At 72.1% G+C, this 461373-nt stretch carries 342 protein-coding genes, 1 tRNA gene and 2 pseudogenes (1 of these 345 running past the window's edge); 184 read left to right on the top strand and 161 right to left on the bottom strand.

Annotated features, from left to right (window positions below; all coding sequences use genetic code 11):
• On the top strand, window positions 1-1251 hold the 3' portion of the coding sequence (locus tag WME85_RS51870) for a hypothetical protein (RefSeq protein ID WP_437833068.1). It extends 15 nt beyond the left edge of the window; 1251 of the gene's 1266 nt are visible here — the last part of the coding sequence; its start codon lies beyond the left edge, outside the window; its stop codon occupies window positions 1249-1251.
• A gap of 542 nt (window positions 1252-1793) precedes the next feature.
• On the top strand, window positions 1794-4811 hold the full coding sequence (locus WME85_RS51865; RefSeq protein WP_437833067.1) for a fibronectin type III domain-containing protein: 3018 nt from the start codon (window positions 1794-1796) through the stop codon (window positions 4809-4811).
• Between the two features lie 55 nt (window positions 4812-4866).
• Here WME85_RS51865 and WME85_RS51860 read toward each other — a convergent pair whose 3' ends face one another.
• From WME85_RS51860 to WME85_RS51845, 4 genes are all read right to left on the bottom strand, one after another.
• Window positions 4867-5499 carry a glutathione S-transferase family protein gene (locus WME85_RS51860; protein WP_437833066.1) on the bottom strand — a complete coding sequence of 211 codons (633 nt, stop codon included), beginning with the start codon at window positions 5497-5499 and terminating at the stop codon, window positions 4867-4869.
• Between the two features lie 352 nt (window positions 5500-5851).
• Window positions 5852-7042, bottom strand: coding sequence for a glycosyltransferase family 4 protein (locus WME85_RS51855; RefSeq protein WP_437833065.1), 1191 nt, complete (start codon window positions 7040-7042; stop codon window positions 5852-5854).
• Entirely contained in the window at window positions 7039-8322 is a 1284-nt protein-coding gene (locus WME85_RS51850; RefSeq protein ID WP_437833064.1) for a phenylacetate--CoA ligase family protein, read from the bottom strand. The genes WME85_RS51855 and WME85_RS51850 overlap by 4 nt, the downstream gene beginning before the upstream one ends.
• A 406-nt stretch (window positions 8323-8728) precedes the next feature.
• Complete coding sequence (locus WME85_RS51845; protein ID WP_437833063.1) at window positions 8729-12775, bottom strand: protein kinase domain-containing protein; 4047 nt, start codon at window positions 12773-12775, stop codon at window positions 8729-8731.
• Between the two features lie 279 nt (window positions 12776-13054).
• Between WME85_RS51845 and hisC (WME85_RS51840) the strand changes: the two genes are divergently transcribed.
• Window positions 13055-14137 carry a histidinol-phosphate transaminase gene (gene hisC, locus WME85_RS51840; protein WP_437833062.1) on the top strand — a complete coding sequence of 361 codons (1083 nt, stop codon included), beginning with the start codon at window positions 13055-13057 and terminating at the stop codon, window positions 14135-14137.
• A gap of 69 nt (window positions 14138-14206) precedes the next feature.
• On the opposite strand, the gene WME85_RS51835 is transcribed toward hisC (WME85_RS51840), so the two are convergent.
• Window positions 14207-14893: a hypothetical protein gene (locus tag WME85_RS51835; protein WP_437833061.1), complete on the bottom strand. Its 687-nt coding sequence runs from the start codon at window positions 14891-14893 to the stop codon at window positions 14207-14209.
• Window positions 14894-16015: 1122 nt separating this feature from the next.
• Between WME85_RS51835 and WME85_RS51830 the strand changes: the two genes are divergently transcribed.
• On the top strand, window positions 16016-17218 hold the full coding sequence (locus WME85_RS51830) for an IS110 family transposase (protein WP_437833060.1): 1203 nt from the start codon (window positions 16016-16018) through the stop codon (window positions 17216-17218).
• A 548-nt stretch (window positions 17219-17766) separates the two neighbouring features.
• Here the strand turns inward: WME85_RS51830 and WME85_RS51825 are convergent.
• Window positions 17767-18543, bottom strand: coding sequence for a peptidylprolyl isomerase (locus WME85_RS51825; RefSeq protein WP_437833058.1), 777 nt, complete (start codon window positions 18541-18543; stop codon window positions 17767-17769).
• Window positions 18544-18741: 198 nt separating this feature from the next.
• Between WME85_RS51825 and WME85_RS51820 the strand changes: the two genes are divergently transcribed.
• The 5 genes from WME85_RS51820 to WME85_RS51800 all read left to right on the top strand — a co-directional run bounded on the left by WME85_RS51820 (window position 18742) and on the right by WME85_RS51800 (window position 22298).
• The gene (locus WME85_RS51820; RefSeq protein ID WP_437833057.1) at window positions 18742-19092 is read left to right on the top strand and encodes an ArsR/SmtB family transcription factor; all 351 of its coding nucleotides are present in this window, start codon (window positions 18742-18744) and stop codon (window positions 19090-19092) included.
• Window positions 19089-19574 (top strand): SRPBCC family protein, encoded by a 486-nt coding sequence (locus WME85_RS51815; protein ID WP_437833055.1) that lies wholly within the window; start codon window positions 19089-19091, stop codon window positions 19572-19574. The genes WME85_RS51820 and WME85_RS51815 overlap by 4 nt, the downstream gene beginning before the upstream one ends.
• A gap of 82 nt (window positions 19575-19656) precedes the next feature.
• Window positions 19657-20319, top strand: a complete 663-nt coding sequence (locus WME85_RS51810) for a glutathione S-transferase family protein (RefSeq protein WP_437833053.1) — start codon at window positions 19657-19659, stop codon at window positions 20317-20319.
• A gap of 117 nt (window positions 20320-20436) precedes the next feature.
• The gene (locus WME85_RS51805; protein ID WP_437833052.1) at window positions 20437-21312 is read left to right on the top strand and encodes a VOC family protein; all 876 of its coding nucleotides are present in this window, start codon (window positions 20437-20439) and stop codon (window positions 21310-21312) included.
• 146 nt (window positions 21313-21458) lie between these two features.
• Window positions 21459-22298 (top strand): DMT family transporter, encoded by an 840-nt coding sequence (locus WME85_RS51800; protein WP_437842608.1) that lies wholly within the window; start codon window positions 21459-21461, stop codon window positions 22296-22298.
• A gap of 115 nt (window positions 22299-22413) precedes the next feature.
• On the opposite strand, the gene WME85_RS51795 is transcribed toward WME85_RS51800, so the two are convergent.
• Together WME85_RS51795 and WME85_RS51790 are read right to left on the bottom strand one after the other, a co-directional pair.
• Window positions 22414-23172, bottom strand: coding sequence for a hypothetical protein (locus WME85_RS51795; RefSeq protein WP_437833051.1), 759 nt, complete (start codon window positions 23170-23172; stop codon window positions 22414-22416).
• Window positions 23173-23435: 263 nt separating this feature from the next.
• A complete protein-coding gene (locus WME85_RS51790) occupies window positions 23436-24686 on the bottom strand; it encodes a cytochrome P450 (RefSeq protein WP_437833050.1) in 1251 nt (416 codons plus the stop codon).
• A gap of 46 nt (window positions 24687-24732) precedes the next feature.
• On the opposite strand from WME85_RS51790, the gene WME85_RS51785 reads away from it, so the two are divergent.
• The 3 genes from WME85_RS51785 (at window position 24733) to WME85_RS51775 (ending at window position 27405) form a co-directional block, all read left to right on the top strand.
• Window positions 24733-25482 carry a helix-turn-helix domain-containing protein gene (locus tag WME85_RS51785; RefSeq protein ID WP_437833049.1) on the top strand — a complete coding sequence of 250 codons (750 nt, stop codon included), beginning with the start codon at window positions 24733-24735 and terminating at the stop codon, window positions 25480-25482.
• Window positions 25483-25536: 54 nt separating this feature from the next.
• Entirely contained in the window at window positions 25537-26709 is a 1173-nt protein-coding gene (locus WME85_RS51780) for an aminotransferase class V-fold PLP-dependent enzyme (RefSeq protein WP_437833048.1), read from the top strand.
• Window positions 26710-26784: 75 nt separating this feature from the next.
• Entirely contained in the window at window positions 26785-27405 is a 621-nt protein-coding gene (locus WME85_RS51775; protein ID WP_437833046.1) for a hypothetical protein, read from the top strand.
• An 82-nt stretch (window positions 27406-27487) separates the two neighbouring features.
• On the opposite strand, the gene WME85_RS51770 is transcribed toward WME85_RS51775, so the two are convergent.
• Together WME85_RS51770 and WME85_RS51765 are read right to left on the bottom strand one after the other, a co-directional pair.
• Complete coding sequence (locus tag WME85_RS51770) at window positions 27488-28744, bottom strand: phosphatase domain-containing protein (RefSeq protein ID WP_437833045.1); 1257 nt, start codon at window positions 28742-28744, stop codon at window positions 27488-27490.
• A 112-nt stretch (window positions 28745-28856) separates the two neighbouring features.
• Complete coding sequence (locus WME85_RS51765) at window positions 28857-29945, bottom strand: hypothetical protein (protein WP_437833044.1); 1089 nt, start codon at window positions 29943-29945, stop codon at window positions 28857-28859.
• Between the two features lie 460 nt (window positions 29946-30405).
• Here WME85_RS51765 and WME85_RS51760 point away from each other — a divergent pair, with 460 nt between their 5' ends.
• Window positions 30406-31101 carry an HAD family hydrolase gene (locus WME85_RS51760; RefSeq protein ID WP_437833042.1) on the top strand — a complete coding sequence of 232 codons (696 nt, stop codon included), beginning with the start codon at window positions 30406-30408 and terminating at the stop codon, window positions 31099-31101.
• 14 nt (window positions 31102-31115) lie between these two features.
• Here WME85_RS51760 and WME85_RS51755 read toward each other — a convergent pair whose 3' ends face one another.
• A complete protein-coding gene (locus WME85_RS51755; RefSeq protein ID WP_437833041.1) occupies window positions 31116-31844 on the bottom strand; it encodes an RNA polymerase sigma factor in 729 nt (242 codons plus the stop codon).
• Between the two features lie 150 nt (window positions 31845-31994).
• Here WME85_RS51755 and hisZ point away from each other — a divergent pair, with 150 nt between their 5' ends.
• Window positions 31995-33416, top strand: a complete 1422-nt coding sequence (hisZ, locus tag WME85_RS51750) for an ATP phosphoribosyltransferase regulatory subunit (RefSeq protein ID WP_437833039.1) — start codon at window positions 31995-31997, stop codon at window positions 33414-33416.
• A gap of 111 nt (window positions 33417-33527) precedes the next feature.
• Window positions 33528-34811, top strand: a complete 1284-nt coding sequence (locus tag WME85_RS51745; protein WP_437833038.1) for an adenylosuccinate synthase — start codon at window positions 33528-33530, stop codon at window positions 34809-34811.
• 151 nt (window positions 34812-34962) lie between these two features.
• Here WME85_RS51745 and WME85_RS51740 read toward each other — a convergent pair whose 3' ends face one another.
• From WME85_RS51740 to WME85_RS51730, 3 genes are all read right to left on the bottom strand, one after another.
• The gene (locus tag WME85_RS51740) at window positions 34963-35367 is read right to left on the bottom strand and encodes a hypothetical protein (RefSeq protein WP_437833036.1); all 405 of its coding nucleotides are present in this window, start codon (window positions 35365-35367) and stop codon (window positions 34963-34965) included.
• A gap of 104 nt (window positions 35368-35471) precedes the next feature.
• Window positions 35472-36092 carry a hypothetical protein gene (locus WME85_RS51735; RefSeq protein ID WP_437833035.1) on the bottom strand — a complete coding sequence of 207 codons (621 nt, stop codon included), beginning with the start codon at window positions 36090-36092 and terminating at the stop codon, window positions 35472-35474.
• Window positions 36093-36473: 381 nt separating this feature from the next.
• On the bottom strand, window positions 36474-37025 hold the full coding sequence (locus WME85_RS51730) for a hypothetical protein (RefSeq protein ID WP_437833034.1): 552 nt from the start codon (window positions 37023-37025) through the stop codon (window positions 36474-36476).
• A 492-nt stretch (window positions 37026-37517) separates the two neighbouring features.
• On the opposite strand from WME85_RS51730, the gene WME85_RS51725 reads away from it, so the two are divergent.
• On the top strand, window positions 37518-38516 hold the full coding sequence (locus WME85_RS51725; RefSeq protein WP_437833033.1) for an SDR family oxidoreductase: 999 nt from the start codon (window positions 37518-37520) through the stop codon (window positions 38514-38516).
• A gap of 223 nt (window positions 38517-38739) precedes the next feature.
• Window positions 38740-39477 (top strand): type 1 glutamine amidotransferase domain-containing protein, encoded by a 738-nt coding sequence (locus WME85_RS51720; RefSeq protein WP_437833032.1) that lies wholly within the window; start codon window positions 38740-38742, stop codon window positions 39475-39477.
• 92 nt (window positions 39478-39569) lie between these two features.
• On the opposite strand, the gene WME85_RS51715 is transcribed toward WME85_RS51720, so the two are convergent.
• Window positions 39570-39866: a hypothetical protein gene (locus WME85_RS51715; RefSeq protein WP_437833031.1), complete on the bottom strand. Its 297-nt coding sequence runs from the start codon at window positions 39864-39866 to the stop codon at window positions 39570-39572.
• 205 nt (window positions 39867-40071) lie between these two features.
• Here WME85_RS51715 and WME85_RS51710 point away from each other — a divergent pair, with 205 nt between their 5' ends.
• Entirely contained in the window at window positions 40072-43548 is a 3477-nt protein-coding gene (locus WME85_RS51710) for a protein kinase domain-containing protein (RefSeq protein ID WP_437833030.1), read from the top strand.
• Window positions 43549-43703: 155 nt separating this feature from the next.
• On the opposite strand, the gene WME85_RS51705 is transcribed toward WME85_RS51710, so the two are convergent.
• On the bottom strand, window positions 43704-43895 hold the full coding sequence (locus WME85_RS51705; protein WP_437833028.1) for a hypothetical protein: 192 nt from the start codon (window positions 43893-43895) through the stop codon (window positions 43704-43706).
• A gap of 600 nt (window positions 43896-44495) precedes the next feature.
• Between WME85_RS51705 and WME85_RS51700 the strand changes: the two genes are divergently transcribed.
• Both WME85_RS51700 and WME85_RS51695 read left to right on the top strand, forming a co-directional pair.
• Complete coding sequence (locus WME85_RS51700; protein WP_437833026.1) at window positions 44496-45311, top strand: methyltransferase domain-containing protein; 816 nt, start codon at window positions 44496-44498, stop codon at window positions 45309-45311.
• A gap of 405 nt (window positions 45312-45716) precedes the next feature.
• Window positions 45717-46568, top strand: coding sequence for a DUF4142 domain-containing protein (locus WME85_RS51695; RefSeq protein ID WP_437833025.1), 852 nt, complete (start codon window positions 45717-45719; stop codon window positions 46566-46568).
• A gap of 192 nt (window positions 46569-46760) precedes the next feature.
• Here WME85_RS51695 and WME85_RS51690 read toward each other — a convergent pair whose 3' ends face one another.
• A complete protein-coding gene (locus tag WME85_RS51690; protein WP_437306494.1) occupies window positions 46761-47429 on the bottom strand; it encodes a hypothetical protein in 669 nt (222 codons plus the stop codon).
• Between the two features lie 196 nt (window positions 47430-47625).
• Between WME85_RS51690 and WME85_RS51685 the strand changes: the two genes are divergently transcribed.
• The 9 genes from WME85_RS51685 (at window position 47626) to WME85_RS51645 (ending at window position 65056) form a co-directional block, all read left to right on the top strand.
• Window positions 47626-48918: a hypothetical protein gene (locus tag WME85_RS51685; RefSeq protein ID WP_437833023.1), complete on the top strand. Its 1293-nt coding sequence runs from the start codon at window positions 47626-47628 to the stop codon at window positions 48916-48918.
• A complete protein-coding gene (locus tag WME85_RS51680) occupies window positions 48915-49943 on the top strand; it encodes a tetratricopeptide repeat protein (protein WP_437833022.1) in 1029 nt (342 codons plus the stop codon). Before WME85_RS51685 ends, WME85_RS51680 begins: the two co-directional genes overlap by 4 nt.
• 301 nt (window positions 49944-50244) lie before the next feature.
• Window positions 50245-51327 (top strand): hypothetical protein, encoded by a 1083-nt coding sequence (locus tag WME85_RS51675; protein ID WP_437833020.1) that lies wholly within the window; start codon window positions 50245-50247, stop codon window positions 51325-51327.
• A gap of 243 nt (window positions 51328-51570) precedes the next feature.
• A complete protein-coding gene (locus WME85_RS51670) occupies window positions 51571-58230 on the top strand; it encodes an RHS repeat-associated core domain-containing protein (RefSeq protein ID WP_437842605.1) in 6660 nt (2219 codons plus the stop codon).
• Window positions 58231-58916: 686 nt separating this feature from the next.
• The gene (locus WME85_RS51665; protein ID WP_437833018.1) at window positions 58917-62183 is read left to right on the top strand and encodes an RHS repeat-associated core domain-containing protein; all 3267 of its coding nucleotides are present in this window, start codon (window positions 58917-58919) and stop codon (window positions 62181-62183) included.
• A gap of 3 nt (window positions 62184-62186) precedes the next feature.
• The gene (comJ, locus tag WME85_RS51660) at window positions 62187-62654 is read left to right on the top strand and encodes a competence protein ComJ (protein WP_437833017.1); all 468 of its coding nucleotides are present in this window, start codon (window positions 62187-62189) and stop codon (window positions 62652-62654) included.
• 114 nt (window positions 62655-62768) lie between these two features.
• The gene (locus WME85_RS51655) at window positions 62769-63080 is read left to right on the top strand and encodes a hypothetical protein (RefSeq protein WP_437833016.1); all 312 of its coding nucleotides are present in this window, start codon (window positions 62769-62771) and stop codon (window positions 63078-63080) included.
• A 118-nt stretch (window positions 63081-63198) separates the two neighbouring features.
• Window positions 63199-63813 carry a DUF416 family protein gene (locus WME85_RS51650; protein ID WP_437833015.1) on the top strand — a complete coding sequence of 205 codons (615 nt, stop codon included), beginning with the start codon at window positions 63199-63201 and terminating at the stop codon, window positions 63811-63813.
• A 466-nt stretch (window positions 63814-64279) separates the two neighbouring features.
• Entirely contained in the window at window positions 64280-65056 is a 777-nt protein-coding gene (locus WME85_RS51645) for a phosphoenolpyruvate--protein phosphotransferase (protein WP_437833014.1), read from the top strand.
• Window positions 65057-65235: 179 nt separating this feature from the next.
• Here the strand turns inward: WME85_RS51645 and WME85_RS51640 are convergent, their stop codons facing one another.
• A complete protein-coding gene (locus WME85_RS51640; RefSeq protein WP_437833013.1) occupies window positions 65236-66078 on the bottom strand; it encodes a Uma2 family endonuclease in 843 nt (280 codons plus the stop codon).
• A 701-nt stretch (window positions 66079-66779) separates the two neighbouring features.
• Here WME85_RS51640 and WME85_RS51635 point away from each other — a divergent pair.
• Together WME85_RS51635 and WME85_RS51630 are read left to right on the top strand one after the other, a co-directional pair.
• Complete coding sequence (locus WME85_RS51635) at window positions 66780-68618, top strand: hypothetical protein (protein WP_437833011.1); 1839 nt, start codon at window positions 66780-66782, stop codon at window positions 68616-68618.
• Window positions 68619-68901: 283 nt separating this feature from the next.
• Complete coding sequence (locus WME85_RS51630) at window positions 68902-71391, top strand: beta-propeller domain-containing protein (protein ID WP_437833010.1); 2490 nt, start codon at window positions 68902-68904, stop codon at window positions 71389-71391.
• A gap of 76 nt (window positions 71392-71467) precedes the next feature.
• Here the strand turns inward: WME85_RS51630 and WME85_RS51625 are convergent, their stop codons facing one another.
• Window positions 71468-72205, bottom strand: coding sequence for a glutathione S-transferase family protein (locus WME85_RS51625; protein WP_437833009.1), 738 nt, complete (start codon window positions 72203-72205; stop codon window positions 71468-71470).
• Window positions 72206-72288: 83 nt separating this feature from the next.
• Between WME85_RS51625 and WME85_RS51620 the strand changes: the two genes are divergently transcribed.
• Complete coding sequence (locus WME85_RS51620; RefSeq protein ID WP_437306485.1) at window positions 72289-73017, top strand: helix-turn-helix transcriptional regulator; 729 nt, start codon at window positions 72289-72291, stop codon at window positions 73015-73017.
• Window positions 73018-73177: 160 nt separating this feature from the next.
• On the opposite strand, the gene WME85_RS51615 is transcribed toward WME85_RS51620, so the two are convergent.
• The 3 genes from WME85_RS51615 to WME85_RS51605 form a co-directional block, all read right to left on the bottom strand.
• Window positions 73178-73492: a hypothetical protein gene (locus tag WME85_RS51615; RefSeq protein WP_437833008.1), complete on the bottom strand. Its 315-nt coding sequence runs from the start codon at window positions 73490-73492 to the stop codon at window positions 73178-73180.
• Window positions 73492-74445, bottom strand: a complete 954-nt coding sequence (locus WME85_RS51610) for a lipase family alpha/beta hydrolase (RefSeq protein ID WP_437833006.1) — start codon at window positions 74443-74445, stop codon at window positions 73492-73494. Before WME85_RS51610 ends, WME85_RS51615 begins: the two co-directional genes overlap by 1 nt.
• A gap of 64 nt (window positions 74446-74509) precedes the next feature.
• The gene (locus WME85_RS51605) at window positions 74510-75436 is read right to left on the bottom strand and encodes a helix-turn-helix transcriptional regulator (protein WP_437833005.1); all 927 of its coding nucleotides are present in this window, start codon (window positions 75434-75436) and stop codon (window positions 74510-74512) included.
• 135 nt (window positions 75437-75571) lie between these two features.
• Here WME85_RS51605 and WME85_RS51600 point away from each other — a divergent pair, with 135 nt between their 5' ends.
• Complete coding sequence (locus WME85_RS51600; protein WP_437833003.1) at window positions 75572-76336, top strand: SDR family oxidoreductase; 765 nt, start codon at window positions 75572-75574, stop codon at window positions 76334-76336.
• Between the two features lie 100 nt (window positions 76337-76436).
• Here the strand turns inward: WME85_RS51600 and WME85_RS51595 are convergent, their stop codons facing one another.
• The 4 genes from WME85_RS51595 to WME85_RS51580 form a co-directional block, all read right to left on the bottom strand.
• Window positions 76437-78347, bottom strand: a complete 1911-nt coding sequence (locus tag WME85_RS51595) for a DNRLRE domain-containing protein (protein ID WP_437833002.1) — start codon at window positions 78345-78347, stop codon at window positions 76437-76439.
• 188 nt (window positions 78348-78535) lie between these two features.
• Window positions 78536-79114, bottom strand: a complete 579-nt coding sequence (locus WME85_RS51590) for a Uma2 family endonuclease (RefSeq protein ID WP_437833001.1) — start codon at window positions 79112-79114, stop codon at window positions 78536-78538.
• Between the two features lie 80 nt (window positions 79115-79194).
• Window positions 79195-79464: a DUF2277 domain-containing protein gene (locus WME85_RS51585; RefSeq protein ID WP_437306478.1), complete on the bottom strand. Its 270-nt coding sequence runs from the start codon at window positions 79462-79464 to the stop codon at window positions 79195-79197.
• A 252-nt stretch (window positions 79465-79716) separates the two neighbouring features.
• Window positions 79717-80505, bottom strand: coding sequence for a Uma2 family endonuclease (locus tag WME85_RS51580; protein ID WP_437832999.1), 789 nt, complete (start codon window positions 80503-80505; stop codon window positions 79717-79719).
• A 305-nt stretch (window positions 80506-80810) separates the two neighbouring features.
• Here WME85_RS51580 and WME85_RS51575 point away from each other — a divergent pair, with 305 nt between their 5' ends.
• On the top strand, window positions 80811-81593 hold the full coding sequence (locus tag WME85_RS51575; RefSeq protein ID WP_437832998.1) for an HAD family hydrolase: 783 nt from the start codon (window positions 80811-80813) through the stop codon (window positions 81591-81593).
• 231 nt (window positions 81594-81824) lie between these two features.
• Here the strand turns inward: WME85_RS51575 and WME85_RS51570 are convergent, their stop codons facing one another.
• From WME85_RS51570 to WME85_RS51540, 7 genes are all read right to left on the bottom strand, one after another.
• On the bottom strand, window positions 81825-82838 hold the full coding sequence (locus WME85_RS51570; protein WP_437842602.1) for a hypothetical protein: 1014 nt from the start codon (window positions 82836-82838) through the stop codon (window positions 81825-81827).
• A gap of 425 nt (window positions 82839-83263) precedes the next feature.
• Window positions 83264-84265 carry a hypothetical protein gene (locus WME85_RS51565; protein ID WP_437842599.1) on the bottom strand — a complete coding sequence of 334 codons (1002 nt, stop codon included), beginning with the start codon at window positions 84263-84265 and terminating at the stop codon, window positions 83264-83266.
• A 709-nt stretch (window positions 84266-84974) separates the two neighbouring features.
• Entirely contained in the window at window positions 84975-86279 is a 1305-nt protein-coding gene (locus WME85_RS51560; protein ID WP_437832997.1) for a peptidylglycine alpha-amidating monooxygenase, read from the bottom strand.
• A gap of 572 nt (window positions 86280-86851) precedes the next feature.
• Window positions 86852-87403, bottom strand: a complete 552-nt coding sequence (locus WME85_RS51555; RefSeq protein ID WP_437832996.1) for a hypothetical protein — start codon at window positions 87401-87403, stop codon at window positions 86852-86854.
• A gap of 363 nt (window positions 87404-87766) precedes the next feature.
• Window positions 87767-88705, bottom strand: coding sequence for a hypothetical protein (locus tag WME85_RS51550; RefSeq protein WP_437832995.1), 939 nt, complete (start codon window positions 88703-88705; stop codon window positions 87767-87769).
• A gap of 371 nt (window positions 88706-89076) precedes the next feature.
• Window positions 89077-89634 (bottom strand): glycine cleavage system protein R, encoded by a 558-nt coding sequence (locus WME85_RS51545; protein ID WP_437832994.1) that lies wholly within the window; start codon window positions 89632-89634, stop codon window positions 89077-89079.
• 110 nt (window positions 89635-89744) lie between these two features.
• On the bottom strand, window positions 89745-90419 hold the full coding sequence (locus WME85_RS51540) for an MOSC domain-containing protein (RefSeq protein ID WP_437832993.1): 675 nt from the start codon (window positions 90417-90419) through the stop codon (window positions 89745-89747).
• A 153-nt stretch (window positions 90420-90572) separates the two neighbouring features.
• Here WME85_RS51540 and hisC (WME85_RS51535) point away from each other — a divergent pair, with 153 nt between their 5' ends.
• Both hisC (WME85_RS51535) and WME85_RS51530 read left to right on the top strand, forming a co-directional pair.
• Window positions 90573-91661 carry a histidinol-phosphate transaminase gene (gene hisC, locus WME85_RS51535; RefSeq protein ID WP_437832992.1) on the top strand — a complete coding sequence of 363 codons (1089 nt, stop codon included), beginning with the start codon at window positions 90573-90575 and terminating at the stop codon, window positions 91659-91661.
• Between the two features lie 463 nt (window positions 91662-92124).
• Entirely contained in the window at window positions 92125-93675 is a 1551-nt protein-coding gene (locus WME85_RS51530) for a DUF4832 domain-containing protein (protein WP_437832991.1), read from the top strand.
• 73 nt (window positions 93676-93748) lie between these two features.
• Here WME85_RS51530 and eutB read toward each other — a convergent pair whose 3' ends face one another.
• From eutB to WME85_RS51515, 3 genes are all read right to left on the bottom strand, one after another.
• Window positions 93749-95974 carry an ethanolamine ammonia-lyase subunit EutB gene (gene eutB, locus WME85_RS51525; protein WP_437832989.1) on the bottom strand — a complete coding sequence of 742 codons (2226 nt, stop codon included), beginning with the start codon at window positions 95972-95974 and terminating at the stop codon, window positions 93749-93751.
• Between the two features lie 136 nt (window positions 95975-96110).
• Window positions 96111-97523, bottom strand: coding sequence for an ethanolamine ammonia-lyase reactivating factor EutA (locus WME85_RS51520; RefSeq protein WP_437832986.1), 1413 nt, complete (start codon window positions 97521-97523; stop codon window positions 96111-96113).
• Window positions 97524-97539: 16 nt separating this feature from the next.
• Window positions 97540-98217, bottom strand: coding sequence for a DUF4336 domain-containing protein (locus WME85_RS51515; RefSeq protein WP_437832984.1), 678 nt, complete (start codon window positions 98215-98217; stop codon window positions 97540-97542).
• Window positions 98218-98267: 50 nt separating this feature from the next.
• Between WME85_RS51515 and WME85_RS51510 the strand changes: the two genes are divergently transcribed.
• On the top strand, window positions 98268-98792 hold the full coding sequence (locus WME85_RS51510) for a MarR family winged helix-turn-helix transcriptional regulator (RefSeq protein ID WP_437832983.1): 525 nt from the start codon (window positions 98268-98270) through the stop codon (window positions 98790-98792).
• 136 nt (window positions 98793-98928) lie between these two features.
• Here WME85_RS51510 and WME85_RS51505 read toward each other — a convergent pair whose 3' ends face one another.
• Complete coding sequence (locus WME85_RS51505; RefSeq protein WP_437832982.1) at window positions 98929-99834, bottom strand: hypothetical protein; 906 nt, start codon at window positions 99832-99834, stop codon at window positions 98929-98931.
• 303 nt (window positions 99835-100137) lie between these two features.
• On the opposite strand from WME85_RS51505, the gene WME85_RS51500 reads away from it, so the two are divergent.
• Window positions 100138-100524, top strand: a complete 387-nt coding sequence (locus WME85_RS51500; protein ID WP_437832981.1) for a hypothetical protein — start codon at window positions 100138-100140, stop codon at window positions 100522-100524.
• A gap of 34 nt (window positions 100525-100558) precedes the next feature.
• Here WME85_RS51500 and tam read toward each other — a convergent pair whose 3' ends face one another.
• Window positions 100559-101329, bottom strand: coding sequence for a trans-aconitate 2-methyltransferase (gene tam / locus WME85_RS51495; RefSeq protein WP_437832980.1), 771 nt, complete (start codon window positions 101327-101329; stop codon window positions 100559-100561).
• Window positions 101330-101567: 238 nt separating this feature from the next.
• Here tam and WME85_RS51490 point away from each other — a divergent pair, with 238 nt between their 5' ends.
• From WME85_RS51490 to WME85_RS51455, 8 genes are all read left to right on the top strand, one after another.
• Window positions 101568-103112, top strand: coding sequence for a PQQ-dependent sugar dehydrogenase (locus WME85_RS51490; protein WP_437832979.1), 1545 nt, complete (start codon window positions 101568-101570; stop codon window positions 103110-103112).
• Between the two features lie 14 nt (window positions 103113-103126).
• Window positions 103127-103483, top strand: a complete 357-nt coding sequence (locus WME85_RS51485; RefSeq protein ID WP_437306417.1) for a c-type cytochrome — start codon at window positions 103127-103129, stop codon at window positions 103481-103483.
• A gap of 123 nt (window positions 103484-103606) precedes the next feature.
• The gene (locus WME85_RS51480) at window positions 103607-104329 is read left to right on the top strand and encodes an HAD family hydrolase (RefSeq protein WP_437832977.1); all 723 of its coding nucleotides are present in this window, start codon (window positions 103607-103609) and stop codon (window positions 104327-104329) included.
• 101 nt (window positions 104330-104430) lie between these two features.
• Window positions 104431-108147, top strand: coding sequence for a thioester reductase domain-containing protein (locus WME85_RS51475; RefSeq protein WP_437832975.1), 3717 nt, complete (start codon window positions 104431-104433; stop codon window positions 108145-108147).
• Window positions 108148-108365: 218 nt separating this feature from the next.
• Window positions 108366-108974, top strand: a complete 609-nt coding sequence (locus WME85_RS51470; RefSeq protein WP_437832973.1) for an NADPH-dependent FMN reductase — start codon at window positions 108366-108368, stop codon at window positions 108972-108974.
• A 201-nt stretch (window positions 108975-109175) separates the two neighbouring features.
• A complete protein-coding gene (locus WME85_RS51465; RefSeq protein WP_437842596.1) occupies window positions 109176-110477 on the top strand; it encodes a sigma-54 interaction domain-containing protein in 1302 nt (433 codons plus the stop codon).
• Window positions 110478-110616: 139 nt separating this feature from the next.
• A complete protein-coding gene (locus tag WME85_RS51460) occupies window positions 110617-111939 on the top strand; it encodes an esterase/lipase family protein (protein ID WP_437832972.1) in 1323 nt (440 codons plus the stop codon).
• Between the two features lie 48 nt (window positions 111940-111987).
• Window positions 111988-113748, top strand: a complete 1761-nt coding sequence (locus WME85_RS51455) for a hypothetical protein (RefSeq protein WP_437832970.1) — start codon at window positions 111988-111990, stop codon at window positions 113746-113748.
• A 91-nt stretch (window positions 113749-113839) separates the two neighbouring features.
• Here the strand turns inward: WME85_RS51455 and WME85_RS51450 are convergent, their stop codons facing one another.
• Together WME85_RS51450 and WME85_RS51445 are read right to left on the bottom strand one after the other, a co-directional pair.
• Window positions 113840-114499: a hypothetical protein gene (locus WME85_RS51450; RefSeq protein WP_437832968.1), complete on the bottom strand. Its 660-nt coding sequence runs from the start codon at window positions 114497-114499 to the stop codon at window positions 113840-113842.
• Between the two features lie 167 nt (window positions 114500-114666).
• Window positions 114667-115647, bottom strand: a complete 981-nt coding sequence (locus WME85_RS51445) for a mechanosensitive ion channel family protein (protein WP_437832966.1) — start codon at window positions 115645-115647, stop codon at window positions 114667-114669.
• Window positions 115648-115876: 229 nt separating this feature from the next.
• On the opposite strand from WME85_RS51445, the gene WME85_RS51440 reads away from it, so the two are divergent.
• Complete coding sequence (locus tag WME85_RS51440; protein ID WP_437832964.1) at window positions 115877-116827, top strand: TylF/MycF/NovP-related O-methyltransferase; 951 nt, start codon at window positions 115877-115879, stop codon at window positions 116825-116827.
• Between the two features lie 53 nt (window positions 116828-116880).
• Here WME85_RS51440 and WME85_RS51435 read toward each other — a convergent pair whose 3' ends face one another.
• Both WME85_RS51435 and WME85_RS51430 read right to left on the bottom strand, forming a co-directional pair.
• Window positions 116881-118878: a RiPP maturation radical SAM C-methyltransferase gene (locus WME85_RS51435; protein ID WP_437832962.1), complete on the bottom strand. Its 1998-nt coding sequence runs from the start codon at window positions 118876-118878 to the stop codon at window positions 116881-116883.
• A complete protein-coding gene (locus tag WME85_RS51430; protein ID WP_437832960.1) occupies window positions 118871-120136 on the bottom strand; it encodes a JmjC domain-containing protein in 1266 nt (421 codons plus the stop codon). The genes WME85_RS51435 and WME85_RS51430 overlap by 8 nt, the downstream gene beginning before the upstream one ends.
• Before the next feature lie 179 nt (window positions 120137-120315).
• Between WME85_RS51430 and WME85_RS51425 the strand changes: the two genes are divergently transcribed.
• The 5 genes from WME85_RS51425 (at window position 120316) to WME85_RS51405 (ending at window position 126736) form a co-directional block, all read left to right on the top strand.
• Window positions 120316-121743 carry a radical SAM protein gene (locus WME85_RS51425; protein ID WP_437832958.1) on the top strand — a complete coding sequence of 476 codons (1428 nt, stop codon included), beginning with the start codon at window positions 120316-120318 and terminating at the stop codon, window positions 121741-121743.
• A gap of 118 nt (window positions 121744-121861) precedes the next feature.
• Entirely contained in the window at window positions 121862-122299 is a 438-nt protein-coding gene (locus tag WME85_RS51420) for a hypothetical protein (protein WP_437832957.1), read from the top strand.
• A gap of 151 nt (window positions 122300-122450) precedes the next feature.
• A complete protein-coding gene (locus WME85_RS51415; protein ID WP_437832955.1) occupies window positions 122451-124451 on the top strand; it encodes an alpha/beta fold hydrolase in 2001 nt (666 codons plus the stop codon).
• A 165-nt stretch (window positions 124452-124616) separates the two neighbouring features.
• The gene (locus tag WME85_RS51410) at window positions 124617-125426 is read left to right on the top strand and encodes a class I SAM-dependent methyltransferase (RefSeq protein WP_437832953.1); all 810 of its coding nucleotides are present in this window, start codon (window positions 124617-124619) and stop codon (window positions 125424-125426) included.
• Window positions 125423-126736: a cupin-like domain-containing protein gene (locus WME85_RS51405; RefSeq protein ID WP_437832952.1), complete on the top strand. Its 1314-nt coding sequence runs from the start codon at window positions 125423-125425 to the stop codon at window positions 126734-126736. The genes WME85_RS51410 and WME85_RS51405 overlap by 4 nt, the downstream gene beginning before the upstream one ends.
• Before the next feature lie 306 nt (window positions 126737-127042).
• Here WME85_RS51405 and WME85_RS51400 read toward each other — a convergent pair whose 3' ends face one another.
• Both WME85_RS51400 and WME85_RS51395 read right to left on the bottom strand, forming a co-directional pair.
• Window positions 127043-127690: a TfuA-like protein gene (locus tag WME85_RS51400; protein WP_437832950.1), complete on the bottom strand. Its 648-nt coding sequence runs from the start codon at window positions 127688-127690 to the stop codon at window positions 127043-127045.
• Window positions 127687-128916: a YcaO-like family protein gene (locus tag WME85_RS51395; protein WP_437832948.1), complete on the bottom strand. Its 1230-nt coding sequence runs from the start codon at window positions 128914-128916 to the stop codon at window positions 127687-127689. Before WME85_RS51395 ends, WME85_RS51400 begins: the two co-directional genes overlap by 4 nt.
• A gap of 171 nt (window positions 128917-129087) precedes the next feature.
• Between WME85_RS51395 and WME85_RS51390 the strand changes: the two genes are divergently transcribed.
• On the top strand, window positions 129088-129372 hold the full coding sequence (locus WME85_RS51390; RefSeq protein WP_437306397.1) for a hypothetical protein: 285 nt from the start codon (window positions 129088-129090) through the stop codon (window positions 129370-129372).
• A gap of 53 nt (window positions 129373-129425) precedes the next feature.
• On the opposite strand, the gene WME85_RS51385 is transcribed toward WME85_RS51390, so the two are convergent.
• Entirely contained in the window at window positions 129426-132500 is a 3075-nt protein-coding gene (locus WME85_RS51385) for a carbamoyltransferase C-terminal domain-containing protein (protein WP_437832946.1), read from the bottom strand.
• Between the two features lie 232 nt (window positions 132501-132732).
• Here WME85_RS51385 and WME85_RS51380 point away from each other — a divergent pair, with 232 nt between their 5' ends.
• The 5 genes from WME85_RS51380 (at window position 132733) to ribB (ending at window position 137984) form a co-directional block, all read left to right on the top strand.
• Window positions 132733-133674, top strand: coding sequence for a hypothetical protein (locus WME85_RS51380; protein ID WP_437832945.1), 942 nt, complete (start codon window positions 132733-132735; stop codon window positions 133672-133674).
• A gap of 2 nt (window positions 133675-133676) precedes the next feature.
• Window positions 133677-134438 (top strand): hypothetical protein, encoded by a 762-nt coding sequence (locus tag WME85_RS51375; protein ID WP_437832944.1) that lies wholly within the window; start codon window positions 133677-133679, stop codon window positions 134436-134438.
• A 5-nt stretch (window positions 134439-134443) separates the two neighbouring features.
• Entirely contained in the window at window positions 134444-135832 is a 1389-nt protein-coding gene (locus tag WME85_RS51370; RefSeq protein ID WP_437832942.1) for a DUF692 domain-containing protein, read from the top strand.
• A 101-nt stretch (window positions 135833-135933) separates the two neighbouring features.
• The gene (locus WME85_RS51365) at window positions 135934-136614 is read left to right on the top strand and encodes a glutathione S-transferase family protein (protein WP_437832940.1); all 681 of its coding nucleotides are present in this window, start codon (window positions 135934-135936) and stop codon (window positions 136612-136614) included.
• A gap of 191 nt (window positions 136615-136805) precedes the next feature.
• The gene (ribB, locus tag WME85_RS51360; RefSeq protein WP_437832938.1) at window positions 136806-137984 is read left to right on the top strand and encodes a 3,4-dihydroxy-2-butanone-4-phosphate synthase; all 1179 of its coding nucleotides are present in this window, start codon (window positions 136806-136808) and stop codon (window positions 137982-137984) included.
• A 119-nt stretch (window positions 137985-138103) separates the two neighbouring features.
• Here the strand turns inward: ribB and WME85_RS51355 are convergent, their stop codons facing one another.
• The 5 genes from WME85_RS51355 to WME85_RS51335 all read right to left on the bottom strand — a co-directional run bounded on the left by WME85_RS51355 (window position 138104) and on the right by WME85_RS51335 (window position 143799).
• Complete coding sequence (locus WME85_RS51355; protein WP_437832936.1) at window positions 138104-139774, bottom strand: 5'-nucleotidase C-terminal domain-containing protein; 1671 nt, start codon at window positions 139772-139774, stop codon at window positions 138104-138106.
• 61 nt (window positions 139775-139835) lie between these two features.
• Window positions 139836-140255 (bottom strand): hypothetical protein, encoded by a 420-nt coding sequence (locus WME85_RS51350; RefSeq protein WP_437832934.1) that lies wholly within the window; start codon window positions 140253-140255, stop codon window positions 139836-139838.
• Window positions 140256-140266: 11 nt separating this feature from the next.
• Window positions 140267-141091, bottom strand: a complete 825-nt coding sequence (locus tag WME85_RS51345) for a hypothetical protein (RefSeq protein WP_437832932.1) — start codon at window positions 141089-141091, stop codon at window positions 140267-140269.
• Window positions 141082-143133 (bottom strand): hypothetical protein, encoded by a 2052-nt coding sequence (locus WME85_RS51340; protein WP_437832931.1) that lies wholly within the window; start codon window positions 143131-143133, stop codon window positions 141082-141084. The genes WME85_RS51345 and WME85_RS51340 overlap by 10 nt, the downstream gene beginning before the upstream one ends.
• Before the next feature lie 12 nt (window positions 143134-143145).
• Window positions 143146-143799: a peptidoglycan-binding protein gene (locus WME85_RS51335; RefSeq protein WP_437832929.1), complete on the bottom strand. Its 654-nt coding sequence runs from the start codon at window positions 143797-143799 to the stop codon at window positions 143146-143148.
• Window positions 143800-144102: 303 nt separating this feature from the next.
• Between WME85_RS51335 and WME85_RS51330 the strand changes: the two genes are divergently transcribed.
• Complete coding sequence (locus WME85_RS51330; protein ID WP_437832928.1) at window positions 144103-144585, top strand: hypothetical protein; 483 nt, start codon at window positions 144103-144105, stop codon at window positions 144583-144585.
• 176 nt (window positions 144586-144761) lie between these two features.
• Here WME85_RS51330 and WME85_RS51325 read toward each other — a convergent pair whose 3' ends face one another.
• Both WME85_RS51325 and WME85_RS51320 read right to left on the bottom strand, forming a co-directional pair.
• Window positions 144762-145073: a DUF4351 domain-containing protein gene (locus WME85_RS51325; RefSeq protein WP_437832926.1), complete on the bottom strand. Its 312-nt coding sequence runs from the start codon at window positions 145071-145073 to the stop codon at window positions 144762-144764.
• The gene (locus tag WME85_RS51320) at window positions 145070-145747 is read right to left on the bottom strand and encodes an Rpn family recombination-promoting nuclease/putative transposase (RefSeq protein WP_437832925.1); all 678 of its coding nucleotides are present in this window, start codon (window positions 145745-145747) and stop codon (window positions 145070-145072) included. The genes WME85_RS51325 and WME85_RS51320 overlap by 4 nt, the downstream gene beginning before the upstream one ends.
• Window positions 145748-145971: 224 nt before the next feature.
• Here WME85_RS51320 and WME85_RS51315 point away from each other — a divergent pair, with 224 nt between their 5' ends.
• Window positions 145972-148134 (top strand): cytochrome C peroxidase, encoded by a 2163-nt coding sequence (locus WME85_RS51315; protein WP_437832923.1) that lies wholly within the window; start codon window positions 145972-145974, stop codon window positions 148132-148134.
• Window positions 148135-148233: 99 nt separating this feature from the next.
• On the opposite strand, the gene WME85_RS51310 is transcribed toward WME85_RS51315, so the two are convergent.
• Entirely contained in the window at window positions 148234-148974 is a 741-nt protein-coding gene (locus tag WME85_RS51310) for an SDR family oxidoreductase (RefSeq protein ID WP_437832921.1), read from the bottom strand.
• A gap of 101 nt (window positions 148975-149075) precedes the next feature.
• Between WME85_RS51310 and WME85_RS51305 the strand changes: the two genes are divergently transcribed.
• The 6 genes from WME85_RS51305 (at window position 149076) to WME85_RS51280 (ending at window position 154421) form a co-directional block, all read left to right on the top strand.
• The gene (locus WME85_RS51305; RefSeq protein ID WP_437832919.1) at window positions 149076-149693 is read left to right on the top strand and encodes a TetR/AcrR family transcriptional regulator; all 618 of its coding nucleotides are present in this window, start codon (window positions 149076-149078) and stop codon (window positions 149691-149693) included.
• A gap of 98 nt (window positions 149694-149791) precedes the next feature.
• On the top strand, window positions 149792-150754 hold the full coding sequence (locus tag WME85_RS51300) for a class I SAM-dependent methyltransferase (RefSeq protein WP_437832917.1): 963 nt from the start codon (window positions 149792-149794) through the stop codon (window positions 150752-150754).
• 143 nt (window positions 150755-150897) lie between these two features.
• On the top strand, window positions 150898-151983 hold the full coding sequence (locus tag WME85_RS51295) for a hypothetical protein (protein ID WP_437832915.1): 1086 nt from the start codon (window positions 150898-150900) through the stop codon (window positions 151981-151983).
• 53 nt (window positions 151984-152036) lie between these two features.
• Window positions 152037-152654 (top strand): RNA polymerase sigma factor, encoded by a 618-nt coding sequence (locus WME85_RS51290; protein ID WP_437832913.1) that lies wholly within the window; start codon window positions 152037-152039, stop codon window positions 152652-152654.
• A 49-nt stretch (window positions 152655-152703) separates the two neighbouring features.
• The gene (locus tag WME85_RS51285) at window positions 152704-153528 is read left to right on the top strand and encodes a hypothetical protein (protein WP_437832911.1); all 825 of its coding nucleotides are present in this window, start codon (window positions 152704-152706) and stop codon (window positions 153526-153528) included.
• A 65-nt stretch (window positions 153529-153593) separates the two neighbouring features.
• The gene (locus tag WME85_RS51280) at window positions 153594-154421 is read left to right on the top strand and encodes a hypothetical protein (RefSeq protein ID WP_437832909.1); all 828 of its coding nucleotides are present in this window, start codon (window positions 153594-153596) and stop codon (window positions 154419-154421) included.
• Between the two features lie 314 nt (window positions 154422-154735).
• Here WME85_RS51280 and WME85_RS51275 read toward each other — a convergent pair whose 3' ends face one another.
• Window positions 154736-155461 (bottom strand): SDR family oxidoreductase, encoded by a 726-nt coding sequence (locus tag WME85_RS51275; RefSeq protein WP_437832908.1) that lies wholly within the window; start codon window positions 155459-155461, stop codon window positions 154736-154738.
• A gap of 421 nt (window positions 155462-155882) precedes the next feature.
• Between WME85_RS51275 and WME85_RS51270 the strand changes: the two genes are divergently transcribed.
• The 9 genes from WME85_RS51270 to WME85_RS51230 all read left to right on the top strand — a co-directional run bounded on the left by WME85_RS51270 (window position 155883) and on the right by WME85_RS51230 (window position 168098).
• On the top strand, window positions 155883-156659 hold the full coding sequence (locus WME85_RS51270; protein WP_437832906.1) for an ABC transporter ATP-binding protein: 777 nt from the start codon (window positions 155883-155885) through the stop codon (window positions 156657-156659).
• The gene (locus WME85_RS51265) at window positions 156656-158740 is read left to right on the top strand and encodes a TonB-dependent receptor (RefSeq protein WP_437832904.1); all 2085 of its coding nucleotides are present in this window, start codon (window positions 156656-156658) and stop codon (window positions 158738-158740) included. The genes WME85_RS51270 and WME85_RS51265 overlap by 4 nt, the downstream gene beginning before the upstream one ends.
• Before the next feature lie 38 nt (window positions 158741-158778).
• Window positions 158779-160212, top strand: coding sequence for an ABC transporter permease (locus WME85_RS51260; protein ID WP_437832902.1), 1434 nt, complete (start codon window positions 158779-158781; stop codon window positions 160210-160212).
• Window positions 160209-161711 (top strand): DUF3526 domain-containing protein, encoded by a 1503-nt coding sequence (locus WME85_RS51255; protein WP_437832900.1) that lies wholly within the window; start codon window positions 160209-160211, stop codon window positions 161709-161711. The genes WME85_RS51260 and WME85_RS51255 overlap by 4 nt, the downstream gene beginning before the upstream one ends.
• Window positions 161712-161714: 3 nt before the next feature.
• Window positions 161715-162503 (top strand): methyltransferase, encoded by a 789-nt coding sequence (locus WME85_RS51250; RefSeq protein WP_437832898.1) that lies wholly within the window; start codon window positions 161715-161717, stop codon window positions 162501-162503.
• Window positions 162504-162517: 14 nt separating this feature from the next.
• Complete coding sequence (locus tag WME85_RS51245; RefSeq protein ID WP_437832896.1) at window positions 162518-163882, top strand: MATE family efflux transporter; 1365 nt, start codon at window positions 162518-162520, stop codon at window positions 163880-163882.
• 50 nt (window positions 163883-163932) lie between these two features.
• Window positions 163933-165738, top strand: coding sequence for an asparagine synthase (glutamine-hydrolyzing) (gene asnB / locus WME85_RS51240; protein WP_437832895.1), 1806 nt, complete (start codon window positions 163933-163935; stop codon window positions 165736-165738).
• 318 nt (window positions 165739-166056) lie between these two features.
• Window positions 166057-166893 (top strand): nicotianamine synthase family protein, encoded by an 837-nt coding sequence (locus WME85_RS51235; protein ID WP_437832893.1) that lies wholly within the window; start codon window positions 166057-166059, stop codon window positions 166891-166893.
• Between the two features lie 53 nt (window positions 166894-166946).
• Window positions 166947-168098: a methionine aminotransferase gene (locus tag WME85_RS51230; RefSeq protein WP_437832892.1), complete on the top strand. Its 1152-nt coding sequence runs from the start codon at window positions 166947-166949 to the stop codon at window positions 168096-168098.
• A 35-nt stretch (window positions 168099-168133) separates the two neighbouring features.
• On the opposite strand, the gene WME85_RS51225 is transcribed toward WME85_RS51230, so the two are convergent.
• The 4 genes from WME85_RS51225 to WME85_RS51210 all read right to left on the bottom strand — a co-directional run bounded on the left by WME85_RS51225 (window position 168134) and on the right by WME85_RS51210 (window position 171055).
• Window positions 168134-169015 (bottom strand): S-methyl-5'-thioadenosine phosphorylase, encoded by an 882-nt coding sequence (locus WME85_RS51225; protein ID WP_437832890.1) that lies wholly within the window; start codon window positions 169013-169015, stop codon window positions 168134-168136.
• 149 nt (window positions 169016-169164) lie between these two features.
• Entirely contained in the window at window positions 169165-169869 is a 705-nt protein-coding gene (gene mtnC / locus WME85_RS51220) for an acireductone synthase (RefSeq protein WP_437832889.1), read from the bottom strand.
• A complete protein-coding gene (locus tag WME85_RS51215; RefSeq protein ID WP_437832887.1) occupies window positions 169866-170411 on the bottom strand; it encodes a 1,2-dihydroxy-3-keto-5-methylthiopentene dioxygenase in 546 nt (181 codons plus the stop codon). Before WME85_RS51215 ends, mtnC begins: the two co-directional genes overlap by 4 nt.
• Window positions 170408-171055 carry a methylthioribulose 1-phosphate dehydratase gene (locus WME85_RS51210; protein ID WP_437832885.1) on the bottom strand — a complete coding sequence of 216 codons (648 nt, stop codon included), beginning with the start codon at window positions 171053-171055 and terminating at the stop codon, window positions 170408-170410. Before WME85_RS51210 ends, WME85_RS51215 begins: the two co-directional genes overlap by 4 nt.
• 142 nt (window positions 171056-171197) lie before the next feature.
• Here WME85_RS51210 and WME85_RS51205 point away from each other — a divergent pair, with 142 nt between their 5' ends.
• The 3 genes from WME85_RS51205 to WME85_RS51195 all read left to right on the top strand — a co-directional run bounded on the left by WME85_RS51205 (window position 171198) and on the right by WME85_RS51195 (window position 173915).
• A complete protein-coding gene (locus WME85_RS51205; protein ID WP_437832883.1) occupies window positions 171198-172052 on the top strand; it encodes an aspartyl/asparaginyl beta-hydroxylase domain-containing protein in 855 nt (284 codons plus the stop codon).
• A 178-nt stretch (window positions 172053-172230) separates the two neighbouring features.
• Window positions 172231-172746 (top strand): hypothetical protein, encoded by a 516-nt coding sequence (locus WME85_RS51200; RefSeq protein WP_437832882.1) that lies wholly within the window; start codon window positions 172231-172233, stop codon window positions 172744-172746.
• Window positions 172747-172781: 35 nt separating this feature from the next.
• Window positions 172782-173915: an acyl-CoA dehydrogenase family protein gene (locus WME85_RS51195; protein WP_437832880.1), complete on the top strand. Its 1134-nt coding sequence runs from the start codon at window positions 172782-172784 to the stop codon at window positions 173913-173915.
• Window positions 173916-173949: 34 nt separating this feature from the next.
• On the opposite strand, the gene WME85_RS51190 is transcribed toward WME85_RS51195, so the two are convergent.
• Genes WME85_RS51190 through WME85_RS51170 form a run of 5 tightly spaced genes read right to left on the bottom strand, consistent with a single transcriptional unit; the run spans window position 173950 to window position 178035 of the window.
• Window positions 173950-174324 carry a response regulator gene (locus WME85_RS51190; RefSeq protein ID WP_437832878.1) on the bottom strand — a complete coding sequence of 125 codons (375 nt, stop codon included), beginning with the start codon at window positions 174322-174324 and terminating at the stop codon, window positions 173950-173952.
• A complete protein-coding gene (locus tag WME85_RS51185) occupies window positions 174318-175052 on the bottom strand; it encodes a response regulator (RefSeq protein ID WP_437832876.1) in 735 nt (244 codons plus the stop codon). Before WME85_RS51185 ends, WME85_RS51190 begins: the two co-directional genes overlap by 7 nt.
• Window positions 175053-175090: 38 nt before the next feature.
• A complete protein-coding gene (locus WME85_RS51180) occupies window positions 175091-176617 on the bottom strand; it encodes a sensor histidine kinase (RefSeq protein WP_437832875.1) in 1527 nt (508 codons plus the stop codon).
• A 37-nt stretch (window positions 176618-176654) separates the two neighbouring features.
• Window positions 176655-177386, bottom strand: a complete 732-nt coding sequence (locus tag WME85_RS51175) for a sensor histidine kinase (protein ID WP_437832874.1) — start codon at window positions 177384-177386, stop codon at window positions 176655-176657.
• A gap of 46 nt (window positions 177387-177432) precedes the next feature.
• Window positions 177433-178035: a response regulator gene (locus WME85_RS51170; protein ID WP_437832873.1), complete on the bottom strand. Its 603-nt coding sequence runs from the start codon at window positions 178033-178035 to the stop codon at window positions 177433-177435.
• Window positions 178036-179025: 990 nt separating this feature from the next.
• Between WME85_RS51170 and WME85_RS51165 the strand changes: the two genes are divergently transcribed.
• The 5 genes from WME85_RS51165 to WME85_RS51145 all read left to right on the top strand — a co-directional run bounded on the left by WME85_RS51165 (window position 179026) and on the right by WME85_RS51145 (window position 182350).
• Entirely contained in the window at window positions 179026-179517 is a 492-nt protein-coding gene (locus WME85_RS51165; protein ID WP_437832872.1) for a GreA/GreB family elongation factor, read from the top strand.
• Between the two features lie 203 nt (window positions 179518-179720).
• On the top strand, window positions 179721-180896 hold the full coding sequence (locus WME85_RS51160; RefSeq protein WP_437832870.1) for a Spy/CpxP family protein refolding chaperone: 1176 nt from the start codon (window positions 179721-179723) through the stop codon (window positions 180894-180896).
• A 53-nt stretch (window positions 180897-180949) separates the two neighbouring features.
• Complete coding sequence (locus WME85_RS51155; protein ID WP_437306350.1) at window positions 180950-181492, top strand: RNA polymerase sigma factor; 543 nt, start codon at window positions 180950-180952, stop codon at window positions 181490-181492.
• Window positions 181485-181883 carry a hypothetical protein gene (locus WME85_RS51150; RefSeq protein ID WP_437832869.1) on the top strand — a complete coding sequence of 133 codons (399 nt, stop codon included), beginning with the start codon at window positions 181485-181487 and terminating at the stop codon, window positions 181881-181883. The genes WME85_RS51155 and WME85_RS51150 overlap by 8 nt, the downstream gene beginning before the upstream one ends.
• On the top strand, window positions 181880-182350 hold the full coding sequence (locus WME85_RS51145) for a hypothetical protein (RefSeq protein WP_437306348.1): 471 nt from the start codon (window positions 181880-181882) through the stop codon (window positions 182348-182350). Before WME85_RS51150 ends, WME85_RS51145 begins: the two co-directional genes overlap by 4 nt.
• A 392-nt stretch (window positions 182351-182742) precedes the next feature.
• Here WME85_RS51145 and WME85_RS51140 read toward each other — a convergent pair whose 3' ends face one another.
• Window positions 182743-183666: an NAD(P)/FAD-dependent oxidoreductase gene (locus tag WME85_RS51140; RefSeq protein ID WP_437832867.1), complete on the bottom strand. Its 924-nt coding sequence runs from the start codon at window positions 183664-183666 to the stop codon at window positions 182743-182745.
• Window positions 183667-183806: 140 nt separating this feature from the next.
• Between WME85_RS51140 and WME85_RS51135 the strand changes: the two genes are divergently transcribed.
• Window positions 183807-184121, top strand: a complete 315-nt coding sequence (locus WME85_RS51135) for a hypothetical protein (protein WP_437832865.1) — start codon at window positions 183807-183809, stop codon at window positions 184119-184121.
• A gap of 110 nt (window positions 184122-184231) precedes the next feature.
• On the opposite strand, the gene WME85_RS51130 is transcribed toward WME85_RS51135, so the two are convergent.
• On the bottom strand, window positions 184232-185011 hold the full coding sequence (locus WME85_RS51130) for a class I SAM-dependent methyltransferase (RefSeq protein WP_437832864.1): 780 nt from the start codon (window positions 185009-185011) through the stop codon (window positions 184232-184234).
• A 331-nt stretch (window positions 185012-185342) separates the two neighbouring features.
• On the opposite strand from WME85_RS51130, the gene WME85_RS51125 reads away from it, so the two are divergent.
• From WME85_RS51125 to WME85_RS51115, 3 genes are all read left to right on the top strand, one after another.
• On the top strand, window positions 185343-186188 hold the full coding sequence (locus WME85_RS51125; protein WP_437832862.1) for a hypothetical protein: 846 nt from the start codon (window positions 185343-185345) through the stop codon (window positions 186186-186188).
• A 674-nt stretch (window positions 186189-186862) separates the two neighbouring features.
• Window positions 186863-188476 (top strand): serine/threonine protein kinase, encoded by a 1614-nt coding sequence (locus WME85_RS51120; protein ID WP_437832861.1) that lies wholly within the window; start codon window positions 186863-186865, stop codon window positions 188474-188476.
• 210 nt (window positions 188477-188686) lie between these two features.
• The gene (locus tag WME85_RS51115) at window positions 188687-190423 is read left to right on the top strand and encodes a protein kinase (protein WP_437832859.1); all 1737 of its coding nucleotides are present in this window, start codon (window positions 188687-188689) and stop codon (window positions 190421-190423) included.
• Window positions 190424-190532: 109 nt separating this feature from the next.
• On the opposite strand, the gene WME85_RS51110 is transcribed toward WME85_RS51115, so the two are convergent.
• The 11 genes from WME85_RS51110 to WME85_RS51060 form a co-directional block, all read right to left on the bottom strand.
• Window positions 190533-191453, bottom strand: a complete 921-nt coding sequence (locus WME85_RS51110; RefSeq protein ID WP_437832858.1) for a cyclase family protein — start codon at window positions 191451-191453, stop codon at window positions 190533-190535.
• A 129-nt stretch (window positions 191454-191582) separates the two neighbouring features.
• Window positions 191583-192983 (bottom strand): pyridoxal-phosphate dependent enzyme, encoded by a 1401-nt coding sequence (locus WME85_RS51105; protein WP_437832856.1) that lies wholly within the window; start codon window positions 192981-192983, stop codon window positions 191583-191585.
• 178 nt (window positions 192984-193161) lie between these two features.
• Window positions 193162-194892, bottom strand: coding sequence for a PHP domain-containing protein (locus WME85_RS51100; protein WP_437832855.1), 1731 nt, complete (start codon window positions 194890-194892; stop codon window positions 193162-193164).
• Between the two features lie 639 nt (window positions 194893-195531).
• Window positions 195532-197118 (bottom strand): hypothetical protein, encoded by a 1587-nt coding sequence (locus WME85_RS51095; protein ID WP_437832854.1) that lies wholly within the window; start codon window positions 197116-197118, stop codon window positions 195532-195534.
• Entirely contained in the window at window positions 197109-200072 is a 2964-nt protein-coding gene (locus WME85_RS51090) for a hypothetical protein (RefSeq protein WP_437832852.1), read from the bottom strand. The genes WME85_RS51095 and WME85_RS51090 overlap by 10 nt, the downstream gene beginning before the upstream one ends.
• A 212-nt stretch (window positions 200073-200284) precedes the next feature.
• A complete protein-coding gene (locus WME85_RS51085) occupies window positions 200285-200716 on the bottom strand; it encodes a hypothetical protein (protein WP_437832850.1) in 432 nt (143 codons plus the stop codon).
• Between the two features lie 184 nt (window positions 200717-200900).
• Entirely contained in the window at window positions 200901-202343 is a 1443-nt protein-coding gene (locus WME85_RS51080; RefSeq protein ID WP_437832849.1) for an SIR2 family protein, read from the bottom strand.
• A 54-nt stretch (window positions 202344-202397) separates the two neighbouring features.
• On the bottom strand, window positions 202398-203471 hold the full coding sequence (locus WME85_RS51075) for a hypothetical protein (protein WP_437832847.1): 1074 nt from the start codon (window positions 203469-203471) through the stop codon (window positions 202398-202400).
• Window positions 203472-203824: 353 nt separating this feature from the next.
• The gene (locus tag WME85_RS51070) at window positions 203825-205951 is read right to left on the bottom strand and encodes a biotin carboxylase N-terminal domain-containing protein (protein WP_437832845.1); all 2127 of its coding nucleotides are present in this window, start codon (window positions 205949-205951) and stop codon (window positions 203825-203827) included.
• A gap of 460 nt (window positions 205952-206411) precedes the next feature.
• Window positions 206412-207704, bottom strand: coding sequence for a tetratricopeptide repeat protein (locus WME85_RS51065; RefSeq protein WP_437832843.1), 1293 nt, complete (start codon window positions 207702-207704; stop codon window positions 206412-206414).
• The gene (locus WME85_RS51060; protein WP_437832842.1) at window positions 207701-208489 is read right to left on the bottom strand and encodes an RNA polymerase sigma factor; all 789 of its coding nucleotides are present in this window, start codon (window positions 208487-208489) and stop codon (window positions 207701-207703) included. The genes WME85_RS51065 and WME85_RS51060 overlap by 4 nt, the downstream gene beginning before the upstream one ends.
• A gap of 295 nt (window positions 208490-208784) precedes the next feature.
• Between WME85_RS51060 and WME85_RS51055 the strand changes: the two genes are divergently transcribed.
• Window positions 208785-209012, top strand: a complete 228-nt coding sequence (locus tag WME85_RS51055; protein WP_437832840.1) for a hypothetical protein — start codon at window positions 208785-208787, stop codon at window positions 209010-209012.
• A gap of 131 nt (window positions 209013-209143) precedes the next feature.
• On the opposite strand, the gene WME85_RS51050 is transcribed toward WME85_RS51055, so the two are convergent.
• Together WME85_RS51050 and WME85_RS51045 are read right to left on the bottom strand one after the other, a co-directional pair.
• Window positions 209144-210298, bottom strand: a complete 1155-nt coding sequence (locus tag WME85_RS51050; RefSeq protein ID WP_437832838.1) for a ferritin-like domain-containing protein — start codon at window positions 210296-210298, stop codon at window positions 209144-209146.
• Between the two features lie 227 nt (window positions 210299-210525).
• A complete protein-coding gene (locus tag WME85_RS51045) occupies window positions 210526-212016 on the bottom strand; it encodes a serine/threonine-protein kinase (protein WP_437832837.1) in 1491 nt (496 codons plus the stop codon).
• Between the two features lie 241 nt (window positions 212017-212257).
• On the opposite strand from WME85_RS51045, the gene WME85_RS51040 reads away from it, so the two are divergent.
• The gene (locus WME85_RS51040; RefSeq protein ID WP_437832836.1) at window positions 212258-213025 is read left to right on the top strand and encodes a hypothetical protein; all 768 of its coding nucleotides are present in this window, start codon (window positions 212258-212260) and stop codon (window positions 213023-213025) included.
• Window positions 213026-213032: 7 nt separating this feature from the next.
• Window positions 213033-217301: a protein kinase domain-containing protein gene (locus tag WME85_RS51035; protein WP_437832835.1), complete on the top strand. Its 4269-nt coding sequence runs from the start codon at window positions 213033-213035 to the stop codon at window positions 217299-217301.
• Window positions 217302-217727: 426 nt separating this feature from the next.
• Here the strand turns inward: WME85_RS51035 and WME85_RS51030 are convergent, their stop codons facing one another.
• Entirely contained in the window at window positions 217728-218123 is a 396-nt protein-coding gene (locus WME85_RS51030; RefSeq protein WP_437832834.1) for a hypothetical protein, read from the bottom strand.
• Window positions 218124-218203: 80 nt separating this feature from the next.
• Here WME85_RS51030 and WME85_RS51025 point away from each other — a divergent pair, with 80 nt between their 5' ends.
• A complete protein-coding gene (locus tag WME85_RS51025; protein WP_437842594.1) occupies window positions 218204-219013 on the top strand; it encodes a sugar phosphate nucleotidyltransferase in 810 nt (269 codons plus the stop codon).
• Between the two features lie 4 nt (window positions 219014-219017).
• On the opposite strand, the gene WME85_RS51020 is transcribed toward WME85_RS51025, so the two are convergent.
• The 5 genes from WME85_RS51020 to aceB form a co-directional block, all read right to left on the bottom strand.
• Window positions 219018-222962, bottom strand: coding sequence for a serine/threonine-protein kinase (locus WME85_RS51020; protein WP_437832833.1), 3945 nt, complete (start codon window positions 222960-222962; stop codon window positions 219018-219020).
• 10 nt (window positions 222963-222972) lie between these two features.
• Window positions 222973-223743: a hypothetical protein gene (locus WME85_RS51015; protein ID WP_437832831.1), complete on the bottom strand. Its 771-nt coding sequence runs from the start codon at window positions 223741-223743 to the stop codon at window positions 222973-222975.
• A 260-nt stretch (window positions 223744-224003) separates the two neighbouring features.
• Complete coding sequence (locus WME85_RS51010; RefSeq protein ID WP_437832830.1) at window positions 224004-226358, bottom strand: glutamine--tRNA ligase/YqeY domain fusion protein; 2355 nt, start codon at window positions 226356-226358, stop codon at window positions 224004-224006.
• 353 nt (window positions 226359-226711) lie between these two features.
• Window positions 226712-228010 (bottom strand): isocitrate lyase family protein, encoded by a 1299-nt coding sequence (gene aceA / locus WME85_RS51005; protein ID WP_437306325.1) that lies wholly within the window; start codon window positions 228008-228010, stop codon window positions 226712-226714.
• A 75-nt stretch (window positions 228011-228085) separates the two neighbouring features.
• Window positions 228086-229708 carry a malate synthase A gene (gene aceB / locus WME85_RS51000; protein ID WP_437832828.1) on the bottom strand — a complete coding sequence of 541 codons (1623 nt, stop codon included), beginning with the start codon at window positions 229706-229708 and terminating at the stop codon, window positions 228086-228088.
• Window positions 229709-229923: 215 nt separating this feature from the next.
• Between aceB and WME85_RS50995 the strand changes: the two genes are divergently transcribed.
• Window positions 229924-231354, top strand: coding sequence for a helix-turn-helix domain-containing protein (locus tag WME85_RS50995; protein ID WP_437832826.1), 1431 nt, complete (start codon window positions 229924-229926; stop codon window positions 231352-231354).
• A gap of 72 nt (window positions 231355-231426) precedes the next feature.
• Here the strand turns inward: WME85_RS50995 and WME85_RS50990 are convergent, their stop codons facing one another.
• Genes WME85_RS50990 through WME85_RS50980 form a run of 3 tightly spaced genes read right to left on the bottom strand, consistent with a single transcriptional unit; the run spans window position 231427 to window position 233948 of the window.
• Entirely contained in the window at window positions 231427-231798 is a 372-nt protein-coding gene (locus tag WME85_RS50990; RefSeq protein WP_437832825.1) for a response regulator, read from the bottom strand.
• Window positions 231795-232490, bottom strand: coding sequence for a histidine kinase (locus tag WME85_RS50985; protein WP_437306321.1), 696 nt, complete (start codon window positions 232488-232490; stop codon window positions 231795-231797). Before WME85_RS50985 ends, WME85_RS50990 begins: the two co-directional genes overlap by 4 nt.
• A gap of 24 nt (window positions 232491-232514) precedes the next feature.
• Entirely contained in the window at window positions 232515-233948 is a 1434-nt protein-coding gene (locus WME85_RS50980; RefSeq protein ID WP_437306320.1) for a sigma-54-dependent transcriptional regulator, read from the bottom strand.
• Between the two features lie 808 nt (window positions 233949-234756).
• On the opposite strand from WME85_RS50980, the gene WME85_RS50975 reads away from it, so the two are divergent.
• Window positions 234757-234930, top strand: coding sequence for a hypothetical protein (locus tag WME85_RS50975; protein WP_437832824.1), 174 nt, complete (start codon window positions 234757-234759; stop codon window positions 234928-234930).
• Window positions 234931-235013: 83 nt separating this feature from the next.
• Window positions 235014-235493, top strand: a complete 480-nt coding sequence (locus tag WME85_RS50970; RefSeq protein ID WP_437306318.1) for a hemerythrin domain-containing protein — start codon at window positions 235014-235016, stop codon at window positions 235491-235493.
• Window positions 235494-235858: 365 nt separating this feature from the next.
• Here WME85_RS50970 and WME85_RS50965 read toward each other — a convergent pair whose 3' ends face one another.
• The 4 genes from WME85_RS50965 to WME85_RS50950 all read right to left on the bottom strand — a co-directional run bounded on the left by WME85_RS50965 (window position 235859) and on the right by WME85_RS50950 (window position 237643).
• A complete protein-coding gene (locus tag WME85_RS50965) occupies window positions 235859-236143 on the bottom strand; it encodes a hypothetical protein (protein WP_437306317.1) in 285 nt (94 codons plus the stop codon).
• A 15-nt stretch (window positions 236144-236158) separates the two neighbouring features.
• Window positions 236159-236377, bottom strand: coding sequence for a hypothetical protein (locus WME85_RS50960; protein WP_437832822.1), 219 nt, complete (start codon window positions 236375-236377; stop codon window positions 236159-236161).
• A 49-nt stretch (window positions 236378-236426) separates the two neighbouring features.
• Window positions 236427-236981: a hypothetical protein gene (locus tag WME85_RS50955; protein ID WP_437832821.1), complete on the bottom strand. Its 555-nt coding sequence runs from the start codon at window positions 236979-236981 to the stop codon at window positions 236427-236429.
• A 497-nt stretch (window positions 236982-237478) separates the two neighbouring features.
• The gene (locus WME85_RS50950; RefSeq protein ID WP_437506030.1) at window positions 237479-237643 is read right to left on the bottom strand and encodes a DUF1328 domain-containing protein; all 165 of its coding nucleotides are present in this window, start codon (window positions 237641-237643) and stop codon (window positions 237479-237481) included.
• 556 nt (window positions 237644-238199) lie between these two features.
• On the opposite strand from WME85_RS50950, the gene WME85_RS50945 reads away from it, so the two are divergent.
• The 3 genes from WME85_RS50945 to WME85_RS50935 all read left to right on the top strand — a co-directional run bounded on the left by WME85_RS50945 (window position 238200) and on the right by WME85_RS50935 (window position 243504).
• A complete protein-coding gene (locus WME85_RS50945) occupies window positions 238200-241046 on the top strand; it encodes a PAS domain-containing protein (RefSeq protein ID WP_437832820.1) in 2847 nt (948 codons plus the stop codon).
• A 407-nt stretch (window positions 241047-241453) separates the two neighbouring features.
• The gene (locus WME85_RS50940) at window positions 241454-241870 is read left to right on the top strand and encodes a response regulator (RefSeq protein ID WP_437306313.1); all 417 of its coding nucleotides are present in this window, start codon (window positions 241454-241456) and stop codon (window positions 241868-241870) included.
• A complete protein-coding gene (locus WME85_RS50935; RefSeq protein ID WP_437832818.1) occupies window positions 241867-243504 on the top strand; it encodes an ATP-binding protein in 1638 nt (545 codons plus the stop codon). The genes WME85_RS50940 and WME85_RS50935 overlap by 4 nt, the downstream gene beginning before the upstream one ends.
• A gap of 521 nt (window positions 243505-244025) precedes the next feature.
• Here WME85_RS50935 and WME85_RS50930 read toward each other — a convergent pair.
• The 6 genes from WME85_RS50930 to WME85_RS50905 all read right to left on the bottom strand — a co-directional run bounded on the left by WME85_RS50930 (window position 244026) and on the right by WME85_RS50905 (window position 259803).
• Window positions 244026-244107, bottom strand: a tRNA-Leu gene (locus WME85_RS50930).
• Between the two features lie 190 nt (window positions 244108-244297).
• Window positions 244298-245470: an ATP-binding protein gene (locus WME85_RS50925; protein WP_437832816.1), complete on the bottom strand. Its 1173-nt coding sequence runs from the start codon at window positions 245468-245470 to the stop codon at window positions 244298-244300.
• A 150-nt stretch (window positions 245471-245620) separates the two neighbouring features.
• Window positions 245621-247417 carry a carboxypeptidase-like regulatory domain-containing protein gene (locus WME85_RS50920; protein WP_437832814.1) on the bottom strand — a complete coding sequence of 599 codons (1797 nt, stop codon included), beginning with the start codon at window positions 247415-247417 and terminating at the stop codon, window positions 245621-245623.
• 487 nt (window positions 247418-247904) lie between these two features.
• Window positions 247905-255728 (bottom strand): hypothetical protein, encoded by a 7824-nt coding sequence (locus WME85_RS50915; protein ID WP_437832813.1) that lies wholly within the window; start codon window positions 255726-255728, stop codon window positions 247905-247907.
• A gap of 129 nt (window positions 255729-255857) precedes the next feature.
• Window positions 255858-257654 (bottom strand): S49 family peptidase, encoded by a 1797-nt coding sequence (locus tag WME85_RS50910; RefSeq protein ID WP_437832812.1) that lies wholly within the window; start codon window positions 257652-257654, stop codon window positions 255858-255860.
• A gap of 58 nt (window positions 257655-257712) precedes the next feature.
• A complete protein-coding gene (locus tag WME85_RS50905; RefSeq protein WP_437832810.1) occupies window positions 257713-259803 on the bottom strand; it encodes a zinc-ribbon domain-containing protein in 2091 nt (696 codons plus the stop codon).
• A 515-nt stretch (window positions 259804-260318) separates the two neighbouring features.
• On the opposite strand from WME85_RS50905, the gene WME85_RS50900 reads away from it, so the two are divergent.
• The 3 genes from WME85_RS50900 to WME85_RS50890 all read left to right on the top strand — a co-directional run bounded on the left by WME85_RS50900 (window position 260319) and on the right by WME85_RS50890 (window position 262689).
• A complete protein-coding gene (locus WME85_RS50900) occupies window positions 260319-261449 on the top strand; it encodes a hypothetical protein (RefSeq protein ID WP_437832809.1) in 1131 nt (376 codons plus the stop codon).
• Between the two features lie 190 nt (window positions 261450-261639).
• Window positions 261640-261984: a YtxH domain-containing protein gene (locus WME85_RS50895; RefSeq protein WP_437832807.1), complete on the top strand. Its 345-nt coding sequence runs from the start codon at window positions 261640-261642 to the stop codon at window positions 261982-261984.
• 291 nt (window positions 261985-262275) lie between these two features.
• Window positions 262276-262689, top strand: a complete 414-nt coding sequence (locus tag WME85_RS50890) for a hypothetical protein (RefSeq protein ID WP_437832805.1) — start codon at window positions 262276-262278, stop codon at window positions 262687-262689.
• Between the two features lie 164 nt (window positions 262690-262853).
• Here WME85_RS50890 and WME85_RS50885 read toward each other — a convergent pair whose 3' ends face one another.
• From WME85_RS50885 to WME85_RS50870, 4 genes are all read right to left on the bottom strand, one after another.
• Window positions 262854-263201, bottom strand: a complete 348-nt coding sequence (locus WME85_RS50885) for a hypothetical protein (RefSeq protein ID WP_437832803.1) — start codon at window positions 263199-263201, stop codon at window positions 262854-262856.
• Window positions 263202-263212: 11 nt separating this feature from the next.
• Window positions 263213-263404, bottom strand: coding sequence for a hypothetical protein (locus tag WME85_RS50880; RefSeq protein WP_437832802.1), 192 nt, complete (start codon window positions 263402-263404; stop codon window positions 263213-263215).
• A gap of 274 nt (window positions 263405-263678) precedes the next feature.
• Complete coding sequence (locus WME85_RS50875; protein WP_437832800.1) at window positions 263679-264392, bottom strand: HAD family hydrolase; 714 nt, start codon at window positions 264390-264392, stop codon at window positions 263679-263681.
• 2 nt (window positions 264393-264394) lie between these two features.
• Window positions 264395-266173 carry an AMP-dependent synthetase/ligase gene (locus WME85_RS50870; protein WP_437832798.1) on the bottom strand — a complete coding sequence of 593 codons (1779 nt, stop codon included), beginning with the start codon at window positions 266171-266173 and terminating at the stop codon, window positions 264395-264397.
• A 355-nt stretch (window positions 266174-266528) separates the two neighbouring features.
• Here WME85_RS50870 and WME85_RS50865 point away from each other — a divergent pair, with 355 nt between their 5' ends.
• A complete protein-coding gene (locus WME85_RS50865; protein WP_437832797.1) occupies window positions 266529-268589 on the top strand; it encodes a serine/threonine protein kinase in 2061 nt (686 codons plus the stop codon).
• Between the two features lie 17 nt (window positions 268590-268606).
• Here the strand turns inward: WME85_RS50865 and WME85_RS50860 are convergent, their stop codons facing one another.
• The 4 genes from WME85_RS50860 to WME85_RS50845 all read right to left on the bottom strand — a co-directional run bounded on the left by WME85_RS50860 (window position 268607) and on the right by WME85_RS50845 (window position 271024).
• Window positions 268607-269302 (bottom strand): hypothetical protein, encoded by a 696-nt coding sequence (locus WME85_RS50860; RefSeq protein ID WP_437832795.1) that lies wholly within the window; start codon window positions 269300-269302, stop codon window positions 268607-268609.
• A gap of 132 nt (window positions 269303-269434) precedes the next feature.
• Window positions 269435-269791: a YXWGXW repeat-containing protein gene (locus WME85_RS50855; RefSeq protein WP_437832793.1), complete on the bottom strand. Its 357-nt coding sequence runs from the start codon at window positions 269789-269791 to the stop codon at window positions 269435-269437.
• Window positions 269788-270750: a prepilin peptidase gene (locus WME85_RS50850; RefSeq protein WP_437832792.1), complete on the bottom strand. Its 963-nt coding sequence runs from the start codon at window positions 270748-270750 to the stop codon at window positions 269788-269790. The genes WME85_RS50855 and WME85_RS50850 overlap by 4 nt, the downstream gene beginning before the upstream one ends.
• Before the next feature lie 10 nt (window positions 270751-270760).
• Window positions 270761-271024, bottom strand: a complete 264-nt coding sequence (locus WME85_RS50845) for a hypothetical protein (protein ID WP_437306295.1) — start codon at window positions 271022-271024, stop codon at window positions 270761-270763.
• An 86-nt stretch (window positions 271025-271110) separates the two neighbouring features.
• Here WME85_RS50845 and WME85_RS50840 point away from each other — a divergent pair, with 86 nt between their 5' ends.
• Complete coding sequence (locus WME85_RS50840; protein WP_437832791.1) at window positions 271111-272406, top strand: formylglycine-generating enzyme family protein; 1296 nt, start codon at window positions 271111-271113, stop codon at window positions 272404-272406.
• Between the two features lie 50 nt (window positions 272407-272456).
• Here WME85_RS50840 and WME85_RS50835 read toward each other — a convergent pair whose 3' ends face one another.
• The 5 genes from WME85_RS50835 to WME85_RS50815 all read right to left on the bottom strand — a co-directional run bounded on the left by WME85_RS50835 (window position 272457) and on the right by WME85_RS50815 (window position 277566).
• Complete coding sequence (locus WME85_RS50835; RefSeq protein WP_437306293.1) at window positions 272457-272906, bottom strand: YbjN domain-containing protein; 450 nt, start codon at window positions 272904-272906, stop codon at window positions 272457-272459.
• 94 nt (window positions 272907-273000) lie between these two features.
• Window positions 273001-274170: a hypothetical protein gene (locus WME85_RS50830; RefSeq protein ID WP_437832790.1), complete on the bottom strand. Its 1170-nt coding sequence runs from the start codon at window positions 274168-274170 to the stop codon at window positions 273001-273003.
• A complete protein-coding gene (locus tag WME85_RS50825) occupies window positions 274167-275177 on the bottom strand; it encodes an alpha/beta fold hydrolase (RefSeq protein WP_437832789.1) in 1011 nt (336 codons plus the stop codon). The genes WME85_RS50830 and WME85_RS50825 overlap by 4 nt, the downstream gene beginning before the upstream one ends.
• 41 nt (window positions 275178-275218) lie before the next feature.
• A complete protein-coding gene (locus WME85_RS50820; protein WP_012241296.1) occupies window positions 275219-275449 on the bottom strand; it encodes a TIGR04563 family protein in 231 nt (76 codons plus the stop codon).
• A 134-nt stretch (window positions 275450-275583) separates the two neighbouring features.
• Window positions 275584-277566 (bottom strand): aconitase family protein, encoded by a 1983-nt coding sequence (locus WME85_RS50815; RefSeq protein WP_437832787.1) that lies wholly within the window; start codon window positions 277564-277566, stop codon window positions 275584-275586.
• A 230-nt stretch (window positions 277567-277796) separates the two neighbouring features.
• Here WME85_RS50815 and WME85_RS50810 point away from each other — a divergent pair, with 230 nt between their 5' ends.
• From WME85_RS50810 to WME85_RS50795, 4 genes are all read left to right on the top strand, one after another.
• Window positions 277797-279146, top strand: a complete 1350-nt coding sequence (locus WME85_RS50810; RefSeq protein ID WP_437832786.1) for a protoporphyrinogen/coproporphyrinogen oxidase — start codon at window positions 277797-277799, stop codon at window positions 279144-279146.
• Entirely contained in the window at window positions 279143-279886 is a 744-nt protein-coding gene (locus tag WME85_RS50805; RefSeq protein ID WP_437832784.1) for a glycosyltransferase family 2 protein, read from the top strand. Before WME85_RS50810 ends, WME85_RS50805 begins: the two co-directional genes overlap by 4 nt.
• A gap of 96 nt (window positions 279887-279982) precedes the next feature.
• Window positions 279983-281776, top strand: coding sequence for a glycerol-3-phosphate dehydrogenase/oxidase (locus WME85_RS50800; protein ID WP_437832783.1), 1794 nt, complete (start codon window positions 279983-279985; stop codon window positions 281774-281776).
• Window positions 281755-283008, top strand: coding sequence for an FAD-binding protein (locus WME85_RS50795; protein ID WP_437832781.1), 1254 nt, complete (start codon window positions 281755-281757; stop codon window positions 283006-283008). Before WME85_RS50800 ends, WME85_RS50795 begins: the two co-directional genes overlap by 22 nt.
• 72 nt (window positions 283009-283080) lie before the next feature.
• Here WME85_RS50795 and WME85_RS50790 read toward each other — a convergent pair whose 3' ends face one another.
• Entirely contained in the window at window positions 283081-284415 is a 1335-nt protein-coding gene (locus WME85_RS50790) for a S41 family peptidase (RefSeq protein ID WP_437832779.1), read from the bottom strand.
• Between the two features lie 399 nt (window positions 284416-284814).
• Here WME85_RS50790 and WME85_RS50785 point away from each other — a divergent pair, with 399 nt between their 5' ends.
• From WME85_RS50785 to rpsT, 4 genes are all read left to right on the top strand, one after another.
• A complete protein-coding gene (locus tag WME85_RS50785; RefSeq protein WP_437306284.1) occupies window positions 284815-285402 on the top strand; it encodes an RNA polymerase sigma factor in 588 nt (195 codons plus the stop codon).
• Window positions 285399-287063 (top strand): hypothetical protein, encoded by a 1665-nt coding sequence (locus WME85_RS50780; RefSeq protein ID WP_437832777.1) that lies wholly within the window; start codon window positions 285399-285401, stop codon window positions 287061-287063. The genes WME85_RS50785 and WME85_RS50780 overlap by 4 nt, the downstream gene beginning before the upstream one ends.
• Before the next feature lie 107 nt (window positions 287064-287170).
• On the top strand, window positions 287171-287359 hold the full coding sequence (locus tag WME85_RS50775; RefSeq protein WP_437306282.1) for a hypothetical protein: 189 nt from the start codon (window positions 287171-287173) through the stop codon (window positions 287357-287359).
• A 13-nt stretch (window positions 287360-287372) separates the two neighbouring features.
• The gene (gene rpsT / locus WME85_RS50770; protein WP_437505983.1) at window positions 287373-287660 is read left to right on the top strand and encodes a 30S ribosomal protein S20; all 288 of its coding nucleotides are present in this window, start codon (window positions 287373-287375) and stop codon (window positions 287658-287660) included.
• A gap of 277 nt (window positions 287661-287937) precedes the next feature.
• Here the strand turns inward: rpsT and polA are convergent, their stop codons facing one another.
• The 7 genes from polA to WME85_RS50735 form a co-directional block, all read right to left on the bottom strand.
• Window positions 287938-290640, bottom strand: a complete 2703-nt coding sequence (polA, locus tag WME85_RS50765) for a DNA polymerase I (RefSeq protein WP_437832775.1) — start codon at window positions 290638-290640, stop codon at window positions 287938-287940.
• A 33-nt stretch (window positions 290641-290673) separates the two neighbouring features.
• Complete coding sequence (locus tag WME85_RS50760; protein WP_437832773.1) at window positions 290674-292005, bottom strand: carboxypeptidase regulatory-like domain-containing protein; 1332 nt, start codon at window positions 292003-292005, stop codon at window positions 290674-290676.
• Between the two features lie 16 nt (window positions 292006-292021).
• A complete protein-coding gene (locus tag WME85_RS50755; protein ID WP_437832771.1) occupies window positions 292022-292228 on the bottom strand; it encodes a hypothetical protein in 207 nt (68 codons plus the stop codon).
• 105 nt (window positions 292229-292333) lie between these two features.
• Window positions 292334-294268: a S8 family peptidase gene (locus tag WME85_RS50750; RefSeq protein WP_437832770.1), complete on the bottom strand. Its 1935-nt coding sequence runs from the start codon at window positions 294266-294268 to the stop codon at window positions 292334-292336.
• Between the two features lie 460 nt (window positions 294269-294728).
• Window positions 294729-296264 (bottom strand): aminopeptidase P family protein, encoded by a 1536-nt coding sequence (locus tag WME85_RS50745; RefSeq protein ID WP_437832768.1) that lies wholly within the window; start codon window positions 296262-296264, stop codon window positions 294729-294731.
• 94 nt (window positions 296265-296358) lie between these two features.
• Complete coding sequence (locus WME85_RS50740; RefSeq protein WP_437832766.1) at window positions 296359-297099, bottom strand: SDR family oxidoreductase; 741 nt, start codon at window positions 297097-297099, stop codon at window positions 296359-296361.
• A 168-nt stretch (window positions 297100-297267) separates the two neighbouring features.
• Window positions 297268-297873 carry an HdeD family acid-resistance protein gene (locus WME85_RS50735; protein ID WP_437832764.1) on the bottom strand — a complete coding sequence of 202 codons (606 nt, stop codon included), beginning with the start codon at window positions 297871-297873 and terminating at the stop codon, window positions 297268-297270.
• A 474-nt stretch (window positions 297874-298347) separates the two neighbouring features.
• On the opposite strand from WME85_RS50735, the gene WME85_RS50730 reads away from it, so the two are divergent.
• Window positions 298348-299169 (top strand): hypothetical protein, encoded by an 822-nt coding sequence (locus WME85_RS50730; protein WP_437832763.1) that lies wholly within the window; start codon window positions 298348-298350, stop codon window positions 299167-299169.
• A gap of 31 nt (window positions 299170-299200) precedes the next feature.
• Here WME85_RS50730 and WME85_RS50725 read toward each other — a convergent pair whose 3' ends face one another.
• Window positions 299201-299746 (bottom strand): HdeD family acid-resistance protein, encoded by a 546-nt coding sequence (locus WME85_RS50725; RefSeq protein ID WP_437832761.1) that lies wholly within the window; start codon window positions 299744-299746, stop codon window positions 299201-299203.
• Between the two features lie 122 nt (window positions 299747-299868).
• On the opposite strand from WME85_RS50725, the gene WME85_RS50720 reads away from it, so the two are divergent.
• A complete protein-coding gene (locus WME85_RS50720) occupies window positions 299869-300057 on the top strand; it encodes a hypothetical protein (RefSeq protein ID WP_437832759.1) in 189 nt (62 codons plus the stop codon).
• A 261-nt stretch (window positions 300058-300318) separates the two neighbouring features.
• Window positions 300319-301371, top strand: a complete 1053-nt coding sequence (gene trpS / locus WME85_RS50715) for a tryptophan--tRNA ligase (protein WP_437832758.1) — start codon at window positions 300319-300321, stop codon at window positions 301369-301371.
• Window positions 301372-301580: 209 nt separating this feature from the next.
• On the opposite strand, the gene WME85_RS50710 is transcribed toward trpS, so the two are convergent.
• The gene (locus WME85_RS50710) at window positions 301581-302921 is read right to left on the bottom strand and encodes an FG-GAP repeat domain-containing protein (protein ID WP_437832756.1); all 1341 of its coding nucleotides are present in this window, start codon (window positions 302919-302921) and stop codon (window positions 301581-301583) included.
• A gap of 445 nt (window positions 302922-303366) precedes the next feature.
• Between WME85_RS50710 and WME85_RS50705 the strand changes: the two genes are divergently transcribed.
• A complete protein-coding gene (locus tag WME85_RS50705) occupies window positions 303367-304041 on the top strand; it encodes a glutathione S-transferase family protein (RefSeq protein ID WP_437832755.1) in 675 nt (224 codons plus the stop codon).
• A gap of 232 nt (window positions 304042-304273) precedes the next feature.
• Here WME85_RS50705 and WME85_RS50700 read toward each other — a convergent pair whose 3' ends face one another.
• The 3 genes from WME85_RS50700 to WME85_RS50690 all read right to left on the bottom strand — a co-directional run bounded on the left by WME85_RS50700 (window position 304274) and on the right by WME85_RS50690 (window position 307907).
• Window positions 304274-304561 carry a hypothetical protein gene (locus WME85_RS50700; RefSeq protein ID WP_437832754.1) on the bottom strand — a complete coding sequence of 96 codons (288 nt, stop codon included), beginning with the start codon at window positions 304559-304561 and terminating at the stop codon, window positions 304274-304276.
• A gap of 267 nt (window positions 304562-304828) precedes the next feature.
• Window positions 304829-306178, bottom strand: a complete 1350-nt coding sequence (locus WME85_RS50695) for a DUF1552 domain-containing protein (RefSeq protein WP_437832752.1) — start codon at window positions 306176-306178, stop codon at window positions 304829-304831.
• Window positions 306179-306221: 43 nt separating this feature from the next.
• Entirely contained in the window at window positions 306222-307907 is a 1686-nt protein-coding gene (locus WME85_RS50690) for a DUF1592 domain-containing protein (protein WP_437832751.1), read from the bottom strand.
• Between the two features lie 730 nt (window positions 307908-308637).
• On the opposite strand from WME85_RS50690, the gene WME85_RS50685 reads away from it, so the two are divergent.
• From WME85_RS50685 to tnpC, 8 genes are all read left to right on the top strand, one after another.
• Window positions 308638-312033: a Kelch repeat-containing protein gene (locus WME85_RS50685; protein WP_437832749.1), complete on the top strand. Its 3396-nt coding sequence runs from the start codon at window positions 308638-308640 to the stop codon at window positions 312031-312033.
• A 41-nt stretch (window positions 312034-312074) separates the two neighbouring features.
• Window positions 312075-312431, top strand: coding sequence for a hypothetical protein (locus WME85_RS50680; RefSeq protein WP_437622217.1), 357 nt, complete (start codon window positions 312075-312077; stop codon window positions 312429-312431).
• Window positions 312432-312624: 193 nt separating this feature from the next.
• Window positions 312625-312792, top strand: a complete 168-nt coding sequence (locus WME85_RS50675; RefSeq protein ID WP_437832747.1) for a ribbon-helix-helix protein, CopG family — start codon at window positions 312625-312627, stop codon at window positions 312790-312792.
• The gene (locus WME85_RS50670) at window positions 312782-313153 is read left to right on the top strand and encodes a VOC family protein (RefSeq protein WP_437832745.1); all 372 of its coding nucleotides are present in this window, start codon (window positions 312782-312784) and stop codon (window positions 313151-313153) included. The genes WME85_RS50675 and WME85_RS50670 overlap by 11 nt, the downstream gene beginning before the upstream one ends.
• Window positions 313146-314003, top strand: a complete 858-nt coding sequence (locus WME85_RS50665; protein ID WP_437832744.1) for a class I SAM-dependent methyltransferase — start codon at window positions 313146-313148, stop codon at window positions 314001-314003. Before WME85_RS50670 ends, WME85_RS50665 begins: the two co-directional genes overlap by 8 nt.
• A 1287-nt stretch (window positions 314004-315290) precedes the next feature.
• The gene (gene tnpA, locus WME85_RS50660) at window positions 315291-315602 is read left to right on the top strand and encodes an IS66 family insertion sequence element accessory protein TnpA (protein ID WP_437832742.1); all 312 of its coding nucleotides are present in this window, start codon (window positions 315291-315293) and stop codon (window positions 315600-315602) included.
• Window positions 315599-315955 carry an IS66 family insertion sequence element accessory protein TnpB gene (gene tnpB / locus WME85_RS50655; RefSeq protein WP_437832740.1) on the top strand — a complete coding sequence of 119 codons (357 nt, stop codon included), beginning with the start codon at window positions 315599-315601 and terminating at the stop codon, window positions 315953-315955. Before tnpA ends, tnpB begins: the two co-directional genes overlap by 4 nt.
• Window positions 315956-316005: 50 nt before the next feature.
• The gene (gene tnpC / locus WME85_RS50650; protein ID WP_437832738.1) at window positions 316006-317913 is read left to right on the top strand and encodes an IS66 family transposase; all 1908 of its coding nucleotides are present in this window, start codon (window positions 316006-316008) and stop codon (window positions 317911-317913) included.
• A gap of 61 nt (window positions 317914-317974) precedes the next feature.
• On the opposite strand, the gene WME85_RS50645 is transcribed toward tnpC, so the two are convergent.
• From WME85_RS50645 to WME85_RS50630, 4 genes are all read right to left on the bottom strand, one after another.
• A complete protein-coding gene (locus tag WME85_RS50645) occupies window positions 317975-319201 on the bottom strand; it encodes an RHS repeat-associated core domain-containing protein (RefSeq protein WP_437832736.1) in 1227 nt (408 codons plus the stop codon).
• Between the two features lie 184 nt (window positions 319202-319385).
• Entirely contained in the window at window positions 319386-320018 is a 633-nt protein-coding gene (locus WME85_RS50640) for a hypothetical protein (RefSeq protein WP_437832734.1), read from the bottom strand.
• The gene (locus tag WME85_RS50635; RefSeq protein ID WP_437832732.1) at window positions 320015-326464 is read right to left on the bottom strand and encodes an FG-GAP-like repeat-containing protein; all 6450 of its coding nucleotides are present in this window, start codon (window positions 326462-326464) and stop codon (window positions 320015-320017) included. Before WME85_RS50635 ends, WME85_RS50640 begins: the two co-directional genes overlap by 4 nt.
• Window positions 326465-326981: 517 nt before the next feature.
• On the bottom strand, window positions 326982-327419 hold the full coding sequence (locus tag WME85_RS50630; RefSeq protein WP_437832731.1) for a hypothetical protein: 438 nt from the start codon (window positions 327417-327419) through the stop codon (window positions 326982-326984).
• Window positions 327420-327506: 87 nt separating this feature from the next.
• Between WME85_RS50630 and WME85_RS50625 the strand changes: the two genes are divergently transcribed.
• From WME85_RS50625 to WME85_RS50600, 6 genes are all read left to right on the top strand, one after another.
• A complete protein-coding gene (locus WME85_RS50625) occupies window positions 327507-328190 on the top strand; it encodes a hypothetical protein (protein ID WP_437832729.1) in 684 nt (227 codons plus the stop codon).
• A 491-nt stretch (window positions 328191-328681) separates the two neighbouring features.
• Window positions 328682-329704 carry an ABC transporter ATP-binding protein gene (locus WME85_RS50620; protein WP_437842591.1) on the top strand — a complete coding sequence of 341 codons (1023 nt, stop codon included), beginning with the start codon at window positions 328682-328684 and terminating at the stop codon, window positions 329702-329704.
• A complete protein-coding gene (locus tag WME85_RS50615; RefSeq protein WP_437832727.1) occupies window positions 329701-330762 on the top strand; it encodes an ABC transporter ATP-binding protein in 1062 nt (353 codons plus the stop codon). Before WME85_RS50620 ends, WME85_RS50615 begins: the two co-directional genes overlap by 4 nt.
• 197 nt (window positions 330763-330959) lie before the next feature.
• The gene (locus tag WME85_RS50610; RefSeq protein ID WP_437832725.1) at window positions 330960-331730 is read left to right on the top strand and encodes a hypothetical protein; all 771 of its coding nucleotides are present in this window, start codon (window positions 330960-330962) and stop codon (window positions 331728-331730) included.
• A gap of 357 nt (window positions 331731-332087) precedes the next feature.
• The gene (locus WME85_RS50605) at window positions 332088-332711 is read left to right on the top strand and encodes a hypothetical protein (protein WP_437832723.1); all 624 of its coding nucleotides are present in this window, start codon (window positions 332088-332090) and stop codon (window positions 332709-332711) included.
• 103 nt (window positions 332712-332814) lie between these two features.
• Window positions 332815-333792: an NADPH:quinone oxidoreductase family protein gene (locus WME85_RS50600; RefSeq protein ID WP_437832721.1), complete on the top strand. Its 978-nt coding sequence runs from the start codon at window positions 332815-332817 to the stop codon at window positions 333790-333792.
• Window positions 333793-333846: 54 nt separating this feature from the next.
• On the opposite strand, the gene WME85_RS50595 is transcribed toward WME85_RS50600, so the two are convergent.
• Window positions 333847-336048 (bottom strand): glycoside hydrolase family 3 protein, encoded by a 2202-nt coding sequence (locus WME85_RS50595; protein ID WP_437832719.1) that lies wholly within the window; start codon window positions 336046-336048, stop codon window positions 333847-333849.
• 866 nt (window positions 336049-336914) lie between these two features.
• Between WME85_RS50595 and WME85_RS50590 the strand changes: the two genes are divergently transcribed.
• From WME85_RS50590 to WME85_RS50575, 4 genes are all read left to right on the top strand, one after another.
• A complete protein-coding gene (locus WME85_RS50590) occupies window positions 336915-337655 on the top strand; it encodes an OBAP family protein (protein ID WP_437832717.1) in 741 nt (246 codons plus the stop codon).
• Complete coding sequence (locus WME85_RS50585) at window positions 337652-339259, top strand: hypothetical protein (protein WP_437832715.1); 1608 nt, start codon at window positions 337652-337654, stop codon at window positions 339257-339259. The genes WME85_RS50590 and WME85_RS50585 overlap by 4 nt, the downstream gene beginning before the upstream one ends.
• Before the next feature lie 262 nt (window positions 339260-339521).
• Entirely contained in the window at window positions 339522-340823 is a 1302-nt protein-coding gene (locus WME85_RS50580) for a sensor histidine kinase (protein ID WP_437832714.1), read from the top strand.
• Complete coding sequence (locus WME85_RS50575; RefSeq protein WP_437832712.1) at window positions 340795-341148, top strand: response regulator; 354 nt, start codon at window positions 340795-340797, stop codon at window positions 341146-341148. The genes WME85_RS50580 and WME85_RS50575 overlap by 29 nt, the downstream gene beginning before the upstream one ends.
• Window positions 341149-341219: 71 nt before the next feature.
• Here the strand turns inward: WME85_RS50575 and WME85_RS50570 are convergent, their stop codons facing one another.
• Window positions 341220-343643 (bottom strand): acylase, encoded by a 2424-nt coding sequence (locus WME85_RS50570; RefSeq protein ID WP_437832710.1) that lies wholly within the window; start codon window positions 343641-343643, stop codon window positions 341220-341222.
• A gap of 234 nt (window positions 343644-343877) precedes the next feature.
• Here WME85_RS50570 and WME85_RS50565 point away from each other — a divergent pair, with 234 nt between their 5' ends.
• The 4 genes from WME85_RS50565 (at window position 343878) to WME85_RS50550 (ending at window position 351332) form a co-directional block, all read left to right on the top strand.
• The gene (locus WME85_RS50565) at window positions 343878-347972 is read left to right on the top strand and encodes a serine/threonine-protein kinase (protein WP_437832708.1); all 4095 of its coding nucleotides are present in this window, start codon (window positions 343878-343880) and stop codon (window positions 347970-347972) included.
• Window positions 347973-348451: 479 nt separating this feature from the next.
• Complete coding sequence (locus WME85_RS50560; protein ID WP_437842588.1) at window positions 348452-349330, top strand: hypothetical protein; 879 nt, start codon at window positions 348452-348454, stop codon at window positions 349328-349330.
• A gap of 341 nt (window positions 349331-349671) precedes the next feature.
• Window positions 349672-350151, top strand: a complete 480-nt coding sequence (locus WME85_RS50555) for a VOC family protein (RefSeq protein WP_437832706.1) — start codon at window positions 349672-349674, stop codon at window positions 350149-350151.
• Between the two features lie 131 nt (window positions 350152-350282).
• Window positions 350283-351332 carry a hypothetical protein gene (locus WME85_RS50550; protein WP_437832704.1) on the top strand — a complete coding sequence of 350 codons (1050 nt, stop codon included), beginning with the start codon at window positions 350283-350285 and terminating at the stop codon, window positions 351330-351332.
• Window positions 351333-351477: 145 nt separating this feature from the next.
• Here WME85_RS50550 and WME85_RS50545 read toward each other — a convergent pair whose 3' ends face one another.
• The gene (locus WME85_RS50545) at window positions 351478-352755 is read right to left on the bottom strand and encodes a hypothetical protein (protein WP_437832702.1); all 1278 of its coding nucleotides are present in this window, start codon (window positions 352753-352755) and stop codon (window positions 351478-351480) included.
• Between the two features lie 408 nt (window positions 352756-353163).
• Window positions 353164-354396, bottom strand: a complete 1233-nt coding sequence (locus tag WME85_RS50540) for a hypothetical protein (RefSeq protein ID WP_437832700.1) — start codon at window positions 354394-354396, stop codon at window positions 353164-353166.
• 511 nt (window positions 354397-354907) lie between these two features.
• On the opposite strand from WME85_RS50540, the gene WME85_RS50535 reads away from it, so the two are divergent.
• The 7 genes from WME85_RS50535 (at window position 354908) to WME85_RS50505 (ending at window position 361390) form a co-directional block, all read left to right on the top strand.
• On the top strand, window positions 354908-355537 hold the full coding sequence (locus tag WME85_RS50535) for a hypothetical protein (protein ID WP_437832698.1): 630 nt from the start codon (window positions 354908-354910) through the stop codon (window positions 355535-355537).
• Window positions 355534-355758, top strand: coding sequence for a hypothetical protein (locus tag WME85_RS50530; RefSeq protein WP_437832696.1), 225 nt, complete (start codon window positions 355534-355536; stop codon window positions 355756-355758). The genes WME85_RS50535 and WME85_RS50530 overlap by 4 nt, the downstream gene beginning before the upstream one ends.
• Window positions 355759-356102: 344 nt before the next feature.
• Window positions 356103-357503 (top strand): RNA polymerase sigma factor, encoded by a 1401-nt coding sequence (locus WME85_RS50525; protein ID WP_437832695.1) that lies wholly within the window; start codon window positions 356103-356105, stop codon window positions 357501-357503.
• A 163-nt stretch (window positions 357504-357666) separates the two neighbouring features.
• Window positions 357667-358170 (top strand): RNA polymerase sigma factor, encoded by a 504-nt coding sequence (locus tag WME85_RS50520; RefSeq protein ID WP_437832693.1) that lies wholly within the window; start codon window positions 357667-357669, stop codon window positions 358168-358170.
• Between the two features lie 319 nt (window positions 358171-358489).
• A complete protein-coding gene (locus WME85_RS50515) occupies window positions 358490-359008 on the top strand; it encodes a hypothetical protein (RefSeq protein WP_437832691.1) in 519 nt (172 codons plus the stop codon).
• Between the two features lie 236 nt (window positions 359009-359244).
• On the top strand, window positions 359245-360027 hold the full coding sequence (locus WME85_RS50510) for a helix-hairpin-helix domain-containing protein (protein ID WP_437832689.1): 783 nt from the start codon (window positions 359245-359247) through the stop codon (window positions 360025-360027).
• 178 nt (window positions 360028-360205) lie between these two features.
• Window positions 360206-361390 (top strand): hypothetical protein, encoded by a 1185-nt coding sequence (locus tag WME85_RS50505; protein ID WP_437832687.1) that lies wholly within the window; start codon window positions 360206-360208, stop codon window positions 361388-361390.
• Window positions 361391-361394: 4 nt separating this feature from the next.
• On the opposite strand, the gene WME85_RS50500 is transcribed toward WME85_RS50505, so the two are convergent.
• The gene (locus WME85_RS50500) at window positions 361395-363950 is read right to left on the bottom strand and encodes a protein kinase domain-containing protein (protein ID WP_437832685.1); all 2556 of its coding nucleotides are present in this window, start codon (window positions 363948-363950) and stop codon (window positions 361395-361397) included.
• 473 nt (window positions 363951-364423) lie between these two features.
• Between WME85_RS50500 and ggt the strand changes: the two genes are divergently transcribed.
• Together ggt and WME85_RS50490 are read left to right on the top strand one after the other, a co-directional pair.
• Entirely contained in the window at window positions 364424-366256 is a 1833-nt protein-coding gene (gene ggt, locus WME85_RS50495; RefSeq protein WP_437832683.1) for a gamma-glutamyltransferase, read from the top strand.
• 837 nt (window positions 366257-367093) lie between these two features.
• Window positions 367094-372091 (top strand): AAA family ATPase, encoded by a 4998-nt coding sequence (locus WME85_RS50490; protein ID WP_437832681.1) that lies wholly within the window; start codon window positions 367094-367096, stop codon window positions 372089-372091.
• A 51-nt stretch (window positions 372092-372142) separates the two neighbouring features.
• On the opposite strand, the gene WME85_RS50485 is transcribed toward WME85_RS50490, so the two are convergent.
• Both WME85_RS50485 and WME85_RS50480 read right to left on the bottom strand, forming a co-directional pair.
• Window positions 372143-373435: a cytochrome P450 gene (locus tag WME85_RS50485; protein WP_437832679.1), complete on the bottom strand. Its 1293-nt coding sequence runs from the start codon at window positions 373433-373435 to the stop codon at window positions 372143-372145.
• A gap of 284 nt (window positions 373436-373719) precedes the next feature.
• Window positions 373720-374589: a terpene synthase family protein gene (locus tag WME85_RS50480; protein WP_437832677.1), complete on the bottom strand. Its 870-nt coding sequence runs from the start codon at window positions 374587-374589 to the stop codon at window positions 373720-373722.
• Window positions 374590-377304: 2715 nt separating this feature from the next.
• Between WME85_RS50480 and WME85_RS50475 the strand changes: the two genes are divergently transcribed.
• From WME85_RS50475 to WME85_RS50465, 3 genes are all read left to right on the top strand, one after another.
• Entirely contained in the window at window positions 377305-377508 is a 204-nt protein-coding gene (locus WME85_RS50475; RefSeq protein WP_437832675.1) for a hypothetical protein, read from the top strand.
• 45 nt (window positions 377509-377553) lie between these two features.
• Complete coding sequence (locus tag WME85_RS50470) at window positions 377554-378255, top strand: DJ-1/PfpI family protein (RefSeq protein ID WP_437306224.1); 702 nt, start codon at window positions 377554-377556, stop codon at window positions 378253-378255.
• A gap of 249 nt (window positions 378256-378504) precedes the next feature.
• Complete coding sequence (locus WME85_RS50465; protein ID WP_437832672.1) at window positions 378505-380028, top strand: ATP-binding cassette domain-containing protein; 1524 nt, start codon at window positions 378505-378507, stop codon at window positions 380026-380028.
• Between the two features lie 27 nt (window positions 380029-380055).
• On the opposite strand, the gene WME85_RS50460 is transcribed toward WME85_RS50465, so the two are convergent.
• From WME85_RS50460 to WME85_RS50445, 4 genes are all read right to left on the bottom strand, one after another.
• Complete coding sequence (locus tag WME85_RS50460; RefSeq protein WP_437832670.1) at window positions 380056-382317, bottom strand: S46 family peptidase; 2262 nt, start codon at window positions 382315-382317, stop codon at window positions 380056-380058.
• 256 nt (window positions 382318-382573) lie between these two features.
• Complete coding sequence (locus WME85_RS50455; RefSeq protein WP_437832668.1) at window positions 382574-384142, bottom strand: Eco57I restriction-modification methylase domain-containing protein; 1569 nt, start codon at window positions 384140-384142, stop codon at window positions 382574-382576.
• A gap of 61 nt (window positions 384143-384203) precedes the next feature.
• Window positions 384204-384464, bottom strand: a complete 261-nt coding sequence (locus tag WME85_RS50450) for a hypothetical protein (RefSeq protein WP_437832666.1) — start codon at window positions 384462-384464, stop codon at window positions 384204-384206.
• Window positions 384465-384571: 107 nt separating this feature from the next.
• The gene (locus WME85_RS50445; RefSeq protein ID WP_437832664.1) at window positions 384572-386557 is read right to left on the bottom strand and encodes an ABC-F family ATP-binding cassette domain-containing protein; all 1986 of its coding nucleotides are present in this window, start codon (window positions 386555-386557) and stop codon (window positions 384572-384574) included.
• A 398-nt stretch (window positions 386558-386955) separates the two neighbouring features.
• Between WME85_RS50445 and WME85_RS50440 the strand changes: the two genes are divergently transcribed.
• Window positions 386956-387888: a BON domain-containing protein gene (locus WME85_RS50440; RefSeq protein ID WP_437832662.1), complete on the top strand. Its 933-nt coding sequence runs from the start codon at window positions 386956-386958 to the stop codon at window positions 387886-387888.
• Window positions 387889-387998: 110 nt separating this feature from the next.
• Here the strand turns inward: WME85_RS50440 and WME85_RS50435 are convergent, their stop codons facing one another.
• A complete protein-coding gene (locus WME85_RS50435) occupies window positions 387999-389309 on the bottom strand; it encodes a pectin acetylesterase-family hydrolase (RefSeq protein ID WP_437832660.1) in 1311 nt (436 codons plus the stop codon).
• 545 nt (window positions 389310-389854) lie between these two features.
• Here WME85_RS50435 and WME85_RS50430 point away from each other — a divergent pair.
• Window positions 389855-390397 (top strand): hypothetical protein, encoded by a 543-nt coding sequence (locus tag WME85_RS50430; protein ID WP_437832658.1) that lies wholly within the window; start codon window positions 389855-389857, stop codon window positions 390395-390397.
• Window positions 390398-390454: 57 nt separating this feature from the next.
• On the opposite strand, the gene WME85_RS50425 is transcribed toward WME85_RS50430, so the two are convergent.
• The 6 genes from WME85_RS50425 to WME85_RS50400 form a co-directional block, all read right to left on the bottom strand.
• A complete protein-coding gene (locus tag WME85_RS50425) occupies window positions 390455-391912 on the bottom strand; it encodes a hypothetical protein (protein WP_437832656.1) in 1458 nt (485 codons plus the stop codon).
• A gap of 111 nt (window positions 391913-392023) precedes the next feature.
• Window positions 392024-392194 (bottom strand): hypothetical protein, encoded by a 171-nt coding sequence (locus WME85_RS50420; protein WP_437832654.1) that lies wholly within the window; start codon window positions 392192-392194, stop codon window positions 392024-392026.
• Window positions 392195-392307: 113 nt separating this feature from the next.
• Complete coding sequence (locus WME85_RS50415; protein ID WP_437832652.1) at window positions 392308-393387, bottom strand: carbohydrate-binding family 9-like protein; 1080 nt, start codon at window positions 393385-393387, stop codon at window positions 392308-392310.
• 67 nt (window positions 393388-393454) lie between these two features.
• Window positions 393455-395104, bottom strand: a complete 1650-nt coding sequence (ffh, locus tag WME85_RS50410; RefSeq protein WP_437832650.1) for a signal recognition particle protein — start codon at window positions 395102-395104, stop codon at window positions 393455-393457.
• A 144-nt stretch (window positions 395105-395248) separates the two neighbouring features.
• Window positions 395249-395722 carry a hypothetical protein gene (locus WME85_RS50405; RefSeq protein WP_437832648.1) on the bottom strand — a complete coding sequence of 158 codons (474 nt, stop codon included), beginning with the start codon at window positions 395720-395722 and terminating at the stop codon, window positions 395249-395251.
• A gap of 17 nt (window positions 395723-395739) precedes the next feature.
• The gene (locus tag WME85_RS50400) at window positions 395740-396282 is read right to left on the bottom strand and encodes a hypothetical protein (RefSeq protein ID WP_437306210.1); all 543 of its coding nucleotides are present in this window, start codon (window positions 396280-396282) and stop codon (window positions 395740-395742) included.
• 179 nt (window positions 396283-396461) lie between these two features.
• Between WME85_RS50400 and WME85_RS50395 the strand changes: the two genes are divergently transcribed.
• The gene (locus WME85_RS50395) at window positions 396462-397160 is read left to right on the top strand and encodes a hypothetical protein (RefSeq protein WP_437832646.1); all 699 of its coding nucleotides are present in this window, start codon (window positions 396462-396464) and stop codon (window positions 397158-397160) included.
• A 128-nt stretch (window positions 397161-397288) separates the two neighbouring features.
• Window positions 397289-398191, top strand: coding sequence for a hypothetical protein (locus WME85_RS50390; RefSeq protein WP_437832645.1), 903 nt, complete (start codon window positions 397289-397291; stop codon window positions 398189-398191).
• A 133-nt stretch (window positions 398192-398324) separates the two neighbouring features.
• On the opposite strand, the gene WME85_RS50385 is transcribed toward WME85_RS50390, so the two are convergent.
• Entirely contained in the window at window positions 398325-398594 is a 270-nt protein-coding gene (locus tag WME85_RS50385; protein WP_437832643.1) for a hypothetical protein, read from the bottom strand.
• A 453-nt stretch (window positions 398595-399047) separates the two neighbouring features.
• On the opposite strand from WME85_RS50385, the gene WME85_RS50380 reads away from it, so the two are divergent.
• The 13 genes and pseudogenes from WME85_RS50380 to WME85_RS50320 form a co-directional block, all read left to right on the top strand.
• Complete coding sequence (locus tag WME85_RS50380; protein WP_437832642.1) at window positions 399048-399422, top strand: hypothetical protein; 375 nt, start codon at window positions 399048-399050, stop codon at window positions 399420-399422.
• A 13-nt stretch (window positions 399423-399435) separates the two neighbouring features.
• Window positions 399436-399789, top strand: a complete 354-nt coding sequence (locus WME85_RS50375; RefSeq protein WP_437832641.1) for a type II toxin-antitoxin system RelE/ParE family toxin — start codon at window positions 399436-399438, stop codon at window positions 399787-399789.
• 93 nt (window positions 399790-399882) lie between these two features.
• A complete protein-coding gene (gene thiO / locus WME85_RS50370) occupies window positions 399883-400992 on the top strand; it encodes a glycine oxidase ThiO (protein WP_437832640.1) in 1110 nt (369 codons plus the stop codon).
• A 114-nt stretch (window positions 400993-401106) separates the two neighbouring features.
• Window positions 401107-401592, top strand: coding sequence for a hypothetical protein (locus WME85_RS50365; RefSeq protein ID WP_437832639.1), 486 nt, complete (start codon window positions 401107-401109; stop codon window positions 401590-401592).
• A gap of 142 nt (window positions 401593-401734) precedes the next feature.
• A complete protein-coding gene (locus tag WME85_RS50360; protein WP_437832637.1) occupies window positions 401735-402118 on the top strand; it encodes a hypothetical protein in 384 nt (127 codons plus the stop codon).
• A gap of 201 nt (window positions 402119-402319) precedes the next feature.
• Window positions 402320-403372, top strand: coding sequence for an alpha/beta hydrolase family esterase (locus WME85_RS50355; protein ID WP_437832635.1), 1053 nt, complete (start codon window positions 402320-402322; stop codon window positions 403370-403372).
• Window positions 403373-403416: 44 nt separating this feature from the next.
• Window positions 403417-404664: a DUF3237 domain-containing protein gene (locus tag WME85_RS50350; protein WP_437832633.1), complete on the top strand. Its 1248-nt coding sequence runs from the start codon at window positions 403417-403419 to the stop codon at window positions 404662-404664.
• A 214-nt stretch (window positions 404665-404878) separates the two neighbouring features.
• Window positions 404879-406078: an MFS transporter gene (locus tag WME85_RS50345; protein WP_437832631.1), complete on the top strand. Its 1200-nt coding sequence runs from the start codon at window positions 404879-404881 to the stop codon at window positions 406076-406078.
• A 32-nt stretch (window positions 406079-406110) separates the two neighbouring features.
• Window positions 406111-406303: pseudogene (locus WME85_RS50340) on the top strand (FAD-dependent monooxygenase); the annotation flags it as partial.
• Between the two features lie 199 nt (window positions 406304-406502).
• Entirely contained in the window at window positions 406503-407087 is a 585-nt protein-coding gene (locus WME85_RS50335; RefSeq protein WP_437306195.1) for an RNA polymerase sigma factor, read from the top strand.
• Window positions 407027-407779 (top strand): zf-HC2 domain-containing protein, encoded by a 753-nt coding sequence (locus tag WME85_RS50330; protein ID WP_437832629.1) that lies wholly within the window; start codon window positions 407027-407029, stop codon window positions 407777-407779. The genes WME85_RS50335 and WME85_RS50330 overlap by 61 nt, the downstream gene beginning before the upstream one ends.
• Window positions 407780-407809: 30 nt before the next feature.
• The gene (locus tag WME85_RS50325; protein ID WP_437832627.1) at window positions 407810-408913 is read left to right on the top strand and encodes a cytochrome c biogenesis protein/redoxin; all 1104 of its coding nucleotides are present in this window, start codon (window positions 407810-407812) and stop codon (window positions 408911-408913) included.
• A 178-nt stretch (window positions 408914-409091) separates the two neighbouring features.
• Window positions 409092-409325, top strand: a pseudogene (locus WME85_RS50320) (DoxX family protein); the annotation flags it as partial.
• 218 nt (window positions 409326-409543) lie between these two features.
• Here WME85_RS50320 and mutT read toward each other — a convergent pair.
• Complete coding sequence (gene mutT / locus WME85_RS50315; protein ID WP_437832625.1) at window positions 409544-409972, bottom strand: 8-oxo-dGTP diphosphatase MutT; 429 nt, start codon at window positions 409970-409972, stop codon at window positions 409544-409546.
• Window positions 409973-410353: 381 nt separating this feature from the next.
• Here mutT and purM point away from each other — a divergent pair, with 381 nt between their 5' ends.
• A complete protein-coding gene (purM, locus tag WME85_RS50310) occupies window positions 410354-411400 on the top strand; it encodes a phosphoribosylformylglycinamidine cyclo-ligase (RefSeq protein WP_437832623.1) in 1047 nt (348 codons plus the stop codon).
• Between the two features lie 21 nt (window positions 411401-411421).
• Here the strand turns inward: purM and WME85_RS50305 are convergent, their stop codons facing one another.
• From WME85_RS50305 to WME85_RS50295, 3 genes are all read right to left on the bottom strand, one after another.
• Window positions 411422-415171, bottom strand: a complete 3750-nt coding sequence (locus tag WME85_RS50305; RefSeq protein WP_437832621.1) for a protein kinase domain-containing protein — start codon at window positions 415169-415171, stop codon at window positions 411422-411424.
• 171 nt (window positions 415172-415342) lie between these two features.
• Complete coding sequence (locus WME85_RS50300) at window positions 415343-415552, bottom strand: type II toxin-antitoxin system HicA family toxin (protein WP_437832619.1); 210 nt, start codon at window positions 415550-415552, stop codon at window positions 415343-415345.
• Between the two features lie 155 nt (window positions 415553-415707).
• Window positions 415708-415920, bottom strand: a complete 213-nt coding sequence (locus WME85_RS50295; RefSeq protein WP_437505860.1) for a type II toxin-antitoxin system HicB family antitoxin — start codon at window positions 415918-415920, stop codon at window positions 415708-415710.
• A gap of 314 nt (window positions 415921-416234) precedes the next feature.
• Between WME85_RS50295 and purN the strand changes: the two genes are divergently transcribed.
• Both purN and WME85_RS50285 read left to right on the top strand, forming a co-directional pair.
• Window positions 416235-416966: a phosphoribosylglycinamide formyltransferase gene (gene purN, locus WME85_RS50290; protein WP_437832617.1), complete on the top strand. Its 732-nt coding sequence runs from the start codon at window positions 416235-416237 to the stop codon at window positions 416964-416966.
• Window positions 416963-418609: an NAD(P)-binding protein gene (locus WME85_RS50285; RefSeq protein ID WP_437832615.1), complete on the top strand. Its 1647-nt coding sequence runs from the start codon at window positions 416963-416965 to the stop codon at window positions 418607-418609. Before purN ends, WME85_RS50285 begins: the two co-directional genes overlap by 4 nt.
• Window positions 418610-418968: 359 nt before the next feature.
• On the opposite strand, the gene WME85_RS50280 is transcribed toward WME85_RS50285, so the two are convergent.
• On the bottom strand, window positions 418969-419763 hold the full coding sequence (locus WME85_RS50280) for an ABC transporter ATP-binding protein (RefSeq protein WP_437832612.1): 795 nt from the start codon (window positions 419761-419763) through the stop codon (window positions 418969-418971).
• 795 nt (window positions 419764-420558) lie between these two features.
• Between WME85_RS50280 and WME85_RS50275 the strand changes: the two genes are divergently transcribed.
• Both WME85_RS50275 and WME85_RS50270 read left to right on the top strand, forming a co-directional pair.
• Window positions 420559-421971, top strand: a complete 1413-nt coding sequence (locus WME85_RS50275) for a cellulose binding domain-containing protein (RefSeq protein WP_437832609.1) — start codon at window positions 420559-420561, stop codon at window positions 421969-421971.
• A gap of 297 nt (window positions 421972-422268) precedes the next feature.
• A complete protein-coding gene (locus WME85_RS50270; protein ID WP_437832607.1) occupies window positions 422269-423633 on the top strand; it encodes a hypothetical protein in 1365 nt (454 codons plus the stop codon).
• Between the two features lie 317 nt (window positions 423634-423950).
• Here WME85_RS50270 and WME85_RS50265 read toward each other — a convergent pair whose 3' ends face one another.
• Complete coding sequence (locus tag WME85_RS50265; protein WP_437832604.1) at window positions 423951-424976, bottom strand: phosphotransferase; 1026 nt, start codon at window positions 424974-424976, stop codon at window positions 423951-423953.
• Window positions 424977-425114: 138 nt separating this feature from the next.
• Window positions 425115-425456, bottom strand: coding sequence for a hypothetical protein (locus tag WME85_RS50260; RefSeq protein WP_437832601.1), 342 nt, complete (start codon window positions 425454-425456; stop codon window positions 425115-425117).
• Window positions 425457-425859: 403 nt separating this feature from the next.
• Here WME85_RS50260 and WME85_RS50255 point away from each other — a divergent pair, with 403 nt between their 5' ends.
• On the top strand, window positions 425860-427722 hold the full coding sequence (locus tag WME85_RS50255) for a DUF2169 family type VI secretion system accessory protein (protein ID WP_437832598.1): 1863 nt from the start codon (window positions 425860-425862) through the stop codon (window positions 427720-427722).
• 109 nt (window positions 427723-427831) lie between these two features.
• Window positions 427832-429277 carry a type VI secretion system Vgr family protein gene (locus tag WME85_RS50250; protein WP_437832595.1) on the top strand — a complete coding sequence of 482 codons (1446 nt, stop codon included), beginning with the start codon at window positions 427832-427834 and terminating at the stop codon, window positions 429275-429277.
• Window positions 429278-429293: 16 nt separating this feature from the next.
• On the opposite strand, the gene WME85_RS50245 is transcribed toward WME85_RS50250, so the two are convergent.
• The 3 genes from WME85_RS50245 to WME85_RS50235 form a co-directional block, all read right to left on the bottom strand.
• Window positions 429294-430502, bottom strand: a complete 1209-nt coding sequence (locus WME85_RS50245) for an STAS domain-containing protein (protein WP_437832592.1) — start codon at window positions 430500-430502, stop codon at window positions 429294-429296.
• A 310-nt stretch (window positions 430503-430812) separates the two neighbouring features.
• Complete coding sequence (locus WME85_RS50240; RefSeq protein ID WP_437832590.1) at window positions 430813-431256, bottom strand: type II toxin-antitoxin system VapC family toxin; 444 nt, start codon at window positions 431254-431256, stop codon at window positions 430813-430815.
• Window positions 431253-432218 carry a hypothetical protein gene (locus WME85_RS50235; protein WP_437832588.1) on the bottom strand — a complete coding sequence of 322 codons (966 nt, stop codon included), beginning with the start codon at window positions 432216-432218 and terminating at the stop codon, window positions 431253-431255. Before WME85_RS50235 ends, WME85_RS50240 begins: the two co-directional genes overlap by 4 nt.
• 621 nt (window positions 432219-432839) lie before the next feature.
• On the opposite strand from WME85_RS50235, the gene WME85_RS50230 reads away from it, so the two are divergent.
• The 5 genes from WME85_RS50230 to WME85_RS50210 all read left to right on the top strand — a co-directional run bounded on the left by WME85_RS50230 (window position 432840) and on the right by WME85_RS50210 (window position 443637).
• Window positions 432840-434747, top strand: a complete 1908-nt coding sequence (locus WME85_RS50230; RefSeq protein ID WP_437832586.1) for an ATP-binding protein — start codon at window positions 432840-432842, stop codon at window positions 434745-434747.
• Complete coding sequence (locus WME85_RS50225; protein ID WP_437832583.1) at window positions 434744-440167, top strand: hypothetical protein; 5424 nt, start codon at window positions 434744-434746, stop codon at window positions 440165-440167. The genes WME85_RS50230 and WME85_RS50225 overlap by 4 nt, the downstream gene beginning before the upstream one ends.
• Window positions 440168-440395: 228 nt before the next feature.
• Window positions 440396-440995 carry a DUF488 domain-containing protein gene (locus tag WME85_RS50220; protein ID WP_437832580.1) on the top strand — a complete coding sequence of 200 codons (600 nt, stop codon included), beginning with the start codon at window positions 440396-440398 and terminating at the stop codon, window positions 440993-440995.
• Window positions 440996-441483: 488 nt separating this feature from the next.
• Complete coding sequence (locus WME85_RS50215; protein WP_437832577.1) at window positions 441484-442662, top strand: hypothetical protein; 1179 nt, start codon at window positions 441484-441486, stop codon at window positions 442660-442662.
• A 507-nt stretch (window positions 442663-443169) separates the two neighbouring features.
• A complete protein-coding gene (locus WME85_RS50210; RefSeq protein ID WP_437832574.1) occupies window positions 443170-443637 on the top strand; it encodes a hypothetical protein in 468 nt (155 codons plus the stop codon).
• A 51-nt stretch (window positions 443638-443688) separates the two neighbouring features.
• Here the strand turns inward: WME85_RS50210 and WME85_RS50205 are convergent, their stop codons facing one another.
• Window positions 443689-444651 (bottom strand): ketopantoate reductase family protein, encoded by a 963-nt coding sequence (locus tag WME85_RS50205; protein WP_437832571.1) that lies wholly within the window; start codon window positions 444649-444651, stop codon window positions 443689-443691.
• A 131-nt stretch (window positions 444652-444782) separates the two neighbouring features.
• Between WME85_RS50205 and WME85_RS50200 the strand changes: the two genes are divergently transcribed.
• The 5 genes from WME85_RS50200 (at window position 444783) to WME85_RS50180 (ending at window position 455059) form a co-directional block, all read left to right on the top strand.
• Window positions 444783-447476, top strand: coding sequence for an ATP-binding protein (locus tag WME85_RS50200; protein ID WP_437832569.1), 2694 nt, complete (start codon window positions 444783-444785; stop codon window positions 447474-447476).
• 516 nt (window positions 447477-447992) lie between these two features.
• On the top strand, window positions 447993-450533 hold the full coding sequence (nirB, locus tag WME85_RS50195) for a nitrite reductase large subunit NirB (RefSeq protein ID WP_437832566.1): 2541 nt from the start codon (window positions 447993-447995) through the stop codon (window positions 450531-450533).
• A gap of 37 nt (window positions 450534-450570) precedes the next feature.
• Window positions 450571-450969 (top strand): nitrite reductase small subunit NirD, encoded by a 399-nt coding sequence (gene nirD / locus WME85_RS50190; RefSeq protein WP_437306170.1) that lies wholly within the window; start codon window positions 450571-450573, stop codon window positions 450967-450969.
• A gap of 119 nt (window positions 450970-451088) precedes the next feature.
• Window positions 451089-452822: a DmsC/YnfH family molybdoenzyme membrane anchor subunit gene (locus WME85_RS50185; RefSeq protein WP_437832562.1), complete on the top strand. Its 1734-nt coding sequence runs from the start codon at window positions 451089-451091 to the stop codon at window positions 452820-452822.
• Window positions 452822-455059 carry a molybdopterin oxidoreductase family protein gene (locus WME85_RS50180; protein ID WP_437832559.1) on the top strand — a complete coding sequence of 746 codons (2238 nt, stop codon included), beginning with the start codon at window positions 452822-452824 and terminating at the stop codon, window positions 455057-455059. The genes WME85_RS50185 and WME85_RS50180 overlap by 1 nt, the downstream gene beginning before the upstream one ends.
• A gap of 44 nt (window positions 455060-455103) precedes the next feature.
• Here the strand turns inward: WME85_RS50180 and WME85_RS50175 are convergent, their stop codons facing one another.
• A complete protein-coding gene (locus WME85_RS50175; RefSeq protein ID WP_437832556.1) occupies window positions 455104-457437 on the bottom strand; it encodes a molybdopterin oxidoreductase family protein in 2334 nt (777 codons plus the stop codon).
• An 11-nt stretch (window positions 457438-457448) separates the two neighbouring features.
• Entirely contained in the window at window positions 457449-457871 is a 423-nt protein-coding gene (locus WME85_RS50170) for a hypothetical protein (RefSeq protein ID WP_437832553.1), read from the bottom strand.
• 214 nt (window positions 457872-458085) lie between these two features.
• On the opposite strand from WME85_RS50170, the gene WME85_RS50165 reads away from it, so the two are divergent.
• The gene (locus tag WME85_RS50165) at window positions 458086-459204 is read left to right on the top strand and encodes an alkaline phosphatase D family protein (protein WP_437832550.1); all 1119 of its coding nucleotides are present in this window, start codon (window positions 458086-458088) and stop codon (window positions 459202-459204) included.
• 202 nt (window positions 459205-459406) lie between these two features.
• Here the strand turns inward: WME85_RS50165 and WME85_RS50160 are convergent, their stop codons facing one another.
• The gene (locus WME85_RS50160) at window positions 459407-459568 is read right to left on the bottom strand and encodes a hypothetical protein (RefSeq protein ID WP_437622111.1); all 162 of its coding nucleotides are present in this window, start codon (window positions 459566-459568) and stop codon (window positions 459407-459409) included.
• A 152-nt stretch (window positions 459569-459720) separates the two neighbouring features.
• Here WME85_RS50160 and WME85_RS50155 point away from each other — a divergent pair, with 152 nt between their 5' ends.
• Complete coding sequence (locus WME85_RS50155) at window positions 459721-460047, top strand: hypothetical protein (RefSeq protein WP_437832547.1); 327 nt, start codon at window positions 459721-459723, stop codon at window positions 460045-460047.
• Here the strand turns inward: WME85_RS50155 and WME85_RS50150 are convergent.
• The gene (locus tag WME85_RS50150) at window positions 460034-461104 is read right to left on the bottom strand and encodes a 2-isopropylmalate synthase (RefSeq protein ID WP_437832544.1); all 1071 of its coding nucleotides are present in this window, start codon (window positions 461102-461104) and stop codon (window positions 460034-460036) included. The genes WME85_RS50155 and WME85_RS50150 overlap by 14 nt on opposite strands.
• Window positions 461105-461373: the final 269 nt, after the last annotated feature.

Here is a 461373-nt window from a genome sequence, read left to right as displayed (position 1 = left end):
CGTGAAGCCGGAGCGCAGGTGGCGTTCACCCCGCGCTTCTCCGGCCTCACGCTCACGGAGGCGAGGATGGACCACCTCAAGGACGCCATCCGCCGCGGCGGCTATCAGATGCTGAAGGTGGTCACCGAGTGGGGGCTGCACGACCGCTCGATCACCGATCCGGCGACCATCTCGGAGCTCTGCTCGCTGACGCCCATCACCCTCGTCCGGACGTACACCGGCAACAGGTACCATGTCGATCCGAACGCGGTCGAGGCGGAGATCGCCCCCTGGTACGCGGCGAAGGAGAAGAAGAGGGACCTCATCATCGAGCTGGGCAACGAGCCGAACTCGATAAACGATCCGGACGGCACAACGGGGTTCTGGGCCCGCCAGAACCGCGCGTGGAAGGAGAGCTACATCTGGGAGGACCGGTACTATCTCGCGGAGGCAATCGCCCGTTGCCGGAGGCGGTTCCCTCAAGCCAAGATCGTCACCTGCTCGCTCGCCCCGCGCACCGACATGGATATCGAGTGGTTCTTGCAGATCTACGCGCAGGGCACGGACAGCCCGCTTCACAGCGCGGATTACGTCGCCGTGCACGCCTACAACGACGTAGGCCAGACCTGGTATGATGGCAACGATCTCCCGCTGGTGCTCGATCTCTACGGCCGTTACGCGCCCGCGAAACAGTGGATCATGACCGAGGTGGGCCTGCACACCACTGAGACGAGGGCGCAGAAGGGAGAGCGCATGGCGGGGCTCATGCACTATGGCGAGAGCAGCCCTGTCCTCCCCTGGAACGTCTGGGGATTCTGCTATTTCCACCTGAAGCTCGACCGCGACGGCAACCCCGTCCCGGGCGACAGGGCCGCGGCGTATTACGGGGAAGGTGACTCGGCCTATGCGCGGCGGGTCAACGAGGGGAGGCTGCGTCGGACCCCTGTCGGCTGGCTCGACAGCATCGATCCGGCGACCGGGGTGGCCTCGGGGTGGGCGGCCGACCCCGACACGCCAGCCAGCGTGGGGGTGCACTTCTACGCGAGCGGGCCGGGCATCAGCGGTATCCAGTTCGTCGGCGGCGCGGGCGCGGACCTGCCGCGGCTGGACGTGAACACCCACCTCAACATGGCAGGGCATCACGGGTTCTCGTTCCGGATTCCGGACGCGTGGCGCAACGGGACCGAGTACCGGCTGCACGCGTATGGCCTCGACGCCACCGGCGACCTCAACGCGGAGCTCTCGGGCTCGCCGAAGGCGTTCCGCCTCTGAAGGGCAGGAGGCGCTTCACCTGGCCCGAGAGGAGGCGCTTCACCTGGCCCGAGAGGAGCCGCGCGCTCTGCGCGTCGGCCGCCGCTCGCGTCGACTCGCTGCGCGACCGTCCCGTGCGGGCGATGGGCGAACGGAGCCTCCGGCGGGGGCTCCGGCAGGTCGATCCAGCTCACGCCGCCGGGAACGCGTAACGCGATCGTCGCTCTGATGTCGTCTTCCGGGGGGCATCAGATTGCATAAGAAATGATCAGTCATCCGAAGCAGAAGGTTCGTCCTTGACGCCCTCGAATTGTGTGCTTTTCCATCTACCCGAAACGGCGCTCCTTCGTTAACTCCGTTTCCGATCCATCTCGCTTCATTCCTGACGAGGTCAATTGGCAATGCGGCAACACCGTACACGCGCGCATCTCTGGCTCCCGCTCTTCTTCCTTCCCGCCTGCGTATCTCTCGAGTCGCCCGACCCCGACGAGGCGACCGCGTGGGAGCAAGCGGCCCTCACTGGCACGGATCTGACCCCGGCGTCCACGGCCAGCGTCAGCGACATGCGGGGGATTCCTCCGGGGGTCGAGGGCATCGACAAGGTGCACGACGGCGACGTCAACACCAAGCTCTTCATGCCCCACCGCACGGAGTGGATCCAGTACCGGATGCAGGCTCCGTCGATCATCGTCTCGTACGACATCACCTCGGCCAACGACTTCCCGGACCGCGATCCGCGCAGCTGGACCTTCGAGGGCTCCATCGACGGCCTGAGCTGGCTCGTGCTCGACACGAGGACGAACGAGTCTTTCACCTCGCGGCACCAGACCCGGTCCTTCACCTTTTCGAACTCGAATGCATACCTCTACTATCGCTTGAACGTCAGCCAGAACCTCGGCGGCGAGAACCAGCTGCAGCTCGCCGAGCTGCGCGTCGGCGGCTCGCTGGCCGCAGGCACCGTGCCCGGCACGCCGGTGCTCGACGCGCCGAGCGTGGACTCCGACGCCGTCACGCTGACCTGGGCGCCCGCCGCGAACGCCTCCGGTTACTACGTCCAGCGCGTGAACGACGACGGCCGCGGCACCACGGAGGTCTTCACGAGCTCCACCAGCTACACCGACACGAACCTGGCGCCCGGCACGAGTTATCTCTATCAAGTGCAGGCGGTGAACGGCGCGCTGCGCGGGTTCCCGTCCGAGGTCTCCGCGCGCGCCACGACGGCGGGGGTCGCCGTGCAGCAGGACATCACCGCGCTCGCCTCGTCCGTGCCCGTCGAGCAGCACCCTGGAAACGGGGTCACCGGCGAGGAGGTCACGAAGGTCACGGACAACAATCCGTTCTCGAAGTACTACGAGCCGAACGCCAGCACCTGGATCCGGCTCGAGACGCCGAGCTCCGTGGTCACCAGCTACAGCCTGACGTCCGCCAACGATGCTCCGGACCGCGATCCGAAGGAATGGACGCTCGAAGGTTCGAACGACGGCGCGATCTGGACCCCGCTCGACACGCGAGCCAACCAGTCGTTCACGAACCGCCACAGCGCGCGCGTGTATTCCTGCAACCCCGAGCGCCTGGAGTTCAGCCAGTACCGCCTGCACATCCAGGCCAACCACGGCGCTGGTGACACGCAGCTCGCAGAGTGGCGGCTCTTCGGCACGAGCAGCGCCTCGCTCGCCGCGCCCGCCGCGCCGGGCAGCGTGAGCGCGCAGGCCCTGTCGAGCAATCAGATCCGCGTCACCTGGACGGACAACGCCGGGCAGCTCAACCCCGAAGCGTCGTACCGCGTGGAGCGAGCCACGAACTCGAGCTTCACCTCCGGTCTCGTGGTCGGGACGACCGGCGCCGGCAGCACCGAATTCCGCGCCACGGGCCTGGCGCCGAGCCAGACCTACTATTTCCGCGTGAGCGCGCAGAACGCGGCGGGCAGCTCGATCAAGGTCGGGCCCGTGAGCGCGACCACCACCGCGAACACACCGCCCGCGTCGTTCGTGGAGAACGGCTGGTACGACGGCCAGAACCGCACGGTCACCTTGGCCTACTCGGACGCGAACCTCGCCGCGTACTTCGACCAGTACGTCCCGAACCCGTCCGGCGCCACCTGGGTGGCCCCGATCGTCAGCGAAGCCTGGGGCTACGCGAAGGACACCTACGGCAGCATGGTCACCCCGACCCTTCACATGATCGGAAACCAGGACAACGCTCCGGGCGAGGTTCCCGGCACCCTGGCCTACAACGTCGGTGGCGTCGTGTACGCCTCGGACAGCGCCGCCTCCTATCGAAACATCATCTTCACCGTGAGCAGCGACTGGTCGGTGCCGGACTACGGCTGGGTCGTGCAGTCGCTGATCCACGAGATGGGGCACATCGTCGAGAGCAACAACAACGGCATCGCGGGCTCACCCGGCTTCAATGCCTGGGGTGACAGCAAGTGGGCCGAGATCTTCGGCTACGACGTGTTCCTGCACCTGACCACGATCTCCCCGAACCTCGCGCCAGTGATCTACGCGGATAACGTGACCCACACCGATGGGTTCGGCGTTTACTGGTTCCGCGACTGGTACTATCCGCTCTACGCTGGCGAGTTCGGCAACACGGGCGCGGACCACAAGGGCAGCCGGTTCCTGTCCAGGTTCTTCCAGCTCCTCGCCGAGCACCTGCCCACGATCAACAGCACGTACGGCAATCGCCCGCTCAACCTCGGCGAGTTCATCCACTTCTGCGCGGGCGCCGCGGGGGTGGATCTCGAGGACGAGGCCCGGCTCGCCTTCCGCTGGACTCCGCAGCTCGAGCTCGAGCTCGCCAGGGCGCAGACCGAGTTCCCCGGCGTCTCGGCACTCTACCTCGGCAATCGCGCGCCCGGCTTCACGCTCGACCCGATCGCGCGGAGCGCCACGGTCAACGTGGCGCTGTCGGGGCAGACGCTCGCGGGGACGGCTGCCGATCCGGACCTCGGCGATACGCTGACGTACTCCAAGCAGAGCGGCGCGAGCTGGCTCACGGTGGCGAGCGACGGCACGCTGAGCGGCACGCCGCCCTCCGCGGGGCTGAGCACGGCCGTCGTGCGGGTCACGGATCAGGATGGCCTCTTCGATACGGTCGAGCTCGTCTTCGAGGTGACGGACGGAACCTGCGCTCCGGAGAGCGACGCCCAGTTCTGCGCGCGCCTCGGCGCCGGCTGCGGCAGCTTGAGCGACGTCGACAACTGCGGCGCGCCGCGGAGCGTGAGCTCGTGCGGGAGCTGCACGGCGCCCGAGACCTGCGGCGGCGGCGGCACGTCGAACGTGTGCGGCAACTCCGGCGGCAGCACGCCTTGCGGCGGCCTCTGCGCGAGCCCCGTCGTGTTCTCGACGCAGAGCTACCACTCGGGCAACCTCGGCACCGCGGCCACCTGCCACGAGACCACCGTGAACCTGCAAGGGCTCAACTGCGGCAACTTCGCCGCGGGGCGGACGTTCAGCGTCAACGGCGTGCTCGTGACCTGCAACGGCGCCAACGTCACCTTGCCGGCCGAGCGAAACGGCGGCTATTGCGTGCAGGCCAGCGCCGGAAACCAGCCGTGGGCGTATTTCTCGACGTTCTGATCTTCCCCGGTCGAGGAAGCGCGCCCGAGCGGTGGGCGTGTCATCTTCCGTAGAGCTAAGCCCCAGGCATCTTGATGCCGCGCTCGTCCATCACGGCTTTGTTGCGCGCCTCGCTCTTCGCGTACGCCGGGCGGGCTTTGAGCCGCTCGGCATATCCAGTGAAGCTCGGGCGCGGCTCGAGCATCTTGAAGTCGAGCATGTACGCGATGGTGCCGCCGAAGATGACGTCGGCCATCGAGAACTCCTTGCCGAGGACGAAGTCACGGCCAGAGATGGCCGACTCCATCGTCGCGATCATGTCGTCGTAGTTGCCCCAACCGGCGGAGCCGGCGCGGAACTCCCAGTTGCTGGCCCTGGCCATCGAGCCGGGCTCGATGACCGAGGGGGCGAAGAGCGACCAGCGAAAATAAGTGCCGCGCGCCGCGTCGTCGAGCTTCGGCGCGAGGCGGCCCGGGGCATAACGATCCGCGAGATAGAGGCCGATCGCCGCGGATTCGGTGACGACGGTGTCGCCGTCGACGAGCAAGGGCAGCTTGCCCATCGGATTGAGCTTCGTGACGTCCTCCTTCTTCTGGTCGCCGGCCATGATGTCGACGAACTTGAGCTCGTACTCGACGCCGACTTCCTCGAGCATCCACACAGTGTTGGCGGCGCGCGAAAACGGGTGGTGGTAAAGAACGATGGCCATGGTGGTGTCTATCTCTCCGTTCGTTTCCGCCGGTCGGTCGGCGGCGCGGCGGAGGCTACCAGAGGCCGGCCCCGTTGGGCGCGGCGCCAGGTGCGGCAGATTTGAATTCCTCTGCCCGCCGCGTTCATGGCGCCCGCCTCGGCGCGTGGCGACCTCGACCGCTACCCGGCGATGATCACCGGCTCGAGCCGCGGCCACACGAGCGAGAGCGCGCAGGCGCCACGCCGGCGCCTCCACAGCTCGTCCAGCGAGCGAGCACGCGGGCCTGCGCCGCAAGCTGTGGCGATCGCCGCTACTTTCGGCGACCGCTCGTCATCGACCGGTTGTTCTGGTGGGATTCTGACACGCGAAACTACCCGCGGAGCACCTCGTCATAGAGGTCCTCGTACGCCCGGACCATCCGGTCTATCCCGAACCGCTCGATCACCCGCGCCCGCCCGCGCATCCCCACCTCGGCGCGATCGTCGCGCACCGCGATCGCCTCGAGCGCGGCCGCCAGGGGCTCTGGCGATCCCGGCGAGACGAGCAGCCCTGTCTCACCCTCTTTCACGATCTCCGGATTCCCCCCCACGCGCGTGGCGACGATCGGCAGTCCGGCCGAGGCTGCCTCGATGAGGGTGAGCGAGATCCCCTCGGTCAGCGACGCGAGCGCGAACACGTCGAAGGCGGGGAGCAGCTCCGCCACGTCGCCGCGCGTCCCCGTGAAAAGGACCGCGCCGCCGAGGCCGAGCCGCGCCGCCTGCTCCTCCAGGGCCGGCCGGACCGGGCCGTCGCCGACGACCGTCAGGTGCGCGTCGGGCCGCACCTCGCGCAGCCGCGCGAACGCCGCGAGCAGCGTCGCGTGGTCCTTCTCGGGCGAGAGCCGCGCGACGCAGCCCACGTGATAGCCGGCGTCGGGGACGCCGAGCCGCGCCCGCGCCGCGCGCGCGTCGCCCGGCCGGAACACCTCCGGGTCCACGCCGTTCAGGATCGTCACCACCCTGGCCGGGTCGACCCGCTCCACCTCGAGCACGACAGCGCGCGTGTCATCGCTCACCGCCACCACCCGGTCCGTCAGCGCCGCCGCCAGACGGTTGACCAGCACTTTCCGCTTTTGCTTCGGGTAGTTGCGGCCGTGCTTCGTGTGGATGACCCGCGGCCCGCCGCCGCCGCCAGCCAAGCTCGCGGCCCGCGCGAGGCCCGCCGCCAGCGCGCCGTACAGGTGCGGACCCGGGTTGTGCGTGTGGACCAGCCGGATCCCCTCGCGCCGCAGCCACGCCGCGAGCCGCACCGGGAGCCCCGGGTCGAGGCCAGGCTTGCGCGAGAGCACGACCAGCGGCACGCCGAGCCGCGCGAGCTCGTCGGCCAGCGCGCCGGGCTCCTGGAGCGCGCAAACGACAGGCGCGAACCGGTCGCGCGACGTGCGCTCCAGCAGCCGGAGCACCACCCGCTCCAGCCCGCCGACGTTGAGCGCGAGCACGACGTGCGCGACCTTCACCGGCCGGTCCGGCGCGGCGCGCGGCCCCGCCCCCCGCGCCGGCTCGGCCTCGAGGGATCCCGTCACGCCGCGACCTCGCGGCCGAACTCGATGGGCACCTCGGTCATCGTGAAGCGGAACTTGCCGCCCGACGTGACCGGGATCTCGTCGACGAGCTGGACCCGGATGTCCGCCCGCTCGCCGAGGAACCGGCGGAGATCGCGCTCGATCGCCTGCGACGTCTCCGGCTTGTAGCCCTCGCCGGGGATGATCCGGATCGTGATCGCCCGCGACGCGTCCTGGTGGACCTGGTAGCGCTCCACCGTCGGGTTGTCCTTGAAGAAGTAGGGGAAGAACACCGACGAGAGCAGCTGGCCGTCCGGCCCCACGATCATGTCGAGCACCCGCCCCTCGACCGAGGCGAGCAGCGGCAACCCGCGACCGCAGGAGCACGACCTGTCGGCCGCGACCACCACGTCCTCGTTCTTGTAGCGGATCAGCGGCATCGACCGGCACACGAGGTCGGTCAGGATCACCTCGCCCGGCTCGCCGGGCTTCGCGTGCCGGCCGCCGCACAGCACCTCGACGAAGTTGTTCTCGATGTTGAGGTGCTTGCCCTCGCGGCGCTCGCACTCGGCGCCGATCAGCATCATCTCCCTGCAGCCATACCGATCGTAGACCGGCGCCTGGAACGCCTTCTCGATGGTCTCGCGCTGGTGAGGGAAGAGCCGCTCCGCCGTCGCGATGATCCCCTTCGGCGCAGGCAGCCTGTGCCCCGTCTCGAGCGCGTAGCGCGCCGTGTAGTAGAGCGGGCTCGTGTACCCGACGACGAGGTTCGGCTGGTAGCGGAGGATCTCGTCCACCACCCCCGCGAGCCGCGACTCGGACAGGTTCCACGCGCTGACCGTCTTCTTCCGGATGGCGGCCTCGTGGAGCGTGCGCTTCACCTTCTTCCAGCGGGGCTCGTGCGTCGGGATGCCCCAGATGTAGAGCTCCTTCTCGCCGAGCCGCCCGCCTGCCCACGCGTCGGCCCGCAGGGCCGCCGCGCTCCTACACTCGTATGTCGTGTGATCGTAAAAGAACCGCGCCGGCTCGCCGGTCGAGCCCCCCGTGCCGCTCCGGATGAGCTTGCCGCTCCACCCCTCGGCGATCATCTCACCGCCGTGCGCGCGGAGATCCGCCTTGGTGACGACCGGGAAGCGCACGAGATCCTCGGGCGCGTGCACGTCCTTCACCTGCACCCCGTACTCGGCGAAGCGGCGCCGGTAGAACGGGATATTCTGCTCGGCGAACCGGAGCGTCGCCAGCATCTTTCGCCAGTTGAGCTCCCGGAGCTCGCGCTCCGGCCGCCACTGCGAGCGCTCCATCTCCTCCAGGTAGGTGAGTGTCGCCCTCCTTCGGAGTTTCGTCTCATAAAACGGATAGAGGACATTCCGAAAGAGGGCTGAATACATAATCGGTGTGGATTCTTCCGAACCTGCGACAAACAGTCAAGCTGCCGCGGCCGCCGCGGCGTTCAGGCTGTGAGCGTGCCCGCCGGCAGCCGAGCTGTCGAGACTGGACTCTACTCCACCGCTGCTCGAGCGTCGCGTCGCGCACAGACACTCCCGTTGAGCACGCCACGCCCTATCGCCGCGCGCGCCCGCGACGCACCGGACGCGTCCGCGACGCCGCCGCGCGCGTCCGCGACGCCGCGGGCGCGTCCGCGACGCCGCGGGCGCGATCCGTCCAGACGCGCGCTGTGGCGCCTGGCGACGAGCGCGCGGCGGCGCCTCAGCCCAGGGTGGGCTCCGCTTCCTGCTGCCAGAGCGCCGCCAGCGCGAACGTCTTCGCGTTCTCCGGGACGGCCTGACAGAAGCTCTGCCGCCGCGCCGGGTCGTGGATCCACTGCGCCCGCGCGACGAGCCGCTGCATCGCCACCGCGATCGCCTCCCGCGCCGCCTCGTGGTGCCCGGCGGCCCGGAGCGACTCGGCGTACACGAGCCGGATCTGCGCCTCGCCCTCCTCGGTCCCCCCGGCCTCGACGAGCAGCCCGAGCCCGCGCCGCGCCGCGTCGAGGGCCTCCTGCGCGCGCCCCTGCTCGAGCAGCACCCGCGCGCGCACCGCGAGCGCGAGCGCCTGCAGCGTCGGCACGTGCGCCAGCATCGCCACGGCCGCGCCCGCCTCGTTGTCCGCCGCGCCGAGGTTGCCGAGCCGCGTCAGGATCGCGGCGAGGTACGCGCGCGACCGCGCCTCCTGCCGCCGGTTCGCCTGCGCCGCGAACGCCTCGACCGCCTCGGCCGTGACCGTGCGCGCCGCGGCCAGGTCGCCCTGCTGCGTCCAGAGCAGCCCCAGGTTCTGCTTCGCGAACGCCGCGACGTTGTGCAGCCCAATGCGCTCGGCCTCCGCGAGCGCGTCGCGCAGCTCCGCCTCGGCGCGGTGGTACATCCCGAGCTGCACCAGGCAGTGCGCCGCGTTCACCCGGCTCAGGCACGCGTTCCGGAGGTCGCCCGTCTGGAGGTACGCCGGGATGCTCTGCTCGGTGCACTCCAGCGACGCCGCCGGGTCGCCGTAGCAGAGCGCCCGCGACGCCCGGAGCGCGTGGATGCGCGCGGCCACCGCCGCGTCGCGCTCGGCGAGCGGCATCGCCACGCGCGCGAGCTCCTGCACGATCTCCTCCGCCGCGGCGTACTGGCCGCCGTGCAGGAGCGCCCCGGCGATGCGCGCCAGCGCGCTCACCGAGTGGCCGGTCGGCTCTTCCATGTAGCTCGGAGGTCCGCCGCCCGCGTGGCTCGACGGTGCGCCGCCCGCGTGGCTCGAGGGTGCGCCGCCCGCGTGGCTCGACGGTGCGCCGCCCGCGTGGCTCGCGCGGCCGCCGCGGTCTCCGCCCGCGTGGCCCGCCGCGCCGCCGCCCCGCAGCTCCTCGACGAGGTCCGCGAGCCGGTCGCCCATGCCGAGGCGCACGCGCATCGACGCCGCCTCCGCCGCGGCCGCGTACCAGAGCGCGCTCTTCCGCGGGAAGCCCCGCATCGCCATGACGGCGCACCGCTCTGCCTCGGCCGCCTCGCCGAGCCACTTGTGCGCCTCGGCCTGCACGAGGCGCAGCGCCGCGAAGAGCTCCCCGTCCACCTCGGCGCTCGCCGCGCCCTGCTCGGCCCGCTGGATCGCGGCGCGGAAGTCGTTCGCCCCGAGCGCCTGCTCCGCCGCGCGCCGGAACCAGATGACCGCCCGCTCGGCGTCGCCGCCACGCTCGAAGTGATCGGCCAGGAGCGCCGCGTCGCGCTCGCCCGCGCCTTCCAGCCACTCGCCCGCGAGCAGGTGGCCGAGCGCGCGGTCCGCGTCCGTCAGCGTCGCGTACGCCGCCTCGCGCACGAGCGCGTGCCGGAACGCGTACTCCTCCTGGCCCCCGAACTTCCCCTCCCCCCGCCGCGCGATGAGCTCGCGGTCGACGAGCACCGCGAGCCACCCGTCCACCTGCGGCGCCCGCCGCTCGCCGCCGAGCAGCGCCATCAGCCCCCCGCGCCAGAACTTCTGGCCGAAGACGCTCGCCGCCCGGAGGACCCGCCGCGCCTCGGCGTCGAGCGACTCGAGCCGCGCCTGCACCATCGACAGCACCGTCTCGGGCAGCGCCTCGGTCCGCCCCGAGGCGGCCGCGCGGATGAGCTCCTCCAGGTAGAACGCGTTGCCCCCGGCGCGCTCGCACAGCCGCGCGCACACGTCGGGCGTCACCGAGTCGCCGAGCACCTCGCGCACGAGCCGCTCGCTGCCCCGGCGCCCGATCTCGCGCAGCCGGAGCTCCTGCACGCCGCGCGAGACCCACACCTTCGGGAAGACCGACTCGACCTCCGGCCGCGCCAGCGCGAGCACCATGAGCGGCTGGTCCCGGAGCGCGAGCGCCGCGTCGATGAGCTTCACCGTGGGCACGTCGCCCCACTGCAGGTCCTCCAGCACGAGGAGCACCGGCTCGCCGCGGCACTCGGCGAGCACGAAGTCCTCCCAGGCGCGGCGGATCTGGTCGCCCATGAGCATCGGGTCGCTCCGCGCGGCGCGCAGCTCCACCCGGCCCTCGTCGGAGAAGCGGATGCGCGCCACCTCGCCGAGGAACTCGGTCACGCGCGCGAGGTCGCCGCCGCTCAGGTAGCGGCCCACCCGCGCGCGCAGGCGCTGCTCCCGCACCTCCTGCGGCTCGCCGCCGGAGAGCCCGGCCTCGCGGCGCAGCATCTGGCGCAGCATCCCGAAGGGCGAGCCGGCGCTCATCGGGTCGGCGTGGCCGAGCCAGATCTGCACCCGCTCGTTCCGCTCCTCGACGCGGCGCAGGAACTCGTAGCGCAGCCGGCTCTTGCCGAGCCCCGCCGGCGCCGTGATCAGCACCGCGCGCGCGGTCGGCTCGGAGAGGCACTCGTCGAGCACGGCGTCGAGGATCGCGAGCTCGTGGTCGCGCCCGACGAACGGCGTCGCCCGCCCGAGCAGCGTGCGCGCCGCCTCGACGAGGTCGCGCTCGGCCCGGAGCACGAGCCCCGTCGCGTCGCCGCCGACGTCGAAGCGCGCGTCGAGCAGGCCGGCCATCACCTCGTCGAGGCGGATGGAGCCGCCCTCGGCGCGGTCGAGCAGCCGCACGGCGCGGTCGATGGTCGGCCCCATCGGGAGCCGGTCGTCCGCGGAGCCGCGGCCGGCGACGAGCGCCATCTGCACGCCGGGCAGGAGGTCGCGCACCTCGATCGCGCACCGCGCCGCGCGCGCCGCCTGGTCGGTGATGAGGCCGCGCCCCTCGAGCGTGATGAGCAGGAGCCCGTCCGCGAGCGTCTGCAGCGTCCCGCCGAAGCGCGACGCGACGCGCTTCACCTCGTCCTCCGGGACCACGCGCGCGAGCGGCACGGTCATCGGGAGGGTCATCGGCATGGTGGGCCCCTGCCAGGACGCCTCCTGCGGGCCCATCCGCGCGAGCATCAGGCAGAGCGTCCGCCGCTCGCCGGTGGTGAGCGCGCTCGCGCGCCGGCTCACGGGCGCGGGCGGGGTGCTCTTGATCTCGCCCACCCGGAGCAGCTCGAGGGCGACGGCGGCGCCGTTCGCGGGCCGGGCGGCCGGGTCCTTCGCGAGCATGCGCGCCACGGCGGCGTCCACGGACTCGGGGATGTCGTCGCGCAGGTCGCGGAGGCGCGGCGCCTCGTCGAGCACGACGCGCAGGAGCGCGGTGTGGATGTCGTCCCCGACGAACGGCGGGCGCCCGGTGAGGCAGTGGAACAGCACGCACCCGAGCGCGAAGACGTCGGCCGCCGGCCCCACGGCGCGCTCGCCGCGCGCCTGCTCCGGCGCCATGTAGAACGGCGTGCCCATGACGACGCCGGTCATGGTGAGCGGCGCGAGCGACGTGAGCCGCGCGATGCCGAAGTCGAGGAGCTTGACCTGCTCGACCGCCTTGTCGACGAGGTACAGGTTGCTCGGCTTGAGGTCGCGGTGGACGACGTTGCCCCGGTGCGCCTCGGCGAGCGCCTCGGCGATGCGCAGGCCGAGCGTGACGCTCTCGCCGACGGTGAGCCCGCGCCGGCGCAGCCGGTCGGCGAGGCTCTCGCCCTCGAGCCACTCCAGCGCGAGCCAGGGCTCGCCGCTCTCGGTGGCCCCCTGCGCGATGTACCGGACGATGCCGGGGTGCCGCAGCTCGGCCAGCACCTGCGCCTCGCGCGCGAAGCGCTCGCCGTGCTCGAGGCCGCGGCCCGACATGACCTTGAGCGCCGCCGTCTCGCCCGTGTGCCGGTCGAGGGCGCGGTAGACGGAGCCCATCCCGCCCGACCCGGCGAGGCGCTCGATCAGGAAGCGGTCGGCGACGATGTCCCCGGGTTTCATCGGGACGGCGAGTATCACACGGAGGGCGGATGAAGAGGCCAGATCCCGGCGCCGGTCTCGCCGCGGGCGGCGGCGGGCGGAAACGTGGACGGACGCCCGGGCGGAAACGCGGGCGGACGCGCGGGCGGGCACGCGGGCGGATGCGCAGGCGGGGCGCGCGTCGGAGAAACGCGAGGCTGGGAGGGCGAGCTCGGGGGCACGGGCGGGGGCGCGGTTGGCGAGCGCGCCGTGTGTCCCGATGTAGGCAGGGCAGCGCGCCTGGTGATAGGCTGCGCGCCCATGTCTGCGCTTGTACTGCCTACCGTCGAGACCCTCGTGCCCTACGAGGGCGGCAAGCCGCTCGAGGAGCTCGCGCGCGAGCTTGGCGTGACCGACGCCGTGAAGCTCGCGTCGAACGAGAACCCGCTCGGTCCGAGCCCGCGCGCCGTCGAGGCGGCGCGCCGCGCGCTCGAGAGCATGAACCTCTACCCGGATGGGGCGGCCTACCGGCTGCGCCAGCGGCTCGCGGCGGTGCACGGCGTCGCGATGGAGGAGGTCATCCAGGGCAACGGCTCGAACGAGCTGCTCGACCTGATGGTGCACGCCTTCGCGACGCCCGGGTCGCACATCGTGTTCGCGGACCCGGCCTTCATCGTCTACCGGATCGCCGCGCTCGCGTACGGCGTCCCGTTCACGGCCGTGCCGCTGCGCGACCTGCGGCACGACCTCGAGGCGATGGCCGCGGCCGTCACGCCGAAGACGCGCCTCCTGTTCGTCGCGAACCCGAACAACCCGACCGGCACCCACGTCGGCCGCGGCGCTGTCGAGCGCCTGCTCAGGGAGGTGCCGCCCGAGGTCATCGTCGTCATGGACGAGGCGTACCTCGAGTACACGGACGCGGCGGACTACCCGGACTCGATGCGCCTGCGCGGGCTCCGGGAGCGGCTCCTCGTGGTGCGCACCTTCTCGAAGATCTACGGCCTCGCGGGCCTCCGCGTCGGCTACGCCGTCGGCCCGGCGCAGCTCATCGACTACATGAACCGGGTGCGCGCGCCGTTCAACGTGAGCGCGATCGGCCAGGCGGCCGCCCTCGCGGCGCTGGACGACGCCGAGCACGTCGAGCGGAGCCGCGCGCTGAACCGCCGCGAGCGCGAGCGGCTCACGCGCGAGCTCACCGGGCTCGGGCTGTCGGTGGCCCCGAGCCAGGCGAACTTCGTGCTCGTGGACGTGGGGCGGCCGGCGCGCGCCGTGTACGACGGCCTGCTGCGCAAGGGCGTCATCGTGCGGCCGTTCGGCAACCTGCCGACCAGCCTGCGCGTGACCGTCGGCACCGAGCGCGAGAACCAGCGCTTCCTCGAGAGCCTCGCGGACGTGCTGAAGTGACGCGGCGGGGCGTCCTCCCGTAGCGCCCCCGGGTGGGGCGCGCTCGGGCGCGGGGCTGTCAGCGCCGCTTCAGCGGGGCTGGCCGCAGTTCCCGGCGGCGCAGCACGAGCTCGGCCCCGGGTTGCTGAACGCGATGCACGAGACCACGGCGCCATTGCACCGATCGCAAGCGCCGCCCGGCAACGTCCAGTACCAGCTGGACGCGGTACAGCCGTTCTGCGCATAGCACGCGTCGTGGACGTCACAGCACGCGCCGTTGCTACCGCAGCTGTCGCCGAACCACACCCACGACGGGAGATCACACCCGTAGTTGTCGTATTCCTCGCCCTGGAGCGAGCTTGAGACCTTCGACTGGATGTAGAGCGCCCCTTTGATCGCGCTCTCCAGCGTGGGCAGCTCGGCGAGCTCGGGCCGCAGGCTGCCCTCGACCGGCGCGCTGGAGGCCTGCTCCACGCCCGGCTGGGCGTGCAGCGTCCAGCGGACCGTCTCCTCGTCGGCGCTGCCAAGCCGGTAAGCCACCGAGAACTGCGGGGCGCCGGCGCGATCGTAGATGTCCACGCGCACGAGCGACGGGCTGACCTTCGTGCTGCGGGCGACCACGTTGTCCAGGTCCATCGTCAACGTCTCGGGGCTGGGCGCCTCCTGTCCGAGCGGCTCGTCTGCGGCCTCGTCGCCCGCGCCGGCGCACCCGATGGCCACGGTCGACCCGCACACGACGAGCGCGACGACGCCGGACGCGAATTGCATCATTCTCATGACGATCCTCCTTCGTTCTGTCGACGCGACTGCTCTCGCAGGGCCGTCGACATGTTGGGGTTCAAAGCAACTCGAACGAGGTCCATTTAACTTGGATGAGGTTCCGGTCAAGGTTTTTGGTAATCCAGGCCTGTAACAAAGATGCCGGGCTCCAATGATCCACCTGATTCTCGGTGTTGGTATCCGATATGCACGAGCTCAGGAGTGAGCGTTATTTGCCTGGTATTTGCCCATCGGCTGATGCGGGCTCATCGGCCAATGCGGGCTCGTCGGCAATGCGGGCTCATCGGCCAATGCGGGCTCATCGGCCAATGCGGGCTCATCGACCGATGCAGGCGCGCAGGTTTCCGACCACGTCCCGCCGATCCGCCTCGCCCGATCCGCCTCGCAGGCTGTGGAGTGAACAAGGCGCCTTCACTGCATCAACGGGTTGTTGATGCAGCGTCACTTTCCACGAGGCGGAGATGGCAAGCGCGGCAGCCTGCTCCTGTACGACCTCGACGGATCCTCACTGGCCGCGCGGACGCGATGTGAACGCGGCCGCTCCGGCCTCTCGTGCTGAAGCAAGAGCTTCGCCAAGGCGGCGTGCACGGGGGTGCAGCGCGGCGACGTCGGCGCCGTGCGCGCGACCGAGGCCGCGCTCAACGGCTGAGGCGTCGGTCGTCGCGGCGACGGCTGACGAAGTGATTTGGCTAGAGCGACAAACGGGTTGAAACCACGAGAAAAAGCAGGAATTTCACAGGGAGGCGGGGAGGCGGGGAGCGAGAGACGGCAAGAGAAAGAGCTTCATTTTTTCTTCCTCCCCGCCTCCCCGCCTCCCTGTGAAAATTCTCCGGGTTTCAACGTGATAGATGGGATGAGGCAGCCCAAGGGGCGCCTGGACCCACGATGCCGACCGCACCGACTCGAGCTTCTGCTCGACGCATTCGCGCGGCGGGGCCTGCGAAGACAGCCCGCAGCACCGTGGAGGTCGGCCAATCGGCAGCAGAACGAGCTGGAGCGCGCAGGAAAGAGCCGCTCGGAGCAGCAAGCAACGTGGCCGACCTCTCGCCTGCAGGGTTGCCTGCGGGCACCCCCACGCGTTCGAAGACGCAGTCGACGGGGGCCCAGGAGAGGTCAGCCATGCGAAGTGTAGCGCTGGATCTGGGGGTCAACGAGATTTCGTTCTGCGAGGTGGCGGGCGGAGCCGTGGTGCTACGACGCACGGTCCGCTCGCTCGATTCGCTCCACGATGTCCTCGGTCCGTCGTCCTCGCCGGCCCGGGTGGCGATCGAGGCGTGCCGCGAGGCCTGGGTGGTTCACGACAAGCTCCGCGACTGGGGCCACGACGTCTTGGTCGTCGACACCACGCGAGCACGTCAGCTCGGCGTTGGCCAGCACGGCCGCAAGAATGATCGCCTCGATGCCGAGGCGCTGGCGCGCGCCGTCGAGCGCGGGGGCATTCCGCTCGCTCACGTGCTGTCGCCCCACCGGCGAGCCATACGCCACCAGCTGGCCGTGCGACGCGCGCTGGTCGAGACGCGGGCCCAGTATGTCACCACCGTGCGCGGCATCCTGCGCGCCTGCGGACACAAGCTCGCGACGTGCATGACCGAGGATTTTATCGCGCGGCTGAGCGAGGCCGCTTTGCCAGCCGAGACCCGTCGGCTGGTCGGGCCCTTGGTGACCGCGCTGGAGGTGCTCAACCCCCAGATCGCGCTGGTCGATGCCGCGCTCGAGCAGCTGTGCGCCCACGAGCCGGTGATCGCGCGGCTGACCACGGCGCCCGGTGTGGGGCTGGTCGTCGCCGTCGCGTTCGTCTCGGTCGTGGATGAAGCCAAGCGCTTTCGCCACGCCCACCAGCTCGCCTCCTACCTGGGTCTGGTTCCCTTGGAGGACACCACCGGCGGGCGTGACAAGCGGCGGCTGGGCTCGATCACCAAGCAAGGCAACGCGTACCTGCGCACGCTGCTGACGCAGGCCGCGCACACGATCCTGCGACACAAGAACAAGAGCGGCGACGACCCGCTGCGTCGATGGGCAGATGCCATTGCCGAACGCCGAGGTCGACACATCGCGGTCGTGGCGCTGGCGCGGCGGCTGTCGGGGGTGCTGTGGGCCATGTGGCGTGACGGCACGCTCTACGACGCGCAGAGCGCAGCGGCTGCCTCGGCCAAGGGCCTGCGCCTGCAGGCGCAGTCGCTCGAGCAGCAGGCACAGGCCATGAAGCGAGCCACGGTCAAAGCGCGCCGCCGGCAGCGGTCCATCGACAAGGGGCTCGACGCCGCCGCGGCAGCGGCCCCATCGAGGCCGACCTCGACCTCAAGGAGGGCCTCGATGAACTGACTTCCCCCACACGGGGGACATGCGCCACGAGCGCGCCACGCCAGGAGCGTGAAAGAGGGCTACGTGGATGAGCGCGGGAACACCGAGGGCGCTCCGCCTCTGGGTCGAACACGCCGTTTGATAGATTGCGCCTCCACGATCCCGTTTCGGACCCCAGCGTGCATCCAGGCCACCAAGGCGACTGCCGGCCTGAGAATGCGGATCGTCGATTGAGCCACAGCTCGCTCCTGCGGACGCGACGCGGCGCTCCAGCCCAACCGTAACGACGCCCGCCAGGGCGATGGGAGACGTCCATGCCGAAACGACCTGCACCGACCACACCGAGCGCTACCGCTGCCGAGCCGAAGCCGGCCAGCCGCGGAAAGAGAGCGCTAAAGCCCTTGACCTCAGGGCTGCCTCATCGTCGGTGTTCTAGAAGATACCCGACGCGCTCTGTGAACCCCTGGTCCCGGCGTCGGGTGGAATCGAGCCGGTGGGCGTCGTGGTCGACGAAGCCGCCGCCTGCGGGCTCGATCCCGTCGCGCGCGCCAGCATCACGCGCGCGCCTCTCAGGGCGCGCAGCGGGTGATCGTCACCTTGTTCAGGCCCAGCTCCACGAGCGGTTTGTCATTCTCATCGGTCTCGACGTGCGTCAGCTCGGTGACCACCTCGACCGGCGCGCACTGGCCGAAGATCGTGTAGTCGCCGTCCAGAAAGTCCGTCACCACCTCCGTGACGTAGAACTGGCTCCCGTTGGTGTCCGCCCCGGCATTGGCATAGGCGAGCGTCCCCGCTCGATGCTTCAGCGTGGAGATCTCGTCGGCGAACTCGTACCCTGGCCAGCCCTCGCCGTTGGCGAGCGGATCGCCGCCCTGCGCCATGAACTCCGGAATCACCCGGTGGAAGGTGAGCCCGTCGTAGAAGCGCCGCTTCACCCAGCTGCCGGTCGCCGCGTCCAGCCAGGGCCGGCGCCCGCGCGCGAGCCCGACGAAGTTGGCGACCGCGTTCGGGGCCTCGTCCGGGAAGAGCTCGCAGGTCAGCGCGCCCTTGTCGGTCTCGATGATCGCGCGCAGCGGCCCCGGGCCCTCCGGGAGCTCGGCCAGCGCCTCGTCCAGCGTGAACATCCCGGCCTCTGGATCGGTATCGCCGGCGAGCACCTCCTCGGGCGCCTCCACGTCGGGGCCGCACGCCACGCTTCCACCGCCGCCCGCGCTCCCGCTCGTCGTCGAGGCGCTCGAGCTCGTCGCGCCCCCGCCCTCCCCGCCCGCGCCGCCGGTCGAGCTCGTCGCGCCCCCGCCGCCGCCGTCGTCGCCGCAGCCGGCGGCGAGAGGGATTGCGAGGAGCATCGAGACGCAAAGTGTGTTCACAGACAGAGGAGGAGAAAAGGAGCGGATCTGCATCGGAGCGACACTTGCACGGGCGCCACGGGAGCGCACGCCCGACCTGCCCGCGAGCTCGCGCGGAGGGCCCTCCCCGAGGTGACGAGGCCCCCGCCACGCAAATATTTACTTGCGTGAATATACACGTCGGTACATAGTCCTCTCATGCCCAGCTCGGAAGTGTTCGAGGTGCTGGCCGACCCGACGCGGCGTCTCCTCGTGGAGGCGCTGCTCGACGGCGAGCGCGCGGTCGGTGAGCTCGTCGAGCTCGTCTCGATCCAGCAGTCCGGCGTCTCGCGCCATCTGCGGATCCTCGGTGAGGCCGGGTTCGTCGCGGTGCGGGCGGAAGGCACGAAGCGCCTCTATTCGCTGCGGCCGGAGCCTTTCCGACAGCTCGACGACTGGGTGGGGCGCTATCGATCGCTCTGGGAGAAGCGCCTGGATCGCTTCGGCGAGGCGCTCGAAGCCAAACGAGCGGCGCGGAAGAGCGGGACTCAGAAAGGACGGAGTGAATGAACGCGACAGCTCAGAAAGCCAGCATCCTCGTCGAACGCACCTACCCGGCCTCGGTCTCCGAGCTCTGGGAGCTCTGGGCGACCAAGGACGGATTCGAATCCTGGTGGGGTCCGGAGGGATTCCGGGTCGAGGTCCACGCGCTCGAGCCGAAGGAAAACGGGCTCCTCCATTACTCGATGATCGCCGACTCCCCGCAGATGATCGAGGCCATGAAGCGCGGCGGGCAGCCGACGTCCCACGAGGTGCGCGCCCGCTTCAGCGCCTTCTCGCCGCAGAAGGCCCTCACCATCACGAGCGTCATCGACTTTCTCCCGGGCGTCGAGGCCTACGAGAGCAACATCGAGGTCCTCTTCACCCCGCTGGCGAACGGCGCGCACATGGCCGTGACGCTTCACGCGATGCACGATGCGCAGTTCACCGAGATGCAGAAGGCCGGCTTCACCAGCCAGCTCGGGAAGCTCGACAGGCGCTACGCGAAGTAGCCGGTGGGGCTCGGCTTCGTCGAAATGCCCGGCGCCGGCACGTCATCGGCGCATGGAGCCATCTGGCAGGAGAGGACTATCCATGAAACTGTACTTCAGCCGAAACCTCAATCCACGGGTCGCCGTCGCCGTGGCGCGCCACCTCGATGCACCCGTCGAGTTCGTCCACGCGGCTCCTCTCGACCCGTCACAGCAGGAGAAGTTTCGAGCGCTGAACCCGAACCTGCGCGTGCCCATCCTGGTCGAGGGAGACCAGTCGCTCTGGGAGACAGACGCGATCGCGTGCCGCCTTTCTCAGCTCACGGGCTCGGACTTCTGGCGCACGGGCGCCGCACAACCGGAGATGATCCGCTGGTTGAGCTGGGGCACGCACAACTTCGTCGCCGCGTGCGACAAGGTCCACTTCGAGCGCGTGACGAAGCAGCGCTACGGGCTCGGCCCCATCCGCGACGACGTCGTGGCGGAGGGGCTTTCGGCGTTCGCCGGAGCGGCGACGCTGCTCGAGCAGGTCCTGAGCGGCAGGGACTGGCTCGTCGGGAGCGACGTTTCGTATGCGGACTTCCGCGTGGCGTCGGTGCTTCCGTTCGCGGATCTGGCCGGGCTGCCGCTGGCGGACTACCCGCACGTCGCGGCCTGGCACGCGCGCCTGTGGCAGCTCGATGCCTGGCGCGATCCGTTCGCGGGGCTCGAAGCGCCGGAGCTCCCGGAGGTTCCGCGCTTCGGTGCCGCCGGATCGACGCGTTAGCCGCGCGAGGTGCGCGGTCGTTCCGAGCGCCGGGCCCGGGGTCCTGTCGTCGCCGCTCGGGCCCGCGGCTTCCAATTTGTCCAATACGGGGGCGCGCGCGGACAGCAAGGTCCGCTCATGAAGATCATCCTCATCCTGGTCATGCTCGCTCTCGGGGGCTGCATGTCCGACGACACGACATCGACCTCGGCCGAGGCAGCCCCTGCTGCCACCTCGGCGGTCGCCCGTTACCAGGTCACCGACGTCGATCGCGCCGTTCGCTTCTACACCGAACAGCTCGGCTTCGCGCTCGACCTGCAGTCCGGCGCGGAGTTCGCGGCGGTCTCGCGCGGTGACTTGCGCTTGCTCCTGAGCGGCCCCGGCAGCTCCGGCGCGCGCCCGATGCCCGACGGCCGCGCTCAGGTCGCCGGCGGCTGGAACCGCGTCGTCCTCTACGTCGACGACTTCACCGCGCTCATCGATCGACTCCGTGCGGCCGGGACCGTCTTCCGGAACGACATCGAAAACGGCACCGGTGGCGCGCAGATCCAGATCGAGGATCCGGACGGCAACCCGGTCGAGCTTCACGAGGCCGCGGAGGGCTCGACCTCGGCCGCGGCGGGCCCCGCTGTCACCTCGGCGGTCGCCCGCTACCAGGTCACCGACGTCGATCGCGCCGTTCGCTTCTACACCGAGCGGCTCGGCTTCGCGCTCGACCTGCAGGCCGGCGCGGAGTTCGCGGTGGTCTCACGCGGTGACCTGTACTTGCTCCTGAGCGGCCCCGGCAGCTCCGGCGCGCGCCCGATGCCCGACGGCCGCGCTCAGGTCGCCGGCGGCTGGAACCGCGTCGTCCTCTACGTCGACGACTTCACCGCGCTCATCGATCGACTCCGTGCGGCCGGGACCGTCTTCCGGAACGACATCGAAAACGGCACCGGTGGCGCGCAGATCCAGATCGAGGATCCGGACGGCAACCCGGTCGAGCTTCACGAGGCGCCGAGCCTGGTGCCCTGAACACCGTTCGGACCTATGCTCGGGCGAACGGCTTGATGCCTCCGTGCGCCCGAGCCGCCCGCCTGCGACGCCTCTCCGCCCATGAAACGCCTGCCCTCGAGCGACCTGGAGCCCAGCCGGTAGTGGTTCGCGCTCGCTTGCTGATCGTGACCGCCGCGCTGCTCTGGTCGACCGGAGGGGCGGCCATCAAGCTGAGCTCGCTGAGCGCATGGCAGATCGTCTGCGGCCGATCGCTGGTGGCCGCGCTCGTGCTGGGCCTCGTGATGCCGAGCGCCCGCCGCCTCCCCGACAGGCGCGCGCTCGCCACCGCGGCGGCGCTGGCGGCGACTCTGGTGCTGTTCGTCCAGGCCACCAAGCTGACCACGGCGGCCAACGCCATCTTCCTGCAGTCCACCTCTCCCCTCTGCGTCCTGCTGCTCAGCCCCTGGCTGCTGAAGGAGCACCCGTCTCGCGGCGAGAAGCTCGCGGTTCCCGTCTTCCTCCTGGGCCTCGGGCTCTTCTTCCTGGACCAGCTCTCGGCGGGTCAGCTCCTGGGCAACCTCCTGGCGCTCGCGTCCGGGCTCGCTTCCGCGCTGACGATCCTGGGGCTCCGGGCGACCCGGGACGAGAGCCCCGTGGTGCTCGTCTGGGGCAACCTGCTCGCGGGCGTCGGAACGCTGCCGCTCGCGCTCGGCGGCGCGATCTGGCCAGGCGCGCTGGACATCGGCCTCCTGGTGTTCCTGGGCGCAGTGCAGCTCGGCCTGCCCTACGCCATCTTCGCTCGCGGCCTGCGTCACACGCCGGCGGTCGAGGCGTCCCTCCTCGGGCTGGTGGAGCCGGTGCTCAACCCGATGTGGGCGCTCCTCTTCGTCGGCGAGCGCCCTGGCGCCTGGGCCATGGTGGGCGGCGCCCTCCTCCTCGTCGCGACCGCATGGCGGACGCTGCAAGCGGCGCGCTACAGCGGCCCCCGCCTCGATCGCCCGCCGCTAGAGCGACAGACGGATTGAAAACGCCTGCAAAGCGCAGAACATCGAACCTCCAGGACGCCAAGGAGAGAATCCTGCCCTGGCGTCCTTGGTGTCTTGGCGGTTCATTTCTCGCCTGATCAACGCGATCGGTCCGCTACGAGCGCCTCGCCTCCGGCCCCGCGGCGCGCGCCGCCGCGCGCATCACCCCCCCGAGGCTCAGCGGCACGAGCGCGAGCAGCCCGTGCCCCTCGGCGGGGCCGGCGTGCGCCGACACGAAGCACCGGACCGCGGGGTTCTCGTAGAGGTGCAGGAAGTCGCAGCTCGCCGAGGGCTCGCCGCCCCGCCGCGCGGCCTCGAAGACGAAGGGGCTCCCGTGCTCGCTCGCCGCGAGCTCGGGCGAGGAGGCGAGCCCGGACACGAGCTCGCCCGCGCCCGCCAGCGCGCTCTCGGCCGGGCTCGTATGGGCGATGTCGACGAAGCGCGAGAGCAGCGCGTAGCTCGACGGGTGCGCCAGCGAGCACAGGCCATAGACGCGTCGGCCCGGGCGGCCGAGCATGTACCGGAGGAGGCGCTCCAGGACGAGCCGGAGGACGGCATCGCTCGGGTGCTCGCCGAGCGCTCCGGACTCACCGCGGAAGATCGCGATCTTCGCGCCGGAGAGCTCGAGCTCGGCGATCTGCATCGCGAAGTAGCCGACGATCTCGCCGCCAGCGCTCCGCTCCAGCGCGAGGGCGCCGTGCCCCGCCGCGGCGTGGAGGACGTGGCCGGCGAAGCTCCTGTCCTCCCGCGACCCCTCGAAGATCTGGCGGCGGAGGCCCCGGAGCTCGTCGTCGAGGAGCTGCTTCTCCTCCGGCTTCATCTCGCGCGGAACACGGACCTCCACGGAGGTCTGCTCGTTCATGGAGTCCGCCATGCCTGCCGCTCCTGTCGGCGATCTCGGCTGCCGGACGGCCTTTCTCCGGGCGTCTTCAGCGTCGTCGATCAGCGTCGTCAGCCTCATCGGCAGGCAGGGTCAGCAACGGCGGTGCCAGCGAGCGCGCACGCAGCTGACCGCGGCCCAGGCCAATGTCGCCCCGGGGTGATGCCGGCAGGCATCAGACCGCCAGGCATCAGGAGAGCCAGGCGGTCCGCGATCCATGGAGATCGTCGATTTCCTCCGGACGCTCCCTGGACGCTCTACGCCCTCGCCGCACTGCCGTCCGTCGCCGCCGGATGCGGGTGCGGCTGCCCCGACGGGCCCGGCGAGCCGCCGTGTCGCTTCCCCGGCGCGAACCGGATCGGCAGGCGGCTCGGGCCGAGCACGTGGATCGCCCGGCGCGGCTCCCACGGCGCGTCGCTCGCCAGCGCGAGGCCCTCGAGCCGCCCGAGGAGATCCGGCAGGGCGACCCTCGCCTCGAGGCGCGAGAGCGGCGCCCCGAGGCAGAAGTGGATGCCGTGCCCGAACGCGACGTGCGGGTTGGGATCGCGCGCGATGTCGAAGCGGCCAGGGTCGCGGAATTGCTGGGGATCCCGGTTGGCCGAGCCGATCATGGCCAGCACCGCCTTGCCCGCCGGGATCACCTGGCCGCGCATCGGGACGTCGCGCCTCGTCACGCGGAACATCGCCTGGACCGGCGAGCGGTGGCGCAGGACCTCCTCGATCGCCGAGGGCAGGAGGTGGGGCTCGGCCCGGAGGCGCGCGAGCTCGGTCGGGCTCTCGAGGAAGCAAAGGATCGCGTTGCCGAGCAGGTTCGTCGTGGTCTCGTGGCCGGCCACGAGGAGGAGCTGGAAGAAGCCGAGGATCTCGTCCTCGTTCAGCCGCTCGCCGTCGACCTCCGCTCCGACGAGCCGGGTCAGCAGATCGTCCTCCGGCGCCGCCCGCCGCTGCTCGATGAGGCCCCTCACGTAGGCCTGCATCTCGGCCGTCACCGCGGCGAACGTGGCGAGCGCCCTGGTCGCCTCCTCGCTGCCCGAGACCGTGTAGCTGAGGTCCAGGATCGCGTCGCTCCAGCGCCTGAACCGCGGCTGGTCGGCGGTCGGGGCGCCGAGCATCTCGGCGATCACGAGGAGGGGCAGCGGGAGGGCGTAGTCCTCGACGAGGTCCATCTCGCCTCGCTCGATCGTCCGGTCGATGAGCTCGCGCGACAGCTGGCGGACGCGCGGCTCGAGCTCCGCGACCGCGCGCGGGGTGAAGGCCCGGGTGACGAGGGCGCGCAGCTTCGTGTGGCGCGGCGGGTCCGAGAAGATGAGCCACTCGGAGGTCCTGTTGCCAGGCGGCGACACGACGGAGCTGAACGCCTCATGATCGTGGAGCGCCCGCTTCACGCCCTCGTGGTCGAAGATCATCCACGAATCGGAGGGCGGATAGTGGAGCACGGGAGAGCCGCTCCGGAGCTGGTCGTACACGGGGTAAGGGTTGCGGCGCATCTCGTCCGAGAACAGGTTCATCGCTCACGACCTCCATCGCTCACGGCGCTAGAATGGGGCGCGCAACGTGGGTCGCTTGAACGAATCCCGGATCGGCGCCGTCATCGCCGAGGCGTTCGCGGTGCGCGCCTCGACGGCGATGGTGTCGACCCTCCACGCCGAGCACGGGGCGGCGGTCCTCGTCGGGCTGGACAGCGAGGTGACCGTGACCGTGCCGGGCGGCGCGGCGGTGCGCGGGCGCATGGTCGTGGTGCCCCCCGACGCGTGGCACGCCGCCTCCTGCCCGGGGCCCACCCTCGGGCTGCTGTACGACCCCGAGGTGGTGCCGCACGTCGCCGGCTACGCGCGCCTGCGCGGCGGGGCCTGCCCGGTCGGCGGCGGCCTCCTCTCGCGCTTCGACGGGGCGGTGGCGGCGCACCGCGCGTCGCTGTCGCGCCCCGACGTCCTCGACGGCCTCGCGCGCGAGCTCGCGGGCTGGCTCGCGAAGGAGTCGCCGCGCCGCTCCCCGGACGGGCGCGTCGCCCGCGTCGTCGAGGCGCTGCGCGATCCGGCGGCGGACCGGCGCCTCGCTGTCGCGCGGGCGGGGCTCTCCGAGGCGCACCTCCAGGCGCTCTTCGTGCGGGACGTGGGGGTGCCGATCCGCACGTTCCAGCTCTGGCGCCGGCTCCTCGTGGCGCTGGTGGCGTTCTCGCGCGTCGACGCGACGCGCGCCGCCCACGGCGCGGGGTTCGCCGATCTCGCGCACTTCTCGCGGACCTGCCGCCGCATGCTCGGCTACTCCCCGACAGAGCTGCGCGACGGGCTGCTGCTGACGTAGAGTGCGCCAGCGCCGCGGCCGGCAGCGGCCTGGCCTCGCGAGGGAGAGGGCTAGATGACGATGGATATCGCCGCGCTGCGCCGCGACACCCCGGCCTGCGCCAGCTTCGTTCACTTCAACAACGCGGGCGCGTCGCTGCCCCCGGCCGTCGTGGTCGACACGGTGGTCGAGCACCTGCGCCGCGAGGCGGCCGTCGGCGGCTACGAGGCCCAGGCGGAGGCGGCCGCGCGGCTGGAGGCGGTCTACGGCTCGGTCGCGCGGCTCATCGGCGCGGAGCCGGGCGAGATCGCGCTGATCGAGAACGCCACGCGCGCCTGGGACATGGCGTTTTACTCCCTCCGCTTCGGCCCGGGCGATCGCATCCTGACCGCGCAGGCCGAGTACGCCTCGAACTACATCGCGTTCTTGCAGGTGGCGCGGCGCACCGGGGCCGAGATCGTCCCTGTCCCGAGCGACGAGAGCGGCGCTGTCTCGCTGTCCGAGCTCGATCGCCTGCTCGACGAGCGGGTCAAGCTGATCGCGATCACGCACGTCCCGACGAACGGCGGCCTGATCAACCCGGCGGAGGCGATCGGCCGCCGCGCCAGGGCGGCGGGCGTGCCGTTCCTGCTCGATGCGTGCCAGTCCGTGGGGCAGATGCCTGTCGACGTCGAGGCGATCGGCTGCGACATGCTCTCGGCGACGGGGCGCAAGTACCTGCGCGGGCCGCGCGGCACTGGCTTCCTCTATGTCCGGCGCGCGCTGCTCGAGCGGCTGGAGCCGCCGTTCCTCGACCTTCACGCGGCCCGCTGGACCGCGCCGGACCGGTACGAGGTGCGGCCCGACGCCCGCCGCTTCGAGAGCTGGGAGGGCTATATCGCCGGCCGGCTCGGTCTCGGCGCGGCCATCGACTACGCGCTCCGGCTGGGCCTCCCCGCGATCCGCGATCGCGTCGTCGCGCTGGCCGAGCGCCTCCGCGCGCGGCTGGCCGAGCTCCCCGGCGTCACCGTGCGCGACGTCGGCGCCGAGCGCTGCGGCATCGTCACCTTCACCCGGGCAGGCGAGGACGCCGCGGCCGTCAAGGCGCGGCTCGGCGCGCAGGCGATCCACGTGAGCGTCTCGACCGCTGCCGGCACCCTGCTCGACTTCGAGGCGCGCGGGATTCCCGATCTGGTGCGCGCGTCGGTGCACTGTTACAACGACGAGCCGGAGATCGACCGCTTCGTCGCCGCGCTCGCCGCGGCCTGAGGAGCGAGGACCGGCGCTGCGTCTGCTTCCTGCTCTCCGTTCTCGGCGAGCGTGGACCGGGCTAGCCTCGGGGCGATGCGAACATACCTGGATGGGATCGATAAAGCACTTTCCGTGGTCGCGATCGGCTTGCTCGCCGCGTGCGGCTCTGTCGACGTGGAAGACGAGACTGGCGGCTCGGGCGGCGCTGGTGGCGCGGGCGGTGCTAGCGAGGCTCCGACCGGCGAGCAGGCTTGCCTGGACTTCTGCCATCAGCTCGAGGTGAACGACTGCGGGTTTCCGCACGAAGACTGCGCCGCCTTCTGCAGCGAGCGGTTCGAGATCGCGGGCGAGCCGTGCAAAGACGCGCTGGGGGCGCTCTATGCGTGCGCCCTGCCGTTCGCGCCCTCGTGCCAGGACGGAGCGCCCTCCGCGTGCGACGAGGAGGCAGATGCGGCGCACGCATGCACAGAGCTCCACGGGTGCGGCGGGGATCTGTGCGAGAGCGGAGGGGGCGCGGAAGGTGAGACTTGCGGGTGCGAGTCGACGTGCCAGGGCAAGCGGTACGAGACGCAATGCGATACGCCCGCCGGCGGCGATACGACCTGCGTGTGCATCGTGGACGGCGTCGAGGTCGGGACGTGTGAAGGAGAGAGCGCCACCGCGTGCGGCGTGAAAGAGAGCTGTTGCCAGACGGAGTATTTCAATATCCCCTGATCAGCCCGACGAAGGCGACGAGCTTATCGAACTGAGCTTGCCGCCTTCAGGCGCTCTCCTTCCGAGATCACCGGGCGCTGCCTCACAGGGCTGTCTCGACCCGCAGGGGTGCCGGCAGGACCTCGTTCAGCCGCGCGAGATCGCGCAGCACCTCGAGGCGGCGCGGCTCGCGGCCCTCGTGCGACGGGAACGGGACCGCGGCGAACGCCGCGAGCGCCGCCTGGGCCACGCGCGCGGCGCCCTCCGGGCCGAGGAGGCCGAGCTCGAGCGCCTCGAGCGCCGCGCCGATGTACGTGTCGAACAGGCGCACCCCGCCGACCGCGAGATCGAGCCGCGCGAGCTCGGGCGTCGCGGCGACGTCGTGGATGAAGACCGCCTTCACCGCCTCCGGCGCGAGCTCGAGCATGCGCTGGCCAAAGTGGATGTCGCCCTGGCCGCTGTCCCCGACGAAGACGAAGTCGTACTCGGGATAGAGCCGCCGGTACTCGACGAAGTTCTCGAGCTTCTTCTCCGCGATCGCGCGGTTGCCGATGAGGCGCGTGAACGAGCCCGCGAGGACCGTCGCGGCGAGCTGGCCGCGCGCGGCGAGCGCCTCGAGGGTCGCGTCCTCGACGAGGCCGAGGCGATCGCCGGGGCGGGCGGTGACGAAGGTCAGGTCGCCGGGCCGCCCGGGCGCCGCGCCCGCCCCGCGGTCGAGCTCCGCATAGAACTGCAGGACGCCGGGGTAGACGGTCTTCTTCGGATACCGGGCGTCCTTCCAGTTCGCATAAAAGGTATCGTCGATGTCCGAGAGGATCTTCACCTCGCGCGTCGACACGGAGGCCGAGACCGCGACCGCCTCGCGAGCGATGTGCGCGAGGAGCTCCTCGCGCAGGGCGTCATCATCGATATCGTGATAGAAGAGCTGGTGAAGGTCGTGGTAGCCGCCCCGGCCGTCGAGCGCGTTCTTGAGCCGGGTGACGTCCGCGCCGCGCGTGCCGATCCAGATGCGCCGCAGCGCCTGCTCGTCGAGGCGGCCGGTGCGGCCGCGCTGCAGCGCCGAGGCGAGCGCCGCCCGCGCCGGGATCCCGAGGTCGCCGAGGCGCTCTGCCGTCAGCAGCTCGAGCAGCGCGGTGCGGTTGTCCGGGCCCACGAGGCGGTCGTCCACGTCGCCGAGCAGCGCGGGGAGATCGAGCTCGAGCAGCAGCTGGTCGAGCTCCGCGGCGGTCGCTCCCGCGAGGATCTCCAGGATCCGCCGCTCGTCCTGCCGGTCGGTGTGGGAGCGCAAGCGCTGCCGGATCTCGTCGAGCTTCGGCAGCACCGACGGGATGGGCGCGTCGGAGGGGGCGTCGATCGTCATGGCGTCCCGGCAACGATAACGGATCTGACGGCGCCCTGGCCGGCAACGGTTCTGACGGCGCCCTGGCCGGCCGTCCCCCGCGCGGCAGTGGCGAGGGCGGCGCCGCGGGACCTCACCCGGCGCTCCACGCCCTGCCGCCGAGCACCTCGACCAGGGCCGCCAGGACGCCGTCGAGTTGCGGCGCCGCGCCGCCGAGCGCGCGCAGGAAGCTCACCAGATCGGGCGCGAGCTCGTGCACTGGAGAGGAATAGTCGCCGGCGGTCATGTAGATCTCCGCGGTTCCGACGCGAACGGCGAGATACAGAGCCACGGAGTGCTCGCGCTCGACGCCGCGGTCGCACTCCGTATGCACGATGTGCCCCGGCAGCTGGGCGAGCGTGAGGAGCTGCATCTCGCCCCTCTTGTTCGACGAGCTCGATTTGCGGAGGACGGTCCCCCGCCCGAGCGGCGACAGGACGACGGTCGCCGCCGGCGGGAGCGCCGCGGGCCACGGCACCCGGGAGGGCGCAGCGCCCGAGTCGAGGAGGGCCAGCCCGTCGATGGAGGCATAGAGCGCCTCGATCTGCGGGTGAAAGGCCCCGTGACGCGCCTCGACCTCGGCCACCTCGCGTCGGCGGTCCGGAGAAGGGGCCTTCACCGCGACGGACCAGCCGGCGCGCGGCGCGGAGGAGGCGAAGCTGCCGCGCACCAGGGCGCTGCGGAGCGTATTGTCGAGCCGGTCGTGCCGGTCGTGCCGGTCGTGCTGGTCGTGCTGGTCGTCCAGGCGCGCCGCGCCGCGCCCCCCCGCTCCGGGCGCGACGCGGCGCGGGTCGAGGCAAGCGTCGATGAGCTGCGCGAGCGCCTCGTCGACGGCCGGGTCGGCGCGGAGGGGGTCGCGGTCGAGGAACGGCGCGTAGCGCAGATCGGCGGCGATGCGGGCGACCTCCTGGCGACCGCGCGCGCCGTGGCGCCGCTCGAAGTGCGCGCGCCACGCGTGCGCCGCCTCGGTGAGCGCCGGGAGCGCCGCGCGCACGAGCGTGTCGACGTGCTCGCCGGAGAGGACCATCCCGAACACCATCCCGCCGCCGCGCTCGACCGCGATCAGGCCCTGCAGCACCGCGATGAAGCTCGCCTGCGCCTCGGTGAACGAGAGCGCGTCGTCCGGCTGGTGACGCGCGAGGGCCCCGGCGAACCACGCGAGCAGGCGTTCCGCACCGTCCATCGTGCCTGGCATCCTACGCCGCGGCGGCGAGCAGGCCCAGACCAGCGCGCCAGGAGAGGCGAACAGGATGCCTGTACCCGCGCGCTGACTGCCATTCAGGACAGGCGAGCGGCGCTCTCGCTCGCGGATGACGGGCCGAGAGGATGGGCTCCCGCGAGCGAGGGAGACCATCGGCCAGCAGGTGCCAGGGGGCGAGCAGCAGGTGTCAGAGACCGAGCTGACTGACGCACAGCGGCAGGAAACGGCGACGCTGCACGCCGCGGGGCTCGCCGCCTTGATCGCCCGGATCCAGGCGCAGAAGGGCTGGTAGGCGCGAGCGCCGCACGGCGCGAGCGCCTCGCGAGCTCTGCCGTACCGGACGGCTCAGGACACTCCCCCCGGCATTTCACTCCTGCAAACCACGCGCCCCGTGCTCGCCGCACCTTCCGTTACCGAGGGCACCGGCGTAGGCTACCGGGTGATGGTTTCTCCCACGGCGGTCGTGTTCGATCTCGACGGTACACTGATCGACAGCCGAGGCGATATCGTGGCGGCAGTGAATCACGCGCTGAAGGCGACGGGGCGCGCCCCGCTGCCCGGGCAGGTGATCGTCCGGTACGTGGGCGACGGCGCGCGCGCGCTGTGTGCGCGCGCGGCCAAGCTCCCCGAGTCGTCCGAGGACGTCGAGGAGCTCCTCCGTCACTTCCTCGCATACTACGAGCGGCACCCGCTCGACTTCACCCGGTGGATGCCCGGCGCACAGGAGATGATCGAGAGGCTCTCCGACCTCGGCGATCTGTCGCTCTGCGTCTGCACGAACAAGCCGCGCTCGACCACCAACGCGGTGCTCGCCGCGCTCGGGGTCGGCGCGCGCTTCCACGCCGTGGTGGCCGGCGGCGACACCGCCGAGAAGAAGCCTGACCCGGAGCCGCTGCTCCACCTCGCAGGGCTCCTCGGCGCCCAGCCGCACCGGATGGTGATGGTCGGCGACGGCCCCCAGGACATCGAGTGCGCGCGCCGCGCGGGCGCGCGGTCGATCGCCGTCCTGGGCGGATTCGGCTCGCAGCAGGAGCTGCTCAGCGCGCGGCCCGATGTGCTCCTCCGCACGATGAGCGAGCTCTGGGACGTCCTCCGCCGCTGGCGCGACGCGACCGCCAGGCTCGTCGCCGTGCGCTAGCCGCGCGCCGTCCCTCAGGCCGCGACGCCCTCCGCGATCTCCCGCCCGAACGCGGTCGCGTTGAGGATCGCGCGCAGGCGCACGCGCGCGCGGTGGAGCCGTGAGCGCACCGCGCTCTCGCTCACCGCGAGCTTCTGCGCGATCTCCTGCAGGCCGAGGTCCTCGTGGTAGTGCGCCAGCACCACGTCGCGGTAGTCCTCCGGCAGCTCGCACAGCGCCTCGCGGACGTACGCCTCCCGCTCCGCCGCCGACGCCGCGTCGTCCTCGCCGATCGTGCTGCGCATCGTCGGGAGCAGGCCGAGCTCCTCGAAGTCGAGCCCCTCGACGATGCGGGCGCGCTGCCGGCGCTGCGACCTCATCAGCATGAGCGCCTCGTTGGCCGTCACCCGGAAGAGCCACGTCGTGAAGCTCGAGTCGCCCCGGAACGAGCGGATCGTCCGGACCACCTGCAGCAGCGTCGACTGGACCAGGTCGAGCCGGTCCTCGTCCGACACCGGGTAGCGCGCGAGCTGCCGCTCCACGTGCGGGCGGATGAGCCGCGTGAGCTCGTCCAGCGACTCCCTGTCGCCCTCCTTCGCCCTGCAGATCACCTCGGCCAGCGGGCCCGCGCTCGCGGCGCCACGGCGAGCTGACGCCGGGCGCGACCCGACCGCGCCGGAGGGGGTGAGACCGCACGGCGCCAGAGGCGTCTCGGGCCTCGTGCTGGCGCTCGGAACATCGGTCGGAACGGCGGTCAGAGCCATGAACCATCTCTCCGTCGAGGGCGCCGCGTGCGCTTCCGGCCCACGGGCCCGGTGGTGCGCTCCGATCAGCAAACGCCTTGCCACGGCAAGCTCAACGGACGTGCGCGCCGCGTGCGCACCGCGTGCTCAGCCGGTATAAGCGGGGCCACCATGTCCAGCGACGCTCCGCGATGGGAAGCCCCCCGAGGGGGAGACCGCCACGTTCCGACGCCCGAGGTGGATCGCCCAGCGCCGTCCGTCTCCGCGCCGCCGCGCGCGCTGGCGCACCCGCTGCCCGCGGGCATGCGCGACCTCCTCCCCGAGGAGGCGCGGCGCCGCCGCACGCTCGCCAGGCGCGTCCTCGACCACTTCGTCCTGTACGGCTACCAGCCGGTCGCGCTGCCCGCGTTCGAGTTCGCCGAAGTGCTCGAGCGCGGGCTCGGCACCCTCGACGCCGCGGACGTGCTGCGCTTCATCGAGCCCCAGTCGGGCGAGGTCGCCGCGCTCCGCCCCGACATGACCCCGCAGATCGCGCGGCTCGTGGCCACGCGGCTCGCCGACGCGCCCCGCCCGATCCGCCTCTGTTACGAGGGCACCGTCTTCCGCCTGCGCCAGGGCCGGGCGCGGCGCCACCGGCAGATCCCGCAGGCCGGCGTGGAGCTCTACGGCGTCGGCACGCTCGGCGGCGACCTGGAGATCCTCCGCCTCGCCGCCTCGTCGGTGCGGGAGGCCGGCCTCGATCGGTTCGTCGTGGACCTCGGCCACGCGATGATCGCGCGCGCGCTGCTCGACGCGGTCCCGGCCGGGCTCGCGGCCGAGCTGTCGGAGGTGCTCGAGCTGAAGGACGCCTCCCGCCTCGCCGCCGTGCTGGCGAGCCCGAGGGCCGCCGACGTCCCGCGCCGCATCGTCGCGGCCATCGCCGCGCTGCCGGACCTCGCGGGCGGCGGCGAGGCCGACCCGGACGGCGCCGTGGTCTTCGGCCGGGCCGCGCAGCTGCTCTCCGGCACGCCCGCCGAGGCGCCGCTCGCCGAGCTCCGCGCCCTCTGGGACGCGGCGCGGGCGAGCCCGGAGCTCGGCCCGGCGCTCCGGGTCGACCTCGGCGAGCTCCGTGGCCTCGCCTACTACACGGGCGCAATTTTCCACGTGCTCGCCGATGGCCCCGGGGAGGCGATCGCGGCGGGTGGGCGCTACGACATGCTGCTCTCGCGCTTCGGCCTGCCGATGCCGGCCGTCGGCTTCGGCCTGAACCTCGACGCGCTGGCCTGGGCGCGCGACGCGGCGCGCGCCGCGGACGAGCCGGCGCCGCGGGTGCTCCTCGCGGTGCGGCCGGAGCGGTCCGAGCCGCTCGCCGCGGCGCTGCGGGGGCTCGGCGTCCCGGTCGTGGCGCACCCGCCGGACCAGGATCCCGAGGGGTATGCGCAGGCGTGGCGGTTCTCCCACCTGGTGCGCGAGCGGGACGGGTCGATCGTCCTCGAGGCGCTGCCCGGCGGCGGGGAGCCGGGGGTGAGCGTCCTCCCGGCGGCCCTCGACGTCGCCGCGGTCGCCCAGGCGATCGTGCTGGAGACGAGGGGGACGCCGCCGGGCGGCAAGTAGACGCTCGCTCGGCACGCGAGCCTGGGGTAAAGGCGAACGTGAACCCGGACGGAGCCGCTCGGAGTGACGAGCGGGCAAGGACGGGCCACGTGATTCGGGAGGAGCTTCGGAATGACCGCGATCGTGATCGTCGGCGCGCAGTGGGGCGACGAGGGCAAGGGAAAAGTCGTCGACCTTTACACGGAGAGCGCCGACCTCGTGGTGCGCTACGCCGGCGGACCCAACGCCGGACACACGCTGGTGGTGGGCGGCGAGAAGCTCATCGTACGGCTCATCCCGAGCGGCATCCTCCGCTCGAACGCCCGCTGCGTGATGGCGCAGGGCATGGTGGTCGATCCCGGCGTGCTCGTCGGCGAGATCGACGCTGTCGAGGCGCGGGGCTGCTCGACGCAGGGGCGGCTGTTCGTCTCGGATCGCGCCCACCTCATCCTGCCGTTCCACCCGCTGGTCGACTCGCTGCGCGAGTCGGCGGCGGCGGACGGGGTGCGGCTCGGGACGACGAAGCGTGGCATCGGCCCCTGCTACGAGGACAAGGCGTCGCGGCGCGGGGCGCGGCTCGGCGACCTGCGCGACCTGAAGCGGCTCGGGCAGCTCGTCGCGCGCTCGATCGAGGCGTGGACGCCGACGCTGCGCGCGCTCGGCGGCGAGCCGCCGTCGCTCGACGCGATCCTCGAGGAGCTCGCGCCGCTGGCGAAGCGGATCACGCCGCTGCTCGCCGACACGTCGCAGCTCATCGACGGGGCGCTCCGCCGGGGTGAGCGCGTGCTGCTGGAGGGGGCGCAGGGGACGCTGCTCGACATCGATCACGGCACGTTCCCGTTCGTCACGTCGTCGTCGGCGATCGCCGGGGGCGCGTGCGTGGGGGCCGGGGTCGGCCCGACGCGCATCCGCCGGGTGCTCGGCCTCGCGAAGGCGTACTGCACGCGCGTGGGCGAGGGCCCGTTCCCGACGGAGCTCGGCGGCCCGCTGGGCGAGCGGCTGCGGTCGGTGGGCGGGGAGTACGGCTCGGTGACCGGCCGTCCGCGGCGGACCGGCTGGCTCGACCTGCCGGCGCTGCGCTACGCGGCGCGGGTGAACGGCCTCGACGGCATCGCGCTCACGAAGCTCGACGTGCTGACGGGCATGCCGGAGCTCAAGGTGTGCGTCGCCTACGAGACGCCTTCCGGGCGGACGCGGGAGTTCCCGATCGACGATCTCGCGACGGCGCAGCCGGTGCTCGAGCCGGTGGGCGCGTGGAGCGAGTCGATCGACGCCGCCCGCTCGATGACCGAGCTGCCGGCGGCGGCGCGGCAGTACGTGGAGCTGGTCGAGAAGGAGACCGGCGTGCCGGTCGACGTGGTGTCGGTCGGCGCGGACCGCGAGGCGACCATCGTCCGGCGCAACGCGTTCGCCTGAGGGACGGGGCTAGGGTGAGGGGCGCGCGGGCCGGAGACGGTCGGCGCCCGGCGCCTGAGAGGTAGCTGACGGCGCGTCCGTGGCGCGCCCCGTCCTCGCAGCCCCGGAGCCGAGCGAGCGCCGCTCGGCTCCGGGGCTGATTGGTTCCTGATCAGCGCGTGAGCGCGACGTCTGCTGTCCGGTGGACCAGCTCGGCCAGAGGTGCCTCTGCGGCCAGCTCGTGACGCCCATCGACGTCGGCGAGGAAGCTGCGCAGCAAGCTGGCGAGCTCGGCTTCGTCTGGCCGGCCTTCAAGGGGCACCAGCCTCACGACTTCAATCCGCCTGGCCAGCAATCCGAACCTGCAGGGACGGCTCTCGAAGCCGACCTGGATTCCGAGCTTCCGCCCCTCGCTGTCGAACGCCACGAGGTACTCGCCGTTCCGGACGTCAATGGGCTCCAGGTACGCCGCCGCCGCCGCCGCCGTCTCGAAGACGAGCACCTCCGATCGACTCGCCACGATGAACGGCGGCGTGTAACCGAACATGTCAGCAACGCGACCACCAGCTCTTGTCATCCGCCTTCGTCTCCCATGGCCGGCGACGGCCGATTCCTTGCCCACGCCCCGGTTGGCCCGTACCGCCCGGCAGATCGCCAGGAGCGGCGCGACAGGGGAGGTCCTCAGGAGGGCGCCCAGCGACCGCGCTTCATTCGAAACTGCCAGCGACCACGCGGGCTGAGCAGGCGCAAGAGGACCCGCCCGGCGACCGGCACCGCGCGCTGAGGCTCCAGGCCCGTCAGCGCAGCTATCGCTTCATGTAGAGCGTCATCCAAGCACTCCATTTCCAGGTACGCCAATGCCAGGTCGGCGCGCACCTCGGCATCAACCTCATCCGCCTCTTCGCCAACACTCCTGGACGCGCTGGGCAACACACGGCACCAGCGCTCCGGGTCATTGGACACTTCGCGCGCCAGCGCCATGACGCAACTCGCACATGCGACCAGCTCGTTGTGGCTCATTCCTGGTGGTTCCCCGCAAGAGCCACAGCCTGCTTGACGTGCCCACTCCGCCTCCTGGCTCGCGAGCTCTCTCTGGCGCACGACCTTCTCTAGCACCTCTCGATAGCGAGGCTCGTCGCTCGCAACCAGATGGCACACAGCGAGGCACTCGAAGCAGATCTGCTCACACGGCCCGAAGAAGAAGCCGTCCGCCGGACCCGTCATCCCACAGAACACACAGATCGCTGGGTTCATTTCACGGTTGTCCCGGCCAGCGACGCACGCCGCACGGAAGGCTTTCATCGCCGGTTCGCAAGCCTCATGATTACCATTGTGAGGGGCGCACCGCCACGGCGTGACGGCGCTGGCGGCGAACCGGCGCCCGGCGTGGCTCGTGAAGGGCCGGCACGGGCGCCCTCGGACTCACGTCTCGTGGGCTCCCGCCGGTCCGAGCCGGGCACGATCGAGCCAGACGAGCAGCACCTTCGAGCCACCGGGGCGGCAGGATGTGGAGCTTGGAGCTGGTCGAAAAGGAGACGGGCCGGCCGACGTGATGTCGGTCGGCGCTGGTCGCGACGCCACGCTCGTACGGCGCGACGCCGTCGCGTGGCAGCGCACTACACCATGTCGGTCCGCGACGGGCGCGGCGGATCGTGGGCTAACGGGAGCGCCGGCGCACCGGCGTCATCCGCCGCCTGGCGTGCGGGAGCCGCCCTGGGTGCCGCTGCCTCCCTGGGTGCCGCTGCCGCCATGGGTGCCGCTGCCGCCCTGGGTGCCGCTACCGCCATGGGTGCCGCCACCCTGGGTGCCGCTGCCGCCGCCCTGCGTGCCGGTTCCGCCCGGCGTGCCGGTCCCGCCGCTCGGTGGCGCGAAAGAGCCGCCACCCTGGGTGCCCCCCGGCGTGCCGCCCGTCGTGCCCCCCGGCGTGCCGCTCGTGCCGCCACCCGGTGTCCCGCCCGGCGTGCCGCCCGTGCCGCCACCCGGCGTGCCGCCCGGCGTGCCGCCCGTGCCGCTGCCCCAGTCGGTCGTGCCGCCCTGGGTGCCTCCCGGCGTGCCCATGCCTCCACCAGGCATCGTGCCCGTGCCGGGGCTGCCGCTCTCGGGTGATCCCGTCCCTTCGGTGCCGCCGGGCGTCTCCCCGCCTGTGTGCCCGGCCCCGGGCGAGGTCGTTTGTTCGCCGCCCCGGCTGCCCCCGCAGGCCATCAGCGGCAGCGCGGCCACGACTACCAGAACCATGCTTCGCATCGTGTGTCTCCCAGGTCGTCTGCTTTCGCGGCTCGTGCCGAGCCGCCGGCGATGCGGACGCGTCCGTGCGCACGAGGGCCGCCCCAGGGCCCGGCGCAGCGTCCCACGCTCGACAAGCTGGAGCCGGAACGAGCCCCCGGGACCGAGACGAGGCCGGAACGGCGCATCGGGCCACGCCCGATCGAACACCGCTGCGCTCTCCGGACGCGAACAGACCTCCTGAGGCAGCGCCCACGGGCGCCTCGGCGAGCGCTCGGCCGGAAACGGAGCACGGACAGCGGCGAGCGAGTCGACCCATCCAGTGATCAGCAAACCGCCCTCGCCGCGCCGGGCTCCAGCTTCGACGCGGCGCGCCCGGCGCTTGCATGGAGCCAGGACCACCTGTGACCGCGGAGCACGCCTCTCTGCGCCGCGCGTCCGCTCGCGGCGCGCGGCGCAGAGAGGCGCCAACGGCGCAGAGAGGCGCCAAGGAGGGGGTTAGGCATGCGTGAGAAGTTCCGGAATGCGGTGGTCGTGATCACGGGCGCTTCGAGCGGCATCGGCCGCGCGACAGCGCTGGAGTTCGCCAGGCGCGGGGCCGCGGTGACGCTGACGGCCAGGCGCGAGCAGCCGCTGCGCGAGCTCGCCGCCGAGTGCGAGCAGGCCGGGGGCAAGGCCCTCGTCGTGCCCGCGGACGTGACGAACGAGGCGGCGGTCCTGGAGGTCGCGCGGCGCACCACCGAGGCCTTCGGCCGCATCGACGTGTGGGTCAACAACGCGGCGGTGACGCTCTTCGGGCTCTTCGAGCAGACACCCTCCGAGCCGTTCCGGCGCGTCATCGAGACCAACCTGTTCGGCTACGTCCACGGCGCCCGCGCCGCGCTGGCCCAGTTCCGGCGGCAGGGCAACGGCGCGCTCATCAATGTCGCCTCGATGGTGTCCAGGCTCTCGGAGCCCTACGTCAGCGCCTACGTCGCCTCGAAGCACGCGATCCTCGGGCTCACGCAGAGCCTGAGGCAGGAGCTCGAGGTGCTCCGGGCCCGCCATATCCACATCTCCACCGTCATGCCCGCGACGATCGACACACCGCTCTTCCAGCACGCGGGCAACTACACGGGGCGCGTGCCCAGGGCCATGCCCCCTGTCTATCCACCGGAACGCGTGGCGCGCGCCATCGTCCGTCTGGCACGAACACCCCGGCGTGAAGTCTTCGTGGGCAGCGCGGCCCGGCAGCTCGCGTTGCTCTCTTTCCTGGCGCCGGGCCTCGCCGAGCGCCTGCTCGCGCGGAGCGTCGACAGGCTGCACCTGCAGCACGACCGGACGGCCTACGCGACGAACGGCAACCTGTTCGCGCCGCTGCCCGAAGGGACCGACGTGAGCGGCGGATGGAAGCCGCGCGGGAAGAGCCGCGCCCTGCGCGCCGCGGTCGTCGGACTGGCTGCCCTCGCGCCGGCCGTGCTGGGCCTGCTGTGGCTGCGACCGAGGCTCCTCGCGTCGAGGTGACAGCTCACGTCACATCCTGATGAAGCCGTTTCCTGAAGCCGTGGTCCGCCTGTCGCAAAAAGACACACTCGCAGCGTCGATCGCCGCGGCTGGGCTCGCGAACTCCACGAAATCTGCTCTGGCCTCGGTTGCGGAGCGGGGCGCGGGCTCTAGGGTGGGTCGGAGGGGAGAGCGGCGGCGTGACGATCTCGACGATACCAATCGACCAACCGTTGAGGGCAGCATGAAGGAAAGAAAGAGGCTTGCAGGTAAGCGAATCGCGGCGCTCGTGGCGGACGGCTTCGAGCAGATCGAGCTCACCGTGCCGATGAAGGCGCTCCGCGCCGCGGGCGCGAAGGTGGATGTCGTCTCGCTCCGCCACGGCAAGATCCGCGGGATGAACCTCCACGAGCCTGGCGGCAGGGTGCGCGTGGACCGGACGCTGGGCGAGGCAGATCCGGCCGAGTACGACGGCCTGCTCGTGCCGGGAGGGTTCATCAATCCGGATCTGCTCCGGCAGAGCGAGGAAGCGCGCCAGTTCGTGCGCGCGTTCGACGCCGCCCGCAAGCCGATCGCGACCATCTGCCACGGCCCGTGGGTGCTCGCGTCGGCGGAGCTCGTGAGCGGGAGGCAGCTCGCCTCCTGGCCCGGCATCCGCGACGACATCGTGCACGCGGGCGGCGTCTGGCGCGACGAGGAGGTGGTGCGGGACGGCAACTGGCTCTCGAGCCGCGGGCCGCAGGATCTGCCCGCGTTCGTGCGCGAGATGCTCGATCTGTTCACCGAGACGACGCCCATCCACGCGGCGGCGTCGCCGCTCGCCGCCCAGTCGTCTCCAGCGCGGACGTCGCCCCCGCTGGCGGCGCTCGGCGCGACGGCGTTCCTGCCGGCGCCGTCCACGGGGCGGCGGCTCCTGAGCGGCGCGACCACGCTCGCGGTGGGCGCGCTGGCGGTGGCGGCGCTGCGGCGGGCGCTCGCCTAGCTCCGCCCGCCAGCAATCCGGCCATGACGAGGGCCGGGATGACGCAGCGCCGCGATAGCTCCCGCCCCGCATGACCCTGGACGAGGCAGCGGCTAGACCCGCACAATCGTCACACTCTGCCGGGTAGGCTGCGTGCCAGTCCAGGACCCACGCCCACACGTCCCCGGCCAAGTCGCCTGCTCCCACCGCCCATCCCCCTTCGTCGATCGCGACCCGACCGGCTGGCGATCACGGAACGCACACGCGCCGGAGGCAGACCCGTCCCGGGCGCAGCCATACACCGCGTGGCTCGTATCGGCTTTGCCGTCGCTCGCCAGATCAGACCAGGGATACGGACGCTGCTCGTCGCCACCTGCCGCCGCGTCATGCCACTCCGCTTCCGCAGGCAACCGGCCTCCATCCCCTGAGCAGGATGCGAATGCCAGCGGGCGCGACCTTGTTGTTCAACGTCATGAACATGCATTCTCCTCTCGCGGACACACCATCCTAGAACGGAGCCGGTCGAGGGCGGGGACGGAGGGCCCCCTCGTGGTAAGCTGCCCAGGCCGCCCCTGCTCCGGCCTCTCACGAGTCCATCGCAGCCGCCACCGCCCCATGCTCCACCAGGCTAGCCATCTCGTCATCAGCGGCCGCTACCGTCTCCTGCACGAGATCGGCCGCGGCGGGTCGGGCGTGGTCTACGTGGCGGACGACCTCCAAGGCGGCGGCCAGGTCGCGGTGAAGGTCCTGCTCTGGCCGGATGGGAGCGGCCCGGCGGCCGCGCGCTTCGAGCGGGAGATCCGGGCCATGAGGCTCCTCGACGCTCCCGGGTTCGTGCGCATCCTCGACGCCGGCGTCGCCCGCGAGCTCAGCGACGCGCCCTTCATGGTGATGGAGCTGCTCCGGGGCCACGACCTCGAGCACATCGTCACCACGTACGGCATGCGCTCGCCCGGCGAGGTGCAGCGCTGCCTCGGCGAGGTCGCCGAGGCGCTCGAGCTCGCCCACGCGCAGGGCCTGTCCCACCGCGATCTCAAGCCCGCGAACCTCTTCCTTGCGGTGGGCGAGGATGGGCGTGAGCGCATGAAGATCCTCGATCTCGGGCTGGTCAAGGAGCTCGACCCCGGCGGGCTCGGCGTGTCGGGCGGGCTCACGTCCATGGGCGCGACCCTCGGCACGCCCCTCTACATGGCGCCCGAGCAGGCGCGCGGGCGCCCGGACCTGGTCGGCCCCGCGGCGGACGTGTGGGCGATCGGGCTCATCGCCGTGCGCCTCCTGACCGGCGACATCTACTGGACCTCGAACAGCATGGCCGAGCTGATGGCGGCGCTCCTGGTCATGCAGCTCTACGCGCCGTCGACGCGCTGGCGGTGGCTCCCGCCCGCGTTCGACGCCTGGTTCCTGCGGTCGTGCGACCGCGATCCGGCCCGGCGCTTCCCCTCGGTCCGCGAGCAGAGCCGCGCGCTGCGCGCCGCGCTCGAGGGGCACAGCGCGCCCGCCGGGCCGCCCGGCGCCGAGGGGCCGGAGTCGTCCGAAGGCCGCGCGCCGGCGAGCATGCTCAGCTCCAAGACCATCGAGTGCGCGCGCACGATCGAGGTCCCCTCGCAGTCCGTCCCCCTCACCGGCGGTCCGGATCACCGCTCGCCGACGCCCGGAACCTCGCTGGCGCTCGGCGCATCGCCCCCGCTCGGCGCGTCGCCCCCGCTCAGCTCGCCATCGCCGCTCAGCTCGTCGCCGCTCAGCTCGTCGCCGCTCAGCTCGTCGCCGCTCAGCTCGTCGCCGCTCAGCTCGTCGCCGCTCAGCTCGTCGCCGCTCAGCTCGTCGCCGCTCAGCATCCCGCCCCCGCTCAGCATCCCGCCCCCGCCCGAGCGGCCGCGTCACAACCTGCCGGTCCAGCGCACGGCCTTCGTGGGCCGCGCCCGCGAGCGCGCCGAGATCGCCGCGCTCCTGCTCGACCCGGACGCGGGCCTGCTCACGCTCACCGGCGTCGGCGGCACCGGCAAGACCCGGCTCGCCCTCCAGGTCGCGGAAGACCTCGTCTCGTCCTTCCCCGACGGCGTCTGCTTCGTGCCGCTCGCGTCGCTGCGCGATCCGGCGCTCGTGCCCTCGGCCATCGCGCAGGCGCTCTGCCTCGGCGAGGACGGCGCGCGGCCGGATCTGGAGCGCGTCGTCCACTTCCTCCGCGACCGCCGCCTGCTGCTCCTGCTCGACAACGTCGAGCACCTGATGGCCGCCGCGCCGGTGGTCGCGCACCTCGCCGCGAGCTGCCCGCGCCTGTCGCTGCTCGTGACGAGCCGCGCGGTGCTGAACCTCTCGGGCGAGCGGCGCTACGTGGTGCCGCCGCTGTCGCTGCCGGAGCCGCGCGAGGTCACGGTCGACACCGCGCTGGCGAGCGCGGCGGTGAGCCTGTTCTGCCGCCGCGCCTCCGCGATCAAACCCGGGTTCCAGCTCGGCCCCGGCAACGTCGCCGAGGTCGTGGAGATCTGCGCGCGCCTCGACGGATTGCCGCTCGCCATCGAGCTCGCCGCGTCGCGCCTGCGGGCCCTCACCCCCGCGGCGCTGCTCTCGCGCATGCTCGACCGCGGGTCGACCGGGCGCGCCGCCGCGCCCGCGGGCTCGTTCCGCCTGCTCACGGGCGGCGCGCGCGACCTGCCCGAGCGCCAGCAGACCATGCGCGCCGCCATCGACTGGAGCTACGGCCTGCTGGAGCCGGAGGAGCAGCTCGCGTTCCGCACGCTCGCGGTGTTCCCGGGCAGCTTCTCGCTGCCCGCGGCGGACGGGATGTGCGCCTTCCGCGACCCGGCGCTCGACACGCTCGGGATCCTCGAGTCGCTGGTCGACAAGAGCCTGCTGCTCGCGGTCGCGGGCGAGGAGCCCCGGTTCCAGATGCTCGCGATCCTGCGCGAGTACGGCCTCGAGCGGCTCGAGCAGGAGGGCGCCGCCGCGTCGTGCCACCGGCGCTTCGTCGAGCTCTCGCTGGCGCTCGCCGAGCGCGCTGCCGAGGTTCTCAGCGGGCCCGAGCAGGCCGCCGGGCTCGCGGAGTTCGAGGTCGAGCACGACAACCTCCGCCTCGCGCTCGCGCTCGCGCTCGAGGGGGGCAACGGCGACGCGGGCGTCGCGGTGCGCCTCGCCGCGGCGCTGGCGCGGTTCTGGCACATCCACGGGCACTACCAGGAGGGGCGCGCGTGGCTCGACCGGGCGCTCGCGCGCGCGGCGGGCGTCGCGCCCGAGCTCGTGGCGCCGGCGCTCCTGGGGGCGGGGACGCTCGCGCTGCTCCAGTGCGACTACCGCGAGGCGCGCGCGCTGCTCGAGCGGGGCGCGGCGCTCTACCGCGACCTCGGGGACGAGCGCGGGCTCATCTCGGTGGTCCAGATCCTCGGGAGCGTGGCCCGCGAGCAGGGCGACTACGAGCGCGCTCTCTCGCTGCACGGCGAGAGCCTCGCGCTGGCCACCCGGCGCGGCGACACGGTCGAGGCGGCGCGCGCGCTCGGCTACTCGGGCTTCGCGGCGTGGCTCTCGGGCGACACCGCGCGCGCGGAGAGCGCGTGCCGGCTCGCGCTCGCGGAGCTCCGCCGCGCGGGCGATCGCGAGGGGACCGCGACGGCGCTGCTGTACCTCGGGTGCACGGCGTTTTACCGCGGGGATCTCCGCGAGGCGGCCCGCCTCTGCGAGGAGAGCGAGGCCCTGTCGAGGAAGGTGAAGTTCAAGGAGGGGATCGCCTGGACGAACAACATCCTGGGCCTGATCGCGATCGAGCGCGGCGACCTTCGCATCGCCGGGCGGCACCTCCGCGCGAGCCTCCGTCTGCACCGGGAGCTCGGCGATCTCTGGCGCTCGGCGAGCGTCATCGAGGCGCTTGCGCGCGCGGCGGTGCAGGCGGGGAAGGCGGAGCGCGGCGCCCGCCTCCTCGGCGGCGCGGCGGCGCTGCGCGAGGCGCTCGGCACGCCGGTGCCGCCCGTCGAGCAACCGGCGCTCGCGGCGTGCGTCGAGGCCGCGCGCGCGGCGCTGGGCGATCCCGTGCACGACGCGCACTTCGCGGAAGGCCGCGGCGCCGGGCTCGACGCGGCGATGGCGGCGGCGCTCTCGGACTGATGCGCTGCGCCGCCGCGAGGAGCGCAGCGCTCCCGGCGCAGGTCAGCGCGCGGCACGTCGCGCGCGGAAAGTCAATCTCTTCTGCGCCGCTCCCTGCGGCGCGTGCTGCCTCATCGCTCCATGAAGATCCGACGCTTCGACTTGATGGCTGCGTGTCACTGCTGTGCAGCGCGATCGCGTCCCACACGAGCGACACCTGAGGCGACGACCGTACGGTAGGGCGCGGTCGCGCCCGGCGCGCACAAGGTGGCCGCGACGGTGAGGGCCTCGAGAGGACCGGCCAGATCGAGCAGCGAGACGCCATCGAAGGCGAGCAGGACGACGAGGCGGGTCTCCACGAAGGTCATGGGCATGACGAGGCGCGCACGACGAACACTCATGACGTTACACGGTACGGGCCGACGGTGCGCACGATCTGCGGCCTGTATGTCTTGAGCTCGTGACAGACCTCCAGGCGCGGACGCCAATAGCGCTCGCGACCGAGGCGACCGAGGATGTCGGAGCAGTCGTGAGCTTGCCAGAACCCCAGGTGGAGCCCGTGCTCCACGTGGAACGCCCCCGCGCGCAGCCGCTCGTCGCGCGCGCGCAGCCGGCCGCCGAGGACGGGAGCGGCCGACGGGAGCGGCCTCTTTCACCGTCACCTGATACCCACGCTCGGCGAGCTCCAGCGACGACCCGGGCGCAGGCGAGCGCTGCCGAGCGACGGCCGCGCCGCCGCCGTGTGTGCGGCAGGCGCACGGGCGCGGCGCGCAGACCACCTTCCGCCTCGCGCACACCGCCTTCCGCTCGAGGCCACGCCTGGATGGGCCCGCCGGAAGAACGCCTCTGTCAAACCTTTGCCGAGCCGCTCACCCCGTGTGTCGCTCGACAGATCGACGCGACGGGAGAGAGCCCACGCGAGCGCCGCGCGGCGAAGTTCCGCCTCTCCGTCCACGGAGTGGACTACCATGTCCATCCCTATGGCCGAGAGCAGCTACGTGTTTGCTGGTTCGGAACGTGCGCGAGAGCTCGAACGCCTGCAGCGGATCGAGAGCTTCTTCGACCCCGGGAGCCGGCGCCTCCTCAAGGCGGCCGGGATAGGCCCCGGCTGGAGCTGCCTCGACGTGGGAGCCGGCGCCGGGTCGATCGCCGCCTGGATGGCAGAGCGCGTGGGCCACGAGGGCGAGGTGGTCGCGGTCGACCGCGACGTCGGGTTCCTGGACGCGGCGCGGCTGCCCGGCGTCCGGATCATCGAGGGCGATATCCGCCAGCTCAACTTCCACGCGGCCCGGTTCGACCTGGTGCACGCGCGCTACGTGCTCGTCCACAACGCGGATTTCCAGGTGATCCTCGACGCCGTGCTGGCGGCGCTGAAGCCCGGCGGCCGCCTGGTCCTCGAGGAGCCCGACTTCACTGCGGCGAGGGGCGCGTCCGGCGCGGATATCGCCGCCTTCGATCGGGTCAACCGGTCGATCCTCGCGATGTACGAGGCCGGCGGCAAGGACCCGGGGCTCGGCCTGCGCCTGCCCGCGATCCTGGCGTCGCGCGGCCTCGCCATCGAGGCAGTCGAGAACGAGGTGCCGCTGTGCCCGGGCGGCCACCCGCTCTCCGAGATCATGAGCCTCTCGGCCGCTCAGCTCCAGGACAAGTACCTCGAGACGGGGCGGATCAGCGAAGAAGATCTCGCCGGCTATGCCCGTTTTGCGTCCGATCCGGCGGCGTGGGGGATCTACTACGGCACCGTCGGCGTCGTGGCCCGCAAGCCGGCCAGGGCCGCAGACTGACGCCGCGCCCGGGCCGCCGGGCGCGCGATTCCCCGCTTCGGCCCCGTCCTCCAGCAAAGGGATGATGTCCTTCCTGCCGCCTCCGTCGAGCGCGCACACGGCGGCACGCCAGCGCTCCTGGCGCGCGGCGGCCTGGCCCGCGCCGGCCCTCCCCTGAGCGCGCCGGCGCCGCCGCCGGGACGGCGCGCGTCCGTTCATCGACGCCGGCATGTGGCACCTGCGCGCCGGTCCGTCGCGCCGCGCCGAGGATTCAACCGATCCTGTGCGCTGGTGAGCATTCTCTGTTCGGTGAAATCGGAGCTTGCGTATCCCGGCGGCGGTTCAAGATACATGGCGGGGCGGGCCAGGCATCACCGCCAAGCGCTTCAGCGCCGGACCCGCTTCCGTCATTGACATGGGGGAGTTATGAGCATTCGAATCGATTCTCTTCGTTTTGCATGGATCGCAGCCCTGGTGCTCGCGGGTGCCAGCGCCTGCTCCGTCACGACGGAAGACGGTGTTCTCGCGGCGGCGGACGAGGACTCCTCGGGAGAGGCGGTCGACTCCGCCGCGCAGGCCTTCACGCTCTCGAGCCCCGAGCTCGCCGCGGTGCTCGCCGCCTTTCATACGGCCGAGATAAAGGAGTCGCAGCTGGCCCTGGCTCGCGCGACAGACCCGCACGTCCTCGAGTTCGCCCAGGAGCTGCTCGACTACCACGTCCTCGCGAGCCAGCAGCTCCTGGCCACGCTCCAGCAGACAGGCGAGCAGCCGCTGGACAACCAGACCAGCCAGGCGCTGAGCGAGCAGAGCGCGACCGACCTGCAGCTCCTCGAGGGGCTCACGGGGCCCACGTTCGACTGGACCTACGTCGAGGTCCAGATCTACCGGCACCGAGAGCTCCTCGGCCATCTCCAGGAGCAGATCGCGGTCATCGGGCCAGAGCCGCGGCCGGGGGTCAGTCACCTCATCTCGGAGGTCCGGACGGCCACGTCGCGACACCTCGCGTTCGCCAATTCGCTCCCAGCGCTCATCGGCAGCCCGTTCGTCCCGGAGGGCGGCTATCCGCCGCGCTCGCCCTACTACGGCCCGAGCTCGCCCTACTACGGCCCGAGCTCGCCCTACTACGGCCCGAGCTCGCCCTATGGCAACGTCTATTACGGGCCCAACGGGCCTTACTCGCCGGCTCGTCCCCCGTACTACGGGTATCCCGGGCGCAGCGCGTCCTTCGGCCCCGGCGCGAACGACCCGCGCGCGCCCTTCGGGAGCCGGCGCCCGTGAGTCCGGCCAGGTAGGGAGCGGGCCTCGCGCTCGCCCGCGCCGTGGCGCCTGCGCGCCTGCCCACGATGGAGCGCGGGCGCCGCGGCGCTCCCGCCGCGTGAGCGGGGGGCAGCCGTGGCGTCGGCAGGAGCAGGGTCGGCTGGCGTGAGGCCGAGGGGAGGCGGCCGGACGGGACGGCGCCGCGCGCTACCGCTACAGCCGGCGCCGCGCGCGGCCGCGATCCGGGATGACGCCGTGGATCTCCGCCTCGCTGAAGCCAGCCGCCTTGTAGAGGCGCTTCAGGTGCACGAGCTCGATGTGCGCGCTCTTCGCCACCGCGGCGCGAATGCGATCGAGCACGCTCAGCCGCTCGAGCGGGAGCCGGGTCGCCTCGACGGTCGAGCGCAGCGCCGCGGCGGCCGATTTCACCTCGGCCGCCGCCGCCTGCGCCTTGTCCAGGCTGAGCTTCGGGTGGATCCCCGAGCCGAGCAGCTGCGCGAGCACCTCCAGCCGATCGGGCTGCCCCGTGATGTCGCCGTCCTCGTGGTCGGCGAAATAGGCCATGCCGCCGGGGAACAGGATCGACAGCGCCGGATCCGCGGAGGGGCGCCCGACGGCGTTCCAGACGTCGTCGGCCACCTTGCCGAGCGCGTCGTCGGCGCGCGCGGACTCGGCCTCGACCTTGGCGAGCAGCGGCTCCGCCTCGGACCGCGCGGCGTTGCGCTGGGCCTCCACCCCGTCGAAGAGGGTCAGCACGGGCACGAGCCGCTGCTCGGCGAGCTCCCGAAGGGACCCGCCCTTCGCAGAAGCGCTGTGGAGCGTCGCGCGCACGTCACCGATGATGTCGTCCGCTGGCGCATCCTTGCGAATCACCTCGCCCATGATGTCGATCCTCCTCTGGCCTCACGAGGCTCCAAGGCTGCGGAGTCCGGCGAAACACGACCCCGCGAACGCCCCCCGTCGGCGCTGTCACCTCGGGCACCATAACGGAGCAGCGCCCGCGCGATCAACCGGATCGCAGCCCCGCGCCGTCGGCGGGGCGTGAGCCCCCGGAGCGCGGCGCTGGTACACTCGCCGCGTGCACCTCGGCTCGCTGCTGCTCCCGGCCCTGCTCGCTCTTCCGCTCACCGCGCACGCCGGACAGAGCAGCGGCGACCTTGTCGCCGCCGCCGCCGCGGCGGGTAGGCCGCCGGAGTGCTCGGCGCGCTCCAGCCGGGCCATCGCCCGGGGACCGTCCATATGGGAGCGCGCGCGCGCTCCGGAGCTGCCGCGCTACTGCGATCTCATCGCGCGCGGCCAGGCGCAGCTCGGCGACAACGCCGAGGCGGCGCGCGAGTCGGCGCGCGTCGCCGACCAGATCCTCCCGGGGCACGCCGCGCCGCAGGTCCTGCTCGCGCGCGCCGCCCTCGCGCTCGGCTCGGCCGAGGACGCCGCGCGCGCGTTCGACCGCGCGCGGCGCATCGACCCCCGCAGCGTCGAGGACCCGCACACATTGCACGACCTCGCCCGGTCGCTCGCCCGCACCGGCAAGCGCGACGAGGCGATCGCGATGTACCGCGCGCTCGTCCCGCGCATCGACCTGCTCGGCACCGCGGACCACCGCGCGCTGGTGCTGCTCGAGGCAGCGCACCTGTCGATGGCCGCCGCGGGCGCGGGCGCGACGACCGCCGCCGCGACGACCCCCGCCGCGACGACCGCCGCCGCGACGACCGCCGCCGCGACGACCGCCGCCGCGACGACCGCCGCCGCGACGACCGCCGCCGGCGCGCCCGGAGCGGGCGCACGCGCCGACCTCGACGAGGCGATCGCCTACCTGCGCGAGGCGCGCCAGCGCGCGCAGACGCAGCTCGCCCGCGACGTCACGCTCTCGCTCGCGCTCGCGCTGGACCGCGCCGGCGACAAGGCGCAGGCCGACGCCGCGCTCGAGGGCGAGGCGGCCGGGGCCGCGCCGGAGGCCGCGCGCACGCGCGCCGAGGCGGCCGCGGCGCGCGCCCGGGCCGCCGACCAGCACGCCGGAGCGGCCGCGCGCGAGCACGCCGACGACTATCTCGCCAGCGCGGCGGCGCGCCTGCGCACGGTCGACTACCTCGCGGTCCCGGAGGACCGGCTCGCCCTGGAGGCGCTCGCCCTGGAGCGGACCACGGCCGCGGCGGCGATCGCGCGCTGGGAGGCCTACCTGGCGGGCGCCGGCGGCCAGGGCCCGTGGGCCGCGGCGGCGCGCGCGCGCCTCGACGCGCTCCGCAAGGGCGCCGGCGGAGGCCCGCGGCCCGCGCGCGCCGCCGCGACGGCGCCGGGCGCGGGCGCCCCGCGCGCCCCGCGTCCCCGCGCCGCGTCCCCCGCGTCTGCGCCGGGCGCAGGAGGGGCGCCGTGAGCCGGCGATCGCGTCGGCGACCGCTCCTGCCCGGCGCCGCGGCGCTCCTCGCGCTGGCGCTCGCGGCGACGCGCGCGCCCGGCCCCGCCGCCGCGGCGCCGACCGTCTGGTCCCGCGCGCTGGATCCGGCGGCCGACGAGCGCGCGGCGCTCATCTCCCAGGCGGACGGGCTCCTCGTCCGGTACGAGCGGCTCCGGCGCACGCCGCTCCTCGAGCGGGTCGAGGAGATCGGCCCGCTGTGGCTCCGTGAGGCGCGCACCCTGTACGAGCGCGCCGGCGCGGCGACCTCGCGCGAGCCCGCGGTGCGGCTCCGCTACGCCGACCTCCTGGAGCACCTCGGCGACGTGCAGGGCGCCGCGGCGTCGCTCGAGGGGCTCCTGCGCCTCCATCCGCCGCCGCCTTCCCGCGCCGACGCGTGGCACGCGCTCGCGGTCTGCTACGCGCGGCTCGGCAGGTACACCGACGAGATCAAGGCGTACGACGAGGCGCTCGCGCTCGAGCCCCACGCGGCCTCGCGGGCGCTGCTCCTGGCCAACCAGGCCGAGGCGTACATGGCGCTCGGCGACATCACCGCCGCGGTCGAGGGGTACCGGAGCGCGCTGGCGACGCTCGGGTCGCTCGACATGTTCCGCTACGGCGTGACGACGCTCTGGGGGCTCGCGGTGGCGCTCGACCGGTCGGGCGACCCGGAGGGCGCGTTCGCGCACATCCAGCTCGCGAGGACCTACGACCGCAGCGACCAGCAGATCACCGGAGAGGGCTGGTTCTACGTGCCCGCCCACGACGAGGCCTGGTACGCCGCGCTCGGCTACTGGGCCGCGGCGCGGAGCGCCGAGCTCGGCGCGCCGCGCGCGGAGGCGTACCTGCAGGCCGTGGCCGCGTGGGAGTCGTACATCGCGCGCGCCCCCGCGAACGACCACTGGCTGCCGCTGGCGAGGGCGCGGCGCGCGCAGTGCGAGAGGGAGCGGGACCAGACCCTGAAGCGCCTGCGAAAGCCCGCGCCCCCGGCGCCGCAGCGGCGCTGAGCTCATCCTCCTCGCGCGCCGGGGCGCGCTCGCGCGCTGGCCTCGTTGCGCGGGCTGGCTCACCGCGCGCGCTGAGCCCATCCCACCGGCCGACTGCCGCGCGCGCAGGGCTATCCCACCTCGCATCAGGTCGCTCCCGGATCTCCTTCCAGCGCGCTCCGATCCGGCGCCGCGCCACGGCGAAACCGCCCCTTTACGACCCAGCCCGGCGGGTTCACCTTACCTATCGTGGTCGCTCTCGCGCGCGAGGGCGGCGCCGGAAGCTCACCCCGAACGGAGATCCGTCGAGATGCGCGACTCGGTGTTCAATGAGACCGTCCTCTGGTCCGGACGTCCCAAGGTCGTCGCGACGCCCCTCCTCTACGTCGTGGGCGCGGCGGTCTGCGGCGTGACCTCCGCGATCAGCACGGCGTCGGCCATCGTCGTGAGCAAGGCGCTCGGCGCGTCGCCGACCCAGCTGCTCGCGTTCGCGGCCTGGATGGCGAGCCTCGCGGTGGCGTTCAGCTACCTGCCCCGCTGGTGGCGCTCGGAGCTCGAGTACATGCTCACCGACAAGCACATCGTGGTGCAGCGCGGGAAGCTCCGGCGCTCGATCGAGCGGCGATCGATCAGCTACGCGCGCATCCACTGGCACCCGAAGCACCCCGGCGTCGGCGACCTCGAGCTCGTGCGCGCGGTCCCGACCGGCGCCCTCCGGCGGCGGCTGTCGATCGTGCTGAACGGCGTCGTTGCCCCGGATCGCGTGTGGGCGATCCTGCGGGGCGTCGTCCCGTCGGCGCCCGCGGGCGACGGCCACCGGCTGCTCTCGCAGCGCCTCGACGAGGGCGAGCGCGTGCTCTGGTCGGCGCACCCGGCCGACGGCTGGCACAAGTGGCTCCCGAGCGGCGTGCGCGCGATCGGCTCCGTGCTGCTCGGCGTGCTCCTCGGCGCCTTCGCGGTGGTCACGGCGGTGCACGCGGTGCGGAGCATCCGCATCGTGACCGCGGCGGGCCTGGATCCCGAGAGCGTGTCCTTCGTGGCGCTCGTCGCCTCGCTGTCGCTGACGATCGTGCTGCTCGTCGCCGCGGGCGCGGCGATGCTCTACGTGTCCGTGGTGCGCCCCGCGCGGCTCGCGGCGCGCACGCGGTACCTCATCACCGACCGGCGCGTGCTCATCCAGCGCGGCGACGAGGAGCTGCACCTCGACCGCTCGCGCATCGTCGACGTGATCGACGCGCCGGGCGCCGGCGGCCTCAGGGATGTGTTCCTCGTGCTCGACGGCCCCCGCGCCCGCGCCGTCGCCGCGAGCGGCGCCTTCGGCGAGGCCCCGGGCGCCGGCCTCCAGCCGGTGCTGCAGCGGGTCAGCGACGTCGAGTCCATCCGTCAGATCCTGAGGCCCGCGTAGGCTGGCGTCCGGGAGTTCATCTCTGGACTCGCACGTCGCTCCAGCGGGGCAATCGAACCACTCATCCCGGAACAACCGCGTCCCTCCGTGATTCACGTGCCCGGCGAGCGTTGACGCCAGCCGTCCAGCCATGCGCTGATTCGGGCGAGGGAGGCCGTGATGGCGCTGGTTCCGGGGCATCGAGCGCGGGTGCTGATCCAGCGCTGGGTGCAAAGAGGCTGTCAGGCGTGGATCCCGCTCCTGATGTTTGCGATCTGCGTGCTGGCGCAGGCGGGGTGTACGTGTACACCCGAGCTCCCGCCGATTCGTCCTCACGGCACCATCGCCTGCCGGACGCGAGACGCGAGCGACCCGCCGGTGGCCCGCGGCGCGCCGGGGGTGAAGACCGTCGCTGCTGGTGCGATCCCGGGGACCTTCGCTGTCACGAGCACGGGAGAGGCGGTCTACGAGCTGCCGCTCGTCTCGGTCCCTGGCCGCGCGGGCGTGGCGCCGCGGCTCGCGCTTCTCTACGACAGCGCCGCGGGCGACGGTGTCCTCGGAGCGGGGTTCTCCGTCGCCGGGCTGTCCGCGATCACGCGGTGTCCGAAGAATCTCGCGCAGGACGGGGAGATCCGGGGCGTGGCGTACGACGGGGACGACGGGCTGTGCCTCGACGGCAAGCGGCTTGTCGCGGTGGGGCGGGCGCCGGGGACCATCGAGTACAGGACGTTCCCCGACACGATGGTCAAGGTCGTCGGGCATTACGCTCCGGAGCGGGGCGCGCCCGCGGAGGCGCTCTCCTTCGAGGCGAGGATGCCGTCCGGGCTCGTCATCGAGTACGGGCGCGGCGACAGCGGCAAGCCGCTGGCGCCCGGCGGCGCCCCGCGCGCGTGGCTCGCGACCAGGACGCGAGACGGCCGCGGCAACGCCATGACCTACGAGTACTGCTTCGCCGGGGCCGAGGAGGGCTTCACGGCGGAGTACGCGCTCGACCAGATCCGGTACACGAGCTTCGAGGGAGAGCCGGCGCTCGAGCCCTCGCGGGCGGTGCGGTTCGTGTACGCGACGAAGGAGCCGGCCGAGGTCCGGATACACCACGCGGGCGGCATGGCGCTCCAGAGCGCGCTGCGCCTCGACGAGATCCAGATGCTCGGCGCGGACGATGCGCTGGTGCGGCGCTACGGGTTCACGTACGAGGTCAGCGGGTCGACGCGGCGGACGCTCCTGACCGCGGTCGAGGAGTGCGCGGCGGACGGCGTGTGCAAGCCGCCGACGCGGTTTCAGTACAGCCGCGGTGAGGCGGGGTTCCGGAGGATCGCGACGGACGTCGCCAGGCCGACCTCCAGGCGGGCCAGCCCGATGCTCTTCGATATCGATGGCGACGGGCTCGACGACCTCGTGTTGCCGGACACGCACCCGGCGCTCAGCACGCCTCGGAGTCCCGTGACGAGCTGGCTCGTCGCGCGCAATCAAGGGTCGAGCGGGTCGGAGGCTCACCTCGCGCCTGCGGCCCTGGCGCTGTTCGAGGACTGGCCGGTGGTCGCCGATCCGACCGAGCCCGCCGATCCGACGATCCTTCAGCCGGAGCTCGGGACGGCCTTGGATTACGACCAGGATGGCCGGATGGACGTCTTGCTCCACGACGTCCATGACGCCAGCGACACATGGCTTGTGCTGCTGGCCCGGCCCGATCGGACCTTCGAGGTCCACGACACCGGCATCCGCCGGCCGTTCCCGCTCCGCGTCCCGCCGCCTGGGTTGAGCATGCCCGAGGGCGCCATGCACCTCGCCGATGTCGACGGCGACGGCGTGCCCGACCTGATCCAGTGTGACGACCACAGCCGCGCGCTGACCCTGAACCCGCTCGAGGCCACGTGGGTCGTCCACCGCTGGAGGCCCGAGCGCGACGGGACGCCGGCAGGATTCGACCGCGAAGGGGAGTCGCTCGAGCCCCTCAACGGGTTTCCCTGCGAGATGGAGATCCAGACGCTCGACGTGAACGCCGACGGCAAGGTCGATCTCGTCGTGGCGACCGTGCTGACGTTCAGCGACAACACGATGATCCCGGCATCGACCTACGCCGCGCTCACCCGCCGGCGCGACGGGAGCTGGGAGGTGTTTGACACCGAGCTCCCCCAGCCCGCTCCCGACGGCCGTACCGTGTTCCTCGACGTCAACGGCGATGGCCTGCCCGACGCCGTACAATCCGGCTTCAGCCATCGCGGGCTCCGCACGCACCTCAACACGGGGGCGACCTTCGACGCGCCGGCGGTCGACAGCCTCGGCCCGGTGGGCCTCGGCGATCAGGACACGTTCTTCCGGCTCGCCACGCCGCTGGACTACGACGGCGACGGGCTGCAGGACCTGCTCATGCCGGTGCCGCCGGGCACGCTGCCGGGCTCATCCCTCTCGCTGCCCTCCTGGGCCGTCCTGCAGGCGACGGGCGCGCGCGACGGGCCGACGTTCGCGCTCGTCGATCCGGAGATCCCGTTCGAGGCCGCGGTCGGCGAGGCCGTCACGCTCGCCGAGCCGCACGGGCCACGGATCGGGGATCTCAACGGCGACGGTGCCCAGGACGTGGTCTTGCCGATCGGCGGCGTGTTCACGATCTTCCAGAACCTCGCGGCCGATCGGGATCTCCTCGTCGCCGTCTCCGACGGGATGAACGCGCACGAGCCGAGCGAGGCGGGCTTCGTGCCGAACGTGAGTGTCTCGTATGGTCACCTCACCGACGCCTCGATCACGAACGACACGCCTGCGGAAGCTCCGGAGCGGGAGAGCATGCTCTACCTCTCTCGCGACGACGCGGCGAACGGCTGCGCTTATCCGCGCCGCTGCGCGGTGGGGCCCCGCCGGGTCGTCAGCGCCTACGCCCTCAACAACGGCGCGGACCGGCCACGGCGCTTCGAGGTCCGCTACCGCGACGGGCGCTACCACCGGCTCGGCCGGGGGTTCCTCGGCTTCGGGGAGCGCGTGGTCATCGAGGCCGACACCGGCGCCGGGGTTGCCGAGCGCTACGACAACAAGACGTTCGACGAGGAGCTCGAGGTCTTCCCGTTCGCGGGGCAGTTGGCGCAACAGTGGCGCTGGGCTCCAGGGCTGCCGGGCCAGCCCAGGCCGGACCAGATCGAGCTCTCGTTCCTCGATGTGACGCGGGCGGTGGTTCCGACGAGCGACGGCGCGAGCTACTTCACGCTCCCAACCGAGCGCCGGATCCGGCGAGCACAAGGCGTGTATCCGCCGGCGGGCGGCGAGGCGACCACGGTCGAGGCGTACGTCGCGCAGATCGCGTCGGGCGGCGAGCGCGGCGGCGGGGCGACGATCCTGCGCGACACGGCGGCGAAGGTGAAGGACTTCGATGCGTTCGGCAACGTGCTCGCCGAGGAGGTCTCGACCCGCGGCGTCGACCTGACGCTCGACGTCACGCGCACCTTCAAGAACGACACCGAGCGATGGGTGCTCGGCCAGCTCCAGACCGAGGAGGAGTGCAGCGCGGCCGCGGCGCTCTCGCAGTGCCGCCTGCTCACGCGCACGACGACGGTCCATGGCGAGATCGAGACCGAGTCCACCGGCAGCGACGACGGCATCCCGGACACGGAGCTCGATGTCGTGGTGGCGCGGGACGACTTCGGGAACGTCACGGAGGTGACGGCGGACGACGCGTTCGGCCATCACCGGTCGTGGAGCACGACGTACGACGCCGAGGGGATCTTCCCCGAGGCGCACGTCAACCCGGCCGGCCACACCACGCGCGTGGAGTTCGATGACGGGCTCGGCATGCTCGTCGAGCGGGTGGATCCAAACGGGCTCGTGACGGCGTGGAGGCACGACGGCTTCGGCCGCCGCGGGCTCGAGATCCGGCCCGACGGGACGCAAACGGCGATCGCGCTGTCGCGCACCAGGGACGGCGGCCCGCGCCGGGATGCCTGGCGCGTGGTGCAGCGGACCACGACGACCGGCGGCGCCGACGATACGGTCGACTACGACAGCCTCGGCCGGCCGATCCGGTGGTTCTGGTACGGGCCCTCCGCGGAAGGCGCCACGGGCGAGCCGCGGCGCCTGATGCAAGAGATCACGTACGACGAGCGCGGCGAGCACATCGCGCGGCGCTCGGTGCCGGCGAGCGAGGGCACGCCGGAAGACGACCTCCTGGCCGACGTCTACGAGCACGACGCGGTGGGCCGCGAGGTGCGGCACACGACGCCGTGGGGCGCGGTCGTGGAGACCGACCACGACGGCCTGCGCGCCGAGGTCACCGATGCGCTGGGTCACGTGACCGTGGTCGAGCACGACCCGCTAGGACGACCGGTGACGGTCACCGACGCGGCGATGGGGGTCACGCGCTACGAGCATGGCCCGTTCGGCGCGCTGTACACGGTCACCGATCCGGGCGGCGCGGTCACGCGGACGAGGCGCGACGCGTTCGGGCGCGTGCGGCAGCTCGACCATCCCGATCGGGGCACGACGGTCTTCACCAGCGACGGCTTCGGGGAGCTCATCTCGTCGACCGACGCGCTCGGGCGGGTGACGAAGGTCGCCTACGACGGCCTCGGGCGCGCCACCTCGCGTGTGGACGAGCACGGCGCCGAGCGGCTGACGACCTCGTGGACCTGGGACACCGCGCCGCACGGGATCGGCAAGCTCCACGTGCTGGAGAGCCCCGGCGCGGAGAAAACGTACGGCTACACCGACCGCGGCAAGCTCGAGACGGTGACGCTCCGCATCGACGGCGAGCGCGCGGCGCTGACGAGCAGTCTGGGCTACGACGAGCTCGGCCGCGTCGAGACGATCACCTACCCCACGCCCGCCGGCGCGGCGCCGTTCGTGGTGGCCCACGACCACGACGCGCACGGCCACGTGCTCGCCGTGCGCGACGGCGCGACCCGAGCGGCGTACTGGCGGCTGACCGATGTGGACAGCGCCGGCCGTTTCCGCGAGGAGGCGTTCGGCAACGGCGCCATCACGGAGCGGGACTACTACGCGGACAGGCAGCGGCTGAAGCGCGTCGTCACCCGGAGCGGCGCGGCGGCGGTGCAGGATCTCGAGTACGGCTACGACGCGCGGCTCAGCCTCACCAGGCGCACCGACGCGCTGCAGCCGCAGCACCGGAGCGAGCGCTTCCGCTACGATCCGCTCGAGCGGCTGACGTGCGCGTACTTCAGCGACGTCGAGAGCGCGACGGCGCCGTGCGCGCTCCGCTACGACCACGACCCGAACGGCAACCTCACCTTCACGTCGGACGCCGGCGCGCTCTCGTACGACGACCCGCTGCACCCGCACGCCGTCACCGGCGCGGGCGCGGACGCCTTCGGCTACGACGCGGTAGGCAACCAGATCGCGCGTCCGGGCGGCGTGACGGTGAGCTACACGCCGTTCGACCTGCTGGCGGCGATCGCGCAGGGCGCGAGCGCCGTCTCGTTCGCCTACGACGGCGACCAGCAGCGGATCCGCAAGACCACGCCGGACGAGGAGACGCTCTACTTCGGCGATCTCTACGAGCGGGTCACCGACATGGCGACGGGGGCGGTGGAGCATCGTTACAACGTCCACTCGCCGGAGCGGGTGGTGGCGATCGTGACCCGCGGAGGCGCCGAGCCGGGGACGCGCTACGTCCACGTCGACCACCTCGGCTCGGTCGACGCGCTCACCGGCGAGGACGGCGATCTGGTCGAGCGCAGGAGCTACGATCCCTTCGGCCAGCGCAGGGACCCGGTGTGGGGGCAGCCCGCGCCGGCGTCGTTCTCCAGCGGGACGACGCGCGGGTTCACCGGGCACGAAGGCGACGAGGACCTCGGCCTCGTGAACATGCGGGGAAGGATGTACGACCCCAGGATCGGGCGGTTCTTGACCACCGATCCGATCGTGCAGGCGCCGCTCTCGGGTCAGAGCTGGAACCCGTACAGCTACGTGCGCAACGACCCGCTCAACCGCGTGGATCCGACCGGGTTTCAGGCAGAGCCCGAAGGGCCTGGAGGGTCGCAAGCTCCAGGGTTGCTGGAGGATGACGGCGTCACTCCATCCCCGAACCAGCTTCAGGTCACTGTCAGAGGGCCTCCGCCCCCGTGGCGCACGCGCGAGGCCGAAGCCGTTGAGGCCGGAGCGACGACGGCGCCTGTCGACGTGGGAACGACCGGAACCGCGTCGGGGTATGTGCCGCAGCCGGTGACCGTCTCGCCGGAGCACGCCGGCGCAGGCGGCCCGGGCACCGTCGTCAGCCAGACCTTGCTGGGCGCCGCCGAGGGAACGCGCGACGTCGGGGTCGGCATCGCGCGGACGCTGGTGCTCAACGCGCTGACGTTCGGGATCTACAGCGGATACGAGCTCGGCGGAGCGATCCTGGCGGGATACGAGGAGGGCGGAGTTCTTGGCGCGCTCAACGCCGTGAACCCGCTCTACCACATCGGGCAGGGCGCCGCGGACACGGCGCTCGCGATCGGCCGTGAGGACTACCGGGAAGCGGGCGCGGCGGGGACAAGGACGATGATCCTTGCTGCGGCCACCGTCTTCGGCGCTGGGAGAGGGCTGGGGGCGGCGGCCGAGGAATCGGCGATACCTGGAGTCTTAAGAGGACCAACCGCAACGCGAGAACTGGCACAGCAAATCGCGAACGTCGAACGGGCACCCATGAACTTCAACCGGACGGTTACTGTTCTACAAACCGCAGAGGGACCGACACTCGTTGCAGGCGGAGCAAGTGATCTATCAGCCGCCCAGATTGCAGAGGCTCGTAGACTAGGGCTGGTTCCCGCGCCCCCAATGCCGGGCTTTCATGCCGAGAAGACGGCCATTGCCGGTGCGGGAGAGCTGGGCTTGACCCCGACGAGGGGAGCTACGTCGACCATCATCTGCAGTGGCTCGGGCGGATGTGCCGATTTCCTTCGCGGATTAGGCGCCACAGTGGGGAAGTACAGCTACGAGTTCTGAGGTTGACATCGCGATGAATGAAAACGAGCTGATCCAGGCTATCAAGCAGCGAGCCAATAATGAAAAGACACGCACGGACTACGCGGACCGGTTTTGTCCCGAGCTGGCGCGGCCAGCACCGCCACACGCAGTGCTCCAGGCTGAGTTCGCCCTGGGCTTCCCCCTGCATCCCCTCCATAGACGAGTGCTGATGGACGTAGGCAACGGTGGATTCGGGCCTGGTGACGGCCTCATCGGCCTCCCGGGGGGACGTTTGGACGATGACGGGCGATCCCTCATTGAGCTTCGGCGTGTCCTATGGAGTGGCCCTGAGAGCGCCGGACTACCAGAAAAGGTCCTTGCGCTGTGCGACTGGGGCGACTCCGTTTGGTCTTGCATCGACGAGGAAACAGGCGCTGTGCTCACGCTGGACGAGAGCGGACTTACGGAGACGCCCTGGAGCTTTCATACATGGCTAACATATTGGCTTAACGGGGAACATTTGTTCGAGAAGATGTTCACGTTCCAAGAGCGACCAATAATCAACCCGTTTACGAAGCAGGTGATGATGGCAAGGGCACCGGCTAGCGCGATCGGCACTCCGTACAAGCGCACCGACCCAAGTTGACCGTTGCGTGCATGTGCAAGTCACACCAAGTGCAATCTATCATCGCGAACCAACCATTCGTCGCGCCTCGGTCACAAAGGTGACCGGCATTGGTGCGATCACGGCGGACGACGCGTTCGGCCATCACCGGTCGTGGAGCACGACGTACGACGCCGACGGGATCTTCCCCGAGACGCACGTCAACCCGGCCGGCCACACCACGGCCGTGGAGTTCGACGACGGGCTCGGCGTGCTCCTCAAGCGGGTGGATCCGAACGGGCTCGTGACGGCGTGGAGGCACGACGGCTTCGGCCGCCTCGGGCTCGAGATCCGGCCCGACGGGACGCAGACGGCGATCGCGCTGTCGCGCACCAGGGACGGCGGCCCGCGCCGGGACGCCTGGCGCGTGGTGCAGCGGACCACGACGACCGGCGGCGCCGACGATACGGTCGAATACGACAGCCTCGGCCGGCCGATCCGGTGGTTCTGGTACGGGCCCTCCGCGGAGGGCGCCACGGGCGAGCCGCGGCGATTGATGCAAGAAGTCGCGTACGACGCGCGCGGCGAGCACATCGCGCGGCGCTCGGTGCCGGTGAGCGAGGGCACGCCGGAGGACGAGATCCTGCACGACTTCTACGAGCACGACGCCGTGGGCCGCGAGGTGCGGCGCACGACGCCGTGGGGCGCGGTCGAGGAGACCGATCACGACGGCCTGCGCGCCGAGGTCACCGATGCGCTGGGTCACGTGACCGTGGTCGAGAGTGACCCGCTGGGACGACCGGTGACGGTCACCGACGCGGCGATGGGGGTCACGCGCTACGTGCATGGCCCGTTCGGCGCGCTGTACACGGTCACCGATCCGGGCGGCGCGGTCACGCGGACGACGCGCGACGCGTTCGGGCGCGTGCGGCAGCTCGACCATCCCGATCGGGGCACGACGGTCTTCACCAGCGACGGCTTCGGGGAGCTCATCTCGTCGACCGACGCGCTCGGGCGGGTGATGAAGGTCGCCCACGACGGCCTCGGGCGCGCCACCTCACGCGTGGACGAGCACGGCGCCGAGCGGCTGACGGCCATATGGACCTGGGACACCGCGCCGCACGGGATCGGCAAGCTCCACGTGCTGGAGAGCCCCGGCGGGGAGAAGACATACGGCTACACCGAGCGCGGCAAGCTCGAGACGGTGACGCTCCGCATCGACGGCGAGCGCGCGGCGCTGGAGAGCAGGCTCGACTACGACGAGCTCGGCCGCGTGGAGACGATCACCTACCCCACGCCCGCCGGCGCGGCGCCGTTCGTGGTGGCCCACGACCACGACGCGCACGGCCACGTGCTCGCCGTGCGCGACGGCGCGACCCGAGCGGCGTACTGGCGGCTGACCGATGTGGACAGCGCCGGCCGCTTCCGCGAGGAGGCGTTCGGCAACGGCGCCATCACGGAGCGGGACTACTACGCGGACAGGCAGCGGCTGAAGCGCGTCGTCACCCGGAGCGGCGCGGCGGCGGTGCAGGATCTCGAGTACGGCTACGACGCGCGGCTCAGCCTCACCAGGCGCACCGACGCGCTGCAGCCGCAGCACCGGAGCGAGCGCTTCCGCTACGATCCGCTCGAGCGGCTGACGTGCGCGTACTTCAGCGACGTCGAGAGCGCGACGGCGCCGTGCGCGCTCCGATACGACCACGACCCGAACGGCAACCTCACCTTCACGTCGGACGCCGGCGCGCTCTCGTACGACGACCCGCTGCACCCGCACGCGGTCACCGGCGCGGGCGCGGACGGCTTCGGCTACGACGCGGTGGGCAACCAGATCGCGCGTCCTGGCGGCGTGACGGTGAGCTACACGCCGTTCGACCTGCCGCGGGCGATCGCGCAGGGCGCGAGCACCGTCTCGTTCGCCTACGACGGCGACCAGCAGCGGATCCGCAAGACCACGCCGGACGAGGAGACACTCTATTTCGGCGATCTCTACGAGCGGGTCACCGACATGGCGACGGGGGCGGTGGAGCATCGCTACCACGTCCACTCGCCGGAGCGGGTGGTGGCGATCGTGACCCGCGGAGGCGCCGAGCCGGGGACGCGCTACGTGCACGTCGACCACCTCGGCTCGGTCGACGCGCTCACCGGCGACGACGGCGAGGTGACTGAGCGCAGGAGCTACGATCCCTTCGGCCAGCGCAGGGACCCGGTGTGGGGGCAGCCCGCGCCGGCGTCGTTCTCCAGCGGGACGACGCGGGGGTTCACCGGGCACGAGGGCGACGAGGACCTCGGCCTCGTGAACATGCGCGGCAGGATGTACGACCCCAGGATCGGGCGGTTCTTGACCACCGATCCGATCGTGCAGGCGCCGCTCTCGGGCCAGAGCTGGAACCCGTACAGCTACGTGCGCAACGATCCGCTCAATCACGTGGATCCGACCGGGTTTCAGGCAGAGCCCGAAGGGCCTGGAGGGTCGCAAGCTCCAGGGTTGCTCGAGGATGACGGAGTCACTCCATCCCCGAACCAGCTTCAGGTCACTGTCAGAGGGCCTCCGCCCCCGTGGCGCACGCGCGAGGCCGAAGCCGTGGAGGTCGGGGCGACGACGGCGCCTGTCGACGTGGGGACGACCGGAACCGCGTCGGGGTATGTGCCGCAGCCGGTGACCGTCTCGCCGGAGCACGCCGGCGCAGGCGGCCCGGGCACCGTCGTCAGCCAGACCTTGCTGGGCGCCGCCGAGGGAACGCGCGACGTAGGGCTGGGCATCGCGCGGACGCTGGTGCTCAACGCGCTGACGTTCGGGATCTACAGCGGATACGAGCTCGGCGGAGCCATCCTGGAGGGATACGAGGAGGGCGGAGTTCTTGGCGCGTTGAACGCCGTGAACCCGCTCTACCACATCGGGCAGGGCGCCGCGGACACGGCGCTCGCGATCGGCCGTGAGGACTACCGGGAAGCGGGCGCGGCGGGGACCAAGACGATGATCCTCGCGGCGGCCACCGTCTTCGGCGCCGGGAGGGGGCTGGGGGCGGCGGCGGAGGAGTTGGCGGCGACGGGGGCCGCGAGGGGGGGAGCTCCAGCAGTCCGGGTGCCGAGTTCCCGGTACCCGGAAACGGCCGGACATATAAGGGATGCACAGGCAGCGGGACACCCGTCACTTTTGACGATCGACCGTACCGGGGCAGCCGCACGACGAGCTGAGGCAATTGGTAACTATGAGAAAATTCCGGGGAAGCAGCTGGATGAGTACCCGCCAGCAATGTTCAGGGAAGGTGGATACGGGGCGAGCATACGTCCCGTCTCACCAGCAGACAATATGGGTGCAGGGGCGTGCATTGGGAACCAGTGCCGTGGCCTACCCGATGGCACACGGATCAGAATCATTGTGGAGTAGATCATGGCAGCCTTCAGCTTAGAAGTAGCATATTCGCAAATTTCAGTGTTCCAATCATGCCTGAAGGACCCATTCAACGACTGGACGGACAGGCACGCTGCACAGGGATTTTCATGGAGGCCGGGCAGCGTATCCTTCCGTACTCTCGATACCGATGGACCCATCTCCGTCATCGTAAAGAAGGACACGGCGCTTGACGTCTCACCGTCGGCGCTCAGAGCAATCCAGGTGCCATTTCATGTTCCAAGCGGCGTTGGCGTGGAGGTGGGCACTATCATTGAAACAGTCGAAATTGAACTAGATCCGGGACACTACACGCTGATTTTTGAGCACGGTCGGGACGATGATTCGGGGATGTGGGGCATGCTTCGTTTCGTACCGGGAAACACGGCCCCCAGGATTCTTCGTAGTGATGAGGAGCTTTCTCCAGGGGAGGAACTTCTGATGAACGCGCAGCCAGCGGCGCCGTAACTCCCACTCGGCCGAGAAGGCGAGGCTCGCGCCCGGATGTATAACCAGTGCGTTTATTGCGGACTCAGCATGCCAACCGCTACTTCATCCAGGGGGCGAAGGAAGGATGGCGTTATGGGGATCACGACACTAAAGAACGTTCTAGTCGAGTGGGACAAGTACGATCCGGATGGGGTGATCTACTTACCAGCCGGCATGGATCCCTCGCTCGATGCGATGGCCACCGTGCTCCCATTCGATCCGGCGAAAAACCGGCGTCTGGAAGGCCTGGAGGGTTTTATCGGGCTCGAGCAACTTCGAGATGCAGTCGAGGGACTCGAAGCTCAATTGGGCCGTGCAACAACGCCAGGAGAGCGACTAAGGGCCGCGATTCACTATGCACGGCACGATGCATTTATTGATCCATCCGCGGCGCTCGACGGCTAATGAGGGTAACCTGATCCCTTCCGACAAGGTGTCAGGGACGAGCGCACAATGGGCGGGAGCTCGACGAGAACTGTGACCCGGACCAGGACGCCTGGCGTGTGACGCAGCGAACCACGCCATGATGCGAAACTTTGATGAAGCCAGATTGATCGTGGACTTGGAGCGCTTGCCTGCCCCATTCCGAATTGCGTTCGCAGCCGCCTGCGCCCAGCGACAGTTGCCGGCATATCAACTCTTCGAGGTGCAGGCTGGCCGAGTCGTCCTGAACGCTCTGGAGAGCGCGCTGCAGGAGGTGTGGGCGGAGCCAGATCTACCGGGCAATCCCACCGATCTCGAGCGCAAGATCGAAGTGGCCCTGAGCCTCATCCCGCACGAGGACGGTGTTCGAGGACCGTGGACGCAGGAGGCCACGAACGCACAAAATGCCGGCACGGCCGTGATCTATGCCCTGCGCACGAAGCTCGCTGGCGAGGCTCAAGAGGCTGCATGGGCTGCGCGAGTCGCGTACGAAGCGCTTGACAATTTTGTCATCAACAAGGAGAGAATCGACACGAATAAGCCAGGCGAGGAGTTGCGCGTGCTCTCGCATCCGCTTGTGCAAGCTGAGCTCGACCGGCAATGGCGAGACGTCCGTGAGCTACTCGCCGCGAAAGAACATGAATCTTCCGAGACAATCCATCGGCTCCGAGATCGAGCGAGGACCGAATCCACGACATTCTTCGGACCCGTTTGATAGCTCACCGACACCCCGGGGCCACCGGACCGACCAACATGCCTGGGGAGCTCACGGGCGACTTCGCTCATCTTGGTCCGCGCGGCGCACCATGCGGTTAAGGAGACGAGCCCCGTCGCAGGGCCTCAGCCGCGCGCGGGCAGTACTCATCCAGTCCGGCTGTACGAGCAACCCTGACCACGCCCGCGTGGGAGGACGCGCCCCGACTTGCAGCGCCGCGTGGGGGGACGCGCCTCGACTTGCAGCGCCGCGTGGGGGGACGCGCCCCGACTTGCAGCGCCGCGTGGGGGGACGCGCCCCGACTTGCAGCGCCGCGTGGGGGGACGCGCCCCGACTTGCAGCGCCGCGTGGGGGGACGCGCCCCGACTCGCACCGCCGCGTGGGGGGACGCGCCTCGACTCGCAGCGCCGCGCCGAGTACCTGCTGGGCGCTTGTCGAGGCATAGGGACCGCGATACCCCGGCCCGATGGCCAAATCCGCATTTCTCGCCCGCCGGCTCACGCCGAGCGGGTGCATCATTGCAGGAACCAAGCTCGCCGCTCACCGGGAGGCGTTGAAGTCGAAGAAGATCAAGCTGTCTGCCAAGGTGGACGCGGCGGTCCACTCCGTCATCGCGGCCACCGAGGCCATCGAGGCGCTCGGAAGCACCGACGCCACGATGATCGAGATCGACCGCGGCACCGACCGGTGCATCGGCGCATTCAACAGCCTGCTCGATGGCATCGAGCGCGCGTTCGATCACGATGGCATCCTGCCGCTGGCCGAGGACGAGGCGGCACGCCGCAGCGATGCCCTGCTGGTGCGCTCCGAGGTGCTTTCATCGGGCATCGATTTCGTCCGGCTCGTCTACTCCCAGCAATGGGTGCGCATGAGCGCGATGATCAAGGCGCTCGATCGCAAGGACGTGAAGGCGGCGGTGGAGCGGCTCGGGCTCGCGACCGAGGCCAGTCGCCTCCGGCGCTGGACCGATCTGTACGGCCAGAAGCTCGGCGTCACCGAGGCGAAGAGCGCGGATCCCGCCATCAAGTCGGTGGAGGCGTGGCACGAGGCCTACGGCACGCTCATGGTCCAGGTCCACGCCGAATACGACGACGACAGGGACGAGACGCACGCGCTCCTCCGCGACCGGCTGCTCTCGCCATACGAGGACGCGGCCGATGAAGTGCGCCGCGCCGAGCAGCGCGCCCGCACCGCCAGCGCCAAGAGAAAGGCGCAGGCAGAGCCCGAGCCCGAGCCGAGCTGAACGCTCGCCGCGCCTGCGGGCCCCAAGCGCCATCGAAGCGCCATCGACATCCCGCCCCGCACCAAGCCTCGAGACAGGCGCTCACGAAATCGTCAGGATATGTCCTTTCGGCGAGCTCCACGCGCTGGAGAGCCCCGGCGGGAGGACCGCCGCCGAGGCCGTGATCGCCCACGCGCCGCTCATCGACGCGCGAGGCGGGCCTCCAGGTCGCGCACGCGCGCCTCCAGCTCGCGGACCCGCGCCTCGGCGGCGGCGCGGGCGCGCTGCTCCGCGACGCGGGCGCGCTGCTCCAGGGCGCGCGCCTCGCCCTCGGCGCGGAGCGCCTCCTCCTCGGCCGGCACGAGATCCGTCGCGCGGGAGGTCCGCGCGACGCGCAACGTGGGGTACGGGCCGTCCTTCAGCACGACGACGTGCGCGTCGAGCGCCTCGATCCGGAGGGGATCGGCGCCCGCGTGGACGCGCAGGTAGGTGCCGTCCGGGTCGCGGCGGTAGAGCTGGAGCGGCACGCGCTCCTCCGCGAGCGGCGCGCGCGCGGCGGCGGCCTCGGGGTCGAAGAGCAGGAGCTCGGGGCAGCCGAGCTGCCAGTACTTGGCCGGCGCCTCCTCGTAGGCCCGGCGCCAGTCGCCCGCGACGATCTCCAGCGCGAAGCGCGGCGGGCGATGGCCCGGCAGCCACGTCTGCCACTGCCGCGGGAGCGGCGGCAACGGGCGGTGATCGAGGACGTAGAGGTCGGGCAGGACACGCACGAGCGGCTCGGCCCGGACCCAGGCGAAGGGGTGATCGGCGCCGGCGTACCAGTCGGACCAGCCGCGCTCGCGCGCGAGCTGCGCCATCACCGAGAGCAGCAGGCGGACGACCCCGGCCCGCTCGGCCTTGCCAGGCCGCTCCGCGTCGTCGGGCAGGTACCAGCCGGACCAGTCGATCGCGGCGCTGGCCTCCTCCGGCGACAGGTCGCGGAGCACGAGCGCGCGGGGCGGCCGCCGGGCGTTGAGCAGGAACCCGAAGCGCTTCGGCGATACCACCCGGGCAAACTAGCACCCCGGCCCGGCCCGCGGGAGGCAGCGGCACCCGCGGCGCCTCCTTCGCGCCCCGCCCGGCGAGGTCCTCATCCGGGTCGCCGGAGGCCGGCGCGCGGGCGGCGCCGCGCTCGATGCCGCAGCGCGGCCCGCGCTCGCGCTCGATGCCGCAGCGCGGCCCGCGCTCGCGCTCGATGCCGCAGCGCGGCCCGCGCTCGCGCTCGACGCCGCAGCGCGGCCCGCGCTCGCGCTCGACATGAAAGGAGGAGAGACGACAGGCGTGCACCGGAAGGCACAGGCACCCTCGCGATGTCGCGCAGTCGCTCGCGCTCGCGCAGTCGCTCGCGCTCACCGCACGCCACACGGCGCGCGACGGCGTCAAGCGACATGCTCCTGCGCCGGGCTTGACAGGGGTAAAGGTCCATGTCCTCCTACCGGCTCAAGTCTTTCTTCCCGTTGCAAAAGGCAATAACGGCAGCAGCCCAGCGCGCGAGCCATCTCGCGCTCCGCTGCCGTGCATCTGGAGCCTGGCGCGACGGATCAGCAGTACCACGGTGACCACGCAACCATCGCGTCAGCCCGGTGCCGGGCACGTCGATCACGCGTCCGGATTGAACGTCTGCCGCCGCCTCGACATCGCTCTCCCGGGCGGCAGCGCCCGCGCGGGCCTGGGCGGACGGGCCCTGGACGCGCTTGGAGGAACCTGAATGAGAACCTTGCGACACGTGTTCGGGACCCTGTTCATCGGCTCTGCCTGCGCGGTCGCGTGCTCGGCGAGCCCGTCGGATCCGCCCGCCCAGGGCCAGGGGACGGGAGGCTCGGGCGGCATTCCCGACGACATCGGCGGCGGGACGGGCAATGTCTTCGACGTGGGCAGCGGCGGCCCGGTCGAGCCGCCCCCCTGCGAGGTGTGCGAGGACTTCCCCGCGGCCCCGGTGCTCGACGACAGCGGGACGCCGCCGCCGGCGAACGCGCCAGAGCTGTTCGGCGCCGCGGGCAGCGGCGCGCCGGGCGGCCCGTGCCTCGCCGAGCCCGAGATCGGGGCGCTCTTCCCGAACAACTGGCTAAGGCCGAGGTTCCGGTGGAGCGCGCCGCAGGGACAGGACCTGTTCGAGATCCGCGTGCACGCCGACCGGGAGAAGAACGACCTGGTCGTCTACACGACGAACCGAGAGTGGAAGATGCCCAAGGACATGTGGGAGAAGCTGGCCGCGCATGTCCGCGACGAGCCGATCACGATCACGATCCGCTCCGTGTCGACGAGCGCTCCGGGCGCGCCGCTGCTCGGCACCTCCGGGCCGATCACCATCGCGCCGGCCCCGGCCGGCGGCAGCATGGTGTACTGGGCGGCGATCGGCGAAGGGCCGGCGGACGCATGGCTGGCGGGGTTCGGCGTGGGCGAGGAGGGCGTCGTCGACGCGCTCAAGGTCGACCAGGTGCAGCAGGGCGGCCGGCGGGACGAGAACGGCAACGTGCGGGGCGACGGCCAGGTGCGGTGCATCGGGTGCCACACGTCGACGCCCGACGGCGAGGCCGTCATGTTCATGGATCACTGGCCGTGGGACCTCGCCATCGCCTCCGTGAAGGAAGACTCGGTGGGCGCGGTCCCCGCCTACGTGACGCCGGGCGGGTCGCAGGTGATGAACCAGGCGTGGCTCGGGCCGCCCAAGATGTCGCCCATGCACTTCTCCCCTGGCGACCGGATCTTCATCACCTCGTATGGCCGGAGCGGCGGCGGCGTCTGGGACGGCCAGTCGCACACGAGCATGCCGGACGCGCGCCTCGCCTGGTTCGACCTGGAGGCGGCCGAGCCGGCCTATCCCGAGACGACCAACGCGACGATGGCCAAGACCGCGATGGCGGCCGCCGAGGGCACCGCCTACGGGTTCATCGAGCGCCAGGGCGACACGCGCGGGGCGATGATGCCGGACTGGAGCAACAGCGGCGAGACCATCGTCTACGTGTCCACCGACGCTGGCAAGGACGGGCGGCTCGCCGCCGGGGCCGGCGACCTCTACACGGTGCCTTACAACGACAAGCAAGGCGGCGCGGCGACGCCCCTGCAGGGCGCCGCGGAGCCAGGCTTCAACGAGTACTATCCGGCCTTCTCGCCCGACGACCAGCTGATCGCCTTCAACCGGGCGCCGGGCCCGGGGGAGATGTACTATAACCCCGACTCCGACATCCACGTCGTGCCCGCGTCCGGCGGCGCGGCGACGCGGCTCGCGGCCAACGACCCGCCGGCCTGCCTCGGGGTCACGAGCCCCGGGATCCACAACAGCTGGCCCCAGTGGTCGCCCGAGGCCACGACGGTCGACGGCAAGACCTATTACTGGGTCATCTTCTCGTCGTCGCGCGACGGCTACAAGCTCCAGAAGGACCCGAACAAGAAGGCCTCGCAGCTCTACGTGACCGGCGTCGTCGTGGAGGGCACGACGGTGCACACGTACCCGGCCATCTACCTCTGGAACCAGGACGTGGGCACCAGCAACCACACCCCCGCGTGGGACGTGTTCAAGATCCCGCCCGCGCCCGTTCCCCTCTGAGCGCCGGCCCTACCCCCGGGCCTCACCGCCGGGAGGGCGCTGAGCCCCTCGGACGGGCTCGCTGCGAGGTGCGCTGTCCGAGATCAAGGAACGTCCACATCATCGCATGGCGGCGGTGGAAATAGCCAGTCGTACCATCCTCATGGCACACGTGTGCCAGCCGGACCTCGCCGGTACTCGGGATGTCGTGCTCGCCGCGGGGTGCAGGGCTGGCGCGCCGGCGAACCGCGGTTCACCGGGCGGGCGGGCTGCTGGCGCGGGGCTTGCCAACACCCGAGGCACCATGAGAACACACCGTGCCCATTCCTCCCTCTGGCTGCTCGCAGCAACAGGCCTCCTCGCCGCCGGGTGCGAGGCGGACTCCCCGCCCGTCCAATCTCACGCCGCGCCGCTCCACCGGGCCGAGTCCTGCGACGACCTCGCAGCGTCGCTGAAGCAGGACGCGCTCGAGAAGATGAACGCGCAGATCGACGCCATGATCGCGAGCTACTCCGCGTATGGCACCCCCCGCGGCGGCGGCGTCATCGGCGTCGACAACAACGCCGGCGGCGACCTCGGCACACCGTCCGGGGGCGACGCGGAGCCCACCGACGTGCCGTCCCCGACGCCGCCCCAGGCCGGGAGCGCGGAGGACGCGGCGGACAGCGGCGGCGATGCCCCGACCCACTCCGACACGAACACGCAGGTCGCCGGCGTCGATGAGGCGGATATCGTCAAGACCGACGGCAACAACCTCTATCTCCTGCACGACCAGAGCTTCTACACGCTGGCCGCGTGGCCGGCCTCGTCGCTCGCGGTGGGCAGCTCGCTCGCGATCGAGGGGCAGCCGTTCGAGATGTTCGTGGCGGACGACAAGGTCGTCGTCTACTCGTCCGTCGACGGGGCGCCGATCTACGAGCGCGCGGGGGTCACGCCGCGGCCGGGGTACTACGACTACTACTTCGTCGACGCCATCGCCGTGGGCGGCGGCGTCGCCCGGCCAGGCGGGGCCGTCGATGCGCCGGCTGGCGCCCCCAGCGGCGGAGGCTCCACGCCGTCGTCAGGGGACGCCGAGCCGCCGTCGGGCAGCGATTCGCCCGAGCCCGCGGACGATACGCCCGAGCCGCCGGCCGACGGCGACGAGGACTCGCCGCCGGCTGGCGGCGGGGCGGACGACCCCAGCGATCCGCCGCCCGACGCCGGCGAGAGCGACCCCGGCGCGCCGTCGCCCGATGCGACGCCGCCCGATGAGCCGTCGACCGACGCGGCGCCGCCGGCCGGCATCTACACTCGGCTCACCAAGATCACCGTCCTCAGCCTCGCGGGCGGCGCCCCCAACGTGGTCAAGGAGCTCTACTTCGAGGGGGGTTACGCCTCGGGGCGGCGCACCGGCGCGAACGTCCGCACGGTGCTGACCGGCGGCGCCCACGGCCCCGCGCTCGGCTACTGGCCCGAGGGCCTGGTCGATTACCCCGAGACCGCCGAGGCGTGGACCGCGGCGTTCGAGCAGCTCCGCGCCGAGAACACGGCGCTCATCGAGGCCGCTCCGCTGTCCACGTGGCTGCCGTACCGCTTCGAGAAGGTGGGGGAGGCGGTCACGGAGCTCGGCGCGAGCTGCCAGGACTTCTACGTCCCGGAGGCGGGCAAGACGTCGTACGGGCTGACGCAGATCGAGTCGATCGACCTCGCCGACCTCGACGCGGAGCCGGAGTCGACCTCGATCATCGGCGCGACCGACACCGTCTACTCGAGCCATGACGCCCTGTATGTCGCGGCGCGGGCCTGGCAGGGGTCGGTGGGAGCGCCCGGCGGGGCGCTCGTGAGCAGCGATGTCACGCACCTGCACAAGTTCGATCTGACCGCCGACCCGAGCCAGCCCAGGTACGTGGCGTCGGGCTCGGTGCCCGGCCACATCCTCAACCAGTTCTCGCTCGATGAGCACAATGGCAAGCTCCGCGTCGCCACGACCGCGATGGTGCCGGCGGAGCCCAGGTGGACGACCAGCAACCGCGTGTTCGTCCTCGAGGCGCAGGGAGCCGAGCTCGCGCAGGTCGGCGCCATCACCGACCTGGCCCCCGGCGAGCAGATCCGCTCCGCCCGGTTCTTCGGGGATCGCGGCTACGTGGTGACGTTCCTCCAGGTCGACCCGCTGTTCGTGCTCGACCTCTCCGACCCGGAGTCGCCCTCCGTCGCGGGAGAGCTCAAGATCCCCGGCTTCAGCGAGTACATGCACCCGCTCGACGACGGGCACCTGCTGGCGATCGGCAGGGATGGAGACGAGGACGGCAGGGTCACCGGCCTGGCGCTCCAGATCTTCGACGTCACGGACGCGTCGGCGCCCGCGCTCCTGCACAAGGAGACGCTCGACGGGGACTATGGATACTCCGAGGCCGAGTACAACCACAAGGCGTTCACGTACTACGGTGAGCGCGGCGTGCTCGCCTTCCCGCTCGTGAGCTTCGACGGCGAGACCGGCGCGGTCGCGAGCACGCTGGAGCTCTTCAACGTCGATGTCGCCGACGGCTTCAGCCGGCTCGGCGCCGTCGACCACAGCGGCTTCTTCACCGCGGAGCCGGGGTGCCTCTACTACGGCGGCGCCGAGGTGCGGCGCGGCGTGTTCGTCGAGGATTTCGTCTACTCGATCTCGAACGGCGGCGTGCTCGTGAACGCGCTCGACGACCTCGCGACGCCGGTCGCGTCGGTGGCCCTGCCCGCCCCGACCTCGTCGTGGTTCGAGTGCGGCGGCGACATCGCCGAGCCCGCGCCCGCGCCGGCCCCCGACGGCAAGGAGTAGCGCCGGCCGGCGGCGATCCTGCCGCGGCGCCCCGCGCTCCGCCCTCCATGGGCGCGGGCGCGGGGCGCCGGGGCGCTCAGGCCCCCGGCCGCGCCGCCGGGGGCACCTCCCACGGGTGCTCCGGGTAGAACTCCCGCATCAGCCGCGCCGTGTACGCGACGAGGTTGGAGAAGCCCTCGGCCCGGCGCCGCAGCGGCGAGTCGAAGAACGGCGTGAGGATGCCGGCCAGCACCGCGAACGCCGTCGCGTCGACCCCCGCCGGGCGGTCGCCGAAGAGGTACGGCTTGCCCCCGAGCAGCGTTGAGAGCGCGGCGAGCGAGCGCGCGCCGAGCGCGACGATCTCCTCGTCCGAGTGCCGCGCGATGCCGATGGCGCGGTAGTTGTCGCGGACGCGCGCGAGGAGCTCCTCGCGCAGCTTCGGGCGCAGCTCCTCGGGCGCGCCGTCGACGAAGCGCGCCGGGCCCTTCGCGAAGTTCTCCGGGATGAGCCAGCGCGCGTAGCCGCTGGCCGCGGCGAACTGGTTCTCGAGCATGCGCTCGATGGCCCACGCCTCGGCGCGCTGGCGCGCGTCCAGGCCCGCGTCGAGATCCTTGCCGTGCTTCTTCTCGAGGTGCTCGCGGATGAAGTGCGAGTCGGCGATGCGCTCGCCTTCCTCGTCGATGAAGGGGAGCTGCCCCTTCGGGGACTGGTCGGGCCGGCCGCGTTCCTTCCCGTAAGCCAGGCCCAGCAGCTTGAGCTGGACCTCGGTCTTGGTCACGTAGGGGCTGGCCTCCGGCAAGCCGAACATCGGGCCGAAGCAGTAGAGGGTGATCATGCGCGTTCTCCGGGCGTCTGGGTCCGTCGTGGACCGCGCTTGATGTAGCCCCGCCCTGCTGACAACCTGGTGTCAGCATCCCCGTGCGACGCGCCGATCGCCTGTTCCAGATCCTGCAGATCCTGCGCCGGCAGCGGGCGCCGATCACCGCGGCGGCGCTCGCCGAGGAGCTCGAGACGTCGAAGCGGACGGTGTACCGCGACATAGCGGACCTCCTGGCCCAGCGGGTCCCGATCCGCGGCGAGGCCGGCACGGGGTACGTGCTCGAGCGCGGCTTCGACATGCCGCCGCTGATGCTCACGCCCGACGAGATCGAGGTCGCGGTCCTCGGCGCGCAGTGGGTCGCCCACCGCGGCGACGTCGCCTTGCGGCGGGCGGCGCAGGACCTCATCGCGAAGATCGCCGCGACGGTCCCCGAGCGCCTGCGCCAGTTCGTGCTCGAGCCGGCGACGGGCGCGCCGCCCGCGCTGGACCAGGCCCCCGACGCGCTCGACATGGTCGAGGTGCGCGCGGCGATCCGCGCCGGGACGAAGATCGCGCTGCGCTACCGCGACGAGGCGGGCCGCGAGAGCGAGCGCGTCGTGTGGCCCGTCGTCGTGGGGTACCTCGAGGCGACGCGCGTCCTCATGGCGTGGTGCGAGCTCCGCCAGGACTTCCGCTCCTTCCGCACCGACCGCGTCGTCGCCGCCACGTTCCTGAAGGAGCGCTACGGCGAGCGGCCGAGCGCCCTCCGCGCGCGCTGGCGCAAGGCCCTGCCCAGGCGCCGCGAGCCGCCGGCGCGGGTCGGTCCGGCGTCGACCGGCGATCGCTAGAGCGACAAACGGGTTGAAACCACGAGAAAAACAGGAATTTCACAGGGAGGCGGGGAGGCGGGGAGCGAGAGACGGCAAGAGAAAGAACTTCATTTTTTCTTCCTCCCCGCCTCCCCGCCTCCCTGTGAAAAATTCTCCGGGTTTCAACGTAATCGGTGTTCTAGGCCGGCGGCGATTCGTCGCCCGCGCCGCCGTCCGGCGCGCCCGGCGGCCGTCTCTTCTGCTCCACGAGGTCGAGGACCACGTCGACCGTGCTCCCCACGGCGCGGTTGACGAGGCGGATCGCCTGGTGGACGCCGGACAGCGTCGCGTCGTGGATGAGCCGGACTCCCCTCACGGGCGCCCGGAGCGGGGGAATCTGCTCCAGCAGGTCGAAAGGCCGCTTCGCCGCGTGCTTCTGCAGGCGCTCCACGGCCCGCGAGCCGTGGTCGACCGCGTCCTCCACGAGGTTCTTCAGGCCGCGCCACCTCTCCATCACGCCGCCTCCTCGCACCATGCGCGTATCTGCGCGTAGACGTCCTCGTCGTGGGCGAGGCGCAGGTGGCCGAGCGCCGGCATGACCCGCACGTGCTCCTGCGGGAAAGGCGAGCACCTGTCCGCCGCGACCGCTCGGCCCGTGGCGCTCCTCAGCGAGACCATCGCGTCCCCGAACAGCAGGGAGAGCCATGGATCGGCGGTGAGCGCGCCGGCGATGAGGTGATGGCGGATGTGAGGGAGCAGGGGCACGGGGTGCCGGCGGTTCTGGAGCAGGACGCCCGCGTCGGCGCCCTCCCAGTCCTCGCGGCGGAGGTTGGCATACCCGAGGTCCCTGATCCCGCCGCTGCGGAGGTTGATGATCTCGGCGATGAGCTTCGTGTACGGGTTGTCGATGCGGGCGAGCGCCCAGGTGACGGCGTGGCCAAAGCGCTCCAGCGGCGCGCCGAGGTGCGGTGTGCCGAGGTAAAAAGCCCGCTTCACGAGGGGCAGCCACCTTCGCCCCTTGTCGCTCGCCGCGTGCGCGGCGCTGCGCGAGACGAGGCCGCCCATGCTGTGGCCGATGAGGACCAGCTCCTCCACCGGCGCAGGAGAGGCGCAGACGAGTTGCTCGAGGAGGGCGTCCAGGGCCTCGCCGTTCTCGGAGATGCGGAGGCCGCTGTTGTACCGCACGTAAAGCGGCGTGTACCCGAGGTCGCGCGCGAGGCGCGAGCCGTACGTCTCGCCGTCGGGCATCGTCCAGATGGCCTCGGTGCTCATCAATCCGTGCACGAGCACGACGACGCGGGACGTGGCGTGGGCCGAGACGGCCGCGGGAAACGCCCTGGACAGCGGCACGGGGCGCCCGTCGCGGACGAGCTGCATCGACGTCGCGAGGCCGTTGCTGGTCCGCTTCAGGTAGTCACCGAGGACCCCGTTGAGCACCCCGATCACCAGCTCCACGTTGCTCCCCATGGCGATGCTAGAGCCGCATCCTGCCACGGATCGGCGCCGGACGCGCGTCAGCGCTGGGCGAGCGTCAGCCCTGGGCGCGCTTCACCGCCGCCCCCGCGTCCGCCGCCGCCCCGCACAGCGCCGCGAGGCGGCGCTCGTCCTCGGGACCGCCCGCCGCGCGCGCCATGTAATAGACGAGCTGCTGCCGGCTCGACGTCGTCGACGCGAGCGTGTGCCACTCGAGCAGGAGCGGCGCCCCCCGGTCGGCGTCGCGGCCGCCCGCGCCCCCGCCCTCGACGCGGAAGGCCTTCGTGCCGCTCACCTTGGCGCGGACCTCGTGGCGCGCCCAGATCACCTGGAACGCCTCGCTCGTCTCGAGCAGATCGGCGATGAGCGCGTCGAACTCCGGATCTCCCACGTACGAGCTCGCGCTGAAGCGGAACGCGGCCACGACCTCCCGCTCGATCGTGCCGATGTCCGCGTAACGCGCGCGGTAGGCCGCGTGCCGGAACGTCAGCCAGAGCAGGTTGCGCTTCCGCGGGGGGACGTCGCCGAAGTCCACGAGGAGGCGGCAAGCCGCCTCGTTCCATGCGAGCACGTCGAACCGGGGGCTGAAGACGAACGCCGGGGCGCGCATCGCCTCGAGCGCGCGCGCCATCGCCGGCTCGGCCCTCTCCTTTTGCGCCGCGGAGCGCGCCGCGCCGCCCGCGGGCTCGGGGCGCGCCAGGTAGAAGAGGTGGCCTCGCTCGTCGTCGTCGAGCTTCAGCACGCGCGCGATCGCCTCGAGCGTCTCGCGCGACGGGTTCACGTCGCGCCCTTGCTCTAGCCGCGTGTACCAGTCGACGCTGAGCCCCGCGAGCTGCGCGATCTCCTCGCGCCGGAGGCCCGGCGTGCGCCGCCGCTTCCCCGCGAAGGCGACGCCCGCGGCCGGCGCCGCGCGCATCCGCCTGCCGCGAAGGAAATCCGCCAGCTCGCTCCGCCTGTCGCTCACGTTCGCGCGCGCCCCGGACATGCGCGCAAGATGCACCGCCCGCGCGCCCGTATCCAGGGATTGCGAATCCCAGGATCGACGCTCGTCTTCCTAACCCCGACGCGAAGCTCCAGAGTGCGGCCATCCCCGAACGGGGACCAACCAGGAGCAAGCACCATGTCCCAGAATCTCCCTCTCGCAGGTCGCATCGCCGTCGTCACCGGGGCCTCCAGCGGCATCGGTGAAGCCACCGCGCGCAAGCTCGCCGAGCAGGGCGCGGCCGTCGCGCTCCTCGCGCGCCGCAAGGACCGCCTGAAGGCGCTGGCCGAGGGCATCCGCGCCGCGGGCGGGCGCGCGCTGCCGCTCGCGGTCGACGCCAGAGACAGGACCGCCGTCGCCGACGCCGCGCGGACGATCGCCGCCGAGCTCGGGACCGTCGACCTCGTGGTCAACAACGCTGGCGTGATGTTGCCCTCCGGCGTCGAGGAGCACCGGGTCGCCGATTTCGAGCAGATGATCGACCTAAACGTCACCGGCGTGATGCGGGTCGTCGACGCTTTCGTCGATCCGCTCGTCGCGGCCGCGGGGAAGGGCGGCCCCTCGGACCTCATCAACATCTCGTCGATCGCCGCGCACGGGGTCTTCGCGACGTTCGCCGTCTACTGCGCCACCAAGGCGGCGGTCACGCACCTCTCGCGCAACCTGCGCGCCGAGCTCGGCCCGAAGCGCGTCCGCGTCTCGGTCGTCGAGCCCGGCTTCGTCGACACCGAGCTGCAGGGTCACATGACCGACGAGAAGGCCAAGGCGTGGATCGCCAGCGCCAAGCAGCAGATCACGTGGCTCACGGCGGACGACCTGGCGACCACGATCGCCTTCACGGCCGGCCTGCCGCGGCACGTCAACCTGTCACACGTCACCGTCATGCCAACCGAGCAAGTCTGAGCGGCGCGCGCAGCCCGGCGCACGCGCAGCCCCGCGCGCGCTGCCCGGCGCGCGCTGCCCGGCGCGCGGCGCAGGCCGGCGCGCGGCGCAGGCCGGCGCCTCACAACCCGAGCTTCGCGAGGAACGCGTCGCGGCCGCCCTGCTCCACGAGCGGCCCGCCGCCGAAGTCGACCGTGCCATCGAAATAGCCGGTGAGGACGACATCGCCGCCGGGGCCGAACGCGATGTCCGTGGGGGTCTGGCCCTGCTCGTCGCCGAACCTGTCGCTCGTCAGCGGCCGGCCGTCGGCGTCGAGCCTGGCCACGAAGATGTCCATATCCCCCGCGCTCTCGAGCGGCGCGCACACGACGTCGAGCGCGCCCTGGAAGGCGCCGCTGATCGCGACGTTGCCCGCGGCGTCGGCGGCGATCGCGGCGCCGTCTTGCCGGAGCGCGTCGCCGAAGCGGCGGCTCCAGACGTGGCCGCCCGACGGGTCGAGCTTCAGCACGAACACGTCGTTGTCGCCCGCGCTGTCGAGCGGCCCGCCGCCGAAATCGACGCTGCCGTGAAAGCTCCCTGTCAAGAGCACGTTGTCCCACGGATCCACCGCGACGGCGGCGGCGTCCTGGCTGTCGGGATCTCCATAGCTCCTGCTCCAGAGGTGATGGCCGTCCGGATCGAGCTTGGCGACGAAGGCCTCGGAGCTCCCGGCGGTCGGGAGCGGCCCGCCGCCGAGATCGAGCCCGGCGAGCCCGTCGTCGAGGAAGAACCCCGCGAGCACGATGTCCCCCGCGCTGTCCACCGCGAGGCCCTCGCCGCGATCGATGTTCACCGTGCCGAACCCCTCGCTCCAGAGGTGATTGCCGGAAGCGTCGAACTTCGACACGAAGACGTCTTCATCGAACAGGCCTCCGGCGCTGACGAGCGGCGACGAGCCGCCGGTGAAGTCGAGGACGCCCTCGAACGAGCCCGCGACGACGACGTTGCCGTCGGCGTCGGCGGCGATCCCGCGCGGGAATTGACGCTCATTGCCGGTCGCGCCGCGGCTCCAGAGGTGGTTGCCGTCGGGGTCGAGCTTCGCCACGAACGCGAGCAGGGAGGCGTCGGGGGGGATCGTGAGCGGTCCGCCGCCGAGGTCGATCGGGTCGCGGAAGCCGCCCGCGAGCAGGATGTTGCCCTCCCCGTCCACGGCCACGGCGGAGGCGAACGAATCGACGGAGCCGAAGCGGCGGCTCCAGAGGACGCTCCCCTCGGCGTCGAACTTCGCGACGAAGGCGCTCGCGGCGCCCGCGGGGGTGACCGGCCCGCCCCCGAAATCGACGGCGCCTGCGGCATAGCCCGCGAGGACGATGTCGCCCGCGCTGTCGACGGCCACCGAATACCCGATCTGCTCGCGCAGATCGCCGAACCGCCGGCTGAAGAGGTGCTCCGCGCCCGGGCACGACCGGTAGCAGACGCTGAGCGCGGGCCGGCGCCTCGCGAGCGGGGCCTCGCTGCTCCAGAGCCTCGCGGGCGCCGTGGAGCTCGGCTCGAGGAGCACGCCGTGGTTCGGGAGCGCGCCGTCCACCCACGCCTGCGCGAGCGACGTGACGTCGAGCGTGACCGGCCCCGTCCCGCACCGGCCGCCGTCGGAGGACGCGACCGGCGACGGGTCGAACGCGCCCGCGAAGCTCGCCCAGGTGACCGTGTCCTCGTCCCACGCCGACGTGATCCGGTGAACGTCCACGGCGTCTGCGCCGCGGCTCCCCGCCGGGTGCAGCGTGACCGCGGCAGACTCGATATCGACCCCCTCGGGGAGGGAGCTCAGGTCGAACCGGACCAGCGCTCGCTCCGCGCCGGGCCCGGGGGCGCCGAGGAGGTGCGGCGCGTCGCCGCGATTGCGATGCGGCTTGTGGCTGGTGATGGTGGCGTCAGCGACGTCGCCGAGGAGGCCGCGGCGGATCGTGACGCACGTCGGAGGCGACGCCTCTGCAGAGGCCGCCAGGAACGTCAGAAGGAGAGAGAGGGGCAGATGAGGAGCAGGTCGTCTCATGATGTCTCAGGTGCCGGATGGCGGCTGTCCGTTGCTACCTGCGGCGGTCGTCGATTGCCGCCGTCGGTCGCCGCCGGTCGCCGTCGGTTGTCTGTCGTCGCTCATCGCTCGTCGCTCGTCGCTCGTCGGTCGTCGGTAGCAACGGACAGGCCTCGAGCTCGGCTATCGGTCGCGGGGAGCTCACTCCTTCAGCCGGCGTCGAGCTCGAAGGCGCCCTCATAGATGGCGTCAACCGGGAGGGCGGCGCCATTCGACAGCAAGATCGCGCCCCCGGCCTCGAGCACGCGGTAACGCCAGGCGCCGTCGGCCTCGCGCCGGTAGTGCTCGATGCGCACCGACAGCTGCGAGACGAGCAGGTAGTCAGTCAGGGAGAGGATGCGCCGGTATGCGTCCCATCTCTCGCCGCGGTCGTACGCCTCGGTGCTCGGCGACAGGACCTCGACGACGACGCTGGGGTTCGCGAGCACGTCGCTGGTACCCGGCTCCAGCCGCACACCGCCGCACGCGACGACGGCATCCGCGTAGACGTAGCGCTCCCCCGGCTTCGCGGAGATGCGCTGGTCCGGCGACAGCACGTGGCACGGCTTGCCGCGCACGGCGGCGCGGAGCTCCGCCCCCAGGGCGTTCGAGAGGAAATTGTGCCGCGGGCTCCCGCCCGCCATCGCGAAGATCTCGCCGAGGTTGTACTCGTGCTTCGCGGGCTGCGCGCGCTCCCACTCGAGGTACTCGGCAGCGCCCATGCGCTGGCTGGTAGCGGCGTTGCCCATGGGTGCGAAGGTAATGTAACGGCAGGGCCACGGCCAGCCTTGGCGGCCCAGGCTGCGGCAGAGCACGCTGCGCGGGAGTGTCAGGGGCCGAAGCGGCGCACGTTGCGGAGGCGGGCCTTCTCGGCCTCGACTTCCTTGTTCTTGGGCGGCGCGGTGGTCTCCAGCGACTCGACGAGCCGGCGCGTGATGGCGGCGATGTCGTCGACGGCCTGCTCGAAGCAGGCGACGTTCTTGCCGCTCGGGCTGCGCGTCCCGCTCACCTTGCGCACGTACTGAAGCGCCGCCGCCCGGATCTCCTCCTCGGTGGCCGGCGGCTCGAAGTTGAACAGAGGGCGTATGTTCCGGCACATGCCCCGAGCGTACCGCTGAAGGCGGCGCGACGCCAAAACCGACGCCGGAACCGACGCCGATGTCCCGCCTCGCAGGCGGCGGAGAGCGTCATGCGTTTGCCGGGGCGTGCGCGCCGCTCGCGCGGAGCAGCCCGCCTTGACATGCCGGTCTTGCGGTCTTGCGCGAGCGGGCGAGATCGCCGGACAGCGAGGCTTCGCAGCGGCAGCCGTCCTTCCGTCTTCGGTGTCGCGCCGCGCTCGGCGCGGCGGGCGTCACCCCTGCTCGAGCTGCTCCAACTCGCGCACGCGCGCCTCGAGCTCGCGGACGCGCGCCTCGGCCGCCTCCCTGGCGCGCGCGTCGGTCGCCGCGACCTCCTCCTGGGTGGGCACGAGCTCGCCCTTGCCGCCGGGGCGCGCGAGGCGGAGCCGGGCCTCGGCACCGCCGCCCACGACGCAGAGCCAGCTGTCGAGGGCGGGGCTCCACGCGGGGCCGGCGCCCGCGTGCAGGCGCACGTACGCGCCGTCGGGGTCGCGCCGGTAGACCTGGAGCGGCACCCTGCCGGCGGGCGGTCGCTGCGCGGCGGCCTGCGGATCGAAGATCGCGAGCTCGGGACAGCCGAGCTGGCAGTACTTGAGGGGGATGTCCTCGTAGGCCTTTTGCCAGTCGCTCGTCACGATCTCGAGCGCGAACCGCGGCGGCCGGTGGCCGGGCAGCCATGTCTGCCATTGCTTGGGCAGCGGCGGCGCGGGCCGGTGGTCGAGGAGGTAGACGTCCGGCGAGACGCGGACGAGCGGCTCCTCGCGCACCCAGGCGAAGAACCGCTCCGAGCCGGCGTGGTGGTCGGTCCAGCCGCGCTCGCGCGCGAGCTGCGCGATCGAGGACAGGAGCAGACGGGAGATCTCGTCGTGCTCGCCCCACGCCCCGATGCCGTCCGTGTCGTCGAGGTACCAGTCCGACCAGTCGATCGTCGCGCGGAGCTCCTCGGGCTCCGGGTCGCGGACGACGAGCGCGCGGGGCAGGCGCGTCGCGCGGGGGTTGGGTCCGGTGCGGGCAGGCGGCACGAGCCGTGAAGGTAGCACCCGCGGCGCGGCGGCGGGAGGTGCTGGCCGGCGCGGCGTGAGGTGCTGGCGGGAGCCGCAGGCGGGCGCCGCAGGCGGGCGCCGCAGGCGGGAGCCGCAGGCGGGCGCCGCAGGCGGGAGCCGCAGGCGGGCGCCGCAGGCGGGCGCCGCAGGCGGGAGCCGCAGGCGGGCGCGTTCGAGCGCCGCCGCGCGCAACGAGGGCGGCGCAACGTATCGAACGCATCGACGCGGCGCTTCCGACTCCTCGAGGGGCTCCCGGTGCGGCCCGCCGGCGCCATGTCGGCGGCATGCGTTTCGAGGGGGTCCTGTTCGATGTCGACGGGGTGATGGTCGATTCGCCGCACGAGCGCGCCTGGCGCGAGGCGCTGGAGGCGCTGATGGCCACCGAGTGGCGCGCGATCGCGCCGCAGACGCGCTATGCGCCCGAGCGCTTCACGACGGCCGTCTACCAAGGCGAGGTCGCCGGCAAGCCGCGCGAGAGCGGCGCGCGCGCGGCGCTCGACTACTTCGGTGTGCTCGACGCCGCGGCGCGCGCCACGACCTACGCCGAGCGCAAGCAGGAGGTGCTGCTCCGGATGATCGAAGCAGGGGAGTTCGAGGTCTTCCCTGACGCGATGCGGCTGGTCCTCGGGCTCAAGGCGCGCAGCGTGCCGATCGCGACGGCGTCGTCGTCCCGGAACGCCAGCCGGCTCCTCCGCCGGATCCGCGCCGACACCTTCGCCGAGCAGGAGGGCATTCGCCGCCCGCCCATCGCGCCCGGCGCGACGCTGCTCGACCTGGTCGACGCCGACCTCTGCGGGGCCGAGGTGGCGCGCGGAAAGCCGGCGCCGGACCTGTTCCTGGCCGCGGCGCATGCGCTCGGTGTCCCGCCGGCGAGCTGCCTTGTCGTCGAGGACGCCCCCGCCGGGGTGCTGGCCGCCAAGGCGGGGAGGATGACCGCGCTCGGCGTGGCGCGGCTCGCCGATCGGGCGCTGCTGGTCGCGGCAGGGGCGGATCGCGTGGTGACGACGCTCGACGAGGTGGATCCGGATGCGCTGGTTGCAGGGCGGCTGGCACCGCGCGCGGCCTGAGCGATGACGCTCGCGCTCCTGCGGGTCAAGGAGCGGAGAGGTATCGCCGGCTCGCTCCGCCCACAGGCCCGCAATCATCCGCGCGGGCATGCGCAAAGCACGTGCGCACCTCGAATGCATCCTTGTGCTGGTCCGCACGGACTCGGGTGCCGCATGTCGCAGCCGCGTATTGTGCGGTCGTGCGGCCGTGCGGTCGCGCGTCCAGCGCCCCGTGCTCGCTCATGCGGAAGCTCACGTTCGGGACATCGGCTCCGCGAGCCAGCGAACCAGCGCCTCGCCCTCGAGATCGAGCAAGGCATCCTCGACCTCGCCCGGACCGAGCGCGCGGGCTCGCTCGACGATCGAGCGCTCCTCCTCGGCGGTCGGCCGTCGCCCGATCCGCCGCGCGAAGAGGCGGCCGAGCAGCTCCGCGATCGCCTTCTGCTCGCCGCGCTGCTCTCCCCGTAGCTCACCTCGTTGTTCGCCGCGCAGCTCTCCTCGTTGCTCGCCGCGCAGCTCTCCCCGCAGCTCTCCGCGCAGCTCCCCTCGTCGCTCGGCCTCGATGATCAGCTCCCCGATGATCGGCGTGCGCCGGAGCAGCCCCTCTTCCTTGTCCTCCACCATGATGATCAGCTCCTTCAGCAGATTATGCCCCCAGGGATCGATGGTCGCCATCACCAGGAGCGCCGTGTACAGCTCGGCCCGTTCCTGGGCCGTCGCCGCGCCTGCATGGATCTCCGCGGCGACCTCCCGCAACGCCGCCTCGGTCGCGTCCCGGGCGAGCGGGGCGAACACCAACCAGAGCACGCTGCCGCGCGCACGGAGTTCGCCGACCGTGCGCTGGTAGACGGCATCGACGCGGAAGTGCGTGCCGCTGAACGGCCGCCCCGGCCACGAGGTGCGGCGCTTCCCCGTCGCAGGTAAGCGCCGCCTGCGGCCGGAGAGAACGACGGCGACGCTCTCGATCGGCGGCACCGGCTCGCCGGGGGCTTCGAGGCGCAGCGCGGCGAAGAGGAAGCCGAGGTACTCGAAGACGCGATCTGGAACGTCCTCGCGGAGCGCGAAGCAGAACTCGACGTGCAGCACCCGCGGCTCGTTGCCAATCCGCAGGCGCAGGGCCTTGTCGAGGCGGCGCTCGATGTTCGTGACCTGGCTGTCGACCCAGCCGAGGATCTCGACGGGGTGCCCCTCTGGGACGAGGGCGCGCACCAGGTCCTCGGGGCGCCTCCGGGCGAGGTGGCGCAAGGTGATGTCGGCGTCTCCCATGCGCGGCCCAATGGCAGATCGCGTGCCATGGGATAAGGAAGCCGAAATCAAGGGGATGGGGCGTGGGGTATGGGCGCCGGCGGGTGGCGGCGCCATGGCGGGTGGCGGCCTCGCGAGCCGCGGGTGGCGGCGACGTACTGCACGTCGCGAAAGCGCGGGCTGGACAGGCGCAGGATGCTCCCGGAAGTGCGTGCTGCTGCGGGATGTGCAGGAGAGGAGGGAAGGCTCGACGAGCGTATGAGTCAACGGGCGGAGAGGTCTCGCCGGCTACTCTGCCAACGGCCCGCAATCACGCGCATGGGCATGCGCGAAGCACGGGCGCACATGGCATGTCTACTTGCTGTTCCGCACCGGACTCGAGAGCTGCATGTCGCAGCTGCGCATTGTGCGGTCGCGCGTCCAGCGCCCCGTGCTCTTGCGGGCGCTCACGATCGGGACATCGGCTCCGCGAGCCAGCGAACCAGCGCCTCGCCTTCGAGATCGAGCAAGGCATCCTCGACCTCGCCGGGACCGAGCGCGCGGGCTCGCTCGACGATCGAGCGCTCTTCCTCGGCGGTCGGCCGTCGCCCGATCCGCCGCGCGAAGAGGCGGCCGAGCAGCTCCGCGATCGCCTTCTGCTCGCCGCGCTGCTCTCCCCGTAGCTCACCTCGTTGTTCGCCGCGGAGTTCGCCGCGGAGTTCTCCTCGTTGCTCGCCGCGCAGCTCCCCTCGTCGCTCGGCCTCGATGATCAGCTCCCCGATGATCGGCGTGCGCCGGAGCAGCCCCTCTTCCTTGTCCTCCACCATGATGATCAGCTCCTTCAGCAGATTATGCCCCCAGGGATCGATGGTCGCCATCACCAGGAGCGCCGTGTACAGCTCGGCCCGTTCCTGGGCCGTCGCCGCGCCTGCATGGATCTCCGCGACGACCTCCCGCAACGCCGCCTCGGTCGCGTCCCGGGCGAGCGGGGCGAACACCAGCCAGAGCACGCTGCCGCGCGCACGGAGTTCGGAGACGGTGCGCTGGTAGACGGCATCGACGCGGAAGTGCGTGCCGCTGAACGGCCGCCCCGGCCACGCGGTGCGGCGCTTCCCCGTCGCAGGTAAGCGCCGCCTGCGGCCAGAGAGGACCACGGCGACGCTCTCGATCGGCGGCACAGGCTCGCCGGGGGCTTCGAGGCGCAGCGCGGCGAAGAGGAAGCCGAGATACTCGAAGACGCGATCTGGAACGTCCTCGCGGAGCGCGAAGCAGAACTCGACGTGCAGCACCCGCGGCTCGCTGCCAACCCGCAGCCGCAGGGCCTTGTCGAGGCGGCGCTCGATGTTCGTGACCTGGCTGTCGACCCAGCCGAGGATCTCGATGGGGCGGTCCTCTGGGACGAGGGCGCGCACCAGGTCCTCGGGGCGCCTCCGGGCGAGGTGGCGCAAGGTGATGTCGGCGTCTCCCATGCGCGGCCCAATGGCAGATCGCGTGCCATGGGATAAGGAAGCCGAAATCAAGGCAATGTGGCGCGCGGGATGCGCGTCGGCGGGTGGCGGCGCCATGGCGGGTGGCGGCCTCGCGAGCCGCGGGTGGCGTAGTGAACCTTTATCAGTAGCGGCGTTCGATGTGGTCCGGCGCGTCCGCCCAACGTCCCGCCGGTCTGCGGCGGCGCGCAGCACCGCAGGTAGCAGCGGCTTGTTGGGCGGGAGACAGAGAAAGAGAGAGTACACAGGGAGGCGGGGAGGCGGGGAGGAGAGAGAGAGAGAGTACAGGCAAGGGAGGCGAGAGATGGGGACCATCGTTCGAGCTCGCTCGGGGCCGGCTGCCTCGAGGTCGCTCGTTTTGTAGGGTGGGTTTTGTAGGGTGGGTCCGGGGACATCAATTCGGAGCGGGCAAGCTGCCGCGGTCCGTGCATCGGCGACGGAGCGCCGACGGGGGGCTCCGCAGCAGATCGCCCTTGGATGTCCTGGCCGCCGCGATGCTCCACCCGCGAGCACGCTGTCGCTGAAAGCGAAGCGATCGACGCGGCCGTTCGGGGTGGCGCGCGGATCGAAGAGACCCTCGAAGGCGCCCGGCGGCGCGCGCGGTGCTCCTGTTCGCCAGGCTTACGAGCGCTCTCACCGAACGGCGCGCGCCTCCGCTTGGGCACAGGCCGCGCGTCTTGCACGAGCTGGTCTATTCTGTCGTCACACAGGACGCGTCGTCCGTCGGAGTAGTCAACTCTATCTCTTGAGACGGATAGTACATCACGAAATTATAACACATCTCATCCACCGTCCGATCCCCGAATTCCACGGCCCTGTTGCCCGGGTTGTCCCACGCGCAACGCGTCCTCACGGTGTCGCCGCCTCGAAGGATGGTATCGTTGTCGTACCAGATCTGGTTGTCGAAGTTCCACGGATCGGCGAGCCCCAGGTTGCTCGGCTCGCTGCCGTCCGTGGGCACCGTGTTGCTCGACAGGTGCTTGCCGAGGATGTGCATGTGCGGCATAACACTGATTACCGAAATCGCCTCCATATCCCGCGGGAACTGGTAATCGCAGCTCACGTCGAGCGAGCCGTGAGGCGGGATGTTGATGTCTTCTGTGCCGAACGAGAAGATGCCGGCGTCGTTGGGGCGGAGCTCCGTCGTCGTGCAGACGTTGAAGCCGGTGCTGTCTTGCTGCCCGTCGAGGCCCTTGATGTTGCTGTAGTGCACCTGGACTACGAAGTGTGCCGTGCCTTCCAGCGGGAAGCCCGCCTCTAGCGGCAGCTCCGTGGCCTCGCCGCCGGGCGCCCAGACGGACAAAAGAGCCCCCTGGATGTCGCCCCCATCACAGGGCGTGGGCGTCGAGGGAGACGCCTCATCCGCCTTGAAGAGCAGGATATGGTGTACAATGGTGCTGTTGTCGATCTGGGGTGCGATCCCGACGAGGTGTCGTTTCTGGCCGATCTCTACATCGACCCCATAACACATATACTGGTCCTGGACGTCCTTCGGCATGACGTAAGGCGCGGACGGCGCTAGCAGGACATCCGGTGTGCAGCTCAGGGTCGGAGGGTCGATGGTTCCGCCGCCGCCCGGGTCGACGCACGTGTCTTTACCGGCCGGCGTGCCGGCGGCGATCCATCGATCGAAGATCGCGAGCTCCGCGGCGGTCAGGGGCTCGGTTGGGGGCGGAGGCATGGGGCGCGCGGTGTCGCGGGCGCGTGCGGCGACGAGCTCGTAGACCTTCTTGTTGGGATCGCTCACCGCGGACGCGACCAGATCGCTCCGGTCGACCAGCGGGAACGGCGCGCCGAATTTCGGGGACGCCCCGTGACAGGTCTGGCACTTCGTGGAGAGGATCTTGTCGACGTCGCACGGCAGCGCTTCCGCGTTGCCGTTCTCCGGACCGGAGCCGGATGAGCCGCTGCTGCCCTTCTCGGCGTCGCTGCACGCGACGACCACGAGAGCGGATAGGAAGGACAGCGCCGAGAACAAATAACGACTACGATTCATGCGAGCTCCTCGGGTAAAAGTGCGACCTGAATCGGCGTTCGAGGGTATCGAGCGCTGATCTGCAGCTTCTCGAAAGGGCGGTCTAAGGCCGAGATTCCGAAAAACGCCGTCGAACTGGGTGGAAGAAGAACGCGCGCCGCGAGCTCCCGAGAACAGCGGGAGACTTGGCGCGTGAGAGCACCGGCGGCCCAGGTCTACGGACGGGCCGGCGACCTGGCGTCGGTGCTACTTCGGTGAGTGCCCGCCCGCTCTGAAACTGTTCAACGGTTCGCTCACGCGGAAGGTATCGAGGCGCTCGCGCGCCAGGAGGCGCGGTGCCGTCTGGTCAAAGCTCGGCTGCGGACCAGGGTCGCGCGCGGGGATCCATCTACGGGGCGCGCCCGAGCCAGTAGGCTACAGCTATACGGTAGGATGCCTTCTTGGTGCTACGCCGCGGTAATCCCAGGCGTTTCAGGCGTGGAAGACCTGCCCCATCGCACAAGGCCCGTTCTGTCAATGAGCTCGTACAGTCGGACTGCACGAATCAGGAACGGCTCCGAGAATCTTGACTTTGCGGAACGCGTTTGCTCGTCCTATCCGCACGGCGCGCGCGCGAGCAGCGTGGTCGAGACGGTCAGCGCGCCGAGCGGCCGCGGCACCACGTACTCGAGGTCGCGCGCGGCCACCACGGCGCCGCCCTCGGCCAGTTCCTCGAAGCGCGCGCGCCGTACCTCGAGGAACCCGGCGCTGGCGCTCGGGTCCACCCGCGAGAACCGCCGGCGGCTCGGACGCTCGAGGAGGGCGCGCAGCGACGTCGGCCGCACGACGGCCACCGCGCCGCCGTCCCCACCGGCGCCCTCGTCGGCAGCGCCTGCCGCGGCCCCTCCGGGCGGATCGGCGCGCCCCTCGGGGAGCGCGATGTCATCGCCGATCCACGGCCCGAACGGCAATCCGAAGCGCGCCAGCAGGTCGTAGACGTTCAGCTCGAGCCGCGCGTCGGGCAGGCCTCCGACCTGCGCGGCGCGCAGCAGCTGGCGCGCCTCGATGGCGCGGATGCGGCCCGAGGTGCCGAACCCGGAGACGTTCTCCGAAGGCGCGTTCACGAACGTGGGCTCGACCTCCACCAGCATCGAGCGCACCTCCATGCCGCTCGCTCCGCGGCACCAGGGAAGTCTTGGAGGCACGGCCACCGGGAGACGGCTCCCACCCATCTTTTGTTGGAGGAACGTCCACCGGGAGATGGGTCCCACCCATCTTTTGTTGGAGGCACGGCCACCGGGAGACGAGTGCAACCCATCTTCTTGTTGGAGGCACGGCCACCGGGAGACGAGTGCAACCCATCTCCCTCGTGGACGCGCAAACTCATCCGGATGGGTTCACGGCGTCATGCCCGCCCCGGGCGGGGGCGCCGGGATGGCTTCAGGCTTCCTGACGGAGGTTTTTCGACCGGACCTCACGAGGTCGTCGACCGCCTCGACGCAGGGCGCCAGCAGCAGGAGCGCCGCGCCTCAGCCGCCCTGCCTGCGCACGATGGAGAGGCTCCAGATCTCCCCGGCGCTCGTGCCCACCCACAGGGTCGGCGACCCCTTGGCCGCGACCGCGAGCACGGTGGGCTCGCCGCGGGCGCCGAGCGTGACGCTGGCCGTCGGCGTGGGCGGCGCGGCCGAGGCGGCCTCGATGGTGGCGCCGTCGAACAGCGCGACCCGGCCGTCCGCGAACGCCGCGAACAGGCTGGACTCGAGGACCGCCACGTCCGCGACGCCATCGCCGAGCTCGATCACCTTGGCGGTCAGCTTGCCCGACGAACGGACGACCGCGCACACAGCGCTCGCGCCGCGCTTGTACACCGCGGTGAGCTTCGCCCCGCCGCGCACGCGGTTCAGGTTCTGCGCCGCGCGCGGCAGCAGGGCGCGCAGCGTCGGGCCGGGCTCGGGCGTCGCGCCGGGGTGGACGCGCAGCTCGCCCCCCTCCCCGGCGCCGTCCACCACCACGTGCGTCTCGGCCTCGGTCACGTCGAACGCCCGCGCGGCGCCGCGCAGCGCGAACGTCCGGCCATTGACCTCGTTCTTGTCCAGCTTCAGCTCCGTCGCGCTGCCGTCCCAGCCCAGCGACAGCGCCGTCTCGCCCGACGGGCGCGTGGCCAGGAGCCGCGCGTCACGGCCGACCTGATCGAGCTTCGGGCCGTGCGTGATGCCGAGCAGCGCCCACACCGCGTCCTCGCTCCGCACCACGGCGACGTCCTTCGAGAGCAACGCGACGTCCTCGGCCGAGGACAGCGACAGGTTCGTCGTCTTCGCGCCGGAGCCTCCGACAGGACAGACGCCGAGGCGCACCGGATCGGTCGAGACCATGGCGACGAGACCGGGGCTCGCGAGGACCGCGGCCCCGCGGATCTCCGCGTCGAGGCTGTGCACCTTGCGGGAGGAGCTGAGGTTGCTGAAGGGCATGGCCCACGAAGATAGCGCTTCTTCCCGCCGAGTGGCCGGCGTTCTCGCGATGCAGCTGGCGAGCTCCCCGGGCAGGGCCGCGGCCGGCGCCGGAGCAGAGGAGACGTCCCGGGCGTCGGCTCCTGGGCGTCGGCGCTCCGAGGCCAGCTGTCGGGGGTCGCCTCTCGGAGCTCAGCTCTCGCCGAGCGCCTCTCGGAGCTCAGCTCTCGCCGAGCGCCTCTCGGAGCTCAGCTCTCGCCGAGCGCCTCTCGGAGCTCAGCTCTCGCCGAGCGCCTCTCGGAGCTCAGCTCTCGCGGGTCGCCTCTCGGAGCTCAGCTCTCGGAGGTCGCCTCTCGCGGCTCCGGCGCCGTGCGGCGTCCGCCGCTGCGGCGTCACGCCTTGAGCAGCGAGCGGACCTCGATGTCGAGGTTCTCGGACTCCGCGACGGCGTCCATCGCCTTTCGGAGCTGGGCGAGCGTCACCCCGGCGGGGACGTCGACGCGGGCCTCCATCCGGAAGAGCTGCGAGCCGGTGACGGGCGCCTCGTACGCCGAGGTCTCGAGCGAGACGATGTTGACACCGGCGCCGTGGAGCGCGCGCGAGACGGCGCGGACGATCCCCTCGTGGTCGAGCGCGTCCACCGAGATGACGCAGGGGATGGTCGACGCGCGCCGGTGCGACTCGGGGCTCTTGGTCCGGCGGCTCTGCACCGTGAGCCCCGTCGCCCGGGTGAGCGCCTCGGTCTCGCGCTCGATCGCCTCGATCGCGCCGGGGGGCCCCGACGCGAGCAGGAGGATGCCGAACTCGCCGCCGAGCACGGCCATCCGGCTGTCCTCCACGTTGGCGCCGCGCTCGGTCAGGTAGTGGGTCACCTCCGCGACGAGGCCCGTCCGGTCAGGGCCGAGGCAGGAGAGGACCAGGAAGGTTTCGGGCTCGGGCGTCGTCGTCATGCCGCGCATCTTAGTCCGATCCGCGAAGCCAGCGCGACCAGCGCCGCCAGCGCATCCCGCCGCGGGCGCGCGCGTCCGGGACGACGAGCGCGCGGACGACGCCGTCCGGATCAGCCAGCCGGGCGGGCGTCCTGCGGCTCGGGCACACCGGCCGCGCCCTGCCCCGCGCCGCCCGCGTCTCGCCCCGCGCCGCCCGCGTCTCGCCCCGCGCCGCCCGCGTCTCGCCCCGCGCCGCCCGCGTCTTGCCCCGCGCCGCTCGCGCTCGGCCCCGCGCCGCCCGCGCCTTGCTCCTCGGCCGCGAGCGCGCGCACCGCGGCGCCGACGCGCACGACGCCGCCTCGCAGCACGCGCGCCGTGATGCCGCCGTGGCCGCGCATCGCCTGGAAGCCGCCGTCGCCGAGCGCCTCATCCATGAGGCTGCACGGCTCGCACGGCCCGGTGCCTTCCAGGACGACCTCGTCCCCGATCGCGAAGCGCAGCGACCTGAGCGAGAGGAGGTTGACGCCCGAGACAACGAGGTTCCGGCGCAAGAGCTCGGGGCCCACCTCGGCGCGCCCGCCCGAGAGCGCCGCGATCACCGGGAGGTGCTCGCGCTGGATCAGCGTCACCTGCCGCTTGCCCCCCGCCCTGCCCGCGGCGGCGCAGTCGCCCGCGACCCCGCGCGAGGCGACGAGCTCCGCCTCCGCCAGCGCCACCATCGGCGCGCCGTGCGCAGGACGGACGCCGATCCACTCCAGCCGCCCGGCCTGCGGCACGTGGGCCAGCCGCTCCCGCAAGCTCCTCATCCGCCTCTCGATAGCCGAACCCGCGGCGCGCGCCACGCAGCCGGGCGCGGCCAGGCCGGGGCGGAGCTCCCCGCGGAGCGACAGCGTCGCGCGGGCGCGGCGGACGAGGCGCTTGTCTCCGGCGGCACAGTGGGCGAGAGGACGGCCACCCCCATGCTGTACGAACGCGACAACATCCACCGCCTCACGCCCTACACGCCCGGCGAGCAGCCGCAGCGGGCCGACGTGGTCAAGCTCAACACGAACGAGAACCCGTACCCGCCGCCGGGCGCCGTGCTGGAGGCGATCCGGGGCGTCTCGGCCGATCAGCTCCGTCGGTACCCGCCGCCCCGGGCGCAGCAGTTCCGCGAGACAGCGGCGCGGCTCCACGGGCTGTCGCCCGATCAGGTGATCGCCACGAACGGCGGCGACGAGCTGCTGCGCATGGCGGTGACCGTGTTCTGCGAGCCCGGCGGCCCCGGCATCGGCGAGACGTACCCGACCTACTCGCTCTACGACGTCCTCGCGGAGATCCACGGCACGACGGTCACCCAGGTCCCCCTCGACGACGACTGGTCGGTCCCGGAGGATTTCGCGAGCCGCCTGAACGACAGCGGCTGCCGGCTCGCGCTCCTCGTCAACCCGCACGCGCCGTCGGGGCGGCACGAGCCCCTCGACAAGCTCGAGCGGGTGGCGCGCGCGTTCCGCGGCGTGCTCCTGATCGACGAGGCCTACGTCGACTTCGCGGAGACCGACGCGACGCCGCTGCTCGACCCGGCGCGCGGGCTCGACAACGTGCTGCTGCTGCGGACGCTGAGCAAAGGGTACTCGCTCGCGGGCCTGCGGTTCGGCTACGGGCTGGGGCACCCGCGGCTCATCGAGACGCTCGACAAGGCGCGCGACAGCTACAACACGGACATCCTCTCGCAGGCCGCGGCGACCGCGGCGCTCTCCGCGCGGGACGAGGCGAAACAGAGCTGGGCGAAGGTGATCGCGGAGCGCGACCGGCTGACGCGGGCGCTCCGCGATCAGGGGTTCACGGTGGCGCCGAGCCAGAGCAACTTCGTGCTGGCGACGCCGCCGCAGGGGGGGCTGTCGGCGCAGGCGCTCTACCGGGCGCTGTACGATCGGGCGATCTTCGTGCGCTACTGGGATGCGCCGCGGCTCCACGACAAGCTGCGGATCACGGTGGGCACGCCGGAGCAGAACGACGCGCTGCTCGGGGCCATCGCCGAGGTGTCCCGCGCCGCCGCGGGGGCGTAGGCAGAGAGAAAGAGATTTAACCGCCAAGACGCCAAGAACGCCAAGAGAGAGGGGAGAGAGAATTTCGATCCGAGAAGAGACCGAAGGCTCCAGTAGCACCCAATTATTCTCTCTTCTCGATTCTCTCTTGGCGTTCTTGGCGTTCTTGGCGGTTAATCTCTCTCCTCTCCCACCCGCTCGGTCCTCACGACAGGCTCGGCCCCGAGCTCACCCCGCCAGGCCCCCTGTGCGCGGACGCATGCGTCGCCAGGCGCCTTCACGCGAGTAGACCTCACCCGCTGTCCGCTTTGTGCGCAAGTGTACGATCCTTGCGCAGCGCCTGGCCTCCATGGCCCGCGCTCAGGCGCGGCTGCGCCGGTGGCCTCGACCCTGCATTGCCGTGCGACGGACAGCGCGCCCGCAAGGCCGGGTGGTCCAGCTTCATTGTTCCACGGCTTCGATTCTTCACAGAGGAGATTGCTTCATGCGTCACCAGAGCAGCCGGTCATCGTGCCACGTCCTGTCTCGCCTTCTGCGCGGCGGCATCGTCCCCTGTCTTTCCCTGGCGCTCGTGACCGCGTGCGGCCCTGACGCCGGCGACCGCAGCTCGGTCGACTCGATGGCTTCCAGCGCGATCGACATCAGCAACGGCAGCGATGCCAGCACCAGCAGCACCGGCAGCACCGGCGGCACCGGCAGCACCGGCGGCACCGGCAGCACCGGTGTCCCGGCCGGCACCTGCGGATTCGGCGGCGCCACCGTCGCGCGCTCCTACACCCCAAGGCTGTTCGCCGCGGGCGCGGATCCCTCCGGCGACGCCGAGTGCCGGGGCGTGCTCAACCCCGAGCGAGGCGTCTTTCATTTCAGGGACCTCCGCAGCCTCGGCTCGCTCTCTGGCCTCCGCGACGAGGGCTACACGCTGATCTACGGCCAGGTGCTCATCGACGACTACCGCACGCGGGACATCGACCAGGCGCTCATCGATCAGCTCAACGCGAGCTTCTCGGCCGCGCGCTCGGCCGGGCTCAAGGTGCTGCCCCGCTTCTACTACGCCGCGGAGGGCTCCGCGCCGGATGCGCCGCTCAGCCGCGTGCTGGCCCACATCGACCAGCTCAAGCCCTTGCTCGAGGAGAACGCCGACGTCATCGCCGTGCTGCACCCCGGCTTCGTCGGCGCCTGGGGTGAATGGCACTCGTCGACCAACAACCTCACCAGCCCGGACAGCCGCGCGCAGATCTTCGACGCGCTGCTCGAGGCGCTCCCGGCCGACCGGATGATCCTCGCGCGCCGCCCCTCGCACAAGCTCGAGGCCTACGGCGGCCCGCTGACCGAGGAGACGGCGTTCTCCGGAGCGCCGCTCTCGCGCGTCGGCCACCTGAACGACTGCTTCCTCGCGAGCGACGACGACGTTGGCACCTACCAGCTCCCCGGCGAGAAGGCGTATGCCGCGGCGGACTCCGCGTTCACGCCCGTCGGCGGCGAGACGTGCGGCCGTAACCCGCCGCGCAGCCAGTGCGCCTCGGCCCTCTCCGAGCTCTCCACCCATCACTGGAGCTTCATCAACACCGACTACCACCCTGACGTGATCGCGGACTGGAGGTCCGAGGGCTGCTTCGAGACCATCGCCTGCCGCCTCGGATACCGCTTCGCCGTGATGGGGCACGAGTCCCCCGAGCAGGTCGCGCGCGGGGAGTCGCTGTCGCTCCGGCTGCGCGTGTTCAACGATGGGTACGCCCGGGCCTACAACCCGCGCCCGGTCTACCTCGTGCTCCAGCAGGGGGCCACGCGGCGCTTCGTCGAGGTCGACGCGGATCCGCGGCGCTGGGCGCCGGGCGCGGAGAGCGATCTCTGCCTCGGGGCGCAGCTCCCGGCCGACCTCGCCCCGGGCACCTACCAGCTCGGCCTGTGGCTCCCGGACGGGTCCGCGCGCCTGCGCGACGACCCGCGCTACGCGATCCGGCTCTCGAGCGGCGCGACGTGGGACAGCGCGAGCGGCGTCAACCTGCTCGACGCCACCGTCCAGGTGGTCGAGTGACCCTGCTGCGATAGAAGCTGCGCAGCGTCGTTGCCTGAGCGTCTTCGCCGGCGCGCCGGGCCGCCGGCGGCGCTCACGTGGCGCCGCCGGCGAGCAGCGCCTCCAGCCGGTTGCCGGCCGCGCGGCGCGCGAGCACCTGCAGGACCTTCTCGACGAGCACCCCGCCCGCCTCCGCGGCGGGCAGCCCGCCGGCGTGGATGTTGGAGACCACCGTGTACTCGAAGCCGATCGCGGGGTTACCGCTGAAGGCGGCGGCGGCCTCCTGGTCCACGCCGGGCGTGAGGCGGTAGGCCAGGTAGGCCGAGAGGCTGCGCGAGGCGAGCTCGCCGCTGCCCGGGCGCTCGCCGAGCAGCAGGACGACCAGCCGCGCCCCGAGCCGCTCGGCGACGGCCTCGGCGAGCTTCACCCGGCCGTACCGCGCGAGCAGCGGCTGGCCGACGGTCACGCCGCGCGCCCCGAGGCCGTCCAGCAGCACCGGGAGCAGGTCGGGGACGCTGTGGTGGACCGCCTCGGCGCTCAGGCCGTCGGACACGACGATCTGCACCTGCGCGTCCTCCGGCGCGAGCCGGGCGGCGCTCTCCGCGGAGAGGCGCGCGCCCGCGTCGGCGGAGCCGAGGTGCTCGGCCTTGCTGGCCGCCGTCGTGGTGACGACCCGGAACGCGGCGACGCAGGTGAGCTCGTCCTCGCGCAGCTCGCAGGCGAGGGCCCCGCGCGCGACGGCCTCGTCGAGGCGGCTCCGGCGGCTCACCGCGTTCGCCGGGCGCGGGCCGGCCGTGGCAAAGCCGTGCGCGGCGGGCGTGGCCGCGAGGATCTCGGCCAGCTCGGCCGCGTCCGGGCAGAACTGCCGCACGTCGCCGAAGCGCGGCCCGCGGAGGATCGCTCCCCCCATCCCCTCCGCGTCCTCGCCCTCTTCCCCCTCCCCCGCGCGCGCCAGGATGCCCCGCGCGAGGGCCCACGCCAGGAACTCGCCGCCGGGCGCGCGGCCGTGGATCTCCCGCAATGTCTGCACGTCATGCCCGCTGGTATCGAAATAGGCGAGCATGCGATCGGTGTTGAGACAGACATCCATGTAGTAGTTGGCGCCTGCGGCGGTGAGGAGCTGCGTCGCCATCTGCTGGCCCTCCAGCGTGACGTTGGCGTGGAGCGTGTAGCAGGGCGCCATGCCCATGGGCACGCCGAGGAGCTTGCCCATGAAGTGGTCCTGGAGGTTCGCGAGGATCATCTCGCGATCGTCGAGGTGCGTCTCCGGGCCGATGAACCCGGTGACGTTGTTGAGCATGAACGGGTCCCAGCGGCGGGCGAGCCCGTAACAGAGCGCCTCGGTCGTGGCCATGTCGGTGCCGTTGTGCTTGCCGTACGTGAGCTCGCTGCCCTGCCCGGTCTCGAAGTACATGAACTGCTCGGCCTCGCCCGCGAGCGGGCCGCGCGCGGCCATGCGGCGGTAGCCCTCGTCGATGAGGTCCACGGTGATGTCGAACTCGCTGAAGCACGCCTCGGTGCCCGCCAGGCTCTGGAAGAGGATCTCCACGGGCGCGCCCTGATCGAGCGCGGCGAGCTGCACCTTGAGGTGCGACAGGCAGCAGATCTGCGTGGGGACGCCGGTCGCGCGGCGGATGCGGTCGAGGAGGCGGAGGATGGCGGCGGTGGTCTCCACCGTGCCGGCCGCGGGGTTGACGCCGAGCAGCGCGTCGCCGGCGCCGAGGGAGAGGCCCCAGTAGAGCAGCAGGGTGATGCCGCGCAGATCGTCGGTCGGGTGGTTCGGCTGCAGGCGCGAGGCGAGCGTGCCGGGGGCGCCGAGCGCCGTGCGCGCCCGCGTCGGACGGCTGATCTTGCGGGCCAGATAGACCAGCTCGTGCACGTCGCAGAGCTTGGCGAGCGCCGCGGCCATGACCCCGGTGAGCGCGCGGCCGAGGCGCGCCACCTCCGGGCCCGGCGCGCGGAGCAGGTGATCCTTGAGCTCACCGACCCGCAGCGAGGCGATCCGGGCGAAGGCTTCCCGGTCGATGTCGTAGTTGACGCGCATCACCGCGTCGACCTCGCCCCGCTCGTCGGTGAGCGGATGATCGTGGAGGTGCTCGAGGGTCAGCTCGCCGAGCAGCTCCCGCGCGGCCTCCCGCGCCGCGTCGTCGGGCGCCGCGAGGCCGGCCAGCCGGTCGCCGGCCTTGCTGGCGTCAGCGGCGCCGAGGAGCCGCTTCAGGCCGCGGAACGACCCGTCGTGACCGGGCAGGCGGGCCGCGTACGCGGCGTCGAGCCGGGGGCGAGGGACCTCGATCCGGTCGAGCGGGGTCAATTCCTTCACGGCGCGCTCCTCCCTGCACAGGACATCCCTCGAGGGACGTCACGTCGACATGCCTTGAACAGAACACGACAGGACATCCCCCGAGGGACATCATGGATGTCGTGCCACAGGACTCACGATCTCATGCCATGGATCGTCACGGTGTCATGCCATAGAACGAGACCGGCAGGACCTGATCGCGCATGCGGCCGAGCTGGACGAACCGGGCGCCGCGCGCCTGCACCTCGTCGATGACGAGGAGGTCAACGGGCAGCGCGCCCCAGCCGGTCACGTACCCCCCGAGCGCCTTGCCGGCGTTCTGCGCGGTGAGGAGCACGAGGGGATGATCCGGGATCGGCCCGGCCCGGCGCAGCGCGCCGGCGAGGCGCCCGCCGAGGCGCCGCACGGCGGGCGCCGACACGTCGTCCAGGGCGATCTCCAGGCAGCAGCCGCGGGGGCTCCGGCGAAAGAGGTCCACGGCGTGATCGATCTCGGCGTCGGCCGAGGCCGGCGAGAGCCGCGCCAGGATGGGCAGGTCGCGCAGCGGCAGGCGCTCGAGGCGCGGCAGGAACAGCGTCGCGCCGGAGAGCTGGGTGGCGTGGCGCAGGAGGCCGTACGCCGTCGCCCGGCCCATGCTGGCGGGCGTCGCCACGCGCGCGCAGAGCCGCGGCGACGCCAGGATCGCGCGGGCGAGATCCACGCCGAGATCGCCGTGGTGCGCGGGCTCCGGCAGCGAGCGCCCGCCGAGGCCGGCGTAGATCAGCTCCCCCACGCCGCCGGAGAAGGTGAGCGTCGGCTCCCCGATCCCCTCGGGCAGCGCGAAGGGCACCTGCACGTGGCGCGCGGCCGCGGGCGAGGCGAACGCCTCGGCACGCCCCGCGACCGCCGCCTCGAGCAGCTCGACGTGAAAGGCGACCACCGCCTCGGCCTCGGCCTGGGAGAGCGCGTCGCCCGGGCCTCGGCGGAGCCCGAGGTGGTCGAAGGCGGCCTGGGCCTCGGGCGAGAGCGACACGATGCGGCGCGAGCGCGGGTCGAGCGCGACGTGGCGCGCGCCCACGAGGAGGCAGCCGGTGCGCAGCACCTCGCCGGCCAGGCCGAGCGCGAGGTTGGTGGTGCCGCCGCCGATATCGAGGTTGAGGAGGGGCTCGCCGGGCCGCGCGCGCGACAGCGGGGCGGCGCTGCCCATGAAGGCCACCCACGACTCGAGACAGGGATCCTCGGCCACGGCGAGCAGCGCCTCGCCGACGCGCGCGCGGATCAGCGCCGCGAGCGCGTCGGCGTTCCGCCGGCGCGCGGCGAGGCCGGTGATGATCGCCCCGCCGCCGAAGAGGGCCCCGGGCTCCACGCCAGCCTCGGTGATCCAGCGATCGAGGAGCGCCGCCGCGGCGTCGAGGTCGAGGGCGTCGCCGGCGAGGGGCGTGAGCGCCATCTCCGATCGGTAACGCTCCTCCAGCGCGCCGAGCTCCACCCGGCCGGTGCCCGCGGCGCGCGCGAGCGTCGCCGAGGCGGCCACGGCGCAGCTCGTGGTCGAGCCGAAATCCAGGCCCAGCAGCGCGACCCGCGCGCCCATCACGGGACGATCCCGCTCACAGCATCCGCTCGAACGCGCCCTGCAGGGCGGCTTGCCCGCCGCGCTCGATGACGTCGCCGTGCGCCACCACGACGCGCTCCGGCCCCCAGGCGATCATCTGCTTCACCGCCGCGCCCACGGCGGCGCGATCGCGCATCATCGAGCGCGCGATGCGCGACGGCCCGAACCGCCCGTAAGCCCCGTTCAGGCGCATGAAGAGGCGCGTCGGGAGGTGCTCGCTCTGCGTGATGTGAAAGCAGAGATCCCAGAGAAAGAGGGTCTTCGAGGGACGGTGAAAGAAGGCGACCTCGTCGAGCCTGGGCATCCCGCCGACCGCCACCTGGTCGATCTCCGCGGACCAGAGCGGGTCCGGCGCGCCGTCGAGCGCGCCGGTGATCGCCACGTCAGGGCGCTTCTTTTCGAGCCCCCGGGGCCCGTACACCCGCGCCCCCGGGAACAGCCGCGCCGCCGGCGCGAGGCCGAGGTGGTGCATCAGGTTCGGCGCCACGATCGCGCGCACCTCCCCGAGCGCGCGGATCTCGTCCGCCGCCCGCTCCACGCCGGGGAGCGGCGAGAAAAGGACCAGCCCGCCGTCCCCCAGGCGCACGACCGGAGACCGCACCGGGAAGCGAACGCCTGGCAGCTTCAACGTATCTTCGGCGGCCCAGAGGGCTTGATCGAGCTGTCGCAGCATGCTCCAGTTGGTAAACCTGCTTGACCATTTAGTCAAGCTACTTGACCATCATGACGAAGCACGACCTCGACCCCAGGGACGTCGCCGAGCTCGAGCGGCGCAAGCGCGCGAGCCTCGGCCAGCTCCTGCTCCGCTCGGCGCGGCTGCTCGACGAGCGGGCGGTGGCGCGCGTCGCCCGGCGTGGCGCGCCCGGGGTGCGCCGGGCGCACACGGCGCTCATGCCGTACATCGATCTCGAGGGCACGCGGCTGACGGACCTGGCGGAGCGCGCGCGGGTGACGAAGCAGGCGGTGGGTCAGGTCGTCGAGGAGCTGGAGGCCATGGGCGTCGTGGAGAGGACGCCGGATCCGGACGACCGGCGGGCGAAGCGGGTGCGCTTCACGCCGCACGGGCTCAAGGCGCTCCTCCACGGGCTCGGGGTGCTGCAGGAGCTCGAGGAGGAGCTCACGCGGTCGCTGGGCCAGAAGCAGATGGCCTCGCTGAAGAAGGGGCTCACCGCGCTGCTCGCGGCGCTGGAGGCGCTGGAGTCGGGGGAGGCGCAGGAGCCGCCGGAGCCGGCGCCGGAGCGCCGGTGAGTGCCGGCGGCGTGGCGCTCCGGTGCGCAGGACGAGGAGCTCCTCTTTCGGGCAGAGCGGGGTCGCGCGGCGCTGAGCCAGAGCGCGTTCGTCGAGCGCCCGGGCGTCCCGGGAGCCCTCGACGCGGCCCGGTGCGTCAGGAGAACACGTCCGAGGCGGTCTTTGCCCCGAGGATGTTGTCGACCCACTGGTCGAGCGTCGCGGGGTCCGTGCACGCCTGGATGCGCGCGACGTCGCCGGCGGAGAGCGCGATACCTGCCCGCGCGACCAGGCGCAGCAAGGTGTCGCGTTTTCCCTTGAGCTCCCCCTCGAGCTTGCCCTCGCGGATGCCCTCGCTCCGGCCGCGGTCGATGAGCTGCTGGGCGAACGGGGGGAAAGTTGCCTTGCCTTCGGTCTGCCGTTCCATGATCAGCGCCTCCAGGGCCCTCCGCATGGGGTCACGCAACGCATTGTAGACGATCTGAAAGTACACCGCCGCGTGCTCGTGGTCGAACCGCCCGAGCGCGCCGAGCGCGGCCTGGACCACGGCGAGGCCGTTCGGGCCATTGCCGTGAGACGCGGCCGAGAGAATGGCGAGCTCTGTCTCTTTTTCCGCCTCGGCCTGATCCGTCACCTCGGGCACGATCGCGGGGCCCAGCACCAGCGGCTGGAGCGTTCCGAGCCACAGGCCCAGATCGATCTTCTGCGCAGCCCAGGCGGCCACCTCGGCGTCGGGCGCGACGACGAGGACGACGGCATCGCACTCCTTCTCGGCCCGCACGACCGCCACATAAACGGGCCACGAGTAGCGCTTGCGCCGATCGACGTCGCGCTGGACCTCGAGGACGACGGACAGCACCAGCGCCCCGCGCTCGTCGCGGAGCTCGAGCACCAGATCGGCGCGGAACTCGACCGGCATGAGCTGATCGAGCGAGGCCTCGACCGCCGCGACCGTAGCGTACGACGGGAGATCCAGGTGAAATAGGATCTTCAGGAAGTGAGGGGCGAGCGACGGATTCTCGCGGAACATGTCCACAAGACCGTTGTGCTCGAGCGTCGGCATGGGCAGCACGCTAGTGGGCGCCAGGCAGGTGGGCAAGCTACGCGCAGGCCTTCACACCACTTCTTTCATCGAGTGATTTGGCGAAACGATCCACGATTCGACCGCGTAAGCATCCGTCTCCTTCACGCTTTTCACGTGACGTGCGACAGCCTGCTCACATGACGTTCTGCGGTGATGCCCCACCAATCCCGTCCTGGCGCCGAACGACCGCGCGGCCCGCCATGCGGTCTCGCTGCGCGGCGAGGCAGGCATCCCTCGCGACGAGGTCTTCCCCCGGGGCCGCCGCCGCGATACGACATCGCCGTGACACGCACGCTCGCACGGTGGGCTCCCCTCCTCGTCCTCGCAGCGCTGGCCTCCGGATGCGCCCCGGCGCCAGCCCCTGCCGCTCCGTCGCCCGACGAGGGCGCCGCCAGGCAGGCGGCCACCGTCGCCCTCACCGCCCTCTCGCACCGCAAGTTCGACGTCCACGGCTGCGCCGCCGCCGAGGCGCGCCTCGTGCAGGAAGCCGAGGCGCGCGCGGGCACGCCTCAGAGCGAGCGGTGCGCCATCCTCGTCGCGCGCCAGACCGACCGGACATGGCTCGTCGTCGTTCGCTCCTCGCTCTCCTCGAGCTCCGTCGGCGCGCAGGCGCTCGTGACCGTCCTCCCCGAAGCCGAGGGCGTCAGCGCCGTCGAGTACGCGCGTTGACCGAGCGCGCGCGTCGACCAGCGCCATCAGGCGCTCACCTCGCCCGCGCGACGATGAACAACCTCCGGAACGGAAACGGCGTCTTCCCGTCCACCGCCTTCGGGTAAGCCGCGGCCACCCGTCGCCCGTACTCGTCCAGGAACTCGGCCTGCTCGTCGTCATCGAGCGCCGCGAGCAACGGCCGGAGCGCCGTCCCCCTGGTCCACTCGACGACAGGCCTCTCGCCCTCGAGGACGTGCAGGTACTCCGTCTCCCAGATCTCGACCTCCGCCGCGTGCGGCGCCAGCACGCCGTAGTACACGCGGGGCTCCGCGACCGGGCTCTCCCTCACGACCGCCGCCAGCTTGTCGCGGAAGCGCGGCAGTCGGCTCGCCTCGACCATGGCCGTGTGCGACGGCGCGCCATGGTTCCTCGGCATCTGCACCGCCAGCACGCCGCCCCGCGCGAGGCGCCCGAGCAGCGCCGGGAACAGCGCCGGGTGGTCATCCAGCCAGTGGAGCGCGGCGTTGCTGAAGATCAGCGCCGGCGGCGCGGCCGGCGCGAAGCGCGCCATGTCCCCCTCGACGAACCGCGCCCCCGGCAGCACGGCGCGCGCCTTGGCCAGCATCTCCGGCGAGCTGTCGACCCCCACGATCGCCCGCTCCGGGAAGCGCTGCGCGACGAGACGGGTGATGTTGCCGGCCCCGCACCCGAGATCCACGATCTCGCCTGGCCCCGTGAGCGCGATCCGGCCGAGCAGATCGACGGCCGGACGCGCCCTGTGGTCCGCGAACTTCAGATATTGAGCAGGATCCCAGTCAGCCATCGCTCCCTCTCCTCCGCGCGCAGCATAACAGCAAGTGAGCTGCGCGGGGCGATCTGCCACACCGCCTGCAAACTCGCCACGGCGCCGCCCAGTCCGGCGCGCGCCTGCGCTACGCTGCGGCGCACGGCATGTGCGTTGCTCGGGCGGGCCGCGGGGCTCCCGCGGCTTCTCTCCAGCGCTGTTCGGGTACGCAGCTGCCGGCCGCCGTCACCTCATCGCACCGACCCACGGAGATCTCTTGAACGCCCAAGCCACGAACCGCCCGCCGCCACCGCGCTCTCGTCCGAGACCGACGCGTTTTCTGACGCTCCCGACGCTCCCGACGCTCCCGACGCTCGGCGCCCTCGCCGTGCTCGCGGCGGCGCCCGGCTGTTTCAGCGCCCGGTCGTCCTCGGGCGGCGGCGAGACGACCCCGCCGGCCCCGACCCGGCTGATCCGCACGTCGGACATCGAGTTGCCCGCTGGATACGTCATCGAGGTGGTCGCGACGGGGCTCAACTTCCCGACGGGCGTCACGTTCGACGACGCCGGGCAGGTCTATGTCACCGAGTCCGGCTACTCCTATGGCGAGGTGTTCACGACGCCGAGGCTCCTCCGGGTCGAGCCGGGCGGCCGCACGACCGTCGTCGCGACGGGCAAGAACCCGCCGTGGACCGGGGTCACCTGGGCCGACGGCGCCTTCATCGTCGCGGAGGGCGGCGTGACCGAGGGCGGCCGGATCGTCCGGATCACGCCCGGCGGCCAGACACAGACCCTCGTCGCGGGGCTCCCGAGCTACGGTGACCACCACACGAACGGGCCTGTCGTCGGGCCGGACGGCTTCATCTACTTCGGCCAGGGCACGGCCACGAACAGCGGTATCGTCGGGGAGGACAACTACAAGTTCGGGTGGCTCAAGCGACACCCCGAGTTCCACGACGTCCCCTGCAAGGACGTGACGATGACGGGCGCCGCGCTCACGACGTCGAACCCGCTCACCCCGCGGGACAAGGACGACAAGGCCACGACCGGCGCGTTCGTCCCGTTCGGCACGCAGACGCAGAAGGGGCAGGTCATCCCGGGCAAGGTGCCTTGCAGCGGCGCCGTCATGCGCGTGCCGGTGCGCGGCGGCACCCTCAACCTCGTCGCCTGGGGGTTCCGCAACCCGTTCGGCCTCGCTTTCTCGCCGGACGGCAAGCTCTTCGTCACCGACAACGGCTATGACGATCGCGGCAGCCGCCCGGTCTGGGGCAACGCCGACTACCTCTGGGCCGTCAAGCCCGGCACCTGGTACGGCTGGCCCGATTTCGCCGACGGCCGCCCGGTCGCGCAAGATCGCTATGCGCCGCCCGGCGGGCCGACGCCCCCCGCCCTCCTCGAGACGCCCCCGAACCGACCTCCGCAGCCGGTCGCGCTCTTCGCGGTGCACAGCTCGTCGAACGGGATCGACATCTCGCGCGACCCGTCGTTCGGCCACGTCGGCGACGCGTTCGTGGCGCAGTTCGGCGATCAGGCGCCCGACGTCGGCAAGGTCCTGCACCCCGTCGGCTTCAAGGTCGTCCGGGTCGACCTGAAGACCGGTGTCATCCGCGATTTCGCGGTCAACCGCGGCAAGGACAACGGCCCGGCGTCGCACCTGAAGGCCGGCGGCCTGGAGCGGCCCATCAGCGTGCGCTTCGACCGCGCGGGGCAGTCGCTCTATGTCGTCGATTTCGGCGTCATGCTCATGGATGAGCGCGGCGCCAAGCCGAAGCAGGGCACGGGCGCGCTCTTCCGCATCACCCGCGCGGCGTCCGCAGGCTGAAGGAGGTGGCGATCATGATCCAACGCGCTTTCCTTTGCGGTCTCCTCGCCGCCTCCCTCGGCCTCGCGGCCGGCTGCGGCTCCTCCCGCAGGAGCGAGCCGATCCTCGGGCCGCCCCCGCTCGACGAGGCGCCCGAGCGGCGGGGCGAGGTGGTCTTCATGAAGCAGTGCAACCAGTGCCACCCGGGCGGGGCAGGCGGGCTCGGTCCGGGGCTCAACAACAAGCCCGCGCCCGCCGCGGCCATCCGGCTGCAGATCCGGAGCGGGCTCGGGGCCATGCCGGCCTTCTCGGAGAAGGAGATCTCCGACGCCGACGTGGACGCGGTCATCGACTACATGATGTCGATCAGGACCTACGAGAAGGACGATTGAACGGAAGGCCGAGCGCGGCCCCGCCCGCGACGCGGCTGGCAGACACACCACGCAGACACGCCACATCGGAGCAGCGGAATCACACGCCAGGTAGCGCGGCAAGCACAGGAGAGGACCCCGGTCATGACATCCATTCGCGGCGTAATATTCGATGTCGACGGCACGCTGATCGACAGCAACGACGCGCACGCGCGCGCCTGGGTCGATGCGCTGGAGGAGTTCGGGCACAAGGTCCAGTTCGAGGAGGTGCGGCGGCGCATCGGGATGGGCGGCGACAAGCTCCTGCCCGAGGTGACGGGGATCTCGAGCGAGAGCCCGGAAGGGAAGAAGATGAGCGCGCGCTGCTCCGAGATCTTCATGAAGCAGCTCCTGCCCGAGCTCCGCGCCTTCCCGGGCACGAAGGAGCTCCTCGAGGAGCTCCACCGCCGCGGCCTCAAGATCGCCATCGCGAGCTCGGCCCAGAAGGAGAAGCTCCGCGAGCTCCTCAAGCTCACCGGCGCCGAGGGGGTGATCGAGAGCGCCACGTCGTCGAGCGACGCCGAGCAGTCCAAGCCGGATCCGGACATCGTGGAGGCGGCGCTCGACAACCTCGAGCTGCCGCACGGCGAGGTCGTGATGATCGGCGACACGCCCTACGACGTCGAGGCCGCGGCCAGGGCCGGTCTGCGCACGATCGGCTTCCGGTCGGGCGGCTGGACGGACAGCGGGCTCAAGGGCGCCATCGCCGTTTACGACGGCCCGGCCGATCTGCTGGCACACCTCGATACGTCGCCGATCGTCGAGGGAGCGGAGGGCGCGGGCACCGCGCCCCAGGCCGAGAAGACACCGCAACAGCGCTACGTCTAGGCAAGCAGGCAAGCACGCGAGCGGCGGCCGGGCCGAGCGCGCCGCGGCCGGCGGGAGGCGGAGGCTTGCCCCGGGGCGCGCGGCGCTCAACGTCCGCGCGCATGAACCCGTCGATCGAACCCCGGGATCGTCAAGAACCGGAGATCACCCAGGACAACGAGTCGAACGACACCTTGCTGACGAGGTCGATGGAGCGGTGCGTCCGGCTCCTCCAGACGGACGAGGAGCTCCGGCGGGCGCTGCCCTCCCCGGCGGCGCTGGCGAGGATCCGGGGCTGTCGGACCACGATCGAGTCCGTGGCGACGGCGTTCGAGCTCTACGCGGATCGCCCCTGCGTCGGCCAGCGCGCGCTCGACCCAGCGGCGCCGGCGGCGGACGGCGAGCCGCGCTATCTGCCGGAGTTCCGCGCGGAGAGCTTCGCGGCGGTGTGGGCGCGCGTCGAGGCGTTCGCCAGCGGCCTCCGGCACGACCGGCTCGCCGACACCGGCGAGTTCATCGGCATCACCGGCTTCGGCAGCCCCGACTGGGTCGTTGCGGGGCTCGCCTGCATGTACCTCTCCGCCGTCTCGGTGCCGCTGCAGACCAACATGATCCCCGCGGACCTGCAGCACGTCGTCGGCGAGGCCGAGCTCGCGTGCATCGTGTGCAGCGTCGATCAGCTCACGCGGATCGAGGCGGTGCTGCCGCGGTGCCCCTCCGTGCGGAGCCTCGTCGTCATCGACCTCGCGGACGGCGATCTCCGCGGGCAGGACGAGCTCGAGCGGGCGAGACGCGCCCTGAGGGCGCTGGAGTCCGGGGGCCGGCGCCTCGCCGTGCGGACCCTGCGCGAGGTGGAGAGCCTCGGCCGGCAGCAGGGCATCGTGCCGAAGGTCCTGCCGGAGCAGCGGGGAGAGCGCGATCCCTTGATGACGCTCATGTACACGTCCGGGAGCACCGGCTCGCCCAAGGGCGCCATGGTCCCCGAGAGCCTCTGGTGCCGATACTGGCAGCTCGCGTTCACGGGAAGCCACGATCATCGCCTGGAGGTCCTGCCGCACGTGGGGTTCAACTACAGCCCGATGAACCACTTCATCGGACGCAGCCAGGTCGGCCGCTCCCTCATGCGCGGCGGGGTCACGCACTTCGTGTCGAGGAGCGACATGTCCACCCTCTTCGAGGACATCCGCCTGGCCAGGCCCACCACGATGTTCCTCGTGCCGCGCGTCGCGGAGATGGTCTACCAGCAGTTCCAGGCCGAGCTCTTGAAGCGATCTCGAGGGCAGGGTGACGACGCCACGCGGCGGCGGATCGAGGTCGAGCTCATGGCGGAGATGCGCGCGACGTCGCTCGGCGATCGCCTGCTCCTCGCGACCATCGGATCGGCGCCGACGCCGCCCGAGATCCTCTCGTTCCTGAAGCGTTGCTTCGAGGTGCCCATCTTCGAGGGGTACGGCTCCACCGAGGCGTCCTCCCTCACGTTCGATGACCGGCTGAACCGGGAGGTCGTGGCGGCGTTCAAGCTGGTCGACGTGCCGGAGCTCGGTTACCGCACCACGGACGAGCCGTACCCGCGCGGCGAGCTGCACGTCCGATCGCGCCTGATGGTGCCCGGCTATTACAAGAACGAGCGGGCCACGGCGGAGCTCTTCGACGACGAGGGGCTCATGAACACCGGCGACATCGTCGAGCAGCGCGGGCCCGACACCCTCGTCTGGATCGATCGCGCGCGGAACGTCCTCAAGCTGTCGCAAGGGGAGTTCGTCGCCACCTCGCGGCTCGAGGTCCTCTACAGCGGGGGTAGCCCCTTCATCCAGCAGGTCTATCTGTACGGCAACAGCGCTCGCTCGTACCTCCTGGCCGTCGTCGTGCCCGACCTGCCGGAGGCCTCCGCCCACCTGCGGGAGCGCGGAATGGAGCCCGACGGCGCGCCCCTGAAGCAGCTCCTCCGCGGGGAGATCGACCGCGTCGCCCGGGAGCACCAGCTCCGCGGCTACGAGATCCCGCGCGATCTCCTGGTCGAGACCGCCCCGTTCACCCAGGAGAACGGCCTGCTCACGCAGACGCAGAAGCCCGCCCGCGCCCGGCTCAAGGCGAGGTACGGCGCGCGCCTCGAGGAGCTCTACGCGGCCATCGAGCGCACCCAGGTCGAGGAGCTCCACGAGCTCCGCGCCGAGGGCGGAGCGGGACCGGCGTCCGCCGCCCGGGTCGTGAAGCGGGCCCTGGAGGCCGCGCTCGGGCTCGCCGACGTCGCGCCGCGGAGCGCCCAGAGCTTCGCGCAGCTCGGCGGAGACTCGCTCAGCGCCGTCCGCCTCAGCCGCGTGATCGAGGAGATCTCCGGGGTGACCGTGCCGGTGGGGCTCGTGCTCAACCCGACGAGCAGCGTCGGCGCGATCGTCGACCACCTCGAGCGCGCCCTCTCGGGCGGCTCCCCCCGGCGCACCGCGACGTTCGACGCCGTGCACGGCGCCGGCGCGCAGGTCGTCCGGGCCGCGGACCTGCGGATCGACCGGTTCCTCGGCCCGGACGAGCTCGAGGCCGCGACGCGCTCCACGCCGGCCTCGGCCCTGCCGGCGCGCGCCAGGGTGGCGTTCCTGACCGGCGCCAACGGGTTCCTCGGCCGGTTCCTCGCGCTGGAGCTCCTCCAGCGGCTGCCCGAGGAGGGCCGGCTCTACTGCGTCGTGCGCTCGGCGGACGACGCCCTCGCCTTCGATCGGCTCCGCGCTTCCTACGAGACCGATCCCGCCCTCCTGGACCGGTTCGACGCGCTGGCGGCGCACGGCCGGCTGGTCGTGCTCGCCGGCGACCTCATGAGGCCGAGGTTCGGCCTCCCGGACGACATGTACGCGCACCTCTGCGCGGAGGTCGACTGCGTCGTGCACAACGGCGCCCTCGTGAACCACGCCCTGAGCTACCCGCAGCTCTTCGAGCCGAACGTCCTCGGCACGGTCGAGGCGATCCGCTTCGCCCTCGCGCGCCGCATCAAGTCGATGAACTACATATCGACGATCGGCGCGGTCAGCGGCCTCGACCGGAGCGGCCCCATCCTCGAGGAAGAGGACGTGCGGGCGCTCTGGCCGGAGCGCGCCCTCGACTCCGGCTATGCCGCCGGGTACGCGACGAGCAAGTGGGCGAGCGAGGTGCTGCTCCGGGACGCCCGCGACACGCTCGGCGTCCCGGTCGACGTCTATCGCCCGAGCAGCATCATGGCGCACAGCCTGTATCGCGGGCAGCTCAACGTCCCCGACTTCTTCACGCGCCTCCTGTACGGCATCCTGTACACGGCGCTCGCCCCGAGATCGTTTTACGAGGGTGTCCGCCCGGACCACGCCGGCCACTACGACGGCCTCCCCGTGGAGATCGTGGCGCGGAGCATCGCCGCGGTCGCCGTCGATCGCCAGCGCGGGCCGGCCGACGAGGCCGATGAGGGGCAGAGGGCGCCCCACGCCACATACCATGTCGTGAATCCCCACTGGGACGACGGGATCTCGCTCGACGTCATCGTCGCGTGGGTCAGGTCGTCGGGTTATCGCGTGGAGCGCGTCGACGACTACGCGGCATGGTACGCGGCCTTCCGCGACCGGCTGATGCAGCTCGACGAGCGTCGCAGGCACCTCTCGCCGCTCCCGATCCTCCACGCGTGGGAGCGCCCGGCGCGCGCCGACGGAGAGGTGTTCGACGCGCAGCGCCTCGTCACCCGGCTCGGGCAGCTGGCCGCGCGGGAGGGGACGGCCGATCTCGCGGCCCTGCCGCACGTGACCGAGCAGCTCATTCGCAAGTACCTGGACGACATGGTCGCCCTGGAGCTGATCGGGCCCGCCGCCGTGCGCGCGGCGTCCTGACGCCACACCGCAGCCCGCCCCCTCCCCCGCGACGGCATCAGCGCGCCGGCTCGCCCGCGCGCCGCCCCCGCAGCAGGCGCGTCCGGCGCGCGGCTGTCGAGCAGACGGATCCCTCGACCCGCCGCGCGGGCGCGGGGTAGCATCCCGCGCCCCTCACTTGACCATCACCTGATAGCAAGGAGCGCCGCGCGCCCCGTCGCCCGCGGCACGCAGACCCCATGAAGATCGCAGTGATCTCAGGCAGCCATCGCAATGGATCCGAATCGGGGAAGGTCGCCCGCCACGTGCAGCAACAGCTGTCATCGTCGCCGGACGTCTCCTCCACGTACGCGCTCGATCTCGCCGACAACCCTCTTCCGCTGTGGGACCCCGAGGCATGGCAGCCCTCCGAGAAATGGGCGAGCGCCTGGTCCCCCATCTCCGCGGAGCTCACCGCGTCCGACGCGTTCGTCGTCGTGGTGCCGGAGTGGGGCGGCATGGTCCCCGCGGGATTGAAGAACTTCTTCCTGCTCTGCACCCGCGGCGAGCTCGCGCACAAGCCCGCGCTCATCGTCGCCGTCTCCGCCAGCATGGGCGGCTCCTATCCGATCGCCGAGCTGCGCATGAGCAGCTACAAGAACACCTACCTCTGCTACATCCCGGACCACGTCATCGTGCGCAACGTCCGCGGCCTCCTCAACGACCCGGCGGCGCAGTCCCCCGACGATGAGCGCATCCGCGAGCGGCTCCGCTACGCGCTCGGCCTCCTCCTCCAGTACGGCAAGGCCCTGCAGCTCGTCCGTTCCAGCGGCGCGATCGACCTGACCCGATACCCCTACGGGATGTAAGCCCGAATACTCGCCCTGCCGGCCTGCGGTTCCCGCCGATCCCGTCGATCCACCGGCCTCCCACCGCCAGCGCCCGCCCACATTAGCCTACATGGAGCCGTCGCGCGCCGTTTCCTGGCGCAGGGCGTCACCTGGCGCACGCCACATTCATCCGCTATCTTAGATGTGCGTCTGTTAAACTGGCGCGCAGCACCCATGACAATGCCCTTGCTCACGCTTCCGAACCCGGGCGCGATGTCTTTATCGGCGCGCGCCAAGGCTGTGGTCTTCGAGGACGAGCGATCCCGGGCGTTGCTCGATCGCATCCGGCGGCTCGCGCCCAGCGACGCCACGCTCCTGGTCACCGGCGAGACCGGGACGGGCAAGGAGATCGTGGCGCGTCACATCCACGCGCTGAGCCACCGCGCGCGGCGGCCGTTCGTGGCGGTGAACTGCGGCGCCTGGTCGGAGTCGCTGGTCGAGAGCGAGCTGTTCGGCCACGAGAAGGGGGCGTTCACCGGGGCGACCACGGCGAAGGCGGGCTGGTTCGAGTCGGCGGACGGCGGCACGCTGTTCCTCGACGAGGTCGGCGACCTGCCGCTGCAGCTCCAGGTGAAGCTCCTGCGGGTCCTGCAGGAGCGCGAGGTGGTGCGGCTCGGCTCGCGCCAGCCGATCCCCATCGACGTCCGGCTCATCGCCGCGACGAACGTCGACCTGGAGGAGGCGGTGGCCGCGCGGCGCTTCCGCGAGGACCTCTTCTACCGGCTCAACGTCGCGGCGGTCTCGCTCCTGCCGCTGCGCGAGCGGCCGGGCGACATCCTCCCGCTCGCGAGCTACTTCCTGTCCATCTACGCGAGCCGGGTCGGCGTCGCGCCGACCGAGCTCACCCCGGAGGCGGCGCAGCGGCTCCTGGAGCACCCGTGGCCCGGGAACATCCGGGAGCTCGAGAACGCGATTCACCACGCGCTCCTCGTGTGCAAGGGCCACCGGATCACCCCCGCCGACCTGCGCCTCACCGCGCTCCAGCCCAGGGCGTCCACGGTGCCGCCGGCCGCGCCGGCCGCGCTGGCCGCGCCGGCCCCCGCGGCGCCGCCGGCGAGCAGCAGGGTGGTCCCCGAGGCGCCGCTGGCCGCGCTGGAGGGCGCCCTCCTGAGCCTGTTCGAGCAGAACCGCCCGGGCCTGCACGAGCACATCGAGGGGGTCCTCCTGCGCACGGCGTACCGCTTCTGCCATCGCAACCAGCTCCAGACAGCGCGGCTGCTCGGCATCAGCAGGAACATCGTGCGCGCCCGGCTCGTCCAGTTCGGCGAGCTCGCCCGCTCGCCGCGCGCGCGGGGCGGCAGCGAGCCGCCCGAGTCCGGGCCCATCTCGAGCGGTCCATGCTCGCTCGACGAGGCCGCGATTCCCCATCCGATCCGCGTGGCCGAGGCGCAGTGGGCCCCGCCGTCCCGGCGGGACCGGATGGCGCGCTGCGAGTCGGCGGGAGCGGTCGCGTGCGCGGCGGCCGGAGGGCGATCCCTCTAGATCCGCGCGTCACCGGGCTCGTCCCTTGGCACGCCGGGCAGGCGTCCGGCTCGACCACGACACACCCGATCCGTTATGCTGGCCAGGGCCGGCCCGCCGCGGGCCACGGCGCCATGCCTTCAGGGCGGGAGTGTCACTCATGCTGCTGGCAAGAGTTCGTGATCAGCTCCGCGGGAAGGACGAGGAGCCGGCGCCTGCTCTCGAGGTGAAGGACGTGGTCCTCCTCGTCCCGGGCTTCCTCGGCTTCGACCACTTCGGCGGCTTCTTCTATTTCGCCGACCGCGTCTGCGGGGCGCTGCGCGGCGCGCTCGAGGTGAAGCTCGGCCGTCAAGGGCTCATCCCGGTGATCCCGGTGACGACGCGGCCCACCGCCTCGCTCGAGGACTGCCAGGCGTCGTTGATCGCCTTCCTCAAGCGGGTCATCGAGCAGTTCCCGAACGCCCATCTCCACCTGGTCGGCCACAGCACCGGGGGCGTACACGCACAGCTGCTCACCAGCGCGCGGCCTCAACGAGCGGGGTGGTGGGCGCGAGAGGACACCGACCCTGGCGGGTGGCGCTCGAGGATCCGGTCGGTGATCTCGGTCTGCGCTCCGCACTGGGGCACGTACCTCGCCCACTCCGACATGGCCTCGCTCGCCCGCCTCGACCTCGGGCCGGAGCTCCTGAGCGTCGGCCGCCCGCTCCTGCACCTGCTCCGCCTGACGGTGGTGGAATCGGCGCTCTCGGCGTTCGATCTCACGGTCGGGACGGCCACGGAGCTCTGGGGCTTCCTCCTCGATGTCCGCAACAACCGGCAGCTCATCGACGCGCTCACACCGGAGAACATGGCCAGGGTGCGGGACGCGGACAGCAGCGCCGGGCCGCGGCTGCCCGTCCACCTGCGGAGCTTCGTGACGGTGGCGCAGATGAGCGACGACTCCGACCCTTTCTTCGGCGATCTCTACACCCGGACCGCGGAAACGAGCTCCGGCGCCCCTTCCCCCGTCGCCGCCGAGGCCGCGGCGCGCCTCACGCGCGAGCTGCGCCTGCACGGCTCCGGTGGTCCCTCGCGCCGGTGCCGCGTCATCAAGTTCCCCGAGGCCCCGGAGCTCGACGTCACCGCTGCGAGCAATGACGGCATCGTCAACAGCGCCCATCAGCTCCTGGATCCGGGCTCGCCTGAGGAGCTGGCCGGCATCGTGGTCGCCGATCATGCCGATGTGATCGGCCACTACGACCGCCTGGAGCTGCGCGCCGCGGCCGGCGGCGGGGCGGTCGGCTGGTCCCGGTACAAGCGAGGGCTCTTCCGCAGCGGGTCACGGTTCCGGGACGAGCAGTTCTTCGAGCTCTACGGGGCCATCGCCGACGAGCTGCTCGCTGCGATCGCCGCGGGAGCCCCGAGCAGGAGGGCCCCCGCCAGCTCCGACGACCGCCTGCGCGCGCCGATATCGAGCTTCCCGCCGCCGTCGGACGGCCAGTGACTGGAGGGCGGATTGCCGCCAGCCCTCGTGTGACGTAATGCTCGAGCGTTGATCGAGCGCGAGCCAAAGCTGATCGTCTGGGACCTGGACGACACCTTCTGGAGAGGCACCCTGACCGAGGGCCCGGTGGAACGGGTCGATGCCCATGTCGCCCTCGTCGAGCGCCTCGCCCGGCGCGGCGTCGTCAGCGCGATCGCCTCCAAGAACGACCTCGACGCGGCCCGGGCGGAGCTCGAGCGCATGGGCGTCTGGGAGCTCTTCGTCTTCCCGAAGATCGCCTGGAGCCCGAAGGGGCCGCTGGTCCGGCGCATCATCGAGCAGGCGCGGCTCCGCGCCGTGGACGTCCTGTTCGTGGACGACATCGGCGCGCATCGCGAGGAGGTCCGCCTGGCCAACGAAGGGATCGCCGTCGCGCCCCCGGAGGCGCTCGCCGGGGTCGACCCCGCCCGCTGGGGGAAGGACGATCCGGCGCTGTCCCGGCTGTCCCACTACAAGATCCTCGAGGCCAAGGAAGAAGAGGGGGCCGCCTTCTTCAGCGTTCCGCGTGATCCTGTCGAGTTCCTCCGCGGGGCGGGGATCGGGGTCCGGATCGGCGGTCGCGAGGCCTGCCTCGCGCACTTCGAACGCGTGGCCGAGCTCTTCGAGCGCACGAACCGCCTGAATTTCAGCAAGATCAGGCTGCCGCGCCAGGGGCTCCGCGCCTTGCTGAGCGACGCGCGCGCCGACGTCGGCGCCGTCTGGGTGCGCGACCGCTTCGGCGATTACGGGCTCTCCGGCTTCTACGCCGTGATCTCGGGGGAGCTCGCGCACTTCCTGTTCTCGTGCCGCGTGCTCGACATGGGCGTCGAGCACTTCGTCTTCCGGCATCTCGAGGCCCGCCACCCGGGCCTTCGCTGCCGCTTCGCCGGAGACCTGGGCCGCGACGCCTCGTTCGTCACGCTCTCCTCGGAGCCGCCGCTACCGTCGCCCCCGGGCGCGGCGGCCGGGTACCGCGTCGCGTTCAAGGGAGCGTGCGATCTCGAGATCGGGGCCTCGATCCTGTCGCGGTATGTCGAGACCTCGCAGGAGCTCCAGATCCCGCTCCCGAGCGGCGTCTCCGACGTGTTCTCCTCGCACACCGAGTACCTGCGGCAGCGCGGGGCGCCCGTGCCCGACGACCTCGCCTTCATCGGCCCGCAGACGACGCAGAGCCGCGTCCTCGACGCGGATTTCGACGCCCTCGTGGTCGGCCTCTCGGTCGACTACTGGAGCGGCCTCTACCGCCGGAACGCCACCGGCCAGCGCATCGCGGCCGGGTGGTTCTTCTGCGATCTGTTCGGCGAGGAGGCCGCGCGCGAATACCCCGAGTTCGTCGCCTGGGAGGACGCGAGCGGCCCGCGCGGCTACCTCGCCGCGCACCGGGACCGCATCCGGAAGGATTACACGTTCGAGGGGGGCGTCTCGCCGGCGCGCTTCGAGGAGAACCTCCGCTGGCTGTGCGCGCAGGTGCCCGCGGGCCGCTCGCTCGTCCTCGTCAACGTGGCCGACGCCGGGGACGCGTCCTGCCCGCACGGCGCGCGCGTGAACCCGCTCCTCCGCGAGCGCTACCGGCAGCTCAACGCCGTCGTGGACCGCGTCGTCTCGGAGGAGCCCGCGGCGCGGCTCGTCGACGTCCGCGCGATCGCCAGGCCCGAGGACATCCAGGACATGCACACCCACCTGACCCGCCGCTGCTACGTGGAGATCGCGACAGAGCTCCTCGCCCTCGTCCTCCCTGCCCGCGACGCGGGGCTGCGCGCCAGCGCCGCCGCGCAGCCCCCCGGCGGCTGACATGGGTCTGCTCCTGCTCGGGGCGCTATTCGGGAGCTGGTCGTCGGGTTCAAGGACAGCGACACGGCGATGTCCCTGAAAAATTACGCTGTCACGGGCAGCGCGGGGCGGTGTACTCTCCGCTTGGATCGGTGTCCCAGAACGAGCTCAGGGTGACCCGGTACCGCACCTCGGCCTCGTCGATGGCGAGGATCTCCAGCGTGCCCCGTCCGATGGACCCACCTCCCGAGGGGCAATCGTCCGGCAGCGAAGAGTAGGGCTCGCCTGTCTCGCTCATCATGCTGTAGCGGATGAGCTCGGGATCCTCGAGGTCATAGACCCCGACGCGCTGGTAGGCGATCGGCAGGGCGATGCTCAGTTGCCAGTGCCCGCCGCAGGTCAGGTGTGTGGTCGGCGAGCCGCACGACGCGCCGAGATCCGATGCACGGAGAAAGAGGTCGTTGGGATCGAGCTCCACGTCGCCCCCCCCGGTGCTCCCGCTGGTCCCGACGTCACCCTGGCTCGCCCAGTACTCGTCCCAGAGCACGTCCAGCTGCGCGCGCGTCAGCGCGACGGCCGTCAGCGGTTCGCCCGGATCAGCGCCGCCCCCCGAGCCACCGCAGCCCGCGTGTCCCGCCGAGCCGCCCTCGCCCGACGGCTCGACGGGGTCGGTCGCGCCGCCGTCGTTCGACCCGCCATCGATGATGGTCACGTCACAGGCGGCCAGCAGGAGAGGCATCAAGACGCAGAAGATCGAAGAGCGCTTTTTCATGCCGCCCACCAATGCAGGACCAGCGCCAGCCGGGAAGCAGCGAGAATCCACGGCAAACGCGGCTGCGGAGCGCCGAGTGTGCCACGGCTGTGCCAGCGTGCGCCTCGACGCGCCGGCGCCGCCCTATGCGGCCGCGCCGCTGGCCGGCTCAGGACGACGGCGCGGCGTCAGGCATGCGCGCCGTTCTCCCCGAACCGCGCGCCGCTCGCGCCGTCGGACGCGCCGTTCGCTGGCCGGGCGTCGGCCCTGGACGCCGAGCTCTCCTGGGCCCAGTGGATCGTCCGGTGAGGGGTCGGCATCTCGATGCCGTGCGCGTCGAATGCCTTCTTGAGGCGCCGGCGGTACTCCCGGCCCACCTGCCATTGCTCGATGGGTTGCGTCTTGATGAGGGCGCGCACGACCACGGCGCGGTCGTCGAACGACTCCACGCCGAGGACCTCCAGCGGCTCGAGGATGCTCGCCCTGTAGCGCCTGTCGTCCTGGAGCTCGCGCGCGACATCGCGCATCACCCGCATCACGTGGTCGACGTCCTCCTTGCTGGCGACACCCACGTTGAAGACCATGGCCGACCATTCCTTGGTCATGTTCGAGAGCGAGCGGATCTTCCCGTTCTGGAAGACGTGGACCACCCCGGACTCGTCGCGCAGCGTGACCGTGCGGAGGCCAACGTGCTCCACGACGCCCCCTGTGCCGTTCACGGCCACCACGTCGCCGAGCCGGATGTGGTTCTCGAGGAGCAGGAAGAAGCCGGAGATGACGTCGCGCACGAGCTCCTGCGCCCCGAAGCCCACCGCCAGACCGGCGATCCCCGCGCCCGCGACGAGCGGCGCGATGTTCACCCCGAGCTGGACGAGGACGAGCATCGCCACCATCACCCAGATGACCACCTTCCCGGTCGCCCGGAAGATGCCCAGCAACGTCTCGGAGCGCTTCTCGATCTCTCGTACCGACTTCACATCACCGCTGCGGCCCCGCCGCACCAACGACACCTCCACCCGCCTGCACAGGGTATTGAGCACCTTCAGCAGCACGAGCGCGAGGACCAGGATCAGCAGCACGGCCGGCAAGGCGTGGACGGCCCACGCGACGGTGCGGTGGAGAACGTCCCGCCAGAACGTGACGTGGAGCCATGAGTCGATCTGCGGCATGTGCGGTGGCACCTCCTCCGCCTGGCGCCCGCAATCGATATGCCAGTGAGGCCGGGGGCATCCGCGCCCCGGCCGCAGGCACGCGCGGCCGCCCGGCGGAGAGGACACGCGCGCGCCGGTGCGACACGATGTCGCAAAGGGGCCGAATTGTCCCGCGGACTGCGCAGCCCGGGCACCGCGACGGGCCGAGGCGCTGTTCGCGGGCCCCTCGGCCGGGATAGGCTGATCCATGGATCTGCTCCTGCTCGGGGCGCTCTTCTCGGCGCGCGTCGCGAACAACCGCGGCTATCTGCGCGAGCTGCTCGCCCGGATGGGCGGGGAGTTCCGCTCGCCGCACCTCGCGAAGCTCTGGCCGCTCATCGAGGACCGCACGCTGCTCGACCCGTTCCGCGGCGACGCGATCCTCACCTACGCGGAGCGGGCCCTCGACAAGCCGGGCGATCTCGCCGAGTGCGGCGCCTTCCGCGGCGGGATCAGCCTGCTCCTCGCCAGCCTGCTCCGCGAGCTCGGGGTCCGGAAGCGGGTGCACGTCCTCGACAGCTTCGAGGGGTTGCCGGCGCCGAACCCGGCGTACGACTTCGGCTATGCGCCCGGCGAGTTCCAGACGGACGAAGCGCAGCTCGTGCGCCGGATCGAGGAGCTCGGCCTCTCGGACCACTGCGTCATCCGCCGCGGGTGGTTCGCCGAGACGCTGCCCGCGCTGGCCGCGGATCACGAGCTCTGCTTCGTCCATATCGACTGCGATCTCCACGACTCGGTCGTCGCCTGCCTCGATCACCTCTACCCGCGGGTCGCCGAGGGCGCGCCGATCGTCTTCGACGACTACTCGGACGGCGCGGGTGGCGTGATGACCGCGGTGGATCGCTGGGCGGCTCGCACGGGCGAGGTCATCCACCTCGGCCCCGCGCCTCAGGCCACGATCGTGAAGGGGCTGACCCCCCTGTCCGGCGGCGTCTCGTGGTTCAGGGCGGAGGACGCGGCCGGGCCGGCCTACTCGGTCGAGCACCTCCGCGAGCACGCCGTCTACGCCCGCTTCCTCGAGCGGGTCCAGGCCATGCACGAGGACCGCCTCGCCGACTTCGGCCGCTTCGTCGCCCTGTGCACCGGAGGCGCCAGCGGCCCCCAGCGCCTCCGCGCCCCCGGCTACCAGGACTGGCTCCGCGCCCTCTTCGGCGGGTGAGCCGCCAGGGGATCGAGCGGCGTCATCGCCTCGAACGCAGGAGCCGTCAGCCGTCAGGGCTCGAGCGACTTCATCGCCTCGATGAAGCGCGCGCGCGCCGGCCCTGAAGGCGCGTAATGGTGCCCGAGCGGGATCCCGAGCGCGAGGAGCTGCTCGCCCTCGGCGAGGAGCAGGCGGTGCCCGAGAAGCTCGCGGATCGCGGCCTCGAGCTCCGCCAGCCCGGGCGCCACCTGCCCCGCCGCGGCCACGCGTTGCCCGATCACCGCGCGCGTCGCGATGCTGTCGCACGCCTCGTAGACGGCGCGCGACAGGCCGGCGAGCGACACGGCGATCCGGCCCGCGCCGGGGCGCAGGTCGAAGACCTGGAGGTGATCGCCGAGATCGATCGAGAAGAGGGCGTAGCTGCTCCCGTGCTCGCGCCAGTCGTCGAGCGCGGCCACGAGCGGCGCGGTGTAGGACTCTATCGACTCGCGGCCGGCGAAATCGCCCTCGAAGTAGTAGGCGAGCTCGGCGCGCTGCGCGTCGCTCAGGCCGCGGTAGACGTGGCGGTACGCCGGGTAAGGCCTGAGGCCGTGCACCCCGAAGTCGCCCGGGCTCGTGAAGTAAGGGCTGAAGCGATCGAAGCGCACGTTGCCCCACCCGTCGGGCGGCTCGAGGTGGGCTATCGATCGCGCGACCTCGTCCAGCCCCGCGTAGTGCTCCGGGCGCTCGCCAGGGAAGCCGACGATGTGATTCCAGCTCGCGGCGACGCCGTACTGCCGGCACCATTTCAGCGCCTGCACGTTCTGGAGCATCGTCACCCCCTTGCGCATCAGCGCGAGCACCGGCGTGCTCAGGCTCTCGATGCCGGGCTGGATCTGGCGCAGGCCGGCGGCGCGGTAGAGCTCGATCTGCTCCTTCCGCAGGTTCGATTTCGTCTCGTAGAAGAGGTCGAGCTCGAGCCGCATGTCCCGCAGCGCGGGCAGGAAGTCCTTGAAGTACTGGGTCGGGATGATGTTGTCGGTCGCGCCGACGGAGCGGGTGCGATCGCCGTAGCGCTCGATCAGCGCGGCGATCTCCTCGAGCGCGCGCCGCGCGGATTTGTGGCGGAAGGCCATCGTCGAGCCGTTGAGGCCGCAGAAGGTGCAGTGGTGCTTCTGCCCCCACCAGCAGCCGCGGGACGTCTCGAACAGGAGGCGCGTCCGCACGCCGGGGAAGACGGAGCTCATCTCGTCGAAATATTCGTCGAAATCCGGGTACGGCAGCGCATCCATGTCGTGCACCGCCGGCGCGAGCGGCTCGGCGTGCTCGACCTGCCGGAGCGCCGGGAGCCGCGCCTTCTTCTCTCCGGGCGCCACGGGCGCGCGGTGGCGGACGCCGGCGATCGCGCCGATCGGGCGCCCGGTGAGCACGCGCTCGCAGAGCTCGGGGAAGACGGCATCCCCCTCTCCGGAGCAGACCGCATCGATGAAGGGGAAGCCGCTGAAGGTCGCGGCGCCCATGGGACCCTCGCAGTTGGCGCCGCCGAAGACGATGACGAGGTGCGGGTGGCGCTCCTTGAGGCGGCGGGCCAGCGCGAGCGAGGCGACGTGCTGCTGGAAGGTCGAGGTGAAGCCGGCGATGCGGAACCTGTCCCAGGGGATGTCGCGCAGGCAGCGCTCGAGGAACGGCTCGACGTGGCGCCGCACCTCGACGAGCGCGGCGGGCAGGCTCGCGAGCTGGCTGCGCGCGTCGTCGCGGCCCTCCGTGCGCAGGATCTCGCGCGCATAGGTCGCGTCGGCCTCGGCGTCCTCCCCGAAGAGCGCGGCGCTGAAGCTCCACTCGCCGGTCAGATCGGTCGGCTGGGCCATCGCCATGCGCTCGTAGAGCTCGACGCCAATGCGCTCCGCGAACCAGATGCTCGCGTTGTAGACCCGCGCCGCGCGCCCGTTCCGCCGGAGCCCGGCCTTGAGCAGCCCGAGCCCGAGAGACGGGTGCGAGAGCAGCGTGAACGGCATGTTGATGAGCGCGACCTCGGCCGCCTTCGCCGTCTCCCCGGGGCCCCCATGCCCTGCTTCAGGCGCGCTATCCAAGCGATGCTCCTCCGGGCTCGACGACGAACACGACCCCCGCGGCGACGAGCCGCGCCAGCACGGGCGCCGCCTCCGCCCACGCCGCGCCGCCCCGCCCGCTCGCGAGCTCCCGCCCGCTGAAGCGGTCTCGCGAGAAGATCGACTCGAGCAGCGCCGCCGCGGACAGAGGGAACTCGAGCTCCGCCCCCCACACGGAGAGGATCGCGACGTCCCGCGCGGCGCAGCGCTCGAAAACGAAGCGCTGGCCGGGCGGGCGGCGGAACGCGGTCTCCTCGGTCCACGCCGCGTCTGCTCCCTTCACGCCCGCCTGCGCGCGCAGCTGGTACGGCTCGGCCGCGCGGTCGCCCTTGACGCAGTCCTTGTTGTAGCGGGCCACGAGATCCGGCCGCTCGAGGAACGCGAGCGCCGCGCCCCGGATCCGCGCGACCGCCTCGCCCAGGGCGGCGGGCTCGTAGCCGTAGGGGGCGCCGGCCTGCAGCGTCAGCGGCAGGTTCTCTCGCAGCGAAGGCTCCTCCCGCGCGAGCTCCGCCAGCGCCCAGCGAAGGAAATCGATCCCGGTCCGGCACGCCACCCGGACGGTCAGGTGCAGCGAGGGCCCGCCCGAGGTCTGTGCCGCGTGCCACACGCCGCGCGGCACGTGCAGGAAGTCCCCTTTCGAGAGCCGGAATACGTGGTCCGGGTAGACGGGCGCGCGCGCGAGCTCCGCGTAATCGGGCATGTCGAGGGGGGCGCGCACGGTCGGCGCGGAGAGGTGCCACTCCTTCTCGCCCTCGACCTGGAGGACCAGGACGTCCTCGCGATCGTAATGCTGGTGGACGCCCGGGCTCTCGGGCGGCGTGTAGAAGAGATCGACCCGCAGGTTCTCCCCGAGCTCGTGCCCGAGCGCCGCGGCAAAGCGCTTGATCTGCGGGTCGCCGTCGTCGACCGAGCGGAGCATCAGGCTCGCGCCCGCGCGGCAGAGCTCCCGGATCCTCGCCGGCGAGCTGACCGTGAGCGGGCAGCGGTTGGCATCGACGATCGACTCCTGGAAGAGCTCGGGGGGGATGCGCCCTCCGCCGCGCCGGCCGTCGTAGAGCTCGAGCGCCGGCGGCGCGAAGAAGCGAAGGTGGTGGTTGAGGTAGCGGTCGAAGCTCAGCCAGCCGAACATGTCGGCGAACTTCGCCGCATGCCCGCGGACGTGGACCGGCTGGCGCGCCCAGTGCTCGCGGAGGAAGACGTGCTTGTCGAGAGGCGAGAGGATCTGCCCGAGCGCGCTCATGCCGCGGTTCCCTCCGTGCGCGCCGCGCCGCGCTCCGCCGCGCTTGCTTCCGCGAGGCGGCCCACCCTACCATGGCCTGTCATCGTGGCGCAATCGGCGGCGCGCGTCCGGCGCGGCGCTCAATCACGAGCGGCGCGAGTCCGCGCGAGCCCGCGCGAGCCCGCCCGGAGACGGAGCCATTGAGAACCGTCACCATCATCTTCAAGTCGCTGTACTCGTGCCAGCACCAGTGCGGCTTCTGTCACGTGCTCTATGTGCCGCGGAGCACGAGCTACATGTCGACCGAGGCGGTCCAGCGGACCTTCGACGCGATCGAGGCGCGGTTCGCCGGCTGCCGGGTCGATCTCGACATGTCCGGCGGCGAGTTCGCGCTGCGCCGGGACGCGGTGGAGCTCATGCGCTATCTCCGGACGAAGAAGATCCATTTCAGCTCGCTGGTCCTCGACACGATGGCCGTGCCGCTCGCGGACGAGGCGCTGGCGCGCGAGCTCGGCGCGCTCTTCACCAAGGTGAACGTCTCGGTGCACGCCCCGGACCCTCTCGTGCACGCCCAGGTGTCGGCCTCGAAGACCGATTTCAACGACCTCAAGGCGGGGCTGATCCACCTCTTCCGGTACTTCCCGGCGGTCTTCACCAACACGTCGATCAACCGCTACAATCATGACCGCCTCCGCGACATCGCCAGGTTCGTGCTGAAGGCGCGCAGCGCGTCCGGGCGGGAGACGCCGCTCTTCTGCGCCTATTACCTGCCTGTCTACCGTCATTATGGAGAGGCGGTGGCGGAGAACCAGCGCCGCCTCCAGGGCGCCGACAACGCCGATTTCCTCCCACACGGCAGCCTGCTCGGCGAGGTGCGCGAGGAGCTCGCGCGGACGAGGGCGCTGCTCGAGCTCCACGGCGCGAGCGCCCAGCTCCGCGACTTCAACTACCCGGCCTGCGTCTATCACCGGGTGACCGGCGACCTCCCCGAGCACGCTTACGGGCTGCCGAACTTCATGAACGACAGCTATTTCACGGACTACACCCACCCCATCGACGAGGAGTGGTCGCTCGAAGAGGTGTACCCGTCGATGTACGACCGGGTGAAGGACGAGGCCTGCGCCTCCTGCATTGCGGAGCCGACCTGCCCGGGGATCACCCGCGAATGGCGCCGGCGCGGCTACGAGCCGGTCCCCGTGGAGGAGGCCGCGTACGCCGCGGGCTTCCCCGAGCGGCTGATCAACCGGACCCTCCACGGCACCTTCTTCGATCCCATCCGCATATCCGCGCTCGTCGACGCGCTGCCGATCGACTGGGCGGAGCTCGGCCGGAGCTTCTTCGAGCACCTCGCGCGCGGCGAGGAGCTCCGGTCCGCGCGCGTGCGGATCGCGGCCCTCTCCCCGGCGGAGCGGGCACGTGGGCTGATCGCGCATCTCGAGGCGCGGGGCGGCCCGGGGGAGGTAGCGCTCGCGGCGGCGATCGCGGAGGAGCTCGCGGCGCTCGCGCGCCTCGCGCAGCAGGCGCGGCCGGCCGCCCGCGCAGGTCGGACAACCGGCGCGACCGGCGCCGCACCGCCTCCCCGGAGCGCGCCCGGGCCGGCGCAACGCAGATTGCCGCTCCTCGGCTGAAGCCCCCGCGCGGTGGAGAAAGCGCGGCGCGGCTCCATGCCGACTTGAAGCGCAGCGACCGCTCGGTTAGAGCTGACAGCGGGGGTAGGACAGATCTCGCCAACGGAGGAATCGCTGCATGCAACCTCAGATCGACGGTGCAAAGCTTGTATCCATCCTGGAGTCCCAGCAGCTCGATCCCACCGACAAGGCGGACATCGAGAAGCTCAAGTCGCCTCTCGGCCGGGACAAGGACTCAACGGACGATCTGCAGACGGAGGTCCTCGAGGCGCTCGAACGGCACGTCGCCACGAATCTGCTGCACGAGGCGCAGGCCCAGGGGATCGACCTGTACGACACGCGGGCGGTCGACAAGCTGCGTACCGATCTGGGCGTGACGCAGTTCAGCACCGAGGAGCTGCAGAGGATGTTGCTCGTCGCCGCGAAGAAGGCGCTGCCGATCGACCCGAACTCGATCCGCAGCTTCTCGCCGAAGATCAGCCGGGTCAATCGTGCCATGGCGGGCGACACGGCCTCCGCCGTGCCCACGAAGGTCGTGGTGAAGGGCAATTTCTGATCGGAGCTGGCGCGCGCGCCGCTCCCTTGGCGCCGTCCACCGCTGATCTCGTCTCCACGGTCCACGGCCGCGAGCGCAAGGTGGCGCGCCGATCCCGGGCCTCGCGCATGGCTTCGCGGTATGCTCCTTCGCCTCGCGGAGCAGAGCACCAATGACCCCGGCCCGTCGCGTTCCCCTGCTGCTCGCGCTGTTCATGGGCTGTACCTCACCTCCGCCCCCTCCCGCTGCGCCGGCCTCGGCGCGGCAAGGCGCCGGCGCGCTCATCGCGCCGGACACCCCGGCGGGCGCGGACGCAGCCCGCGACGCCGAGCTCGCCGTCGAGGCGGCCAGCGTCGTCCGCGCCTTCTCCAATGGAGGGGTCGGCTTCACCCCGGATGGGCGCCGCATCGTTTTCCGCTCCGACCGCGACGGGCTGCTGCAGCTCTACATCGCCGACGTCGCGGCGCCCGACGCGCCGGCGACGCGCCTCACGCACACGGCGCAACGGACGCTCGATAACGTCATGCGCCCGGACGGCCGCGGCGTGCTCTTCCTCTCCGATGAGGGCGCGGACGATCAGCACTCGATCTTCGGCGTCGGGCTCGACGGCCAGGGCCTCTTCGAGCTCACGCCCGGCGAGGAGCTCGAGCGCGACCGCCCCTTCGTGCCAATGGGCCGCCCCGACACCGCCTTCTACTCCGCGCGGCGGCTGACGGACACGAGCACGACGGTGTTCCAGCAGGGAATCGAGCGCGGGAGCGCGCCTCGGGCGATCTACGAGCACCCCGCGCCGGGGGGGCTCACCGACGTCTCGCCCGACGGGAAGCGGGCGCTCTTCGTGCAGCCCGTCTCGCTGTCCGCGTGGGAGCTCCTGCTCCTCGATCTGGAGAAGGGCGCCGCGCGCCGGCTCTATCCGCCCGAGAAGCAGAGCGCTCACATCGCGGACGCGGTCTTCGCGTCCGACGGCGGCGTCCTCGTCGCCACCGACGGCGGCGCGGATCAGTCGCTCCTGCTCGCCCTCGATCCAGCGACGGGCGCGGAGACCCACCGTTACATCGAGACCTCGCCGGCGACGGCGCAGATCTCCGGCGTCCTGGTCGCGCGGCGCGGCGGCGCGGTCGCGATCCAGATCGACGCGGGCAGCCACCACGAGGTCCGGCTCCTGCGCGCGCCGGCCCTCGAGCCCATCGCGCCGGTGAAGCTCCCGCTCGGCATGGGGAAGATCTACGATTTCTCTCCCGACGGCCGCACGCTCGCGCTCACCTGGTCGACCGCCGAGCGGCCGTTCGATCTGGTCGCGGTCGACGTCGCCACCGGCGCGACTCGGCCCCTCCGGCAGGAGCCGCGGCCGACCCTCGACAGGCTTCCTCCCCTCGAGAGCCGGCTGGTCTCGGTCCCGTCGTTCGATGGGCTGGAGATCCCGGTGAACCTCTATCTCCCGGGGGCCCCCGGCGCGCCGCGCGCTCGCCTCCCGGTGATGGTGATGATCCACGGCGGCCCGGCCGACGCGTGGTCTTTCGGCTGGGATTTCTTCGTCCGCTTCTACAGCGCGCAAGGCTATGCCGTCGTGCAGCCCAACATCCGCGGCTCCTCCGGCTTCGGCCGGTCGTTCGAGATGGCCGACGACGGACCGAGGCGCCTCGACGCGCTCAAGGACGTCGAGGCCGTCGCGCGCTGGGCGCGGGAGCAGCCGTGGGCCGACCCCGGGCGCATGGTGATCTTCGGTGGGAGTTACGGCGGCTACATGACCCTCCTGTCGATGACGCGGCACCCGGATCTCTGGCGCGCGGGGATCAGCCTCGTCGGGCCGAGCAACCTCGTCTCCTTCCTGGAATCGACGACGGGCATCCTCCGCGACGTCCTCCAGAACGAGTTCGGCTCCCTCGATCGCGACCGCGCCTTCCTCGAATCGATCTCGCCGCTCCGCGACGTGGATCGGATCCGCGCGCCCCTTTTCGTGTTCCAGGGCGCGAACGATCCGCGCGTCGCCCGCTCCGAGTCCGATCAGGTGGTGCGGTCGATGCGCGCCCGCGGGGTGTCCGTCGAGTACATGGTCGCGGACGACGAGGGGCACTCGCTCGATCGCGCCGACAACAAGATCGCATTCCTGGCGAGGACCACGCGCTTCCTGGAGAACGCCCTCGGCCGCGCCGGGACGCCCGCGGGCCGCTGAGCCGGCGCGCGGTCGCTGAGCGGGCGCGGTCGCCGAGCCGGCGCGCGGCCGCCGAGCCGGCGCGCGCGCCGCGGCGCTCTCCGATCGAACGCGGTTGAACCCGCCTGCGCGCGGCGGGTAGGATCCGGCCAGCCGGGCCGTCGCGGCGGCCAGAGGCGTGGGCCCTTGTCGATCGCGCCGAACCCCTGCTCCAACGCGTCCCGCTTCGACGGCATGGCCGCGGAGTACGATCGCTACCGCCCGCGCACGCCGGAGGCGCTCCTCCCGCTGCTCTGCCGCTATGCCGGCTGCGAGCGCCCGGCGCGGGTCGTCGATCTCGGCTGCGGCACCGGGATCTCGACGAGGATCTGGGCGGCGCTGGCCGGGGAGGTCATCGGCATCGACGCCTCGCGCGACATGCTGGATCAGGCCGAGGCGCGCGGCGCGCCCGGGAACCTCCAGTACCGCCTTGGCGAGGCCGCGCGCACCGGCCTGCCCGCGGCGAGCGTGGATGTGGTCGTCGCGGTGCAGTCGTTCCACTGGATGGAGCCCCGCGCGACGCTCGCCGAGGTGGGCCGGATCCTGCGGCCGGACGGGGTCTTCGCCGCGGTGGACACCCGCTTCCCGCCCGCGATCCACTGGGAGGTCGACGTCGCCTTCGACCGCCACCTCCTCGCCGTCGAGTCCGCCGAGGCCGAGCTCGGCCTCGCCCTCGACACGCCGCGCTGGAGCAAGGAAGGGCACCTCGATCGGATGGCGCGCAGCGGCGCGTTCCGCTTCGTCCGCGAGCTCGAGCTCCACGGCATGGAGTCCGGCGACGCGGCGCGCTTCCTCGGCTTCGCGCGGACCGCCACCCGCGTGGACGCGCTGCTCGCCCGCGGCCTCTCCGAAGCGCGGCTCGGGCTCGACGATCTGCGAGAGGCCGCGGCGCGCGCGATCGGCGGCCGCACGGTCGACTGGCACTTCGGGTTCCGGGTGCGGATGGGGGTCCGGTGAGGGCGCCGTCGAGCGGGCCGGGCGCGTCGAGCGCGCCGGGCGCGTCGAGCACGCCGGGCGATGACGCGTTCTCGCCGGGGGCTGCGTGGTGGGAGAGGTTCGTCGCCGACTGCTGGGACGCAGATCGGCCTGCCGTGCTGCGGCAGCCGCTGGCGCAGCCGCTCGCCACCCCCGGGGATCTGCTCCACATGTTCCGCGGGATCGCCGATCGCTTCCGGAGCGGCGCCCCGGCCGGGGGCCTGCTCTTCTGCATCGAGTACGCCTCGAAGGTCACCGAGATCGCGCGCCACCTGCCTGACGCGCGCGACGCGTCGCTGGACGCCTGGGCGGCGCGGACGAGCGAGGAGCTCGGTGGCCGGCGCTTCGCCCTGGTCGCGCACGCGCCGCACGTCGCCTCCTTCGAGCACTGGTCGCGGGCGCGGAGCTTCACCCGGGGCCTCGGCGCGGCGACCTCGCTCGAGGAATACCTCATCGACACGGAGATCTTCGTCGGCGACTACCTGGTCACGCCGCAGGGCGTGCACGTCGACGCGACCAACGCGTTCAGCTTCGTCGTCCAGGGGAGGAAGCGGATGCTCGTCTGGCCGCCGCACGTCTTCGCGGGCTCGCCGCACAAGCGCAGCCCGCGCAGCATGGGTGGGAGCACCTATATCGACGATCTCGACTATGCCCCTTACCGGAGCCAGGCGGTGGTGCTCGAGGGCGAGCCGGGGGACGTGCTTTACTGGCCGGCGACCTGGTGGCATGTCGGCGAGTCGACGGGCGGGCTGGCCGCGACGTTCAACATCTCGGTCCTGCGCGGGCAGCTCCCGATGTACGTGGCGCAGAAGCTCCTCGCCGATCCGGCGACGCAGGCGGAGCTCGCCGGGCTGGCCAGCGTGGAGCGGCAGGCGCAGGGCGACCTCGACGCGCTGGTCGGGCGCAGCGTCGAGGTGCTGGCCAGCGGGGAGTCCGAGCGGCGGCTCCGCCGCTGGCTCACGCGCTTCTGGATGAACCACCTCACCGGCGCGCGCTTCGCGACGCCCCCCGCGCCGCGCCCCGGCGTGTCGATGTCGGTCCGGCTCGTGGTCCGGGCGGACCCCCGCTACCCCATCCGCTGGCGCGCGGTCGAGGACGCGATCGTGATCTCGGCCAACGGGCACGCGATCGAGCTCCCGGGCGGGTCGGGCGCCGGCGTCCTCATCGACGAGCTCAGCCGGGGTGAGCCGGCGAGCGTCGCGGCGCTCCTCGAGCGGCACGGCGGCATCCCGGTCGCAGACGTTCGCGCCCTGCTGAAGTGGCTGCTGGAGGTGCAGGCGCTCACCTCATGAGGAGCGGTGGCGATGCCGAGAGATGATCGGGCCTATACGGCGAGAGCTTCTGGACCTGAAGAGGCGTGTCGCCGTTCCTGTCGGTTGAGGCTTACACCAGATCGCCAGACGAATCGAACGCGATGTGAAGAGCATCGACGATGTTGCGATCATCGCTGCCCAACCGCGACGTCCGGTCCGGCTCATGGCTGCTGGAGCAGCGCCTCGATACGGCTCCTCGCCGGATGGTCGAAGGCAGGGATCTCTCCCGCCTGCGAGGGTCGGCCGGGTCGACGGCGCAAACTCCCCTCCAGCGAGGCCGTGGCTCTAGAGCCTCCGCCGCGCCTCGACCAGCAACGCGCGCGCGTCGCTCGCCTTGAGATCGTGGTCGCCCGATCGCACGAAGCCCTCCAGGGCCGCGAGCGCCTCCGGCCGGACGCGCCCCTCGGCCTCGCGGAACAGCCGGCGGTAGGAGCGCTCGGGGAAGTAGATCCCCCGCGCGACGCGGATCAGCCGGCGCCGCTCGGCCCCGGAGATCAGCCCCGCGCGCTCCGCGGCGGCGAGCGCATGGCGGATGTTGACCAGAGGCTCAGACAGCGCGCGCAGGTCCTCGCTGGAGAACACGAGGGCCACCTCGTCGTCCGCGATGAGCTCGCGGCGCTTGAACATCTCGAAGATCCGTCCCACGCCGACCATGCCGAACGGCTCGAGCTCCACCGCGCGCAGGGCGCCGAGGCTCGAGCTGCCGAGGATCGGCACGCCCGTCTCGATCGCCTGGAGCACCTCCCGCGGCGACGGAGCCAGCGTGTGCATGAAGACGCCATCGATGATCCCGATGAGCGGCGGCGCCTCGCGCGCCGCCGCGAGCACGTCCCCGCGCCGCACCGGCGGCCGATAGTCGGCTTCAAGGAGCGCGCGCGCCTCCGCCCGCGGCAGGCAGGGGCCGAGGAAGATGATCGGCTTCTTCGCGCTCACAACGCCCCCTCGGCGGCTTCGAGGACCTTGGGAGCGAGCCGGCGGCCGAGGCGATAGCGATCGACCTCGCAGATCTCCAGGCCCGGCACGATCACCTTGGCCGTCGGGATGCCCAGATCATCGGTGAAATCGACGACGATCACCCGATCCATCCCCTTCTGCCGCAGGCGGCCCATCATGATCGCGATGTCGTCGCGCACATCGCCCGTCCGGGTATCCGGCAGGCTCGCGAGGGGGACCGGATCCTCGTGTCGCAGGAGCCAGCTGTCCCGGTTCACCTCCTTCATCGCGCGCCGGCGGATGACCGAGAGATCCTCGCGGCTGCCCTGGATGTCCGCGGCGCGGCTCTGGGCAGCCTCGGTGAGCGCCCGCAACATCGCGATCTCCGCGACCAGGTGCGCCCCCGATCCGCCGTGAAGCAAGAAAGCACCGCTGTGCAGCTCGAGGCAGGCGACGTCGACGCAAGCCACCCCCAGATCCGAAGTAAAGTTCCGCAGATAGAGCTCGATCCCCTGATCGAGGAAGCGGCCCGCGACGGCGCGGCAGACGGGCGGGAGGGAGTCCACGGCGATCGACGGATAGCGCCCCTCCGCGGTGCCGGCGAACAGGTGGCTCCGGGCGATCGAGCACGCGTCGCGCTCGATCAGCTCGGCCAGCGCATGGCAGATGGCCTCCTCGAGGCGATTGCCGGAGGCGAGCCCGTTGGTGTTCGTCGAGAACAGGAAATCGCCGCGGCCGTCCTCCGAGTACACGGCGGCGGCCGGGACCCAGACCGCTTCATCCCGCGCGATGTCCCAGCCCTCGACCCACTCGTAGCGGTTCGAGGCCACGTCCCTGACCCAGGACGGGACGATGAGATCCCGCGGGTCGACGCACGGCCCGTCGAGATCGGCCATGCGCGCGACGACGCCCCGCGCCTCGCTCGGCTCGGAGAGCTTGTACTCGACGGTCTCCATGACGGCGCCGACCATGGCGTCGATCCCGCGAAGGCCCTTGCCGCAGGTGACCGTCACCCCGAAGCGCGCCGCGGCGGGGCGCACGCAGGAGAACGTCGGGATGCCCAGGCGATCGAGCCCGGTGATGTCCGCGAGGCGCGTGATCCCGATGGCGCCAAGGAGCGGCCGGAGGCGCTTCCACGTCGCGCGCGCGGAGACGGTGCGGTGCTGGCCGCTCCGCTCGTCGCATTTGGGGGCGCTGCTCAGGCGGATGGGTTGGGCTCGCGTCACGGCGAAGAGACCTCCAGCACGGGCCCGGTGCGATGCGCGAGCGTCCCGCGATCTCGGCCGGGCGCCGCGCTTGCTGTCCGGAGCAGGGGCAGGCTACGCTACGCGCCGGCGCGCAGCTTGATTTCTACCACGGGCCAGCGGGCTCCGGACAGCGATCGTTGAGGGAAGAGCTTGGCGAGCGAAACGAGATACAGCGTCCCGGAGGAGGTCATCGGGCGGAGCCTCGGCGAGGACCTGCTCGTCCATTGCTTCGACACCGATGAGGTGTTCGTGCTCAACGGGCACGCCCGGATGGTCTTCGAGGCGATCAAGCGCGTCGCCACCCGGCAGGAGGTGCGCGACGCCATCCGCTCCCAGGGCTTCGATCACGAGGCCGCGCTCGCGGCGGTCGACAGGACGATCGACGAGCTGCTCGCGCTGAAGGTCATCGTGGCCGAGCCCGGCGCGCAGGGATAGCCCGGGGGCGCGTCGTTCAAGGCACGTGCGTCGAGCAGACGCACGGCCGTCGTTCAAGGCAGGCGCTCGATCGCGTGAGTGCGGACGAGCTCCTCGAGGAGCAGCCGGGCTTCGAGCACGGACAAGCCGCCCGCGCCGCTGGCGAAGGGACGCTCGAGCGCGCCGACCGGCCGCGGCTCTCCCGCGTTGAGCTGCTCGAGCAGCGACAGCACCCGCGGGTCGTCCGGGAGCGTGAAGCTCCGCCCCGCCGCCGCGACGAGAAGGCGCCCGCCCGACGCCTTCGCCCAGACGATGGGCGCGGCGGGGTCGCCGGCGAGCCGGTCCTCTTCGGCCAGCGCGACGCCGCGAAGCGGCCGCGGCGCCTCGCGCAGGCCGAGCGCGCTCAGCCGGCGCAGCCAGGCGACCGCGACCGCCTCGTCGAGCGCGGGGTCACCGGCGAGCGCGCCCACGGCCCCGCGCGCGCGGGCGATCGACTCCGGCAGCGCGCGGGCGCTCCGCGCGAGATCGCCGGCCGAGAGCGGGAACGACCCGACGTCGAGCGAGGCCTGGCCGAGCCGCGCGATCGCGAGCGCCTCCAGCTCCTTCCCGACGAGCTCGAGCGGCGCGATCCGCGGCAGCTCACGGTTGACGTAGGCCCAGTTGAGGGACACCGAGAGCGCGCCGTCCGACGTGGCCAGGTGCCAGTACGACGCCGGCCAGTAGGCGAGCCCCTCCCGCCTCGTCTCCAGGGCGACGGCGCGGTCGAGGTACGGCTCGTACGCGGTGATCCCCGTGTGCTCGCCGCCGGGCGTGCGGTAGACGCGGTGATCCCGGAAGACCTCGTGCGGCCAGACGAGCATCCGCTTGCTCCCCCTGAGCAGGGCAGAGAACGTATCGGCGTGATCCGTGTGGATCCCGACCGGCGTGCGGTCGTACATCCCGACCCAGAGGTTGATGAGCATTCCGCCCGGCGGGAGGCCGACGTGCCGGCAAAAGCCGCCCAGAAAGCGGCGGGCCCGCCGGAAGAAGCCGGCGTCGTGGGCCGGGAGGTCGTTCAGCGTGAGGAGGAAGCTCCGGCCCTTGAGCCACGCCCGTAGCCGCGCCTCGTAGCCGTCGAAGGAGCCATCCTCGGCGCGCGGCAGCTGCTCGTCCATGCCGGCCAGGAGGAACCCACCGTCGACGCTGACGCGGATCCGGGGAAAGTCGCTCTGCGCGCGGAACTCGTCGCATGCGGCCAGGAGCGCCCGGAACGCGTCGGCCTCGCTCGGGAGGAGATCCGCCGGAATGCCGCGCAGGACGGCGGGACGCTGTCCCCAGGCGCGATCGACGAACTCGCGCCAGGGATCGTCCGCCGCCCGCGGCGAGATGATGTCCGCGCGCGCGCTCGCGTGGCTCCGGAGCGCCCCAGCAGGGAGGCGCTCCCCGGCGATCGCCCCCGGAGCGCCGGGCGCCTCCCTGCGACGGACCACGAACGGCCCGATGACCAGCGCGTCGAGCGGCGAGCTCAGGAAGAAATCGAGCGCCTGCTCCGGGGTCTCCACGATGGGCATGCCTCGCCGGTTCAGCGAGGTGTTGAGGAGGATGGGGATCCCGGAGCGGCGCGCGAACGCCTTGTGCAGGGCGTGGAAGCGCGGATCGGACGACGCGGTGACCGTCTGGAGGCGACAGGAGCCGTCGCGATGGACCACGCTCGGCACCGCGTCCCGGAACGCCGGTCGGATCGGCGCCACCAGCGTCATGGTCGGGCTCGCGTAGGCGCAATCGAAGTAGGTCGGCGCGTCCTCGAGCGGCACGGACGGCGCGAACGGCCGGAAGTCCTCGCGCAGCTTGATCGTGGCGTTGATGACGTCGCGCACCTCGGGCCGCCGCGGATCGGCGAGGAGGCTGCGGTGCCCGAGGGCGCGCGGCCCGAGCTCCGAGCCGCCCTGGAAGTAGCCGATGATCTTCCCCGAGGCGAGCAGCTCGGCGGCGGCCTCGACGCACGCGTCGTCGCCGCTCGGCGCGGGCGACACATCGATCTCCCCCTCGCGCCGCCGCAGCGCCTCCTGGATGGCCGAGCTGGGGTACGGCTTGCCGAAGCAGGTCACTCCATCGTGCCGTATCCGCTCCTTCTTCAGGACCTCGAGCCACCCGTAGTAGGCGCAGCCGACGGCGAGCCCGCTGTCGCCCGCCGCGGGCTGCACATGGAGGCTCTCAACGCCGCTCTCGGTCAGGATCCGCCGGTTCGCCACGGCGTTCAACGCGACGCCGCCCGCGTAAACGAGGTTCTTCGACGGGGTGAGGCGGAGGCGGTGCGCGACCAGGTAGAGCAGCGCGCGCTCGACCTCCTTCTGTACCCAGAAGGCGAGATCGGCGTAATGCGCGAAGTCGCGCCGGAGGTCGTCGTGGCTCCGCGCCGGCCGGTCGAAGCGGTCCATCCAGTCGTAACGCACGAAGACCCGGTCGTCCCGGAGGTCGAATATCTCGAAATCGTGCGCTCCGGCCCGGCCGTAGGGCGCGAGCCCCATCAGCTTCCCTGGATCATCCATTCCGGAGAGCGCATAGGCGCTCGCGGCGCCGTAGACTCCGCCGATGGAGTGCATCGTCGTCCCGGGGCGCAGCGGGTACTCGCGGAATCCATGGCCGAACGGCGAGTAGTCCTTGTAGAGGGGCTGGAGCGTCCCGGCCGCGAAGCGATAGAAGCTATCCTTCTCGAAGTAGAGGTGCGAGAGCCCGGGGGGCGGCGCTTCGGGCACGAACGCGCCGGCGCGATCGAGGCTCTCGTCAAAGGCGTTGCCGCAGCCGTCGACCACGAGGACCGCCGCCTCGTCGAAGGGGCACGTGCCGACGGCGGAGTACGCATGGGCGAGGTGATGTGAGATGGTGACGGTCGGCACCTCGTCGGGGATGGCCCGGGGCCCGTGGAACCAGCGGCTGCCCCGCTCGAACATCGAGAAGTTCGCGTTCTGGACCACGAGGGTGACGTCTTCTATCGAGATCCCCTCGGCCTCGAGGCAGTAGCGGGTCGTCTCGGCGTCGTTCATGCCGTCGTGCTTGCGCCGGGTGAGCCTCTCCTTCTCGATCGCCACGGCGATACGGCCGTCCTTGAGGAGGCAGCTCGACCCATCGTGTGAGAGCCCCGTTCCGAGGACATAGACCGGCTTCGCCATGGCGCGCCCTGGTTATACGGCCACCTCGGCGCCAGCGTCGAGGCGCGGGACTGCCGGCCGCGCGGCCGTGCGCCGGGTCGGCCACGGCGCCGCAGCGTGGCGCCCTCGGATGCGACGCGGACGTCGTGTTCGACCTCGACCTTCGCGCCGGCCGCATCGCCGCCGCCGAGCGAGGCCAGGAGAACTTTTGGCGCCGCGAGGCGTCTCAGCTCCCCGGAGGTCGCCGCCCTGTATGGCTCGACGTCGTCGTCTCTTCCCCGCGCGCTTCGCCGCGCGCGCTCTCCTGTGCCCGGCGCTGCTCGCCGCCGGGTGCGCCCAGCCGGCCGAGGATCCGGGCGCCACCGGGTACGTGCTGCTCGACCTCGCCGCCCGCGGGCGCTGGACCGTGGCGAGCGACGGCTGGGAGGGCGCGCCGGTGCTGCCGGTCGCCCTCGACGTGCAGGAGCCCGCCCTGCTGCGCGGCCCGGACGGCGCGGAGCTGCTCGAGCTGCGCGGGGGCACGCTCGCGCACGTGCGGGGCGCCGCGGGCGAGATCCGCTGGCTCGCGGTGGACGAGGAGGCGCGCGGCGACCGCCTGGTGCTCCGCGCCAGCGGCGCAGCCGCGGCGGAGCTCGCGGCGCTCGTCGACGGCGAGGTCGCCGCGCGCGGCGACGGCTTGTGGACGCTGACAGCGCCGGAGCTGCTCGACCGCGCCTCCTTCCTCGATACGCCCGGGGGCGTGCTCGAAGCCCTGCCCGACACGCAGCGCGACCCCGGCGCGCTCGACGCGCTCGCCCCCCTGGACGCGCGGCTCTCCCTGGGGACGCCCGCCGCCGCGCCTGCGCCCGCCGGAGACGTCGCCCCCGGCGCGCCTGAACCCGGCCGCGCCGAAGCGGAGGTGGTGGGCCTCTACGCCGCGGAGCTGCAGACGCTCCTCCTGGACGCGTCCGGGGGCTTCACGCTCGAGGACCGCTGCACCGGTGAGGTGCTCGACACCGGCACGTACCTCGCCGTGGCCGATCGCGTCGTGCTGAGATCCACCGTCGGGGAGCCGATCGTGCTGGGCCGGGATCGAGAGAAGCTGTTTCACCCGGGCTGGGCGGACTTCGCGCCGCTCGCGCCCGAGCCCGCGCGGCGCGGGGTGTCCGGAAGCGAGACGACCGAGGAGGCCGGCCAGCGCGCCGGCGAGGAGTGACCATGAACCGCAGGATTTTCCTGGGAGCGACCGCGGCGGGGCTCGCTGTCACCACGTGGCCCGCGTTCATCCGCGACGCGTTCGGCGACGGCGCCGCGTGCGACATGAACGGCAAGCCCTCCGCCGCGCCGCCGGTGGCGCAGGTCTCGGCCGCCTTCCGCCGCGCCCAGCAGGCGGGGAAGGCGCTGCTCGTCCTCGTGATCCCCGCCCAAGACATCGCCAGGTGGGAGCGCGGCCGGGCCTTCGGCGAGCTGCTCAACTTCGGCGCCGACAGGGACCTCGCCCCGCTCGCCGGCGTCGAGGTCGTCTGCGCGACGATGGCCGACCTGAAGAAGATCGTGCCCGGCGCCGGCGCCGGGGAGCCGCTGATGGTGCTGGTCAGGACCGACAAGGTGCCCGCGGCCGCGACGCCGCTCGACGCGTCGCTCCCGGCCTACAAGAGCGGGCGCAGCCTCGACCGCACGAGCTGGGAGCAGCGGCAGAAGGACGAGGAGAAGATCGCGGCGCAGCGGATCGGCGCGCTCGGGGAGCTGCTCCGCAAGGCCCTCGGCGCGGACGAGCGCAACGTCGCGGCCCGGGCCGCGGGCGTGCGCGCGCGGCTCGTGAAGCAGCCGCCGGCAGGCGCTCACTGGGCCAGCAGCAGCGGCTGCGGGACCACGATCGAGGGCGTCGAGGAGAACGGGGCGGTCGGCTGCGGCATGGGGCACGTGCCCGAGAAGTCCCGGCGCTTCCTCTACTTCTTCTCGGTCGAGCAGCGCGGGTAGCCGCGGTGATCCCGGTCGGCCTCACCCTCCAGCCCGACGCGGCGTTCCTCGACCTGCTCGCGGACGTGATCCGGCGCGAGGCCGACTACTACGAGGTCGCGCCCGAGACGCTCTGGCGCGTGTCGGACCCCGCCGAGGCCGATCTCCACGAGAACGGCTTCCACCGCCGCTTCGCCGACCTCGCGCGGGCGACGGGTCGGCCGTTCGTCGCGCACGGCGTCGGCTGGTCGCTGGGCACCGCCGCGGCCGCGGACGCGGGCCGGCGCGCCCGATGGCTGGCGGCGGTCCGGCGCGATCAAGCGATCTTCCGCTTCCGCTGGTACACCGACCACCTGGGCGTCAGCGCGCCCGCGGGGCTCGCCGCCGGGCTGCCGCTCCCGCTGCCGATGAGCGCGCACAGCGCCGCCGTCGCCCGCCGCGCGCTCCGGGCGATGCAGGCCGTCGTGGCGGACGTCGGCGTCGAGAACAGCGTCAGCTACTTCGTGCTCGGCGACCCGCTGGACGAGCCGCGCTTCCTCGGCCGCGTCCTCCAGGCGCCGCGGACGCACCTCTTGCTCGACCTGCACAACGTCTACACCATGGCGCAGAACTTCGGCTTCGAGCCGGCGGAGTACGTGGCGCGGCTCGACCTCGCCCGGGTCATCGAGATCCACGTCTCCGGCGGCAGCCCGAGCGACCCGGGCTGGCTGCCCTCCGGCCGGGTCCTGCGGCTTGACGGCCACGACGACGCCGTCCCCGAGCCGGTGTGGCGCCTCCTGGAGGAGGTCGCGCCGCGCTGCCCGAACCTGCGCGGGGTGACGCTGGAGCGCATGGAGGGCACGGTGCACGGAGCGAACGACGCGGCCGCCGTGCGCGAGGAGCTGCGCCGCGCGCGCCGCGTGCTCGGCCAGCACGGGGGGACGCCGGTGACGCGCGCGGGCGCGGGCGCGGGCGCGGGTGCGGGTCGGGAAGCGGCAGGCGCGGCAGGCACGGAAGGCGCGGCAGGCGCGGCAGGCACGGAAGGCGAGGGAGCTCCGGCGCGGGGAACCCGGCTGACCGGCGCGCAGGCGCACGCGCGCTACGAGGAGGTCGTGGCCCGCGCGATGACCGCGGCCGACCCCGTGGCCGCGCTGCGCGACGCGGCCGCGGATCCGGCGCTGCCGGCCGCGTTCCGGCGGGCGCTGCGCGGCGCGGACGAGGACGGCGTACGGATGTCGGCGCTGCTCGTGGCGCGGCTCCGCTTCGAGCGGCTCCTGCGCGGCTCGCCCGAGGCCGAGGCGTGGTTCGACCGCGATCCGGCGAGCTTCAGCGCCGCGTTCCGGCGCTACCACGCCGAGGTGCCGCCCGCGGCCTTCTTCCCGTCGGGCGAGGCGCGCCTCTTCCGCGGCTGGCTCGCGGCGCATCCACCGCGCTGATCCGCGCGGGCGCGGTCCGCCGGGTCCGCGACCCGGACGGCCAGGTTGCGATAGAGTGCTCGCCAGGAACACCGAGATACCGAGATGCCGAGAGGACGAGCATGAAGCTGATCTACTTCCCCGTGCGCGGACGCATGGAGCCGGCGCGGCTCATGCTCGAGCTCGTCGGCGCGCGCTACGAGCTCGAGACCATCCCCTTCGAGCTCTGGTCAGGACCGGAGGGCAAGGAGCGGATGCTGCGGTGTACGCCGTTCGGCCAGCTCCCCGTGCTCCAGGACGGGGAGTTCGTCCTCTCCCAGTCGCAGGCGATCAACCGCTACGTGGCGCGCAAGCTGAACCTCTACGGGGACACGGCAGAGGAGAGCGCGCGCATCGACGAGATCTCCGAGACGGCCAACGAGATCCTGCACGACATCGGCCTTGTGTGCTGGAATCCGCTCTTCCACGAGATCCGCGCCGAGCACCGCGTCCTGACGAGCAGGAAGCTCGAGCTGCTGGAGAAGCATTTCCTCCGCACGAGCGCCGACCCGGAGCACTGGGTCCTCCCCGGCCGCTACACCCTGGCCGACGCCACGATGGCGTTCGCCCTGGAGTCGATCTGGCCGCTGCAGCCGGGGCTCCTCGAGGACTTCCCGAAGCTCCGACACGCGATGACGGCGTTCTTCGCGGCCGACGGCGTCCGCGGCTACGTGCGCGGCGACCGGCGCTTCCGCACCTGGACGACCCCGGGCGCCGCGTACGGCGGTAAGCCCGAGGAGACCCATCACTGGGCGGCGGATTGACGGTGCAAGCGAGCGATCACGGCGGCTGTCCGGCGCCGATGAGGGGGCCTCCTGGGCGAGTGGCCGTTGCCCCGGCAGCACCCGAGCAGCACCCGCTGCTGCTCTGGCAGCAGCTCGCCGCCGAAGCGGGGTGAGCGCGTCAGGGAGCGCACCGGAGGCGATGGCACGCCGCGTGCTCACCCGGCGCCGCCATGACGGGTTCATCGTCGACAGCGCGCGTGCAGGCAGCCCTCGAGCAGCTCCGGTCCGGGGGGATGGTCATCCTCCTCGACGACGAGGCGCGCGAGGACGAGGGGGATCTCGTCGTGATGGCGGAGCACGCGACGCCGGCGGCCATCAACTTCATGGCCACCCACGGCCGGGGGCTCATCTGCCTCGCGCTCGCCGAAGAGCAGGTGGACCGGCTCGAGCTGCCGCTCATGGCCACCCGGGCGGGCACGCGCCGGTCGACGGCGTTCACCGTGAGCATCGAGGCGCGCGAGGGCGTCACGACCGGCATCAGCGCGCACGACCGGGCGCGCACCATCGCCGCCGCGATCGCGCGGGGGGCGTCGCCGCGCGACGTCGTTTCGCCGGGGCACGTCTTCCCGCTCAGGGCGCGCCGCGACGGGGTGTTCGAGCGCGAGGGGCACACCGAGGGCGCGGTCGACCTCGCGCTGCTCGCCGGGGGCCTGCCGGCCGCCGTGATCTGCGAGATCATGAACGATGACGGGACGATGGCGCGCCACCGGGACCTCTCGCGCTTCGCCGCGCGCCACGGGCTGCCGATCCTCGGCATCGGCGACGTCCTCCGCCACCGGGTGCAGACCGAGGACGTCGCCGCGCGCGTCCGGACGGCCCCGTTCCGGCCCGCGGGCCTGAGCGGCGAGTGGAAGGCGCACACGTACCGGATCCGGCGCGACAGGCAGCTGCTCCTGCTGACGCTCGGCGCGCCCGCGCCCGCGGACAACCGCGCGGCGCTCGTGTACACGCACCGCGCGGCGCTGGTCTCGGATCTCCTCGGCGACGCCGACCTGTTCGACGCCCTGCGAGACATCGAGTCTGCCGGCGCCGGCGCGGTGATCTACGTGCCCCCGCCGGCGCACCAGCCGGCCCCCGGGGAAGACGCGGGCATCGGGCTCGAGCTCGCGGTCGCGGCGCGCGAGCTCGGAGCGCTCGGGCATCGCCGGGTCACGCTGCTCGACTCGAGGGCTCCGTGGCCCGCTGGCCCGAAGCGGGAGGTCGACCTGGAGACGGGCGAGCCGCCGGCGTCGCCGGAGCCCCTCGGGGCGCCGCTGCCGGCGCGCGGCCGCGCGGCCCCTGGGCCGGCGCGAGCGCCGCGCGCGGGGCTGGGCAGGGCGGCGGAGCCGGAAGACCGCGCGGTCGGGTGAGCGGCGCGGTCGGGTGAGCGGCGCGGCCGGGTGAACGGCGCGGCCGGGTGAACGGCGCGGCCGGATGAACGGCGCGGTCGGATGAGCCGCGACGGCCGCAAGACGGGCGCCGGCGTGGCCTACTCGGACTGCCGCGCGCCCGTCCCCTGGGCCTCTCCTCCCGTGGCCGCGGGCGCCTCCTCGGAGGGGGCCAGCGCGCCGGCCTCGCCGCGCGTCACACGCCGGTCCCCGTCCCTGTCGAGCGCCTTCAGCATCTCGCCGACCACCACCTCGGACGGCGTCTCGGCCGTCACCCTCGAGACAGCGGCCTTCAGCTCCTCGGCCGAGACGGCGCCGTCCCGGTCGGCGTCGATGGCCTCGAAGGTCCCGAGCTGGCGCCAGAGCTCCACGGCGAACGACTCGACGAGGACGAGCTTCGGCTCACGCCCGCTGTCGGCCGGAGGCACCTTCTCCGGGTGCTCCTGCGCGAAGCGGACCAGCGGGGCGATGTCATCCATGCCGCCCAGCAGCCCTCGAACGAGGGCGATCCGGTACTCGCGGTCGTCGACGAGCGGCCGGCCGCCGATCGCGATCAGCGCGCCGCGGGCGTCCGTCGCCATCCGGTCGTCGATCTGGAGGTAGCCGCCGTGCTGGGCCGGGGCGCGCGACCGCGACGCGGCGACGGCCTCGCGGACGACGCGGCCGGGCATCCCGACCACCACGACCTCGTTGCTGAAGGGAACCTCCGCCTTGAGATCCCCGTAGGTGAAGCGCTCCCGGTACTCGCGCCCCCCGCGGATCCCGCCGCCGTTGAACAGGCACCCATCCGCCTGGAGCGCGTCCCGGATCCGCGAGCAGATGAGCTCCCCGAGCGACGTCTGCTGCGACCGCGTCCCGACCGACGAAAGCGCCCGCCCCGGCGGGAGCCGGAGCAGGGTGGCCGCGTCGAGCTCGCGCACGAGCCGCATGTGGCGGTCCACGCGCGCTCGCATCGCCGGCTCTTCCGGATAGCCGGCGACCGCCTCGAGACGGACGGCGACCGCCGGCAGGTCGGGCGCGCCGGCCGGAGGCGCCTCGGCCGGCCACGCGAGGTCGACGACGGCCGCGCTCGCCGCGTCCGTGCCGGCCTTGACGACCCAGCAGCCGTCCACTTCATCGATGAGCACCTCGTGCTCGTGGCCGCCGACGATCACGGGAAAGCGCGGGTCGCGCTGGCTGCGCGCGAGCGCGAGGTCGTTGTCGCGGCTCTGGTGCGTTATCGGGATCACGCAGGCGCAGCCCTCCTCGCGGACGAGCCGGTCGGCCCAGCGGACGGCCGCCTCGTTCGCCGGCTCGATCGCGTACCCTCCGAACGCACCTCGCCGGTACAGGCCCTGCACGTGGACGAGCAGGCCGAGCAGGCCGACGCGGACCGTGCGCCCGCCAGGCCTCGAGAGCTCCACGATCTCGTGCGTGGGCAGCGCCGGAGCGAACGCGGGCATGTTGGTGTTGAGCCACGTGCCCCGGAACTCCTGCACCCGCGCCCTGAGCTCCTGAAGATCGATGTCGGCCTCGTGGTTGCCGAAGATGGCGTGGGTGATCGGCACCGCGTTCATGCAGTCGATCATGCCCCTGCCGTGATCGAGGCTCGACAGCAGGCTCGGCGCGAGGAAATCGCCGGCCATCACCACCAGGAAGCGATCCGCCGGCCCCGCGGCGTGGCGCTGCACCAGGGTCGCGAGGCGCGGGAGGTTGTCGAGCGCGTAGACGTCGTTGACGCAGACGATCCGCAGCGAGGGGCCTCTCGGCAATCCTTGGTCACCGGCGGTCATGACGCCCTCCTGCCCGGGCTTGCCGGGGCCGCCGCCCTGTGTCGCACCGGGCTGCCGCGGTTCACTCGCACCGGGGCGGCGACGGTGAGAAGCACTCCCCCGCGGCATTGCAGTACGTCCTGCCGCACTTGAGCTTCGGCTTCGCGTCGGGCAGCGGGCCGCGGGCGGTCGAGGACGGCTTCGTGGTCGCCGTGGCGCTCACGGACGGCGCAGCGCTCGCCGACGGCGCGGGAGCAGGTGCAGAGCCCGGCGGCGCGGCGATCCCAGGCGCCGTCGCCGCGGTCCCGGACCCCGTCGCCGCGGTCCCGGGCCCCGTCGCCGCGATCACAGCCCCCGTCACCGCGGTCCCGGGCTCCGCCGCGGCGCTGGGTGCCTCCGGCGCCGCCCGCTCGGGCAGCGCCGTCTCGGAGCGACCGCAACCGGAGCTCGACCCCGCCGCGAGCCCCAGGACAACGGCACAGACGCACGCCCGTGGGCTCATCGTGCGCATCATCATCGATGGCTCCGCGCCCACGCGATCTCGCTCTGCCCGGCCGCGATCGCGTCCATCCAGGCCGCGAGCCCCGGGTACGCCGCCTTCACCTGCTGCGCGTACCCGGCGAACGCCCCCGGATCGCGCGCCGCCAGGAGCTCCGCGGCGAGCCCGTACGCCTCGGGCGCGAACACCCCGCCGAGCGCGTGGAGCCGCGCCGGGTCCACGGTGTCGAGCCCCTCCGGGCCGTGGATCAGGTACTTGATGAGCCGCGGATACCGCAGCGGATCGCCCCGATCCGTGGGCGGCGCGAGCCGGCCCGGATCGAACGGCGGCCGGCGGAGCCAGCGCCCGAACGAGCCGGCCGCCTCGACCTCGGGGCGGAGCTCGTCGAGCGACGCGCGCTCCGCGTCCGTGGGCTCCCGGAAGAGCAGCCGCCCGCGGGCGCTCTCGGCGATGTGCGGCGGGGCTCCGTAGAGCAGCACGCCGTCGACCGCGCCGGCCGCCAGATCGTCCGGCAGGAGCTCGGAGATCTCCACGAGGAGCCGGCGGACCTCGCCGGCCCGGAGGCGGAAGCTCGGCGCCGAGAGATCGGGATCCACGACGGCCGTGGGCGCCTCCTCGAAGAACGGCTCCGCCTCGCCCGGCCGCCACAGCCGGAGGCCGATCGCGCCCCGCAGCGCCGCGGGCGACGGCAACGGCAGCCGCATCAGCGACGCGCCCGGGGGCGCGCTGCCGATGGTGATGCCCACGTACACCGGAAAGCCGAGCACGTACTCCGGCTCGACGTCGACGCCCACGAGGGCCGGGCCCGGAGGCGTGATGTCCGCGTCGCTCACTTCCACGCGAGCCCCTTGTTGTCCTCGAGGTGGACCCGCCGCACCTCCTTGAGGTGCCTGCCGCAGACGTCCATGCCGGTCTTCCCCGACGTCGCGGGGATGAGGTTGCGCTTGTCGTCCACCATCCAGTTGGGCCTGTAGTTCATGCAGCAGGTCTTGTCGCGCGGCGCCCGGAAATCGAAGTAGCCGCACTTGTGCGGCATGCCGAACGCGTGGACGAGCTCGTGCACGATGGTCCCGAGGATCCTCTCGCGGTAGTTCGACTTCGGCTGCCCGGTGGTCGCGTCACGGTACGCTTGGTGGTGCGTGAACATGATGGTGCGGCCGGCGAAGTACTCCTTGCCCTTGGCCGTCACCGTGGGGCTGATGCCGGCGGTGTAGAAGGCCCCGGGGTTGAACACCTTGACCTTCACCTTCGCGGCCATCCCGTAGCCGCCGGGGGTCACGGCGCCGCCCTTCTTCCGGTGCCTCGGCGAGTAGTTGTACTGCACCTTGTACGCGTGCGCGATCGACCCGTCGCCCGCCGTGAACTCCGGCTGGGCGTCGTGCTCCACGATCCAGAAGCGCGTGATCGGCCCGGTCGGCTTCGTCTCGGTCTGGACGCTGAACAGGTTGAAGCCGACCGTGTCCGAGCCGGAGGTGAGCTCGGCGAAATTCGCGTCGGGGAACGTCCCCGGGACCTCGAAGTACTCGGACAGGTTCGCGCCCGCGCCGCCGCTCTTCAGCTCGGCGTCCCCCTCGAAGACCTTGTCGCCCTTCTTGGTCGGCAAAGGGTGCGGCTCCATCGCGGAGATGACGCAGAACCAGCCGGGCTTCGCCTTGTTCGTGAAGACCTTGTCGACGTAGGCCACACACTCGGTCTCGAGGTCCTCGTCCTTGGGGGCCATGTGCGGCTGATCCGCGACCTCCCGCTCCGGCTCGCAGTCGAGCTGGACGCAGCACGGCTCGAACGGGACGGGCACGCCGTCCATCGGCAGGGCGAACGCGCTCTTCATGCGGACGGACTCCACCTGGATCCGGTGCCACATCGTCATGATTCCGGTCTCGGCGCCGAACCCTTCCACCTGCGTCGCAGAGTCGATGTCCGCCCGGACGATGAAGTTGTCCCCCGCCGTGTCGGGGCAGTGGAAGACGACCTTGCTCTCGTCGCCGACGATCGTCGTCTTCGCCTCGGTCGCCGCCGCGGAAGCGAGCGCGAAGCCGGAGACCGCCTCCCACGGCGGGCTCTTCGCGGGCTTGCCCTCGTTGTCGCCCGCGCGCGAGCCCTGGTGCTTCCCGGCGGCGTCATAGTCCTTCTTGTCGACGTACGCGCCCCACGCGGCGTGGAAGCCCGGATCATCGTTGGTCGGGTCGTCCGGCTCGACGACCGTCCACCGGATCTTCGCGTCCGCCGGGAGCTTCCCCCGCTGCACCGTCACCTTGGCGGTGAGCTGGACGAGCTGCTTGTCCTTGGCCCAGGCGCCGGCGAGGTCGCTGTTGACGTACACCCGGCCGAGGTGGTCCTGGCTCGTGTACCCGGGCCTCGCCTCGGCGCGCTTCACCCCCGGCGCGCCCGGCGAGACGGGCGCGTACAGCCCCAGGATCTCCGTGATGGAGACGAGCACCGTGTTCGGCACGCGCAGCGTCGCGCGCGTCTTCTCCCCCTCGGCGACGCGGGGAACGGGCACCGCGCCCGGCGCGGGGGGCACCTCGCGCGTGAACACGTCGCAGCGCAGGAGCGGACCTCCGCCGAGCTCGTGGACCCGGGTCGGGTAGGGGCTGCTCAGGCTGGCTGTCACGGCGCCGAGGCGCTTCGAGCCCGCGTCGCCCTGATCGTCCCAGATCTCGACGGCGACCGGGATCGCCCCGCTCGCGGCGACCTCGAGCTTCCACGGGATCGCCTCCGCCGTCAGATCGAGATCCCTGGCGCCGGCCGGGATCGGCTTGCTGCGCCCGAAGCGGCGCCCGGCGATGAAGCCCAGCGCATAAGGCCGCTTCGCGCCGGCGAGCAGCCCATCGACGCCGAGGACCTTCTGGAGGGTGATCGTGACCGCGGCCTTCTGTGCCATCGTTCCTTCTCGTCACGCGCCGTCGTGGCGTTTCAGGAGCTTCGCGCGCGTCGCGTCGTCGAGGACCCCGGTCGGCTCGAGGCCCGACGCCGACTGGTACCACGCCAGCGCGTTGGCCAGCTCGGGCCCGTCCTTGCCGTCCACCTCGCGCGAGAAATAGCCGAGGTTCTTGAGGCGCCCCTGCACGCCGCTCGCGCTCTCGATCGGATCGAGGTGCCCGAGCTGCAGCGCCCAGGTGACCCCGCCGGCGCGCGCCTCCTCGTTGTCCGGCGTGTCCGGCCAGGCCGCGAGCTCCGCGCCGTCCAGATCGGCGGGGATGGGGTGCTCGATGGGGCTCTTGCCGTCCGTCGTGCCGCTGACGACCACGTCGCGGTATTTCAGCTCGTACGCGAACGGCTCCTCGACCTCGAGGAGGAGGCGGAGCACCGTCTTCGGGACCTTGACCGTGAAGACGTGATTCCCGCCCGTCGGGACCTCGACCGCCTTCGGCGCCATGTCGGGGATGACGAGGACGTCGCCCGGATAGATGAGGTTCGGGTTGGGGCGCCGCTTCTTGAACTCGGCGTTGTCAGGGTGGTTGTAGATGACTCGCCAGTCGGAGAATCCGTACTTCGGGGCGATGCTCGAGAGGCATTCTCCCTGTCTGACGATGTGCTGGTGAGGCATCGTTCCTCCAGGAGCGAACACCCGCAAGCAAGTTGATTTACCGGCATCGTACCGCGACGCGGCCGCGCCCTCAAGCGCCGTGAACTGGCCGGCGCGAGCGGCGTGCGAGCGGTGGGAGACCATGAGGTGGCCGATGGTCATGCCCGCCCGCGCCCGCGCCTTGACTCGACCCAGGCGGCGTGATGACGTGGAGGCTCGGGGTGAACTGAGAACGCAATGGGCCACCGCTGGGGCTTCGGCTGCTTCCCTGAGAAAGTGTGGTTCGCGCGTCGATACGACGCGCCGTTACCGGACGGGGCCAGGGTGCTTCCAGCGCTGGAAGCGACGTGGCTGCTGGAAGCGTGGGTCGCCGACGCCGTCCACGGCCGGGCGATCCTCACCGAGATCGGCGAGGCGCTCGGCTTCCCGGTGTCGACGGGCCCCGCGCTCGATCCGAGGGAGCTCGTGGCGCGGCTGCGCGGAGCGCTCCTCGACGGGAGCCTCTACGCGTACCGGATGCCGTACACCTCTTCCAGCGCGCCCATCGGGCCGCCGGAGGTGATCGAGCCCAGCCAGCCTGAGCCTCCGGCCAAGGAGGACAAGACCTGGGTCGGGATTCAGCTCATGGACGACGGGAGCCCGCCGCGGCCTGTCCCGTTCAAGAAATACCGTATCGAGCTGCCAGACCAATCCTTCCGCGAGGGATTGCTCGATCAGAACGGTCAAGCCCTGATCTCGGGCATCGATCCCGGGACCTGCAAGATCTCGTTCCCTCAGTTTCACGCAGACGACTGGCAGCCCGCCTAGAGCGACAAACGGGTTGAAACCACGAGAAAAAGCAGGAATTTTCACAGGGAGGCGGGGAGGCGGGGAGCGAGAGACGGCAGGAGAAAGAACTTCATTTTTTCTCCCTCCCCGCCTCCCCGCCTCCCTGTGAAAATTCTCCGGGTTTCAACGTGCTCGGTGTTCTAGGGCGGCCCCGCTCAGCGCTCGGTCAGGACGTCATCGAGCGTGGGCGAGGTGAGGACGCGCTCGGTCCAGCCTTCGATCTGCGCGGTATCGGCGGCGCGGACGCGCGCCACGACCGGCTCCGGCAGCTCGCCGAAGCGCAACCGGAGCTGCTTGAGCAGCGTGCTGCGCTGCCCCTCGAGGCGGCCCTCACGCTCGCCCGCCTGGCGGCCCTGCTCGCGAAGGTAGTCTGCGATGGTCACGATCTCCTCCTCGGCCTCCGGCCCCGCCGCCGCGAGCAGCCGCTGCAGCAGCTCCCTCGGCTGGGCCGGGTCGGCGATGTTCAAGATATACGCCACACGCGCGCGAGCGCAGCCCCACCGCCGGGCGCGCGACGCACCTCCCGGACCACGTCGTACCAGCCGGACAGGCGCGCCACGAGCTCCTCGGGGCGGCGCGCGTGCCGGAAACACCACAAGACCAGCCACCCCAGCGCCGTCATCGCCCGCGCGCGCAGCGCCTCGTCCGTCTCCGCGCTGATGTCGTCCAGCACGAACCGGAAGTGCGGCACGTGCTCCGCGATCAGCGCCAGCGTCCCCGGCGGCAGGTCGATGAGCTCCTGGAACGCAACTGCCGCGTTCCACCCGATGTCGCTGTGGTGCAACACGACCGGCAGGATCGCCGGAATGCGCGTCGACTTCGGGTGGCGCTCCAGGTACCCGTGCCAGATGCGCACCATGTACTCGAGCAGACGGAACGCCATCAGCGGGTGCGTCGTGCTCTGGTGCTCGAAGAGCACGTAGATGAACACCGACGCTCGCCCCAGCCTGGCGGAGAAGAGCAGGTCGCTCTGGCTCGCGGCGAGCTTCTGGTCGATGAAGCTACCGGACTGCAGCGCCAGCGTCGCGAAGTCGATGCGGGCGGCCAACGCGGCGGGCAGCACCTCGCGGAGCGCCGCGGCGGCGTGCTCCGGCTGGCTGAACGTGGCCTTGAACAGGGCGTCATGAGGGGTGGGCGTCATGGCTGACACCCGCGGGCGCAGCGCGCCGGCGGGGCTCCAGCCATGAATTGCGGGGAGGTCTGCCGGGTGATTTGAGATTGCGCTGGCCTGGTGAGGCGCGACGACGCAACCCGGGTCGGGTCGCGCGCAAGCTCCCGCGCGCTCCGCTGGCGAGCGGCGCCCGTCGCACGGCGCCCATCGCACGACGCCGTCACACTCTTGCCCGCTCGCTCGATGGTCCGGTCATGAGAGCCGCCTCCCCGACCGCCCTCGCCTTTTTCCTGCTCGCCTGCGCCTCCACCCCGCGCGACCCGGCGCCAGCCCCAGCGCCGCCGCCGAGCGCCCCGGCCGCCGCCGCGCTGCCGCCCGCTCCGCCCTGCGCCCGCCGCGGCGCCGGCCCCGCGCCCGCGCCCCTCGATCCGACGCACGCCGGCTCCGGCGTCGCCCTCGCGGACCTCGCCGGGCGCACCCTCGCCTTCGTCGCCGACGAGGACGACGGCGCCATCCACACCGTGGACCTCGACGCCCGCGCCGCGATCGCGCGCACCCCGCTCGCGGGCCGGCCCGCCCAGGTGATCGTGCTCGGCGACGGCCGCGTCGTGGCCTCGCTGCGCGACCGCGGCCTGCTCGAGGTCCTCGAGCCCGGCGACGCCGCCGCCCCGCTCGCGCGGCGCTGCCTCGTGCCCGTGGCGAGCGAGCCGGTGGGGCTCGCGATGACGCCGGACCGCGCGACGCTGCTCGTCGCGAGCCGCTGGGGCCACGCGCTCACCAGCCTCGCGACCGCCGACCTCCGGCGCCTCGGCGAGCTCCCGCTCGCGCGGGACCCGAGCGCGGTCGTCGCGTCGGCCGACGGCGCGCGCGCGTTCGTCTCCCACGCCGTGGGCGGCCGCATCAGCGTCGTGGCGCTCGGCGAAGGCGGCGCGCCGTTTCCAACCGGCGCGCGAGAGCTCTCGACGGACGGGGCGGAGTGGCGCTCTCCGCCGGTGCTGTCGAAGAAGGTCAGCCTGCCAGGACCCCTCCCGAGCGCGCATGCGCCGAGCCCCGGCTTCGATCCGCTCGACGACGTGCTGTCCCTGCCGCGCCGCCCGTCGGCGCGCGTCGAGCGCCGCGGCTCGCAGGGCTTCGCGCTGGCGCGCGCGGCGAACGGCGCGGTGTTCGCGCCCATCGCGCTCGTGGACCCGGGGCCCGAGACGGGCGGCGGCGGCTACGGCAGCGCGCGCGTCCAGACGGTGATCGAGCACATCGCGGTCGTCGACGCGAACGGCGAGCGGGCGGACGTCCCGCCGGTCTCGCGCCACCTCGGGACGCAGGGCTGCCATCTGCCGCGCGCGGCCGCGATCGAGCCTGGCGAGGCGGTCTTGCTCGTCGCCTGCCTCGGCCTCGACGAGGTGATCGCCTACGACGCCCGCGCGCAGGTCCCCGGCGAGCCGCCGCGGGTCGGCTCGGTGCGGGATCGGGAGCTCTTCCGCGCCCGCGTGGGCGCCGGGCCCACGGCGATCGCCGTCGACAGCGCGCGCCGGCGCGCCGTGGTCTTCTCGCGGTTCGACGGCGCGCTGACCCTCCTGCCCGCCGCCCGCGACCCGGGGCCGACCGAGATCCGCGCGCCCAGCAAGCAGCTCGCGGGCGAGCTGCCGGTCGTCGTCCTGCCCCGCGCGTCGCGCCTCGACGAGCAGCGCGCGGAGGGCCAGCGGCTCTTCCACGCGGCCGGCGGGCGGCGCATCGCGTTCGACGGCCGCGCCTGCGCGAGCTGCCACCCCGACGGCCGGGACGACGCGCTCACGTGGTCGACGCCGGAGGGCCCGCGCCAGACGCCGGTGCTGATGGGCCGGCTCGTCGGTACGGCGCCGTATGGCTGGGAGGGGAACAAGAAGGACCTGGAGGGCCACTTCGCCCGGACCCTGTCGCGGCTCGGGGGCACCGGCCTGCGCGCGGACGAGCGCGACGCGATCTTCGCCTACCTCCGCGGCATGGAGCGGCCCGGCGAGGCGGCGGCCTCCCCGGCGCCGGCCGAGGAGCGCGCCGTCACCGTCGGGCCGCCGCCGCCCGCCGTCCAGGCCGGCGCCGCCACGGCCGCCGCCACGGAGGCCGCCGCCCGCGCGGACCTCGCCGCGCGCGGCGACGCGCTCTTCCACAGCGCCAGGGCGGGCTGCTCGAGCTGTCACCTCGGCGACGAGCTGACCACCGACGGCGCCCGCCACGACGTGCGCAGCGCGACCCGCTTCGAGGCCGTGCGCGCCTTCGATACGCCGTCCCTGCGCTTCGTCGGCCGGTCCGCGCCGTACTACCACGACGGCCGCTACGCGACGCTGCTGGCGCTGGTCGAGGGGGTCGACGGCACGATGGGCCACACAGCGCACCTGTCGGCCGAGGACCGGCGGGCCCTGGTCGCCTACCTGGAGTCGCTCTGACGCCAGAGCCGCGTGAAGCCCTCGGCGTGCTTCAGCCCGATCGCCCGCACGCTCTCCAGGAGACCGGCCCCGGCGAGGAGCGCCCGGGCCACGGCGCGCTCAGGCCGCGAACCCGCCGTCGACGGCGATCGTCGCGCCGGTGATGAAGCGCCCGCCCTCGCCGGCGAGGTGCGCGACCGTGGCGGCGATGTCGTCGACGCTGCCGTACTGGCCGACCGCGACGAGGCCCCGCTGCCCGTCCGCCCCCGCGCCGTCGGCCGGGTTCATGTCCGTGTCGATCGGCCCGGGCTGGACGAGGTTGGCCGTGATGCCGCGCGCCCCGAGGTCGCGGGCGAGGCCCTTCGTGAGGCCCACCAGCGCCGCCTTGCTCGTCGAGTACAGGGTCATGCCCGGCCACGGCACCCGCTCGGCGAGGCAGCTGCCGATGCTGACGATGCGCCCGCCAGCGCCCATGTGCCGTGCCGCGGCCTGCGAGGCGAGGAAGACGGACCGCACGTGGATCGCCAGCGTCCGGTCCACGTCCTCGAGCGTCACGGCGTCGAGCGGCCCCATCAGCGCGATGCCGGCGTTGTTGATGAGGATGTCGAGCCGGCCGAGCTCGGCCACCGTCCGCTCGACAGCGCCGACCACGGCGGCCGCGTCCGCGCTGTCCGCCGCGATCGCCAGCCCCCGCCGGCCCGCCGCCTCGACGTCGGCGACCACCGCGCGCCCCCGCTCCGGCGCGCTCACGTACGTCAGCGCCACATCCGCCCCGCCCCGCGCCAGCCGCCTGACGATCGCCGCGCCGATCCCTCGGCTGCCCCCGGTCACCAGCGCCACCTTGCCTGCGAACTCCGCCATGCCTACCTCTTTTCTGTGCCGATCGATACACAATGTATACTCCGCCGTGTGCGCGGAGGTCAATCGATTTATTTAGCGATCGACACAGAAAGGTCCTGGTGATGGCCGGACGGGGTCGGCCGCGCAGCTTCGACCGGGCCTCCGCCCTGCGGCGGGCGATGGAGGTGTTCTGGGAGCGGGGCTACGAGGGCACGTCGCTCAGCGATCTGACGACCGCGATGGGCATCAACTCGCCGAGCCTCTACGCCGCGTTCGGCTGCAAGGAGGCGCTGTTTCGCGAGGCCGTGTCGCTCTACAGCGAGGTCGAGGGCGCGGCGGTGGCGCGCGCGATGCGCGAGGAGCCGACGGCGCGCCGGGCGGTCGAGGCGATGCTCCGCGGCAACGCGGAGGCTTACGTGAGCCCGGGCAAGCCGAGCGGCTGCATGATCGTGCTCGCCGCGACGCTCGGCACGCAGGAGAGCGAGGCGGTGCGCAGCCACCTCGCCGAGGTCCGGCGGGGCGCGCTCGTCGAGCTCCAGCGCCGGCTCGATCGCGGCGTCGCCGAGGGCGATCTGCCGGCGGGCACCGACACGGCGGCGCTCGCCGCCTTCTACACGACCGTGCTCCAGGGCCTCTCGATCCAGGCCCGCGACGGCGCCTCGCGCGAGGCGCTCCTGGCGGTCGTCGACTGCGCCATGGCGGCCTGGGACGCGCTGGCCAGGCCGCGCGCCGCGGTCTGATCGGGCGCGGCCGCGCCGGCGTCGAGTTGCGTCGAGGGCCGCGGCGGCGATACGTTGACGCCATACCTTCTCTTGAGGCCCGCACGAGGTGCGCTGTCATGGGAAATGAATTCGTCGAGCACCCATCGCATTCGGCCGAGTACTTCGGCGATACGCGCGATGGCTGGTGGAACCGCGATTACGTCGAGCTGCTCGCGCGGAGGTGGGGGCTGAGCCGCGTCCGCGAGGTGCTCGACATCGGGTGCGGCGTCGGCCACTGGGGCCGCGTGCTCGGCGGCGTGCTGCCGCGGGCGGCGCGCGTAACCGGCGTCGACCGCGACCCGGTCTGGGTGGAGAAGGCCACGGAGCGCGCGGCCGCGCGCGGCGAGGGAGAGCGGTTCCGCTATCAGGTAGCTGTCGCCGAGCAGCTGCCTTTCGATGGCGACACGTTCGATCTCGTGACGTGCCAGACGGTGCTCATCCACGCCGCGGATCCGGGCGCGATGCTCTCCGAGATGGTCCGCGTCACCAGGCCAGGCGGCCTCGTCGCGGTGGCCGAGCCGAACAACCTGGCCAGCGCCCTGCTCAGCGCGGCCGTGCTGCAGGCCCCGGTGGACGAGACGCTCGCCCTCGTGCGCTTCCAGCTCCTGTGCGAGCGGGGCAAAGCAGCGCTGGGCGAAGGGAACAACTCCCTTGGCGAGCTCATCCCCGAGCTCTTCGCCAGACACGGGCTCATCGATATCCAGGTCTACCTCAACGACAAGGCGAACGTGATGCTGCCTCCCTATGCTTCCGCGGAGCAGCGCGCGACAGCGGAGGAGCTCTCCGACTTCGCCCGGCGCGACTTCTGCATCTGGAGCCGGCCCGACACGCGCCGCTATTTCCTCGCCGGCGGCGGCGAGGAGCAGGACTTCGAGGCCTGCTGGGCGGCGGCGATGGCGGCGGCCAAGAGGACCGCCGAGGCGATCGCCAGCAAGAGGTACGCGAGCGCCGGCGGCAGCGTCGGCTATGTCGTGTCGGGGACGAAGCCGTCTCCACCTTCGAGCCGCCACATGAACGCTGGCGTCTACCGGAGTCCCTGACATCGCCTGGCGCGGTCCTCGGAAGAGAGGGCATGAACCGCCAGGACGCCAGGAGCACCAAGGAGAGAGTCGCCTGGGGCCGCCATGGGCCGCGCCGGTGGCGGCGGCGCGCCGCCACCGGCGCGTGATAGGGTGCGACGCGCATGCGTACTTCACGCACAGGGGCGCAAGCGCTGCTCTTTGCCCTCGTGATCCCGTGCGTCGCGCCCCTCGCTTCGAGCGCCGCGCGCGCCGACGATCGCCCCTTCGCCTTGCGATGGATGGCCCCCGCCGACTGCCCCTCGGGCGCGGCCGTCGAGGCCGAGATCACCCGGCTCCTCGGGGACCAGGGCCCCGCCTCGAACGGCACCCTCCGGGCGGCGGGCACCGTCACGCCCGTCGGCACCGGGTTCGTGCTGTCCATCGAGATGTCTCGCGACGGATGGCGGAGCGCGCGAACCGTGCGCGGCGCGACGTGCCGTGCGCTGGCCGACGCGGGGGCCCTCATGGTGGCGATGGCGATCGATCCGGAGGTCGCGGCGCGGTCGGACAGCCCAGCGACGGGCGATCGCTCGAGCGCCGGGGCGCGCCTCGCCGATCCCGCCCCGGAGCCCCCGGCCGCCGCGGCTCGAACCGCCGCGCCCACGCCGCCGAGGGTGCCGTCGAGGTCCGCGCCCCCGGCGAGGGGACGCGAGCGGCCGACGGACGGCGCGGCCGAGGGGGCTCCCCTCTTTCGCATCGGGGTCGGCGGCATCGGCGACCTGGGCACGATGCAGCACCTGGGCAGCGCCATCGAGCCGTGGGCCGGCGTCGTCGTCGGCCCCGCGCGGCTGGAGGTCGGGGCATCGTTCTGGGCCAGGAACACGGCGGCGTCCGCAGCCAGACCCCGGAGCGGCGGGACCATCGGTCTCGTCGCCGGCTCGCTCGCGGCGTGCGCCCTCTTGCCGCCCCTTGCGCGCGCCGTCCGGCCGCGCTTCGAGGTCGGTCTGCCTTGCGCCGGCTTCGAGCTCGGCCGCATGCACGCCGAGGGGTACGGCGTGAGCGACCCGGATGAAGGGAACGGCCTGTGGGCGGCCTTGCGCGGCGGCGCGGCGGCGGCGTGGGTCGTCGCGCCGTGGGTGCGCCTGAGGCTCCGTCTCGAGGCGGTGGTGCCGCTCAAGCACCCGCGCTTCGTGCTCGAAGGCGTCGGCGAGGTCCACGAGCCGAGCGTCGCGGCGCGGGCCGCCCTGGGGCTCGAGCTCGCGTTTTGATGGGCGCGGTCGTTTTTCTTCACGGGATCGGCGCGCGCTGGCCATGGGCGAGGGTGGCCGCCCGTGCCTTCACCCTGGGTGCCGATCCTGCCGGGGCGGAGATTGCGCCCCCAGCAGAATCGGCAGACTGCGAGGCAGCGCTCGAGTTCGATGCGATCTACGAGCGCCACTTCGATTTCGTCTGGCGCAACGTGCGCCGGCTCGGCGTCCCGGACTGCCACGCCGACGACGCGGTGCAGGAAGTGTTTCTCGTCGTCCACCGAAAGCTCTCGACGTTCGAGCCCCGCTCCACGCTCCGCGCGTGGCTCTCGGGCATCGTCGCGCGCGTCGCGCGGGAGCACCGGAGGGCCTACGCGCGCAAGAGCCCGCTCGCGAGATCCCTGTCCCCGCCCCTCGATCCCGACCAGGTGGAGAGCGGCGCGGCCGGCTGTGACGAAGCGCTGGCGCAGGCGCAGGCGACGCGGCTCTTGCACACGCTGCTCGAGGGGCTCGACGACAACAAGCGCGCCGTCTTCGTGCTCGCGGAGCTCGAGCAGCTGACGGTGCCGGAGATCGCGGAGGCGACCGGGGCCAACGTGAACACCGTTTACGCGCGCCTCCGGGCGGCTCGCAAGGAGTTCGAGCAGGGCGCGGCGCGCCTGCGGGCGCGCGAAGGGTGGAGGTCGCGATGAACGCGGGGCCCCGGCGCGCGGCGGGAAGCACGCAGAGAGGAGCGGAGGCATGAGTCAGCTCGGGCCCCTGTCGCGATCGATCCTCGAGGCCGCCCGCAACGGCGACCGGAGCACGGCGGCGGACCGCGCGCGCGTGCGCGCGAAGCTCCGCCGGAGCCTGGCCCTCGGCACGGCCGTCACGGCGGGCGGGGCCGCGAAGACGGGCTTCGCGATGGTGTCGGCGAAGGCGGCGCTGCCGTGGGGGATCGTGGCGGTGCTCGCGCCCGCGGCCGTCGTGGCCACGCTGCACACGACGCAGGGCGAGCCGAGGGCCGTCCCGCGCGCGAGCCACGCCGGCGCCGTGGTCGCCGAGCGCGCGCGCGCGGCGGTCGCGGGGCGGCCGGCGCCGAGCGACGACCGCGCGCCCGCGGAGGGGCCGCGCGAGCCGGCTCTGCCGGACGACCGCGCGCCCGCGGAGGGGCCGCGCGAGCCGGCTCTGCCGGGCGAGCCCGCGGAGGCCAGGAAGCTCGACCCGTCGCCGGCGGCGATCGAGCGGCCGAAGACGCCCGGGAGAGCGCCTCGGTCGGCCCCTGTGGGCGGACCGGGAGCGCTGCCCGGGGTGCCGGCAGAAGATCCGCTCGTCGCCGAGACGCGGCGGCTGCGCGAGGTCCACGAATCGCTCCGGCGTGGCGACCCGGAGCGCGCGCTCTCGCTGCTCGACGCCGCGGATGCGGGCGGGCACGAGCTTCAAGAGGAGCGGGCCGCTGCCCGCGTCGTGGCGCTGTGCAACCTCGGCAAGACAGCGGAAGGTCGCGCGGCAATGCTCGATTTCCTGCGGGAGAGCCCCGGCTCGCCGTATTCGGGTCGCGTGCGCTCCGCGTGCGAAGGGAAATGACTCGAGGGGGATTTTCTCACACGGATCGCTCCGCTCGCGGCCATTGGCCAGGGAGAGGAGCGAACATGAAAATCCAGAGGTTCATCAGCGCAGCGGGCCTGACGATCGCGACGGCGATGTTCTCGTGTACTCCCGACATCATCGAGATCGGCCAGGACAATCAACAGATCGCGTGCACCACCGACGCCGAGTGCGGCGAAGGGAGGACGTGCGGCGAGGGCGCGTGCCAGACGAGCTGCGTCACGGACGCGGAGTGCCCTTCGGGGCTCTCCTGCGTGAGCGGCGAATGCGTCGATGGCGCCGCGTCCGGCGCGTGCGTCGCGGACGCGGATTGCCCTTCGGGGCTCTCCTGCGTGAGCGGCGAATGCGTCGAGTGCATCGCGGACGCGGATTGCCCTTCGGCGCTCTCCTGCGTGAGCGGCGAATGCGTCGAGTGCATCGCGGACGCGGATTGCCCTTCGGCGCTCTCCTGCGTGAGCGGCGCCTGCGTCGAGTGCATCGCGGACGCGGATTGCCCTGGGGATGACTTGTGCTCCCGAAATGGCTTCTGCAGCGATGGCGCTGGGTTCTGCACGATCGACGCCGACTGCCCCCTCCGTGGTCAGATCTGCACCGAGGGTGTTTGCGAGGGTCCGGGGGTGCAGGTCTGCGGGCCGGAGTATCCGGAGCCGGAGTACGGGGGGTGCCCTGAAAATTACGTGTGCATCGGTGAGACCTGCAAGTCCACGCAGCCCCCGGTCGACACCGCATGCGTCACAGACGCAGATTGCCCCTTATTTTGCGGCAAAAGTGGTGTCTGCAGTAATGGCATCAACTCCTGCACGACCGAGGCCGACTGCCCTGTGGATGGTCAGTCCTGCGAAGGTGGCAGGTGCACGCGTCCGGGGGCGTGAGGCGCAGAGCTGCACGTCGGACGTGGAGTGCCCTGAAAACCACGTGTGTATAGAGGAGCTCGGCCAGCCCACGCGGTGATGCCGCGTCGTCACGCTCCCCCGACCCTCCGACAGGAGCGACGGATCGCGCCCGTTCGCCAGCACAGCTTCGTCCTTCGGCGGCGAGGCGCTAGGACACCGATCACGTTGATCAAGCGAGAGATGAACCGCCAAGACGCCAAGAACGCCAAGATAGGATTCTCTTCTTGGCGTCCTTGGCGTCTTGGCGGTTCGAATTGCTGCGCTTTTCAGGCAGCTTCAACCCGTTTGTCGCTCTAGGTGGCCTCGTTCATCGGCCGCATCACGATCTGCACGATGCGCGATCGGTCGCGCGGCAGCGCGGCGAGCACCACGGCCTCCGCCACGTCCTCGGCGGTGGAGAAGCCCTGCATGCGCTCCGAGCCGGCGGTCCGGCCGTCGCCGATCGCGAAGTGGGTCTCGACGCCGCCGGGGCAGACGGCGCTCACCTTGATGTTCTCCTGCCAGAACTCGCGGTCGAGCGCCTGCGTCAGGCCGACCTGCGCGAACTTGGACGCGCAGTAGATCGCCTCGTTCGGGTAGCCCTGGAGGCCGGCGACGCTGGCGACGTTGATGATGTGGCCGCCGCCCTGGCGGCGCATGTGGGGGATGACCTCGCGGCAGAAGAGCCAGGTCCCCTTCATGTTCGTCGCCATGATGCGGTCGTAGTCGTCCTCCGACCACTCGAGGAACGGCCGGTAGCCGCCGATGCCCGCGTTGTTGACGAGGATGTCGACCCGCCCGAGCTCGCCGACCGCCCGCTCCACGCACGCGGCGACCGACGCGGCGCGGGTGACGTCGGCCTCGATCATCAGCCCTCGGCCGCCCGCCGCGCGGAGCTCCCGCTCGAGCGCGTCCAGGTCGGCCGCGGTGCGCGCCACCCCGACCACGACGGCCCCCTCGCGGCTCAGCGCCAGCGCGCTGGCCCTCCCGATCCCCCTGCTCGCCCCGGTGATGAGCGCGATCTTGTCCTTCAGGCGCACGGTCTCCCCTCTCTGCGACGCGCAGCGTGGAGCGAAGCGCCGCTCCCCCCGCGCCCGCGGCGGCACCGTATCACGCCCGCGGCGCGCCGGCGCGCGGCCGGTACGCGGCGCGTCTCGCGGAGCGCCGCCCTCGAGCCAGGTCCGCGCACGGTCGCCCTCGCTCCCCGGGTTGGCCCTGATGACGAGCGTCCGGAGCGCACGGACCCGCCGACGCGCCGACGCGCAGGAGAGTAGCGCTCATGCGACGTGGACAGGGGCGAGGCTCGCTCGATCTGCCGCCCGCGCCGCCTTCGCCGCCCGCACCGCCTCGACGCGGTCGATATGCCATCCGGATGTAGATGCATCACATTTGCAATTGACTTTCAGTTGAGCCGATCGCATAGGGTGCGCCGCCGGCGGCGATGGCCCCGGCGGCATTCTCATGCTCACAGCGAAGAAACTTTCGAAGTCCTACGGGGGCGTCCCCGCGCTCGACGCGCTCGATCTCGAGGTCCCGGCCGGAGAGGTGTTCTGCCTCCTCGGCCCGAACGGCGCGGGCAAGACCACCACGCTGAACCTCTTCCTCGGGTTCGCGAGGCCTTCCTCCGGCGCGGCGTACGTGGCCTCCGCCCACGTGGAGCCCGACCCCATCGCGGCCCGGCGGCGGATCGCCTACGTCCCGGAGCAGGTGCGGCTCTATCCGCACCTCAGCGGCTGCGAGAACCTCGCTTATTTTCTCGGCCTGTCCGAGGCGCGCGTGCCCCCCTCCGCGGAGCTGTCGCGGCTGCTCACCGCGGCCGGGCTGCCCGAGGGCGCCGTGCACCGCGCGGCGAGCGGCTACTCCAAGGGCATGCGGCAGAAGGTCGTCCTCGCCCTCTCTCAGGCGAAGGGCGCCAGCGCCCTGCTCCTCGACGAGCCGACCTCGGGCCTCGATCCGGGCGCTGTCCGCGAGCTCTGCGCCGCGATCCGGCGCGAGAGCGACCGCGGCGCGGCCGTGCTGATGGTGACCCACGACCTCGGCGCCGTCGCGAGCATCGCGCGCCGGATCGGCGTCATGAAGGCCGGCCGGCTGGTCGAGGTCGCGATCGCCGCCGGGCTGTCCGAGGCCGACATCCTCTCGCTGTACCGCCGCCACTTCGACCCCCCCGGCGACGCGACTCCCCAGCTCCCCTCGCGCCACGGCGCGCCCGCCGGGCCCGCCCCCGAGGCCCTGCTGTGACCCCGCGCGCGCGCACCTCCGGGCTCGCCAGCGCGCTCGTCGCGCTCCTCTCGGCCTCCGCCGCCGCGGCCGCGCCCCCCGCAGACGCCGCCGCGGCGCCGGACGCCGCTGCCATGCTCGGCGAGGAGGTCGTCGTCATCGGCCAGCGCATCGGACCGCTCGACAGCGCCGACGTCGTGACCTCGGTCGATATCCTCGGCGGCGAGGAGATCCAGAATCAGAGCACCGCCGAGCCGCTCGAGCTGCTCCGGCGCGTGCCGGCGGTCTACGTCGAGTCCTTCAACCAGGGCATCATCAACGCCGACGTGGGGCTCCGCGGCTTCAACACGCAGGGCGACGTCGCCCACACGAAGCTCCTCATCGACGGCATCCCCAGCAACCACCACGTCGGCCTCCCCGACATGAAGGCCGTGTTTCCGCTCGAGATCGAGCGGATCGAGGTCGTCAAGGGCACGAACGACCCGCGCTACGGGCTCAACAACGTCGCTGGCAACATCCACGTCGTCACCCGAAAGACCGGGAACGAGCGGATCGCCCGGCTCCTCGCCGGGAGCTTCTGGACCGTGGAGCCCCAGGTGCTCGTCGCGAACGAGCGCGGCGCGCTGAGCCAGACCTACTTCGCGGGCTACCGCGGCTCGGACAGCTACCGCGATCACGCGCGCTCCGACAAGGTCGCCGGCTCTGCCAAGTGGTTCTACGAGCCGTCCAGGCAGCTCAGGATCGGGCTCATCCTGCGGGGCATGCTCCTCGACGCGGACGCCCCCGGCTACCTGTCCGCGGAGGACGCGCGCGCGCGCCCCACAGCCTCACCCGCCTATTCGGCGACCGACGGCGGCCGGCAGGCGACCCTCCACGCGAGCGTGCATCTGGATCACGAGCTCACCGAGGGCCTCTCCTGGCAGCTGAAGGCCTATGGCCAGGCGTTCCTGCGGGACCGCTGGGTGAAGTTCGACCCGGACCTCGATCAGCAGCTCCGGATCGAGGACGACCGGCAATACGGCGCGATCTCGGTGCTCACCTACCGGGCGCGCGAGCCGCGGGCGCTCGACCTCACCGTCGAGTGGGGCGTCGACTACCAGCTCCAGGACAGCAGATACCAGCGCATCCCCACGGTGGACCGCGCGCGGCAGGGCGCCGCCTTCCGCGACGAGGACTTCGACCTCCACGCCGCCGGTTCTTACCTGCAGGCGAGCGCGCGCCCGCTCGAGCCGATCAAAATCGTGGCCGCGCTGCGGGCCGACCGCCTCGCCGGCGCGGGCAGCTTCCTCGAGCAGCCCGAGGGAGAGGCGCCCCGCAGGGTCGACCATGGCCTCAACGACTACGGCTTCATCTTGCAGCCCAAGGCGAGCGTCCTGGTGACGCCGGTGAAGGGGCAGAGCGTGTATGCCAACTACGGTCGCTCGTTCCAGATCGGCACGGGCAAGGGCGCGTACGCCACCCAGGGCACGCCGCTCGATCCGTCGATCAACGACGGCTGGGAGGTCGGCTACCGCTCGAGCCTCTCCCCCTGGCTCAAGAGCCACGTCGCGTACTGGGAGCAGCGCGCGAGCGGCGAGGTGCGGGACAAGGGGGACGGCTCCGGCGACGCCGAGAACGTCGGCAAGACGCTGCGCCGCGGCTTCGATGTCGAGCTCGCGCTGCGCCCGTTCGATTTCCTCTCCGTGTGGGGCGCGTTCAGCCGCGCCATCTCCGAGCAGGTCGAGCCGGGCCCGGCGCTCGCCGCGAACAAGGGCAAGGAGCTCGACCACGTCCCGAGCTTCAGCGCGAAGGCCGGGATCGACGTTCACCCCACGCAGGAGCTGCTCGTCTCGCTCTTTTGCTACGCGCAGGGCGATTACTACCTGAACAAGGAGAACACCACCGAGGAGAACGGCTCGCGAAAGGTCGGCGACTACGTCGTCCTCAACGCGAGCGCGGCCTACGACGTGTCCGAGTCGATCGCGCTCGGCGTCGAGGCGCACAACCTGCTCGACCGGTCGTACGACACGTCCATCTGGTACAAGGACTTCGGCGCCGCCGGGGCCCAGCACAACCCGGGCGACGCTCGCTCGGCGTACGTGACTGGCACCCTGAGCTTCTGAGGCGCCGCGGTCCGACGAGACCCACAGGGAGTCAGCGCATGAGAGCCCTCTCGACAGCGGCGCGGCACGAGGCCATCCGCGCGCTGCGCAACCGCACCGTCCGCATCGCCGCCGCGCTCGTCGCGGCGCTCCTCGTCGCCGCCTTCCTGCTCGAGGCGGCGAGGCACACCGAAGAGGCCCGCCAGCGCGCGGCCTTCCAGGAGCTGGTCCACCGCCAGTGGGTCGAGCAGCCCGATCGCCACCCGCACCGCGCCGCCCATTATGGGTCCTTCGCCTTCCGCGACCCGAGCCCCCTCGGCTTCTTCGATCCCGGCCTCGAGTCCTTCGCCGGCACCTCGATCTTCCTCGAGCCGCACCAGCGCAACACGCTGAGCTTCAGCGAGGCCGCGCAGTCGAGCGAGCTCGCGCGCTTCGGCACGCCGAGCGCGGCCTTCGTCCTCCAGGTGCTGCTCCCGCTGCTCATCTTCTGCATGACGTTCGCCAGCGTCGCCGGAGAGCGCGAGTCGGGGACATGGCGCCTCGCCGTCTCCCAGGGCGTCGACGCGCGCGTCCTCATCGCCGGGAAGGTCCTCGGAACGCTGCTCGCCGTCGCGCTGTGGCTCGCGCCGCTCCTCGCGCTCGCGCTCGCGGGCGCGCTGCTCACGGGCGTGCTCGACGGCTCCAGCGACACGCTCCTCCGCGCGGCCGGGCTCGCGGGCGGCTACGCCGTTTATCTGGCGGCCTGCACGGCGCTCGGCGTGCTCGTCTCGTCCTTCCACCGCCGCGCGCAGGGCGCCCTCCTGACGCTGCTCGGCCTGTGGGTCGCGCTCTGGATCGTCGTGCCGCGGCTCGCCACCCAGGCCGCGAGCCGCCTCCACCCCACGCCGTCGCGGGCGCAGGTCGAGCTCGACCTCGCGCGCGCGATGCGCGACGTGGGAGACAGCCACGACCCGAGCAACCCCCATTTCCAGGAGCTCCGGCGCCGCACCCTGGCCGCGCACGGCGCCTCGCGCGTCGAAGACCTTCCGGTCAACTACGGCGGCGTCGTCATGCGCGAGGGGGAGAAGGTCACCACCGCGGTGTTCAACGATTACTACACGCGCCTGTTCGAGGCGCACCGCGCCCAGGACGGGCTCGCGCTCCGCGCCGGCCTGTTCACGCCGCTGCTCGCGATCCGGTCGTTCTCGATGGGGCTCGCCGGCACCGACGCGCATCACCTCGTCGACTTCGAGGAGCAGGCCGAGGCGCACCGCTATGCCTTCAGCCAGCACCTGAATCAGCTGCACATCACGAAGATCCGCTGGCAGAACGACAAGGCGCAGCGGGTCGATCGGGCGGAGTGGAGCGAGTTCGCCCCGTTCCAGCACAGGAGGCCTCCCGCCGCGTGGGCGCTGTCCCGCGTCGCGCCCGCGGGCCTCGCCGTGCTCGCGTGGGCGGCGGCGCTCTCGCTCGGCGTCGCGCTCTTCACCCGCCGCCACGGAGAGGCGTCATGAGCTCCTTTCTCGCACCTTTTCACGTGCGTGCGCGCCTGGAGCTCCGCCAGCTGCTCCGCGCGCGGATGCTCCTCGTCTCCGTCCTCCTCCTGCTCGCCGCCGGCGTCGCCGCCATCGTGGACGGCGCGGCCCGCGTCGCCCACGAGCGCGAGGTCATCGCGGCGCTCGAGCCAGCGCTCAGAGAGGAGGAGAGCTACCTCCGCAAGACGCACGCGCCGGAGGACGACCTCGGCCTCGTCCTCTACTACCTCGCGATGCCGATCGCGCACGAGCCGAACGAGTGGACGGCGCTCTCGACCGGGCTGCGCGACGTCCACCCGTACAGCCGGCACCTGCGCTTCATCGGCCTCGTGCCCCAGCTCTATCAGACCGACATCGCCAATCCGCTCAAGCAGCTCTCCGGCAGCTTCGATCACGGGTTCGTCCTCATCTTCCTCTTCCCGCTCTTCATCATCGGCGTGAGCTACGATGTCCGGTCGCGCGACGACGACCTCGGCACGGAGCCGCTCGTCTGCTCCCAGCCGACGCGCCTGTCCCGCCTGCTCGCCCTCCGCCTCGCCCTGCGGGCCGCGCTGGTCTCCGCCGTCGCGCTCGCGCTGCTCGCCTTCGCCGTCGCCTGGCTCCGCCTCCCGCTCGACGCGCGCGCTGGCGCCTTCGCGCTCGCGTCGCTCGCGTACATCGCGCTCTGGTTCGTCGTCGTGTTCCTCGTGGCCTCCTTGCGCCGCTCGTCCGCGTGGAACGCCATCTCGCTCGTGGGCGCCTGGATCTCGTGGTGCGTCCTCTTGCCCGCGCTCGTCAACCTCGCGATCATCACCGGCTCTCCCGCCCGCGGCGGCGTCGAGGTCACGCTCGCGCAGCGGCAGGAGATGAACGCCGGCTGGGACCGGCCGAAGCGCGCCACCCTCGATCCGTTCTTCGCGCGGCGGCCCGAGTGGGCCTCCACCCCGGTGCCGGAAGACCGCTTCTCCTGGCCCTGGTACTACGCCATGCACGAGGTGGGCGACGCGCACGTCGCCCGGCAGGTCGAGGACTACCACGCTGCGCTCGCGCGCCGGGACCAGTGGACCGCGCGGGCCGCCCTCGTGCTGCCGCCGCTCGCGCTGGAGCTCGTGCTCGACCGGATGGCTGGCACGGACATGGCCACGGAGCTCGCCTTCAGGGACAGCATCGCCGCCTACCACGAGCAGCTCAAGCGGTACTTCTATCCGCTCGTCTTCAACGACAAGGGCCTCGCCGCGTTCGACATCGACGCCGTCCCGCGCCACAGCTTCGACGGCGCCCCGCGGCCCTTGCACCTCTCCGGCCTCGCGGGGCTGCTCGGCGTCCTCGCGCTGCTCGGCGCCATGCTCCCGCTGGCCGTCCGCCGCCTCGATGCGACGCCGTGGCTCGAGGAGGCGGGCGCCTCGGGCGCGAGATCTGCCCGGCCCGCCGCCGGCCGGGACCCGTCGAGTGACCGTTACACGCTGCTGACCCGCGACGGGAAAGCACGGGAGATGTGAGCCATGGAGAGTCAAACGCCGCGGATCGAGGACATTCACGGTCTGGCGCTGGCCACGCGCGAGGTCGCCGCGCTCGCCGAGCCGATCAGGCAATTCTATCGCTCCCTGCCGCCCATGCTCTCCGCCGAGGAGATCGAGCAGGTCAACCGGGGCACCAGGGTCCTGGGAGGCGATTACGTCTACCGCCGGCTCGCGTTCGCTGTCCCGCACGGCGTCCTCGTGCCGGGCGGGACGAGCGAGGTGATCTTCGACGCCCTCCACGACGGGCTCGTCGAGACGCAGGGCGCCTCGGTGGTCGTGATGGGGTGCGGGGCGGGTGTCGAGCCCGTCCTCGCGCGGCAGCGCGGCGCCCGCGAGATCCACGCGATGGACATCCACGAAGCGAGCGTCGCGTCGAGCCTCGCGAGCTTCGAGCGGCACACCGGGCCGCGCGACCCCGGAAGGCACCACTTCCTGGTCTCGGATCTCTTCTCCGCGCTGCCCTCCGGGCGGCGCGCCGACGTGATCGTCTTCAACCCGCCCGCGAACCCGCTGCGCTCCGACGATCCCGATCTCACGCGGGTGAACTTCTCGGGCTCCGCGATCATGGTGCGCTTCTTCGATGAGATCGCCTCTCGAGAGCTGCTCGCGCCGGGGGGCAGGGTCGTCACCGTGCTCTCGAACGCCAGCAACCTGAAGGGCATCACGGCGCACGCGCTGCGCCGGGGCTTCAAGCCCGAGCTCCTGAGGCGGAAGACGTGGCCCGCTCCCTACGACAAGATCCTGACACACCTCCTCTCCTTCACGCTGTGATGAGCGCTGGATCGATGGCCCAGCACCGCACGCAGCCCCGCCAGGAGGCCTTGAGCTTCGGGTCGTACTGGAAGCTCGCGCTCCCCCTGACCCTCGCCGGCCTGTCGGGGCCGATCATGAACGCCACCGACACCGCCGTCATGGGGCACTTCGGCGACGCGACCACGATGGGGGGAGTCGCCGTCGGCAGCCAGATCTTCAACACCCTTTACTGGCTCCTCGGCTTCTTCCGGACCAGCACGAGCGGCTTCGCAGCCCAGGCGCGCGGAGCCGAGGACCGCCAGGAGGCCGCGTTGCACCTGTTCCGCCCCCTGGTCTTCGCCGGCCTGGTCGGCTGCGTCTTTCTGCTGCTGCAGGGGCCCCTCGGGGCCGCCGGGCTCGACCTCATGGGGGCCCACGGACGGGTCGAGTCCCACGCGGCGGCCTACTACGAGGCGCGCATCTGGGGGGCTCCCGCGGTGCTGATGGGCTACGTGGTCGCGGGCTGGCTCATCGGCATGGCCGAGGTGCGCTGGGCGGTGCTGCTCTATGTCGGGATGGACCTGCTCAACCTCGTCCTCACCGTCTCCTTCGTCACGGCGCTCGACCTCGGGGTGAGCGGCGTCGCCTGGGCCACCGTGCTGGCCGAGGTGGCCAAGGTCCTCGTCGGCTTCCTGGTGATCTGGCGCAAGGGCCACCTGCGCGGCGTCCATCTCCGGTGGCGGCACCTCGTCGATCTCCAGGCCATCACCCGCATGTGGCGGGTGAACAGCGACGTCCTCGTGCGAACGACCTGCCTGCTCGGCGTCTTCGGCTGGATCACCCGCCAGAGCGCGCTCCTCGGCCCCGAGGTCCTGGCCGTCAACGCGATCCTCATGCACATGCAGCTCGTCATCTCCAGCGCGCTGGGCGGGCTGGGGAACACCGCGGGCATGCTCGCCGGCCAGGCGATAGGGGCCCAGTCCCGCGAGCGCTTCCATGACACGATCCGGCTCTCGTTCTGGACGGCCTCGCTGTCCGCGCTGGCGCTCAGCCTCGCGTGCCTCGTCGCGCAGCCGGCCATCCTCGGGCTGTTCACGCCGCTCGCGTCAATCGCGCAGATGACGGGCCGCTACTTCGTCTGGATGGTCCTGTTCCCGGTCGCCATCTTCTGGAGCATGATCCTCGAGTGCGTGTTCACGGGCGCGACCCGGGCCGGTCCCGTCCGAAATTCGCTGCTCGCCGCCACCCTGGTCTTCTTCGTCACCTGGCCTGTCTTCTCGACCCGCTGGGGCAACCACGGGCTCTGGATGGCCTTCCTCCTGTTCAGCCTGACGCGCTCTGTCTATCTCCACCTGGCGCTCCCGAGGCTCCTGCCCGCGGCGTTCCCGGCGCGCCCTCGAGAGCCCGTCACCGCCTGACGCCCCCTTCCGGACCGCGCTCCGTCCACCTTCATCCAGGAGAGTGCTCGATGTGTTCGATCGCTGGGGTCTTCAACAAGAAGCGGCCCATCGGCGCCGCGCAGCACGACGAGATGGCGTCGCTCCTCGAAGCGATGCACCACCGCGGGCCGGACGCGCGGGGCGCCGTGCAATGCGCGAGCTGGGCGCTCCTCGGCAGCAACCGGCTGCGCATCACCGACGCCGGGAACCCCGGCGCGGACATGCCGCTCACCTCGACCGATGAGCGCCTCACCATCGTCTTCAACGGCGAGATCTACAACCACCGCGACCTGCGCGCGCGGCTGTCGCGGTTCCCGTTCAGGACCGCCTCGGACACCGAGGTCATCCTCGCGGCGTACGAGGCCTGGGGGCTGGCCTGCGTGGAGCAGCTCGAGGGCATGTTCGCCTTCGCCCTGTTCGACAGCGCGACGCAGACAGGGCTCATCGCCTGCGACCCCACCGGGCAGAAGACCGTTTACCTGTGGGAGGACGACGACGCCCTGGTCTTCGCCTCGGAGATCGACCCGCTCATCAAGGACCCCTACCGCAGGAAGGACTGGGACCTCGACGGCCTCGCGGAGTTCACCGCGCACCGCTTCATCCTCGGCAGCGCCACGCACGTACGGCAGATCCGCAAGCTCGAGTCCGGCACCTGGCTGACCAGGACGCCCGAGCGGCAGGAGACGGGGCGCTTCTACCGGATCCCGCGCGGCGACCTGACGAGGGACGACGTCCCCGCGATCAAGCAGGAGATCAGGAATGCCGTCGTCGACGGCTGCCGCCGGACGTTCGATCTCGAGGTACCCCATGGCCTCCTGCTGAGCGGCGGCATCGACTCCACGGCCGTCCTCGCCGCGGCCCGCCGCGCCGGCCTGCCGATGAAGACGTTCTCCGTCGGCTTTCGGCCGACGGGTCAGCTCCTCCCGAAGAGCACCAGCGTCTTCGACGAGTTCGCCTACTCGAGAGCGCTGGCCCGGGAGCACTCCGCGCAGCACACCGAGATCACCCTGTCGGACACCGATTACTGCGCTTACCTCGACCGGTGGATCGAGACCGCCGGCGAGCCGCTGGGGTCCCAGGAGGCGCCCTGCCTCATCCGGCTCTTCGAGGAGGCCGGGCGAGAGACGCGCGTCATCTTCTCCGGAAGCGGGCCCGACGAGCTCTTCGACGGCTACTCCTACGGCCGGGCGATGGCGGACGTGCCCCTCCCCGAGCTCGCCGAGCGCTACTACGCCACGTTCCACTGGTCCGGAAAGGCCGATCTGAGGCAGCTCATGCCTCACCACGACGCCGCGCGCCTGACGGCCAGCAAGTACCGCCAGATCCTCTCGCTCTACAGCGACTGGCCGCTCGACAGCCTGCAGGCCGTGCAGCTCCTGCACTTCCACGGCCGGCTCGCCGTCTACGAGTTCCGGCAGATGGACCTCATCAGCATGCGCCACAGCGTCGAGGCCCGCTCGCCCCTCGCGAGCACCGAGCTCGTCCGCGTCGCCTTCGATTTCCAGGGCGAGCTGAAGCAGCTCGACGGCTCGGAGAAGGGAATCTACAAGCAGGCGCTCGCCGACCTCGTCCCTCCGGTGATCGCCTCGCGCAAGAAGCAAGGGTTCCCCATCCCCGCAGAGATGTGGTTCTCGAGGCCGTTCGCGGAGAGGGCTGCCATCCTCTTCGACCAGGGCTCTGTGCTGAGCAGCGCCGGCCTCATCGACCAGAGATACATGAGGAGGCTCTGGGAGGATCCGGACCCGGCCACGCGCAACCTGTTCTCCCGCCTGTACACGGCCGAGGGCATCCTCCGGCGCCAGGCCCCGTATCTGGCGCCCTCGCTGGCCGCCTGATCCCAGGCGCACCGGGACGGGAAGTGACAGCCCAGCCGCAACGCTCGCGCCTGTTAAACGCAATCCATTTGCAATTGACATTTAGTTGTTTATGACGCATAAGTGGCCTGCCAGCGCCGGCGGCCCCGGCATGCTTGCGGCGCAGCATGCCTCCGGAGCCGCGCGGAGGAGCGCCTCGCGCGCGGCGCGCCTGGCCTCGAGATGAGGACGCCGCGGCGCGGCTCCGCGCCCTCCTGCCGGCGGCTTACGAGGGGAGCGCCGCTCCCCTGCCCTGGCACTCCGACCCTGACGAACGGCTCTGCTGATCTGGAGGGCAACATGAACACGGCCATCGATTCTTCGCTTTCGACACGCATTCACCGCATCTACAACGAGCTCGCGAGCATGGGCTCCCTCGAGCCGAGCCAGCGGGTGAACCACCTGTTCAGCGAGCTCGTGAGCATCTCCATGTCCCGCTCGCGCGGCGAGGCCGACGAGGTGCTCGGAGATCCCGTCGTGAGCGCGATCCGGGAGGGCCTCTGGCGCGTCTGCTCGCGCGGCGAGTACGAGCTGGAGCGCCACTGGGCGCGGCGCATCGCAGCCGCGGACGACCCGGCGGCCGAGCTCCGGAGCTTTCCGTACGCGGTGAACTACGAGAAGCTGACCCGGCTCGAGCTCTCCAGCCTGCGGGGCGCGCGCGACGAGCCGCCGCGGCGCGTGCTGTTCATCGGCTCCGGTCCGCTGCCCTTCACCTCCATCCTGCTCGCCGAGCGCCTCGGTCTCCCGGTCAGCAACATCGACGTGGACGAGCAGGCGTGCGCCGACGCCCGCGCGCTCGCGCGTCGGCTCGGGCTCTCGGACAGGCTCAGCTTCGCCTGCGCCGACGCCCTGGCCTGCTCCGACCTCTCGGAGTTCGACTGCGTGTTCCTCGCGGCGCTCGTCGGCATGAACCGGCGCGAGAAGAGCCGCCTGCTCCACCACCTCCACGGGGTGATGCGCCCGGGCGCGCTGCTCCTCGTCCGCAGCTCGCAGCGACTACGCACGCTGCTTTACCCCGAGGTCGACATCCATGGAATGGCGCCATTCGAGCCGCTCCTGGAGATCCATCCGCACGACGAGGTGATCAACTCGGTGATCATCGCGGAGCGGCCGGAGCACGATCGGATCGCCGGCTGAAGCGGTGACATGCTAAGGTCCCGGCCAGTCAGCGCCCGGCCGCGGAATCGATCATGACCACGCCTCTGCCCCCCTCGAAGCTGCCGTCGACCGGCGTCAGCATCTTCACGGTGATGACGCGCCTCGCGAACGAGCACGGCGCCATCAACATCTCGCAAGGCTTTCCGGATTTCGACTGCGCGCCGGAGCTGGTCGAGACCGTCGCCCGCCACATGCGCGCCGGCCACAACCAGTATGCCCCCATGCAGGGCGTGCTGGCGCTGCGCGAGGCGCTCTCCGCGAAGATCGAGCGGCTCTACGGCCGCCGCTACGATCCGGGGACCGAGATCACGATCACCTCGGGCGCGACCGAGGGCATCTTCAGCACGCTGACCGCGTTCGTCCGGCCCGGGGACGAGGTCATCCTGTTCCAGCCCTGCTACGACTCCTACGCGCCGGCCGTGCAGCTCAACGGCGGCACGCCCGTGTTCGTCACGCTCCGCTATCCTGAGTACCGCGTCGACTGGGACGAGGTGCGGCGCGCGCTCACGCCGCGGACCCGGCTCTTGCTCATCAACTCGCCGCACAACCCGACCGGCACGATGCTGTCGGCCGACGACATGCGCGAGCTCGCGCGGGTGCTGGACGGGACCGACGCCCTCGTCGTCGGCGACGAGGTGTACGAGCACATCCTCTTCGACGCGCGCCGGCACGAGAGCCTCGCGCGGTATCCGGAGCTGGCCGACCGCTCCGTGGTCATCAGCTCGTTCGGGAAGACGTACCACACGACCGGCTGGAAGGTGGGCTATTGCGCGGCGCCGCAGCCGCTCTCGGCCGAGATCCAGCGGGTACACCAGTTCGTGACGTTCGCGGTGAACGCGGCCATCCAGCTCGCGTATGCCGAGGTCGTCACGCGCGATCCGCTCGCCGCCGATCTCGCCCCCTTCTACCAGGCGAAGCGCGACCGGTTCCTGAAGCTCATCGAGGGCTCGCGATTCCGGCCTCTGCCGTGCGAGGGCACGTATTTCCAGCTCGTCGATTACTCCGCGATCACGACCGAGCGAGACGCCGATTTCGCGCTGCGCCTCATCCGCGAGCACGGCGTAGCCTCCATCCCGATCTCCCCGTTCCTCTCCGGCGTCGAGCCCGGGCCCGTCCTGCGGTTCTGCTTCGCCAAGCGGGACGAGACGCTCGAGCGCGCGGCGGAGCGGCTGCGCCGGGTCTGAGGGGCGGCGCCCCGCGGGCTCGCCGACGGCCTCCCTCAGCGCAGCACGCGGCCGGCGACCGCGGAGAGCCGCTCGACGAGCGCGGGATCGCGCGCCTCCGGGGCCGTGATGATCGCGCTGTCCAGCGCCGTCTGGCAGCCGTGGCGGCAGGGGCCCTGGTGGCTGCCGAGCAGCGGCACCACGTTCCTCACCAGCGCGCGCGCCCTGTCCGCGTTGCGGTGCAGCGCGGAGACCACCTCGTCCACGCTGACAGCCTCGTGGTCCGGGTGCCAGCAATCGAAGTCGGTCACCATGGCCACGGTCGCGTAACAGAGCTCCGCCTCCCGGGCGAGCTTGGCCTCGGGCATGTTCGTCATGCCGATGACGTCGCAGCCCCAGCTCCGGTACAGCTCGCTCTCGGCGAGCGAGGAGAACTGCGGGCCCTCCATCACGAGGTACTTGCCGCCGCGCCTCACAGTGATGTCGAGGCCCTCGCAGGCGGCCATCACCGCGTCGCCCAGCCGCGGGCACACCGGCCTCGCCATGGACACGTGCGCCACCACGCCCGTGGAGAAGAAGCTCTTGTGACGCGCGAACGTGCGATCGATGAACTGGTCCACCACCACGAAGGTGCCCGGCAGCAGGTCCTCGCGCAGGCTGCCCACCGCGGACAGCGAGAGGACATCCGTGACGCCGCTGCGCTTGAGCGCGTCGATGTTCGCCCTGAAGTTGATCTCCGACGGCGGGATGCGATGGCCGCGGCCGTGCCGCGGCAGGAACACCACGCGGTGGCCGTGCAGCGTGCCGAAGCACAGCTCGTCCGAGGGGTCGCCGAAGGGCGAGGACACCTTGCGCCAGGTGACCTCGCTCAGGCCGTCAATCTGGTACAGGCCGCTGCCGCCGAGGACGCCGAGCACGGGTGTGGGGGTTCGCAACATGTGGAGCTCCTGGGATTGTCACGCGGATCGAAGGTCCGTGAGAGGAAGAATTTGGAACCACAGAGGCACAGAGGACACAGAGGAAAGCAGTGAATTCAGGCCGCTCGTGCCGTGCTCTGCTCGACTCACACGATGGGGCCATCCACCGCCTACCGGCCCGGGAGCTCGGACGGATCGAGCCCTTCGAAGCTGGTGAACACGGGATGGCCGTGCCCAGGGGCGATGGGCACCTCGCCCCGATCCAGGCACGCGGTGCGCAGCCCGGCCTCGCGGGCCGCGCAGAGCTCGGCCACGCTGTCCGACAGGAAGACGATGTCCGCAGGCGACAGGTCGAGCGACCGGGCGATGAGACCGTACGACCCAGGCTCCACCTTCGGGCCGGTCGAGGTGTCGAAGTAGCCGGAGAACAGCGGTGTCAGGTCGCCGTGGGCGGTGTGGCCAAACAGCAACTTCTGCGCGGCGACCGAGCCAGACGAGTAGACGTACAGGCGCAGCCCGCGCGCGTGCCATGCCCGCAGGGCCGTCACGGCGTCCGCGTGGACGTGGCCTGTGAGCTCGCCGCGCGCGTACCCCTCGGCCCAGAGGAGCCCCTGCAGCGCCTTGAGCGGCGTGGCCTTACGGTCCTCGTCGATCCATCGCAGCAGCAGCGGTACGGTGCCGTCGTCGCTCAGCGCCGCCTCGCCGGCGAGCGCCCGCGCCTCGTCGAGGAGCCGGCGCACCTCCGGGTCGCCCCGGCGCGACGCCACGAAGGCCGGGAGGCGCCGCCGGGCGAAGGGGAAGAGGACGCCCTTCACGAAGGCGATGGAGCTCGTCGTCCCCTCTACGTCGGTGACGACCGCGCGCACCGCGCTCACGGCGCGTACCTGGGGAACAGATCCGCGATGTCGCTCCCCGTGAAGTTACCCACCCAGCCGTCCGGGCGCTCGAAGAACCGGACGGCCGCAAACAGGGGCCGAGGTCCCATGTCGAACCAGTGCCGCATCTCGGCGGGCACGCTGATGAGATCGCCGCGCGTGCACACGATCTGGAGCACGTGTCGCCCGGCGTGCAGGTAAAAGCAGCCGCTGCCCTCCACCATGATGCGGGACTCGTCCTCGGTGTGCGTGTGCTCGGCCAGGAACTTCTTCCGCGCCTGCTCCGCGTTCGGCGTATCCGGCCTCATGCGCACCACGTCCACGATCTCGTAGCCGTGCGCCGCTCGCTCGGCCTCGACAACGTGGCGGTAGGCGGCGAGCACCTCCTCCTGGCCGGCGCCGTCCGGCAGCGGGATGGAGGCGTCGACGCGCTCGAAGCGGACGCCGACGGCGCCGAGCTCGCGGCGGATGTCGTCCAGATCGGTGTACACGCCGGACGCCCGATCCGGCTGGTCCTCAGGATAGATGGTCAGGTGACTCATCGACAGATCCTCATCCTCTCGAGCTCGCAGGTGAGCAGGTGTTCCAGCGCCACCGTGTGGCGGCGCGCCTCGCGCACGGACCGACCCCAGGCATACAGCCCGTGACCCGCGATGAGGTAGCCCACCGCCTCCGGGCGGCGGGCCAGCTCCGCGGACACGCGCTCGGCGAGCCGCGGGACGTCCTGGTCGTTGGGAAAGACGGGGATCACGACGGTCGCCTCGTGGGTGCGCGTGTCACCCAGCGCCTTGAGCAGCTCGAAGCCGCGCAGCGCGATCGCCCCCTCGGCCTCGCGCAGCGAGGACAGGAGCGCGCTGACGACGGAGTGGGTGTGCAGCACGGCCGCCACCCCGGAGCGCTCGCGGTAAAGATGGAGGTGCAGCGGCGTCTCCGCCGAGGAGCCCGGCGGCGGCGGCGCATGGATATCCGCCACCAGGATATCGGCCTCGGTCAGCTCGCCCTTGTCCACGCCGGAGCGCGTGACAGCCACCGTGCGCGCGTCGAGCCGGCGCGAGAAGTTGCCGCTCGTGGCCGGCACGAAGCTGCGCAGGCTCAGGAACCGACCCGCCTCCACGAGCTCCCGCGCGGCCTCGGCCAGGGTGGACGAGGGCGGGGAATCGCCGGCACCGCTCTCTGTAGACTCCATTTCATTTGCAATCAAGTTACCGTAGTAGTACCAGGGGGCTCGACCGGGATCAAGCCCGGCGCCGCGCGTGGCGGCCGGGCAGCAGCGTTGATGGGGTGACTCGCTTGCCTGTCTCCCTGCCGGTCCGCCGAATGGAGGCCTCATGCTGAAGTACACGTCCCAGCTCAGAGCGATCCCCCGCGATGTCGTCGACGGCATGCTCGAGGACGTCGCGCGCGCCGACGTCCCATGGACCGAGAACTACTCGCGGTATCAGTCCGGCGGGTGGAAGACCGCCGCGCTCTACAACGCGAGCGGAGACTCGCGGGAGAACGATCTCGCGGACTGCGCGCCCATCCCGACCGAGGTCGTCCCGCGGCTGCCTCGGGTCCGCGACTTCATCGAGGGATCAGGCCTCAAGCTGATGTGGGTCAGGCTGCTCCGACTCGACCCGAACGCGTTCCTGTGGGAGCACACCGACTACGGGGCGAACAACCTGAGCCGCGTTCCCAGGCTCCGGCTCCACGTTCCGCTGAAGACCAACCCGGACGCGCTCATCGTCCTGCCGTCGCGCTCGGTCCACATGAAGAGCGGCTTTCTCTGGAAGCTGTCCCCTCATGAGACGCGCCATGGCGCCTGCAATCGCGGTTCTGAGGAGCGTATTCACCTGATCCTCGACTGCTACATGAACGGGACCCTGGAAGAGCTCATCGCCCGGGAGCTCCTCCAGCCCGACGCGGTGCGGGACAAGCCCAGGCTCTCGGAGGAGCGCTTCGCGGAGCTCTGCCGCGACGCCGACGCGCTGATGAGCAGCGGACGCCAGAGCGCCGCAGAGGACCTGTTCCGGAAGGTGTTCCACAGCGATGACCTGGGCTCCCTGTCGAGCTACGACCTGCTCGCGCGCTACTTCGAGGGTCGCGGCGACGCCGCTCGGCGGGATCACTGGTTGAAGGAGAAGATCACCTTCCTGAACCTCAACGTGCCCGGACATCCGTTTTATCAGCCCGCCCTCGCATGAACCCCGGGATCCGGGCGCCCTGCCCGCGGCCCCAGGTTCACCCACACCGGCTAGCTCACCCGCCTCCGGCGGCGCCCGCAGCGGAAAGATACGCCTGCTTGCCAGCGAGGCCGGACCTCCATAGCATGATATGTTGCGGGCTCGCGGGGGCTCCGCGCTTCGATGGAGCGGGCACATCATGCTTAGAATCACTCACGCACAGACAGGCGCGCTGGAAGACCTCACGCCGGGCCCGGCGCCCCGGCGGGAGCGGGAACGGCACGTCGACGCCGCCGGGGCCGCTGTCGCCGCTCGCCCGCGCGGCGCCGCCGCGCCGGGCGAGGCCCGCGTCAAGCCAGCCCCCGCGCAGCGCTGCGTGACGGCGCGCGCCGTCCGCTCCGACATGCTGCTCGTGCTGCTCGCCGCGCTCGCCGCGCTCGCCGCCGGCGGCGCCCTCGGGTGCGGCCACGCCTGCAACCACGGGTTCTCACCCTGCCCGACGACGTCCTCCGCGTCCTCCGCCTCGTCCGCGCCGGGCGCCTCGGGCCCCAGGAAGGGCAGCTGTCCGAGCGAGTACCGCCCGCTGTGCCTCGGAAAGGACTCGCGCTGCTCGACCGACAAGAACGGCTGCCAGGTCTGCGATTGCGTGGACAGCGGGTCGCCCGCGTCCACGCTCGACCCGCGCGACGTCCAGGACCCGCACGGCGGGCGCTAGCCCCGCGTCCCCCGAGCTACCCGAGGAGCGCACCCATGAGCCCAGAGAAGGACCCGAATCAGGCCGACGCGCTCCTCGCCGAGGCCGAGCGGATCTCGGCGATCCTCGCCGAGCACGCGGCCCGGCACGACCGCGACGGCACCTTTCCCGTCGAGGGGCTCGCGGCCACGGTCCGCTCGCCGATCAACACCGCGGTGATCGGCGGAGCCGCCGGCGGTGACGGCGAGGGCGCGCCGTGCTCGTGGCTCACGTTCGGCCGCACCGTCGCCATCCTGGCCCGGGGCGACGCGTCGTTCGCCACGGCGTGGCTCATGCACCAGGGCGCCATGTCCCTCTTCCGCGCCTTGGTCGACGCGGACGAGCGATCCCGCTTCGAGCAGGCGCTCCGCCGCGGCGCCTGGGTCGCCAACGCGCTCTCCGAGCCCACGAGCGGCAACATGTTCCTCGCGCCGCGCCAGGTGGCCCGCAGGGCCGAGGGCGGCTTTCGCCTGACCGGCGAGAAGCGCTTCGTGAGCGGGTGCGAGCACGCCGACTGCTTCTTCACCGCCGCGGTCTGCGACGGTCAGCCCACGTTCTTCCTCATCGACAGGGACGACTCCATCGCCATCGAGCCGATCTGGGACACCCTCGGCATGCGCGCCACGCGCAGCCAGATCGTGCGCTTCCAGGACACGCTCCTGCCCGACGCGCGGCGGCTCGCCGTCGACCCCCTGGCGCCCAACCCCATCCCCATCGCCGCCGGCTGGCTCTCCATCGGCATCGCCGAGGCCGCCATGGCCGCGGCCGTGGCCTACGCCCGCGAGCGCGTGCTGCCGCCGGGCGACCGGCCCATCGCCGAGCTGCAGTGGGTGCAGTTCGCCGTGGCCGACATGAGCCTGCGCCTCGAGGCCGCGCGCGCCCTCGCCATGCGCACCGCCGCGGCGGCCGACACCGGCGATCCGAGCTACGGCCTGCTCCAGCTGCAGGCCAAGGCGGTGGCCAACGAGGCCGCCGTCGCCATCGCCACCTCGGCCCTGGAGATCGCCGGCGGCGCCGGGTACATGCGCAGCCGACCCATCGAGCGCCACCTGCGCGACGCCATGAGCGGGCCGCTGATGGCCCTGTCCGGCCCCGTGATCCGCGAGATCCTGGGCAAGGCCCTGCTCGGCGTCGGCAGCGCCGCGCCGTGAGCCAGGCCAGCGAAGGCCAGCGGCGCGCGCCGCCTCAGCCGAGCAGCCGCCGGAGCTGAGCGAGCAGCTCCGGGAAGCCGAGCCCCTTCGAGATCGCCGCGTCGGGCGGGGGCGCGCCGCCGAGGTCCTCGTCGCCGCTCCCGCTGAGCAGCGCCGCCTTCGCGCCCGGCAGGCGCGCCCGCAGCGGCCCGAGCAGCGCGGCGCCACGGCCGTCGCCGAGGTTCTGGTCGAGCAGCGCGAGGTCGTACCGCGCGCCCGCGGCCGCGAGCTTCCGGCCCGCCTCGGCGAACGAGCCGGCCACGTCGACCTCGAACCCCTCGTCCTCGAGGAGCGCGGCGAGCACGAGCCGCGACGCCTCGTCGTCGTCCACGAGCAGCACGAGAGGGCGGTGTCCCGCGGCCTTCAGCACGACCCGGGATCGCTCCGGGCGCGCGCGATCGCGTGCATCAGCTCGCGCACGTCGAACGGCTTGTGCAGGCAGGCGTAGCCGCCCCGGCTCGTGAAGGCGTGGATCATCTCGGGGGGCGCGTGGCCGGTCATCGCGATGACGCGGATCTGCTTGCTCAACCGCCGGAGCTGCTCGTACGTCTTCACGCCGTCGAGCGCCGGCATCACGAGGTCGAGCACGCACACGTCCACCGTCTCGTCCCGGGCGCGCTGGATGGCCGTGTACCCGTCGTACGCCGCCTCGGCGCGCAGCCCCGCCGCCCGCAGCCCGGCCACGATCGTCTCGGCGACGTCGGGGAGGTCGTCCACCACGAGGACGGGGCGCGACTCCAGCGCCCGCGCGACGATCCGCACGAGGTGTTCCATCGAGAACGGCTTGTAGATGACCGCGTAGACGCCCTCGCCGATCCCCTCCTCGATGAGCTTCTCGATCGCGAAGGCGGTCATCAGCACCACCGTGAGCCCTGGCTGGATGCGCTTGAGCTCCCGGAAGGTCTCGACGCCGTTGAGGCCGGGCATCTTCACGTCGCTGAGGACGAGCTCGAAGCGCTGCTGCCGCGCGAGGGCGAGGGCGTGCGCGCCGTCCCGCGCCTCGACGACCTCGTACCCTTCGAGCTCGAGGTTCGCGGCGAGCGTGGCGCGCATCCCCTCCTCGTCGTCCACCACGAGCACCCGCCTGGTCGCCTGCATCGTCGTTCCCCCTCTCACGCTGCCTCCCACGTCGCCTCTCACGTCGCCTCTCGCGTAGATCGCTCGGCCCGCGCCACCGGCGCCGCCGCGCGCGGCAGCCGGATCGTGAAGGTCGTCCCCGCGCCGGGCTCGCTCTCCACCGCGATGCTGCCGCCGTGCAGCCGGACGATGCCGGCGGTGATCGCGAGCCCGAGCCCCGTCCCCTTCAGCTTCGTGCTGAAGAGCGGCTCGAAGATCTTCGCGAGGTGCTCCCTGTCGATCCCGGCCCCGTTGTCGGCCACCGAGAGGATCACCTCCCCGTCGCACGCGCGCGCGCCCACGCCCACGCGGCCCTCGCGGCCGGCCGGGATCGCCTCGGCCGCGTTCTGGATCAGGTTCACGAGCACCTGGCGGAACTGGTCCTTGTCGAGGCTCGGCACCGGCAGGCCGGGCGGCACCTCGTTCGAGAGGCGCACGTGCGCGGGCGCCTGCACCACCGAGAGGGCGTCGTCGACCAGCGGCCCGAGCGGGCAGGCCGACCGGCAGAGCCTGCGCTCGCGCGCGAAGTCCAGGAGATCGCTGATGATCCTGGTGCACGAGAGCAGCTCCTTCTCCATCAGCGCGAGGAACTGGGCGACGCGCGGCTCGGCGCCGAGCTCGGTCCCGGCAAGGCGTTTCCTGAGGTAGTACGAGGCGTTCCTGACGGCGCCGAGCGGGTTGCGGAGCTCGTGGCCGATGCTCGCGGCGAGCTGCCCGATCGCGGCGAGCCGCTCGACGCGCAGCCTCGACTCCTGGGCTTCGCGCAGGCTCTCGGCCATGTGCCGGAGCGCCGCGCCCATGCGCCCGAACTCGTGCGCTCCGAGGTCGGGCACCGCGTAGGCCAGGTCGCCGCCGGCGATGCGCCGCGCGCACTCGGTCAGCGCGCTGAACCCCCGCGCCATGGTGCGCAGCAGGCCGCCGAGGAGCACGACGAGGATCGCCAGCGCCGCCGCCGTCAGGGCGACGCCCGCGCGCTGGACCTGCGCGCCCGCGCGGCCGGCCTCCTCGGTGCTCCGCGCGACGTCGCGCCGCGCCTCGGCGATGGCCGCGTCGATGTGGGGCACGAACTCGCGCTCGTACTCCGCCTCGGGCGCCTCCACGAAGCGCCGGTTGGCCTTGCGATCGCCGGCGCTCGCCATGCGGGTCACCTCGCCCATGTCGCCGGCGATCCTCGCGAAGCTCACGCGCATCCGGCGCAGGCGCTCGTCCTCCGCCTGCGCCTCGGGCGCGCCCTCCCGGAGGACCTCGTCCTCCAGCCACGCCCGCTTCAGCGCCTCCACCGCGGCCAGGTCCCGCGCGACGAGCTCGGTCAGGTGGCGCAGCTCCTCGGTGTCGCCGCCGCCGAGGGAGATCTCCGCGGCCTCGCGCATGTAGCGGCTCGCGTGGTTGGCGAGCGTGACGTGCCGGGTGAGGTCCTCGTAGGACAGCTCGGAGCGCCGCTGGAGCAGCGCCATCCGGGTGGACGTGACGTGGAGCGCCGCGGCGGCGAGCGCGACCACCGCCGCGGCCACGGCGAAGATCAGCGCGAGCCCGGCCCGGATGCTCATCGCGGCGCCTCCACCGCGTCTGGCTCGCGGGGCCGCGTCACGGCGGCGGCTCCGCGGCGCCCGCGCCGGGCGCCTCGCCCGCGAGGGGCAGCTCGATGCAGGTCCGCGTGCCGCGGGGCGCGCCGCGCTCGATGGTGAGCGCGCCGAAATAGCGGCGCGCCACGCGCTCGGCGATGTTGAGCCCGAGGCCGAGGTGGCCGGGCTTCGTCGTGTAGAACGGGCGCGTGATCGCCTCCCGCTCCGCCTCGGGCACGCCCGCCCCGGTGTCCTCGACCTCGACGCGGTAGCGCGCGCCGACCACGCGCCCGCGCAGCGCCACGACGCCGCCGCCTTCCATCGACTCCGCCGCGTTCTCCACGAGGCACCGCACCGCCAGCGCCAGCTCGGCCGGATCGAGCTCGACGACGCCGTCCGCCGCGTCGACGTCGACGCGGCTCCCGGACTCCGCGATGCGCGCGCACGCGGCCGCCGTGCGGACGCACTCGAGGGCGCTCGCGCTGACCGTCTGGCGCCGGGGGCGCGCCCGCGAGCCGATCACGTCGTCGACGAGCGCGCTCGCCGCGAGCACCTCCTCGTCGATCACGTGGATGAACTGCTCCACCCGCGGGTCGTCCCGGCAGACCTGCTCCCGGGCGACCTTGCGCCTGATGAAGTACGCCGCGTTGCGGATCGTGCCGAAGCAGTTGCGCAGGTCGTGGCGCAGCGTCGCCACGATCTCCTCGGCCGTCGCGGCCTGCTCCGCGGCGCCGAGCGGATCCCGGCTCATCATCGCGGGCGATCACCCTCCTCGGCGCGCTCCCCTCCTCGCCTGGTCGTCACTTGTTGTACCGGCCCGGGAGCGCGATGTCGCCGAGCCGCGTCACGCTCACGTGGCTCACCGTGCGGGACGACGGGGGCGGGTACGAGCTCACCTTCTCGCGGCGCGAGGACTCCGGCGGATCCCGCATCTCCGGCGGCCGGTACGACGGCGCGCGCCGCCCCGAGCCGGGCGCGACGCTCTCGCGCCCCGCGGGGGGGCTCGCGGCGGCGCCCACCGACCGCCGCGTCTGGGCGAGCCGCGCGAGCTCCAGGACGATCCGGGTGATCCGGGCGGGCTCGAACGGCTTCAGGATGACGTAGTGACGGCCGCCCTCGCTGGAGCGGATGTACTCCTCGGCTCCGGTGATCAGCAGGCAGCTCGTGTAGACCGGCAGCTCGGTGACCCGCTTCAGGAGCTCTTCACCGTTCATCCCCGGCATCTTGTAGTCGGAGCAGACCACGTGGAACTGGCCTGTATGCAGCATCTCGAGCGCCCGGTGGGCGGATCTGCAGGTGGTGACGTCGACGTCGTCGGAGAGGATGGCGGCGATGCTGTCCAGCATCCTCTGCTCATCATCGACGACGAGCACGCGCAGCCTCTCCGGGGCATACAGGCTCACGAGACTCCTCTTGTGTGTGCGTGCGGTGGATCGAGCTCTGCTGTGGTGCTCGGCGGTAGGCCTGGGGTCATGTCCTCCGCGCGCGCCGGGCTCGCTCGCGCGCGCGGCGCCTCGCGGCGGAGCTGCGCGTCGACATCATGCGCTCCGTTCGACACGTGACATCGCGAAGCAACCACAGGAGCAGATCAGGAATCTACACCACGGACCCTAGGTTGGTAAAGCGATTCCTGAGTACGTCGCGCGATCGCCACCCTGAAGCGACCTCGTGTGTACTGGAGCTCGGCTTCGTTCGGCTTCGTTCGGTTTCGTTCGGTTCGTTCGGCTTCGTTCGGCTTCGTTCGGTTCGGTTCAGCGCTCAGCTCGAAGTTCACTGGTTTGAAACATTCGAGTCACGTGAACGATAAGCGCGTCCGCAGGTTCAGCGCCTGGATTGCACAACTGCAACAACTGACTCGGTTTCCCCACTGCACAGCAGACATCCATTGCAGATTCGAAAGGAGAGCGCCCTGGCGCGCGCGGCGCAGGCGGCTGCGTGGCCTGGCGCCGCCGCGCGCGCCTGTCGTCGGTGGTGGGAGTCGCGCCCCGGGTGCGTCGCGGCGCAACGTGCGAAATACCTGCGCCCCGCCATGCAGACGCCGGATCGAGGGCTGTTGCCCACGGCGCTCGTGGCGCTCCTCGTTGTCGGCATGCGGCGCGCGCTGGCGGCGCGCAACCGTCGAGTCGAGAAGGTCACGCAGGGCGAGGTAACGAGGCTCGTCGCCGGCGGGTGCCTGGTCGTGCGCCGCGGGGAGGAGCCGCCCGCGCGCGACCGGTGCGGGAGCTCGGCGTGGACGCGCGCGGTCGGCGGTCCGCCCCGGCGGGAGGAGCCACAGCGGTCGTCCAGGGGAGACGGTCGCCGCGGAGCGCGCCAGCCCCACGCCGCCTCGAGCACGGCTCCTGCCTGACGGCGGAGTGACCGCCGCGATCCTGTCTGGTAGGGTGCGTCAGTCCATGACCCCGGCCATCGACAAGCGCGCGCTGCTCGCGGCCCTGAAGGATCAGCTCGCTCGCGAGCTCGAGCGCTCCACCGAGCGGGCGCGCGACGCCGCCAGCGCCGTGACCCACGAGGAGAACCGCGCGGAGGGCGACAAGGACATGCGCGCGACCGAGGCGTCGTACGTGGCGCGGGGTCACAGCGAGCGCGTGCTGCTGATCGAGCAGGCGCTCGCCAGGCTGGGCGCCCTCCCGGTGCGCGACTTCGGCCCGGGCGCCGGCATCGAGAGCTCGGCCCTGGTGGAGCTGGAGAGCGGCAAGCGACGCGCGCTGTACTTCCTGCTGCCGGCGGCCGGCGGCGAGCGGATGCAGTTCCAGGGGGTCGAGCTGCAGACCCTCGCCACGACGAGCCCCCTCGGCGCGTCCCTGCTGGGCCTGTCGGAGGGCGACGAGGCCGAGGTCGCCACGCCGCAGGGGACGCGCCTGTACCAGATCACCAGCGTGCGGTGAGGGACCGGCGGCGCGGGCTCGTACGGCCACGCCGGCTTGCTCGCGCGCTCGCGACCAGAGAACCTGCCCGGCATTCCGCCAGGAGGCCGGCGCGGCGCGCCTCCAGAAAAAGATCCTCCTCCTCGTAGGGAGCCCCTGCCCGCCAGCGTCACAGGGATGAACGACCCGCTCGGCACGACGCGGGCGACCCAGGAGAAGAGTCCATGATGCAGTCTCGTTGGTGGAGGCTTGGTGGGATCTTGCCGCTCGTCGGCGCGCTCGTCGGCGCGGCCGGTTGCACCGCGGAGACCGGCCAGGGCGACACGTCCCCGAGCGACGAGGCCGCCGAGGCGGCGCTCGCGCAGGGGCCGTCGAGGGGCGGCCGCGCCGGTGAGCCCGGCGGCCACCGCAAGGGCTTCGGTCCTCGCGGGGGCGCGCACGGCCCCGAGCACCTCCTGCGCGCGGCGCTCCACGAGCTCGACCTGTCGGACGCGCAGAAGGCGACCATCCAGGGCGCCTTCGAGGGCCTGCACGACGGCGCGAAGGAGCGCCCGCAGGACGGCGGCGCCGCCTTCGTGGCGCTCGCCGCGGGCGTGCGCGCGGGCAAGATCGACCGGGCCGCGATCGAGGCGAAGCTGCCCGACGCCGGCCGCGCGGCCGAGGAGCGCCGCGCGCGCGTCGCCGGGGCGCTGAGCAAGCTCCACGCGACGCTCACGAAGGAGCAGCGCCGCGAGCTCGTCGACGCGGTCGCCGCGAAGATGGACGCGCGAGGCGAGAAGGGCGACCGCGGTTCGCGCGGCGGCGGCCCGGACGGCGACGGCGGCGAGCGCGGCGAGCACGCCGGCATGAAGGGCGGCCCCGGCATGCACGGCGGCCCCGGCATGCACGGCCCCGGCATGCACGGCGGCCCCGGCATGCACGGCCCCGGCATGCACGGCGGCCCCGGCATGCACGGCCCCGGCATGAAGGGCGGCCCGCTCGGCCACCTCCTCCGCGGCCTCGACCTGCGCGACGAGCAGCGCGCGCAGATCGACAAGGCGCTGGAGGGCATGCGCCCGAGCGACGCCGAGCGGGAGGCGTGGAAGGCGGATCACGCAGCGAAGCGCGCCGAGATGCGCGCGCGGCTCGAGACGTTCGCCGGCGACCAGTTCGACGCGAGCGCGTTCCTGCCGGCCGCGGACGCGAAGAATGGCCCGCGGGCGCACCTCGACCGCATGATCGACGCGCTCGGCGCGATCGTCCCGGTCCTCGACGACGCGCAGCGCCATGCGCTCGCCGACCGCCTCGGGAAGAGCCCGGCGGCGGGCAAGTTCGACCGCGACGGCGAGCGTGGCCCCGGCCGCGGCGGTGAGCGCGGCGGGCCCGGCCGCGGCGGTGAGCGCGGCCCCGAGCGCCGCTGAGCGCCCGTCCCGGTGGCGCGCGCGGTGCGATGGGCGCAGAATCGCGAGGGATCGTGATCGTCGACCTCAGGCTCGTCGCAGCGCGCGTCGCCGGGGGCGATGACGCGGCCTTCCGGCAGATCGTCGAGCACACGCGCGCGCCGATGTACCGCCTCGCCGCGCGCCTCGTCGGCGACCTCGCGGAGGCCGAGGACGCCCTGCAGGAGGCGTTCGTCGATGCCTACCGAGCCCTGCGCGAGGGGCGCTACGACGGGAGATCGAAGGTGGAGACCTGGCTGTACCGCATCGTGACGAACGCCTGCCTCGACGCCCTCCGGCGCCGCCGCGACACCCCGCGCGAGGCGCCGGCCGAGCCGCGGTTCGACGGCCTCGTCTCCGCCGAGGCGCGCGTCGCGCTGCGCGAGCTCGACGCCCTGCTCGCCGCGCTTCCCCCCCAGGAGCGCGCGGCGCTCGTCCTCGTCGCCGTCGAGGGGCTCCCCGCGAAGGAGGCCGCGGCGGCGCTCGGTTGCTCCGAGGGCGCCGTCGAGCAACGTTTGGTGCGCGCCCGCGCCGCGCTCCGCGCGCGACAGACCGAGAAGGAGGCGCCGCATGCCTGACCGCGACGACGACCGGACCGACCTCGATCGGGATCTCGCGCGCCTCGCGGCCGCGACCGATCGGCTGGGCGTGGACGACGCCGACCACCGCTTCACCGAGGCCGTCCTCCGCGCCGCCGGGGCGGCCGGCGACCCGCTCGCCCGCATCGCGCGCGCCACCGAGGGCCTCGCGCCGGACGCCGCCTTCACCGAGGCCGTCCTCCGCGCCGCGACGTCCGCTCCGCTGTCCGCACGCCCCGCGATGGCCGACGGCATCGTCCGGTCGGGTCGCGCTGCCATCCTCGTCACGGCCCTCGCGGCGGCCGCGAGCGTGCTCTTCTTCCTGCAGACGCAGCGCGACGTCGACAGCGCGATCATGGCCTCCGTGGACACCATCGAGGCGGGCGAATGACCCTGCCGCCCGCGCCCCCGCCCGCCCCTGCGCGCTGGAAGCCCCTGGCCGTGCTCGCCGCCGTCTTCCTCTTCGGCGGCGTCGCCGGCGCTGCCATCGGCCGCAGCACGGCCCTGAGCGACCTCGAGGCGACCTTCCGGCGCCCTCCGACCGAGGCGCGCGCCCAGTTCCGGCTCGGGGCGATGCGCCGCCGCCTCGATCTCACGAGCGACCAGGTACGCGAGCTCAGGGCCACCCTCGACGAGGCCGAGGCCGAGCGGGAGCGGCTCCTCTCGGAGTGCCGCCCCGCGCTCGACGCGCTCCGCGATCGCACCGACGCCCGCGTGAAGAGCGTCCTCACGCCCGAGCAGCAGGCCCGCTACGAGGAGCTCGAGGCGGAGCGGAGGCAGCGTCCCGGCCCGCCGCCGCACGGGCCGGGGCACCCTGGGCGCGGGCGCGGGCCCGGGGGGTTCGAGAGAAGAGATTGAACCGCCAAGGGCGCCAAGAGCGCCAAGACATGAGAGAGAAATGATCTCCTGAATCCCTCTTATCTCTCTCCTGGCGTTCTTGGCGCCCTTGCCGGTTCATCTCTTCTCCACGCCCGGGCGTGCTGAGCTGTCTTTGCCAGGCGAGCAAGCGGCGCCGAGGGAGCCAGTCGCGCCGCGTGGCGGCCAGCGGATCACACCGGTGGCAAAACGACACAGGCGCTGCGCTGCCGACCTCGCTAGAGCGACAAACGGGTTGAAACCACGAGAAAAGCAGAAATTTCACAGGGAGGCGGGGAGGCGGGGAGCGAGAGACGGCAAGAGGGAGAAATTCATTTTTTTCTTCCTCCCCGCCTCCCTGTGAAATTTCTCCGGGTTTCAATGTGATCGATGTTCTAGGAGAGATCCTCTTCCTGGAGCGCGCAGTTGATCCCGAACGCCGCGTCCGCCCCCTCGGCGGCGGCCATGACGGCGAGCAGCACGTCCCTCGACGCGTCCCCGGCGACGAAGACCCCCTCGCAGGTCGTCTCCTCGTGCCTGTCCGCCGTCTCCACGCCGCGCTCCTCCGTGACCTTGCAGCGGAGCTTCCTCGCGAGATCCGACCGCTGCTCCAGCCTTGTCTTCACGAAGAGCGCGCGGCGCTCCACGGAGCTGCCGTCCTCGAGCACCAGGCGCTCCAGCATCCCGTCTCTGCCCTCGAGCCGGGCGATCCGCTCCTCGCGCACGCCGACGCCGTGCCGCGCCAGCCGCTGCGCCTCGCCCCCGGGCAGGGACGCCGGCCCGTCCGTGAACAGGACGATGTCGTCGCTCCAGGTCTTCATGTTCAGGGCCAGCGCGACGCCGGTACAGCCCTGTCCGTAGACGCCTATCGGCTGATCCCGCGACTCCCACCCCTCGCAATAGGGGCAATGGTGCACGCTCTTCCCGTACATCGCAGGGAGGCCCGGGAGCTCCGGCAGCCGGTCGACGAGGCCGGTGGCGAGCAGCAGCTTGCGGCAGAGCAAGCGCTCGTCGCCTTCGAGCGTCACCTCGAAGCGCTTCGCCTCGCGGCGGACGTCGGCGACGGCCACCTCCCGGATCTCGACACCATAGGGCTGCAGCTGCTCGCGCCCGATTCGCCTGAGCTCGGACGGCGCGATCCCGTCGCGCGACAGGAACCCGTGCATCGCGTGCGCCGCGTCGTTGCGGTACTGGCCTGAATCGCAGACGAGGACGCGCCTCCGGCACCGCCCCAGGATGAGCGCCGCGCTCAGGCCGGCGGGCCCTCCGCCGATGATGATCACGTCGTATCCCGGGAGATCCTCTTTCCGTGTGGACATGGCTGCGCGGCCGGCCTCGCAACGAGCGCGCCGCTGGCCCGCGCGCGGCGCCCCCGGTCCGCCCGGCCTGGCCGGCGCCGCTCAGCCCGGAGGCTCCCTCCATGCGTGTAAGATCCCGGGCCGCGCGCCGTTCCCCGGCCATGCCCTGGAGCCGATATCCTCGCCGCGTGCGCCGGCGCGGGAGCCTGTCCATCGCCCTCCTCTCGGCCGTGGCCCTGACCGGCGCGTGCGCCAACCCGCAAGGCACCCACGGCCCGCACGCGCCGCCGGTCGCGGAAGCCGCGTACGGCGGCGCGCAAGACCCGCACGCGCAGCAAGCCACGCCGCCTCCGCACGCGCAGCAAGCCACGCCGCCCCCGCACGGGCCGCCGGCGGAGCAAGGCCCGCACGCCCTCCGGACCACGCCGCCGCCGGAACGCGCGCACGGCGGCGGAGGCGAGGCCGGCGCCAGGTGAGCCTCGCCGTCTCGGCCCTGCGCCGCGCGCGATGACGGCGGGCGCGCTCGCCGGCGCCCCTCGATCGGTGCCAGCGATCGACGGCAGCGATCTCCCAGCGTGCGCCTGACTCAGGGCTTCCTGGCGATCGTCGCCCAGAAGTGCAGCTCGGCGGTGAGCGAGAGCGCTTCGCCCTTCTCCCTCGCCTCCGCCTCTTCTTGCCGGATGCGAGCCACCCCTCGCGCGAAATCCTCCGGGGAAAGCACGGCGAGCTGGCTCGTCCACCGAGGATCGCCCCCCTCCGCGAGGAACTCCGCCGCAGAGCGACCCCGATCCAGGCGCAGGGCGAGCCTCGTGCCCGCGACGAGGAACCCGGCCTGCTCGAGCCAGCGCTTCAGCGTGTCGGCGGAGGCGAACCGCTCGAGATCGAGCCCCCGGGTCGACTCGAAGTAGTCATAGACGAACCAGCGATCGAGCCCCCGGTGCGGATCGAGGCCGATGTTGAGCAGGAGCCCCCCGGCGTCGAGCACCCGGAACGCCTCGGCCATGAACGCCGGCGGATCGGGGAAATGATGCAGCGCATTAACGCAGAGCACGCAGTCGACGTGCGCGTCCGGGAGAGGGAGCCGCTCCGCCGTCCCGTGGAGGAGCGTCGCCGCCGGCAGCCGGGCGCGCGCCTGCTCGAGCATGGCGGGCGACGCGTCGAGCCCGGTCACCTCGAACCCGTGCTCGTGCAGGAGCTCCAGCCAGTGCCCCGTCCCGCACCCCACCTCGAGCGCTCGCCGCCCTGGTGAGGACTCGAGCACATCGAGGACCACCTGCTCGATCCCGGCGTACGCGCCCCCCTGATAGCGCCGGTCGAAGACCTCCGCGATGCGCTCGTAATCCGTTTTTCCCATGCCGTTGCTCACCTGTCCCGTGCTCGCGCGTGACGTCGCACAACGTGGCGCAGCGCCGCGGGTGACTGTCACCCTCGAGCTGTCAAACCTTCATACAAGGTGAGGATCCGATCATCAATGATCCCTCGCGGTGCGCACGATGTGCGCGCCGGCGGCGGCGCCCGGCGCGGTCCATCGGCCTTGAGCGCGCGCTCTCCACGTCGTGGACAGAGCAGACTCGCACTCAAATAAAATGGAATTTTACATCGATCACCCATTGAGTCCCGGACGAGCGTGGCTATTCATCGCCTCGACACGCTCGCCCTTCGCTCCACCCACGAAGGGCCAACAGGGGGGAACGATCATGAACCGGATCAGCACCGCTGATATCGCAGCGCTCGCGCTCGTCTTTCTGGCGTCCTGCGCGGTGAGCCAGGGACAGGATGAGACTTCTACAGGCACCGCTCTTACCCAGCTCGAGGCCGCCAATGCGCTCAACCCGAACGCCCTCAACCCGAATGCATTGAACCCGAACGCCCTCAACCCGAACGCCCTTAACCCGAACGCCCTCGACCCCGGCTCGCTGAGCCCGGCGGCCCTGCGCGCGCTCCGGGATCCGGGCGAGGCGGGCGATCTCTCGCGCGAGCTACTCAATTATGTGGTCAGCTGTGCGTTCACGCCCGCGCAGTCGTTCCGCTTCTCGTGGACCGATCAGGCAGGCTCGGTCCACGAGGAGCTTTACCCGGGGCTCATCGGGCTCGCCCCGAGCTGGAGCGACAAGCCGCTCGGCCAGACCGACCAGCAGTGGGTCTCGGCGTGCCTCGCGTCGCGCACGAACTGGTACGGCATCTCCGTGACGATCTCCTCGCGGGGCAGTCACCAGGCCATCGACAAGGCCAGCGCCCCCGAGCTCTCGACCTACACGCGACAGGAGGGCGCCTTCTGGGGCAATCTCTTTGACTCGTCTCCTTACCTGCACGCCTGCCATGACGACGCCAGCCACGCGCGGTCGCTGAGCCGAGCGTGCGCCGCCGGGCACCTCGACGAGAACGGGGACGTCGAGGAATGCGGGATGATTCACGTCGTCGGGCCGTGCGACAGCCATTGCCTGCCGCTCAACCAGCGCGGCATGTACTACCCGAGCTGCGTCAACAACCTCACCGGCAGCCCGGACGCGACCACCAGGGTGATCACCGTCTTCCTTCCATAGTACCTCACGCCCAAGCTGATCCCTGGTTCGAGAAAGCGGTAGGCCCGAGGAGTCCCTGCTCGTCGTACGGCGCGGGGGCCGGCACGTGGGCTTCCGGTGCTCCTCCGAGCTTCTTGGCCGGCGCACCAACCGTCGAGCTCGAGAGATCCTCACCCGGCATCTCGCGAACGTCATTCTATCGACCTCCGGCGCACCCATCCGCTCCGTCCATGAACGTCCTAGACGAACGGTGAACCAACAAGCCTGATCCTCATAAGCATCTCGTGAAACCTGTCGAACTGTCCAGGAGGTACCCACTCAGTCGGGTGCCGCCATCACTCCTCGCATTGATTCCGATCAGGACATAGAACCACATCGACAGGTCCTCTGGAGCACCTGGTGCGCCCGCGCTGCTCGCCTGCCTCGGCGCTCGGCGGCGCGTCCGCTGCATTGCCGCCCTGCAGCGACGAAATCATTCACGTTCGCTCCTGAACGGGTGCCGTGCGGACGCAGCCTCAACAGGACAGATCGTTCAACTTGGACGCGCGCCTGTTTCTTCACTTTTTCATCAGCAAACCGAAATTCCGCTGTCCTGGTCACGGAATGTGTTCCATCTTTATCGAGTTGTGACCACTGAAATGGCTCTACTTCCAACCTCGACGGACGGACACCCTCTTTATCCGCCGGCACCCCGCATGAGTGAGCCCTTCATGTTCGGCCGTTATGAAGTGGTTGGCGAGCTCAGCTCCGGCGGGATGGGCGCCGTTTACCTGGCGCGGCAGAAGGGACCTGGTGGGTTCGGCCGCGAGGTGGCGTTGAAGGTCATGCTCCCGGACCTGGCCAGGAAAGTCCCGAACGCCGCCAGGATGTTCGTGGAGGAGATGCGCGTCCTCGCGAGCATCAACCACAACAACGTGGTTCGAATCCTCGATTTTGGCGAGGAGCAGCAGACTCTTTATATGGCGATGGAGTACCTGCCAGGGGTGACGCTCGCCTCGCTCCGTGCCCAGCTCGGCGCCGCTGGGCGCGCGTTCCCGCCGGATCTCGCGGCATCTCTCCTCATCCAGGCGTGCCGGGGGCTCCACGCTGCGCACGAGCTGCGCGACGAGCTCGGCAACCCGCGCAGCCTGGTACACCGCGATGTCACCCCGCACAACGTCATGTGCTGCCAGGACGGCGCGGTGAAGATCATCGATTTCGGGATCGTCTGGGCCAAGGACAGGCTGGTCGAGGCCACATCCTGCCCTCAGCTCAAGGGCAAGCTCGCGTACATGTCGCCGGAGCAGGCCGCGGCCGTGTCGCCGCTGACCCGGAGGTCCGATGTGTTCGCGACCGGGGTCATTCTCTACGAGCTCCTGAGCGGGCGGCCGCTGTTCCGGCGCGACACCGACGTCGCCACGATCATGGCCGTCATGGAGGCGCCCGTCCCCTCCCTGCGCACGATCCGGGAAGATGTGCCGCCGCGGCTCGACGATCTGGTGCTGCGCACGCTCGCGCGCGATCCCGCGCTCCGGCCGGAGAGCGCTGCCGCCGTGGCGGACGAGCTCGCCGCGATCCTCTGGGAGGCCGGCGGGCGCTTCGCCCATCCGGAGGCTGCAGCGCGCTACCTCGAGTCGCTCGGGGCGACCCTGATCGGGCGCCACCCCGAGCGCCTTGGCCAGGCGCCGTGGTTCGCCCAGGTCTCGCGTGCCTCGACGACAGTACCGGCCGTCGCAGAAGCCAATCATCCGGCCGGGGTGCCGGCGGTCATCCCGGCCGATCACCGAGCCGGGACGCCAGAGCCCGCCGACCTGCTGGAGGTCGTCGCGCCGCCGGACGGGACTTACCAGGAGTGCGCGCTGCCCGACGGGCGGAGGCTCGTCATCCAGTCGCTCGCGCTCGACGAGCACTGCCGCGTCCCGACGCCGCTCGTCTTCGCGGCCGCGCCGGCGCTCCTGCCGGCGCGGCTGCTCGTCTCGCCCCGCGCGAGCGCGCTCTTCGTCGAGGTGGACAGGCACGCCGTCCTCGATGGAGGGCAGCGCGCGAGCATCTACCACGACGCCAGCGACCCCGCGACGCGCTGCGAGGGGCTCCAGATCTCCGAGATCGCGCGGCACATGAGCTTCGATGTGGGGCACCGCCGCGCGCGAGTGCAGCGGATACACGCCGGGAGCATGGCGGCGGGTCGCGGCGAGCTGCGGCCGCGCGTGGAGATCGCGCCCTTCCAGGTGGCGATCGTCACCGACAAGACCCCGAAGCGGCTCGTGCTCCTGTCGACCGCGGACCCCGCCGCGGGAGCGATCCACCTGGCGTGCGTGAGCATCTTCTGAGGCCCTCACGGTTCGAGCGCGGTGAACCCCTGACATCACAAGGTGACGAGCATGCTGACACTGGTACAAAAGCCGGAGTCGACGCAACCGATACCCCCCGGAGCAGCCGGAGACTCTCCGCCGGGCGTGCCGCCGCGAGCCCCACTTCGCGGCGGACCTCCGGGCGCATCGCTGAGCGCCGTCCAGGCCAACGTCAGCTATCAGTTCCTCATGAACCAGGACTCGAACGGCGGCTGCGAGCCGATCGAGCTCGGACAGGGGAAATTCGCCAAGGTCTACAAGGGCAAGCAGCTGAGCGCCGGCCAGCACGTGCGGTTCGTCGCGATCAAGGTGCTCCACGACTTCGCGAAGAGCGCCGAGGAGCGGCTCTTCAAGCAGGAGATCGAGCTGCTCAAGGACATGACCGTCGACGTCGGCGTGAACGTGGTCAGCACCCTCGACATCATCCAGCTCGAGCCGATGGTGATGTGCGGCTGCGGCAACATCTATCACCCCGCCTGTCCGAAGGGGTGCGGCGTGCTCCTGGAGCGCAAGGACAACCCCACGGAGAGCCACCCGGCGCTCCACTGCAAGTCGTGCGGCTACGAGCTATCCGGCCGCTACATCAACGAGCAGTTCTTCGAGCTGCTCCAGTATCCCGCGAAGCGCTGCTGCACGCAGGGCCCCAACGCCAGATCCGGCAGGATCCTGAACTTCGTCGATCGCGAAGCGATCGTGATGGAGCTGCTCGAGAAGAGCCTCGTCGACTTCGTCGGGCAACGCCGGAGCGACCTGCAGGCCCTGTGCGCGCGGTACGGCCAGCCCTGGGTCGAGCTCGAGGGCCGGGCCCAGCGCGGAGACCCGTGGCACAGGCGGGCGCGGACCTGGTTCGAGGACGTCTGGCGGCAGGACCGGCCCCACGTGCTCTTTCACAAGGCGATCCTGCTCGAGAAGGTCCGGATGATGGTGGAGCTCGCCGAGTCGGTGGCCTGGCTGCACGGCGAGAAGAGCATCGTGCACAAGGACCTCGCCCCGGACAACCTGATGATCGGCCCCGCGAGCCCCGACGCAGTGGTGCGGCAGCGCGAAGCAGCGACTGAATTCCGCGACGTGCTCGAGGACATGATCAGCTCCCCACGATTCCACATCCGGGTCATCGACTTCGGCCTCTCCGACAAGAACGTGCTGACGCGCAGCTGGTACGAAGACGAGGTCGCCGGCGGGAGCATCAAGCACCCCTTCCTCTCGCCCGAAGCCTGCCGTCACAAGTTCCGCATCGCGCCGTCGCTCATGTTCGAGGGCGGCCGCTTCAGGGTCCCGAAGCCCCTCGCGACGGACCTGATGGAGACCGACATCCTGGCCGATGAACGCGACCCGCGGCACAACCATGATCTCGAGATCATCCGGATCGAGCAGGACCAGTCGAGCGGCGAGCTCATCGCTTCTTTCCGGGGCGAGCCGCCGCCCAACGAGAATAACCAGCAGTTCCACCTCGTGCGCAGGCTCGGCGAGGCGCACGATCTCTATGCAGTCGGGGCGCTCTTCTACTACATCCTCACCGAGCAGCCGCAGGACGTGGAGGCGCTCGGGAAGTTCGTGGGCTCGCTCGAGGACGTACCGCTGCCCCTCATGCCGACCGCGCTGGCGAAGAACGACCACTACCTGAAGCGCCGCAACGCCATTCCCGAGAAGTTCTGGCAGGACGAGCTCATGGTGCTGATCCTCCGCGCCATGGTGCGCGGACGGCCGGAGAGCCTCAAGTCGAGCCGCATCGCCCGAGACGCGACGGCGGCGCGGCACCTCCTGCGCGAAACCAAGAAGATCTACCACGGGATCCAGCAGGAGATCCTCTCTGCGACGCGCGTCGCGAAGCTCCAGCGGCTCCTGCTCATCGGGGCGGCGGCTGCCTTCGGTGTGGTGATCTGCCTGGTGGCCATGCTGATCACGGTGACGCACCACCAGGGATGAGCGGCCTGCAAGCCTCCGGCGGTGACTCCAGGCGAGCGGCGGGCTCGCCGAGGGGCGCGCGGCGCCGGTTCGCCGCGCCAATGGCCCTTGGGCGGCGAGGTCCCGGCGCCTACTTCGCCGGAGCGCCGGCGGCCGGCACCAGCGCCAGCACCCGGGCCGGCGCGCCGCTGCCGCGCGCGAGCGGGAGCGGCGCGACGACGACGACCGCCCCTGCCTCGGGGAGCTGATCGAGGTTGGCCAGGTTCTCGATGTGGTAACCGCCGGCGCCGAGGAACGCCTTGTGCTGATCGAACGTCTGGCTCGGCCCTGGATCGGTCGAGAGGGTGTCGATGCCGACGCCGCGCACGCCGCGCTCGCGCAGGTAGCGGCTCGCCTCCACGGAGACCCCGGGGAAGTGCATGACGCCCTTCGCGTCCTGGTTCAGGTACCTGGCCCGATCGGACCAGCGGGCACCCCAGCCCGTCCGGATCAGCACGATGTGTCGCGCGCCGAGGGCCCCGTGCCGCGCCTCCCAGCCCCGGAGATCGTCGACGGTGACCTGATGGTCGGGGCTCGCCGCCACCTTCGCCGTCACGTCCACGACCGCCGCTGGCCCCACGAACTGCTCCGGCGCGATCTGCTCGACGGTCGCCGCCCCGGTCATGAAGTGCGCCGGCGCGTCCACGTGCGTGCCCGCGTGCTCGTCCATCGCGAATCGGCTGGAGTAATACGCGTCCTTCTCGACGGTGCTGAGCACCTCCGACGCATAGGGCTTGTTGCCGGGGTAGAGCGGCATCTCCGGCGTGATCGGGTGCGTCAGATCGACCACGCGCGCCGCGGCGACGTCGAGCACCGCCGGCGCTGCCTGCGCTCCGGGCGGCGGCGCCGCGCCCTCCGCGTGGGCGGCCGACGGCGGCGCCGCGGCGGGCGGCGACGCCGCGGCGGGCGCGCACGCCGAGAGGGCGAGCGCCGCCGGGTAGAGCGCGTGCGCCGCCACCTTGGCGCCCGCGGGGAAGAAGCTGACGATGCCGGTTCCGTGCGCCTTCTGCATGGCGCGCATGTCACCACGGGCCCGCGCGCGCCACAAGGCGCCGCCCGGCCACGGCACCCCGCGCCGCTCGCCGGCCGGGTGGCCAGCGGCGCGCGCAGCGGCGCAGCCAGCGGCGCGCGAGCGAGGGGCTCAGACCTCGTGCAGCTTCACCCGGCGCCGCAGGTGGTTGAGCAGATCGATGCGCGTGACCAGCCCGACGAACTCGTCGCCGTCCGTCACGATGGGCACGAGCCCCGCGTCGAACATCGGGAGGAGCTCCCGGATCGGCGTCCGCACGTCGACCGTCCGGAGCCGCGTCGTCATCGCCGTCTCCACCGGCTTCTTGAAGCGCGTCACGTCGTCGACGGCCGCCAGCAGGAGGTCCGACTCGTCCACCAGGCCGACGATCTTGCCGTTCTCCAGCACGGGGAGCTGCGAGACGTCGTAGAGCTTCATCCGCGCATAGGCGACCAGGAGCGCGTCCGACCGCTGCACCGTGACCACCGCCCTCTCCGCGTGGCGGCGCGAGATCACGTCGCGCAGATCCCCTGTCGGCTCGCGGTCCGTGAAGCCTTGATCGGCCATCCAGAAGTCGTTGTACATCTTCGAGAGGTACTTGTTGCCGCTGTCGCACACGAGGGTGCAGACGCGCTTCGGCGACGACTGCTCGCGGCAGTAGCGCAGCGCCGCCGCGAGCAGCGTCCCGGAGGACGAGCCGGCGAGGATGCCCGTCTTCCCGAGGAGCAGCCGCGCCGTCTCCAGGCTCTCGCGGTCGGAGATCGTGTACGCGTGCTTGACGCGGGAGAGGTCCAGGATCGGCGGGAGGAAGTCCTCGCCGATGCCCTCCACGAGCCACGAGCCCGCCTTGCCGAGGTTGCCCGTCTTGACGTAGCCCGCCAGCACCGAGCCCTCCGGGTCGGCGAGCACCATCTCGCAGCCCGGCTGCGCCTTCGCGAAGTAGCGCGACAGCCCGGTCATGGTGCCGCCCGAGCCGACGCCGCACACCATCGCGTCGATCCGGCGGCCGAGCTGCCCCTCGATCTCCGGGCCGGTCCCGGTCTCGTGCGCGAGGGCGTTCGCGGGGTTCTCGAACTGGTTCACGTAGAACGCGCCCTCTTCCCGCGCGATGCTGGCGGCCAGGTCCTGGTAGTAGCTCGGGTGGCCCTTCTCGACGTCGGAGCGGGTCATCACCACGCTCGCGCCGAGCGCCTTCAGGTGAAAGACCTTCTCCTGGCTCATCTTGTCGGGGATCACGAGCGTCAGCCGGTAGCCCTTCCGCGCGGCGACGAGCGCCAGCCCGAGCCCCGTGTTGCCCGCCGTCGCCTCGACCAGGTGGCGCCGCTCGCCGCCGAGCTGGCCGTCCCGCTCGGCCGCCTCGATCATCGACAGGCCGATGCGGTCCTTGATGCTGCCGCCCGGGTTCTGGCTCTCCATCTTGAGGAAGAGCTCGCACGGGCCCGTGTCGAGCTGAGTGACCTTGATCATCGGTGTGTGGCCGATGAGAGAGACGATGTTCTCGGCGGGCGGAGGGGTCGGCATCGACGTCGTCATGACAGCTCAACGGTCACACGACGCGCACCGTCTGTCGAGGCATTCGGCCGCCCATGACGCGCGCGTCAACACCGGGCGGCCTTGGAAAGCAGACAAAGGTCCGTTATGATGGATTGTCTGCTGCCGCGCATGTGTGTTGAGGGCGCACGGCGCGCGCGCCGCGTCGCGTGCGCGCGCGTCAGGCGGCGGGGCGCACCGCCTTCTTGAACGCGGCCGGGCCGAGCGCGTTCAGCACCTCGCCGCGGCGGAGGCCTCCTCGCCGCGCGGTCCCGACGCCGAAGCGCAGGTTGTGGAGCGCGTTCGTCGAGTGCGCGTCCGTCGAGATCACGAAGCGGATACCGCGCTTGCGCGCCTCCTTGATCCAGCGGGGCTCCATGTCGAGGCGGTACGGGTCGCCGTTCACCTCGACGGCGGCCCTCGACTCGGCCACGGCGTCGAGCACCTCCTCGACGCGGCACGCGAACGGCTCGCGCCGCTGGATGAGCCGGCCGAGCGCGTGCCCCCAGATCTTGAAGACCGGCTGCTTCATCGCGCTCACGAGCCGGCGCGTCATCTGGTCCGCGTCCATCTTCATGCGCGAGTGGATGCTCGCGATGATCACGTCGAACTGCTCGAGGATCGCGTCCGGATAATCGAGCTTCCCGGACTCCAGGATATCCGACTCGGTGCCTCGGAGGAGCTTCACGCGCACGCGCTCCTGCACCCGGGCGATCTCGTCCCACTGCTGCTTGAGCCGGTCGAGGCCGACGCCGCCCGCGTAGTGGGCGGCGGGCGAGTGATCGGTGATGGTGAGGTATTTCATCCCCATCGCCTCGGCCTCCAGGGCCATCTCCTCGACGGTGTTCTTGCCGTCCGAGTACACGGTGTGGCAGTGAACCATCCCCTGGATATCGCCCTCCTCGATGAGCCCGTCGTCGCGGCCGTCGCGGCCGTCGCGTGAAGCGGCGTCGACGAGGTCGTCCACGCCCTCGCGCAGCTCGGGCGCGATGAGCGGGAGGCCGAGGTGCCGGTACAGGTCCTCCTCGGTCTTCACGGGGAGGCGTTTGTTGCCCCGTAGGAGCCCTTTTTCGTCGAGCGTGAGCCCCAGCTCCCGCGCGAGCGCGACAAGCGCGGACAGGTACGCGGGCGCGCCGGTCCGGTGGTGCAGCGCGGCGGCGTAGTACCGGGGCGGCACGCAGAGGAGCTCGCCGCGCAGGCCGCCCGGGAGCCGCACCGTGCACCGCGACTCGTCGCGCTCCTCGACCTTGGCGACGCGCGGGGACCGGGCGAAGCGGTCGATGACCGGCTCGGCGTCGTCCGCCGCGGCCACGATGTCGATGTCGGCCACGGTCTCTTCCCAGCGCCGGATCGAGCCCGCGAGGTCGGCCTGCTCGGTCGCCTCGCACGCGCGCACCTGGGCGAGGAGCGGCTCGGCGATCTCGAGCGCGTCCACGAGGAGGATGCGCTCGTCGCGCGTCTCGTGCCGGTGGATGCCCTCGAGGAGGCTCGACTCGACCTTCGCCCCGAAGCCCTTCACGCCGCGGACCTTCCCGGTCAGGCACGCCTGCTTGAGCTCCTCGACGCTGCCGATGCCGAGCGCCTCGTGGAGCGCCTTGATCCGCTTGAGGGTCATGCCCGGCACCTGAGAGAGCTCCAGGACGCCGCGGGGCAGCTCGGCGCGCAGCTTCTCGAGCTGCTCGGAGCGACCTGTCTGGTGGAGCTCGGCGATCTGGGCGGCGAGCGCCGCGCCGATGCCCCTGAGCTCGGTGACCCGCCTGGCCTTGATGAGCTCGCCGAGGTCGTCCGTGAGCTCCTCGAGCGCGTCGGCGCCCGTCTCGTAGGCGCGCGCTCGGTAGGGGTTCTCTCCCTTGATCTGGAGGAGCATCCCCATCTCACGAAGGGCGCGGACGATGTCGAGCTTGTCGAGCATGGGTGGCTGGGAATATAGCACCCGAAGGCCGGAAAACAGGCCTCGCAGCGCCTCGTAGCGAGGCAGTTTGCCACACTGACACGTCGATTGAGGGGCTGGACGGCGACGTGGAGTCTGTGCGCGCCGAGGGACGACTTGATCCGGGCGAGCTCGTCACCAACATATCCTCCCTCGACGGGCCAGCTCTGGATTTAGCTTGCGCGGCGCAGGAGAGGGCCGGTCTGTTCCTGCGGCCCCCTCCAAGGGTGGTTCACGAACAGAGCGTCACCGAATCGAGCAATCGACACGCTCCTGCTCGCGCGATGCGCCTCGGCACCGCCTCCCGGGGCGGGCGGCACACCGTGAACTCATCCGGATGAGCTGGCGCGTCCACGCGGCAGATGGATGGCCCCCGTCTCCCAGGAGATAGGCTCCCGGCAAAAGACGGTCGTACCCATCTCCCGGTGGCCGCGCCTCCAACAAAAACATGGGTCGCACCCGTCTCCCGCTGGACGCGCCTCCAACAAAAACATAGGTCGCACCCGTCTCCCGCTGGACACCCCTCCAGCAAAAGACGGGTCGCACCCATCTCCGGGTGGACGCGCCTCCAACAAAAGATGGGTCGCACCCATCTCCGCGCTGGAGACGCCCCTTCCTCGCCTACTTGCACCCCAGCCGGCACACCATGGTCGCCGTGTAGGCGCACCCGTGGTCACCCCAGATCGAGGAGCTCGGCCCCGTGCACCGGAACGCGCACCCGCGCCCGTCCGCGGTCGTCTCGGCCGTCAGCCGGTAGCCTTCCGCGTTGCAGCTGCCCGTCGAGGAAAGGCAGCTCGCCAGCTGGGGCTCGCACTGCTCGGCCACGTAGCCGGCCGGGCACGTCCAGTCCACGCTCGCCCGCCCGTAGTCCGGCGACCGCCCGGTCTCGGTCGCGATCGGCTCGTGCTTCGAGAAGGTCGGCATCCCCGTCGTGACCTGGAGCGGCACCACGACCGCGCGCTCCCGCGGCACCACCGGGGAGGCCGGATCCTTCGGCTGCACGACGAAGGTATCCCGCCGGGTCTGCCGCTCGCAGCCGGCGGTCTCGCCCTCCGGCGTCCACGAGAACGTGAGCTCCGCGCTCCCGTGCGCGGGCACCTCGACCGCGCGCTCGCCGTGGGTCACCCGGATGTCCACCTGCGCCCGGTTCGTGATGAGCGCCTGCGCCGTCCCGGTGGCGCCGTACGGCACCACGCCGAGGTCGAGCGGCTGCGGCGCGATCTCCGGCTCGGGCAGCGAGAAGCGGCACACGTCCGCGACCGGGTAGATCGCGTACGCCAGCGGCACCGCCTTCTTCACCTCGAGCCGCAGCGCGCCGAACGCCTGCCCGCCGCCCTTCGCGCCCGCCACCGGCGCGCCCTCGACCCCCTCGATCGCCAGCTCCCCGACCGAGGTCATCGTCACGCGGCGGTCCCCTGCCTCGATCCGGGCCTTGAACAGGCCGATCGCGGTGCCGTGCGCCTCGCCGGCGGTCACGTCGGTCTCGTAGGCGACCATCGCGCCGCGCTTCACGGCCCCGATGAAGTGCGTCGCGCGGCCGCAGGCGCAGCCGCCGCCCGGCGCCGGCACGACGCTCTCGGTCGGATCGAAGAACTGCGGATCCTCGTCCGCGACGAGCGCCATCGCGACGAGCCGCAGCCGGCGCCTGTCGAGCGTCCCTCCGGCGCTGAAGTACGCCGGCAGGTCGACGTCGGCGCCCACGAGGACCGAGTCGACGGCGATGCCGATGTAGCGGAAGTCGATCGCGCGCTCGCCCGGCGCCGGGGCGGGCGTGCCCGGCGCCGCCGCTGCCGCGGCGGCGATCGCGCCCGGGGCCGCCGACCCGCTCGAGCCGAGGTTCGCCCCCGCGCCAGCGGGCGCGGCCTGCTCGGCCTTCGGCTGCGCGCAGGCGAGGCCGACCGGCGAGAACACCCCCGCCGCGCTCCGCGACAGCCCGCGGCCCGGCACCATCGCGCTCGACGTGTCGAGGAGGTAATCGTGCCGCACGTCGCTGAACGCCCGCGCGGCCGCGAGCAGCGCCCCGGCCTGCGAGCAGCCGCTCCCCTTGCAGGCCGGCAGCACCACCGCGGCGCCCGACCGGCGCGGCGGCGCGGCCGGCACCTCCGGCGGCCCGGGGCAGCCGAGCGCCGAGGCGAGCGCCCCCAGGAGGAGCGCGCGCGCAGGCGCGGCGCCCCGTCGACGAGCGCGCACCGCGCCGCTCACGGCCATGCGATCGTCATCCACCGGACGCGCCCCGAGCCGCTCACCGAGTCGTCCGCGAAGAAAAGCGACGCGCCCGACCGCCCCGCGAACGCCGGCGACACGTCCTGCGACGCGCTGCCGGTGAGCCACGCCAGCGGCTTCAGCGAGGGCGCCGCCGCGTCGCCGGGCGACAGCGTGAGCGCGTTCAGCACCACCGAGTCCCCCGGCGCGGACGCGAGCACCCCGCGGCAGACCTTGTCGCACGCGAGCGCGACCGACGACACGGCGGCGCCGTCCGGGCCGGCGACCGCGATGGGCGCGCCCTGCGACGCGCCGCTGTTGTCGAGCCGCACGAACCGCGCGATCCCGCCGGCCGGCGCGCCCCCGCCCGGCGCGCTCTCCCCGGCCGGCTCGTCGACCCAGCCGACGACGACCCCGCCCTCGAGCGGCGCGAGCACCGGGCTGCGCGAGTGCTCCGGCGACGCGTGGAGGCGCGCCTCGTCCCCGATCCGCTGCAGCGTCTTCGCGTCGAGCCGCGCGAGGAAGACGTCGCCGCTCGCCTCGCCGCTCGGTCCACCCGCGCCGCCCGCGCCACCGCCCGCGCCACCGCCCGCCACGCCTCCCGCGCCGCCGCCCGCCGCGCCGCCCGCCGGACGCGCGTCCGACCACACGAGCCACGCCTCCTGGCCGCGCACCGCGATCTGCACCTCGGCCGCGTCGAGCGGCGCGTTCGTGATGCGCCGGTCCGGCGCGGTCCTGTTGAGCGCGCGGTCGATCCGCGCCGCGTACACCTCGGCGTTGCCGTCGCGCGTATCGACCCACGCGACGATGAACCCCCCCGCGCCGTCGTAGGCGATCGCCACGTCGGACGCCTCGCTCGGGGCGCCGCCCGGCTTCTTCCGCGCCGCCGTGGTGAGCTTCTTCTGCGCGATCTTCGCGCCCGTCGCGTCGACCTTCGTCACGTAGACCTGCGTCTCGCCCCGCTCGCGCGCCACCCACGCGACCACGCTCTCGCCCTGCGCCGCGCCGCCCTTCCCCTTCGGATCGGCCGGGGCCGGCGGCGCCGCCGCGATCGCGACGCCGCCGAGCGACGACGCCTTCTGCGAGAGGACGTTCAGCTTGCCGAGGCCACCCCCCGGGGACGCGGCGCGCACCGCCAGCGTCGCGGCCAGGTCCTGCCCGCGGGGCGCGCCGTCCGACGCCCCCTCGACGAAGTACGTGACCCACGCCGCAAGCGCCGCGCCGCCGTCGAGCTCCGCGGCGGCGACCCTGGCGATGTGGTCGCCCTCGAAGAGCGCGCGCACCGCGGTCGCGCGCGGCGGCGGGTCCCTGTCTTCCCGGAACGCGGGCGCGCGCCACGCGCTCTCGCGCACCGGCAGCGACACGAGCGCGAGCGGCGCCCGCGCGCCCGCCGCGCCGGCCTTGCCCGCGCCGCCGCTCGGTCCACCCGCGCCGCCCGCCCCGGCCGCGGCGCTCGCCAGCGTCGCGCACGCGCCCTTGTGGCAGCTCAGCCCGCGCACGAGGTACGGCACGCCGTCGGTCGCCGCGAACGGCGCGGCGCGCACCGGCTCCGCCGCCCGCACCGAGAGGTCCGGACCGAAGCGCACGAACGTCGGCCAGACCGGCGGCGCGGCCGTCCCGCCGCGGTCCGCCTTGAGCGTCGCGGGCGCGAGCGTCACGGCCGCGAAGCCGTCGCCGTCGGCCGCGAGGTCGGGCGGCCCGCTCGCGCTGAAGACGAGCGCCGCCCGCTCCGCGCTGAGCGCCCCGTCCGGACCGACCGACGCGAGGTGGATGAGGCGACCCGCCCCGCGGGCCTCCGCGCCGCCCCCCTCGCGATCGCCGCCGCGGGCGCGCAGCAGGTCCTCCCACGCGAGCAGCGCCCGCTCGCCCCCTTCGGCCGGCGCCACCAGCGACACGAGCGCCTGCTCGCCGGACGGAGGCGTCGCCTGGCGCGGCGCCACGACCACCTTGCCGCCCGGCTCGACCGCCGCGAGGTAGACGGCGCTGTCGATGTCCCGCTCGTCCGTCCAGGTGAGCAGATAACGCCCGCCCACGGCGGCGATCTCGAGATCGATCTGCGCGGTCGGCTCGGGGCTGACCGCCACCGGCGCCGACACCTTCCCGGCCGCGTCGATCTCCAGGAGCGCGATGGACCCGAGCTTCCCGGCCTCGGCGGCGTCCTCCGCGTCGGCCTTGCGCGCGGGCTTGCGCTCGGCCCTGGGCGGCGGCGCGGCCGGCGGGAGCACCAGGGCGACCGCCGCGCCCCGCTCGGTCGCGACCGCGTGCCACCCCAGCACCTCGCGCGCGACCGACGCGGGCGCCGTCGGCTTGCTCGCGGCGCCCTTGCCCTGCGCCACGACCGTCATGACCACGTCGACCCGATCATCGCGAGGCATCTCCCACAGCACGAGCGCCCCCGCCGCGTTCGGGAGCACGTCGAGCCACGTGATCTCCTCCGCGGTCTGCGCGACGAGGCTCGCCGGGGCGACCGGCTTGCCGGCCGGGTCGAGCGCGAGCACGCGCACCGCGCGGCTCCCCTCGGCCTGCTCGATCCACGCCGCGATGTAGCCCTGCGGCGTGGCGCGGAGCGCGGCGACGGGCACGTCGGCGGCGGCCGGCCCTGCCTCCACCGCCTCCCCTCGCGGCGCCCCGTCCGCGCCGAGGACGCGCGTCCGCCACCGGCCTCCCGCCGCGTAGAGCAGGAGCGCCTCATCGCCTCGCCGGGCGAGGTAGGGCGTCGCGTCCTCGTCCTCGAGCTCCGCGATCACGTGGGCCGGCAAGAGGGGCGGCCCCTCCGGCGCCTTCGACTGCGCGGGCGGCGTCTTCACGACGCGCGCCGCGCGCGCCGGAGGGGCCTGCGCCGCGCCGGAGCACCCGAGCAACAGAGCGAGCGCGGCGCCGAGCAGCGCCGGCGCGCGGCGCTCCGGTGCCGCGCGCCGCGAGCCGCGTCGAACCCAGGGGAGAGCACTGCGGACGAGCATGGCGGCGACCATGCCAGAAGCGCTCTCCCCCCGCTACAGGGCGCCGTTCGTGGGCGAAGGGCACGCCCGGGTCGCACGCCGGCACCCGCACCAGGCACGGGGCCTGAAGAGATCGGGCCACGGCCTCGCTCAGCGCGCTCGGCGAGGGGATCGGGGGGCCGCGCGCGTCCCGCGGCGCGCGTTCTGGAACGCGCTGTCCAGAATGCGCGGTCCTAGAAGGCGAGCAGGCGCCCGAGCAGCGACCTGTACCTGCGCAGGGCGAGCCGGAGCTCCTCCGTCGAAGCCTCCGACGACCCGAGCTCGCTGTCGAGCAGGCGTTGCAGCGCGCCGCGCTCCTCCCGGAAGCTCTGCGCGACCCGCTGGATCACCTCGGTCACGAGCGCGTCGGCCTGCTCGACCGCCAGGCGCGGCGCCTCGATGAAGCTCGCCTGGATCGCGCTCCAGCGCGCGGACAGCTCGCGCGCCTCGTCCGGCGTGAGCACGGGCGGGCGCTCCGGCCAGGGCTCCCCGGTGGGCCCGCCCCGCGCCGTGTACACGGCCGGCTGCCGGCCTGACTCCGGCGGGGGCTCCTCCTCACCGCTCCGCGCCTCGGGCAGGCTGCTCTCGCGCGCCGTCACCATCCGCTCTCTGTGCAATGGGCTCACGATGGCCACCTCTCCGCTCGTCCGCGTTGTGCGCCCAGCGGGCCAAGCAAGCCGCATGCGCGTCCCGCTGTGCATCCGCGCCCGCCGCGCGCCGAGGGATATCCCTCACCCGCCGGGGAGGCGGAAGAGTGCGGAAACCGTGCGCTGCGCGGCGGAGACGCCGCTCGGAGGAGGACGCCCGGGCTCAGCGGAGCGAGGCGCGCAGCTTCGTCGCGAGCGCGCGGATCTCCACGACGACCTGCAGGAAAGCCTCGTCCTCGTCAGGCCACCGGGTCACGGCGAGGGGCTTGTGATCCTTGCACTCCTCCAGCAGGCTCTTCCTCGTCTGCTCAGGCAGGTCCCTCGGCATGCCTCTCGGCAGCCACTGGAGCCCGGCGAGGCGCGTCGTCTCCCAGTCGCAACGGCGGAGCAGGATCGGCACGACCGTCGCCTGCCCCGCGTCGCGCCGCTCCATGGCGCGCGTCACCTGGGCATCGCCCTCCTCGGAGGCGAGGAAGCTCGCGCTCACCAGGAGCAGGATGAGGTCGGCCTCCTCGAGTTGCTCGCTGATCGCGCTCTCCACGTCCTCGCCAGCGCCGATCTCTCCGCTGTGCCACGGAGCGATGAGCCCCTCCCGCTTCATGCGGTTCATGTGCACCTCGAGGCGCCTGAGGAGCTCCTCGTCGCGCGGAGCGTAGGAGAGGAAGACGCGGACAGGCCGCGGCGCGGTCGCGCGCTGGCCCGCCGGCGGCGCCGCGGTCGGCGTCGCCGTCGCGCGCGCGCTCGGCGGCGGAGGGGCCGGCGGCGCGGCGCGGGGCGGCGGCTGCGGTGGAGGCGCCGCGCTCTGCTCCAGGCCGAGGAGGACCTCCGCGACCTCCGCGTGATCCCCGGCCTGGTTCTCGTAGACGATGAGCCGGATGCCGGACTCCTCGAGCAGCCGGCGGCGGAACGGCGGCACGCCCTTCGGGAGCAGCGCGAAGTGCATCGGCGGCTGCCCGCCCGAGAGCGCGCGCACGCGGGCGAGCGTCTGGTCGATGTTGTCGTCGGCGAGGCCGAAGCCCACGAACAGCATGGAGTGCGCGCGGTAGAGCGCGCCGAACGCGTCCTGCAGGAGGGGCGAGCCGAAGATCGCGCGGTCGTACTGCTCGCGCGAGAACACCCACGTGTCCCACGCGCGCAGCGTGCCGTGCAGCTTCAGGATGAAGCGCCTGTCCATGGCGATGTCGCCCGCCGGCCGGTCGACCACGCGCCACTCGCCCTGGAACGCGCGCTCCAGGAAGCGGTCGATGTTGGTGGTGAGCACCGCCTTGAGCCGCGGCTTGAGCGCGGCGATCGCCTGCGCCACCTCCGGCACGTCGCGGCCCGTGTCGTCGAGCTCCTTGTCGACCGTCCAGTTGAAGTCCTGCGCCCCGAGCGCGAGCTTCGCGGCGGAGAGCGCGTGGATGAGCTGGTTCGAGGAGATGTACTGCTGGATCTCGTCGATGACCGCGGGATCGGCGCTCTTCCGCCGCGCGCGGTCGCGCAGCCGCTCGGCGAGCTGCTTCCAGGTGGGCATGCCCGCCGCGGCCGAGACGCCCGCGCCCGCGAAGATGATCAGGTTCCCTGACGCGTAGCGCTCGCGCAGCTGCTCGAGGATCTCGTCATCCATCGACCACCACGATACCGCGGATCCGCGCGCGGGGGGCCGCGCCGCGCCGCGCCCTCACCGCGGGGCCGAGGAATGCCGCTCGGCGGCCAGCGAGAGGCCGACCCCCAGCCACGCCCCCTCCACCGCGCCCGCCGCGCCGCGGGCGTCCTCGTAAGGCGCCGGCCGGAGCACGACCCCGGGGTCCAGCGTGAGCCCGAGCCACAGCGGGCCGCCGAGCCGCGTCTCCACGCCGAGCCCGACGCCAGCGCGGGCCGACCACGTGTCGCGCGCGCCCGGGATGCCATCGACGGAAGCGGCGGCGGGGAGCCTGACCGAGGCGATGGCGGCGCTGGCGCCGACCGACAGGCGCCACGATGCGGCGAGCCAGAAGCGGTAGTCGCCCGAGAGGCCCCCCTCGAGCCACCGCAGCGTCTCGCCGCCGGACGGCGTGGCCAGCAGGCGGGCGAACAGCGACTCGGTGAGCCGCAGGCGCCGCAGGCCGAGCGACAGGCCGGCCCCGCCGAGCACGCGCGGCCCGCCCGAGACGACCGCCGCGTACGGACCGGCCGAGACGGACAGCGCGTCGAGATCGCGCGAGGCGAGCTCGATCTCGTCCGGCGTGGGGCGCCGCGGCGACGGCGGCCGCCGCGGGGCGCGCGCCCGACGCATCTCGGCGAGGATCATCTCGGAGGCGGCGATCGCGACGAGGCGCGCGGCGACGTCCGAGGTGAGGCCGGAGACGGCGATCTGCCGCCGCACGATCGCGCGGCCGTCGAGGCGCACCTGGATCTCGAGGCGCGCGGCGGTGGGCCGGTCGATCCACACGGTCGCGACGCGATCGTCGAGCGGGCCGACGGGCTCGGCGGCGAGCGCCGCGCCGTCCGGGAGCTCGATCTCGAGCAGGCGCCGCAGCCGCACGCTCGAGACCTCCTCCGCCGCGCCGCGCGACAGCGCGACGCGCACCTCGACGGACCCCGGCGCCGCGGGCGGCGGCGGCACGCTCGGCGCGGGAGCCCGGCCGCTGCTCGCCAGCGCGGCGTAGGGCTCGGCCGCCTCCGCGGCGGCTCCGGCGAGCAGCAGCGCGGAGCTCAGCAGGCACACGCGCGCGAGCAGGGGCGGCGCGGGCGCACCGCGGCGCGCGGCGCGCATCGGGGGCCAGAGGCACGGGCGGCTCGGGCCCGTCCTCCGCGGCCGCGTCCTCGCCGGAGATGATCCGCTGAGCATCCTCGCACCGGCCATCGGGGTACCTGGCCACATACTCCTGTGTCGCCGGAGATGCCTCTTTCTTGTGCTCGAAAGGCCCCTTCGCGCAGGCCGCGCCCCTCGCCGCGTCGCGCTCGCGCCCCGGGCGACCGCCCCTGATCGTAATATTTCGCTGCCAGCGCTCGATAGCAGAAGACGCGGTGGATCACCTGCGCTCACCCGCCCTCGGCGGATCGCGCACGTCGCCGGACGCAGCCCCCAGCGCGGCTCGCGCTGCGCGGCGCGCCGCCGTCCCCGGACTAGGCCTCTGTACGGAACGCCGCCACCACCCAGTTCACGTGGCGGCCGCGATCGTCGTTGCTCGAGTGACGCTTGAACAGGGGCATCTTCAGGATGCGCACATGATCCTGGATGTTCGTCGTGAAGGGCGAGTCCGAGATCGGCGTCCCGTCGGGCCGCACCTGCCGCCCCTCGATCTTCAGCTTCTTGAGCACCTCCAGCGACGCGAGCCGCAGGAGCTCATAGGCCCTGTCCGGGTCCTTGCTGCTCACCGACACGATGAGCTTGCCGAACGTCGGGTCCTTGTTGACCAGGACGTCCCCCTCCTCGAAGCCGCAGTCGAAGCGGACCTTCAGGTCGGTGAGGCCCTTTTCCTCGAGCGCCTCGCGGATCGCGTCGGTGTCGGGGAGCGCGATGCGGTCGAAGATGCCGGCGTTGGGCACGAACAGCCCCTTGCCGCCGTCGCGCGAGTCCCTGATATCCGGCTTCCAGCTCTCCGCGTTGATGCGGAACTCGCGGCTACAGTGCGTCTGCACCACCTGCTGCTGCTCGAAATCGATGGGCTGCCCGTCCGCGATGCGCATCTGCCATGCGACGAGGTTCACGGGAGCGCGGCCGCGCTTCCGCTTGATGCCGTAGCTCTCCTCGCTGACCGGGTGCTCCACCTGGATTCGCGTGTTCATCTCCAGGAAGTAGAACTTCCCGTCCTTGAACATCAGCTCGACGGTGCCCGCGCCCACGTAGCCGACGCGCTCCGCGATCCGCACGGCGAGCCCGCAGATCCGGTCTTCCAGCCCGGGGTACCGCCGGAGCAGGGCCGGCGGCGCCTCTTCCTGGATCTTCTGGCTCGCCCGCTGCTCGCTGCAGTCGCGCATGCCGAAGTGCCGCGTGTTGCCGTAGCGATCCCGCAGCACCTGCACCTCGAGGTGGATCGTCTCCGGGATGTTCTGCTCGAACATCACGCCCGGCTGCCAGTTGTACGCCTTGATCTCGCCGAGGACCTTCTGGATGGCCTGGGGCACCTGCTCCTCGGTCGGGATGACCGCCTGCCCGCGCCCGCCGCCGCCGTTCGCCGCCTTCAGCCGCCCCGGGAAGGTGAAGCCCCCGGCGGCGTGCTTCTCCACGATGATCCGCTGGATCTCGTCCGGATCGTCGCTGTCGATGACGAGGCCCGGCGTCACCGCCGTCGGGTCGAACTCCTGCGCCATCAGGCGGAACTTGCGCTTGTCGCCGGCGTTCTCCACGACGTCCTGCATCGGGCCGACGAAGACGATGTTCTTCTGGCGGAAGTGCCGGATCGCCGCGGCGTTCTCCGCGAGCGGGCCGTACCCGGGGTAGAGGCCCGCGCGCGACAGCTCCTCCTCCCACCCGTCCCCGAAGCGCCGCTCGAACTCGGCCCTCACCTTGTCCGCGATCTGGACGTAGTTCGCGTAGCTCTCGCGGAAGCTCCCCTCGAGGCCCACCGCGAAGCCGCCGCCCGCCTCCGCGATCCGCACCTGGAGCGCGCCCTTGTCGTCCGTGAGGCTGTACAGCACCACGGGGACCTTGCCGAGGGCGATGGCCTCGCGCGTCGCCCGCACGCCCATCTCGCCCTTGTCCGCCACGAGGATGTACCTGAGCTGGCCCGCGCTCACGGTCGTGGCGGGGTAGCTGTCCAGCCGGTGCACCGCGGCGTACAGGAGGTCCAGCACCTGCGCGTCCTCCCGGTGCAGCTCGGCCGCCCGGGCGCGCAGGAACTCCGCCGCCTGCTCGCGCAGCGAGGGCACGTCCTGCTCCAGGATCAGGAACTTGAGGAAGCGCTCCTCCTCGAACTCGCGGCGCTTGAGCGCCCGCAGCAGCCCGTCCTCCAGGTACCCGGCGAACCCGTCCCGGTCCGCGTCCGTGATCGACGCGCGCGCCTCCCGGATGCGCGAGAACAGGTCCTCCGCCTCCGACAGGAGGTCCTGCACCCGCACCTCGTCGTTCAGCTGCCGGCGCAGCGCCGTCTCCAGCGGGCGCTGCCAGCCGAAGTGCGTCCTCCACACCTCGCCGTTCGCGATCAGGTAACGCAGCCCGAGGAGGCGGTGCGCGTCGTTGCCGCCGGCCAGCGTGCCCAGGTCGAGCAGCGCGAACCCCGGGACGCCCATCGCCGTGGTGAGCGCCTCCATCGAGGAGACATAGCCGCCTCGAGGCAACACCAGCTTCCAGGGCGGAAGCGCTTGAGGGTCCTTGCGAGCGGGTAAGGAGCTGGTGCGGACGGCGGTGGTCATTCCAAGGGCTCTCCGGCGCGGCAAGGAAGCGCAGAACCGTTACGCGATGTCAAGCCTGTCCGCCGGCCAGCCAGGGGAAGCCCTCATCGCTCACCAGCCGCGTTGACGCTGCCCACGGCCCGTCGAGGCCGCCGCGGCGCGGGCTTCGAGCGCGCGCCGCGCGGGCTGCTCCGCCGCGGATCGTCGACTTACCCCCTTGGACGACGCGACATCGATCCCTGTCGTGTCGCGGATTCCCCACGACGGGCGCCCACAAGGACGCTCGAGTTTTCTGCCGTGACAGCGATCGTGGGCAGTCGTGAGCGCTCGCACGGGGTGAGGCGCCAGCGCCGCGCCGGCGTGGGCGTGCGCCGGCGGATCAGGGCGTGGGGCTCGCGTCGGGGGCCGCCGGAGGAGGCTGGGGCGGCGCGGCCTCTTCCTCCCCCTCCGCGGACGCCTCCTCGCCGGAGACGATCCGCTGGACGTCCTCGCACCGGCCGTCCGGGTACTTGGCCACGTACTCCTTGGCCATCTGCGACGCCTCTTCCTTGTGCCCGGCGACCACCTCGGCGCGGATGCGCTTGCAGAACGAGTCCTCCGCGAGGTTGCCCTCGGGCGACAGCGAGCGCGCCTGCTCGTAATATCTGGCCGCCAGCGCCTGCTCGCCCATGCTGGCGTACATGTCGCCGAGCTTGTACGCCGCGATCGGCGCGTTCGCGTCGCTCGGGAAGCCCTCGACGACGCGCGCGAAGGCGCGCATCGCGGCGGCGCGGTCGCCGCCCTTGGCGCGCAGGAGGTCGCTGAGGTCCATCAGCTCCCGCGCCGTCTTGGCCGAGGCGATCGCCCCGTCGACGCCGCCGCTCTGCTGCTGCAGGCTCTGCAGCGCCTCGGCGACGTTGCCCGCGTTGTACCGCGCGCGCCAGTCCGGCGGCGGCGGCGCGGCCACCGGCGACTCGACCGGCGCGTCCTCCACGGGCGAGCGCGGCACCGACGCGGCGCGCGGGCGCCGCGGCTCCGGCGGCGCCACCACCGCCGTGCGCTGCCGGATCGGCACCCCCTCCTCGGCGTCGCCGCGCCCGAGCTCCCGCGAGCCGGCCGGCGACGTGAGCTTGACCGAGCCGTCGGCGACGTCGACGTCGATGTCATCGACGTTGTGCTTCACGCGCAGCACGCTGCCCGACGCCATCGCGAGCCGCGCCTCCCCCGCGACGAGCGCGAGCGCCGCCGTGCGCGGCCCGCTCACGGTGTCGAGCGACGCCTCGCCCTGCACGAGCCGCAGCGTCAGCGCGCCGCCGCCCGCCTGCTCGACCTCGACGGTCGTCCCCGGCGTGAGCGAGATCGTGCCGCCGCCCGGCAGCTGGAAGGTGCGCTCCTGCGTGCCCGCGGCGAACACGTCGACGAGCGACGGCAGGTCGTCGGCCGGCGCGACCGCCGTGGGCGCCGGCGCGGCCGGCTCCCCGCTCCCGATCGACTTGCCGAGCCACAGGCCTCCCGCGAACGCGGCGAACGTCGCCGCCGCGAGCATCGCGGTCGCGCTCGCGCGGCGCCGCGGCGACGGCTCGCGCGCGTGAAGGTCGTGCTCGATACGGTCCCAGACGCGCGCGATCCGCTCCTCGGTCGCGTGGTCGCGCAGATCTGCCGGAGCGATCCGGGGTAGCCCTCGCCGGCTCATGATGACGCCTCGTTGTTGGTGGAGTCCACAAAATGTCCGTCGAGGAAGTGTTGCGCCCGTGAAATCCGACGCTTGACCGTGGCCAGCGAGCAGTCGGTCATCTGCGCGACGGTCTCCAGGTCGTGCCCCTCCACCGAGCGGAGGATCCACGCGATCCGGTCGTCGGCCGGCAGCGTCTGGAGCAGGGCGTAGATCTGCGCGATCTGCGCGCGCATGTGGGGCGAGGCCGCCGGGCTCGCGAGGGCATCGAGATCGACCGGCTCGCTCGACTTGCCCATCCCGAGCAGGCCGAGCAGCCGCGCGCGCCGCATCCGCGAGCGGACCTTGTGCACGACGATCGAGCCGAGCCAGGCCCGGAAGGCGGCGGGATCCACGAGGTCGCCGAGACGCTCGAAGGCGCGGAGGAACGCGTCGTGCACGATGTCCTCCACGTCGCGCGCCGAGCCCTCAATGCGCGTCGCCAGGTGGATGGCGAAGGCCGCGTGCCGCCGGTAGAGCTGCTCGAGCGCCCTCACGTCCCCGCGGGCGCCGAGGATCACGAGCTGCGCGTCCGGCAGCTCCGTAAGGCCCGCCCCGCGCTCCGCCGGTCCGGTCGCGACGGAGCGCCGCCTGTCGCCGACGTTGCCCCCGCGCGCGCCCCCGGGCCGGACATCCGGGCTGCCGCGCTCCTCCGGGGCGAAGGCGGAGCCGACCTCGCCCGCGTCGTCCTGGGCCTCCACGACCGGGGCGGCCGGGACGACGGGTTCGACAAGGCGCAGGCGCCCTCGCTGAGGTCTCAGAGCCATGGGTTCGTAACCTGAAAGGAGCGGATGACCGTGTCGCGACGCCCTTGCGGGAGGCGGCCCCTCGGCCGTGCCGGGGCGCCGCGCCCTGAGCTCCTGTCCAGAGCGGAGTCAGGAGGGCCCCGAGCTTCCCACAGTTTTCTAGACGCCTGGTGGGGCCCGGGCGGCTCATCGAAAAAACTGTGAGCCGTTCTGTCGACCCGCGGCGTCTGGGTGGGTGGCCGCCGGATTCGACGCGCGGCTCATACGTCTGCTGGTTGGGGGCGGCCTCGCCGCCCTCTTTTTCGGAGGATTTCCCATGAACAAGCTCGTTCTTGCGCTCGTCGCCGTGTCGGTCTCGTCCCTCGCCGTCGCGTGCGGCGGCAGCGCCCCGGCGGCGTCCGACCCGTCGGCGACCCCGGCGGCGACCGACCCGGCGGCGGCCCCGACGGACACGGCCCCGGCGGCGACGCCGGAGTCGGCGCCCTCGGCGCCGGCCGACCCGGCGGCTCCGGCGGCCCCGGCCGACCCGGCTGCCGCCAAGTGAGCCACCTGCGCGGCGCGTCGCTTCCTGGGTGAAGCGCGCGCTGCGGAGTGCTTTGGGCGACGCCTCTCCGGAGGTGTCGCCCTCTTTCATTTTGTGCCTCCGAGCAGCGCCCGGCGCCTCGGCCCTCGGCATCAGGCGTCGTCGAGGAGCTCCTTGGCCGTCAGCTCGCTCGCGGATCGCCCGTGCTCGTACTCGAGCAGGCCGAGCGCCGCGTAGCGCGGCCGGATCCGCCCCGAGAGCAGGCCGATCCGCTTCAGGTTCGGCACGATCCGCTTGAACATCGTGCGGCGGAAGAACCCCATCAGGTCGCTGGCCAGCATGAGCTGGTCCCACTCGCAGCGCGTCATGCGGTGGGCGTAGAACTCGTCGTAGAACTCGTGCGCCAGGAACCGGTTGCGCAGCAGCAGCGACAGCTCGAACGCCCAGTCCTCGCGCTCCCTGCGCGCCCGCTCGCCCATGCCCTCGCGGTAGAACCTGCTCAGCGCGAGGACTCCATAGTGCACGTGGCGCGCCTCGTCGGTGATCACCGATCGCAGGACGTCCTTGAGGAGCGGCTCGGTCGTCACCTGTCGAATCGAGCTGAACGCGCCGAGGGCCAGGCCCTCGATCATGATCTGCATGCCCAGGAACTTCATGTCCCACCGGCTGTCGCTCATGATCGCATCGATGACGACATACAGGTTGTCGTTGATGTCGTAGAGCTTCTCGAGCTTCTGCGTGAGGTAGGCGTGGAACACCTCGACGTGGCGCCCCTCGTCCGCGACCTGCGTGCTGCCGTAGAGCTTCGCGTCGAGCGAGGGCACGGACTCGGTGACCTGCGACGCGGCGAACAGCGCGCCCTGCTCGCCGTGCAGGAACTGGCTCAGCATCCAGGAGAGGAGGCCGTGGCGCTGCGTCGCCCGCTCCCGCTCGGAGAGCCGGCGCCAGAGGGGTAGCCTGGACGGCGGCATCCAGCTGTCGGGCAAGAGCGGCATTGTCGGATCGAGCCAGTCGACGCTCCGGGACCAGTCGAGGTCGGTGGTCGCGTTCCACTGGGACGTCTTGGCCAGGTGGTAGAGCTTGGCCATGTCTGGGTCGTCCCGTCCGTAACTCCAGTTAAAGCTGGCCTCGTATCCAACAGAGATATCGGTCGAGCGCACCCCCTTGCCGCGCCGCTGGACGAAGCCGCGAAAGGCGGGGCCGAGCAGCGACGCGAGCACCCGGACGTTGCCGCTCATCGATGCGTCGCGGAGGAGAGGGGCGGAATCGAGGAGGGTCTGGATAGCTTGCTGGATGCGCATGGACATGAGAGCTTTCCGGAGCGGCCAGCCGCGGGCCGGCGACCGCGGGCGACCGTTATAATGGCATCCACCGCCCAGCGGCAATCGTCTCCTCTGTCTTTTTGCGTCGTCATAATGACTCCGGGAGCTCCCGAGTCCGACAGGGGAAACACGCTGAGCGCGCGCCCGTCGCTCACCTGACATGACAGCCGCTGAGGAGCCGCCGTGCCGGCGCGCGACCCCGGCGCCGCGCCTCAGCTCACGCCGCTCCGCAGGGTCGGCGCGGGCGACGAGCACTGCGATGATCGCTCCCCGATCAGCAAGAGACCACGCGGCCCCGCCGAGAGCTCGAGTCCGTCGACGCCCCTCACCGCCTCCTCCGTCGCGCAGAGCCCGTGCACCTCGTCGGCCGGCGCCCACGCGCCGACCCGCGCCAGATCGCCGCCGATGATCTCCGGGTGCAGGACCGAGCGCACCACGACCTGCCCGGCGTGCAGGCACAGGTTCGCGTGCACGCGCCCGTCCGCGCGGCTCCTCAGCGCGATCTCGTCGCGGAGCGCCGAGGCGATCTCGATCACCCCCGTGCGCTGGCGCAGCGCCTCGTCGGGGTCGCAGGAGAGCAGGCGCACGGCGAGGATCTCGCTGCCGGTCATGGACACGAGCGTGAGCCCCGCGTCCCGGAGGCGCTCCTCCGCGAGGTCGAGCGCGAGGCCGAGCTCGTCGGCGAGCACGTCGTCGAGATCGTCCGCCTCGGTGCGCGCCCGGAGGTCGACGTGGACCGCGATCGCGTCGGCCACGACCTCGGGCAGGCTGCTCCGCCCGGACGACGGCTCGCCCACCGCCTCGCGCAGCGTGCAGAGGAGGCTCTTCACCGAGGGAAAGCGGAGATCCGGCTGCTTTTCCAGGCAGCGCAGCACGATCGCGTCGAGCGCGGCCGGCAGCGGCGTCCGCCGGCTCGGGCGCGGCGCCGGCTCCTCCAGGTGCTGCCGGAGCAGCTCGGTCGGGTCCGTCGAGTAGAACGGCAGCTTGCCCGTGAGCAGCCGGTGCAGCAGGACGCCCAGCGCATAGACGTCGACGCGAGCGTCGATGGGCCCGCCGAGGATCTGCTCGGGCGCCATGATCGTGAGCGTTCCGGGCGCCCTGCCGGCCGTGGTGAAGCCCGTCGGGCCCTCGTCGGGCTCCATCAGCTTGGCGATCCCGAAGTCGAGGAGCTTCACCGTCCGCGCCGCGCCCCGCGAGACGAAGATGTTGCTGCCCTTCACGTCGCGATGGATGATCCCCGCGGCGTGCGCCGCGTCGAGCGCCGCGCAGACCGGCTCGATCAGCTCGAGCGCCTGCTCCGGCGAGAGCCTCCCCTCCTGCTGGAGCAGCACGTCGAGCGTCACGCCGTCGAGGTGCTCCATCACGTAGAACGGCCTGCCGTCCGCGAGCTCGCCGACGTCGTGGATCCGGACGATCCCCGGGTGATCGAGCCGCCGCACCACCTCGATCTCGCGCAGGAAGCGCTTCACCATCTTCGGCGAGGCGGCGAGCGTGCCGTGGAGCACCTTCATCGCCACACGCGCGCCGGTCCGGATCTGCTTTGCTTCATACACAGCACCACATCCGCCCCGGGCGATGGGGGAAACAACACTGTAGTCGCCCGCACGCGCGCCGCACGGCAGCTCTCCTCTGGAGAACGACCTCTCCTCCAGGGAAAATGCCCGCGTTTCATCACTACGCGTCGCCAGTCCATCCAACGTCATAAACCCCCCGATGCGCATAAGGCCTCGCCCGATCGACGTTTTTCCCAGCGCGGAACGGTCATGTTGCCACTACACGTCGCTTCCCCTGGTGGTACAGTAAATCCATCGTTATCCAGGCGGTAGCGTATTCCATCTGCCGGCAGAATAGGGGGGACAAATGACAGGGCGAGTCCGCTCACATTACCTATGGACGTTTCTGATTGTCTCATTGCCCTGCTGCGGTGGCGGCGACGGATTTCCGATGGAGTCGGGGTCGGTCGAGGCAGTCTCAAGTGCGCTCCTGAATCACAACGCCCTCAACCCGAACGCCCTCAACCCGAACGCCCTCAACCCGAACGCCCTCAACCCGAGCGCCCTCGCCCCGAACAGACTCCAGGCGAGCAGCATGTCGGCGGGCGCCCTGCGCGCCATCACCGAGCCCGGGGAGCCCGGCGCGACGTCGCGGCAGCTCCTCCAATACGTCGTCAGCTGCGCGCTGAGCGCGTCGCAGTCGTTCCGCTTCTCGTGGCGCGACGAGGACGACGAGCTGCACGAGGAGAGCTACCAGGGGTACCTCGGGCTCGCCCCGAGCTGGAGCGACGAGCCGCTGAGCGTGTCCCGGCGGCTGTGGGTCTCTGCCTGCGTGGCGTCGCGCGCCAACCGCGCCGGCGTGTCGGTGATGATCTCGTCGCGCGCGGCGCACCCGGCCCTCAGGTATCCGGACAGGAGCGAGGTCGAGTCCTTTTCGCAGGAAGAAGGCGCGTTCTGGGGCAACCTGTTCACGAGCCCTCCCCGACTCTATGCCTGCTACAAAGAGCCCAATGTCGAGAACTCTCGGGCCCTCGGAAGGGACTGTGCGACAGGGCTCCTCGAGCCCGAGGGCGACGCCCGGGAGTGCCCGAACATCCACATCGTGGGCTCATGCGATCACGCGTGCGCCGCGTCGAGCGCCGCCGGCGGCCATCGCCCGATGTGCACCGATGGGCTGGGCGAGCCGTCGCTCGCCGTGATCACGACGTTCCTGCCCTGAGGCGCCCATGTTGTCCGATGCTCGTCGAGGCGGGAGCGCGGCCCGCGCCGGGGCGCCCCCCGCGCGGTGCAGGGACTGCGGCAGGCGGGTCGCGCACGCGGACCCGGGGTGCCCGCAACACGGCCCCGTGGTGCGGCCGTCGAGCCCGGAGCTGCGCGCGCCGGAAGGCACGGACGACAGCGGCGCCGGCTGGCTCGACGCGGCCGCGCCGCCCAGCATCGCGGGGTACCGCGGCGCCCGGCTCGCCGGCGTCGGCGGGTTCGGGGCCGTGTTCGCGGCCGAGCCGGAGGAGGGCGGGCGGACCGTGGCGATCAAGGTCGCGCGCGCCGACCGGGCGGACGCGAGCGTGCGCCTCGTCGAGGAGATGCGGGCCCTCCACGACATCGGGCCGCCCCACGTGCCCGCCATCTACGCCTGCGGCCAGCTCGGCTCCGGCCTGCCGTACTTCGTCATGGAGTACCTCGACGCCCCGACGCTCGCCGACCGCCTCGTCGCGACCGGCGTCGCCTGCCCCGTGCCCCCGCGCGAGGCGTGCGCCCTCGCGCGCGCCGCGCTCCGGGCCCTCGAGGAGATCCACGCGCGCGGCTACGTGCACCGCGACGTCAAGCCGGAGAACATCTTCGCCTCCTGCGCGCCGCCCGGCGCCGAGGGCGCCGCGCACCGCGCCACCATCATCGATCTCGGCCTCGCGGCGGACCGCCGCGGGCAGCGGCTCGACCTCACCGCCGAGCACGACGCGCCAGGCACCGCCGAGTACATGGCGCCCGAGCAGTGCGACGGCCGCGGCGACGTCGACGCGCGCGCGGACGTCTACGCGCTCGGCGTCGTGCTGTTCGAGCTGCTCACCGGCAGGCCGCCGTTCTGGGGTCCGCCCGCCCTCGTGCGGCAGGACCACCTCAGCCGCCGCCCCCCGCGCCCGTCGTCGCTCGCGCCGATCGCGCGCTCGCTCGAGCAGATCGTGCTCCGGTGCCTCGCCAAGGACCCCGGCCAGCGCTTCGAGAGCGCCGCGGCGCTCTGCGCCGCCCTCGAGGGCTTCGAGCGCGCCCAGGACCGCCGCCCCTCGCGCCCCAGCCCCGCCGCGGAGCCGCCGCCGCCGGGCGCCCGCGGCGTCGGGCGGCGCGCCGTCGCGCTCCTCTTCTTCGAGTCCGCGCTCGACGTCGTGGGCCTCCAGCGGCGGCTCAGCGCGCTCGGCGGCCAGCTCGCGCACGCCGCGGGCAGCCGCTTCGTCGCCGTCTTCGATCACGAGGACGGCGCGAGCCCGCTGCGCCGCGCGATGCACGCCGCCCGCGAGCTCGAGCAGCAGCGCGCCCTCTCCCGCGGCCTGCTCGACCTCGCGTCCGTGTCGGTCCAGACGCGGCCGGACGGCACGCGGCGCTTCCTGAGCCCGCTCTTCCACCGGCGCGATCGCGCCGCGCCGGGCGGCGCCGCGGGGATCACCCTGTCGCCGGCCGCCGCGGCGGCGCTCGGCGACGGCGCCCCGCCCCAGGTCGAGTCGCTCCCCCCGCCCGGGCCGGCCTCTGTCCAGCCCGCGTCGACCTCCGCCCTGGCCGACGGCGACACCCTGGTCGACACGACCTCGCAGCCGTTCTTCGGCCGGAGCGACGTCCTCGACGCGCTCGTCGCGGGCGCGCGCAACGCCGCGACCACCGCGACGCCCACCATCGCCAGCGTCATCGGCGTGGCCGGCCAGGGCAAGAGCCGCCTCGCCGGCGCCCTCGTGCAGCGGCTGCGCGAGATCGACAGGCGCGCCGGGGTCATCGAGCTCCGGACCGGCGAGCCGGTCGCGGGCGGCGCCGACCGCGTCGTCCGGGAGATCCTCCAGCAGGCGCTCGCGCTGCCGGCCTCCCCGCCGGCGGACGGCGGCGGCGCGCTGCTCCGGCGCCGCCTCGGCGCGGCGCACTACGCGCGCCTCGGCGCGGCCGTGGCGCTCGCGCTCGGCTGGATCAGCGACGGCGCGCCGGCTGACGAGCGCTACCCGGAGCTCCGCGCGCTCTCCGCGGCGCCCGGCGCGCTCCGCGCCGCGCTCGCCGTGGCCGCCGGCGAGGCGCTCCGCCGGCGGGCGCAGCGCGCGCCGCTCTTCGTGGTGCTCGACGACGCGCACGAGGCGGACGACGCGGCGCTCGCCGCGCTCGAGTACGCGGCGCTCGCCGAGGCGCGGGCGCCACTCTTCATCTGCGCCCTCGCGCGGCCGACCTTCGAGCGCGCCTGCCCCTCCTTCGGCGAGCGCGCCGCGCGCCGGGAGACCCACCGCCTCGAGGCGCTCGACCGGGACAGCGCGATCGCCCTCTGCCGGCGGCTGCTCCTGCCCGCCGAGGACGTGCCCGAGCCCGCGCTCGCGCACCTCGTCGAGCGCGCGCAGGGCGTCCCGCTCCTGCTCGTCGAGCTCGTGCGCGGCCTCAAGCGCGAGGGCATCGTGCGCCGGCACCCGCGGGGCGACGCCTGGTACCTCGCCACCGACGAGCTCGATCGCCTCCCGGACATGCCGCTCCTCGACTGGCTTGCGCTCGGCGAGATCGACGCGCTCCCGGCCGCGCTGCAGGCGCACGCGCGCCTCGTCGCGCTCCTCGGCCCCGAGGTCACCGTCGCCGAGGTGGCGGGCGTGCTCCACCGGCTCGACGAGCACGGCGAGGCCGACGACCTCCCGCTCGACGCCGAGGTCGCGGCGAAGCGCCTGCTCGCCGCCGGCCTCCTCGTCCAGGGCCGGCGGGGGCGCATCGGCTTCCGCCACGCGCTGGTCCGCGAGGCCGTGGCCAGGAGCGCGCCCGAGCTGCTCCGCCGGCGCGTCCACCTCGCGGCCTTCAAGCTGCACCGCGACGCCGCCGACGACGAGGGCGGCGAGGGCGCCGCGCCGCACGACAAGGACGCGCGCCTCATGCCGTTCGCGTACCACGCGGCGCAGGCGGGCCTCGGCGAGGTGGCCGAGGCCGCCTACCTCGCGCTGGCCGAGCGCGCGCGCGCCCGGCACGCCTACCTCGACGCCGAGACGTTCTACAGCCGCGCGCTGGAGCAGCCGAGCGAGCCGACGGATCCGGGCGCGAGCGCGCCCGCCGGCCCGCCGCCCGCTGGCCCGCCCGCCGGCGCGCGCCCTGACCGCGCGGCCGCGCATCGGGGCCGCGGCCTCATGCGCTACCGCCTGGGCCGCTACCACGACGCGCTCGCCGACTTCGCCAGCGCGCGGGCGATCGCTCGCGCGCGCGGCGACGTCCCGGCGCAGATCGACATCCTCCTCGACGAGGCCACGGCGCTCGACTGGATGGACGAGTTCAAGAGCTCCGAGGAGCGGGTCGAGGAGGCGCGCGCGCTCGCCGCCGGGATCGCGCTGTCGCCGGCGCTCGCCGCGCGGCTCTCGCTCGGCGTCGGGCGCTCGCTCCACCGCTTCAGCCGGGAGGAGGAGGCGGCCGCGGCGCTCGAGCGCGCGGCGGCCGCCGCCTCCTCGCTCGGCGGCGACGGCTACGAGACGCTCGTCATCTCGCTGCTCATGCTCGGCTTCGTCCTCCAGGGGCTCGGCCGGCTCGACGACGCCGAGAGCGCGCTCGGCCGGGCGATCGCGCTCTGCGAAGCGCACCACGACACGCTCCACCTCGGCTCCGTGACCAACAACCGCGCGCTCCTCTGGGCGTGCCGCGGCGACAAGGCGCGGATGATCGCCGACCTCGAGCGGGTGCTCTCGCTGGCGCGCGAGCTCGGCCAGAGCGGCCTCGAGCGGGTCGGCGAGTACAACCTCGGCGAGTACCTCTACCTGATGGACGACCTCGCGGCGGCGAAGCCGCACATCGATCGCGCGCTCGAGATCGAGCAGCACCGGTTCTGCGGGGCGTGCCGGCCGGTCGCCCTGCTCCTCAAGGCCCGGTTCCTCTTCTACTGCGGCGCGGAGGCCGACGCCCGGGCGCTGTTCGAGCGCATGCGCGAGATGCAGGAGCAGGCGCGCGCGGAGGGCCTCGCCGACGCGCTGATGGTCCCGTCGGAGGAGGTGCTCTGCGCCATGATCGACCTGGCGACGCGGGACGGAGGCGACGGCGCGTGGGACGCCCTCGTGGACCGCTCGGCCCAGAGCTCCGTCGGTCAGGAGCACATCGAGGTGCTCGAGATCCGCGCGGTGACCGCCCTGCGCCGCGGCCGGCTCGCCGCCGCGAGGAGCGCGCTCGCGGCCGCGCTCCTCGCCGCCGAGCGCATCCCGAACGTGATGGGCGACCGGCTGCGCCGCCACGCCGCCGCGATCGCCGGGCGCGACACCGCTGCAGAGCTCGCTTCGGTCCACGCGACGCTGCCCTCGTAGGCGCTTCCCGGCCTGGTGCGCCCGCCCGCGGCGGAGTCGTGATCCGATCCTGACAGAGCGCTGACACGGCACCTCGGCGCCTTGCGTCGATACGTCCGGGCCTGATCCCCTCTCAGGTGATCCCGTACAACCTCGCTCCATGCGCGCATGCACGCGCATGTCCGGGAGACACACCCCAAAGCCCGCCAGTTCCCGGACAGGACAGCACTCGCCCACATCGTTTTCGTTGCTGCATGAACCAACGTCATGTTCTGGTCTGGAAGCACTCGACTTGGATCACTTGACAATCGAGGCGATCAGCACGTCTTGACAGGCCAGAATCCTGGCTCGGCTTGACAAATGGAATCCTGTGCTCGACTTGATCTGGACAGCCGCAGGTACGATGTTGAACTCCAATTCACGCGAGCGAAGAGCAGGATCGGCCATTCAGCAGGCAAGCGGCGCTCGCGACGCGCGAGGACCATATAAGTGACCAGATTCATTGACGAAATTGGCATGCGTCCGCGGCTCCGGCGCCCGCTGGGGCGAGCGGCGAGCACCTGCATTGCCGGGGTCAGCGCCGGCCTGTTCGGCAGCAATGGCGATGGCGCGCGACGCGCTGCATTTCATCGAGGTCTCGCTCGTGCGCGCTGCCGCCAGCGCCGCGCTGCGCGCCTCGCGCATCACACCGCATGTCAACTCGCTCACCGCGCGTTCCATGGTATTCCCGCGAGCGAGCCGGCTTTCCACGGGAAGATGGGCATGGCCATTCTCTCGTCGCGCCGGCGCCGCGCGCGCGGCGCGAGCGGCGCGCTCGTGATCTCGCGCCGCGCCGCCGCTCATGGCCGCTCCGCTGCGCCGCGCGCGGGGCGCGGCGAGCGACCCCCGAAGGAGGCCAGGGCGTGAGGGGGACACACGCCACCCTGTGGGGGATCATACCGGCCGTCGGCAGGCATGGCGGAGCTCAGCCGCTCGCCGCCTCGAGAGAGCTGCTCCCGGTCGGCAGCCGCCTCGAGCGGGGCGTCGAGCGGCCCCGCGCGCTGAGCGAGCACCTCCTCGATCGCGTGCTGCGCGCGGGCGCGACCAGGATCTGCTTCGTCATCTCTCCGGGCGCGTCCGACATCCTCGACTACTACGGCGCCGCGCTCGGGCCAGCGAGCCTGTCGTACGCCGTCCAGCCGCGGCCGGCCGGCCTCTGCGACGCGGTCTTCCGCGCGCTCCCGCTCATCCCGCCGGAAGATCTGGTGATCGTCGGCCTCCCGGACGCCCTCTGGTTCCCCGAAGACGGGCTCTCGGCGCTCCCGTCTCAGGCGCTCTCGTTCCTCCTCTTCCCGGTCGAACGCCCGGAGCTCCACGACACCGTCGTCACCGACGGCGAGGGGCGCGTCCTCGAGATCCAGGTGAAGCGCCGCGACCCCGTGTCGGCCTGGACCTGGGGCGCCTTCAAGCTGACGGGCGCCGTGCTCCAGGAGCTCCACGAGCTCTGGTGCGCGCGGCGCCGGCGAGACGAGCACATTGGCCCCCTCGTCAACGAGTACATCGCCCGCGGCGGCGTGGCGCTCGGCGTCCGCGCCGGGAGCGCGTATGTCGACGCCGGGACCGTCGATGGCTACCGCGAGGCCGTCCGCCTCCTGCGCTCCCGGACGGAGCCGCAGGCGGTCGCGGACGGGGAGGTCTACGAGGCGTCCGGCGCGCCCGCCCGGCTGAGCGCGGAACGGAGCGACGCCCCCTGACGGCCTACCCGGCGGCGAGCGCCAGGGTCCTCGCGTTGTCCGGCACGCACGTCAGGAACCGCTCGCGGAAGCTCGGGTCGCTGATCTTCGCCGCGCGGCTGAGCAGGTGCTCGCGCGCGGCGGCGAGCGCCTCGGCCGCCTCGCGCGCGGCCCCCGCGGCAGCGAGCGCCTCGGCGTAGGCGAGCCGCACCAGCGACTCGCCCTCCTCGAGCGACCCCGCCTCCTCGAGCTGCGCGAACGCCTCGCGCGCGGCCGGCAGCGCCTCCTCCCCGCGGCCCTGCGCGAGCAGCGCGCGCGAGAGCACCGCGACCGCGGCGGCGCGGAGCGGCGGCGCCACGGTCAGCGCCTCGACCGCCGCCCGCGCCTCGCGCTCCGCGGCCGCCGGATCGCCCGACCGCAGCAGGATCTTCGCGAGGTACGTCAGCGTCACGCCCTCCATCCGCCGGTCGCCCTGCTGGTGGAACGCCGCCGCGGCCCGCTGCTCCAGGAGCTTCGCCTCCTCGAGCTGCCCCAGGTGGGCGATGACGTAGCCGAGGTTCTGGAGCGCTGCCGTCTCCAGGTCGTCGAGGCCCATGCGCTGGGCCGCCGCGAGCGCCGTCCGGAGCGCCGACTCGGCCACCTCGAAATCGCCGAGCTCGCCGTACAGGAAGCCCAGGTTCTCGCGGATCGAGCAGGCGTTCCGGCGGTCGCCGGCCTGCTCGAACGCCGCGAGCGCCGCCGTGAGCCCGCTCAGCGCCGCCCCGATATCGCCCTTCGTCTGCGCGCGGATCGCCCGCACCTGCTGGTAGAGCCCCGCCGCCTGCGGATCGAGCCCGGCCTGCTCGCCCGCGACGGCGTCGAGCATCCGGATCAGCTTGTCGGCCGCCGCGTACCGGCCGCCGAAGATCAGGTACGTCGCGCCCTCGCACAGGCACATGATCCGGGCGCTGAGCACCCCCGGCGCCTCGGCCACCCGCGTCGCCCACGCCTCGACCCGGTCGAAATGGCCGAGCTTCCCCTCGGCGACGATCACCTGCCCGATGGCGCGGAACCAGGACGAGCTGCCGACCCGGACGAGGCTCGCCGCCTCGGTCCCGCGCTGCGCGGCGAGCGCCGTCTCCTGCTGCCACAGGCTGACCTCGGCCTCCACGAGCCGCAGCCGCCCGAGCTCCTCGTCGGTCGCCCCGCACTGGATGCCCATCTCGGCGCGCGCGAGCGCGCTCGCCAGGTCGTTCGCCTCGATCGCCTGCTCGGCGGCCCTCCGGTACCACCGCACCGCGCGCGCCGGCTCGCCGCCGAGCCGGAAGTGCTCCGCGAGCGCCATCGCGTCGGTGTGCCCGCTGCGCTCGAGCCACTCGCCGGCCAGCTTGTGGCCGAGCGTGCGGTCCTGCTCGGTCAGCATCGCGTACGCGGCCTCGCGCACGATCGCGTGGCGGAACACGTAGTCCGTCGGGATCAGCCACCCCGGCGTCTGGGCCGGGGCGATGAGCTCGCGCGCCGCGAGCGCGTCGAGCCACGTCTCGGTCTCCTTCACGCGCGTGGCGCCGCCGAGCAGCGCCGCCACCGCCAGCTTCGAGAAGCGGTCGCCGAAGATGCTCGCCGCCCGCAGCACGCGCTTCGCCTCGTGCCCCTCGGCGTCGAGCCGCGCCTCGACCGTCCCCAGCACCGAGTCGGGCAGCACGTCCCCCTTGCCGTCCGCCACCGCGCGGATCAGCTCTTCCAGGTAGAACGGATTGCCGTCGGCCCGGTCCACGACGCGGGCCACGGTCTCGGCGGGCGTCTCCTCGCCGAGCGCGCTCCGCACCATCCGCTCGCTGGCCTTGGACGGGAGCGGCCCGAGCTTGATGGTCTGCACCTCGCGATCGGCCCACAGGCCCGGGAACTGCTTGCCCACCTCCGGCCGGGCCAGCGCGAGCAGCATGAGCGGCAGATCCCTGAGGTTCCGCAGCGTCTGGTCGATGAGGCGCACGGTCGCCGGGTCGCCCCACTGCAGGTCCTCCAGCACGAGCAGCACCGGCTGGGCCGCGCACTCGGCCGCGAGCCAGTCCTCCCACGCCGCGCGCGTCGCGTCGGCCATCAGCATCGCGTTCTCGCGGGCCGCGCGCAGCCCGCTCGTCTCGCCGTCCGGGAACGGCGTGCGCGACAGCTCGCCCAGGAAGGCCGCGATCCGGTTCAGCGCGTCGCCGCTCAGGTGGCGCCCCAGCCGGCGCTTCAGCTTTCGCCGGCGCGCCTCGACCGGCTCGCCCTCGCGCATCCCCGCGGTCTTGTGGAGCGCGTCCGCGATGAGCCCGAACGGCGACCCCGCGGCCACCGACTCGGCCCGTCCGGACAGGATCTCCACCGTCCCGAACTGGCGCCGCACCCGGGTGAGGAACTCCAGCCGGAGCCGCGATTTTCCGGCCCCGGCCGGGCCGATCACGAGCACCGCGCTCGCCAGCGACTCGCTCACGCACCCGGAGAACACGCCCTCCAGCATGGACAGCTCGCGGCTGCGGCCGACCCAGAGGCTCGGCTTGCCGAGGAGGACGGGGATGCTCTCGTCGGCCGCCGTCTCGGTCGCCAGGAACGGCCCCTTCTCGTCCGTGTCGATCTTGAGCCGGCCGCCCACGACGCTGGCGGTCACGTCGTCGAGCCGGACGACCCCCGCCTGCGCGGCCCGCAGCGCCCGCACCCCCCGGTCGATGACGTCGCCCTCGATGAGTTTCGCCGACGACACCCCGCGCCCCGTCGCGACGGCGAGCGGGATGCCCGGGAACCGCGCCCGCAGCGCGAGCGCGCAGCGCGCCGCCCGCTCGGCCCGGTCCACCGCGCTCCCGGCGCCGGCGAGGATCGCGATCAGCGACCCGCGCGAGATCTCCGTGATGTGGGCGCCGTAGGGCTCCACCGCGGCCCGCACCTCCGACCGCGGCACCGCGGACCCCGGGCCCTCGTTCGAGAGCTCCTGCAGCACGCTGGAGACGTCCGAGGCGCTCGGGACGCCGCCGGCCGCCGCCACGCTCATCTCGACGTCGTCCGGCTCGCCGGCGAGCACGAGGGACACGAGCCGCTGCTCGCTGCGCGTGAGGAAGCCCGGCGGCCGCGCCGAGCGCATCGTCGCGTCGCGCTGCGACGCCAGGGTGGCGGGCCGCGGCGTCGCCCACGCGTCGAGCGCGTCCGCGATCTGCGCGAGCTGCGCCCCGACCTCGCCGCAGTCGCGCGGCCGCTCCTCGGGGTTCTTGGCCATCATCCGGTCGATGAGGACCTCCAGCGGCTCCGGGACGTCCGCGCGGACGTCCCGCAGCCGGGGCGTCTGCTGGAACAGGAGCTTGGCGAGCGCCGCCATGACGTGCGCCCCCTCGAAGGCCGGGCGGCCCGTGACGCACTCGTAGAAGACGCACGCGAGCGAGAAGACGTCCGCGCGCGCGTCGAGGGCGCTCCCGCTCTCGATCTGCTCGGGCGCGATGTACCCCGGCGTCCCGAGGATCCCGCCCGTGTAGGTGAGCCGCCGCGACTCCCCGTCGGGGCGCGCGATCCCGAAGTCGACCAGCTTGAGCTCGCCGACGTCGCCGGCGACGAGGAAGATGTTGCTCGGCTTGACGTCGCGGTGGATGATCCCGCGGGAGTGCGCGAAGGCGAGCGCGTCCGCCGTCCTGCGCAGCACCGCCAGGCTCTCGGCGATCGCGAGCTGCCGGCGCGCGAGGCACGCGGCCAGGTCCTCCCCCTCCAGCCACTCCATGGCGAGGTAGTGGTCCCCGGCGCCGGTCCGCCCGTGCGCGACGTACCGCACGATGCCCGGGTGGCTCAGCTCGGCGAGGATCTGCGACTCGCGCTCGAACCGCTCGACGTCGAAGGCCTCGCGGCTCTGGAGGACCTTCAGGGCGACCGGCCGGTCGTCGAGGCGGTCGTGCGCGCGGTAGACCGTCCCCATCCCACCGGCCGCAACTCGCCGCTCGACGACGAAGCGGCTCGCGAGGACGGCGCCGGAATCCACCTGCCCGATGCTACTCGAGGAACACGGTCACGGCGTTGTTGTAGCGATCGGTCCGGGGCGGGAAGATGCGGGTGCCGCAGGGCAGCTCGATGAGGGGCTCGCGGTCGCGGCAGTTCGAGTAGCTGCCGTCGGACCGCGGCCCGTCGCACACGTCGTCACAATCGCCCACAACGTCGACCACGCAGTCGTCGAGCGAGCGGCCGCAGACGCGCGGGATCGACCTCTCCCCGGGCGCGAGGCACGCGAAGCGGCGCTGCGTCTCCAGGAAGACGTTGCCGTAGTAGGCCGCCTCCTCCACGTCGAACCTGTCGCGCTCACGCCTCGTGGACGACAGCGCGTCGTTCTTCCCGCGGATCGAGATGGTGACGTGCTCGCCCAGGTAGTTCACGCGGGCGAGCAGGCAGCTCGAGACCCACTCCTGGCACTTTTCACCACACGAGCCGTTGCGCTTGCCCCACTCGGGCGCGAGGCCGAGCTCGCCGTCGAAGCGGTAGGACCTGCCGTCGACGTCCACATCGAAGCTTTCGTCCTCGGGGAGAGCGCAGCTCACGATGAAGCTGAGGAGCTCCCTCGACTCGGGGTCACGGAGCGCATCGCTCGTGAACGAGTTGCCCATGAGGGCGTTGCGGGTCAGCGCGTTGCGGGTCAGCGCGTTGCGGGTCAGCGCGTTGCGGGTCAGCGCGTTGCGGGTCAGCGCGTTGCGGGTCAGTGCGTTGTAAACGACGACCTCCTGCTGGACCTCCGCCACCACCTCATCATCACCATCGAGCTCGGTAGACACGACACAAGCGGCCTGCGAGGACGACACAGCCACGCAGACGATGAGAGCGATCTGGCGTGCAGATTCCATAGTCCTAATTTCATCTACACCATTGCCGCTCTCGTGTTCAATTTTTTTATAGACATTTTGCTGGACATGTTTCTCCACACTGCCATGGCACGCATCACGTAGTCAGGTGCCGGGCGCGGGCCCCCGCAGAGCGCAGCACTCGCGCGCACCCCGAGTCGGGGGGGAAGCGAAACAGCGTGTGGGTGGGAGATTTACGCCAGTTTCCTGGTCAACAGCGAATTGACCAGGTCCGGGTTCGCCTTGCCGCCCGAGGCCTTCATGACCTGGCCGACGAAGAACCCGATCAGCTTCGTGTTGCCCGCGCGGAAGCGGGAAACCTCGCCCGGATGGCCGGCGACGACCTGGTCGACGATGCGCTCCAGGGCGCCTTCGTCGGCGACCTGCCGGAGCCCTCTTCGTTCCACGATCGCACGCGGGCTACCGCCCTGCTGCACCATCTCAGCCAGGACATCTTTCGCTATCTTCCCGGAAATGGTCCCGTCATCGATCAGCGCCAGGAGCTCGCCGAGCTGCGCACCTGAGAAGGGCAGGTCGCCTGTCTTGCTGTCCTTCAGCTCGCGCGAGAGCGAATGGATCACCCAGTTGGCGGCGCTCCTCGCGTTATCGTGGACGGATACAGCGTCCTCGAAGAGCCGGAGCAGGTCGTCGTCCTCGGCCAGCACCACGGCGTCGTCGCCGGGTATTCCCCGCGCCTCGATGAGGTGTCTGGCCTTGTCGGCGCGCGCCGGCTCGAGCCGCGCGAGCCGCTCCTCGAACGGCGCGCGCTCGGCCTTCGGCCGCGGGGGCTGCGGCTTCGCGGCCGCGCTCTCGGGCGCCGCCGCCGGAGCGGGCTTCTCCCCGGAGAGCTTCGACCACGAGTCCTTCAGCGCGACCGTGCGGTTGAAGACCGGCGCGCCGGCCGCGGAATCGACCGGATCCACGAAGAAGAACCCCTGGCGCTCGAACTGGACATGGCTGCCCTTTTCCACCGTGGAGAGACTCGGCTCCACCCGGCATCCGGTCAGGGCGACCAGCGAACCAGGATTCAAGTTATCCAGAAAATCTTTGCCCTCATCGACCGCGTCTGGCCGCTCGGACGCGAAGAGCCTGTCGTACAACCGCACCTCGACGGCGAGCGCGTGGGCGGCCGAGACCCAGTGCAGCGTCCCCTTCGGCTTGCGGCCGTCCGGCGCCTCACCGCTCTTCGTGGGGCGATCGTAGGTGCAGCGGAGCTCGACCACCTCCCCTGTAGCATGGTCTCTCACCACCTCTCGACAGGTGATGAACCCGGCGTAGCGGAGCCGCACCTGCTGCCCGGGCGCGAGCCGGAACCACTTCTTGGGCGGGTCCTCGAGGAAGTCGTCGCGCTCGATGTAGATCACCCGGGAGAGGGGCACCTTCCGGGAGCCCTGCCTGGGCACGTCCTCGGGCCAGTAGGGCGCGTCGATCTCCTCGACCTGCCCCTCCGGGTAGTTCTCGAGGACGACGCGCAGGGGGCGCAGCACCGCCATGACGCGCGGGGCGCGGAGGTTCAGGTCGTCGCGGACGCACGACTCGAACTTCGCGAACTCGACCATGCTGTTCGTCTTCGCGACGCCGATCTCCTCGCAGAAGGCGCGGATGGACTCGGGCGTCACCCCGCGGCGCCGGAGGCCGGCGATCGTGGGCATGCGCGGGTCGTCCCAGCCCTTCACGTGCCCGCCCTTCACGAGCGCGAGCAGCTTGCGCTTGCTCATCACCGTGTAGTTCAGGTTGAGGCGCGCGAACTCGTACTGTCGGGGGCGGGACGGGACGTCCAGGCTCTCGATGATCCAGTCGTAGAGCTCCCGGTTGTTCTCGAACTCCAGCGTGCAGATCGAGTGGGTGATCCCCTCGATCGCGTCCGAGAGGCTGTGCGCGAAGTCGTACAGCGGGTAGACGCACCAGGCGTCGCCGGTGCGGTAATGGCGCGCGCGCTTGATGCGGTAGATCGGCGGATCGCGCATCTTCATGTTGGGAGCGGCCATGTCGATCTTGGCCCGGAGCACGTGCGCGCCCTCCGGGAACTCCCCTGCTCTCATGCGGGCGAAGAGGTCCAGGTTCTCCTCGACGGACCTGTTCCGGTAGGGGCTGTCTCGCCCGGGCTCGGTGACGGTGCCGCGGAGCTCGCGGGTCTCCGCCTCGCTGAGGCTGCAGACGTACGCCTTGCCCTTCCGGATGAGCTCCACCGCGAACGCGTACAGCCGCTCGAAATAGTCCGACGCGAAGAACAGCTTGTCGCCCCAGTCGCCGCCGAGCCAGCGCACGTCCCGCTGGATGGACTCCACGTACTCCATGTCCTCGGCCGCCGGGTTCGTGTCGTCGAAGCGCATGTGGCACACGCCGCCGAACTCGGTCGCCAGCCCGAAATTGAGCAGGATGGACTTCGCATGTCCGATGTGGAGATAGCCGTTCGGCTCGGGCGGGAACCGGGTCACGACCCGCGTGTGCCTCCCCGCGGCGAGGTCTTCGGCGATGATGTTGCGGATGAAATTGGACGCGGCGGCGCCGCTCTCGGCGTCGCTCGGTCTCTGGCTCTGCGTTGTCACAGCTCTTTTCACCTCGGATCGGGCGCGGCCGCCCGAGCGGAGCCTACTCGAACGGCCCCCCCTGGACCACCGCGGAGAGGCGCCCGCGCGGCCCCAGGCGCTCCTCTGGCGGGGTCGCGTCGGGGTCGCGCTCCCCTCGGGACGGGGCGCAGCGCGCGGGGCGGAGCAGGGGTGACGCAGCGAGGGCGGGCTGGACCGGGCGGGGGCGGCGCGGGCGGCGCGGGCGGCGCGGCAGCTGAGCGCGCGGCCGTGGAGCGCGCGCCGACGGCGGGCAGCGCGGCCGCGCCGCGGGACGGGCGCGGCCAGCGATGCGCGCGCCGCGGACGGGCGCGGCCGTCGCGCCGCGCCGGCGCTCAGAACTGGGCGGCCTCGGTCGACTCGTGGAGGGCGAGCGTGGACGCCGCGCCGCCCGAGATCACCTGGGCGACCTCGTCGAAGTAGCCCGTCCCGACCTCGCGCTGGTGCCGCGTGGCGCTGTAGCCGAACTGCTCGCCGGCGAACTCGGCCTGCTGGAGCTCGGAGTACGCGGACATGCCGCGGCGCTGGTACTGCCTGGCGAGCTCGAACATGCTGTGGTTGAGCGCGTGGAACCCGGCGAGGGTGACGAACTGGAACTTGTACCCCATCGCGCCGAGCTCGCGCTGGAAGCGCGCGATGGTCGCGTCGTCGAGGTGCTTCTTCCAGTTGAACGACGGAGAACAGTTGTAGGCGAGCAGCTTGCCCGGGAACTGCTTGTGGATCCCCTCCGCGAAGCGCCGGGCCTGGTCGAGGTCCGGCGTCGACGTCTCGCACCAGACGAGGTCGGCGTAGGGCGCGTACGCGAGCCCGCGCGCGATGGCCGCCTCGAGGCCGCCCTTCAGCACGTAGAAGCCCTCGGGCGTGCGCTCCCCGGTGACGAACGGCCGGTCGCGCGGATCGACGTCGGAGGTGATCAGCTTGGCGCTGTCGGCGTCCGTGCGGGCGACGAGGACCGTCGGCACGCCCATGACGTCGCTGGCGAGCCGGGCCGCGACGAGGGTGCGGATGAACTGGCTGGTCGGGACGAGGACCTTGCCGCCCATGTGCCCGCACTTCTTCTCGGAGGCGAGCTGGTCCTCGAAGTGCACGCCCGCGGCGCCCGCCTCGATCATGGCCTTCATCAGCTCGAACGCGTTCAGCGGCCCTCCGAAGCCGGCCTCCGCGTCGGCCATGATCGGCGCGAGCCAGTAGCGCCCCGCCTTGCCCTCGGCGTTCTCGATCTGGTCGGCGCGGAGGAGCGCCTGGTTGATGCGGCGCACGAGCGTCGGCACGCTGTTCGCCGGATAGAGGCTCTGGTCGGGGTACATGGTGCCGGCCTCGTTGTTGTCGGCCGCAACCTGCCACCCGCTCAGGTAGATCGCCTTGAGCCCGGCCCGGACCTGCTGCATCGCCTGGTTGCCGGTGAGCGCGCCGAGCGCGGCCACGTAAGGCTCGCTGTGCATCAGGTTCCAGAGCCGCTTGGCCCCGAGGGTCGCGAGCGTGTAGTCGATGCGGACGGTGCCGCGGAGGCGCGCGACGTCGGCCTCGGAGTACGGGCGGACGACCCCGCTCCATCGGCCGGGGGCGACGTCGCCCGGCGTCGCGTGCAACGAATCGGCGGAGATCGGCGTGTTCAGCGGGAAAGCAGCGGACATGACTGGGCTCCTAGCGTGTTGGGGTGACGGGCGGCAGCAGCCGCTGTGTTGACTTCAAATCAAGTGAGCTGAGCGTCACGAGCGCTGTTCCCTGGCCCTCGTGATCAGGAGCTCGTAAGCAGGGAGCGTGAGGAACTCCTCGAAGGTGTCTCCCATCGACAGCCGCTCGAACAGCTCGCGCGCCTCGCCGAAGCGGCCGCCGTCGAAGCGCGCCTCGCCGAGCGCGCCGCGGAGCGCGGCCATCTCGCCGTCGACCGCCGCGCGGAAGCGCTCCTCGGTGAGGGGCTTGCCGTCGTCGAGCGTCGCCCTGTGGCGGATCCATTGCCAGACCTGGGTGCGGGAGATCTCCGCGGTGGCCGCATCCTCCATCAGGTTGTAGAGCGGGACGCAGCCGAGGCCGCTGATCCACGCCTCGAGGTACTGGACCCCGACCCGGATGTTGTGGCGGAGGCCGGCCTCGGTGCGCGCGCCGGGCGGGACTTGCAAGAGGTCGGCCGCCGTCACGCGGACGTCCTCGCGCCTGCGCTCGATCTGGTTCGGCCCGGGCATGTGCGCGTCGAACACCTCGCGCGCGAGCGGCACGAGCCCCGGGTGCGCGACCCAGGTGCCGTCGTGTCCGTCCTTCACCTCGCGCAGCTTGTCGGCGCGCACCTTCTCGAGCGCCGCGCGGTTCGCGTCCGGGTCGCTCTTGATCGGGATCTGCGCCGCCATGCCGCCCATCGCGTGCACGCCGCGGCGGTGGCAGGTCTTCACGAGGAGCTGGGTGTACGAGCGCAGGAAGCGCTGCTCCATCGTCACCAGCGACCGGTCCGGCATCACGCACGCCGGGTCGTTCCGGAGCTTCTTGATGAAGCTGAAGATGTAATCCCAGCGACCGCAGTTGAGCCCGGCCGAGTGCTGCCGGAGCTCGTGGAGGATCTCGTTCATCTCGAACGCCGCGGGGAGCGTCTCGATGAGGACCGTCGCCTTGATCGTGCCGGCGGGCAGCCCGAGCGCTTCCTGCGCGAAGAGGAAGATGTCGTTCCAGAGCCGCGCCTCCAGGTGACTCTCCATCTTCGGCAGGTAGAAGTAAGGCCCGGTACCGCGGCGAACGAGCTCACGGGCGTTGTGGAAGAAGAAAAGTCCAAAATCGAAGAGCCCGCCCGGCAATGGCTTTCCGTCGAGCTCGACGTGCTTCTCCCAGAGGTGCCAGCCGCGCGGGCGCACGAGCAGGGTGGCCAGCCTGTCGCCGAGGGCGTAGCGCTTGCCCGTGGCCGCGTCCTCGTGGCGGAGCTCGCGCCGCGCGGCCAGCCGCAGCGCCGCCTGCCCCTCGATGAGGTTCTTCCACGTGGGCGACGTGGCGTCCTCGAAGTCCGCCATGAACATGTTCGCGCCGGAGTTCAGCGCGTTGATGATCATCTTGGGATCGACAGGGCCGGTGATCTCCACGCGCCGGTCGAGCAGGTCCGCCGGCAGCGGCGCCACCGTCCAGTCCCCCTCGCGCACATCCCGCGTTTCCTGGAGGAAATCGAACCGCTCTCCCGCGTCGAGCCGCGCCTGCACCTCACGCCGGCGAGCGAGCAGCCCCGGCACCCGGTCGGCGAACTTCCGCCCCAGACTGGCAAGAAAGCGAAGGGCATCAGGCGTGAGGACAGACTCGTCGCCCGCGACCCGGGGAGCGAGCAGGCTGAGGTTCGACGTCTCGTGGTTCTGGCTCATCCGCACCTCCTGCAACGCTGCGCGTCGTTACAATGAAGCTATGTTTGTCGATGCCGTTTCAGCGTCAACTTCCCTTTGAAATGCAGGCGGATAAGGTTGTGGATGAAAGGCCTTTACACTCTGTCAACGTGTAAACTATTGTAAATTTCTGCGGTGGCGAGCTGCCGCGCCTGGCCGCAGGTTCAGTAAGCTCAGCTACGTTCGGGAGGGTTTCTATGGCTGATGCACCGCTTCTCGGGGCCAAGGTCCGGGCGCTCCGGCGCCGCGAGCAGATGACGCAGGTCGATCTGGCGGAGCGCCTCGGCGTGTCGGCGAGCTATCTGAACTTGATAGAGAACAACCGCCGTCCGTTGACGGCGCCGCTCCTCATCCGGCTCGCCCAGATATTCCAGCTGGATCTCCAGAACTTCGGCTCCGAAGAGGATGTCCGGCTCACAGCCGACCTCCACGAGGTGTTCGGCGACCCCATCTTCGAGAGCCACGGATTGACGAACGCGGACCTGCGCGAGCTCGTGGCGGCCTCCCCGAACGTCGCGCGCGCGGTGCTCACGCTGTACCGCACCTACGCGACGACCCGAGAATCGCTGGACACCCTGGGAGAGCGGCTGGCCGGCGACGGGTTCGTCGCCGTCGACAACTCGCGCCTGCCCTCGGAGGAGGTGAGCGACCTCATCCAGCGTCGGATGAACCACTTCCCGGAGCTCGAGGAGGGCGCCGAGGCGCTCTGGCGGGAGGCGGAGCTCGACGGCGACGACGTCTACCGCGGACTCGTCCGGTATCTCCACGCGACGCGCGGCATCGAGGTGCGCATCGTGCGGGTCGCGGACGAGCGCCAGGCGATGCGGCGCTACGACCCGGACCGGCGCGTGCTCAGCATCTCCGAGGTGCTGCCGCCCCGGAGCCGCCGGTTCCAGCTCGCGCACCAGCTCGGCCTGCTCACGCAGACGGCGGCCATCGACCGCATCCTGCGCGACGAGAACCTCACGACCCCGGAGTCCCGCGCGCTCGCCCGCGTCGCGCTGGCCAACTACTTCGCCGCCGCGATCCTCATGCCGTACCAGCCGTTCCTCGAGGCGGCGCGCGCCGAGCGCTACGACATCGAGCTGCTCGCGCACCGCTTCGGCACGAGCTTCGAGCAGGTGTGCCACCGGCTGACGACGCTGCGCCGCCCCGGCGCCGAGGGGGTGCCGATGCACATGGTCCGCATCGACATCGCGGGGAACATCTCGAAGCGCTTCAGCGGCTCGGGCATCCGCTTCGCCCGCTTCAGCGGCGCGTGCCCCCGCTGGAACGTGCACGCCGCGCTGATGACCCCCGGCATGATCCGGATCCAGCTCTCGCAGATGCCCGACGGCGCCGTCTACTTCTGCATCGCGCGCACGGTGCGCAGCGACCGCGGCGGCTACCACGTCCCCCACACGGTCCAGTCGATCGGCATGGGCTGCGACGTGCGCTACGCCCGCGAGCTCGTCTACGCCGACGGGATCGACCTCGACAACATCGGCGCGGCCGTGCCGGTCGGCGTGACATGCCGGACGTGCGAGCGCCTCGACTGCGCCCAGCGGGCCTTGCCGGCGCTGCAACACCCGCTGCGCCTCGACGAGAACCGGCGCGGCGTCTCGTTCTACGCGTCCGTGGACAAGTGAAGCGCGCCGCGCCGTGAAGGCGGCGCGCGCGCCGACGCCGGCCCCCCGAAAGGGGCGGCAGGGTGTTGCCGCTCAGCTCGGCCGGCCGAGCATCTCGTTGAGCGTGGACACCAGGCGGGTCACGTCGACCGGCTTGACCAGGTGCGCGTGCGCCCCGGCCATCCGGCTCTTCTCGCGGTCGTCGTCGCCGCCGAAGCCGCTCACCACGATGGTCGCCCGCGGCTTCGTCGCGAGCGACGCGACGAGCTCGATGCCGCTGCCATCCGGGAGCGACACGTCCGTCACCAGCGCGTCGATCGGGTTGTCGGCGAGGCGCGCGCGCCCCTCCTCGCACGAGCGCGCCACGACCACGCGGAAACCACGGCGGCGGAGCGCCATGCCGAGCAGCGTCGACGTGTCGTCGTCGTCGTCGAGCACGAGGACGAGGGGGAGATCCGCGCTCATCGAGCACCTGCCTTGCGGTCTGCCTCGTTGAGAGGCCACTCCAGGGTGATGCGCGTCTCCGCGCCCACGCGCTCGACCCGCGCCGCGCCGCCGTGCGCCTTGAGCACGCCGTCGATGACGCGGACGGGCAGCGCGCCCTCGTCGAGCGGGTCCGAGTCCGGCGAGAGCGCGGCCTGGAAGAGCTCCTCCACCGACGCCGTGTCCGAGTCGCTCGTGAGCACCACGCGCGCCTTGTCGCCGTGCGACGCGAGCTCCACGGCGACCCGCGCGCGCGCGGCGCGCAGGGCCAGCATGAGCGCGTCCGCGAGCGCGGCCGTCATCGACGCCGGGTGCGCGAAGCCGCGCAGCGGCGCGAGGTCGAGCGCCACCGACACCTGCCGCCGGCCATAGACGAACGACGCCTCCGACACGGCCTGGCGGACGAGCGCCTCGAGGTCGAGCGACTGCACCGGCGTGTCGAGCTGCCGCGCCAGCTCCGACGCGGCGGTGTAGCGGTCGGCGAGGCGCAAGAGGCGGCGCACGCCTCGCCGCGCCATCGTGAAGAACGCCACGTTCCGCGCGGTGGTCTCGCCCCCGAGGGCGCGCTCCAGCTCGTCGAGGGCTCCGGCCACCACGCCGGCCGGCCCGCGGACGTCGTGTCCCGTGCGAGCGAATAGCTTGTAGACCGACTCGGGCAGCGCCTTTTCCGTCATTCCTTACGCCTTACCTCGCCTCTCTCAGCTCAGCGAAGAGCTCGCCGAGCCTGGGGGAGAGGCAGCCTTGTCCTTGTCTGGGCCTTCGTCCCCGCCCGAACCATCCTGCTCGCCGTAGCGCTCCAGCTTGCGGTAGAGCGTGCGCCGGTCGAACCCGAGCATCTGGGCGGCGCGCGACTTGTTGCCGCCGACGAGCGCGAGCACGCGCTTGATGTAGCGCTTCTCGAGCTCGTCCATCGTCATGATCTCCGCGGGCTCGTCGACGGCGACGACGAAGCGGTCGGGCCGGTAGGCCTGGACCTTGTCCGGCAGGTCCTCGACCGTGATCTGCTCGAAGCGGGCGAGCGCCACGGCGCGCTCGATGCTGTTCTCGAGCTCGCGCACGTTGCCCGGCCAGTTGTACGCGGTGAGCTTCTCCGCGGCCGCGGTCGAGAGCGAGAGCACGCCCTTGCCGCTGCGCGACGAGAACTTCTCGAGGAAGTGCATCGCTAGGTGGAGCACGTCGGTCCCGCGCTCGCGCAGGGGCGGCAGGTCGATCTTCACGACGTTGACGCGGTAGTAGAGGTCCTCGCGGAACCGCTTCTCGTACACCTCGGTCTCGAGGTCCCGGTTCGTCGCCGTCACGATGCGCGCGTCGAACGGGATCTCGGCGTTCGAGCCCACGGGCCGCACCTTCCGCTCCTGGAGGGCGCGGAGCAGCTTCGGCTGGACCTCGAGCGGCATCTCGCCGATCTCGTCGAGGAAGATGGTGCCGCCGCTCGCCTCGAGGAACAGGCCGGTACGCTGGGTCTTCGCGTCGGTGAAGGCGCCGCGCGCGTGGCCGAACAGCTCGCTCTCGAGCAGCGCCTGGGGCACGGCGGCGCAGTTGACGGCCACGAAGGGGCCGGGCCGGCCGCTGGCCTCGTGGATCGCCCGCGCGATGAGCTCCTTGCCGGTGCCGGTCTCGCCGTGGACGAGGACCGAGGCGTCGCTCCGCGCCACGCGGCCGATCAGGTCGTAGACGCGCTTCATCGCGGGGCTTCGCCCGACGAGCCCCTTGGTCTGCTGGACGTCGTGGGCCGCCTCGCGTAGGCGCTTCACCTCGGACCGGAGGCGCCGGTGCTGGACGGCGCGCGAGACCGTCAGGCCGAGGAGGTTCGAGTCGAGCGGCTTCGTGACGAAGTCGAACGCCCCGGCGCGCATCGACGAGATCGCGGTCTCCATGCTCCCGAGCGCCGTCATGACGATCACGAGCATGTCGGGCCGGGCGCCGAGGATGCGCTCGCAGAGCTCGAGGCCGCTCATCTCGCTCATGCCGACGTCGGTCAGCACGACGTCGAAATCGTCCTCGCTCACCAGCTCGAGCGCGCTCTTGGCCGAGGTGCGCGCCGCCACGGAGAATTCCTGCCTCTTGAGGAGGGCTTCGACCAGATCGCACGTCGCTTCGTCGTCATCGACGACGAGTATCCTGCCGCTCATCGCGTGTCCTTCCCCGGCAGCTCTATAGGTCGACCGCTGCCTGCAGTTGCAGGGAACGTGCCACGGAGACACCGCGCCATCAAGCCCGGGCCGCTCTCATCCTTGAGGTTATCTCACGTGACGTTTCGCCACAGGTGCGCGTTCCTGCCTCAGCCATGTAGGCGCCGGGGATTTCCGTGCCGCGCCGGGTCGCTCCAGCGACCAGTCTCCAGCGGAGCGACAGCTTCCACGGGGACTTTTCATGCCAGGCGAGCTTACGAGCAGCCTGGATTTCCACAGAGTTACAGCACCCAAGCGCGTGATGCACATTGCGGGCCCGACGCGCAGCGGCTGGGTGAGTCAGGCGGTGGTGACGCCGCGCCGAGGTGATCACCGAGAACAAAAATGTCTTGTGCTCGCGCGGCCCTGGCCGCGGCGGTGCCGGAGGCAGCGCGACGGCGACGCGGCGCCGGACGAGCGCGCGCGATCGAGCCTGGGACCGGTCGTCGAGGAGCACCAGCGCGCGAGGACAGGACCGACGTGGCGCGATGCCGGCCGAGGACGGCAGAAGGGAAGACGCGGTGGCTGAGCGGCGCGCCGCTCGCGGGCGGGACCAGATGGGCAGGCAGGCCCCTGTTACGGCGAGATTGCGCGATGGATGCCGTGTGCCGCTGTTGGTTTGATCACTCCGGGCATACGAAGCTGCCGAGTCCGTCCGCGATCCTTCTCGAGAGGCGAAATTCCCCATCGATATTCCAGATTCCGGATCCTGGCCTGTTCAACCCCGGAATAAGACCGTCCGGCACGACCGTTGCTTCAGGCTGTCCTGATGGAGAAGGGGGGGCGGCTGAGCGGGGAGCAGGACGAGATATGCCTGCTGATTGCTGAGTCCGGTGTCCCCTGGACCCTGCGCGAGCTGCTCGGCGGCGGCGCGGTCACCGTCTCGCTCGATGGCCCCCGCGGCGAGCCGCTGCGGCGCTCCGCGCACCTCGAGGCCCCGTGAGCAGGGCCTCCAGCGAGAACAACAAGGCTCCTCGTCGATCTCGATCTCCTCAACATCACCCTCGTTCTCCGGGAGAAGAATGCATGAAGGCGACACAGCTCTTGAAGGGGCAACACCGCGAAGCCGAGAGGCTGTTCAATCTGGCCCTCTCCGGCATCGGCGATGTACGGCGGGTGACGGACGAGCTCACGAAGCACCTGCTCGCCCACATGCTCGCCGAGCAGGTGGTGCTCTTCCCGGAGCTGCTCGCCATCGAGCCGGATCTGGTGGGCGGGGCGTGCGAGGAGCACACGGTCGCGCGCTTCGAGATCCGGCGCGTCGTGAACACGGCGCCGGAGGATCCGAGCTTCAGGGCCAAGCTCGGCGCGCTGAGGGACCTGGTGATGCACCACGTCCACGAAGAGGAGCGGGAGCTCCTGCCCCGGATGGAGGCGGAGCTGACGGACGACGCAAACGAGCGGCTCGGCCAGCAGATGCTGGAGCTCTTCGAGGCCCTCATCGCCCACTCCCGCCGCACCCACGGCGCGGGCCACGCCGCAGAGCGCACCGCGACGGCGGCCTGACGGCCGGCGCGGGCCTGTTCCTCCTCTCTCCCGACACGTACAGCGCGCGCCCTCGGCGCTCGCTCCGGCGCTCGACAGAAAACGGCCCGTGCAGCGCTCCGCGCACGCAGCGCGCGCGTCCCGGACGACATCGTTCCAGGGCGGCTCCGTGGAACATGGGGTGCGACCACGGCGCACGGAACAACCTTCCGTGGCCGCGGCCGCACCCGGTGCCCCGGCGCCTGTCCCATCGGCTCAGGAAGAGCGCACAGGAAGGCGGATAGACGAGAGGATCCTCGACCTTTCTCTCGTCTATTCGCCTTCCTGGTCCATCCGACCGTCACCCGCCCCGGCGCCCGGGGGAGCGTCCTCGCCCCCGTCTGGACTCAAGGGTTCGTCGCGGGCGCGTCGCCGGGGCCGGTTGGGCCGCCGTGGCCGGGCCCGTACCCGTGGGACTCCCCATAACCGAGATCCTCGGGGACCATGGTGTCCGCCGGGCTCGACGACGCGGAGGAGGTGGCGCTCGGCGCATCGTTCGCGGCGAGCTCGTAGACGCCGCGCTCCAGCTCCATCTCGTCGAGGGCCGAGCCGCAGGCCCGGCAGGGCGTCGCCGCCGTCGACACGAAGATGTACCTGCGGCTACACGACTTGCAGCGGAGCTCTCGGATCATCGCTGGCTCGCCGGGTCAGCTGGGCCGACCGTGCCGCGTCGCCTCCTGGGCTTCACGCAGCTCGTCCCCTTCGGGGCCGTCCAGGGCGCTGGCAGCCTCCTCCGCGTGCTCTTCGATCTTGCCGCCCTTCACCGACCTCTCCACGCCTTCGCGGTAGCGCCGATCTGCCGTGTGGTTGCCCTCGCCCTCGACGTCCGCGGACTGATTCTGCTGAGAAGCCTTCTGATTCTCCATCGTATCCTCCTGATGTTGAGCTCTCTGGGTCAAGATTGCGGGTCTTGCATCAGACGCGCCGCTTCGCGTCCTGGATCGCGCGATCGAGCTCCTCCACGCGCTGGTCGACGCCCTTCTTCACCTCGTCGAGGTTCGTGCTCGTCGCCGCGTCGAGGTCGCGCAGGCTCCTGCGGACCGCCTCCGACTTGTCCTGGAGCTCCTTCACGAGCCTGTCGACCTCGACCTTCGACATCTTCTTCTCGGCCTTGGTGCGGAGCTCGGCGACATCCTTCTCGAGGTCCTCGATCTTGCGCGTCGTGGACGCGCGCACGTCCTCTCGCGCCTTCGAGAGCTCCGCCTGCGCCTCGACGGTCTTCTCCTGGGCGTCGACGGCAGCGTTGTTGAGCTTCTGCGCGGCCTCCCGGAGCGCCTTGTCGGTCTCCCGCTCCGCGCGCTGGTCGATCTCGGCGACCTTCTTGTCGAGCTCATTGGCGACCTCCGCCGCCTTCTGCTGCGCCTCCTGCTGCGCGCGCTCGGCCTTGGCCTGCGCGTCCGTGGGGGACTCGCAGCCCGCGCAGACGCTCATGACGATGGCGATGGGAAGGAACGTACGGACGGTCAGCATGATGATCTCCTACGGTTGCGGTTGAGGCTCGACCTCGCCCGGGCGATCGCCGGGCGCGACACGAAAGCCCCATCGCAGCTCTCCGGGATGGGCCTCTCGGCGCCCTGGATGGGGTCATCGCCCCGTATTGCGACAGGCGTGCCATGCAGAAGCGGCGGAGACCGCTCGGTCTTTCGAGACAAATCGCCTCGATCGTGGCCCTCGAGCACGTGCAACCACGCGCGAAGGCCCCGGCGATGACGCAGCGCCCACAAGCAACAACGCAATGCGCCACCGGCAGAGCGGACGAGGCTCGTGCAGAGCTGGAGTCGACGGGGATAACCCCCTTCGACGCCTGGCGCCGCTCGTACCGGGATTCAGGGATGCTGGAGAGGTGAAGAGGGGACGGCGCGCTGAGGCGCGCGGGGAGGCGACCTGGTGTGTCAGGCCGCTCGCGGCTGCGTGGGCTCTTGTGGGACAAGGGCCCATGCGGCGCGTGAGGATCGGAGTGGAGCGCGTCAGACCCGGACGCGACGGCCAAGCGCGAGCGAGACGACCGCCAGCACGAGGAAGATGACGAAGAGCAGCTTCGCCACCGAGGCGGCGCTCGCGGCGATGCCGCCAAAGCCGAAGATGGCAGCGATGATGGCGACGATAAAGAACGCAACACTCCAACTGAGCATGGTAACCTCCTAATTGGGTGAACTGGTGTTCCAGCGTTTCGAACCAGCGTTGTTGCGTTCATTGCAGCCGCCGTGCCGCCGAGGTCCCCTGGTGACGAACGCGGCTCGGCTCCTCGGTCGCGCTCGATCGTTTCCGGCGCGGTCGTGCGGCACATGAAGGCGCAGAAGCTGCGGCAAATTGCCTCGTTCGTGACGTCCTGCGTCGCACAGCGCTCTCGCGACCTGGCGGACGAGCTCGGCACAACGTTTGCTGGCGCTCACCCCTGTGCGCGCAGGAGGGAAGTCGGGCTCAACACAACACCGGTGTCGAGGTCGAGCTCGGCGGAGGGACGGGGGCGGCTGTCCCGTACGGCCGCCGGTCGGCTGGCCGCTGCCCGTGGGCGCGCGCGGGCTGCGCTGGCGAGGCGTCTTGTGGCGTTCGGCCAGCTCGCCGAATATGTCGTGCTCGATGATCCCAGCCGCGGCCCAGGTCGACCAGGGTCGCTCGCCGGTCGCTGCCCAGGCTCCTGAAGGCGATGTCCGCCGACCTGGAGCTCACGTCGCGAACGACCCGAACATGACGATGCCTCTCCCCACGCTCATCAGGACCCGCCGCGAGGCCATCATCGAGCGGTTCGTCGGCGAGCTGCGCAGGCGAAGCTCGGCGGCACGAGACATGCCGAAGCCCCTGCTCATCAACTCGCTGCCGAGCTTCCTGGACGAGGTGGCCACCAGCCTGGAGAACGGCTCTTCGACGCGCGCCAGCGACGAGGCCGCACGCGAGCACGGCGAGATGCGCTGGGAGAACGGGTTCGACCTGGACGTGATGGTCCGGGAGTACGGCGTCCTGCGGCGATCCATCCTCCGCGAGGTCCAGGAGTCGGGGATCACGCCGAAGCTGAGCGACGTCGAGGCGCTGTCGGAGCGCGTGGACGCCGGCATCGCCAGGGCGGTCAGCGAGCACACCCGGCTCCAGCTGGAGGCGCTCGACGCCGAGCGCAAGCGCACCGAGCTCGAGCGCGGCAAGAGCGGCTCGCTCCTCGCCCAGGCGCCGGCGCCGATCTGCCTCCTCCAGGGCGCCGGCCTCGTGTTCGAGCTCGCGAACCCGCTCTTCTGTCAGATGGTCGGCCGCGACGATCTGCTCGGCAAGCCGCTCGTCGAGGCCGTCCCGGAGCTCCGCGGGCAGGTGCTGCACGCGCAGCTCGAGTCCGTCATGGCGAGCGGAAAGCCGAGCGTCGCCAACGAGATCCCGGTGCGAATCGCGCACTGGACCGGCGAGCTGGTGGAGCGGATCTACAACGTCCTGTGCAAGCCGGTCTGCGACGTGAGCGGCGCCGTCGAGGGCGTGATGGTCACGGCGTTCGAGGTGACCGAGCAGATCGGCGCGCGGAGGAAGGCGGAGCGCCTCGCGCTCGAGCTCCAGCAGAGCGTCGCCCAGCGCCTGCGCGCGGAGCAGGCGCTCCGCGTGAACGAGGAGCGGTTCCGCAAGGCGCTCCGGGGGTCGCCGGTCATGGTGTTCAACCAGGATCGGGAGCTCCGCTACACGTGGATGCACAACTCGTTCGGCAAGTCGGAGCGCGAGGTGCTCGGGAAGACCGACGCGGAGGTGCTGGAGGACCCGGAGGCGGCGAGGTCGCTCGACCGGGTGAAGCGCGAGGTGCTCTCCAGCGGGGTCGGCCAGCGGCGCGAGATCGCGCTGCACACCGCCGGGCGCACGCAGCACCTCGACATCTCGATCGAGCCGCTGACGGACGACGCCGGCGAGATCATCGGCATCACCTGCACGGCGACGGACATCACGGAGCGCAAGTCGATCGAGCAGGCGCTGCGGGCGAGCGAGGCGCGGTTCCGCACCGTCCAGGAGGCGTCGCCCGACGGGTTCATGATCCTGCGCAGCGTGCGCGACCCATCCGGGGCGATCTCTGATTTCGAGTGGGTGTACGTGAACCCGGCCACTGGACCCATCGTGGGCGGCCGGGGCAAGGACCTCGAGGGCAAGCGGCTGTCGGTCGAGATGCCGGGCAGCTCGCTCGCGAGCGCCTTCGCCACGTACGCGCGCGTCGTGGAGACCGGGGAGGCTGCCCGGGTCGAGCTCTTCTGCGCGCACGAGGGCGCTCCGCAGACGTTCCGGGCCATCGCGGTGGCGCTGGGCGACGGCGTGGGCCTCTCGTTCCACGACATCACCGAGCAGAAGCGCACCGAGGCCGAGCGCGTCCAGCTCCTCGAGCAGGAGCAGCGCGCGCGCCAGCACGCCGAGCAGCTGAACCGTCTCAAGGACGAGTTCCTCGCGACCGTGTCGCACGAGCTCAGGACGCCGCTCCAGTCGATCCTGGGCTGGGCGCGGATCCTCCGGACGGGCGAGGTGGACGCCGAGTCGCTCGAGCGGGGCCTCGCCACGATAGAGCGCAACGCGAAGGCGCAGTCGCAGCTCATCGAGGACGTCCTCGACGCCTCGACGATCATCGCGGGGAAGCTCCAGCTCCGGACCGATCCGGTCGACGTGCGGCAGGTGCTCGCCACGGCGCTCGACCTGGTGCGCCCGGCCGCGCTGGCCAAGGGGGTGACGGTCAACGCCTGGGTCGTCGACGACGTGGGCATCTTCCTCGGCGACGCCGATCGGCTCCAGCAGATCGTGTGGAACCTGCTCACGAACGCGGTGAAATTCACGCCCTCGGGGGGCCACGTCCGGGTCGGAGCCCGGCGCGTCGACGCCCTGCTCGAGGTCGAGGTCGAGGACAACGGCGAGGGCATCCCGAAGAGCTTCCTGCCGTTCCTTTTCGAGCGGTTCCGGCAGGCGGACGGGGGGATGACGAGGGCCCACGGCGGGCTGGGGCTCGGCCTCGCGATCGTGCGGCACCTGGCCGAAGCGCAGGGCGGCACCGTGGACGCCGAGAGCGACGGGGAGGGCAAGGGCGCGCGCTTCCGGGTCCGGCTCCCGGTCCGCGCCGAGGCTCACACGGCGCTGCCGTCCCCGCAGCGCCGGGGCAGCGACTCGCCTGGGGGCTCCGCGCGCCGCGTGCTCGAGGGCATCCGCGTCCTCGTCGTCGATGACGAGACCGACGCCCGCGAGCTGCTCGGCATCATCTTCGTGCGGGCGGGCGCGACGGTGCGCGAGGCGGCCTCGGCCGGCGCGGCGCTCGAGGCGCTCCGAGAGGGCGAGTTCGACGTGCTCGTGAGCGACATCGGCATGCCGGGCGAGGACGGTTACGCGATGATGAGGCGGCTGCGCGCGATGGGGACCGAGGTCGCCGTGAGCGGCATCCCGGCGCTCGCGCTGACCGCGTACACGCGCATGGAGGACCGCCGTCAGGCGATCGCCGCCGGCTTCCAGATGCACCTGGCCAAGCCCATCGAGCCGAACAGCCTGGTCACCGCGGTGGCGCACCTCGTCGGCCGCGCGGGCAACCGCGGTAGCTGGCCGTAGCCTGCCGGGCGCGGCCGCTCGGGCGGCCCTGGTCGCAGCGCCGCCGCCGGGCGCGGGACGCTACCGCTCGGCTCGGCGCGACCGCGGCCCTCGGAAAGCGCGTGCGCGCCGGCCGAGGACCGTCTTGGGCACCCGGACCCACCCTGGCCACCACTCGACTCTTCCCGGCACTGCTGAGCCACGCTAACGTGAGCGAACCGGCACGGGCCGCGTCGGGAACGGAGCGCTCGGAGAGCCGAGCGTGCCGCGACCCGGCTCCCTTGCGAAGCAGGCCGTATGCGGTGTCTCCGTCCCCGGAAACAAGTGAGCCGGCCACCAGCTCCGTCGCACATCGCCCGGCGTCATGTGCAGCGTTGCTCTCGTATGCTATCGACGGGCCAGCGTTTTGCCCCTGAGCGAGGACGAGGATGGACGGTAAAATCCTGAATATTATCCTGGTCGAGGACGACACCGTCGACGTGATGAACGTCCGGAGGGCGTTCGAGAGGGGCAAGATCACGAACCCGCTCTGGGTGGCGGGCGACGGCGTCGAGGGGCTGGATCTGCTGCGCGGCACCCAGGTGCCCAGGGATCGGCGGCTCGTCCTGCTCGACCTGAACATGCCCAGGATGAACGGCATCGAGTTTCTCCGCGAGCTCCGGGCCGACGCGACGCTGAGGGCGACGCCCGTCGTGGTGCTGACGACCTCGAACGACGATCGGGACAAGGTGGACGCATACGACCTGAACGTCGCTGGGTACCTGCTCAAGCCGGTGACTTTCCTGAGCTTCGTCGAGCTGATGACGGCACTGAACCGGTACTGGACTCTCGTGGAGATGCCTTGAGCCATAGGTCGGTTCGTCTCCTGGTCGTCGACGACGACACGGTCGATCGGATCGCGATCCTGCGAGCGCTGCGGAGCGGCCGCGTCGACGCCGAGATCAGGGAGGCCGACTCCGTCGATTCGGCGCTCGCGGTGCTTTACGAGCAGCAGATCGACTGTGTGCTCCTCGACTTCTACCTGCCCGGGGGCGACGGGCTCGCGGTGATCGAGGCGGCGCGCAAGGCGAAGCTCACGGCGCCGTTCATCATGCTGACCGGGCAGGGAGACGAGTCGCTGGCGGTCGATCTGATGAAGCGGGGCGCGGCGGACTACGTGCCGAAGAACCTGCTGACGCCCGAGCGGCTGGTGCAGAGCCTGCGCTACGTGCTCAGGCTGAACGAGGCCGAGCGCCGCGAGGACGAGGCGCGCAGGGCGCTCTCTCGCCACGCGAACCAGCTCGCCCAGCTCACCGAGGCGACGCTGCGTATCCACAGGTCGCTCTCGCTGAACGAGCTGATCCAGCGCACGACCGACGAGGCGCGGGCGCTGCTCGACGCGAACGTGGCGGTCGCGCGGCTGGCCGCGCGGGGCGTGACGCAGCGGTCGATGACGGGCGTCTCGCTCTCCGAGGAGTACGCGGCGCGGGAGGATCGCGACGGTATCCGCGACATCGCGCTCGGCCTGATCGAGCGGAGGAGCACGAGCGTCCGGTTGACCGACGACGAGATCGCGAGCGATCCCACGTGCGCCGACGTGCTCTCGCGCGCGCCGGCGGAGCTGCACCCGCGCTCGCTGGTCGCGGCGCCGCTGCGCGGTCGGGACGGCCAGTGCATCGGGAGCGTCCAGCTCCTCGACCGGCGCGACGGCCCGTTCGTGGAGAGCGACGAGGTGCTGCTCACGCAGCTGGCGCAGTCGGCGTCCGTCGCCCTCGAGAACGCGCGGCTGTACAACGAGGCGCAGGCCGCGACGCGGGCCCGGGACGACCTCCTGGCGATTGTGTCGCACGACCTCCGGAACCCGCTCAACACGATCGCGATCACGGCGTCGCTGCTGCGGAGCGATCTGCTCCAGCGCAAGGACGGCGAGGAGGACGACGCCGTGCAGCTCGTCGATCGCATGGACCGCGGGATCCAGCGCATGACGCGGCTGATCGAGGATCTGCTCGATGCGTCGCGCATCGAGGCGGGGCGGCTCGTCGTGTCGCCGAGGGTGGAGCGGGGCGGCGCGCTCGTGCGCGAGGCGCTCGAGGCCGCGGCGTCGCTCGCCGAGGCGAAGGGCTGCCGGGTGACGCAGGGGCCGCTCGACGCGGGCCTGGAGGTCCTCGCGGATCGGGATCGCGTGCTGCAGGTGTTCTCGAACCTGCTCGGCAACGCGCTGAAGTTCACGCCGAAGGGCGGCGTCGTGAGCGTGTCGCTCTGCCGCGTGGCCGATCTGGCGCGCTTCTCGGTGGCGGACACCGGCCCGGGCATCCCGCCCGAGCATCAGCCGCACCTCTTCGATCGGTACTGGAAGGCGTCGCAGGAGTCGCGCACAGGAGCAGGGCTGGGCCTGTACATCGCGCGCGGCATCGTCGAGGCGCACCATGGGACCGTGGCGGTCGAGAGCAGCCTGGGCCACGGGACGACGATCCACTTCTCGCTGCCCCTGGCGAGCTGAGCGGGCTGCTGCGCGCCGGCCGGCGGGCGGGCGCGAGCGGCCGGCGGGCGGGCGCGAGCGACCGGTGGGCGGGCGCGAGCAGCCGGTGGGCGGGCGCGAGCGGCCGGTGGGCGGGCGCGAGCGGCTCGACGGGCGGCGGCGAGGGGGCGCCAGCACGAGCGGCTCAGCGGACGGTACGAGCGGCTCGCGAGGGCGCGGAGGGCGAGCCGGAAATGCTCACGGCGTCTGGGCGAGGTCCTTCAAGGGATCAGGCTGCGAGACGGCTCACTGGTTGTGAAATGACACCTTGAGCGGCGCGCATGGGGGCAGCGCGCCCTACACGCTCGACAGCGCGTGTGCGTACGACGTGCATTTGCGCCCGAAGCACGCAGGCAAATCCGCTCGTCAAGAGCTCGCGGTCCAGTGTGGCTCGCGAGGTTCAGTCAGCGGCTGCGTAGGCTTGAGGTGCGAGGGAGGGAGTGAGGATGAGCTCCCTGGCTCGCTCTGGTGCTGGTCGGATGATCGATCGATTCAGAAGACAGTGCGAAGGGGGGGACTTGAACCCCCACGGTGTTACCCGCTAGCACCTCAAGCTAGTGCGTCTGCCAATTCCGCCACCTTCGCGAGCGCGTTGTGGGACGGAACCTACCCAGCTGGCCAGGGAAGTCAAGCTAATCCTCTCGGAGTCGCGCCAGTGCGCGTTCCCCGCGTCACGCGGCGCACGGCGCGTACGCCGGCCTCGCGACCGCGGCTGACCGTCCGTCGTTGCGCGTCGTTGCGCGCTTGCGCCGCGCGGCAGGAGCGCGCGGGCTCTTCAGCGGACGAGCGCCTCGACGATCTCGCGGATCTCGAACGGCTTGCGGACCCAGGAAACGCCGCTGTTGGCCGGGAGAGGCGCGGCTCCCGCGCTGCCGGACATGACCACGAGCCGCACGTCAGGATTGGCGCTGCGCACGGCGGAGACGGTGCCAAGGACGTCCTGCTCGATCGGAGAGATGTCGAGCAGCGCTGCCTGAAAAGGGCCCGAGGCGAGCGCGCCAGGGAGCTCGCTCGCGCTCTGCACGCTGACCAGGCTCGCGCCGCGCGCCGTGAGCGCCGTGTCGAGCAGGTCCACCACCGCGTCGTCGTCCTCGACCACCAGGATCCTGATGCCGTCGAGGACCGCGCCCGACACCGGCGACGTCGTGCTCCGCGGCACCGGCGGGCTCTCCTCGACCTCGGCCACGCCGTGCGACGCCCCGTCGGCGGGCAGAGAGCCCTCGATCGGCCAGCGCAGCTCGAAGCGGGCGCCCTCCTCCGACGGAACAAGCGCGAGCGCGCCGCCGGAAGCGCTGGCCAGCGCAGCCGAGTGGCGCAGGCCGATGCCAGCACCGCCCGGCCGCGTCGAGACGCCGGAGCTCAGCAGCGTCGCGCGGCGCGACGGCGGGACGCCCGGCCCCTGATCGGCGACACCCACGATCACCGACGCGCCGTCGAGCCTCGCGTCCACGCGCACCGCAGAGCCGCGCGGCGAGAGCGCCACCGCGTTGAGCAGCAGGTTGGTCAAGATCTGCACCACCGCGGCGCCGTTGCTCACGGCGGTCCGCGCGACCGCAGGATCGAGCAACGCGCGGAGCGCTATCGCCGCGCGGCGCGCCTCGGGATCCAGACCGGTCACGGCGTCGTCGATGACATCACCGAGCAGGCGCACCGGCTCCGCGAGCGGCCTCGACGCGACCCCGTCGTCGCCGGCAGGACGCCCCTCGGCGTCGGCGCCGATGGCCCGCCGGATCAGGCGGCGCGCGTCGCGCGCACGGGAGGCGGCGACGCCGAGCGCGCGGCTCAGCTCGGGGCCTTGCTGCTCGCCCTGGGCCCGCTCGATGCAGCCCACGATGACGGTGAGCGCATTGGAGACCTCGTGCAGCGCGACCGCGAGCTCCTGCGCTGAAGGCGGGGAAGCCGCGTCCGCGCGCCCCTCGCCGGAGCGCTGCCCCGGATCGCCGCGCAAAGGCTGCCCCGGATCGCCTCGCAGAGAGGGCGCGAGCGTCAGGCCATCCTCTGTTGAAGGCTCCGATGTCCCACCGCGCGTCGGCTGCGCCACGGGCGCTAGCCTATCGCGCTCCGCGCTGAGCTGGTACCGCCCTTTTTCGCTCCGACTTCACCGGGACGTCGACGGGGGGAGCGGCAGGACGTAGGAGCCGTCGGGCTTCGACCGGGTCTCGCCGATCTGGATGACCGCCGTCACCGGCTCCTGCGCGGTCTTGCTCTCGACCGGGAGCCACGCCACCACCGCGGCGTCGCCGAGCGGGGCGCCCGACTCGTCGCGAACGCTGCCCTGGAGCACGGCCGGGTAGGGCACGGCCAGATCGAGCTCGGTGACCGCGGCGTCCGTCGCCGAGACCGCGAGGCGCGGCCTGACGAGCCACGGATAGGTGGAGCCCGGCCTCGGCCGGACCGAGAAATCGAACTCCCCTGGGTCGGCGCCGAGGGAGAACGAGCCCTTGCGCAGGACCCCGGACGCCTGCCGAGGCGGCAGCGGCTCGGGCTTCAGCACCTGGCCGAGGTAGGGCGTGTCCTCGCCGACGGAGGGGACCGCGAGCACCGTCGCGCCATCCATCAGCTCGCCGAGCGGCCCCTGGACGCGGCCGCGCAGCGTCCCGGCCTCCGGGATGAGGACCGACTGGCCGCAGAAGCAGTCGTCGCCGGCGGGAAACTTGAGCGACTGCCTGGCCGTCGCCTTGGTCGTGTCGTTGATCGGCCGCGCGAAGATGACGTACTCGCCGGGCGGGAGATCGGCCCGGAAAAGGCCGTTCGCGTCCGTCTCGGTGTCCAGCTTGTAGGCGGCGGTCGGCGCCCTGTCGATATCCGCGCTCTGGATGCGGACGGCAGAGAGCACCGGGTTGCCCTTCGCGTCGACCGTTTGTCCCTCCACGCGGCGCGCGGCGGCGTCGAGCTGGAGGAGCGAGAGGCTCAGGTTCCCCGTGGACCCCTGGAGCGCTACCGAGGCGAGCTCCCAGTAGACCGTCGGCCGCGGATCGCCGTCGTTCGGACGCAACCGGATGAGCGGGCTCTTCTCCTTGTCGGTCCAGTAGTACTTCACGCTGAACTCGACCTGCGTCGGAGTCCCCGGCTGCTGGAGCTCACCTTGAGCGAGGACGTCGAACTGGGAGATGACCCTGCCGGTCAGCTGGTCGACGAGGTCGAGCTTCCACCCGTCGACGCGCACGCCCTGCGGCACCTGCAGGCTGCCTTGCAGCACGGCGGGCTCGTCGGCATTGATGCCGAGGTTCCACTGCTCGGGGATGAGCTGGTTCGGCATGAGGATCGGCGGGGGGACGTCGTCGCTGCAGTCCAGGTATGGCTGCGGAACCAGGTAGATGTCGTAGTTGCCAGTGGGGATCGCGATCTGAAACTTCTGGCCGATGGTGCTCTCCGCCTCGTCTCCCATCGCCGCTTCCGGATCGACGTCCGGCTCCGAGGCCGTCGAGTAGCTCTGCGTGGGCAGGCCCAGGACGGGCGCGACGCGCCGGAACTCGACCCGCACCGGGAACTGCGCGCCGGCGAAGCGGCCGCAGTAAACCCCGCCGAGGCGCGCCGTGGCGTTCACGCGCGCGGGCGCGGGGATCCCGAGATCCAGGAAGCGCACCTGGCCGGCGTCGTCGTGCGGGGGGAAGCCGCTGCCGACATCGAGGTCGAGGAGGTGAGAGACCTCCGCGCTCAACGCGCGCGAGGCGCGCGGCCGGACCTCCAGGATGAGCCCATCCAGGTGCGCGCTGGTCGAGACGCACGCGCGCTGTCCGCCGACATCGGCGCAGGTCGCGCCCGCGCCGCACTCGTTCGAGCTGTCGCAGGCGTTCATGGAGACGGACTCCGTCGCTTCGAGCGGGATGCTGCACGCCGCCGAACCCGACAGGCAGGCGAGCAGCGCGACGCGCACAGCGGGTCGCCAGCTCACAGCGCCCCCCTCTCCGGGCGCGCGACGCTCCTCGTGCAGAGCGTGGCCATGGCCCGGCGGCAACCCCGCGCGGTGGGGGAGCGCCGAGGCTCCGCTGAAGCGCTGGCGGCCGGCAGCCGCCGAGCTGAGGAAGGTAATGCGCGGTGCCCGAACGGGTCCGCACCCGAGCAGGCGCAGGGGAAAATCACGCCGGAGAGAGGAGGCGATGTTCGTGCCAACCAGCCGCTGGCGTTCCGGGCAGCGCGCGACGTGCATCCAGCTGGCACGGCGCTGCGCAGGCGGAGGTGGGGCCGTGACAGCCGTGTCGTGTCGAGGTCGGAGCACCGATGCGGCCAGGCCGCGATCGGCGCAGCAGCGTGATGCCTGAGCGCGCACACGGAAGGGCCAAGGTAGGACGAGATGCGACAAGATCTTCGCCACGCCCCGGTGCACGCGGGCAGAGGGGAGCGAGCGGCCGCTGGCGTCGGCGCGGCGAGCGCTCCGGCGCCTACGTGCCTGCGCGGAAGCGCGAGCTGGCCGTGTCGATCCGCCGGAGCGAGGGCACGGTACCGGGCTGCCATCGCGCTTCGGCGTACTCCATCCGCGTCGCGAGGCGTACGAGATCGGCGATCTCGGGGTGCGCGGCGCACGCGGCGGCGAGCCCGTCGGGCTCGGAGAGGGGGACGGCGAGCTCCAGGCCTCGCTCCTTGATCGTCGCGCGCACCGCCGTGGCGACGCTGCCCGCGGCGAAGAGGCCAGCCCGGCGCATCGCCGTGCGGGTCGTCTTCATGGCGCCCTCGTAGGTCATCTTGTCCGCGCTGTCGCAGATCTCGCGCAGGCGACGCTCGGCGCGCGGAGGGATGAGCTGCCAGAGGTTCTGCTCCAGCCGCACCACGGCCGGGTTGCCGCGGGTGCTGTGCGCGGTGGCCTCCAGCGGGCCGAACGCGGCGACGACGGCGGAGAGGAGCGTGCGGAGCTCGTCCTCGGTGCTGGTGTTCGCCAGGACGTGGTCGGGCATGGCCCCGGCCAGCTGGGCGCCGATCAGGTAACGCAGCTCGGGGGTGTCCTCGCGGACCTCGCCCCGCAGCTGCACGGCCGGCGGGTTGACCCGGACGACCTGCGCCTCGGGCGACGATGGCGCAGGCGAGGGAGCGCGCTGGTGGAAGAGCGCGGTGCGCAGGAGGCCCAGGTGACCGGCCACGACACCGTAGACCTCCCCGAGGAGGGTGGGCGAGGTCGGCTGGACCCGCTCGGAGGCGACGAGCCCGGACTGGCTCGCGTCGCGGCGATACAGGCCGGTCTCCCAGACGATCGCGAGGGCCTCGTTGACGGGCGACTCCAGGTCGCGGAAGAGCAGGGCGCTCACGAGCTCCGGCGCGTCGCGCTGCGCCGCGAGGAGCGGGGGCGAGACGAAGCCATCGCTGCGCCGGTCGGACGGCTCGCCGCCCTCGAAGGCGCGCAGCACGTGCTCGATGGCGCGGGCGTAGGTCATGTTCTTGTCGGCGATCGCGGCCGCCTGGAGGCGCTCCAGGGTGCCCCGATCGCCGAGCCGCAGGTGGGCCTGCATCCGGCGGACCGCCAGCGCCTCGCGAGAGCGATCGTCGCGCGGAGCGAAGCTCTTGATGAGCCGCTCGCCAGCCTCGTACGAGCCGGCGGCGAGCTCGCGGAAGAGCGCCGCCTCCTCGAAGCTCTCGGCCGCGGACGGCGGCCATGTCGTCAGGAGCCGCGTCGCCGAGGAAGGCGGCTGGGCCGACGTCGGCGCAGAGACCGGAGGCGCGGCGATCTGCGCGCCGGCGCTGGCGCGGCCCGACGGGGTGCCGCCGCGCGCGGCAGCGCCCTCCGCGCTGCCCGACGCAGCGCTGAGGACCGGCGCCCGCGGGGCCGGGGTGACGGCCGGCCCATCGAGCAGGTCGTCGTCGGACAGCCCGGGAGCGACGTCTTGAGCGGCGTCGTCGTCGGTCAACGATTCGTCGAGCGGGTCATTGAGCTCGACGAGATCGATGTGCGGACCGCCGGGGGCCGCCGCGCTGGCGCTGGACGGCGCGCTGGCGCTGGACGGAGCGCGGCTGCTCGCCGGCGCGCGGCTGCTCGCCGGCGCGGCGCCGCTCGCCGCTGATGAGGTGCCGGAAGGAGCTTCCGCTGGCGGCTGGACGGGGTCCGCGACGATGACCCGGGGCGGCGCGGCGTGGAACACTTCCTCGGGCGGCAGGGTCGCCCGCTCGCTGGCGAGCTCGGCGTTGAGCTCGGCGATCTTCAGCCCCAGCGAGCGATCCGAGCCCGCGAGCACCGTGGCCTGCGCGAGGATCTGCGCTGCACGATCCGGATCGCTCGCCGCGTGCAGGCGCGCGAGCTGCATCAGCGCGCGCGCGCGATCGATCCCCGAGCTCTGCGCGACCAGCTCCTCGAGCGCCTTCCGGGCGGCCTCGGGCTCGCCGCGAGCCGCCGTGAGCTCGAGCTGGCGCCGCAGCGCCAGCGCGCGCGTCTCGGGCTCGGCGGCGGCCTCCTCGAGCAGGCGCGCAGCCGCCTCGAGGTCGCCGGCGTTCTGCGCGGTCTCGGCGGCGGCGAGCGCGACGCGGCCGCGGGCGCGCATGCCCTGCAGATCGCCGCCGAGCGCGCGCTCGAACAGCGGAAGAGCGGCCGAGAAATTCCGCTTCAGCGCCAGGCGCTCCGCCATGCCGAGCGCGACCAGCGTGCTCGGGCCGACCTCGGCGTGGCGCCGCGTCAGCTCGCGCATGCCGGCGCCGTGGCCCTGGATGACGTCGAGCGTCTCGGCGAGCAGGAACGCGTGCAGATCGACGTGCGCCGGGCGCAGGCGCGGCGCGATGCGCCCGAGCTCCTCCACGGCGGCCTGCGCGTCGCGCGGCGTCCCGGTCCCGCGCAGGCGATACTCGATGCGGCGCGCCTCGAGGACGGCGTCGGGAGACTCAGGGGCGAGCTTCACGGCGCGGCGCGCGCGCTCGAGCGCCGTGGCGTCGTCGCCGAGCATCGAGGTGGCGCGCGCCGCCTCGACGAGCAGCTGCGCGCGCCGCTCGGGCGCGTCGCGCGACGCGCTGGCGAGCTGATCGAGCGCCGCGGCGAGCGCGTGGCCGTCCCCCTCGCGGCGGGCGATCTCGACGCGCAGCTCGATCACGGCCTCGCGCGGCGCGATGCGCGCGACGCTCTCCAGGGTGTCCTTCGCGGACTCGACGTCCCCGCCGCCGAGGTAGCTGCTGCACGCGCGGAGGTTGTACTCGGCCCGCTCGTCGGTGGTCGTCGCGAGATCGCCCAGCCTGCACCAGAGCGGGGCGGCGCGGAGCGGCGTGCCGAGCCGCTCATGGATGTCGGCGAGGAACCTCAGCGCGCTCACGTCGTCCGGCGACGCGGCGAGCAGGGCTTCGAGCTCGGCGCACGCCTCGTCGAGCAGGCCGAGGCGCTGCTCGAGCAGGGCCGCGCGCCGGAGCCGCAGCGCGCGCCGCGTGTCCGGCAGCGGCGCCGCCTCGATGCGGCGCGCGAGGAGCGCGGCGACCGCGGCGTGATCGCCGCGATCGCTCGCGTCCTGCTCGACGACCTCGAGGGCGTGCATGTCCGTGGGGTCGAGCCGGGCGATCGCCTCGTAGAGCGCGACCGCGGCGCCGCGGTCTCCGAGCTCCTGGGCGAGCGGCGCGAGCTCGCGCAGCACGAGCAGCCGCTCCTCTTCGCCGGCGGCGGCGCCCTGGAGGCGCGTGAGCACGTCGAAGAGCTGCCGGCGATCGTCGGTGCGCCGGGCGAGGCGGATGAGCTCGTCGAGGTGCGCCTTGTCGAACGGGGTCCTCTGCGTGACGTCGAGGAGGAGCTCCAGCGCGTTATGGAGATCGCCGCCGGCCGCGAGGGCGCCGGCGAGCTCGCGCGTCATCTCGAGCCGGACGGCATCCGGGAGATCCACGCGCGCGAGCTCGGCCTGGAGCAGCGCCTCGAGATCGCCGCCGCGCCCCTCGGCCGCGTACAGCCGCCGGAGCCGGGTGACGATCTCGGTGCGCGCGTCGCCCTGGAGCTGACCGCCGGCGAGCGCCCGCTCCAGGGCGACCGTGGCCTCGGCGCGCTGTCCCTCGCGCTCGTGTTTGTCGGCGAGGTGCAGCAGCGCCTCGAGGCGCCGCGCGACCGGCAAGGCGTCGTCCAGAGAGCGCTTCAGCGCCTCGTCGCCGCTGGCATCGACCGCCGCCTCCGCCTCGTACGCGAGCGCGTCGTCCTCGGGCGCGCGGCGGGCCGCCTCCACCAGCAGCGCCGCCGCGACCGGCGGCACGTTGAGCGCGTCCGCGAGCTTGCTCGCCCACCGGAGCAGGCCAGGGCCGACGCTCGAGTGCGGCTTCATCGCCGCGGCATAGACCGCCGCGATGAGGTGCGACGCCGGCTCCGTCTGCCGCGCGAGCTCGCCGACGATGTCGAGGAGCGTCAGGAACTCGTCCACGTCGCCGTCGGCCAGCATGGCGCGCTCGATCGCGGCCAGGGCGAGCGCGGGCGCGTCGAGGACCTCGACGGCGATGCGCGCCATCGCGAGCCCCGCGCGAGCCCCCTCGGGGCCCTCGAGCTTCGCGATGCTGGCCTTGACGGCGCGGTCGAAGCGGATCGCCTCGACCTCCGGCTGCCCGGTGCACTCGACGAGATCGCGGATGGCCGCGCCGACGTCCTCGACGATCGCCGGATCGGGGCGCACGACCATCGCGCGGAGCAGGATGTCGAGGCGCAGCCGGAGGCCCTCCTCGGTGCGGCCGGTGAGGGCGGCGGCGCGCTTCAGCCACGCGTTGCGCGACGAGAGGTCCGCCGCCGCCGCCACCCGCTCGAGCGCGCGCACGGCCTCCGACGGCTCGCCGACGTGCTCCGCGAGCCGCGCGAGCAGCACGTACGAGGTGCCCTCGGTGGGCACCGCCTCGAAGCTGGCCACCGCGTGCGCGAGCGCGAGCTCGAAGGCGCCGCGCCGCTCCAGCTGCCGCGCGGCGCGGTAGTGGGCCGCGCGGCGGCCGTAGCAGCCCAGGGCCGCGTCGGCGAGCAGCCGGTAGGTCTTGTCGAGGACGGCGACGCCGCCGTCGGCGTCCGCCGATTTCTCGACGAGCGCGACGGCGTCGGCGCGCAGGGGGTCGAGCTCGATCGCGCTCGCCGCCGCGGCGAGCGCCCGGTCGGGCAGGCCGTGCTCGTGCGCGAGGTTGGCGGCCTCGATGAGCAGGTTGGCGCGCCTCCGGCGCTCGGGACCGACGTCGCCCGACCACCTGCTCTCGCCCGCGGCGGGCTGCGCTCCGTCGTCACCCCGCACCTCGGCGGCGCGGGCGACGATCGCCTCGATCGCCGCCTCGACGCCGGCGAACTCGCACATGTCCCGCGCGTAGCGCTCGGTCCCGCCGCTCGGCGCGACCTCGCTCGCCTGGAAGAAGGCCCGCTCGGCGCCCCGCTGATCCTCGGCGAGGTCCCAGAGCAGGCTGCCTAGCTCGCGCCACGCGGCCGCGGCCTCCGCCGCCGCGTCGGCGCCCTGCGCGGTGAACGCCCGGGCCTTCGCCTCGGCCAGCGCGATCTCGCCGTCGGAGCTGAGCCCCTTCGCGTCGAGCAGCGACGCCTCGACGCGCTGGACCCGCGCGAGGACCTCCTGGGGGTCGGCCTCCGCAGCGGCGGCGCGCGCGAGCTCCTGCGCCGCCCCGTCGGGGTCGCCGCCGTCGAGGCGGCAGTCGGCGAGCATGAACATGAGCTCGGCGGCATGCGACGCCGTGATCTCGACGGCGAGCCAGCGCTCCAGCACGGTCACCGCGAGGTGAGGATCGCCGGCGCGGCGCGCGAGCTCGAGGAGCCGCTCGCGCAGCAGCGGGTTCTGGGGGCCGAAGACGTCGAGCGAGCGCCTCGCCAGCGCCGTGCCGCGCGCGGGATCGAGATCGTAGAGCGCGTGCAGGGCGCTCGCGAGCGACGCCGCCATCTCGCCGAGCGGCTTGGGCTGCGCCAGGATCCACGCGAGCGCGTCCGAGAGCCGGGCCGCGTCGCCGGCGACCGCGGCGCGACGGATGAGCTCCGCGGTCGCCTGGGGGCTCCCGGGCCGCAGCGCGAGCCAGCGCTGGGTCCACGCGAGCGCGAGCGGCAGCTCGCCGAGCGCCTCGAGCGCCCTCGCGAGGCCGTCGCAGAGCGCGCCGCGCGGGAACACCGCGGTGATGGAGCGCTCGATCGCAGAGGCGATCGAGCGGTCCACCTCGAAGGGAGGCGCCTCGCCGGACTCCGCAGCGCGGGCGAGCTCTGCCGTGAGGATGGAGGCGAGCGTGGCCACGGCGCGCGTGCACGATGGATCGGCCTCGCAGGCGAGCACCGCGACCTCGCGCGAGAGCTGCGCCGCGCCCACCCGCTCGTAGATCGCCGCGGCGAGCGAGAGGAGCACGGCGCGCAGCGCCGGCCAGACCGGCGCCGCGAGCTGCACGATCGCGTCGGCGCGCTCGCGCTGACGCCCGGTCCGCGTCGCCAGCACGAGCGCGGCGCTGGCCGCGCCGCGGTGGCCTGGCGCGTCGCTGAGCAGCGGCAGCACCTCGTCGAGGGCGCGGGCGTCCTGGCCCTGCCGCCGGGCGATCGCCGACAGCAGGAGGCGTACGCGCGCCAGCTCGACCCGCGTCAGAGACGACGCGCGGATCGCCGCGGACGTCGCGGAGCGCGCGCCCTCGGCCTCCATCCGCGCGGCGTCGGCCAGCCGCGCGCGCAGCAGGGCGTCGAGCGCGGCGCCCCCTCCGGTCCGGCGGCTCAGCCGGTCGAGCGCCAGCAGGCAGCCGCGGTCGGTCGGCAGCGCCCGCGAGAGGCCCACGAGCGCCTCCTCGTAGGCGGCGCGCTCGTCCGGGCGCCCCCGGTAGATCACGACCAGCCGGCGAAGCGCGTCGATCCGCCCCTCGGCGGTGTCCGCGCCGCGGAGCGCGCCCTGCGCGGCGGCGAGCGCCTCGTCCTGCACCTTGAGCCGCTCGGCGATCCGCTGGAGCCCCGCCGCGGCGTGCTCCGGGTCGCCGCCGGCCTTCTTCAGCGCCTCGAGCGCCCACCGCGCGAGGCCGGGGTCGCCGATCTTCTCCTCCGCGAGCCGCGCGAGCTCCGAGAGCGCATCGATCCGCCCCGCCGCGTCGTCGCGCGCCCTCGCGTCCGAGCCCTCGCCGATGCGGATGAGCGCCTCGACGAGGGGCGCCATGTCGTGCAGGGTCGCCGCGTGCTCGCGCAGCGCGGAGCGCGCCGCCGCGCTGCTGGAGTCGCTCGCCGCGGCCTCGATCCAGGCCTCCACGGCGCGATCGGGGCTCGCGAGCGGGCCCGCATAGAGCCGCGCCAGCGCCGCGTACGCCTCTGCCCTCGGCGCCCCGACCCGCTGCTCGGACCGGATCTCGAGCCGCGCGGCCACGAGCTCGTAGAGCCCCGCCTGCTCGAGCACCTCGTCGATCGCGCCGGCAGCGTCGCCATCGACCTGCGCGTCGAGGCCCGCGTCGAGCACGCAGCCGACGGCGCGCGCCCAGTCGCCCTCGTTCGTCGCGCCCTGCAGCCGGTGGCCGTGGACCTCCTTCGCGCGCTGCAGGAAGGAGGCGCCCGCAGCCTCGCCCCCGCCGCTGGACGCCCGCGCCGCGAGCGCGTCGGCGTGCGTCCGGAGCACCTCGTCGGCGGCGCCGTGCCTGCTGCGCACGAACAGCGCGGCGGCCATGCCCTTGGCGGCCATGTCGTCGTGAGGGGCGATCTCGAAGGCGCGCAGGCGATCCTCGAACGCCGCCTCCCGCTCCCGCGCCGCCTCGCGCCGCCTGGCAGCCTCGAGGTACGCCTTCGCCGCGGCCTCCGGGAACACCTGGTCCGACGCCCAGGCGGAGATCGTGCCGAGCAGCTCGCTCGCCATCGCGTCGTCCGGGGCGAGCTCGCTGGCCTCCTCGAGGGCGTCGACCGCGCCCGCGACGTCGCTCGCGCGCGCGAGGAGCACGGCGATCTTCACCAGCAGCCGCGCCGTCGCGCCGGGCGGCTGCGCGTCGTCGCGGAGCCCGCGCAGCGCCGCGGAGGCCAGGGCCGGCTCGCCCAGCCCCGCCAGCCAGCCGGCCAGCTCGCTCCTCATCGCCGGGTCGTCGCCCAGCGAGAGCGCTCGACGGGCCAGCGCCGTGGCCCTGTCGAGCTCGACGCCGCGCGCCGCCAGGATCCGCGCGAGGGAGAGGGCCGCCTCGCGCTCGCCTTGCGCGTCCCCGGCGGCGCGGCGCTCGTCCACGCGCGCGCGCCAGTAGGCCTCTTCAGCCCGGGGGCCGCGGTGGCGCGACACCGGCGCGACCGACCGGCTCGCTCCGATGAGCAGCTGCCCTGCAGAGGCGGGCCCCGCAGGCTCCATCAGCTCCGGCGTCTGAAGCGTCCTCCGCACGCCCGACGCTGATGCTGCCCGATCCGGAGGTGATGAGCTCATTTCGGCGACCCGCTTCGGGTAGGCTGAGAAGGCTGAGCCTACCAGAACGACCGAGGTACAAGGCCAAACTTCCGGCGCAATCTCCGCTTACCGGAGCGTCACCGCGAACGGTAACACCGTCAGCGCCCTCTCTCCGGCCAGAAGAGGCGCCATCGAGGCGGCGAAGGTCCCGACCTCGGGCGCGACGCTGAGCCACTCCGGCAGGAGGGCGCCCGCCACCGCCTCCCGCGCGCGCTCCTTGAGCGCCGGGCGCTCGGGGGTCCGCGCCTCGCCCTCGCCGCCCTCATCGCCGGTGGCCAGGAGCTCGAGCAGCCCGCCGTCGTCCTGCTCGATCTCGACCGGCGCATCCTCCGGCAGCTTCGCCAGCTCGCGCGCCAGCGCTATCGCCCGCTCCAGTCCGCCGAGCTCATCGACGAGCGAGCGCCCCTTGGCCTCGACCCCGCCGAAGATACGCCCCTCGGCCGACGGCGCGATCGTCTCCACCGGGAGATTCCGCCCCGCCGTGATGCGCTTCAGGAACAGGTCGTAGACCGACTCCATGGAGGCGAGCACGCGGGCTCGGGTGGGCTCGTCCCAGGGCGTGAGCGCCGACATGTACGCGGCGCGCGCTGCGCGCTGCGGATCCGGGTTGGCGGCGACGGTCTCGGCGTTGATCCCGATGTCCGCGAGCGCCCTGCCGACGGCGAACTTGCCGCCGACGACGCCGATCGAGCCGATGATGCTCGTCGGCTCGGCGACGATCTTGTCGCCGGCGCAGGCGAGGTAGTAGCCGCCGCTCGCCGCCATGCCGCCGATCGAGACGACCAGCGGCTTCTCCTTTCGCAGCCGCATCAGCTTCTGCCAGAGCAGATCCGACGCCAGCGCGGACCCGCCGGGCGAGTCGATCCGGAGCACGACCGCCTTGGTGCTCGCATCCTTGGTGAGGCGCGTGATCACCCGCCCGAGCTCGCGCTCGCCGATCCCGTCCGACGAGCCCAGCGGCACGCCGCTCGCGGTCATCGTGATGCCGCCGATCGCCGGGACCACCGTCACGTGCGGCGTGCCCAGGGTGCTCGCCCCGGAGACCGAGCGGAACACGTCCACGAGGCTCCGCGAGAGGCTCGCGTCGCGATCGCCGCCGCCGAACCGCGGCACGGAGAGCTCGGTGCCGGCGAGCTTCTTCGCATCCTCGAGCGCGGACTCGAGATCGCCGAGCTCGTCGACCAGCCCCCTCGCCTTCGCCTCGTCCGGCGCGAACGGGCCGTCCTCGACCGCCTCGCGGAGCTCCTGCTTGCCGCGCCCCTCCACGATGGCCGATAGCCACGCCTCGCGCAGCCCGCCGAGCGCCGACTCGAGCGACTGGCGCGCCTCGGGGCTCGCCCCTTCCCGCGTGAACGGCTCGCTCGCGCCCTTGAACTTCCCCACCTGGAGGAAGTCGACGTCCACGTTGAGCTTGTCGAGGAGCCCCTTCGCGAACACCAGCTGCGCCGCGATCCCCACCGTGTCGACCTGTCCGGCCTGGCTGAGCCAGAGCTTGCTGCAGCCAGCGGCCGCCAGCAGCATCGTCGCGTTGTTGTACTCGTCCGCGTGACAGACGACCGGCCGCCCCGCCTTGCGAGCTTCGCCGAGGATCCGGCCGATCTCGTGGGCGCGCGCGAACGCGAGGCGCGTGCTCCCGAGCCGCACGAGGAAGCCCTTCGCGCTCTCGGCCTCGGACAGCGACCGCAACGACTGCACGAGTTGCGCGTGCGTCCTGCGGCTCGGCGGGCCGAAGAGCGACGCCGAGGCGCTCTCGGGCAGCCCCCGCGAGAGATCGAGCTCGATGACCGCCGGCTCCTCGAGGTGCCCGGCGCTGGGCGCCGGCAGCGACGCCGTCGACCGCTCTCTCCCGGTGCAGCCTGCCATCGACGCCGCCACCGCGAGGGCGCCGACGCCGGTCCACCTTCGTCGCCGAGCCCGCTGCTCACTCATGCTTGACCCCAGGCAGATCGGAGGTGTCGATGTCGGGCGCCGGCGCGCCCGGCGAGGCGGTAGGCGGCGGCCGCACGCCGGGGAGATCGCTCGTGTCGATGGTACCGCCCGGGGCGACGTAGTCGTCTGGCACCCGCTCGTGTTCCGGCTCCGGCGCGCGGCGGACCGGCCCGGGCGCGACCGGCGTTGTCGAGGGGCTCGCGCCAGGAGCGCCCGCCGGAGGGCCCTCGGGGCGCGCGCTCGGAGCCGGGTCGACGCCGCCGTCCGGCTTGCCGGGCGCCTTCTCGAGCCGCTCGATGAAGGCCTTGAGCGGGCGCGCGAGCGGGTGCGGCCGGCTCATCGCGAGCAGGCGCTCGTCCTCGGCCCGCGCCGCGGCGAGATCGCCGGACCGCGCGAGCGCATAGACGAGGAACGCCCGCGCCCGGCCGGGGCTCTGCTCGCTGCTCGCCGCCGCCCGGAGCCGCTCGACCACCGCGGCCCAGCTCGGGTTGGGCTCCGCGAGATCGAGCGCGGCCAGCGTCAAGGAGTTCTCCGGCTGCGCGCTCTCGGCCGAGATCGTGCCGACCAGGCTCCGCGCGGAGGCGACATTCCCCTCCATGCGGAGCAGGTCGATGGCCGCGCGCTTCACCTCCACGTCCGCGGGCGCGACGCGCTGCGCGTGCTCGAGCGCCTTGCGGGCGCGGTCGAGCGCGACCTGCAGCTCGGGCCGCATCGTTTCCTGATCCGGGTCGTCCGCGGCGAGCAGGTGCAGCCTGAGCCACCGCATGTCCGCGTTCACCGTCTCGAGCCGCGCCAGCCCGGCGGCGACGCGCGGGTCGTCCTCGGCGAGCGCGCTCGCCTTGACGAGCTTTTCCCTCGCCGTGTCGAGGTCCCCCTCCGCCAGGCTCCGCTCGCCCTCCGCGAGCAGGGTCGGGACCCGATTGTCGCTCGTCTCCGGCCGCGCTTGAACGGCAGGCTTCAGGTACTTCGGTCCGAGCGTCGCCACGCTCACCACCAGGAGACCGACGACGATGAGGCCGACGGCCCACCGGGCGATCCCGGTCCTCCTCGTCGGCAGCGAGGTGATCCGCGTGTCCCCGTCCGCATCGTCGACATAGGAGGGTCGCCCCTCGGGCTCTGCCGGCGGCTCCGCTCGCCGCGCCACGCGCTCACCGCTGGCGAGGCGCGCGGGACCGCCGCGCCTCGCCAGCGGGCCGTCCTCTCCGGGGCTGTCGCCAGCGGGCGCCGCCGCGGCATCGATGCGCGGCGGCGGGACGCTGTTCGGGAGCCGCAACGGAGCGAGCCCGGAAGCTCGCCCCTGCGATTCAGCGCCTGCGTCCACGGGCTTGAGCCCGCCGTGGCGCGCCTCGGCGACGCCGGCGCCCCGGAGCGTCCGCGGCTCCGGCCGCCGCGCGGGGTGCCCGTCCGGCAGCGGCGGCGCCTCTTCGGGCGGCACCACGACCCCGGGCAGCGCGTTCGGCTTGAGCATCGCCCGGGCAGGCGCGCCGGCGTCGGGCTCGTAGACGGCGGGCATCGTCGCGCGACGCGGCGACGGCCGCTCCCTGGCCGACTGGACCTCACGCACGTCCCTCACGACCGTCTCGGCTTCGTGGACGGACTCCGGACCGGCCTCCACGCTGCCCTCCGCCCGCGGGAGCGGGATCGCGACCGAGCCTTCGGTCTGCGACGGCGCTGGCCCGCCGAGCCCCTGGGGCGTCAGCGACCTCGAGCGGCCAGGCACCGGCGAGGGCCCGCCGATGCCGAGCGCGGTCCCGGCCATGACCATGCTGCCAGGACCCTTGAAGAACGGCTCCAGCTCCGCGATCGACCCGAGCCGGCGCGGCCTCGCGTTGCCGCGCGAGATCACGTCGTCGCGGGTGATCTGGCCCTGGGAGATCGCCGCCTGGAGCTCCCGGAGCATCCTGAACTCGAGCTCCCTGCCGCCGAGGGTGCGCACCACCCACCGCTCGGGGAGGGTGCCATCGGTGCGGCGCACCTTGAACTGGTAGCCGCAGTTCGTGCACTTGACCGTCGTGCCGCGCTCCGACACGAGCGCGTCGTCGAACTCGTACTCGGTGCTGCAACGCTCGCAGGTGACATCCATCTGCTCGACCGGTCCCCGTGTCCTCGCGAACGGCTGGCCCCCAGGCACGAGCCTGCCGGGTACCCTCGTTCGGAGGTGGCCGCCCGGAAGTCGGCGGAACGGTAGCACGGGTTCCCTTGCGCGCCCCAGAGCGTCCGCGCCGCGCCGCTCCATCGGTGCCGCGTCGCTCCATTCCTCGCATTCCCCGCGTGGCCGGCCGCCGCTCCCTCCTCCGTAGCCCCCCGCGTGGCCCGAGAAGGAGGCGAACTCACGCAGGAGGCGAGCGCACCGCGCCGGAGCGACCTCACGCTGACGGAGCGGCCTCACGAGGCGGATCGCCGCGTACCGACGCGCGCGCGGGCCACATGCCGACGTGAACGCAGCTTCACGGCGGGCGCGCGCGGCGCCCGAATGCGCGACGCTCTGCCGAGCTTGTGTGGGGCATGCTGCTTGCTACGCTCGTTGGGTCGCGACCGTCACGCGCGAGGGCGCCACCCCTCGACGCCGGGCGGCCGAATGCTTTCGGGAGACGGTGAATGAAGCGACTTACTCTGCTGGGTCTCGCGAGCGTGCTGGCGCCCCTCCTCGCGGGTTGCCCGATCTACGATGACGCCGACAGCCACTTCTGTGATGCGGAGGACTGCGGACCCGGCATCTCGGACGGCTGTGAGGAGCCGGCCGACTGCGGGATCAACGAGACCTGTGGCGAGGACAATACCTGCCACATCGGCGACTGCACCAGCTGGGGGTGTAGCGACGGCTTCGAGTGCGTCATCGCCGACGACCTCACCGCCTCCTGCGTCGCGGGCAGCTCCGGGGCGGGCGGCAGCGGTGGAGGCGGCAGCGGCGGGGGCGACAGCGGCGCCGTGTACTGCGGCAATCCGGACGACTGCGCCGAGGGCGAGACCTGCGCCCCGGACGGCACGTGCCAGCCCGGCAGCTGCGATGAGGCCCTCGCCGACGGCGAGCCCCTCGGGTGCATCCACGGCTATGTCTGCGAAGGCGACGAGACCGCCGCGACGTGCGTGCCGGCGACCCCGGCCGCCTGCGGCGCGGACGTCGACTGCGCCGGGCTCGGCGCCGACTACCTCTGCGTGAGCGGCGTCTGCACCGCGCCTCAGGACCAGTGCTTCGACCAGACGCAGTGTCCGGCCAACGACAAGTGCGTCGAGGGCAAATGCACGCCGGCCTGCAGCGACGACGCGGACTGCCCCAGCAGCTACCGCTGCGACGCGACCCTCGGCATCTGCTCCCAGCCGGCGCAGCCCTGCGTCATCACCGACGACTGCGGCGGCCCCTCCGCCGTCTGCGTCGACGGCGCCTGTGTCCCGCGGAGCGACGGCCCCACCTGCCCCGAGGGCGATGTCTGGGTCGAGAACGGCTGCATCCCGAGCCAGTCGAGCAACTTCGTGTGCGGCGAGGATGGGGCGCAGGACGTCTGCGCGCCGGGGTCGATCTGCCTGCACCACAGCTGCTACATCTCGTGCGACCAGCCGAACCCGAACGCCTGCGACAGCCAGTCGCCCTCGCTGAGCGAGTGCAGGACCGTGGAGACGTTCTCCGGCGTGCATCAGGTGTGCGGGTCGAGCGAGAACCTCGGCGGCGAGTGCGATCCCGAGAAGCCCTGCGCCGAAGGCAGCGTCTGCGTCGACGGCTTCTGTCGCTAGCCTCGCGGCGCCCCCGCCGCGATCGCGCCCCCTGGCAGCGCGCCCCTGGCCCTGCTCCCTCCGTGCGCAATATGCCCTTGGCATGCGCGCTGCCTCACGTCCCGCCGGTCCCTGTTCCAGCCACGTGAATCCACGCGGAAGGAGGCGCGATGCTCGCGCCCTTCACGCGATGAGAACCGACGGAGCCACAATGAAGGCAACCGATCTCGTCTACTACATGGCCGACATTTTCCCTTACAAGAGGAGGAGCTCACTCGACTGGATCGTCCCCGTCTCGGTCGGGATCGGCCTTGGCGCCGCCCTCGGCATCGGCGTCGGCGTCCTGGTCGCGCCGACGTCGGGTGACGAGGCCCGCCGCCGGCTGCGGGACAGCGCAGGCCGCCTGCGAGAACGCGCGGGTCAGCTGCGCCACAGCGCGGAGCGGGCGAAGGATCGCGCCCTCGACGCCGCACAGCGGGCTCAGGAGCAGATCCAGGAGAGCACCACCTCGACCACCGGGGAGCGCTCGTTCGTCAACGAGCTCGGCGCCCGCTGAGCGAGCTCCAGGGGGCGCGAGGGCGCCGCACCGTCCCAGCGCGGTGCGGCGCCTTCCATCATTTCCCGGGCGCTTTCCGGCAGCCGAGCGACATCTGCGCAGCCCGAGCGGCACAAGCGATGCTTTTCCGAAAGCGGATGGTTTGAACGACACACCTCGCGAAGCGCGTCTCGAGGGCCCTCGTCGATGATGTATTACCGGACGCTCACTGCATTCTTCCCAGGTCGCACGGAAGCCGCTGGCGCCCTCGGCCGCCTCCTCGCCTTGGGCGTCGCGGCCGAGGACATCAGCATGGTGCCCAAGCAGCACTCCCGTCTGGCCGAGATCGAGCTCACGATCCACAGCAAGGCGTCCGAAGGCGCCGCCCTGGGCGCCGTGATCGGCGGGCTCCTCGGGGGCGCGCTCGCCGCGGTCATGGCGGGAGGCGCGCTGATCATCCCGAGGCTCGACGCGTTCCTGGCGGGCCCCATCGTCGCGTGCCTCGCCGGGGCGGGCGCCGCCGGCGCGGCCGGCACCCTGCTCGGCGCCGTGCTCGGCGCTCGCCTGCCCGAATACGAGGCGCGCTGCCTCGACGAGTCCAGCAGCATGGGCGGCGGGGCGCTGCTGTCCGTCCGCTGCCTGCCGGACGTGTCCCGCAGCGTCGAGGAGGTGCTGAGCGAGAGCGGCGGTCGCCGCATCCGCAAGACGTACAGCCAAAGGTCGTGAAGGAGGCTCGCCCCGGCACGACGGGGCGGCCGGGGCAACGAGCGCCCTCCGAGCCGACCCCGCGAGGCAGCGGCGCAGCCCCGCGAGGCAGCGGCGCAGGTCGCGCCGCCGGCGCTCGCAGCGGCGCAGGTCGCGCCACCGGCGCTCGCAGCGGCTCCTGGATGTCAGGGAGACGATCCGAACTGGCCCTGCGAGCGCGCCTGCTCGTCGAGGAGGCCCTCGACCGCCTGGGCCAGGGTGTTCTTGACGTAGCTCTTGGTCGCGAAGGACCCGAGCCTGCTGAGCACCCGCGGCGTCAGGCCCCCGCCGAGCAGGAACCCGAGGCCAGCCGCCGCCGCGAGCGCCACGTGCGGGTTCTCCCGCGCGAACGCCGAGACCGCCCGCGTGACCTCCGTCGCGTCGAGCCGGCCGAGCGCGTCGTTCACCCTCTCGCGCGCGCTCTCACGCGCGCTCTCACGCGCGCTCTCACGCCGATCACGCGTCTGTGTCGCATCGACCTCGCCTTCCGTCATGATGACCCTCCTCAACCCAGCCGCGTGACCACCCGTCCGATCAGGTATCCCACCGCGGCCACCGCGCACAGCGTGGCCACGGGGCGCTCTTGCACGAGCGAGACGAGCCTCTCGTCCGCGCGCCGGACCTCGCTGAGCACTCGAGGGACGACGGCGGGAACGCTCGCTTGCCGCTCTCCGCTCGCGGGATCTTGTTCGTTCATTGCATCGTTGACGACCATCGTGAGCCTGTCTCCAGCAATGCCCGAACCACCCGGAACGCGTGCATCGGCTGCACGATCCAGGGACCGTCGCCCCCGGACCAGGCGGCAGGGCGAGGAGATCCAGGAGAGCGGCGCGCGCGGCGAGCGCGAATCGGGGCGCCCTCGGGACGTTCGTGCTCACAGCGACGGACGCGTGAGGGCGTCGCCGCGGTGAGCCTCGCGTCCGATCGGCGCGCTCCCGGATCGCGGCCTGCCAGGAGATCGGCCGGCGTGGCTAGAAGCGCACGCCGAACGCCCTGAGCGCGCGGCGCAGCCCCTCCGCGTCGTCGCACACGGCGACGCGCTCGGCGTGGCGCATCAGCGCGGCCTTGTGCGCGTCCCCTTTGAACCAGATCGCCCGCATCCCTGCCGCGAGCGCGCCGTCGACATCCGCAGCGAGCGAATCGCCGACGTGAACCACCGCGGCGAGCGGCGCGCCGAGGCGCTCGGCCGTCCACGCGAAGATCTCCCTGCCGGGCTTCTCGAACCCGAGACGCCCCGAGTCCGCGACCGCCACGAAATACGCAGACCAGCCGAGCTCGTCGACCAGCTCGTCGAGCCGGCCCTCCGAGTTCGACAGCACCGCGAGCGGCACGCCGGCCTGCCTGAGCTCGACCACGACGTCGATCATCCCCGGGATCGGCCGGCGCCAGAGGTTCTTCCGCGGCTGCTCCGTCCAGAGCCAGTCGACCGCCGCGTCGACCGCGTCCGCCGCGACGCCGCCCGCCTCGAGCAGGCGGCGCATCATGATCTTCCACGGGTGCCCCCCGAACCCGCGCTGGATCGCCTCGTTGTACGCGCGCCAGCCCTCGGCGACCGCGCCGTCGAGCTGCTCCCGGGACGCGGCGATGCCCCGCTCCGCGAGGCGGGCGGAGAGCAGCCCTGTGTCGAGCTCCACCAGGGTCTGGCCAAAGTCGAGGGAGACGGCGGTAGCGGGCTCGCTGTGCATGATTACTCGGCGTACATCGCCTCGATCTCGCGCGCAAAGTTCTGGCTCACGTTGCGCCGCTTGATCTTGAGCGTCGGGGTCAGCTCACCGGCCTCGATGGTGAAGCCGCGCGGCAGGACCGCGAACTTCTTGATCGTCTGGAACTGCGCGAGCTGGCCGTTCACCTCGTCGACGATCCGCTGCACGCCCTCCCGGATCTCGGGCGACTCGGGCGAGAGGTCGCCGCTCAGACCGCGCTCGGCCGCGAGGCGCTTCACGGCGTCGGGGGCCAGCACGAGGAGCGCCGTGAGGAACTTGCGCCGGTCGCCGATGACCACCGCCTCGGCGATGAGCTCGTGGCGCTTCAGCGCCTCCTCGATGTTCTTCGGAGAGACGTTCTGCCCGCCGGCGGTGATGAGGATCTCCTTCTTCCGCCCGGTGATGTGGAGGAACCCCTCCTCGTCGAACCTGCCGAGATCCCCGGAGCGGAGCCAGCCGTCGGTGAAGGCCTGCGCGGTCGCCTCGGGCTCCTTGTAGTAGCCGAGGAACACGTTCGGCCCCTTCACGAGGATCTCGCCGTCGTCGGCGATCCGCGCGTCGACGCCGGGCACGACCGGGCCCACGGAGCCGAGCTTCGTCCTGCCCTGCACGTTGTAGCTCGTCGGGCCGGTCACCTCGGACTGGCCGTAGATCTCGGTGATCAGGATGCCCAGCGACGCGAAGAACTCGAGGACCTCCTTCGCGATGGGGGCCGCCCCGCTGCTGCACACGTGCGCCCGGTCGAGCCCGATGGCCGCCTTCACCTTCGAGTAGACGAGCCTGTCGAAGAGGCGGTGCTGCGTCGCGAGCACCGGACCGGGCTGCTCGCCCCGGGCGAGGAGCTCGCTGTGCTGCAGGCCGACGCGCCTCGCCTGCTCGAGCACGAACCGCTGCAAGCCCTTCGCGCCGGCGAACTTCGCGCTGACCCCGGCCATCATCTTCTCCCAGACGCGCGGGACCCCGAAGAGGCCGGTCGGACGCACCTCCCGGAGGTTGTCGGCGAACGCTTCCATCGACTCGGCGAAGTACACGGTCGAGCCGACCGTGGCCGGGAGGTGGATCGTGAGTATCTGCTCGACGATGTGCGAGAGCGGCAGGTAGGAAAGGCCGACGTCCCGTGACGAGAACGGGAGGATGCGCGCCGATATGTCGGCCGCGCTCGTCAGGTTCTCGTGGCTCAACATCACGCCCTTCGGCGGTCCCACGGTCCCGGAGGTGTAGATCAGCGCCGCGAGCCCTCGCGCCTCGAGCGCGTCGAGCCGCTGCTCGAACAGCTCGTCCGGGACGCGGCTGCCCCGCGAGAGGAACTCGTCCCACGACAGGGTCCGCGGATCGCCCCCCGGCTCTGCGCCCCGCATCAGCACCGCCGACTCCAGCTGCGGCAGGCGGTCCCACTGGCCCAGGACCTTCTCGAGCTGGCGCCTGTCCTCGACCAGCACCATCCGCGAGGCCGAATGGTGGAGGACGTGGCGTACCTCCTCGGGCGAGCACGTCGTGTAGATGCCCGCGGGAGCGCCCCCGATCGCCATGCAGGCCACGTGCAGCACCGCCCACTCGGGCCGGTTGAAGCCGAGGAGGCTCAGCGTGTCGCCGGGCTCGAGACCGAGCGCGATGAGCGACTTGCCGGCGCGCCGCACCTCGTCCGCGTACTGCCGGTAGCTGGTCATCCGCCAGAAGCCCCCGTCCTTGACGTAGTGGGCTGGAGCCTCGGGCCGCACCTTCGCCTGGCCTAGCAGGCGCCGCGGAATCGAGTCACAGGGCATCGAGATACCTCGTTCGAGAGAATGGGTGCGCAAGCATACGCGAATTTTCTACCTCCTCCTTGCGAGGACCAGTTCCGCGTAAACGTGATTTTTCTCACAGAAGCAGGGACCTCTTCGGTTTTCCGAGAGCGGAAACGTCTCCGCTGCGCGCTCCTGTCCAGCGTCGCTCCTATCACTGCTGCGCGCGTGGCGCGCGCCGGTGCAGGCCGAGCCAATCGTGGTTACTGCTCCGGCTACCGGCTGGACGCCGGCCCGCCGTCGTGGGCGAGCGCTCGTCGTCTGCCGGCCGCTGCGCAGGCGTGGCCGGCGCTGCCGTCAGCTTGACTGCACGTCTTTGGATCAGGACCATTCAGCGGTGAGCGAGCACAAGAGGACGGCGGTAGAGGCTGACTGGGCGGTGGACTCCGCCCGCAGCGACGAGCTCGCCGCCTCTGGCCCGCCGGAGCACGTGCAGGCCGCGCTCGAGGGTCGGACCCTGCGGTCCAGACAGCTGCCCGCCCCTGTGTCCGCCGAGCCCCCGCCGACGATCCCGATGCGGCGCCCGGACCACGACGCGCGCGACGCACGCGACACACGCGACACACAGACGACCGTCAGCCGGGAGGCGCCGCCTGACGCGGCGCCCTCCCCTGCCGAGCGGCGCTCGCGGAGCCTCGGCAAGTACCGGTTCATCGCGACGCTCGGGCGCGGGGGCATGGCCGACGTGCACCTGGCGGTCGCGGTGGGACCGGCAGGGTTCAGCAAGCTGCAGGTCATCAAGCGCCTCCGGCCCAACATCGCCGACGAGCCCGAGTTCCGGGACATGCTGCTCGACGAGGCCCGCCTCGCCGCCCGGCTGAACCACCGCAACGTGGTGCAGACCAACGAGGTCGGCCTCGAGGACGGCGAGTACTTCATCGCCATGGAGTACCTCGACGGGCAGCCGCTGAGCCGGGTGATCTCCCGCGCGCGCGAGCAGGAGCGCGCCATCCCGATCGCCGTCCTGCTCTGGATCCTCAGCGAGGTGCTGGCCGGCCTCCACTACGCCCACGAGCTCGTCGACTACGACGGGACGCCGCTCAACGTCGTGCACCGCGACGTCAGCCCCCACAACATCTTCATCACGTACGACGGTCAGGTGAAGATCGTCGATTTCGGGATCGCGCTCGCCGCGCACCGCGCCGTCGAGACGCAGGCCGGCACGCTGAAGGGCAAGGTCGCCTACATGGCGCCGGAGCAGGCGTTCTCGCACTCGTCCGAGATCGACCGGCGCGCGGACATCTTCTCGGTCGGCGTCATCCTCTGGGAGATGCTCACCGGCCGCCGCCTCTGGCGTGGGCTGTCGGATCCGCAGATCATCTCCCGGCTGATGCGGGACATCCCGGACGTGCGGTCCGCGCGCCCCGAGGTGCCCGTCGAGATCGCGCGCATCTGCAACCAGGCGCTCGCCCGCGCGCGCGACAGGCGCTACCGGACGGCCGCCGACCTCCGGGCGGAGCTCGATCGCCACGCCGAGCGCCTCCACGAGCAGGTGACCGCCGAGCAGGTAGGCGAGCTCGTGGCCGAGCTGTTCGCCAACGAGCGGGCCGAGATCCGGGCGATCATCGATCGCCAGCTCAAGCACCTGCAGGAACACGGGCCCGATGCGGGCGGCACGGAGCTCTCCGGCCACGCGTCGAGGCTGCCGTCGCTGCCGGTGCGCGAGTCGATGGACTCGTATCCTCCTTCCCCGGACGAGGGGGCGATCACGGCCTCCTCGCCCTCGGAGCCTGCGCGCCCGGTCCAGCGCTCGAGCCCCCCGCAAGCGACGCTCCACGCCGTGGTGCGGACGGAGCCGACCGCGAGCGCTCAGCCCGAGCCGGCGCAGCGGCGCTCGCGGCTGCCGCTCCTCGCGGCCGCGGCGGTGGTCGCGCTGATCGGCGCGGTCACGCTGTACGTGAAGCTGCAGGAGCCGGCCCAGCGGTCCCTCGGCGCGACCGCGGCGCCGGTCCAGAGCGCACCGGCAGCCGAGGCGCCGCCCTCGTCCAGCGCCGGGCCCTCGCCGCTGGCCGCCGAGCGCAGCGCTCCGGCCGCGGGGGTGGACCCAGCGTTCCTCCGCGCCTCGATCAAGGCGCGCCCCGCCAGCGCGAAGATCCTCGTCGACGGGGTGGAGCTGCCCTCGAACCCGTTCGAGGCCAAGCTCGTCAAGGACGGGGCGGCGCACCGGATCGAGATCTTCGCGCCGGGTCACGTCGCGCAGCGGCGGATGGTCGTGTTCGACAAGGACATCGATCTCGACGTGTCGCTCTTCGTGGCGCCGCGAGGGCCGACGCCCTCCCCTTCCCCCGCGCCCACCGGCACCTCCGAGGCCACCGCGCCCACCGGCACCTCCGGGGCCACCGCGCCCCCCGCCGAGGTCGATCCGGCCGTCCCGCCGCCGAAGCCCGACCCGTACTAGCGGCGGATCGGCGGCGGCTACAGGTCCCGGTACCCGGTGGGCGGGTCGACGAGCTTCGCCGCCTTCGCGACCCCGCGGAACACGTAGTCCGAGTAGCTGTACGGGCCGTCCGACCACACGAGGAAGTCGTCCGCGAGCAGCCCGTTCGGCGCTCCGTCGCAGAGCTCCGGCGCCGCGATGGCGGGGCCTTCGTTGTAGACCGGCGCCGACGCGTTCACCTCCTCCTCGGCCTCCTCCATGGCGGCCAGCGCGCCGGCGTGCCGGTCCGCGTCGAGCTCGTCCACGGGGTACAGCTCCCAGTCGAGCAGCACGAGCTCCGGGTGCGGGGGCTCGTTCGGCGGAGACGCGAAGGGGTCGTGGGTCGCCTCGGGGAGGCCCGTCCGCGCGAGCGCCTCGAGCAGGCGGCTCTGGTAGCGCAGCGCCGCCTCGTCCGGGGTCCAGAAGGCCGTGAGGACGGCGATCACCTCCTCGGTCCTCGCCTCACGCCACAGCGACGGGTCGCGCGAGCCGAGCTCGAGGCCGCGCTCCTTCTTGAGGCGCGCCTCGAAGGCCGCGGCGTGCGGCGCGAACTCCGGCAGCTCGGCGAGGGCGTGATCGATGGACCAGTGGAGCCGATGATCGACCTCGCGCACGTACCGGTGCTTGCCGAGCGAGCGGAGGAGTCGGGCGATTTCGTCGGGTGTACGCGCTGCGAACGACCAGGCAAGCATCATGGGGCAGGGCTCATCGATCCGTGCAGGGGCTGGCGCGCCGAGCCGGCTCGCCGACGCCGGTCAGGCTGCGGCAGGCGCGCGCTTCGAGCGCCTTGGCACGCGTGAATTTCCATCGCGCGGCCGCGGTGTCGATCACTTCTTGCCGGGGGCGTGCCACACCCCGGCGAACCACACCAGAGATCCGTCGGCGCGGCGCACGGTGGCGTTGGGAGCGAAATACGCGCCCGGCGGCACGGGCTCCCAGCGGCCCGGCTGCCACGCCCAGCGGCGGCTCCGCCACTGCCACTCCCCGTCGATCCAGACGAGGCCCGGCTTGTCGGGCGACGAGATGATCTCCACCCGCGCGGGCGGCGGAGGGTAGGGCACGACCACCGCCGGTTCGCTCGGCAGGTGAGGGCCGGTCGGGGGCACCGGGAGCGAGCTGCCGCAGCCAGCGAGGAGGAGGAGCGCGAGCGAGAGCCCGAGCGCGCGGTGGAGCAGGGCCTTCATCCAGCGTCGATCCATGAGAAATACGCGTCGAGGACGTCGCGGCCGACGAGCAGGTACTCCAGCGTCGCGAGCGCGAGGAACGGGCCGAAGGCGATGCGGGCCTGGCCGAACCCTTCGCCAGGCTCCTCCGCGAGCGGATCTTGCGCGAGCTCCTCCTCGGCGGCGGCGCGCTCCTCGGGCGACATCTCCGCGAGCTCGGCGCGGATCTGCTCCCGCTCGAGGCGCACCGCCTCGGGCTCCTCGATGCTCCCGCGCAGGAGCAGCATGGCGATCGCCACGAGCGAGCCCTGGACGGCGCCGGCGCCGAGCACGAACAGCGCGCCGCCCCAGCCGAACCAGGCGCCCGCCAGCATGAGGAGCTTCGCGTCGCCGAGGCCCATGCCGACGCGGCCGCCGCGGATCCGCGGGTAGATCACGACGAAGGGGAGCCACACGACGGCGAAGCCGACCGCGGCGCCGAGGAGCGCGTCGGCGAAGCCCATCGAGCGCAGCGACGCGGTGGCGACGCCGAGCACCGCGCCGCCGATCGTGATCCCGTCGGGGATGTACATGTGCTCGAGGTCGATGAACGTCGCCGCGAGCAGCCCGAGCGCGAGCGCGAGGTCGGCGATGTACGTGGCGAGCACGCGGAGGATCGGCGTCGTGCCGGGGAGCCCGAGGAGGAGGATCTCGACGATCGCGAGCGACAGGACGCCGCCCGCGGCCTCGACGAGGGGGTACCGCGGCGAGACCGCCGCCCCGCAGCAGCGGGCGCGGCCGCGCAGCAGGAGGTAGCTGAGGACCGGGATGTTGTCGAAGGCGCGGATCGGCGTGCCGCACGCGGGGCAGCGCGAGCCGGGATGCACGACGCTGAGCTCGCGCGGGACGCGGTGGATGACGACGTTGAGGAAGCTCCCCCAGAGGAGGCCGAAGCAGAGCGCGAAGGCGCGCAGGAACCACGGGGGAAGGTCGGCGAGCATCACCGGCGGGTCATGTCCTCGGGTTCGAGGCGGCGAGCCGGAGCATCATCGTGAGCGCCTGCTCGAGCTCCGCGACCGTGGGCTGCACGGGGTTGTCGGAGAGCGCCGCCTTGAGATCGACGAGGCGCCCGCCGAGCTCCTGGTAGTGGCGGCGCACACCCTCGGTCGGCGCCTCGGCGACCCACCGCCGCACGATCTCCCGCAGCTCGTCGAGATCGCTGCCAGCGAGGAGCTGCGCCATCTGCGAGGCCATCGGATCCGGTGCGTCGCTCACGCCCTGCCCCATCCCGGGCAGCATAGCGCGGGCACTTTGACGGGCGAGGGGTCCTGCGACATAAGGCGGGGCGCTTTCGAGGAACCGTGCCGCCGAGGACGCCTGCCTTTGTCCTGCTCCTGATGGTCGCCGCCGGCATCGCCGGAGGGGCCGGGTGCGGCCGCGCCGAGCAGCAGCAGCAGGCCGGGGAGACGCGCACGGACGGAGGCGCCGCGGTGACGCTCGCGCCGCCGAAGGGGAAGGTGCTCGAGGCGGCCGAGAACGAGTCGCCCGCTGCCAGCGCGGCGCCGCGGGCCGGCGCCGCGGCGTCGGGGCCCGCGCGCATCGAGATCCCCGCCGGGAAGCTCGTCGCGGGCAGCACGCCCGGCGACAAGGGGCGCGACCCGGCGCTCGAGCCGGCGCTGCTCGACGTCGAGCTGGGCGGCTTCGCCGTCGACCGCTTCCTGTACCCGAACGACCCGGCGCAGGCCCCGGTCACCGGCGTGACGCGGGCGCGCGCCTCGGAGCTCTGCCAGCAGGCTGGCGGCAGGCTGTGCACCGAGCTGGAGTGGGAGCGCGCGTGCAAGGGCCCCGAGGGGACGCCGTACGCGGGCGGCGCGGCGTGGGACCCGGCGTGCGCCAAGGCGCCGGCGTCGTGCGCGTCGGGCTTCGGCGTCGTCGGCATGGGCGCCGCGCTGCGCGAGTGGACCGCGAGCGATGTGGCGCCGATCGAGAACCTCCAGCCCAAGGCCGCCGCCGTGCGCGGGGCCACGGCGAGCGCGAGCGGCGTGGATCACCGGTGCGCGCGCCGCGCGGCGGTCGATCCGACCGTATCGGGCGACGACATCGGCTTCCGGTGCTGCCACGGCGCGCCGAACGCGGCGTCGATCCCGTCGCCGCAGTGGCAGCAGACGTTCCGGCGCGCGGAGATCGGGCCGCAGCAGGTCGCCGAGCTGCTCGCGTCGGTGCCGCAGCTCCGCGACCTCGGCGGGGAGATCTCGTTCTTCAAGGAGCCGGACGACGCGAACGTCGTGCTCGGCCGCGGCCGGACGCGGCTCTCGCCGAACGGGACCCCGGCGGTCCAGCCGGAGGCGAGCGCGCCCCCGAACACGACGCTCACCACATCGCCTCTGCTCTGGAATCCGGTCCCGGGCGAGGAGGTGCTCGTGGTCACGGGGAAGTCCGACGACGACGCGTTCATCGTCGCCTTCCTGAGGCTCCCGGGGGACCGCTACCGGATCGCGTCGTCGCTGCTGCTGAAGGGGGAGCGGGGGCCGATCGCGCTCGGCTTCAACGGCTACGTGCGGCGGCGGCTCTCGTGGGCGACCTGCTGGGACTGCCGCGGCGAGTCGGGCTACGTCACCTACCGGGACGACAACCGCGTGGTGATCACGCAGAAGTGAGCGCGCGGCGGCGCGGCGCTCGTCCACGCGCGCAGCTCGTCCCTGTCCGCTCAGTCGCCGAACAGCGCGTGCCGGTACGTCGCGGCGTACTCGATGATCCGCTCGACCGCGTCGACGAACTCGGAGCGATCCAGCGACTCGGTCGGCAGCTCGGCGCAGAGCAGGACCTCGTTCCGATCGTCGAGGGCGAACTTGGCGACGCGCATGTCGCGGTTCGCCTCGAGCAGGTGGCGGAGCAGGCCGAGCATCTGGCCGGTGTCCTCGGCCAGGGGGACCAGGATCGCCTCGCCCTCGGGGTCGTCCTGCGTCTCGATCCGATCGAGCACGCCGAACATCGAGAGCACCACCCAGTTCTCGGTGCACTGGACGTAGAACGGCGGGAGCTCGACGACCCCTTCCTCGCGCGGACGGATCCGCAGGGTCGACGGCTTCTCCAGCTCGGCGCTGTAACCGATGTCTTCCGTCCAGCGCTGCAGGGTCGCCACGTCGATCACGGCCATCGTGATCGCCCTGCGGCCGCCGGAGATCAAGATGCGGCGCGCGGCCGCACCGCGGCGGTGGAGGTGCGCCGCGCGGCAGAGCGCCGGCGCGGCGCTAGAGGCTGAGGACGGCGTCCTCTCCCCGGTCGGCGATCTTCGCCTCGATCAGGCTGAGGAGCGCCTGCCTGCGCTCCTCGAGCTCGACGAGCGCGCGCGGGGGCACCAGCTCCTCCTCGATCCCGCCCGGGCGCAGCGCCGCGGCGGCTTCGCCGGGGCCGAAGCGCGCGAGCGCGTCGCGGAGCGCCCGGGGGAACCGCGCCGCCTCCACCAGGCGGTCGAGCTGCCGATCGAGCTCGTGCGCCTTCACGTGCATCGGGAAGGCGCTCGCGTTGGCCTCCACGCTCAGCGCCCCGGCGCCGATGTCGATGACGATCTCCTTCCGGAGCCCGTTGCCGGCCAGGTAGTCGAGCGCGAGCACCTCGAGGTAATCGCGGAGGATCGGCGCGCGCTCGCCGCGCGCGGGCGACGGAGAGCGCGCCCAGCGCGCCCAAACGTCGAGCTCGGGCGCGTCGTCGAAGCGTATCGACTGCCGGCGAGGCGCGATCCAGCGCGGGCCGGGCGGGCCGGGCGCGGGCGCGAGCACCAGCGCGTCGACCGTCCCGTCGTTCATGACGGCGAGGCGACGCAGCAGCTTGCGCGCGGCCGGCTCACGGCCGATCAGCGACGCGAGCTCGCCGATGCCGATCCGGCGCGCCGCGGCGGCGGGCACGACGTGCGCGCCGAGCGCCCGCGCGAGGCGGTAAAACGCGAGCGGACGCCGGAATGCGAGCGGCCTCTTTTTCTGCGCCGGCGCGAGCTTCACCTTGACCTCGCGCGGGGCCGCGCCGTCCTCGCCCGCGCCGAGCGCCAGCGTCGCCTCGAAGCGACCGTCGGTCGGCTTGCCCGTGAGCCGCAGCGCGCGCAGCGGCGAGCGCTGGAGAGCGCGCGCGGTGTGCGCGTCCGCGGCTGCGCCAGCGTTCGCCACGTGGGGCGCTGGCGGCTCGCCCGACGAGCGCGCCGGGGGCGCGCCCTCGGCCAGCGCCGCGGGCGCGACCTCGGCCAGCGCCGCGGGCACGACCTCGGCCAGCGCCGCGATCGCGACCGCCGGCGCGCCGCTCCCCTCGGACGACGGCCTCCCGCACGAGGCGCCGAGCAGCGCCGCCGCGACGAGCAGGCGCGGCGCGACCGCGCCGTCGAGGCGCCGCGGCAGCCCGCGCGCGAGCCCGCCTCGCGCGCGGCGGCTCATCCGTCCTTCGCGAGCCCGCGCGGATCCTCCGGCAAGGGCGCTTCCTCTGCCGGAGGCTGCGAGGGTGAGACGCCCGCGTTCGCGCCGAGCGAGGCCCCGCCCATGACGCGCTCGAGCAGGAACTGCTCCACGCGCTCGATCACCATCTTCTTGCGCTCCAGCGGGACGACGTGCGTGCCGCCGCTCACCATCATCAGCTCTCCGCGAGGCAGCGCGGCCGCCATCTCCTCGGCGAGGCGCGGCGGCGTGAACGTGTCGCGATCACCGGCGATCACGAGCGCGGGCAGGTCGATGTGGGGCAGCAGATCGAGCGTCGAGTGCTCGCCGGCGCTGCGCAGCATGTGGAGGAACATCGAGAAATCGATGTCGACCATGTGCCGCATGTAAGGCAGCAGATCCGCCGGGGTGACCGCGCTCGCGTCGACCTCGCGGGCGAGCAGCGCGATCCGCAGCGCCATCGGCGCGGGCACGCGGCTCCAGATCGCGCGCGCGATGTGCGGGTACGCGTCGACCTGCTCGATGATGCGCGGCAAGATCTGCGCGAGCACGTCCGTGCCCTTGAAGTGGTGCGTGATCCTGCCGGACGAGCCGCAGATCAACACGAGCCCGCGCACCCCCTCGCGGTGGGTCCGCAGGTGCTCGAGGATGACCTGACACCCCATCGAGTGCCCGAAGAGCACCACCGGGCCGCCGCCGAGCGCCGCGCGCACCGCCGCGAGATCGCTCGCATGGTCGCTCAGCTCGATCGCCTGCGGATCAACAGGCAGACTGCTCCGCCCGTGCCCTCGATAGTGCCAGTGGGCGACGTTGACGGTGCGCGCCAGGTCGTCCCACAGGTACTTCCAGATGAAGCCGTCGCACGCGATACCGTCGCATAGCACCGCGGTGAGGCGTTCCGAGCCCGCCCCCACCCCGCTGGCCAAGCTTCCGATGCCGCCGGGACCTTCCCGGTAGCGGACGTAGATCCGCGTACCGTCCTTCCCGGCGGCGAAGAGCTCTCGACCCATCGATCCCCGAGCGACGCGGCTACGCGCGGCCCGCGGCGATGTTAGTCGCCGCTGTCCTCGTCGTCAGCCACGTCATTGACACTCGGAAGCTTTTTGATGTCTATCCGCGCCAGCTTCCACGCGCGCTGCACGACCCAAGAAAGCGAGCGATCGAGCCGCGCCGCTTCCTCCTTGATTTCCTGCAGCATCGACTCCGGAAAGTAGAGGCTCTGCTTCCTCTTGTCCGTCTTCGAGGCTTCGTTGTTTTTCGCCAGCGTGTCCTTGTCGGTCATACGCTCTTGGGGCTCCTCCCGATCCGCCACAGAAGAGCACCTTACCGTACGGCGCACTTCCGTGGAAAGCATTCGTTTTTCCGTGCGGCCGATTGCGGGCACCATGTGTGTAACTCCGCGATAGGCGCTCTGCGTCATGACTCCGGGAATGCGATCTTCCCCGCAATCGCGCTCGCCGCGACGATCAGGGGACTGGCCAGGTAGACCTGGCCGGGGCCGCTTCGGCCCGGGAAATTCCGGTTGATCGCCGAGACCGTGACCTGCTCCTTCCGGTCGGACACCCCCGGCCCGGCCTTGATGCAGGCGCCGCAGGAGGGGTCAACGAGCTCAGCACCAGCCTTCTGGAAGATCTCGAGGTAGCCCTTCGCCTCGGCGTAGCGGCGGATGTCCTGGGAGCCGAACTGGATGTAGAGGTGCACGCCCTCGGCGACGCGTTTCCCCTGCTCCACCGCGCGGCGCAGCACGGACGCGTACATGTCCATGTCGGCCTTCTTGCCGCCCGTGCACGAGCCCCCGTACGCGATGTCGATCTTCACGTCGCCGCCGGAGACCTCGCGGAGCGACCGCAGCGGCACGCCGTTCCGCGGATCGCCGGGCGTCGCGACCATCGGCTCGACCGACGCGAGATCGATGTCGAACGTCGCCATGTACTCCGCGCCGGGATCCGCGCGGACGACGCGCGCGCGCACGTCGTCCGCGGCGAGGCCGCGCTGCTCGACGAGGTAGCGCACGATCTCCTCGTCGGCCTCGATGATCCCGGTGAAGCCGCCCGCCTCGACCGCCATGTTGGTGAGCGTCGCCCGCTCGTCGAGGCCCATGCCGCGGACGCCGTCGCCCGCGAACTCGAGCACCTTGCCGATGCCCTGGCCCGTCTTCCAGAACGGCTGCGAGAGCAGGAACAGCATCACGTCCTTCGCCGTGACCCCCGGCCCGAGCCGCCCCGTCAGGTTGAAGCGCACCGACTGCGGCACCGCGACGCGGACGTCGCGCGTGAGCCACGCGTTCGCCATGTCCGTCGAGCCGACGCCGAAGGCGAAGCACCCGAGCGCCCCCGCCATGCAGGTGTGCGAGTCGGTCCCGGCCACGATCTGCCCTGGCAGCGCGAGCTCCTCGATCACCTTGTTGTGACAGATGGCCTCGGAGCCCACGGTCCTGCCGTCGCGCTCGACCTCTCCGTACAGCCTGATCCCGTGCCGCTCCGTGAAGGCCTGCTGCACCGTCGCGAGCGAGGCCGCCTGCTCCCGCAGGCCGAGCTTGAGGTGCGCCTCCGGCATCACGCGCTCGAGGAACGTGAGGTGATCCCGGAAGGCGAAGACGCTCTCCGGCTCGGTCACGCTCGCGTCCGGACCGAAGCCCGCCCGGAAGAGCGACTCGGCCATCGGCGTCACGTACTCGTGCGAGAAGCGCACGTCGATGCGGACGAAGAGCGCGTCGCCGGGCTTCACCGCGGGGACGCCGATCTCGCCCGCCCTGGCGTCCACGATCGCGTGCGCCGCGATGATCTTCTCGCACAGGGTCATCGGCCGCGGCGGCGTCGCGAGCGTGGGCGGCGAGACCTCGCCGGCCAGCCGCGCCTTGTTGTAGGCGAAGAGCCCGCCGTACTCGACGACGTCGGCGCTGATCGGGTCGAGCCCGCGCGTGAACTCGCCGATCGGGATCTCGTCGCCGCGCGCGAGCCGCTCGAGGAGCGAGGAGTCGGTCGTCGTGAGCAGCCCGATGTTCTGGCAGTTCTGGCCGTAGATCTTCTCGATGCTGCGGGCGACGACGATCTGGATCCCGGCCTCGCGCTCCGAGTACGGCGCGGTCTCGCGCGAGCTGCCGCAGCCCTTCGAGCGCCCGCTGACGATGACCCCGAAGCCGCCGTTCTTGATGGCGTCGCGCTCGACGAGCCCACCGCGCAGCCCGACCAGGCAGTACCGGGCGAGCGTCTCGTCGTAGTAGTAACAGACCCAGCCCGGCGTGAGCTCGTCGGTAGAGATGTTGTCGATCAGCGCGTGCTGGCCGGGATCGAAGCGGATCTCGCCGCCCGCGAGCTGCTGCTTCAGGAGCTCCGGGTCCTCGGTCAGGTAAAGGATCCTCCCGGTGACGTGAACGGACTTCCGGCGCGGGATGGGCATCTGGACCTCGGACGCCCCGGAGCGCCGGGCCGGCGCGCTGGGGTCCGATCACACCTAGTCGCTCTGCGCGGAGGCGCCAACGGTGGTCTTCGCCGCGGCGCTCGGAGCTTCTGCGCGCCTTACGTTACGTGCTGGAAATCCAGCGTGCGGGGGGCGCGCCGCGCGGGCTGCGCGCCTTGACGGCGCACCGGGGAGGTGGTGTCTTCGCGACCGCCGCCGGTCCGCGAGCGATGACCCGACCCACGATTTCCAGCATTCCCGTCGCGATCCTCGGAGCCGGCCTGACGGGCATGGCGGCCGCGTACCACCTCGGCCGGGCCGGCGTGCCGCACCGGGTCTTCGAGCGCCTGCCCCGCCCGGGCGGCCACGCGATCACCCTCGAGGACGACGGCTTCCGCTTCGACAGGACAGGCCACCTCCTCCACCTGCGCGACCCCGCCACCCGGGAGCTCGCGCTCGGCTGGCTGGGCCCCGATCCCCTCGAGATCGAGCGGCGCTCGATGATCTGGTCGAACGGCACGTACACCCGGTATCCGTTCCAGGCGAACACGTTCGGCCTGCCGCCCGCCGTCGCTTACGAGTGCCTCCGCGGCTTCATCGAGGCGCACTTCGCCGGGGACCGAGCCGAGCCGAGGAACTTCGAGGAGTTCTGCCTGGCGCACTTCGGCGAGGGGATCAGCCGCCACTTCATGATCCCCTACAACAGCCGCCTCTGGGGGGTGCACCCGAGCGAGATCACCGCCGCCTGGTGCTCCCGCTTCGTCCCGATACCGAAGCTCGAGGACGTGCTCGCCGGAGCGGTCGGGCTGAACGACCGGGAGCTCGGCTACAACGCGAGGTTCCTCTACCCGCGGCTCGGCATCGGGCAGCTGACGCACGGGCTCGCGCGGGCGCTCGCCGAGCAGCGGCCGCGCGACGCGGCCACGCCCGCGCTCGAGCTCGGCCGCGCCCCCGTGGCGATCGACTGGCGCGCGCGCGAGCTCGTGTTCGACGACGAGATCGTCCGGTACGACGTGCTCGTGTCCTCCACGCCGCTGCCGGCGCTCGTGAGGCTCCTCTCGGACGCACCCCGGGCGGTCAGCGAGGCGGCCTCCCGGCTGCGCTGCACCCACCTCTACTACCTCGACGTGGCGCTCGACACGCCGTGCGGGAAGCCGCTGCACTGGGTGTACGTGCCGGAGGAGAAGTACCCGTTCTACCGGGTGGGCTGCTACTCGAACTTCTCCTCCTCCATGGCCCCGCCAGGCAAGGCGAGCCTGTATGTCGAGCTCGCCGATCGCGCCGAGCCCGACCTCGCGACGCTGCTCCCCCGCGTCGCGGACGGCCTCGTCGAGATGGGCCTCATCCCCGCCCCGAGCGCCATTCGCTTCGCCCGGCTGCGCCGCATCGACTACGCGTACGTCGTGTTCGACCACAGCTACTTCGAGTCGCTGGGGGCGGTGCGGCCGTTCCTCGAGGGCCAGCGCATCCTCTCGTGCGGGCGCTACGGCGGCTGGAACTACTCCTCGATGGAGGACGCGCTCCACTTCGGGCGCGACGCGGCGCGCGCGGCGCAGGCGCTCCTCGGAGGCGCGCCGTGAGCAGCGCCGGGCCTGGCCGCGGGGACGCGGGCGACGCGCCGGACATCTCCATCGTCATCCCAGTCTACAACGAGGAGGCGATCCTCCACGCCGCCGTCGTGGACCTGCGCGAGCGGCTGTCTCCCTTCGGCTGGCGCTGGGAGCTCGTGCTCGCCGAGAACGGCTCGCGCGACGGGACCCTCGGCATCGCCGGCGAGCTCGAGCGCAAGTACCCGGAGGTACGGCACTTCTCCATCGGCGAGCCGAACTACGGGGCCGCGCTCCGCGCGGGCATCGAGCGAGCGCGCGGGCGCTTCGTGCTCTGCGACGAGATCGACCTGTGCGACGCGGACTTCCACCGCCGCGCGATCGCGATGCTGCAAGCGGGCGGCGCCGACATGGTCATCGGATCCAAGCTCATCCAGGGCGCGCGCGACGACCGCCCGTGGGCGCGGCACGCCGCGAGCCAGATGTACAACGGGCTCCTCCGCGCCACGCTCGGCTTCCGGGGGACGGACACGCACGGGCTCAAGGCGTTCGTGCGCGAGCCGCTCCTCGGGATCGCGCGCGATTGCGTCGTGGACAAGGACGTCTTCGCCAGCGAGTTCGTCATCCGGGCCTACCGGGCCGGCCTCCGGATCGAGGAGATCCCCGTCCGCGTGCTCGAGAAGCGGCGGCCCTCGATCAACCTCACGCGGCGCGTCCCGAACGTGCTCCGCAGCCTCGCGAAGCTCACCTGGGCGATCCGGGTCCGCGGCTGACGGGCGATCTCTGCCAGCGTCCACGGCGCCACGCGCAGCTCCGCGCGCGCGGTCGAGCCCGCTCGTGGAAGATTTCTGGCATGCTATACGCCGCAAGTGACGATCCTCCTTTCGAGCGCCGCACGAACGGCCCGCCGCGCCGACACCGACGTCGACGTCGTGGTGATCGGCGGCGGCGTGAACGGCGTGGGCGTCGCGCGTGACGCGTCGCAGCGGGGCCTGAGGGTCGCGCTGTTCGAGCGCAACGATCTCGCGTTCGGCGCGAGCGGGAACTCGAGCGGCATGATCCACGGCGGGCTCAGGTACCTGACCAGCGATCCGCACGTGACCGAGACGTCGTGCCGCGACTCGGGGCACATCCAGGCGATCGCGCCGCACCTGCTCTTCCGGATCCCCTTCCTCGTCCCGTTCGAGAACGCGAGGCACGCGCGCGTGCTCTACGCGCTCGCCGACGGCTTCTTCGAGGCGTACGACCAGTACCAGCCGCTGAAGCGCGGCAAGCCGCACGCGCGCCTGTCGCCCGACGAGCTCCGGAGCCTCGAGCCGGGGCTGCACGGAGACCTCGTGGGCGGCTTCAGCTTCGACGAGTGGGGCATCGACGGCGCGCGGCTCTGCGTCGCGAACGCGGTCGACGCGATCGAGCGCGGGGCGAAGGTGTACGTCGGGCACACGATCGAGCGGATCGAGCGCCGCGAGGACACCGGCGAGGTCATCGCCGTCCGTTACCGGGACCGCGTGAGCGGCGAGGGCGGGCGGCTCCGCACGAGCGCGGTCGTGAACGCGACCGGCGCGTGGTCGCCGATCACGGCGTCGCTCGCGGGCCTGCCCGCGGCGAGCTCGCGGGTGCGGCCCGGCAAGGGCGTGCACGTCGTGTTCGACCGCCGCCTCACCAACTACGCGATCATGGCGAGGACGATCGACGGCCGTCAGATCTTCGTCGAGCCGTGGGAGAACATGAGCGTCATCGGCACGACCGACGACGACTTCTACGGCGATCTCGATCAGGTCCGCGCGACGAGCGAGGAGGTCAGGTACCTCGTCCAGGGCATCGCCCGCGTGTTCCCGCAGATCCACGAGGCGCGCGCGATCGGCACGTACGCGGGCGTGCGGCCCACGCTCTACGCCTACGGGCCGACCGAGGACGCGCTCTCGCGCGATCACCAGGTCGTCGATCACGCGGCGCACGGCGCGCCTGGCCTCTACTCGATGATCGGCGGCAAGCTGGCCAGCTTCCGGCTCTTCGCCGAGGAGATGACCGACGTGCTCGCGCGGCGCTTCGACCTCGGCGCGCGCTGCGCGACGCACGTGACGCCGCTGCCCGGCGGCGAGCGCGCCGTCGACGCGCTCGCGCTCGCGCGGCGGATGGAGATCGACGCGGTGGCCGCCCGGCGGCTCGTGTACCGGCACGGCTCGCGCGCGCTCCGGATCGAGGAGCGCGTGCGCGAGCGGCCGCGGGAGGCGGCGACGGTGTGCCCGTGCGAGCCGGTCCTCGAGGCCGAGGTGCGCTACGTCCTCCGGCACGAGCTCGCCCGGAGCGTCGCCGACGTCGCGCGCCGCACGCGCCTCGGGCTCGGCGCGTGCGGGGGGATGCGCTGCGCGGCGCGGTGCGGGCAGATCGTGGCGCAGGAGCTCTCGCTCCCGCCCCGCGACGGGATGCGGCAGGCCGTGGAGTTCCTCTCGCGGCAGGCGGTGACGCGCGCGGTCGCGCTCGGCCCGGAGCAGGCCAGGCAGGAGGCGCTCGCCATCGCCAGCGTGCGGTCGGAGCTCGGCGCCCCCGCGGACGACGATGCGACCGCGGCGGCGTGCGACGAGAGCGAGGCGAGCGACCGCCGCGCGCCGCGCCCGGCGAGGGAGCCAGAGGAGAGGGCGTGGCGCGATCGATCCTCGTGATCGGCGCCGGCGTCGCCGGGCTCGCCGCCGCGTGGAGCGCGCGGCGGCGCGGGGCCCGGGTGACCGTGATCTCCGCGGGCGTCGGGGAGACGGCGCTCGCGGGCGGCGCGGTGGACGACGTCCCGTGGGAGCAGGTCGAGCGGGCCGCGAGGCTGCTCGGCAGCGACCTGCCCGCCGGCGATCTCGCGCCGGCGGCGCGGCAGTTCGCGGCGGAGCTCGGCCTGTGGGACGTGCCGCACGCGGCGGCCGCGCGCATCGCGACCGTGGCCGGGCGGATCCGCCCGGCCCGGGGCAGGGATCGCGCGCTGCTCGATCTCGGCCCGCTGCGCCGCACGCGCGTCCTCGTCCCGCGCGTGCCGCGGGCGGCGTGGGACGCCGACGCGCTCGCGGAGGCGCTCACGGATGAGCCGTTCGCCCGGGCGCGGGGGCTCCGCTTCCTGCCAGTCGACGCGCCCTTCCTGCGCTTCGACGACGAGCGGGGGATCGCGGACGGCGACCTCGCCGCGCGGCACGACGATCCGGCGCGGCTCTCCTGGCTGGTCGAGCGGCTCCACCAGGCGCTCGAGGTCGCGGGCGGCGCCGGGGCGATCCTGCTCGGCCCGTGGCTCGGCGCGCGCGCGCCGCGGGCCGAGGCGCTCTCGGCGCGCCTCGGCGTCCCGGTGGGCGAGGCGCTGATCGGCGCCGGCTCTCCGGCGGGGCTCCGCTTCGAGGCGGCGCGCGACGCGCTGCTCGCAGCGATCGAGGTGACGCAGCGCCACGGCCGCGTGCGCGCGGTGACAGCAGGCGACGGCCGCGCAGGAGCAGGCGGCGCGGGCGACGGCGTCCTGGTCCACGTGGACGGCGAGGACGTGCCGCTCGCGGCGGACGCGGTGATCCTGGCGATCGGCGGGCTGGCCGGCGGAGGGATCGCGTACGCCCCGCCCGAGCGCGGCGCCGGCCCCGATCTGCCGGCGCGCGGCGCCGCGCCGTTCGCGCTCTCGATCGCGGCGCCCGTCACGCTGGGCGACGCGCGCGGCGCGTTCGGCGTGGTGAGCTCCATGCAGGGCCCGGAGCTCGACCTCGTCGCGTGGCCTCGCGGCGACCGGCTGGGCGCGCTGGAGGCGGTGGGCGTGCGGTGCGAGGGCGTCCGCGCCGCCCCGGGCATCCTCGTGGCCGGGGCGACCATCGCCGGGCGGGCGCGCACCGTGCTCGACGCGGTGACGACCGGGCTCCGCGCCGGCGCCGAGGCCTGACGCGGCTGCCAGCGCGGCGCCCGGGCGCCGGTCGTCCGGAGCGCGACATGAAGGCGGATCGCCCGCGCTGCGCTAGCGGCCCGCGGGGATCGCGCGGAGGAGCTGCTGGTAGCCGACGGCGAGCGCGAAATCGCTGCCGCGGGCGGGGTCGGCGGGCACGTCGCCCTCGGGGCCGCGCGCCGCGGCGGCGGCCTCCGCGCGCTTCTCGACGAGCACGGCCCTCGGCGAGCCGGCGAGGCTCGACCCCTCGGCGGGGAGGTGCCCCTCGAGGTCCTGCTCGCGGAGGATGGTGGCCGGGAACTGCTGCTGCGCGCTCTCGATGACGACATCCGGGCGGATGCCCTGGGCCTGGATCGAGCGCCCCTTCGGCGTGTAGTAGCGCATCGTCGTGAGCCTCACCCCGGCGCCGCCGGGCAGCTCGTAGATGGTCTGCACCGAGCCCTTGCCGAACGTCGTCGCGCCGACGACCGTCGCGCGCCCGCTGTCCTGAAGGGCGCCCGCGACGAGCTCGGCGGCGCTCGCGGAGTACTCGTTCACCAGCGCGACGATGGGCAGCGAGGCGAACGCGCCGCCGTCGTGAGCCTTCGCCTCGTCGACGACGTGGCTGCGCTGGCGGGTCGAGTAGATCGTCCCCGACGAGAGGAACTCGTCGGCCACGGCCTCCGCCTCGTGGACGAGGCCGCCGGGGTTGTTGCGCAGGTCGAGGATCACCCCGGCGAGCGGCACCCTGGATTCTGCGCGCAGCCGCGCCGCAGCGCGGAGCATCTCCTCGTAGGTGCCGTCCTGGAACTGCTTCAGGCGGACGTACGCGACGTCCCGGTCGAGGCGCTTGGCCGCGACGCTGGTGACGTGGATCTGCTCCCGCGCGAGGTCGAACGTGAGCGGCTCGGCGACGCCCTGCCGGCGGATCGTGAGCTTCACGCGGGAGCCTGGGGGCCCGCGCATGATCTTCACGAGCTTGTCGAGGCGCTCGCCGCGCACAGGGCGCCCGTCGATCGCGAGGATCTGGTCGCCGGAGCGGACGCCCGCCCGCGCCGCCGGCGAGCCCTCGATCGGCGCGATCACGGTGATGTTGTCGTCCCTGGCGTCGACCTCGATGCCGACGCCTCCGAACGTCCCCCCGGTCTCCTCCTGGAATTGCGCGAACTCCGCGGCGTTCATGTAGGCCGAGTGCGGGTCGAGCTCCGCGACCATGCCCTTGATGGCGCCGTCGATGATCTTGTTGCGCTGCGCCGGCTCGACGTACTGGTTCTCGACGAGCACGAGCACGCGCGCGAGCTGCTCGAGGGCAGCGTAGGGGCTCTGCGCCTGTGTGCTGGCGCCCGCCAGGTGGGAAGTCGCCGCCCCCCCCGCGAAGGCCGCCGCGATGAGCCCCAGGGTGCGCATCCAACTCGAGAAGCGTCGCATCCGCCGACCATAGCAGCGCCGCGGGCGGCCGCGCTCGGAGCGCAGGCGCCCCGGCCGCGCTCGGCCCGGCGGCTGCCCCCGCCATGTCCCCCACGGGGCGCGGCGGCGGCGCCGAGCCGGCTGGCAGCGCGCCAGCGCGGGCGTACGGACCTTCCAGTCGACATCGCGCCGAGGCGCCCAAGGTCCGGGCGCATGGTTTGTCCTAGGAAGAGTGTTCGGCTATCTTCGCGCGCCTGAACGTGGAACTTGCCTCCTCATCGTCCAGCTTCGCCACCGCGAAGCAGGGCTCGCCGCGAGGGGCTCCTCTCGCCGAGACGGTCAGCGGCCGTCGCGAAGGGCGGTCCGCGGCTGCGCTGTCGTCCGTGCGCGGGAGACAATCCGCACCCCGAGGCGGCTAGGATGGCCAAACCCACCGATCGTGAGCTCGTCGATCAGGCCCGGAGCGGAGATGCCCAGGCTTTCGGGGTGCTGGTTCGTCGTTATCAGAAGCGCATCTTCCGGCTGGCGTTCCACCTCGTCCGCTCGGGCGCGGAGGCAGAGGACGTGACCCAGGAGACCTTCGTCCGGGCTTACCAGGCGCTCGATCGGTTCGACGGCCGGAGCGAGCCGTTCACCTGGCTCTACCGGATCGCCGTGAACCTCTCGCTCAACATGATCCGGGCCCGCAAGCCGAGCAGAAACTCGACCCCCACGGACGATCCGCGGATCGAGGCGCTGCTGCTCGAGACGCGCCCGAGCCACGGGGTCGATCCGGCCGCGACGACCCAGCGGCGCGAGCTCGCGGCCGCGCTCTGCGACGGCATCGACGCGCTCTCGGACACGCTGCGGACGACGCTCATCCTCGTGTGCATCGACGGCGTGCCGCACGAGGACGCCTCCAGGATCCTGGGTTGTCCGGAAGGAACAGTTGCCTGGCGCGTCCACGAGGCGCGCCGCAAGCTCCGCGTGTACCTCGCGGAGCGCGGTTTCGGAGGGGACGCCGAATGAACGTCACCAGCAAGCTCGACCTCGACGGGATGCTCAACGACTGGCCTGCTCCCGCCCTCGATGAAGCGGCGTGGGAGACGCGGGCAGCTCGCATCGTCGAGGTCGCTCTATCCCGATCGGAGGCCCGATCGGAGGCCCGATCGGAGGCCCGATCGGAGGCCCGATCGGAGGCCCGATCGGAGGCCCGATCGGAGGCCAGTCGAGCGGAGGACCAGGCGGCGCAGGCCGCCCTCCTCGCAGCCCCCGACCTCGCCGCCGAGCCAGGCGAGGAGCAGGCGGGGGACATCTTGCGCGAAGTACATGCAGCAGGAGAAGGCAGCACCATGGCGGATGGATCACAAGCAGACAGGGCCGCGAAGTCTGAAGCGAGCCTGTCGGGCGGCAGCGCCTCGCGCCCGCCGGAGCGGAAACGCCAGTCCTTGAAGGAGATCGCCGAGCGGGCCAGCCAGGCGCCGGGCCGCTTGAGCGGCGCGCCCGGCGCGAGCGGCTCGGCGACCGCGACGCCGCTGCCGTCCGGGCGCGGCCCGCTGTCGACGCCGCTGCCGCCCGGGCGCGGTCCGCTGTCGACGCCGCTGCCGCCCTCGGGGCGCGGCTCGATGCCGCCCGGTCGCGTGTCCACACCGCCGGGGCGCGGCTCGCTGTCCGGCAGCACCCGCGCGTCGTCGCCGTCGCTGCGGACAGGCGAGGGGGTCACGGAGGACTCCGGCGTCATCGATCTCAACCGGCTCAGCGCGTCGGTGCCCCCGGAACAGGTGGAGGCTGCCGGCGGCGTGCAGCCCGGCGCGGCCGAGTCGCTCGAGGACGAGAAGCCGGCCGAGGTCGCGGCGGTGTCGGCGCGGAAGCCGCGCGCCGTGGCAGCGCCCGCAGCCGACGCTGCGGCGAAGAAGCGATCCGGCGGGATGATCGCCGGCGTGGCGCTCGCGGCCCTCGGCCTGGCCGCGGCGGTCGCGGTGATGGTGAAGACGCCGAAGGCGTCATCGCCGCAAGACACGGCGGCCGCGCCGGCGGCGGCCCCGGCGCCCGCGGCGCCCCGCGACGACAGGCCGGCGGAGCCCGCTGCTCCGGTCGCCGCGGCGCCCGCCGCGCCGGCGGTCAACGCGGAGGCGGAGCAGCAGCCCGTCGAGGCGGCGGAGAAGCTCGCTGCGGCGCCCAGGGCGGCAGCGGCGCAGGCCGGCGCTGGCGCTGCTGCGCCGGCGGCCCCCGAGGCGCACGCGGCGCCCGTCGCGGCGCAGAAGGCAGAGCCGCAGGGCAAGGTGGCGGCGGCGCCGACAGCGCCCGGCAAGCCGGGGGACCTGCCGTCCGCCATGCAGGCGGCCGTGGGTGACGAGGCGGAGAAGCAGCCGTCGGTGGTGTCCGAGGCGCCGGTGCCCGCCTCGGGCCCGCTCCGGGCGCAGAACATCCCCGAGCAGCCGTCGCAGGGCTCGGTCCAGGCCGCGCTCGGCTCGGTTATGGGCAACGCGAGGGCGTGCGTGGCGGGCGCGGACGACGTGTCGCGCGCGCAGATCACCTTCTCGTCGACCGGCCAGGTGAGCAAGGTCAGCGTCAGCGGCTGGGCGGCGGCGAACGGCCAGTCGAGCTGCGTGCAGTCCGCGCTCAAGGCCGCGAACGTGGGCCCGTTCTCCAAGCCGTCGTTCTCGGTCAACGCCTCGATCCGACCCTGATTCCGACGCGGACTCCGACGCGGACTCCGACGCGGACTCCGACGCGGATCGAGCCGACAAACGTCCCGGTTGACACGAGGGCCCCCGCAGGTAGAATGCGCGCCCCCATGGTTTCCGCGACTCAGCAAACTCAGCGCATCCGTCGGCGCAAGGCGCGCACGGCGGGCACCCGTCGCAAGCGCTTCGAGCGCGCGCACGGCACCCCCAAGTTCCCGATCCATCCGGCGGGTTACGATCAGAACGCGCCGGACGCCCTGCGCGATGCCACGCCCGCCGAGGCGCAGGCGAAGAAGTAGGAGAGCTTTTCTCATGGCCAATCACGCATCCGCCGACAAGCGCAACCGCCAGCGCATCACGAGGACCGCGCGCAATCGCGCCGCCAAGTCGGAGCTCCGCACGATCGTCAAGAAGGCGCGCACCGCGCTGAAGGGCGTCCCGCAGGAGTCCACGGCGCTGGTCACCACCGCGGTGAGCGCGCTCGATCGCGCCGCGTCGAAGGGGACGATCCCCGCCAAGCGCGCGTCGCGTGTGAAGAGCCGCCTGGCCCTCGCCCTTCACAAGGCGAGCGTCGCCGCCAAGACCGCCGCCGCCAGCTGAGCACACCTTTCCCGCACGTACGCCCCGCTCACCGCAAGGTGAAGCGGGCGTCGTCGTTTTGTCTCCTCGCAACACCGTAGCCCCTCGCTGCCGTTCCGCCGCCGCCGTCACGGCCACGGAGAGCGTGTCTCCGCCCCTCTCCAACCGATGACGCCAGCGGCGGGCACCCGCACAGGAGACGGGTCCAGCTCGGCGTTTTCGGCGCGGAGGCGTACTCCGGTACGCCGAGCACCGAAAACGCCGAGATGGGCCCGTATCCGAAGCGGGTGCCCGCCCCTCAATGAGCGTCGGCCCAGGTGGGTCCGTGGCCGATGTCGACGACGAGCGGCACGTCGAGCGGGAAGACCGACTCCATGGCCTGCCGTACCTTGGCCTTCGCCTCGTCCACCGCGCCGGCCGGCACCTCGAACGCGAGCTCGTCGTGCACCGTGAGCACCATGCGCGCGCCGGGGACGACGGGGCGCGGGACGCGGACCATCGCGAGCTTCAGGAGATCCGCCGCGGTCCCCTGGATCGGGGTGTTCTGCGCGATGCGCTCGGCCTGGGCGCGGCGCATGCGGTCGCTGCTGCGCAGATCCGGGAGCAGGCGGCGCCGGCCGAGCAGCGTGCGCACCGACTCGGAGCGCTTCGCGTCGGCCATCGTCTGCTCCATGAACTCGTGCACGCCGCGGTAGCGCGCGAAGTAGGCGTCGATGAAGCGCGCCGCCTCCGCGCGCGAGATGTCGAGGCGCTTGGCCAGCGCCGACTCGCCCATCCCGTAGATCACGCCGAAGTTGATGGTCTTGCTCCGGCGGCGCATCTCGTCGGTGACCCCCGCCTCGTCCACCCCGAAGATCTCCATGGCCGTGCGCACGTGCACGTCCTGCCCGGTGCGGAAGGCGTCGACGAGCACCGGGTCCTTCGACAGGTGCGCGAGCACGCGCAGCTCGATCTGCGAGTAGTCGGCGCTCACGATCACGCTCCCGGGCGGCGCGACGAACGCGCGCCGGATCATCCGGCCGAGCTCCGTGCGGATCGGGATGTTCTGCAGGTTCGGGTCCTGGGACGAGAGCCTCCCGGTCGCGGCCACGGCCTGGCCCCAGCGCGTGTGGATCCGGCCCGTGACCGGGTGCACGAGGCGCGGCAGCGCGTCGACGTACGTGCCCTTGAGCTTGGCGATCATGCGGTGCTCGAGCACGACGCCAGGGAACGGGTGGTCCTCCGAGAGCGTCTCGAGCACGTCGGCGTCGGTCGAGCGGCCCGTCTTGGTCTTGCGCTGCGAGCGCAGCCCGAGCTCGTCGAACAGCACCGCCTCGAGTTGCTTCGGCGACGCGAGGTTGATGTCGTGCCCCACCAGCTCGCGCGCCTTCTCCTCCAGCGCCGCGAGCTCGGTCGTCATCTGGGCGCCGAGCTGCGCGAGCGCCTGCGGGTCGACCAGGACGCCGGTGAGCTCCATCTCCGCGAGCACCGCGGAGAGGGGCAGCTCGATCTGCACGAGCAGGTCCTCGAGCCGCTCGGCGCGGAGCCGCGGGCGCAGCCGATCGGTCAGCGAGAGCGCGACGTCGGCGAACGCCGCCCCGAAGCTCGAGGCCTCGCCGAGCTCGATCTCGTCGAGGGCGCGCTGCGCCTGGCCGCGCCGCTTCGGGGCCACCTCCTCGAGGGTCTGCATCTTGGCGCCGAGCTCACGCTCGGCGAGCTCGTGGAGCTGGTTCTTCGCCTCGGGATCGAGCAGGTAGCTCGCCAGCATCGTGTCGAAGGCGACGCCCACGATCCCGATGCGGTGCCGCAGGAGGATCACCTCGCAGAACTTGACGTCGTGGCCGACCTTCGGGAGCTCGGGGTCGGCGAGCAGCGGGCCGAGCACCGCGTCGACGTCGCCCATCGAGAGCTGCGCCGGCGCGCCGAGGTAGCGGTGGCCGAGCGGGACGTAGACGGCCTGCCCGGGCTCGCAGGCGAGCGCGATGCCGCAGACGTGGGCGCTCATGGGCTCGCGGGTCGTCGCGTGCACGTCGAGGGCGAGGCGCCCGGCCGCGCGCGCCGACCTGGCGAAGGCCTCCAGCTCCTCGCGCGTCGCGATGACCCGGTAGGTCGCCGCGCGCGCGGCGGGCTCCGGCGCGCGGACGGCCTTCAGGAAGCGCGAGAAGCCGAGCTCCGTGAAGAGCTCCCGGAGCCTGCCCGTGTCCGCGCCGCCGTAGCGCAGCGTCTCCAGGTCGAGCGAGACGGGCGCGCTGCCGTCGAGCGTCACGAGCTTCTGCGACAGGAGCGCGTCGGCCTCGTTCTGCTTGAGGGACTCGCGGATGCGCTGCTTCTTCACCTCGTCGAGGCGGGCGTACAGCGAGGCGAGCGATCCGAACTGCGCGAGCAGCTCGGCGGCCGTCTTCAGGCCGACGCCGGGGACGCCGGGGACGTTGTCCGAGGTGTCGCCGACGAGCGCGAGCAGGTCGCGCACCTGCTCCGGCGGCACGCCGAACTTGGCGACCACCTCGGGGTGCCCGTAGACCTTGTCGCGCATCGCGTCCCAGAGCATCACCCGGTCGTCGTCCACCAGCTGCATGAGATCCTTGTCGCTCGACGCGATGACGACGCGCAGCCCCCGCTCCTTGGCCCGCTCGACGGCGACGGCGATGAGGTCGTCCGCCTCCAGCCCTTCGTGGATGAAGATCGGGATGCGGTACGCCTCGACGATCTCCCGGCACCGGTTCATCTGCACCCCGAGGTCGGGCGGCGGCGGCGGCCGGTGCGCCTTGTAGCGCGGGTCGAGATCGTCGCGGAACGTCCTGCCCGCGGAGTCCATCGCCACGCCGAGGTACGCGGGCTTCCGCTCGTCCACGAGCTTCGTGAGCATCGCGACGGTGCCGAACGTCGCATGAGTCGGCTCGCCGCTCGGGCTCGAGAGCGGGCTGATCGCGTGGTAGGCGCGGAAGACGTAGCCCGAGAGGTCGATGAGGTAGAGGACGTCCGGAGCTCCGGCCGGGGGAAGCGCGGTGGGGCGCGTCGACATGACGGACCTCTAGCACCTCGGCGCGCGGCCGGTTCAGCGAACCACGACGTCGCGCCGCATTGTCACCTCGAGGACGCGGCCCCCGCGGTCGACGCCGACGGAGACGCGCGTCCCCGCCGGGCCGCGGAGGCGCTGGATGCAGTCGGCGAGCGGGAGATCCGTGGCTGGCTCGCCGTCGATCCGGACGATGACGTCGCCCTGCGCGAGCCCGGCGAGCGCCGCGGGCCCGCCCTCGATGACGTCCGCGATCGTCACGCCGCTCGACGAGACCGCGAGCATCGCGCCGATGCCCGTGAGCTCCTCGCGCGAGCCGCCGTCGCCGAGCAGGCGGAGCTCGATGTCGGCGCGCGCGGAGCCAGCGCCGCGCGCGTCGAGGCCGGGCACGATCTTGCTCACGTACTGGTCGTGCCGCACGCGCACCGAGAACGGCCCGCTCGCCGGCACCCCCTGGAGCTCGTAGTCGCCGTTCGAGTCGGTGAGCGCGAGCGAGATCGCGTTCGCGCCGGACGAGGTCGCGGAGTCGAGCTCGACCTGGGCCTCGACGACCGGCGCGCGCGAGTCGGCGTCGACGATCCTGCCCCGCAGGGTCGCGCCCTGCGGCAGCACGATGCGCACGCGGCGGGCGGCGACGCCCGCCTCGACGTCGACGGGCGCGCTCCGCGTGGGCGGGCGGCCGGGCGCGCTCACCGTCAGCACGTAGCGACCCGGCTCGAGGTCGTTCAATTGAAACGCGCCGCTCGGGTCCGACACCTTGCGCGCGCGGCCGTTCACGCTCCCGTGCGCGCCGGAGCCGGACGGCAGGAACGACTCGATCGCCAGCAGGTACTCCTCGACGGGCCTGCCCGATTGATCCACGACCTCGCCCGCGATCGAGCCCCCGGCGATGAGGTGGAGGATGTTGTCGCGGCCGGCGGCGACGCGCGCGGGCTCGGTGTCGCCGAACGGCGGGTGCGTCGCGACCGCGGTGCAGCCGTCGGCCTCGGGCGGCAGCTCGAAGCGCCCCTCGGCGTCGGCGACCGCTGACAGGCTCGGCTCATCGGTGCACCTGACCGTCGCGCCGGCGCCGGGGCGGCCCTCTGGATCGACGACCGCGCCGCGGACCGGCCCCGCGCGCGCGGCCGTGGTCTCGCGCGGCGGCGGCGGCGGCGGGGGCGCCGGTGGCTCGGCCTCGACCTCGCGCGCCGTGTGCTCGGGCTGGGGTGGGGCGAGCCGCGCCGGGGCGGGCTCTTGCCGCGCCGGCATCACGGGGGCGGGGCGCGGCAGGAGCAGCCAGAAGAGGAGCGGCACGACCAGGAGCGCCACGGAGAGCAGGGCCGCCGAGAGCCAGGCCCTTCGTTGCGCGCCTGCCGTCCAGCCCTCCGCCATGCCGTCCTCGGCCGGCTCAGCGGCCGGCGTCCGCCTGGCCTGCCGCGCCCTCGTCCGCGCCTTCAGGGGTCGCGCTCGTGTCGGCCGGCCCGCCAGGCGGCGCCTCGTCGGTGGGGCCGAGCGCGGGGCCCTGGGGCTCCGCGGGCCACGGCGTCTCGCTGGAGGAGCCGCCGCAGGCCCCGAGGAGCAGCGTGAAGGGTAGAAGCAAGGTGCCGGGCCGCATGGCCGGCATCCTAGCTCGTTTTGGAGGGGAGGTCTCGGGAGGGGAGGTCCCGAGGAGGACCGGGCTCGTCGCCCGGTCGCGGAGCGATCGCGGGAGCGCGCCGGATCAGCGCGTGGAGAGGTTCGTCCGGGCGATCCAGAGGCAGGCGGCGGCGTTGACCGCGCACCAGACGACGAGCGCGAGCTGGCCGAGGGGGCCGGCGACCTCGCCGAGCGTGACGACCGAGGTGAGGTAGGCTGCGGTGCCGACGGAGAAGCCTGCGATCGCCGGCCGGAGCTTCTTCACCCCGAAGAAGAGCGAGGTGAGGCCGAGCGGGACGAGCGCGTTGGCGAGCGGCAGCCAGCGGTGGACCGACGCGCCGACCAGCAGGTCGAGGTCGGCGATCGGCCGGGCCAGCACGTCGACGGCGAGATCCACGCGCGACAGGAGCCACGGCGCGAAGAAGAACAGCCCTGGCCCGGCCGCGAGCGCGGGGAGGAGGAAGCTCGCCCGCCACGGGCTCGCGGCGGTCGCGTCCTTCTTGCGGGCGCGGCGGCCGACCCAGGTCGCGAGCAGCAGCAGGGCGACCAGCCGCACGATGATGTGGCTCTGCGTCACGCGCGCCACCGAGCTCGCGGCGTCGAGCACGCCCGCCCCGTAGAGGAGCTTGCCGCTGTCGGAGTCGTCGACCACGCGCGCGCCGGCGCGGATCGCGTCCTCGACCGCGCGCGGGTCCGACACGCCGAGGCCCACGAGCAGCGCCGCCGCGCCGGCCACGTGGGGCGCGGCCATCGAGGTGCCGTTGTACGCCGGGTAGGGAGCGTCGCAGTTGCCGCGCCCGCGGTTGCAGATGGTCTGCTGCCTGACGTTCACGCCGGGCGCCGAGACGTCGACGCCCTGGCCGCGCGACGAGAAACTCGCGATCTTGTCGTTCGGGTCGGTGGCGCTCACGCCGATGACGCCGTCGGACGCGCCGGGGAACTGCACGCGCCCGCCGGTGTTGCCGGCCGCCGCGACGACGACCGCGCCGCGCGAGATCGCGTAGTCGATCGCGCTCTGGAGGACCTTGGAGTTGCGCGGGCCGCCGAGGCTCAGGTTGATGACGTGGGCGCCGTGCTCGGCGGCCCACCGGATGCCGTCGGCCACGTCGGCGGTCGTGCCCCAGCCGCTCTCGTTCAGCACCTTCACCGGCATGAGCCGCGCGTGGAACGCGAGCCCTGCGGCGCCGATGCCGTTGTTGGTCGACTGCGCGATCGTGCCGGCGACGTGCGTGCCGTGGCCCTGGTCGTCGTTCGCGTGGTTCGTCTTGGTGACGAAGTTCCAGCCCTCGACGCACTCGGTCGAGGCGAGGTCGGGCGCCTTGACGAAGGGTCCGTGCGTCTCGCACGCGATGCCCGTGTCGACCACGGCGACGGTGACCCCGCGGCCCGTGGCGAAGTCCCATGCCCGCTCGGCGCCGACGCGCGCCATGTGCCACTGGTCCTTCAGCAGCGGGTCGTTGGCGACGAAGAACGCGCGCACCTTGGCGAGCGGCTCGGCCGCCTCGACGCGCGGGTCCTGCGCGAGCCGCTGGAGCGTCGCGCTGACCGGGCCGTCCACGGTGGCGATGTGGATCCGGGTCTTGGCGGCGAGCGCGGTCGGCTCGAGGTGCAGCGAGAAATCCCGCACGAGCCCCGCGAGCGCGCCGTCGTCGATGTCGTCGCGCGCATCGACGACGATCTGCCCGGGGACGTCGCAGCTGGTCTCGTCGAGCGCGGAGGCCGTGCAATCCAGCGGCGCGCCCGCCGTCGCGACCGGCTCGTTCAGGACGTCGAAGCCGCCCAGCGAGGAAGCGATGTCCGCCGGCAGCGCCGGGTTGACGTAGCCTGGCAGGCGGGGCTCGAGCATCCCTGGCGAGCGCGCCGCGAGTGCGCCCCCGGCCTCCCGGCCGTCCGTCCCGTCGGCCCTGGCCGTCCCGGACACGGCGACCACCGCGGCCGCGGCGAGCAACGACGTCGCGAGCGCGCGCCCGGTTGGATGAAAGGCGGTCCCTGACCCACGCTGAAGGCGAGACTTGTGCATAGCGGCTCCTCATCGGCAGAGTAGCGCCGCTACCCCCGGGCAGCCATCGCTCCGGCGCCGCCATACCCGCTCGCGCCCGCGCGGCCGCGACAAGGCCCCAGCCCCCTCAGGCTCGACCCGAGCCGCCGCGTCCCCCGCTCAACCCGACGAGCCCGACCGTCCCCACCGCCTCCCCGTTGCACTCCAGAAAAGAGCCGCCGGCGGAGGGGGAGCCGCGCGCGGGGGGCGGCGGGGGTGGGCCCCACAAACCCGAGCGCCGGTCCGCACCGCAGCGGGTCGCCCCCGGACCCACCCCACCCGTTCATCAGGCAATAGCCACCAAAAGGCGCGAGTTTGTGGGGGGACCCCCGCCGCCCCCCGCGCGCGGCTCCCCCTCCGCCGGCGGCTCTCCCTGCGATCGTGAGCTCCCCTCCCCCGGGCCGGTCGACGCCTCCCCGCCCCGCCCCGCCCCTGGCTCAGGTCACTGGCGCGCGCCCCAGAGTCCGGCCATCCACGCTTCCACGTCGCTCACGGTCCGCGGGATATCGTTCGAGAGGTTCCGATACCCCGTCTCCGTGACGAGGATATCGTCCTCGATGCGCACGCCGATGCCCCGGTAGCGAGCCGGGACCGTCTCGTCGTCGAGCTGGAAGTAGAGCCCTGGCTCGACCGTGAGCACCATGCCCGGCTTGAGCTTGCCGAACTTGTAGACCTGCTGCCGCGCCTGCGCGCAGTCGTGCACGTCGAGGCCCAGCATGTGGCTCACGTTGTGGAGCGAATACCGGCGGTAGAACTGCTTGTCTTCCTTGAGCGCCTCCTCGGCGGAGACGTGGAGGATGCCGAGCCGCTCGAGCCCCCGGGCGAGCACCCGCATCGCGGCCCGGTTCGGCTCCATGAAGTCGTTCCCCGGCTTCACCTCGGCGATCGCCGCCTCCTGCGCCGCCAGCACGAGCTCGTAGATGTCGCGCTGCTCCGGGGAGAACTTCCCGTTGATCGGCAAGGTCCTGGTGATGTCGGCCGTGTAGAGCGCGTTGCCCTCGACGCCCGCGTCGAGCAGGAGCAGCTTGCCCGGCTCGAGCGCTCCGTCGTTCCTCGTCCAGTGCAGGATGCAGGCGTGGTGGCCCGACGCGGCGATGGTGCCATAGCCGACGTCGTTGCCCTCGACCCGGGCGCGCAGGTTGAAGATGCCCTCGACCTCTCGCTCGCTCCGGCCGCCGGGGAGCGCGCGGATCACGTCCTCGAAGCCGCGCTTCGTCGACGCGACGACGGCCGCGAGCTCCTCGACCTCGAGGGCGTCCTTGAGGAGGCGCATCTCCGAGAGCGCCTCGCCGAGCTGCTTGTCGCGATCGTGCTGAGCGAGGAGCTTGTCGACGCGCTTGGAGATGCCGCGGAGCACGCGGTGGGGGCGCGTCACCGTGCCGACAAGGCCGCTCAGGTAGGCGTCGAGCTCGGGGAGCCCGCGGCACTCGTCGACGCCGAAGCGCGCGCGGCTCTGCTCGACGCCGAGGCGGGGGCCGACCCAGAGCTCTCCCTTCGCGCGATCGGTGAAGAACGTCTTGTCGCTGCGGCCGGGGTTCGGCTCGACGAAGAGGATGTCCCGGTGCCCGCCGCCCTCCTGCGGCTGCAGGACGAGCACGCAGTCGGGCTCGAGGTTGCCCGTCAGGTAGAAGAAGTCCGAGCCGGGACGAAAGCGGTAGTGCGTGTCGTTGGACCGCACCTTCTCGTGCCCCGTGGGGATGATGAGCGTCTCCGCCGGGAAGAGCTTCGAGAGGGCGCGACGGCGGGCGGCGAACACCTCCGCATGCGCGATCGGCGCGGGGAGCTCGCGGGGGGCCGGCGCCCACCGGTCCAGCATGAACGCGACCAGCGCTTCCGGCAGCGTCGAGTCGTGGCTCGCCGGCTTGGCCTCCCCGGCGACCGCGGCCGCGGGCGCCTCGGCCGGGCCGCTGCCGGTGGGCGCGCTGTGGGCGGGATCGGCCTGGAGGGGGGCGGCGCTGGTCTCGGGCGTGTGGCTCATGGGACTCAAACTATGGGTCGATCGGGCGCGGTCGTTCAAGCCAAAGCGCGCGCCCGACCCGCCGCGCGGATCCCTCCGTACGGCGGCCGGCGCGTCACGCGACCGAGGCGCCGCCGTCGATCGCGAGGATCTGGCCGGTGATGAAGTCGTTTTCGGCGAGGAACACCACGGCGCGCGCGATGTCCTCGGCCTCGCCGAGGCGCTGGAGCGGGATGCGCTCGCGGAGGCGGGCGAGCGTGGCCTCGTCGTAGGAAGAGGGCGGGAGGACCGTCCCGGGCGCGATGCCGTTGACGCGCACGTCGGGGGCGAGCCCGACGGCGAGGCCGCGAACCAGGTGCGCGAGCGCGGCCTTCGAGACGGAGTAGGGGATGTAGTTCTTCCAGGGGCGCTCGGCGCTCACGCAGACGATCGCGACGACGCTGCCGCGGCAGGCGCGGAGCGCCGGAGCGAGCTCGAGCGTGAGCAGGTACGGCGCGGTCGCGTTGAGCTCCATGGCGCGATCCCAGGCGTCGACGGACAGCTCGGCCGGCGGGACCCGCTCGAAATTCGCCGCGTTGTGGACCAGCAGGTCGAGCCGGCCAGACGACCACTCGAGCGCCGCGCGGGCGAGGCGGGCGAGCGCCTCGCGGTCATGGAGATCTGCCTGGAGCGCGACGGCGCGCCGCCCGAGCGAGCGCGCCTCGTCGACGACGGCGCCCGCGCCGGCGCCGCTCGTGGCGTAGTGGACGGCCAGGTCGGCGCCGGCGGCCGCGAGCGAGCGGGCAGTCGCGGCGCCGAGGCGGGTGCCGGCGCCGGTCACGAGGGCGACACGGCCGGTCAGGGGGGCGTGGGGCATGCGGTTTGTGTAGCCGATGCGGGGCGCCGCGCGTCGAGGCGACAGCATCGACACCCGCCAGGGCGGTCATCGGACCGGCGCGAGCGGCGAGGACCCCATCGCGGTGTCCTCGCGAGCTCCGGGTCGAGGGCGCCCCCGCCCGCCCCGCGGGCTCCCGCGGCTCGGTGCTCAGATGCGCGCGCCCGCCACCGGTCGGGCGCGCGCGCCGATCCCGATCAGCAGCATCGACGAGCCGCCGATGAGGAGGTCGACGCCGACGAGCAACCCGATCGCCCACGCGGCGGTGCTTGGCCAGCCCCACCAGATCAGGGCTCCGAGCACCAGCGAGACGAGCCCATCGAACAGGAGCCAGCCCCACGCCGGCATGTCGCGGTGCTGGAAGGCACGAACGGTCCTGAGGAGGCCGTCGGAGACGAAGAACACCGCGAGGATCAGCGTCAGCGTCACCTTGCCTGTCACCGGGAAGAGGATGATCAGGACGCCCGCGGCGATCTGGACCAAGGCGCTCACGAACGACCAGACGGAGCCGGCCCACCGCCGGTTCAGGGCGGCGTGGACCCCCTGGAAGACGCCGCTGACGGCCAGCAGGCATCCGATGATCACCGCGGAGACCAGCGAGGCGATCGCAGGCATGAGCATCGCCAGGGCGCCAAGCATCATGAGGGCGATGCCGAGCCCCACGAACGAGCCGCGGTTCTCCTGCACGGTATCCGCGTCGACCAGCGTTAATCCGAAGCTCGTCGTGCGGTGGGAGCCCTGCAAATGATCAGCCATGTGCGTACCCTCCTCTGCTGGACCGGAGTCCTCACCGGGACCGGGATCCAGCACCTCACCAGCGTGCCTGCTCGCTGCCATGAGCGTCTCGCTCGCTCCCCCGGGAGCGGCGCGGCAGCGGGCGGGCCACGGCGAACAAGGTGCCGCCCTGGAGGGACGTCAAGTTGCTCGCCCCCTCACGCCCACAAGATGGCGGATGGCATGCAACGGGCTGGCGGTTCGAGAGGAAGAGCCCAGCGCTGACGCGAGCAAGCAAGCAGGGAGAGCCACCGAGCCGCAACCGAGCGCCGCGACGCAACGTCCACGAGGGGCTGGCGCGGGAGGCGAGCCTCGACGCGGTCGTGATCGGCGTCTCGGTCCATGACGATGTCGTCACGCCGAGCCACCGCGTGGAAGCCTGCGCCGAGAAGGGCGCGGCGCCGCCGTTTTTTTCTCCAGGGACGCGCGCCGTGGCACGCTGCGCCGGCTTTGCGCATGCCCCCGACACGCCGAAGCTCCGCCCAGGAGCGCTCCAGGGAGCTGACATGGCGCCTGTGCGCCCTCGCCGCCGCGCTGCTGTGCGCTGCGGGATGCAAGGAGAAGCTCGGCTCGATCGACCTGCCGGGACTCGAGCTGCCCGGCCTCGATGGACCTGACACCGGCGCTGCCGCGGCGCCGGCGAGCGCCGCCCCGCGCGCCCTCGCCAGCGCCGCCCCGCGCGCCCTCGCCAGCGCCGCCCCGTCCCTCGAGTGCGACGAGCTGCCCTCGGCGGAGGAGGAGCGGCGCGCGAAGCTGCCGCCCCTGACGGCGCTCGGGAAGGCCGTGCCCGCGGAGCCGTGGGAGCCGCCGCCGTACGAGGTGCTGCCCGGCGTGACGCTGCCCGCGAAGATCGCCGCGAAGCTCGAGCAGATCGACCTGGGCTACGCGCGGCGCACGCGCGAGCACCTCGTGATCACGAGCGGGACGCGCGACGCGAACCGGCAGGCGAGGGCCATGTTCACGAAGCTCAGGCTCGGAGAGGATCTCCTCCAGCTCTACCGGAACAAGGCGGCGGTCCAGGAGATCAAGAAGGCTTACCAGGCGAGCTCCAGGAAGCCGCCGGAGCAGGTGGTGGCGGCCATGGAGGCGGTCATCCAGGACCAGATCGACCGCGGGATCTACGTCTCGGCGCACCTGCGCAGGGGCGCCGTGGACGTGCGCAACAGGACCATGTCGTCGAAGGAAAGGCGCGCGTTCCTCGAGAGCGCCAGGGAGGTCGAGGGCGTCCTGGTCATCGACGAGACGACGCCGCCGCACTACCACCTTCAGATCGACTGACCGGCGCGCCCCGCTCGGCCGCGCCTCAACCTCAAGGCGCGCGCAGCAGCGAGGCGGCGGCCGACAGGCGCCGGAGGCGCAGCGAGAGCCCGAGGAGCAGGAAGCCCACCGCGACCGCGAGCGACCCGATGAGCCAGCTCAGCGCCAGCACGCCGGCCGCCGGCAGCGCGACCATGAGGACGCCGAAGATGACCGAGGTGACGCCGCTCAACCCGAGCCAGAACTCATTGGCGATCACGTGCCGGAGCCGCACCGCGCTGATGATCCTGAAGATGCCCATCACGACGGCCCACGCAGCGACGACGCTGTAGAGCGTGAGCGCGGTGAGGATCGGTCGCCAGAACGTCAGCACGGCGATGGCGACGCCGAAGATGCCCTCGACAACGGAGTAGACGCCGCCGCGCCCGCCGATCGCTGACGCGAAGGCGGCGCAGCCGTCGAGCAGCGCCCACACGCCGAACAGCAGCACGAGCGTGGCGAGCGACGGGAGCGGCCACAGGAAGAACAAGGTCCCGAAGACGATCCCGACAAGGCCCCTCACGGCCAGCACCCACCAGTAACGACCCAGCGACTCCATGCCCCACCCCTCCTTCCGCCGCTCACAGCGAACGGCCGCGCGCCGCCTGAGGACGCCGCGCGTCTCCTGGCGCGGAGCGCTGTGTCGCTCTTGCCCGCACGGCGTCACGCTGCCCGGGCTGGATGCACGTCCCCTGCCTGGACACGGCGAGCGAGCTGCTCAGCAGCTCCGAGCGGGCCCATCGGCGCGTCGGCGACCGAGCGCGGACCGCGCGCGACGCCCGCCTCGTCGATCCGGAGTGGGCGCTCGATGCGCGCGAGGGCGAGCCGCTCAAGCCGTTCGACCAGGAGCACATCCACCAGCTCTATTGACTCGCCTTGATTCTCGATCTCGCTGCACGCCGGCGAACGCCGTCGTCCCCCGCCGAGCACCGGCGCCTTCACGACGGGCCCGCGCGCGGCGCGAAGAGCCCGCGGCCCTCGACGGAGCAGCGCGCGGCGCGAAGAGCCCGCGGCCCTCGACGGAGCAGCGCGCGGCGCTTGCCGGAAACAAGCGCCTGGCCGGCTTGATGGACGGGCTTGTTGCCAGCGGCCAGAGCTCGCCTTATAAACAACCGATCACGGGGCACGCGAATGTCAAAGAAAGTCATCTTCTCGGGGATTCAACCTTCAGGGCGCCTCATGCTCGGCAACTATCTTGGTGCCCTGAAGAACTGGGTGAAGCTGCAGGACGACTACGACTGCCTGTATTGCCTGGTCGACATGCACGCGATCACCGTGCCTCAGGACCCGAAGGAGCTGCGCAGCCGCACGTATGAGGGCCTGGCGGTGTACCTCGCGGCCGGGCTCGATCCGAGCAAGAACATCATCTTCGCCCAGTCGCACGTGCCGGCTCACGCGGAGCTCGGCTGGCTTTTGACGTGCAACGCGTACATGGGCGAGCTCTCGCGCATGACGCAGTTCAAGGACAAGAGCGCCAAGCAGCAGCAGATCGGCGTGGGGCTGTTCTCGTACCCCGTGCTCATGGCCGCCGACATCTTGCTCTACCAGACCGATCTCGTGCCCGTGGGCCAGGACCAGAAGCAGCACCTCGAGCTCACGCGCGACATCGCGATGCGCGTGAACAACACCTATGGCGACGCCGAGACCGCCAAGGACGGGACGGTCACGGTGAAGAACCCGATCTTCCGCGTGCCCGAGCCCTACATTCCGCCGGTCGGCGCCAGGATCATGAGCCTGCAGAACCCGACGGCCAAGATGTCGAAGTCGGACGCCGACCTGAACGCCACCGTCTTCCTCGACGAGAGCGACGACGCGATCCGCAAGAAGATCAAGCGCGCCGTGACCGACTCCGGGAGCGAGATCGTCTTTGCTCCCGAGCGCGAAGAGAAGGCCGGCGTGACGAACCTCATCTCGATCCAGGCCGCGATCACCGGCAAGGACCCGGGCGCGATCGTCGAGAGCTACACGGGCAAGCAGTACGGACACCTCAAGGTGGAGACGGCCGAGATCGTCGTCGAGCTCCTGCGCCCGCTGCGCGAGAAATACCAGGCCTTGCTGCAGGACAAGGGCGAGCTCGACCGCATCCTGGCGCGAGGCGCCGAGCGCGCGGCGGCGCGCGCCGAGCCCACGCTCCGGCGGATGTACGAGGCCGTGGGGTTCCTGACGCGGGCCTCCGTCCGCTGAACCAGGGCCCGCTGCGCGGTGGTGCTGTCATTTGCCCAGAGAGGGTTCACATGAAGGCGGTAAGGCGGGAAGATCATTGAGATTTTCTTCCCGCCTTACCGCCTTCATGTTCAAATGACGGCGCTACCCGCCGCGCCAGGGGCCTGCTCGCCGGGGGGGCGAGATCAGGAGGGGTTAGCCAGGGGCGGGCGCGCTGCGCGCGGGAGCGCTCAGGGCGACGTCGCGCAGCCGCGGCCGCGGAAGACGACGAGGCCGTCGAGCTGGACGCCCACCGCGTCAGGGCACCCGTTGCAGTCGAAGTCGGTGATGCCGAGGCCGAACCCGTCGATGTCCTGGAAGGTGCCGGGGAACGGCGCCGGCCGGCCATCGAACGTGCCCTCCGGGGTCTGGACGAACAGCCACATCTCGGCCGTGTTTCGGCTGACCGCGACGAGATCGCTCCGCCCGTCGAGGTTCATGTCGGCGATCTGCAGGCCCCCGGAGAGGAAATACTGGTGGTCCTCGATGGTGAGGAGCAGCTGTGGCGCCGCCAGGCTCCCGAGCCCATCTTGCAGCAGGATCCACACCCGCATCGGGCCGTCACTGTACTCGTGCGTGATCGCGGCGACGTCCTGGAGTCCGTCGTTGTTCACGTCGCCCACCGTGACGGACACCGAGGAGACGCCGGAGCTCGGCGGCGCTGTCTCGAAGAAGATCTGGGGCCCGCTCGTGTCGAACCCGCGCGCGCCGTCGTGCGGGAAGACGGCGACGCCCGCGCCCACGCCAGCCATCGCGATCACCGCGTCGGGGAGCCCGTCCCCTGTCACGTCGCCCGTGGCGACGCCGGACATGAAGACGCCGGCCGGCAGATCGTGGGTCAGCTCGAAGCCGCCCTGACCGTCGCCCAGGTAGACGAGGAGCTTGCTGCCGTAGCCGATCCCGACGATGTCGAGGTCGCCGTCGCCGTCGTGGTCCACGGCGCGCGGGGAGAACGTGGCCGGCCCGGCGATCGGCCTGGGGGGCTCGAAGTCGCCGCCCCCCTGGTTGCGGAGGAAGACCAGCCCCTCCTGCTGAGCAACGACGATGTCGAGCGCGCCGTCGCGATCCGCGTCGAGCAGCAACGTGTCCTCGACGGAGTTGGCGGGGGTGGGAGGGGTGTGGATGATCTGCCCGTTCAGCTCTCGCACCCTCGGGTGGGTATGCAGATAGAGCTCCTCGCGGTCGGTGCCTACAAAATCGAAGCGCCTGTCACCATCGATGTCGCCCAGAGAGAGGTGCCCCATGTAGACGCCCGAGGGATCGGTGGGGTACACGATGCCAGGCTTGAGGTAGTAGCCGCTGCCGTCGCGCGGCTCGTCGCCAGGGTACGGGCCCGAGCACCGATCGACCGCGCCGCTGCTGCTCGACGCGCCGACGACGCTCTCGGCCCCTCCCGACCGGATGACGGGCCTGTCCGCCGAGCCGACGCCAGCCGCCGCGTCGTCCTGCGGCGGATTGGCCGGATCGCTTTGCGTGGAGGGATCAGGAACGACAACCGAGCTGTCACACCCCGCGCCGAGGCCGATAAGCAAGCAACAAGCAAGAAGTGAGCGTCCGCTGCTGTGTCGCGCGATGTTCACAAGCTACCTCCGAAGGATGGGTAAGCCCCGCGAACCAGAGCGGTCCCGGGACGCGCCCGCCCCGCGCGATCGGCGGGGGCGGGTCGACCATGCGGTGCAATGAGCGAGCCGCGCATTCATCCCGCAGAACGAGCCGCGGCGCGACCTCCGGGAGGGCGACCGGGACCGGCTCGGGAGGTCGGGAATCGGGGTGCAGCTGCCCCAGCGCCGGTCGTGCCGCTCGTGGTGAAAGGAGCGCTGCCGCCGCCGCTGCTGGCACCGCCGCTGGCACGGACGGTGGCACCGCCGTCGCTGCTGGCACGGCCGCTGGCATCACGAACGCGCTGCGCAGACCAGGCATCGCCCTGGCGCCCACAGCGCATCGCCGATACGGTCCCGCGGGAAGGAGAAAGACGAGATGGCCAGGATCAAGATCACCGCGTTTGGCTGGGTACCGCCTTTTGCTCAGGGGCTGGTGCGTGACGTCCGGGTGCGCTGGGCGCTCGAGGAGGCGGGCCTCGCCTACGAGGCGCTGCTGATCTGGCCCGAGGATCAGGAGTCCGAGCGCTACCGTGACCTTCAGCCTTTCGGGCAGGTGCCCGCCTACGAGGAGGATGGCCTCTTGCTGTTCGAGTCCGGCGCCATCGTGCTGCATATCGCCCAGCGCTCCGACGCGCTCATGCCGTCCGACCCTGGGGCCCGCGCGCGCGTGACGTCGTGGATGTTCGCGGCGCTGAACTCGGTCGAGCCGTCGATCCAGCAGCTCGCCGCGATCGATCTGTTCTACGCCAAGGAGGAGTGGGCGAAGCTGCGCCGGCCGTCGGCGGTCGACGCGGTGAAGGCGCGGCTGGGGAAACTGTCCAGCTGTCTGGAAGGCCGCGACTACCTCGAGGGGCGCTTCACCGCGGCGGACGTGCTCATGTCAACGGTGCTGAGCATCCTGCGCCATACAGAGCTCGTCGACGAGATGCCGGTGCTCGCGGCCTACTGCAAGCGGTGCGAGGCGCGGCCCGCCTACCAGAGAGCGATGGCCGATCACCTGGCGCCCTTCGCCAAAAGCAAGGAGCAGTACGCCCAGAACGACCGGCCGTGAAGCGGCGAGCAGGCTCGCCGGCCTCATCAGGTCACGGAGTAGACGGACGAAATGAAGGAACCCAGGCGCCCCGGTGGAGCGCGAGGAGAGGACGCCACGGAGACGCGAGGATCCGAGCAGATCTCCTGCCATCGCCCCGGTCTCCGTGCCGCGCGCCCCCTCCGGCGCGGGCTCCTCGCGGCGGGTGTGCGCGCGCGGCGCACCGCGAGATGCTCGACGGAACGTTCCTCGATCAGTTGACGAGGAAACAGCCGATGTTCCGAGCGACGCTGTGACACGACGGCATGGTCACGTCGCCGGGAAGTCCCGTACGATCGCGACGGCACCTCCCCCCGGGGAGGATCGTCAGGATCGCGTCGGCCCGCGGCCCCGGCGGGCCCGACATCGTGCAGGATATCGTGTAGTCCGGCGTCGCCTCGACGGGCGACGCGTCGTCCGCGAACACGGGGCCCGCCAGGAACCCGAGCGCCCCCAGGAACGCGAAGCCGAGGCCAAGGTGGACCTTGCGAAGAGTGCTCATGATGGTACCTCCCCCTTCGAGCGAGGCGCAGCGCGCACGGTGCAGCGATGACGTCCCGTCGTCCCGTCGGAGGTGCAAGCAAGATGCCTTGGACACCATTCCGGCGCTGCACAACCCGTCGCCCCCTCGCCGAAGGCGCCAGCTCTGCCAGGGACCCCGGGCGCCGGCCACCTTGCCTGGTCGTCCCGCGGTCAGCCTCTCCGAGGAGCTCCCTGTTTGCGCCGTTCTCCTGGCGGCTGGGCCGCCGAGGGCGTCAAGCTCCGAGGCTCACAGGCCGGCGATGGGCCCGCTCGCGGGGTCGCCGTACTTGTCCAGCTCGACGCCGAAATAGTTGATGATCGAGCAGTGCAGTCCGCCGGTCGGGACGTTGCTCGCCTGGACGACGCGGCCTGTCTCGAACCCCCCCATGTGTCCGGCGAGCATGATGGGCATGTTCTTCCGGCCGTGGGAGTCGCCGTCGCCGTTCTCGGACGTGTAGAGCACGAGCGACTCGTCGAGGAGGTTGCCTGTCGCCGTCGAGGCGGCCTTCATCGCGTTCAGCAGGTAAGCGAAGCGGCGCACCTTGAACCGCGAGGTCTGGACGACGCGGGCGTTGGCGATGCGGATCGCCTCCGCCTGCGGCAGCCCGTCCAGATCCGTCGCGCGGTCGCGATCGCCGAGCTTGTGCGAGATGAAGTGATCGCTCCAGTCCCCCACGCCGTCCGGCAGATCGTAGCCGGCGAAGTCGAGGCCCCAGCTGTTCGAGTACTGCAGGACGAGCACCCGCGTCAGGTCGCAGGTGAGCGCGAGCAGCCCGAGGTCGATCATCTGCTTGAACTTGCCGTGCAGGTCCTGCACCCGCTCGGGCTTGCCGGGCGCGGTGCAGCCCGACGCGGTCGTCGACTGGATCTGCTTCTCCAGCTCGAAGACCGACTCGAGGTGCTGCTCCACGCGCGCCCGGTCCGCCGCGCCGAGGCGCTGGTTCAGGCGCCTCGCGTCCTCCCTCACCCAGTCGAGGACGCTGGCGCGGCGCCGCCGGATGTCGTCCATCTCCTCGCTCGGGTTGCCCAGGTTGCTGAAGAGCGTGTCGAACACCTTGGCCGGATCGCGGAAGGCGTCCTCGACCTCGCCCCCGTCCCGGAACGAGATGAAGCCCTGCGTGACGGCCGTGTCGCCGGTCGGCGACAGGTTGAGGCTGCGGTAGGGGGTCCCGGCCGCGATGTGATCGGCCAGGTACTGGTCGAGCGTGGCCTTCTTCGGCACGGCCTGTCCACCGCCGTCGGTGTGGGCGCAGAGCGCCATCGCCGGGCTGTGGATGTCCGAGCAGATCACCTGGTGGTCGATGCCCGACACCATCGTGACGTCGCGCCAGATGGCGTCTCCCGCCGGCCACTCGCGCTCGGCGGCGAAGCCCTTCATGTCCACGAGGCACGGCGTCAGCCCGTCGGCCGAGAGCGGCCCCGCCGCGCGCGGGTGCCACGCGCCGGGGTCCGTGCCATTCGGGACGAAGAACGCCACGAAGCGCTTGGGGGCGTCCTCGGGCGCGGCGCTGGCGCGCCTCGGCCGCATCGCGTCGAGGAACGGCAAGGCGACCGCGACGCCGGCCCCGCGGAGCAGAGCTCTTCTCGAGATCTTCACTGGCGACACTCCTCTTCCGTCCGTCGGACGCTGTGCGAGCCCATCACTCTGGCACCCTCCGCAGCCGGAACGCCGGCGATTGCACGATGGCGGTCAGGAAGGAACGGAACCGGTTGCCGTCCTGCGCGAAGCCCTCCGCGGCGGCGTCGATGGCGCAGCGGTCCTCGGCCGCCGGCTCGCGTCCCTGGGTGTAGATGAACAGCTTCTCCGCGACGCACGCGGCCAGCTCGGGGCTCTTCCTGAGCTCCGCGGCCAGGCCGGCGAGCGAGTCGAACGACTCGTTGGCTGCGCCCTCGAGGCGCGGCTCCAGCCCGAACTCGTCGATACCGATGCTCCCGTCGTAACGCCCCTGCTTGTCGTACTGGGCGAAGCCGACGCCGATGGGGTCGATGCGCGCGTGGCAGCCGGCGCACCCCTCCTGCGTGTTGCGCTTCTCGATGACCTCGACGTAGCTCAGCCCGGAGAGCTCGCTCTCCAGCTGCTCGAGGAGCCCCGCGGGGATGTAGATCTTCTCGCAGAGGAAGGCCGCGCGGATCCACTGGCCGCGCACGGCGATCAGGTCGCCGTCGTTCTTCGCGCTGATGAGGCTCGCGTGCGTGAGCAGCCCCGTGTTCGCCCGGTGGTGGCCGGCCGGGAACTCCACGCGCGTCACGCCGTCTCCCGGGGCCTCCAGCCCGTAGAACTTCGCGAGCGCCGGGGTGAGGTACGTGTGGTTCGCGGTGAGCGCGTCGAAGAAGTCGGCGCCGGAGGTGAAGGCGTGCTCGCCGAGGACGCGCTCGCTCTCGGCGATCATGTCCTCGAGCAGGGCGGGAGTCCACGACGGGTCCGGGTTCACCGGCGGGCGGAGCTGCTCGAAGGTCAGCCACTGCTTGAAGAAGGCGTTGAAGAAGAGCTGGGTCCGCTCGTCTTCCACCATCTCCTGCGCGACAGCGAGCAGGCCCGCGGAGCTATCGAGCTCGCCTGCCTCCGCCCGCGCGAGCAGCTCCTCGCTCGGGGTCCGGCCCCACAGCGTGAACGAGAGCCGCGAGGCGAGCTCGAGCGGCGTGAGGGGCGACGTCTCCTCTCCGCCCGCGCCGACCTCGACCCTGAACAGGAAGCTCGGCGAGGTGAGCAGCGCCTCGATGACGAAGCGGAACGCGTCCTCCCTGTCCCGGGCGACCTCGCTCGCGCGCGCGACCATGTCGCTCGCCTCCTCGGCGGACAGCGGCCTCCGATACGCCAGCTTGCCGAAGCGGTGGACGAAGCGCTCGAGGCAATCGGCGGCCTCCGGCGCGCAGCCGAGCACCGAGGTCCGGCGCGCCTCGTCGGCCATGAGCTCCTGGCCGAGCGCCTCCGCTGTCGCGAGGTAGGCGCGCAGGTGCTGGTCCGACACGTTCTGGAGGGTGGAGATCGTCCGGAAGCCGCCCTGGCCCGTGTCTTCCGGGATGCTGTCCACGACGGGCGGCTCGGCGAGCTGGAACAGGTCCTGGAGGGTGAGCTGGTACTCGAGCCTGGACAGGCGGCGCAGGACGCTGGGGCTCGTCCGGGCGACGCTGCAGTCTTGCGCCGTCGGCTCCCCCGTGACCGGGTCGATCGTCGGCGGCGCTTCATCGCCGGCCTCGTCGCCGAGCTGCCCGGTACAGGCAGCCGCCGTCAGGCAGGAGAGCGCCAGGGCGGACATGCCCGCCGCGAGGGAACGACGGAGGGACGGTACCGGTCGATCGGTGTCGGGCGGCATTGTCTTGCTCATGGGTGACCAGCCATTCAGGTGGAGTGCACCCGGCGCACGCCGAGCCATTCCGGCGATGCGCCGTGTCGTGGTCTGAGGCGCACTTTTGAAGCAAGGCGGTACGCACGCGCCCCGGCGTCAGCTCGAGATGAGAGCATATCTCATATTCCCGGTGAGCGCTTTTGTGATCGTCGCCGGCCGCGCCTTCACCCCGGGGCCGCATTTTACACCTGCACTCCCTTGGAGCGACCTGCGCGCGACGGCAACGCGTTGAGGGCCCGGGCTCCCCCGGCGGGGCTTCCGGAGGGCGCCATCGCCGAGCGGCCTCGCGGGTTGCTGCGCAGTCCAGCCGACGTGAGATCACGATGCCTGTTCGGCGCGCTTGTGTTCATGGGGGCTGTTGCGCCGTCAAGTCGACGTGAGATCACGAGTGCTTGTCCGGAGCGCTTGTGATCATGGTCGTGCCCTGGACCGACCTCGAAGAGGCCGAGTCGAGGGTGGCGAGCAGGCGAGAGCCGGCAGCTCCGGACGCGGCGACGGCCGAGAGCACCGCCGAGCCCGCCGTGCGGCGCTCCCGGCACGCAGCAGGGCGCTCCACCGCGCAGCATCTCGGCATGATGCTCCTGAATTTCGGGGAGGCGAGCCGCATCCCAGGGGAGCTCGTGCGAGCAGGACGGCTCGCACGAGGGGCTCGCGCGACCTGCGCGGGAGACTCTCGGGACGACCGGGCGGGGAAAGGGAGAATATGGGATTGACGTTGCATCCAGGGGCTGAGTGGCGCTTCGCGCGGTGGGCGGCGCTGCTCTTGTTGATCCAGCTGATGTGCGGGCTCGGGTGCGCGGCGCCTCCGGACGGGGCGTTCGACGTCGAGGCGCTGGAGGCGCAGTTCGAGGAGCGCGCCCGCGCCGTGCTCCGCGGCGGCGATGCGCTGCTCCCCGCCGCGGGCAGCTTCGCGCTCGCGGCGCGCCCGTCGCGAGGCGGCGCGGCGGTCGCGTTCCCCTCCGACGGGAGCGGCGCCGTGCGGTTCGACCTGCCGGATGGGCTCGGCATCGAGGTGCGCGAGCGCGGCCTGCAGGGTGAAGTCCAGAGGGCCGGCGCTGCCCTCGCGTACCCGCGCGCGGGCGGCTTCGCGCTCTGGACGGCGCAGCGGCACGGCGCGGAAGAGTGGCTCTGGTTCCCCGAGGGGGCGCCGGCCGCGGGGCCCCTTGCGTCATGGCAGGTCGAGGGCGCGCTCCTCCGCCGCCGCGGCGCGAACGTGGAGGTCCTCGACGCGGCGGGGGAGCCGCGGATCCTCGTGTCGGCCCCCGAGGCCTATGCCTCGCCGAGCCGGCGCGTCCCGACGCGCCTGGAGGTGCAAGGCGACGAGATCTCGCTCTGGGTCGAGGAGACGGACACGCCGCTCCTTGTCGACCCGTCATGGACCGTCACGGCCCCCTCCGAGGCGACGCTCCGCAGCCAGCACACCGCGACCTTGCTGCCCGACGGCAGGGTGCTCATCGCAGGCGGGATCAGGGCGCGCACCCACCTCGCCAGCGCGGCCATCTATGATCCCGCGCTCGACGCCTGGCTGCCCGCTGCTCCGATGGGCGAGGCGCGGTCGGCTCACACGGCGACCTTGCTCGCCGACGGCAGGGTGCTGGTCACGGGCGGCGTCACGGGCGACGATGAGTGGCTCGCCACCACGGAGCTCTACGATCCCACGACCGACGCGTGGACCCCCGCCGCGGCCATGACCTCGGCGCGCTCGACACACACAGCGACCGAGCTCGCCGACGGGCGGGTGCTCGTCGTCGGGGGCGCTCTGGCTGGCGCCGCCGAGATCTACGATCCCGCGTCGGGCACATGGTCCGAGACGCCCGCGACGCCGATCGTGCGCAGGGAGCACGCGGCGACGCGCTTGCTGGACGGCCGCGTGCTGGTCGTGGGAGGCAGGGTCATCGGGGCCGGCGTGCTGTCCAGCGTCGAGATCTACGACCCCACGACGGGCGCGTGGACCACGGGGCCGGACATGCTCCGCGCAAGGTTCATGCAGACGGCGACCTTGCTGGAGGACGGAGACGTGCTCGTGACCGGCTACGACTACGACTCCGAGCCCGAGACCTACGATCCCGACGCCAACGCATGGACGCTCACGAGCAACAAGATGGGCTTTCGGCGCTGGTCGCACACGGCGACGCGGCTGTGCGATGGGCGGGTCTTCGTCTCTGGCAACCAGCCGCCCGACCTTTACGATCCGAGCACACGGAGCTTCTCGACGGCGCCCAGGAGCGAGGTGGACCGCAGCAGCGCCACGGCGACGCTGCTCCCGGATGGGCGGGTCCTCCTCGTCGGCGGGACGTCGACCGCGCCGGGCGCCGAGATCTACGACCCCTCGGTGCCGCCCTCAGGGGTGCAGATCGGCCCCATGAACGCCCCGCGGGCTTTCGCGAACGCCGTGACGCTGGAGGACGGGAAGATCTTCATCGCGGGCGGTACCGCCAGCATGAAGACCACCGAGCTCTACGATCCATCGAGCATGACGTTTTCCCTGGCGACGCCCTTGAACTTCGAGCGGGCGCTCCCCGACGTGACGCGCCTCCAGGACGGCAGGGTGCTGGTCAGCGGGGGGCTCGTGCTCGACTGGACAGAGGAGCTGTACAACGAGATCTACGATCCGACGACGGGTGCCTGGACGCTGGCTGCACCAGATAGCTTGCGGCGACACGACCACACGGCGACCTTGCTCGGAAGCGGCGAGGTGCTCATCGCGGGAGGCAAGGTGACGGATAACCCCTTGGACTTCTACGTGATCGACAGGACCAACTCGGCTGCGCTGTACCGTCCGGCCGACGATACCTGGGTCGCCGTCGCGCCGATGAACGTCAGGCGCGGGGAGCACGCGGCGACGCTGCTGAACGATGGCCGGGTGCTGATCGTCGGCGGAAACCAGGGCCATGAGGACATCGAGTACTCGACGGTGCAGCCGCTCGCCAGCGCCGAGATCTACGATCCCGCGACCGGGAGCTGGACGCTGGTGGCGCCCATGGGGACGACCCGGAACCATCCCACGGCGACGCGGCTCCTGGACGGTCGCGTGCTCGTCGTCGAGACGACAGCGGAGGTCTACGACCCGGCGGCGAACGTCTGGACGTCCACAGGGCCCATGCAATCGATGGGGAACGCCAGCATCGCCGCCGTGCTGTTGCCGGCAGGCGAGGTGCTCGTCATCGGAGGGACGACGGCGCAGATCTATAGCCCCTCGACGAACTCCTGGACACCTGCCCCGTCGACCTTGCTCTATCACTCCTATGGCGTGGCCGTGCTCCTGCCGAGCGATCAGGTCCTCATCGTCGGTCCCAACAGGGACGCGGAGCTGTACGATCATCGATGGCACGGCCCCGGCGACAACGGCTGCAGCACGGGCGCTGGCGGAGACGGCGGCGCTGGCGGCGGCGATTCCGGTGCTGGCGGCGCGGGAGGCGCGGGGGGCGCGGGGGGCGGTGGCGGTATTGGCGGCGCTGGCGGGGATGAGCCGGGAACTGGCGGTGCTGGCGGGGGTGAGCCCGGAACTGGCGGCGCTGGCAGCGGAGCGTCCGGTCCTGGCGGCGCTGGTGGGAGTGCGCCCGGAACTGGCGGCGGCGCGTCCGGTCCTGGCGGCGCTGGCAGCGGCGGATCCGGTACTGGCGGCGCTGGCGGCGGTGAGCCCGGTGCTGGCGGCGCTGGCGGCGGTGCGTCCGGTGCTGGCGGCGCTGGCGGCGGTGAGCCCGGTGCTGGCGGCGCTGGCGGCGGTGGATCCGGTGCTGGCGGCGCTGGCGGCGCTGGTGGTGAGTCCGGGACTGGCGGCGCTGGGGGCGAAGACACTGGTGCAGGCGGCGCTGGCGGCGCCGGGGCCGCGGGCGGCGGCTCGGCGAGCGGAAGCTCGACGAACACCGCCGCCGGCGCTGGCGGCGCGGGGACGACGACCGCATCCAGCGGCGCTGGCGGCGATGGAAGCCCCGGTCCGACGAGCACATCGAGCGGCCCCGGATCGGGGGAGCCGGCGGGCACCGGCTGCTCCATGGGGCAAGGGGCGACCGGGAGCGGAGCGAGCGCCGCCCTCTACCTCGCTGTGGCTGGGGCCGCTCTCCGGCGGAGGCTCCGCCGCTCCAGGGCGGCAATCCCGCGGTGAATTCTGATCGCCGGCTGCTCCCGCTGAACTAGACTCCCGGGATGCAGCTACGGATCGAAGGGGACCGACTGACCCTCACCCTTCAGGGCGCCGAGCGGCTCTGGGCCGTGAAGCTCTCGCCCATCGTGGTGCCCCGCGCTCACGTGGTGCGGGCGGAGGCGGCGCTTCCGCCCTCCACGTGGAAGCAGATCCGCGCGCCCGGGACGTCCCTGCCCGGGCTGATCAAGGCGGGGACGTACTATACCGATCGCGGCAAGGAGTTCTGGTACACGCTCCAGGGCCGCAAGGACAATCCGCTGACCATCGAGCTGGAGGGCGAGTCGTATCGGCGGCTCGTCCTCACCCCCGAGGGTCCCCCCGGCTGGGCGGAGCGAATCAACGCCTGGGTCAGCGGCTGAGTCGCCCGGCCGGAGCGGCGCTCCGGCGCCCCGCGGCCCTGGCCGCTCCTGACGATCAGCACATCGCCGATCTCGGCCAGGGTGACGACCTCACCCCCGCCGGTCCCCTCCCCACCCTGGCCGCCCTGGGTGACCGGTCGACCTTTGCACGGTGGTCTTGACACTAGGATGCTAGCAAGCTAGTGTCCATTGCGTGGTCGACCCCGTGAAACAGTTCAACGTGTATCTGCCGATCGAGCTGATTCGCGAGGTCAAGCACCATGCCGTCGAGACCGAGCAGTCGCTGTCGGCGATCGTGGCCGCGGCGCTGCGCGCCTACCTCGACGAGCAGCGCCGCACGCGGAGGAAGCATGGCGACTGAAGGCATCGAAGGTCTGCTCGTCGAGACGCACAACTGGGGCAAGACGGTCGCGTTCTGGCAGGGGCTCGGCTTCGAGCTCGAGTTCGAGACCGATCACCACTCGGGCCGCCTGCGCCATCCGCGCGGCGGACCGTACATCTTCGTCGCCGAGCGGCCCTCCGGTCAGGCGCTCAGGCTCGTGCCCATGGTGTCCGTGACAGACGCCGCGCAGTTCTCGCCGCCGAGCGCCGGGACGGTCGTCCACCCGTTCGAAGCGCAGCATTGGCAGGTGCTCGAGATGCTGCTCGCCGACCCCGATGGTCGGCAGCTCAGCGTTCAAGCACCGCTACCGACGACGCAGGGAAAGGAACGCCATGATTGAAAAAGCAAATGTCGCAGCCGACAGCACGGCGGTGCGCGTGGCCTTGTGGCGGGCTCTGCACGTCCAGGTCGATCCGCCGCCGCACGTGCTCGCAGACGAGGTCGGCCTGAAGCTTGCGGCGCCGGACGACGGATGGCGCAGCCGTCCGGATATGAGCCCGTTCACGCGGCCCTTCCGCGCCTCCATCGTGGCCCGCGCCCGCTTCATCGAAGATCTCGTCGCGGAGCAAGCTGCCCGTGGCGTCGGGCAGTACGTCATCCTGGGCGCGGGCCTGGACACCTTCGCCCAGCGTCGGCCGGAGCTCGCCTCCCGTATGCTCGTGTTCGAGGTCGACCGGCCCGGTCCTCAGGCGTGGAAGCGCCAGCGCCTCGTCGATCTCGGCCTCGGCGTCTCGCCCTTCCTGCGCCTCGTGCCGGTCGACTTCGAGGCGGGCGACGCGTGGTGGGAGCGGCTGGCGGCGTCGGGCTTCGACTCCGGGCGGCCTGCGGTCGTGGCGTCCACCGGCGTCAGCATGTACCTGACCAGGGACGCGATCGCGACCACGCTGCGCCAGGTCGCGGCGCTCGCGCCGGGCTCCACGCTCGCCATGTCGTTCCTGCTTCCGATCGAGCAGACGGACCCCGAGATGCGCCCCTGGATCGAGCGAGCGGCGGAGGGGGCGCGAGCGAACGGCACGCCCTTCATCAGCTTCTTCACGCCGGCGGAGATGCTCGCGCTGGCCCGCGAAGCTGGCTTTCGAGCCGTCGAGCACGTGTCCGCAGCCGCTCTTGGCCAGCGCTACTTCTCGGGCAGGACGGATGGCCTTCATCCGCCGAACAACTCGGAGGAGCTGCTGGTCGCGACGACGTAATCGGTCGCCGTCGTCGGTCCAGCGCCGCGCGATGGGCAGCTCGGCCGGCGCTGGCGATATCCGGCGCGCCACGCTCGGTCAGCTTCGGATCGTACATCCGACCCTTCAGGTTGATCAGCCCGAGTTCGTCATCGTGCTCGTGCCCGGTCAGCCCAAGCCGCAGCTCCCCCACCGGCCCATCCACCGGCGCCCCCATACGCTCGATCCGCCGGCCGAACGGCTCGTAGTACGCGTACCCCGACTTGGCCGCGCTCCCGTCCGCGTTCGTCACCAGCGTCACGCTCCCCTGCGCGTCCTGGTGCAGGTACTGCACCCGCCGCTCCGCGCTCCCCTCCTCCACCACCACCTGCGCCACCACCAGCCCGTCGCTCCCCGGCACGAAGAACACGTGCTTCGTCCCCTCCGCCCCCTGCCGCCGCTCGTACACTCCGCCGAGCGTCACCGTCGTCCCCGCCGGACCCTGCTTGCGCACCCGCGCGCCCGCCGCATCGTAGTCGAAGCGCGTCGCGCAGCGCCCTCCAGTAAAGCAAAAACATCAGTCCTGACCCTACGTTCGCCGGTGCTCTCTCATGGCGCAGCTGATGAATTGAACAAAAGCGAATGCTCCTCCGCGACCGAACAAAAGCTCTACCTGTTCTCCTGTATCTTTTTGAACACGGAGCGAACGCGAGACGGGCTCTTTTGACAATGGATCCCATCCCGCAATGCTTACATAGGGCAACCAGGCCACTACGCTGCGTTCACCGAGAACTCCTAGCCCCATCTCCGTAATCACGATCGCACCAACTCGCACACCGGGCTCGTTCTCATGAACGCCCAAAACCCGACCCCAGCATTCGTGCGCGATACCATCATTCCACCAAGTAGGGCGAATATCGCCATCAAATGACATGTACCCAGAAAACACTCGCTCATCAACTGTCCCTTTCCGAATTCCGTCAAGAATACGCTTCGCATGCTTGTCAACATGACCCATCACAAACCTCCCTCCCACCACATGGTTCCGTTCGGACGAGCTCCGAAACCCGCTCTTTGCAGGATCTCTGATAGCCGACCCGTCTCCTCAATGACCGGTGAGGTCTCGATCCGAAGAGCATTGGCTCCCGCGGCTCTTGCTGCTCCCTTCAAGCTATTCCGTGCTCCGAGTAAACCTCTCCCGAGTCCCCCCGTTGGCTGACCTAGATACTTGATATAGGCCGTGACCTTTCCATCCCGAACAGCAAAGGGTAAGCGCTGCGCGAAGCGCCGTCTCACCCCAGCGGCGCCGTCCAGTTCATCATGGCGAGCATGACAAGGACGAAGGCTACAGAGGCGATGTGGGCCGAGCGCGTTCGCGCGTGGCGTGAGAGCGGAGAGACGGCGGAGGAGTTCGCACGAAGTCGCGGATTTGCGACATCGACGCTGCACGGCTGGTCGAGCCGGCTGTCGCGGGCCGAGCCCCCGCGCTTTCTGCGGCTGGTGCCGAAGGCGCCCGTCGTGACGAGCAGCGCTGCGGAGCTCGTGGTCGAGGTCGGCGGCGCGCGGGTGCGCGTCGCCGCGGGGTTTGACCCCGCGCTGCTGGCGGACGTGGTCCGCGCCCTCGGCGGAGGCGCGCGATGATCCCGGCCGGCGTACAGGTGTTCGTGGCGCTGGAGCCGGTGGACATGCGCTACGGCTTCGAGCGGCTCTCGGGTCTGATTCGCGAGCGCGTGGGGTATGAGGCGCGCTGCGGAGCGCTGTTCGCGTTCATCGGTAAGCGGCGGACCAGCATCAAGATCCTCTTCTTCGATGGCAGCGGGCTCTGCCTGTTTTCAAAACGCCTTGATCGCGGAGCGTTCGCACTTCCCGACCCCCCGACCGAGGGCGCCACGCACGTCGAGGTGGACGACGCGACGCTCGAGACGCTGCTCGACGGCATCGAGATCGCGCCCACGTCCAAACCGCGACGGCGCGCACCGCGCCGCGTCCACTGAGCCGCACGAATTCGCTCGACAAGGACGCGCGGCTTACGTAGAGCGGCGTCGTGCACGACGCCGCCGCCAAGCCGACGCTCTCGGCCGAGCAGCAGCGCATCGCGCAGCTCGAAGCGGAGCTCGCCGCGGCAAAGAGCGAGCTCGTGGGAGCGCGCGATGCGCTCGCGCAGCTTCGGCGCGCCTACACCCGTGCGCTCGAGCAGCTGCAGCTTCTGCGACGTCGACTGTTCGTGGCCAAGGCGGAGCGCGCCGAGGTGAGCGCGGAGCAGCTGGCGTTCGACTCGATGTTCCTCGAGGTCCAGCGTCTCGAGAAGGCGCTCGACGCCGCCGAGCGCAACACGGGCGACGAGCGGCAGCACGACGATCTCAAGGGGCCGAAACGAAGGTCCGGCGGCAAGGGCCGTCGCGACCTGTCCGAGTCGGACCTGCCCGTCGTCCGCATCGAGCTCTCCTGCCCTGAGCTCGATGCGACGGCGACGCGCATCGGGGTCGAGGAGACCTCGCGACTCGGCTACGAGCGCGGCGGAATGCGCCGCATCGTGCTCGCACGCGTCGTGTACAAGGCCGAGCGGTCCGTCACGGATGCGAGCAGCTCTGGCGAGGGGGAAGCTGCCCCGCTCCAGGTCGTCGCGAGAGAAGTCCCGACGCCGATGCCCGCTGCGAGCGTCAGCCCCGAGGACACGGCAGCGGCCGGCGAGCCGAGCGCTTCCTCCACAGCGCTCGACGCGCCCTCGCTCGATGCGCCGCCGCCGGCGCCGAAGGGCGAGACCTGCACGGTCTTCATCACGACGCCGCTTCCGAAGGAGCTGTTCCGGCGGTCGTTCCTCGCGCCGTCGATGATTGCGCACATCCTCACCAGCAAGTACCTGCTCGGCGTCCCGTTCTATCGATTGGAGCAGCAGCTGGAGCTTCAGGGAGCGTCGCTCGATCGCGGCACGATGTGCCGCTACGCCGAAGACGTCGGTGCGACCCTGGGCGCCATCGTCGAGGCCGCGCGCAAAGAGGCCTTCGAGACCGCCTTCTGCCTGTCCACGGACGCCACCGGGGTCTCCATCCAGCCTGGGCCCATCCAGGAGCGCAAGGACAAGAAGCCAGGGCCGTGCCGCAAGGGACACTTCTTCGTCGTCCTCGCGGACAAGGATCACGTCTTCTTCGAGTACCAGCCCAAGCATACCAGCGCTGCCGTCTGCGAGATGTTCCGCGGCTTCTCTCGGTATATTCAGGCTGACGCTCACGCCATCTACGACGCCCTCTTCCGCGGCACACCACCAAGAGGTGCTGTTGCCGACGAGAAGCGCGGTCCGCCCCCGACCGAAGTCGGATGCTGGTCGCATTGCCGTACCAACTTCTGGGAGGCGGCGGTCTGCAAGCACGAGCTCGGCGTCGAGGGGCTGCGTCGCATCAACGTCATCTTCGCTGCCGATCGCGCGCTCGCGGATCTTGCGCCCGCGCAGCGCAAGGTGCGCCGAGATGCCGTCGTCCGCCCTCTGGTGGACGCGTTCTTTGCCTGGGCCAGGGCCGAGCACGCGCGTCCTCGCGAGCGCGGCCTGGTCTCCACCGCGCTCGGCTACGCCCTCCATCAAGAGCAGCCCTTGCGGCGCTTCCTCGACGACGGTCGCCTGCGCCTGGAGAACAACGCCAGTGAGAGAGCGCTGAGATCCATTGCTGTCGCAAGAAAGTCCTGGCTCTTCTTCGGCAGCGACGACCACGCCTCCGCCGCGGCCAACCTCTTCTCGCTCGTGGCGAGCTGCAAGCTGCACGGTCTCGACCCGGAGGCCTACCTGGCCGACGTCATTCGCGCGATGCCCCACTGGCCGCGGGACCGCTACCTCGAGCTCGCCCCCAGGTACTGGGCGCGCACCCGCGCCCGGCTCGTCGCCGACGAGCTGAACCTCGCCCTCGGGCCGATCACCGTCCCGCCTCCGCTTCCCGCGGAAGAGCAGCGCGCGACGAGCTGACCGAGCCGGTTCCATCGCCCCCATCCTGCACCAGCTGACCGAGGTTGGGACCGACGGCGCTTCATGCAGCGCTTACAGCAAAGGTTCCGTCTACAATTGCATTGTCCACGACTCCGAGATCCTCGGTCGTTAGCGGTCGAACAAAATTGCCGACAGTCGCTCTACCCGGCGTCCCCCCACCCGCGCGCGGCCCCGCCCCCAGCCCCTCGCCGAAGCTGGCCCCCGCGGACGCCGCCATCACGATCCCATCGACGATCCTCCCCGGGTCGTTCTGGCTCAGCCCCTCCAGCACCCAGACCTCGCCCAGCATCGCCGGCACCGCCTTCAGCGTGAAGCTCGCCGCGTTCGCCGCCGCCGCCTGGGTCGACGTCACACCGATCGCGCCGCCGAACATCGACAGCTCCTCGATCGCCAGCAGCGCGTACCCCCCCGACCAGACCAGCAGCGCCGCGCTCGCGCCCAGCATCGCCCACTGCGTCACCCGGAACGTGTCCCGCTGCAGCCCCTCGTAGTACAGCCGATCCTGCCGCGCCCGCTCGTTCAACAGCTGCACGAGCAAGCTGCCGTCGTGCGGCCCGGCCCCGGCGCCCTGGAACCCATCCGCGTCCGACCTGACGACCGGCGGAGGTGGAGGCGGACCTGTGTTGTCGCGGTCAGTTGTACCCGGCACGGGAGTGTAAGGATTCCCATCATCCCCATCTCCGCTACCCCCCGAGATGATGGTGACTCCACCGCCGCCCTCGACCCACGGCGGCTGCGGCGGCGTCCACGGTGCGCACGTCGTGCAATCCGGCCCCGTCGGCTCGTAGCCCGTCGGATCCACAAGGTTCAGCGGATCATTCAGCACGTAGCTATACCGGTTGTAGCTCTGCCCGAACAGCGGCGCCGACGCCACCGGGTCGGGCGTCAGCACCCGCTTCAGCTTCGGATCGTACATCCGACCCTTCAGGTTGATCAGCCCGAGCTCGTCATCGTGCTCGTGCCCGGTCAGCCCAAGCCGCAGCTCCCCCACCGGCCCATCCACCGGCGCCCCCATACGCTCGATCCGCCGGCCGAACGGCTCGTAGTACGCGTACCCCGACTTGGCCGCGCTCCCATCCGCGTTCGTCACCAGCGTCACGCTCCCCTGCGCGTCCTGGTGCAGGTACTGCACCCGCCGCTCTGCGCTCCCCTCCTCCACCACCACCTGCGCCACCACCAGCCCGTCGCTCCCCGGCACGAGGAACACGTGCTTCGTCCCCTCCGCCCCCTGCCGCCGCTCGTACACCCCGCCGAGCGTCTCGGTCAAGCGTCCTACTTGGCTGGCACGGCAATTCTTGTTCGATAGTTCTTTATCGCGGATCGCACCCGGCGTTCACGAGCTGAACGCCTGCACTCACTCACCCTCGTCTCCTGGCCGAAGCCCGCCGCAGCGCACCAGCGTCAGGTTATTACCAGACCGCAATAGCAATTTCGCCCGAATCACGGCACCACTACGGAGAGCTCGTCCACGGAGACTGAACACCAAGACTGATGTCAGGAAACGCCCCCGACCAGATCCGTCGAATGCTGCTCAGAAGAGCCCTCCCGTCCTGCTCATGAACCGCGTCCTGGCCAACGAGCTGCTCCCAATATGGATAGTGAGCAAAGATCGCCTCATGATTCGCCGTGATCTCACCATGAAGGTCCATAAGACTGTACTCACATATTATTTGCAGCGAAGCGAATTGTTCACGAGCATCTTTTCCTCTGAGAGAGAAATTACCAGGAATAATACCAGAAAATTCGGAACCAAAAAACGCATCCACCAACTGAGCCGGACCGGTAATGTGATCATTAAATTCGTCTAATGAGGACGCTGGCACCCACAACTCTTGATGCAACAGGGATCCCACCTGCCGCACCGGAAACGATTTTCCGTAGTTGTCGTCGATATCGAATTGGATAACGTAACCCGCCTGAGACCCACTAGCAGCGTTCCACTTTCGCGCAATCTGCCTGGCATACTCGACGGTGAGCACAGGATAAAATATCGGCTGACCTGGAAGCCGTGATGGAAATTCACGCATGCTTGAGCGATACACAAGCAAGAGCTCCTCAAGGCCAACGGGACGATAGAGAATCATGGAATCACCTTTACACCATCGAGAAACCAACGATAAAACTCAGGCGTTTCGTGCACATCGATACCCCAAGCGTGGCCGACGCCACCTGGATCAGGATGCCCTGTCATGAACCGGATTTTTTCAGTCGGGATATCGACATAGGTCTTTGTATAAAACCTTCCTGGATTTGCTTTGATAAAGGCATCCAGAGCGGTCTCGGACAACGCGAATCTCTTGAATGTTGAATTCGGGTGAACACTGTAATCTCCGAAGCGCCGCACCGCGGCTAGCTCTTCGCCTTCAACGGCACGCCACAAGCGAGTCGTGGCCATGCCTCCCCCACCCGCGCGCGGCCCCGCCCCCAGCCCCTCGCCGAAGCTGGCCCCCGCGGACGCCGCCATCATGATCCCATCGACGATCCTCCCCGGGTCGTTCTGGCTCAGTCCCTCCAGCACCCAGACCTCGCCCAGCATCGCCGGCACTGCCTTCAGCGTGAAGCTCGCCGCGTTCGCCGCCGCCGCCTGGGTCGACGTCACACCGATCGCGCCGCCGAACATCGACAGCTCCTCGATCGCCAGCAGCGCGTACCCGCCCGACCAGACCAGCAGCGCCGCGCTCGCCCCGAGCATTGCCCACTGCGTCACCCGGAACGTGTCCCGCTGCAACCCCTCGTAGTACAGCCGATCCTGCCGCGCCCGCTCGTTCAACAGCTGCACGAGCAAGCTGCCGTCGTGCGGCCCGGCCCCGGCCCCCTGGAACCCGTCCGCGTCCGACCTCACGACCGGCGGAGGTCGATGCGGACCTGTGTTGTCGCGGTCAGTTGCACCCGGCACGGGAGTGTAAGGATTCCCATCATCCCCATCTCCGCTACCCCCCGAGATGATGGTGACTCCACCGCCGCCCTCGACCCACGGCGGCTGCGGCGGCGTCCACGGTGCGCACGTCGTGCAATCCGGCCCCGTCGGCTCGTAGCCCGTCGGATCCACAAGGTTCAGCGGATCATTCAGCACGTAGCTATACCGGTTGTAGCTCTGCCCGAACAGCGGCGCCGACACCACCGGGTCGGGCGTCAGCACCCGCTTCAGCTTCGGATCGTACATCCGACCCTTCAGGTTGATCAGCCCGAGCTCGTCATCGTGCTCGTGCCCGGTCAGCCCCAGCCGCAGCTCCCCCACCGGCCCATCCACCGGCGCCCCCATACGCTCGATCCGCCGGCCGAACGGCTCGTAGTACGCGTACCCCGACTTGGCCGCGCTCCCATCCGCGTTCGTCACCAGCGTCACGCTCCCCTGCGCGTCCTGGTGCAGGTACTGCACCCGCCGCTCCGCGCTCCCCTCCTCCACCACCACCTGCGCCACCACCAGCCCGTCGCTCCCCGGCACGAGGAACACGTGCTTCGTCCCCTCCGCCCCCTGCCGCCGCTCGTACACTCCGCCGAGCGTCACCGTCGTCCCCGCCGGACCCTGCTTGCGCACCCGCGCGCCCGCCGCATCGTAGTCGAAGCGCGTCGTGCCCGCCGCCGTGACGATCTCGCGAGGCAGGTCGAAATTCGTGTAGTGAACCTCCCGCTCGGGGTCCTGCTCCAGCCTGCCGCGCGCATCGTAGAAGAAGCCGCCCTCGAGGCTCGACGACACCGCGTGCGGCCGCGGATCGAGGTAGTCGTTCCTCTCCCGCTCCTCGCCCCCCACAAGCACCCGCGTCAGGTTCCCCAGCAGGTCATACCGGTACTCCGTCTCCTGCTCCACGTCGCCGGCCTTCAAGCTCCACACGCGCAGCCGGTGCAGCGTGTCGTAGACGTAGCTCTCGCTTCTGTCGCCCGCCGGCTCGAAGCGGCGCTTCACCCGGCCGTCCGAGTAGTATTCGTATCGGAGCGACGACAGCACGTCCGCGCCCAGCCGCTGCTCCACCGTGTCCAGCCGGCCAGTCACCGGATCATAGGAGCGCGTCATCCACACGCCGCTCCCGTACTTGGCCGCGGACAGCGCCCCGTCGTCGTTGCGCGCGGTCACCATCCACAGCGGCTCTCCCGCCGACGCCGGATCCGCCGTCACATCCGAGATGCGCTCGAGATAGCCCCGGCTGTCGTAGGTGTGCTTCACCGTGAACCTCGGCGCCCCCGGCACCTCGGGATACGCCATCGTCTCCAGCCGGCCCTGCGGATCATAGGTCGTGCGCATCTTGAACGCATCGCCACCGACCAGCCATGTCAGGGACTCCAGCCGCCCGTGCTCATCGTACCCGTGGCCGGTCATGGTCCCGTCCGGGCTCGTCGTGGCCGCGAGTCGCCCGATCCCATGCTCCTCCGTGTCCCACGTGTACTCCGTCGTTCCATCGACGTCTGTCACCGATCTGACCCGGCCGATGACGTCATGCTGATAGATCGCCTCCTCGCCGCCCTCCACCTTCCGGTATAGATCCCCGAGACCGTTGTAATCGAAGCGCGCCGTGCCCTTGTCCGGGTCGACGAGCCGCGTGCGGCGCCCCAGCACGTCATAACCGAGCACTGTCACGTTCTCCTCGGGGTCGATGATCTTCTCCACCTGATCGAACGGACCGTACTCGTAACGCGTCGTGAGCTCGGTCGCGCGGTGATAAACGAAGCGGTCGGCCTCCGTCGAGAGCTTCGTCACGCCGAGGTACGAGGTGCTCTGCACCACACGCCCGTCGAGATCCCGGACCAGCTTTGTGTGGCTGCCCCTCGGGTCCGAGATCTCGGTCTCGAAGAACGAGTGCGCGTAGCGCGTGATCGCCGCGTCAGGGCGCGCGACCCTCACCAGCCGCCCAAGGCTGTCGTACACCTGCTTGGTCCACCGCGCGTCCGCGAGCCGCCGCGCTGGCCGGCTCTGCGCGATGACGCGGCCGAAGACATCGTACGTCGTCGCGCTCATCAGCGTGGCGCCGTCGTGGCCGACATGCCCGACTTGCCGTGGCCGGCCGACGAAGTCGAGCTCGACGAACCCGCTCGCCCCGGTCGCGTCCGACGTGCGCACCGTGACCCCATCCAGCCGCTGCTCGTAGCTCAACGTCTGCTCGCCGGCGCCGTCCGACCGCCGGCTCACCAGCCTGCCGAGGTCGTCGTGCACACGGCTCGTCTGCACGCCATTCGCGTCCATCTCCGCCATGACCACGCCGTACCCCGCGTGCACCGCGAACCACTGCGCATGCCCGAGGTCGTTCCAGATCAAGCTCGGCGCCGTGTGCCCCGGCGTCCCGTCATACTCGATGTGTACGCGCCGCGCCGGCAGGCCCAGCGCCGTCTGGGTCACGCGTCGCAGCAGCCCCTCGGCGTCGTAATCGTAACGCACCGTCGAGGTCACGCCGGGCTCAGGCACCGGATCCGACGGCCCGAGCGGATCGAGCGGCTCGACCACCAAGCGCTCGATCCTCCCCGCATCGTTGAACTTGAAATGAGTGCGCCGCTGCGTCGAGTCCGCCTCCCCCGGCGTCGTCGACGTCACCTTCTCCCACGCCGGCAACGACAGCAGCCACGGCTCCAGCCGGTGCTCATACCCCCGCTCTACCGTCGTGCGCGCCCCGCCCACGGTCTCGCTCGTCTCGCGCTCCAGGCTACCCCAGTCGTCAAACCGGGTCGAGCCGAGGCGCGTCCGCAGCGGCGCCTGCACCGGCCCGTCGATCTCGGCGATGTGGACATCTCGCCCCAGCTTCCATGCGATCGACACCTCCTCTTCCCATTCCTCGCTCATCCAGTCCTGAGGGAACACTGCGTGCGTCGCCCCGCCGTTCAGCTCGCGCGGCTCGTAGTGCATCGTCCTGCGCTCGACCCGCGCCACCGTCCTGACCGGCTTGTCGAGCGGTCCGCTCGATTTGTGCTCTAGCACCGGCGTCGCGACCGTCACGGTCGCGGGACGGCCGGCGAACGGATACCGCGTGCCGACGCGCGTCCCGTGGTCGAACGTCGTCACCGTCTCGCGCGGCACCTGAGGTTCCCAGACCCGCACCTTCCCGAACCCCAGAAAGCCCCGCCCCAGCAGGTCCGAGCGCGGGTCCTCGTACGAGAAGTGACGCGATCTCGGCGTGCTCTGCGCCTCCTGCACGAGGTGCCTGTGCACAACCGGGATGCCGCGACGGTGGCACACCTGGGGATACGCGCACCTCGCGAGCTCCGGCGCGGCCGTCCACTGCCGCTCGTAGCCGATCATCTCCAGCGGCGAGTCGTCTTCGTCCATGACCATCTCCACCACGTCGATGACCGTGCTCTGCTGGATGAGCACGCGCAGGCTCCCCACCTTGGTGCCCGAGTCGCACGCGGACGTCGGGCCCTCGAGCGCGCTCGAGCACCGCTCGGCGAGGTACATGAGGTCGAGCAGCCCGTCGCCGTTGAAGTCGCCGTGCCGCACCGCGGTGATGCGCCCCAGAGGGGCCGCGATCTTCCTGGACCTCCAGCCCTCGTCCCAGTCCTCCTTGGGCATCGAATTCAGCTGAACGATCGCGATGCTCGGCGGATCGTCGCTGGTGACGATGAAATCATCACGCCCATCCCCATCGACGTCAGCCGTCTGCAACGTGCCGGGATGCCTGGCCATCCCACCCCCGTAGTACGGGCCCGGGTATCTGTACTGTAAGATGAATTCTTTTCCCGAGTTCCATGCCAGCCGGAGAGCGGTGCTGTCCCACAGCAGAAGCACGGCCTGGACGTGATCCCGAAGGCCATCTCCATTCAGGTCCGCCACTTGCGAATCGATGATCCCGTATTTGTCGTCTACAGGAATGTCCACGGCGCCGACACCCCCGACGTCATCCGGGTAGTACGCCTCGGCAGCACCCTTCAGCCATAGACCTGCACGCCCGTCGCCCTGCACGTCGAGCGCGACGGACGCGAACTCGAGCGCGTCGGCCTCGACGACAGGGATCCCCGTGTCTTCCGCGGAGGCGAAGTCGCCGCTCGCCAGGTTGCGCCGCATCACGAACTTCGGCTCGTATATGCCGTCCACCACGTTGTCGAGCAGCTTCACCAGATCGGCGAGCCCATCGCCGTTCACGTCCGCGAAGTGGAACGGCTCCACACCGGCCGCGGTCGGGCCGAGGTCGGGCGACATCGGCACGGCGGTCCCGGTCGGCTCGAACGCGCTGCCCGTCCAGGCGTACAGCTCGAACTGTTCTGCGCGGCGGTTCCAGGTGAAGAGCTCGCTCCGGCCATCTCCTGCGGCATCCACGGCCTTCGCGTGCTTCAGCTGCGCGCCTCCGAGGGCCGGCGAGCTCCCGGCATCCCCGGCGAGAGCCACCTTCGAGCCCAGCGGCACTCCCAAGGGCAAGCTGCGCAAGAGGAGGTACGGCGCCTCAGGAGCGGCGGTCTCCAGCAGCACCTCGTCCTTGCCGTCGCCGTCCACGTCCAGCACGACGGGGTGCTTTGCGCCAGTGAACCAGGGGTGCTCATCGATCGGAGACTCCTCGAACCAGTCGCCCTGACGGGAAGACCACCTGAACTTCCGCGCCCGGAAGCAGCCGCCGAGCCCGCCGCAGCGCTTCACCTCCACGAGCCGCGCGCGCCCCGTGTCGAAGCTCTCGGACGGGCCATCCTCGTAGCCGAGATCGTAACGCCACAGCAGCCCCTGGTCGCTCGGGTTCGGGCCATAGACGGCGATCCATCGCAAGAGCTGGCTTCGCTGTCGAGGTATGCCGGCCGTGTAGAGCGTCGCCCGGCCGTACCGGCCGCTGCTCCGCTTTCCTGTGCCCCGGCCGAACTCGCCGTAGCCGAACTCGATGCGATGGCTCAGGTACTCGATCCTGTCGAGCAGGTACTCCGTCTCACCCTCCTTCACGCCCTCTGGCGCGAAGTCCGCATAGACATAGGAGATCGTGTTTCCGGACCGATCCTGCTCCTTCGTCATCCGGAAGTCGAGCGGCCCGACCCGCTCGTAATCACGGATGCGCCCGTCCTTCAGCCACGCCCGGAAGCGCTCCGGCTGCGGGCTGCCATACGAGATCACCCGGGTGAAGCTCTCTTCCTCGGTCCGGTACTCGGTGCCGTCCGCCCCGTACGCGCCGAGCACGCTGACGAGCCGCTGGCCGTCGAGGCAGAAGACGTCGGTCCCGTCGTTGTCGATCCCATCGACCACCCCGTCGATGGCGATCGTCTTGTGACAGCGCAGGATCGACGAGAGGCCGCTGAGCGAGAACCCCACGCCGAGCGCGCCGTCACCGGCGCGGCTCGAGTACGTGACGGCGAGGCTCGGCTCGATGCCCCGCCCGGGCGGCACCTCGATCGGCAGCCGGTAGGTGTACGCCCCGTCCGGCGTGACGTGCCCCGACCCTGGCAGGTAGCCGGCCATCGCGCCGGCGACGATCGGGGTCTCGGGCAGCGAGAACGCCTCCGGCTGCTCGGGAGGCGTCTCCTGGTCGAATGCTTGCTGGACGCGACCGAGCAGGCGCACGTCATCGCCGGCGCACGACACCATCGCGAGCACCGAGAGCAAGGCGAGCTGCGCCCATGCAGAGAAGAGCTTCATCTGGAACTCCGTGACCGCTGTCCTGGGGTTGACGACCCCAGCTCCGGTCGTGCGGCCGCCGTGTGCATGCATGGGGCCAGGAGGCCCCGGGCGCGCACACGAGTCGCCGGGGAGCAGCGCTCGCCGCCCTTCACGGCTGCAAGCGGGACGGGAATGGCGTCGGAATCCGGCTGCTCGGCGGAGTCACGAGCGCAATGCGCTGCGTAAGGACGCACACTTTCGCGGAACTGCGCCATCACCCGCGCGCGGCCGAGGACAGGCCAATCTCGAGACCCGCGTCGAGCAGCACCTCATCGACCTGGACCTTCAGCTCGTGGGCTCGGTCGCCGACGCGCGCATTGCGGCTGCACATCTCGTGGTCCTCATGCCGGCCCCGAGCTGCCCGGAGCTGCGCGCCTCACCACGCCCCGCGCACAACAACTGCGCCACGCAGTGCCAGCGCGCCTCGCCGCAGATGCGCCGCCCTGTGCCGAACCCGGGCGCGGCGGGCGGCCGCGCCGAGGAGCCTCCCCGCCGCTCAGGGAGTCGAGCTGCTCGCCGCCGGGACCGCCGCCTTCTGCCCTGAGCCCGAGCGCGCGCCGCCCTTGATGCGGGCCTCTGTCACGACCTCGTCCCACTGCGCGTCGTAGCCCTCGAAATGGACCCGGTACGAGCCGGGCGTGACGACGCTGGTGATGACGGCGGGCTTGTAGGAGCCCTTCCACTCGACCTCGATGCGGTCGCCGACCTTCCGCGCGGCGGCGCCGCCGGAGGCGCGCTGCTCCTCCTCGCGCAGGCGCCGGGCGCTCCCCTCGTGCAGGCACTGCTCGCGGTGGCAAGCGAGGCCGGAGCCGCAGTCGTCGTCAGCGCGGCACGGCGAGCCGAGCGGGGCCTTCTTCCCACAGGCCGCCAACGCCACGGGCAGCGCGGCCACGATCACGAGCGCTCTCAGGACGGCGAAGACTCGAATGCGCACGGCGCGCCATCCCAGCAGAGTGGCAGCGGCCCGACAACAGGGATCGCGATGCCGGCCGCGCCCCCCTCTGCTATGGTCGCCCCCGCTGTGCGACTGCTCGCCGCCCTCGCGCCCGTGGCCCTGCTCGTCGCGGCGCCGCCGCTCCTGGGCTGCGGCGGCGCCCCCGCGGCGGACGCGGGCGTGTGCGCGGGCGCCGGCGTCTGCGGCGCCCGCCGCTGCGTCGCGGGGCGCTGCCGGCCGGCGAGCGCCCTCCCGTCGCCCATCGACGCGCGCCGGGTGCTGCTCCCGCCCGCGGACGTGGCGGTGCTCGCGGAGGGCGGCGACGCCGCGCCCGGCCTCCCCGACGCGGTCGCGCTCGGGCGCGCCGCGACGGGCGACGTCGTGCTGCTGCTCCGGTTCGCGCCGACCTTCGGCGTCGACGCCGACATCGCGAGCGCCTTCGTCGTCCTGGAGCCGACCCCGCTGGCGCCGCCCGCCGAGGGCGCGCTCACGCTCGAGGTCGCGCGCATCCTCGAGCCGTGGCGCTCCGAGACGGCCACGTGGGGCCGGCAGCCCCGCCTGTCGATCCCGGAGCCCGCCGCCGTCGTGCGGCGCCGCCCCACGACGCCGCTGCGCATCGACGTCACCGCGCTCGTGCGCGGCTGGGCCAGGCGGCGCCTGGACGACCACGGCATCGCGATCCTCGCGCCGGGCAGCGACGCCGTCGGGGCGGCGTACTCGATGGGGATCTCCCAGGGCACCGGCCCGCTGCTCGAGGTCTACGTACGGTGAGCACCGGCAAGGACGACGAGGACGACGACCTCGGCGGGCGCCCCTCTCTCCCCCTGCCCCTCGTCCGCCACGACGCCGGCCGGGGCAGGCTGACCACGCCGAGCGATCCGCCGGCGGTGCCGAGCGCCCCGACATCGCCCAGCGCCCCACCGGTGCCCAGCGCCCCGACATCGCCCAGCGCCCCGACATCGCCCAGCGCCCCGACATCGCCCAGCGCCCCGACATCGCCCAGCGCCCCAATGTCCGCGCGCGGCGCCCCCATGTCCGCGCGCGGCGCCCCCATGTCCGCGCACGGCGTCCCCATGTCCGCGCGCGGCGCCCCCACCTCCGCGCGCGGCGCCCCCACGTCCGCGCGCGGCGCCCGCGCCGACGACGACGAGCCTGCCGTCACGCAGCGCTCGATGCCGAGCGGGCGCCCCTTCCCGCTCCTCCGCACCACCGCGCCGCCCCCGCCGGCAGGGGCAGCCCCGCCCGCCGAGGCGCTGCTCAAGGTGAGCGACCTCCGCGTCTCGTTCACCGCCGACGGCCGCGTCACCCACGTCCTCGACCGCGTCTCGTTCACCGTGCCGCGCGGGCGCACCGTGGCGCTCGTCGGCGAGTCGGGCTGCGGCAAGACGGTCACCGCGCTCAGCATCCTGCGGCTCCTGCCCGCGCCCTACGCATCCATCGACGGCGGCTCGATCGAGTTCGAGGGCAAGGACCTCCTCGCGCTCGGCGAGCGCGAGATGCGCGCCGTGCGCGGCGGGAAGATCGCCATGATCTTCCAGGAGCCGATGACCTCGCTGAACCCCGTGTACACGGTCGGCGCCCAGATCGCCGAGGCGATCCGGCTGCACCTGCCCATGTCGCGCGGCGACGCCCGGCTCTACGCGGTGAGCCTCCTGCGCAAGGTCGGCTTCCCCGAGCCCGAGGTGCGCGCGAACAGCTACCCGCACGAGCTGTCCGGCGGCATGCGCCAGCGCGTCATGATCGCCATGGCCCTCGCGCCCGGCCCCTCGCTGCTCATCGCCGACGAGCCGACCACCGCGCTCGACATGACCACCCAGGCGCAGATCCTCGACCTGCTCGAGCGGCTCAAGGCGGAGACGTCGATGAGCCTCCTGCTCATCGCGCACGACCTCGCCGTGGTCGGCGAGCTCGCCGACGACATCGTCGTCCTCTACGCCGGCGTCGTCGTGGAGCAAGGGCCGGCGCGCGACGTGCTCGCCGCGCCGTCGCACCCCTACACGCGCTCGCTCCTCCGGAGCATCCCGGCGCGCGGGTTCCGCCCGCACCGCGTGCGCGGCGAGCGCGCGCTGCGCCTGCCGACCATCCCCGGCGGCCTGCCCGACCTGCGCGACCCGCCGCGCGGCTGCCGCTTCCAGGACCGCTGCGAGGCGGTGTTCGACCGCTGCCGCGCCGAGCCGCCGGAGCTCTATCTCGCCTCGCCCGCCTCGCCCGGCGCGGGGCACCACGCCGCGCGCTGCTTTCTCCTCGCGGGCCCGGGCCGCCCCGGAGAGGAGGGCGCGGCGTGACGCGCGACAGCGACTACCCGCTCCCCGCCCAGGGCGACGAGGCCGGCGCCGCCGAGGCGCGCGCCGAGAGCGCGCGGGGCGAGCGCCCGCTCGTCCAGGCCGAGCGGCTCTCGAAGCTGTACCCGGTGCAGCGCGGCCCCTTCGCGAAGCCGTCGTTCGTGCAGGCCGTCGACGGGGTGACCTTCCACGTGCACCGCGGCGAGACGCTCGGCCTCGTCGGCGAGTCCGGCTCCGGCAAGAGCACCCTCGGGCGCCTCGCGATCCGGCTCATCGAGCCCACCGTCGGCCGCGTCTTCTTCGACGGCGAGGACCTCACCGCGATGTCCGGCCGCGCGCTCCGGGCCATGCGCCGGCGGATGCAGATCGTCTTCCAGGACCCGTACGGCTCGCTCAATCCGCGCATGACCCTGCGCGAGATCGTCGGCGAGGGCCTCGTGATCCACCGCCTCGCGCGGAGCCGCGACGAGGAGACCGCGCTGGTCGAGGGCGTGCTCCAGAAGGTCGGGCTGCGGCCGGACATGATGGAGCGCTTCCCCCACGAGCTCTCCGGCGGGCAGCGGCAGCGGGTCGCGATCGCGCGGGCGCTCGCCGTGCGCCCGGACTTCATCGTCTGCGACGAGCCGGTGAGCGCGCTCGACCTCTCGGTCCAGGCCCAGATCGTCAACCTCCTGGAGGACCTCCAGGACGAGCTCGGGCTGAGCCTCCTGTTCATCTCGCACGACCTCCGGGTGGTCGAGCACGTGAGCCACCGCGTCGCGGTGATGTACCTCGGCAGGATCGTGGAGATCGGCCCGGCGAAGGGCGTGACCGAGCGGCGGCACCACCCGTACACGCGCGCGCTCTTCGAGGCGACGCCGTCGATCGAGCGCGGCGGCAAGGCGCGGCGCCTGCTGCCGGGCGCGCCGGCGAGCGCGATCAACCCGCCCGAGGGCTGCGTCTTCCACCCGCGCTGCCGGAAGGCCGAGGAGGGCAAGTGCGACGTCGAGATCCCGCCGCTCGAGGAGCTCGTCCCCGGGAGCGGCCACCGCGTGGCGTGCTGGTACCCGGAAGTCGAGTGAGCGAGCGCGACCCGGGCTCCGTCGCACGCCCGCGTCGGCTCATGCTGGCACATCCGCGGGCCTGATGTGCCACGCGCTGGCTCTGCTCCTGCCTGGATCCGCCCGTTTGTCGCGAGGCACCTCTCTTGCTGTCAGCCCTCGCCGCCGCGCGCGAGGAGCGCAGGCGAACGCGAAGAGGTGATGAGATGACGAGCAACATGCTTCGAGCCCTGATGGCAGCCCTGCTGTCCGGTGCGTGCCTGATGGGGTGCGACAACGGCGGCAACGACGGCGTTGGCGCCAGCGGCGGCAGCGGCGGCGACAGCAGCGGCGGCGGCGGCAACAGCAGCGGCAGCGGCGGCGACAGCAGCGGCAGCGGCGGCAACAGCAGCGGCGGCGGCGGCGACGACAGCGGCAGCGGCAGCGGCGGCGACGACAGCGGCGCGGGCGGCTGCGGCGAGGGCAGCGGTGGTGGCTGCGGCTTCCCGCCGGAAGAGCCGTGCGAGGTGCGCGACGTCGAGGGCACGATCCCTGGCGTGAAGATAACGATCGAGTCGAGCCGCTGCGTCTACCACGAGGGAGAGCCGGCCGAGTTCGTCTACACGGTCACGACCGACTCGAGCGTCCCCCCGATCGACATCGCGGCCTCGACCGGCTGCGGGCGCTGCGTCAAGCCGACGAGCGATCCGCTCTCGTTCGTGTCCTACAAGATCAGCGGCCTCTCGTGGGGCGCTGATCCGCAGCCGCAGAGCTACTGCCTGTGCGACGTGGGCTGCTGCCCTCCCGACGAGTCAGCGACCGTGCAGGTCGACGCGACGACGGTGACGCAGTCGATCCTCTGGTCGGGGCGGCAGTGGAACGGGCCGTCCGACACCGGCAATCCGGAGGGCGACTTCTTCGCGCCGGGGAGCTACGAAGTCGAGGTGACGTTCGACGGCAAGGAGCAAGGCGTCGTCACGGCGAAGCTGGGGATCGAGATCTACCCCTGAGGCATCCCCTCAACTTCTTCGAGAAAATTCACAGGGAGGCGGGGAGACGGGGAGACGGGGAGTATCTTGAAGATTTTCCTCCCCCTCTCCCCGCCTCCCTGTTCAATTTATCCGCTGAAAAGGGCCGCAAATGGGGGGATTCCGCAGGATCTACCCCTGAAGCAGGGCCGAAGCGAACCCCGCGAGCAGACAGCGGCCCAGGGTGGCACAATCGATGGCCCAGGGTGGCGGGAGCCACGGCCTGCACTGCCGAGCCCGCACGCTCTTCGCGGGACATCTCCCTTGCTGCCGATCGCGCGCCGCCGCAGACAGGCGGGGTGGCGCGCGGAACGGAGAGGTGAGGGAATGGCGAACGAGATGCTTCGAGCTCTGGCGGCAGCGTTGCTGTCCGGTGTGTGCGCGATGGGGTGCGGCGGCAAGGAGGGCGGCGGGAGCGGCGGTGACGGCGATGGCAGCAGCAGCGGCGGCGACCGCGGGGTGCCGCCGGGGGCCGAGCCGTGCGCGGTGCGCGACGTCGCGGGCACGATCCCGGGCGTGACGCTGTCGATCGAGTCGAGCCGGTGCATCTACTGGCGGCGTGAGCCGGCGGAGTTCGTCTATACGGTCACGACCGACGCGAGCGTCCCCCCGCTCGACATCGCGGCCTCCGACGGGTGCGGGCGCTGCGTCGAGCCGAGCGCGGACCCGCGCTCGTTCGTCACGTACCAGATCACCGGGCTGTCGACGGCGGGAGATCCACAGCAGTACTGCCTGTGCGACACGGGGTGTTGCGCTCCCAACGACGCGGCGACCGTGCAGCTCGACGCGACGACGGCGACGCAGACGATCCGCTGGTCGGGGCGGCAGTGGACCGGGCCGTCGGACACGGACAACCCGGAAGACGAGTTCTTCGCGCCGGGGACCTACGATGTCGAGGTGACGTTCGACGGGCAGGAGCAGGGCTCCGTGACGGCGAAGCTGCCAATCGAGATCCTCCGCTGATCTCGCGTGTCAGCAATCCCGCCAGGGCTCCCTGGCGCGCGGGGCGGCGCCGTCGCGCCTTGCGCCGGGGTCGCCCCGCGCTTTCTGCTAAGGTCCGCCCCCCATGCACGCCTGGCGCGGACACTCCTTCGGCTCCCCCGAGATCCTGGTCTGGGAAGAGGTGAATGACGCCCCGCTCGCCGAGGGGGAGGTCCGGATCGAGATCGCCGCCTCGGCGATCAACTTCCCCGACGTCCTCTTCACGGCGGGCGCCCATCAGGTCAGGCCGACTCCGCCGTTCATCCCCGGCTTCGAGGTGGCCGGCGCCGTCGTCGAGAGCCGCGAGCCGTCGCTGCCGCCGGGCGCCCGCGTGGCCGCGACGCTCCCCGGCGCGGGCGGGTACGCGACGCGCGTCGTCGCGGGCCGACGCACGACCTACGCGCTCCCGGACGGCATGCCGTTCGAGGACGCCGCGGCGCTGACGATCACGTACCAGACAGGCTATTTCGCGCTGCACCGGCGCGCCGGCCTCAGGCCGGGCGACACGGTGCTCGTGCACGCCGGCGCGGGCGGCGTCGGCAGCGCGGCGATCCAGCTCGCCAAGGCCGCCGGCGCGACCGTCATCGCCACCGCCGGCGGCAAGGAGAAGGCCGCGATCTGCCGCGCCCTCGGGGCGGACCTCGCGATCGACTACCGGAGCGAGGACTTCGTCGCCATCGTCAAGGACCGGACCGCGGGCCGAGGGGCCGATATCGTCTTCGATCCCGTCGGCGGCGACGTCTTCGAGCGATCCACGCGGTGCATCGCCTTCGAGGGCCGCATCCTGGTGATCGGCTTCGCTTCAGGCCACTTCCCCGCGGCGCGCGCGAACCACCTGCTCGTGAAGAACTATTCGGTGATCGGCGTCTACTGGGGCACGTACAGCCGCGCCGAGCCCGCCCTGACGCGGAGCGCGCAGGACGAGCTCTACGCGCTCTACGACAAGGGCGCGATCAAGCCGCTCATCTCGGCCGCGCCGCCGATGGCGGACGCCAGGGCCGCCATGACGGCGGTCGCGTCCCGCGCGACGACCGGCAAGGTGGTGCTCACGACGGGGCGATGAGGGGCGCCGCCGCCGCCGCGGCGCGTGCGGGCGGCGGCGGCGGCGCGGAGGAGGTCAGTTGCAGGCGGTGCCGGTGGACGTCTCGGGCAGCTCGCCGAGCGTGTCCTGGTCCGCCGTGGTCAGGCCGAAGCCGTAGGGGAACAGCGCCTCGCCGCCGTCGTTGCGGTTGACGCGCTGGCACTCGCTCCCGGGCCACGAGAACGAGAGCTTGCCCTGGAACTCGCTCACGCCGAACAGCACGTCGGCCACGCCGCCGCCCTCCGAGCCAGGGAGCCACGCCGCCACGAACGCGTCCGAGCGGTTCAGCTCCTTGTTCACGTAGAGCGGGCGGCCCGACAGGAACACCGTCACGATCGGCAGATCCGGCTTTGCCGTGCGGATGGCCTGGAGGACCTGCAGGTCCTCGGCGTGGAAGAGCGCGTGCTCCAGCGTCTTCGCGTGCGCGGCGTTGTTGTTGGGGTCCGTCCCGGGCTGGATATCGCCATTCATCTCGGCGTACGGCGTCTCGCCGATCACCACGATCGCCACATCGAAGTTCCCCGACGAGGCGGCGGCGCCGTTCGCGCTCAGGGTCGCCTGGCCCCGGCCCGACACGGCCGCCTGGATCCCCGCGTAGATCGACGTGGCGCCCGGGAAATCGGCGTTCGAGTTGTCGGTGCCCTGCCACGTCCGCGACCACCCGCCGGCCTGGTTCGGGAGGCTGTCCGCGGACTTGCCGGCGACGAGCACGTTGGCCGACGGATCGAGGGGCAGCACCCCGCCCGCGTTCTTGAGCAGCACAAGCGACTTCCGCACCGCCTCGCGCGCGAGCTCCCGGTGCTCCGCGGCCCCGAGCACCGCCTGCTCCCCGGCGAACTCCCGCGTCGACGGGGCGCCCTTGGTCTTGTGCGGGCCGAGCAGCCCTACGCGCATCTTGACCCGCAGGATCCTCCGCACGGCGTCGTCGACCCGCTCCTTCGAGATCTGGCCCCCGTTCACCTGCGCGAGGGTGTTCGTGTAGAACGCCTTCCAGTCGGTCGGGACCATGATCATGTCCACACCGGCGTTGATCGAGGCGGCGCACGAGTCGTTGGTGCAGCCCGTCACCTGCCCGTGACCGTTCCAGTCGCCGATGACGAAGCCGTCGAAGTGGAACTTCTCCTTCAGCACGCCGGTGAGCAGATCGCCCTTGCCGTGCATCTTGTCGCCGCGCACCCGGTTGTAGGACGCCATGACCGTCTGCACGCCCGCGGGGATGGCGGACATGTAGCCCTGGCCGTGGATCTCGCACAGCTCGGTGTCGGTCGACAGGTTGTTCCCCTGGTCATCGCCCTTGTCGGTGCCGCCGTCGCCGATGAAGTGCTTGGCCGTCGCGATGACGCGCGAGGGCCCGAAGAGCTCCGCGCTGTTCGCGGCGCCCTGGATGCCCTCCACGACCCGGCCGGCGTAGGCGTTCACGATCTCCGGATCCTCGGAGTAGCCCTCGTAGGTGCGGCCCCACCGGTCGTCGCGCACGGTGGCGAGCGTCGGGGCGAAGGTCCAGTCGATCCCGGTGGCCGCGACCTCCTTGGCCGTCGCGGCGCCGATGCGCTCGAGCAGCTCGGGGTCGCGTGCGGCGCCCAGGCCGATGTTGTGCGGGAAGAGCGTGGCGCCGCGGACATTGTTGTTCCCGTGCACCGCGTCGATGCCCCAGATGATCGGGATACCGGCGCGGCCGCCGGCCGTGTCCACCGACGCGTTGTAGAACGAGTCGGCCATCGCGACCCACTCCGCCGCCGTCGCGTCCTTCTTCTTGCCCGGCCAGGAGCCGCCGCCGTTCAGCACCGAGCCGATGTGGTACTGCTTGACCTCCGCCGGCGTGATGCTGCCGATCTCGGCCTGCACCATCTGGCCGACCTTCTCCTCGATCTTCATCCGGCCGAGCAGCTCGTCGATGGCCGCCTCGATCTCCGGATCCTGCGCGATCGCGCTATGCACCTCGGGCCAGCCGGCGTCGCAGGGAAGGAGGCCCGCGCTATCGCCGGCGCCGCTGCCGCCCTGGCCGCTGCCGCCGGCGCCGGTGCCGCTGCCGCCGGTGCCGCTGCCGCTGCCGCCGGTGCCGGCGCCGCTGCCGGTACCGGTGGCGCTGCCCGTACCGGTGGCGCTGCTGGCGCCGGTGCCGCTGCCCGACCCCGTCGACGAGCTGGTCGAGTCACCGGAGGTGTCGTCCCCGCAGGCGGCCGGCGCGATGACAACCGCCGCCGCCATGATCCATGTCGCATACCGTGTGAGGCGCATAGGTGCTCCCCTCTTTTGTCAGTGAGATGAAGGATGGGCTCTGAGGTGAACCGTGACTGTCAAGCAAAGCGTCGATCGGGATGAGCCCCGCGCGCCGCCCGCTCGCGAGCGAACCGGGCCGCGAGGCCCATGGTAGCCCTCGAGCTCGCAGGCCTGGAGGTCACCCCCTGCTCCAGGTCGGTCGCCGCCCTCGCGGCGGGCAGGGAGCTCGCACAGGCAGGATCGCGCACGCGCCCGGCCGGGCAGAAGAGCCCTGTCGAGCGGCGCGCCCGAGCAAGGCCGAGAGCCGAGCGGGCGCGTGGACGTGCGGAGAACCGAGCTCCACGCGATGGGTGTAAGACAACATAAGAAGGACGGGAACGTTCTAATCCATGACTCCACCCGCACGCAAGCCCCCCCTCACGCGAACGCGGGATCCGCCGTCCATCTCCCCCGGCGCTGGCACTCTGCGTTAGACCCGCCGCCGCGCGGCCGCGGCGTCCCCTGGAACGCAGGCTAGGCGCGGCGCCTCGTGGCGCGCCGCATGACACGACGCGCCCTGGAACGCCATCCATGAACCATGGTCCGAGTCGGGCCGCAATACGCAAACCCGATGGCGCAGCGCGATAATTCACCCGTGGCATAACGCCACATCCGATGCAGGAGGCCACGGCCTGCCTCGCGAGCCGGCAGGACGCGCCGCTTTTCGGCCGCTGGCAGTGGATTTGCAAAGTGTGAGAAGTGAAAAAGCGTTAAGCGGAGACCGGAACAGTGGATTTGCAGCTCACGTGGGCGCGTGGACCGCGTAGCAAGCGCAGGTCACCGCGACCTATTTCGGGGAGATGCTGACGATGGCGAGAAGCCCTCACCTTGCGATTACCGTGCTCATGGTTGCGACCGGGCTCGCCGAGGGGTGCGGCCAGGCGGACGCGCCCCCCTCGAATCAGGGCGCCCCGCCGGGGCAGGAGAAGAAGGTCGATACGAAGATCCTCGAGAAGGGCGCAGAGGCGCTCCAGGACCTGAGTCCTGTGCGGGCGATCGACCACTACCTGGACGGATTCCACGTGATGAAGGACAACCCGGACCATCACATGGAAGCCCACCACTACTGCAAAGGGATCAATGAAGAGTTCACGCAGTGCGTGATCTTCGACGGGAACACGAAGGACGCGAACATCATCGGGGTCGAGTACATCATCTCGGAGGGCATGTTCGAGGGCCTGCCCGAGGACGAGAAGAAGCGCTGGCACCCGCACAATTACGAGATCCTCTCAGGCCAGCTGACGCTGCCAGGCGTCCCGGCGGTGGCCGAGAAGGCGGCGCTGAAGAAGAAGATGAACAGCTACGGCAAGACGTGGCACATCTGGGATACGGGTCACCTGGGACACCCCGCCGCGCACAACCTGCCGGTCGGCGATCCGCTCCTCGCGTGGTCGTACAACCGCGATGGGGAGATGCCGGCCGCCCTCGTGGAGGCGCGCGACAAGCGGACCGGGAGCAGCACCGCCGAGAAGCGGAAAGAGCGCGCAGATCTCGCCGCGATGGCGAACCCGCAGCGGGGCGTGGACGATCTCAAGTCCAGGTTTCCGAACGCCACCGGGGCTCCGGAGGGCGTCCGCGCGAAGTGACGCCGCCACGATACGGCTCGACAGCGACGGGCGGCGCACACCGGAAATGGCTGGCGGCCGAGCTCTGGGGCTGGCCGCCGGGATTCAGCGATAGCGAAATCCACCGATGTGGCAATAGCGAAATCTTGCATCCACTATCGGCGGCATTTACCGACGCGGTCGCGCCCGCTTATTCTCCGCGCATGCTCTTTATTCCCCGGACTTCGGTCCGTCTCTTCATGACCACCGGCGCGCTGCTCCTCGCGCTCACCGCGTGCGGCGACGACGACTCGGAAACAGGCACAGGCGGCGCGGGCGGTGAGGGCGGCAACGCCAGCAGCAGCACCACCAGCAGCGGGACAGGTACTGGTGGCGACGGCGGCAGCGGCGGCAGCGGCGGCGCGACCGGCACCGGCGGCGACGGCGGCGCGACCGGCACCGGCGGCGACGGCGGCGCGACCGGCACCGGCGGCGACGGCGGCGCGACCGGCACCGGCGGCGAGGGCGGCGCGACCGGCGCTGGCACGGGCGTCGGCGGCGCAGGTGGCGATCCCACCACCACCGCCACCACCGGCGTCGGCGGCACGGGCGGCGATCCCACCACCACCGCCACCACCGGCGTCGGCGGCACGGGCGGCGATCCCACCACCGCCGCCACCACCGGCGTCGGCGGCACGGGCGGCGATCCCACCACCGCCGCCACCACCGGCGTCGGCGGCACGGGCGGCGATCCCACCACCACGACGGCCGTCGCTGTTGGCGCGGGCGGCGCGGGTGGCGAGTCCACCGCCGTCGCTGTTGGCGCGGGCGGCGCGGGTGGCGAGTCCACCGCCGTCGCTGTCGGCGCAGGTGGCGCGGGTGGCGAGTCCACCGCCGTCGCTGTCGGCGCGGGCGGCGCGGGTGGCGAGTCCACCGCCGTCGCTGTTGGCGCGGGTGGTGCGGGTGGCGAGTCCACCGCCGTCGCTGTCGGCGCGGGCGGCGCGGGTGGCGAGTCCACCGCCGTCGCTGTTGGCGCGGGTGGTGCGGGTGGCGAGTCCACCGCCGTCGCTGTTGGCGCGGGCGGCGCGGGTGGCGAGTCCACCACCGTCGGCGCAGGCGGCGCGGGCGGCGACAGCGGTGCCTCCGCCGTTGGCGTTGGCGGCGCGGGCGGCGCATCGGCCGTCGGCGCGGGCGGCGCAGGCGGCGACACCGGCGTCGGCGGCGCGGGCGGCGACACCGGCGTCGGCGGCGCGGGCGGTGGCGAGGGCGGAGCCGGCGGCGGCGACGACGACGCCGTGCGGTGGGCTGACGTTGAGCCCATCTTGCTGGAGAAGTGCTCGCCCTGCCACACCCGCACGGATCCCGCGCCGGCCAGCGGCTTCGGGATCAACTACGCGTCCTCGCAGGTCATCGCAAACTCTGCCCCGTGCACCGTCCAGGTGGACGATGAGGGTCAACCCAGGCCGATCACGCAAGGCGAATGCGCCTTCATCCGCCTCCACGTCGACATCGCCGGCAGCCCGAGAATGCCGCGCGGCAGAGGGTGCACCGGCGACCCGTCGATCGACGCCGACAACGCGGCCTGCCTGACGGAAGCAGAGCAGCAGACGCTCATCGACTGGATCAACGACGGTCAGCTCGATTGATGAGGAACGGTCAGCTCGATTGATCAGGCCAGGCGCGGCCCCCGCCGCGCCTCACCTCACCTCGGCTGCTCCGCCTCACCTCACCTCGGCTGCTCCGCCTCACCTCACCTCGGCTGCTCTCGACTCCGCTCGACGCCGCGCGGACAGGCCCGACAGCACGCCGCGCGCGAGCGCGCAGGCCTGCTCCGCCGCGTTTCCCCTTGCGACAGCGCGGCTCCCGACTACGCAGTGCACCGGGGGTCGTATGCAAGCGTTGAGGCCCATGGATCCCGGCCTGACGCCGGGGCTCGAGGGAGGCGGCTCCGCCAGCGCCGATCGCCTGGCGCGAGGCGCCGGTCCCCTGCTCCAGGGGCAGAACCGGATCCTCCGGATGGTCGCGTCCGGCGAGCCGCTCCCCCGCGTGCTCGACGAGCTCATCCGGTTCATGGAGTCGCAGTCGAACGACGCGCTCTGCTCCGTCCTCCTCGTCGACGGGTCGAGGACCCACCTGCGCTGGGCCGCGGCGCCCAGCCTGCCGGAAGCGTACAACCACGACGTGGACGGGCTGCGCGTCGGCGCCGTGAGCGGCTCGTGCGGCACCGCCGTCTTCCGCAAGCAGACCGTCATCGTCTCGGACATCGCGCGCGACCCGCTGTGGGAGCGCGCGCGCGACCTCGCGCTCTCGCACGGCCTGAGGGCGTGCACCTCCGCGCCCATCCTCGACGGTGAGGGCGAGGTCCTGGGCACGTTCGCCTTCTACTACCGCGAGCCGCGCGGGCCGAGCTCGCGCGACCTCGGGCTCATCGAGATCTCCCGCGATCTCGCGGGGATAGCGATCGAGCGCAGCCAGAGCGCGGCGCGCGTCCAGGAGGCGCTCCGCGCCCGCGACAACTTCCTCGCCGTGGCGTCCCACGAGCTGAAGACGCCGATCGCGACCCTGCTCCTCCAGATCACCTCGCTGGAGCGGCTCCAGCGCGTGGCGGGGGCGATCCCCCTCCGGGAGGTCGCGCCCAAGCTGGGCAACCTGGAGCGGCAGGGCAGGAAGCTCCTCAAGCTGGTCGAGCAGCTGCTCGACGCCACGCAGCTCCTCTCCGGCCGGCTCGAGGTCGAGCGCGCGCCGGTCGACCTCACCCAGACGGTGCGCGAGGTCGTGGATCGGCTCCTCGACGGCGTCGCGGAGGTCGCGCCGGAGGTCGAGATCCACGCGGAGGGCCCGGTGATCTGCGAGGGCGACGGCTTCCGCATCGAGCAGGTGGTGGTGAACCTGCTGTCGAACGCGTGGAAGTTCGGCCGCGGGGCGCCGGTCGAGATCACCGTCGAGCGGGACGACAGCGCCGCGCGCCTGCTCGTCCGCGACCACGGCATCGGGATCGCCGCGGCGGACCAGGCGCGGATCTTCCAGCAGTTCGAGCGCGCCGTCTCGGTGCGCAACTACGGCGGCCTCGGCCTTGGCCTGTGGCTGACGCGCCAGCTCGTGGAGAGGATGCGGGGCCGCATCTCCGTGCAGAGCGAGCTCGACGCCGGCTCCACCTTCACCGTGGAACTCCCGCTGCCCCATGAGCAAGTCTGTCCTGATCATCGATGACGACGTCGACCTGGCGACGACCCTGGCCGAGACGCTGTGCGAGCTCGGGTACGAGGCGACGCCCTACTTCAGCGGGCGGGAGGCGCTCGACCGCCTGTCGGAGGGCGCGCGGCCGGGCGTGATCCTGCTCGACCTGATGATGCCGAAGATGAACGGCTGGAAGGTGTGCGACGAGCTCAGCGCGGTCCCCGGGCTCGAGGAGATCCCGGTCGTGATCATGACCGCCGCGTCGAACATCAAGCAGCCGATGCCGACGCACGCGCGCGAGGTGATCAGCAAGCCGTTCGAGCTCGACGCGCTCCTGAAGACGATCGACGACGCGTGAGGCGGGCGCCGGCGCCGGGCGCGGCCCAGCGCCCGCGCCGGGCGCGGCTCAGCGCGGGCGCCGGGCGCGGCTCAGCGCGGCCCGCTGACCTCTTTCACGACGAGCGCCGGATCGGCCTCGATCGCCTCCTGCGTGAACAGCACGGGCCGCCACGTCTTCTGCGAGAACAGCTCGGTCTGGTCGGCGAAATAGGGCGACTCGGGGTCCGACGACTGCGAGTAGGTGAGCAGCGCCTCGGCGCGGGGCCCGTCGCTCGTGTGCTCGACGACCATGATGAAGCTCGAGCCTAAGTTGACCGGGTAGCCCGAGGGGGTGAGGCCCGTCGCCCCGTTGATCAGCTCGCTGGCCTCGTACCGGGGCAAGAGGGTGCTGTTCAGGAAGTCCGGGGAGAAGCCCACGATGTTGGTCACCCCTTCCCGGCCGCTCCCGCCGTGGATGGGGATGTTGTCGTCGCCCTTGCGCACGAACTGCGCGTCGCCGAGCGGCGTGCTCGGGTCGAGCCCCGCCTTCGCGAGCGTGAGCGTGGCCTGGGCCAGCGCCACGAGGATCGGGTCCGGGCCCTCGGCCGGGGCCTCGACGAGGTCGCGCGGGGTCTCGATCGGGTCCTCGGGGTCGAACGGCTGCGCGTAGAGGCGGCCCGCGTCCATCGTGTCGCGGTCCGAGAACCGGCCGAGCAGCTCGCGCCACACGAGCGCGCCGGCGCTGTCCAGGTCCAGCCGGCCGTCCCACGACGCGAGCGCGAGGCACGCGTCGGCGACGTCGACCGCCTCGCCCTCGACGTCCACCGGGGCCGCGCCGTCGCAGCGCTCGACGACCTGCGCGCGGAGGCGCTCCGCCGTGAGCCCCCGGTTGCTCAGGATGGCCTCCGTGAGCTCCTCGCGCGAGAAGAGGCCGTCCTTGCCGGAGGCGGCGTCCTCGCCCTCCTCGGTGAGCAGGACGATGTTCATGCGGGTGCGCGCCGAGACGAGATCGCCCCGCTTGCCGAAGAGCGCCGGGTAGCCGACGAGCGGCTCGGCGGGGTTCGCGAGCCACGGCGTGTCGTTGGCGTTCATCACGAAGTCGGTCCGCGCGAGGGACGGCACGTCGCCCCACGGCACGAGCGCGCCGGCGCCCTGCGTCTCCACCCACTCGTCGCGCTCCTTGCTCCCGTCGAGCAGCACGATGCCGGAGCTCGCGAGCACGCCGGTGAGCCCGTCCCGCCGGAGCGCGCTCTCGTAGGCGCTCAACGTCGCGTCGCTGAGGTGCGGCACGCGCGAGGCGTCCATCAGCAACGCCTCGCCCTCGGCGCTGACGGAGGTCGTGAAGACGAACGGGATCCCGCGCAGCTCCTCGTTCGCGCGCCGGAGCTCGTCGAGGCTCTTCGCGCGGTCCATCGCGAGCCACTGGTCGACGGCGGTCACGTTGTCCTCGTTCGCGTCCCGCAGGGCGAACGCCTGCTCCGTGGACCAAGCGAGCACCGAGGCCCCGAGCATCGGCCCGTGGTGGCTCCGGTACATCACGCGCGACACCTGCGAGACCGAGCCGTCGTCGGACAGGACGTCGATGGTGTGCTCGCGGCGCTCCATCGCCCGGGGCTTGCCCTCGTGGATGTAGGTCGTCGGGTCGTCCGGATCGAGCGTGAGCCGGTAGACGGTGAAGTGCTTGGCCGGGGAGACGGTGTGCGTCCACGCGACGTGCTCGTTGAATCCGATGTTGATGACCGGCAGCCCCGTCAGGGCGGCCCCGTACACGTCGAGCTGGCCGGGGATCGTGAGGTGGGCCTCGTGGAACTTGAGCTCTCCCTCCCAGGGGAAGTGCGGGTTCGCGACGAGCATCCCCTGGCCGCCCTCGGCGCGCTCGCGGCCGATCGCCCAGGCGTTGCTGCCGAGCCCGAGGTGAGTGAAGTCCGGCAGGTCGAGCTCGCGCGCGCCGATCCTCTCGCCCGGCGCCGGCGGCGCGGCGCGGCTGAGGAAGTCGAGCAGCTGCAGGCTGCCCGCGAACATGTTCACGTGGATGTAGTACGCGGCGAGGTCCGCGGGGCTGACCGGCTTGACCCACGCCGCGCCGGTGCAGGGGGCGGGCAGGCCGCTCGCGCCGGTCTCCTCGAGGTACCGGTTGTAGCCCGCGGCGTACCCCTCGAGGAGCGCCCGCGCGTCGGGGGACACGCGCTCCAGCATGCGCTCGCCGCGCTCGGCCACGCCGAGCGCCAGGTAGCTGAAATCGCTGTCGATGTTGGCGTCGCCCTCGCCGGGGCCGAACGTCTTCGCGCGCTCGCTCCGCACCTTCACGATCTGGTCGGCGAGCGTGCAGACGAAGTCGCGCGCGCCCGCGTAGGCGAGGCCGAACCCGATGCTGCCGAGGTCCTCGGCGAGGATGTGGGGCACGCCGTGGCTCGTCCAGCGGATGGTGGCCTGATAGTCCCCCTGCGCGACCGGCACCGGCCGCACGCCGGACTCCTCGCTGCACGCGGCCAGGAGGCCAAGGCAGCTCAGCCCAGCGATGATTCTACCGTACATACAAGAATTCTCCTCGGGTTCGGGATCTGCGCCAGGAGAGATACCCCACAGGGCGACGGGGCGATGTGAAGAATTGGGCCGGCGGATCCCGGCGCGCGGTCATGACGGAGCTCCCCGGCGGATCGGTGAGATCGGGCGCACGATCGCGACGCGCGCGAACATCCTCGGCGCGACGGGATCGCGCGCCGCGCCGAGGATCTTCGCGCGCAAAAGGCGCCGTGATACGCGCAGGCGATGACGCCCGGGCAGCGGATCGCGGGCCGCTTCGAGCTCGAGCGCCAGGCGGGCGCGGGCGGCATGGGCGCCCTCTACCGCGCCGTGGACCTCGAGACGGGCGCGCCCGTGGCGGTGAAGGTCCTCTTCAACGGCCAGGAGGCCGACCTCTCGCGCTTCGCGCGCGAGGCGAGGATCCTCGACCAGCTCCGGGATCCGGCGGTCGTCCGGTACATCGCGCACGGCGTCACCGGGGCCTCGCGGCCGTACCTCGTGATGGAGTGGCTCGACGGCGAGGACCTCGCCGCCCACCTCGCGCGCGCCGAGCTCACCGTCGCCGAGAGCCTCACGCTGGTCCAGCGCATGGCCGGCGCGCTCGCGGCGGTGCACGCGCTCGGCGTCGTCCACCGCGACATCAAGCCGAGCAACATCTTCCTCTGCGACGGGCGCGTCGAGCTGGCGAGGCTCATCGACTTCGGCATCGCCCGGCCGCAGAGCGTCACCGCGGTCGTCACGCGCACGAACTCCGCGGTGGGTACGCTCGGGTACATGGCCCCGGAGCAGGCGCGCGGGAGCGCCGACCTCGACGCGCGCGCCGACGTGTTCGCCCTCGGGTGCGTGCTCTTCGAGTGCCTCACGGGCCAGCCGGCCTACGCGGGGGGCAACCCGATGGCGGTGCTGGCGAAGCTGCTGCTCGCGTCGCCTCCGCGGGTGCGCGACGAGCGGCCTGACGTGCCCGGCGACATCGACGCGCTCGTCGAGCGCATGCTGAGCCGGGAGCCCGCGCGGCGGCCCGCGGGCGGCGCGGCGCTCCTCGCCGAGCTCGAGGCGCTGGGCCCGCTCACCCCGCGCACGCCTGAGCAAGCCGCGCTCCGGGCGCCCGAGAGCCGCGCGAGGCCGGCGCTGACGGCGGGCGAGCAGCGGTTCCTGTCGGTGCTGCTCGCCGGCGGCGAGGGCGACGAGGAGGGGGCGGGCGGCGGGGCCGGCGCGGGGGACGCCGGAGCAGCGGCGGCGCCGCGCGGGGTCGCGGAGACCCGGGAGCCGCCCGGGCTCCGCCAGCCCGTGGTCGACCCGTCGACGTGGACCCTCGTCGCGGAGGTGCCTGTGGTCCCGGCGCCGGACGGCAAGGAGGTCGCGCTGGGCGCCCTCGTCGCCGATCACGGCGGGGAGCTCGATCGCCTCGCCGACGGGACGTGGATGGCGACGTTCCTGGGCGCGCCCCGGAGCGCGGGCGCGGGCGCGCACGAGGGCCAGCGGCCCTCGTCCACCGGCGGGACCGCGACGGACCACGCCGGCCAGGCCGCCCGCTGCGCGCTCGCGATGCGGGCGCTCCTGCCGGGGGCGCCGATCGCGCTGGCGACGGGGCGCGGCCGGGTGCGCGGGCGCTCGTCCGCCGGCGAGGCGATCGACCGCGCCGCCCTCCTCGTCGAGGAAGCGCGGCGCGCCCGCGCGGCGGGCGGGGCGGCCCCGGTGATCCGCGTCGACGCGCTGACGGCGGGGCTGCTCGAGGGCCGCTTCGAGGTCGACCGGGCGGCGGACGGCGGGCTGCTCCGGGCCGAGCGGGCCGCGCCCGAGGCGGCGCGCACCCTGCTCGGCAAGCGGACGCCGTTCGTGGGGCGGGACCGCGAGCTGCGCGCGCTGGAGGACCTCTTCGTCGAGTGCGTCGACCAGCCGGTCGCCCGCGCCGTCCTCGTGACCGGGGGCGCGGGCGTCGGGAAGTCGCGGCTGCGCAAGGAGCTCGAGGACCGCGTGGAGCGCGCGGAGCACGGCGGCGCGCCGGCCGAGGTCTGGCTCGGCCGCGGCGAGCCGATGCGGGCGGGCGCGCCGTTCGGGCTGCTCGGGCAGGTCGTCCGGAGGTGCGCGAGGGTGCAGGACGGCGAGCCGATCGAGGCGCGGCGGCAGAAGCTCGAGGACCGCGTGGCGCGCCGCGTGGCCGAGGGGGAGCGCGCCCGCGTGGCCGAGTTCCTCGGGGCGATGGTGGGGACGCCGTTCCCGGACGAGGAGAGCGTGCAGCTCCGCGCCGCGCGGCGCGATCCGGTGCTGATGGGCGACCAGCTGCGCCGCGCGTTCGTCGACTTCCTCGACGCCGAGTGCCGGGCGCAGCCGGTGGTGCTGCTGCTCGAGGACCTGCACTGGGGCGACCAGCCGTCGCTGGAGTACGTCGGCGCGGCGCTCCGGCTGCTCCCGGGCCGGCCGCTCTTCGTGGTGGGCTTCGCCCGGCCCGAGGTCGACGAGCTCTTCCCGCGGCTCTGGGCCGACGCCGAGGCCATGACGATGCGCCTCGGCGCGCTGCCGCAGCGGCCGTGCGAGCGGCTCGTGCGCGAGGTGCTCGGCGCCGCGGCGGACGACGCCACGGTCGCGCGCGTCGTGGCGCGCGCCGCGGGGAACGCCTTCTTCCTGGAGGAGCTCGTGCGCGCCGTGGCCGAGGGGCGCGGCGACCACCTGCCCGACACGGTGCTCGCGATGGTGCAGTCGCGGCTCGAGGGGCTCGCGCCCGAGGAGCGGCGGGTGCTGCGCGCGGCGTCGGTGCTCGGCCAGGTGTTCTGGCGGGGCGCGGTCCAGGCGCTGCTCGGCGGCGAGGGCCGCGCCCCCGCGCTCGACGCGCAGCTGTCGGGCCTCTCGGCGCGCGAGTGGATCGCGCGCCGCCCCGAGTCGAGCCTGAAGGACGAGGCCGAGTACGCCTTCCGCCACGCGCTCGTGCGCGAGGCCGCCTACGACATGCTGACCGACGAGGACCGCGCGCTCGGCCACCGGCTCTCGGGCGGCTGGCTCGAGGCCGCGGGCGAGCACGACGCGGCGGTGCTGGCCGAGCACTTCGAGCGCGGCGGGGAGCGCGGCCGGGCGGCGGGCTGCTACGTCCGGGCGGCGGAGCAGGCGCTGGCGGGCAACGATCTCGGCGGGGTGGTCCGCTCGGCGGACCGCGCGATCCGCTGCGGCGCGGCGGGCGAGCTGCTCGGGGCGGTGTCGCTCCTGCGGGCCGAGGCGCACCGGTTCCGCGGCGAGCTCGAGGACGCGGAGCTCTGGGCGACGGAGGCGCTGGCGCTGCTGCGCGAGGGCAGCCCGGGCTGGTACGCGGCGCTGAAGGTGGCGACGACGGCCGCGCTGAAGCTGAACCGCCCGGAGCGGGTGCCGGCGCTGCTGGCGGCGCTGCTGGCGCGCTGGTCCGACGACGCGCCCGAGCCGGCGCAGGTGGCGGCGGTGGCGTGGGCGGCGGCGCTGCTGTTCCTGACGGGCCGGTACGCCGACGCGGGGGCGCTGATGGCGCGGGTCGGGCCGGTGGCGGACCGGTTCGCCGGGGATCCGCAGATCGCCGGGACGATCGCGTGGAGCCGGGCGGCGGCGGCGCTGTTCGTGGAGGGGGATCTCAACCGGCACCGGGCGCGGCTGGAGGAGGCGATCGCGTGCTTCGACAGGTCCGGGGACCTGCGGGGCGCGTGCGGGCAGCGCGCGAACGCGGGCTTCGCGTGCAACGAGCTCGGCGCGTACGGCGAGGCGGCGGCGCTGCTGCGGGCGTCGCTGTCGGACGCGGAGCGGATGGGGCTGCGCAACATCGCGGCCTCGGCGCGGCAGAACCTCGGGGTGGCGCTCGGGCGCCTCGGCGAGCTCGCGGAGGCGCGGGCGGTGGAGGCCGAGGCGGTGCGGTCGTTCGCGGCGATGCGGGAGCCGCGGATGGAGGGGGCGTCGCGCGCGTACCTGGCCGGCATCCTCCTGTCGGCAGGCGACGTCGCGGGGGCGGAGGCGGAGGCGCGCCGCGCGGTGGAGATGCTGGAGGTCGCGAAGCCGCTCTTGCCGTACGCGCTGGCGACGCTGGCCGACGCGCTGCTCGCGGCCGGGCGGCGGGCCGAGGCGCTCGCGGAGGCGGGGCGGGCGGCGGAGATCCTGAAGGAGATCGGGCAGTTGGAGGAGGGGGAGGTGCTGGTGCGCGCCGTCCACGCGGAGGCGCTCTGGGCGACCGGCGACCGGGAGGGGGCGCGGGCGTCGCTGGCGGAGGCCGAGGCGCGGCTCGCGGAGCGGGCGGGGAAGATCGCGGATCCGGCGTGGCGGGCGAGCTTCGTGGAGCGGGTGCCGGAGCACGCGCGGACGGCGGCGCTGCGGCGGGCGTGGGATGCGGCGTGAGGTGATGGGAGCGGGGGACGCGGCGCGCTAGCGGGGAGTCAGCCGGCCGGTCGGCAGCGTGGCGAATCCGGCAGTCCGACATCCCTGGGGGATCCCGTTCCATCGCGCCTTCTCTATTCACGTGACGGCCGATTTCGACACGAGATGCTGGATGTCACTGGAATCATCTTGATACCGAGGCCAGGGCTCTCCTCGACTCGGCCACCTCCTGACGTCCTGTCCTGCCCCCTGCCCGCACAACCATTGGCCGCGCTCTGCCCCGGCATACGCCGGCTCAGGCGACTCCGCGCTCGCTTCGCTGCACAACCAGGCGCTGCGCCTCCACACGAAGCACACAAACACAAATCAGTCGCTCCTGCTGTCCGTAACAATAAGACAGGAGCCAGCCACTTCTTCACGGCGCCGCCCCCGTGGGCAGGCACGCGGTCGTGAAATGCTCTCTCTGCTGGCCCGGGCGAGAGGACCTCTCCATGCCGTCGATGATCCATGAAGCCCTGCTGCACCTCTTCCGCAACCGGCCGGCGCTCGCGGCCGAGGTGCTCCGCGACACCCTCGGAGCGCCGGTGCCCCGGTTCACCGAGGCGCGCATCGAGCCGGCCGATCTGACCGAGATCGTCCCTGTCGAGCACCGCGCGGATCTCGTGGTGCTCTTGCTCGACGGCCGCCCCGTGCTCGCGATCGTTGTAGAGGCGCAGCTCGGTCGCGATCCTGACAAGGAGTACGCCTGGCCCTCCTACCTCGTCGGCGTGCGCGCGCGCTACCGGTGCCGGGCCTGCTTGCTGGTCGCGACCACCGACCAGGCGATCGCCATCTGGAGCGCTGAGCCGATCGACCTGGGCCCGCCCGACTGGGTGCTCAGGCCTTACGTGCTCGGCCCCAGCGCCGTCCCAGTCGTGACCGACCTGGCCGACGCCAGGGCGCGGCCCGAGGTCGCGGTGCTCTCGGTCATGGCGCACGGGCAGAGCGCAGCCGGCCTGACGATCGCGGTGGCTGCCCTGACGGCCGCTGCCGGGCTGGATCAGGAGCGGCAGGACCTGTACCTCGATGTGGTGCTATCCTCTCTCAACGAGGCAGCGAGGCGGAGTCTGGAGGAAAAGATGAAGAGCGGATACGAGTTCCAGAGCGATTTCGCGCGCAGCTACGTGGCCAAGGGGCGACAGGAGGGGCTGCTGGAGGGGCAGCGCGAAGCGGCCGCGAACGACGTGCTGAAGGTGCTCGAAGCGCGCGGCCTGGAGATCCCCCCGGAGGTCCGCGAGCGCGTGCTCGCGAGCACCGACATGACCGAGCTCGACCGCTGGCTGCGCCGCGCCGTGGTCATCCCCGACGCCAGTGCTCTCCTCGACCCGGTCAGTTCCTGATGGCCTCCTGATCGCCCCGCCCGCATCGCCACGGGCCGCACGCCTTCCTCACCCGGCGCATCGCCCCGTCACCCAGCCACCGGCCGGCGTGGGACCGCGGCGGGTGGCCGGGCGCAGCGCTGGAATCGCGGACATGCCAGCTTCCGGCTGAGTCCCTCGCCCGCACGCTGCTGCGGTGAGCCACCATCCGGCCAGCGCCGCCCCGAGGAGCGGGCCCCAAAAAAAACTTCGCCGGCATGTCGAGCCGGCGCGTCGAGCTCCGACATCCAGGCGAGGCGAGGTCGCGATGACCCCGCCGCCCCATCCCACCGCCGGGCTCTACCCGGCAAGGAGCTCCGACCATGGCCACCACGCAGAAGATCAAGACGTTCCTCTGGTTCGACAACAACGCCGAGGAGGCGGTGCGGCTCTACACGTCCCTCTTCAAGAACTCGCGGGTCGTCGACGAGCTCCGCAACGGAGACGCGGGACCGGGGCCCAAGGGCTCGCTCCTGACCGTCGAGTTCGAGATCGAGGGCCAGCGGTTCGTCGCCATGAACGGCGGCCCGCACTTCAAGTTCAACGAGGCCATCTCGCTCGCCGTCACCTGCGAGACGCAAGCCGAGGTCGACGAGCTCTGGACCAAGCTCACGGCCGACGGCGGCGCCGAGAGCCAGTGCGGGTGGCTCAAGGACAGGTTCGGCCTTTCCTGGCAGATCGTCCCGTCGGCGCTGCCGCGGCTGCTCCAGCACCCGGAGCCGGCCAAGGCGGCGCGGGTTATGCAAGCGATGATGCAGATGAAGAAGATTGATATCGCGCGGCTCGAGGAGGCCGCTCGGTAGGCGCCCCCGCCCGCTGGCACGAGCGCCTCGATCCCTCATGGCCACTCGTGGCCGTCGAACCGGGCGCAGCGTCCCGGAGCGCGTATCCGGGGGTTCCACGACGAGAGCTTCTCCCGTAAATAGACCCCCGCTTGCGCACGCTGCGGCCCAGTCACGTCCTCGCCGGGCCCTTCGCCGCCGCGCTCTCGCTCGCTGCGGCCGTGGCTGCCGCCGGCGAGGCGCTGCCGGGCGGGGTGCGGCTCTCCTACGCGCGCGATCCCGGCGCCGCGGCGTGTCCCGAGGAAGAGGGCTTCCGCAACGCCGTCGCGACGCGGCTTGGCGGCGTCGACCCGTTCTCGCCGGACGGCGCATGGCGGGTCGAGGTGGTCATCACGCCCCGAGCGCGCGATCTCAAGGCCGAGATCGCGCTGTTCGACGGCCGCGGCGAGCCGCGCGGCCGGCAGGAGCGCACGGCCGCTGACTGCCGCGCGCTCGTCGACGACATCACCCTCTCGATCAGCATCGCGATGCGTGCGCTCCCGACGGCGAACTCGCCTGACGCGCCGGCTCCGGCCGATGCGACACCCGAGCCGCCGCACGCCGCTCCCGCGTCGCAGCCGCCTGCCTCTCCGCGGGCGCGCGCGGCTCCTCCCCCGCCGCCTCGCCGTGCCCCTGGGCCAGCGCGCGCAGCGCCGCCCGCTGTCCCGCCTTCCGTGCGACCCAGGCTTCAGCTCGGCGCCGGCCCCGTGCTCGCCGCGGGCTTCGCCCCGGGCGTGTCCATCGGCTTCTCCGGCTTCGTCGGGCTCCGCTGGCCCGACGCGTCGCTCCTGATCGAGGCGCGCGGCGATCTCCCGGTCACCACCGCGCCCCGCCCCGACATGTTCGTCGACACGTCATGGCTCGGCGGATCCGTGGTCCCCTGCCTTCACGAGGCCTGGTTCTTCGGCTGCGGCGTCGTCACTGCCGGACAGCTCCGATACTCCCTGCGCGCGAAGGCGACCTCCCCGGACACGCGGCTGTACGCAGGGCTTGGGCTTCGGGCAGGCGCTGAGGCCCCCTTGTCGTCCCGCCTTGCCGCACAGCTCACTGCGGACCTGCTGGTCAACGTCCGGCGGCCGCGCCTCTGGGTAAACGACGGTGAAGCGGCGTTCGCCGGTACGGCTTCGGGCGTCGTCACGTTGCGCTTCGTCGCGTCATTCTGAGCAGCGCACCACGCTCACCGAGCGATGCTGCTCGCAGGAATGCCATCCCCGCGAGGACTGCGCGGTCGAGAAAACCTCGAAGGCCACGGCGCTCCTCTCCCACAGCCTCTTGGCTTCGCTCATCGCCGCCCTGGTCAGGGGGAACCTATCCGAGTTCGGGGTCCCGCGCGCGAGGTGGTGCCGGCTGCTGCGGCTGCCGGTCGAGGCAGCAGAACGTGACCGGCCCGCGCGGCGCGACCTCTCCGATCAGCTCTCCGCCGACCGCCGTGCAGCTCCCCGGATCGAGGTCGACGACGACCGCCGACTTGCTCCCGAGCGCCGTGCCGGGGGCGATCGCGCCGCAGAAGGACGAGTCGGACCGCATCAGCACGCTGACAACGCCGGTCGAGCACTCCGCGTCGCTGAACGCGGAGACCCACACGCTGCAGGCTCCCCCGCTCGGCTCGCCGCAGGTGCAGGCCGAGCACCCGCGCGAGTCCTCCGCGCCCTCGTAGGCGATGTGCCGTGACGGATACGTCGGCGGGCACTCGTGCTCCCCTTCGTGGTGCATGATGCAGGTCAGGAAGCCCTCCGGCGGCGCGGCGGCGCCCTCCGGCGGCGCCGGCGAGCACCTCATCCCCGACTCGCCGCACGGAGCGTACGCAACGACGCCAGCGCACGTCTTGGCGGCGGTTGCCCAGCGGAAGCCGCCCTGCGGCTCCTGCGCGGGTTCCTCCACGACCGACGGCGAGCACGCGCCCGCGATCACCCGCGGCGCCGGGAGATCGAGCGACTGCGTGCACGGCCCACCGGCGCACGCCTGCCCGGCCGGGATCGCATTCGCCGTGGTGCAGGTGCCGTCCCACGCCTCGGGGGCCGCGAACGACGTCCGCTGCGCTCCGGGATCGCCCGGGCACGGCGCGTCAACGGCGCTCCACGCCGCCGGCAGCTCGCACGAGGTCTCCGGCGGATCACAGGCGCAGGCCGCGCACCGGTATGGCTCCACCACGAGATCCGCGTGGAGCTCGTCACCCGGGACCGGCGCCGTGGCTGGACAGTCCGGCACCCTGTCCGGCGGGCCCAGCCAGAGCAGCAGCGGCTCGAACCAGCCGGGCGGCTCCTTCGGCACGCACTGCCCCGCGCAGAGGGACGACATGCCGCCGCCGATGCCGTCCCCCCCACCCTCCTGCTCGCCTCCACCACCGGTCCCCTCGTCCCCTCCACCGGTCCCGGCATCGTTGCAGCCGCCGTCCTCATCGCAGACATTCGCGTCCGGGCCGGCATCGTAGCAGGGCTTGTTGTCGATCGCCGGCGGGCTATCGTCGTCACAAGTGTACCAGCGGGCGTCATCGGTACAGCCGCCGCCGACGATACCGGCCACGAGCAAGGCGGGCAGGACGCCGCCCACGACCAGCATCATCCATCGCAGATTCCGCGTATTCATCGAAGGATCTCCCGGCTTCGAGCACAGCGCCCGGTTGGGGGCAAGGACACGCACCGCAGCCGCTGCTCCGAGCGCGAGCAGACCACACCCACCACGCGCAGGGAAGCCGCTCTGGCCCCCTCGCCTGGCTTCCTCTCAGCTCCGCACGCCACGTGCCCGACGCTCGCCAGGACAGCGCCTTACGGACAGATACATCGAATTTCCACGCATTCGCTCCTCCGTCGCGGTGCACGGCACCGCTGCTTCACAGCGAGCCCGTCGCATGAGGTCCTGCCCCGCTTCCTCCGTGCGGCCGCGCGCTCCTCATCCTGGTGTTGTGCCGCCTTCGGCCAGGCGCTCGCTCCACACGGCGCACGAGCACAACCGGGCTCAGGGCTACTCCTCTACAGAGCTACTCCTCTGACAGAGCTACTCCTCTGGTAGACAGCAGAAGGTCATCGCCGCGCGCGGCGCGACACCGCCCGTCGGCTCCCCGCCGCCCGGCGCGCAGGTCCCCGGCGCGATCTCGACCACGCTGGCCGACTTGCTCCCGAGCGCCGTCCCGCGCGCGACCGCGCCGCAGAACGGCGCCTCGGACGACACCCGCGCGCTGATCACGACCTGGGAGCACCTGCCGTCGCTGTAGGCCGACGCGAGGATGCTGCACTCCCCGCCGGTCGCGTCGCCGCACGTGCAGTCCGTGCAGGCGCGTGTGTCCTCCGCGTCCTCGTAGAAGACGTGATGCTCGCTGTAGGGCGAGAACGACGGGCATTCCTCGACCTCGCCGTGATGGATGATGCAGGTCAGGAACCCGCCCGGCGGCGCGCTGTTGCCCTCCAGCGGTGCCGGCGCGCAGGCCGCCCCGGGATCGGCGCACCGCCCGATCGCGGTGCCGACGCACGCCCTGGCGTACGTCGCCCAGGCGACGGCGGGCGGCGCCGGCGGCGCCTCCGCGCGCCTTGGCGAGCACGTCCCGGCCACCACGCGCGGCGCCGGGATCTCGAGCGACTGCGCGCACGGCCCACCCGCGCAGGCTTCCCCGGCCGCGATCGCGCTCTCCGCCGTGCACGCGCCGTCCCAGCCCTCGGGCGCCGCAAAGGACGTCCGCTCCGCGGCGGGAGCGGCGTCGCACGCCCGCGTGTCGTAGGCGCCCCACGCCTCGGGCAGCTCGCACGTGGCGTCCGGCGGATCGCAGGCGCACGCCGCGCACCGGTGCGGCTCGACCAGGAGGTCTCGATGGCCCTCGAAGCCCAGCACCGGCGCCTGAGGCGGGCACTCCGGCGCCGCCTCGCCGGGCGACCCGAACCAGAGCAACAGCGGCTCGAACCACCCGAGCGGCCTGCCGGGCACGCACTGTCCCCGGCAGGAGCTCGCGTCGCCGCTGCCCTCGTCGTCTCCCGGCGCGCCGGGCTGATCCGGCGGGTCGGGCTCGCCGGGCACGCCTGCATCCTCGCAGCCCTCGGCGCCCGGGCCAGCCTCCTCGCAGCGCTCTGCCCGGTACTTGTCGACGAGGGTGCTGCACAGCTCTTCCTGGGGCGTCCTCGGATCGTCGCAGACGAGGATGAAGCGCTCGGTGCAGCCGCCGGCCATGACCCCGGCGGCTGCGAGCGCCGAGGCCAGACTCCCCAGCAGCGCCTTCGATCGCAGAGCACGTCTACCCATCAAAGCACCTCGCACCATCGAGCTCCCGCGGGCGAGGGCGCCCGCACACAGGCGCAGCGAGACCGCCGCTCCGGCCGCGAGAAGACCACGACTCGAGCGCGCCGGGAAGAGGCGGCGCGCCCTCGACTTGCTCTGTCGTCGCCACGCATGCGTGGACCACGCATTCCGCTCGATCCGACAAAATTCTCCACAATTCGACACGACTGGGCGTCCTCACGCCTCATCATTTTTATCCATGCGTCGGACGATTTCGACACGGGATGCGGGACGTCGCCGGAATCATCTCTGCCCCGCACAGCAGGAGCCGCACGCCGCCCCCTGGACACGCTGGCTCAACCGGTTGCGCGATCGCGCCGCTGCACCTCAACAGGCAGCGCACAAACACAAATCATCCGACCCTGGTGTCCGTAAAATTAAGGCAGGAGCCAGCCGCTTCTCCCCGGCCCCGCCCCCGTGGGCAGGCACGCCGTCGAGAAACGCTCTCTGCTGGCCCGGGCGAGAGGGCCCCTCCATGCCGTCGATGATCCATGAAGCCCTGCTGCACCTCTTCCGCAACCGGCCGGCGCTCGCGGCCGAGGTGCTCCGCGACACCCTCGGAGCGCCGGTGCCCCGGTTCACCGAGGCGCGCATCGAGCCGGCCGATCTGACCGAGATCGTCCCTGTCGAGCACCGCGCGGATCTCGTGGTGCTCTTGCTCGACGGCCGCCCCGTGCTCGCGATCGTTGTAGAGGCGCAGCTCGGTCGCGATCCTGACAAGGAGTACGCCTGGCCCTCCTACCTCGTCGGCGTGCGCGCGCGCTACCGGTGCCGGGCCTGCTTGCTGGTCGCGACCACCGACCAGGCGATCGCCACCTGGAGCGCCGAGCCGATCGATCTGGGCCCGCCCGACTGGGTGCTCAGGCCTTACGTGCTCGGCCCCAGCGCCGTCCCGGTCGTGACCGACCTGGCCGACGCCAGGTCGCGGCCCGAGGTCGCGGTGCTCTCGGTCATGGCGCACGGGCAGAGCGCGGCCGGCCTGACGATCGCGATCGCTGCCCTCACGGCCGCAGCCGGGCTGGATCGGGAGCGGCAGGACCTGTACCTCGATGTGGTGCCATCCTCTCTGAATGAGGCAGCGAGGCGGAGTCTGGAGGAAAAATGAAGAGCGGATACGAGTTCCAGAGCGATTTCGCGCGCAGCTACGTGGCCAAGGGGACCGCGAACGCCGTGCTGAAGGTGCTCGAAGCGCGCGGCCTGGAGATCCCGCCGGAGGTCCGCGAGCGCGTGCTCGCGAGCACCGACATGACCGAGCTCGACCGCTGGCTGCGCCGCGCCGTGGTCATCCCCGAGGCCAGTGCTCTCCTCGACACGGTCAGCTCCTGATGACGCCCTGACCCCCACCCGCACGGCCCCGGGCCGCGCTCCGCCCCCGGCACACGCCGGCTCCGTCGACTCCACGCGACAGCAGAACAGCATCGCCGAGCGAGGCTCCGGCCGTATCGCCGAGCGAGGCTCCGGCCGCCCGGTTCTTTTTCTTCCATCCGACGTACGATTTCGCCACGAAGCGTGGGCCGTCGCCGGAACTTATACTGATGAGGGACCCGCGATCCCGCTCCAAGCCCCTGCCCGCCCCGGCTCCCGACGCACCTCCTGGGCCCGGCGCACCTCCTGCTCCCGGCGCAGCCCCAGCGCCCCCCGGCGCACCTCCGGGGCCGGAGGACGAGCCCGTGCGGCCGTCGTTCGAGGAGGTCTACCGCTCCGCGCAACCCTACGTTCTCCGGCTGCTCTGGCGGCTGGGGGTCGAGTCGCGCGACCTCGAGGACGTCGCGCACGAGGTGTTTCTGGTCGTCCACCGGCGCCTCCCGGACTACCAGCCCGGCGGCTCCCTCAATGCGTGGCTCTCGGCCATCGCGTCGCGGGTCGCGCTGCGCCACCGGCAGCTCGCCCGTAATGTGCGAGAGCTGCTCTCGGACGACGGCCGGGCCGTGGACGTCGCCGATCCCGGGCTCGACGTGGAGCAGCTGCACGCGCAGGCGGAGACCGGGCATCTGGTCCGGCAGCTCATCCAGCACATCGAGACGAGCAGGCGCCCGATCTTCATCCTGCACGACCTCGAGGGCATGGCGATGCGCGATATCGCGCATGCTTTCCAGATCTCGCAGAACACGGCGTGGGACCGGCTGCGGCGGGCCCGCGACGAGTTCGAGACCGCGGCCAGGCGGCTCAACGCCCGCGACCGCCACGCGCTCGGCGTGCGCGGCCTCCGCGTCACGCTCGCTCCCCTGCTCCTTCCGCCAGGACCGCAGTCGCTCGGCATGGGCGCCGGCGGGCTCGAGGCGTCCGCGGCGCGCCTCTGGGCACGGATCCAGACGTCGCTCGCTTCCGGCGGGATGGAAGAGCCGGTGCGAGGCGGCCCCGGCGCGCCGCCATCCGGCCCCCGAGGCGCCACCGGCGGCGGGGCCATGACGGTGCCGCCGAGGCACGCCTCGCTGGTCGTGACGGTCTCCGGGACCAAGCTCGCCGCAGCGGGAGCCACGCTGTTCCTGGCCGGCGCCGGGGCCGCCACGGCCACCCTCTCCGCGCTGGGTGCGCAGCCCCCCTCGCCCCCGCTCGAGATCCGGCGCGAGGAGATCGCCGCAAGACCGCTTGCGCCCCCCATCGCGGCCCCGCTCGGAGCGCCGCCTGCCGCTCCAGCGACAGCCATGTCGGCTCCGGCGACAGCCATGTCGGCTCCGGGGACAGCCATGTCGGCTCCGGGGACAGCCATGTCGGCTCCGGCGACAGCCGAGTCGGCTCCGGCGACGACCGCGCGGGCATCGACATCTCCCGCGCGCCGCGCCGCGCACGTGGCCGACAGGCACAGCGTCGACCCGGACATCAGCCTGCTCGGCCGCGCGGATGCCGCGCTCGGGGCGGGGCGAGCCACGGAGGCCCTCGATCTCCTCGAGCGGCACGCGCGGAAGTACCCGCACGGTCCGAGCACGGAGCAGCGGGAGGCGCTGGCCGTCCGCGTCCTGCTCACGGCTGGACGGCGCACCGAGGCCGCCGCCCGGGCCGAGCGCTTCCGGGCAGCGTTCCCGGGCAGCTTGCTCATGCCCGCGGTCGACGCCGCACTGGCGCCGCCGTGAGCCCCCCACCCGGTGGGCGCGGGTCGATTTCGCCGCGGATCGCAGGCGACTCCTGGATTCCCCGCTCGTGGATGCACACTCACGAACGAAGGGGGCCAGCACAGCGCCCCGCGCCTGCCGGCGTCTCCCCGAGACGACGGCGAAACCAGCCACGGAGCTGCACGTGCTGTATCGCCTGTTCCGCGAAGAGACAGTCCGCTCCGTGCTGGCCTGGTTGAGGCGGCTCGGGATCCCACGCAACGACCGGCTGGACGTCGCGCAGGATATCCTCCTCTCGGCCTTCACGAGCCTTTCACGCTTCGACCCGGGACGCGCCGCACCGGAGCGCTGGATCAACCGGATCGCCGTCCACGTCGCTGCCCATTACCATCAACGCGGAAGGCACCGGCGCGAGCTGCTCGTCGAAGCGCCGGACCTCGCGGTCGCCGACGAGCGCCCCGGCCCCGAGGAGCTGCTCGGGAACGAGCAGCAGCACCAGCTCGTGCGCTCGTGGATCCAGGCGCTGGCGCCCGAGCATCGATCGCTGCTCCTCGAGCACCACATCGAGGAGATCCCCATGGCGGAGATCGCCAGGCGACTCGAGATCCCCCTCTCGACAGCCTACAAGCGTCACGCCTGCGCGGTCGCCGCGCTGGCGGACATCGCGCGCAAAGGCGCGCCCGGATAGCCGCGCGAAGTCCACGCCAGGTGAGACGGCACGACGTGGGACCCCGCCCTTTCGACTGACCACCTCTCCTCGCCGATGGCGCGCATCGGTCCCCCGACGCCCCGCGCCGGTTTCTTGCTGTCCGACATCGATTTCTTGCTGTCAGACATCGATTTTTCGGTGATCCACATCGATTTTTCGATGTCGTGGCGCGATCGCCCGATGTGCTCCCTTGACGGAAGCTCCGGCGATGCGCTCCTGGGGACCTGGCCAGGCAGCGTTCCGCCTGGCTCGTCGCTTTTCACGCATCCATATCCATCGCATCAGGAGGTTTATCCCCGTGCCTACCCCGACCCGCATCGACACGGCAGAGCTCGAGCTCGCCACCGCCAAGGCCCGCAAGAAGGTGGACGAGGCCTTCGCCCTCCTCGCTCCTTATCTCGTCGTGCTGAACGAGGCCGAGCGCGCCGCCATGCCGCGGGCGAGAGAGGGCTTCGAGCAGGCGACCCGATCGCTGTGCCGCGCGATGGCCGAGCACCCGGCCGTGGCGGCCGCGGCAGGCTTCGAGTCCGACGCGGTGCTCGAGGACCTGAACAACCTCGACGTGATCAGGCCTTTCTTCGAGCGCGTCGAGGAGCTGTGGCAACGGCTCGCCGACAGCCGACTCGCCTGGTCCGCCGAGGCGTGGAGCCCCTCTCTCGTCGCCTACAGCGTGGCCAAGGCCGCATCGGAGGCGAAGCCCGCGCTCCGCACCGTGACCGCCCCGCTCACGAAGATCTTCGCGACCCGCCGCGCGCGCGGCGGGGAAGAGCCGCCCCAGCCGGTGGTCCAGCCGCCCCAGCCGCCGCCCGGCGCATAGCCCCACCGCCTCAGCCGCCGTCCGGCGCACAGCCCCACCGCCCCAGCCGCCGTCCGGCGCACAGCCCCACCGCCCCAGCCGCCGCCCGGCGCATAGCCCCACCGCCCCACCCGCCGCCCGGCGCGGGACAGGCGCGTCACAGCGCCGGTCGGCCGGGCGCAGCGCTGGAATCGCGGACACGATAGCTTCCGGCTGGCTCCCTCCGGCATTAGAGGCTGCCCGGAGGAGGCGCGACCATGGCAAAGAGACCGCGCGACGCGCAGATTGACCTGAACCAGGCAACAGCGGAAGAGCTCGAGGCCATCGAGGGCATCGACGGCGAGCGGGCCCGGCTCATCATCGAGCACCGGAACGAGCGCGGCGCCTTCCAGAGCTGGGAGGACGTGCTCTGCGTGCCGGGGATCGACAGCGTCCTGCTCGGCAAGCTCCAGAAAGGCAGCGCGCTCGGCGACGCCGCCGGGTCGCCGGCGGCGGGCGCCGGCGCGGACGCGACAGGAGGGGCCGTAACCACGTCGGGCGCCGCGAGGACGCCGCGCGCCACGGGAGAGGGCGATATCGGCGATATGGCAGCCCTGGAGCAGATCATCGGGTTGATCCTGCTCGACATGGCCGCCGCGCAGGCATACCGCGTGGCGATCGACGCCTGCAAGACGCCGGAGATCAGGAGACAGCTCGAGGCGTTCCGGGGTGACCACGAGCGGCACGCGCGCGAGCTCTCGGACGCGCTCGGCGCCTCGCTGCCGGAGCAGCCCGATGAGCGCGGCCAGTGCATTCAACGCTACACCGAGCTCTCGGCGCGGGAGGACCGGACAGCGCTCGTGGCCATGCGCGGCAACGAGGAGCTCACGAACGACGCCTATGCCTCGGCGCTGGCGAGCGATCTGCCGGACGACGTCCGGCGCATGGTGGAGGCGAACTGGCAGGACGAGCGGCGCCACATCCGCTGGATCAACGAGGAGATCCGGACGCGCGGCTGGGAGCTGCCGGAGGTGCCATCGACGCTGGCCGAGGCCGCCTGAGCGCGTCGCGCTGGTGCGGCCAGGACGTCATCGCCGTCGTTCGTCCTGGTCCCCCGGTCGCACCCCGCGCCGTCGAGCCGCTCGCGCGCGGGCGGCCAGCGCGACCGGCGAGGCCCGGCTTGTGACGCGCCACGCCGGCGGAGTAAGCTCGCGCGCGCTCGGCTGAGATCGCGCGGGAATGGCCTCTCGAACCAAGGGAACGCGCGGCGGTGGTCCCCCTCCCGCCGCCGACGTCGACGACGAGGTCGACGACCTCTACAAGAAGCCGCTCGGCGATTTCACGCGCGCCCGCGACGAGCTGGCGAAGCGCCTCCGGCAGGCCGGAGACAAGGCCGCGTCCGACCGCGTGAAGGCGCTGCGGCGGCCGACGGCGGCCGCCTGGACCTTGAACCAGCTCGCGCGCCGGTACCCGCAGCGCATGGAGGCGCTGCTCGACGCGGGCGAGCGGCTGCGCGAGGCCCAGCGGGGGGCGCTCGCGCCGGGCGGCGCGCAGGAGCTGCGAGCGGCCAGCCAGAAGCACCGCGCGATCGTCAATGAGCTCCTGCGCGCGGCGCCAGCGCTCTTCTCCGAGGGAGGCTACAGCGAGAAGGGCAATCCGATGGACCGCCTGCGGGACTCGCTGCTCGCGACCCCCACCGCGAGCGCATCGGATCTCGAGCTGCTCGCGCGGGGGCGGGTGTCCGGCGACATCGAGCCGGGGGACCTGTCGGACATGCTCGGGCTGCTGCGCGGGCGGCCGTCCGAGAAGCCCGCCGACGGCGAGGCGAAGGCAGACCGCGGGCAGAAGGCCCCGAAGGCGGAGGCGCCGAAAAGGAAGGCGCGAGAGGCCGGGGACGCGCCGGAGAAGCAGAGGAGAGCTGCCGAGCAGCGCGAGCGCGAAGAGCAGCGCGCCGCAAAGGAGCGCGAGCAGCAGCGCTCCGCAAAAGAGCGCGAGCGCGAAGAGCAGCGTGCAGCAAAAGAGCGCGAGCGCGAGCAGCAGCGCTCCGCAAAAGAGCGCGAGCAGAAGGCGCGGCTCAAGGCCGAGGAGCGCGAGCAGAAGGCGCAGCTCGCGGCAGAGAGGCGCGCGCGCAAGGAGCGGCTCGCGGCGGAGCAGCGCGAGCAGAAGGCGCAGCTCGCCGCGGCGGAGAAGGAGCGGGACCAGGCGAGCCGGGAGGCCGCACGCGCCGCCAAGGAAGCGGATCGCCTGACCAAGGAGGCCGCCAGGATGAGCCGCGCCGCCGAGAAGGCCGAGGAGGCCGCGCGCGCGGCGAGGAAGCGCGCGCAAGAGGCCGAGCGCAGGGCCACGGACGCACAGCAGGAGGCGGCCGACAGCGCCGGACGCCTCGACGCGGCGGAGGACAGGCTCGACCGGCTCGGCCGCTGAAGCGCTATCGCTTCTTCGACCGCGCCTTCGGCGCCGGGGTCGGCTTGATATCGACGGTCGTGGCCCCCTGGCAGGGCACCTGCGCCGTCACCCCCGCGCTCGCCCACTCGGGGAACTTCGTCTTGCCGGGCTTGCCGACGCGCACGAAGAAGCGACCGCAGCGCACGACCAGCGGCTCGTTCACCGCGCCGGCGTACTTGCCGGTCACGTAGACACCCCCAGGATCGGGGAACCCCACCGTGAGCACGCCGTGCCCCTTGGGCACCGACGCCGGGTTCACCCCCTCCCGCGCCGCGCTCGCCGCTTCTTTTGCGGCCGCTTCCTTCGCCGCCGCTTCCTTCGCCGCAGCTTCCTTCGCGGCAGCCTCTTTCGCCGCGGCTTCCTTCGCTGCGGCTTCCTTCGCCGCCGCTTCCTTTTCCTTCGCCGCAGCCTCCTTCGCCGCCGCCGCTTCCTTCGCCGCAGCCTCCTTCGCCGCCGCCGCTTCCTTCGCCGCAGCCTCCTTCGCCGCCGCCGCTTCCTTCGCAGCAGCCTCCTTCGCCGCCGCCGCTTCCTTCGCCGACGCCTTCCCCCCTGGGCCCCGCTTCGCGGCGGGCAGCGCGCTCGGCGCCGGCGGCGGCGGCGCCGTGTCGATGGACGCGACGACCGCCGACGCCTGCTCCACCGGCGCCTCGGTGGCCGGCGCCGGCCGCTCGCGCCGCGCGACGTAGATCCAGAGCGCCGCCACCACCGTCGCCGTGATCGCCGACACGGCGATGGTCCCGGCCGTCGACAGCGAGCGCGGCGCCTGCCAGGGCAGCGTCGGCGAGCGCTGGCGCCGCATCGGCGAGCCCGGCGGCGACGACTCCGCCGCGGGGCCGTTCAGGACCGCCGCGCTCGGGTACGGCACGCCCCCCGGCGGCGTCAGGCCCGACGCGCCGCCCAGGGGCACGGTCACGCCAGGCGGCGTCAGGCCCGTCGAGGCCAGGGGCACGGTCACGCCGGACGGCGTCACCGGCGAGTTCGAAGGCGGCTTCGGCGGCGGCGGACCGAAGAACGGCGTCGCGAGGTCCGCCGGGAGCGCCGGCGGCGGGCCGAAGCGGATCGCCTCCGGGATCACCGACGTCGTCGGGCCGAACCGCACCGACGCGGCGCCGTTGCCCGGGATCGTCGCGTCGTCCTCCTCGAACACCGGCTCGACCTCGGGCAACGTCGCCGGCCCGCCGCCCGCCAGCAGCTCCTCGGCCGCCGCCGCGTCGCGCTCCGCCGCGCGCTTCGACGCCTCGAACAGGCGGCCGAACGTCTCGCGGTCCGGCAGCGCGGGCCTCCGCGCCTCGACGCCCTTCACCGCCTCGACCCGCGGATCGAGCGGGCGCGGCGTCGCCTGGTTCGCCGGCGCCGGGATCGTGATCGGCTCGGCCGCCGGCGCGCCCACCGACGCCTTGCCGTCCCGCCGCGCAGACCCCGCCAGCGCCTCCGACGCGTCCGCCGTGGGAGGCGCCGTCTTCGCCAGCGGGCCGCCCGGCTTCAGCTTCGCAGCGCCCCCTTCCCGGGCCGCCTGATCCTTGGCGAACAGGTCCTTCGCGAGCCGCTTCGCGGCGTCGGCCGCGGGCCTCGAGGTCTGCCCCCCCTTGCCCTTGACCGGGATCGTCGGCCGCCGATCCTCCTCGGGATCGGCGTCCTCGATCTCGATCGTCGCGTGCGCGGACTGCACGCGGGTCACGAGCTCGGCCTTCCCCTTCTCGGGGCGCGCCACCTTCGCGAGCGCCTGCTCGATCTCCTGCGACGTGATCTTCCGGTCGTCCGGCGCCTGCGAGAGGGCCGTGTCGAGCAGCGCCACGATCGGGCGCGGGATCTCGGGGCGGATCGAGGCGATGGCGGGCGGGCGCGTGCCGTCCGCCGACGGCCGCCGCCCCGAGAGCAGCGACCAGAGCAGGAGCCCCACGCCGTAGATATCCGCCTTGACCGTGACGCGCTCGGCGCGCACCTGCTCGGGCGCCATGTAGCCCGGCGCGCCCTTCACCACGCCCGCGATCGTGTCCGGCGTGCGCCCGAGGATCTTGCCGATGCCGAAGCCCGTCAGGCGCACCTGCCCGTCCCACCCGATCACGATGTTGTCCGGGTGCAGGTTGCGGTGGATGATCGGCGTCGGGCTGCCGTGCTCGTCCGTCGCCCCGTGCGCGTGCGCGAGCGCGCCGGCGATGCAGTGGACCAGGTAATAGACCGCCGCGTCCGCGAGCTTCTGCTGCCGCGTCGCGAGGTGCTGGAGCAGCCGATTGAGGCTGACGCCCTCGACGTGCTCGAGCACGAGCACGAGCCGGCCGGAGTGCTCGAAGAAGTCGAACATCCGCACGATCGCCGGGTGGTTCAGCGTCGCGCAGATCGACGCCTCGCGGGCGAGCTCGTCGGCGAAGCGCGGGTCGCCCTCGGCCGTATTCGGGACGAGCTTCAGCGCGCAGACGCGCCGGAACCCGAGCGGGCCGTCCAGCCGCCCGAGATAGACGCTGGTGGACCCAGAACCGGCCAGGCGCCGGAGGATCTTGTAGGCCCCAATCGTCTCGGGAGCGGGCTCCGTCGGAAACATCCGGGGCCGATCATACCCAAGCGCGGCGAAGCCCCCAAGCCAACGACCAACACGGATCACTTCGCGGCGCCGAGAGGCGTGCCCGGGCGCCTCGGTGCGACGCCATGCTCCACGCGCCCTGTACGGCGCGTTGCTCTCCCGCTTGGCAGAGAGCGGTACAGCTGATCAGCAGAAGTCCGAACAGCTGTGACGGATCACGGCGCAGGATGCGCCGCGCGGGCCGACCGGAGTCCCCGGCCTGGCGCTCGACCCGCGCTCGACCCGCGCTCGACCCACGCTCGACGCGCGCTCGACCCACGCTCGACGCGCGAAGGCGCCCGCGCGAGCGCGGGAGCTCACGAACTCGGGAAGATCATTGAGCATTTCTCCCCATCTCCGCCCTCGCGCCGGATCCGGCCGCCGACGCCGTCGCGCTCGCGCGGCCGCGCCTCTGGCTTTCGAGCGGCGCTGGGCCTGGGTTATAAGCCGCGGCGATGAAGCTCCGCGCCTGGCATCGACTGCTCGCCGTCGTCCTCCTCGCCAGCTGCGAGGCTGCCGTCCCGCCTCCGCCGCCCGCGCCGCCGCCGCCGCCGCCGCCGAGCGCCGCCGCCGCGACGCCGACGCCCGCTTCCGCGCCGGCCGCGCCGGCCGCGCCGGCGTCGCGCTTCCCGGCCGGGTGGCCGTTCCCGGAGGGCGCGCCGCCGGTGCGAGGCCCCTCGATGGTGTCGAGCGACGCCGCCCTCGCCACGAAGGTCGGCGCCGACGTCCTCGCCGCGGGCGGCAACGCGGTCGACGCGGCGGTCGCGACGGCGTTCGCGCTCGCGGTGGTACACCCGACCGCCGGCAACCTCGGCGGCGGCGGGTTCCTGGTCGCCCGCGTCGGCGACAAGGAGCACGCGCTCGACTTCCGCGAGACGGCGCCGGGCAAGGCGACCCACGACATGTACCGGGGCAAGGACGGCAAGCCCACCGAGAGCGCGCGCGTCGGCCACCTCGCCGTGGGCGTGCCCGGGAGCGTGGCGGGGCTCTGGGAGGCCTTCGACAAGCTCGGCTCGAAGAAGAAGACGTGGGCCGAGCTCATCGCGCCGGCGATCCGGCTCGCGAAGGAGGGCTTCCCGGTCGACGAGAACTTCGCGACGACCGTCAAGGCCGCGTCGTCCAAGCTCGCGCGCTTCCCGGCGTCGGCCGCGCTGTTCCTGCCGGGCGGCGCCCCCATCGCGATCGGCGCGACATGGAAGTCGCCCGAGCTCGCGGCCACGCTCGAGCGCATCGCCCAGAAGGGGCCCGCGGGCTTCTACGAGGGCAAGACCGCGGAGCTCCTCGTCGCGGAGATGCGGCGGGGCAAGGGGCTGATCACGGCCGCGGACCTCAAGGGCTACAAGGCGAAGTGGCGCGAGCCGGTCGTGTTCGAGTACCGCGGGCGCCGCGTCGCCTCGATGCCGCTCCCCTCGTCGGGGGGCATCGCGCTCGCGATGATCGCGCACCAGCTCGAGGGGCTCGAGATCGCGAAGCTCGGCTGGCACTCGCCGTCGCACGTGCACGTGGTCGCCGAGGCGATGCGGCGCGTCTTCCTCGCGCGCAACGAGGTGCTCGGCGACCCCGACTTCGTGAAGAACCCGGTGGAGGAGCTGCTCTCGGTGGCGTGGGCCGAGAAGCAGCGCGCCACGATCGCCGCCGACCGCGCGACGCCGACCGAGGAGCTGACCCGCGGCGCGGGCGCCAAGGACTCGGGCGGCCGCGGCCCGCACACGACGCACTTCTCGGTGGTCGACGCGCAGGGCAACGCCGTCGCGCTCACGACGACGCTGAACGGCTGGTACGGCGCGGGGGTGACCGTGACCGGCGCGGGCTTCGTGCTGAACAACGAGATGGACGACTTCGCCGCCGTGCCCGGCACCGCGAACCAGTTCGGCCTGGTGCAGGGGGAGGCCAACTCCGTCGCGCCCGGCAAGCGCATGCTCTCGTCGATGTCGCCCACGATCGTGACGGGCAAGGACGGGCGCGTGGAGCTCGTGCTCGGCGCCGCCGGCGGCCCGACGATCCTCACGGCGGTGTTCCAGATCCTCTCGAACGTGGTCGACTTCGGCATGGATGTGACCACGGCGGTCAACGCGCCGCGCTTCCACCAGCAGGACTACCCCGACCGGCTGTTCGGCGAGACGGGCGGCTTCTCCGACGAGCTCAAGCAGGCGCTCGGCGCGATGGGCCACGCCCTCGACGAGCGCGGGCACATCGCCGACGCGCCGGCGATCGGCCGCGAGGGCGCCGCGTTCGCGGGGGCGCGGGAGCCGCGGCGGCCGGGCTCCGAGGCGGCGGCCGGGAAGTAGCGACCAGAACGCGCAGCGCCGCGGGACGACCCGCCACGCACGAAACCGGCTCCACCGGCGTACGAGGGATACCCTCTCCGCACAGGCATCGACGCGCTCCCACGTATCGCACAGCCGGAGCGGCGCCATTCCCTGCTCCGGTCAGGAGCGGAACGGCCGCGCGAGCGCGCCGGGGTGTCGCGCGACGACAACGCGCGACGGCGCTCGACGGCGGCCGGCGCGCTGTCGGCGTGAGGGCCCCACCCGCGCAGCGTCGGTCTCGCATCCCGCGATCGATCTCCGCCGAGCTGAAATCGCCCCATTTCAATGGTCCATGGGCACACCAATTCGTCGGACCATCGGGAGCTTCCCTAAGGGAATACCCCGATTCTGGCGCACCCTGGCGCGCTTGGCGCGGCGATGGGCCGGGGTATCGGACCGATCACATCGTGAGGCACCCTTCATCGCATGATGCAGACGACCGCCGCGCAGCGCCGACTTCACAGGGCGTCGTGAGCCCTCGCACAGGCGCGACACGCTGTTTCCCATTCACGCCACACGTCGAAAGCAGTCGCGCGTCGCCGGCGTGACGCGCGGCGTAGCCGGCCGGAGCGCGCAGACGCTGCGATCCGCGAGCCAGGCGAGGCCGCGGTTCGACCTTGACACGAGGCGCTGCTTTCGATTGCTTAAGTGACGCGCTCCGCCGGGCACGCTCGCTCCCTCGGCGGTCCGCGCATGTGTCTGCCGACGCGGCCGTTCAGTGCATCCGAGGAGCAGCTGTGGTTGAGGGCCTGCATCTTCTACGGACCGATGGTCGCGCCGGGCCCGGCGGTTCAGTGATGCGAGGGGGTAGCTGTCATGGTCGAACTATTAAATCACGAGCTTATCGACACGCTGCACGATGGTTCTCGCAGCAGTGTCTACCTCGGCCGGAAGAAGAGCACGGGCAAGATGTGCGTCATCAAGGTTGCCCGGAAGGGTGTCAACGGCACCCGCAATGTCGCCATCCTCAAGCGCCAGTACGAGATCACCAGGAACCTCGACCTCGATGGAGTCGTCAGGGTATACGACCTCGAGGTCCGCCTCGACTACGCCGCCCTGATCATGGAGTACTTCGCGGGCCGCTCGCTGCGCGCGATCATCGACGAGCGCGGGAAGGGCGCCGACGAGAGCGGGAAGGGCATCGGCCTCGCGCGGGCGGTCAGGATAGCGCTCCAGCTCGCGGACACCCTCGGCGCCGTTCATCAGCGGAACATCATCCACAAGGACGTCAAGCCGAGCAACATCATCGTCGACCATGACGTGAGCACGTCGAAGCTCACCGACTTCTCCATCGCCTCGCTCCTGCCGGGGGAGCGGGCCGCGCTGTACGACCCCTGGTCGGCCGGCGAGGGCACGCTGCAGTACATCTCGCCCGAGCAGACCGGCCGAATGAACCGGTCGATCGACTTCCGGTCGGACTACTACTCGCTCGGCGTGACGCTCTACGAGCTCACCACCGGGCGTCTACCCTTCGAGACGAAGGATCCGCTCGAGCTCGTGCATCACCATATCGCCAGGACGCCCGTCGCTCCGCACCAGCTCAGGCCGGCGATCCCGGAGGCCCTGTCGAAGGTCATCATGAAGCTCCTCGCGAAGACCGCGGAGGATCGATACCAGAGCATCTTCGGGCTCAAGGCCGATCTGAAAGCCACCCTCGACATCCTCGAGGGCGACGCGCCGGCGGTGGACTTTGTGCCCGGGCAGAAGGACAGGCCGGACAAGCTCCAGGTATCGCAGAAGCTCTATGGCCGTCAGGAGGAGGTCGACGCGCTGATGGCCGCCTTCAGGGGCGTCAGCGCCTCCGGACCGGACGCGGCGCAGGTCGGCCGGTCGGAGCTCGTGCTCGTGGCCGGCTACTCCGGCGTCGGCAAGTCGGCGATCGTCAGCGAGATCCACAAGCCGATCGCGAAGCAAGGTGGTTACTTCGGCGCCGGCAAGTTCGACCAGTTCACGCGTAACATCCCGTACGCCGCCGTCATCACCGCGCTCCGGGAGATCGTCCGGCAGCTCCTCACGGCGAGCAAGGACGAGCTCGCCGACTGGAAGGCGAGGATCCTCGCGGCCGTGTCCTCGAACGGCCAGGTCATCGCCGACGTGATCCCGGAGATCGAGCTCATCATCGGCAAGCAGCCGCCGTTGCCGACCCTGGGCCCGGTCGAGACACGGAACCGCTTCAACCTGACGTTTCGCGACTTCATCGGCACCATCGCGCTGAAGACGCGAGCGCTCGTGCTGTTCCTGGATGATCTGCAGTGGGCTGACAGCGGCTCCATGAACCTCATCAGCGTCCTCGTGGAGGACTCGAACATTCGCCACCTGCTGCTCATCGGCGCCTACCGGAACAACGAGGTCGATGACGCTCACCCGCTCCCCATGATGCTCAGCGCCCTGGACAAGGGCAGGGCGCGCGTGCGCACGCTCACGCTGAGGCCGCTCGCGCGGGCGGACGTCCATCGACTCGTGTCCGACACGCTGGGCCCCTGCCAGGAAGACTGCCGGCCGCTCTCGGATATCATCTACAAGAAGGCGGAGGGGAACCCGTTCTTCACGATCCAGCACCTGACGAGCATCTACCGCGAGCGACACCTGACCTTCAGCGCCGAGCGGGGCACCTGGACGTGGAACATCGCCGAGATCGAGAAGATGTCGGCCGCGGAGAACGTCGTCGATTTCATGATCCGTATGATACGCGGCCTGGACGACGCGACGCAGCGGGTCCTGAAGTATGCAGCGTGCATAGGAAATCAGTTCAGCCTGAAGCTGCTCGCCCGCATCGCGGACGCGAGGGTCCATGACGTCGAAGACGACCTGTGGGCCGCGCTCGAGGCGGGGCTCGTCGTCCCGATCGACGATGACTACAAGATCGCGCGGTTCCTCGACGCTGTCTTCTGTGAGCGCGAAGCTGCTGTCACGTACAAGTTCTCGCACGATCGTGTGCAGCAGGCGGCCTATGCGATGCTGCCGGAGGTGGAGCGGGACAGCATTCATCTGGAGCTCGCGCAAGCGTTGCTCCAGCAGACCACGCCCGAGACGTTCGAGGACTGCATCTACGACATCGTGACCCACCTGAACATGGGGGCGTCGCTGATCAAGGAGAGCGAGGCGCGCTACGAGGCCGCGACGCTCAACCTCAAGGCCGGGCAGAAGGCGAGGCGCTCGACCGCGTACGGCCCTGGTGTGCAGTGCCTCCGCGCCGCCGCCGCGTTCCTCCCGGACGACTGCTGGCAGACGCACCACGAGCTGTCGCTCTGCATCTATACAGACCTCGCCGAGCTCGAGTACTTGACCATCAACTATGACCGCGCAGAAGAGCACGCCAAGGTCGTCGTCGAGCACGCGAAGGACGTGTTCGACAAGATCCGCGTGTACGAGACGCGCATCCAGTTCTACATCTCGCAGAACCGCATGGACGAGGCGATCGACGTGTGCATGAGCGTGCTCGCCATGCTCGACGTCTCGCTCTCCCAGGCCCCTCCGCAGAACGTCGATGTATCGCAGCTGCGGCAGCTGCCGCCGATCACGGACGAGCGGATGCAGGCCGCCATGAAGATCATGGCGACCGTCATCCCGGCCGTGTACCTCGCCAGACCCGAGCTCATCCCGGCCATCGCGTTCACGATGGTGGACATCTCCATGCGATACGGGAATTCGCCTGTGGCCGCCTTCGGCTATGGGGTCTACGGCCTCATCCAGTCCAGCTTCATGAACAACGTGGACGCCGGCTTCGAGCTCGGCCAGCTGGCGCTCGAGCTCGCGCACCGGTTCGGCGCCGTCGAGCTGGAAGCCAAGATCTATGCTTCCATGTACACCTTCGTCTATCACTGGAAGCGGCACCTGAAGGGGACGATAGACCCGCTCCTCCACGCCGTTCAGGTCGGCCTGACGACGGGGGACGTCGACTACGCTGCGTACACCTCGATGCACCACTCCACGTATCCCTTGTTCCTGGGCGAGGAGCTGGCGCACGTCGAGCAGCGCACGAAGAGCTCGATCGAGCTCTCGTTGAAGCTCAACCAGCAGTACTCGCTCTACTACGTCAAGATCTGGAACCAGCTCATCAACAGCTTTCGCGATCCGTCCGCGGACAAGCGGCGCCTCATCGGAGAGAGCTTCGACGAGACGACGATGATCCCGTGCCTGGGGGAGAACAGGACATCGCTGTTCGCCTTGCACGTGGCGAAGGGGATGCTGCTTTACTACTTCGACGCCCCGAAGCAGGCGCACGAGCCCCTTCGCATCGCGGACGGTTACCAGGACGCGGCGGCAGGCCTGGCCGTCGTCACCCAGCACAACTTCTACTACTCGCTCTCGCTCCTGGCCTCCGCGGCGCGGCTGCCGGCGGACGAGCAGCCCGCCCTCCTCGCCCAGGTGGAAGCGAACCAGCGCAGGCTCGAGGCGTGGGCGCGGTCAGCCCCCGAGAACAACAAGCACAAGCACGACCTGGTGAGCGCGGAGCACGCGCGCGTGAGGGGCGCGACCGTCGAGGCGATGGAGCTCTACGACCGCGCGATCGAGGGAGCGCGCGCGCACGGGTACATCCACGAAGAGGCCCTGGCGTGCGAGCTCGCGTCGTCGTTCTACCGGAACATGGGCCGGCGCGAGATCGGCCACCACTACCTCACGCTCGCCTACCGAGGGTACGCGCTGTGGGGCGCGGACGCGAAGTGCCAGAGCCTCGTCGCCGGCTTCCCGCAGCTCATGCTCGAGGGGACGGCAGAGCAAGCGATGTCGGTGACGGTGACCTCGAGCCACGAGGCGATGGCCCTGGATTTCCTGAGCGTCATCAAGGCGTCGCAGGCCGTGGCGAGCGAGATCGTGTTCGAGAGGCTCCTGGAGAACCTCATGACGATCGTCCTCGAGAACGTCGGCGCGCGGTTCGGTGTGCTGGCCCTGGCGCACGGCGATGCGCTGCTCGTCGAGGCGGAGGGGTACGTCGAGCCGAAGCAGGTCCACGTGCTGAAGGCGGCGCCGGTCGCCTCGAGCAAGAAGGTGCCGCTGTCCGTGCTGAGCTATGTCCAGCGGACGCTGCAGAGCGTGATACTCGACAACGCGGCCACAGAAGCCCGCTTCTCCGGCGATCCATACATCCAGGAGAGGCAGACGAAATCGCTCATGTGCGCGCCGATCATGCGCCAGGGCCGGCTCATCGGCGTGCTCTACCTGGAGAACGACCTGTCCACCGGCGTCTTCACGAAGGACCGCTCCGAGCTCCTGAACCTCCTGTCGACGCAGGTGGCGATCTCGATCGAGAACGCGAAGCTGTACGAGGGGCTCGAGCACGCGGTCGCGGCGAGGACGGAGGAGCTCCGCGTCTCGAACGAGCAGCTCCGCGCCGTCAACGACAGGCTGCAGGTGGAGCTGGCCGTGCGCGAGCGCCTCCAGGAGGAGCGCGTCCAGATGCAGGAGGAGATCATCCAGGCGCAGCGCGAGCGGCTCCACGAGCTGTCGACGCCGATGATCCCGATCACGGACGACATCATGGTGATGCCGATCATCGGGACCCTCGACGACAAGCGGGCCGCGCAGATGATCGAGAGCGCGATGACAGGCGTCGCGGCGAGCTCTGCCAGGGTCGTCATCGTCGACATCACCGGGGTCAAGACGGTGGATACGAACGTGGCGGGCAGGTTGATGAGCCTGGCCAAGGCCGTGGGCTTGCTCGGGAGCAGGGCCATCCTCACCGGGCTCCGGCCTGCAGTGGCGCAGAGCCTGGCCGCGCTCGGCGTCGAGCTCGGCTCGATCGAGACGAGGGCGAACCTCAAGGCTGGCATCGCGTACGCCATGAGGCGCACCGCGGTGGCTCGACACGCGTGACCCGATCTGCCCCGCCGGAAGACGGTACGGTGAGCGTGCGCGAGCTCCGCTTCACCCGCGGTGAGCGCCAGGAGCGCGCTCGAACCTCACGCGCGCGAGCGACCAGGGGTGCGCGAGCGGAAAGTAGACAGGGCGAGGCTCCAGCCCCTGGTGCACCGGTCGCAGCTGCCTCTTCTTGCACTCGCGCGCGAGCGCGACCTGCACGCAGAGCGCCTCGAAGACCGCCAGGCCGTAGCCCATGCAGAAATGCGCGCCGCCGCCGAAGGGCGCCAGCTCGAGCGCCGTGGGGGCGCGATCGCGGCCGGCCCAGCGGCCGACGTCGAAGCGGTCGGGCTCGTGAAAGATGCTCGGGTCGCGCCCCAGGGCAGCGGGGCTGACGGCGAGCGGCGTGCCTGCCTTGATACGGCGACCTGCGAAGGTGACGTCCTCGACGGCCGTGCGGAAGATGAACCACGCCGGCGCATACAGCCGGAGCGTCTCGCGGAAGATGGCCTCGGCGACGGGGAATTTGCGTAGATCTCTGGGCGAGGCGGGCATGGCGTCGTCGGGTTGACCGTCGACCTCGTCCATCAGCGCGTCCCACAACGCCGGGCGCCGGGCGAGCATGAGCAGTATCCACGCGAGCACCGAGCCCGACGTCTCGTGCCCTGCCAGGAGCATCATGCGCAAGTTGTCGACGAGCTCGCTGGTCGAGAGCAGCTCGCCGTTGTCGCCGCGGGCGCGCACCAGCGCCCCGAGGAGGCTGCCTTCTGCGTGGGCGAGGCGCGCCCTGGCGATGAGCCGCTCCAGCTCGGCGTCGAGCCACGTGCAGGCTCGCGCCGAGCGATACCGCGGCAGCCCCGGCAGGTGTCCCGGCACGGGGAAGATCCCGAGCGCGAACTCGCGATACACGCGCTTCCAGGTTTGCAGGTCATCGGCAGGCGCTCCCGCGGCGCGGAGGATGATCTCGAGCGTGAGATCCTGCATCTCCGATGCGACGGCGATCGCCCCGCGCGACAGCCACCCGCCGACGTGCTCCTGGACGATCGACGCCAGCGAAGCGGTCAGGCCGGACACGGACAGGCCGAGGCCGGAGAACGAAGGGCCGAGAGCGGAGCGCATGTGCCGGTGTGGCGCGCCGTCGGTCGTGAACAGCGAACGACCAGCCATGTGGCGAAGGTCATCGTACGCGCCGTCGTTGTTGACCGACGGAGATCGCAGCAGGTCGAGGCTCTCCGGTCCCAGGCAAAAGAGTCGCTCGCGGCCGAAGCCGAGGTCGACCCAGAACACGGGACCGACGGTCGCCTGGCTGCGAAGGAGGAGCCCCGTCGCGTCGACATAGAGCAGAGGTAGATGGCCGACCATGGGAGCGCGGCCGGGGGCGACAGGATGGTCGCCGCCGCGCGCAGAGATGCTGACTGCGGGGCGGGGCTCCGCGTTCGGCGGGCCGCGGTCGGCGGAGCCCTCCTGCATGGTGGATCGCGCGTCCGAGAGCCCCCGAGCGGAGCGGCTCGCTCGCGCGCTCTCCCATGAACTTACATGATGCATGACATTCTCTCTACTGGCTCGACGTGTCTAGCGCGGTGCTCAGCCGGGCCTCGCACCGAGGCCCGGAACAAGCAGCCGCAAGGACTCCAGGGGTACGTTGTTCAGAGGCTGATGCTCTGCTCGGCCGTGCGGTCTCCGACGACGCGCAGGTCGAGGCTGCGGCCGTGCGTGTACCGCGCCGCCAGGAGCTGCCACTCCAGCAGTCCGCGCATCACCACGTCGAGGCCGTGCAGCCACGAGCGCACGGCGACGCCGTCGGCGCCCGACCACCCGAGCAGCTGCTGCTTGATGGTGATGAACCACCGCATCTCCTCGTTGTGCATGAGCACCGACCTCTGCAGCGCGTGCTCGTCGTCCATGCCGTTATGATGCATGAGCAGGCCCGGCAGGTTCAGCGCGTGCGGCCGCCGCCGCTCCTTGTGGAAGGAGAGGACGTCGTTGGCCCACGAGATGACGACCGCGGCGACCTTGCGCAGCTCCCGCATCGCGGGATGCTCGGCGATCGTGGCTGGGAGCTCTTGCCCGGAGGCGACCTCGATCAGGTCGAAGATGGGGTAGGAGCCAGAGGACTCAGCCCGAAGCTCGACGTATTCCCTCAGACCTGGGACCGTCCGGGCGCTGCGGTGATCGACCTCCGCGAGGACGCCGCGGTGGAAGTAGGTGCGCATCGACCCGCAGAACCGCGCTCGCCAGGCCGGGCTGCCCAGCGCACGGAGGCGTGTACCCAGATCGAGCGCGCCGTGGAGCAGCCCGTCGTCCGGCGGATGGTCGCTGCTGGCGTCCGGCTCTGCCAGCGCGTGGAGGTAGCGATCGAAGACGCTCGACAGGCTCGGCTGCGTGACGTCGGGCTGGCTCAGCGACTCCATCACGTCGTCCAGCAGCAGGTACCAGCCGATGAAGTCGCTGAGAAACTGCGCGACGTCCCCTGTCGCCGACGGGTAAGCCAGCCCCGTGGCGAGGTCCGAGCGCATCCGCTCCAGGCTGCGGTGCGCCCGAGATTCCGGCTGTACCACGCGGTTTTGGAGCGCCCAGCGCACTGTCCCCTCGAGCAGCGATCCATGCTGAGAGCGCAGCTGCGCTCGCCATTCCGCGGGGTAATACAGCGACATGCCGGCGCCGCGAGGATGGACGCGACCTCGCGTGTCACGGGAGCGTGCCGAGGGATCCACCGCCTGCACGCGGGCAGCACCTTCCGCCTGGTGGGCATCCTGATGGACCAGGTCCTGGCCTGCCACGGTCTGCGCTGCGTCCTGGCGAGCATCGCCGGGCGCGGCGTGGCCTTCGGGGGAGTCATCGCAGTATCGCTTCGATTCGGGGATGAGATTCTCGAGTTCCGTATGACACGATGTCATTTCCTGATTCGCTTGTTCTCCCCCCTCGTGAGGGCTGCGCTCGTGACCCTGGGAGCACAGCCGTTGATAACCGATGAATTTGCCGCCAGGCCTCCCGCGGCGCAGGGAGCGGGCAGGCCCGAGCGGCAGAGACGTCATGGGCTTTCCGACGCCTCGAGCAGGCGATCGCCACGACGGCGTTCGCCTGCTCAGCCAGTTCAAATCACGTTACGCGAAGACGAAGATCATCCCAGCGGGACGATCTTCAATCCAGTCAGCCAAGCCAACACACACGCAGACACAGCTCGCCTCATCCAATGGACGAGCCTCGCACACAGGACAGTCTCATCGAGAGAATGAGCGCCGATCTATGGCTCCCGTCGCGGGACCGCTCGGATCCAACGCGACGTTGGCGACCGAAGACATGGCTCTCATGACAATGAACGTTTCAAACGCGTATCAACGCTGCGCTCCCACGCATCGCGTGCGGCTGGTGATGCGCCGCAAATGCGGCACATCGGACCTGCATCGCGAGGGTCGCGGAGGGTCAGTCTATAACCTACAACAACGCCAGCTTAGCGTTCATCGCGCGGCGGGCAAGACAATACGACATGCTGCGAGTACGTTCCATGATGTCGGTGCGTTTCCATGGCTTTGCTGCGCATTTCCAGCTTCGCCAGAACACGACGGGTTGCATGGTGGAAACATCTGATCGAGGCGAGCGCGATGCACGCCGGTTCAGCGAGATGGGCACCTCGCGCCTGAAGAACGCGTGGGCTCCTCGGACGCCGCGCGAAGCGCCATGTGCTGTTCCGTGTCATCACCGTCACCGGTTTGATCAGAAAACGTCAATGGACCTGGAGAGGCGACGCGCCGTGCCAGCTGGGCGACATGCGGCCTCGCGCTCGAGGAGCGCCCACGCAAGCTGGATGGGGTCTCCACGCAGCCCGCGGACTCGCCTCAAGCGCTCGATCCGGATCGCCGACCAGCGAACCACCGCTCGGGCCGCAGGCCAGGAGAGCTGACGCCGCGATTCCCGCAGCAACTCTGCGGATTCGACAGCCGGCTCGCCCATGGCCAGCGCGCTCGGGCGCTCAGGTTCGAGATTGGCAACGAGCATTTGCTCGAGCGCCGATCATCAGGAGAGTGTCTCCTGGTGAGTCATGCGGCCCGGGCGTGCTGCTCGGCTTCTATGTGACTATACAACCGCGCATCCGACAGGCGTACGCGCCCGATGATGCGCCCGTGCTTCTCCGGTTAACGACACGATAGTATCAAAGGCAACCGGATGCACAAACATTTTATTTATTTATTTGTTAAGTACGCATGGCCGTTTCCGCACGTCCGCACGTCCTCACGTCTCCCGCACGTCCGAAGCGCCCGCGCGTCCTCACGTCCTCACGTCCTCACGTCTTCACGTCTTTCGCACGTCCGAAGCGCCCGCGCGTAACGTTGCCTCGTCACGCTCGCGCTCGCGCCGTACGACGTGCCCTGCGGCCTGCGCCGAGCGGTGGCCACATGGCCTTGCTGTACGGCTGCTCGTGTCTGGCAGCGCTGCAATGGCGTGCGACAACCAGGAGCTGGGATCGCGCGCCGGGGCGCCACCGCTCGTCCGGAAGCTCCTGACTGCGATGTGCAGCATTGAAACCGAAAGGCTGACTCGGATTTCATTGATGAATTCCGAGATCATGACGACGGCCTGCAGCTCCGCGAACGGAGCGAACCGCAGAAACGAGCCCTTGTAACAAGGAAGAAACGCGAGGGAAGCACCTGACCCACCCCGGGGGCCTACCCGAGGGGATGCTCGGGAAGGAGTAATCCGCTGGCGGTGGGATTTGCTTTGCAGCGAAGCAGGACAGCATGAGAGGCGCCTGGCGCTATGCAAAAAGAACGCCCTGCTCGGTCCGAACGCTCCGCAGCTCCGCCACACGGATCGCAGCCATAGGGCATACGGGACCACGACCTCCGGCCGTTCCGCCGCCCGGCAGCCGACCTGCCAGGGGACAGAGCGAAACCTGACGGTTCGTCGAGCGGGCCCGCCAGAGAGATGGAGCCGAGGGCCCGGCTGACGCCCTCTCGGTACAAGGTGTCGGCGTCCCCCGTCGAGGGGGCCGCCCGCTCGAGCGGTCATCGCCGGACCAGGGCAGAGGCCGTCCCAGGGGCTCGGAGCGCCCCCCCGTGGGGCCGCTCCCCCCGCCGCGTCGCGCTACGCCGGGACCGCCTCGATGACCGACGTCGCGCCGGCGGTGGGGAACACCCGGGCGAGGGTAGTGCTCAAATCTGGCCGGAGAGAGTTCACATGAAGGCGGGAAGACGGGAAGATCATTGATCTTTTCTTCCCGCCTTCCCGCCTTCATGTTCAATTTTGAGCACTACCCGGGCGAGCCGGATGCCGGCGGCGGCGAGGAGCGCGCGGAACTCCGCCTCGGCGCGCTCCCGGCCACCGCAGGCGACCAGCATCTCGAGATCGAGGAGCTTGCCGAGGTCGGCACCGGCGGCACCTCCGGCATCGCGACCGGCGCTCCGCTCCAGGTCGACGGCGGCCCCCGGGCCGCTTGACGCGCGCGGGCGCGCCGCGCATCAGACCATCACGACGGAGGTCTCATGCAACAAAGGCAGATCGCATTCCTCATCTATCCCGACATGACGCCGCTCGACCTCATCGGGCCGCTCCAGGTGGTGAAGAACCTCGAGAGCTTCGGCCCCTTCGACGTCGTCACGGTCGGAGAGCGCCTGGAGCCCGTGCCCACCGACGTGGGGATCGCCATGCAGGCGGAGCGGACCTTCGAGCAGGTGCCCGAGCCGTTCGCGCTCGTCATCCCGGGCGGGCTCGCCGGCCCCATCAAGGCGATCGCGAACGACAGGCTGATGGCCTATGTCCGGTCCGCGGGGCGGGGCGCCCAGGTGCTCGGCTCGGTGTGCACCGGGTCGCTCATCCTCGCCGCGGCGGGGCTGCTCGACGGGCGCAGCGCGACGACGCACTGGACCTTCCTCGACCACCTCGGCCGCCTCGGCGCGGTCCCGGTCCGCAAGCGGTGGGTCGAGGACGGCAGCGTCATCACCGCCGCCGGCGTGTCCGCCGGCATCGACATGGCGATCGCCCTCGTCGCGCGGCTCGCGGGCAACGACGTGGCGCGCACGATCCAGGCGATCGTCGAGTACGACCCCGAGCCGCCGCTCGGCCCCATCGACTGGCGCTGGGTCGATGACGCGAAGATCGGGCCCACGCTGCTCGAGAGCGTGACCCCCGCGCTGCGGGGCATCCTGGCCGGAAAGCCCGAGCTCGCGGCAAAGCTGTTTCCCTGAGGGCCTGTCCGCGCAGCGCGACGCGCGATGCGCGACGCGCGACGCGCCACGCGGAGCCGCGGTTGCGCGGGCCGCCGCGGTCTGTTACACATTGCCGCTGACGCAAGAGGAGAGTGCTCCGGTGAAGATCAGCTCCTGAATCGGTCTCCGTCGCAGGTCGCGAGCGCGCCACGTCCCTTTCGACTGGCCGCGCGGCGCCGCCTGCCCGTCCCGTGACCGGGCCGCTGGCCCTCTGATTCAGGAGCTCGTATGTCGTCGTTGCGCGCGCACCGTCTCTCTTTCTCTTATACCGACGCGTCCCCGATCCTCACCGACGTCGCTCTGTGCCTGACGCCCGGCTGGTACGGGATCGTCGGACCGAACGGCGCCGGCAAGACGACGCTCCTCCGGCTCTTCGCCGGCGATCTCGCGCCCGACGCGGGGAGCCTGCGCCTCGAGCCGCGGGGCGCGTCGATCGCCGTCTGCCCGCAGGCCGTGGAGCGCGCGGACGCGGCGATCCGCGCGCTGGCCGAGGCCGAGGACGGCACCGCGCGCAGGCTCCGCGGCGAGCTCCTCCTCGACCCGGCGGAGCTCGGGCGCTGGGCCACGCTGTCGCCCGGCGAGCGCAAGCGATGGCAGATCGGCGCGGCGCTCGCCGCCGAGCCGGACCTGCTCCTGCTCGACGAGCCGACGAACCACATCGACGCCGACGCCCGGGCGCTCCTCGCCGGCGCCCTCGGCGGCTTCCGGGGGATCGGGGCGTGCGTCTCGCACGACCGCGAGCTCCTCGACGCGCTCACCGTCGGCACGATCCGGGTCGATCGCGCCGCGGCGCAGCTCTATCCAGGCGGGTACAGCGCGGCCAGGGAGCTCTGGGAGGCCGAGGCGCGGGAGCGCGAGGAGGCCCACCAGCGGCTGCGCGCCGAGGAGCGGCAGCTCCGCCGCCGGCTCGGCGAGGAGCGGCGCGAGCAGGCCTCGGCGGACGCGGAGCGGAGCATCGGGAAGCGCGCCAAGGGCCCGCGCGACCACGACGCCCGGGGCATGATCGCGAACTTCCGCGTCTCCTCGGCCGAGGCGCGGCTGTCGCGCTCGGTGGGCGTCACGCGGGGCAAGCTCGAGAAGGTGTCGGCCGAGGCGGGGACGTTCGAGTTCGAGAAGGCGGTGGGGCGCAGCGTGTTCGTCGGCTACGAGCGCTCGCCCGCGCCGTGGCTGTTCGTGCTCGACGCGCCCGAGGTCCGCGCGGGCGGCGGCGACGGCCCCGCGATCTTGCGGGACGTGCGGCTCAGCGTCGGCCGCGAGGATCGCATCCGCATCGCCGGCCCGAACGGCGGCGGCAAGACGACCCTGGTGAAGGCGCTGCTCGCGGGCGCGCGGGTGCCGGCGGCGAAGGTGCTCTATGTGCCGCAGGAGCTCGGGGAGGCGGAGGAGGCGGCGCTCATCGCGGCGGCGCGGCGCCTGCCGCCCGAGGAGCGCGGGCGGGTGATGTCGCTCGTGGCCGCCCTCGGCGTGGAGCCCGGCCGGCTGCTCGCCTCGGCGCGGCCGTCGCCGGGCGAGGCGCGCAAGCTGATGATCGCGCTGGGCCTCGGCCAGCACGCGTGGGCGCTGGTGCTGGACGAGCCGACCAACCACCTCGACCTCCCCTCGATCGAGCGGCTGGAGCGCGCCCTCGCCGACTACCCTGGCGCGCTGATCCTCGTCACCCACGATCGGGCGTTCGGCAGGAGCTGCACATCGACCCTCTGGACGGTGGCCGGCGGCGACGTGCTCGTGTCGTCCGACGACGCCGGCGCGTGATCCGCGCCGGCGCCGCCGCGACCGCGCTCACGGGATGGCCGGCGTGCCGCCCATCTCCTTGAGCACTGCGTCCGCGCCCGACACGGCGTCCATCACCCACTCCATGTAGCGGAGGTCGACGTGGATGGTCCGGGTGATCGACGGCATGAAGAGCCAGTCGGACGCCATCGCCTCGTAGTTGCCGTCGAAGGCGAGGCCCACGAGCTCGCCGCGCGCGTTCAGCGTCGCGGAGCCGGAGTTGCCGTTCGTGATGTCGAGGTCGCTCAGGAAGCAGACCGGGACCTCGCCGAGGTCCTCGTCGACATACGGCCCGAACCGCTTCTCGCGCGCCGCCTCGAGCAGGGCCTCCGGGGCGTTGAACGGCGGCTTGCCGGTGTTCTTCTTCACGAGCTCGCTCACCGTCGTGAACGGGCGATAGGCCGGCTTGTCGAGCGCCGGGCGGTAGCCCCGCACGGTGCCGTAGGTGATGCGGAGCGTGCCGTTCGCGTCGGGCGCCAGCAGGCCGCCCCGGTACTCGCGGAGCGCCTCGACGAAGCGCGGCTTCACGAGGCTCATCGCCCCGAGGTACGCCTTGTCGCGGGCCTCGATCGCCTTCTCGACCGGCGCGAGCTCCAGCGCCAGGCGGATGAGCGGATCCCGGCTCGCGCCGAGCTCCGCGATCGTGGCCGTCTTCAGCAGCTTCACCCGGGTCGCCGCATCCTCGAGCGCCGTGCCCGCGTACGCCGCGTCGATCGCCGCGCCGAGGGCGGGCTCGGTGGGCGCCTGCCCGCCCGCGAGGCTCTTGAGCAGCGCGGGCCGGTCCTTCGGGTCGAGCCGCAGCGCGCGCTTCACGGCCAGCTTGAAGGTGCCCTGGTCGATCGTGCGGCCGTAGGACTTCTGGAGCGACACCTGCGCCTGCTCGAGCCGCTCCCAGTTGCGCTCCTGGTACTCGGGCTCGCGCTCGGCGTCGGGCTTCGGCCGCTCCTCGGCCATGCGCACGATCGCGACCGCCGCGTCGAGGAGCCTCGAGGACGAGAGGATCTCCGACACGGTCGCGTCGTGCTCGCGCGTCCTCCGCAGCTCCGCCTGCGCCGCGGCGATCTGCTCGATCGCGCCGCCGTACGCCGCCTTGCGCTCCGGGTCGGCGTCGATCCACGCCTTGAGCTCTCCCTCGAGCTTGGCCTTCTCCTTCGCCAGGCCGCCCTCGACCAGGCCCTCGAGGAGCCCGCGCGTCTTGAGCAGGTAGTTGCTGTAGCCCTGGATGGTCGGCTCCGCCTTGATCCGCGCCTCCGGGTCCCTCTTGCCGAGGTCCTCGAGGAGGGCGAGCGACTCCTCGTAGAACGACACCCGCTTCGGGTATTGCCACGACACGGCGGACTCGACCTCCGCCGCGGTCCGGAGCCGGTTCGTCGTGCCGGGGTAGCCGGCGACCATCACGAGGTCGCCCTGGTTGAGCGGCGCGGTGGCGAGCTTCAGGTGGTGCGCCGGGCGATAAGGCACGTTGTCGTCGGCGTGCTGCGCCGGGCGGTTGTCCTTGCCGACATACGCCCTGAAGACGGCGAAATCACCGGAGTGGCGCGGCCAGCGCCAGTTGTCGATATCGCCGCCGAAGTTCCCGATCCCCTCGTGCGGGACATAGACGATGCGAACGTCCTTGATCTCCAGCTGCTCGATCAGGGAAACCTTGCTACCGCCGAAATACTCGGCGATGGAGCAACGGATCTCCGGGCGTCCCTTCTCACACGCGGAGACGAGCTGCTTCTTGCGCTTCTCGATCTCCTCGTAGCGCTCGAGGTCGCCCGGGATCGCCTCGATGCCGCGCCGCACCTCGCCGGTGACGTCGCGGAACGCGCGGGTCACGAACACGCGCGCGGTGGGGCCGGCCCACTTCTCCTCGGCGCGGGTCCTCGCCAGGTAGCCGTTCGTCAGGAGATCCTGCTCCGGGGTGGAGTTGTACTGGAGCGCCCGCGTGGAGCAGTGGTGGTTGGTCGCGATGAGCCCGTCGGGCGACACGAACGAGGCCGAGCAGCCGCCCAGGCTCACCACCGCGCCGAGCGGGGACGCCATGGGGTCGGTGAGCGACTCCGGGTCGATCTCGAGCCCGAGCGCCTTGAGCTGGTCCTTGTGCTGCGCCATCTGCTCGGGCAGCCACATCCCGCCGGGGTTCTCGAAGGGCGCCCCCTGGCCGGGCCCCGAGGCCGGCGGCCTCGTGTCGCCCGCCTGCGGCCGCTCCGACCCGCAGCCCGGCGCGAGCGCGGAGAGCGCGAAGAGCGCAAACAGCCCACGACTACGCAGAGAGGATTGCAACATGCGGTGTTGTTACCATCGCCGGTGGATAAAGCAACCACACCGCACCACGCGAGCACCGAGATACGAGGTCAATGCAAGCCCCGTGCGCGCTGCGGACATGCGCACTTTGACCTCGTGTTGATTTCCTTCCTGGCGACGAACACCGACGTTCTTCGATGTTCATGAAGGCGCCATTCGCCTCGTTCGGCGCGCGCGCGCACGCCGAAACTTCATGTTCTCTGCGTCCGGCGCCGGACTGGCATGCGCGGCAACCAGGTCAGATCGCGCGCGGGCTGCCGCCGCGCGCGCCGTCGGCGCCGAGCGCCTCCTCGACGGCGCGATCGATCTCGCGCTGCCCGAGGGCGCGGCCATCGGCGCGGGCGCCGAGCCGCTCGATCGCCTCGAGCGGCGGATACGTGAGGCTCCTGAGGTCGGTGGCGTTCACCTGCGTGTGGCCGCTCCACTGGCGGAAATACGTGTCCACGAGCGTGGAGCTCAGGAACGCGCAGAGGCCGCGGGCCAGCAGCGGCGGCAGCCCGGCGCCGCGCCGGTGGAAGACGTTGAGGTGGTTCTCGAAGCCGACGCGCGCGCAGGGCACCACCGCCGGATCGAACACGGCCGCGGTGATGCGCCGCCGCTCCTCCTTCGAGGAGAAGCGCTTCACGACCACGTAGGTCCCGCTCGGCATCCAGAGGTGGGCGGTCGCGGCGCAGTCGACGAGCGCGTTCGGCTTCTTCCCGGCCTTCGGCCAGCGGACGACGCCCGCGTCGAGGTGCGCGGGGTAGATGAGCGGCGCCGCGCCCGCCTGCGGATCCGGCCGGAGCAGCGCCCGGGCCCGGAAGTCCACGACCTTGCCCGTGGAGATCGAGACGCCGAGGTCCGCGAGGCGCGCGGGCAGCCGCGCGAAGGCGTCGGCCACGTCCTTGCCCGCCTGGTCCGGGACGACGCGGATGAAGCGCTCCGGGTCGTCCGGCCGCACCACCTCGGCGTACGGGACCTGCCGCGACGGCGCCGTGATCGCCCCGTCGTCCGGCCCGCAGCTCGATGAGATCAGCACGGCGCCCGGCGGCGCCCCCTTCACCCCGCAGAGCACGACGTTCTCCTGGAGGACGTCGTCGTCGGCGAACGCCGCCGAGCGGGACTCGAAGACGTGCACCCGCCGGAGCGACATCTCGCGCAGGAACAGCTCGCGGAAGGCGCGAAAATAAGGGCCGTTGCAGAAGCTCCTCGGCGTGATGGCGACCAGCTCCCCGCCGGGCGCGAGGACGCGCACGGCGAGCGCGAGGAAGGCTGTGTACAGGTTGCTCGCCTCGATGCCGACGCGGCGGAGCGCGCGGCGGGCGGCCGAGGCGGCGCCGAGCTTCTTGTAAGGTGGGTTCAGGATCGCGTGGGAGAAGCGCGCCCCCGGCGTGGGCCGCGAGAGCTCCTCGACGGCCGCGGCGATGAAGTCCGCGCGGACGGCGCGGCCCTCGAACGCCACGCCCGCGGCCCGGCACGCGTCGCGGCACGCGCGCATCCCTTTGGAAAGGCGCTTTACCATCGCCGGATCGAGCTCGTAGCCCACGGCGCGGATGTCGGTCGGGGGGGCGGGCCGGCTGCACGCCTCGGCGACGAGCGCCGCGGTGAGGGTGCCGACGCCCGCGCCGGCGTCCAGGACGCGGACCGACCCGCCGAGCTCCTGGAACAGCGACGCCATGAACGAGGCGAGCCGCGGGGGCGTCAGGAACTGGCCGAGCTCCGAGCGCCGCGCCGGGTCGAGGCGCTCGCAGGCCTCTGCCCGGTGGAGGGCGACGGCCTCCAGCAGCGCCGCCGGCGTCGTGCGCCGGAGCTCTCGGGCTGCGCTCATCGGCTGGCCGCCATGGCTACCGAGGTTCGTTCGCGCGCTCGCAGCGGCTCGCGCGCGCGGCTCAGTCGACCTGGTGGGCCCGGAACGAGACGACCGCCCCGCTGCCCTCGAGGCAGCGGTGGATCCACGCGGCGTCGCGCGCGGCCACGGCGATGAGCCGGACCTCGCCCGCGCCGTCGAGCGCCTGGAGGCCCTGGAAGCCGACCAGCTCGGCTTCCTTGAGGGTCATCACCTGCGCGCCCGTCTCCTTCAGCACCTCGGCGCTGAGCAGCTCCGCGCCCTCCCTTCCCTCGGCGAGGTACACCTCGAACACGGTCATCATGGGGCCATGGTCGCCGGGCGGCGCGGCGTCCACAAGGGCCGTCGCGCGCGCGGCGAGGGCCGTCCCGCGCGCAGCGGCGGGGACCGCTCTGGGCGCGCAGCGGCCGGTCAGCCCTTGCCGGCGGCGGCCTCGCGCTTCGTCTCGAGCTCCTCCCACCGGCTGACGAGGCGCGCCGCCTCCTGCTTGGCGCGCTCGAGCTCCGAGAGCAGCCCCGCGACCTCGGCGCCGCGGCTCGCGTACAGGGTCGGGTCGGCGAGCTTCGCCTCGAGCTCGCGCACCTTCAGCTCGGCCTCGTCGATCTTCCCGACGATGCTGTCGAGCTCGGCCTTCTCCGCATACGAGAGCTTCGGCTTGCCGCCGGCCGGCGCGGCGCCCTTCGCCGGGGCCTGCGCGGGCCGGGGCTCCGCCGCCTGCGCCCTCGCGGCGCGCGCCGCGGCCTCCGCCTCCGCCGCGAGCGCGGCGTGGGCGCGCTGCTCGCGGTAAGCGTCGTAGTTGCCCGCGTACCGGACCACGCGGCCGTCGCCCTCGAACGCGAGGATCGAGGTCGCCACCCGGTTCAGGAACCAGCGGTCGTGGGTCACGACGAGCGCGGAGCCCTCGAGCTCGATGAGCATCTCCTCGAGCGCGGCCAGGGTCATCACGTCGAGGTCGTTGGTGGGCTCGTCGAGGATGATCACGTTGACGCTCTGGGTGAGCATCTTCGCGAGGGCGACGCGCGCGCGCTCGCCGCCGGAGAGCGACCCCACCGGCTGCCGCGCCTTGTTCGGGTCGAAGAGGAACCGCTCCAGGTAGCTGCGCACGTCCATGGATCGGCCGCCGATCTCGACGCGCGTGTGCGAGCCCGCGATGTTCTCGAAGATCGACTTGTCGAGGTCGAGCCCGCTGCGGTGCTGGTCGAAGTAGGCGATGCTCGAGTTCTTGCCGAGCACGACCTCGCCTTCCATCGCGGGCCCCGCGGCGGCCGCGCCGTCGCCGGGGGCGCCGAGCTGGCCGAGGATCGCCCGGAGCATCGTGGTCTTGCCCGTGCCGTTGCGGCCGACGATGCCGACGCGCTCGCCCTTGGTCAGGGAGAAGTCGAGCCCGCGCACGAGCCACCTGCCGTCGACCGAGAGGCCGAGCTTCTTCAGCTCGAGGATGGTCTTGCCGGTGCGCACCGACTCCACCGAGAGCTGCGCGGTGCGCTCGGCCTTCGGCGGCGGGGCGGTCTTTGCCGTCTCGGCGCGCTGGATGCGGGCCTTCTGCTTGCCCGTGCGCGCCTTCGGCTGCCGCCTCAGCCACTCGAGCTCGGTGCGCAGGAAGTTCTGCCGGTTCGACTCGGTGCGCGATTCGAGGGCGAGGCGCTCGGCCTTCTGCTCGAGGTACTCCTCGTAGCCGCCGTCGTAGCTGTAGACCTTGCCCTTGTCGATCTCGAGCGTGCGCTCGGCGACGCGGTCGAGCAGGTAGCGGTCGTGGGTGATGAGGAGCAGCGCGCCGGGGTGCTCCTCGACGAGGTAGCGCTCGAGCCACTCGACGGTCTCGACGTCGAGGTGGTTGCTCGGCTCGTCGAGCACGGCGAGGGCGGGCCGCGACACGAGCAGGCGCGCGAGGGCGACGCGCCGGCGGTCGCCGCCGCTGAGCACGCTCATGGGCGCGTCGGGCCGGGTGACGCCGACGTGGCCGATGATCGCGTCGACCCGGTGCATCATGTCCCACCCGCCGAGCCGCTCGACGTCGGCCGCGGCGGCGGTCTGCTCGGCGAGGAGCGCCTCGGCGTCCCCCGACCCGGCGGCGAGCGAGCGGCTCACCTCGTCGTGCCGGGCCTTGGCCGCGTGCCACGCCGAGAGCCCGGCGAGCACCACGTCGCGCGCGGTGTCGGACGCCTCGAAGACCGGATCCTGGGAGAGCACGCCGATCTCGGCGCCGCGGCGGCGCGCGATCGTGCCGCTGTCGGGCTGCTCGACGCCCGCGAGGATGCGGGCGAGCGTGCTCTTGCCGGAGCCGTTGACGCCGACGAGGCCGACGCGCTCACCCGTGCGGATGTTGACCGAGACGCCGTCGAGGATGGTCTGCGGGCCGAAGGCTTTGTGGAGATCGTGAGCGGTGAGGACGGGCACAGGGCGCGGAGCTTAGCGCACCCGGCGGGGCATGGGCCGGCTTTGCTGGGCCCGAGCCCGAGGCCGATGTCGAGGGGTGCTGGGTGCTGGAGGCCCCAGCGCGTCGCGCCCGCGCCCGCGCCGGCGCTGAGGGGCCGGCGCTGAGGGCTGGTGTGCGACGTCCCGCAATCGGGAGGCGGAGCGCGTTCAAAGCAGGCTCTTCCATGGTGTTCCGGCAACTCAACATCTTCGGGATCACCCCGGCGCGATACGCAGGGTTCTCCCCCATGGCAGCGGCCGTCGACTGGACCCATCTTCGTGTTCCGCGCCACGAAGCTGCGCGTTCTGCCGCGCAGCGCTGTTGCGCATCGGAGACGTGTTCGAGGCGCGTTGCTCGCGACGAAGGAAGGAGGCAGAGGATGCGAGATCAATTTGACAGGGACACAGGCTACGGACGAGCCGAGCGCGGCTGGGACGAGCGCTACCGGAACGATCGGAGCCATCTCTCCGAGCGCGGCTGGTATGGAGACGAGCGCCGCGGCGCGGGCCCGACCTACGATCACGGCGTCGCCGCGCGCGTCCACGGGGAACACCGCGACTGGGGCCGCGACCACGATCGCGGCCACGGGCGCGCGGCGCAGCGCGACTACCGGAGCAGCTCGCGCGACGAAGGCCGCTTCGCCGGCGGCGACCGCGGCGCCGCCGACGCGGACCGCGGCTGGGTCTCTGACGACCGCGGCGGCGATTACGACGGCCGCGATGACAGCTACACCTTCGGCGGCAATCCCATCGAGGGCACGGCCAGCGCCTACAACCGCAATCTCGGCGGGGCCTATTCCCTCGGCATGACCCGCGTCGTCAACCCCGACGGCTGGCACGGCGGCCCGTACCGCGGGGAGAGCCACGAACAGGCGCACACAGCCCACGAATCCGGCCGCTCGGCGATGGAGGGCGTCAGCCACGCGCTGCACGAGATCGGAGACCGCGTGCGCAGCGCGCTCGGCCGCGGGCCGAAGGGCTACAAGCGCTCCGACGCGCGGATCCAGGAGGACATCTGCGAGCTGCTCTCGGACCGCCACGACATCGACGTGAGCGACGTCACGGTCCAGGTGCAGGGCAACGAGGTGACGCTCGAGGGCACGGTGCCCGAGCGCCACCACAAGCGCATCATCGAGCACGTCGCCGAGGGCGTGCGGGGCGTCGAGGACGTGCACAACCGGATCCGGGTCCAGCGGGCCATCGAGCCGGCCACGCGCTCGACCGCCACGGCAGGCACCCTGGGTGATGCCGCCCTGGCGAGCACGCGGCACGGCGCGTCGCGCCCGGCGTCGAGCCACGTGGCCCGGGGCTGAGCCCGCGAGGCCGCGCGCGCCGGCGCTGGTCGCACGAGATGTGGCCAGCGCCGGCCGGCCGCGCGAGCGCGCGGGGCCAGAGCGCCGCGGGCGCACGCCGCGGCGGCGGCTCAGCCGCCCATGGCGGCGTTGATGAGCGGCGCGACGATCCGCATGCCGGGATCCTCGTTGTTGTACCAGTTCTTCGGCTCGTAGATCCGGACGCGCCGGTTCTCGTTGACGAAGCGGTGCAGGAACACCTCCATCGGCACGAGCTCGCTATAACACTTGTAGCTCTGGCCGAGCGGCAGCTCGAAGTATTCGAGCCAGGAGCGCTTCTTCTCCATGGCCTGACAGGCGTGGCTGCCGATGAAGGTGAGGATCGTGCTGCAGTGGCTGTCGTTGATCGGGCGGTGGTGCGGGATGAAGTAGCTGAAGTTGGCGAGGCCGTTCAGCTCGTCGACGAGCCGGTCTTGGTCCCGCTTCCAGCGGGCCAGCACCGCCTCCTGGTCATGGGGCTCGTAGAAGCGCTCGTACGAGAACCGCGAGTAGTTGTAGTCGCGCGTGTATCCTGTGTAGGCCAGCTGGTCGCCGGGGAACGCGCGCGCCACCATGCGGTTGATGGTGCCGAGATCGTCCGGATCGAACGAGGCCGGCAGCTCCGCGAACACGGAGTCGAGCGCCCACGACGCCCGGATCGTGTCGTGGAGCGGCCGCGAGTCATAGGCGATGTTCGGCGCGAGGTGGATCGGGCCCGAGTCGTTCAGCAGGTAGCCGCGCTGCGGGTTCATGATGCTGCGCACGAAGTAGAACGCGGACGAGGTGGCGGCGCCGCCGGCGCTGTAGCCGGTGACAAGGAGCTTCTGGGCGCGCGGGAGCTGCGCCCTCGCATAGCTCGCCGCGGCGATCGTGTTGTCGTAGCCGCTGTGGTGCCAGGTGATCGGCGGCTCCGCTCCCGTAGGATCGGTGTAGGTGACGACGCTGCTGCCGACATGGACGTCGCCCGTGCAATACGGCATGTAGACGATGTTCCAGCCCTTGGTCGCGAGATCGGTACGGCTGCGCAGGGGGAGCCCCGGGTCGGCGCCGTTCACGATCGGCGACGCGTACTGCGCTTTCACTTGCTGCATGTAATCGTCGGGGATGCCGTTCGGGTTCGCCGCGCCGAGCACGCCCGCGCGCCCGCTGCACGTGTCGTAATCCCAGCACGCGCCGCCCCCCTCGAAGAAGAACAGCACGTTCGGCGAGCTGGTCCGGCGGATGAAGAACTTGTACTGTGATCCATTTCCGCACGTCGTCCCCGGGAGCTCTACTTTCTGCCACGCGAAGTCGTTCCCTCCGTCGACGACGACGTCGACCAGCGTGTCGAGGAGCTCCTGGGCGTGGGCGGCGCTCGGCGCCATTGCTGAGACCAGCGCGATCATCGGTAGATAGGGCTTCATCGAAACCTCCCGTCAGCTCGTGGGCAGCCTGACTCGAACAGCGGCCTCGCACGCGAAAGGGTCCTCGTGACAGCGCGCCGTGGCGCGCGCCGCGGGCATGCACCGAGGATGGGCGGCGCGGGCGAGAGCGCGGTCTCGTCGATGGCGAGAGTAGCCGGGCCGCCGGGCGACGTTCAACCTCCGTTGCTTCACGCGTTCGCGCGTAGAGGGACGTCACACGTCACACGGCGCTCGCGCCAGGCACGACAGTATGACGTGGACGAAACAGCGGTGAGATCGCGGCCGGACCGCAACATCCTGGCCTTGCGGTAACGCCTCGCCCTGACGCCTCGCGGTAACAACTGCCGGTCACGCTCTCGGTGGTTGTCAAACGCGCGCAACGCGGGTATCCACGTCACATGGGGGTGGACACTCGGCTCCGCGGCCCGCGCTGGCTCGCCGTCTCTGCCGTGCTCGCGGTGGCCGCAGCCCTGGGCTTCGGCGCTCTCCGGAAAACGCCTCTTGCGGGGAGCGACCTCGAACGTGAGGCGAAGGCGGCCTCGGCCGTGAGCTCACCAGAGCCCCTGCTGCCTGGCGACAGCGCTCGGCGCCCCGGCCCGCCGACCGCCGGTGAGCGCCGCGGCGCTGCCCCCGCCCCGGGCGCGGCGGACACGCCGGAGGACGCGGCCGGGAGCGGGTACCCGGTGGATCTGGAGCGCCTGCGCGCGCAGCTGCCCGACAACCTGTACTGGCAGCTCGGCGCGCCGACGGACGATCCTCGCGAGCTTCAGGCGCGCGCCGACGAGCAGGAGCGCTGGGAAGGTCTCTTTGGCAAGGTCCAGTCGAACACGGCCTCCGAGGAGGAGGTCCTGCGCTACTACGAGCACAGCCGGCGTGTGTCCGAGGACTACATTCAGCTCGCGAGCGTCGTTCTCGCGCAGCACGGAGACGCGCTCCCCGAGCGCGACCGGGGCCTGTACGAGCTGAGCATCGAGATGCACAGCTCCCGCCTCGCGGAGATCCCGCGCCAGATCGAGGGCGCGCTCGCGCGCAAGGAGGCGCAGGATCGAGCGAGGGACGAATGGCGCCGGAGCGCGGGGCGAGAGTGAGCCAGGCTCGACTTGGACCGCGCTGCCTTACATCGCGCAGCTGTGCCCAGGTCGAGACTAGTGCTTATCCCCCCACATCTCCCGGTGCTGCGCCTGGCGGCGATAGAGGGACGGATCGAAGTACTTGTCGTAGAACTCCAGCTCCAGGTGCGAGAATTGCAGCCAGACGCCGGGCAGGTGGAACGCGTTGGCGTGCGCGGGAAAGCGGCCGTAGGTATCGTAGATGTAGTTGCAGATCTCCTTCGCGTACTCCACGACCTCGGGCCTGGGACGCCGGTTCGCCATCTTCAGGAACGCGTCGCCGTACTCGGCCTTTTTGTAGGCGCGGTCGAAGATCGAGTTGTCGCCGTAGGTGCCGGCCGGGCCGTACTTCTCCTCGATGACTTGATCCACCGCGGCGTCCATCGACTTCACGTACGGCGGCGTCAGCGACTCGAGCACGCCGTCGATCCCGATCGGATTGTCGAGCGGCGCCGGCAGCGGCGGCCACCGCCGCCAGGTCTTCGGCTTCTGCATCCGGAACTCGATCCCGAACTTCCCCTTCGCCGGGTCGCGCTCGAACACGTACGGCGCATCGACGGCAGCGTGGATCCAGGCGCCAAGACCCATTCCCTGGGCGATCAGCATCAGGTTCTGCAGCTGGAAGAACGTCTCGTAGTCGGTGCGCAGCTCGCCGGCGTAGCCGAGCTGCACGGGGAACTCGGAGTTCAGCCAGTCGCTGCGGCCGCGCCTGGCGCCGCCGATGATCTGATACGGGATGCTGGGGCCGATGCCGAGCCGGCTCGCGAACCACGCGCCCCAGTCGAGCAGCGTGCGCGGACGGAAGGGCTGCCAGTCGTCCACGAACAGCGGACGCTGGCCATCCTCCTCGGAGAGGAGGCTGATGACCACGTTGATGAACTGGCGCGTGAGGTCGACGATCGGCAGCAGGATCGTCGTCCCGGGACGATTGGAGATCTGGCGATTCCAGATGAAGTAGTACGGCCAGTGGCGTGGGAAATCGAGCCGCTCCTTGTAGAGCCGATGCTTCATCTTCGCGGCGGCCCCGATCCAGTCCGACTCGGACCAGTCTTCCCACCGCGGCGGCAGCCCCTTCAGCGACTCGAGCCCCTCGCGATCACGCAGGTGCTTGATGAGGAACGTGCCCTCGTCATTGATCAGGAAGAACGACACGGCATGCGCGTTATCGATGCTGCTGGCCGAGCGCGCGATGATGTTGATCAGCGGCGCCGAGAACCGCTCGCTCCCGTCGTCGTTCCTCGCCGGCACGTCGTGCATCGTCGTCGTCCCGGTCAACCCGGTGCAGACGGTCAGCACGGCTTCCTCGAGCGGCGAGAGCGGCGCCGGCTTGTTCTGGCTGGTGTAGCTGATCGGACCGGACTGGATCGACACGCCGCGCGCCACACGCCGCGTGCGCCGGTCGAAGATGGCGGACATCAACGGATACGTGAACAGCTCGCGCAATCCCCGATGGAACGAGGCATGGGTATCCCTCTGGTCGTGATCTGCGGCCATGGTGTCCTCTCTGTTACGCGACGTGATCGGCGATGCGCTTCGCGGGCGCTGCGATCGTGCGCGCAGGGTCGCGGACCGTCGGCGTCGGCACGATGGCGCCGTCCGCGACGATCAGATTGGGATAACAAACGTCTGCCCGAGGTGATCGACGACTCCCGCCTCGGGCGACGCGCCCATGATGCAGCCGCCGAGCCGATGCAGGGTCAGGAGGCTCTTCAACAGCCTCCACAGTGGATCCGGCAGCGACCGCCCGCCAGTCGCTTCGATCAGGTTCTCGTGCATCACCGGCGCGGCGTTGAAGGTGCCCTCGGCGTTCTCGGCGGGACAACTCGGCCCGTCCGGACTGCTGTCCAGCCATCCCTCTCCGGACTGCTGGTGGGCAGAGCTGGCGCTGTTCAGCGGTCGGGCGGATCGGCCCGGAAGCCCGGCTTCGGACCGGCCGACGTCGAGGGCACCGAAGCCCCCGGTTTTGCCCCCACGGCGCCTGGCTTTGCCCCGGCAGCGCTCGTCGCGGCAGGCGGCGCCGAGGGCGACGGCACAGGCGCGGAGCCGACGTTGCTCGCGGGTGCCCCGGCGCCGCCCATCTCTCCATCCGGCCCGACGAACCGGACCCGCCCGAAGCGCCGCGCCCGGTGGAAGTTCCCCTGCCCCAGGATCGGCGACCACGCCGCCCCACCGTTGTTCTGCATGGCGTAGAAGTTCATCCGCCACGCGTCCCCGGGCGACGGCGGCGCCGACCTCGCCTTCGCGAACGAGCTCCACGGGATCTTCGCCTCGACCACGTACCCCCGGTCCTCATCCGAGTCGTCGTCGATCGTCCCTCGCAGCTCCACCGCGCTGGCGAGCCCCGCGCTCCATTCCTGGTGACCGAAAGGCCCGCTCGCGCCGCCCCTCGGAGCATTGTAGTCGTCGAACTGAGAGTCGAAGACGAGGTTCTGGGGGCTGATCTGGATCTCGTAATAGTCCTTGTTGTCCCCGTCGCCGTCCGGGTCGATCATCACCTCGACGGTGTCCCGCTCCCAGAGGTGCGGGTCCCGCGCGCCCTGCGGGAACCCGCCGGTGATCGTCCCGTCGCTGACGTCGAACCCCACGTAGAGAAACGCCTCGTCCCAGAGCAGCCGCGCCTCGCCCTGCGTGGGCAGCGACCGGTCCTCGCGGCCCGTGCCCACGTTGACGAACGGGCCTGTCCGCGCCGCCGCCTGCCACGCCGGCTCGTCGAGCCGGCCGTCGATCGCGATCGCCGCCCCGGGCGCGAGCCTGCGCACCGCGAGCTCCTTCACGGCGGCGACCTGCCTCGCCTGGCCGGCGTCCGCGCCGGCCTGGCCGGCGTCCGCGCCGCGGGCGCGGGCGCGGGCCACTGACGTCAGCGGCGCGGGCGCCCGGCCGGCCGACCCGGCAGGCGCCGCCTCCTGCTCGGCCCCGCCGCCCCTGGAGCACGACGCGGCGAGCGCCGCGCCGGCCACGCCGACCACCACCAGCGCCCCCGCGCGTGCGCGTGCGAACGAGCGCCGCTGGCTGCGGGGCCGGCGCACGCGGCCGCCGCTACTTCCGCCCCTTCTTGCGGGCGTCGCGCTCGCGCTTGCGCTGCGACTTCTTGGCGTTGCGCTCGCTGGCGCTCAGCGTCTTCATCTTCGTCATGCTCGGGCCCCCCGCGCCGGCGCCGGGGAAGCCGCCCATCCCGGGCATGCCCATCCCGGGCATCCCCATCCCGGGGAAGCCCATGCCGGGGAAGCCCATGCCCGGCATGCCCATCCCGGGCATGCCCGGCATCCCGCCGCCGGCCATCATCTGCTTCTGCATCTCCCGCATGTTCTTGGCCATGGCCATCTGCTTCATGCCGGGGATCTTGCCCATCATGCCCATGTTCTGGCCGAGGCCGCTCATCATCTGGCGCATGAAGAGGAACTTCTGGACGAGCTCGGTCACCGCCTCGGGCTTGGTGCCCGAGCCCTTCGAGATGCGCTCCACCCGCTTCGGCTCGCGCACGAGCGCGTACGGGTCGCTCTTCTCGAAGCGGGTCATCGACTGGATGATCGCCTGGATGCGGACGAGCTCCCGGTCGTCGAGGTTCACGTCCTGCGGCAGGCCGCCCGGGAACATGCCGCCGAGGGGCAGCTTGTCGACGAGGTCCTTCAGCGACCCCATCTTCTGGATCATCCGCACCTGATCGAGGAAGTCCTCGAGGGTGAAGTCGCCCTGGAGCATCCGGGCGGCGTCCTTCTCGGCCTTCTTCTGGTCGACGACCTCCTCGAAGTCCTGCATGAGGCCGACGACGTCGCCCATGCCGAGGATGCGGCTCGCCATGCCGTCGGCGCGGAACGGCTCGAACTTGTCCGGCGTCTCGCCGACGCCGCTGAAGAGGACCGGCGCGCCCGTGACCTCCTTGATGCTGAGCGCCGCGCCGCCGCGGGCGTCGCCGTCGAGCTTGGTCAGGACGACGCCGCTGATCGACAGCCGCTCGTTGAAGCCGCGCGCCGTCTTCACGGCGTCCTGGCCGATCATCGCGTCGACGACGAGGAAGATGTTGTCCGGCGACGTCGCGTCCTTGATCTGCGCGAGCTCCTGCATGAGCGGCTCGTCGATCGCGAGGCGGCCGGCGGTGTCGTAGATGATGACGTCGCGGCCGAGCCGCTTCGCCTCGCCGCGCGCCGCGGCGCAGATGGCGACCGGCGACTCGCCGGGGATGTTGAACACCGGGATCTTGAGCTGGTCGCCGAGGACCTTGAGCTGCTCGACGGCCGCGGGGCGCTGCATGTCGGCCGCGACGAGCAGCGGCTTGCGCCCCTGCTTCTCGAGGTAGCGCGAGAGCTTCGCACAGCTCGTCGTCTTTCCGGAGCCCTGGAGGCCGACCATCATGATGCCCGTGGGCCCGCCGTCGGCCCAGGCGACCTCGTCGCCCTCGTGGGTCATCATCGCCTCGAGCTCGTCGTGGCAGATCTTGATGAAGTGGTCGCTCGCCGAGACCTGGTGGACCTCGCCCGCGTGCTTCACGCGCGTCTCGAGGGTGCGGCCGACCGCGGCCTGCTTCACCCGGGCGAGGAACGCCTTGACCACCCCGATCTCGACGTCGGCCTCGAGCAGGCTCAGCCTCACCTCGCGGAGCGCGGCGTCGATGTTGCTCTCGGTGAGCTCCGTGAGCCCGGCGAGGCGGTTTCTGGCCTGACGAAAGCCCCGTGTCAGCGTGTCGAACATGGCAGGGCGGTCTTAGCACAGGGGACCGCGAGCGCGGATCCCCCTCGCCCTGCCTGGCGCACATCTCGGTCCCGCGGGCCGGCGGGGTACCCAGGCGCCGCCGTGGCCGGCGCGGCGCCGTCGGCCGCGGCCGGCGCGGCGCCGTCACATGCTGCGCCGGCCGCGCCGGCGGAGCTCCGCGAGCGCCTCGGCGCACCTCGGCATGACCTCGGCGCTCTCCTTGACCTTGGCGTCCGCCGCGGCGAGGTCGGCCAGCGCCTCGGGCCCGGCGGACCCCGCGGGCGCCTCGAGCGCGGCGCGGGCGCGCGCCTCCGCGGCCGTGGCGTCGAGCAGCAGGCGGTAGGCCCGGGCGCACGTATCCCTGGCGCTCGCGGCGGGAGGGGTCGACGCGGGCTGCCGCTCGAGTTCCGCGAGCAGCGCCTCGCGCGCGGCCCGCGGCTCGCTCGGGGCGTCGCGGAGGGCGTCGATCGCGTGCAGGAGCGCGTCCGCCTCCTGCTGCTCGGCCGACGGGCCGCACCCGGGCGCCGCCTGGAGCGCGGCGACGGCGGCGAGCGCCGCGGCGACCCGCCTCGCCGCCGTCCCCGCTGCGCTCGCGCTCCCCGTCGCGCCGGGCGGCATCGTCGCGCCGGGCGCCTTCAGTCGGCGGCCTTCGCGGGCGGGCCCATCTGGATGCGCTCGCCGAGGTAGGAGCCGATCAGCGTGAACAGCACGCCGATGAGCGCCATGATCACGTACATGAAGAGCGGCATCGTCCGCACGGTCTGGCTGTGCAGGAGGTAGAAGACGGTCGGGATCGCGACGAGGAACGAGGCGACGACCGGCTCCAGGAACGTCTTGCCGGGCGAGATCATGCCGAGGAGGACGCCCCCGATGAACCAGACCGGGATGGCGACGATCATCCCGTTGGACCCCTCGAAGTCGAGCTGCTGCACGATCATCGGGAGGCCGCCGACGAGCGCCGCGGTGAGCACGCTCTGCAGGACGAGGGCGATGAGGCACCAGAGGAGCGAGAAGCCCTCCTGCTGGTAGCGGCGGTGGCGGTCGAGCTCGGAGTCGCGGAGAGGCTGGAGCGAGCCCATCCGCGCGCCGCACGCGACGCAGCGCCCGCTCGCCGTCACCGAGGCGTTGTTCGCGCCGCACGACGGGCAGACGATGGAGCTGTCGTTCTTCGAGGCCATCGCGGCTAGGCTAGGCAAGCCGCCGCGGGCGGGCAAGCGCGCGCCGCGCGGAACCGCGCCGGGGCCGCGGTTGTCTGCGGCGGGGAGGGCTGCTGAGCGGCCCCGGCCGCGCGCTGGCGAGCGAGCGCGGCGCGGCTCGTGCACCCCGGCCGGCGCTCCGGCTATATACTCGGCGAAGCGTGCCCACCGACCCGACCTCGACCCTGGAATCCCTGACGCATGGCCCGCGCGGCCCGGGCGGCCCTGGCCTCGACGTGACGGGGCCCGATCCGGAGCTGCTCGCGCTGCCGGCGCCGCCGCGGCAGGAGCGCACGGTCACGGTGGTGCTGATGGCGTTGACCGCGATCGCCGCGCTGTGGATGGCGATCGCGCTGCTCGGGGAGGCGCGCTACGCGCTGTCGCCGGGACGGCCGGTGGACGTCGGCGAGCTCGCGCCGCTGCGCCCGACGGCGGACCTCGCGAACCGCTACGTGCGGGCCGCGGGCCTGCTCGGGACGCGGGGCGCGATCCGGTACGGCCGGGCGGCGGAGGGCGACTCGTTCCGGCTGGCGCCGGTGGCCGGCAACCCGGGGCTGTGGGTGGAGATCCGGGTGCCGGAGGGGTTCGAGGGGCCGCGCTTCGTGCCGCCGAGCACGTTCGCCGGGCGGCTCGTGCCGTTCAGGGGCGCGGGCATCCGGCACGCGCGGCTCGCCGCCGAGGTGGAGGAGCAGGCGGGGACGGCCGTCACGGACGACGCCTGGCTGCTCATCGACGGCGGCTCGCCGCGCGCGTCGCGCTGGGCGGTCGCGCTCGTGGCGCTGTTCCTGGGGTTCGCCGGCTGGAACCTGTTCGGGATCGCGCGGGTGCTCCACCGGGTGCGGGACGCGAAGGGAGCCTGAGGGGCGCGAGCCGAGCGTGAGGGGCGAGAGCCGAGCGTGAGGGGCGCGAGGCAAGCGCGAGGGAGGCGAGGGCGCGCCCCGGTTCTTGACGCGCTCGTCGCGGGGGAGCAGGACGCTGCCCGTCCACGATGCCCAGGGTCACCTTCGTCAACGAGCACAGGACGGTCGAGGCCGCGCCGGGCCGGCTCCTCAGCGACATAGCGGCCGAGGTCGGGATCGCCGTCTGCCGCGAGACGTTCCGGGGCACCGGCATCGGCGACTACACGTGCTGGGTGAAGGGGGAGCCTGGCGCGACGTCGCCCCCGACGTTCCTGGAGAGGCTGCTCGGCGCGAAGGGCCAGCGGCGGATGGCGAACAGGACGCGCGTGCTCGGCGACGTGCAGGTCTGGACGCAGGCGGGGCCGGGCAATCGGCTGCGCGCGCCGCGGCCGATCGCGCCGCCGCCGAGCCCGGCGACGGATCCGGAGGCGGCGCGCAAGCCGATCGACGCGAGCGGCAGCGCGGCGTTCCCGTACGGCGATCCGCGCGCGGTCGGCCAGGGCAAGCGCGAGCCGATCGCGGCGGGCGCGCTCGAGGCGAAGGCGGCGAAGGAGAAGAAGGCGAAGGCGGCGGCGGCCGCGCCGACGAAGGCGCCGGAGGGCGCTGCGGCTGCCGAGGCGACCGCAGCGGCGCCGGAGGCCGCGGTGAAGGAGAAGAAGGCGGCGGCGAAGACGCCCAAGGCTGCCGCGGCGGTCTCTGAGGCTGCCGCACCGGTCCCTGGCGCTTCGACAGCGGTTCCTGACGCGGCCGCACCGGTCCCTGGCGCTTCGACAGCGGTCTCTGAGGCTGCCGCACCGGTCCCTGGCGCTTCGACAGCGGTTCCTGACGCGGCCGCACCGGTCCCTGGCGCTTCGACAGCGGTCCCTGACGCGGCCGCAACTATCTCTGAGCCGGCCGCAACAGCTGCCGAGGTCGCGACAGAGCCCCCCGAGGCGAAGGCGCCCGGGCCCGCATCGACAGTCAAGGAGACCGTCGGAGGTGCGTCGGAGTAGCGGTCGCCGCGCTCACTACCCTTCGGGCAAAGGGTCAAAGGGGTTGATCAATCGCACACCCACCCGAGCGACGTCGCGGGTATTGCGGGTGACGAGAACCAGGTTGTGACAACCGCCGTGGCGGCAGGGTACCTCAATCGAACTCGACGACCGGTCGCCCGTAATCCACGGGGCGCTCGAAGTCCGCGTCCTCCCCGACGTTGGGCATGCTCAACAGGAAGTCCATCAACGTCCCCTCCTTCTTGGGCAGGGTCGCCGCGGAGAGGTCATTCACCGCTTCCGGCGCGACATCCCCTCGAGCGACCCAGAAGACCGCCGCCGCCTGTCGCATCTCGTCCGCGATCTGCTGAGGGGTCTTGGGTGTACGGAACGCCTCCTCCCTGATTTCCATGATGATCCGCATGCGATCCTCCTCTCTATTGAGAACCCTAGCTGGAGCGACAAACGGTTTGAAACCACGAGAAAAAGCAGAAAATTTCACAGGGAGGCGGGGAGGCGGGGAGCGAGAGACGGCAAGAGAAGAACTTCTTTTTTTTCTTCCTCCCCGCCTCCCCGCCTCCCTGTGAAATTTCTCCGGGTCTTAATGTGATCGGTGTTCCAGCCCCTTTTTGGGCGTGAGCACACCGTTCACCCACCGCTCCGACCGTTCCGATACCCGGCAACGCTTCCCGTCCCATTCCGGCACGCGGGCTCGCATTCTCTCGCCTCCGCCGGCACCCGGCAGCGCTGCCCCTCACCCCCGCCGGCGCCCGGCAGCGGCTCTCTTCAGAGACCTCCCGAGGCCTCCTCGCACGGTCCGAGCCGTCCGGTTGTACACCATAGTGAAATCCACTATTCTCTCTCCGGAGGAACGCCGATGAGAGGTGCGGGAGCGGCGAGGCGGAACCAGGGCGAGGAGCGCGGTCCGGCCGGGCGCGGCCCGGACGAGGACAGCGGCCCGGTCAGCGTGGTGCTCCCGGCCGAGCTCCGGGCGCGGCTCCAGGCCGAGGCGAAGAAGCGCGGCCTCAAGCTCTCCCCTGCGATCCGCGCGCTCCTCAGCGAGCGCGTCCAGGAGCTCGACGACGCGGAGCAGCTCAGCCGGGCGGAGGAGTGGCAGCGGGCCCAGGTCTGGGCGGTCTGGGAGCGGATGAAGGCGGGAGACCACGACGAGGCCTCGCGCCAGGAGCTCGACTCCATCTTCCATGAGGCGCACGAGGCGCTCCGCGACGCCCCTCGCCGCCGCGCCCGCTAGGCCAGGGCGCCGCGTGAGCCGCCGCGTCCGCTTCCGCCGGGAGTTCGCCCGCGACCTCCGCGATCAGGTGCGCTGGCTCGGCGAGGACCGCGGAATCGAGTGGGTGGAGCGCCTGCGGACCGGCCTCGACGAGGCGATCGAGCTCCTCGCCCGCTTCCCCGCGATCGGTCCCGCCGAGGCGAAGGACGACGGAGACCGGGCCGTCGTCCGCAGGCTCCTCCTGCGCAAGCTCCCCCACGTCGTCTGGTATCTCGCGGACGCCTCCGACCCCGACGCTGACCTCTGGCTGCTGCGCCTCTTCCACGCGCGACAGCAGCGGCCGCTGGCCGAGGCCGATCTCCCCCCGCGGAAGCCGCGGAAGCGGTGATCGGGCAATGCATCGGGTCGCCGATCCCGGTGCCAGCCACCCGTGGCGCTCTCCACGGCTCCCCGCGGCGCGCGGCGTGCTATGCACGCGCCGATGAGCGACGTGGTGGTGATCGGCGGCGGCGTGGCCGGGTGCGCGTCGGCGCTCGCCCTCGCGCGGCGCGGGCTGTCCGTCCGCGTCCTCGAGCGCAACCCGGGCGAGGGCGCCTCCTGGGCGGCGGCGGGCATCATCGGCCCCCAGCTCGAGGCAGCGGGCGACGGCCCCCTCGCGCGGCTCTGCCTCGCGAGCCGGGCCCTCTACCCGGAGCTCGCCGCCTCGCTCGTCGAGGCGACGGGGCTCGACGTGGGCTTCCGGCAGAGCGGCGCGCTGCGCGTGGCGTTCACCGCGTCCGGGCGCGACGAGATCGCGCGCGAGGTGGCATGGCAGCGGGAGGCCGGCCTCGCCGTGGAGCTCTGCGACGGCGACGCGGCGCGGGCGCGCGCGCCGGCGCTCTGCGACGAGGTCGCCGGTGGGGCGTGGTTCGCGGACGAGGCGCGGATCGATCCGCCGTCGCTCATGCGCGCGCTGCGCATCGCGGCGGAGCGCGCGGGCGTGCAGTTCCGCACCGGCGCGGCGGTCCGGCGCGTCCTCGTCGAGCGCGAGCAGGCGTGCGGGGCGCAGCTCGAGGACGGGACGAAGGTCGAGGCGCGCTGGACGGTGCTCGCCGCGGGGAGCTGGTCGTCCCTGCTCGAGGCCTCGGGGCTCGCGCCCGCCGCCGTGCGGCCGGCGCGCGGGCAGATCGTCGAGCTCACGCCGGCGTCGCCGGTGCTCTCGCAGGTGGTCTACGGGCCCGGGTGCTACCTGTCGCCGCGCGACGACGGGCGCGTCCTGGTCGGCGCGACCATGGAGTTCGCCGGCTACGTCACCGCGGTCACGTCGCGCGCCGTGCGCGATCTGCTGACGGCGGCGCTCCGGCTCGCGCCCGCGCTCGGCGACGCGCCGATCGGCAGGACATGGGCCGGGCTCCGGCCGCACACGAACGACGATCTGCCGATCCTCGGAGGGGGCGAGATCGCGCGGCTCGTCTTCGCGACCGGGCACTTCCGCAACGGCGTGCTCCTCGCCCCGGTGACCGCGAAGATCGTCGCCGCGCTGATCGCGGGCGAGCAGCCGCCGCTGGATCTGTCGCCCTTCTCGCCCGGGCGGCCGGGCCTCGCCGCCTGAGCGCGGCGGCTGCCGGCCCGTCGCCGCCGCCTGGACGCACCGCGCCCCCCGGCGGCCAGGCCGGGGCAGGCTCGCGTGCGTTCGCCGCGCGGAGCGCCTACGCTGAGCGCCGCGATGCCGCCGACCTGCGAGATCATCCCGATCCGGTTCTACTTCCATTGCGGCTGGGCCATCCAGGTGGATCCCTCCTTCGAGTCCGAGCTCCTGTACGGCGGGGAGACGCTGCGGATGTTCGATCCGGGCGAGCGCCGCGAGGTCTCGCTCTCGTCGATGATCTACCGGCGGCACGACGGCGCGCCCTTCACGGCCAAGGAGGTGCTCGACACCTTCCCGCCGCACGAGATGTCCGGGCTGCGCTACGAGCACGAGAAGGGGCAGCTCGCGGGCGCCGCGCTGTGGATGCTCGGCGAGAGCGACGACGAGCCGGAGCCGTGCTGGGTGCTCATGGCCATCATGGTGTGCCCCGAGGCCGGCCGGCTCGCGCGCTGCACCATCGTCTGCAAGGAGGAGTCGGACCGAGACTGGGCCGTCGACACCTGGCGGAGCATCACGCGGACCCCGCCGCCCGTGCAGACCGGGCCTGGCGCGGCGATGGGCTAATCGCTGCGCGGCGAGGGCTCCTGAGGCGAGCCAGCGCCTGGCAGCGGCCCCCCCGCGCGTCGCGACGCCCTTCCCCCGGCGGGGGGCGCCCCCGCCGGGGCTCGCCTTGACGGGCGCGCCGCGACCGGGGATCCTCGCGAGCATGCGATTCGCCGCGTTCGGGTCGATCGTGCTCGTCGCGGGCAACGCGCTCCTCGCGGGCGAGGCGCGGGCCCAGCAAGCCGCGCCCGTTCCCCCCGTCGACACCACCCGGCGCGATGTGGGCACCGGCCTCGCCGTCGGCGGACTGGTCCTCGGCTCCGTCGGCGCGGGGATGTACTTCCTCACCCGACCCCGCGGCGACGATGCCTGCGGTTGCGCGTCGAACGCATGGGTCTTTCCCACCGTGCTTATGAGCCTCGGAGGCGCCATGACCGTCACGGGCATACCGCTCTGGATCACGGGGCAGATCCAGAGCGATCGCGCGAAGATCCAGGCGCAGCTGCAGATCGGTCCGCTCGGCGGAGGCGTTCGGCTGCTGTTCTGAAGGGCAGGTCCTGGGTGGCACGCAGCGCGCGCCCGACTCTCGCCGGGCCGTCCAGCCCACCAGGGCGGGGCAACGCATCGCGCCGGGGCATAGGCGAGTATGCCTATGCCTCGCGCCCGAGGGCTCGGGTACCAAGTCGTTGGCGTCACCTCATCGGGTGACGCGAGGACGGACGGCGATCTTGGAACAGAGAGGCGACCCATGGAAACGCTTCGCAATTTCGGCACGACCGCTCCGGGGGTTGTTGCGCTCGCGGCGTTCGCGGCGCTCACGGCGCTGGCCTGCTCCGATCAGGGAGCTGTGACCGAGCCACCGGCCGGCAGCAGCGGCGCCGGAGGGCTCGCTGGGACCGGCACCAGCAGCTCCGTCGCCACGGGAGGCTCGTCGACAACAGGTGGCTCACCGGCGACGGGCGGCTCGTCCGGGTCGGTCAGTGGCGCCGGCGGCAGCGGCGGGCGCCCGGGCTCGGGGGAAGCCGGCGCGGGCGGCGCGGCCTCCGGCTCGAGCGGCTCTGGGGGAGAGACGCGGAGCACGGGCTGCGATGGCACGACGGCGCCGGAGAGCGGCCGTTTCAGCATCGATGTCGGCGGCGCGACGCGCGAGTACATCCTCGCCGTGCCGGACGACTACGATCCGAGCCATGCTTACCGGCTGATCTTCGCATGGCATCCCCGCGGCGGCTCGGCCCAGCAGGTCGCGACCGGGTTCGGCGGCGGCTATTACGGCCTGCAGAATCGCGCCGACGGCTCGGCGATCTTCGTCTCACCCGAGGGCCTCGACCAGGGCTGGGCGAACACGGATGGCCGCGACATCGCGTTCCTCCGCGCCATGCTCGACCGCCTCCGCGCCGAGCTCTGCATCGACCAGAGCAGGATCTTTTCGACGGGATTCAGCTACGGCGGCATGATGTCCTACGCGATCGGCTGCGCGATGGGCGACGTCTTCCGTGCCATCGCCCCCATGTCCGGCGCCCTCTACAGCGGCTGCGAAGACGGCGACAGCCCCGTGGCCATGTGGGGCGCCCACGGCGACGCCGACAACGTGGTTCCGCTCGAGAATGGTCAGGCCGCTCGCGATGTCTTCCTCGAGCGAAACCACTGCGATCCGCAGACCACGCCGGTCGAGCCGAGCCCCTGCGTCAGCTACGAGGGCTGCGACGCGGGCTATCCCGTCGTCTGGTGTGAGTTCGGCGGGGGCCACGAGATGCCGGACGATTCCGGGGATTCGATCTGGAGCTTCTTCTCGCAGTTCTGAGTCCAGCGAACAATGTCCTCTTACCTGAATGGATGGCGCCGACAATGAAGCTTGGAAAGAGTTCAATCAAGCTCTTGATGATGGGGATCCTTGGCGTCTGCTCTGCAGGGTGCGGTGAGTCAGGCGAGGAGGGCAGCGAAGCAACGACGAGCAGCGGCTCTGGCAGCACGGCGTCGAGCGGTCCTGGTGGGACGACTGGCACCACGGGCACGGGCGGCGCCGGCGTGGGCGGCGCGGGCAGCGGGAGCACCGGAACCGGCGGAGCCGTCGGGACCGGCGGCAGCGGCGGCGGCACAGGCGGGAGCGACGGCACGGGCGGCGGCAGCAACGGCGGCGACGAGGCGACGATCGTCCCCGATCCCTCGTGGACATGCGGCATGCCCGGCGGCATTCCGCTCCCCACGCTCGGCGAGCCCGTCTTCCGGGCGACGCTCGAGCTCGGCGAGACCCACGATGTCGGGACCACCCAGTTCGGAGATCGCCGCCTCCTCGACGTGACGGGGGGCACGCTCACGGGCGACAAGGTCCAGGCCACCTTCCTCACGGGCGGCATGGATCTCGAGCTCACGCTGTCGAACGGATCCGTCGAGCTCGAGGAGATCAACATCCTGAGGGCGAGCGACGGCACCCTCATCTACATGCGGAGCTGCGGCGTCGCCGCCGCCGGCGATGGGGTCGTCCGGGTCGTCCCGGACTTCGAGGTCGCGCAATCGAGCTCGCTCGCCTGGCTCAACACCGGGAAGTTCGCGGGCACCCGCGTCGTAGACGCCGCGGCGGGCACGATCCAGCTCGACATCTACGACATCGCCGACGTGGCCGCCGGAGAGCCGAAGATCCAGCTCAAGGATCCCGAGGGCGTTCCCAACCAGTCGTGGGAGTGCTCGACGGCGACCGGGGCGAGGGGCTCGAGCGTGTTCACCGAGTCCGTCACGCTCGGTGCTTCCGTCTCCGTCGGCGCGAGCAAGCGCGGCACGCGCAACATCATCCCCATCACCGGGGGCACCGTCACCGGTGGCATGCTGCTCAGCGGCCTGTCGGGGTCGGTGATCCCCGGAGGCGCGGACTACCAGCTCATCGGAGCGACCACGGTGCTGGACGCCCGGTACGCGCTGTCCTCGAACGACGGCGAGGTCATCCTCGTGAGGAACTGCGGACAGTTCGGCGCGCTCGTGCCGGTCTTCGAGACGCGCGCGGACGGCCCCTACGCGATCCTCAACACGAAGCAGTATGTGAGCTCCGACCCGGGAGGCGCGGCGGGCGGGGTGAGCCTCACCTTCTACGAACGCCGATAGAACCGCAGGTCCGCAGGAACACCGGCGCCTGGCGCGGCGGCAGACCGCGCCGCCGTCACGAGATGTGTCGATGCCGCCGGGACACCCTGCTGCTCTTCAGCACGGATGCTTGACCCAAGGATGGGCGCTTGAACAGTGAGCTTCAATCACCTCATCTGTTCGTCTGCGGCCCGCTGCAGCAATCCCGGGCAATGGGATGGAAAGAGGTTCCCGCATGGGCGCATCGCCCCCTCACGCGCCGCGCGGCGCCGCCACGCTATCGCTGTGCTCCCTGATCGCCCTGCTGGAAGGGTTCGACATCCAGGCCATCGGGGTGGCCGCCCCCCTGCTGATCCCTGATCTGGGCCTGACGCCCGGGCAGGCGGGCGTCGTGTTCGGGGCCGGCATGGCCGGGCTGGTCTGCGGCGCGCTGGCCGGCGGCTGGATGGCCGACCGCATGGGCCGCAAGCCGCTGCTGATGATGGCGGTCGGCGTCTTCGGCCTGTTCACGCTGGCCACCGTGGTGGCGGGCGGACCGCTGTCGCTGGGTCTCTTCCGGTTCATGGCCGGGACCGGCCTGGGGGCGGCGATGCCCACCCTGGTGGCCGTCGCCCTGGAGATCGCCCCGCCCGACCGGCGGACCCGCACGACCACCCTGATGTTCAGCGGCATGCCGGCCGGCGGCGCGCTGGCCGCGCTGTTCGCGGCCGGCTTCCTGGCGCGGTTCGGCTGGCGCAGCATCTTCGTGGCCGGCGGCGTGCTGCCGCTGCTGCTGCTGCCGGCCATGGCGCGGCTGATGCCCGACAGCCGCGCGGCGGCATCCGGCGGCGCAGAGCGGCCGGGCAGCGCGCAGGCGCTGTTCGGCCATGGCCGGCTGCTGGTCACGCTGACGTCCTGGATCACCTTCGGCCTGACGCTGCTGGTGCTGTACCTGCTCCTGAACTGGCTGCCATCGCTGGTGGCTGCCAAGGGCCTGGGCGGGGTGGGGGGCGCTGGCGCCGCCTTCGCCTTCAATGCCGGCAGCGTCATCGGCTGCTGGGTCATCGGCATGCTGGTGGATCGGCTGGGGCCGCGCCTCCCCATCATCGCGGCCTATGCCGCCCTGGCCCTGTCGATGTTCGGGCTGGCGAGGGCCGACAGCCTGCCGCCGGTGCTGGCGCTGGCCGGCCTTGCCGGCTTCTTCCTGCTGGGCGCGCAATACTCGCTCTACGGCGTCATCCCGCTCTATTACCCGGCGCGGGCGCGCGGGCTGGCCACCGGCGCCGCCATCGCCGCCGGCCGGCTGGGTTCCATCGGCGGGCCGCTGGTGGCGGGCCACCTGCTGGGCCAGGGCTGGGGCCCCGCCGGCGTGGCCATGGCCATGGTGCCGGTGGTGCTGTCGGCAGGGGTGGCGGTGGCGGTGATGACCCTCCGCGGCCGCCATGCCGATGATTGATGATTGAAGAGAGGGCGGCGCGTGGCGCGCTTCATGGGCGCATGACGCTGCTGGGCGGCGCCGCCCATCCCATGTACCCGATCGGCTCCAGCGGGCGAGCCAGGCCATCCTGGACGCCCGCGCCCTGGTCCGCGCGCTCGCCCCCACGCCGATCCGGTGGAAGCGCTGGCCGCCTACGAGGCCGAGCGCCTGCCGCCATCGTCGCGGCCGATCGCTACCAGCCGACCGCTACCAGGTGCTGACCGGCCTGAAGCGCGCCTCGTACCCCTTCGCGTGAGCCCGCCCCTCGTCCCCTGAGGACGCTCGACGTGACGGTGGCCTGCCGGTCACCGTCGAGCGCCGGGAACTTTTCGCGGCCCTCGCCGTGTCCTGTGAGTGTCCGGTGAAGCAGGCGGCCTGAAGCCCCCTGCCCCCGGCCCAGCTCATGCCCACGTTTCCCCACGCCTCCTTCCTCGACCGGCTGCTCGCCGAGCTCCCGTCCCTCCTGCGCGCGGCGCGTCGCCTGACGCGCTCGGAGCAGGACGCCGAGGACCTGGCGCAGGCGACGGTCGTGCGCGCGATCGAGCGGCACGCCGACCTGCGCGACGAGGATCGCATGCGCGCGTGGCTGCTCCGTATCGAGCGGTCGGTGCTGCTCAACGCGACGCGGGGGGCGCGGCAGCGCCTCGAGGTGATCGAGGGCGGTCGCGGCGCCGAGTCGGTGCCGGAGCCGCAGGGCAATCTGGAGGCGGAGCTGCTCGAGCGCGGCTTCGCCGACGAGGTCGAGCGCGCGCTCGCGCGCCTGCCCCCGGAGTGGCGCGAGGCGCTGCTCCTGCGGGAGGTCGAGGACCTCACGTACGAGGAGATCGCCGATCTCCAGGCGTGCCCCGTGGGCACGGTGCGATCACGGCTCTCGCGGGCGCGGCTCGCGCTCGTCGAGGGCCTCTCCGAACGGCATGAGGAGATGTCATGGCAGGGTGCAACCGCGAGTGGTTCGAGAACATTTCGGCGTGGCACGACGACGAGGTGACGCCCGAAGACGGAGCGCGGATCGAGGCGCACCTCGCCGTCTGCGGGCCCTGCCGGCGCGCCGTGGAGGTCCTTGGCAGCGTGCGGCGCGCGCTCGTCGCGAAGGCGGACGGGGAGGTCCCGCAGCGCCTGCGCGACCGGGCGGAGGCCGCCGCGCGGAATGCGCGGAGCGCGCGCGCGCGGCGCCGCGGCCGCTGGGTGGTCACGGCCGCCCTCGCCGCGGCCGCGACGGCTGCCGCGCTGCTCGTCGGCAGCCCGAGCCGCGGCGTGGGCGCGGCGATGGCGGACGAGCTCGTGAGCCACCACGTGCGCGGCTTCGCGCGCGAGCGCCCGTGCGACTTCGAATCCTCCGATCCGGGCGCCGTCGCCGGATGGCTCGAGGGCAAGCTCGGCTACGCGGTGACCGTCCCGGCGGTGTCCGGCGCCCGGCTGCTCGGGGCGCGTCTCTGCCAGATCGGAGCCACCCGCACGGCGGCGCTCATGTACGAGAGCGGAGACAAGCCGCTCACGGTGTTCGTGCCGCCGCCCGGCTCCAACGCCGCCACGGCCGCGCGCTCGCTCGCGGGGCGCGGCGTGGGGTGCACCCGGGGGCCGCTCGGCAACGCGATCTGCGCGAGGAGCGTGGAGCAGCCGGTGCTCGCGGTCGCCGAGCTGGACGTCGCGGCGCTCGCGCCGGCGCTTGGCAGGCCCTGATCCCGTCCATCACGAGGACCACGAGGACCCATGACGATCGGTTCATTGCTGACGCTCTTCGGCGCGGGCCTGCTGACGTTCGCGTCGCCCTGCGTGCTCCCGATGCTCCCCGTCTACCTGTCGGCCCTCGGCGGCGCCGGGGCGCTCGGCGGTCCGGACCGCGCCGCGGTGAAGCGCAGCGTGCGCCTCGCCGGCGTCGGCTTCGCGCTCGGCCTCGCGATCGTGCTCGTCGCGCTCGGCGCCGGCGCGTCGGCGCTCGCCGCGGCCCTCGCGCCCCACCGGCACGCGCTCACCGTCGCCTCCGGCGTGATCCTGGCGCTCTTCGGCGCGAAGCTCCTCGGCGTGCTCCACCTCCCGTGGCTGGAGCGCGAGGCGCGCCCGCTCCTCTCCCGCCTCCCGGGCGCGGGCGGCTTCTGGGGAGGCATGCTCTTCGGGATCGCGTTCGCGGCAGGGTGGACGCCGTGCGTCGGCCCGGTGCTCGGCGCCGCGCTCACCTACGCGGCCAGCGCGGGCGCGAGCCCGCTCACCGGCGCGATCCAGCTCGGCGCTTACGCCGCGGGCCTCGCCGCGCCGCTCGTCGTCGCGGCCTTCGTCGGGCCCACGGCCGTCGCGCTCGCGCGCCGCCTGGTGCCGGCCACGCCGGCCCTCCAGCGCGTGACGGGGGCGCTGCTCGTGGTCCTCGGGGTCGCGCTCGCGTCCGGCCGCCTGGACGCCCTCTCGCCGGCGCCCGCCGCAGCCGTGGCTGCGAGCGCGCCTTGCGATGGCGGCCCCGCCGGCGCGTGCGCGGCCCCGGAGGGCGTCATGGAGCACGGCGACGTCGCGCTGCCCGAGGGGAAGCCCAGGCTGGTCGAGTTCGTGAGCGCGCACTGCGCGGTGTGCGAGCGCATGGCGCCGCTCGTGAGGGAGCTCGAAGCGCGCTGCGCCAAGGAGGCCGACACCGTGGTGCGCATCCAGGTCGACGAGCCTCGCGGGCAGGCCCTCGCCGCCCACTACGGCGTGCGCTTCGTGCCGACGTTCCTCAGCGTCGACGCCGCCGGGCAGGAGGTGGAGCGCGCCGTCGGCGAGCTGCAACGCCAGCGGCTCGCGAGCCTGCTCGGCGACGTCCGCGGCGAGGCTTGCCCCCCGGCGCTGTGAGCGCCCTCGGCGGGACGCTCTCCTTCCTCATCCCCGGAGGCCACCCGAGCTCCGGGACTCTCTCCCTCGTCATCCCCGGAGGTCACCCGAGCTCCGGGACTCTCTCCCTCGTCATCCCCGGAGGCCACCCGGGTTCCGCGATACGCCTCGTACCCGGTCGGCAGGAGACATCACCCGGATGAGCCACAGAACATCGATAGTCGAAGAGAGATACAGCCAGTGGGCGCCCCTCCTGATGCGCCTGGTCATGGGCTATGGCTTCATTTTACATGGCTGGGTGAAGGTCAGCAGAGGGCCCGCCAGATTCGAGGTGCTGCTCACCCAGCTCGGCGTCCCCTTGCCGCAGCTCATGTCCTGGGTGGTGCCGTTCGTGGAGATCCTGGGCGGCATCGCCGTCCTCGCGGGCGCGTTCACCGCGATCGCTGCCGTTCCCCTCATCGCCACGATGCTGACGGCCATGTTTTCCGTCCACCTCCGGCATGGCTTCAGCTCCGTCAACACGATCGGATTGACGGCGGACGGGCCTGTGTTTGGCCCTCCCGGGTACGAGATCAACTTGGTGTATATCGCGGGGCTGCTCTCTCTCGCGCTCGGCGGCGCAGGCGCGTTCTCCATCGACTCCCTGATGGCTCATCGGAGGGTGAGCCGCGCGCGCACCTTGGCGAGCACCGGGACGTCGGCCGGCGGGAAGAGCTCGTCCTGGAGCTCGGGCGCCTCGGCCCAGCGCACGGCGGCCACGTCGAGCGGCGCGGGAGCCGGCGAGCCCTCGACGAGCGATGCCTCGTAAAAGAGGAGCAGGACCGGCTTCCTCGGGTAACGGTAATAAGTCACCTCCACGATGTCGCCGACGCGGGCCTCCACGCCGATCTCCTCGCGCAGCTCGCGGACGAGGGCGTCCCGCGGATCTTCGCCCGCCTCGACCTTGCCGCCCGGGAACTCCCACGCGCCCTCGAGGTGGGCGCCCACCTTGCGCTGCGTGAGCAGCACGCGGCCGCGCTCGATGATGACGGCGGCGGCGACGAGGACGAGGGGAGGAACGGGGTCAGGCGTGGCGGACATGGGCGCCTAGGATGTCGACAGCGGAGCAGAAGACAAGGCCGTGGAGCCGCTCACGACAGCTCCCCAGTGAAGAGCCGCCACCTGCTGGATACGGTCAGTTGCTGCGAAAAAATCGCATCGACAAAGGGAATGGACCACAAGGGGCGTGAGACGCGCCGCGCCGCGCGGGCGACCAGGCCGTGGACAGGCGCAAGGAGCGGCACGCGCTGGGGCGTGCCGCGCGGCGCTGCCCCCCTTCCTGTAGCGGCGGCGCCGCGGAGCGCGCCTGCGCCGGGCTGGCCGCCGCGCTCGCCGGCCGCGCCGCCCACGCCGGCCGGCGCGCCGGCCGCGCCGGGAGCGAGCCCGCTTCCCTTTGCCGCGGAGGTATGGGATGCGCCTCGCATGAGCGTCACATACCGGGAAGCGGGGGTCGATATCGATGCAGGGGACGCGCTCGTCGAGCGCATCAAGCGGCTCGCGAAGCCGACGCGCACCCCCGAGGTGCTGGCCGACGTGGGCGGGTTCGCCGGGCTGTGCATGCTGCCGGGCGGGCTGTCCGAGCCGGTGCTCGTCAGCGGCACCGACGGCGTCGGCACCAAGCTGAAGGTCGCGTTCGCGACCGGCGTCCACGACACGGTCGGCATCGATCTCGTCGCCATGTGCGTCAACGACGTGCTGACGGTCGGCGCGCGCCCGCTGTTCTTCCTGGACTACTTCGCCACCGGCAAGCTCGACGTCGACGTCGGCGAGGCGGTGGTGCGCGGCATCGCCGACGGCTGCAAGCAGGCCGGCTGCGCGCTCATCGGCGGCGAGACGGCCGAGCTGCCCGGCATGTACGCCGACGGCGAGTACGACCTCGCCGGCTTCGCCGTGGGCGTCGTCGAGCGCTCGCGCATCCTCGACGGCAAGCGGATCGCCGCCGGCGACGCGGTGATCGGCGTGGCGTCGAGCGGCCTGCACTCGAACGGCTACTCGCTCGCGCGGCGGGTGCTCGAGAAGGAGATGGGGCTCCGGATGGGCGACCGCGTGGACGAGCTCGGCGCGACCGTGGGCGAGGCGCTGCTCACGCCCACCCGCATCTACGCGCGCGCGATCACGGCGCTGCTCGCCGCCTCTGGCGAGGCGGTGAGGGGGCTCTCGCACATCACGGGCGGCGGCCTGCCGGGGAACCTCCCGCGCGTGCTGCCGGACGGGCTGGGCGCGCGGCTCGACCTCGGCTCCTACCAGCGGCCGGCGGTGTTCCAGGTGCTCCAGCGCGGCGGACCGGTGGAGGAGGCCGAGATGCGGCGCACGTTCAACCTCGGCGTCGGGCTGGTCGCGGTCGTGGAGAAGGGCGCCGCGGACCGGGCGATCGAGGCGCTCGCCGGGAGCGGGGAGCGGGCGTGGGTGCTCGGAGAGATCGTGTCCGTCGGCGACGTGCCCTTCGAGGAGCGCGTCCAGTTCGGATGAGGGCGCCGGCGCGGCTCGAGCTCAGCCGTCTTCGAGCCGCGCCCTCAGCTTCTTGATCGCCTCATCGATGGTCCGGTTCTTCGTGTAACAGGGCCTCACCGCCGTCTCGAGCACCACCAGGGTGCGCTGATCGCCCTCGGAGACGGCGCGATCGAGGAACTGCAGCTTCTCGCCGCAGGTGGCGTCGCGCAGCTCGAAGGCGATGCGGACGGCGGGCGTCCCGCGGGCGGCGACCTCCGGATCCCGGAGCAGCTTGGCCGCGCGCGTGGCCGGGGTGGAGCGGCCGCGGGTCTCGACGATCTCGTAGAGCACGTCGAGGCCCGCTGTCCCGAAGCGGCTCGCGAGCGCGTCGAAGACCTTGTCGGCGAGCTCTTCGCCCGTCTTCGAGATGGAGATGGCGACGTTGCGCGCGGCGATGGCGACCGCGCGGTCGCGCAGCGCGGTCGGGTCGCGCTCGGCGAGCTGGTTGAGCGCCTCGGCGGCCTTGACCCACTTGCGCGCCCTGACCGCGCCGGTGAGCGCCTTCCGGGTTTCCTCGTCGGGCGGGGGCTCGGCCGGCGTGTCCGTCGCGGCGGGCCCGGCGGGCGCGTCAGAGCCGGCCGGGGCAGCCTCTGGCGCCGGGCCGGCGGGGCCGGGCTCCCCCGGGGCGGCGGTCGTGTCGGTAGGCGCGGGCTCGTTCGTCGCGAGCGCGCTCGCCGGCGGCTGCGTCAGGCCGAGCTGGGGCTCTGGCTCGGGCGGGGCTCGCCCGCCGCTGGCGAGCGCGGCGATCACGGCCGCCGCGAGCAGGCCGCCGCCGAGGTAGGGAGCGATCTGGCGCAGGCGGGCGCCGAGGTCGGCCTGGCGCACCCGCGCGGCGCGCGCTTCCCGGGCGGCGAGCTTCCGTCTGGCCTTCTCCTCGCGCTCGCGGGTGACGCGCGCTGCCGCCTCGGCGGCCTTGCGTCTCGCCTCTTCCTCGCGCTCGCGGGCGACGCGCTCTGCCTCCGCGGCCTCCAGCTCGCGCAGCAGCGTCGGGGCGAACGCGGGTCGCGAGCCGCTCAGGCGTCCGGAGCTCGGCTCCGAGGCGGGCACCTCGTCCTCCGCGGGCGGCTCGTCCGCCTGCGGCGAAGCGGGCGAAGCGGACGGCGACGCCTCCTGGGTCGGCTGTGCCTTCACGGAAGGCGCGGGCGTCCTTGCCGAAGCGGGCTCCGCGGCGGCGGGCGCGGGCGGCTGCGATGATGCTGGCGTCGCAGCAGAGGGCGGTGGCCGCTGCGATGACGCTGGCGCTGCGGCGGCGGGCGACGGCGGCTGCGATGATGCTGGCGTCGCAGCAGAGGGCGGTGGCCGCTGCGATGACGCTGGCGCTGCGACGGCGGGCGACGGCGGCTGCGATGATGCTGGCGTCGCCGCGGCAAGCGACGGCGGCTGCGATGATGCTGGCGCTGCGGCAGCGAGCGACGGCGGCTGTGATGATGCTGGCGTCGCCGCGGCGGACGACGGCGGCTGCGATGACGCCGGCGCTGCGGCGGCGGGCGGTGGCCGCTGCGATGACGCTGGTGTCGCCGCGGCGAGCGACGGCGGCTGCGAAGACGTGGGCCGCGCCGCAGCAGGCGCGGGCGGCTGCGATGACGCTGGCGCTGCGGCCGTGGGCGAAGGCGGCGGCGACGATGCTAGCTCCGCAGCAGAAGGCGCAGACCGCCTCGCCGACGCTGGCTCCGCAGCAGAAGGCGCAGACCGCCTCGCCGACGCCGGCTCCGCAGCGATGGGAGCGGGCGGCCTGGAAGACGCCGGCTCTCCAGCGGAAGGAGCAGACGGCCTCGCCGACGCCCGCTCCGCAGCGGCAGGCGCAGATGGACTCGCTAGCGACGCCTCCGCGGCGGGCGCTGGCGACGGCTCCTCCGCCCCTGTCAGCGACGGTTTCTTCGACGAGGGCGCCGCCGGACGTCGCTCCAGCTCCTCCGGCGACCGCTCCTCCAGCGGCAGACTCGTGGAGGCCGGCCCCGCCGGCTCCTTCGCCGCCAGCTCCTCCATCGACCGCGACGGCTCCGTCGGTCGCGGCGGCGGCGCCTCCAGCGACGGAGGCCTCGAGCTCCGCGGCGCCGGCTCCTGCAGCGCCGGCTCCTGCGACGCCGGCTCCTGCGACGCCGGCTGCTCCTGCGGCGACGGCGGCTCAGCGGCTCCGGCGAGAGCGCCGCGGCTGGCGGCTTCCTCCCGCGCGAAGGCCACCTGGGCCATGAACGCTGCCCCGCCCACCGCGGTCGGGCGCGAGTCGCTCGACAGCGTCTCGTCGTCGGCTCCGGCGAGAGCGCCGCGGCTGGCGGCTTCCTCCCGCGCGAAGGCCACCTGGGCCATGAACGCCGCGCCGCCCACCGCGGTCGGGCGCGAGTCGCTCGTGAGCTCGGCGACGAGGCTCGGCGTGTTGCGCACCGGCGTCGGCCTCGAGTAGCTGGGAGGGCCTTCCGCTTCCGCCTCCGCCGCGTCCTCCCGTACCGCCGCCAGCTCCAGATCGCCCGCGCCGCCCTCGGTCGGCTCGCCCGCCGCGCGCGCGCTCTCCGCCTCCGCCGCGCCCGCGCCGCCTCCGGCCGCCTCGCCAGCGGCCCGCTCTGCGGCGGGCTCCAGCGCGTCCGCGACCTCGCTCAGCGAGACGAGGCACGAGTCCCCGAGGACGATCGCCGAGGCGCTGCCCGGGTTCGCCTCCGGCGCGCGCGGCGGCGCGCTGGGCAAGGGCGGCCGGTTGCTCGGGACGCGCGGCGCGTCCGCGATCGCTGGGACCGACGTCATCTCGGCGCGCGACGACATCTCCGCGCGCGGCTCCTGCGTCACGATCCCCGACGCGGCGCACGCCTGGTCGAGCGCCGCGATCAGCTCCGCCGCGGTCTCGAAGCGGGCGCGCGGCTGCTTCTCGAGCAGCCGCCGCACGACCGCCTCGATGGCCGGCGGCACCGCGACGCCCGGGGAGTGCTCGGCGATGGCCGGGACGGGCGCGCTGCGCTGCTGGTTGAAGAGCTCGACCGGATCCCTGGCCAGGAACGGGTGCTTGCCGGCCAGCATCTCGTAGAAGATGAGGCCCAGGGCGTAGAGGTCCGCGCGCTCGTCGACGAAGTCCATCCCGAGCGCCGACTCCGGGGCGAGGTAGGCGATGGTCCCGAAGATCACCCCCGCCGTGGTGAGCCGGACCGGGCGCGACTCCGGCTCCAGCCCCATCCGCACGGACTCCGGCGCCGCGGCCGATCTGCGCAGCTGGTCGACGCTCACCTTCGCGAGGCCGAAGTCGATGAGCTTCACGAGGTCGCCCTGCGGCTCGACCACCATCACGTTGCGCGGCTTCAGGTCGCGGTGGACGATGTTCATCGCGTGGGTCGCGTCGAGCGCGGCCGCGAGCTGCCTGGCGATCAGGACGGCGCGCGCCGCGGGCATCGGCCCCCGGCGGATGATCTCGTGGAGCGTCGTCCCGCGGACGTACTCCAGGACGAGGAAGAACGAGCCGTCCTCGGCCTCGCCGAAGTCGGTCGCGGTGGCGACGTTCCGGTGCTGGATGTGGGCGCCGGCGATCGCCTCGCGCTCGAAGCGCTGCACCAGCTCGGGGAGCCGCTCCGTGTCCGGGTGCAGGATCTTGATCGCGACGCGCTTGTGCATGTGCACGTGCTCGCCGCGGTAGACCGCGCCCATGCCGCCCATGGCGATGACCTCGTCGATGCGGTAGCGCTTCGAGATCACCCGCCCGAGGTAGGACGCGGCCCGCTGCTTCGCGGCCTCGTCGGTGGTCAGGGGCGGCTCGGGCGGGCGTTCCGACATCGTGGCGGCGCCACCCTACCGCGAGCGGCGCGGCATTGGTAGGTGGCCGGCCAGAGGGACCGGCGCGCGACGTCCGGCGCCGGCGCTCGCCGCTCATCCCCCGGCGTCAGGCCGCCCCGGCCGGCGTCGATCATGTCCGTCGGATCGGCCATCCGGCTCCAGAACGCCGCTCTATAGATCGCCTGGTGCGAGGCCGGTGTGCTTGCTGATGCGAGCGAGCATCCGCGGTCCAATCTCGTCATCGTCGTGGAATGCGAAGACGAAGTCGTCCCAGCCGTCCCGCTCCAGCACCCGGTGCGACCCGGACTGCCACTTGATGCGCCATCCAATGCGCAAGAGCGCAGACAGCACGCGCTTCGCTTTCGCAGCTCCCCAGGCCATGGCGCGTCAACTCCGCCGTCCAGCGTGGACCTCGGCGACCGAAGCGGGGGGAGGAGAGACGGTGGACGACAGCGGGGAGTCGACCGGTCCGAGACTCGCCCTGAGCTCTCCCAGCGCGTTGAGCGCATCGAGGCGTTCGAAACCACGGACCGGCATCATGCAGCCACAAACAACAGCTCGAGCGGCCCGGCGGTTGTCTCGCCGTTCTCGAGGCGCTCGGCGATCACCCTCAACGCCAGCGCTTCCACGCGCGCCACGGCCTCATCCTTCGTCGCGCCGTACGCCATCGCGCCGGCCAACTCGGGGATTTCTGCGATCCAGCGCCCGTCCACCTCGCGCTCGGTCTCGATCGTGAACCGTTGAGGCATGCCACAGCATGTGCCCCTTCCAGGGGCGCGCGCAAGCGGGAGGCGTCGTTCCACGAGTCCTGCTCCTCGTCTCTCTGCGACCAGAGCGCGGGGCGCGAGGTCGACCAGCCACGGCGCCGAGAGGACCGCGGCGCGCCCTCGGTGCGACCCCCTCCGCCGCCCCGCCATGCGGCTGCTCCGCCGTCGCCCCGGCCGGACGCCCGCCGCTCCGCCACGCGCCGGCTCCGCCGCCGCCCCGGCTCCGGCCGCCGCGCCGCCCTCCCCGCCGCCCCGGATCTCTCCCGCGCCCGCCTCCGCCGTAGTATCTGCCCCCCATGCCCCCCCTCGATCTCGGCGTCCTCATCTCCGGCCGCGGCTCGAACCTCCAGGCGATCCTCGACGCGATCGCCGACGGCCGCCTCGACGCCCGCGTGCGGCTCGTCCTCTCGAACCGGCCCGGCGTGGAGGGCCTCGCGCGCGCCGAGCGCGCGGGCGTCCCGACGCGCGTCATCGCGCACCGGGACTTCACCGACCGCGACACCTTCGACGCCGCCGTCGTCGACGCCCTCCGCGACGCGGGCGCGACCTGGGTCGTCCTCGCCGGCTTCATGCGCCTGCTCACGACGACCTTCCTCGACGCCTTCCCCCACCGCGTCGTCAACATCCACCCGTCGCTCCTGCCCTCCTTCCCCGGCGTCGACGCCCAGCAGCAGGCGCTCGACCACGGCGTGCGCATCACCGGCTGTACCGTCCACCTCGTGGACGCCGGCACCGACACCGGGCCGATCCTCGCGCAGGCCGCCGTCCCCGTGCTCGACGGCGACGACCACGACACCCTCGCCGCGCGCATCCTCGTCCAGGAGCACGCCCTGCTCGTCCGCGCGCTCTCGTGGATCGCCGAGGGGCGCCTCCAGGTCACGCCGCCCGCCGCGCCCGGCGGCCGCGCGCGCGCGTCGATCGCCGGCGTCGGCACGGCGCTCGGGCTCGCCGCCGTCGACGCAGCGCTCGGGCTCGCCGAGGGCGGCCGCGCGCGCGGAAACGTCGGGGAAGTCGGGGAAGGGGCGTGATCCACAAGCACTACGACGTCATCGTCCTCGGCCGCTCCATCGGCGCGCTCACGGCCGCGGCGCTCCTCGCGCGGCGCGACTTCACCGTGATGGTCGTCGGGCACGGCGAGCGCCCGCCCACCTACCGCCTCGACCAGCACGTCCTCCGCCGCCGCGCCTTCACCATGCTCGCCGAGCCCTCGCCGGCGTGGCGCCGCTTCCTCGTCGAGCTCGCCCAGTCGCAGACATGGAAGCGCCGCATCGTCCCCGCCGCCCCCATGCTCCAGGCTGTCGCCCCGCGCCGGCGCCTCGACGTGCCGCCCGACATGGTCCTCTTCGGCCGCGAGATCGACCGCGAGTTCCCCGAGCTCCGGCGCGTCGTCGACGAGCTCTACGCCGAGCTCGCCCACGTGAACGGCGCCGCCGACGACGCGTTCTCGCACGACGCCCTCTGGCCGCCGGGCACGTTCTGGGAGCGGCGCGAGACCGCCCGCTACGCCGCCATGCTCCCGTACGCGCGCGCCGAGCCCGACGCCGACCTGCTCGTCGAGTTCCCGCGCGGCCACCTGTTCCGCTCCATCGTCACGCAGTCGGTCCTCTTCGCCACGGACCTGTCGGCGCTGCCGCCCCCGTTCGCCGTGGCGCGCCTGCACGGGGCGTGGACGCGCGGGCTGATGACGCTCCCGCGCGGCGAGGAGGAGCTCGAGGAGTTCCTGCTCGAGCGCATCCTCGCCCACGGCGGCCGCTGCCTGCTCGACGAGCGCGCCGCGTCGGTCCACGTCCGCCGCGGCACCGCGGCGGGGGTCGTCCTCGACGGCGACGACCACCCGAACGGCAGCAGCTTCGTGATCACCGACATGGACGGCGAGACGCTCGCGAGCCTCGCGGGCGGCGAGGGCATCCACAAGCGCGCGCTGCGCGAGTGGCCGCGCATCACCTCCTCGGTCGGCCGCTTCGTCGTGTCGCTCATCGTGCGCCGCGAGGGCCTGCCCGAGCCGCTCGGCCCCGAGGCGCTCCTGCTGCCCTTCCACTCGCCGCCCTCCGCGCTGGCCGGCCGCGCGATGACGTCGCCGCCGCCCCCGTCACGCGCGCCGGGCGACGCCGCCTCCGGGGGCCGCCCGAGCTCCCCGCGGCAGACGCGGCCTGCCGGGCCCCTCCGCCCCGTGGTCCACCTCCAGCGCTGCGATCTCCCGCCGCCCTCGACCGACACGCTGCTCGTGGCGGAGATCCTGCTCCCCGACCGGGGCCCGCTGTCGCTGCTCGAGGCGCGCCAGGCGGTGCTCGACGCGCTCACGGCCGAGCTGCCGTTCCTCGAGCGCCACCTCGTGCTCGTGGACTCGGTGCACGACGGCCTGCCGGTGTGGCTCTACGACGGCCAGCGCCGCCGACTCGTCGAGCGCGCGGCGCTGAAGGGCGCCGCCCCGGGCGCCGAGCCGATGGTGCGGCAGCTCGAGGTCGACCCGCCCGGCTATCTCGGGCTCGCGGGCGAGCCGATCCGCGGGCCGATCGAGCGGACGCTGCTCGTGGGTCGCAGCGTGCTGCCCGGCCTCGGCCAGGAGGGCCAGCTGCTCGCGGCCTGGGGGGCGGCGCGGCTCGTGACCCGGACCGATCGGCGCAAGGAGCGCATGCGGCGGGACATGTGGAGCAAGGTCGAGATCGGGTAGCGGACAGGCCCCGCCGAGATGCCCGGCCCCGTGAGAGGGTGTTCTCGGCGCGGGGTGGGGGCCCCGCCGAGATGCCCGGCCCCGTGAGAGGGTGTTCTCGGCGCGGGGTGGGGGCCCCGCCGAGATGCCCGGCCCCGTGAGAGGGTGTTCTCGGCGCGGGGTGGGGGCCCCGCCGAACTCGCCTGAGACATGAAGCCGGAGGCTTCATGTCTCAGGCTCAGACATCGGCCCATCCCCCACCCCGCGCCGAGAACACCCTCTCACGGGGCCTACCGATTTACTTGATGTGTCCGTCACCCGGGCAGCGGCGGTTCCTCACCCCGCGAAGCTGGCGAGACACGAGGGCGAGACTCCGTGTCTCAGACGGGCCGGGGAAAAACCTGGAAGAAACCACCGCGCTCTACCACGGAGAGCGGCACGTCGAAGAGGCGCGAGAGGTTGTCGTCGGTCAGGACCTCGCGCTTCGGGCCGTCGGCGAAGACTCGGCCCTTCCGGAGCAGGACCACCCGCTCGATCTCCGGCGGGATCTCGTGGACATGGTGCGTCACGAGGATCAGCGTCTTGCCACGGTGCACGAGGCGCCTGAGCAGCTCGACCAGCTCGAACGCGGCCTTCAGATCGAGGCTCGTCGTCGGCTCGTCAAGCACGAGCGCCTCCGGGTCGTGCACGAGCGCGCGCCCGAGCAGGCAGCGCCGCTGCTCGCCAGCGGACATCTCGGCGATGGGCTTGTCGCCAAGGTGCGCCACCCCGAGGTCGCGGAGCACCGCCTCGGCCCGCCCACGCTGCGCGGCCGTCGGCGGATCGTGGTCGTGCAGCCCGGCGCTCGCGAAGAAGCCGGAGAGCACCACGTCGAAGCCCCGCACATCCCGCGGATAGGCCATTTGCAGCTCGTACGACACGAGCCCCAACCTGCGCCGGAGCGCGAAGACCTCCCACCTTTCGCGCCCCAGGATCCGCACCGCCGAGCCCTCGCGGTGGACCGGATAGATCTCCCGCGAGAGCAACCTCAGCAGGGTCGACTTCCCGGCCCCGTTGGGCCCGAGGATCGCGGCGCTCTCCCCCTGCTCGATGCGCAGCGACAGATCCTCGAAGACACGCGTATCGCCCCGGAAAACCTCGGCGTTCTCGATCTCGATGAGAGCCGGCACGCTCATCGCTCCACTCCACGGATCACGTCCATGCGGCGCAGACTAGTGGAGCGCAGAGCGAGATAAAAGGCATACATCCTAACGGACAGAGCAGAGAAGCTCAAGCTCCTTATATCCATCACATCACCCGACATGTCGGGTCTCGTCAGGCCGCGTCGGGTCTCGTCAGACAATGCGTGTTGTCTCGCCGTCTCGCTGCCCCGCGTGGGCCGAGCTCTCTCGGTCCCAGGTCCCTGGTCTCTTGCCTCCCGCCTTGAATTTTCTCTACAGACCGCAGCGATCAGGCCTCTATCGCGAAAGTTTCTTCTCTCGCTGTCTCTCGCGGTCTCGCACCGCGCGCCGATGCGTCCGCCGATGCGTCCGCGAGCTGGTGAGACAGCGAACGATCGCAGGTGTGAATTTCACCGAGCCCCCGACTCTCGACGCCTCCCTGCGCGAAGCTCGGCGCCTCGACCGCGGTTTGCCCGCGATTTGTCGGCGTTCTTCGCAGGTGAGTCAGGGTTTTCGCGGTGGATCGCCCGTACCCCGGATCGGCGATCCACGCCACGGGATGACTCACCATCTCGCGCGGACAGGCACCGTCGAAAATCTGCCCATGAATCGGCGTTTCTCGATCTCGCGAGATGATGGCCCGGCCGTTGCAGTTACCCCGAGCACCTTCAACAAGTGCCCCGCGCCAAGCTGATGCTGGCACTCGGGAGTGAAAAAATCCGACGCGGCGCCGAGCCGCGCGGCCACTTGGAGATTGACATAATGACGAAGATCAAGGGTTCGCTTTTCGGTGCTGGGGCAGTGGCGTGCATGCTCGCCGTTCTCGGCGGGTGCATCGTTGCCGGGGACGACGGCTCCAGCGTGTCCGAAGAGGACGAGATTTTCGCCGACGAGGCAGCAGCGGCGGCAGCGGCATCGCAGATGCGCTTCGGCGTTGCGCCCCAGTGGAGCCAGACCTGGTCGCCGCCCTCCTCCGGGCCGGCCAACGTCGATGTCGTCGCCGTGGGCGACTGGCTGATGTCGGGCGGGTTCACCAGCACACACCAGAGCAAGCTCTCGACGATCGTGAACAAGGGCAAGCAGCCGTACTTCTTTGGCTACATCGCCACGGACATGACCAAGAAGGGGCTCGGGTCCGACCGCGACTGCGACGGAGACTCGAGCGCGCCGCTGTGCCAGAGGGGCGCGGCGTACGTGCGCTCCAACATCGGCGCGATGGTGTCCAAGTACAAGCAGGCGGCGCAGGGGATCAACTCGGCCCTCGGAGGGAGGGCGGTCGAGCCGCTGATCCACATCGAGCCGGACTGGTACCAGTTCTCGCAGACGGCGCAGCAGAACGCGCTCACCGAGACAGAGTCCGACGACTTCATGAACCAGATCCTCGGCGCCATCAAGTCGGGCTGCCCCTCGTGCAAGGTGGTCATCGACTTCAGCCCGTGGTTCAGCCCGTCGGCCACCCGGTGGGCGTCGTCGGTCGGCGATTTCTACGACGGCTGGGATCGCAGCGTCGTCAAGTACGTCGGCCTCACGGGCAAGCAGTTCCCGTTCACCGAGGGCAAGATCGACAACTTCACCTACCGCGATATCACCACCGCGCTCAACCTGCCGCTCGTCATCGTCGACGCGTACACGTTCGGCGGCGGCCCGATCAACGTCGACTCCACCTGGCTCAACGAGAGCAACGTCGCCAAGGCCGTCGACATGCGCGTCGCGATCGTCATGCTCTCGCAGACCGGCGACGTCTCCGGCTACGACAGCTTCATCGCCCGGGTGAAGGGTAGCAGCAGCAGCTCCACCACCAGCAGCAGCTCCAGCAGCAGCTCCAGCAGCTCCAGCAGCAGCAGCAGCTCCAGCAGCGGCAGCGGCGGCAGCGGCGGCAGCGGTGGCTCCGGCGGCAGCGGCGGCTCCGGCGGCAGCGGCGGCTCCGGCGGCGGCACCAGCACGGGCGGCGTGCGCGGCGAGCCCAGCAACGTCACTGTCACCGTCACCCCCAACTCGACGTGGACGGGCGGCTACTGCAACAACGTCACCGTGACGACGACGGGCAACAACGTGACGTGGAAGGCCTACGTGCCCGCGAAGGGGGCCACGATCACCAGCGTCTGGAACGCCACCAGCACCACGTCGGGCACCGACTTCGTGTTCGCCGGACAGGGCTGGAGCACCACGGTCAGCTCTGGAGGGAGCGTCGGCTTCGGGTACTGCGCGAACGGCTCGCGCTGACCCCTGATCGACGGCGCCGCGCCGACCGATGAGGCGAGCAGCGCCTCCCGGCGGCGCGGCGCGCCAGCCCGCATCATTGCACCGCGCGACGCGGGGAGGCGGGAGGCTCCTCCGAGCTTCTCTCCCGCCCTCCCGCCCTCCCGCCCTCCCGTCGCCCTCGCCCGCGCCCCGCTCCTCTTGGTACCGTGGGCGCGCCGTGCCCCCCACCCCGCAGCGCTACCGCCTCGCCGGCCGCAGCCCGGTCAGGCCCCTCCACGCCACCGCCCCGCGCGCGCGCCGCGCGCTCCGGAGCGCCGTATGCCGCTGAAGCTCCGCGTCACCTGGCGCAACGCGGGCAGCCCGCTGCTGCCCGACGCGCTCTCCGACGTGCAGGCCACGGCGGACGACGCGCCGCTGTCGCTCGCCGGGCGGGGCCCGGGGCTGCGCGAGTTCGAGATCCCCGCCGGCGCGGCCCGCGTCGCGCTCAGGGCGCGCTTCTCCGCGGCGTTCAACGCCTTCGAGGACGTCCCCGCCCTCCAGGAAGAGGTCCTCTCGGTCGAGCAGGCCTTCGATGTCGAGGGCGGCGGGAAAGCGCTCAGCCCCGCCCACGAAGCGGCGTACGGGCAGGCTCACCCGCTCGTCGACGTGAAGGCGTCGCCAGGCCTCGCGCTCGCGCAGATCAGGACCGATTTCGTCGATATAACGCCGCTCTGGATGGCCTGCGCGCAGTACACGGACGAGTACCAGCGCGAGCATCGGCCCGGCACGGAGCTCGTGGCCCTCGGCGCCACCGCGGGTGAGCCGAAGATCTGGTTCGCGAGCATCCCGGAGGCCTGCAAGGCGCCGCCGGACGCAGCGATCTCGGCCCTCGTTTTCTACCGGCCAGAAGGGTACGCCTACACGCGGATCGACCAGCGACACGAGATGTTCGGGCTGAATCGATACCTGCTCAGGCCCGACCCGGATCCGGGCGCCTCGTACTGGGCGCGCGACGTGCTCGCGCTCGACCCGCGCGACCAGTCCCGCTGGGTCTATCTCCGCTGCGGCTTCGAGGAGGCGCTCGCCGCGAGCGGCAAGGCGGTCGTCATGCTGCACCCGTGGCCGAGCGGGACGAGCTTCGGCGCCGCGACGACAGCGAGCCTGCCCGGCCTCGCCGAGGCGGCGATCCGGGCCTTGTGGGGCGCGCGGAAGATCGGGATCGGCCGGAACGGGGTCCACCTCGGCAAGCTCGCGCTCGCGGGCTTCAGCGCCGGCGGGCTGCCCCTGTGGCAGGCGCTGGCCGCCAACACGGGACGGGTGAGCGAGGTGTTCGCCTTCGACGCCCGCGGCATCGCCAAGGCGGAGGCCACGATCCTCCGCTGGTACGGCGGCGACGCCTCGCGCCGGCTGCGGATGACCGGCGGGCACCAGCTCGACGCGAACGCGGCGATCCAGCGGAGGCTCGCGGGCAGCGCGAACGAGGCGCGCGTCTCGAGCCTGCCGCCCGACAAGAGCGGCTATCTCCCCGGCGCCAACCCGCGCTGGGATCACGTGTGCTCCTCGCTCGAGGAGAGCGAGAAGGACGCCTATCTGAGCGCGGACCGGGTATGGCACCAGTTCGCCGTGTACGGCGGCTGGCCGGAGGCCGGGGCGCCTCGCGACGTCACCTTCCTCCAGCGCTTCCTCGAGGCGTCGGACCTCTGAGGAATTCCCTCGTTGCGCAGCCCTTTTCAGAGAAGAATTCAGAGAAGAAATTGAACAGGGAGGCGGGGAGACGGGGAGTACAGAGAAGAAATTGAACAGGGAGGCGGGGAGACGGGGAGTATTCTGAAGATTTCCCTCCCCGTCCTTCCGTCTCCCCGCCTCCCCGTCTCCCCGCCTCCCTGTAATTTTTCTCAAGAACTTCGAGGAGATGTCTCAGCGGACCTCCGAGCCGGAGAATGCTCGATGGCCGGCGGACGACCGCGAATGTCGGATTTCAACGCCAGGGGGCCAAGGCGCAAAGGCGTTGAGACCTCCCCTCACGCCGCCGCGATGAGCCGCGCGAGCGCGCGCATGTCCTCGTCGTCGCCGAGGCGCGCGAGCGCGTCGCGCGCCCTCGCCAGCGCGGGCTCCACGTAGCGCAGGTAGCCGGGATCCCCGCCGACGCGGTCGATGAAGACGAAGCGGCCGGCGTCCTTGAGCTTGCGGTGGACGGTGACCACGTCGAACTCCCGGCCGAGCGCGCCGCGCGCCCGCCGGTCGAGCGAGGCGGCGGCCGCGTAGTCGTCGAGGCGGGCCTCGACGAACGGCCGGTCGAGGTCCTGGGCGCTGTCGTTGAGGAGCGTCGCCAGGTCGTAGGCGCGCGGGCCGAGGAGGGCGTCCTGGAAGTCGAGCCAGGCGATCTCGAGGCCCCGGCCCGGCGCGCCCACGACCATGAGGTTGTGGCCCTGGTAGTCGCGATGGACGAAGCCGCGAGGCCACGCGGCGATGCGCCGGGCGAGGCGCTCCGAGACGGCGTCGAACTCGGCCCGCCCGTCGTCGTCGAGCCGGCGCCCGCGCGCGTCGAGCGCCCACGCGCGGAAATGGTCGAGCTCCCAGCGCAGGAGCGTCGCGTCGAGCGCGCAGGCGTCCACCACCGACCCGCGCGGGAGCGCCGCGAGCGCCCGCTGCGCCCGGGCGAGGTCGCGCACGGCCAGCGAGTAGACCTCCGCGCGGAGGGCGGGCTCGCGCTCGAGGAAGGCCGCCAGCGTCCGGTCGCCGAGGTCCTCCAGCAGGAGCAGGCCGCGCTCGCAGTCCTCCGCGAGCAGCGCCGGCACCCGGACGCCGCGCTCGCGGAGCAGCGCGTGCACCTCCAGGAACGGCCACCGCGGCGGCGCGGCGCCGCCCGCCGTGGCGTCCCACGCGCCGCTCGGCGCGAACATCGCGACCGCCGTCCCCGCCGGCGTCACGACGCGCAGGTAGCGCCGGCCCGACACGCCGCCGCGCAGGGGGACCACCGACGTCGGGAGATGGCCCGTGGCCCGCTGGACGAGCCGGTGCAGGGCGTCGGGGTCGAGCTCGGGCACCCCCCTTCGTACGCCGGCGGGCGGCGCGAGCGCCAGCCTTCATGGCGCGAGCGCCAGGCTTTCATCGCGCCCGGCGAGAGGCCCGGCCGGGCCGCCCGCCACGAGCCGCTCCGGCCCTCGAGCGCGACCGCGCGCGCCTCAGCAGGCGCCGGCGCAGCCGTCGGCGCTGTTGAACCAGAGCCCGCCCGAATCCTCACACGCGCTGCGGTCGTACTTGCCCGTACAACAACGCTCCTCGCTCTCGCACACCTTGGCGACGCTCTCACCGCTCCGGAAGCAGCACCTCCGGCTCTCGGGATCCTCGGGCACGGAGGCCGCGTCCTCGAGCGCGGCCGGAGCGCCGGGCGCGGTCGCCTTCTCGATGACCACCGGCACCGCGGGCGCGACCAGCGTGGCCACCGTGTCGCAGCCGAGCGAGCCAATCATGACGAGGACGGCGAGCGCCGATGCCAGCGCACGAGCGGTTCCAGCCAGCTTCATGACGGCCTTGCGTCGCATGGGCGCAGTGCGGCGGCAAGTTCATGCGCTCGGATCCCCGCGCGCTGGCCTGCATTGCGCTCGCCACGGGGCCAGCCCTCAGCGGTCCTCGAGCGCTCGGGGCGCGCCGGCGTGCTGGGGCGCCGCCGGCATGCTGGGGCGCCGCCGGCATGCTGGGGCGCCGCCGGCATGCTGGGGCGCCGCCGGCATGCTGGGGCGCCGCCGGAATGCAGGAGCGCGCCGATCCGGAGGGGCGCGCCGGCATGCAGGGACGCGCCGGTCCAGAGGGGCGCGCCGGCATGCAGGAGAGCCGCCGTGCGTGAATCATTCCGCAGGCGGCATGAGGCGGGGGCGCGGCGCGTGAACGGCCGGTGACAGGACTGCGGCTGTGCTATGAGTCGATGGGATGGCGAACCGCGCGATCGCGCCCGAACAGGTCACGCCGCTGGACGGAGCAGCAGCCACCGCCGTCGCCTGGCGCGGCCGGGGTCAGCTCCGCGTCACCGTGATCGTCAAGGCCACCTTCGCGTTCGCGGCCGACGCGGAGATGCCGAGGGTCGAGCCGCAGCCGGTCCTCCCCGGAGAGGTCCATCACGGCAACAACCCCGGGCGCAGCGTCAAGCTCACGAGCGATCTGGCGCCGCACCTGGACCGCGCCGACGTGCTCTTCACCGGCCACGCCCACGCGCCGCCGCCGGGCGCGCCCGTGCACTCGTTGCCTGTGCGACTCGTGATCTCCGACGAGGGCGGGGTCGTCCTCGACAAGGAGCTCCTCGTCCAGGACAGGGCTGGTTTCCAGCGGATGCCGCTCGTGTACGAGCGGGCGCTCCGCGGGGAGAACGATCAGGAGAACTTCCTCGGCGTGCGGGCGACGGGGGATCCCGCCGATCCCGAGGCGAACATCATCGATCCTCTCCAGCCGGCGCGCGCGGCCGGCTTCGGCCCCATCGCGCGCGCCTGGCCGGCGCGCAAGCGGCTGCTCGGGGCGACGCCGCGCAAGGCGCTCGACGCGCCGATCGCCGAGATCCCCGACGCCTTCGACTGGTCCTATTTCCAGGCGGCGCCCCCCGATCAGCGGGTGCGCCACCTGCGCGGCGGCGAGTGGCTCGAGCTCCACGGGCTCCACCCGACGGCGCCCCGCCTGAGGATGCAGCTGCCCGAGGCGCGCGGTCGCGCGCGCATTCACGGCCTCTCCGCCTTCGGCGTGGGCGAGGGCCAGCCGCTCGACCTCACCGCGGACACGCTGCGCATCGACGGCGACGAGCAGCGGTGCACGGTCGTCTTCCGCGGCAGCTTCCCTGTCCCGGACGAGGCCGCGCTCGCCGCCGTCGCCATCGTGGCGGGCGTCGAGCTCCCCGGCGAGCCGCTCGCGTGGCCCGACCGGCCCCCCGAGCGGGGCGCCGCGGCCCGCGACCCCGCCGGGGCTGGCGCGGCGGGCGGCCGCGCGCGGGGCGCGGACGACGACGGCCTCGGCGCGACCCAGGCCGCGCCGGCCGCCGGGGGGCGCACGATGAGCATCGCGGAGGGCGCCGTGGCGGCGGGAGCCCTCGCCTGGGCGGGGGCGGTCCCGTTTCGTCCCGGGGCCGCGCCCGACGAGCTCGCCGGGCACGTTGCGGGCTCGGGGGCGCCCGGGCCCCGGTTCGACACGGGGACCGTCTCGATCTCCTTCTCGGACGACGGCCCCGAGGCGTCGCCCGCCACGACGATGGCCTTGCTCCCCGAGCAGGACGACAGCGCGGCCGAGCAGCCGGCGCTCCCGTTCCATCCGTCGCCCCCCGGCGCGGCGCTGCCTCCGTCGGTGCCTCCGTCGTTGATCGCGCGGGAGCCGCTCGCGGCGGATGACCGCGTGGGCTCAGGCACGCTCGCGCTCCCGTCCGACGACGCGTCCGACGACGGCTGGGGGGCGAGCGACGGCGCGCCGGAGGGCTCCGTGTCCCTCGGGCTCGCGGTCGCCCCCGAGCCCGCGCCTGCGCGCCGGGAGTCCGCGGCGCTCCCGGACGCCCCGCCGCCGGAGCTCGCCCCGCCGCCGCCTCCGCCGCGCTCGGAGCCTCCGCCGCCGGAGCTCGCCCCGCCGCCTCCGCCGCGATCGGAGCCTCCGCCGCCACCGCCGGTGTTCAGCGCCTCGCCGGCGCGCGCTCCGGAGCCTGACGCGCCGCGGGCCGCTCCGCCGCCGCCCCGGCCGCCCCCGCCGCCGGAGCGCCCGGCGCTCCCGACCCCGTCACCCGCTCTGAAAAGGAGCCTTTACGAGCGGTTCGATCGCAAACGGTAGATGACGATGGCTCGCCGAGCTCGCCTCGGCGAGCGCGCCGGGCGCCCGGAGAGAGGGCGCCCGGCGGCACGACACCCTCTCCCACGGCACGGTGGATGGAGCTGCGACGATGACCAAATCCGATTCGCTGGACATTCGACTGGAGATCGCCGGCTTCTCGTCCGACGTCCTCCAGGTCCACAGGCTGTCGGGGCGCGAGGCGATCTCGCAGCTCTTCTCGTTCGACCTCGAGGTCGTCTGTCCGAGCGAGGCCGCGGTCGAGGGCAAGACGTTCATGGGCGAGGAGGTCGCGGTCGTCTTCGAGCACGACGGCGTCGAGCTGCGGCGCATCCACGGCATGGTCGCGGAGGTGCACGACCTGCTCGCGAGCATGCTCGAGCACCGGGCGTACCGGCTGCGCGTCGTCCCGCGCGCCTTCCGGCTGACGCTGGTCGAGACCACGGAGATCTCGATGCACAAGGCGGTGCCGGAGCTCATCAAGCAGAAGCTCGAGCTCGTGGGCCTGAGCGGGAGCGACGTGGATTTCAGGCTCATGGCCAGCTACCCGCCGCGCGAGTTCACGGTGCAGTACCAGGAGACCGATTTCGCCTTCATCTGCCGCCTGGCCGAGCACGTCGGGATCAGCTTCTTCTTCGAGCACCAGGACGGCCAGGACACGATGGTCTTCACCGACAGCAGCAGCGGCTTCAAGCCCGCGGCCGGGGCGGCGTCCGTCCACTTCCGCGAGCGCGGAGAGACGCGCGACGTCTTCGAGATCGAGGCGCGGTCACGGCTGGTCCCGAGCGTGTATGTCGCCCGCGACTACAACTACCGGCAGCCGATGCTCGACCTGACGTCGGAGCACGTCCTCCCGACCGGGTACGCGGGCGGCGTGGTCGAGTTCGGCGGGCACTACAAGACGCCCGCCGAGGGGAAGGCGCTGGCGCAGATCCGGGCCGAGGAGCGGCAGGCGGCGCAGCTCGTCTATTCGGGCAAGAGCTCGCTGTGCGCGCTCGGCGCGGGCGGTCGGTCGGTGCTGGAGGGGCACCCGCACCTCGAGGGGCTGGACATGCTGATGGTGGAGGTGGAGCACCGCGTGACGCAGGCCGCCGGCGGCCGCGGCGCCGAGGAGCCGCAGCGGTACGCCAACGCGTTCCGCGCCATCCCTGGCCAGAACACGTACCGTCCGCCGCGCGTCACGCCGGTGCCCCGGATCAGCGGCGTCGTCACCGGCATCGTCGACGCGGGGTCGGGCGGCGGGGGCAGCACCGCGGAGATCGACGATCAGGGCAGGTACATGGTGCGGTTCCTCTTCGACACGGGGCCTGCGGGCGGCGCGCCGTCCAGGCCGGTGCGCATGCTCCAGAACCACGCCGGGGCGAACTACGGCACGCACTTCCCGCTGAAGCCGGGGACCGAGGTGCTCATCGCCTTCGTGAACGGCGACCCCGACCGGCCGGTCATCGTGGGCGCCGCGCCGAACCCGCTGACCCCCTCCCCGGTGAACAGCGCCAACCGCACGACGCACCGGATCAAGACGCAGGGGGGCATCATCTTCGACCTCGTGGACGATTGAGCCGCGCGAGCGCCGCTCAGGGCGCCGGCTTCCCGGCCGGCGCCGGGCCCGGGGCGAGGGAGGCGCCCTGGGCGCGGGTCATGGCGCGAATGGCGTAGTTGAGCGCGGCGCGCAGGTTGCGTTGCGTGTTGAGCTGGGAGAGGTCGAGTCCGAGCGCGACCATGGTCTGGGCGACGTTCGGCTTGATGCCGGCGACGATGCCGTCCGCGCCGAGGAGGCGGATGGCGGTGATGAGCTCGATCAGGTGGCTGGCGACCCTCGTGTCGACGACCTCGACGCCGGTGAGGTCGAGGATGGCGAAGCGCGCGCCCGTCTCGACGATCTTCGAGAGCAGGCTGTCCATGACCTCGGCGGTGCGCACGCTGTCGACGGTGCCGACCATGGGGAGCGTGAGCACGCCGTCCCAGACCTCGATGATCGGCGTGGAGAGATCGCGGATGACCTTCTGCTGCGCGGCGATCTGGTCGATCTGGCGGCGCAGCTCCTTCTCGACGAGCCTGGAGTCCGACACGTCGAGCGAGACCCCGAGCACGCCGTCGACGGGTCCTCCGGGCTCGCTGCGGAGGGGGATGAGCCAGTTGTCCCAGTCGGCGCCGTGCGACTCGGCGCGACCGCGGCGCACCTGGCCGTCGTACCATTGCCGCAGCACAGCGGCGTCCAGGGCGCCCGCATAGATGTCCAGGATGTTGCGCCCTTCGTGCTGCCCCGGCTTCATCCCGGCCTTCGCGACCGCCTTGCCCTGGTGATAGAGATAGATGCCGTCGCCGTCGAGCGACCATATCGTCATGGGATCCACGTGCTCGGCGATGCCGTCGAGGATGCGCGCCTTGAGGCGGAGCGTCTTCAGCTCCTCGTCGGCGATCGACGGCTCGGCCGTGGCGACGGCCGGCTCGGCCCGGAGCGAGCCGAGGACGGCGCTGCGATCGGACGACCGTCGGGCGCTCACGGTCAGGCGCCGGTAGGACCCGCCGCCGTCGCGCAGGCGGACGCTGAAGGAGACCGGCTCATCCGACTCGCGGAGCGCCGACAAGGCCGCCGAGAGCGCGGCGCGATCGTCCGGGTGCGCGAGCTCCGCGAGGGGCGTGCCGCCGTCCACCGCGGGGCCCAGCGCTCCCCGCAGCCCGCCGCTCGCGTGGAGCAGCGCTCCCTCGGCGGAGGCGATGAAGAGCAGTTCGGGAGAATGGGCGAAGAGCTCGCCGAGCAACGCGCCAGGGGCAGGGTCCATCAGGCTCACAGGTCCTCGAAGTAGAGGGGCGGAAACATAGCGCGGGCGAAGCGCGTCGGGGAAGCGGTCCCGGGAGGGCCGCACCGCAATCGCGCCGAGGGACGCGCAGCCTCATCGACGTCAGCGCTGCTGGCGTTGCGGCCTCGTGAGGGACGATGGCGTGCCAGCTCACGGCGCATGGCCTGCGCCGGGGTTCTTCAGGAACAGGAGGAACGTGAGCTGCTCGACGTAGGAGAGGCCGTCGTCGCGCAGGACGTTGCAGTAGGACCAGAGCTTCTGGACGATCTGGGCGGGGTGGGGTTCGACACGTTCAGGGGTTCCCGGGATGGAGAGCGAAGACCGAGACCTGAAGGAAAGTTCCGGCGAGGGCCTCGAAGTCCTTATCTGTCGTGACGAGCAGCGCTGATGTGGCAGCGGCTGTGGCAGCGATCCACACGTCGTTTTCTCCCACGGCTCGGCCAGAGCCGATGAGGAACGTGTGGATCGCTGCATAGCGCTCGGCGATAGCACGGTTGATGTCGAACACGACAAGCTGCTTAATGATCTGGTTCAGCCTGTCGCTCCGATCCGCCCCCCAGGCTCGACGCTTCGCGAACGCGAGCAGCTCACCTACGCTCACGATGGATAGGATCGGACGGAAGGGGCGGGCCTGGAGCCGGTACGCCGCGTCGAGCCGGCGACCGAACTCGTTTCCGCGTGCCAGGTGCAGGACCACGTTCGTATCGAGGACGACCGGCCCCTCCGGCACCGTCACGAGAGCTCCTCGAGTGCGGCGAGGAACTCCTCCTCGGTATCATCCATGGGAATGCCGCCCAAGATGGCCGCAACGCCCGAGTTCGGCCCCTGCGGCACACGGAACCTGTGCAGGTCGGCCGGCCCGTCCAGAGGCCGCGGCATCGTCGACCAGGCCGCAAGGTCGCCCGGTGCCGGGTCGATGCGCTCCGCCTCGACGCGCAGCACCTTGCCGGAGGGCCGGAACTTGGCGATACCGGAGACGACCGCCGGCTGACCGAAGAGCCGCGCAAGGTCCGCTGGCTCCACCGACTCGGCGACGAGGCCTCGCAGCGTCTCGCCCGAGGTGAGGACGAGCGTGAAGGAGCGGTCGCTGTGGCGAATCGCGTCGAGCTTGCCGCCGACCGCGATGCGTCGGTCCTCCGGCGTTCGCTGGCGTAGGGCGCGGATCGCCTCGACGCCTGCCGGGTCGACACGGAGCGTCCGGCCGTTGACCAGCTCCATGCTGTCCACGCCATGGCGGAACAGACGGCCAAGCCCTTCGAGGGTGGCCATGAGCGGCCGATCGTAACGATCGCTGTCCTCGCGCCCGGCGAGGGCGTCGTCGAGGCTGTCCTCGAGGTAGTCGAGGCAGGAGCGGCTCGGCTCGGCGGCCGTGAAGAGATCGAGCTGACGGGAACGATGCGACAGCGCGTCCGCGAGCGAGGGAGCGCGCAGGACGATCTCCCGCTCCTGGATCTGCTCGACCGCGAACGCTGCGGCGTCCTCCAGCCAGGCCGGAGGCGTGCCCGGCGCGGTGCTGCGGCCGTCGATCTGGAGTCGCGTCGCCTGCTGAGCTCCGTCGACGAGGATGTCGAGCAGGTCGCGCAAGAACGGAGCACGCTGCGTCGCGACGTCCTCGCCCGTGAAGCGGATCACGTGCCGCGCGCCGTCGAGCTGCCCGCCGGGCGCGGAGTGTTTCGTGTTCCTGGATCGTTCGCCCATCGTCGAGCCCTCCCTCGTCCGGCCTGGAGCACCTTAGCGCGGGCCCTGCGGGAGGTCCTGCCCGAGCCGTTCGCGGCGGACGCGTTCGAGCGCGCAGCGCGGATCCGGTCCAGCAGTGCGCTCGCCGGCTCGTCGTTCGGGTCCTGCGGGACGAGCTCGCCCTCGAAGCTGTGCGGCCCAAGGAACCGGGTGGGATAGCGGCGCCAGCGCACGTGGGGACTTCGCCGGCTGTGAGCCGCAAGCGGGTGCGGCAGCCCACCACGAGGACGAACGGAATCGAGGCTCCGAAGAACCGCCAAGAGAGGTCTCGAGAGCCGCCAAGGGGGGTCTCAGGTGCGGCCAAGGGGGTCTCGAGAACCGCCAGGGGGTCTCGAGAGCCGCCAGGGGGGTCTCGAGAGCCGCCAAGGGGGTCTCGAGACCGGCCGCAGCGGTCTGGAGACCTGCAGGAGCCCCTCTACACGAATCGAGACCCGCCGCGGCGATCTCCAGACCCGACTCCCCCATGAGCAGACCAATCACTCCGCTGCCCAGAACTCCCGCTCTCTCGCAAGAACTCGACCCCGGCGCTCGCAGGACCCCTTCAGATCCTCGCTCCCCCCTGTGTTAGCCTCGCAGAGCGCCATGGCCCCCTACCGCTCCTTCCGAGAGGACCGTGCCGCGCCCCCGGCCCCGCCCCCAGGCCCCGTGGCCGACATGGTGCAGCAGTTCGCCGATCCCTACGCCTTCCTCCGCGAGCTCGTCCAGAACGGCATGGACGCAGGCGCGCGCAAGATCGCCGTGCGCGTCGAGACGCTGCCCGGCGCGTGCGCCACCTCGGTCACCGACGACGGGTCCGGCATGCGCCGCGAGGACATCGAGGGACCGCTGCTCACCCTCTTCAGCTCGTCCAAGGAAGGCGACACGAGCAAGATCGGCAAATACGGCGTCGGCTTCGTCTCCGTGTTCGCCATCCAGCCGCAGCAGGTCGACGTCGAGACGTGGCGCGACGGACAGGCATGGCACCTCCGGCTGCGCAGCGACACGAGCTACGAGCTCGAGGACGCCGGCCCGCGCGCGGGCAGCGGCACGCGGGTCACCCTGCTCCAGCGGCTCAGCCGGGAGGCGTTCGTGGAGCACGCGCGCCGCGCGCAGGCCGCGCTCCGCCGCTGGTGCCGCCACGCCGAGTGCGAGATCGCCCTCAGCATCGCCGACCACGAGGGCAACTCCAGGGCGAGCCTGGAGCGCATCGACACCCCGCTCGCCGTCGCGGCCGCCGTGTCCGTGACCGCCGTCGAGGACGAGACCACCTTCGTGGTCGGCCCCTCCGCCGGCGCGCACCACATCGAGCTGCCCGCCAGCGCCGAGAACGCCGCGGAGCACGGCCAGAGCTTCGCCGGCTTCTACAACCGCGGCCTCACCCTGTTCGAGACCGCGGACGAGCTCTTCAACGGCCTCTCGGGCGTGCGCTTCAAGGTGATGAGCCCGCGCCTCCAGCACACCCTGAGCCGCGACAACGTGCGCCGCGACGACGCCTTCTGGGAAGCGCTCGCCCGCGTGCGCGAGCTCGTCAAGGGACCGCTCCGGCGCGAGCTCGCCGCCCGCCTGCCGCAGGCCGCCGCCGCCGCCGCGACCGCCGCCGCCGCCGCGACCGCCGCCGCCGCGACCGCCGCCGAGCGCGCCCCGACCGCCGCCGAGCGCGCCGCGACCGCCGCCGAGCGCGCCGCGACCGCCGCCGAGCGCGCCGCTGCCTACGCGGCGATGCTCGAGGCGGCGCTGTCGCCGCCGACAGCGCTCGATCCGGACGAGATCCCGTTCCCGCTCGCGAGCGCCGTCGAGGGCGACCGGGCGCGCGCCGGCCTGCGGGCGCTCGCGCCAGGGCGCGAGCCGCTGCTCGTCGCCGAGCGCGCCGACGCGCTGACCGAGGCGATGGCGCGCGCCGGCCTGCCCGTCGTGCTGTGCAACCACCGCGCGACGGTCGCGCTGCTCCAGCGGTGCTTCCCGGAGGCGCGCATCGAGGAGGCGCGCGCGGCCTACCTGCTCGTGCGCGAGGAGCCAGAGAGCGCCCGCGAGGCCGACGCGGCGCTGCTCCAGGTCGTCGAAAGGGCGCTCGCCCGCGCCCGGCACGGCGTCGCCCGCGTGAGCCTCTGCCAGATCGAGGGCGCCCTCCGGCAGCGCGGGGCGATCCTCCTGCCCGCCGACGGCGAGCGCGGCGGGCCCCACCTGAGCTGCCACGCGGCGCGCGAGGTCGTGCGGCGCGCGGCGCGCTTCCGGCCCGGGCACGCCCTCTACCTCAACGTCGCCAGCGACACCGTGGCGCTCGCGCGCCGGCGCGCCGCCGTCGACCCGGTGACCGCCGGCAACCTGCTCGCCCGCGCGCTGCTCGTCGAGGCCAAGGGGCCGCTCGACCCCGAGGACAGCGACCGGCTCCTCGACCTCTCGGCGAACCCGCCGCCGCTCGCGGGCGCGGCGCGCGGCGCGCGGGCGGCCGCGAGCGACGCGAAGGCGCCGGCGCGCCGCGAGGGCGGCCCGCCACGGGGGCTGCCGCGGTGAGCCGGATCGTCGCCCGCGGCGCGATCCGCGTCGATGCCCGCCGCGCCGTCCAGAAGCTCCGGGAGCACCTGCTCGTCGACCTGGACCACTACCTGCTCGAGCTCGTCCGGGCCGCCGCGGCCGGCGGCGCGACCCGGATCGACCTCTGCTACGACGCCGACGACGTCGTGCTGACCTTCGACGGGGAGCCGCTCGACGCGCCGATCCTGACGCGCCTGCTCGATCACGTGCTCAACGCCGCGCCGGACGCCGCGTCCCGGCGGCTCCGCCTGCTCGCCCTCGGCGTGAACGCGGCGCTCGGGCTGCGCCCGGCGCGCGTCGACCTGCTCACGACAGGCCGCGGGCCGTCCGGCGACGCCCCCGAGGCGACGTGCACGCGCGTGCGCTTCACGCCCGCCCTGCTCGAGGCGCCCGCCGAGGCGTTCGCGCCGGCCGCCGGCCCGGCCTGCGACGAGGTGCCGCGGCCGCCCGGGATGCCCGCCGCCGGCCTGCGCATCGAGGTGCGGCGGCGGCTCGGCTGGTCGGTGCTGCGCCGGGCAATCACGGGCGACACGCCGCCCGAGGTCGACCACCTCGCCGCCGCCACGGGCGACTTCCCGATCCCGATCGCGATCGAGGGCGAGCCGCTCCGCCGCGCGCCCCCGGGCGGCCACCCCGAGGTGCTCGTGCGCGTGCCCTTCCACGTGCGCGGCGCGCGCCGCGCCGCGCTGGAGGTCCTCGCGCCCCCGGAGAGCGCGCGAGACGCGGCCGTCTCCGCGCCCCTGTCCGCGCCGCGCTCGGCGCCGCGCTCGGCGCCGCTGTCCACGCCGCTCTCCACGCCCCTCCCCGCGCCGCTGTCCACGCGGCTGTCCACGCCCGTCCCCGTCCCCCTCTCCGGCCTGCCCGCCGTCGACTACCTCGAGCACGGCGTGCGGCTCGTCCGCGAGCGGTGGAGCTTCGCCCCGCGGTTCCCCTCCGCGCCCTACCAGGGCGTCGAGCTCCCGGTCCGCGTCGTCGCCGACGCCGACGAGCTGCCCACCAACGCGTCGCGCTCGGCGCTGCGCGAGGACGCGCCCCTCTGCGCAGAGCTCCGCCACGCCGCGGCCGCCGCGCTGCTCGACGCCATCGCGGCGCTGTCCGCGGTCGTCTGCGGCGTGGGCGCCGTCCCCGAGGGCGCGCTCGTCCTCGGCGAGGACCGCGGCCTGCTCGAGGACGCGCTCGCCGCCTTCGCGTGCGTCGCGACCGGCGCCGCGCGCGCGGGCGCGGCGCTGCCCGCCGCGGCGCACGCCGTGCGCGAGCTCCCCCTGCTCCGCGACGGGCACGGGCGGCCGCTCTCGCTCGCGTCGCTCGACGCGCGCGACGCGTCGCCGCTCTTCGTCTGGCGCGGCGACGCGGCGCTCCCGGAGGAGCTGTCCCCCTGGGCCGACGACGTGATCTGGTGCCGCGGCGGCCTCGTGGATCGCGCGCTCGCGGGGCTCCCGCTCGCCGACGCCGAGGCCATGGTCGAGCAGGCGAAGCTCGGCGCCGAGCGCCGCAGGGCGTTCCTCCGCCACGCGACCGGCGCGCCCGTCGTGCCGCCCGCCCCCGAGCACGCGCTCCGCGCCGCCTTCGACGTGGGCGAGGGGCCGCTCGCCGGGCTGCGCGGCGAGCTCGCCGTCTTCGCGGACGACGGCAAGGCGCGGCGCAGGGCCGAGGTCCGCGTGTTCGTGGAGGGGCGGCACCTCGAGACGGTCGAGCTCGACCCGGCCGCCGTCCCCCTGCCCGTCGAGATCGCGCTCGCGTGGGAGCGGCGCGTGCGGCCGCGCTTCTCGTACGACGGCGTCGAGCGCGACGAGCGCTTCTGGCGCGCGGTCCGGCACGCCCTGCACGTCGCGATCGCCGCCGCCGACGCCGAGGCGCGGCGGCTCTTCGGCCTGCGCGCCGCGCAGCCAGGCATGCCGCTGCCCGCGCCGCCGCCCGAGAGCGAGCTCGCGCGCCTGCGGCCCCCGCTGCGCGCCGCGATCGGCGCGCTGTTCTGCGCCCCGCAGCGCCTCGGCGGCGGCGGCGCGGACGCCGGGCCGGACGGCGGCCGCGGCGCCGCGCCCCGCCGCGGCGACGACCTCGCGCCCTCGGCCTTCAGCGCCCTCCTGGAGGCGCGGCTCTGGCCGATGCTCACGACGGGCCGGTTCATGAGCCTGAAGGGCCTCGCCGCGCTCGCCCGGGCGTCGCGCGGCCTCTGCGTCGCGCCGCCGGAGGCGCGGGGGCGCGCGGCCGACCGGCGGCCGGTGCTCGCCGCCACGCAGCGCGAGCTCGACTGGCTCGCCGCCGCGCTCCCGGATTGCGAGCTCGTCCCCTACACGTCGGGGCTCTTCACGGAAGACGAGCTCGCGGCGCGGGGACCGGCGCGGCGGCGCGCGCTCGCGGCGTCCCTGGAGAAGGTCGCGGGGCCCCGGGCCGCCGGCGCGGCGGTCATCGAGGTCGCCGGCGCCGGCTTCCTCGCGCTCGCCACGCCGGGCGACGCGACGGTCGAGGCGTGGCACCACGCGTCGCAGCCGCTCGCCACGCTCACCGCCGCCGAGGCCGCGCCGCTGCTCGGGCCCGTCGTCCTCGCGATCGACGACGACGCGGCCGTGCCGGGCAGGGCCTGGAGCAGCCTGCTGTCGCCGCGCAACGAAGCGGCCGTCCACGAGGTCGAGCGCGCGCTCTGCGAGGCGCTCGTGGCCGCGCTGGAGGGCGACGCCGCGGCGCGCGCGCGGCTCGGCCTGGAGGGCGACCCGCTCCGCGCGCGCGGCGGCCGGCCGGGGGCTCGCGCGGTCGCCTACCTCCTCGACTGCGCGCGGGCGCTCGCGGCCCTGGCCCGGCGCGGGCCGATGGAGGCGAGCCTGGGCGAGCTCGCGGCGCGCATCCGGCGGCTGCCGCTGCTCGTCATGCTCGACGAGCGCGGCGAGGAGGCCACGTGCTCGCTCGAGCTCCTCGACCGGGCGCACCCGTCGCCGGCGCCGATCCCGCTGCTCGATACGGCGCCCGGCTTCGAGACGCACTCCTGGCACCCGATCCTCGCGCGCAGCGAGCGGGAGCGCGCCGCGCTGATGCGGTGGGCAGGCGGCCGCGTCCTCCTGGCGCAGGGCGGGGTGCCGGCGCGGCGGCGGCGCGCCGCGGCCGAGCAGGAGCGCCGCGCCGCCGCCGCGAAGGAGCGCCGCGGCTCCGCCGGGCAGGAGCGCCGCGCCGGCGCGGAGGGGCCGCAGCACGAGCGCCGCGCCGGCGCGGAGCGGGCGCAGCCGGGGGCGGGCGCGCGCGGAGACGTGGTCCACGCCTCGCGCGCCCTGCGCGCCCCGCTCGCGCTGCCGGGCGCCCCGCCGCACCCGCGGCTGCGGATGAGCCTCGCCGCGCTCGGCGTCCAGGAGGTCGAGGGCGAGCTCGAGATCATCGAGGGGCCGGAGTCGGATGTCCGCCTCGTCGGCCCCGACGGCGTCGAGCGGCGCGCGGAGGTGGAGCTCCCGATCCCGCTGCGCATCCTCGCGCGCACCGCCGCGGCGGACCCGCCGAGGGACGAGGTGCGCGCGCTCCTGACGCGCCTCGCGAAGGCCGCGGGCCGCCGCCTGATCTCGCTCGCGCCGCGCTTCGACGAGCTGCCGCCGTTCGCGCGGAGCCACGCGCGCCGCGCGGTCCTGAGGACGCTGGCCCAGGGCAAGCGCGTCGTCGCGGACGCCGCGAGCGCGCGGCTCTTCCACGACATCGACGGCAACGCGCTCTCGCTCGACGATCTCCGGCGCGATCCGCGGGCCGAGTGGCTGTGCACCGCGACGCCGCCGCCCTACCCGAAGCAGCGCTACGGCCGGCCGGTCCTCGCGCTGAGCAGGCCCGAGCGGCTTCAGCTCGCGACCGCCGTGCTCCTGAAGGACATCACCGACGCCGTGGCGCGCGACCGCGCGGCCGAGGAGCGCCTCGCCGCGCCGCCGCTCGACGCCGTGGGCCTGGACGCGGCCGCGCGCGCGGCGTGCCTCGCCGTGTTCCCCTTCGAGGGGCAGGCCGGCGCGCAGGAGGGCGCGCGCCCGGCGTACGGCGAGATCGGCCTGCTCGCCCCGGAGCACGCCGCCGCGGCGGGGATCGCGGTGCACGTCGGGCGCCGCCCGCTCTGCGCGCTCGACCCGGGCGACGGGTGGCCCCTTTGCGCGGCGATCAACGACGACGCGCTCGAGCCGAACCGCACCTTCGACGGGCTCAAGGCGGGCGCGGACGCGGCGAGGCTCCGGCAGGCCGTGCGCGACGCCGCCGCGCGGTGGCTGCGCGCGCGGCTCGCGCCGCCCGAGGACGCGCTCGCGGCGCGGTGGATCGACGTCGCCACCACCTTTCACCGCCCGCTGCTCGTGACCGGCGCGCTCTGGCTGCCGGCGCGCTGGCCGCGCGCGCCGCGGGTGCTCGTCGCCGCGCCGTCCGCGGAGATCCTCGGCCCCGGCACCGCGCGCGTCGGCTTCACGCCGCGCGCGCTGCGCTCCGGGACCGACGCGGACGGCGTGGTCGGGCTCGCGCCGGTCGAGGGCGTGCTCCTCGTCTGGCCGCTGCACGAGGCGCGCTGGGACGCCGTCGCGGAGCTCGCGCTGGAGGCCGCGGCCTCGATGGCGGCCGAGCTCTCGGACGAGGCCGCCGCGGCGCCGTACCTGTGGAACCTGCACCTGCTCGGCCGGCTCTCCGGCGGCAAGCTCGCCGCGCGCACCGCCGCCGGGGAGAGCGTCGGCCCGGAGGCGGTCCGCGCCGAGCTCGCCGCGCGGGGCTGCCTGTGGCTCACCGATCGCCGCGGGGGCGCGGAAGGCGATTTCCCCGAGCGGCCCCCGGCCTTCGTGCTGCTCGACGACGGCTCGCCGCTGGTCGAGGTGCTGCGCCACCGCGCCGTCCCCGGCGCGCTGCGCGGGCTCGGCGCCGTCGCAGCGCTGCCGGCCCTGGCCGGCGAGGCCGCGGCGGAGCTCGATGGCGCCGGCGGGGCCGGCGCGGTCGCCAGCGCGCCGCCCCCGGTGGACGCAGGCGGGACCGGCGGCGGGGCTGCCGCGGCCGCGCCGCCCGACTCGAGCGGCGCGCGGGCCTGGGTGGGCGCGCTATGGCGCAGCGTCCGCGGCCTGATCGGCGGCGGCGCGGCGCCCGAGCCGCAGGACGCGCCGGCGGGGAGCCCGCTCGCGGCGGCGCTGCGCGAGGCGATCGTCGAGATGGGCCTGGAGGGGTCCCCGGTCCGCGCCGTCGTCGAGAGCCGCTCCGGGAGGCCGGTCCGTTACGACGCGAGCCGCAGCCACATCGTCCTCAACACCGAGCACGAGGCGCTCGCGTGGCTGCGCCCCCGCGGCGCGCCCGACCCCGCGGCCGTCGCGCTGCTGGCGGCGGCCGCCGTGAGCGAGGTGAACCGGGCGCTCAAGTCGGTCACTGACGCGGAGGAGCGCCGGGCGCTCGATCACCTGCTGCGCTCGATGGGCTAGGACACCGAACGGGTTGAAGCCCCGAAAAAATGAACCACAGAGGCACAGAGGCACAGAGGTTTTTTGTTGTTCCTCTGTGTCCTCTGTGCCTCTGTGGTTCAAATCTCTTCATTCGCGAGCGTTTCAAGCGGATCGGCGCCCTGGAGCCGCTGCTGTGCTCGATGAGCCAGCACGCGGCCTCCGATCCGCCCGTTGCTCGCCGGCCGGCCGGGCGCAAAGCTCTCTCCCGTGGACACCGTCTTCACCGTCGGCCACGGCACCCGCAGCGTGGAAGAGCTCGTCGAGCTGCTCGGCGAGGGGCCGGCCGACACGCTGGTCGACGTCCGCAGGTTCCCGGGCTCGAGCCGGTCGCCGCACCTGGCCCGCGCCGCGCTCGCCGAGGCGCTGCCGCCGCTCGGGGTGACCTACGTCTTCCGCGGCGACACCCTGGGCGGCCGGCGGACCGAGCGGGACGACTCACCCCATGTCGCCTGGGAGAACCCGAGCTTCCGGGCCTACGCGGATCACATGGAGACGGACGCCTTCCAGCGCGCGCTCTCCGAGGTCGAGGCGGAAGCCCGGGCCGGCCGGCGCCTGGCCCTCATGTGCGCCGAGACGCTCTGGTGGCGCTGCCACCGCCGCCTCATCGCCGACGCCCTCGTCGCCCGCGGCCTCGCCGTCGTCCACCTGCTCGGCCCCGGCGCGCGGGCCCCGCACGCGCTGAACGCCGCCGCCCGGCCCGACGGCGCCGGCCACCTGATCTACGACGTCGGCGCCCAGCGCGCGCTGCCGCTCGGCCCGGGCGCGCCGGCGCCAGGCGAGCGCGCTCGCCCCCGCCGCGCCCGGTGATCGATCTCTCATGCTCGCGGACGCGCGGCTCCTCTCGGAGCACGCGCCCGAGGGGCGGTGGCGCCGGACGCGCGGCTGCCCCTCGGCGCCGCGCTCACGCGGCGGGAGCTGGCAAACCGCCGCGAGGTCCGGGTCCTCCTCGCGCGCGACGAGCCGCCAGCGCACGCCGGCTGGGCCCCCGCGCTCGACCTCCGGTATCGATGGCCGCTCACCGCCGCGGCTCGGAGGGCCGTGAGATATGTGACACAGCGCCAAGATCGCCCGCCATCGAGTAGGGCATCGCCTGAATACCACGCGACTCGCTCGACTGCCGTTTTCGATGAGGGCTTCACACCGGAGCGCCATCCGCTTTCACGGAGGCTCGGCGGCGGTGCATTCGCTGCTCGTCCGGTGTGGCGGAGCAGCACCGATTCCGTTACTGTCCGGAAATCACATGAAGGCGCGCCCTACGTGGGCAGGGCCTCCTGGCTCGGGAGACAGTAATGAAAGTGCAACGCATTTCGGCGATCTTGCTCACCTCGGTCGCTTTCTCTGCAGGCTTCATTGGTTGCGGCGATGATGACGGGGGTGACGGCTCGGGCGGGGGCACAGCGGCCTCGAGCTCGACCTCGGCCTCGAGCTCGAGATCGTCGAGCTCGGTCGTGACCACCGGCAGCACCACGCCGGAGGCCGAGTACCTGGGCACCCAGTGCACGGACGACGCCGATTGCGGCCCGGAGGGGCTCTGCGTCCTGGAGTCGGAGCCGGACGGCGGCCCTTCGGGCGGGTACTGCACGACCATGTGCGCCGATGATGGCGACTGCGAGGGCGAGGGCAGCGCCTGCCTCGAGGGCATCTGCTACCTGGGCTGCATCATGGGAGAGCCCGAGATCGACAGCCTCGACGCGGAGCTCGACCCGCTGAAGTGCCACGGCCGCGACGAGCTGCGCTGTGAGGAGATCCAGGACGGCGTGGCCGTCTGCACGCCGAACTGCGGCTCCGACAGCCAGTGCCCCGGCCGCGTCTGCGACCCCAAGTCGAACACCTGCGTCGACACGCCGAACCCCGGTCTGCCCATGGGGGCCGCGTGCGACGCGGAGGCCGAGGAGGACCCGTGCGCCGGCTGGTGCGTGGGCTTCGGCGACGGGGTCACCGCGTGCACCGAGTTCTGCGGCTTCGGCGGCGATCTGGTCGAGTCCGACTGCGGCGGCTTCCAGGAGGGCATCTGCCTCTACCAGTTCTCGGAGGTGGTCGGCGCCGGCGACTTCGGCGCCTGCACCAGGGCGTGCACGGCGCACAGCGATTGCTTGCTGCCGAACGCGCGCTGCGTGTCGCTCGGCCTGCCGACCAATGGCTTCTGCATCTTCGAGTCGGTGCCCTGCGAGGACAACGGCGATTGCGACGATCCGGACGAGTGCACCGAGACGCCTGACGGCTTCTTCTGCCTCGACCCGGCGTACCCGCTGAGCGGCGAGGGAACGGGCGGCGCGGGCGGCGCGGGCGGCGCCGGCGGCGGCGACACCGGCGGCGGCGGCGCCGGTGGTGAGGGCGGCGCGGGCGGCGCGACCAGCACCACGACGACCACGACCACCACCACCACGACCACCACCACGGCCGGCGCGGGCGGCGCCGGCGGCACGGGCGGCGCCAGCACCACGGCCGGCGCGGGCGGCGCCGGCGGCGCCTGATCGCTGCATCCCACGGCAGGGCCTCTTCTCATCTCGATGTGCACGGGCCGAGATGAGGCCCTCGCCCCCCGATCCCCTCACGCCAGAGCCCGACGCGGCGGGCCCCCCCTCTCCCTCGCCGCGGTTGCTATCGAATCGCTCTTCGCCTTGATCTCCGAGGTCGCGGGCCCACCGCTGGCTCTCCGGTCGCCCTGAGATCTGGATCGCGGCGCTCTCCTCTTTCGCCTTTCGCCCGGCTCGCGCCGTACGGCGGACACGCGCCGGACAGGACCCGTTCGCCCGGCGACGGAAGCACGGGCGCCCGCGCCGCCGGGCTGGAAAACGCGCCGAGGAGGGCGCTCGCGCGCTCCTCCAGGCACGAGTTCAAGCACGAGGCGCGCCGTCCCAGGCGGGGCAGTTCGCCACACGACCAACGAGCGTGGCGCGCTCGTCGCGCGATCGGAGGCATCGAATCCCGGGGCGCTGCGCCGGCACTCTGCTTGCTCAGGCGCGAGGCTGGAGGACCGCATGAACAAGCTCGCTCTCTTCACCTCGGCCGCCTTCATGGCGGTCGCCACGATGGGTCTCACCGGGACCGCGCACGCCCAGGAGCGGACGCGCGATACGGTCACCATCACCGACTCCGTGCCGAACCGCGGGCTCATCTGGAGCGGCGTCGCCGTGCTCGGCACGACCTACGGCATCTCGACCGTCGTCGCCACGTTCAGCGACAAGCCGGCGGACCGCGCGCTCTGGGTGCCGGTCGCGGGCCCCTGGATCGACCTCGGGTCGCGGGGCAAGTGCGGTGGCGGGCGGCAGTGCGACGCCGAGGCGACGAACAAGGTGCTGCTCGTCGCCGATGGGCTCGGCCAGGCGATCGGCGCGCTGCAGATCCTGGGCGGCTTCATCTTCCCGGCGACGCGCACGGTGACCCAGGTGGGGAGCGTGCAGTTCATCCCGATGCGCAACGGGCTCGCCGCCAGGACCGTGTTCTGAGATGCGATGCGACGCCGCGCATCGGCCCTGGCCCTCACGCGGAGGCGAGCGCTATTTCGCGCCAGTTTCCACGCCAGGATCCGCGCCAGAAGGCGTCTTCGCCCGCGGAGACAGGCCCCGAACGAGGGTCGCGAGCGTGCGCAGCACCGGGGTGTCGACCCCGGCCCGGCGCCCGCGCTCGACCACGGCGCCTTGAAGAATATCGACCTCCGTCTCGCGGCCGGCGCGCACGTCCTGCAGCATCGACGGCTCCGTGAGCGGGAACTCCGCGCGCGTGAGCGTGACCATCGCGTCCGCGATCCCGACCGGGATCTCCGCCCCTTCGGCGCGCGCCACCGCGATCACCTCGAGCATCGCCGCCCGGGCGAGGTCCTCCATCTGCTCCACGACCGCCCCAGCGCGCTGGCCGGTCAGCGCGCAGATCGCGTTGAAGGGCGCGTTCCAGACCATCTTTTCCCAGAGCATGGCGCGGTAGCTCGACCCCCGGCGGACCGGGATGCCCGCGCGCTCCAGCAGCGCGGCCACCGCCTCGACCCGCGGCTCCTGTCCAGAACGGTAGGGCGCGAGGCCGGCGCGCGTCGGCGCGAGCGTCTCGATCTCGCCAGGACCGCTGAGCCCCGCGGACATGTACGCGATCGCGGCGATCACGCGCGACTCGCCGACCTCGCGCGCGACAGCGTCCTCCGAGTCGAGCCCGTTCAGCAGCGGCGCCGCGAGGCCGCCGCCGGCGAGCAGCCCGGGGAGCCTCGCGCTCACGGCGGCGAGGGACGGCCACTTCACGGCGATGAGCGCGAGATCGAACGGCCCGCGCTTAGCGTCGAGTGCGTCGAGGTCGACGACGCGGAGCGGCGGCGTGCGCAGCTCGCCCGCCGGCGTGCGGAGGACGAGCCCGCGAGACCGCATCGCCTCCCCGTGCGCGCCGCGCGCGACGAAGGTGACGTCTTCCCCCGCCAGGGCGAGCCTCGCCCCGAAGTAACCGCCCACCGCGCCCGCGCCGACAATGAGGATCCGCATCGGCGGCGACAATAGCATGCTGGAACCGGAGGGCAGAGGACCGACATGTGGCGATCACGGCAGATTACGGATATGCATGGCGCCAGATGCGCAGGCCGGACGCCCCCACCTTGGCTGACGCCAGCGCCAGCATGAGCTCCGACGCCCATCCGAGCGCCACGCTGGAGGCCGAGCAGCTTCAGCTGCTCATCGACGCCCTGCCGGTGCTCATCTCCTATATCGATAACGACGAGCGCTACGGCATCGTCAACCGGGCCTACGAGCGCTGGTTCGGGGAGGATCGCAGCTCGCTCGTCGGCCGGAAGGTGCACGAGGTGATCGGCGAGGCCGCCTACGCCGCCGTGAAGCCGCATATCGCCGCCGTGCTCGCCGGGCAGGCGCAAGACTTCGAGTCGTGGCTCGTTTACCGGAGAGGCGGCAGGCGTTACGTCCGCATCCAGTACATTCCCCACCTCGGCGGCAGCGGCGATGTGCGGGGCTTCTTCACGCTCGTCTCGGACATCGGCGAGGTGAAGCGCACCGAGGAGACGCGTCGCTTCCTGGTCGACGCGACCGCCCTGCTCGACCCGGTGCTCGACCAGGACGCCATCTACCGGAGCATGGCGGATCTCGCGATCACCTCGGTGGCGGACTGGTGCGCCGTCCACACGCTCGAGCCGGACGACTCCGTCCGCACGCGGGTCGTCGCGCACGCCGAGCCGGAGAAGGCAGAGCTCGCCGCCAGGCTGGCCCAGCGCGGCCGGCTCCCGCCGGAGCCCGAGACGCCGCTGCACGAGGTGCTCCACGGCGGCCCCGGCCGGCTCCTGCCCGACATCTCGGGCAGCCTGTCCGACGCCCGGGCGCCCGACGCCGCCGAGCACCTCGCCTCCCTCCGCGCGCTCGGCGGCCGCTCTGCCGTGCTCGTGCCCATCCGCGCCGAGGAGCGCGTGATCGCGGCGCTCACGCTCGCGTCCGCCGGCTCGGGCCGCGTCTACGACGCCGTCGATCTCGCCTTCGCCGAGGAGCTCTCGCGGCGCATCGGGCTCGCCGTGCAGCGCGTGCGCCTCTACGACATGGCCCGCGACGCCGAGGCCGAGGCGCGGCGGCGCTTCCTGGCCGAGCAGGAGGCGCGCCGGGCCGCCGAGCGCGCCGCGCAGCGCACGGCCGGCCTCCAGCGCATCACGGCGGCGCTCGCCGACGCGCTCACCGGCGAGGCGGTGGCCGAGGTCGTGGTCGACCAGGGCATCGCCGCCGCGGGCGCGTACGGCGGGGTGATCGTCGTGACCGCCGGCGACGAGCTCGAGTGCCTCAAGGCGGTCGGCTACCAGGGCGACGTCGTCGCGCGCTTCCAGCGGGTGCCCGCCGACAGCGAGCTGCCGATCGTGGAGGCCCTGCGGACCGGCGCGCCCGTCTGGCTGCGGTCGCGCAAGGAGGTCGCCGCGCGCTACCCGGAGCCCGTGACCGGCCTCCTGATGCCCGCCACCGCGTCGCTCTGCTGTCTCCCCCTCGCGGTCCAGGAGCGGCCGCTCGGCGTGCTCGGGCTGAGCTTCGCCGAGCCGCACGCCTTCGACCAGGAGGAGCAGGAGTTCCTCGTCGCCATGTCGGGCCAGTGCGCGCAGGCCCTGGAGCGCGCCCGCCTGCACGAGGAGCGCGCCGCCATCGTCGAGCGCGAGCGGCGCGTCGCGCTCGAGAACGCCCGCCTCTACCGCGAGGCCCACGAGGCGGACCGGCGCAAGGACGAGTTCATCGCGATGCTCTCGCACGAGCTCCGCAACCCGCTCGCGCCGATCACCACCGGCCTCGAGCTCCTGCGCATGAACACGAGCGAGCGCGGCGAGCGCGGCGAGCGCGACGACAGCCAGATCCTCGCGACCATCGAGCGGCAGGTGAAGACGATCGTGCGGCTCGTCGACGACCTCCTCGACGTCTCCCGGATCACGCGCGGCAAGATCGAGCTGAAGCGGGAGCGGCTCGACCTCGGCTCCGTGGTCGACGCCGCGCTCGAGTCCGTCCGCCCGCTCCTCCTCCAGCGCCGGCACGAGCTCAGCGTGTCCGTCGAGCCCGGGCTGTTCGTGGACGGCGACCGGGTGCGGCTCGAGCAGGTCATCGTGAACCTCCTCAACAACGCCATCAAGTACACGAACCCGGGCGGCCGGGTCTCGGTCACCTGCGCGGCGGCCGGCGACGACGCGTGCCTGCGGGTGACCGACACGGGCGTCGGCATCCCCGCCGAGCTGCTCCCCCGCGTCTTCGAGCCGTTCATGCAGGCGCGGCGCACGCTCGACCGCGCGCAGGGGGGCCTCGGCATCGGGCTCACGCTGGTCAAGCGGCTGGCCGAGCTGCACGGCGGGCGGGTCGAGGCGCTGAGCGCCGGCACCGGCGAGGGCACCTCCATCGGCGTGTGGTTCCCGCTCGCGGGCGCGCCGGCGGGGGGCGCCGCGCCGGCCGTGGTCCAGGCCCCGCGCCCCGCGGCGCGCGCCCTCCGGGTCCTCCTCGTCGACGACAACGTCGACGCCGCCGAGGGCCTCCGGCGCATCCTCCAGTTCCACGGGCACACCGTGTCGATGGCGCACGACGGCCCGGCGGCGCTCGAGGCGGCGCGCGCGGGCACGCCCGATCTGGTCCTGCTCGACATCGGCCTGCCCGGGATGGACGGCTACGAGGTCGTCCGTCGCCTGCGGGCCGACCCCGAGCTCAGGCGCTCCTACATCGCCGCCGTGTCCGGCTACGGGCAGGACCAGGACCGCCGCCGCTCACGCGAGGCGGGCTTCGACGCGCACCTCACCAAGCCGGTCGCCGCGGCCCAGCTGCTCGCGCTCATCGACAGCGCCGCCTCGCGGGGGTGATCGGCGCCGAGCGCGGGGCCGAGGCGAGCTTCTCGGCCGCGCCCGCGCCCGATCCGGGCCCAGGCCACGGCGCACCTCGCGCACCTCGCGCACGTCGGCGACGCGCCGGCCACGGCGCGTACGGCGGCCACGGCACGCGCGCCGAATGCGCGGATGTGGGCAGGTCGCGCCCGTCTTTTTCACAAATGCAATGCATTCGCCCGCGACCGCGAAACACGCTTGAAACAAGCGTCCCTGGCCCCGAGAGAAGCGCCCATTTCCGTTCATCGGAGCTGTCGAGTTCGTCCTCGTCCTGCGGCGCGTTGTGCTCGACGGCGGCCGCGAAACACGCGTGAAACAGGGGCGATGTCCGGGCTCGAGAGCGCCGCTGGATACACAATTTATTCCGGTGAAACAGTTGCGAAACAGAGCCCACAGTAGACACTTTTGGGTCCGGGACTCTGACCGGCGCCTCGCTCGGACAGCAGTACGGCAGTGACGGTGAGAAGGACTCACCGGGTCCCAAAGGTGGGTTGCATGAGCAAGAAGAAGGACCTCCTCGTCATCGGCAACGGAATGGTCGGGCACAAGTTCATCGAGAACATGGTTCTCGGTGGCTTCCTGCGCGAGTGGAACATCGCGACCTTCTGCGAGGAGCCTCGGCTCGCCTACGACCGGGTGAACCTGTCCGCCTTCTTCAGCGGCAAGTCAGCCGACGACCTGTCGATGGTGAAGCCCGGCCTCTACGAGGAGGCGGGGATCAACGTCCACCTGGGCGACAAGGCCGTCTCGATCGATCGCCGGAGGAAGGCGGTCACCTCGGCGAAGGGGAAGACTGTCTATTACGACAAGCTCATCCTCGCCACGGGCTCGTATCCGTTCGTCCCCCCGATCAAGGGCAAGGACGCGAAGGGCTGCTTCGTGTACCGCACCATCGAGGACCTCGAGGCCATGGCGGCCCACGCGAAGTCCTCGAAGGTAGGCACGGTCATCGGCGGCGGCCTGCTCGGGCTGGAGGCGGCCAACGCCCTCAAGAACATGGGCCTCGAGGTCCACGTCGTGGAGTTCGCGCCGCGGCTGATGGCCCTCCAGGTCGACGAGGCCGGCGGCGCCATCCTCCGCAGGAAGATCGAGTCGCTCGGCGTCCAGGTGCACACGAGCACGTCGACGCAGGAGATCGTCGCCGAGCACGGCCGCGTGGCGCGGATGCTCTTCGCCGACCAGACGGACCTCGCGACCGACATGATCGTCTTCTCCGCCGGCATCCGCCCGCGGGACGAGCTCGCGCACGCGTGCGAGCTCGCCATCGGCAACCGCGGCGGCGTCGTGATCAACGACCGCTGTCAGACGTCCGATCCGGACATCTACGCCATCGGCGAGTGCGCGAGCTACAACAACCAGCTCTACGGCCTCGTGGCGCCCGGCTACCACATGGCCAAGGTCGCGGCCGACGCCCTCACCGGCGGCAAGGACACCTTCGGCGGCTTCGACATGAGCACCAAGCTCAAGCTGATGGGCGTGGACGTCGCGAGCTTCGGCGACGCGTTCGCGGCCCAGCCCGGCGCGCGCGTGGTCAGCTTCATGAGCGCGACGTCGAACGTCTACAAGAAGCTCGTCGTCAGCGCGGACGGCAAGCACCTGCTCGGCGGCATCCTGGTCGGGGACGCCTCGAACTACAGCCAGCTGCTCCAGCTCGTGCAGAACAAGATCGTCCTCCCGCCGAACCCGGAGGACCTCATCGTCGCGCCGCGCGACGGCGCGAAGCCGGCGGGCTTCGGCGTCGAGGCGCTGCCCGACACGGCGACCATCTGCTCCTGCCTGAACGTCACGAAGGGGGCCATCTGCTCGGCCATCTGCGACGATAAGCACGTCACGCTCGCCGCCATCAAGGGGCACACCAAGGCGGGCACCGGCTGCGGCTCGTGCACGACGCTGATCACCGACATCCTGAAGAAGGAGCTCAAGAAGGCCGGCGTCGCGGTGACCAACTACCTGTGCGAGCACTTCAATTACTCGCGGCAGGAGCTCTATCACCTCGTCCGGGTCCACTCGATCAAGACCTTCGACGACCTGATCGCCCAGCACGGCAAGGGCAAGGGCTGTGAGATCTGCAAGCCCGCCGTGGCGTCGATCCTCGCGTCGACGTGGAACGAGCACATCCTCAACAAGAAGCACCTCCCGCTCCAGGACACGAACGACAGGTTCATGGCGAACGTCCAGCGGGACGGCACCTACTCGGTGGTCCCCCGCGTGGCGGCGGGCGAGATCACGCCGGATCAGCTCATCGCCCTCGGGCAGGTCGCGAAGAAGTACAGCCTGTACTCGAAGATCACCGGCGGCCAGCGCGTCGACCTGTTCGGCGCGCGGCTGGAGCAGCTGCCCGACATCTGGCGCGAGCTCATCGCCGCAGGCTTCGAGTCGGGCCACGCCTACGGCAAGTCGCTCCGCACCGTGAAGTCGTGCGTCGGCAGCACCTGGTGCCGCTACGGCGTGCAGGACTCGGTGGGCTTCGCGGTCGCGGTCGAGAACCGCTACAAGGGGCTGCGCAGCCCCCACAAGCTGAAGTCCGCCGTCTCCGGCTGCGCGCGCGAGTGCGCCGAGGCGCAGAGCAAGGACTTCGGCATCATCGCCACCGAGAAGGGCTACAACCTCTATCTCTGCGGCAACGGCGGGATGAAGCCGCAGCACGCGCAGCTCTTCGCGGCGGATCTCGACGAGGCGACGCTCATCAAGTACCTCGATCGGTTCCTGATGTTCTACATCCGGACGGCGGACCGGCTCCAGCGCACGGCCACCTGGTTCAACAACCTCGAGGGCGGCATGGATTACCTCCGCCAGGTGATCATCGAGGACTCTCTCGGCATCTGCGAGGAGCTGGAGAAGGAGATGGCCCACGTCATCGCGACCTACGAGTGCGAGTGGAAGGCCGCGGTCTCCGATCCGGACAAGCTCAAGCAGTTCCGCCCGTTCGTGAACGCCGGCGAGCCCGACCGGAGCATCGTCTTCGTGAGCGAGCGCGCGCAGCACCGCCCGGCGGCCTGGAAGGAGAAGTCCACCGTCGTCGAGGAGATGATCTGACCGCGGGGCGACAGGCCTTTTCTTCAGAGGAACCGTCATGAACCAGCTGCACACTTCGGAAGCGCCTCGGAACGAGGGGACGACCCAGGGCTGGGTCGATGTTTGCGGGGTCGAGGACATCATCCCGAACACGGGCGTCTGCGCGCTCGTGGGCAAGCGCCAGATCGCGGTGGTCCGGGTCGGCGAGGGCGAGGAGATCTACGCCATCAGCAACTTCGACCCGTTCAGCAAGGCGTTCGTCATCTCCCGCGGCATCGTCGGGGACAAGGGGGGCGTGCCCAAGATCGCCTCGCCGATCTACAAGCAGAACTTCGATCTGCGCACGGGCCAGTGCCTGGACGACCCGAGCGTGCTCCTCCCCGTGTACCCCACCCGGGTCCGCGGCGGGCGCGTCGAGGTCCAGGCCGCGGCGCAGCCGTCCGCGGCGGCGAGCTGATCGAATGAGCGGGCGAGGCGGCGTGACCTTCCTCCCCGCGACGGACGCGCCGCCGTCCGCGGCGTGCCTACTGGAGCTCTCCGGGCTGGGATTCCGTGCCGGGTAGACAGGGACCCTCAATGAGCGTTGCCAAGGTTTCGGATACTCACTTTCACTTACCGATCGTCAACTCACCGCCCAAGGTCCAGGACAGCAACAAGAGCCTGCTCCAGTCGCTCCTCTCGGACCAGCAGAAGCTCACGGCGGTCGAGAAGTTCTCGAAAGCGCACGAGGAGCACGCGCTCCCGGCTCAGTCCAAGTATTACCGCGACCTCATCCCCTTCGAGAAGCCGAAGCCGGGACAGCAGTACGCGTTCGAGGTCGACCTGGACGCCTGCACGGCGTGCAAGGCGTGCGTCACCGCCTGCCACAGCCTCAACGGCCTCGACGAGGACGAGGTGTGGCGCTCGGTCGGGCTGCTCCACGGCGGCACGCCCCAGGCGCCCGCGCAGCAGAGCGTGACGACCGCGTGCCACCACTGCCTCGACCCGGCCTGCATGTCGGGGTGCCCGGTCAAGGCCTACGAGAAGGACCCTGTCACCGGCATCGTCAAGCACCTCGATGACCAGTGCATCGGCTGTCAGTACTGCGTCCTGATGTGCCCCTACGACGCTCCGAAGTTCAACGCGGAGCGGGGGATCGTGCGCAAGTGCGACATGTGCAGCGACCGGCTGGCCAACGACGAGGCCCCGGCGTGCGTGCAGTCGTGCCCGAACGGCGCCATCCGGATCACGGTGGTCGACCAGGCGAGCGCCGTGCAGGAGAGCCAGGCGAACGTCTTCGTGCCGGGGGCGGCGGCGCCGGAGTACACGATCCCGACGACCAGCTACAAGACGAAGAAGTCGCTCCCGCGCAACATGCTCCCTGCGGACTTCTACCAGGTGAGCCGGGAGCACTCCCACCCTCCGCTCGTCGCCATGCTCGTGCTGACGCAGCTCTCGGTGGGCGCCTTCTGCGTGAGCCTGGCCCTCAACGAGCTCCTCGACGAGCAGGCGACGCGGGATTTCGGCGGCCACAGCGCGGTCTTCGCGCTCGTCTTCGGGCTCGCCGCGCTCGGGGCGAGCCTGCTCCACCTGGGAAGGCCGCAGTTCGCCTTCCGCGCCCTCCTCGGCCTCAAGACGTCGTGGCTCAGCCGGGAGATCCTCGGGTTCTCGCTCTTCGCGGGCGCCGGGACGCTCTACGCGGCCTCGTTCTGGGTGCAATCGATCCCGGTGCTCTCCGCGCTGCCGATCCCGCTCAGCCAGCTGCAGGCGCCGCTCTCCTACGCCGTCGCGCTGAGCGGGATGCTGGGCGTCTTCTGCTCGGTGATGGTGTACGCCGCCACGCAGCGCGAGCACTGGCGCGGCGGCCTGACGGGCTTCAAGTTCGCGGGCACGGCGGCCGTGCTCGGGAGCTCGACGATCCTGATGGTCGCGCTGCTCACGAGCCGCGAGCACGCGGCGCTGCTCCTGACCGGCGGCTTCCGCGCGCTGAGCGCGTTCCTCTGCGCGTCGATGGCGCTCAAGCTGCTCGTGGAGCTCTCGATGTTCCGGCACCTCCGCAAGCGCAGCCACTCGACGCTCAAGCGGAGCGCGATCCTCATGGCGGGTGAGCTGAAGGGCGCGACCGGCTGGCGCTTCGCCTGCGGGGCGCTCGGCGGCATCGCCCTGCCGGCGCTCAGCCTGTTCTCGGCGCCGAACAGCGGCGTGAGCTCGGAGGTCTTGATGGCCATGGCGGTCGTGGCGTTCCTCTTCTGCCTCTCGGGGGAGTTCCTCGAGCGGTACCTCTTCTTCGCAGCGGCGCCGGCATCCAAGATGCCCGGAGGGCTCTCCTGATGACGACGTCCGACGCAAAGAAGGCCGCTCCGGCGCGCCCCGCGGCCGACAACCTGCTCTTGCAGCGCAACGGGCCGCTGACGCGCGAGCTGCTCCTCACGCCCGGCGAGTTCGGCCTCGGGCGGGTGCCAGCGCGGCTGAAGCCCGACCAGACGACCACGGTGGTGTGCGGCTTCTGCTCGACCGGGTGCGGGCTGAACGTGCACCTCAAGGACGGCGAGGCGGTCAACCTCTCTCCGAACACCGACTATCCGGTCAACCTGGGGATGGCGTGCCCGAAGGGCTGGGAGGCGCTCACGCCGCTCCGGGCGGGCGACCGCGCGGTCACGCCGCTCCTGCGCAACGCCCGCGGGAAGCTGGAGCGCGTGGAGTGGGACGTCGCGCTGCGCACGTTCGTCGACCGCTTCAAGGCGATCCAGGAGGCGCACGGCAAGGAGTCGGTCGCCTTCATCAGCACCGGGCAGATCGTCACCGAGGAGATGGCCTTCCTCGGCGCGCTCGCCAAGTTCGGGATGGGCATGCTGCACGGGGACGGCAACACCCGGCAGTGCATGGCGACGGCGGTGGTCGCCTACAAGGAGTCGTTCGGGTTCGACGCGCCGCCGTACACGTACCGCGATTTCGAGGAGTCCGACGTCGTCGTGCTCGTCGGCTCGAACCTGTGCATCGCCCACCCGATCATGTGGGAGCGGCTGTGCAAGAACAAGAATCGTCCCGCGATCCTCGTCGTGGATCCGCGCAAGACCGAGACGGCGATGGCGGCGACGGCGCACTACGCCCTCAAGCCGAAGTCGGACCTGACGCTGTTCTACGGGATCGCGCACATCCTCATCCAGCGAGGGTGGATCGATCAGGAGTACATCCGCGCGCACACCGTCGATTTCGAGGAGTTCAAGGCGCACGTCGCGGACTTCACGCCGGCGCGGGTGTCGGCGGCGACGGGGCTCAGCGAGGAGCAGCTCGCGTCGTTCGCGGAGACGATCCACAGCGGCAAGCGGGTGTCGTTCTGGTGGACCATGGGCGTCAACCAGAGCCACGAGGGCGTGCGGGTCGCGCAGTCGCTCATCAACCTGGCGCTCATGACGGGGAACATCGGCCGTCCTGGCACCGGGGCGAACTCCATCACGGGCCAGTGCAACGCGATGGGCTCGCGGATGTTCAGCAACACGACGGGCCTCTTCGCCGGGCACGATTTCACGAAGGAGGAGCACCGGAAGAAGATCGCCGGCATCCTCGGCGTCCCGGAGGAGGTGATCCCGACCCGGAACAGCCTGGCTTACGACCAGATCTTCGAAGGCATCTTGAAGGGGAAGATCAAGGGCCTCTGGATCATCGCGACGAACCCGGCCCACTCCTGGATCAACCAGGAGGACATGCACGAGCTCCTCGGCCGCCTGGAGTTCCTCGTGGTGCAGGACATGTACACGACGACGGAGACGGCGGAGCGCGCGCACCTCGTGCTCCCGGCGGCGTCGTGGGCCGAGAAGGAGGGCACGTTCATCAACTCGGAGCGGCGCATCGGCCTCGTGAAGAAGGTCGCGCGGGCTCCCGGCCAGGCGCTGGCGGACTTTCACATCTTCCAGCTCGTCGCGCAGTACTGGGGCTGCGGCGAGCTGTTCAAGGAGTGGAAGAGCCCGGAGGCCGTCTTCCAGATCATGAAGCGGCTCTCGAAGGGGCAGCCGTGCGACATCACGGGCATCGACGATTACGCGATGATCGACGGGCGCGGCGGCATCCAGTGGCCGTTCCCCGAGGGGGCGTCCTTCGAGAGCAACGAGCGGCGGCTGTTCGAGGACGGCAATTTCTATCGGCCGGACCAGAAGGCGAAGTTCGCCTTCCAGGCGCCCCGCCAGCTGCCGGAGCCGACCGACGATCAGTACCCGTTCACGCTGCTCACGGGGCGCGGGAGCTCGAGCCAGTGGCACACGCAGACGCGGACCAAGAAGAGCGCGGTGCTGCAGCGGCTCTACCCGAAGGAGATCTACGTCGAGGTGAGCCCGGTCGACGCGAAGAAGCTCGGCCTCGAGATGCACGAGTGGGTGGTCATCGCGTCGCGCCGGGCGGAGATCAAGGCGCGGGCGTTCGTCACGAACTCGGTGCAGCCGGGGGAGATCTTCATCCCGATGCACTACGAGGTCACGAACAAGCTGACGTTCCCGGCGTTCGATCAGTACTCCCGGCAGCCCTCGTACAAGGCGTGCGCGGTGAAGGTGCGGCGAGAAGAGGACCGGGGCTGATCTCCTTCCGCGCGGCGCGCGCGGCGCGCTGACGATGACCGCCCTCAACGGGGCATGTCGGGCGGGAGCGGCGCGTTGTGCGCGGAGGCGACGACGCCGGCGGCCGCCGGAGGCAAGCTGCCGACGGTGCCTTTTCCGATGCTCCGCCCGGTCTTCTCGACCCGGCAGGCCGCCTGCTTGAAGGTCGGCTGCTTGGACAGCGGATCGGTGAAATCGGCCGTCAGGTCGTTGGCGGCCTCGTGGCGCTCCCAGCTGCCGTAGTGAAAGGGCACGAACACGAGCCCTCTCTGGACGACCTTGCCCGGCCGGGCCGGCGCTTCGAGCCAGCCCCGCGGCGACGTGACCCGCAGGATGTCGCCCGGCTGGATGCCGAGCTCGGCCGCGTCGTCCTCGTGGATCTCCACGTACGCGTGCGGCGCGGCGACCTGCAGGTGCGGCGAGCGCGCGGTCTTCGTGCGAGTGTGCCAGTGCCAGATCAGCCGGCCCGTCGTCAGCCACATCGGGTATCTCTCGTCGGGCTGCTCCACGGGCGGCAGGTAGCGGGTGGGATGGAGGATGGCCCGCCCCTCGGCGCCGATCGCCTCGTGCTCCTGCTGCGTCAGCGCCCGGCCGGTGAGCTGGTCCTTGGTGTAGCTCTGCGTCACCTCGGCGAAGGTCGGGAACGTGTGATCCGCGTAGAGCCGCGGCGTCCCGAGCGGCGCCTCCTCGTTCACGGGCCAGCGGAGCCCGTTGTGCTTCTCCAGCTTCTCGTAGGTGATGCCGGTCATGTCGCACGGGCGCCCCCGCGAGATCTCCTTCCACTCCTCGAAGCACTCCTCCGGCGTCCGGTAGCTGATGAGCGGATGGCCCTCCTTGTCGCGGAAGTCCATCCGCGCCGCGAAATCGAGCAGGATCTCGAGATCGGACCGCGCGCCCTCGGGCGGCTCGACCGCCTTGCGCAGCAGGTTGATCGTCCGGTCCGCGTTCTCCATCGTCCCTTCCTTCTCTGCCCAGAGCGCGGCCGGGAGCACGATGTCGGCGACGACGGACGTCTCGGTCAGGAACGGGTCCTGGACGACGACGAAGGTGCTCTCGAGCGCCTTGCGGGCCCGCGCCCGGTTCGGGAGCGACACCATGGGGTTGGTCCCGATGTTCCAGAACAGGCCGATCTTGCCCTGCTCCATCATCTCGAGGATCTCCTCGATGCCCTTCTCTGGCCCGGCAGGCAGCGAGTGCTCATCGACCTTCCACAGCCTCGCCATCTCCTGGAGGTGCTTCGGGTTGTTCGAGTTGCGCTGCGCGGGGTACGTGCCGACGCCGCCCGCGGTGCGGTTCGCCGAGGAGCTGGGCTGCCCTGCCATGTGGAGCGGGCCGCAACCGGGCTTGCCGATCAGCCCCCGGACCAGGTGCAGGTTGTTGATCGCGACGCACGCCGTCGTGGCGTCGGCGCTCTGGTAGGTGCCCTGCAGCGTCGTCGTCACCAGGCTCATCGTCGTGCCGAGCCGCTCCGCGGCGTGCCGGAGCGTCTCCTCCGGGACGCCGGTGACCCGGGAGGCATGCTCGAGCGTCCACGGCTCCAGCGCGGCCGCCATCTTCTCGTAACCTACCGTGTGGTCCTTGATGAAGCGCTGGTCCGTGACGCCGCTGTCGAGCACATGGCGCAGGATGCCGTTCAGGAGGGCCACGTTGGTGCCGGGGTACAGCTGGAGGTGGAGGTCAGCCGCCTCCGCCGTCAGGGTCCGCCGCGGATCGACGACGATGAGGTAGGGCTTGCCGGTCCGCCTCTTCCGCTCGATGATCCGCTCGAACAGGACAGTGCCTGTCTCGGCCAGGTTGTGGCCGAAGAGCATGATCGTGTCGGTCTCGTCCACGTCGTCGAAGGACGCCGGCGAGCCGTCGGCGCCGAACGACTGGAGCAGGCAGAACTCCGTCGTCGCCGTGCACAGGCGCGTGTTGGCGTCGAGCAGGTGGGTCTGCAGCCCCGCGCGGCCGATCTTGGCGATCGTGTAGTAGTCTTCCAGGAAGGCCTGCCCGGTCGAGTAGATGGCGACGCTGTTGCGGCCGCGCTCCGCCAGCGCTCGCTTCGCCCTGTCCACGAGGAGCGTCATCGCCTCGTCCCAGGTCGCCGGGTGGAGCTCGCCGTCCGCTCTCCGGATGAGCGGCGAGCGCAGCCGGTCGGGGCTGCTGTTGGCGTACCACTGGTTCTCGCCCTTGGGACCCAGCCTGCCGCGGTTGGTCGGGTGCTTCGCGTTGCCCTTGATCCCGACGATCCGGCCGTCCTTGACCGCCGCGTAACAGCCGCAGCCGACGGAGCAGATGTTGCAGGTGCTGTACACCCACCGATCCACCTCACCCTGCGTATACACGTTGCTGTCGACCCGTTCGTCCTGCCAGGCCATCGCACCACCTCCTATCGCATGACGGTGTCGTAAAAGGACGGGATCACGTACTTCAGCTTGTCGTGGCTGAACCGCTCCTCCAGCAGCGCGGCGACCCGCTCCAGCCTGCGCTTCATCTGCGCCGAGCGCTCCGCCGCCTCGAGCGCGATCGGGAGCCCCGGATCGCCTGACCACCCCAGGTGACGGACCCAGGCGCGGATGTTGGTCTGGGCGACCTCGTGAGCATGGTAGACGACGCTGAGGTCGTTCTTGATCGCCTCCATCGCGAAGTCGTCGTCGCGCGTCGCCGGCACCAACCGCTCCAGCGCCGCCTTCTGCTCCTCCAGGGCGGCCCGGAACAGCACGACCAGCGTGTCGTGCGACGGCTCAGCTCGCTGAAGCACGGAGTCCGTCAGGTCGGCGAGCTCATGAATACAGGTCGGCAGCTCGTTCATGCACCGGTCCTCCTCCGAAGCTCTGCTGCGCAGAGGCTACGTGAAATCCTGATACCACCTTGTGCTCCAACGGCACGGACGCCATGGCGCGGTCGGGGCGGCCAGGGCCGCGTCTCCAGGTTCACCTTGTTCCTCTTGCCTCGCGCGGGTCACCTCGTCGAGAGGGTCCGTCGGTGTTAAGCTCTCGATGTGTCTGTGTGTTGGCTCCGTCGCCATGCAAGATATCCCCACGATCTTCGGTCTCACCTTGTGCCTCTTGCCCCTCCTCCCCGCCCTCGCGTGCAGCGACGCCGACGGCGGCGGCTCCACCGGTAGCCTGGGGGGCGGCGGAGGGGTGGGAGGCGGCGGAGGGGCGGGCGGGAGCGGCCCGCGAGCGCTGAAGACCCGCGTCGCCTTCGGCTCCTGCATGCACCAGGACAAGGAGAAGCCCGTCCTCGAGCTCGCGAGGGCGAGCGCCCCCGACCTCTTCGTGTTCCTGGGCGACAACATCTACGGCGACTCCGACGACATCGCCGTGCTGCAGGCGAAATACGACAAGCTCGCGGCGTCCCCGGAGTTCCAGGGCCTGCTCGCGGCCGTCCCCGTCATCGCCACCTGGGACGACCACGACTACGGGGCGAACGACGCCGGCAAGGAGTTCCCGCAGAAGGCCGCCACGAAGGGCCTCTTCCTCGACTTCTGGAAGGAGCCCGCGGGCTCGCCGCGGCGCGCCCGGGACGGGATCTACGCCTCGTACCTCCACGAGGAGCCCGGCGGCACCCTCCAGATCATCCTCCTCGACACCCGCTGGTTCCGCGACCCGCTCGACGCGAACAGCGATCCTGCGAAATACAAGCACGATTACCAGCCGACCACGGACGAGTCCCGAACCATGCTCGGAGAAGCCCAGTGGGCCTGGCTCGAGGGCGAGCTGAAGAAGCCCGCGGACGTGCGCATCATCGGGACGAGCACGCAGCTCGGCCATGAATACAACGGCTATGAGTCATGGACCAACATGCCCCATGAGCGCCAGAGGATGATCGACCTGATCAGGGATACGGGCGCGGAGGCGACCCTCTTCATCAGCGGCGACGTCCACTGGGGCGAGCTCTCCAGGCTCGAGACCGACGGCGGCTATCCCCTCTACGACCTCACCTCCAGCGGCATCACCGAGACCTGGCCGGAGATCGAGGTGAACGCCAACCGGGTGGGCTCGCCCGTCGCGGAGAACAACTACGGCTTCGTGGAGATCACCTGGGGAGAGACGGAGCACGCGATCTCCCTCGGCATCGTCGATGTCGCCGGCACGACGCGCGTGAAGCACGAGGTGAGCGCGCGCGAGCTGCGGTTCTGACGGCCAGCGCGCCAGCGAGCCGAGGAGCCGCCGTCGGTCGCGCGGCCCGGGCTGGCGCGGATGCGCGCGCCGAGCTGTGCTCGCGCCTGCGGCTCGTTCTGGACCGGTCATTCTGGAACGAGCAGTCCAGAATGGACCGCTGTAGCGAGGGTGGCCGTGGTGCCCTCCGCGCGACCTGCCGGGCAGCGGAGGCCGACCCGGCTCAAACCCCGCGCGGGAAATCTCCCTGCTGCGGGATGCGAGGGTCCTGCGTGGGGTCAGGCGACGGCGGCTCGGGCTGCTCCGGGCCCGGATCGCCCGGGTTCGGCGGCAGCGGGACCTCTTCCTCGCCCCCGGGCACGTCCGTCTTCGCGAGCTCATGCATGCGGCTGCTCATCTCGACCTCTCTGTTCTCTGTCGGTTTCTTTCTGGAACTTTCGGCAACTTTCCTTGAATGACGCTGCAATTTTCGAGCCACAGCGCACCGCCAGCGCCCTGCTTGACGCCCCGGCCCGGGATCCGTGATCTGCGGCCGCCGTGCTCTCGATCCGCCGCGACCCGTTCCCGCTGGAGGCCGCCCGCGACCTGCTGGGCATCGTGCGGGCGCTCTACGCCGCGGCGCGCGCCCGCGGGGCCAGCGTGGCAGATCTCCACGCCATCGCCGCGGTGGGCGACGATCTGCGGCAGGCGATCGCCCTCGCGGAGGCCCACCCGCCTGGCACGCTCGGGTTCTCGTCGGCGTGGGCGCGGGCCGAGCGCGCGGCGGGGCGCGTGGGCGAGCTCGCGGACGCGCTCGCGCCCGCCGCGCCGATCGTCCGCGCCGCCCTGGCGCGGGTCGGCGGCGGCAACGTCAAGCCCGCGTGAGCGCCCCGGCGATCGGGTGGTCCGGCGGGATCGGCCAGGAGAGGGCGCGCGAGGCGACCGCGCAGTACGCGGCGAGGCGCTCGCGCGGCACCGCGGCGCGCGAGCCGAGGCGGCCGAGGTTGTCGATGAGCAGCTCCAGGCAGCTGTTGCCCACCCGCTCGCCGACGCCGAGCGCCGTGGCGTGGACCCGCTCGACGCCGCAGGCGACGGCCCAGAGCGCGGCCGCGAGGCCGAGGCCGCGGTCGTTGTGGCCGTGCCAGTCGAGCTCGAGCCGGGGCGCGCCCAGCGCGGCGAGCTCGCGCCGGGCGAACGCGATGAGCGACGCGACGCCCGGCGGGGTGACGTGGCCGGTCGTGTCGCAGAGGCAGATGCGCGCGGCGCCGGCGTCCACGGCGGCGCGGAAGAGCGTGCGGAGCATGGCGGGCGGCGAGCGGGTCGCGTCCTCGGCGACGAGGCAGAAGGGCAAGCCGGCCGCGGCGGCGGCGCGCGCGGCGTCCTCGACGCTGCGGACCAGGAAATCAGGCCCCCACCCCTCGACGAAATGCCGGATCGGCGAGCTGCCGATGAACGTGTAGACCACGATCGGCGCCCCCGTGCGCTCGGCCACGCGCGCGACCTCCTCGACGTCGGCGGCGATCGTGCGCGCGGCGGCGGTCAGGGCGAGCGGGAGCCTCGACGCGACGATCTCCCGGGCCAGCAGGCACGCGTCCTCGAACTGGCGCGGGCCGGCCGCCGGGAGGCCGAGGTTCACGGCGTCGACGCCGATGCCCGCCATGGCGTGGATCAGCTCGACCCTCTGCGCGGGCGACGGGTTCACCGTGGAGACGCCCTGGATGCCGTCGCGCAGCGTCTCGTCGAGCACCTCGACCGGCCGGGCCGCCCCGCCGAGCGGCAGCCACGCCTCGTCCTCGGCGCGAACGGCAGCCCACCCCTCGGCGAGCAGGCGCCCGAGGGGCGGCGGGCGCTCCGCCGCCGCGGGCGGGGGCGCAGACGCGGCGCGGTTCCAGTCGAAGGGGGCCGCGGTGCTGGGATCCCGGCCGTCGCTCATGCGCTGCATGTCAGGGAGGTGCTCTCGGCGTGGCGCATGCCAGGCGCGCCGCGTCGAGCCGGCGCGGAGCACAGGGTACTGCATGTCGGCGCCCGGAGCAGGTCCCGATCTACCGGCTCGACGCCACGTCGGACTGCGAACCCGACGACACGTCGGCCTGCGAGCCCGATGCCAGCCACCTCGATCTGCGAGCCCGACGACACGTCGGCCTGTGGTGCTGGGGCAGCAACACGTCCGGCGAGACGGGGACGCCGGTGAGCGACTCGCGACAAGGGCCT

It is taken from the genome of Sorangium sp. So ce1153 (assembly GCF_051521595.1).
In the GTDB taxonomy this organism is placed as follows: Bacteria; Myxococcota_A; Polyangia; order Polyangiales; family Polyangiaceae; genus Sorangium.
Note: the sequence above shows the minus strand (reverse complement) of the source record. Positions and strands in the feature narration are given on the sequence as shown.

Coding starts and splice junctions, on each gene's coding strand:
- WME85_RS51865 (WP_437833067.1), top strand. CDS start 1,794: ATGCGGGGGATTCCTCCGGGGGTCGAGGGCATCGACAAGGTGCACGAC.
- WME85_RS51860 (WP_437833066.1), bottom strand. CDS start 5,499: ATGGCCATCGTTCTTTACCACCACCCGTTTTCGCGCGCCGCCAACACT.
- WME85_RS51850 (WP_437833064.1), bottom strand. CDS start 8,322: ATGGAGCGCTCGCAGTGGCGGCCGGAGCGCGAGCTCCGGGAGCTCAAC.
- WME85_RS51845 (WP_437833063.1), bottom strand. CDS start 12,775: ATGAAACCCGGGGACATCGTCGCCGACCGCTTCCTGATCGAGCGCCTC.
- hisC (WP_437833062.1), top strand. CDS start 13,055: ATGTCTGCGCTTGTACTGCCTACCGTCGAGACCCTCGTGCCCTACGAG.
- WME85_RS51835 (WP_437833061.1), bottom strand. CDS start 14,893: ATGAGAATGATGCAATTCGCGTCCGGCGTCGTCGCGCTCGTCGTGTGC.
- WME85_RS51830 (WP_437833060.1), top strand. CDS start 16,016: ATGCGAAGTGTAGCGCTGGATCTGGGGGTCAACGAGATTTCGTTCTGC.
- WME85_RS51825 (WP_437833058.1), bottom strand. CDS start 18,543: ATGCTCCTCGCAATCCCTCTCGCCGCCGGCTGCGGCGACGACGGCGGC.
- WME85_RS51820 (WP_437833057.1), top strand. CDS start 18,742: ATGCCCAGCTCGGAAGTGTTCGAGGTGCTGGCCGACCCGACGCGGCGT.
- WME85_RS51815 (WP_437833055.1), top strand. CDS start 19,089: ATGAACGCGACAGCTCAGAAAGCCAGCATCCTCGTCGAACGCACCTAC.
- WME85_RS51810 (WP_437833053.1), top strand. CDS start 19,657: ATGAAACTGTACTTCAGCCGAAACCTCAATCCACGGGTCGCCGTCGCC.
- WME85_RS51805 (WP_437833052.1), top strand. CDS start 20,437: ATGAAGATCATCCTCATCCTGGTCATGCTCGCTCTCGGGGGCTGCATG.
- WME85_RS51795 (WP_437833051.1), bottom strand. CDS start 23,172: ATGGCGGACTCCATGAACGAGCAGACCTCCGTGGAGGTCCGTGTTCCG.
- WME85_RS51790 (WP_437833050.1), bottom strand. CDS start 24,686: ATGAACCTGTTCTCGGACGAGATGCGCCGCAACCCTTACCCCGTGTAC.
- WME85_RS51780 (WP_437833048.1), top strand. CDS start 25,537: ATGACGATGGATATCGCCGCGCTGCGCCGCGACACCCCGGCCTGCGCC.
- WME85_RS51775 (WP_437833046.1), top strand. CDS start 26,785: ATGCGAACATACCTGGATGGGATCGATAAAGCACTTTCCGTGGTCGCG.
- WME85_RS51770 (WP_437833045.1), bottom strand. CDS start 28,744: ATGACGATCGACGCCCCCTCCGACGCGCCCATCCCGTCGGTGCTGCCG.
- WME85_RS51765 (WP_437833044.1), bottom strand. CDS start 29,945: ATGGACGGTGCGGAACGCCTGCTCGCGTGGTTCGCCGGGGCCCTCGCG.
- WME85_RS51760 (WP_437833042.1), top strand. CDS start 30,406: ATGGTTTCTCCCACGGCGGTCGTGTTCGATCTCGACGGTACACTGATC.
- WME85_RS51755 (WP_437833041.1), bottom strand. CDS start 31,844: ATGGCTCTGACCGCCGTTCCGACCGATGTTCCGAGCGCCAGCACGAGG.
- hisZ (WP_437833039.1), top strand. CDS start 31,995: ATGTCCAGCGACGCTCCGCGATGGGAAGCCCCCCGAGGGGGAGACCGC.
- WME85_RS51745 (WP_437833038.1), top strand. CDS start 33,528: ATGACCGCGATCGTGATCGTCGGCGCGCAGTGGGGCGACGAGGGCAAG.
- WME85_RS51740 (WP_437833036.1), bottom strand. CDS start 35,367: ATGACAAGAGCTGGTGGTCGCGTTGCTGACATGTTCGGTTACACGCCG.
- WME85_RS51735 (WP_437833035.1), bottom strand. CDS start 36,092: ATGAAAGCCTTCCGTGCGGCGTGCGTCGCTGGCCGGGACAACCGTGAA.
- WME85_RS51730 (WP_437833034.1), bottom strand. CDS start 37,025: ATGGTTCTGGTAGTCGTGGCCGCGCTGCCGCTGATGGCCTGCGGGGGC.
- WME85_RS51725 (WP_437833033.1), top strand. CDS start 37,518: ATGCGTGAGAAGTTCCGGAATGCGGTGGTCGTGATCACGGGCGCTTCG.
- WME85_RS51720 (WP_437833032.1), top strand. CDS start 38,740: ATGAAGGAAAGAAAGAGGCTTGCAGGTAAGCGAATCGCGGCGCTCGTG.
- WME85_RS51710 (WP_437833030.1), top strand. CDS start 40,072: ATGCTCCACCAGGCTAGCCATCTCGTCATCAGCGGCCGCTACCGTCTC.
- WME85_RS51705 (WP_437833028.1), bottom strand. CDS start 43,895: ATGACCTTCGTGGAGACCCGCCTCGTCGTCCTGCTCGCCTTCGATGGC.
- WME85_RS51700 (WP_437833026.1), top strand. CDS start 44,496: ATGTCCATCCCTATGGCCGAGAGCAGCTACGTGTTTGCTGGTTCGGAA.
- WME85_RS51695 (WP_437833025.1), top strand. CDS start 45,717: ATGAGCATTCGAATCGATTCTCTTCGTTTTGCATGGATCGCAGCCCTG.
- WME85_RS51690 (WP_437306494.1), bottom strand. CDS start 47,429: ATGGGCGAGGTGATTCGCAAGGATGCGCCAGCGGACGACATCATCGGT.
- WME85_RS51670 (WP_437842605.1), top strand. CDS start 51,571: ATGTTTGCGATCTGCGTGCTGGCGCAGGCGGGGTGTACGTGTACACCC.
- comJ (WP_437833017.1), top strand. CDS start 62,187: ATGGCAGCCTTCAGCTTAGAAGTAGCATATTCGCAAATTTCAGTGTTC.
- WME85_RS51655 (WP_437833016.1), top strand. CDS start 62,769: ATGGGGATCACGACACTAAAGAACGTTCTAGTCGAGTGGGACAAGTAC.
- WME85_RS51650 (WP_437833015.1), top strand. CDS start 63,199: ATGATGCGAAACTTTGATGAAGCCAGATTGATCGTGGACTTGGAGCGC.
- WME85_RS51645 (WP_437833014.1), top strand. CDS start 64,280: ATGGCCAAATCCGCATTTCTCGCCCGCCGGCTCACGCCGAGCGGGTGC.
- WME85_RS51635 (WP_437833011.1), top strand. CDS start 66,780: ATGAGAACCTTGCGACACGTGTTCGGGACCCTGTTCATCGGCTCTGCC.
- WME85_RS51630 (WP_437833010.1), top strand. CDS start 68,902: ATGAGAACACACCGTGCCCATTCCTCCCTCTGGCTGCTCGCAGCAACA.
- WME85_RS51625 (WP_437833009.1), bottom strand. CDS start 72,205: ATGATCACCCTCTACTGCTTCGGCCCGATGTTCGGCTTGCCGGAGGCC.
- WME85_RS51615 (WP_437833008.1), bottom strand. CDS start 73,492: ATGGAGAGGTGGCGCGGCCTGAAGAACCTCGTGGAGGACGCGGTCGAC.
- WME85_RS51610 (WP_437833006.1), bottom strand. CDS start 74,445: ATGGGGAGCAACGTGGAGCTGGTGATCGGGGTGCTCAACGGGGTCCTC.
- WME85_RS51605 (WP_437833005.1), bottom strand. CDS start 75,436: ATGTCCGGGGCGCGCGCGAACGTGAGCGACAGGCGGAGCGAGCTGGCG.
- WME85_RS51600 (WP_437833003.1), top strand. CDS start 75,572: ATGTCCCAGAATCTCCCTCTCGCAGGTCGCATCGCCGTCGTCACCGGG.
- WME85_RS51595 (WP_437833002.1), bottom strand. CDS start 78,347: ATGAGACGACCTGCTCCTCATCTGCCCCTCTCTCTCCTTCTGACGTTC.
- WME85_RS51590 (WP_437833001.1), bottom strand. CDS start 79,114: ATGGGCAACGCCGCTACCAGCCAGCGCATGGGCGCTGCCGAGTACCTC.
- WME85_RS51585 (WP_437306478.1), bottom strand. CDS start 79,464: ATGTGCCGGAACATACGCCCTCTGTTCAACTTCGAGCCGCCGGCCACC.
- WME85_RS51575 (WP_437832998.1), top strand. CDS start 80,811: ATGCGTTTCGAGGGGGTCCTGTTCGATGTCGACGGGGTGATGGTCGAT.
- WME85_RS51570 (WP_437842602.1), bottom strand. CDS start 82,838: ATGGGAGACGCCGACATCACCTTGCGCCACCTCGCCCGGAGGCGCCCC.
- WME85_RS51565 (WP_437842599.1), bottom strand. CDS start 84,265: ATGGGAGACGCCGACATCACCTTGCGCCACCTCGCCCGGAGGCGCCCC.
- WME85_RS51560 (WP_437832997.1), bottom strand. CDS start 86,279: ATGAATCGTAGTCGTTATTTGTTCTCGGCGCTGTCCTTCCTATCCGCT.
- WME85_RS51555 (WP_437832996.1), bottom strand. CDS start 87,403: ATGGAGGTGCGCTCGATGCTGGTGGAGGTCGAGCCCACGTTCGTGAAC.
- WME85_RS51550 (WP_437832995.1), bottom strand. CDS start 88,705: ATGCCCTTCAGCAACCTCAGCTCCTCCCGCAAGGTGCACAGCCTCGAC.
- WME85_RS51545 (WP_437832994.1), bottom strand. CDS start 89,634: ATGACGACGACGCCCGAGCCCGAAACCTTCCTGGTCCTCTCCTGCCTC.
- WME85_RS51540 (WP_437832993.1), bottom strand. CDS start 90,419: ATGAGGAGCTTGCGGGAGCGGCTGGCCCACGTGCCGCAGGCCGGGCGG.
- hisC (WP_437832992.1), top strand. CDS start 90,573: ATGCTGTACGAACGCGACAACATCCACCGCCTCACGCCCTACACGCCC.
- WME85_RS51530 (WP_437832991.1), top strand. CDS start 92,125: ATGCGTCACCAGAGCAGCCGGTCATCGTGCCACGTCCTGTCTCGCCTT.
- WME85_RS51520 (WP_437832986.1), bottom strand. CDS start 97,523: ATGGGCGCGCGGGTCGCGCTGCTGGGCCTGGATTTCGGCTCGACCACG.
- WME85_RS51515 (WP_437832984.1), bottom strand. CDS start 98,217: ATGCTGCGACAGCTCGATCAAGCCCTCTGGGCCGCCGAAGATACGTTG.
- WME85_RS51510 (WP_437832983.1), top strand. CDS start 98,268: ATGACGAAGCACGACCTCGACCCCAGGGACGTCGCCGAGCTCGAGCGG.
- WME85_RS51505 (WP_437832982.1), bottom strand. CDS start 99,834: ATGCCGACGCTCGAGCACAACGGTCTTGTGGACATGTTCCGCGAGAAT.
- tam (WP_437832980.1), bottom strand. CDS start 101,329: ATGGCTGACTGGGATCCTGCTCAATATCTGAAGTTCGCGGACCACAGG.
- WME85_RS51485 (WP_437306417.1), top strand. CDS start 103,127: ATGATCCAACGCGCTTTCCTTTGCGGTCTCCTCGCCGCCTCCCTCGGC.
- WME85_RS51480 (WP_437832977.1), top strand. CDS start 103,607: ATGACATCCATTCGCGGCGTAATATTCGATGTCGACGGCACGCTGATC.
- WME85_RS51475 (WP_437832975.1), top strand. CDS start 104,431: ATGAACCCGTCGATCGAACCCCGGGATCGTCAAGAACCGGAGATCACC.
- WME85_RS51470 (WP_437832973.1), top strand. CDS start 108,366: ATGAAGATCGCAGTGATCTCAGGCAGCCATCGCAATGGATCCGAATCG.
- WME85_RS51465 (WP_437842596.1), top strand. CDS start 109,176: ATGCCCTTGCTCACGCTTCCGAACCCGGGCGCGATGTCTTTATCGGCG.
- WME85_RS51460 (WP_437832972.1), top strand. CDS start 110,617: ATGCTGCTGGCAAGAGTTCGTGATCAGCTCCGCGGGAAGGACGAGGAG.
- WME85_RS51450 (WP_437832968.1), bottom strand. CDS start 114,499: ATGAAAAAGCGCTCTTCGATCTTCTGCGTCTTGATGCCTCTCCTGCTG.
- WME85_RS51445 (WP_437832966.1), bottom strand. CDS start 115,647: ATGCCGCAGATCGACTCATGGCTCCACGTCACGTTCTGGCGGGACGTT.
- WME85_RS51440 (WP_437832964.1), top strand. CDS start 115,877: ATGGATCTGCTCCTGCTCGGGGCGCTCTTCTCGGCGCGCGTCGCGAAC.
- WME85_RS51430 (WP_437832960.1), bottom strand. CDS start 120,136: ATGAGCGCGCTCGGGCAGATCCTCTCGCCTCTCGACAAGCACGTCTTC.
- WME85_RS51420 (WP_437832957.1), top strand. CDS start 121,862: ATGCAACCTCAGATCGACGGTGCAAAGCTTGTATCCATCCTGGAGTCC.
- WME85_RS51415 (WP_437832955.1), top strand. CDS start 122,451: ATGACCCCGGCCCGTCGCGTTCCCCTGCTGCTCGCGCTGTTCATGGGC.
- WME85_RS51385 (WP_437832946.1), bottom strand. CDS start 132,500: ATGGCGAAGCCGGTCTATGTCCTCGGAACGGGGCTCTCACACGATGGG.
- WME85_RS51380 (WP_437832945.1), top strand. CDS start 132,733: ATGGCTCGACGTCGTCGTCTCTTCCCCGCGCGCTTCGCCGCGCGCGCT.
- WME85_RS51375 (WP_437832944.1), top strand. CDS start 133,677: ATGAACCGCAGGATTTTCCTGGGAGCGACCGCGGCGGGGCTCGCTGTC.
- WME85_RS51365 (WP_437832940.1), top strand. CDS start 135,934: ATGAAGCTGATCTACTTCCCCGTGCGCGGACGCATGGAGCCGGCGCGG.
- ribB (WP_437832938.1), top strand. CDS start 136,806: ATGACGGGTTCATCGTCGACAGCGCGCGTGCAGGCAGCCCTCGAGCAG.
- WME85_RS51355 (WP_437832936.1), bottom strand. CDS start 139,774: ATGACCGCCGGTGACCAAGGATTGCCGAGAGGCCCCTCGCTGCGGATC.
- WME85_RS51350 (WP_437832934.1), bottom strand. CDS start 140,255: ATGAGCCCACGGGCGTGCGTCTGTGCCGTTGTCCTGGGGCTCGCGGCG.
- WME85_RS51340 (WP_437832931.1), bottom strand. CDS start 143,133: ATGGCACAGAAGGCCGCGGTCACGATCACCCTCCAGAAGGTCCTCGGC.
- WME85_RS51335 (WP_437832929.1), bottom strand. CDS start 143,799: ATGCCTCACCAGCACATCGTCAGACAGGGAGAATGCCTCTCGAGCATC.
- WME85_RS51320 (WP_437832925.1), bottom strand. CDS start 145,747: ATGACGCCCACCCCTCATGACGCCCTGTTCAAGGCCACGTTCAGCCAG.
- WME85_RS51315 (WP_437832923.1), top strand. CDS start 145,972: ATGAGAGCCGCCTCCCCGACCGCCCTCGCCTTTTTCCTGCTCGCCTGC.
- WME85_RS51310 (WP_437832921.1), bottom strand. CDS start 148,974: ATGGCGGAGTTCGCAGGCAAGGTGGCGCTGGTGACCGGGGGCAGCCGA.
- WME85_RS51305 (WP_437832919.1), top strand. CDS start 149,076: ATGGCCGGACGGGGTCGGCCGCGCAGCTTCGACCGGGCCTCCGCCCTG.
- WME85_RS51300 (WP_437832917.1), top strand. CDS start 149,792: ATGGGAAATGAATTCGTCGAGCACCCATCGCATTCGGCCGAGTACTTC.
- WME85_RS51295 (WP_437832915.1), top strand. CDS start 150,898: ATGCGTACTTCACGCACAGGGGCGCAAGCGCTGCTCTTTGCCCTCGTG.
- WME85_RS51285 (WP_437832911.1), top strand. CDS start 152,704: ATGAGTCAGCTCGGGCCCCTGTCGCGATCGATCCTCGAGGCCGCCCGC.
- WME85_RS51280 (WP_437832909.1), top strand. CDS start 153,594: ATGAAAATCCAGAGGTTCATCAGCGCAGCGGGCCTGACGATCGCGACG.
- WME85_RS51270 (WP_437832906.1), top strand. CDS start 155,883: ATGCTCACAGCGAAGAAACTTTCGAAGTCCTACGGGGGCGTCCCCGCG.
- WME85_RS51260 (WP_437832902.1), top strand. CDS start 158,779: ATGAGAGCCCTCTCGACAGCGGCGCGGCACGAGGCCATCCGCGCGCTG.
- WME85_RS51255 (WP_437832900.1), top strand. CDS start 160,209: ATGAGCTCCTTTCTCGCACCTTTTCACGTGCGTGCGCGCCTGGAGCTC.
- WME85_RS51250 (WP_437832898.1), top strand. CDS start 161,715: ATGGAGAGTCAAACGCCGCGGATCGAGGACATTCACGGTCTGGCGCTG.
- WME85_RS51245 (WP_437832896.1), top strand. CDS start 162,518: ATGGCCCAGCACCGCACGCAGCCCCGCCAGGAGGCCTTGAGCTTCGGG.
- asnB (WP_437832895.1), top strand. CDS start 163,933: ATGTGTTCGATCGCTGGGGTCTTCAACAAGAAGCGGCCCATCGGCGCC.
- WME85_RS51235 (WP_437832893.1), top strand. CDS start 166,057: ATGAACACGGCCATCGATTCTTCGCTTTCGACACGCATTCACCGCATC.
- WME85_RS51230 (WP_437832892.1), top strand. CDS start 166,947: ATGACCACGCCTCTGCCCCCCTCGAAGCTGCCGTCGACCGGCGTCAGC.
- WME85_RS51225 (WP_437832890.1), bottom strand. CDS start 169,015: ATGTTGCGAACCCCCACACCCGTGCTCGGCGTCCTCGGCGGCAGCGGC.
- WME85_RS51215 (WP_437832887.1), bottom strand. CDS start 170,411: ATGAGTCACCTGACCATCTATCCTGAGGACCAGCCGGATCGGGCGTCC.
- WME85_RS51210 (WP_437832885.1), bottom strand. CDS start 171,055: ATGGAGTCTACAGAGAGCGGTGCCGGCGATTCCCCGCCCTCGTCCACC.
- WME85_RS51205 (WP_437832883.1), top strand. CDS start 171,198: ATGCTGAAGTACACGTCCCAGCTCAGAGCGATCCCCCGCGATGTCGTC.
- WME85_RS51200 (WP_437832882.1), top strand. CDS start 172,231: ATGCTTAGAATCACTCACGCACAGACAGGCGCGCTGGAAGACCTCACG.
- WME85_RS51195 (WP_437832880.1), top strand. CDS start 172,782: ATGAGCCCAGAGAAGGACCCGAATCAGGCCGACGCGCTCCTCGCCGAG.
- WME85_RS51185 (WP_437832876.1), bottom strand. CDS start 175,052: ATGCAGGCGACCAGGCGGGTGCTCGTGGTGGACGACGAGGAGGGGATG.
- WME85_RS51180 (WP_437832875.1), bottom strand. CDS start 176,617: ATGAGCATCCGGGCCGGGCTCGCGCTGATCTTCGCCGTGGCCGCGGCG.
- WME85_RS51175 (WP_437832874.1), bottom strand. CDS start 177,386: ATGATGAGCCGGGATCCGCTCGGCGCCGCGGAGCAGGCCGCGACGGCC.
- WME85_RS51165 (WP_437832872.1), top strand. CDS start 179,026: ATGACCCCGGCCATCGACAAGCGCGCGCTGCTCGCGGCCCTGAAGGAT.
- WME85_RS51160 (WP_437832870.1), top strand. CDS start 179,721: ATGATGCAGTCTCGTTGGTGGAGGCTTGGTGGGATCTTGCCGCTCGTC.
- WME85_RS51150 (WP_437832869.1), top strand. CDS start 181,485: ATGCCTGACCGCGACGACGACCGGACCGACCTCGATCGGGATCTCGCG.
- WME85_RS51145 (WP_437306348.1), top strand. CDS start 181,880: ATGACCCTGCCGCCCGCGCCCCCGCCCGCCCCTGCGCGCTGGAAGCCC.
- WME85_RS51140 (WP_437832867.1), bottom strand. CDS start 183,666: ATGTCCACACGGAAAGAGGATCTCCCGGGATACGACGTGATCATCATC.
- WME85_RS51135 (WP_437832865.1), top strand. CDS start 183,807: ATGCCCTGGAGCCGATATCCTCGCCGCGTGCGCCGGCGCGGGAGCCTG.
- WME85_RS51125 (WP_437832862.1), top strand. CDS start 185,343: ATGAACCGGATCAGCACCGCTGATATCGCAGCGCTCGCGCTCGTCTTT.
- WME85_RS51120 (WP_437832861.1), top strand. CDS start 186,863: ATGAGTGAGCCCTTCATGTTCGGCCGTTATGAAGTGGTTGGCGAGCTC.
- WME85_RS51115 (WP_437832859.1), top strand. CDS start 188,687: ATGAACCAGGACTCGAACGGCGGCTGCGAGCCGATCGAGCTCGGACAG.
- WME85_RS51110 (WP_437832858.1), bottom strand. CDS start 191,453: ATGCAGAAGGCGCACGGAACCGGCATCGTCAGCTTCTTCCCCGCGGGC.
- WME85_RS51105 (WP_437832856.1), bottom strand. CDS start 192,983: ATGACGACGTCGATGCCGACCCCTCCGCCCGCCGAGAACATCGTCTCT.
- WME85_RS51100 (WP_437832855.1), bottom strand. CDS start 194,892: ATGCTCGACAAGCTCGACATCGTCCGCGCCCTTCGTGAGATGGGGATG.
- WME85_RS51095 (WP_437832854.1), bottom strand. CDS start 197,118: ATGGCCGTGAGCGGCGCGGTGCGCGCTCGTCGACGGGGCGCCGCGCCT.
- WME85_RS51090 (WP_437832852.1), bottom strand. CDS start 200,072: ATGCTCGTCCGCAGTGCTCTCCCCTGGGTTCGACGCGGCTCGCGGCGC.
- WME85_RS51080 (WP_437832849.1), bottom strand. CDS start 202,343: ATGGATGACGAGATCCTCGAGCAGCTGCGCGAGCGCTACGCGTCAGGG.
- WME85_RS51075 (WP_437832847.1), bottom strand. CDS start 203,471: ATGCGCGCCGCGCGCCGCGGTGCGCCCGCGCCGCCCCTGCTCGCGCGC.
- WME85_RS51070 (WP_437832845.1), bottom strand. CDS start 205,951: ATGGAGGCGCTCACCACGGCGATGGGCGTCCCGGGGTTCGCGCTGCTC.
- WME85_RS51065 (WP_437832843.1), bottom strand. CDS start 207,704: ATGAGCCGGCGAGGGCTACCCCGGATCGCTCCGGCAGATCTGCGCGAC.
- WME85_RS51060 (WP_437832842.1), bottom strand. CDS start 208,489: ATGGCTCTGAGACCTCAGCGAGGGCGCCTGCGCCTTGTCGAACCCGTC.
- WME85_RS51055 (WP_437832840.1), top strand. CDS start 208,785: ATGAACAAGCTCGTTCTTGCGCTCGTCGCCGTGTCGGTCTCGTCCCTC.
- WME85_RS51050 (WP_437832838.1), bottom strand. CDS start 210,298: ATGTCCATGCGCATCCAGCAAGCTATCCAGACCCTCCTCGATTCCGCC.
- WME85_RS51045 (WP_437832837.1), bottom strand. CDS start 212,016: ATGACGTTGGATGGACTGGCGACGCGTAGTGATGAAACGCGGGCATTT.
- WME85_RS51040 (WP_437832836.1), top strand. CDS start 212,258: ATGGAGTCGGGGTCGGTCGAGGCAGTCTCAAGTGCGCTCCTGAATCAC.
- WME85_RS51035 (WP_437832835.1), top strand. CDS start 213,033: ATGTTGTCCGATGCTCGTCGAGGCGGGAGCGCGGCCCGCGCCGGGGCG.
- WME85_RS51030 (WP_437832834.1), bottom strand. CDS start 218,123: ATGAGCGGCGGCGCGGCGCGAGATCACGAGCGCGCCGCTCGCGCCGCG.
- aceA (WP_437306325.1), bottom strand. CDS start 228,010: ATGTCCGCTGCTTTCCCGCTGAACACGCCGATCTCCGCCGATTCGTTG.
- aceB (WP_437832828.1), bottom strand. CDS start 229,708: ATGAGCCAGAACCACGAGACGTCGAACCTCAGCCTGCTCGCTCCCCGG.
- WME85_RS50995 (WP_437832826.1), top strand. CDS start 229,924: ATGGCTGATGCACCGCTTCTCGGGGCCAAGGTCCGGGCGCTCCGGCGC.
- WME85_RS50990 (WP_437832825.1), bottom strand. CDS start 231,798: ATGAGCGCGGATCTCCCCCTCGTCCTCGTGCTCGACGACGACGACGAC.
- WME85_RS50985 (WP_437306321.1), bottom strand. CDS start 232,490: ATGACGGAAAAGGCGCTGCCCGAGTCGGTCTACAAGCTATTCGCTCGC.
- WME85_RS50980 (WP_437306320.1), bottom strand. CDS start 233,948: ATGAGCGGCAGGATACTCGTCGTCGATGACGACGAAGCGACGTGCGAT.
- WME85_RS50975 (WP_437832824.1), top strand. CDS start 234,757: ATGGAGAAGGGGGGGCGGCTGAGCGGGGAGCAGGACGAGATATGCCTG.
- WME85_RS50970 (WP_437306318.1), top strand. CDS start 235,014: ATGAAGGCGACACAGCTCTTGAAGGGGCAACACCGCGAAGCCGAGAGG.
- WME85_RS50965 (WP_437306317.1), bottom strand. CDS start 236,143: ATGATCCGAGAGCTCCGCTGCAAGTCGTGTAGCCGCAGGTACATCTTC.
- WME85_RS50960 (WP_437832822.1), bottom strand. CDS start 236,377: ATGGAGAATCAGAAGGCTTCTCAGCAGAATCAGTCCGCGGACGTCGAG.
- WME85_RS50955 (WP_437832821.1), bottom strand. CDS start 236,981: ATGCTGACCGTCCGTACGTTCCTTCCCATCGCCATCGTCATGAGCGTC.
- WME85_RS50950 (WP_437506030.1), bottom strand. CDS start 237,643: ATGCTCAGTTGGAGTGTTGCGTTCTTTATCGTCGCCATCATCGCTGCC.
- WME85_RS50945 (WP_437832820.1), top strand. CDS start 238,200: ATGACGATGCCTCTCCCCACGCTCATCAGGACCCGCCGCGAGGCCATC.
- WME85_RS50940 (WP_437306313.1), top strand. CDS start 241,454: ATGGACGGTAAAATCCTGAATATTATCCTGGTCGAGGACGACACCGTC.
- WME85_RS50910 (WP_437832812.1), bottom strand. CDS start 257,654: ATGGCAGGCTGCACCGGGAGAGAGCGGTCGACGGCGTCGCTGCCGGCG.
- WME85_RS50905 (WP_437832810.1), bottom strand. CDS start 259,803: ATGGATGTCACCTGCGAGCGTTGCAGCACCGAGTACGAGTTCGACGAC.
- WME85_RS50900 (WP_437832809.1), top strand. CDS start 260,319: ATGAAGCGACTTACTCTGCTGGGTCTCGCGAGCGTGCTGGCGCCCCTC.
- WME85_RS50895 (WP_437832807.1), top strand. CDS start 261,640: ATGAAGGCAACCGATCTCGTCTACTACATGGCCGACATTTTCCCTTAC.
- WME85_RS50890 (WP_437832805.1), top strand. CDS start 262,276: ATGGTGCCCAAGCAGCACTCCCGTCTGGCCGAGATCGAGCTCACGATC.
- WME85_RS50885 (WP_437832803.1), bottom strand. CDS start 263,201: ATGACGGAAGGCGAGGTCGATGCGACACAGACGCGTGATCGGCGTGAG.
- WME85_RS50880 (WP_437832802.1), bottom strand. CDS start 263,404: ATGAACGAACAAGATCCCGCGAGCGGAGAGCGGCAAGCGAGCGTTCCC.
- WME85_RS50875 (WP_437832800.1), bottom strand. CDS start 264,392: ATGCACAGCGAGCCCGCTACCGCCGTCTCCCTCGACTTTGGCCAGACC.
- WME85_RS50870 (WP_437832798.1), bottom strand. CDS start 266,173: ATGCCCTGTGACTCGATTCCGCGGCGCCTGCTAGGCCAGGCGAAGGTG.
- WME85_RS50860 (WP_437832795.1), bottom strand. CDS start 269,302: ATGATGCTTGCCTGGTCGTTCGCAGCGCGTACACCCGACGAAATCGCC.
- WME85_RS50855 (WP_437832793.1), bottom strand. CDS start 269,791: ATGAAGGCCCTGCTCCACCGCGCGCTCGGGCTCTCGCTCGCGCTCCTC.
- WME85_RS50850 (WP_437832792.1), bottom strand. CDS start 270,750: ATGCTCGCCGACCTTCCCCCGTGGTTCCTGCGCGCCTTCGCGCTCTGC.
- WME85_RS50835 (WP_437306293.1), bottom strand. CDS start 272,906: ATGGCCGTGATCGACGTGGCGACCCTGCAGCGCTGGACGGAAGACATC.
- WME85_RS50830 (WP_437832790.1), bottom strand. CDS start 274,170: ATGAGCCGCCGCGCGCGAGGCGGGCTCGCGCGCGGGCTGCCGCGGCGC.
- WME85_RS50825 (WP_437832789.1), bottom strand. CDS start 275,177: ATGGGTCGAGAGCTCTTCGCCGCCGGGAAGGACGGTACGCGGATCTAC.
- WME85_RS50820 (WP_012241296.1), bottom strand. CDS start 275,449: ATGACCGACAAGGACACGCTGGCGAAAAACAACGAAGCCTCGAAGACG.
- WME85_RS50815 (WP_437832787.1), bottom strand. CDS start 277,566: ATGCCCATCCCGCGCCGGAAGTCCGTTCACGTCACCGGGAGGATCCTT.
- WME85_RS50810 (WP_437832786.1), top strand. CDS start 277,797: ATGACCCGACCCACGATTTCCAGCATTCCCGTCGCGATCCTCGGAGCC.
- WME85_RS50790 (WP_437832779.1), bottom strand. CDS start 284,415: ATGCGACGCTTCTCGAGTTGGATGCGCACCCTGGGGCTCATCGCGGCG.
- WME85_RS50785 (WP_437306284.1), top strand. CDS start 284,815: ATGGCCAAACCCACCGATCGTGAGCTCGTCGATCAGGCCCGGAGCGGA.
- WME85_RS50780 (WP_437832777.1), top strand. CDS start 285,399: ATGAACGTCACCAGCAAGCTCGACCTCGACGGGATGCTCAACGACTGG.
- WME85_RS50775 (WP_437306282.1), top strand. CDS start 287,171: ATGGTTTCCGCGACTCAGCAAACTCAGCGCATCCGTCGGCGCAAGGCG.
- rpsT (WP_437505983.1), top strand. CDS start 287,373: ATGGCCAATCACGCATCCGCCGACAAGCGCAACCGCCAGCGCATCACG.
- polA (WP_437832775.1), bottom strand. CDS start 290,640: ATGTCGACGCGCCCCACCGCGCTTCCCCCGGCCGGAGCTCCGGACGTC.
- WME85_RS50760 (WP_437832773.1), bottom strand. CDS start 292,005: ATGGCGGAGGGCTGGACGGCAGGCGCGCAACGAAGGGCCTGGCTCTCG.
- WME85_RS50755 (WP_437832771.1), bottom strand. CDS start 292,228: ATGCGGCCCGGCACCTTGCTTCTACCCTTCACGCTGCTCCTCGGGGCC.
- WME85_RS50750 (WP_437832770.1), bottom strand. CDS start 294,268: ATGCACAAGTCTCGCCTTCAGCGTGGGTCAGGGACCGCCTTTCATCCA.
- WME85_RS50745 (WP_437832768.1), bottom strand. CDS start 296,264: ATGAGCCACACGCCCGAGACCAGCGCCGCCCCCCTCCAGGCCGATCCC.
- WME85_RS50740 (WP_437832766.1), bottom strand. CDS start 297,099: ATGCCCCACGCCCCCCTGACCGGCCGTGTCGCCCTCGTGACCGGCGCC.
- WME85_RS50735 (WP_437832764.1), bottom strand. CDS start 297,873: ATGGCTGATCATTTGCAGGGCTCCCACCGCACGACGAGCTTCGGATTA.
- WME85_RS50730 (WP_437832763.1), top strand. CDS start 298,348: ATGCCCCCGACACGCCGAAGCTCCGCCCAGGAGCGCTCCAGGGAGCTG.
- WME85_RS50725 (WP_437832761.1), bottom strand. CDS start 299,746: ATGGAGTCGCTGGGTCGTTACTGGTGGGTGCTGGCCGTGAGGGGCCTT.
- WME85_RS50720 (WP_437832759.1), top strand. CDS start 299,869: ATGCACGTCCCCTGCCTGGACACGGCGAGCGAGCTGCTCAGCAGCTCC.
- trpS (WP_437832758.1), top strand. CDS start 300,319: ATGTCAAAGAAAGTCATCTTCTCGGGGATTCAACCTTCAGGGCGCCTC.
- WME85_RS50705 (WP_437832755.1), top strand. CDS start 303,367: ATGGCCAGGATCAAGATCACCGCGTTTGGCTGGGTACCGCCTTTTGCT.
- WME85_RS50700 (WP_437832754.1), bottom strand. CDS start 304,561: ATGAGCACTCTTCGCAAGGTCCACCTTGGCCTCGGCTTCGCGTTCCTG.
- WME85_RS50690 (WP_437832751.1), bottom strand. CDS start 307,907: ATGAGCAAGACAATGCCGCCCGACACCGATCGACCGGTACCGTCCCTC.
- WME85_RS50680 (WP_437622217.1), top strand. CDS start 312,075: ATGCAGCTACGGATCGAAGGGGACCGACTGACCCTCACCCTTCAGGGC.
- WME85_RS50670 (WP_437832745.1), top strand. CDS start 312,782: ATGGCGACTGAAGGCATCGAAGGTCTGCTCGTCGAGACGCACAACTGG.
- WME85_RS50665 (WP_437832744.1), top strand. CDS start 313,146: ATGATTGAAAAAGCAAATGTCGCAGCCGACAGCACGGCGGTGCGCGTG.
- tnpA (WP_437832742.1), top strand. CDS start 315,291: ATGACAAGGACGAAGGCTACAGAGGCGATGTGGGCCGAGCGCGTTCGC.
- tnpB (WP_437832740.1), top strand. CDS start 315,599: ATGATCCCGGCCGGCGTACAGGTGTTCGTGGCGCTGGAGCCGGTGGAC.
- WME85_RS50640 (WP_437832734.1), bottom strand. CDS start 320,018: ATGATTCTCTATCGTCCCGTTGGCCTTGAGGAGCTCTTGCTTGTGTAT.
- WME85_RS50635 (WP_437832732.1), bottom strand. CDS start 326,464: ATGAAGCTCTTCTCTGCATGGGCGCAGCTCGCCTTGCTCTCGGTGCTC.
- WME85_RS50610 (WP_437832725.1), top strand. CDS start 330,960: ATGCTTCGAGCCCTGATGGCAGCCCTGCTGTCCGGTGCGTGCCTGATG.
- WME85_RS50605 (WP_437832723.1), top strand. CDS start 332,088: ATGCTTCGAGCTCTGGCGGCAGCGTTGCTGTCCGGTGTGTGCGCGATG.
- WME85_RS50600 (WP_437832721.1), top strand. CDS start 332,815: ATGCACGCCTGGCGCGGACACTCCTTCGGCTCCCCCGAGATCCTGGTC.
- WME85_RS50595 (WP_437832719.1), bottom strand. CDS start 336,048: ATGCGCCTCACACGGTATGCGACATGGATCATGGCGGCGGCGGTTGTC.
- WME85_RS50590 (WP_437832717.1), top strand. CDS start 336,915: ATGGTTGCGACCGGGCTCGCCGAGGGGTGCGGCCAGGCGGACGCGCCC.
- WME85_RS50580 (WP_437832714.1), top strand. CDS start 339,522: ATGGATCCCGGCCTGACGCCGGGGCTCGAGGGAGGCGGCTCCGCCAGC.
- WME85_RS50575 (WP_437832712.1), top strand. CDS start 340,795: ATGAGCAAGTCTGTCCTGATCATCGATGACGACGTCGACCTGGCGACG.
- WME85_RS50570 (WP_437832710.1), bottom strand. CDS start 343,643: ATGTACGGTAGAATCATCGCTGGGCTGAGCTGCCTTGGCCTCCTGGCC.
- WME85_RS50565 (WP_437832708.1), top strand. CDS start 343,878: ATGACGCCCGGGCAGCGGATCGCGGGCCGCTTCGAGCTCGAGCGCCAG.
- WME85_RS50560 (WP_437842588.1), top strand. CDS start 348,452: ATGATCCATGAAGCCCTGCTGCACCTCTTCCGCAACCGGCCGGCGCTC.
- WME85_RS50555 (WP_437832706.1), top strand. CDS start 349,672: ATGGCCACCACGCAGAAGATCAAGACGTTCCTCTGGTTCGACAACAAC.
- WME85_RS50545 (WP_437832702.1), bottom strand. CDS start 352,755: ATGAATACGCGGAATCTGCGATGGATGATGCTGGTCGTGGGCGGCGTC.
- WME85_RS50540 (WP_437832700.1), bottom strand. CDS start 354,396: ATGGGTAGACGTGCTCTGCGATCGAAGGCGCTGCTGGGGAGTCTGGCC.
- WME85_RS50535 (WP_437832698.1), top strand. CDS start 354,908: ATGCCGTCGATGATCCATGAAGCCCTGCTGCACCTCTTCCGCAACCGG.
- WME85_RS50530 (WP_437832696.1), top strand. CDS start 355,534: ATGAAGAGCGGATACGAGTTCCAGAGCGATTTCGCGCGCAGCTACGTG.
- WME85_RS50510 (WP_437832689.1), top strand. CDS start 359,245: ATGGCAAAGAGACCGCGCGACGCGCAGATTGACCTGAACCAGGCAACA.
- WME85_RS50505 (WP_437832687.1), top strand. CDS start 360,206: ATGGCCTCTCGAACCAAGGGAACGCGCGGCGGTGGTCCCCCTCCCGCC.
- WME85_RS50500 (WP_437832685.1), bottom strand. CDS start 363,950: ATGTTTCCGACGGAGCCCGCTCCCGAGACGATTGGGGCCTACAAGATC.
- ggt (WP_437832683.1), top strand. CDS start 364,424: ATGAAGCTCCGCGCCTGGCATCGACTGCTCGCCGTCGTCCTCCTCGCC.
- WME85_RS50490 (WP_437832681.1), top strand. CDS start 367,094: ATGGTCGAACTATTAAATCACGAGCTTATCGACACGCTGCACGATGGT.
- WME85_RS50485 (WP_437832679.1), bottom strand. CDS start 373,435: ATGGTCGGCCATCTACCTCTGCTCTATGTCGACGCGACGGGGCTCCTC.
- WME85_RS50480 (WP_437832677.1), bottom strand. CDS start 374,589: ATGCGCTCGGACCTCGCCACGGGGCTGGCTTACCCGTCGGCGACAGGG.
- WME85_RS50475 (WP_437832675.1), top strand. CDS start 377,305: ATGTTCAATTTTGAGCACTACCCGGGCGAGCCGGATGCCGGCGGCGGC.
- WME85_RS50470 (WP_437306224.1), top strand. CDS start 377,554: ATGCAACAAAGGCAGATCGCATTCCTCATCTATCCCGACATGACGCCG.
- WME85_RS50465 (WP_437832672.1), top strand. CDS start 378,505: ATGTCGTCGTTGCGCGCGCACCGTCTCTCTTTCTCTTATACCGACGCG.
- WME85_RS50460 (WP_437832670.1), bottom strand. CDS start 382,317: ATGTTGCAATCCTCTCTGCGTAGTCGTGGGCTGTTTGCGCTCTTCGCG.
- WME85_RS50455 (WP_437832668.1), bottom strand. CDS start 384,142: ATGAGCGCAGCCCGAGAGCTCCGGCGCACGACGCCGGCGGCGCTGCTG.
- WME85_RS50450 (WP_437832666.1), bottom strand. CDS start 384,464: ATGATGACCGTGTTCGAGGTGTACCTCGCCGAGGGAAGGGAGGGCGCG.
- WME85_RS50440 (WP_437832662.1), top strand. CDS start 386,956: ATGCGAGATCAATTTGACAGGGACACAGGCTACGGACGAGCCGAGCGC.
- WME85_RS50435 (WP_437832660.1), bottom strand. CDS start 389,309: ATGAAGCCCTATCTACCGATGATCGCGCTGGTCTCAGCAATGGCGCCG.
- WME85_RS50425 (WP_437832656.1), bottom strand. CDS start 391,912: ATGGCCGCAGATCACGACCAGAGGGATACCCATGCCTCGTTCCATCGG.
- WME85_RS50420 (WP_437832654.1), bottom strand. CDS start 392,194: ATGCACGAGAACCTGATCGAAGCGACTGGCGGGCGGTCGCTGCCGGAT.
- ffh (WP_437832650.1), bottom strand. CDS start 395,104: ATGTTCGACACGCTGACACGGGGCTTTCGTCAGGCCAGAAACCGCCTC.
- WME85_RS50405 (WP_437832648.1), bottom strand. CDS start 395,722: ATGCCGCCCGGCGCGACGGGGAGCGCGAGCGCAGCGGGGACGGCGGCG.
- WME85_RS50400 (WP_437306210.1), bottom strand. CDS start 396,282: ATGGCCTCGAAGAACGACAGCTCCATCGTCTGCCCGTCGTGCGGCGCG.
- WME85_RS50390 (WP_437832645.1), top strand. CDS start 397,289: ATGCCCAGGGTCACCTTCGTCAACGAGCACAGGACGGTCGAGGCCGCG.
- WME85_RS50385 (WP_437832643.1), bottom strand. CDS start 398,594: ATGCGGATCATCATGGAAATCAGGGAGGAGGCGTTCCGTACACCCAAG.
- WME85_RS50380 (WP_437832642.1), top strand. CDS start 399,048: ATGAGAGGTGCGGGAGCGGCGAGGCGGAACCAGGGCGAGGAGCGCGGT.
- thiO (WP_437832640.1), top strand. CDS start 399,883: ATGAGCGACGTGGTGGTGATCGGCGGCGGCGTGGCCGGGTGCGCGTCG.
- WME85_RS50365 (WP_437832639.1), top strand. CDS start 401,107: ATGCCGCCGACCTGCGAGATCATCCCGATCCGGTTCTACTTCCATTGC.
- WME85_RS50360 (WP_437832637.1), top strand. CDS start 401,735: ATGCGATTCGCCGCGTTCGGGTCGATCGTGCTCGTCGCGGGCAACGCG.
- WME85_RS50355 (WP_437832635.1), top strand. CDS start 402,320: ATGGAAACGCTTCGCAATTTCGGCACGACCGCTCCGGGGGTTGTTGCG.
- WME85_RS50350 (WP_437832633.1), top strand. CDS start 403,417: ATGAAGCTTGGAAAGAGTTCAATCAAGCTCTTGATGATGGGGATCCTT.
- WME85_RS50345 (WP_437832631.1), top strand. CDS start 404,879: ATGGGCGCATCGCCCCCTCACGCGCCGCGCGGCGCCGCCACGCTATCG.
- WME85_RS50335 (WP_437306195.1), top strand. CDS start 406,503: ATGCCCACGTTTCCCCACGCCTCCTTCCTCGACCGGCTGCTCGCCGAG.
- WME85_RS50330 (WP_437832629.1), top strand. CDS start 407,027: ATGGCAGGGTGCAACCGCGAGTGGTTCGAGAACATTTCGGCGTGGCAC.
- WME85_RS50325 (WP_437832627.1), top strand. CDS start 407,810: ATGACGATCGGTTCATTGCTGACGCTCTTCGGCGCGGGCCTGCTGACG.
- mutT (WP_437832625.1), bottom strand. CDS start 409,972: ATGTCCGCCACGCCTGACCCCGTTCCTCCCCTCGTCCTCGTCGCCGCC.
- purM (WP_437832623.1), top strand. CDS start 410,354: ATGAGCGTCACATACCGGGAAGCGGGGGTCGATATCGATGCAGGGGAC.
- WME85_RS50305 (WP_437832621.1), bottom strand. CDS start 415,171: ATGTCGGAACGCCCGCCCGAGCCGCCCCTGACCACCGACGAGGCCGCG.
- WME85_RS50300 (WP_437832619.1), bottom strand. CDS start 415,552: ATGGCCTGGGGAGCTGCGAAAGCGAAGCGCGTGCTGTCTGCGCTCTTG.
- WME85_RS50295 (WP_437505860.1), bottom strand. CDS start 415,920: ATGCCTCAACGGTTCACGATCGAGACCGAGCGCGAGGTGGACGGGCGC.
- purN (WP_437832617.1), top strand. CDS start 416,235: ATGCCCCCCCTCGATCTCGGCGTCCTCATCTCCGGCCGCGGCTCGAAC.
- WME85_RS50280 (WP_437832612.1), bottom strand. CDS start 419,763: ATGAGCGTGCCGGCTCTCATCGAGATCGAGAACGCCGAGGTTTTCCGG.
- WME85_RS50275 (WP_437832609.1), top strand. CDS start 420,559: ATGCTCGCCGTTCTCGGCGGGTGCATCGTTGCCGGGGACGACGGCTCC.
- WME85_RS50270 (WP_437832607.1), top strand. CDS start 422,269: ATGCCGCTGAAGCTCCGCGTCACCTGGCGCAACGCGGGCAGCCCGCTG.
- WME85_RS50260 (WP_437832601.1), bottom strand. CDS start 425,456: ATGAAGCTGGCTGGAACCGCTCGTGCGCTGGCATCGGCGCTCGCCGTC.
- WME85_RS50255 (WP_437832598.1), top strand. CDS start 425,860: ATGGCGAACCGCGCGATCGCGCCCGAACAGGTCACGCCGCTGGACGGA.
- WME85_RS50250 (WP_437832595.1), top strand. CDS start 427,832: ATGACCAAATCCGATTCGCTGGACATTCGACTGGAGATCGCCGGCTTC.
- WME85_RS50245 (WP_437832592.1), bottom strand. CDS start 430,502: ATGGACCCTGCCCCTGGCGCGTTGCTCGGCGAGCTCTTCGCCCATTCT.
- WME85_RS50235 (WP_437832588.1), bottom strand. CDS start 432,218: ATGGGCGAACGATCCAGGAACACGAAACACTCCGCGCCCGGCGGGCAG.
- WME85_RS50230 (WP_437832586.1), top strand. CDS start 432,840: ATGGCCCCCTACCGCTCCTTCCGAGAGGACCGTGCCGCGCCCCCGGCC.
- WME85_RS50210 (WP_437832574.1), top strand. CDS start 443,170: ATGAACAAGCTCGCTCTCTTCACCTCGGCCGCCTTCATGGCGGTCGCC.
- WME85_RS50205 (WP_437832571.1), bottom strand. CDS start 444,651: ATGCGGATCCTCATTGTCGGCGCGGGCGCGGTGGGCGGTTACTTCGGG.
- WME85_RS50200 (WP_437832569.1), top strand. CDS start 444,783: ATGAGCTCCGACGCCCATCCGAGCGCCACGCTGGAGGCCGAGCAGCTT.
- nirB (WP_437832566.1), top strand. CDS start 447,993: ATGAGCAAGAAGAAGGACCTCCTCGTCATCGGCAACGGAATGGTCGGG.
- nirD (WP_437306170.1), top strand. CDS start 450,571: ATGAACCAGCTGCACACTTCGGAAGCGCCTCGGAACGAGGGGACGACC.
- WME85_RS50185 (WP_437832562.1), top strand. CDS start 451,089: ATGAGCGTTGCCAAGGTTTCGGATACTCACTTTCACTTACCGATCGTC.
- WME85_RS50180 (WP_437832559.1), top strand. CDS start 452,822: ATGACGACGTCCGACGCAAAGAAGGCCGCTCCGGCGCGCCCCGCGGCC.
- WME85_RS50175 (WP_437832556.1), bottom strand. CDS start 457,437: ATGGCCTGGCAGGACGAACGGGTCGACAGCAACGTGTATACGCAGGGT.
- WME85_RS50170 (WP_437832553.1), bottom strand. CDS start 457,871: ATGAACGAGCTGCCGACCTGTATTCATGAGCTCGCCGACCTGACGGAC.
- WME85_RS50165 (WP_437832550.1), top strand. CDS start 458,086: ATGCAAGATATCCCCACGATCTTCGGTCTCACCTTGTGCCTCTTGCCC.
- WME85_RS50160 (WP_437622111.1), bottom strand. CDS start 459,568: ATGCATGAGCTCGCGAAGACGGACGTGCCCGGGGGCGAGGAAGAGGTC.
- WME85_RS50150 (WP_437832544.1), bottom strand. CDS start 461,104: ATGCAGCGCATGAGCGACGGCCGGGATCCCAGCACCGCGGCCCCCTTC.